Annotated in this window: 388 protein-coding genes, 1 tRNA gene and 8 pseudogenes (1 of these 397 running past the window's edge); 226 read left to right on the top strand and 171 right to left on the bottom strand. The window is 64.6% G+C overall.

What is annotated here, in order from left to right:
• The 3 genes from HZZ13_RS04875 to HZZ13_RS04865 form a co-directional block, all read left to right on the top strand.
• The coding region (locus HZZ13_RS04875; protein WP_197958502.1) for a 4Fe-4S dicluster domain-containing protein at positions 1-218 on the top strand (218 nt) is incomplete at its 5' end.
• A 2-nt stretch (positions 219-220) separates the two neighbouring features.
• Complete coding sequence (locus HZZ13_RS04870; RefSeq protein WP_197958501.1) at positions 221-1,198, top strand: HEAT repeat domain-containing protein; 978 nt, start codon at positions 221-223, stop codon at positions 1,196-1,198.
• A 366-nt stretch (positions 1,199-1,564) separates the two neighbouring features.
• Positions 1,565-2,524 (top strand): fatty acid desaturase, encoded by a 960-nt coding sequence (locus HZZ13_RS04865; RefSeq protein WP_197958500.1) that lies wholly within the window; start codon positions 1,565-1,567, stop codon positions 2,522-2,524.
• A 7-nt stretch (positions 2,525-2,531) separates the two neighbouring features.
• On the opposite strand, the gene HZZ13_RS04860 is transcribed toward HZZ13_RS04865, so the two are convergent.
• Positions 2,532-2,687: a hypothetical protein gene (locus HZZ13_RS04860; protein ID WP_197958499.1), complete on the bottom strand. Its 156-nt coding sequence runs from the start codon at positions 2,685-2,687 to the stop codon at positions 2,532-2,534.
• A gap of 72 nt (positions 2,688-2,759) precedes the next feature.
• Here HZZ13_RS04860 and HZZ13_RS04855 point away from each other — a divergent pair, with 72 nt between their 5' ends.
• From HZZ13_RS04855 to HZZ13_RS04840, 4 genes are all read left to right on the top strand, one after another.
• Positions 2,760-3,758 (top strand): ABC transporter substrate-binding protein, encoded by a 999-nt coding sequence (locus HZZ13_RS04855; RefSeq protein WP_210349205.1) that lies wholly within the window; start codon positions 2,760-2,762, stop codon positions 3,756-3,758.
• Positions 3,755-4,534, top strand: a complete 780-nt coding sequence (locus tag HZZ13_RS04850; RefSeq protein ID WP_311972598.1) for an ABC transporter permease — start codon at positions 3,755-3,757, stop codon at positions 4,532-4,534. The genes HZZ13_RS04855 and HZZ13_RS04850 overlap by 4 nt, the downstream gene beginning before the upstream one ends.
• Complete coding sequence (locus HZZ13_RS04845) at positions 4,522-5,397, top strand: ABC transporter ATP-binding protein (protein ID WP_197958498.1); 876 nt, start codon at positions 4,522-4,524, stop codon at positions 5,395-5,397. The genes HZZ13_RS04850 and HZZ13_RS04845 overlap by 13 nt, the downstream gene beginning before the upstream one ends.
• Before the next feature lie 103 nt (positions 5,398-5,500).
• On the top strand, positions 5,501-6,190 hold the full coding sequence (locus HZZ13_RS04840) for a Crp/Fnr family transcriptional regulator (RefSeq protein ID WP_246504297.1): 690 nt from the start codon (positions 5,501-5,503) through the stop codon (positions 6,188-6,190).
• On the opposite strand, the gene atzF is transcribed toward HZZ13_RS04840, so the two are convergent.
• Positions 6,187-7,569 carry an allophanate hydrolase gene (atzF, locus tag HZZ13_RS04835; RefSeq protein ID WP_311972597.1) on the bottom strand — a complete coding sequence of 461 codons (1,383 nt, stop codon included), beginning with the start codon at positions 7,567-7,569 and terminating at the stop codon, positions 6,187-6,189. The genes HZZ13_RS04840 and atzF overlap by 4 nt on opposite strands.
• Positions 7,570-7,882: 313 nt before the next feature.
• Here atzF and HZZ13_RS04830 point away from each other — a divergent pair, with 313 nt between their 5' ends.
• From HZZ13_RS04830 to dusA, 3 genes are all read left to right on the top strand, one after another.
• Entirely contained in the window at positions 7,883-8,092 is a 210-nt protein-coding gene (locus tag HZZ13_RS04830; protein ID WP_197958497.1) for a putative Ig domain-containing protein, read from the top strand.
• A 12-nt stretch (positions 8,093-8,104) separates the two neighbouring features.
• Complete coding sequence (locus HZZ13_RS37335) at positions 8,105-8,638, top strand: cadherin-like domain-containing protein (protein WP_197958496.1); 534 nt, start codon at positions 8,105-8,107, stop codon at positions 8,636-8,638.
• A 485-nt stretch (positions 8,639-9,123) separates the two neighbouring features.
• Positions 9,124-10,116, top strand: a complete 993-nt coding sequence (gene dusA / locus HZZ13_RS04820) for a tRNA dihydrouridine(20/20a) synthase DusA (protein WP_197958495.1) — start codon at positions 9,124-9,126, stop codon at positions 10,114-10,116.
• A gap of 5 nt (positions 10,117-10,121) precedes the next feature.
• Here the strand turns inward: dusA and HZZ13_RS04815 are convergent, their stop codons facing one another.
• The 5 genes from HZZ13_RS04815 to HZZ13_RS04795 form a co-directional block, all read right to left on the bottom strand.
• Positions 10,122-10,676 carry a TIGR02281 family clan AA aspartic protease gene (locus HZZ13_RS04815; protein ID WP_197958494.1) on the bottom strand — a complete coding sequence of 185 codons (555 nt, stop codon included), beginning with the start codon at positions 10,674-10,676 and terminating at the stop codon, positions 10,122-10,124.
• A 28-nt stretch (positions 10,677-10,704) separates the two neighbouring features.
• Positions 10,705-10,908 carry a DUF1289 domain-containing protein gene (locus HZZ13_RS04810; RefSeq protein WP_197958493.1) on the bottom strand — a complete coding sequence of 68 codons (204 nt, stop codon included), beginning with the start codon at positions 10,906-10,908 and terminating at the stop codon, positions 10,705-10,707.
• Positions 10,909-10,952: 44 nt separating this feature from the next.
• On the bottom strand, positions 10,953-12,548 hold the full coding sequence (locus tag HZZ13_RS04805) for a sensor histidine kinase (protein ID WP_197958492.1): 1,596 nt from the start codon (positions 12,546-12,548) through the stop codon (positions 10,953-10,955).
• 137 nt (positions 12,549-12,685) lie between these two features.
• On the bottom strand, positions 12,686-13,966 hold the full coding sequence (gene nhaD, locus HZZ13_RS04800) for a sodium:proton antiporter NhaD (protein WP_197958491.1): 1,281 nt from the start codon (positions 13,964-13,966) through the stop codon (positions 12,686-12,688).
• Positions 13,967-14,071: 105 nt separating this feature from the next.
• The gene (locus tag HZZ13_RS04795; RefSeq protein WP_197958490.1) at positions 14,072-14,944 is read right to left on the bottom strand and encodes an NAD(P)-dependent oxidoreductase; all 873 of its coding nucleotides are present in this window, start codon (positions 14,942-14,944) and stop codon (positions 14,072-14,074) included.
• A 181-nt stretch (positions 14,945-15,125) separates the two neighbouring features.
• Here HZZ13_RS04795 and HZZ13_RS04790 point away from each other — a divergent pair, with 181 nt between their 5' ends.
• The 5 genes from HZZ13_RS04790 (at position 15,126) to HZZ13_RS04770 (ending at position 19,916) form a co-directional block, all read left to right on the top strand.
• Positions 15,126-15,563, top strand: coding sequence for a VOC family protein (locus HZZ13_RS04790; protein WP_197958489.1), 438 nt, complete (start codon positions 15,126-15,128; stop codon positions 15,561-15,563).
• A 53-nt stretch (positions 15,564-15,616) separates the two neighbouring features.
• A complete protein-coding gene (locus tag HZZ13_RS04785; protein ID WP_197958488.1) occupies positions 15,617-16,753 on the top strand; it encodes an Mrp/NBP35 family ATP-binding protein in 1,137 nt (378 codons plus the stop codon).
• 204 nt (positions 16,754-16,957) lie between these two features.
• Positions 16,958-18,046 carry a TRAP transporter substrate-binding protein gene (locus HZZ13_RS04780; protein WP_197958487.1) on the top strand — a complete coding sequence of 363 codons (1,089 nt, stop codon included), beginning with the start codon at positions 16,958-16,960 and terminating at the stop codon, positions 18,044-18,046.
• 165 nt (positions 18,047-18,211) lie between these two features.
• Entirely contained in the window at positions 18,212-19,300 is a 1,089-nt protein-coding gene (locus HZZ13_RS04775) for a TRAP transporter substrate-binding protein (RefSeq protein WP_197958486.1), read from the top strand.
• A gap of 265 nt (positions 19,301-19,565) precedes the next feature.
• On the top strand, positions 19,566-19,916 hold the full coding sequence (locus HZZ13_RS04770) for a YunG family protein (RefSeq protein WP_197958485.1): 351 nt from the start codon (positions 19,566-19,568) through the stop codon (positions 19,914-19,916).
• 12 nt (positions 19,917-19,928) lie between these two features.
• Here HZZ13_RS04770 and HZZ13_RS04765 read toward each other — a convergent pair whose 3' ends face one another.
• On the bottom strand, positions 19,929-20,408 hold the full coding sequence (locus HZZ13_RS04765) for a hypothetical protein (protein WP_246504296.1): 480 nt from the start codon (positions 20,406-20,408) through the stop codon (positions 19,929-19,931).
• A gap of 315 nt (positions 20,409-20,723) precedes the next feature.
• Between HZZ13_RS04765 and HZZ13_RS04760 the strand changes: the two genes are divergently transcribed.
• Positions 20,724-22,718, top strand: a complete 1,995-nt coding sequence (locus HZZ13_RS04760) for a GAF domain-containing sensor histidine kinase (protein ID WP_197958484.1) — start codon at positions 20,724-20,726, stop codon at positions 22,716-22,718.
• A 168-nt stretch (positions 22,719-22,886) separates the two neighbouring features.
• Here HZZ13_RS04760 and HZZ13_RS04755 read toward each other — a convergent pair whose 3' ends face one another.
• Positions 22,887-24,509 carry a DHA2 family efflux MFS transporter permease subunit gene (locus HZZ13_RS04755; RefSeq protein ID WP_197958483.1) on the bottom strand — a complete coding sequence of 541 codons (1,623 nt, stop codon included), beginning with the start codon at positions 24,507-24,509 and terminating at the stop codon, positions 22,887-22,889.
• Between the two features lie 14 nt (positions 24,510-24,523).
• Positions 24,524-25,750, bottom strand: a complete 1,227-nt coding sequence (locus tag HZZ13_RS04750; RefSeq protein WP_197958482.1) for an HlyD family secretion protein — start codon at positions 25,748-25,750, stop codon at positions 24,524-24,526.
• A gap of 124 nt (positions 25,751-25,874) precedes the next feature.
• On the opposite strand from HZZ13_RS04750, the gene HZZ13_RS04745 reads away from it, so the two are divergent.
• Positions 25,875-26,555, top strand: a complete 681-nt coding sequence (locus tag HZZ13_RS04745) for a TetR/AcrR family transcriptional regulator (RefSeq protein WP_197958481.1) — start codon at positions 25,875-25,877, stop codon at positions 26,553-26,555.
• A 58-nt stretch (positions 26,556-26,613) separates the two neighbouring features.
• Here HZZ13_RS04745 and HZZ13_RS36685 read toward each other — a convergent pair.
• The 6 genes and pseudogenes from HZZ13_RS36685 to rpoH form a co-directional block, all read right to left on the bottom strand.
• A pseudogene (locus HZZ13_RS36685) lies at positions 26,614-26,733 on the bottom strand (sulfite exporter TauE/SafE family protein); the annotation flags it as partial.
• A gap of 84 nt (positions 26,734-26,817) precedes the next feature.
• A complete protein-coding gene (locus HZZ13_RS04740; protein ID WP_246504295.1) occupies positions 26,818-27,063 on the bottom strand; it encodes a hypothetical protein in 246 nt (81 codons plus the stop codon).
• 21 nt (positions 27,064-27,084) lie between these two features.
• Complete coding sequence (locus HZZ13_RS04735) at positions 27,085-27,429, bottom strand: hypothetical protein (RefSeq protein WP_197958480.1); 345 nt, start codon at positions 27,427-27,429, stop codon at positions 27,085-27,087.
• 191 nt (positions 27,430-27,620) lie between these two features.
• On the bottom strand, positions 27,621-29,240 hold the full coding sequence (gene groL / locus HZZ13_RS04730) for a chaperonin GroEL (RefSeq protein WP_197958479.1): 1,620 nt from the start codon (positions 29,238-29,240) through the stop codon (positions 27,621-27,623).
• 38 nt (positions 29,241-29,278) lie between these two features.
• Positions 29,279-29,593: a co-chaperone GroES gene (gene groES / locus HZZ13_RS04725; RefSeq protein ID WP_197958478.1), complete on the bottom strand. Its 315-nt coding sequence runs from the start codon at positions 29,591-29,593 to the stop codon at positions 29,279-29,281.
• A gap of 469 nt (positions 29,594-30,062) precedes the next feature.
• Positions 30,063-30,965, bottom strand: coding sequence for an RNA polymerase sigma factor RpoH (gene rpoH / locus HZZ13_RS04720; RefSeq protein WP_197958477.1), 903 nt, complete (start codon positions 30,963-30,965; stop codon positions 30,063-30,065).
• 465 nt (positions 30,966-31,430) lie between these two features.
• Here rpoH and HZZ13_RS04715 point away from each other — a divergent pair, with 465 nt between their 5' ends.
• From HZZ13_RS04715 to HZZ13_RS04700, 4 genes are all read left to right on the top strand, one after another.
• Positions 31,431-31,886 (top strand): Hsp20 family protein, encoded by a 456-nt coding sequence (locus HZZ13_RS04715; protein WP_197958476.1) that lies wholly within the window; start codon positions 31,431-31,433, stop codon positions 31,884-31,886.
• A gap of 97 nt (positions 31,887-31,983) precedes the next feature.
• Complete coding sequence (locus HZZ13_RS04710; protein WP_197958520.1) at positions 31,984-32,469, top strand: Hsp20/alpha crystallin family protein; 486 nt, start codon at positions 31,984-31,986, stop codon at positions 32,467-32,469.
• 93 nt (positions 32,470-32,562) lie between these two features.
• Positions 32,563-32,925, top strand: coding sequence for an SPW repeat protein (locus HZZ13_RS04705; RefSeq protein ID WP_197958475.1), 363 nt, complete (start codon positions 32,563-32,565; stop codon positions 32,923-32,925).
• 98 nt (positions 32,926-33,023) lie between these two features.
• Entirely contained in the window at positions 33,024-33,317 is a 294-nt protein-coding gene (locus HZZ13_RS04700; RefSeq protein WP_197946902.1) for a hypothetical protein, read from the top strand.
• A 351-nt stretch (positions 33,318-33,668) separates the two neighbouring features.
• On the opposite strand, the pseudogene HZZ13_RS04695 reads toward HZZ13_RS04700, so the two are convergent.
• A pseudogene (locus HZZ13_RS04695) lies at positions 33,669-33,995 on the bottom strand (TRAP transporter large permease subunit); the annotation flags it as partial.
• Positions 33,996-34,163: 168 nt separating this feature from the next.
• A complete protein-coding gene (locus tag HZZ13_RS04690; RefSeq protein WP_197958474.1) occupies positions 34,164-34,400 on the bottom strand; it encodes a hypothetical protein in 237 nt (78 codons plus the stop codon).
• A 206-nt stretch (positions 34,401-34,606) separates the two neighbouring features.
• Between HZZ13_RS04690 and HZZ13_RS04685 the strand changes: the two genes are divergently transcribed.
• Entirely contained in the window at positions 34,607-35,281 is a 675-nt protein-coding gene (locus HZZ13_RS04685; RefSeq protein ID WP_197958473.1) for a response regulator, read from the top strand.
• Between the two features lies 1 nt (position 35,282).
• Positions 35,283-36,719: a sensor histidine kinase gene (locus HZZ13_RS04680; protein ID WP_197958472.1), complete on the top strand. Its 1,437-nt coding sequence runs from the start codon at positions 35,283-35,285 to the stop codon at positions 36,717-36,719.
• A 106-nt stretch (positions 36,720-36,825) separates the two neighbouring features.
• Here HZZ13_RS04680 and HZZ13_RS04675 read toward each other — a convergent pair whose 3' ends face one another.
• From HZZ13_RS04675 to HZZ13_RS04655, 5 genes are all read right to left on the bottom strand, one after another.
• A complete protein-coding gene (locus tag HZZ13_RS04675; protein WP_197958471.1) occupies positions 36,826-38,115 on the bottom strand; it encodes a M20/M25/M40 family metallo-hydrolase in 1,290 nt (429 codons plus the stop codon).
• Between the two features lie 117 nt (positions 38,116-38,232).
• Positions 38,233-39,834 carry a TRAP transporter large permease gene (locus HZZ13_RS04670; protein ID WP_197958470.1) on the bottom strand — a complete coding sequence of 534 codons (1,602 nt, stop codon included), beginning with the start codon at positions 39,832-39,834 and terminating at the stop codon, positions 38,233-38,235.
• The gene (locus tag HZZ13_RS04665; RefSeq protein WP_197958469.1) at positions 39,831-40,370 is read right to left on the bottom strand and encodes a TRAP transporter small permease subunit; all 540 of its coding nucleotides are present in this window, start codon (positions 40,368-40,370) and stop codon (positions 39,831-39,833) included. Before HZZ13_RS04665 ends, HZZ13_RS04670 begins: the two co-directional genes overlap by 4 nt.
• A gap of 310 nt (positions 40,371-40,680) precedes the next feature.
• Positions 40,681-41,715, bottom strand: a complete 1,035-nt coding sequence (gene moaA, locus HZZ13_RS04660; RefSeq protein ID WP_197958468.1) for a GTP 3',8-cyclase MoaA — start codon at positions 41,713-41,715, stop codon at positions 40,681-40,683.
• A 255-nt stretch (positions 41,716-41,970) separates the two neighbouring features.
• Entirely contained in the window at positions 41,971-42,657 is a 687-nt protein-coding gene (locus HZZ13_RS04655; RefSeq protein ID WP_197958467.1) for an HAD family hydrolase, read from the bottom strand.
• Positions 42,658-42,838: 181 nt separating this feature from the next.
• Here HZZ13_RS04655 and rpiA point away from each other — a divergent pair, with 181 nt between their 5' ends.
• From rpiA to gor, 3 genes are read left to right on the top strand one after another with little or no spacing between them, the layout of a single operon-like run.
• A complete protein-coding gene (gene rpiA, locus HZZ13_RS04650) occupies positions 42,839-43,558 on the top strand; it encodes a ribose-5-phosphate isomerase RpiA (protein ID WP_197958466.1) in 720 nt (239 codons plus the stop codon).
• On the top strand, positions 43,555-44,097 hold the full coding sequence (locus HZZ13_RS04645) for a DUF2059 domain-containing protein (protein ID WP_197958465.1): 543 nt from the start codon (positions 43,555-43,557) through the stop codon (positions 44,095-44,097). The genes rpiA and HZZ13_RS04645 overlap by 4 nt, the downstream gene beginning before the upstream one ends.
• Positions 44,098-44,144: 47 nt before the next feature.
• Entirely contained in the window at positions 44,145-45,533 is a 1,389-nt protein-coding gene (gene gor, locus HZZ13_RS04640; protein WP_197958464.1) for a glutathione-disulfide reductase, read from the top strand.
• Between the two features lie 73 nt (positions 45,534-45,606).
• On the opposite strand, the gene HZZ13_RS04635 is transcribed toward gor, so the two are convergent.
• The gene (locus HZZ13_RS04635) at positions 45,607-46,746 is read right to left on the bottom strand and encodes a hypothetical protein (RefSeq protein ID WP_197958463.1); all 1,140 of its coding nucleotides are present in this window, start codon (positions 46,744-46,746) and stop codon (positions 45,607-45,609) included.
• A 327-nt stretch (positions 46,747-47,073) separates the two neighbouring features.
• Complete coding sequence (locus HZZ13_RS04630; RefSeq protein ID WP_197958462.1) at positions 47,074-47,259, bottom strand: hypothetical protein; 186 nt, start codon at positions 47,257-47,259, stop codon at positions 47,074-47,076.
• A 446-nt stretch (positions 47,260-47,705) separates the two neighbouring features.
• Between HZZ13_RS04630 and HZZ13_RS04625 the strand changes: the two genes are divergently transcribed.
• The 5 genes from HZZ13_RS04625 to HZZ13_RS04605 all read left to right on the top strand — a co-directional run bounded on the left by HZZ13_RS04625 (position 47,706) and on the right by HZZ13_RS04605 (position 50,240).
• Positions 47,706-48,173 (top strand): tellurite resistance TerB family protein, encoded by a 468-nt coding sequence (locus tag HZZ13_RS04625; RefSeq protein WP_197958461.1) that lies wholly within the window; start codon positions 47,706-47,708, stop codon positions 48,171-48,173.
• A gap of 2 nt (positions 48,174-48,175) precedes the next feature.
• On the top strand, positions 48,176-48,538 hold the full coding sequence (locus HZZ13_RS04620) for a hypothetical protein (RefSeq protein WP_197958460.1): 363 nt from the start codon (positions 48,176-48,178) through the stop codon (positions 48,536-48,538).
• The gene (locus tag HZZ13_RS04615; RefSeq protein ID WP_197958459.1) at positions 48,535-49,170 is read left to right on the top strand and encodes a TerC family protein; all 636 of its coding nucleotides are present in this window, start codon (positions 48,535-48,537) and stop codon (positions 49,168-49,170) included. The genes HZZ13_RS04620 and HZZ13_RS04615 overlap by 4 nt, the downstream gene beginning before the upstream one ends.
• A gap of 30 nt (positions 49,171-49,200) precedes the next feature.
• Positions 49,201-49,779 (top strand): TIGR00645 family protein, encoded by a 579-nt coding sequence (locus HZZ13_RS04610; protein WP_197958458.1) that lies wholly within the window; start codon positions 49,201-49,203, stop codon positions 49,777-49,779.
• A 197-nt stretch (positions 49,780-49,976) separates the two neighbouring features.
• Complete coding sequence (locus HZZ13_RS04605; RefSeq protein ID WP_197946923.1) at positions 49,977-50,240, top strand: hypothetical protein; 264 nt, start codon at positions 49,977-49,979, stop codon at positions 50,238-50,240.
• Positions 50,241-50,308: 68 nt separating this feature from the next.
• Here the strand turns inward: HZZ13_RS04605 and HZZ13_RS04600 are convergent, their stop codons facing one another.
• Positions 50,309-51,205, bottom strand: coding sequence for an alpha/beta hydrolase family protein (locus HZZ13_RS04600; RefSeq protein ID WP_197958457.1), 897 nt, complete (start codon positions 51,203-51,205; stop codon positions 50,309-50,311).
• 181 nt (positions 51,206-51,386) lie between these two features.
• Here HZZ13_RS04600 and HZZ13_RS04595 point away from each other — a divergent pair, with 181 nt between their 5' ends.
• Genes HZZ13_RS04595 through HZZ13_RS04585 form a run of 3 tightly spaced genes read left to right on the top strand, consistent with a single transcriptional unit; the run spans position 51,387 to position 54,913 of the window.
• Positions 51,387-52,775: a class II 3-deoxy-7-phosphoheptulonate synthase gene (locus HZZ13_RS04595; RefSeq protein WP_197958456.1), complete on the top strand. Its 1,389-nt coding sequence runs from the start codon at positions 51,387-51,389 to the stop codon at positions 52,773-52,775.
• Positions 52,776-52,779: 4 nt separating this feature from the next.
• Entirely contained in the window at positions 52,780-53,133 is a 354-nt protein-coding gene (locus HZZ13_RS04590; protein ID WP_197958455.1) for a diacylglycerol kinase, read from the top strand.
• 22 nt (positions 53,134-53,155) lie between these two features.
• On the top strand, positions 53,156-54,913 hold the full coding sequence (locus HZZ13_RS04585) for an NAD+ synthase (RefSeq protein ID WP_197958454.1): 1,758 nt from the start codon (positions 53,156-53,158) through the stop codon (positions 54,911-54,913).
• A gap of 25 nt (positions 54,914-54,938) precedes the next feature.
• On the opposite strand, the gene HZZ13_RS04580 is transcribed toward HZZ13_RS04585, so the two are convergent.
• From HZZ13_RS04580 to HZZ13_RS04560, 5 genes are all read right to left on the bottom strand, one after another.
• Positions 54,939-55,331: a cytochrome C oxidase subunit IV family protein gene (locus HZZ13_RS04580; RefSeq protein ID WP_197958453.1), complete on the bottom strand. Its 393-nt coding sequence runs from the start codon at positions 55,329-55,331 to the stop codon at positions 54,939-54,941.
• Between the two features lie 9 nt (positions 55,332-55,340).
• Complete coding sequence (locus tag HZZ13_RS04575) at positions 55,341-56,063, bottom strand: heme-copper oxidase subunit III family protein (protein ID WP_197958452.1); 723 nt, start codon at positions 56,061-56,063, stop codon at positions 55,341-55,343.
• Positions 56,064-56,077: 14 nt separating this feature from the next.
• Positions 56,078-56,782, bottom strand: coding sequence for a cytochrome c oxidase subunit 3 (locus HZZ13_RS04570; RefSeq protein ID WP_197958451.1), 705 nt, complete (start codon positions 56,780-56,782; stop codon positions 56,078-56,080).
• Positions 56,779-58,557 carry a cbb3-type cytochrome c oxidase subunit I gene (locus HZZ13_RS04565; protein WP_197958450.1) on the bottom strand — a complete coding sequence of 593 codons (1,779 nt, stop codon included), beginning with the start codon at positions 58,555-58,557 and terminating at the stop codon, positions 56,779-56,781. The genes HZZ13_RS04570 and HZZ13_RS04565 overlap by 4 nt, the downstream gene beginning before the upstream one ends.
• Positions 58,558-58,634: 77 nt before the next feature.
• On the bottom strand, positions 58,635-59,468 hold the full coding sequence (locus tag HZZ13_RS04560) for a cytochrome c oxidase subunit II (protein ID WP_197958449.1): 834 nt from the start codon (positions 59,466-59,468) through the stop codon (positions 58,635-58,637).
• A gap of 517 nt (positions 59,469-59,985) precedes the next feature.
• On the opposite strand from HZZ13_RS04560, the gene HZZ13_RS04555 reads away from it, so the two are divergent.
• On the top strand, positions 59,986-60,894 hold the full coding sequence (locus tag HZZ13_RS04555) for a DUF2189 domain-containing protein (RefSeq protein ID WP_197958519.1): 909 nt from the start codon (positions 59,986-59,988) through the stop codon (positions 60,892-60,894).
• Between the two features lie 54 nt (positions 60,895-60,948).
• On the opposite strand, the gene HZZ13_RS04550 is transcribed toward HZZ13_RS04555, so the two are convergent.
• Positions 60,949-62,127 carry a DUF2865 domain-containing protein gene (locus HZZ13_RS04550; protein WP_197958448.1) on the bottom strand — a complete coding sequence of 393 codons (1,179 nt, stop codon included), beginning with the start codon at positions 62,125-62,127 and terminating at the stop codon, positions 60,949-60,951.
• A 140-nt stretch (positions 62,128-62,267) separates the two neighbouring features.
• A complete protein-coding gene (locus tag HZZ13_RS04545; RefSeq protein WP_197958447.1) occupies positions 62,268-62,549 on the bottom strand; it encodes a hypothetical protein in 282 nt (93 codons plus the stop codon).
• A gap of 289 nt (positions 62,550-62,838) precedes the next feature.
• On the opposite strand from HZZ13_RS04545, the gene cysS reads away from it, so the two are divergent.
• The 4 genes from cysS (at position 62,839) to HZZ13_RS04525 (ending at position 66,935) form a co-directional block, all read left to right on the top strand.
• A complete protein-coding gene (gene cysS, locus HZZ13_RS04540; RefSeq protein WP_197958446.1) occupies positions 62,839-64,221 on the top strand; it encodes a cysteine--tRNA ligase in 1,383 nt (460 codons plus the stop codon).
• Between the two features lie 115 nt (positions 64,222-64,336).
• Positions 64,337-64,828, top strand: coding sequence for a GNAT family N-acetyltransferase (locus HZZ13_RS04535; RefSeq protein WP_197958445.1), 492 nt, complete (start codon positions 64,337-64,339; stop codon positions 64,826-64,828).
• Positions 64,825-66,423: a citramalate synthase gene (gene cimA / locus HZZ13_RS04530; RefSeq protein ID WP_197958444.1), complete on the top strand. Its 1,599-nt coding sequence runs from the start codon at positions 64,825-64,827 to the stop codon at positions 66,421-66,423. Before HZZ13_RS04535 ends, cimA begins: the two co-directional genes overlap by 4 nt.
• Before the next feature lie 134 nt (positions 66,424-66,557).
• Positions 66,558-66,935 carry a VOC family protein gene (locus HZZ13_RS04525; RefSeq protein ID WP_197958443.1) on the top strand — a complete coding sequence of 126 codons (378 nt, stop codon included), beginning with the start codon at positions 66,558-66,560 and terminating at the stop codon, positions 66,933-66,935.
• An 8-nt stretch (positions 66,936-66,943) separates the two neighbouring features.
• Here HZZ13_RS04525 and HZZ13_RS04520 read toward each other — a convergent pair whose 3' ends face one another.
• Positions 66,944-67,549: an LOG family protein gene (locus HZZ13_RS04520; RefSeq protein ID WP_197958442.1), complete on the bottom strand. Its 606-nt coding sequence runs from the start codon at positions 67,547-67,549 to the stop codon at positions 66,944-66,946.
• A gap of 201 nt (positions 67,550-67,750) precedes the next feature.
• Between HZZ13_RS04520 and HZZ13_RS04515 the strand changes: the two genes are divergently transcribed.
• From HZZ13_RS04515 to HZZ13_RS04500, 4 genes are all read left to right on the top strand, one after another.
• The gene (locus tag HZZ13_RS04515; RefSeq protein WP_197958441.1) at positions 67,751-69,709 is read left to right on the top strand and encodes an ABCB family ABC transporter ATP-binding protein/permease; all 1,959 of its coding nucleotides are present in this window, start codon (positions 67,751-67,753) and stop codon (positions 69,707-69,709) included.
• A 66-nt stretch (positions 69,710-69,775) separates the two neighbouring features.
• Positions 69,776-70,498: a phosphatidylserine decarboxylase gene (locus HZZ13_RS04510; protein WP_311972600.1), complete on the top strand. Its 723-nt coding sequence runs from the start codon at positions 69,776-69,778 to the stop codon at positions 70,496-70,498.
• 86 nt (positions 70,499-70,584) lie between these two features.
• Positions 70,585-71,463 carry a CDP-alcohol phosphatidyltransferase family protein gene (locus HZZ13_RS04505; protein WP_197958439.1) on the top strand — a complete coding sequence of 293 codons (879 nt, stop codon included), beginning with the start codon at positions 70,585-70,587 and terminating at the stop codon, positions 71,461-71,463.
• A gap of 122 nt (positions 71,464-71,585) precedes the next feature.
• Positions 71,586-72,305, top strand: coding sequence for an RraA family protein (locus tag HZZ13_RS04500; protein WP_197958438.1), 720 nt, complete (start codon positions 71,586-71,588; stop codon positions 72,303-72,305).
• A gap of 16 nt (positions 72,306-72,321) precedes the next feature.
• On the opposite strand, the gene HZZ13_RS04495 is transcribed toward HZZ13_RS04500, so the two are convergent.
• Positions 72,322-72,615: a hypothetical protein gene (locus HZZ13_RS04495; protein WP_197958437.1), complete on the bottom strand. Its 294-nt coding sequence runs from the start codon at positions 72,613-72,615 to the stop codon at positions 72,322-72,324.
• A gap of 100 nt (positions 72,616-72,715) precedes the next feature.
• Between HZZ13_RS04495 and HZZ13_RS04490 the strand changes: the two genes are divergently transcribed.
• Complete coding sequence (locus HZZ13_RS04490) at positions 72,716-73,540, top strand: SDR family NAD(P)-dependent oxidoreductase (protein ID WP_197958436.1); 825 nt, start codon at positions 72,716-72,718, stop codon at positions 73,538-73,540.
• A gap of 55 nt (positions 73,541-73,595) precedes the next feature.
• Here HZZ13_RS04490 and HZZ13_RS04485 read toward each other — a convergent pair whose 3' ends face one another.
• Positions 73,596-74,957, bottom strand: coding sequence for a metallophosphoesterase family protein (locus tag HZZ13_RS04485; protein ID WP_197958435.1), 1,362 nt, complete (start codon positions 74,955-74,957; stop codon positions 73,596-73,598).
• A gap of 305 nt (positions 74,958-75,262) precedes the next feature.
• Between HZZ13_RS04485 and HZZ13_RS04480 the strand changes: the two genes are divergently transcribed.
• From HZZ13_RS04480 to HZZ13_RS04440, 9 genes are all read left to right on the top strand, one after another.
• Entirely contained in the window at positions 75,263-76,036 is a 774-nt protein-coding gene (locus HZZ13_RS04480; protein ID WP_197958434.1) for a motility protein A, read from the top strand.
• A gap of 24 nt (positions 76,037-76,060) precedes the next feature.
• Positions 76,061-76,891, top strand: a complete 831-nt coding sequence (locus tag HZZ13_RS04475) for an OmpA/MotB family protein (RefSeq protein ID WP_197958433.1) — start codon at positions 76,061-76,063, stop codon at positions 76,889-76,891.
• Between the two features lie 172 nt (positions 76,892-77,063).
• On the top strand, positions 77,064-78,962 hold the full coding sequence (locus tag HZZ13_RS04470) for a potassium transporter Kup (RefSeq protein WP_197958432.1): 1,899 nt from the start codon (positions 77,064-77,066) through the stop codon (positions 78,960-78,962).
• Positions 78,963-79,101: 139 nt separating this feature from the next.
• Positions 79,102-81,036: a potassium transporter Kup gene (locus tag HZZ13_RS04465; RefSeq protein WP_197958431.1), complete on the top strand. Its 1,935-nt coding sequence runs from the start codon at positions 79,102-79,104 to the stop codon at positions 81,034-81,036.
• Positions 81,037-81,195: 159 nt separating this feature from the next.
• Positions 81,196-81,522 (top strand): rhodanese-like domain-containing protein, encoded by a 327-nt coding sequence (locus HZZ13_RS04460; protein ID WP_197946948.1) that lies wholly within the window; start codon positions 81,196-81,198, stop codon positions 81,520-81,522.
• Between the two features lie 7 nt (positions 81,523-81,529).
• The gene (locus tag HZZ13_RS04455) at positions 81,530-82,711 is read left to right on the top strand and encodes an aminotransferase (protein ID WP_197958430.1); all 1,182 of its coding nucleotides are present in this window, start codon (positions 81,530-81,532) and stop codon (positions 82,709-82,711) included.
• Positions 82,712-82,717: 6 nt separating this feature from the next.
• Positions 82,718-83,830 (top strand): polyamine ABC transporter substrate-binding protein, encoded by a 1,113-nt coding sequence (locus HZZ13_RS04450; RefSeq protein ID WP_197958429.1) that lies wholly within the window; start codon positions 82,718-82,720, stop codon positions 83,828-83,830.
• Between the two features lie 80 nt (positions 83,831-83,910).
• Positions 83,911-84,141: a DUF433 domain-containing protein gene (locus tag HZZ13_RS04445; RefSeq protein ID WP_197958428.1), complete on the top strand. Its 231-nt coding sequence runs from the start codon at positions 83,911-83,913 to the stop codon at positions 84,139-84,141.
• A gap of 1 nt (position 84,142) precedes the next feature.
• Positions 84,143-84,406, top strand: coding sequence for a DUF5615 family PIN-like protein (locus HZZ13_RS04440; protein ID WP_197958427.1), 264 nt, complete (start codon positions 84,143-84,145; stop codon positions 84,404-84,406).
• A 101-nt stretch (positions 84,407-84,507) separates the two neighbouring features.
• On the opposite strand, the gene HZZ13_RS04435 is transcribed toward HZZ13_RS04440, so the two are convergent.
• The 6 genes from HZZ13_RS04435 to HZZ13_RS04410 form a co-directional block, all read right to left on the bottom strand.
• On the bottom strand, positions 84,508-85,440 hold the full coding sequence (locus HZZ13_RS04435; RefSeq protein ID WP_197958426.1) for a lipid A biosynthesis lauroyl acyltransferase: 933 nt from the start codon (positions 85,438-85,440) through the stop codon (positions 84,508-84,510).
• An 8-nt stretch (positions 85,441-85,448) separates the two neighbouring features.
• Entirely contained in the window at positions 85,449-86,726 is a 1,278-nt protein-coding gene (locus HZZ13_RS04430; protein WP_197958425.1) for a beta-ketoacyl-ACP synthase, read from the bottom strand.
• 21 nt (positions 86,727-86,747) lie between these two features.
• Positions 86,748-87,953: a beta-ketoacyl-ACP synthase gene (locus HZZ13_RS04425; RefSeq protein WP_197958424.1), complete on the bottom strand. Its 1,206-nt coding sequence runs from the start codon at positions 87,951-87,953 to the stop codon at positions 86,748-86,750.
• Positions 87,950-88,420: a 3-hydroxyacyl-ACP dehydratase FabZ family protein gene (locus HZZ13_RS04420; RefSeq protein ID WP_197958423.1), complete on the bottom strand. Its 471-nt coding sequence runs from the start codon at positions 88,418-88,420 to the stop codon at positions 87,950-87,952. Before HZZ13_RS04420 ends, HZZ13_RS04425 begins: the two co-directional genes overlap by 4 nt.
• A gap of 10 nt (positions 88,421-88,430) precedes the next feature.
• Entirely contained in the window at positions 88,431-88,718 is a 288-nt protein-coding gene (locus tag HZZ13_RS04415; RefSeq protein WP_007592476.1) for an acyl carrier protein, read from the bottom strand.
• 233 nt (positions 88,719-88,951) lie between these two features.
• On the bottom strand, positions 88,952-89,296 hold the full coding sequence (locus HZZ13_RS04410; RefSeq protein WP_197958422.1) for a hypothetical protein: 345 nt from the start codon (positions 89,294-89,296) through the stop codon (positions 88,952-88,954).
• 257 nt (positions 89,297-89,553) lie between these two features.
• On the opposite strand from HZZ13_RS04410, the gene HZZ13_RS04405 reads away from it, so the two are divergent.
• Positions 89,554-90,183: a ParB-like protein gene (locus HZZ13_RS04405; RefSeq protein ID WP_197958421.1), complete on the top strand. Its 630-nt coding sequence runs from the start codon at positions 89,554-89,556 to the stop codon at positions 90,181-90,183.
• A gap of 11 nt (positions 90,184-90,194) precedes the next feature.
• On the opposite strand, the gene HZZ13_RS04400 is transcribed toward HZZ13_RS04405, so the two are convergent.
• The gene (locus HZZ13_RS04400) at positions 90,195-90,350 is read right to left on the bottom strand and encodes a hypothetical protein (RefSeq protein ID WP_197958420.1); all 156 of its coding nucleotides are present in this window, start codon (positions 90,348-90,350) and stop codon (positions 90,195-90,197) included.
• Positions 90,351-90,519: 169 nt separating this feature from the next.
• Between HZZ13_RS04400 and HZZ13_RS04395 the strand changes: the two genes are divergently transcribed.
• The 3 genes from HZZ13_RS04395 to HZZ13_RS04385 all read left to right on the top strand — a co-directional run bounded on the left by HZZ13_RS04395 (position 90,520) and on the right by HZZ13_RS04385 (position 93,694).
• On the top strand, positions 90,520-90,756 hold the full coding sequence (locus tag HZZ13_RS04395) for a hypothetical protein (RefSeq protein ID WP_197958526.1): 237 nt from the start codon (positions 90,520-90,522) through the stop codon (positions 90,754-90,756).
• A gap of 221 nt (positions 90,757-90,977) precedes the next feature.
• The gene (locus tag HZZ13_RS04390) at positions 90,978-91,145 is read left to right on the top strand and encodes a hypothetical protein (RefSeq protein WP_197958419.1); all 168 of its coding nucleotides are present in this window, start codon (positions 90,978-90,980) and stop codon (positions 91,143-91,145) included.
• Complete coding sequence (locus tag HZZ13_RS04385) at positions 91,142-93,694, top strand: cation-translocating P-type ATPase (RefSeq protein WP_197958418.1); 2,553 nt, start codon at positions 91,142-91,144, stop codon at positions 93,692-93,694. The genes HZZ13_RS04390 and HZZ13_RS04385 overlap by 4 nt, the downstream gene beginning before the upstream one ends.
• On the opposite strand, the gene HZZ13_RS04380 is transcribed toward HZZ13_RS04385, so the two are convergent.
• The 3 genes from HZZ13_RS04380 to HZZ13_RS04370 form a co-directional block, all read right to left on the bottom strand.
• Positions 93,691-94,194, bottom strand: coding sequence for an MgtC/SapB family protein (locus HZZ13_RS04380; protein WP_197958417.1), 504 nt, complete (start codon positions 94,192-94,194; stop codon positions 93,691-93,693). The genes HZZ13_RS04385 and HZZ13_RS04380 overlap by 4 nt on opposite strands.
• Before the next feature lie 10 nt (positions 94,195-94,204).
• Positions 94,205-94,786: a peroxidase-related enzyme gene (locus HZZ13_RS04375; RefSeq protein ID WP_197958416.1), complete on the bottom strand. Its 582-nt coding sequence runs from the start codon at positions 94,784-94,786 to the stop codon at positions 94,205-94,207.
• Positions 94,787-95,007: 221 nt separating this feature from the next.
• Positions 95,008-96,747 (bottom strand): ATP-binding protein, encoded by a 1,740-nt coding sequence (locus tag HZZ13_RS04370; RefSeq protein ID WP_197958415.1) that lies wholly within the window; start codon positions 96,745-96,747, stop codon positions 95,008-95,010.
• A 367-nt stretch (positions 96,748-97,114) separates the two neighbouring features.
• Here HZZ13_RS04370 and HZZ13_RS04365 point away from each other — a divergent pair, with 367 nt between their 5' ends.
• Positions 97,115-98,080, top strand: coding sequence for a catechol 2,3-dioxygenase (locus HZZ13_RS04365; RefSeq protein WP_197958414.1), 966 nt, complete (start codon positions 97,115-97,117; stop codon positions 98,078-98,080).
• A gap of 140 nt (positions 98,081-98,220) precedes the next feature.
• Here HZZ13_RS04365 and HZZ13_RS04360 read toward each other — a convergent pair whose 3' ends face one another.
• Together HZZ13_RS04360 and HZZ13_RS04355 are read right to left on the bottom strand one after the other, a co-directional pair.
• The gene (locus HZZ13_RS04360) at positions 98,221-101,745 is read right to left on the bottom strand and encodes a molybdopterin cofactor-binding domain-containing protein (protein ID WP_197958413.1); all 3,525 of its coding nucleotides are present in this window, start codon (positions 101,743-101,745) and stop codon (positions 98,221-98,223) included.
• The gene (locus HZZ13_RS04355; protein WP_197958412.1) at positions 101,745-102,227 is read right to left on the bottom strand and encodes a (2Fe-2S)-binding protein; all 483 of its coding nucleotides are present in this window, start codon (positions 102,225-102,227) and stop codon (positions 101,745-101,747) included. Before HZZ13_RS04355 ends, HZZ13_RS04360 begins: the two co-directional genes overlap by 1 nt.
• 266 nt (positions 102,228-102,493) lie before the next feature.
• On the opposite strand from HZZ13_RS04355, the gene HZZ13_RS04350 reads away from it, so the two are divergent.
• The 8 genes from HZZ13_RS04350 to HZZ13_RS04315 all read left to right on the top strand — a co-directional run bounded on the left by HZZ13_RS04350 (position 102,494) and on the right by HZZ13_RS04315 (position 110,717).
• Positions 102,494-103,951 (top strand): 6-hydroxynicotinate reductase, encoded by a 1,458-nt coding sequence (locus HZZ13_RS04350; RefSeq protein ID WP_197958518.1) that lies wholly within the window; start codon positions 102,494-102,496, stop codon positions 103,949-103,951.
• Positions 103,948-104,844, top strand: coding sequence for a UPF0280 family protein (locus tag HZZ13_RS04345; RefSeq protein WP_197958411.1), 897 nt, complete (start codon positions 103,948-103,950; stop codon positions 104,842-104,844). The genes HZZ13_RS04350 and HZZ13_RS04345 overlap by 4 nt, the downstream gene beginning before the upstream one ends.
• Positions 104,845-104,871: 27 nt before the next feature.
• Positions 104,872-105,456 (top strand): amino acid synthesis family protein, encoded by a 585-nt coding sequence (locus HZZ13_RS04340; protein WP_197958410.1) that lies wholly within the window; start codon positions 104,872-104,874, stop codon positions 105,454-105,456.
• 36 nt (positions 105,457-105,492) lie between these two features.
• Positions 105,493-106,695 (top strand): ABC transporter substrate-binding protein, encoded by a 1,203-nt coding sequence (locus tag HZZ13_RS04335; protein WP_197958409.1) that lies wholly within the window; start codon positions 105,493-105,495, stop codon positions 106,693-106,695.
• Between the two features lie 173 nt (positions 106,696-106,868).
• Positions 106,869-108,758 (top strand): ABC transporter permease, encoded by a 1,890-nt coding sequence (locus HZZ13_RS04330; protein WP_197958408.1) that lies wholly within the window; start codon positions 106,869-106,871, stop codon positions 108,756-108,758.
• Positions 108,755-109,546, top strand: coding sequence for an ABC transporter ATP-binding protein (locus HZZ13_RS04325; protein ID WP_197958407.1), 792 nt, complete (start codon positions 108,755-108,757; stop codon positions 109,544-109,546). The genes HZZ13_RS04330 and HZZ13_RS04325 overlap by 4 nt, the downstream gene beginning before the upstream one ends.
• On the top strand, positions 109,543-110,247 hold the full coding sequence (locus HZZ13_RS04320) for an ABC transporter ATP-binding protein (RefSeq protein ID WP_172786252.1): 705 nt from the start codon (positions 109,543-109,545) through the stop codon (positions 110,245-110,247). Before HZZ13_RS04325 ends, HZZ13_RS04320 begins: the two co-directional genes overlap by 4 nt.
• Positions 110,248-110,261: 14 nt before the next feature.
• The gene (locus tag HZZ13_RS04315; protein ID WP_197958406.1) at positions 110,262-110,717 is read left to right on the top strand and encodes a MarR family winged helix-turn-helix transcriptional regulator; all 456 of its coding nucleotides are present in this window, start codon (positions 110,262-110,264) and stop codon (positions 110,715-110,717) included.
• A gap of 104 nt (positions 110,718-110,821) precedes the next feature.
• Here HZZ13_RS04315 and HZZ13_RS04310 read toward each other — a convergent pair whose 3' ends face one another.
• Positions 110,822-112,018: an amidohydrolase family protein gene (locus HZZ13_RS04310; RefSeq protein WP_197958405.1), complete on the bottom strand. Its 1,197-nt coding sequence runs from the start codon at positions 112,016-112,018 to the stop codon at positions 110,822-110,824.
• Positions 112,019-112,174: 156 nt separating this feature from the next.
• On the opposite strand from HZZ13_RS04310, the gene HZZ13_RS04305 reads away from it, so the two are divergent.
• The 10 genes from HZZ13_RS04305 (at position 112,175) to HZZ13_RS04260 (ending at position 117,026) form a co-directional block, all read left to right on the top strand.
• Positions 112,175-112,948: a ferredoxin--NADP reductase gene (locus HZZ13_RS04305; RefSeq protein ID WP_197958404.1), complete on the top strand. Its 774-nt coding sequence runs from the start codon at positions 112,175-112,177 to the stop codon at positions 112,946-112,948.
• Between the two features lie 106 nt (positions 112,949-113,054).
• Positions 113,055-113,378, top strand: coding sequence for a hypothetical protein (locus HZZ13_RS04300; protein WP_197958403.1), 324 nt, complete (start codon positions 113,055-113,057; stop codon positions 113,376-113,378).
• A 101-nt stretch (positions 113,379-113,479) separates the two neighbouring features.
• The gene (locus tag HZZ13_RS04295) at positions 113,480-114,715 is read left to right on the top strand and encodes a cytochrome P450 (protein ID WP_197958402.1); all 1,236 of its coding nucleotides are present in this window, start codon (positions 113,480-113,482) and stop codon (positions 114,713-114,715) included.
• A gap of 129 nt (positions 114,716-114,844) precedes the next feature.
• Entirely contained in the window at positions 114,845-115,306 is a 462-nt protein-coding gene (locus tag HZZ13_RS04290) for a DUF2267 domain-containing protein (protein WP_197958401.1), read from the top strand.
• Between the two features lie 71 nt (positions 115,307-115,377).
• Positions 115,378-115,806 carry a CBS domain-containing protein gene (locus HZZ13_RS04285; RefSeq protein WP_197958400.1) on the top strand — a complete coding sequence of 143 codons (429 nt, stop codon included), beginning with the start codon at positions 115,378-115,380 and terminating at the stop codon, positions 115,804-115,806.
• Between the two features lie 36 nt (positions 115,807-115,842).
• The gene (locus tag HZZ13_RS04280; RefSeq protein WP_129143153.1) at positions 115,843-116,028 is read left to right on the top strand and encodes a hypothetical protein; all 186 of its coding nucleotides are present in this window, start codon (positions 115,843-115,845) and stop codon (positions 116,026-116,028) included.
• A 14-nt stretch (positions 116,029-116,042) separates the two neighbouring features.
• A complete protein-coding gene (locus HZZ13_RS04275; protein WP_197958399.1) occupies positions 116,043-116,243 on the top strand; it encodes a hypothetical protein in 201 nt (66 codons plus the stop codon).
• Position 116,244: 1 nt separating this feature from the next.
• Positions 116,245-116,472 (top strand): hypothetical protein, encoded by a 228-nt coding sequence (locus HZZ13_RS04270; RefSeq protein ID WP_197958398.1) that lies wholly within the window; start codon positions 116,245-116,247, stop codon positions 116,470-116,472.
• Positions 116,473-116,487: 15 nt separating this feature from the next.
• Entirely contained in the window at positions 116,488-116,751 is a 264-nt protein-coding gene (locus tag HZZ13_RS04265) for a hypothetical protein (RefSeq protein ID WP_197958397.1), read from the top strand.
• 32 nt (positions 116,752-116,783) lie between these two features.
• Positions 116,784-117,026, top strand: a complete 243-nt coding sequence (locus tag HZZ13_RS04260; protein WP_197958396.1) for a hypothetical protein — start codon at positions 116,784-116,786, stop codon at positions 117,024-117,026.
• Between the two features lie 35 nt (positions 117,027-117,061).
• Here the strand turns inward: HZZ13_RS04260 and HZZ13_RS04255 are convergent, their stop codons facing one another.
• Positions 117,062-118,312, bottom strand: coding sequence for a DUF763 domain-containing protein (locus HZZ13_RS04255; protein WP_197958395.1), 1,251 nt, complete (start codon positions 118,310-118,312; stop codon positions 117,062-117,064).
• Between the two features lie 126 nt (positions 118,313-118,438).
• Here HZZ13_RS04255 and HZZ13_RS04250 point away from each other — a divergent pair, with 126 nt between their 5' ends.
• The 7 genes from HZZ13_RS04250 to HZZ13_RS04220 all read left to right on the top strand — a co-directional run bounded on the left by HZZ13_RS04250 (position 118,439) and on the right by HZZ13_RS04220 (position 124,653).
• Positions 118,439-119,581 carry a mechanosensitive ion channel family protein gene (locus HZZ13_RS04250; RefSeq protein ID WP_197958394.1) on the top strand — a complete coding sequence of 381 codons (1,143 nt, stop codon included), beginning with the start codon at positions 118,439-118,441 and terminating at the stop codon, positions 119,579-119,581.
• A gap of 164 nt (positions 119,582-119,745) precedes the next feature.
• Positions 119,746-120,456 (top strand): TetR/AcrR family transcriptional regulator, encoded by a 711-nt coding sequence (locus HZZ13_RS04245; RefSeq protein WP_197958393.1) that lies wholly within the window; start codon positions 119,746-119,748, stop codon positions 120,454-120,456.
• Positions 120,457-120,487: 31 nt separating this feature from the next.
• On the top strand, positions 120,488-121,372 hold the full coding sequence (locus tag HZZ13_RS04240) for an amidohydrolase family protein (protein ID WP_197958392.1): 885 nt from the start codon (positions 120,488-120,490) through the stop codon (positions 121,370-121,372).
• An 80-nt stretch (positions 121,373-121,452) separates the two neighbouring features.
• The gene (locus HZZ13_RS04235; protein WP_197958391.1) at positions 121,453-122,166 is read left to right on the top strand and encodes a PIG-L deacetylase family protein; all 714 of its coding nucleotides are present in this window, start codon (positions 121,453-121,455) and stop codon (positions 122,164-122,166) included.
• Complete coding sequence (locus HZZ13_RS04230; RefSeq protein WP_197958390.1) at positions 122,163-122,846, top strand: 4-carboxy-4-hydroxy-2-oxoadipate aldolase/oxaloacetate decarboxylase; 684 nt, start codon at positions 122,163-122,165, stop codon at positions 122,844-122,846. Before HZZ13_RS04235 ends, HZZ13_RS04230 begins: the two co-directional genes overlap by 4 nt.
• A gap of 14 nt (positions 122,847-122,860) precedes the next feature.
• A complete protein-coding gene (locus HZZ13_RS04225; RefSeq protein ID WP_197958389.1) occupies positions 122,861-123,730 on the top strand; it encodes a substrate-binding domain-containing protein in 870 nt (289 codons plus the stop codon).
• Positions 123,730-124,653: a DUF1932 domain-containing protein gene (locus HZZ13_RS04220; RefSeq protein ID WP_197958388.1), complete on the top strand. Its 924-nt coding sequence runs from the start codon at positions 123,730-123,732 to the stop codon at positions 124,651-124,653. Before HZZ13_RS04225 ends, HZZ13_RS04220 begins: the two co-directional genes overlap by 1 nt.
• Positions 124,654-124,752: 99 nt before the next feature.
• On the opposite strand, the gene HZZ13_RS04215 is transcribed toward HZZ13_RS04220, so the two are convergent.
• Together HZZ13_RS04215 and HZZ13_RS04210 are read right to left on the bottom strand one after the other, a co-directional pair.
• The gene (locus tag HZZ13_RS04215) at positions 124,753-125,076 is read right to left on the bottom strand and encodes a hypothetical protein (protein ID WP_311972595.1); all 324 of its coding nucleotides are present in this window, start codon (positions 125,074-125,076) and stop codon (positions 124,753-124,755) included.
• Between the two features lie 199 nt (positions 125,077-125,275).
• A complete protein-coding gene (locus HZZ13_RS04210; RefSeq protein ID WP_197958387.1) occupies positions 125,276-126,511 on the bottom strand; it encodes an amidohydrolase family protein in 1,236 nt (411 codons plus the stop codon).
• 141 nt (positions 126,512-126,652) lie between these two features.
• On the opposite strand from HZZ13_RS04210, the gene HZZ13_RS04205 reads away from it, so the two are divergent.
• The gene (locus HZZ13_RS04205; protein WP_197958386.1) at positions 126,653-127,072 is read left to right on the top strand and encodes a nuclear transport factor 2 family protein; all 420 of its coding nucleotides are present in this window, start codon (positions 126,653-126,655) and stop codon (positions 127,070-127,072) included.
• Between the two features lie 172 nt (positions 127,073-127,244).
• On the top strand, positions 127,245-128,153 hold the full coding sequence (locus HZZ13_RS04200; protein WP_197958385.1) for an amino acid ABC transporter substrate-binding protein: 909 nt from the start codon (positions 127,245-127,247) through the stop codon (positions 128,151-128,153).
• A gap of 28 nt (positions 128,154-128,181) precedes the next feature.
• On the opposite strand, the gene HZZ13_RS04195 is transcribed toward HZZ13_RS04200, so the two are convergent.
• Complete coding sequence (locus tag HZZ13_RS04195) at positions 128,182-129,807, bottom strand: long-chain fatty acid--CoA ligase (RefSeq protein ID WP_197958384.1); 1,626 nt, start codon at positions 129,805-129,807, stop codon at positions 128,182-128,184.
• A 177-nt stretch (positions 129,808-129,984) separates the two neighbouring features.
• Between HZZ13_RS04195 and HZZ13_RS04190 the strand changes: the two genes are divergently transcribed.
• The 4 genes from HZZ13_RS04190 (at position 129,985) to HZZ13_RS04175 (ending at position 133,467) form a co-directional block, all read left to right on the top strand.
• Positions 129,985-131,838: a flavin-containing monooxygenase gene (locus tag HZZ13_RS04190; RefSeq protein WP_197958383.1), complete on the top strand. Its 1,854-nt coding sequence runs from the start codon at positions 129,985-129,987 to the stop codon at positions 131,836-131,838.
• Positions 131,839-131,878: 40 nt separating this feature from the next.
• Positions 131,879-132,697: a lytic murein transglycosylase gene (locus HZZ13_RS04185; RefSeq protein ID WP_197958382.1), complete on the top strand. Its 819-nt coding sequence runs from the start codon at positions 131,879-131,881 to the stop codon at positions 132,695-132,697.
• Between the two features lie 113 nt (positions 132,698-132,810).
• Positions 132,811-133,032: a hypothetical protein gene (locus HZZ13_RS04180; RefSeq protein WP_007592399.1), complete on the top strand. Its 222-nt coding sequence runs from the start codon at positions 132,811-132,813 to the stop codon at positions 133,030-133,032.
• A gap of 12 nt (positions 133,033-133,044) precedes the next feature.
• A complete protein-coding gene (locus HZZ13_RS04175; protein ID WP_197958381.1) occupies positions 133,045-133,467 on the top strand; it encodes a hypothetical protein in 423 nt (140 codons plus the stop codon).
• A 513-nt stretch (positions 133,468-133,980) separates the two neighbouring features.
• Here the strand turns inward: HZZ13_RS04175 and HZZ13_RS04170 are convergent.
• Complete coding sequence (locus HZZ13_RS04170) at positions 133,981-137,169, bottom strand: efflux RND transporter permease subunit (RefSeq protein WP_197958380.1); 3,189 nt, start codon at positions 137,167-137,169, stop codon at positions 133,981-133,983.
• A gap of 162 nt (positions 137,170-137,331) precedes the next feature.
• Positions 137,332-138,573, bottom strand: a complete 1,242-nt coding sequence (locus tag HZZ13_RS04165; protein WP_197958379.1) for an efflux RND transporter periplasmic adaptor subunit — start codon at positions 138,571-138,573, stop codon at positions 137,332-137,334.
• Between the two features lie 198 nt (positions 138,574-138,771).
• On the opposite strand from HZZ13_RS04165, the gene HZZ13_RS04160 reads away from it, so the two are divergent.
• The 4 genes from HZZ13_RS04160 to HZZ13_RS04145 all read left to right on the top strand — a co-directional run bounded on the left by HZZ13_RS04160 (position 138,772) and on the right by HZZ13_RS04145 (position 141,087).
• Complete coding sequence (locus HZZ13_RS04160) at positions 138,772-139,380, top strand: TetR/AcrR family transcriptional regulator (protein ID WP_197958378.1); 609 nt, start codon at positions 138,772-138,774, stop codon at positions 139,378-139,380.
• A 57-nt stretch (positions 139,381-139,437) separates the two neighbouring features.
• Complete coding sequence (gene rnz / locus HZZ13_RS04155; protein ID WP_197958377.1) at positions 139,438-140,340, top strand: ribonuclease Z; 903 nt, start codon at positions 139,438-139,440, stop codon at positions 140,338-140,340.
• A 156-nt stretch (positions 140,341-140,496) separates the two neighbouring features.
• Positions 140,497-140,570: transfer RNA gene (locus HZZ13_RS04150), tRNA-Gln, on the top strand.
• A 154-nt stretch (positions 140,571-140,724) separates the two neighbouring features.
• Positions 140,725-141,087: a DUF1428 domain-containing protein gene (locus HZZ13_RS04145; protein WP_197958376.1), complete on the top strand. Its 363-nt coding sequence runs from the start codon at positions 140,725-140,727 to the stop codon at positions 141,085-141,087.
• A gap of 10 nt (positions 141,088-141,097) precedes the next feature.
• On the opposite strand, the gene HZZ13_RS04140 is transcribed toward HZZ13_RS04145, so the two are convergent.
• From HZZ13_RS04140 to HZZ13_RS04130, 3 genes are read right to left on the bottom strand one after another with little or no spacing between them, the layout of a single operon-like run.
• On the bottom strand, positions 141,098-141,661 hold the full coding sequence (locus HZZ13_RS04140) for an invasion associated locus B family protein (protein WP_197958375.1): 564 nt from the start codon (positions 141,659-141,661) through the stop codon (positions 141,098-141,100).
• 60 nt (positions 141,662-141,721) lie between these two features.
• A complete protein-coding gene (locus HZZ13_RS04135) occupies positions 141,722-144,865 on the bottom strand; it encodes a multidrug efflux RND transporter permease subunit (RefSeq protein WP_197958374.1) in 3,144 nt (1,047 codons plus the stop codon).
• A complete protein-coding gene (locus HZZ13_RS04130; protein ID WP_197958373.1) occupies positions 144,862-146,037 on the bottom strand; it encodes an efflux RND transporter periplasmic adaptor subunit in 1,176 nt (391 codons plus the stop codon). The genes HZZ13_RS04135 and HZZ13_RS04130 overlap by 4 nt, the downstream gene beginning before the upstream one ends.
• A 367-nt stretch (positions 146,038-146,404) precedes the next feature.
• Here HZZ13_RS04130 and HZZ13_RS04125 point away from each other — a divergent pair, with 367 nt between their 5' ends.
• From HZZ13_RS04125 to HZZ13_RS04100, 6 genes are all read left to right on the top strand, one after another.
• Positions 146,405-146,644: a hypothetical protein gene (locus HZZ13_RS04125; protein WP_197958372.1), complete on the top strand. Its 240-nt coding sequence runs from the start codon at positions 146,405-146,407 to the stop codon at positions 146,642-146,644.
• Positions 146,645-146,852: 208 nt separating this feature from the next.
• Positions 146,853-149,393 (top strand): TonB-dependent receptor, encoded by a 2,541-nt coding sequence (locus tag HZZ13_RS04120; RefSeq protein ID WP_197958516.1) that lies wholly within the window; start codon positions 146,853-146,855, stop codon positions 149,391-149,393.
• Between the two features lie 17 nt (positions 149,394-149,410).
• On the top strand, positions 149,411-150,100 hold the full coding sequence (locus HZZ13_RS04115) for a Fe2+-dependent dioxygenase (RefSeq protein WP_197958371.1): 690 nt from the start codon (positions 149,411-149,413) through the stop codon (positions 150,098-150,100).
• Positions 150,097-151,053: a tonB-system energizer ExbB gene (gene exbB, locus HZZ13_RS04110; protein ID WP_197958370.1), complete on the top strand. Its 957-nt coding sequence runs from the start codon at positions 150,097-150,099 to the stop codon at positions 151,051-151,053. Before HZZ13_RS04115 ends, exbB begins: the two co-directional genes overlap by 4 nt.
• Before the next feature lie 3 nt (positions 151,054-151,056).
• Positions 151,057-151,512: a TonB system transport protein ExbD gene (gene exbD, locus HZZ13_RS04105; RefSeq protein ID WP_197958369.1), complete on the top strand. Its 456-nt coding sequence runs from the start codon at positions 151,057-151,059 to the stop codon at positions 151,510-151,512.
• A 12-nt stretch (positions 151,513-151,524) separates the two neighbouring features.
• Complete coding sequence (locus HZZ13_RS04100; protein ID WP_197958368.1) at positions 151,525-152,337, top strand: energy transducer TonB family protein; 813 nt, start codon at positions 151,525-151,527, stop codon at positions 152,335-152,337.
• Here HZZ13_RS04100 and HZZ13_RS04095 read toward each other — a convergent pair.
• From HZZ13_RS04095 to gntR, 7 genes are all read right to left on the bottom strand, one after another.
• Positions 152,325-152,747, bottom strand: a complete 423-nt coding sequence (locus HZZ13_RS04095; protein WP_197958515.1) for a hypothetical protein — start codon at positions 152,745-152,747, stop codon at positions 152,325-152,327. The two genes, HZZ13_RS04100 and HZZ13_RS04095, sit on opposite strands and share 13 nt — an antisense overlap.
• 62 nt (positions 152,748-152,809) lie before the next feature.
• A complete protein-coding gene (locus HZZ13_RS04090) occupies positions 152,810-153,490 on the bottom strand; it encodes a site-2 protease family protein (RefSeq protein WP_197958367.1) in 681 nt (226 codons plus the stop codon).
• Positions 153,491-153,641: 151 nt separating this feature from the next.
• Entirely contained in the window at positions 153,642-154,034 is a 393-nt protein-coding gene (locus tag HZZ13_RS04085; RefSeq protein ID WP_197958366.1) for a GFA family protein, read from the bottom strand.
• 7 nt (positions 154,035-154,041) lie between these two features.
• Entirely contained in the window at positions 154,042-154,788 is a 747-nt protein-coding gene (locus tag HZZ13_RS04080; RefSeq protein ID WP_197958365.1) for an SDR family NAD(P)-dependent oxidoreductase, read from the bottom strand.
• A 122-nt stretch (positions 154,789-154,910) separates the two neighbouring features.
• Positions 154,911-155,642: an SDR family oxidoreductase gene (locus tag HZZ13_RS04075; RefSeq protein ID WP_197958364.1), complete on the bottom strand. Its 732-nt coding sequence runs from the start codon at positions 155,640-155,642 to the stop codon at positions 154,911-154,913.
• A gap of 139 nt (positions 155,643-155,781) precedes the next feature.
• Complete coding sequence (locus HZZ13_RS04070; protein ID WP_197958363.1) at positions 155,782-157,611, bottom strand: IlvD/Edd family dehydratase; 1,830 nt, start codon at positions 157,609-157,611, stop codon at positions 155,782-155,784.
• 122 nt (positions 157,612-157,733) lie between these two features.
• Positions 157,734-158,834, bottom strand: coding sequence for an HTH-type transcriptional regulator GntR (gene gntR, locus HZZ13_RS04065; RefSeq protein ID WP_197958362.1), 1,101 nt, complete (start codon positions 158,832-158,834; stop codon positions 157,734-157,736).
• A 201-nt stretch (positions 158,835-159,035) separates the two neighbouring features.
• On the opposite strand from gntR, the gene HZZ13_RS04060 reads away from it, so the two are divergent.
• The 14 genes from HZZ13_RS04060 to HZZ13_RS03995 all read left to right on the top strand — a co-directional run bounded on the left by HZZ13_RS04060 (position 159,036) and on the right by HZZ13_RS03995 (position 172,218).
• Positions 159,036-160,103, top strand: coding sequence for an ABC transporter ATP-binding protein (locus HZZ13_RS04060; protein ID WP_197958361.1), 1,068 nt, complete (start codon positions 159,036-159,038; stop codon positions 160,101-160,103).
• Between the two features lie 53 nt (positions 160,104-160,156).
• Positions 160,157-161,476 (top strand): ABC transporter substrate-binding protein, encoded by a 1,320-nt coding sequence (locus HZZ13_RS04055; protein ID WP_197958360.1) that lies wholly within the window; start codon positions 160,157-160,159, stop codon positions 161,474-161,476.
• Between the two features lie 100 nt (positions 161,477-161,576).
• Positions 161,577-162,494, top strand: a complete 918-nt coding sequence (locus HZZ13_RS04050; protein ID WP_197958514.1) for a carbohydrate ABC transporter permease — start codon at positions 161,577-161,579, stop codon at positions 162,492-162,494.
• A complete protein-coding gene (locus tag HZZ13_RS04045; RefSeq protein WP_197958359.1) occupies positions 162,487-163,422 on the top strand; it encodes a carbohydrate ABC transporter permease in 936 nt (311 codons plus the stop codon). The genes HZZ13_RS04050 and HZZ13_RS04045 overlap by 8 nt, the downstream gene beginning before the upstream one ends.
• A gap of 75 nt (positions 163,423-163,497) precedes the next feature.
• The gene (gene denD, locus HZZ13_RS04040) at positions 163,498-164,484 is read left to right on the top strand and encodes a D-erythronate dehydrogenase (RefSeq protein WP_197958358.1); all 987 of its coding nucleotides are present in this window, start codon (positions 163,498-163,500) and stop codon (positions 164,482-164,484) included.
• A 24-nt stretch (positions 164,485-164,508) separates the two neighbouring features.
• Positions 164,509-165,477, top strand: a complete 969-nt coding sequence (locus tag HZZ13_RS04035; protein ID WP_197958513.1) for a sugar kinase — start codon at positions 164,509-164,511, stop codon at positions 165,475-165,477.
• Positions 165,478-165,503: 26 nt separating this feature from the next.
• Positions 165,504-166,154 (top strand): bifunctional 4-hydroxy-2-oxoglutarate aldolase/2-dehydro-3-deoxy-phosphogluconate aldolase, encoded by a 651-nt coding sequence (eda, locus tag HZZ13_RS04030; protein WP_197958357.1) that lies wholly within the window; start codon positions 165,504-165,506, stop codon positions 166,152-166,154.
• Positions 166,155-166,214: 60 nt separating this feature from the next.
• Entirely contained in the window at positions 166,215-167,384 is a 1,170-nt protein-coding gene (locus HZZ13_RS04025) for an acetyl-CoA acetyltransferase (RefSeq protein WP_197958356.1), read from the top strand.
• 122 nt (positions 167,385-167,506) lie between these two features.
• The gene (locus tag HZZ13_RS04020; protein ID WP_197958355.1) at positions 167,507-167,713 is read left to right on the top strand and encodes a hypothetical protein; all 207 of its coding nucleotides are present in this window, start codon (positions 167,507-167,509) and stop codon (positions 167,711-167,713) included.
• A 190-nt stretch (positions 167,714-167,903) separates the two neighbouring features.
• Complete coding sequence (locus HZZ13_RS04015; protein WP_197958354.1) at positions 167,904-169,103, top strand: CaiB/BaiF CoA transferase family protein; 1,200 nt, start codon at positions 167,904-167,906, stop codon at positions 169,101-169,103.
• Positions 169,104-169,264: 161 nt separating this feature from the next.
• Positions 169,265-170,401, top strand: coding sequence for a thiolase family protein (locus HZZ13_RS04010; RefSeq protein WP_197958353.1), 1,137 nt, complete (start codon positions 169,265-169,267; stop codon positions 170,399-170,401).
• Entirely contained in the window at positions 170,398-170,757 is a 360-nt protein-coding gene (locus HZZ13_RS04005; RefSeq protein WP_197958352.1) for a Zn-ribbon domain-containing OB-fold protein, read from the top strand. The genes HZZ13_RS04010 and HZZ13_RS04005 overlap by 4 nt, the downstream gene beginning before the upstream one ends.
• A gap of 505 nt (positions 170,758-171,262) precedes the next feature.
• Positions 171,263-171,790 carry a carboxymuconolactone decarboxylase family protein gene (locus HZZ13_RS04000; RefSeq protein ID WP_197958351.1) on the top strand — a complete coding sequence of 176 codons (528 nt, stop codon included), beginning with the start codon at positions 171,263-171,265 and terminating at the stop codon, positions 171,788-171,790.
• A gap of 125 nt (positions 171,791-171,915) precedes the next feature.
• Positions 171,916-172,218: a nucleoside triphosphate pyrophosphohydrolase family protein gene (locus HZZ13_RS03995; protein WP_197958350.1), complete on the top strand. Its 303-nt coding sequence runs from the start codon at positions 171,916-171,918 to the stop codon at positions 172,216-172,218.
• 8 nt (positions 172,219-172,226) lie between these two features.
• Here HZZ13_RS03995 and glsA read toward each other — a convergent pair whose 3' ends face one another.
• From glsA to HZZ13_RS03975, 4 genes are all read right to left on the bottom strand, one after another.
• The gene (gene glsA / locus HZZ13_RS03990; RefSeq protein WP_197958349.1) at positions 172,227-174,074 is read right to left on the bottom strand and encodes a glutaminase A; all 1,848 of its coding nucleotides are present in this window, start codon (positions 174,072-174,074) and stop codon (positions 172,227-172,229) included.
• 21 nt (positions 174,075-174,095) lie between these two features.
• On the bottom strand, positions 174,096-176,171 hold the full coding sequence (locus HZZ13_RS03985) for a TRAP transporter permease (protein WP_197958348.1): 2,076 nt from the start codon (positions 176,169-176,171) through the stop codon (positions 174,096-174,098).
• Between the two features lie 236 nt (positions 176,172-176,407).
• Entirely contained in the window at positions 176,408-177,574 is a 1,167-nt protein-coding gene (locus tag HZZ13_RS03980) for a TAXI family TRAP transporter solute-binding subunit (protein ID WP_197958347.1), read from the bottom strand.
• Positions 177,575-177,740: 166 nt separating this feature from the next.
• Positions 177,741-177,962, bottom strand: coding sequence for a biotin/lipoyl-containing protein (locus HZZ13_RS03975; protein WP_197958346.1), 222 nt, complete (start codon positions 177,960-177,962; stop codon positions 177,741-177,743).
• Between the two features lie 95 nt (positions 177,963-178,057).
• Here HZZ13_RS03975 and HZZ13_RS03970 point away from each other — a divergent pair, with 95 nt between their 5' ends.
• Both HZZ13_RS03970 and HZZ13_RS03965 read left to right on the top strand, forming a co-directional pair.
• Entirely contained in the window at positions 178,058-179,032 is a 975-nt protein-coding gene (locus HZZ13_RS03970; protein ID WP_197958345.1) for an IclR family transcriptional regulator, read from the top strand.
• The gene (locus HZZ13_RS03965) at positions 178,962-180,521 is read left to right on the top strand and encodes an acyl-CoA carboxylase subunit beta (protein WP_197958344.1); all 1,560 of its coding nucleotides are present in this window, start codon (positions 178,962-178,964) and stop codon (positions 180,519-180,521) included. The genes HZZ13_RS03970 and HZZ13_RS03965 overlap by 71 nt, the downstream gene beginning before the upstream one ends.
• 1,038 nt (positions 180,522-181,559) lie before the next feature.
• Here HZZ13_RS03965 and HZZ13_RS03960 read toward each other — a convergent pair.
• Complete coding sequence (locus HZZ13_RS03960; RefSeq protein ID WP_197958343.1) at positions 181,560-183,035, bottom strand: FAD-binding oxidoreductase; 1,476 nt, start codon at positions 183,033-183,035, stop codon at positions 181,560-181,562.
• 508 nt (positions 183,036-183,543) lie between these two features.
• A pseudogene (locus tag HZZ13_RS03955) lies at positions 183,544-184,720 on the bottom strand (patatin-like phospholipase family protein).
• Positions 184,721-184,916: 196 nt separating this feature from the next.
• Between HZZ13_RS03955 and HZZ13_RS03950 the strand changes: the two are divergent.
• The 3 genes from HZZ13_RS03950 to HZZ13_RS03940 all read left to right on the top strand — a co-directional run bounded on the left by HZZ13_RS03950 (position 184,917) and on the right by HZZ13_RS03940 (position 188,246).
• Positions 184,917-185,696 carry an acetoacetate decarboxylase gene (locus HZZ13_RS03950; RefSeq protein WP_197958342.1) on the top strand — a complete coding sequence of 260 codons (780 nt, stop codon included), beginning with the start codon at positions 184,917-184,919 and terminating at the stop codon, positions 185,694-185,696.
• 110 nt (positions 185,697-185,806) lie between these two features.
• Positions 185,807-186,823, top strand: a complete 1,017-nt coding sequence (locus tag HZZ13_RS03945; protein ID WP_197958341.1) for a transporter — start codon at positions 185,807-185,809, stop codon at positions 186,821-186,823.
• A gap of 22 nt (positions 186,824-186,845) precedes the next feature.
• Entirely contained in the window at positions 186,846-188,246 is a 1,401-nt protein-coding gene (locus HZZ13_RS03940) for a carbohydrate porin (protein WP_197958340.1), read from the top strand.
• Here the strand turns inward: HZZ13_RS03940 and HZZ13_RS03935 are convergent.
• The 3 genes from HZZ13_RS03935 to HZZ13_RS03925 form a co-directional block, all read right to left on the bottom strand.
• Complete coding sequence (locus tag HZZ13_RS03935) at positions 188,243-189,532, bottom strand: MFS transporter (protein WP_197958339.1); 1,290 nt, start codon at positions 189,530-189,532, stop codon at positions 188,243-188,245. The genes HZZ13_RS03940 and HZZ13_RS03935 overlap by 4 nt on opposite strands.
• A gap of 151 nt (positions 189,533-189,683) precedes the next feature.
• Positions 189,684-190,880: an acetyl-CoA C-acyltransferase gene (locus tag HZZ13_RS03930; RefSeq protein ID WP_197958338.1), complete on the bottom strand. Its 1,197-nt coding sequence runs from the start codon at positions 190,878-190,880 to the stop codon at positions 189,684-189,686.
• Between the two features lie 272 nt (positions 190,881-191,152).
• Positions 191,153-191,923: an enoyl-CoA hydratase gene (locus tag HZZ13_RS03925; protein WP_197958337.1), complete on the bottom strand. Its 771-nt coding sequence runs from the start codon at positions 191,921-191,923 to the stop codon at positions 191,153-191,155.
• Positions 191,924-192,077: 154 nt separating this feature from the next.
• Here HZZ13_RS03925 and HZZ13_RS03920 point away from each other — a divergent pair, with 154 nt between their 5' ends.
• On the top strand, positions 192,078-192,605 hold the full coding sequence (locus tag HZZ13_RS03920; RefSeq protein WP_197958336.1) for a PaaI family thioesterase: 528 nt from the start codon (positions 192,078-192,080) through the stop codon (positions 192,603-192,605).
• Positions 192,606-192,674: 69 nt separating this feature from the next.
• Entirely contained in the window at positions 192,675-193,292 is a 618-nt protein-coding gene (locus HZZ13_RS03915) for a TetR/AcrR family transcriptional regulator (RefSeq protein WP_197958335.1), read from the top strand.
• Between the two features lie 3 nt (positions 193,293-193,295).
• On the opposite strand, the gene HZZ13_RS03910 is transcribed toward HZZ13_RS03915, so the two are convergent.
• Entirely contained in the window at positions 193,296-194,204 is a 909-nt protein-coding gene (locus tag HZZ13_RS03910) for a LysR family transcriptional regulator (RefSeq protein WP_197958334.1), read from the bottom strand.
• Positions 194,205-194,306: 102 nt separating this feature from the next.
• On the opposite strand from HZZ13_RS03910, the gene HZZ13_RS03905 reads away from it, so the two are divergent.
• From HZZ13_RS03905 to HZZ13_RS03865, 9 genes are all read left to right on the top strand, one after another.
• Entirely contained in the window at positions 194,307-195,803 is a 1,497-nt protein-coding gene (locus HZZ13_RS03905; RefSeq protein WP_197958333.1) for a CoA-acylating methylmalonate-semialdehyde dehydrogenase, read from the top strand.
• Between the two features lie 182 nt (positions 195,804-195,985).
• Positions 195,986-197,131 (top strand): isobutyryl-CoA dehydrogenase, encoded by a 1,146-nt coding sequence (locus tag HZZ13_RS03900; protein WP_197958332.1) that lies wholly within the window; start codon positions 195,986-195,988, stop codon positions 197,129-197,131.
• The gene (locus tag HZZ13_RS03895) at positions 197,128-198,192 is read left to right on the top strand and encodes an enoyl-CoA hydratase/isomerase family protein (protein ID WP_197958331.1); all 1,065 of its coding nucleotides are present in this window, start codon (positions 197,128-197,130) and stop codon (positions 198,190-198,192) included. Before HZZ13_RS03900 ends, HZZ13_RS03895 begins: the two co-directional genes overlap by 4 nt.
• Entirely contained in the window at positions 198,188-199,108 is a 921-nt protein-coding gene (gene mmsB, locus HZZ13_RS03890) for a 3-hydroxyisobutyrate dehydrogenase (protein ID WP_311972599.1), read from the top strand. The genes HZZ13_RS03895 and mmsB overlap by 5 nt, the downstream gene beginning before the upstream one ends.
• Entirely contained in the window at positions 199,108-200,826 is a 1,719-nt protein-coding gene (locus HZZ13_RS03885) for an AMP-binding protein (RefSeq protein ID WP_197958329.1), read from the top strand. Before mmsB ends, HZZ13_RS03885 begins: the two co-directional genes overlap by 1 nt.
• Positions 200,827-200,953: 127 nt before the next feature.
• Positions 200,954-201,433, top strand: a complete 480-nt coding sequence (locus tag HZZ13_RS03880; protein ID WP_197958328.1) for a MaoC family dehydratase — start codon at positions 200,954-200,956, stop codon at positions 201,431-201,433.
• Positions 201,434-201,554: 121 nt separating this feature from the next.
• A complete protein-coding gene (locus HZZ13_RS03875) occupies positions 201,555-202,472 on the top strand; it encodes an SDR family NAD(P)-dependent oxidoreductase (RefSeq protein WP_197958327.1) in 918 nt (305 codons plus the stop codon).
• A 148-nt stretch (positions 202,473-202,620) separates the two neighbouring features.
• Positions 202,621-203,850, top strand: coding sequence for a BaiN/RdsA family NAD(P)/FAD-dependent oxidoreductase (locus tag HZZ13_RS03870; protein ID WP_197958326.1), 1,230 nt, complete (start codon positions 202,621-202,623; stop codon positions 203,848-203,850).
• Between the two features lie 288 nt (positions 203,851-204,138).
• A complete protein-coding gene (locus tag HZZ13_RS03865; protein ID WP_197958325.1) occupies positions 204,139-205,107 on the top strand; it encodes an IS110 family RNA-guided transposase in 969 nt (322 codons plus the stop codon).
• 201 nt (positions 205,108-205,308) lie between these two features.
• Here HZZ13_RS03865 and HZZ13_RS03860 read toward each other — a convergent pair whose 3' ends face one another.
• The 3 genes from HZZ13_RS03860 to HZZ13_RS03850 all read right to left on the bottom strand — a co-directional run bounded on the left by HZZ13_RS03860 (position 205,309) and on the right by HZZ13_RS03850 (position 208,803).
• Positions 205,309-206,388, bottom strand: a complete 1,080-nt coding sequence (locus tag HZZ13_RS03860; protein WP_197958324.1) for a D-TA family PLP-dependent enzyme — start codon at positions 206,386-206,388, stop codon at positions 205,309-205,311.
• A gap of 106 nt (positions 206,389-206,494) precedes the next feature.
• The gene (locus HZZ13_RS03855; protein WP_197958323.1) at positions 206,495-208,309 is read right to left on the bottom strand and encodes an ABC-F family ATP-binding cassette domain-containing protein; all 1,815 of its coding nucleotides are present in this window, start codon (positions 208,307-208,309) and stop codon (positions 206,495-206,497) included.
• A 2-nt stretch (positions 208,310-208,311) separates the two neighbouring features.
• Positions 208,312-208,803 carry a YaiI/YqxD family protein gene (locus HZZ13_RS03850; RefSeq protein ID WP_197958322.1) on the bottom strand — a complete coding sequence of 164 codons (492 nt, stop codon included), beginning with the start codon at positions 208,801-208,803 and terminating at the stop codon, positions 208,312-208,314.
• A gap of 105 nt (positions 208,804-208,908) precedes the next feature.
• On the opposite strand from HZZ13_RS03850, the gene HZZ13_RS03845 reads away from it, so the two are divergent.
• Positions 208,909-209,709, top strand: coding sequence for a hypothetical protein (locus tag HZZ13_RS03845; protein ID WP_197958321.1), 801 nt, complete (start codon positions 208,909-208,911; stop codon positions 209,707-209,709).
• Between the two features lie 100 nt (positions 209,710-209,809).
• On the opposite strand, the gene HZZ13_RS03840 is transcribed toward HZZ13_RS03845, so the two are convergent.
• On the bottom strand, positions 209,810-212,182 hold the full coding sequence (locus tag HZZ13_RS03840; protein ID WP_197958320.1) for a xanthine dehydrogenase family protein molybdopterin-binding subunit: 2,373 nt from the start codon (positions 212,180-212,182) through the stop codon (positions 209,810-209,812).
• A 210-nt stretch (positions 212,183-212,392) separates the two neighbouring features.
• Between HZZ13_RS03840 and HZZ13_RS03835 the strand changes: the two genes are divergently transcribed.
• Entirely contained in the window at positions 212,393-213,478 is a 1,086-nt protein-coding gene (locus HZZ13_RS03835; RefSeq protein ID WP_197958319.1) for a Ppx/GppA phosphatase family protein, read from the top strand.
• A 2-nt stretch (positions 213,479-213,480) separates the two neighbouring features.
• On the top strand, positions 213,481-214,167 hold the full coding sequence (locus HZZ13_RS03830; RefSeq protein WP_197958318.1) for an RlmE family RNA methyltransferase: 687 nt from the start codon (positions 213,481-213,483) through the stop codon (positions 214,165-214,167).
• Positions 214,168-214,399: 232 nt separating this feature from the next.
• On the opposite strand, the gene HZZ13_RS03825 is transcribed toward HZZ13_RS03830, so the two are convergent.
• The 3 genes from HZZ13_RS03825 to HZZ13_RS03815 all read right to left on the bottom strand — a co-directional run bounded on the left by HZZ13_RS03825 (position 214,400) and on the right by HZZ13_RS03815 (position 218,598).
• On the bottom strand, positions 214,400-216,040 hold the full coding sequence (locus HZZ13_RS03825) for a peptidoglycan-binding protein (protein WP_197958317.1): 1,641 nt from the start codon (positions 216,038-216,040) through the stop codon (positions 214,400-214,402).
• A 264-nt stretch (positions 216,041-216,304) separates the two neighbouring features.
• On the bottom strand, positions 216,305-216,712 hold the full coding sequence (locus tag HZZ13_RS03820) for a hypothetical protein (protein WP_197958316.1): 408 nt from the start codon (positions 216,710-216,712) through the stop codon (positions 216,305-216,307).
• A gap of 395 nt (positions 216,713-217,107) precedes the next feature.
• Positions 217,108-218,598 carry an MDR family MFS transporter gene (locus tag HZZ13_RS03815; protein WP_197958315.1) on the bottom strand — a complete coding sequence of 497 codons (1,491 nt, stop codon included), beginning with the start codon at positions 218,596-218,598 and terminating at the stop codon, positions 217,108-217,110.
• A 460-nt stretch (positions 218,599-219,058) separates the two neighbouring features.
• Between HZZ13_RS03815 and guaB the strand changes: the two genes are divergently transcribed.
• The 3 genes from guaB to HZZ13_RS03800 all read left to right on the top strand — a co-directional run bounded on the left by guaB (position 219,059) and on the right by HZZ13_RS03800 (position 222,270).
• Positions 219,059-220,552, top strand: a complete 1,494-nt coding sequence (gene guaB / locus HZZ13_RS03810; protein ID WP_197958314.1) for an IMP dehydrogenase — start codon at positions 219,059-219,061, stop codon at positions 220,550-220,552.
• Positions 220,553-220,786: 234 nt separating this feature from the next.
• A complete protein-coding gene (curA, locus tag HZZ13_RS03805; RefSeq protein ID WP_197958313.1) occupies positions 220,787-221,809 on the top strand; it encodes an NADPH-dependent curcumin/dihydrocurcumin reductase in 1,023 nt (340 codons plus the stop codon).
• Between the two features lie 170 nt (positions 221,810-221,979).
• The gene (locus tag HZZ13_RS03800; protein WP_197958312.1) at positions 221,980-222,270 is read left to right on the top strand and encodes a hypothetical protein; all 291 of its coding nucleotides are present in this window, start codon (positions 221,980-221,982) and stop codon (positions 222,268-222,270) included.
• A 188-nt stretch (positions 222,271-222,458) separates the two neighbouring features.
• On the opposite strand, the gene HZZ13_RS03795 is transcribed toward HZZ13_RS03800, so the two are convergent.
• The gene (locus tag HZZ13_RS03795) at positions 222,459-223,055 is read right to left on the bottom strand and encodes a phasin family protein (RefSeq protein ID WP_197958311.1); all 597 of its coding nucleotides are present in this window, start codon (positions 223,053-223,055) and stop codon (positions 222,459-222,461) included.
• Between the two features lie 231 nt (positions 223,056-223,286).
• On the opposite strand from HZZ13_RS03795, the gene HZZ13_RS03790 reads away from it, so the two are divergent.
• A complete protein-coding gene (locus HZZ13_RS03790) occupies positions 223,287-224,228 on the top strand; it encodes an alpha/beta fold hydrolase (RefSeq protein WP_197958310.1) in 942 nt (313 codons plus the stop codon).
• 89 nt (positions 224,229-224,317) lie between these two features.
• On the opposite strand, the gene HZZ13_RS03785 is transcribed toward HZZ13_RS03790, so the two are convergent.
• From HZZ13_RS03785 to HZZ13_RS03775, 3 genes are all read right to left on the bottom strand, one after another.
• Positions 224,318-224,770, bottom strand: a complete 453-nt coding sequence (locus tag HZZ13_RS03785) for a DUF992 domain-containing protein (protein ID WP_246504303.1) — start codon at positions 224,768-224,770, stop codon at positions 224,318-224,320.
• A gap of 277 nt (positions 224,771-225,047) precedes the next feature.
• A complete protein-coding gene (locus HZZ13_RS03780; protein ID WP_197958308.1) occupies positions 225,048-225,893 on the bottom strand; it encodes a metallophosphoesterase family protein in 846 nt (281 codons plus the stop codon).
• A gap of 69 nt (positions 225,894-225,962) precedes the next feature.
• Positions 225,963-226,577 (bottom strand): acriflavin resistance protein, encoded by a 615-nt coding sequence (locus tag HZZ13_RS03775; RefSeq protein ID WP_197958307.1) that lies wholly within the window; start codon positions 226,575-226,577, stop codon positions 225,963-225,965.
• 155 nt (positions 226,578-226,732) lie between these two features.
• Here HZZ13_RS03775 and HZZ13_RS03770 point away from each other — a divergent pair, with 155 nt between their 5' ends.
• Positions 226,733-227,155 carry an MAPEG family protein gene (locus tag HZZ13_RS03770; RefSeq protein ID WP_197958306.1) on the top strand — a complete coding sequence of 141 codons (423 nt, stop codon included), beginning with the start codon at positions 226,733-226,735 and terminating at the stop codon, positions 227,153-227,155.
• Positions 227,156-227,184: 29 nt separating this feature from the next.
• Complete coding sequence (locus HZZ13_RS03765) at positions 227,185-228,486, top strand: RsmB/NOP family class I SAM-dependent RNA methyltransferase (protein WP_197958305.1); 1,302 nt, start codon at positions 227,185-227,187, stop codon at positions 228,484-228,486.
• A 209-nt stretch (positions 228,487-228,695) separates the two neighbouring features.
• Here HZZ13_RS03765 and HZZ13_RS03760 read toward each other — a convergent pair whose 3' ends face one another.
• From HZZ13_RS03760 to HZZ13_RS03750, 3 genes are all read right to left on the bottom strand, one after another.
• Positions 228,696-228,905 (bottom strand): cold-shock protein, encoded by a 210-nt coding sequence (locus tag HZZ13_RS03760; protein WP_015686739.1) that lies wholly within the window; start codon positions 228,903-228,905, stop codon positions 228,696-228,698.
• Positions 228,906-229,160: 255 nt separating this feature from the next.
• Complete coding sequence (locus HZZ13_RS03755) at positions 229,161-229,493, bottom strand: DHCW motif cupin fold protein (RefSeq protein WP_197958304.1); 333 nt, start codon at positions 229,491-229,493, stop codon at positions 229,161-229,163.
• Between the two features lie 251 nt (positions 229,494-229,744).
• Positions 229,745-230,116 (bottom strand): nuclear transport factor 2 family protein, encoded by a 372-nt coding sequence (locus HZZ13_RS03750; protein ID WP_197958303.1) that lies wholly within the window; start codon positions 230,114-230,116, stop codon positions 229,745-229,747.
• Between the two features lie 148 nt (positions 230,117-230,264).
• Between HZZ13_RS03750 and guaA the strand changes: the two genes are divergently transcribed.
• Positions 230,265-231,863 carry a glutamine-hydrolyzing GMP synthase gene (guaA, locus tag HZZ13_RS03745; protein ID WP_197958302.1) on the top strand — a complete coding sequence of 533 codons (1,599 nt, stop codon included), beginning with the start codon at positions 230,265-230,267 and terminating at the stop codon, positions 231,861-231,863.
• Between the two features lie 3 nt (positions 231,864-231,866).
• Positions 231,867-233,417 (top strand): hypothetical protein, encoded by a 1,551-nt coding sequence (locus HZZ13_RS03740; protein ID WP_197958301.1) that lies wholly within the window; start codon positions 231,867-231,869, stop codon positions 233,415-233,417.
• A gap of 102 nt (positions 233,418-233,519) precedes the next feature.
• Here the strand turns inward: HZZ13_RS03740 and HZZ13_RS03735 are convergent, their stop codons facing one another.
• Complete coding sequence (locus HZZ13_RS03735; RefSeq protein WP_197958300.1) at positions 233,520-233,894, bottom strand: hypothetical protein; 375 nt, start codon at positions 233,892-233,894, stop codon at positions 233,520-233,522.
• A gap of 156 nt (positions 233,895-234,050) precedes the next feature.
• Here HZZ13_RS03735 and HZZ13_RS03730 point away from each other — a divergent pair, with 156 nt between their 5' ends.
• Both HZZ13_RS03730 and HZZ13_RS03725 read left to right on the top strand, forming a co-directional pair.
• Complete coding sequence (locus HZZ13_RS03730; RefSeq protein ID WP_197958299.1) at positions 234,051-235,310, top strand: serine hydrolase domain-containing protein; 1,260 nt, start codon at positions 234,051-234,053, stop codon at positions 235,308-235,310.
• Between the two features lie 204 nt (positions 235,311-235,514).
• Positions 235,515-236,395: pseudogene (locus HZZ13_RS03725) on the top strand (AraC family transcriptional regulator).
• A 56-nt stretch (positions 236,396-236,451) separates the two neighbouring features.
• Here the strand turns inward: HZZ13_RS03725 and HZZ13_RS03720 are convergent.
• Complete coding sequence (locus tag HZZ13_RS03720) at positions 236,452-236,934, bottom strand: DUF3592 domain-containing protein (RefSeq protein ID WP_197958298.1); 483 nt, start codon at positions 236,932-236,934, stop codon at positions 236,452-236,454.
• A gap of 247 nt (positions 236,935-237,181) precedes the next feature.
• Between HZZ13_RS03720 and HZZ13_RS03715 the strand changes: the two genes are divergently transcribed.
• Both HZZ13_RS03715 and HZZ13_RS03710 read left to right on the top strand, forming a co-directional pair.
• A complete protein-coding gene (locus HZZ13_RS03715) occupies positions 237,182-237,844 on the top strand; it encodes an SRPBCC family protein (RefSeq protein WP_197958297.1) in 663 nt (220 codons plus the stop codon).
• Positions 237,844-238,206, top strand: coding sequence for an ArsR/SmtB family transcription factor (locus tag HZZ13_RS03710; protein ID WP_197958296.1), 363 nt, complete (start codon positions 237,844-237,846; stop codon positions 238,204-238,206). The genes HZZ13_RS03715 and HZZ13_RS03710 overlap by 1 nt, the downstream gene beginning before the upstream one ends.
• A 147-nt stretch (positions 238,207-238,353) precedes the next feature.
• Here the strand turns inward: HZZ13_RS03710 and HZZ13_RS03705 are convergent, their stop codons facing one another.
• Positions 238,354-238,854 (bottom strand): peptide deformylase, encoded by a 501-nt coding sequence (locus tag HZZ13_RS03705; protein WP_197958295.1) that lies wholly within the window; start codon positions 238,852-238,854, stop codon positions 238,354-238,356.
• Between the two features lie 79 nt (positions 238,855-238,933).
• Here HZZ13_RS03705 and HZZ13_RS03700 point away from each other — a divergent pair, with 79 nt between their 5' ends.
• From HZZ13_RS03700 to HZZ13_RS03680, 5 genes are all read left to right on the top strand, one after another.
• Positions 238,934-239,518: a TetR/AcrR family transcriptional regulator gene (locus HZZ13_RS03700; protein WP_197958294.1), complete on the top strand. Its 585-nt coding sequence runs from the start codon at positions 238,934-238,936 to the stop codon at positions 239,516-239,518.
• 78 nt (positions 239,519-239,596) lie between these two features.
• Positions 239,597-240,175 carry a DUF308 domain-containing protein gene (locus tag HZZ13_RS03695; RefSeq protein ID WP_246504291.1) on the top strand — a complete coding sequence of 193 codons (579 nt, stop codon included), beginning with the start codon at positions 239,597-239,599 and terminating at the stop codon, positions 240,173-240,175.
• Positions 240,176-240,354: 179 nt separating this feature from the next.
• Positions 240,355-240,642 (top strand): hypothetical protein, encoded by a 288-nt coding sequence (locus HZZ13_RS03690; RefSeq protein ID WP_172786391.1) that lies wholly within the window; start codon positions 240,355-240,357, stop codon positions 240,640-240,642.
• A complete protein-coding gene (locus tag HZZ13_RS03685; RefSeq protein ID WP_197958293.1) occupies positions 240,639-241,070 on the top strand; it encodes a PIN domain-containing protein in 432 nt (143 codons plus the stop codon). Before HZZ13_RS03690 ends, HZZ13_RS03685 begins: the two co-directional genes overlap by 4 nt.
• Before the next feature lie 278 nt (positions 241,071-241,348).
• Positions 241,349-242,569: an MFS transporter gene (locus HZZ13_RS03680; RefSeq protein ID WP_197958292.1), complete on the top strand. Its 1,221-nt coding sequence runs from the start codon at positions 241,349-241,351 to the stop codon at positions 242,567-242,569.
• A gap of 21 nt (positions 242,570-242,590) precedes the next feature.
• Here the strand turns inward: HZZ13_RS03680 and HZZ13_RS03675 are convergent, their stop codons facing one another.
• The 4 genes from HZZ13_RS03675 to HZZ13_RS03660 all read right to left on the bottom strand — a co-directional run bounded on the left by HZZ13_RS03675 (position 242,591) and on the right by HZZ13_RS03660 (position 244,574).
• A complete protein-coding gene (locus HZZ13_RS03675) occupies positions 242,591-242,977 on the bottom strand; it encodes an ester cyclase (protein WP_197958291.1) in 387 nt (128 codons plus the stop codon).
• Positions 242,978-243,046: 69 nt separating this feature from the next.
• Complete coding sequence (locus HZZ13_RS03670; RefSeq protein ID WP_197958290.1) at positions 243,047-243,919, bottom strand: bifunctional helix-turn-helix transcriptional regulator/GNAT family N-acetyltransferase; 873 nt, start codon at positions 243,917-243,919, stop codon at positions 243,047-243,049.
• Between the two features lie 11 nt (positions 243,920-243,930).
• Complete coding sequence (locus tag HZZ13_RS03665) at positions 243,931-244,095, bottom strand: hypothetical protein (RefSeq protein ID WP_246504289.1); 165 nt, start codon at positions 244,093-244,095, stop codon at positions 243,931-243,933.
• A 77-nt stretch (positions 244,096-244,172) separates the two neighbouring features.
• A complete protein-coding gene (locus tag HZZ13_RS03660; RefSeq protein ID WP_197958289.1) occupies positions 244,173-244,574 on the bottom strand; it encodes an Ohr family peroxiredoxin in 402 nt (133 codons plus the stop codon).
• Between the two features lie 103 nt (positions 244,575-244,677).
• On the opposite strand from HZZ13_RS03660, the gene HZZ13_RS03655 reads away from it, so the two are divergent.
• Positions 244,678-245,181 (top strand): MarR family winged helix-turn-helix transcriptional regulator, encoded by a 504-nt coding sequence (locus HZZ13_RS03655; protein WP_246504288.1) that lies wholly within the window; start codon positions 244,678-244,680, stop codon positions 245,179-245,181.
• A 96-nt stretch (positions 245,182-245,277) separates the two neighbouring features.
• On the opposite strand, the gene HZZ13_RS03650 is transcribed toward HZZ13_RS03655, so the two are convergent.
• The 5 genes from HZZ13_RS03650 to HZZ13_RS03630 are packed head-to-tail and all read right to left on the bottom strand — an operon-like array spanning position 245,278 to position 252,582.
• The gene (locus HZZ13_RS03650) at positions 245,278-246,459 is read right to left on the bottom strand and encodes a VWA domain-containing protein (RefSeq protein ID WP_197958287.1); all 1,182 of its coding nucleotides are present in this window, start codon (positions 246,457-246,459) and stop codon (positions 245,278-245,280) included.
• On the bottom strand, positions 246,456-248,681 hold the full coding sequence (locus HZZ13_RS03645) for a DUF5682 family protein (protein WP_197958286.1): 2,226 nt from the start codon (positions 248,679-248,681) through the stop codon (positions 246,456-246,458). The genes HZZ13_RS03650 and HZZ13_RS03645 overlap by 4 nt, the downstream gene beginning before the upstream one ends.
• Positions 248,682-248,697: 16 nt before the next feature.
• A complete protein-coding gene (locus tag HZZ13_RS03640; RefSeq protein ID WP_197958285.1) occupies positions 248,698-249,774 on the bottom strand; it encodes an ATP-binding protein in 1,077 nt (358 codons plus the stop codon).
• On the bottom strand, positions 249,771-251,201 hold the full coding sequence (locus HZZ13_RS03635; RefSeq protein WP_197958284.1) for a DUF5691 domain-containing protein: 1,431 nt from the start codon (positions 251,199-251,201) through the stop codon (positions 249,771-249,773). The genes HZZ13_RS03640 and HZZ13_RS03635 overlap by 4 nt, the downstream gene beginning before the upstream one ends.
• Complete coding sequence (locus tag HZZ13_RS03630; RefSeq protein ID WP_197958283.1) at positions 251,194-252,582, bottom strand: SWIM zinc finger family protein; 1,389 nt, start codon at positions 252,580-252,582, stop codon at positions 251,194-251,196. Before HZZ13_RS03630 ends, HZZ13_RS03635 begins: the two co-directional genes overlap by 8 nt.
• Before the next feature lie 353 nt (positions 252,583-252,935).
• Here HZZ13_RS03630 and HZZ13_RS03625 point away from each other — a divergent pair, with 353 nt between their 5' ends.
• The 6 genes from HZZ13_RS03625 to HZZ13_RS03600 all read left to right on the top strand — a co-directional run bounded on the left by HZZ13_RS03625 (position 252,936) and on the right by HZZ13_RS03600 (position 257,933).
• Positions 252,936-254,600 carry an acetolactate synthase large subunit gene (locus tag HZZ13_RS03625; protein ID WP_197958282.1) on the top strand — a complete coding sequence of 555 codons (1,665 nt, stop codon included), beginning with the start codon at positions 252,936-252,938 and terminating at the stop codon, positions 254,598-254,600.
• A gap of 213 nt (positions 254,601-254,813) precedes the next feature.
• Entirely contained in the window at positions 254,814-255,161 is a 348-nt protein-coding gene (locus HZZ13_RS03620; RefSeq protein ID WP_018646107.1) for a Lin0512 family protein, read from the top strand.
• A 4-nt stretch (positions 255,162-255,165) separates the two neighbouring features.
• Positions 255,166-255,858 carry a GNAT family N-acetyltransferase gene (locus HZZ13_RS03615; protein WP_197958281.1) on the top strand — a complete coding sequence of 231 codons (693 nt, stop codon included), beginning with the start codon at positions 255,166-255,168 and terminating at the stop codon, positions 255,856-255,858.
• Positions 255,859-255,926: 68 nt separating this feature from the next.
• Entirely contained in the window at positions 255,927-257,111 is a 1,185-nt protein-coding gene (locus HZZ13_RS03610; RefSeq protein ID WP_197958280.1) for a serine hydrolase domain-containing protein, read from the top strand.
• A 94-nt stretch (positions 257,112-257,205) separates the two neighbouring features.
• Positions 257,206-257,415, top strand: coding sequence for a YgaP family membrane protein (locus HZZ13_RS03605; protein ID WP_197958279.1), 210 nt, complete (start codon positions 257,206-257,208; stop codon positions 257,413-257,415).
• Positions 257,412-257,933, top strand: coding sequence for an RNA polymerase sigma factor (locus tag HZZ13_RS03600; RefSeq protein ID WP_197958278.1), 522 nt, complete (start codon positions 257,412-257,414; stop codon positions 257,931-257,933). Before HZZ13_RS03605 ends, HZZ13_RS03600 begins: the two co-directional genes overlap by 4 nt.
• Positions 257,934-258,008: 75 nt before the next feature.
• Here HZZ13_RS03600 and HZZ13_RS03595 read toward each other — a convergent pair whose 3' ends face one another.
• Positions 258,009-259,349 carry an RtcB family protein gene (locus tag HZZ13_RS03595; protein WP_197958277.1) on the bottom strand — a complete coding sequence of 447 codons (1,341 nt, stop codon included), beginning with the start codon at positions 259,347-259,349 and terminating at the stop codon, positions 258,009-258,011.
• A gap of 110 nt (positions 259,350-259,459) precedes the next feature.
• The gene (locus tag HZZ13_RS03590; protein ID WP_197958276.1) at positions 259,460-260,785 is read right to left on the bottom strand and encodes a TROVE domain-containing protein; all 1,326 of its coding nucleotides are present in this window, start codon (positions 260,783-260,785) and stop codon (positions 259,460-259,462) included.
• Positions 260,786-261,798: 1,013 nt separating this feature from the next.
• On the opposite strand from HZZ13_RS03590, the gene HZZ13_RS03585 reads away from it, so the two are divergent.
• A complete protein-coding gene (locus tag HZZ13_RS03585; protein ID WP_197958275.1) occupies positions 261,799-262,470 on the top strand; it encodes a DUF429 domain-containing protein in 672 nt (223 codons plus the stop codon).
• A 7-nt stretch (positions 262,471-262,477) separates the two neighbouring features.
• Here HZZ13_RS03585 and HZZ13_RS03580 read toward each other — a convergent pair whose 3' ends face one another.
• The gene (locus HZZ13_RS03580; RefSeq protein WP_197958274.1) at positions 262,478-262,690 is read right to left on the bottom strand and encodes a hypothetical protein; all 213 of its coding nucleotides are present in this window, start codon (positions 262,688-262,690) and stop codon (positions 262,478-262,480) included.
• A 390-nt stretch (positions 262,691-263,080) separates the two neighbouring features.
• Here HZZ13_RS03580 and HZZ13_RS03575 point away from each other — a divergent pair, with 390 nt between their 5' ends.
• On the top strand, positions 263,081-263,788 hold the full coding sequence (locus HZZ13_RS03575; RefSeq protein WP_197958273.1) for a glutathione S-transferase family protein: 708 nt from the start codon (positions 263,081-263,083) through the stop codon (positions 263,786-263,788).
• Here the strand turns inward: HZZ13_RS03575 and HZZ13_RS03570 are convergent.
• The 3 genes and pseudogenes from HZZ13_RS03570 to HZZ13_RS03560 form a co-directional block, all read right to left on the bottom strand.
• On the bottom strand, positions 263,785-264,567 hold the full coding sequence (locus tag HZZ13_RS03570; protein WP_197958272.1) for a sulfite exporter TauE/SafE family protein: 783 nt from the start codon (positions 264,565-264,567) through the stop codon (positions 263,785-263,787). The genes HZZ13_RS03575 and HZZ13_RS03570 overlap by 4 nt on opposite strands.
• 3 nt (positions 264,568-264,570) lie before the next feature.
• The gene (locus HZZ13_RS03565; protein WP_197958271.1) at positions 264,571-265,203 is read right to left on the bottom strand and encodes a TetR/AcrR family transcriptional regulator; all 633 of its coding nucleotides are present in this window, start codon (positions 265,201-265,203) and stop codon (positions 264,571-264,573) included.
• Positions 265,204-265,420: 217 nt separating this feature from the next.
• Positions 265,421-265,791: pseudogene (locus tag HZZ13_RS03560) on the bottom strand (tRNA-binding protein).
• A gap of 106 nt (positions 265,792-265,897) precedes the next feature.
• On the opposite strand from HZZ13_RS03560, the gene HZZ13_RS03555 reads away from it, so the two are divergent.
• Complete coding sequence (locus HZZ13_RS03555) at positions 265,898-266,257, top strand: ArsC family reductase (RefSeq protein WP_197958270.1); 360 nt, start codon at positions 265,898-265,900, stop codon at positions 266,255-266,257.
• Between the two features lie 3 nt (positions 266,258-266,260).
• Here the strand turns inward: HZZ13_RS03555 and HZZ13_RS03550 are convergent, their stop codons facing one another.
• A complete protein-coding gene (locus HZZ13_RS03550) occupies positions 266,261-266,908 on the bottom strand; it encodes a hypothetical protein (protein WP_197958269.1) in 648 nt (215 codons plus the stop codon).
• Between the two features lie 341 nt (positions 266,909-267,249).
• Between HZZ13_RS03550 and HZZ13_RS03545 the strand changes: the two genes are divergently transcribed.
• The 7 genes from HZZ13_RS03545 (at position 267,250) to HZZ13_RS03515 (ending at position 273,750) form a co-directional block, all read left to right on the top strand.
• On the top strand, positions 267,250-268,005 hold the full coding sequence (locus HZZ13_RS03545) for an ABC transporter ATP-binding protein (protein ID WP_197958268.1): 756 nt from the start codon (positions 267,250-267,252) through the stop codon (positions 268,003-268,005).
• The gene (locus HZZ13_RS03540; protein WP_197958267.1) at positions 267,998-268,744 is read left to right on the top strand and encodes an ABC transporter ATP-binding protein; all 747 of its coding nucleotides are present in this window, start codon (positions 267,998-268,000) and stop codon (positions 268,742-268,744) included. The genes HZZ13_RS03545 and HZZ13_RS03540 overlap by 8 nt, the downstream gene beginning before the upstream one ends.
• Positions 268,745-268,802: 58 nt before the next feature.
• Positions 268,803-270,023: an ABC transporter substrate-binding protein gene (locus HZZ13_RS03535; protein ID WP_197958266.1), complete on the top strand. Its 1,221-nt coding sequence runs from the start codon at positions 268,803-268,805 to the stop codon at positions 270,021-270,023.
• 76 nt (positions 270,024-270,099) lie between these two features.
• The gene (locus tag HZZ13_RS03530) at positions 270,100-270,963 is read left to right on the top strand and encodes a branched-chain amino acid ABC transporter permease (protein ID WP_025035788.1); all 864 of its coding nucleotides are present in this window, start codon (positions 270,100-270,102) and stop codon (positions 270,961-270,963) included.
• 2 nt (positions 270,964-270,965) lie between these two features.
• Complete coding sequence (locus HZZ13_RS03525; RefSeq protein ID WP_197958265.1) at positions 270,966-271,934, top strand: branched-chain amino acid ABC transporter permease; 969 nt, start codon at positions 270,966-270,968, stop codon at positions 271,932-271,934.
• A 157-nt stretch (positions 271,935-272,091) separates the two neighbouring features.
• Positions 272,092-272,736: a DUF47 domain-containing protein gene (locus tag HZZ13_RS03520; protein ID WP_036000836.1), complete on the top strand. Its 645-nt coding sequence runs from the start codon at positions 272,092-272,094 to the stop codon at positions 272,734-272,736.
• Positions 272,737-272,745: 9 nt separating this feature from the next.
• Positions 272,746-273,750 carry an inorganic phosphate transporter gene (locus tag HZZ13_RS03515; RefSeq protein ID WP_197958264.1) on the top strand — a complete coding sequence of 335 codons (1,005 nt, stop codon included), beginning with the start codon at positions 272,746-272,748 and terminating at the stop codon, positions 273,748-273,750.
• Here the strand turns inward: HZZ13_RS03515 and sugE are convergent.
• Positions 273,743-274,057, bottom strand: coding sequence for a quaternary ammonium compound efflux SMR transporter SugE (gene sugE / locus HZZ13_RS03510; protein WP_197958263.1), 315 nt, complete (start codon positions 274,055-274,057; stop codon positions 273,743-273,745). The genes HZZ13_RS03515 and sugE overlap by 8 nt on opposite strands.
• 175 nt (positions 274,058-274,232) lie before the next feature.
• On the opposite strand from sugE, the gene HZZ13_RS03505 reads away from it, so the two are divergent.
• The 8 genes from HZZ13_RS03505 to HZZ13_RS03470 all read left to right on the top strand — a co-directional run bounded on the left by HZZ13_RS03505 (position 274,233) and on the right by HZZ13_RS03470 (position 283,141).
• Complete coding sequence (locus tag HZZ13_RS03505) at positions 274,233-275,855, top strand: peptide chain release factor 3 (RefSeq protein WP_197958262.1); 1,623 nt, start codon at positions 274,233-274,235, stop codon at positions 275,853-275,855.
• A 300-nt stretch (positions 275,856-276,155) separates the two neighbouring features.
• Entirely contained in the window at positions 276,156-276,734 is a 579-nt protein-coding gene (locus tag HZZ13_RS03500) for a UCP034077 family protein (RefSeq protein ID WP_197958261.1), read from the top strand.
• 70 nt (positions 276,735-276,804) lie between these two features.
• The gene (locus HZZ13_RS03495) at positions 276,805-277,389 is read left to right on the top strand and encodes an NnrU family protein (protein WP_197958260.1); all 585 of its coding nucleotides are present in this window, start codon (positions 276,805-276,807) and stop codon (positions 277,387-277,389) included.
• A gap of 73 nt (positions 277,390-277,462) precedes the next feature.
• On the top strand, positions 277,463-279,055 hold the full coding sequence (locus tag HZZ13_RS03490; protein WP_197958259.1) for a class I adenylate-forming enzyme family protein: 1,593 nt from the start codon (positions 277,463-277,465) through the stop codon (positions 279,053-279,055).
• Between the two features lie 166 nt (positions 279,056-279,221).
• Positions 279,222-279,875, top strand: coding sequence for a tetratricopeptide repeat protein (locus HZZ13_RS03485; protein WP_197958258.1), 654 nt, complete (start codon positions 279,222-279,224; stop codon positions 279,873-279,875).
• A 31-nt stretch (positions 279,876-279,906) separates the two neighbouring features.
• Positions 279,907-280,458, top strand: coding sequence for a hypothetical protein (locus HZZ13_RS03480; RefSeq protein ID WP_197958257.1), 552 nt, complete (start codon positions 279,907-279,909; stop codon positions 280,456-280,458).
• A 50-nt stretch (positions 280,459-280,508) separates the two neighbouring features.
• Positions 280,509-281,891: a ribosome biogenesis GTPase Der gene (gene der, locus HZZ13_RS03475; protein ID WP_197958256.1), complete on the top strand. Its 1,383-nt coding sequence runs from the start codon at positions 280,509-280,511 to the stop codon at positions 281,889-281,891.
• Positions 281,888-283,141: a TCR/Tet family MFS transporter gene (locus HZZ13_RS03470; RefSeq protein ID WP_197958255.1), complete on the top strand. Its 1,254-nt coding sequence runs from the start codon at positions 281,888-281,890 to the stop codon at positions 283,139-283,141. The genes der and HZZ13_RS03470 overlap by 4 nt, the downstream gene beginning before the upstream one ends.
• A gap of 121 nt (positions 283,142-283,262) precedes the next feature.
• Here the strand turns inward: HZZ13_RS03470 and HZZ13_RS03465 are convergent, their stop codons facing one another.
• The 5 genes from HZZ13_RS03465 to radA all read right to left on the bottom strand — a co-directional run bounded on the left by HZZ13_RS03465 (position 283,263) and on the right by radA (position 289,450).
• On the bottom strand, positions 283,263-284,489 hold the full coding sequence (locus tag HZZ13_RS03465) for an ABC transporter substrate-binding protein (protein ID WP_197958511.1): 1,227 nt from the start codon (positions 284,487-284,489) through the stop codon (positions 283,263-283,265).
• Between the two features lie 264 nt (positions 284,490-284,753).
• Positions 284,754-285,494, bottom strand: coding sequence for an SDR family NAD(P)-dependent oxidoreductase (locus tag HZZ13_RS03460; RefSeq protein WP_197958254.1), 741 nt, complete (start codon positions 285,492-285,494; stop codon positions 284,754-284,756).
• Positions 285,495-285,655: 161 nt separating this feature from the next.
• Positions 285,656-287,179, bottom strand: coding sequence for an amidophosphoribosyltransferase (purF, locus tag HZZ13_RS03455; protein ID WP_197958253.1), 1,524 nt, complete (start codon positions 287,177-287,179; stop codon positions 285,656-285,658).
• Between the two features lie 28 nt (positions 287,180-287,207).
• Positions 287,208-287,837 (bottom strand): CvpA family protein, encoded by a 630-nt coding sequence (locus tag HZZ13_RS03450; protein WP_100234239.1) that lies wholly within the window; start codon positions 287,835-287,837, stop codon positions 287,208-287,210.
• A gap of 167 nt (positions 287,838-288,004) precedes the next feature.
• Positions 288,005-289,450 (bottom strand): DNA repair protein RadA, encoded by a 1,446-nt coding sequence (radA, locus tag HZZ13_RS03445; RefSeq protein ID WP_197958252.1) that lies wholly within the window; start codon positions 289,448-289,450, stop codon positions 288,005-288,007.
• A gap of 208 nt (positions 289,451-289,658) precedes the next feature.
• Here radA and HZZ13_RS03440 point away from each other — a divergent pair, with 208 nt between their 5' ends.
• Positions 289,659-290,789 (top strand): ABC transporter substrate-binding protein, encoded by a 1,131-nt coding sequence (locus HZZ13_RS03440; protein ID WP_246504287.1) that lies wholly within the window; start codon positions 289,659-289,661, stop codon positions 290,787-290,789.
• Positions 290,789-292,858, top strand: coding sequence for a putative bifunctional diguanylate cyclase/phosphodiesterase (locus HZZ13_RS03435; protein ID WP_197958250.1), 2,070 nt, complete (start codon positions 290,789-290,791; stop codon positions 292,856-292,858). The genes HZZ13_RS03440 and HZZ13_RS03435 overlap by 1 nt, the downstream gene beginning before the upstream one ends.
• 12 nt (positions 292,859-292,870) lie before the next feature.
• On the opposite strand, the gene HZZ13_RS03430 is transcribed toward HZZ13_RS03435, so the two are convergent.
• The 3 genes from HZZ13_RS03430 to HZZ13_RS03420 form a co-directional block, all read right to left on the bottom strand.
• Entirely contained in the window at positions 292,871-293,596 is a 726-nt protein-coding gene (locus HZZ13_RS03430; protein ID WP_197958249.1) for a sulfite exporter TauE/SafE family protein, read from the bottom strand.
• Positions 293,597-293,744: 148 nt separating this feature from the next.
• The gene (locus HZZ13_RS37330; RefSeq protein WP_197958248.1) at positions 293,745-296,003 is read right to left on the bottom strand and encodes an autotransporter outer membrane beta-barrel domain-containing protein; all 2,259 of its coding nucleotides are present in this window, start codon (positions 296,001-296,003) and stop codon (positions 293,745-293,747) included.
• Positions 296,004-296,221: 218 nt separating this feature from the next.
• Positions 296,222-297,808, bottom strand: coding sequence for a winged helix-turn-helix domain-containing protein (locus HZZ13_RS03420; RefSeq protein ID WP_197958247.1), 1,587 nt, complete (start codon positions 297,806-297,808; stop codon positions 296,222-296,224).
• 404 nt (positions 297,809-298,212) lie between these two features.
• Between HZZ13_RS03420 and HZZ13_RS03415 the strand changes: the two are divergent.
• Both HZZ13_RS03415 and HZZ13_RS03410 read left to right on the top strand, forming a co-directional pair.
• A pseudogene (locus HZZ13_RS03415) lies at positions 298,213-298,335 on the top strand (GFA family protein); the annotation flags it as partial.
• A gap of 70 nt (positions 298,336-298,405) precedes the next feature.
• Positions 298,406-299,218 (top strand): SGNH/GDSL hydrolase family protein, encoded by an 813-nt coding sequence (locus tag HZZ13_RS03410; protein WP_197958246.1) that lies wholly within the window; start codon positions 298,406-298,408, stop codon positions 299,216-299,218.
• A gap of 14 nt (positions 299,219-299,232) precedes the next feature.
• On the opposite strand, the gene HZZ13_RS03405 is transcribed toward HZZ13_RS03410, so the two are convergent.
• Positions 299,233-300,003, bottom strand: a complete 771-nt coding sequence (locus tag HZZ13_RS03405; protein ID WP_197958245.1) for an exodeoxyribonuclease III — start codon at positions 300,001-300,003, stop codon at positions 299,233-299,235.
• A gap of 40 nt (positions 300,004-300,043) precedes the next feature.
• Here HZZ13_RS03405 and HZZ13_RS03400 point away from each other — a divergent pair, with 40 nt between their 5' ends.
• Positions 300,044-300,259, top strand: a complete 216-nt coding sequence (locus HZZ13_RS03400) for a cysteine rich repeat-containing protein (protein ID WP_197958244.1) — start codon at positions 300,044-300,046, stop codon at positions 300,257-300,259.
• A gap of 141 nt (positions 300,260-300,400) precedes the next feature.
• Here the strand turns inward: HZZ13_RS03400 and alr are convergent, their stop codons facing one another.
• Complete coding sequence (alr, locus tag HZZ13_RS03395) at positions 300,401-301,651, bottom strand: alanine racemase (protein ID WP_197958510.1); 1,251 nt, start codon at positions 301,649-301,651, stop codon at positions 300,401-300,403.
• A gap of 54 nt (positions 301,652-301,705) precedes the next feature.
• Positions 301,706-303,211, bottom strand: a complete 1,506-nt coding sequence (locus HZZ13_RS03390) for a replicative DNA helicase (RefSeq protein WP_197958243.1) — start codon at positions 303,209-303,211, stop codon at positions 301,706-301,708.
• 486 nt (positions 303,212-303,697) lie between these two features.
• Between HZZ13_RS03390 and HZZ13_RS03385 the strand changes: the two genes are divergently transcribed.
• Positions 303,698-303,970 (top strand): transcriptional regulator, encoded by a 273-nt coding sequence (locus HZZ13_RS03385; protein WP_246504286.1) that lies wholly within the window; start codon positions 303,698-303,700, stop codon positions 303,968-303,970.
• A gap of 9 nt (positions 303,971-303,979) precedes the next feature.
• Here HZZ13_RS03385 and HZZ13_RS03380 read toward each other — a convergent pair whose 3' ends face one another.
• Complete coding sequence (locus tag HZZ13_RS03380; protein ID WP_197958242.1) at positions 303,980-305,230, bottom strand: cyclopropane fatty acid synthase; 1,251 nt, start codon at positions 305,228-305,230, stop codon at positions 303,980-303,982.
• Between the two features lie 277 nt (positions 305,231-305,507).
• Here HZZ13_RS03380 and HZZ13_RS03375 point away from each other — a divergent pair, with 277 nt between their 5' ends.
• From HZZ13_RS03375 to HZZ13_RS03365, 3 genes are all read left to right on the top strand, one after another.
• Positions 305,508-306,425 carry a hypothetical protein gene (locus HZZ13_RS03375; RefSeq protein WP_197958241.1) on the top strand — a complete coding sequence of 306 codons (918 nt, stop codon included), beginning with the start codon at positions 305,508-305,510 and terminating at the stop codon, positions 306,423-306,425.
• 108 nt (positions 306,426-306,533) lie between these two features.
• The gene (locus tag HZZ13_RS03370; protein ID WP_197958240.1) at positions 306,534-307,130 is read left to right on the top strand and encodes a TetR/AcrR family transcriptional regulator; all 597 of its coding nucleotides are present in this window, start codon (positions 306,534-306,536) and stop codon (positions 307,128-307,130) included.
• Between the two features lie 11 nt (positions 307,131-307,141).
• Positions 307,142-307,609: a PaaI family thioesterase gene (locus HZZ13_RS03365; protein ID WP_197958239.1), complete on the top strand. Its 468-nt coding sequence runs from the start codon at positions 307,142-307,144 to the stop codon at positions 307,607-307,609.
• Positions 307,610-307,722: 113 nt separating this feature from the next.
• On the opposite strand, the gene rplI is transcribed toward HZZ13_RS03365, so the two are convergent.
• The 7 genes from rplI to HZZ13_RS03330 form a co-directional block, all read right to left on the bottom strand.
• Positions 307,723-308,322 carry a 50S ribosomal protein L9 gene (rplI, locus tag HZZ13_RS03360; RefSeq protein ID WP_197958238.1) on the bottom strand — a complete coding sequence of 200 codons (600 nt, stop codon included), beginning with the start codon at positions 308,320-308,322 and terminating at the stop codon, positions 307,723-307,725.
• 50 nt (positions 308,323-308,372) lie between these two features.
• Positions 308,373-309,344, bottom strand: a complete 972-nt coding sequence (locus HZZ13_RS03355; protein ID WP_197958237.1) for a DUF2232 domain-containing protein — start codon at positions 309,342-309,344, stop codon at positions 308,373-308,375.
• Between the two features lie 135 nt (positions 309,345-309,479).
• On the bottom strand, positions 309,480-309,719 hold the full coding sequence (gene rpsR, locus HZZ13_RS03350) for a 30S ribosomal protein S18 (RefSeq protein WP_007592020.1): 240 nt from the start codon (positions 309,717-309,719) through the stop codon (positions 309,480-309,482).
• A gap of 5 nt (positions 309,720-309,724) precedes the next feature.
• A complete protein-coding gene (rpsF, locus tag HZZ13_RS03345) occupies positions 309,725-310,192 on the bottom strand; it encodes a 30S ribosomal protein S6 (RefSeq protein ID WP_024338128.1) in 468 nt (155 codons plus the stop codon).
• 281 nt (positions 310,193-310,473) lie between these two features.
• Complete coding sequence (locus tag HZZ13_RS03340; RefSeq protein ID WP_197958236.1) at positions 310,474-311,499, bottom strand: methyltransferase; 1,026 nt, start codon at positions 311,497-311,499, stop codon at positions 310,474-310,476.
• A 14-nt stretch (positions 311,500-311,513) separates the two neighbouring features.
• Positions 311,514-312,389 (bottom strand): Bug family tripartite tricarboxylate transporter substrate binding protein, encoded by an 876-nt coding sequence (locus HZZ13_RS03335; protein ID WP_311972593.1) that lies wholly within the window; start codon positions 312,387-312,389, stop codon positions 311,514-311,516.
• A gap of 172 nt (positions 312,390-312,561) precedes the next feature.
• On the bottom strand, positions 312,562-313,062 hold the full coding sequence (locus HZZ13_RS03330; RefSeq protein WP_197958234.1) for a MarR family winged helix-turn-helix transcriptional regulator: 501 nt from the start codon (positions 313,060-313,062) through the stop codon (positions 312,562-312,564).
• Positions 313,063-313,207: 145 nt separating this feature from the next.
• Between HZZ13_RS03330 and HZZ13_RS03325 the strand changes: the two genes are divergently transcribed.
• The 9 genes from HZZ13_RS03325 to gmk all read left to right on the top strand — a co-directional run bounded on the left by HZZ13_RS03325 (position 313,208) and on the right by gmk (position 321,827).
• A complete protein-coding gene (locus tag HZZ13_RS03325; RefSeq protein ID WP_197958233.1) occupies positions 313,208-313,915 on the top strand; it encodes a TetR/AcrR family transcriptional regulator C-terminal domain-containing protein in 708 nt (235 codons plus the stop codon).
• Between the two features lie 2 nt (positions 313,916-313,917).
• The gene (locus HZZ13_RS03320) at positions 313,918-314,943 is read left to right on the top strand and encodes a fatty acid desaturase family protein (protein ID WP_197958232.1); all 1,026 of its coding nucleotides are present in this window, start codon (positions 313,918-313,920) and stop codon (positions 314,941-314,943) included.
• Between the two features lie 170 nt (positions 314,944-315,113).
• The gene (gene fabD, locus HZZ13_RS03315) at positions 315,114-316,073 is read left to right on the top strand and encodes an ACP S-malonyltransferase (RefSeq protein ID WP_197958231.1); all 960 of its coding nucleotides are present in this window, start codon (positions 315,114-315,116) and stop codon (positions 316,071-316,073) included.
• A gap of 12 nt (positions 316,074-316,085) precedes the next feature.
• Positions 316,086-316,823, top strand: coding sequence for a 3-oxoacyl-[acyl-carrier-protein] reductase (fabG, locus tag HZZ13_RS03310; RefSeq protein ID WP_197958230.1), 738 nt, complete (start codon positions 316,086-316,088; stop codon positions 316,821-316,823).
• Positions 316,824-317,136: 313 nt separating this feature from the next.
• Positions 317,137-317,376 (top strand): acyl carrier protein, encoded by a 240-nt coding sequence (locus tag HZZ13_RS03305; RefSeq protein WP_008551805.1) that lies wholly within the window; start codon positions 317,137-317,139, stop codon positions 317,374-317,376.
• A 108-nt stretch (positions 317,377-317,484) separates the two neighbouring features.
• Positions 317,485-318,750, top strand: coding sequence for a beta-ketoacyl-ACP synthase II (gene fabF, locus HZZ13_RS03300; protein ID WP_197958229.1), 1,266 nt, complete (start codon positions 317,485-317,487; stop codon positions 318,748-318,750).
• Between the two features lie 127 nt (positions 318,751-318,877).
• A complete protein-coding gene (gene mltG, locus HZZ13_RS03295) occupies positions 318,878-320,161 on the top strand; it encodes an endolytic transglycosylase MltG (protein WP_197958228.1) in 1,284 nt (427 codons plus the stop codon).
• Positions 320,162-320,276: 115 nt separating this feature from the next.
• A complete protein-coding gene (locus HZZ13_RS03290) occupies positions 320,277-321,164 on the top strand; it encodes a YicC/YloC family endoribonuclease (protein WP_197958227.1) in 888 nt (295 codons plus the stop codon).
• A gap of 3 nt (positions 321,165-321,167) precedes the next feature.
• A complete protein-coding gene (gmk, locus tag HZZ13_RS03285; protein WP_197958226.1) occupies positions 321,168-321,827 on the top strand; it encodes a guanylate kinase in 660 nt (219 codons plus the stop codon).
• On the opposite strand, the gene HZZ13_RS03280 is transcribed toward gmk, so the two are convergent.
• Positions 321,760-322,989, bottom strand: coding sequence for a hypothetical protein (locus tag HZZ13_RS03280; RefSeq protein WP_197958225.1), 1,230 nt, complete (start codon positions 322,987-322,989; stop codon positions 321,760-321,762). The genes gmk and HZZ13_RS03280 overlap by 68 nt on opposite strands.
• Before the next feature lie 267 nt (positions 322,990-323,256).
• Here HZZ13_RS03280 and HZZ13_RS03275 point away from each other — a divergent pair, with 267 nt between their 5' ends.
• The 3 genes from HZZ13_RS03275 (at position 323,257) to HZZ13_RS03265 (ending at position 324,786) form a co-directional block, all read left to right on the top strand.
• Positions 323,257-323,574: an ArsR/SmtB family transcription factor gene (locus HZZ13_RS03275; RefSeq protein WP_197958224.1), complete on the top strand. Its 318-nt coding sequence runs from the start codon at positions 323,257-323,259 to the stop codon at positions 323,572-323,574.
• Entirely contained in the window at positions 323,571-324,056 is a 486-nt protein-coding gene (locus HZZ13_RS03270; RefSeq protein WP_197958223.1) for an SRPBCC family protein, read from the top strand. The genes HZZ13_RS03275 and HZZ13_RS03270 overlap by 4 nt, the downstream gene beginning before the upstream one ends.
• A gap of 118 nt (positions 324,057-324,174) precedes the next feature.
• Positions 324,175-324,786: a cupin gene (locus HZZ13_RS03265; protein WP_197958222.1), complete on the top strand. Its 612-nt coding sequence runs from the start codon at positions 324,175-324,177 to the stop codon at positions 324,784-324,786.
• On the opposite strand, the gene HZZ13_RS03260 is transcribed toward HZZ13_RS03265, so the two are convergent.
• Both HZZ13_RS03260 and HZZ13_RS03255 read right to left on the bottom strand, forming a co-directional pair.
• Positions 324,774-325,475, bottom strand: a complete 702-nt coding sequence (locus HZZ13_RS03260) for a Crp/Fnr family transcriptional regulator (RefSeq protein ID WP_197958221.1) — start codon at positions 325,473-325,475, stop codon at positions 324,774-324,776. The two genes, HZZ13_RS03265 and HZZ13_RS03260, sit on opposite strands and share 13 nt — an antisense overlap.
• Positions 325,476-325,493: 18 nt before the next feature.
• On the bottom strand, positions 325,494-325,733 hold the full coding sequence (locus tag HZZ13_RS03255) for a hypothetical protein (RefSeq protein ID WP_197958220.1): 240 nt from the start codon (positions 325,731-325,733) through the stop codon (positions 325,494-325,496).
• Positions 325,734-325,890: 157 nt separating this feature from the next.
• On the opposite strand from HZZ13_RS03255, the gene HZZ13_RS03250 reads away from it, so the two are divergent.
• Positions 325,891-326,625 (top strand): Crp/Fnr family transcriptional regulator, encoded by a 735-nt coding sequence (locus HZZ13_RS03250; RefSeq protein ID WP_197958219.1) that lies wholly within the window; start codon positions 325,891-325,893, stop codon positions 326,623-326,625.
• Positions 326,626-326,702: 77 nt separating this feature from the next.
• Here the strand turns inward: HZZ13_RS03250 and HZZ13_RS03245 are convergent, their stop codons facing one another.
• From HZZ13_RS03245 to lptF, 8 genes are all read right to left on the bottom strand, one after another.
• Positions 326,703-326,939 (bottom strand): hypothetical protein, encoded by a 237-nt coding sequence (locus tag HZZ13_RS03245; RefSeq protein WP_197958218.1) that lies wholly within the window; start codon positions 326,937-326,939, stop codon positions 326,703-326,705.
• 74 nt (positions 326,940-327,013) lie between these two features.
• Positions 327,014-328,072 (bottom strand): alcohol dehydrogenase, encoded by a 1,059-nt coding sequence (locus HZZ13_RS03240; protein WP_197958217.1) that lies wholly within the window; start codon positions 328,070-328,072, stop codon positions 327,014-327,016.
• A gap of 23 nt (positions 328,073-328,095) precedes the next feature.
• The gene (rsmA, locus tag HZZ13_RS03235) at positions 328,096-328,953 is read right to left on the bottom strand and encodes a 16S rRNA (adenine(1518)-N(6)/adenine(1519)-N(6))-dimethyltransferase RsmA (protein WP_197958216.1); all 858 of its coding nucleotides are present in this window, start codon (positions 328,951-328,953) and stop codon (positions 328,096-328,098) included.
• Complete coding sequence (pdxA, locus tag HZZ13_RS03230; RefSeq protein WP_197958215.1) at positions 328,953-329,990, bottom strand: 4-hydroxythreonine-4-phosphate dehydrogenase PdxA; 1,038 nt, start codon at positions 329,988-329,990, stop codon at positions 328,953-328,955. Before pdxA ends, rsmA begins: the two co-directional genes overlap by 1 nt.
• Positions 329,990-330,925, bottom strand: coding sequence for a SurA N-terminal domain-containing protein (locus HZZ13_RS03225; protein WP_197958214.1), 936 nt, complete (start codon positions 330,923-330,925; stop codon positions 329,990-329,992). Before HZZ13_RS03225 ends, pdxA begins: the two co-directional genes overlap by 1 nt.
• A gap of 61 nt (positions 330,926-330,986) precedes the next feature.
• Positions 330,987-333,476: an LPS-assembly protein LptD gene (locus HZZ13_RS03220; RefSeq protein WP_197958213.1), complete on the bottom strand. Its 2,490-nt coding sequence runs from the start codon at positions 333,474-333,476 to the stop codon at positions 330,987-330,989.
• Entirely contained in the window at positions 333,476-334,573 is a 1,098-nt protein-coding gene (lptG, locus tag HZZ13_RS03215; RefSeq protein ID WP_197958212.1) for an LPS export ABC transporter permease LptG, read from the bottom strand. Before lptG ends, HZZ13_RS03220 begins: the two co-directional genes overlap by 1 nt.
• Positions 334,570-335,736 (bottom strand): LPS export ABC transporter permease LptF, encoded by a 1,167-nt coding sequence (lptF, locus tag HZZ13_RS03210; protein ID WP_197958211.1) that lies wholly within the window; start codon positions 335,734-335,736, stop codon positions 334,570-334,572. Before lptF ends, lptG begins: the two co-directional genes overlap by 4 nt.
• A gap of 338 nt (positions 335,737-336,074) precedes the next feature.
• On the opposite strand from lptF, the gene HZZ13_RS03205 reads away from it, so the two are divergent.
• The 4 genes from HZZ13_RS03205 (at position 336,075) to HZZ13_RS03190 (ending at position 339,456) form a co-directional block, all read left to right on the top strand.
• Entirely contained in the window at positions 336,075-337,574 is a 1,500-nt protein-coding gene (locus HZZ13_RS03205) for a leucyl aminopeptidase (RefSeq protein ID WP_197958210.1), read from the top strand.
• Positions 337,575-337,580: 6 nt separating this feature from the next.
• Positions 337,581-338,033, top strand: coding sequence for a DNA polymerase III subunit chi (locus HZZ13_RS03200; protein ID WP_197958209.1), 453 nt, complete (start codon positions 337,581-337,583; stop codon positions 338,031-338,033).
• 257 nt (positions 338,034-338,290) lie between these two features.
• On the top strand, positions 338,291-338,773 hold the full coding sequence (locus tag HZZ13_RS03195; protein ID WP_197947277.1) for a hypothetical protein: 483 nt from the start codon (positions 338,291-338,293) through the stop codon (positions 338,771-338,773).
• A gap of 377 nt (positions 338,774-339,150) precedes the next feature.
• Positions 339,151-339,456, top strand: coding sequence for a hypothetical protein (locus HZZ13_RS03190; RefSeq protein ID WP_197958208.1), 306 nt, complete (start codon positions 339,151-339,153; stop codon positions 339,454-339,456).
• A gap of 219 nt (positions 339,457-339,675) precedes the next feature.
• On the opposite strand, the gene HZZ13_RS03185 is transcribed toward HZZ13_RS03190, so the two are convergent.
• A complete protein-coding gene (locus tag HZZ13_RS03185) occupies positions 339,676-340,464 on the bottom strand; it encodes a class I SAM-dependent methyltransferase (RefSeq protein WP_197958207.1) in 789 nt (262 codons plus the stop codon).
• Between the two features lie 203 nt (positions 340,465-340,667).
• On the opposite strand from HZZ13_RS03185, the pseudogene HZZ13_RS37325 reads away from it, so the two are divergent.
• Positions 340,668-340,781: pseudogene (locus HZZ13_RS37325) on the top strand (ABC transporter substrate-binding protein); the annotation flags it as partial.
• Between the two features lie 39 nt (positions 340,782-340,820).
• On the opposite strand, the gene HZZ13_RS03175 reads toward HZZ13_RS37325, so the two are convergent.
• The gene (locus HZZ13_RS03175) at positions 340,821-341,075 is read right to left on the bottom strand and encodes a hypothetical protein (RefSeq protein WP_376707019.1); all 255 of its coding nucleotides are present in this window, start codon (positions 341,073-341,075) and stop codon (positions 340,821-340,823) included.
• Positions 341,076-341,099: 24 nt separating this feature from the next.
• Positions 341,100-341,409 (bottom strand): annotated as a pseudogene (locus tag HZZ13_RS03170) (antibiotic biosynthesis monooxygenase family protein).
• 151 nt (positions 341,410-341,560) lie between these two features.
• Between HZZ13_RS03170 and HZZ13_RS03165 the strand changes: the two are divergent.
• Positions 341,561-342,031 (top strand): MarR family winged helix-turn-helix transcriptional regulator, encoded by a 471-nt coding sequence (locus HZZ13_RS03165; RefSeq protein WP_197958206.1) that lies wholly within the window; start codon positions 341,561-341,563, stop codon positions 342,029-342,031.
• Between the two features lie 158 nt (positions 342,032-342,189).
• Positions 342,190-343,155 (top strand): tripartite tricarboxylate transporter substrate-binding protein, encoded by a 966-nt coding sequence (locus tag HZZ13_RS03160; protein ID WP_197958205.1) that lies wholly within the window; start codon positions 342,190-342,192, stop codon positions 343,153-343,155.
• Positions 343,156-343,299: 144 nt separating this feature from the next.
• Here HZZ13_RS03160 and HZZ13_RS03155 read toward each other — a convergent pair whose 3' ends face one another.
• From HZZ13_RS03155 to HZZ13_RS03145, 3 genes are all read right to left on the bottom strand, one after another.
• On the bottom strand, positions 343,300-345,159 hold the full coding sequence (locus HZZ13_RS03155) for an ABC-F family ATP-binding cassette domain-containing protein (RefSeq protein ID WP_197958204.1): 1,860 nt from the start codon (positions 345,157-345,159) through the stop codon (positions 343,300-343,302).
• A 46-nt stretch (positions 345,160-345,205) separates the two neighbouring features.
• Positions 345,206-345,379: a hypothetical protein gene (locus tag HZZ13_RS03150; RefSeq protein WP_197958203.1), complete on the bottom strand. Its 174-nt coding sequence runs from the start codon at positions 345,377-345,379 to the stop codon at positions 345,206-345,208.
• Positions 345,380-345,592: 213 nt separating this feature from the next.
• Positions 345,593-345,847 carry a sulfur globule protein precursor gene (locus HZZ13_RS03145; protein ID WP_197958202.1) on the bottom strand — a complete coding sequence of 85 codons (255 nt, stop codon included), beginning with the start codon at positions 345,845-345,847 and terminating at the stop codon, positions 345,593-345,595.
• 309 nt (positions 345,848-346,156) lie between these two features.
• On the opposite strand from HZZ13_RS03145, the gene ndk reads away from it, so the two are divergent.
• On the top strand, positions 346,157-346,579 hold the full coding sequence (ndk, locus tag HZZ13_RS03140) for a nucleoside-diphosphate kinase (protein WP_036000620.1): 423 nt from the start codon (positions 346,157-346,159) through the stop codon (positions 346,577-346,579).
• Positions 346,580-346,618: 39 nt separating this feature from the next.
• Positions 346,619-347,479 (top strand): TerC family protein, encoded by an 861-nt coding sequence (locus tag HZZ13_RS03135; RefSeq protein WP_197958201.1) that lies wholly within the window; start codon positions 346,619-346,621, stop codon positions 347,477-347,479.
• Positions 347,480-347,544: 65 nt separating this feature from the next.
• On the opposite strand, the gene ppx is transcribed toward HZZ13_RS03135, so the two are convergent.
• From ppx to HZZ13_RS03115, 4 genes are all read right to left on the bottom strand, one after another.
• Positions 347,545-349,047 carry an exopolyphosphatase gene (ppx, locus tag HZZ13_RS03130; RefSeq protein ID WP_197958200.1) on the bottom strand — a complete coding sequence of 501 codons (1,503 nt, stop codon included), beginning with the start codon at positions 349,045-349,047 and terminating at the stop codon, positions 347,545-347,547.
• Between the two features lie 15 nt (positions 349,048-349,062).
• Positions 349,063-351,252, bottom strand: a complete 2,190-nt coding sequence (locus HZZ13_RS03125; RefSeq protein ID WP_197958508.1) for an RNA degradosome polyphosphate kinase — start codon at positions 351,250-351,252, stop codon at positions 349,063-349,065.
• A 144-nt stretch (positions 351,253-351,396) separates the two neighbouring features.
• Complete coding sequence (locus HZZ13_RS03120; RefSeq protein ID WP_197958199.1) at positions 351,397-352,074, bottom strand: P-loop NTPase family protein; 678 nt, start codon at positions 352,072-352,074, stop codon at positions 351,397-351,399.
• Between the two features lie 92 nt (positions 352,075-352,166).
• Positions 352,167-352,709 carry a CDP-alcohol phosphatidyltransferase family protein gene (locus tag HZZ13_RS03115; RefSeq protein ID WP_025035876.1) on the bottom strand — a complete coding sequence of 181 codons (543 nt, stop codon included), beginning with the start codon at positions 352,707-352,709 and terminating at the stop codon, positions 352,167-352,169.
• A 156-nt stretch (positions 352,710-352,865) separates the two neighbouring features.
• On the opposite strand from HZZ13_RS03115, the gene purM reads away from it, so the two are divergent.
• Together purM and purN are read left to right on the top strand one after the other, a co-directional pair.
• Positions 352,866-353,939, top strand: a complete 1,074-nt coding sequence (purM, locus tag HZZ13_RS03110; protein WP_197958198.1) for a phosphoribosylformylglycinamidine cyclo-ligase — start codon at positions 352,866-352,868, stop codon at positions 353,937-353,939.
• On the top strand, positions 353,939-354,592 hold the full coding sequence (gene purN, locus HZZ13_RS03105; RefSeq protein WP_197958197.1) for a phosphoribosylglycinamide formyltransferase: 654 nt from the start codon (positions 353,939-353,941) through the stop codon (positions 354,590-354,592). The genes purM and purN overlap by 1 nt, the downstream gene beginning before the upstream one ends.
• Positions 354,593-354,609: 17 nt before the next feature.
• On the opposite strand, the gene HZZ13_RS03100 is transcribed toward purN, so the two are convergent.
• The gene (locus HZZ13_RS03100; RefSeq protein WP_197958196.1) at positions 354,610-354,843 is read right to left on the bottom strand and encodes a hypothetical protein; all 234 of its coding nucleotides are present in this window, start codon (positions 354,841-354,843) and stop codon (positions 354,610-354,612) included.
• A gap of 64 nt (positions 354,844-354,907) precedes the next feature.
• Positions 354,908-355,114, bottom strand: a complete 207-nt coding sequence (locus tag HZZ13_RS03095; RefSeq protein ID WP_024338088.1) for a cold-shock protein — start codon at positions 355,112-355,114, stop codon at positions 354,908-354,910.
• 381 nt (positions 355,115-355,495) lie between these two features.
• Here HZZ13_RS03095 and HZZ13_RS03090 point away from each other — a divergent pair, with 381 nt between their 5' ends.
• The gene (locus HZZ13_RS03090; RefSeq protein ID WP_197958195.1) at positions 355,496-356,659 is read left to right on the top strand and encodes an autotransporter outer membrane beta-barrel domain-containing protein; all 1,164 of its coding nucleotides are present in this window, start codon (positions 355,496-355,498) and stop codon (positions 356,657-356,659) included.
• 18 nt (positions 356,660-356,677) lie between these two features.
• Here the strand turns inward: HZZ13_RS03090 and HZZ13_RS03085 are convergent, their stop codons facing one another.
• Positions 356,678-357,718, bottom strand: a complete 1,041-nt coding sequence (locus HZZ13_RS03085) for a LysR family transcriptional regulator (protein ID WP_197958194.1) — start codon at positions 357,716-357,718, stop codon at positions 356,678-356,680.
• 71 nt (positions 357,719-357,789) lie between these two features.
• Here HZZ13_RS03085 and HZZ13_RS03080 point away from each other — a divergent pair, with 71 nt between their 5' ends.
• The 5 genes from HZZ13_RS03080 to HZZ13_RS03060 all read left to right on the top strand — a co-directional run bounded on the left by HZZ13_RS03080 (position 357,790) and on the right by HZZ13_RS03060 (position 361,389).
• Positions 357,790-358,407, top strand: a complete 618-nt coding sequence (locus tag HZZ13_RS03080) for a hypothetical protein (RefSeq protein WP_197958193.1) — start codon at positions 357,790-357,792, stop codon at positions 358,405-358,407.
• The gene (locus tag HZZ13_RS03075; protein WP_036000546.1) at positions 358,394-359,014 is read left to right on the top strand and encodes a GNAT family N-acetyltransferase; all 621 of its coding nucleotides are present in this window, start codon (positions 358,394-358,396) and stop codon (positions 359,012-359,014) included. Before HZZ13_RS03080 ends, HZZ13_RS03075 begins: the two co-directional genes overlap by 14 nt.
• 23 nt (positions 359,015-359,037) lie before the next feature.
• Positions 359,038-359,601: an isochorismatase family protein gene (locus tag HZZ13_RS03070; protein WP_197958192.1), complete on the top strand. Its 564-nt coding sequence runs from the start codon at positions 359,038-359,040 to the stop codon at positions 359,599-359,601.
• Between the two features lie 30 nt (positions 359,602-359,631).
• On the top strand, positions 359,632-359,802 hold the full coding sequence (locus HZZ13_RS03065) for a hypothetical protein (RefSeq protein WP_197958191.1): 171 nt from the start codon (positions 359,632-359,634) through the stop codon (positions 359,800-359,802).
• Between the two features lie 204 nt (positions 359,803-360,006).
• The gene (locus tag HZZ13_RS03060) at positions 360,007-361,389 is read left to right on the top strand and encodes an aspartate aminotransferase family protein (protein ID WP_197958190.1); all 1,383 of its coding nucleotides are present in this window, start codon (positions 360,007-360,009) and stop codon (positions 361,387-361,389) included.
• Between the two features lie 165 nt (positions 361,390-361,554).
• Here HZZ13_RS03060 and rnd read toward each other — a convergent pair whose 3' ends face one another.
• From rnd to HZZ13_RS03030, 6 genes are all read right to left on the bottom strand, one after another.
• Complete coding sequence (rnd, locus tag HZZ13_RS03055) at positions 361,555-362,703, bottom strand: ribonuclease D (RefSeq protein WP_197958189.1); 1,149 nt, start codon at positions 362,701-362,703, stop codon at positions 361,555-361,557.
• Between the two features lie 412 nt (positions 362,704-363,115).
• Positions 363,116-364,450 carry an ABC transporter substrate-binding protein gene (locus tag HZZ13_RS03050; RefSeq protein ID WP_197958188.1) on the bottom strand — a complete coding sequence of 445 codons (1,335 nt, stop codon included), beginning with the start codon at positions 364,448-364,450 and terminating at the stop codon, positions 363,116-363,118.
• Between the two features lie 11 nt (positions 364,451-364,461).
• Positions 364,462-365,331: a carbohydrate ABC transporter permease gene (locus HZZ13_RS03045; RefSeq protein ID WP_197947204.1), complete on the bottom strand. Its 870-nt coding sequence runs from the start codon at positions 365,329-365,331 to the stop codon at positions 364,462-364,464.
• A complete protein-coding gene (locus HZZ13_RS03040; protein ID WP_197958187.1) occupies positions 365,328-366,278 on the bottom strand; it encodes a carbohydrate ABC transporter permease in 951 nt (316 codons plus the stop codon). The genes HZZ13_RS03045 and HZZ13_RS03040 overlap by 4 nt, the downstream gene beginning before the upstream one ends.
• Before the next feature lies 1 nt (position 366,279).
• Complete coding sequence (locus tag HZZ13_RS03035; RefSeq protein WP_197958186.1) at positions 366,280-367,131, bottom strand: phosphodiesterase; 852 nt, start codon at positions 367,129-367,131, stop codon at positions 366,280-366,282.
• A 205-nt stretch (positions 367,132-367,336) separates the two neighbouring features.
• A complete protein-coding gene (locus HZZ13_RS03030) occupies positions 367,337-368,809 on the bottom strand; it encodes a protein adenylyltransferase SelO (RefSeq protein ID WP_197958185.1) in 1,473 nt (490 codons plus the stop codon).
• Positions 368,810-369,006: 197 nt separating this feature from the next.
• On the opposite strand from HZZ13_RS03030, the gene aspS reads away from it, so the two are divergent.
• Complete coding sequence (gene aspS, locus HZZ13_RS03025) at positions 369,007-370,779, top strand: aspartate--tRNA ligase (RefSeq protein ID WP_197958184.1); 1,773 nt, start codon at positions 369,007-369,009, stop codon at positions 370,777-370,779.
• Positions 370,780-370,923: 144 nt separating this feature from the next.
• On the opposite strand, the gene HZZ13_RS03020 is transcribed toward aspS, so the two are convergent.
• Positions 370,924-372,897: an aq_1923 C-terminal domain gene (locus HZZ13_RS03020; protein ID WP_197958183.1), complete on the bottom strand. Its 1,974-nt coding sequence runs from the start codon at positions 372,895-372,897 to the stop codon at positions 370,924-370,926.
• 247 nt (positions 372,898-373,144) lie between these two features.
• Here HZZ13_RS03020 and HZZ13_RS03015 point away from each other — a divergent pair, with 247 nt between their 5' ends.
• The gene (locus tag HZZ13_RS03015; RefSeq protein ID WP_197958182.1) at positions 373,145-375,454 is read left to right on the top strand and encodes an NADP-dependent malic enzyme; all 2,310 of its coding nucleotides are present in this window, start codon (positions 373,145-373,147) and stop codon (positions 375,452-375,454) included.
• Between the two features lie 295 nt (positions 375,455-375,749).
• Positions 375,750-376,202, top strand: a complete 453-nt coding sequence (locus HZZ13_RS03010; RefSeq protein ID WP_197958181.1) for a DoxX family membrane protein — start codon at positions 375,750-375,752, stop codon at positions 376,200-376,202.
• Between the two features lie 141 nt (positions 376,203-376,343).
• Here the strand turns inward: HZZ13_RS03010 and HZZ13_RS03005 are convergent, their stop codons facing one another.
• The 6 genes from HZZ13_RS03005 to HZZ13_RS02980 form a co-directional block, all read right to left on the bottom strand.
• The gene (locus HZZ13_RS03005; protein WP_197958180.1) at positions 376,344-376,598 is read right to left on the bottom strand and encodes a hypothetical protein; all 255 of its coding nucleotides are present in this window, start codon (positions 376,596-376,598) and stop codon (positions 376,344-376,346) included.
• Positions 376,599-376,662: 64 nt separating this feature from the next.
• On the bottom strand, positions 376,663-377,142 hold the full coding sequence (locus HZZ13_RS03000; protein WP_197958179.1) for a hypothetical protein: 480 nt from the start codon (positions 377,140-377,142) through the stop codon (positions 376,663-376,665).
• Between the two features lie 285 nt (positions 377,143-377,427).
• Complete coding sequence (locus tag HZZ13_RS02995; protein ID WP_197958178.1) at positions 377,428-377,979, bottom strand: dihydrofolate reductase family protein; 552 nt, start codon at positions 377,977-377,979, stop codon at positions 377,428-377,430.
• 7 nt (positions 377,980-377,986) lie between these two features.
• Entirely contained in the window at positions 377,987-379,009 is a 1,023-nt protein-coding gene (locus tag HZZ13_RS02990; protein WP_197958177.1) for a polysaccharide deacetylase family protein, read from the bottom strand.
• Between the two features lie 165 nt (positions 379,010-379,174).
• Positions 379,175-379,744 carry a glutathione peroxidase gene (locus tag HZZ13_RS02985; protein WP_197958176.1) on the bottom strand — a complete coding sequence of 190 codons (570 nt, stop codon included), beginning with the start codon at positions 379,742-379,744 and terminating at the stop codon, positions 379,175-379,177.
• A gap of 89 nt (positions 379,745-379,833) precedes the next feature.
• Positions 379,834-381,390: a L,D-transpeptidase gene (locus HZZ13_RS02980; protein WP_197958175.1), complete on the bottom strand. Its 1,557-nt coding sequence runs from the start codon at positions 381,388-381,390 to the stop codon at positions 379,834-379,836.
• 208 nt (positions 381,391-381,598) lie between these two features.
• Between HZZ13_RS02980 and HZZ13_RS02975 the strand changes: the two genes are divergently transcribed.
• Positions 381,599-382,147, top strand: coding sequence for a CreA family protein (locus tag HZZ13_RS02975; protein ID WP_197958174.1), 549 nt, complete (start codon positions 381,599-381,601; stop codon positions 382,145-382,147).
• 11 nt (positions 382,148-382,158) lie between these two features.
• Here the strand turns inward: HZZ13_RS02975 and HZZ13_RS02970 are convergent, their stop codons facing one another.
• Entirely contained in the window at positions 382,159-382,377 is a 219-nt protein-coding gene (locus HZZ13_RS02970) for a hypothetical protein (RefSeq protein ID WP_311972591.1), read from the bottom strand.
• Positions 382,378-382,783: 406 nt separating this feature from the next.
• Between HZZ13_RS02970 and HZZ13_RS02965 the strand changes: the two genes are divergently transcribed.
• Both HZZ13_RS02965 and HZZ13_RS02960 read left to right on the top strand, forming a co-directional pair.
• Positions 382,784-382,948 (top strand): hypothetical protein, encoded by a 165-nt coding sequence (locus HZZ13_RS02965; RefSeq protein ID WP_197958173.1) that lies wholly within the window; start codon positions 382,784-382,786, stop codon positions 382,946-382,948.
• A 33-nt stretch (positions 382,949-382,981) separates the two neighbouring features.
• Complete coding sequence (locus tag HZZ13_RS02960; RefSeq protein ID WP_197958172.1) at positions 382,982-383,344, top strand: hypothetical protein; 363 nt, start codon at positions 382,982-382,984, stop codon at positions 383,342-383,344.
• Positions 383,345-383,356: 12 nt separating this feature from the next.
• On the opposite strand, the gene HZZ13_RS02955 is transcribed toward HZZ13_RS02960, so the two are convergent.
• Together HZZ13_RS02955 and pdxR are read right to left on the bottom strand one after the other, a co-directional pair.
• Positions 383,357-383,602, bottom strand: coding sequence for a DUF6719 family protein (locus HZZ13_RS02955; protein WP_197958171.1), 246 nt, complete (start codon positions 383,600-383,602; stop codon positions 383,357-383,359).
• 67 nt (positions 383,603-383,669) lie between these two features.
• Positions 383,670-385,139 carry a MocR-like pyridoxine biosynthesis transcription factor PdxR gene (gene pdxR / locus HZZ13_RS02950; RefSeq protein ID WP_197958170.1) on the bottom strand — a complete coding sequence of 490 codons (1,470 nt, stop codon included), beginning with the start codon at positions 385,137-385,139 and terminating at the stop codon, positions 383,670-383,672.
• Positions 385,140-385,213: 74 nt separating this feature from the next.
• Here pdxR and HZZ13_RS02945 point away from each other — a divergent pair, with 74 nt between their 5' ends.
• The 7 genes from HZZ13_RS02945 (at position 385,214) to HZZ13_RS02915 (ending at position 391,705) form a co-directional block, all read left to right on the top strand.
• Positions 385,214-385,939 (top strand): pyridoxamine 5'-phosphate oxidase family protein, encoded by a 726-nt coding sequence (locus HZZ13_RS02945; RefSeq protein WP_197958169.1) that lies wholly within the window; start codon positions 385,214-385,216, stop codon positions 385,937-385,939.
• Between the two features lie 54 nt (positions 385,940-385,993).
• Positions 385,994-387,271, top strand: coding sequence for an ArgE/DapE family deacylase (locus HZZ13_RS02940; protein WP_197958168.1), 1,278 nt, complete (start codon positions 385,994-385,996; stop codon positions 387,269-387,271).
• 280 nt (positions 387,272-387,551) lie between these two features.
• Positions 387,552-388,364 carry a hormone-sensitive lipase gene (locus HZZ13_RS02935; protein WP_197958167.1) on the top strand — a complete coding sequence of 271 codons (813 nt, stop codon included), beginning with the start codon at positions 387,552-387,554 and terminating at the stop codon, positions 388,362-388,364.
• A gap of 31 nt (positions 388,365-388,395) precedes the next feature.
• Entirely contained in the window at positions 388,396-389,235 is an 840-nt protein-coding gene (kynA, locus tag HZZ13_RS02930) for a tryptophan 2,3-dioxygenase (protein WP_197958166.1), read from the top strand.
• 8 nt (positions 389,236-389,243) lie between these two features.
• Complete coding sequence (kynU, locus tag HZZ13_RS02925) at positions 389,244-390,446, top strand: kynureninase (RefSeq protein ID WP_197958165.1); 1,203 nt, start codon at positions 389,244-389,246, stop codon at positions 390,444-390,446.
• A gap of 104 nt (positions 390,447-390,550) precedes the next feature.
• The gene (locus HZZ13_RS02920) at positions 390,551-390,949 is read left to right on the top strand and encodes a PaaI family thioesterase (protein ID WP_197958164.1); all 399 of its coding nucleotides are present in this window, start codon (positions 390,551-390,553) and stop codon (positions 390,947-390,949) included.
• A 150-nt stretch (positions 390,950-391,099) separates the two neighbouring features.
• Complete coding sequence (locus HZZ13_RS02915) at positions 391,100-391,705, top strand: GNAT family N-acetyltransferase (protein WP_197958163.1); 606 nt, start codon at positions 391,100-391,102, stop codon at positions 391,703-391,705.
• Between the two features lie 80 nt (positions 391,706-391,785).
• Here HZZ13_RS02915 and HZZ13_RS02910 read toward each other — a convergent pair whose 3' ends face one another.
• From HZZ13_RS02910 to HZZ13_RS02900, 3 genes are all read right to left on the bottom strand, one after another.
• On the bottom strand, positions 391,786-392,085 hold the full coding sequence (locus tag HZZ13_RS02910) for a hypothetical protein (protein ID WP_128261949.1): 300 nt from the start codon (positions 392,083-392,085) through the stop codon (positions 391,786-391,788).
• A 95-nt stretch (positions 392,086-392,180) separates the two neighbouring features.
• A complete protein-coding gene (locus HZZ13_RS02905; RefSeq protein ID WP_197958162.1) occupies positions 392,181-392,867 on the bottom strand; it encodes a DUF2161 domain-containing phosphodiesterase in 687 nt (228 codons plus the stop codon).
• Positions 392,868-392,968: 101 nt separating this feature from the next.
• Positions 392,969-393,047, bottom strand: partial view of an SDR family oxidoreductase gene (locus HZZ13_RS02900; RefSeq protein WP_197958506.1) — the 3' portion only. 602 nt of this gene lie beyond the right edge of the window; the window shows 79 of its 681 coding nt (coding positions 603-681); its start codon lies beyond the right edge, outside the window; it ends in the stop codon at positions 392,969-392,971.

Genomic DNA, 393,047 nt, shown 5'->3' with positions numbered 1-393,047 from the left:
ATCAGACATCGGTTCCGGTGATCGTCGACGACGCCAAATGCATCGCCGACAAAGGGTGCACCGTCTGCGTCGACGTCTGCCCGCTCGACGTGCTCCGCATCAGCGACATGACGAACAAGGCCTACATGGCCTATGACGAGTGCTGGTACTGCATGCCCTGTGAAGCGGATTGCCCGACCGGCGCGGTTACCGTCAACATTCCCTATCTGTTGAGGTGATCATGTCGAGCCCGTTCGAATCCTACGACGATCTCGAGGACGCCGATGAGCGGCTTCAGGCCGCCGACCCCGCCGAGCGCCGCGTCGCCATTATCGCGCTCGGCCATTCCGGGGATCCGGCCGCGGTCGGCCATCTCGCCACCATGGTCGCCGATCCCGATGCCGGCGTGCGCCAGCAGGTCGCGATGGCGCTCGGCGAGTTCGACGGGCCGGAGGCCGCGAGCGCGCTGGTCAAGCTGCTGGTCGACCCTGAAAGGATCGTGGCATCAGCGGCTGCCGACAGCATGGCCGAGTTCAAGGATCCGGCCTGCGCTGAAATCATCCTGCCGCTGGTCAAGCACGCCCACGCCTTCGTCCGCATGGGCGCACTGCGCGCGCTGAAGGAGCTGCGCTGCAAGGATACGCTGAAGCCGTCGCTGGAAGCGCTCCAGGACACTGACGCCGCCGTGCGCGTGCAGGCGATCGGCGTGATCGGCTTCTTGAAGCTGGAAGAATCCATCCCCGCGCTGACGGCGCTGATCAACGACCCTGATGCCCATGTCCGCCGTGCCGCCGTCAGTGCGCTGGCGTTCTCGCAGATGAAGCCAGCGGCCGAGACCATCACGCGCGCGCTGAAGGACCCGGATTGGATGGTACGCGAGATGGCGGCGGAGACGCTGGGCCTCAACATCAACGGTTCTCTCGCCGCCGATCAACTCATTGCCTGCCTTGCCGACGGGTTCTGGCAGGTGCGGCTGAAGGCAATCCGCAGCCTCGGCAGGATGAAGATCGAGCGCGCGGTGCGCCCGATCGGCAATTGCATCAACCATGACCAGGCCAATTTGCGTAAGGAGGCAGCCGCCGCGCTCGGCGAGATCGCCGATCCCGAGGGCGAGGCCTACCTCGCGGTGGTCGCCGACGATCCCGATCCCGACGTGCGCAAGAACGCGCGCTGGGCGCTCCAGCAGATCGCGGCGAAAAGGACGCGAGCAGGATCGTAGGGCAAGATCTGAGTGCGACATTCCAGAACGCGGTCATGGCGGCGGGTCTGTTTTCGCGCTGGGAAAATCGGCGTCAGCGCACCCTATACCGCGCACGTCGACATGCCGCACGCAGAGCCCGCGGAATAGGAGTTAGACCTGACTGCCCGTAACGGCACTTGCGACCAGCCCGGCTACGATCCGTCGCCAGGCCGATGCGGTGAAGCGAGGGCCGCAAATCGCCGGGTGCCCGGCGGCCGACGCCCGCGAAATTAATTGCTTCTGCATTACGGCGTCGTTCCCTAGGATCGGTCTGTGCTTGACGAAATTCCGACGTCCGCACGAGCTCGGTCAAGTGAGTGATCCCGGAAAGAGGCGACTACGATCATGAGCAATGCCATCACTGCCACCGGAGAGAAGCCGCTGACTTCGGCCATGCTGCGCGAGTTGTCGGTGCGGTCCGATTGGCAAGGTCTGGTCCGTGCGGCTAGCCACTACGGCGTCATCATCGTTGTCGGCGCGCTGATCTGGCTGGTCTCTTCGCGATACGGAATCCTATGGGCGTTGCCGCTGGTCGTCGTCCAAGGTTACTTTGTCGCATTCCTGTTCATGGTGGTACACGAGACCGCCCACAAGACGGCGTTTCGCAGCCGCGCGCTTAATCTCGCCTTCGGTCATCTCTCCTCGTTCGCGGTCGGCTTGCCTTACGAATATTACTGCTTATTCCACTGGGATCATCATCGCTATACGCAGGATCCAAAGAGGGATCCGGAACTGCTGTCGGTCCCAATCCCAACCTCGAACGCGCAACTGCTGATCGTCTACAGCGGCTTGCGGCAGGTCGCCTTCCGGGTGGGGTTGATGCTTCGCCATGCACTGACCGGCAATGCCACGTCGCCGTGGATTCCGGAAAGCAAACGCCACATTGTCGTGATGGAAGCGCGCCTGCATCTGGCAGGCTACGTCGCGCTGTTGCTGGCATCGATCGCGTTGCACACCTTGATCCTGTTGTGGGTCTGGGTCGTCCCCGTGATCGTCGGTCAATTGTTTCTGCGTCCGTATCTGCTTGCCGAACACACCGGCTGCGATCGCACGCGCAGCGCCTTCCAGAACACCCGCACCACCTATACCGCCATGTTCGTGCGCTGGTTCGCATGGAACATGCCCTATCATGTCGAACACCATGCCTATCCTTCGATTCCTTTCCATGCGCTGCCGAAACTGAACCGGATCGTCGCCGATCGGATCGTCTACCGGGGCCCGGGCTACATCGCAGTGACGCGGCAGACGTGGGCCTGGTTTCGCTGCGCACGCAACGGTATCGAAAGCCCGATCGGTTCTGATTGAATCGGGATCAGGGCTTGGCGAAAGCCAGCAGAGTGCCGTTGCCGCAGGCTATGCTGCGCCCAAGATGTGAGCAGCTTGATGAATTTGTTGCCCCAGTCATGGTCGGAAGCTGTTTGCTTGCGCCAAAAGTGGACAGCAGGGCCTTGTCGATTAATTGCTTCATGGTCTTCCATCTTCAGACGATCCTATCGTTAAGGTCGATCACCTCCGGTCGCCGGCATCACAGGGGTTTGGCATGCGATCAACAACTGCTCTTCGCTTCGCCGTGTTCGTGCTATCTGCGTCCTTCCTGTTTGCGCCGTCCGAGCGCGCGACAGCCGAGGAGTTGCTGAAGGCGCGGCTCGCCCAGAATCTTGGGCCGATCTCGGGACTGGCGATCGTTGCCAATGCGAAGGGCATTTTCGCCAAGCAGGGGCTCGACATCTCGGTCTCCAATTTCACCAGCGGGAAGCAGTGCCTCGATACGGTGCTTGGGGGAGGGGCGGATATCGCGACAACAGCCGAGGCGCCGGTCACGGCGGCCGCGATGGCGCAACAGCCGATCGCCTTCGTGGCGGGGATGGAATATTCGGATCTCAAGACCATGACCGCAGCTTCTGCCGGGATCAAGACGAAGGCCGATCTGCGTGGAAAGCGAATCGCCTTTACGGCCGGAACCGGCAGCGAAGTCTACACCTCGGTTCTGTTGAAGGCGGCGGGCCTGACGTCGAAGGACGTGACGCTCGTCAACCTGCGACCTCAGGAGATGCTCCCTGCCATGGCGGCCGGCAGCATCGACGCATTCGATACCTGGGAGCCGCACGTCGCGAATGCGAAGAAGGCTCTGGGCGAAGGCGCGATCCCGCTTGATACCAAAGGTCTCTATTCGGAGACCTTCAATATCGTCGTGACGCAGTCTTACCTCGCCGCCAACCCGGCGATCGTCAGCAAGTTCCTGGCGTCCCTCATCGAAGCCGAGGGCTGGCTCAAGGCGAATCCGGGTGAAGCAATCGACGTCATCGCAGCGGCGACGGGGATGAAACGCGATGAATTGGCTTCGATCTGGCCGGACTACGTCTACCATGTGCGCATCGACGACAGGATTCTCACGACTCTGAAAACCCATGCCGCCTGGCGGCTCGAGACCGGCAATCATCCCCCTGGAGCGAGCATGCCCGATTTCTCGAAAGTCCTGGTGACGGCGCCGCTGAAGACGCTCGATCCAGCTCGCGTCACACTGGAAGCGCGCCCGTGAGCATCGGCAGGCGCAGCATTGCGACCGCGACCGCACGGCTGAGCGTACTGGTCGCCGCCCTCTCCGTGCCCGCCTTCACAGGTGTGTGGGAACTGGTTGCGCGCTCCGGCATCGTGAACACCGTGCTGTTTCCGCCGCCGTCGACCGTTGCCGTCGCCGTTCTCGAATGGATTCGCAGCGGACAATTCTTCGCCGACCTGATGGCGAGCCTCGCGCGCGTGGCCGGGGGATTTGCCATCGGGGCCGCAGGAGGGATCGTGCTCGGCATCCTGACCGGCCGGTTTCGCCTGGTGTCCAGCCTGCTTTCGCCCTTGTTTCACATTCTTCGTCCAATTCCTCCCATCGCCTTCGTGCCGATCGTCATCCTTTGGTTTGGCCTCTCGGAGACAGGCAAGCTTTTCCTGGTCGTTTGGGGCGTGTTCTTCACGGTATGGCTCGCGACCCACATCGGGGTGCAGAAAGTCGACCGCGGACTTATCCGTGCCGCCCAGATGCTCGGCACGCCGCAGCCGCAGATGCTGTGGGAGATCGTCCTTCTTGGCGCGCTGCCCTATATCACGGTCGGTCTTCGAACCGCGGTGAGCATTTCCTTCTACACGCTGGTCGCCGCCGAGTTGGCAGGAGCGTTCGCCGGTATCGTTTATCGTATCGAAATTGCGCAACAGAACATGCAAACGGGTCAGGTCATGGGCGGGCTGGCGGCTCTCGGGCTGCTTTCCTTCGTCGCCGACCGTTCCTTCGCGATTCTTGCCGAACGTACCGTGTGGTGGCGATGACCCCGAGCCTTCTTCGTCCAGACCAGCCGCTCAGGCTTGTGGATACGTACCCGCCGTCCGCCCCGGCGCGTCAGGCGATCATCCGGGTCGAGGATTTGAGCATCGTCTTCGATGCGCCGAGTGGACAGGTCATCGCGGTCGATCGCGTATCCCTGGCCGTAGCCCAAGGAGAATTCGTCTCGATCGTCGGTCCATCCGGCTGCGGCAAGTCCACGCTCCTGAATGCGATGGCCGGCCTCGAGCAGCCGTTCGAAGGCCAGGTGCTCATGGCCGGCGAAGCAATGCTCGCGCCACGGTCCGAGATCGGGATGGTCTTCCAGCAGCCACATCTGTTTCCGTGGAAATCGGTGCGCCGGAACATCGCGCACGGGCCGCGCGCCCTCGGCAAGCCGAAAGCGGAGGCGCTGCGGATTGCCGACGACCTTATCGAGATGATCGGGCTGACCAGATTTGCGTCGGCATATCCGCACACGCTATCGGGAGGCATGCAGCAGCGGGTTGCGATTGCCCGTGCCCTCGCCAATCAGCCGAGCGTATTGTTGATGGACGAGCCGTTCGGAGCGCTGGATGCGCAGACCCGGGCGGTCATGCAGGACAATCTGCTCGAGCTCCGCGAGCGGATCAACGCAACAATCGTCTTCGTCACACACGATATCGATGAAGCGATCCTTCTCTCTGACCGTGTACTGATCATGAGCGCCGGACCTGGCCGTATCCTCAAGGATCTTCAGGTGAGCCTGCCGCGGCCGCGCTCCAGCGCCATCGTCGCGGAGGCTGCCTGTCTCGCCCTCAAGCGGGATTGCCTTGACCTGATCCGCTCGGAAGGCCGCCGGGCCTTCGAGCAGATGGAAATCAAGACGTAGGCGCCTGACGACAGGTCTGGCATGGCTCTTGAATGGCCTTCCCTTGCGGCGGCAGGGGGGCGAGCAGATGTCAGCGTCAAGTCTCAGGAATGCGACCGGCATCATGCTGGCGGGATCGGATGCTCTGGTCGGGTCGCTGCCGAGCTTGTTGGATCCGTTGTGTGAGGCTGACCGGCGTCGTGTCCTCGCCATCGGCCGCGAGGAGGTCCTGCCGACAGGCAAGCATGTCTGGCGTCAGGGCGATCTGCAGAACGGCATTTATCTGATCGAAGAGGGGCGTATTCGCAGCTACTACGCGGCGCCTTCCGGACGCGAGGTGACGCTGGCCTACTGGTTCGCCGGCAATTTCGTCGGCGGCCCGGATCTGTTCGGTACCGGTGCGCACGTATGGTCTTCGGTTGCAGTGGAACGGAGCCGAGTGACGTTCTTGCCCGGCCCAGCTCTGCGCGCGCTGGCGCTTCAATCGGCAAGTATTGCGGTCGCGCTGCTGGATGCGCTCGCCTTCAAGGCACGGTGCTATTCGGCCATGGCGCAAATGCTGGGGACCCGCTCGGTGACCGAGCGGTTGCATCGTCTGTTAGTGTTCCTCTCGAAGATCTACGGTTCGCAGCAGGGCCGCGAGATCGTGATCGGGATCCCGTTCACGCATGGTGATCTCGCCAATCTGATCGGCTCAACCCGCCAATGGGTGACGGTGCAGCTTTCCCGCATGCAGGCAAGAGGCGTCATCCGTTATCACCGCGGCCTGATTGTGATCCTCAATCTGCGCGCTCTCGATCTCGAAGTCGTCTAGGACGCGGCCTTCGGATATACCTCTAGATCGAACAGTCCGGCCTTCCCATCGGGCAGCCATCGCTCGGCAAGGTCGAGAAGAGCATAGTCGCGCCACGCAGGCGCTAGCAAAGTGATGCCCATCGGCATGCCGTTGCCGAGCGTTGCGTTGGGAACTGCCACCGCGCACAAGTCCACGAGATTGGCAAAATAGGAGTAGTAACCGAGGCGGTTGTTGAGCGTGATGGGATCTTCCATCATCTCCGCGATCGTGAAGGGGCGTGGCGCGGTCGGTACCACCAGGACATCGATCTCCTCGAAAAGCGTTTGGATCTGGCGTCGCAGCTTCAAAAGTCGATGTTGCGCGGCGAACGCATCTGTTGCGGAAAACCGGGCAGCTGCGCTCAGCACGTTGCGGATGACGTCAAGCAGGTCTCCATGATCGATGTCCAGGAGCTTGCTGATCGCCGCATGACGTTCGGCAATCCAAGGCCCTGAAAAGAGCATTTCACCGGCGTCGGCGAAAGGCGTGAAGTCAATTTTCCTGGCTTGACCTCCCAGTCCCGAAAGCCTCGTGCAGGCCTGCCTGTAAAGGTCATCGCATTCCGGCATGCCGAATGAATTCAGATGACCGACAGGGACCTGGCCGAACCGGAATTTGCGAGGAGATGGGGAGGACGAGGCAATCCGTTGGCGGCTATAGGGATCGCTGTCGTCGAATCCTTCGATCAACCCGAGCAGAATTCGACCCTCGGCAACGGAATTGCAGAAGATCGAGGGACAATCGAGCGTCGGACAGTTCGGCACGAGCCCCCGGGATGAGACGAGGCCGACCGTTGGCTTGATCCCAATAATCCCATTGAAGCCTGCGGGAATACGGCCCGAGCCGCCGGTATCTGTGCCGAGAGCGAAGGCAACATGGCCGGATGCTACGGCAGCAGCCGAACCGGAACTCGAACCGCCGGAGACATACAGATCGTTCGCCGCACTGGAACAGGCGCCATAGGGGGAGCGGGTGCCGGACAGTCCGGTTGCGAACTGATCCAGGTTGGTCTTGCCAAGACAGATCGCACCTGTGGCCGTCAAAATCTCGACGCATCTGGCCGATCGCGCGGCCACATATTCGAATGACGGACAGGCTGCGGTCGTCGGCATGTCCTCGACGTCAATATTGTCCTTGACGCCGAATGGCACGCCAAGGAGCGGCAGCACTTCACCCGCCGCTGCTCGCCGCACAAGGGCATCGGCCTCGGCCAGCGCTTCTTCCATGGGCCGCACATAGATCCAGCAGTTGCGGTGCCGGTCCCGTTCGATGCGCTCATAGGCGGTTGTGATGATGGAGGCCAACTCGGCAGGCGAACGTAGAAGTCGACTCTGCGCGGATAAGATAGCTTGCGGCACGGAAATAAACTCCTGAGGGCATGACCCCAAAATATGAAGTCGCCGCACAGCAATGAAAGCAACTAAGCGCCTCTGCCGCACCGGCAGGACTCGAACCTGCAACCAGACCGTTATGAGCGGCAGGAAAGAAGATTAGGTCATTGATTTATCGTCATTTTTCCTGATGTTCGACCACGTTTGTCTCTGTTGGTGAGGCGGTTTCTGGTGCCGATCCGGCACGCGCAGAAATGGATAAACCGCTTGCGCCGCGAGGCGGTCGCTCATTTCGCAGGCCGTTTACGGATCAAAAGCCCAGATCCTATCTTTACACGGAGTGAGCAACGGCTATCGAAGGCGGTGGTGGTTCAACGGCACGACCTTCACCGGCACGCCGCCGGCGAATTACAATGGCACAATCAACATCAAGGTCACGGCCAGCGACGGCGCGCTGACGGCGAGCGACATCTTTGCGCTGACCATCACGCCGGTGAACGACGCTCCGGCGGATCACGCCAGTCAACGACAAGCCGGTCGCGGCCAATGACGGTCCGTCTCCGTGACCCATGGCGACACGCTCGCAATAGCGCACGCAAGCCTGCTCGCCAGCGACGTCGATATCGACGGCGACAACTTGACAATCGTCTCTGTCGGCGCGGCGCCCAAGGGTACCGTTGTCATCGACGGGCAGGGCGTCAGTTATCCGCCTGATTTCGGCTACGAAGGATCCGACAGCTTCACCTATACGATCAGCCATGGCGTCGCGACGGCGACGGCCACCGTCAGTCTCACCATCTCGAACGCCTTTGAGGGCTGGGTTGTGGGGGACGCCAACGCTGATACGCTGATCGGTGATGCGGTCGCTCCGAACAGCATCTACGGCGGCGCCGGAAATGACGTGATCACTGGCGGCAATGCTGCGGACCGTCTTGCCGGCGGCGCCAGAACCGACACGCTCAATGGTAATAACGGCGATGACTCATTCTGGGGCATGGACGGCAATGACGCGATCAATGGCGGCAACGGCACCGATACGGCCGATCTCACCTGGCGCAAGGAGGCGGCCGCGCATCCGATGGATTTCTTCGCCTGACGATGCTGTCGACCGTCGGTCCAAACAGCAACCGCAGGGCCGGTCAGCTGAAATGGCTGGGCCTGTCTTGTCGTATCGCGAGAGCGGGTAAGGCCTCTTCGAGTTTGCTGGTCGATTAGGTCGTGGTGCGGCCAACGAGGAATTCCTTTATACTCGGTTAGCGAGATGAGTATAAGCTCGCCTGCTATGCCGCCTTATCGTCACCCTGCTTTTGAAGCTCGTCGCATGATTTTGTCGAGCAGCCCTATTGAAGCTCTGTTCAATGTGAGCCGGCTGCTCACCGTCTGTTAATCTGTTGGACTATCACCGCGGCGGCCGGACTAAGCTCCCTCCAGTAGCAGCAATCTTGATCAGTCTTGCTTTCTTTGCCGGCTGCCGTGTTCAATCCGATTGCGCGAAAATGAATTCTTGAGGATGATGCCGCGAACGGCTAGGAGGCGCGAGTGACGCCTTCCAGCCAGCTCATGTCGTTCATAGGTAACTAATTGATATCGCAAGACTATCGCTTTTCCGTGGCGCCCATGATGGACTGGACCGACCGGCATTGCCGGGTGTTCCACCGTCACCTGACGCGGCGGGCACTGCTCTATACGGAAATGCTGACGACGGGCGCGATCATTCATGGCGACCGGGAGCGGCTGCTTGGGTTCGACGCGGTCGAGCATCCCGTGGCGCTTCAGTTCGGCGGATCAGATCCGCAAGAGCTAGCGCTGGCGGCGCGGATCGGCGAGGACTTCGGATATGACGAGATCAATCTCAATGTCGGCTGCCCGTCCGATCGCGTGAAGGATGGCCGGTTTGGCGCCTGCCTGATGGCCGAGCCGGAACTGGTGGCAAGGTGCGTCGATGCGATGAAGCGCCTGGTCGCCGTTCCCGTCACCGTGAAGTGCCGCATCGGCATCGACGATCAGGATCCGGAGGCCGCGCTCGATGCGCTCGCGCGTACGGTGGTCGCCGCAGGCTGCGATGCGTTGATCGTGCACGCCCGCAAGGCCTGGCTCAACGGCCTGTCTCCGAAGGAGAACCGCGACATCCCGCCGCTCGACTATGATCGCGTCTACCGGCTCAAGCGCGCAATGCCGGGTGTGCCCGTCATCATCAATGGCGGCATTCGGAGCATCGAGGAGGCAAGGGCGCATCTTGCCCATGTCGACGGCGTGATGCTCGGCCGCGCCGCCTATCAGGAACCGTGGCGGCTGCTGTCAGTCGACGCCGAGGTATTCGGCGAGGCGGCGCCGTCCGCCTCCATGCAGGACGCGCTCGAGGCGATGATGCCCTACGTCGAAAAGCAACTGGCGCACGGCACCCGGCTGCACGCGATGACGCGGCATTTCGTCGGCGCATTTCACGCCGTGCCCGGTGCGCGTGCATTCCGCCGGCATCTGGCCGAGCAGGGTGTGAAGCCCGGTGCAGGTCTCGATGTGCTGCGCGAGGCGATCATGCGTGTCGGGGCCCGCGCGCCGGCTGAGGCGGCCTAAGTGAGCTAGTCGACCGCTGTACGCGCGCGACGGTGGTTGGCCTGCAGCTCCGGATATCCTGTCAGCATCAGCGTGTCGGCACGCACACCCCAGCTTTCCAATCGGTCGAGGAAGCTCATGCCGAGCAGATTGGTCTTCATCTGGCCGCGCTGCACGACGAGGGCCGGCACCGACTTCTCGACCAGCTTGCCGACGGCGAGACGGTCGAGCGTGAGCCGCGCCGCCTTGGTGTGGCCGCCCGCGGTCTCGAGATCGACGTCGTATTCAAGCATCTCGAGCGGCAGCCCGATCGCCTTGGCGGTTTCCCAGGTCAGCACCACCGATGTCGCGCCGGTATCGATTACCATCGGCGCGGTGACGCCGTTGATCTTCGCGCGCAGCGTGAATTCGCCGCCTTGGCTGCGCGGGATCTGCACGGCCGGCGCCGGGGAGGCGGCTTGAGCGCGAAAAATGTGCGAGACCTTGTGGCTGGCGCGCGCGATCTGGTCGGGATCGCCATAGGCGACGACGGCACCTGCCGTACCGGCGAGCATGATCAGAACGAGCAGGAAGCGGATCATCGCGCGCCTCCAAGGCCACGCAGGCGGATCAGACGTGCTTTGGGGATCCCGCGATCGGCGACAGTCCAGCTTCCGTCATGCGCCCCGGCAAGAGGGCCATGATCGCGAGCCGTTCCGCGCTTTCCATGGCGTGCCAGTGCGCGATCTCGGGCAAGGTGCGGCCGCAGCCGAAGCACAGCTTTGTCTTGGGATCGATCATGCACACGGCGACGCACGGCGTTTCTTTGCTCATACGGACATAGTGAGGGATGATCGGGCATGTGTGCAAGCATCTCGTTAAGAGCCTGTGCCAGCACTCATGATCGGCTTGTGGCGCGGCCGGCGTTTCTCGTCCGGCACAACGGAGTTCTCCGGTTGGAGCGGTGGAGAATCGTCCGAGATCGGGGCAAGCGCACTCATCACCCGCTCCGGCGGGAACGTGACGATCACCTCGGTGCCGATGCGCAGCTTCGATTTCAGCGTGAACGTGCCGCCGTGCAGGTCGATCAGGTTCTTGGCGATCGGCAGGCCGAGGCCGGCGCCCTGTTCAGCCGACTTGATCGAATTGGAGCCCTGACCGAACGAGGCGAGCACGACCGGGATCTCGTCCTCGGGAATGCCGGAGCCGGAATCCCTCACCGAGAGATATTGTCCGCCGGAGGCGGTCCAGCCGGCCTTGAGCCAGATCTCGCCGCCCTGCGGGGTGAACTTGATCGAGTTGGAGAGCAGGTTGAGCACGACCTGGCGGATCGCGCGCTCGTCGGCCCAGAGCCGCGGCATGGCCTGCTCGAACACTTCGTGGATGGTGATGCCGCGGCTCGAGGCACGCAGCTTCATCAGATGATGACAATCGGCGACGATGCCGACCAGGGACACCGCTTCCTCGTTGAGCTCGTAACGGCCGGCTTCGATCCGCGACAGATCGAGGATCTCGTTGATGAGGTTGAGCAGGTGCACGCCGGAATTGTGGATGTCGGCGGAATATTCCTTGTAGACCGGCACGGCATGCGCGCCGAAAATCTCGCTCTTCATCACCTCGGAGAAGCCGAGGATGGCGTTCAGCGGCGTCCGCAACTCGTGGCTCATCTGCGCGAGGAAGCGCGACTTGGCGACGTTGGCAGCTTCGGCGCGGTGGCGCGCTTCGTCCGAGATCGCCTTGGCCTGTTCCAGCTCGCCGATCAGCGCGTCCTTTTCCGCGCGCGCTTCCAGCGTGGCGAAGGTGGAGGAGTGCAGGCGGTGCGCCAACAGGACGAAATAGCCTTCGGCGGCGAGCGCCAGCGCGGCCAGGATGTAATTGTCCAGCGAGCCGGTCGTCACGAAGCTCAGCGCCATGGCGACCGCGACCGGCGCAGTGGCGGCAAGCGCTGCGATCGGCAGATTGGCGGCAAGCATGCTCGATACTGCGATCACCAGCAGCATCAGGAACATCATCAGGGTTTCGGTGACCATGTCGAGCACGGGATGGATCAGGATCGCCATCCAGCACAAGCCGTAGAGCAGGTCGAGCACGACGAAGCGTGTCCGCCATGCCCGGGTCGCCGCGGGCGAGGTGGATTCGGTCAGGAAGCGCCGGCAACTGCGGATCATGGCGCCGTGGATGCAGAGCATGCCGGCGGTCCAGACGGCGGCCGGGATCGGCTGCATCCACAGGCCGAACAGCACGCCGGTTGCGACCACCAGCAGCATCACGACATAGGAAGCCGACAGCCGCGTCTGGGCGTATTGGCGCAGCATCTCGGCGTCGAAAGCCGGCCGGGTTCCGCTGGTCGACGTTAACTTGTCGCGCGCCTCGCGCACCCGCTGCGCCGCAGCCCTTCGGCTGCTCGCCGATGGAGCGCTCACCGGCTCGGCCGGAAGCTGCACGACCTCAGGCTTTTCAGCGGGGTTACTCATCAAGCAACACGATTCCTGCCCGCGCCGGACGCGGGCCTTCTGCATTGTCTATCTCTGGCAAGAAATCCTTAAGAGGTGACTTAAGGAGCTAAAGAATTACGTTAACCCGGCGTTAATTTGGACCTCGCCGGTTCCGTTCAATGCAACGCTGCGTGCTGCGCGATGTAGACCATCGCTCCCGCCAGATAGCCCACGAGCGCGGGGCCTGCGATACGGCGGGCGTACCAGAAGAACTCGATCTTCTCGAGGCCCATGGCGGCCACGCCCGCGGCCGAGCCGATGATCAGGATCGAGCCGCCGGTGCCGGCGCAATAGGCGATGAACTCCCAGATGAAGCTGTCCGGGGGGTACTGCACCAGATTGTACATGCCCATCGTGGCGGCGACGAGCGGCACGTTGTCGATGATGGCGCTCAAGAGCCCGAGCAGGATGACGATGACGTCAAGCCGACCGACCGTGGCGTCGAGCCATTTCGCCAGCAGTTCGAGGACACGAGCGTGCTCCAGGCACGCCACGGCCATGAGGATGCCGACGAAGAACACGATCGAACTCATGTCGATACGCGTCAGCGCATGGACGAGGGTGAGGGGACGGCGCACATCCTCGTCCTTGTGGCGATGGACGATCTCGCCGACCAGCCAGAGGATGCCCAGCCCGAACAGCATTCCCATGAAGGGCGCAAGGTGAGTCACCGCCTTGAAAACCGGAACGGCGACCAAGGTGCCGAGACCGAGATAGAACATCAAATTGCGCTCGAACAGCTCGACCCTGAGAGCCTGCGCTTGTTGCTGCAGCGGCGCGACAATGTCCTTGCCCTTGAGCGAATAGCCGATGATGAGCAGCGGTATCAGCAGGTTGAGCAGTGACGGCAGGAACACCGACCTCATGATGCTGACGGGAGTGATTTGACCTCCGATCCAGAGCATCGTCGTCGTCACGTCGCCGATCACGGTCCAGGCACCGCCGGCATTGGCGGCAATCACGATGATGGATGCAAACAGCAGGCGATCGCTCTTGTTGCTGATCAGCTTCTGGATCAGAGAGATCATGACGATCGTGGTCGTGAGATTGTCCAGGATCGCACTCAGGAAGAACGTCACGAAGCCGATGATCCACATCAGCGTGGTCTGCCTCGTGGTGCGGATGACCGAGGTGATGACCTCGAAGCCGTTATGGGCGTCGATGACCTCGACGATCGTCATGGCGCCGATCAGGAAGAAGACGATCTGCGCGGTCGAGGCGACGGATTCGTCGAGCTGGTGGTTGACGAGCGAAGCGTCGCCGACGACGAGCGCGTAGATGGTCCAGAGCAGGCCCGCACCCAACAGAGCCGAAGCGCTCTTGTTGATGCCGAGCGGATGTTCGAGCGCGATGGCAGCATACGCAACAATGAAAACGGCGGCGATCACGCCCAGCAACTCAGTCCCCCCAATTCGTTGTTTCGATGCGCTGGTCAGGTTTGACAGCGCCGCGTCTGGGCATTGACGGCCGCAGCTGCTCCACAGCGACCGTCAACGCGCGCGTCAGCGCTGCAGGCGCGCGAGCAGGCTGGACGTGTCCCAGCGCTTGCCGCCCATCTTCTCGACCTCGGAATAGAACTGATCGACCAGCGCGGTCACCGGCAGATTGGCGCCGTTGCGGCGGGCTTCCGCTAGGGCGATCGAGAGGTCCTTGCGCATCCATTCGACGGCGAAGCCGAAATCGTACTTGCCCTCGTTCATGGTCTTGTAGCGGTTTTCCATCTGCCAGGACTGTGCGGCCCCTTTCGAGATGGTCTCGATCACGGCGGCGATATCCAGGCCGCTCTTCTTGGCGAAATGGATGCCCTCGGAGAGGCCCTGCACCAGACCGGCGATGCAGATCTGGTTGACCATCTTGGTCAGCTGGCCGCTGCCGGCGGGCCCGAGCAGCTTGCACATCCGCGCATAGGCGCCCGTGATTATCGGCTCTGCCCCGGAATAGGCGTCCTGCGCGCCGCCGCACATCACCGTCAGCACGCCGTTCTCGGCACCGGCCTGGCCGCCGGAGACGGGGGCGTCGACGAATTTGAAGCCGGCCTTGGCGGCGGCCGCGTCGAGCTCACGGGCGACCTCGGCAGAGGCGGTGGTGTGGTCGACGAAAGTCGCGCCCTTCTTCATGCCGGCGAAGGCGCCGTCGGGACCGATCGTGACCGCGCGCAGATCGTTGTCGTTGCCGACGCAGCACATCACGAAATCCTGGCCCTCGGCGGCGGCCTTCGGGGTCGGTGCGGTCTTGCCGCCGAACTTGTCCGTCCATTCCTTCGCCTTGGCCGCGGTGCGGTTGTAGACGGTGACCTCATGGCCCCCTTTTTTCACGAGGTGTCCGGCCATGGGGAAGCCCATCACGCCAAGACCGAGGAAAGCGACTTTAGCCATTGTGGTACCTTGTCCGTAGTTGGGGTTTACGGTTCTTGCCAGGCGAGGGACGCCTGGGTTCCGCGGTGGGGCGGATCGGAGGCGCACCATAAACCGTTGAGGCCAGAGGGCAACGGCTTCGTTTGACAGCCTGCCGTGCTAGGGTGGCGGCCCAAGGACTTCAAAACAGGGAGCAAGAAGCATGGGCGGCGTGAGCGTGGGCGTCCTCGATCACTTCAACATCCGGACCCGGAATCTGGCCGAGACCGTCCGCTTCTACGAAGACGTGCTGGGCCTGGAAAAAGGCGCGCGGCCGAACTTCGCCTTCCCGGGCGCCTGGATGTACAGCGAGGGTAAGCCGGTGGTGCACCTCGTCGACATTTCTCCGACCGACGAGCCACAAAAGCCGGATTCCGGCGTTGTCCACCACGTGGCCTTCATCAGCCGCGGCTTTGACGGCATGAAACAGCGGCTGGCGTCAAAGGGGATCAGGTTCGAGTCCCGCCAGGTGCCCGGCGGCGATCTCTGGCAGATCTTCGTCCACGACCCCAACGGGGTCATGATCGAGCTGAACTACGAGGCCGCCCGGGAGCAGGGGGCGGCGCCTGCCGAAAAGGCCGACGACATCGGCAGGCAGTAGCCTTTTGGACGTTTCCGCTCTAATGGGGCATCCTCAACTCCAGGAGATGCGCTTTGAGCGTGACGCAGCAACAGGTTCTCGACAGCCTCAAGGGGGTCAAGTCGCCCCGCGGGGTCGCGCTTCCCCATGCCAATGTGCTGAGCGCGATCAGCGCCTCCGACGGCAAGGTGTTCTTCTCGATCAATGTCGACGCCGCCGAGGCGAGGGCCTGGGAATCCGTCCGGGCCGAAGCGGAAGCCGCCGTGCGCAGCATTCCCGGTGTCACCACCGCCATGGTGGCGCTGACTGCCGAGCGCAAGCCGGGCTCCGCGCCGCCGCCACCTCCGCAGCCGAGCCGCGGCGCGCCCGGTGTGCAGCCGGCCCATGCCCACAAGCCGCCGCAGGGCGGCGGGTCGCCGATGGCGCGGCAATCGGAAATTCCCGGCGTTGCCGCCGTGATCGCGGTCGCCTCCGGCAAGGGCGGCGTCGGCAAGTCGACCACGGCGCTCAACCTGGCGCTCGGCCTGCGCGACCTCGGCCTCAAGGTCGGGCTGCTCGATGCCGATATTTACGGCCCCTCGGTGCCGCGCCTGACGGGCCTGCGCGACAAGCCGGAGCTGAACAGCGAGCGCAAGATGATTCCGCTTCGGCGCTTTGGCCTCGCCATCATGTCGATCGGCTTCCTGGTCGAGGAGGAGACCGCGATGATCTGGCGCGGCCCGATGGTGATGTCGGCCGTAACGCAGATGCTGCGCGACGTCGAATGGGGCAAGCTCGACGTGCTGGTCGTCGACATGCCGCCGGGCACCGGCGATGCCCAGCTCACGCTGGCGCAGAACGTGCCGCTCAAGGGGGCCGTGATCGTCTCGACCCCGCAGGACCTGTCGCTGATCGACGCGAGGCGGGGACTTGCCATGTTCAAGAAGGTCAACGTGCCCGTGCTCGGGATTGTGGAGAACATGAGCTACTTCCAATGTCCGCATTGCGGCACGCGGTCGGACATTTTCGGCCATGGCGGCGCCCGACATGAAGCCGAGAAGCTCGGAGTGCCATTCCTCGGCGAGATCCCCCTGCACATGGCGATTCGCGCCTCCTCGGATGCCGGCAATCCCGTGGTCGACAGCGAGCCGGACGGCCCTCATGCGGCGATCTACCGCGCCATTGCGGGCCAGGTCCGGGACCAGCTCAAGGGCGTCATTGCCGCGGCCTGACTGGTGGCCGCGGCGAGCTGCGGGGACATGCGACTTTCGTAGAGCCCCGTCATGCCATTGTCGCGTTCCGAAACCGGGCTGGCCGTGTTAAAGGCCCACGGCAGTCAAGCCCCTTCGGTTCGACGCGACCTCAACGCGTCGCCGGAATGCGCGGCGGCATAAGAGAAGCCAAGGGGAAACGCCCCAGCAAGGAGAGACCTGAAGATGAAGCGTCGTGATTTTCTCAAAGTGTCGGCAGCAGGCGCGGCGGCGGCTGCAGTGGCCTCGCCGGCGATCGCACAGTCCTCGCCCGAGGTGAAGTGGCGCCTGACTTCGAGCTTCCCGAAGTCGCTCGACACCATCTATGGCGGCGCCGAGCAGGTGGCGAAGTACGTCGCCGAGATGACCGACAACAAGTTCCAGATCCAGGTGTTCGCCGCCGGTGAAATCGTCCCCGGCCTGCAGGCGCTCGATGCGACCTCGAACGGCACGGTCGATATGTGCCACACCGTGTCCTACTACTACGTCGGCAAGGATCCCACCTTCGCGATCTTCGCCTCGGTGCCGTTCGGCCTCAACGCGCGCCAGCAGAATTCGTGGCTGTATCAGGGCGGCGGCAACGAGCTCGCCAACGAGTTCTTCAAGAAGTCGAACGTGATCGGCTTCCCCTGCGGCAACACCGGTACCCAGATGGGCGGCTGGTTCCGCAAGGAGATCAAGACCGTTGCCGACCTCTCCGGCCTCAAGATGCGCATCGGCGGCATCGCCGGCCAGGTGCTGCAGAAGGTCGGCGTCGTGCCGCAGCAGCTCGCCGGCGGCGACATCTATCCCGCGCTGGAGAAGGGCACCATCGACGCCGCCGAGTGGGTCGGCCCCTACGATGACGAGAAGCTCGGCTTCGCCAAGGTTGCCAAGTACTACTATTATCCGGGCTTCTGGGAAGGCGGTCCGACCGTCCACGCCTTCGCCAACCTGGAAAAGTTCAATGCGCTGCCGAAGAGCTACCAGGCGATCCTTACCAACGCGACGGCGAACGCCAACAGCTGGATGGCCGCACGCTACGACATGCAGAACCCGGCGGCGCTGAAGCGCCTGGTCGCCGGCGGCACTCAGCTTCGTCCGTTCACCAACGAGGTGCTGGAAGCCTGCCTCAAGGCGACCAACGAGTTGTGGGCTGAGGTCTCGGCCAAGAACGCCGACTTCAAGAAGGCCATCGACGCCATGCAGGCCTACCGCTCCGACGAATACCTCTGGTGGCAGGTCGCCGAATACACCTACGACACCTTCATGATCCGCGCGCGTACCCGCGGCTGATCTACGGCTGAAGTCGCAAGACCGGAAAAGCCCGGCCTCGCTCGCGAGGCCGGGCTTTTTCTTTGCCGCAGTGCGATCGGGATGGCATTCGGCCGCGTGATGTTCCATTCTGTCGGCAAGCCTCGCAAAGAAGGCTCCACAATTAGATCCATCAGGTAGGAAATCATGAAGAGAAGAGACTTCATCAAGGTCACAGGACTTGGTGCGGCCGGCGCCGCGACGCTCGCGGCTCCCGCGATCGCGCAGTCGATGCCGGACATCAAATGGCGCATGCCGACGAGCTGGCCGAAATCGCTCGACACGCTGTTTGGCGGTGCCGAGATGATGTGCAAGATGGTCGCCGAGGCGACCGACAACAAATTCCAGATCCAGATCTTCGCGGCCGGCGAAATCGTGCCGGGCCTGCAGGTGCTCGACGCCGTGCAGAACGGCACCTGCGAGATCGGCCACACCGCGTCCTATTATTATTTCGGCAAGGACCCGACCTTCACCTTCGGCTCGGCCGTGCCGTTCGGTCCCAACATGCGCATCAACCAAGCCTGGTACATGCTGGGCGGCGGCCGCGACGTGCTCAACGAGTTCTACAAGGGCTACAACGTCGTCTCGCTGCTCGCGGGCAACACCGGCTGCCAGATGGGCGGCTGGTTCAGGAAAGAGGTCAACACGCCCGACGATCTCAAGGGCATGAAGTTCCGCATCGGCGGCTTCACCGGCCGCGTGCTCCAGAAGCTCGGCGTGGTGCCGCAGCAGCTTGCCGGCGGCGACATCTATCCGGCGCTTGAGAAGGGCACGATCGACGCCGCCGAATGGGTCGGGCCGTATGACGACGAGAAGCTCGGCTTCTACAAGATCGCGCCGCACTATTACTATCCCGGCTGGTGGGAAGGTGGACCGATGCTGATGGCCTTCGTCAACCTCGACAAATGGAACGCGCTGCCGAAATATTACCAGAGCATGCTGGAGCAGGCCGGCCACTACGCCAACAACTACATGATGGCGCGCTACGACAACGCCAATCCGCTTGCATTGAAGAAGCTGCTCGCGGGCGGCGCCAAGCTGCACGCGTTCTCGCCGGCGATCATGGATGCCTGCTACAAGGCTGCCAAGGAGCTGCACGCGGAAGTCGCTGCGACCAACCCGAACTTCAAGAAGGTGCACGACTCCCTCGCCAAGTTCTCGAGCGATGGTTACGCCTGGTTCCAGGTCGCCGAGGTCGGCTACGACATCTTCATGGCGCGGCGCTCGCAGAGCTGATTGCCATGTCCGTCGCATGCAGCGCCCCGGAGCCATGGCTCCGGGGCGCTGTCGTTGCAGCCCTCCAAAGGGCGTCGAGACAAAAACCTGCAAAACAACCCCATGCACAGTAGACGGAGACAGGTTTATCAATGACTTGGCGAACGCGGTGCGAGCTTCTGCGGAGTTACCGAAATGCCGCCTTGATGCGTCGGGCAAAACAGTGCTAGAAGCCCATGATCGCAAAATCCGAATTGCGGCTCGGTGCCGGGCCGAGGGGGACCCGATGACATTCGATCCCGATCGCATTCAGAGCGCATTGCGCCAGGCATGGTCGCCGGCGACGGCCAGCCAATGGACGATCGACAATCCTGCGGCCGGGCAGTGCAATGTCACTGCGCTGCTCATTCACGAACTTTTCGGCGGTGAGTTGCTCAAGACAAAGCTGCCGGCCGGCGACCATTTCTACAATCGGATCGAGGGCCGCAGGTACCACTTCACGGCGAGCCAGTTCGATCGGCCGATCGCTTACCTGGATCTACCCGCAAGTCGGACCGACGCACAGCTGGGAGCGACGAGCGAGCAGCTGGCCGAACTGAGAACAGCCTTTCAGGAGGACGTCCGGCGCCGTGGATAGCTTGTTGCCTGATCAATCATTCACGCTGATATCGGTAAAAAGGAACCCCGCCGGCGTCTTGGTAAAGACGAAGATGAGGTCGCCGCAGAAGACGAAATAACTCTCGTTCTTGTAACCATCGCGATCGTAGACGGCCTTGCCGCGCTGGATACATGCGCGATTTTTTGGCGTGAACGAGGTCCGATAGGTCTTGGCGCCGAATTGCGCGGCGTCGCGAATTCCGTTGTCGTTCATGAACGGCAATCGTGTCATAGCGGCGACGGCGGCGGGATCGTTTGCCCTCAGCGCCGCGCGAAACTTCTCGATGAAGCCATCGAATTCCTTCTGCAAGGCGGGAGAAGCGACGGCGTTCTTCGCTTGGGCGACGGCTGGAGCAAGGCTCACAAGAGCGGTTGCGAACACAATTCTCAGCAGAAATCCCACGGCCGGCTCCGTCGATTGCCCAATCAGGTTTTCCGACCGATCCAAATCCATGGTGTTCTGTTGCGTCAAGAACTTTCTGGCTCGCCGGCGCAGCGTTAACGGCGGCTCAGGCGTGGACCAACAGCATTTGGCGGAGCGTGCGCTGACAGGTCTTGCCGCGCCTGCTCAAGGCAAATGGCCCAAATGCGAAGTTCGAGCGGCAGCTCATTGGGTTAGACGGGAAGCAACCGATCCACCTTCCAATAGGCGCTCATGGCCCAAAGCGGACTTTCACGGCGATGCCCGCTGACGGCAGCTTGTGACCCTGAGCGGAAATCGTCCGATGGCACAAGCCCGAGGATTTGGATAAGCTTGAGCTCGTTGTGACCCCGCTCGGAGGGCGAAATGCGGCAACGCGGTGGAAGCGAGCAACCGGTCAAGGGTCGGCGCGCGAATAGGCCCAAGGCTCGCACGGTTTCAACCCCATCCACTGCCGACCTACAGAAGCAAGTAGGCATTCTGGCCCGCGACGCGAATGAGGCGCGGGAGCAGCAAGCCACTGCCGCCAGTCAACGGTCCTCCGCAGCTGACCTGCGAAGGCAACTTGAGCGACGAACCCACGAACTCATACACACGCGAAAGCTGCTTACGGAGGCGCTGCAACAGCAGACTGCGACCGCCGACGTGCTCAAGGTCATCAGCCGTTCATCCGTCGATCTCGAAACGGTCCTTGAGACGCTGGTGGAAACAGTGGCGCGCCTGTGTCGTGCAGATCAGGTGTATATGTTCCACCTGCGCCATTCCCTGTGGCATCTGGTTGCTGCTTGCGGGCTCTCGGCGAAGGCACGAGAATTCTTCCTGACGAATCCCTTCACGCCTGGCCGCGGCTCGACATCCGGTCGCGCGGCGCTGGAGCGTCGAGCCGTCATTATCGCTGATGTATTACAGGATCCAGAGTACACCCTCAGCGAGGGGCAGCAGATCGCCGGATACCGCACGACGCTCGGCATTCCTTTGCTCCGCGAGGACACGTTGATAGGCGTTTACAGTATTGCCCGCACGCGCGTCGAACCCTTCACGGCCAAGGAGATCGAACTCGCCACCAGCTTTGCCGACCAGGCGGTGATCGCCATCGAGAATGCACGACTCTTCGAGGAGCTGCGCGAGCGGCAGGCGGAGCTGCGCGTCACCTTTGACAATATGGGCGACGGCGTGGTCATGTTCGACGCTGCGACACGACTTACCGCGTGGAACCGCAATTTCCAGGAAATGCTCGAAGTGCCCGACGCCTTTCTCGCAGAACGGCCGAGCTTTGCCGAGTTCTTCCGATATCTTGCCGATCGCGGCGAGTACGTTTCTGCTGATCTCGAAACTCAACTGAGCCGCACCGTCGAAGCCCCGCGGCGGGAGCTGCGCTTTGAGCGCACGCGGCCTGATGGCCGCGTGATCGAGGTGCGCCGGAATCCGGTGCCTGGCGGTGGTTTCGTGCTCATTTACAGCGATATCACGGAGCGCAAGCAGGCCGAAGAAGCCATTCGCGCGGCGCGTGACGCTGCCGAGACGGCACTTCGCGAGCTCCAGAAGATGCAAACAAGCCTAGTCCATGCGCAAAAGATGGCGGCGCTCGGGCAAGTGACGGCCGGCATCGCGCACGAGATCAAAAACCCGCTCAATTTTGTCAACAACTTTGCCGGCCTCTCGATGGAGCTGTTGGACGAGCTGAAGGAGGCGGCGGCCGAGGCGGTCGGCGCACTCGATGCCGGAAGGCGTGCAGAGATTGTGGAGACGATCGGTATGCTGACCGGAAATCTGGAGAGGATCGTCGAGCACGGTCGCCGCGCTGACGACATTGTGCGAAGCATGCTGCAGCACTCTCGAGGCGGCAGCGGCCACTGGCAAGCCACCGATCTAAACGCACTCGTCGAGGAGGCCCTTAACCTCGCCTATCACGGCGCCCGTTCGCGGGATCAGAGCTTCAATGTCGTATTGGAGCGCGACCTCGACGCCGATCTCGCGCCGGTGAACGTCGTGCCGCAGGAGGTGACTCGCGTGCTTCTGAACCTGATAGGCAACGGCTTCTATGCCGCTAACAAGCGGAGCCGCGAGGGCGACGGCACGTTTCGCCCGGCACTGAAGATTACGACACGCGAGTTAGGCGACAGCGTCGAGGTGCGGGTGCGTGACAACGGCATCGGAATTTCGACGGAAAATAGGGAGAAGCTGTTCCAGCCGTTCTTCACGACCAAGCCGACCGGCGAAGGCACTGGGCTCGGGCTGTCGATCAGCTACGAGATCGTAACGCAACAGCACGGCGGCACGATCACGGTCGACAGCGAAGTCGGCGAGTTCACCGAGTTCATTGTGCGATTGCCACGAGGTAGACGTGCAGTGGCTGGATGAGGGGCGTGGCAGTTCCACGAGCCCCTTCACCGCTCGTCCTTGAGTCATCGTTCTTTGCAGTGCACGTGTCCGTTGTTGGCCCTTCGGCGACCTTGGGAGATGTCCACTTTTTGTCCGCTCCTCGGGAAGAGCGGATATCGGTGGCCAGCTGCTTGGTGAGCACACGACCTAGTGCCCGCCGCCCGCCGGCGAGGCCTTCGGCTTGCCTGTCAGGAGCAGTGCGATGCCTGCCAGCAGCAGTACGATGCCAACCACGGCAAAGGTGTCGCTGAAGCCCATCACCAAGGCCTGCTGCCTGATCGTCTTGCCGAGCGCTATGATGGCCTGATGTCGGGCGCCGGCCGGGTCGGTCATGCCGTGGGCCATGAAATAGTCCGTCATCGCAGCAATACGATCGCGCACCTCCTCGCGGCCGAGATCGACGGATTGGCCGATGATGTTGGAATGAAACTGCTCGCGCTTGGTCACGATGGTCGCGAGCAAGGCAGTGCCGATCGCGCCGCCGAGGTTACGCATCATGTTGGAGATGCCGGAGGCCGCCGGCGCATCCTGCGGCGCTAGGCTGCCGAGCGAGATCGCGCTCAGCGGCGTCAGCAGCAGGGCCTGGCCGACGGCGCGAACGATATTGGGGATCAGGAATTGGTCGCCTGAATAGTCCGGCGACATCGCCATATTGAGGAACGAGCTCGCCGCGAACACCGCCGTGCCGGCGAAGGCGATCAGGCGGATGTCGAAGCGCTGCATCAGCTTCGGCACCAATGGAATGAGCAGGAGCTGAGGCAGCCCGGTCCAGGCCAGCACGGTGCCGATCTGCTCGGCATTGTAGCGCTGCACCTGGCCCAGATAGGCCGGCAGCAAATAGATCGAGCCGAACAGGGCAAAGCCGATGAAGACGCCCGCGAGGGTACCCAGTCCGAAGCTGCGTTGGGTCAGTAGCCGCAGGCGCAGCAGCGGCTTCTCGATCAGCAATTCGTTGGCGACGAACACGGCGAGGCTGATCGCGGCCACGATCGCGAGTTTTACGATGAAGGGTGAGCCGAACCAGTCGTTCTTGTTGCCTTCTTCCAGCACGGCTTGCAGCGCGGACAGGCCGATCGCCATGGTGGCGATGCCGAACCAGTCGCCCTCGCGGAGCAGGGTGAGGTTGAGCGGCTGCCGCTCGAGCGTCAGATAGAGCAACGTGACCATCACGGCCGTCGGCACGACGTTGACGAAGAAGATGGTCTGCCAGCCGTAATTTTCGGTGAGGTAGCCGCCGATGGTGGGGCCGATGGCCGGCGCAAAGGTGACGGCAAGGGAGAACATCGCGAGCCCAATCGGCTGCTGACCCTTCGGCAGCTTGGTGAAGACCAGCGTGAACGCCATGGGAATCAACACGCCGCCGAAAAAGCCCTGGAAGGCGCGGAAGGCGATCATGGTCGGAAGATCGGTGGCGAACGCGCAGGCGACCGAGAAGGCGGCGAACAGGCTCGCAAAGCTCAGCATGATGTTGCGGAAGGAAAACACGCGGCTGAGATAGTCGGTGAGGGGGATCACCACGATCTCGCCGATCAGGTAGGAGGTCGAGATCCAGGAACCGTTGTCGACGCCGGTGCCGATGCCACCCTCGATATTGAGCAGCGAGGCGTTGGTGATCTGGATGTTGAGGATCGCCATGAACGCGCCGACCATGGCGGCAAGGATGGCGACCCACACGGTCGCGCTGGCGCGCGCGGGTTGGGCGGTTAGCGGGACCGGGGTTGGCGCCTGGCGCGCCGCCGGTGTCGGGTCGGTGAGGACGAGGTCTGACATGACATCACCTTGGATCACCTTTGTGTTGCGAGCTGCGCCAGAGCGGGCGCGGGAGATGTGGGCGGCGAAGCTTCGTTCACGGCCGGCCTGGTCTGGATCCGCGGGATGACCGACATGCCCGGCCGCAGCCCGGCCCCTTCGCTGTCGAGCAGGATTTTTACGGGTATGCGCTGCACGATCTTGGTGAAATTGCCGGTGGCGTTATCGGGCGGGAGCAGCGCGAATTCCTGACCACTCGCCGGTGCGAGACTGTCGACATGCCCCTGCACGGCCTTGCCGGGAAACATGTCGACCTCGATCTCGACCGGCTGGCCGGCGCGGACCTGGCCGAGCTGCGTTTCCTTGAAATTGGCGATTACATAGACGCCATTCGACGGGACCAGCGACATCAATTGCGTGCCGGCCTGAACGTACTGGCCGACGCGCAAGGTGCGGTTGCCGACGATGCCGTCGATCGGCGCGGTGATCGTGGTGTAGGAGAGATTGAGTTCGGCCTGACGTTGGAGCGCCTTGGCACGCGCGTCTGCCGCCACGGCTTGGGCCAGCTCCGCCTTCAGGAGCTCAACCTGCCTTTGGGCGGAGGCGAGGTTCGCCTTGTCGCGCTCGATGGAGGCAAGCGCCGCCTTGTCGCGCGCCTCCGCGTTCTGCGCATTCTGCAGGCTGCCATAGCCTGTGGTCGCCAGGTCGGTGTAGCGCTTGTTTTCCTGGGCGGTGAAGACGCGCGCGGCCATGTCGACATCGAGCGTCGCCTCGGCGGCATCGATCACGGACTGCTGCACGTCGAGCTGTGCGTGCTTGCTGGCGACCGCGGCGGCAGACGCAGCGACGTCGGCCTTGGCTTGATCGAGCGCGACCTTGAAATCGCGGTCGTCGATCCGCGCCAGCACCTGGCCCACCTTGACGTATTGATTGTCGCCGGCAAGGACCTGGCTGAGATAGCCGGAGATCTTCGGGGAGATCGTGGTGTTGTCGGCCTTCACATACGCATCGTCGGTCGAAACCGTGAAACGTCCGACGGTCCAGTAATCCCAGCCGTACCAGGAGGCGGCGGCGAGCAGGGCGACCGCGGCGCCGGCAAGGAAGAGGCGCTTTAGCCCGACCTTTGCTGCCTGCTTCGCAGAGACAGGCTCGAGGTCGGTGGCTGGAGCCGGCGCGGGCACCCCGGAGTCCCCGGTTTCGGCCTGCAGTTCCCGACCGGATTGGAGAGAGGTGACTTGACCCGTTGCGAATTGGGCGCCCATGGCGGGCCTCCATAATTAGGAAACTTGATATTTTCCAAAATAGGCCCCACACTCGAACTGTCAATGGAATATCAGGCATCATCAAAAGGCATGACTGACCGTCGCGATCACGAAGGCGAGAGCAATGGCAAAAACGAAGGTCAAGATATCGGAGAGACATTCCGGATCGGAGGCGCCGCGCGGTCGCGGCCGGCCGCAGACCAGATCGGACGAGGAGACACGTGCCGTGATTCTGGACGCCGCCCGACACGAGTTTGCGTCGGCGGGCTATGCGGCGACCAGCATCGAAAGTGTGGCGCGCAGCGCCGGCGTATCCACGAAGACGCTCTACCGGTTGATCCCGAACAAGGCCGCACTGTTCGAGGCGACGATCACCGACAGGCTGGATCGCTTCGTCTCCCAGGTCCGGCTCAGGGCGTGCGACGGTGATGACATCGAAGGTGCGTTGCGAGAGGCGCTGATCGCCTGCGGCGAGTTGATCCTTGACGAGGAGGTCATCGCGCTTCAGCGCACGATCCTCGGCGAAAGCAAGACTTTTCCCGAGATGGCGCAGACCTTTTACCAGAAGGCGATCAGGCGCACCGAAAGCACGCTGGCGAATTGGCTCAAGACGCAGGCGGATCGCGGCCTCATCGCAGTCGGTGAGGCCGATCTCGCGGCCGGCATGCTGCTCGGCATGCTCGCGTTCCAGCCGCAACGTGCCGCGCTGTTTGGACGTGCTGCAGTGCCTGGCCGAAAGGAGCTGGAGCGGCGTGCAGGCGCTTGTGCCGCATTGTTCGTGAAAGGCTGCTCTGTGACAATATGATCGGAGAGCTGCTCAAGGTTTCGCGCGACGGCCAAGCTCTCGCTTCTCGAACCCGGGCTCACGCGAGATATCCGGAAACACCGTCCCACAACAGTTTCAGGGCGGTTACGACCAGCAGGGCGTAGCAGGCCCGGAAGATCTGCTTCTGGTCCAGCTTTGCATGAAACCGCCAGCCCAGCCGACCAGCTGGCCGAATTGAGAACGGCCTTTCGGGAGCACTGGATCAAGCCGGGCTGACGGCGGCCGGGGTTGGTCTAAACCGTTAGCGAACGACGCCGGCCGCGTCATCGCTGCTCGGAATGAGCCAATCGACTCCGACCAGGCCAGCTTCGAGGATGACGAAGGCGGCAATGCCGCCGAGCCAGCCGAAAAAAAGACGACGGCGAAGGTCCCGAGCAAGATCGCGCAAAAAACGTCCGCGAGGACCTTGCAGATGCGAAAGTCCCGGTCCTGTCCGGGTGGAAAATACGACATCGGGCTCTGCAAGCAATCCGGCCGCGGAGTTCACCAACGCCGGGGATCTTCGGGTTCAAGAGCCAAACGACGACGCTGGAAGCTCGCGCGGTGCCACCATGAACCAGTATGAAGGCGTATGCGCCGGCATCAAGGTATCGACCTTGGCATTCACGCTATCGTTCCACTTCATCCATGGCATCGACTCAAGATGAGGAATCGGTGGGAGCGCGATCTTCTTTTCGAACGCGTCGGCCGGAAGGAGTTTGCCCGGCACACGATCCATTCCCCAGGTTGCCAGCGACGGCAGCAGGAGGATCGCAGCGATGGACGCCTCGAGTATCCGGCGGACCAGGCGTTGCGCGAGCACTACCCTGGATTTCTCCGCCCGAGCGGAGATGATGATGTGATCGGTGACCATCTCATCCTCCTATCGTTCGAAAAAGACTGATCCAGGCGATCGTGGCGCAGCTGAGGGTGAACATCAGCCAGTGCACGGCCGCCGCTCCGTTTCTACGCAGCCTTTGCTGACGATCTCTGCTCATCTGACAGCTCCTGGTAACGTCGATATGTCCTTTCCTGGTTCGGGGCGTGGGTCCGTTACTTGCCAGGCTAGAAGTCCATCTGCGGCGCGGCTGGGGCTTCTGCCTTCTTCGGTTTCTCGGCGACGAGCGCTTCGGTGGTGATCAGAAGGGCGGCGATAGACGCGGCATCCTGCAAGGCTGTGCGAACCACCTTGGCCGGGTCGATCACGCCGGCCCGCACCAGATCCTGGTACTCGCCAGTCGCGGCGTTAAAGCCCCAATTGTAGTCGCTCTTCTCGATCAGCTTGCCGACCACCAACGAACCGTCCTCGCCGGCATTCTCGACGATCTGGCGGGCCGGCATCTGGATCGCCCGGCGCACGATGTCGACCCCCGCCTTTTGGTCGGCGTTGGCGGTCTTGACGTGTTCAAGCGCCTTGAGCGCACGCAACAGCGCCACTCCGCCGCCCGGCAGGATGCCTTCTTCCACCGCGGCGCGGGTCGCATGCATCGCGTCGTCGACACGATCCTTGCGCTCCTTGACCTCGATTTCAGTGGCACCGCCGACCCGGATTACGGCCACGCCGCCGGCGAGCTTGGCAAGCCGCTCCTGCAACTTCTCGCGATCGTAGTCCGAGGTGGTCTCCTCGATCTGCAGCTTGATCTGGGCAACGCGCGCCTCGATGTCCTTCTTGGCGCCGGCGCCATTGACGATGGTCGTGTTCTCCTTGTCGATTACCACCTTCTTGGCCCGGCCAAGCATGTTGAGCGTGACGTTCTCGAGCTTGATGCCGAGATCTTCGGCGATCATCGTGCCGCCGGTGAGGATCGCGATGTCCTCCAGCATCGCCTTGCGGCGATCGCCGAAGCCCGGCGCCTTGACGGCCGCGATCTTCAGCCCGCCGCGCAGCTTGTTGACGACCAGCGTCGCCAGCGCCTCGCCTTCGATGTCTTCGGCGATGATCAGCAGCGGCTTGCCCGACTGCACCACCGATTCGAGCAGCGGCAGCATCGATTGCAGTGCGGACAGCTTTTTCTCGTGAATCAGGACGTAGGGGTCTTCGAGTTCCGCCCGCATCTTTTCGGCATTGGTGACGAAATAGGGCGACACATAGCCGCGATCGAACTGCATGCCCTCGACCACCTCCAACTCCGTGTTGAGGCTCTTTGCCTCCTCCACCGTGATGACGCCTTCGTTGCCGACCTTCTTCATGGCCTCGGCGAGGAAGCGGCCGATCTCGGTGTCGCCATTCGCGGAGATCGTCGCGACCTGGGCGATCTCGTCGTTCGCCGTGACCTTCTTGGCGTGCGATTTGAGGTCATTGACGATCGCCTCGACTGCGAGGTCGATGCCGCGCTTGAGGTCCATCGGGTTCATGCCCGCGGCAACCGACTTGGCGCCTTCCTTGACGATCGATTGCGCCAGCACGGTCGCAGTCGTCGTGCCATCGCCGGCGATGTCGCTGGTCTTGGACGCCACCTCGCGCACCATCTGCGCGCCCATGTTCTCGAACTTGTCTTCGAGCTCGATCTCCTTGGCCACGGTGACACCGTCCTTGGTGATGCGCGGCGCCCCGAACGATTTCTCCAGCACCACGTTGCGGCCTTTCGGTCCGAGTGTCACCTTGACGGCGTTTGCCAGCGTATCGACGCCGCGCAGCATGCGGTCGCGGGCTTCCGTCGAGAATTTGACGTCCTTGGCAGCCATGACGTTCTCTCCTTTCCCCTTCAATGAGTGTCAGCGCTTCACGCGGCCTTCTTCGTCGCGGCGGTCTTCTCGACCACGCCCAGCAAATCGCTCTCCTTCATGATGAGAAGTTCTTTGCCGTCGATCTTCACCTCCGTGCCGGACCATTTGCCGAACAGCACCCGGTCGCCGACCTTCACGTCGAGCGGCACCAGCTGGCCCTGTTCGTTGCGGCCACCGGGCCCGGCGGCAATCACCTCGCCCTCCTGCGGCTTTTCCTTGGCGGTGTCCGGAATGATGATGCCGCCGGCAGTCCTCTCCTCGGCATCGATGCGTCGCACCAGAACGCGATCATGCAATGGACGGAAATGCATGCACATCCTCCCCTACAATTCAGCGATGTCATAAAAACCGGGGCCGGAACCGGCCGCCGGCAAAATCGACCTAGGCGCGGCAAAGATGAGGTCAAGAGGGGCTACGCAAATTTTTTTTCGACATCGCCGAAGAGGTTTCCGCGACGAATTGTCGAGACACTCCAGGACCGAGTGGCGCCCTTGCCGGCTTTCCGCAGTGCGGTAGGTCCGTCCCTTCAACTATCCTCTTCTCTTACACGGCCGTGGGCGGCGCTTCCCTAGCGGGGTCCGCGGAGGGCGGCCGAACGCGCAGCGAGTGCCGATAGGCGGAGCTGGCCGTAAGGCTGCGAAGCATGCTCTGGTCGATCCGGGTATACTCCGTCGCCATGCGGGCGGATGAAAAACGTTCCTCGAACCGGGCGCGGGCGGCTTTGCGGTCGAGCGCCAGCAATCCGGGAATGGCCCGCACCGCCTCATCGACATCGCTGCGTCAGCCACGATCGCGAAGGCGCGGAGATCCATGCAAACGGGAGCGCATCGCGCTGCGGAGTTTTTGTAGTGCGCGAACCTCGATCTGCCGGACCCGCTCGCGCGACACGCCGAAACTGCCGGCAAGCTCCTCCAGGGTCTTCGGCTGTTCGGCCAGGAATCGCGCTCCGACGATATGGCTCTCGCGGGGGTTAAGGACAGCGAGCGCGTCGTTCAGCGCGCTGCTCAGCCTGTTGCGATCCTCCAACTCAGCCAGCAGCGTTTCGGGATCGGGCGCCGGATCGACGAGCCACTCCTGGATTTCCTCGGACCCGTCCTCCCGCGTCATGGGCTGGTTGAGCGAAGTGTCGCCCCGTATTCTCCCATTCATTTCGACGACCTCGCGGGGGGCTACTTTCAGTTCGCCGGCGATATATTCGGCCTGCTCCGGCGACAGGTCGACGTCGTCGCTCGCAGAAATTCGGCTCTTTAGCCTTCGCAAGTTGAAGAACAGCTTTTTCTGGGCGGCGGTCGTGCCCATCTTCACCAATGACCACGATCTCAGAATATATTCGTGGATCGTCGCCTTGATCCACCACATCGCATAGGTCGCAAGCCGAACGCCTTTGTCGGGTTGGAAGCGTTTCACCGCCAGCATCAAGCCGACATTCGCCTCCGAGATCAGGTCAGCGACGGGAAGACCATAGCCGCGATACCGCAGCGCCAGCTTGGCGGCCAGTCGAAGGTGGCTTGTAACCAAGCGATAGGCCGCCTCGCGATCACCATGCTCGCGCCAGCGCCGCGCGTACATTGCTTCATCGGCGGCGTCCAACAGCGGGTACTTGCGAATGGCGGTCAGGTACCGGCAGAGCCCGCCTTCCGATTGGATCGCGGGCAGATTCGATCGGACGGACAAGGTGCTCATTTCCAATTCCTCCTTCAGAGCAAAGTGGCTGAGCTAACCGAGCATGCGCCTGGGCCCAGAAGCGGCGCCCAAGCGATGCCAGCGGCGCTCACAAAATGTCGTATCTTCCGAATTGTTCCTTCGAGAAATAAGAGCTGTGCCGGGCTCCTGTGGGTGGCGATCAGCGGGCGGTGAATTCGACAATGGCCTTGCCGGCGGTCGATTATCGACGGGGCCCCAGTATGGGGGTGGTTGCAGCCCAAGGGGGCCGTCCGCAGCGGCGGTGATGCGAAGCGCACAATCGGCCGAAGCCGGTCCGGGAGGGCAAAAATGCAATTCGAACGCGTATTGCGCTCTTGAAAACAACCCGCGCCGCTCTAGGTCTTGAGTGCCACATGTGTGGCGCCGGACGCCATCAGGGTCCGGTCAAGGTCGCCGGAAGACCGGTGTTGCTCCTATCCATGTTGCTCCAAGGAGGATGTGGTTATGAGAACTTACGAAATGCCCCCATTCTGGCGGTCGAGCGTCGGCTTCGATCGTCTGTTCGACCTCGTCAACGACGCGGCGAAAGCGGACGACGACCATCCGCCGTACGACATCGCGCGTACCGGTGAGAACCAGTACCAGATCACGCTGGCACTGGCGGGCTTCAGCCCGGAGGAGATCACCATCACCGCCGAGCAATCGACCCTTACGGTTGAGGGGCGCGAGCCCAGCAAAGGTGATCAAGACTACCTGTACCAGGGAATCTCCCTGCGGCCGTTCCGCCGCGTTTTCAACCTGGCGGACTATGTCCAGGTCAAGGATGCGACGTTCGAAAACGGCATGCTGAAGATCGCTCTGGTACGTGAGGTCCCAGAGGCGATGAAGCCACGTCGTATCGCGATCGAAATCGCCGCCGCCAACGACAGCCAGCAAATCGAAGGAAAGCAGACCGCCTGACGGAGTTCCGTTCGGGCTGCCGAACCGCCTGCGCGGCGTGGCCGCGCGCGGCCGAATTTTGTCAAGTGAGGATGAAGAAACAGGAAGGAGGAAAGCTATGCCACTACGCGATCTCATTCCCCGGAATAGCGGCTCTCGCGATCTGAGTACGCACCGCAGCGAAGCCAATCCGTTTCTCGCGCTTCATCGCGAGATGAATCGGCTGTTCGACGATGCGTTCCGCACGTTCGACGTCACTCCGTTTGGCTCCCAAGCGATCGGATGGCCGAACCTCGAACTCAATGAGACCGAGAATGAAGTCAACGTCATCGCCGAGCTCCCCGGTCTCGAGGAGAAGGATGTCAACGTCGAACTGAGGGGTGGCGTGTTGACAATCAGCGGCGAAAAAAGAAGCGAGACCGAAGACAAGGAGCGCCGCTTCAGCGAGCGCTACTACGGACGCTTCGAGCGCTCCGTCCCGGTCGACGATGTCGATCAGGACAAGGTCGAGGCGTCTTTCAAGAATGGCGTGCTCACCGTGACACTGCCGAAGTTACCGACCGCGCAGCACAAGGTGAAACGGATCGCCATCAGCGGCAAGTAACCGCGGGGCGGGCGGAAGTTTCGCTTTCGCCCGTCGCCGGACTGGCCTGTACAAAATGTGTGAGGGAAAGGAGCCAATGTAAGGAGTTGCAACATGAACACCATCTGGAAAAAGGAGATGATCGCCGACGGGGTCAACCTTGTGATCGGCCTCGGTTTGTTCATCTCGCCATGGGCCTTCGGGTTCGCCACTGAAAGTCCCACCAACTGGAATGCCTGGTTGAGCGGCATCCTGATCGCTGCGCTGGCCGTAGCGGCGCTGGCGATCTTCGCCGAATGGCAGGAGTGGATAGCTCTAGCCGCCGGCGTTTGGGTCGCCGTGTCACCCTGGGTGCTGCACTTCTCGGCCAAGGCAACAGTGACACCGCTCCACGTCATCGCCGGAATCCTCGTCGCCGCTGTTGCGGCTCTGCGAGTCTGGCAACTGCATCAGAGCCATCCACGTGTAACGGCGTGAATGCTCGGCGAGGGGAGGCTGCAGTCAGCCTTCCTTCGCAACTGACCTGCGCGATTGCACCATTTTGCCGGTCAAGCTTGCTGCCCGGGAGATGAACGATGATGGGTGTTGCAGTGAAAGGGAATACGCCAATAGTTTCTCCGTCGATCGTTGCGCCAAGCGGAGAGATCGTGCTGACCTCGCGTTTGTACACGCTTGATAAGAAACGTCGCCGAGTCCTAGCAGGCCTTACCCCTGAGGAGACGACCGAATTCGAACTTTTGGACGCTCAGCTTCCGCTGGACGGCAAACCGGCTTGGCGACATTCCGAGCTACCGCTCTCTCCGAAAGAGCAGCGGTGGCTGGAGCTATTCCGAAGAATGGAGGCCGCGCGGAAGCAGACCGCTGCCTGACGACCATTGCGCGTGCTGATCATGGAGGGTTGGCGAAACTACACGTCCTTCGCAGGGATGGGATCTTGGGCAAGGAGCCTGTTCGCCGGCTTGCGCGAGAAGAGCCGCTCACTCAGAGCAGCGAGGGACGAGGCGCTGCGGCAACCACGTCCGCCGATCGTGTCGCAAAAGGCGTCCCCCGCGGCCTCGGGATACGATGGTGCCAAGGATGATTGTTCTCTTCCAGAAGGATTGAGAAGGCCGCGTAAAGGACCGCTCAATAGACATACCGGCCGCAGGCCCTCACGGCCGTTGTGCTGCTGATGGGGCAGGCTGTCGGGAATCTCCTCGGCTCGATGATCGTGCTGGCAGCTATGCTGCTGTGCCTTCTAAATCGACTGGCGGTGGCAGCTCGACGTCGGGAATCTCGATCTTGATCTTGTCGAGGTCCACTTTCACTGGTGCATCCAGCAGTGCCGTCATCGTGATCGGGAAGGCGATGACAACCGCGACCATGATCGCCTGCAGGCCGATCCAGGGCATTGCGCCCCAGTAGATGTCCGAGCTCTTGACCTCCTTCGGCGCCACGCCGCGCAGGTAGAACAAGGCGAAGCCGAAGGGGGGATGCAGGAAAGAGGTCTGCATGTTGACGCAGAGCATGACACCGAACCAGATCAGGGCGGCGTCTGCGCCCACAACGAAAGCCGGAGGGCGGCCAGCGTGAAGCAAGGCAGCTTTACCGTCCTGGTCAACCGAAAAATGGACAATCTGCCGCAGCGGCCGTTAAAGTAGGCTCGCGGCGGCTCCGACGATGGCGATCGAGGAGATGCTCCGAGATCGACATGCGCGCAGTTGGTCGAGCTCCCTCTAACCCTCGACTTCGTACTGCTTGCTGAGGTGATCGCCGATCTGAACCAGCAGGGCCACACATTCCGGATAACCTGGCCGATCCGCCGTGGCTTGATCTGCGCTGGCCCGAAACTCCCAGGAGCTGCCGTCGCGAATGATGGAAATCGTCATTGCGTCCGGACAGTCGGCGTGAGCCTTCAACTCGGCTCGGGCCATTGCAATCAGCTCGCTCTCCGTTTTCGACGGTTTGCTCATGAAGCTCATCCTTTCATCGTGAGGCCGAATTCCGCTGGCCTGACCCAAATCACCAAACCACATCTGATCGGCTTACACGAAGCTGACAAGAGCCTTGACTGGCTAGCCGGCTGCTTTTTCACTGGCTCAAGCGCGCGGAATGGTGGAAGAGGGCATCGTTGCGGCGCGAGCCGTACGATGACACCGGACTTTCTGACGGGACTTCGATGCGCCTTCTGATCGTCGAGGACAATGCCGAGCTGTCGCGGCTCGTTGCCGGCGGGCTGGCGAAGGCCGGCTATGAGAGCGATATCGTGGGCAGCGCGGCCGAGGCGCGCGAGGCGGTGAGCAGCGTGAGCTATGCCGCGATGATCCTCGACCTTGGCCTGCCCGACGGCGACGGCCTGTCGGTGCTGCGCGAGCTGCGCCTCAAGATGGAGCCGCTGCCGGTGCTGGTGCTGACCGCGCGCGGCGGGGTGCAGGACCGCGTCAGCGGCCTGCGCAGCGGTGCCGACGACTACCTCGTCAAGCCGTTTGCGATGGAGGAACTGGTGGCGCGGCTGGAGGCCATCCTGCGCCGGCCCGGCCAGTTGCTCGGCCGTTCGCTCAGTCTCGCCAACCTCGTTTACGACACCGAGAGCCGGCAGATCTTCGTCGACGACCAGCCGCGGATCATCTCCGCGCGCGAGACCTCGGTGCTCGAGATCCTGCTGCGCCGGCAGGGGCGGGTGGTGCCGAAGAAGAACGTCGAGGACCACATCTTCGGGCTCGAAGGCGAAGTCGCCTCCAACGCGGTCGAGGTCTATGTGTCGCGGCTGCGCAAGCAGCTGGCCGAGCATGGCGCCAAGGTCGTGATCCATACCATCCGTGGCGTCGGCTATCTCATGACCGAGGAGAAATAGCGTGCCCGCCGCGGGCCGCGCCGGATCGCTGACCTTCAAATCGCTGATCTCGCGCATCGTGTTCCTGCACATCGTCGCGGTCGCGGTGGTCGCGATCTTCCTGCCGCTGGTGTTGTTCTGGCTGCTCAACTCCGAGATCGACCAGCTGCATCGCGATGCCATGCGCGCGCAGGCCGAGGTGCTGGCGGAGCGCATCGCCCTGCAGCCGGACGGCACCTTGACCTTCAACCTGCCCGACAGCCTCAAGGGGCTTTATTCGGACGCTTACGGCCGCTACCAGTTCGACATCCGCGATTCCGACGGAAGATTGCTGGTCTCCTCGCACCGGCGCTCCGCCGCTGCGGCGCCAACACGCTTCTCCGAGACCATCTCCGGTGCCGGCGTCACCCGGGACATTGCCGGCAGGACGGTGCGCATCCAGGTTGCCGAGGATCTCGCGCACCGCGACGTCATCATCGACGACATCATCTCGAACTTCTTCCGGCGGGTCGGGTGGATCACCATCCCCATCCTCCTGGTCCTGCTTGCCACCGACATCGTCATCTTCCGCCGGGCGATCGCGCCGCTGTGGAAGGCCTCCGAGGAGGCCAGCAATATCGGCCCCGCGCGCACCGACATCCGGCTGCCGACCGCGCGGATTCCGCGTGAGATCGTGCCGCTGGTCACCGCCGTGAACCAGGCGCTCGACCGTCTCGAGGCCGGCTTTCGCGTGCAGCGGCAGTTCACGGCGGACGCCGCGCATCAATTGCGCACGCCGCTCGCGATCCTGCGCACGCGGATCGAGACGCTCGGCGACGGCGCGGAACGGCAGGCGCTGCATGCCGACATCGAGGCCATGAGCCGGATCGTCGCCCAGCTGCTGGAGATCGCCGAGCTCGACACCCTGGTGCTCGATCCCGGCGAGACCGCGGATCTGCGCGCCGTCTGTGCCGAGGTGGTCGGCTCGATCGCCCCGTTCGCGATCGCGCAACGCAAGGACATCGCGCTGAAGGGCACCGACGCGCCGGTCGTGATCCACGGTAATTCGGAGATGCTGCAGCGTGCAGTGTTCAATCTTGCCGAAAACGCCATCAAGTTCACGGCGGAGGGCACCACCGTCGAGGTCGAGGTGGGCGAGGACGGTTCGGTGCGCGTGCGCGATTCCGGCCCCGGCATCGCGGAGGCTGAGCGCGAGCTGATCTTCCAGCGCTTCTGGCGCGCCGACCGCCGGCGCAGCGACGGCGCAGGGCTGGGACTGTCGATCGTGCGCGCCGTGGCCGACGATCACGCCGCCACGGTCGCGGTGCAGAATCTCGCCGGCGGCGGTGCGGAGTTCACACTGCGGTTCCGGCTGGCGGAGAAGGCGGTGACGGTGTGCCAAAGCTCGCGCCGTATTGACGCTGCACCCTCTCCCCTTGCGGGAGAGGGTGGCTCGCCGCATTGGCGGCGAGACGGGTGAGGGGTTCTCTCCGCGAGTCCCTCTGTCAGTTGGGTGCGCTGAGACAACCCCTCATCCGGCGCTTCGCGCCACCTTCTCCCGCAAGGGGAGAAGGGAAGAAGCGCCGCTATTTCAGCTTGCCGGTGGAGAGGTCCATGATCATGCGTGTCGCCAGATACAGCCGCGGCACGATGCTGTCGACCTGCACATATTCGGCATCGTTGGAGTGCGCGCCGAAGCCCGACAGGCCCATGCCTTCCACCACGGCTCCCTTGGACTGCAGCGCGGCGAAAGCCGCGTCGGTGCCGCCGCCGGTCGCCTTCTCGTCGACCTTGAGGGATAGTCCGATCTCTCCATAGATCGTCTTGCCATGGGCCGCCACGCGGCGCGAGGCCTCGCTGGCTTCGAGCGGCGGGCGGCGCACCTCGAACTTCAGGTCGACCTTGGAATCGGGCAGCAGGCGATTCTTGATCTTGTCCTGCAGCGCCTTCTGCAGCTCGTCGAAGTCGGACACCTTGAGCGCGCGTGCGTCGGCCTGGGCGGTGGCCTCGGCAGGAATCACATTGCGGTTGGTGCCTGATTTGGACACCGTCCAGTTCAGCTTCAGGCCCTGCTCGGGCTTGGACAGGTCCTTCATCTGCAGCACCTGGTGCGAGAGCTCGTACAGCGCATTCACGCCGCCTTCGGGCCGAGCGCCGGCATGTGACGACTTGCCGTGCACGCTGAGATAGGCCGAGCCGATGCCGCTGGTGGCGAGGCGCAGCGTGCCGTCGGTCCCGCCGCCTTCGAACGAGAACACCACGTCCTGGTCCGATGCGAGCCTGGTGATGGTGCTGCGCCAGCCGGGCGAGGAGATCTCCTCGTCGCCGTTCGTGAGCACCGTGAGCGTGCCGTAATCCCTGAAGTTCAGCTTCTGCAGCAAGGCCACGGTATGGAGAATGAGCGCGACGCCCTGCTTGTCGTCGGCAATGCCGAGGCCGTAGGCCTTGTCGCCGTCGATGCGGAACGGCTGGTCCTTCAGCATGCCCTTCAGGTACACCGTGTCCATGTGGGCAATCAACATGATCTTCCTGGTCCCGGTGCCCTTGAATACGGCGTGGACGGCGGGGCCGATCTTCTCGGGGGTGTCGTCGAGGCGATAGATGTCGGTGGGTTGCAGGATCTCCACCGTGCCGCCGAGCTGCTTGAGCTGACCGGCGACACGCTCGGCGATCTGGTTCAGGCCCGCGATGTCCTTGCTGCCGGATTCGATGCTGACGAGATCGCGCAGCGTGTCGAGCAGCGGCTGCTGCTCCTTTTGCGCCAGCGCATGGACGTCGGCGACCGGCTCGGCGTGCGCCAGCGTTGCGGCACATGCCAGCCAGAGTGAGGCGATCAACGCGCCAAGGAACGTGGAAGCGGGGTACGATCGGGGCATGAGCGGCCATCCATGCGGGTGGGGACGGCCCGGTATGCCTCCGATTCCGGCGCTTGTCACGCGCCGCCGCGCGTCATGCGCCGCTTTGGCCGAGCATGACGGCGAGCGTCGTTCCCGCTACTTCTGCGGTGGGCCGAGATCCAGCGGCGGCAGCTCGATCTGCGGCACCTCGATCTTGACCTTGTCGAGATCGACGCTTAGCGGCTTGTCGAGCAGGCCCGTCACCACGGACGGGAAGATGATCACCAGCAGCACCATGATCATTTGCAAGCCGATCCAGGGCACGGCGCCCCAGTAGATATCGGAGCTCTTCACTTCCTTCGGCGCGACGCCGCGCAGGTAGAACAGCGCGAAGCCGAACGGCGGATGCAGGAATGAGGTCTGCATGTTGACGCAGAGCATCACGCCGAACCAGATCAGGGCGGCATCCGGTCCCACCACCGGCGCGAGGATCTTCTGCGCGATCGGCGCGATCATCGGCAGGATGATGAAGGCGATCTCGAAGAAGTCGAGGAAGAACGCCAGGAAGAAGATGAAGAGATTGATGAAGATCAGGAAGCCCCAGACGCCGCCGGGCAGGGAGGTCAGGAGATGCTCCAGCCAGACGCCACCGGAGACGCCGAGAAACACCACCGAGAAGCAGGTCGACCCAATCAGGATGAAAGTGACCATGCAGGTGAGGCGCATGGTGGACTGGTAGCCCTGCGTGATCAGGTCGCGCAGCTCGGGGATGCGTGCGGCCCGGATACAGATCCACGTGATCGCGAAATAAGTCAGAGCGAAGGCGATCTTGAAGATCAGGTTCTCGCTATACAGGATCGCGACGATGGTGCCGATGCCGGCCGCGATCACGCCGAGGAGCAAGATCTTGTTGTCGGTCGAGGAGAAGTCCTTGTGGTGGATCGCGGCGAGCACGATCGCGCCGATGGCGCCCATCGCGCCGGCCTCGGTCGGCGTTGCGAGACCCATCATCATGGTGCCGAGCACGACGAAGATCAGCACAGCCGAGGGGATGATGCCCTTCAGACATTTCTTCCACAGCGCCCAGCCCGTCAGCGTGCGCGCCTCCAGCGGCACCGCCGGCACATGGCTCGGCTTGATCAGGCCGAGGACGAAGGTGTAGCCGGCGAACAGAACGATCTGGAACACGGAGGGGCCCCAGGCGCCAAGATACATGTCGCCGACCGACTTGCCGAGCTGGTCGGCGAGCACGATCAGCACCAGCGAGGGCGGCACCAGCTGCGTGATGGTGCCGGAGGCCGCCAGCACGCCGGTGATGTAGCGCATGTTGTAGCCGTAACGGATCATCACCGGCATCGAGATCAGCGCCATGGCGATCACTTGCGCCGCCACCGTGCCGGTGATGGCGCCGAGGATGAAGCCGACGATGATGACGGAATAGCCGAGGCCGCCGCGGATCGGGCCGAACAGCTGGCCCATCGAATCCAGCATGTCCTCGGCGAGGCCGCATCTCTCCAATATGGCGCCCATGAACGTGAAGAACGGGATCGCGAGCAGGAGCTCGTTGGCGAGCACGCTGCCGAACACGCGGCCGGGAATCGCCTGGAGGAAGTTGAGGTCGAAGAAGCCGAGGTGGATGGCGAGAAAGCCGAAGGAGAGGCCGACGGCGGCCAGCGTGAACGCCACCGGGAAGCCGATCAGCATCGCCAGAACCAGGCCGCCGAACATCAACGGCGGCATCATCTCCAGCGTAATCATTGGGTCGGCCTCTCGTACTTGGCGTCGATCGTCACATAGCCCTGGAGAGCCGCGATACGCTTGATGACCTCGGAAACACCCTGGATCGCCAGCATCACGAAGCCGGCGGGGATCACGAACTTGATGGGCCAGCGGATGAGACCGCCGGCGTTGGCCGACATCTCGCCGACGCTGTAGGCCTGCATGAAGAACGGCCAGGACAGATAGGCGAGCAGGAGACAGGAGGGAATCAGGAAGAACAGGGTGCCGATCATGTCGAGCCAGAGCTGGCCACGCTCGGACAGGGTCAGATAGAAGATCTCGACCCGCACATGCTCATTGCGCTTGAAGGTGTAGGCCGAACCAAACATCACGAGAATTGCGAACATGTACCATTGCAGCTCCAGCCAGCCGTTCGAAGAGTCGTTGAAGGCGTAGCGGATCATGGCGTTGGCCGCGCTGACCAGGCAGGCCAGGAGCACGAGCAGGTTACAGACGTACCCAATCTTTTCGTTGAGGGCGTCGATGGCGTTACTCAGCGCCAGCAATGGACGCATCTTACTCTCTCTCCGTCGCGGCCTAATACTTCACGGAAGGCTTCAACAAGCATCGCTCGGCTCGCGTGCGAAAAGCATACGAGCGCACGGATCGTATTCCTAAGCGATTGCAGCGTCAGTCCTCCCCTCGCGCCTTGCCGTCTTGACCGCGACCGCCAACGGGGCGGGCCGGCTTATGTTGCCGGGCAAGCAAAGGCGGTCGCACCAAACCAGCGGCTTGGCGTGCCGTCAATCGGAAAATGGACAAATTGACGCGCCGTCAAAAGCTTAAGATCGCAAAAGCTTAGGTCGGCGAGCGCGGGGCGCGCCGTCAGCCGCCGGTGACGCTCATGTGCCTGGAGACGCTGGGACGGTCGTGGCGGCGGTCGATGATGAAATCGTGGCCCTTGGGCTTCAGCCCGATGGCGCGGTCGATCGCATCCGCAAGCAGCATGTCGTCGTCAGATGCACGCAGAGGTTTGCGCAGATCCGAAGCATCCTCGTGGCCGAGGCAGGTGTGCAGCGTTCCCGTGCAGGTGATGCGCACCCGGTTGCAGGATTCGCAGAAATTATGGGTCATCGGCGTGATGAAGCCGAGCTTGCCGCCGGTCTCGGCGACGCTGACATAGCGGGCCGGACCGCCGGTGCTCTCGGCCAGATCCGTCAGCGTGAACTGCTGGGCGAGGCGGGCGCGCACCAGCGACAGCGGCAGATATTGATCAATGCGGCCCGATCCGATCTCGCCCATCGGCATCACCTCGATCAGCGTCAGGCCCATGCCCTTGCCGTGGGCCCAGCGCATCAGCGAAGGCAGCTCGTCCTCGTTGAGGTTCTTCAGTGCGACGGCGTTGATCTTGACGGCAAGCCCTGCGGCGCGCGCGGCCTCGATGCCTTCCAGCACCTTGTCGATCTCGCCCCAGCGGGTGATCTCGCGAAACTTCCTGGGATCAAGCGTGTCGAGCGAGACGTTGATGCGGCGGACGCCACAATCGGCGAGCTCCCGCGCGTGCTTGGCAAGCTGGGTGCCGTTGGTGGTCAGCGTCAGCTCGCTCAACGCGCCGCTGGACAGATGCCGCGACAACGAGCGCACCAGCGACATCACGTTGCGGCGGACCAAAGGCTCGCCGCCGGTGAGGCGCAGCTTCTTCACGCCCTTGGCGATGAAGGCCGTACAGAGCCGATCGAGCTCCTCCAGCGTCAGCAGGTCCGCCTTGGGCAGGAACGTCATGTCTTCCGACATGCAGTAGAAGCAGCGCAGGTCGCAGCGGTCGGTGACGGAGACGCGCAAGTAGGTGATGGTCCGCCCGAACGGATCGGTCATCGCGCTCGACAGCGCGGCGCGGGGGCTCGCAGGAAGTCCGTTCATAAGCAAATGCCTTGTCCCTTACGGCGGCGGGCGCACCTTTGCTTCAGCGGTGCGGCCCTAGCAATCTAAGCATCGGACGCGGCTAGGACAATCGGGTGGTATACGCAACTCAGCGCCGGCCTGCATTCGATTCAGAGAAGGGTGGGCTTGGTGCGGGTGCAGCAACGGCCGCCGGCGCGACCGGCTTCGGCCTCTTGGCTGTGGTAATGCAGGGGTATTCTGGATACCATAGATATATCAGTATCTTACATCGAGTTAAGCCGTCATCAGGCTGATCGCGGCCGCCGGCAGGTCGCGCATGTGGTGGATCAGCCGGTCCGGCTTCAGCTCGGCGATCGGCACGTCGGTGTAGCCGAAGCTGACCCCGATCACGGGCACGCCGGCCCGCCGGGCCACGCCGACGTCGGTTCCAGCGTCGCCGACCATGATGCTGGCCTTCACATCGCCGCCGGCCCGAGCCACGGTCTCGCGAAAAATGGTCGGATCGGGCTTCTGGACGCCAAACGTGTCCGCGCCGCAGATCGCCGCGAAGCGGCGGCTGAGGTCGAGCTGGTCCAAGAGGCGCTTCGACAGCCATTCCAGCTTGTTGGTGCAGACCGCGAGCCGGTGGCCTTCTGCCGAAAACTGGTCGAGCGCGGCCTCGAGCCCCTCGAAGGGGCGGGATTCAACCGCGATATGGTCGGCGTAGTACGCGATGAAATCCGCGGTCATCCGGTCCATGTCCGCAGGCGTGACCGTGCGGCCCTCTGCTTCCAGGCCTCGCTCAATCAGCTTGCGGGCGCCGGCGCCGATCATGTTGCGGGCCGAGGCCATCGGCACCGGCGGCAGGCCTTCGCGGTCGAGCACGTAATTCAGGGCGGTGATCAGGTCGGGCGCGGTATCCACCAGCGTGCCGTCGAGATCGAAGACGATGGTGTGAGGGGACTTCTTGAAGGAGGTCATGATCCAAGCGCTACCGGCCTGGTCCTATCCGCGCAAGGGGCGGGCCCATAAGATCACCTTATAGGCCTGTTCCCAGACCCTGTTCCAGGCCCTGTTCTCCTGGGAAAAACGAGGCTACATAGGCGCCCGAAAGCGGCCGGAATCGGCCGCATGTTCGAGACTTCACAAGGCAGGCGCACACGTGACCATGGACCAGTTGAAGCGGCAGGCTGCGGCGCGTGCGCTGGAGGAGGTGCGCGACGGCATGCAGCTCGGGCTCGGCACCGGCTCCACCGCCAAGCATTTCGTCGAGCTGCTCGGCGAGCGCGTCGCCGCCGGGCTCAAGGTCATCGGCGTGCCGACCTCCGAGGCGACGCGGGCCGATGCGGAACGCTGCGGCGTGAAGCTGACGACGCTGGATGAGATCGACCATCTCGACCTCACGATCGACGGCGCCGACGAGATCGATCCCGAGCTCAATCTGATCAAGGGCGGCGGCGGAGCGCTGTTGCGCGAGAAGATCGTGGCGGCCGCTTCGGATCGCATGATCGTGATTGCCGACGACAGCAAATGGGTGTCGACGCTCGGCAAGTTTCCGCTGCCGGTCGAGGTCATCCCGTTCGGACTCGGTGCGACGCGCCGCGCGATCGAAAAGGCATTTGCCGAATGCGGCGTTTCCGGGCAAATGGCGGTCCGCAAGGCCAAGGACGGCCACGTTTTCGTCACCGATGGCGGCCACTGGATCGTCGATGCCCAGCTCGGACGCATTACCGATCCCCCCGGTCTCGCCAAGGCGTTGAGCGCCATTCCCGGCGTGGTCGAGCACGGGCTGTTCATCGGCCTGGCCAGCTCGGCGGTTCTGGCGGGCGGCGGCGGAATCCGCGTGATTGAACGGCGCAAGCCGAAAGGAGACCAGGAATGAAGACCATGTTGAAATTCTTGCCGGCTGCGGCTCTCGCTGCGGGATTGGCCGTTTCGGCCGCCCCGGCCGTGGCGCAGCAGGCGGGCCAGAAGGCTCCCGCGGCGCCGGCCCAGCCAAAGGCCTCGCCGGCCGCGATCGCGGCGGCCAAGGAGATCCTGCAGATCAAGAACGCCGCCGGGATGTATGCGGGCGCCGTGCCGGGCATGGTCGAGAAGACCAAGGGCGCGCTGATCCAGCAGAACCTCAATTACCAGAAGGAGCTCAACGAAGTCGCGCCGATCGTGGCCCAGCAGCTCAACGGCCGCCAGAACGAGATCGGCGAAGGCATGGCGCAGATTTATGCCAGCGAGTTCACCGAGCAGGAGCTGAAGGACCTCGTCGCCTTCTACAAGTCGCCGCTCGGCAAGAAGCTGATCGAGGCCGAGCCGCGCGCGATCGGGCAGAGCATGGCGTTCATGAACAGCTGGGCCCAGAGCTTCTCGGAAACCGTGATGGGCGCCTTCCGCGCCGAGATGCGCAAGCGTGGCAAGGAGATCTGAGCGCACCTATTTGAAAGGGCGTTCCTGAAAAGGGGTCGGAGTGGACAATGGCTGATTTCGACGTCGACCTCTTTGTCATCGGTGGCGGCTCGGGCGGCGTGCGTGCCGCCCGCATCGCGGCCGGCTACGGTGCCCGCGTCATGATCGCGGAAGAGTACCGCATGGGCGGCACCTGCGTGATCCGCGGCTGCGTGCCGAAGAAGCTGTTCGTGATCGGCTCGCATGTCCGTCAGGAGCTCGAGGACGCCGCCGGCTTCGGCTGGACTGTTCCACCCGCAAGCTTCGACTGGCCGACGCTGATCGCCAACAAGGACAAGGAGATCGCGCGGCTGGAGGCGGCCTACACCACCAACGTCGAGAAATCCGGCGCGCAGATCGTCAAGAGCCGCGCGGTGATCGAGGACAAGCATACCGTCCGTCTGCTCGAGAACGACAAGAAGATCACGGCGAAGTACATCCTGATCGCCACCGGCGGCGCGCCCAACCATGGCGCGGCGATCCCCGGCATCGAGCACGTGATCTCCTCCAACGAGGCGTTTCATCTGAAGAAGCTGCCGAAGCGGATCGTGATCCAGGGCGGCGGCTATATCGCGCTTGAATTCGCCGGCATCTTCGCCGGCTTCGGCTCCGACGTCACGGTGATCTATCGCGGCGACAACATTCTGCGCGGCTTCGACGAGGATGTCCGGACCCACGTCCGCGCCGAGATGGAGAAGCAGGGCATCACCATCCTCACCGGTTGCACCGTGACCAAGGTCGACCGCCACGGCGAGGACTTCACCACGCATTTGTCGAACGGCTCGAGCCTCGCCTCCGACCAGGTGATGTTCGCGATCGGCCGCCATCCGAACCTCGCCAATCTCGGCCTGGAGAATGCCGGCGTCGCCATCAACCCGAAGAACGGCGGCATCGCGGTCGACCATTTCTCCAGGAGCTCGGTCGACAGCATCTACGCCATCGGCGACGTCACCCACCGCTTCAACCTGACGCCGGTTGCGATCCGCGAGGGCCATGCCTTCGCCGACACGGTGTTCGGCAAGCGCGAGGTGCAGGTCGATCACGCCAACATACCGACGGCGGTGTTCTCGCAGCCTGAGGTCGGCACGGTTGGCCTGACGGAAACCGAGGCGCGCGCGCAATTCAGCCACGTCGACATCTACAAGACGACGTTCCGGCCCATCAAGGCGACCATGTCCGGCCGCGACACCCGCGTGCTGATGAAGCTCGTGGTCGACGGCGCGACCGACCGCGTGCTCGGCTGCCACATCGTCGGCGATGCCGCCGCCGAGATCACGCAAGCCGTCGCAATCGCGGTGAAGATGAAGGCGACCAAGGCCGATTTCGACGCGACCATCGCGCTGCATCCGACCGCGGCCGAAGAGCTCGTCACCATGCGCACGCCGACCGCTCGGCACGTACGGCAGGCGGCAGAGTAGGGGCTCAGTTCACCTCTCCCTACGGGAGAGGTGAAGAGCCGGTCAATACTGACTTGCCAAAACGCAGCTCGCCTCAGCCGTACAAATATCCGACCGGCTTGCCTTCGGTGCGCAGGGGACGAATGTCCTTGTGCGTGATGATCTGGCCGGCGAGGCCGTCGATCTCGTCCCGCTGTGTCGCCGTCCAGCTGCGCAGCTCGTTCATGCCCTTGAGCAGGCCGAGGCGGAGGACCTGGGTGTTTTCGCCGACGCCGATGAGGCTGATGGAATCCTTGCCCGCCGTCACCACGTCGCCGGCAGAGAGTTCAAAGCTCTCGCCGGACTTTTTCTTGAACTCGGCCGTGCCGCGAATGACGCGATAGATCACGACCTCGCCCTTTCCAAAACAGGTCGCGTCCGCCGCGGCAGACGTGCTCTTCGGCAAGAGTGCGTGGCCGCGTGGGTCGGTCGCGATGATGTGGCCCGTGACGAGATGCCCGCTCGGAATCTCGATGCCGATGTCGCGCACGTAAACCGGCATCGCCGATCTGACAGAACCATCGGTGAGCAGCTTGAACAGCGCGTCGAGCGCCAGGGGATCCTGAAGCCAGAAGCCGGCATCGGCCGGGCGGTCATGCAGCGGATGGCTCCAGGCCACGCGCGGCGTTTCGTCCTCATTGATTTGATCCGGACCGACAATGGTCGGATTCGGAAAGGTGGTGGGATCGGTGATGAAGGCTTCGAGGAATTTGCCGGAATAGCCCATCGAGATCGGATCGGGCACCACCGTCTGCGGTGTCTTCAAATTCTCTTCGGTGGGCAAGCCCGACCAGGTGTAGAACAGCTGGCGATGCACGATCGCGCTTTGCAGCATCACCGCGCCCGGGCCGACATTGTACCAGCGGCCATCATAGTCGAAGGTGAACGCGCCCGAGGTGACCAGCACGAGCTGAAAGCCGCCGGGCGGCAGATGCAGATGGAAATCGGTGGGGCCGGTGTCGGGCCGGTAGATCGGCAGATTGGTCGCGACCTCGTGCAGCAGGAAGGTCTCGTTGTTGGCGTGAAATCCTTCATTGGCGCGGTTGTAGAGCGCCTGCGGCCGGTAGGTCGCCTCGAACTTTGCATTCCTGTCGCGATCGATCGCCACGAAGTCCTGATCGTTGAGACGCAGCCGGGCGCCGTTCGGATGGGTGAGGCCGGTGAATCTGATGTCTCCGGCAGCATGCACGTTCATGGCATTCTCCGATCTGAGGCCGTTCATCCCGGAGCCGAGCGCACGTAACTTGCCGCTCCTCATCGTGGCCGGGCAGGGACTTGGCCTGATGCTGTCTTGCGAATTTCAGGCCAGCCGGAGCGCAATGCGGCGTGTCGGCCCGCCGGCTGCACGTGGTGCGCAAATAATCGAGATTGCACCTGAGGTTAGACAATAGGTGCCGCCGAACTCGCCCGACCTGTCCGCGCAAGCCGCAAGTGGGCGAAGCTATTCGTCCTGTCTAATTTGTCGCCATACCCTGCAAAGCGCATGCAGCCGTCCCGGCCGCCCGACGCGCGCTGGTACGGTTCAGTCGAACGATCGAGGGAGCCCCGGCTCGGGCTTGCCGAACGGGCTGTCAGCCCATTTCGCCATGTCCATCGCGCGCGCGTCGAAGCCTTCGCACCAGAGGCAGCTCGGCTCTGTGCGGCCTTTGGCCGTCAGCATCGGGACAAGCGGATGGCCGCAGCCGGCGCAGGATGTGATGCGATTCATGCGCTGCTCCACGATCTCCCGAATTCAGGAATGGCAATATCGTTGCCGAAGCTTGCGTGGGCGCTATGACGGTGCCGGAGCGCTGCGTCCAACGAAAGCGCTCGTTCCTGAATTCGCAGATGTAGCAATCCCACATGACAAGGTTGCGATGCCGTCGCTTTGCAGCGCGTCCGCAACACAATTCGTGACGAGGGAACCGATGCGGCGGCTAGTCGCAGTGTCCTCGCCTTGATTCCAACAGGCCCGCCGTTATCTCTGGGGCGAACAAGAATCCGGGCCCCTCTGGCGAGGACGCCGACAGATGTCGGCAAACCTCGTGATGTCGGATGACCTGTCCCGCGCGAATGCGATGGATCGGCCGATTGTCGGGCCCCTGTTTTGTTCTCTCCGACCATTCGTCCCCATCGCAGCTCCGTGCGGCCATTTCGCAAATTAAGGGAGCTACGATGTCCGACGCCAAAACCTCAAATCAGATCGAGATCACGGAACCGTCCAGCCTGAACGAGCAGGCCGCGGCCGCCGTGGTGATCGTCGGCGCGCTTGTTGCGGTCGCCGACCGGCGCGTCTCGCCGGTCGAACGCGACGAGGTGATCCGCTTCATCAGAGACCGCAAGCTGGCGCCGCACATCGCCGACGAACGGCTCTGTGCGATGTTTGACGAACTCGCCGAACGGCTCGAAGAGCCGGATTTCGCCAACGTGGTGATCGATACGCTGCGACCGGTTTCGAACCTGCCACTCTCGTCGCATCTGGTGGAGCTGTCGGAGCGCGTTGCTGCCGCAGACGAGGACGTCCATCCCCACGAAGTCCAGGCGATCAAATTGTTGCGCTTGCTGACGCTGGTGTTGCCGCGCGCGAAGCCGGTTGTGGCGAGTGCGGCGGGCCCCAAGCTGCAGGCCGCCTCGAAGGAGTAAGCATGAGCACGGTTTCGAACGAGCGCGCCAGGCAAACCGAGGGGAACGCCGACCAGATCGCCGGTGGAGACCCGCGCCTGGCCAAGCTCGTCGACCGCCTGCCGCCGCGCATGAGCAACACCTTGACCTATCTGCTCAAGCCGACCAGCCGCTGGGTCAGGATTCCCTCGGGCGCGCTGCTGATCGTCGGCGGTGTGCTCGCCTTCCTGCCGGTGCTCGGCGTCTGGATGCTGCCGCTCGGCCTCGCGCTGCTCGCCGAGGATGTGCCTGCGCTGCGCTCCTCCCGTTCAAAGGTCTTCGACTGGATCGAACGTCGCAAGCCGCATTGGCTCGATCTGTCGGCATCGAAGAATGATCAAACATGACCGAATTCATCACGCCCGAAGCGCTGACCGCGCTGTTCCAAGTCATCCTGATCGACCTCGTGCTCGCCGGCGACAACGCCGTGGTCATCGGTCTCGCCGCGGCAGGATTGCCGGCCGAGCAGCGCCGCCGCGCCATCATCGTCGGCATCGCCGCGGCCACGGGCTTGCGCATCGTCTTTGCCGGCGTCGCGACCCAGCTCCTGCAGATCATCGGCCTGCTGCTCGCCGGCGGCGTGCTGCTGCTCTGGGTGTGCTGGAAGATGTGGCGCGAATTGCGCGAGCAGTCTGCGCATTCGCGGCAGCTCGCCTTCAGCCATGGCGGCGCGGAAGCTGCGCCGGTGCAAGGAAAAACCTTCGGCCAGGCGGCGGTGCAGATCGTCGCCGCCGACGTCTCGATGTCGCTCGACAACGTGCTTGCGGTCGCGGGCGCCGCGCGCGAGCATCCCTACATCCTCGTCTTCGGCCTGCTGCTGTCGGTTGCGATGATGGGCGTCGCCGCCGATCTGCTCGGCCGCGTGCTCCAGAAGCATCGCTGGGTCGCCTATGTCGGCCTCGCCATCATCATTTACGTGGCTTTCGAGATGATCTATCGGGGCTCGCTCGAGCTCGCACCCGTCATCGCGAGTCTCTAAAGGCGCATGCAGTCTAATCCGGAGTGATCAATGACGTCTGAACCCAAAGCACTTTCGGCCGCGCCACTGCCGCCGGTCGGCCTGTTTCCGAAGCTGATCTTCGGCTCGCGCTGGCTGCAACTGCCGCTCTATATCGGCCTCATCGTCGCGCAGGCCGTCTATGTGCTGTTGTTCCTGAAGGAGCTCTGGCACCTCGTCGTGCATTCGTTCGACGCCAGCGAGCAGCAGATCATGCTGGTCGTGCTCGGGCTGATCGACGTCGTCATGATCTCGAACCTCTTGGTGATGGTGATCGTCGGCGGCTACGAGACCTTCGTCTCCCGCCTGAACCTGAGCGGGCATCCGGACGAGCCGGAATGGCTCAGCCACGTCAATGCCAGCGTGCTCAAGATCAAGCTCGCGATGGCGATCATCGGCATCTCCTCGATCTCGCTGCTCAGGACCTTCATCGAGGCCGGCAATCTCGGCACGACGCGGAGCAATTTCACCGAGACCGGGGTGATGTGGCAGGTGCTGATTCACTTGACCTTCATCATCTCGGCGATCGGCATCGCCTGGGTCGACCGCCTCAGCGAAAGCGGCCATGGCAAGGAGGCCGAGCACGGCTGATCTGGCTGGCCGACCTCCGAGCGGCCAATCTTGGAGCCCGCCTGAGCGTCCGGTCGGGCGAGCTCTTCTTTTGAGATCGATAGAATTGTCTGCAATCGGTTCAGCGCGGGCAAACGCTCCTGACAAGAAGTACGGCGCCTTAAACCAGGTCTTTGGAACCGATCGGCATCCTGCCCGCAAAAGGGCAGGGCATCAGCATGACAATTCTCAGGGAGATCGTCGCAGCGGTCGCGGGAGTCTACGCGCTCCTGCTGGTCTGTGACGCATTGTTCGGCGTCGGCGAGGCGCGTTTCGACGACGCTTATTACCGCGCCAGCTTCTATGCACCGCGGCCGAAGGAGTTTCGGTTCGCGAGCGACACGCCTCCGGCCGTCCGCGTCAGCGACGCCTTCGCGCAGTTCGCACCTGGCGACGCCAAGCCGAACCGGCGCTACTCGTCGCTGACGACGATCATCCGATAGTGGATGATGAGATGGAGCTGGGTCGGCTTGCTCCGCTTCACCTCTCCGTTCGGGAGAGGTGAACAGCCTCATTCCCCCTGAATCCATTCCGCGACGCCGCGCCACAGCGTGTCGCGGTGCTCGGGGCGGAAGAAGCCGAAATGACCTATTCCCTTGGCGCCGACGTCGGACGGTTTGACCGTCAGCACCTCCGGCTTGATCGCGGTGAATCCGCTCGCGAGCAGCTCGACCGCAGGGCGCGTCGCCCAGGGATCGTCGGAGAAGCACAGCGCGCGCAGCTCGCCTTTGAAATTGGCGAAATTTGCCAGTGCCGGCAACTTTGAATCGAAGAGATAGCGCGGGCTCGAGACCCATTTGGTCCATTGCAGGAAGACGCCCTTGGGCAGATCCTCGCCGACACCGGCCCAGCCCGGTGCGTAACCGAGTGCATGGGCCAGCGGCACGCCGACAAAATTCATGAAGGCGTAGACCCGGTATTTTTCCGGCGAGGTCATCAACCGCCATGTCGCGGCCTGCGAGGCCACCAAGGCGGCGCGCGAGATCTCGCTGTTGTTCGCGATCAGCCCGAGCGCCTGGCCGCCGAAGGAATGGCCGACATAGGCGAGCGGCAGGGCATGATAGCGCTCGCGCATCCAGCTGGCCGCGGCGGTGACGTCGAGCGCGGCCCAGTCCGACATCGAGGCCTTGAAGCCGACCAGCGATTTCGGCCGGTTGTAGCCGACCATCGCCGGCAGGCGGGAGTCGCCGATGCCGCGATAATCGTAGGTCAGCACCGCGCAGCCGCGATGGGCAAGGTAGGACGCAAAGCCCCGATAGATCTTGCGCGGCACGGCAGTCGCCGAATTGATCAGGACGGCATGGCGCTTGGCGCCGCGCGGCAGGAACAGGGTGCCGGTCAGGGCATAGCCGTCGGCTGCCGGGAAGCTGATCTCGTCGATGAAAACGTCATCCAGTGCCGCGCCCATGGCAGTCGGTGTCCTGTCGGATTCCTCAAGCCTGCCCAAGCAAATGCGAATTCGGCTTTGGCCGCAAGGGTTTGCGCTGCGAAATGGATTTACAACTGGCGGGACGTGGCCGGCCTGTGTATAAGGCGGCCCTCGCAACCCCTAGATCAGGTTGTGGTTTTTGCTTCACGGAGAGATTGCGATGTCCGAGCGGTGGACGCCCGAGTCCTGGCGCAGCAAGCCGGTGCTACAGGTGCCCGAATATCCCGACGCCAAGGCTTTGGCCGACGTCGAGGCGCAGCTTGCGACCTTTCCGCCGCTGGTATTCGCGGGCGAGGCGCGCAACCTGAAGAAGGCCTTGGGCCGCGTTGCGGCCGGCGAGGCCTTCCTGCTCCAGGGCGGCGACTGCGCCGAGAGCTTCGCCGAGCACGGCGCCAACAACATCCGCGACTTCTTCCGCGTGCTGCTGCAGATGGCGGTGGTGCTGACCTATGCCGGCGCCGTCCCCGTGGTGAAGGTCGGCCGCATCGCCGGCCAGTTCGCCAAACCGCGGTCGTCGCCGACCGAGAAGGTGAACGGCGTCGAGCTGCCGAGCTATCGCGGCGACATCGTCAACGACATCGCCTTCACCAGGGAAGCGCGCATTCCCGATCCGCAGCGCCAGCTGATGGCCTATCGCCAGTCCGCCGCGACGCTCAACCTGCTGCGCGCCTTCGCCACCGGCGGTTTCGCCAATCTCGGCAGCGTGCATCAATGGATGCTCGGTTTCCTCAAGGATAGCCCGCAGTCACGCCGCTACAAGGAGCTGGCCGACCGCATCTCTGACGCGCTCAACTTCATGCGCGCCTGCGGCCTCGACCTCGAGAGCCATCCGGAGCTGCGTGCCACCGATTTCTACACCAGCCACGAGGCGCTGCTGCTCGGCTACGAGCAGGCCATGACCCGCGTCGATTCCACTACCGGCGACTGGTACGCGACCTCGGGCCACATGCTCTGGATCGGCGACCGCACCCGCCAGCTCGATCACGGCCATGTCGAATATTTCCGCGGCATCAAGAACCCGATCGGGCTGAAATGCGGCCCCTCGCTCAAGGTAGACGAGCTGTTGAAGCTGATCGACGTGCTCAATCCCGACAACGAGCCGGGCCGCCTGACGCTGATCGGCCGCTTCGGCTCCGACAAGATCGGCGAGCATCTGCCGAACATGATCCGGGCCGTGAAGCGCGAAGGCCGGGCGGTGGTCTGGTCGTGCGATCCCATGCACGGCAACACCATCACCTCGACGTCCGGCTACAAGACGCGACCGTTCGACCGCATCCTGTCCGAGGTCAAGTCGTTCTTCGCGATCCACGCCGCCGAGGGCACCCATGCCGGCGGCGTGCATCTGGAAATGACCGGCCAGGACGTCACCGAGTGCCTCGGCGGCGCCCGCGCGATCACGGACGAGGATCTCAACGACCGCTACCACACGGTCTGCGATCCCCGCCTCAACGCCGAGCAATCCATCGATATGGCTTTCCTGGTGGCGGAGCTGCTCAAGCAGGAGCGCGCCGGCAAGACCCAGCCGATTCCGGCCGCAGCGGGGCTGTAAGACCTTGCTGCGGATCTGGAAGGCCACGATCAATTCCCGCAACGGTATGGCCTTTGCGTTCCGCTCGGAACAGGCCATCCGCGAGGAGATCTTTGCGCTGCTGCTGTCGGTGCCGCTGGCCTGGTTCATCGGCGCGACCGCGATGCGCGCGGTCGAATTGGTGTGTTCGGTCGCATTCGTGCTGACAGTCGAGCTGCTCAATACCGCAATCGAGAAGCTCGCCGACCGGCTGACCTTGGATCACGACAAGCAGATCGGCCGCGTCAAGGACATGGGCTCGGCCGCGGTCGGCGTTGCACTCTTGATGGCGGGCGCGTTCTGGATCATTGCCGTCATCGAGCGATTGGGGTTCCTGTAACTCGGGATCGGATAGGGCGGCCATGACCGTACGTCTCGATACATTCGCGGTCACGATCGCCCAGCTCAATCCGACCATGGGCGACGTGGAGGGCAATGCCGCCCAAGCGCGCGCGGCGCGGGTGCAGGCGAAGTCCGACGGCGCCGATCTCGTGCTGTTTCCAGAACTGTTCATCGCCGGCTATCCGCCGGAAGACCTGGTGCAGAAGCCCGCCTTCCAGGCCGCCTGCCGCGCCGCGATCGAAAGCCTCGCGCGCGAGACCGAAGATGGCGGGCCCGCGATGCTGGTCGGCACGCCCTGGGTCGAGGAGGGCAGGCTCTACAATGCCTGCGCGCTGCTCGATGGCGGCCGCATCGCGAGCCTGCGCTTCAAGTGCAACCTGCCGAATTACGGCGTGTTCGACGAGAAGCGGCTGTTTTCGCGCGGCCCCGCCGCCGGTCCCATGACCGTGCGCGGCGTGCGCATTGGCGTGCCGATCTGCGAGGACATCTGGCTGGAAGAGTCCGAGGACTACGAGAACGTGGTCGAGACGCTGGCCGAGACCGGCGCCGAGATCATCCTGGTGCCGAACGGCTCGCCTTACGCCCGCGACAAGAACGACGTGCGCCTGTCGGTCGCGGTGGCGCGCGTGACCGAGAGCGGGCTGCCGCTGGTCTATCTCAACCAGGTCGGCGGCCAGGACGAACTGGTGTTCGATGGCGCTTCGTTTGCGCTCAACGGCGATCTCTCGCTCGCGGCGCAGCTGCCGGCGTTCGAAGAGAGCATCGTCACGTTGCGCTTTGGCAGAAACGGCGACGACTGGCGCTGCACCGGGCCGATCGCCGAGCTGCCCGAGGGCGACAAGGCCGACTACGCTGCCTGCGTGCTGGGCTTGCGCGATTACGTCGCCAAGAACGGCTTTCCCGGCGTGCTGCTCGGCATTTCCGGTGGCATCGATTCGGCGCTCTGCGCGGCGATCGCGGTCGACGCGCTCGGCGTCGACCAAGTGCATGGCGTGATGCTGCCTTACCGCTACACCGCGCCGCATTCGATCGCGGATGCCGGCGAGCTCGCCGGCCATCTCGGCATCCGCTACGAGGTGCTGCCGATCGCCGAAGCCGTGACCGGGTTCGAGACCATCCTGTCCGGCATCTTCAAGAACCTGCCGCCCGATATCACCGAGGAAAACCTCCAGGCCCGCACCCGCGGCACGCTTCTGATGGCGATCTCCAACAAGACGGGGCTGATGGTGGTGACGACCGGCAACAAGTCGGAGATGTCGGTCGGCTACGCCACGCTCTATGGCGACATGAATGGCGGCTTCAACCCGATCAAGGACATCTACAAGACGCAGGTGTTTCGGCTGGCGCGCCTGCGCAACAGCTGGAAGCCTGACGGCGCGCTCGGCCCGGCTGGCGAGGTGATCCCGCCCGACATCATCACGCGTCCGCCGACCGCGGAGCTGCGCGAGAACCAGCGCGATGAGGATGCGCTGCCGCCTTACGAGGTGCTCGACCCCATCCTGGAGCGCCTGGTCGAGCGCGAAGAGCCGCTGGATCAGATCATCGCTGCCGGCTTCGACCGCGAGACCGTCACCCGCATCGACCATCTCCTCAACGTCGCCGAATACAAGCGCCGCCAGGCCGCGCCTGGCGTGAAGGTGACGCCACGGAATTTCGGCCGCGACCGCCGCTATCCCATCACCAACCGCTTCCGCGACAAGGGCGAGCCGTTGCCGGCGGCGGATGAGGCGCTGGTGTCACGCGGAAGCACGGCGTCAATCGACGCGTTCGAGGGGTGAAGCCCAGCTTGAGCGACGGCGGGCGCTATGACGGGCTTACGAAAAACAGCACCCTTAGGAAGTGCGTGTATTCGGATTCCAGCACCATGATCGATACAAATACCAATACCGCGATCGGCGGCAGCAGGATGGCGTAGGCCAGGGCCAGCCGCTCCCAGGCCATGTGCATGAAGACGGCGACGATCAGGCCGGCCTTCAACACCATGAACAGCAGGATCAGCGACCACCGCAGATAGCCATGCAGGCCAAAGTAGTCGACGAGGTAGGAGCACGTGCTGAGGACGAATAACCAGCCCCAGACCACGAGGTAGAGCTTGATCGGGTGCTGTTGCCCCTTGGCGTGAACGGCTCCCGTTGCGACTGCGCCATGCGCCGGAGCGTGGAGCCGCCCTTCCATGTGTACCGTCGCGTTTGTCATGCGCCGACCTCACCAAAGATAGAAGAATGCAAAGATGAACACCCACACGAGATCGACGAAGTGCCAGTACAGGCCCGTGATCTCGACGATCTCGTAATACCCCTTGCGGCTCGTGAAGAAGCCGCGCCTCTCGACGTCGAAATCGCCGCGAAAGACCTTCCGCGCAATGGCGATCAGGAAGATCACACCGATCGTCACATGGGTGCCGTGGAAGCCCGTGATCATGAAGAAGCTCGCACCAAACTGCGCCGCGCCCCACGGATTGCCCCAGGGACGGACGCCCTCCATGATCAGCTTGGTCCATTCGAAGGCCTGCATTCCGACGAATGTTGCGCCGAACGCCGCCGTGACCAGCATCAGGATTGCGGTTCTCACGCGATCGCGGCGGTAGCCGAAATTGACCGCCATCGCCATCGTCCCGCTGCTGCTGATCAGGATGAAGGTCATGATGGCGATCAGGATCAGCGGAATGTGCTTGCCGGCGATGTTGAGAGCGAAGACCTCGCTGGGGTTGGGCCAGGGCACGGTCGTCGACATGCGCGCCGTCATGTAGGAGAGCAGGAAGCAACTGAAGATGAAGGTGTCGCTGAGGAGGAAGATCCACATCATGGCCTTACCCCAGGACACGTTTTTGAAGGCGCGTTGATCCGAGGCCCAGTCGGCGGCGATGCCGCGCCAGCCTTCAAGCTGTGCAGTCGATTGGCCCGGATTCGTCAGCACGGTCTCAGCCATCTGGTCTCGCCTCCCTAGCTCAGCAACCGGCGGCAGATGTCGACGAAATCATCGGTCCAGCCGGTGAGAAGACCGAGCAGGACAAGCCAGACCAGCAGCATGAAGTGCCAGTAAATGGCGCATAGCTCCACGCTCAATCGCATCTCGGCGATCTCGGCGCCGCGCCACATCTTGGCTGAGGTGCGGCCCAAGGCCACCAGACCGCCGGTCAGATGCAGTCCATGCACCGCGGTCAGCAGATAGAAGAAGGAATTCGCCGGATTGGACGCCACGAAATATCCGGCAGCCCCGAGCCGTTGCCAGGCCAGGAGCTGTCCGGCGAGGAAGATCACGGCAGATGCTCCGCCCGCGAGCAGGCCGATCATGACGTTCTCGGTGTCGTGTCGCCGAGCAGCAACGTACGACCATTGTAGCGCTGCACTGCTCAGGACCAGGACGCCCGTGTTGACCCAGAGCAGCCGCGGGACCGGCAGCGGCCGCCAGTCCACCACGCTCATGCGCATCGAGTAGGCGCTGATGAAGAGGACGAATAATACGCTCGCGACAGCGAGAAACACGCCAAGCCCGACCTTTGCTGCCGGCCAGGTCATGCTGTCGCCGCCGGGGAAGTCACCGACCGGGCCTTCCTCCAGCCAGGGCTTGGCCGTCAGCCGCTGCTGCGACAGCCACCATCCGACGATCACCGCAACCACAGTCAGGAACAGAATGATGGCGCTCACGAAGCAGCTCCCTGAATGAGCTTCCTCGCGCGCGGCGGCTGGTTCTGCGGAATGAAGTCCTCCGCGGCGCCGGGCACACTGTAATCGTAGGCCCAGCGGTACACGACCGGGAGGTCCTTGCCCCAGTTGCCGTGTCCTGGAGGCGTCTCCGGCGTCTGCCACTCCAGCGTCGTCGCCCGCCATGGATTGCCGCCCGAGGCCTCACCTTTGAACAGGCTCCAGGCGAGATTGAACAGGAACACCATCTGGCTGAAGCCGACGGTCAATGCCACCACGGAGATGAAGGCGTTGAGTGAATGGGCCGAGGACGGGATGAACGTCGCATCTCCGAGTTCGAAATACCGGCGCGGGACCCCGAGCAGTCCAAGATAGTGCATCGGGAAGAAGATCAGGTAGGCGCCGAGGAAGGTGACCCAGAAGTGAAACTTGCCCATGGCCTCGTTCAGCATCCGCCCCGTGACCTTTGGGTACCAATGATAGATCGCGCCGAGCACGACCATGATCGGCGCCACGCCCATCACCATGTGAAAGTGCGCGACCACGAACATGGTATCCGAAAGGGGCACGTCCACGACGACGTTGCCGAGGAAGAGGCCTGTGAGCCCGCCGTTCACGAAGGTGATGATGAAGCCGAGGGCGAACAGCATCGGCACCGTCAGATGAATGTCGCCGCGCCACAGGGTCAGCACCCAGTTATAGACCTTGATCGCGGTGGGGATGGCGATGATGAGCGTCGTGGTGGCGAAGAAGTACCCGAATTGCGGGAACATGCCGCTCACATACATGTGGTGCGCCCATACGATGAAGCTGAGCGCGCCGATGGCCACGATTGCCCAGACCATCATGCGGTAACCAAAGATGTTCTTCCGCGCATGGGTGCTGATCAGATCGGAGACGATGCCGAAGGCGGGCAGGGCGACGATGTAGACCTCGGGATGGCCGAAGAACCAGAACAGGTGCTGGAAGAGCAGTGGGCTGCCGCCGCCGTACTTCGACAGCTGTCCCATCTCGACGAGAGAGGGCATGAAGAAGCTGGTTCCGAGGAGACGGTCGAGCAGCAGCATGACCGAGGCAACGAAGAGGGCAGGGAATGCCAAGAGCGCCATGACGGTCGCCGTGAAAATGCCCCACACCGTCAGGGGCAGGCGCATCAACGTCATGCCGCGGGTGCGTGCCTGGAGCACCGTGACCACGTAATTGAGCCCGCCCATGGTGAAGCCGATGATGAACAGGATCAGGGACGACATCATGAGAATGATGCCCCAGTCCTGCCCGGGCGTTCCGGAGAGGATTGCTTGCGGCGGGTAGAGCGTCCAGCCGGCGCCGGTGGGGCCGCCGGGCACGAAGAATGTCGAGGCCAGGACCAGGACCGCGAGCAGGTAGACCCAGTAGCTCAGCATGTTCACATAAGGGAAGACCATGTCCCGGGCGCCGACCATCAGCGGGATCAGGTAGTTACCGAAGCCGCCGAGGAACAATGCGGTGAGCAGATAGATCACCATGATCATGCCGTGCATGGTGATGAACTGGAGGTACTGGTTGGCATCGATGAAAGAGAAGGTGCCGGGGAATCCCAGTTGCAGCCGCATCAGCCACGACAGCACCAGGGCCACCAGCCCGATGGCCGTGGCCGTCAGCGAATACTGAATGGCGATCACCTTGGCGTCCTGCGAGAAGACATACCGTGTCCACCAGCTCCGCGGATGATAGAGCTCGACGTCAGGTACTTCGGCAGGCGGAATGCCTTCGATCCCTTCATATGGAATATCGACCATAGAAACCTCCTCGGTCGTTTCCATCGGAAGCGAGGCGTTGGCCTCATGCACCCGATCTATTTCGCGGCGGCAGCTTGCTACTTGCCGCCGGACTGGTACGTCGCCTTCACGATGGCTTTTGCCGGCGACAGTTCGGCAAACGTCTTTTGTTGCTCCAGCCACGCGTGATATTCACGCTCTTCGTCGACGATGACCTTGGCCCGCATCTGATAGTGGGCAGCGCCACAGAGCTCCGCACAGAGAACATCGAACGTTCCGGTTCGGATCGGCGTCATCCAGAAATAGGTCACCATGCCTGGAACCATGTCCATCTTGGCCCGGAATTCGGGCACGTAGAAATCGTGCAGGACATCAACCGAGCGGAGGAGAACCTTGACCGGCTTTCCGACTTGAAGGTGCAGGTCCCCGTTCTCGATCACGACGTCGTCCTGCGCGTGGGCGTCGTCATGGTTGAGCCCCATCGGATTGTCGGCAGCGATGTTGCGGACATCGGATGTGCCCAACCGCCCATCCTTGCCCGGAAGGCGGAAGCTCCACTGCCATTGCTGGCCCATGACCTCAACCTCGGTGGCATCCGCAGGCACCGTCACGAACTGGTGCCAGACCACGAGGCCGGGCGCCAGCATGGCCGCGACGCCGACGCCGGTCCCGACGCTCAGCCACCACTCGAGCCTTTTGTTTTCCGGATTGTAGTCAGCCCGTCTTCCCTCTTTGTGGTGAAAGCGGAAGACGCAGTAAGCCATGAAGGCGATGACCGCGACGAAAACGAAGCCCGTGATCCAGAACGTAATGTTGATGGTGTGGTCGATATAGGCCCAGTTCGTGGCGATCGGCGTCCACCACCACGGGCTGTAGATGTGAAACAGCACCGAGCCGATCGCGACCAGAAGCAGTATCAGTGCGACAGCCATCCTGATCCATCCTTGCCATCGAAGGCTACGGATACGAATCCAGGGCGGAGCTCATGTCTGTCGCGATGGCTGCCCTTCTTGGCATTCATGCCATCGCCGGCCTTTTGCCTCGCCCATTCCACTGATCGCGAGATCAAGAGAACGCTCGCGATCATCAACTCTAAGGGCGTCTCCGTCTAAAATGATACCAGCCTAATCCGGCGTCAATAGAGCAATGTGGGTGCCCGAATTGATGATTGCCGTGCTCGCAAACGACATCAGGTGCGCATGTTGGAGTTGGGTGATGCAACGCACAAATCCGTGCTGGTGCGCAATTCACCCAACCGTGAGTGCAGCCGTGCTCCGCGCGCGCTAAGCTTGCCAGGCAGGTCGCGACGGGTTCCGTCCGGCCAGGCTCGGGTGCTGAACCTGGGTTGCCGTACCTGACCCATCGCGTTTCCTGCTCGTCAGGCGGACACGCGTGGCTGAAAAGCGCGTGTTATCGAAACCGCGATTTTCAGCACGGGAGGGTCCGTTCATGGCCACTCTGTACTCCCACGACATCGTCAGGCGGCACGTCTTCGGCGAAGCGGCCTCCTATCCCATTCGCAAGATCAGCTTTTCCGACCTGACCGAGGCCCTGCGCCTGGGTTGGGGGGATTTCCAGGCAATGCCGAGTCACGCGATCGTCGTGTGCCTGATTTATCCCGTTCTCGGTCTCGTCCTGTTCAGGATGGTGCTCGGCTATTCGGTGCTGCCGCTACTGTTTCCGCTGGCCGCCGGCTTTGCCTTGATCGGTCCTTTTGCCGCGATCGGTCTCTACGAACTCAGCCGGCGTCGCGAGCGTGGCGAGGAGGTCGAGGCATGGGATGCGATCAAGGTGCTGCGCGCACCGTCGTTCGGTGCCATGGTCGAGCTCGGCGTGCTCCTGCTGGTCCTGTTCGGGGCCTGGATCGGTGTCGCGAACGCAATTTATGTCGCGATCTTCGGCCACGCGGCGGCTGCAAGCATTCCCGATTTCGCAACGCGCGTGCTGACGACGCCGGAAGGCTGGTCTCTCATCCTCATCGGTTGCGGTGTTGGCTTCCTGTTTGCGGTTGTGGCCTTGTGCGTCAGCGTCGTGTCGTTTCCGTTGATGCTGGACCGTCATGCGACTGCGATCGACGCGATCCGCACGTCGCTCCGAGCGGTGGCGGCGAATCCGGTTGCGATGGCCGGATGGGGCCTCATCGTGGCGGCGCTGCTCGTGATCGGCTCGCTGCCGCTCTTCGTCGGTCTCGCCGTTGTTCTGCCGGTGCTCGGCCATGCCACCTGGCACCTCTATCGGCGGGTGGTCGAGCCTAATCCGAACCCACCGGACGCACCGACGGCGCTCCCTAAGGGCAGGCGCTACGCGGCAGACTTTCCGGCCAATCTCTTCCCGTGGAGCCGCGAGCGCGAGCCGTAACAGCGAAACGGCCGCGCCCGGCGGCCGCCTTCACAGGGTATGACGGAGCAGGGCCTACTTCTGCTGCTGCGGCAGGAAGGTCGGGCCGACCGAGCGGATCGGCTTGTTCTCTGAACTCGGCGCAGCCGTGCCGGTGTCCGCCGACGGTGTCGCAGCCGGTGCTGTGGCCGTCGTCGGCGCGGGCGCCGCGCCTTTCTTGGCATTGGCAGGGGGCGGCGCACCCTTGTTGAGCCGCTGCTGCTGCATCTTCCTGGCGCTTTCCTCGGTGACGATGATGTCGCCCTGCTGCTCGACGCTCGCCTTGTCGTCGGCCGATTTGAGCGCATCCGCCCAGGTCTGCCCCGCCGCCTTGCAGGAGCAGGACGGGTTGAACTCGCTGCGGAATTTGAATGCGGTCGGCAGCGCCGTGTAGGGCTGGCCGCCGATCGAGACCGCCGCGTTCATGTCCTCGCCGGGATTGCGATGGGTGTAGAGCACGGCTTCAGCGGCCGGGCACAGCGCCTTGCAGGTCTTCTCGTCGTCGGGAAAGCGCGCCGGCACGGTGGCAAAGGAGATCGGGAAATAGGCGCCGTCGCAGGTGCGCACGCAGACGGTGCGGAAGGTGCCGGATTGCGGGCCGAGATCGGAGGGCGGCATGGGTTGCGGATTGTTCGGGTTGTTGCCGCCGAACAGATTGCTCAGGAAATTGCCGCCGCCTTGCGATTGCGCGGCATTGGCATATTGCGGGCCGCAATTGTTCTGCGCCAGCGCCATCAGCACCGAGCGGCGCTGATTGTCGCGCTCCGGGCTGGCGCCGGGACCGCCGCGCAGCCGCTCGAGGCTGCCGGTGATCTGGTCCAGATTGGCGCGCATCTGCTGGATCTGGGTGTTGACCGGACCGCACTGCGCCGACTGGCCGTTGAACAGCGAGAAGAAGCCGGAGGAATCGCAGCCCATGCGCTTGGCCTGCATGGTGACGCGGTCGAGCTCGGCCTGCTGCTTGGCCTGGGAATCCTGATAGCGGCGGATCTGCTCCTCGCGCGCGGCATCACCCCCGCCGCCGCGATCGAGCGCCGCGAGCTGGGCTTCCAGGCGCACGCACATCGGGTTCGGTCCGAGCCCGTTCTGGCCGGGCTGGGGCGGGCCGGCCTGCGCCAAAGCGCCATTGGCGAGCACGGCGGTGCCGAGGAGCACGGTGCAGGCAAGCAGGGAGCGGGCACGGAAGAGAAAGAAGAATTCAGGCATATCCGCCATTCTAGCGAGGTCACGGCCCGGCGTGATCATCCAAGTGAGGTGGGGGCCGAAGCGCGCCCTCCCAATAGCCGCTTCCTGCGGCATCGTCACGTCGTTTCAGGGGCCGAACTGGTCCTAAGGTCCGCCAGCTCCGAGGGAATTCAGCGCTGGCAGGTGATTGCGACATATTCGTCGCAACGGCCATGGGAGCAGTTTGTGCCGGTTTTGGGGACGGAGCCGGTAATTTCGTCGGGATCGACCCGGCGATAGTTTGAAGCCTTCGCAAAATCTCGTGACTGGCAATAGGTGCGCGCGGCGGAGGCGCCGCACGTGTCGCCTTTGGCCAGGCACTGGTCGGCGATGATGAAGACGCGGGTCTCGGCGCACGCGGGAGGTGCTGCAAGCAGCGAGGCGCCGAAAATGAGCGCGAGCAGGGATCGCATGAAAATACCGGCGAAAAAAATCAGGGAACCGCGGGTTCCAGAATGGCCTCAAATGGTTAGGGGATCATGAACCCTGAAGGCCCGCCGCGCCCCTTGCGGAGGGAAAAGCGGCATTTTCGCGGCCCTTGACGCCGGGGCCCGTGCTGGCCCATATGTGCCCGCATGAACGGTCTCCTCGCCATTTGCGCCATTTGCCGCGAGATTACGAGCTAGCGATTCGCTGGCTGGAGCCGTCTTTTCTCAAACACATTGAGAGCCTTGGACGCCCGGCCGAGAGGGATGGGTTGTCATGGAATTGCGTCTTTACGATACGCTGAGCCGGGAAAAGCGCACCTTCGTGCCGCTCGATCCGAACAACGTCCGCATGTATGTCTGCGGACCGACGGTCTATGACTTCGCCCATATCGGCAATGCGCGGCCGGTGATCGTGTTCGACGTGCTGTTTCGGCTGCTGCGCCACCTCTACGGCGAGGCGCATGTCAAATATGTCCGCAACATCACCGACGTCGACGACAAGATCAATGACCGCGCCGCGCGCGATTTTCCCGGCCTGCCGCTGAACGAGGCTATTCGCAAGGTCACGGAGGAGACGGGCCGGCAGTTTCATGCCGACGTCGACGCGCTCGGCGCGCTGCGGCCGAGCGTCGAGCCGCGCGCGACCGAGCATATCGGCGAGATGCGCGAGATCATCGAAAGGCTCGTCGCCGGCGGCTTTGCCTATGTCGCCGAGGACCACGTGCTGTTCTCGCCCCAGGCGATGAATGCGGCGAATTCCGCGCTGCCGCGCTATGGCGCGCTGTCGAAGCGCTCGCTCGACGAGATGATCGCGGGCGCCCGCGTCGACGTCGCCCCCTACAAGCGCGATGCGACCGATTTCGTGCTGTGGAAGCCGTCCAAGCCGGGCGAGCCGTCCTGGCCGTCCCCGGCGGGCATCAAGGCGGAGGGACGTCCGGGCTGGCACATCGAGTGCTCGGCCATGGCCTGGAAGCATCTCGGCGAGCACTTCGACATCCACGGCGGCGGTATCGATCTCGTGTTTCCGCACCACGAGAACGAGGTCGCGCAGACCTGCTGCGCCTTCCACCAGCAGCGCATGGCGAACTACTGGATGCACAACGGCTTCCTGCAGGTCGAGAGTGAGAAGATGTCGAAGAGCCTCGGCAACTTCGTCACCATCCATGAGCTGCTCGCGGATTGGCCGGGCGAGGTGCTGCGTCTGAACATGCTGAAGACGCATTACCGCTCGCCGATCGACTGGACCATGAAGTCGGTGGAGGAGAGCGCCAAGACGCTCGATGACTGGTACCGCGTCGCGGCCGATGTCGCGCCCGGCGAGCCGGCTGCGTCGGTGGTCGGACCGCTGCTCGACGACCTCAATACGCCGCAGGCGATCGCGGCGCTGCACGGGCTGCGCGGCAATGATATCGCAGGTCTTGCGGGCTCGTTGCGGCTGCTCGGATTCCTCTCCGAGAGCGCGGCGCAGTGGGAAGGGCGCAAGCAGCAGGCGAGCGGGGTCGATGCCAAGGAGGTCGAGCGCCTGCTCGCGGAGCGGACAGCTGCGCGTGCGCGGAAGGACTTTAAGGAATCCGACCGCATCCGCGACCTGCTCGCTGCGATGGGCGTTGCGATCAAGGACTCCAAGGAAGGCACGACCTGGGAGATCGCGCGATGAAGCGGCCCGACACGCCATTTCCGCGGCACTGGCTCTATTACATCGCGCTCAAGATCGCGCTGCTCGCCGGCGCGGTGGCGATCGTGCTCAAGCTCTATGGAATGTGGTGAGGACGATGGGACAGACTTTGCCAAAGCCCGCACTGCGGCCCTTCCTGCCTGATGATGTGCCGATGCTCGCCGCGATCTTCGCCGCTAGCATCGAGGAATTGACCGGCGACGATTATAGCGAGGCGCAGCAGGAAGCCTGGATGGCGGCGGCCGAGGACGAAGAGTTCGGCAAGCGGCTCGCGTCCGACCTGACGCTGATCGCGACGCTGGAAGGCTCGCCCGTCGGCTTCGCCTCGCTCCGCGGCAATGATCACATCCGCATGCTCTATGTGCATCCGGCCGTCAGCAGACAGGGCATCGCGACCATGCTGGTCGACGCGCTGGAGAAGCTCGCCGGTGGACGCGGCGCCCAGAGTTTATCGGTGGATGCGAGCGATACCGCGGAGGGCTTCTTCGCCAAGCGCGGCTACACCGCCCAGCAGCGCAACAGCGTCGCTGTGAATGACGAGTGGCTCGCCAACACCACCATGAAGAAGACGCTCGGAGCGGGGCAATGAGCAAAGAGCGTCTTTATCTGTTCGACACCACGCTGCGCGATGGGGCGCAGACCAACGGCGTCGACTTCACGCTGGCCGACAAGCAGGTCATCGCGGCGATGCTCGATGATCTCGGCATCGACTATGTCGAGGGCGGCTATCCCGGTGCCAATCCGCTCGACACGGAGTTCTTTGGCTCCAAGCCCAAGCTCAATCATGCACGCTTCACCGCCTTCGGCATGACGCGGCGGGCAGGCCGCTCGGTTTCGAACGATCCGGGCGTCGCGGGCCTCTTGGAAGCCAAGGCGGATGCGATCTGCTTCGTGGCGAAGTCCTCGGCCTATCAGGTGCGCGTCGCGCTGGAGACCACGAAGGAAGAGAACCTCGCCTCGATCCGCGACAGCGTCGCGGCGGCGAAGGCGGCCGGTCGCGAGGTGATGCTCGATTGCGAGCACTTCTTCGACGGCTACAAGGAAGACGCCGCCTTCGCGCTTGCCTGCGCCAAGGCCGCCTATGAGGCCGGCGCGCGCTGGGTGGTGCTGTGCGACACCAATGGCGGCACTATGCCCGATGAGGTCGAGGCCATCGTCAGAGACGTGACCAGGCACATCCCCGGCGACCACGTCGGCATTCACGCCCATAACGATACCGAGCAGGCGGTGGCCAATTCGCTCGCCGCGGTGCGTGCCGGCGCGCGGCAGATCCAGGGCACGCTGAACGGCCTCGGCGAGCGCTGCGGCAATGCCAATCTCTGCTCGCTGATCCCGACGCTGAAGCTGAAGACGGGTTTTGCCGACGCCTTCGAGATCGGCGTCACCACGGAGAAGCTGGCGACGCTGGTCAAGGTGTCGCGCACGCTGGACGACATGCTCAACCGCGTGCCGAACCGGCATGCGGCTTATGTCGGCGAGAGCGCCTTCGTCACCAAGACCGGCATCCATGCCTCCGCCGTGCTGAAGGATCCGCAGACCTACGAGCATGTGCTGCCGGAGCTGGTCGGCAATCACCGCAAGGTGCTGGTGTCCGACCAGGCCGGCCGCTCCAACGTCATCGCCGAGCTCGACCGCGCCGGCATCCCTTACGAGAAGAGCGATCCGAAGCTGACGCGGCTCGTCGAGGAATTGAAAGAGCGCGAGGCGGCCGGCTATGCCTATGAATCCGCCAACGCCTCGTTCGAGCTCCTGGCGCGCCGCACGCTCGGCAAGGTGCCGCATTATTTCGAGGTCGAGCAGTTCGACGTCAACGTCGAGCAGCGCTACAATGCGCTCGGCGAACGCGTCACGGTGGCGCTCGCGGTGGTCAAGGTCGACGTCGCCGGCGAGCATCTGATCTCGGCGGCCGAAGGCAACGGTCCCGTCAACGCGCTCGACGTCGCGCTGCGCAAGGATCTCGGCAAGTACCAGAAATTCATTGAGGGCTTGACGCTGATCGACTATCGCGTCCGTATCCTCAATGGCGGCACCGGCGCGGTCACGCGCGTGCTGATCGAGAGCGAGGACGAGAACGGCGATCGTTGGACCACTGTGGGCGTGTCCCCGAACATTATCGACGCCTCGTTCCAGGCGCTGATGGATTCGGTGATCTACAAGCTGGTGAAGTCGGGGGCGCCGGCGTAAGTGTTGCTGTGGTCATTCCGGGGCGCCTCGAAGAGGCGAACTATGGTGCGCAATTGCGCACCTGAGAATCTCGAGATTCCGGGTTCGATGCTTTGCATCGCCCCGGAATGACTGAGGAGGCAGGGAGCACGGCCATGATCGACCACATCTCCGTCGGCGTCGGCGATCTCGATCGTGCCGCAAAGTTCTACGAGGCGACGCTCGCCGCTCTCGGCCTCACGCGCCTCGTCACGCGGCCGCGGACGGTCGGTTTCGGCAAGGCCTATCCGGAGTTCTGGATCAACTTGCGCGAAGGCATGCCGCGTGTCGCGCCGGAGAGCGGCGTGCACATCTGCCTGCGGGCGAAAACCACGGCCGAGGTCGATGCGTTTCATGCGGCTGCCTTGTCCGCCGGCGGCGGCTCCGACGGCGCGCCAGGCATCCGCCCGCACGATCGCGTGCGCTACTACGCCGCCTTCGTCACCGACCCCGACGGCAATCGGATCGAGGCGGTGACGTTCCCGCAGGAATAAAAGACGGCCTACAGGCGCCGGGCCACGTCGGGCGCGAGATCGCGCTGGTCGTCGGGAATCTGCGCCGCCGCGGCGCGCAGCCGTGGGACGATTTCCTCGACCTTGTCCGCCTTCAGGATATCGACGGAAAGACCGGCGCGGATGAACTGGGTTTGCCGCATGTGGGCCACCAGCGAGAACAGCGGCTCCCAGAAATTGTCGATATTGGCCAGTAGCACGGGCTTGGCGTGACGGCCGAGTTGCTGCCAGGTCAGCTGCTCGACCAACTCCTCGAGCGTGCCGAGGCCGCCGGGCAAGGCCACGAAGGCGTCGGAGCGCTCGAACATCAGCCGCTTGCGCTCGTGCATGTCGGGCGTGACGACCATCTCCTGCACGCGCGTCAGCGCGTTCTCGCGCATCCGCAGGAAGTCAGGGATGATGCCGGTGACGGTGCCGCCGTGATCCAGCACGGAGGTTGCGACCGCGCCCATCAGGCCGAGCGAGCCGCCGCCATAAACGAGACGGATCTTGCTTTCCGCCAGCGCTCTGCCGAGCGCCTTCGCCGCTTCGATGAAGTTGGGATTTGTTCCAGGGCCGGAGCCGCAATAGACACAGACGGTTTTGATCGTGCTCATCGGTGCCATGATGCATTGCAGCGAAGTGGCGTCAAGTCCAAACGGTGATTCGATACTTCCGGGAATTTACCGGTAAATCGCGACAAACAATCGAGGATTCGCCATCTGGCGGGGTGCGCGGGCGTCGGGAAGGCTCTATATGACGGGCGAAAATCGTTAATCGCAGTTGCGCCTGCATCCGGCGGGCTTTCGGGTTTCTTGATGGACCAACCTCAATCGTTCGACGGCGCCGACGTTCCTGATCCTCCCGCGGCAGGACGGCAGGCCGGGGCCACGCTGATGGGCACGCTGGCACATCTGTGGCCCTACATCTGGCCGGGCGACCGTTTCGACCTGAAGATGAGGGTGGTCTGGTCGCTGGTGCTGCTGCTTGCCGCCAAGCTGATCACGCTCGCCGTGCCGTTCAGCTTCAAATGGGCGACGGATGCGCTGACCGGCGCCAACACCGCGCCGGTCGCGGCCGACAATTGGCATCTCTGGGTGATCGCCTCGCCCTTGCTGCTGACCGCGAGCTACGGCCTGATGCGCATCCTGATGGCGGTGCTGACGCAATGGCGCGACGGCATCTTCGCCCGCGTCGCCATGCATGCGGTGCGCAAGCTCGCGACCCTCACCTTCATCCACATGCACGAGCTGTCGCTACGCTTTCACCTGGAGCGCAAGACCGGCGGCTTGACGCGCGTGCTCGAGCGTGGCCGCGAGGGCATCGAGGTCATCGTGCGCATGGTGATCCTGCAGCTGATCCCGACCATCGTCGAGGTCTCGCTGCTGCTGGCGGTGCTGCTCTGGCAATTCGACTGGCGTTACGTGGTCGCCACCCTGATCACGGTCACGCTTTACATGTACTATACCTATATCGCGACCGAGTGGCGGATCGGCATCCGCCGCAAGATGAACGATTCCGACACCGAAGCGAACACCAAGGCGATCGACTCGCTGCTCAATTACGAGACGGTGAAGTATTTCGGCGCCGAAGCGCGCGAGGCGCAGCGCTACGACAGGTCGGTCGAGCGCTACGAGGAGGCGAGCGTCCGTACCTACACCTCGCTCGCGGTGCTCAATACGGGTCAGGCGGTGATCTTCACGCTCGGCCTGACCGCGACCATGCTGATGTGCGCGATCGGCGTGCGCAACGGCACCAACACGGTCGGCGATTTCGTGCTGGTCAACGCCATGATGATCCAGCTCTACCAGCCGCTGAACTTCATGGGCATGGTCTATCGCGAGATCAAGCAGGCGATCATCGACATCGAGAAGATGTTCGGCGTGCTCAGCCGCGAGGCCGAGATCAAGGATGCACCTGGCGCGAAGCCGCTGGTCATCTCCGCCGGCACGGTGCGCTTCGAGGACGTGCGCTTTGCCTATGAGCCGACGCGCCCGATCCTGAGGGGCATCAGCTTCGAGGTGCCGGCCGGCAAGACCGTCGCCATCGTCGGCCCCTCCGGCGCCGGCAAATCGACCATCTCGCGGCTGCTGTTTCGCCTCTATGACATTTCCGGCGGCAGGATCCTGATCGACGGCCAGGACATCCGCGGGGTCACGCAGGCCAGCTTGCGCGCATCGATCGGCATGGTGCCGCAGGACACCGTGCTGTTCAACGATACCATCCGCTACAACATCCGCTACGGCCGTTGGGATGCGACTGATGCCGAGGTGGAGGAGGCCGCGCGGCTGGCACAGATCGACCACTTCATCCGCATGGCGCCCAAGGGCTACGAGACCCAGGTCGGCGAGCGCGGCCTGAAATTGTCGGGCGGCGAAAAGCAGCGCGTGGCGATCGCGCGCACGGTGCTCAAGGCGCCGCCGATCCTGGTGCTCGACGAGGCGACCTCGGCGCTCGACACCCACACCGAGCACGAGATCCAGGGGGCGCTCGACCGCGTGGCCAAGAACCGCACCTCGCTGGTGATCGCGCATCGGCTTTCCACCATCGTCGGCGCCGACGAGATCATCGTGCTGGACCAGGGCCGCATCGCCGAGCGCGGCACTCACGCGAGCCTGCTCGCGCAGGGTGAGCTCTATGCCAGCATGTGGAACAGGCAGCGCGAGGCCGAGGAGGCCCGCGAGAAACTGGCCAAGATGGCCGACGCCAATGCCGCGCCCAACCGGGAGCCGCCGCCGGTCGACGACATCCTGACGACGCCCGCGGCGGCGGAGTGACCTTGTCTCAGGTCCCAAGTCTGGCCTAAACAGTCTGGCCTAAACAAGCCCGTGACGACCCGTGGCATCAACCCCGACCGGCAAAAAGCAATGACCATTCTCGATTCGATCCAGCGCCAGATCCCGCCGATCCACAAGGAGGGCTATCCCTTCATCGGCGGCTTTGCGCTGGCGAGCCTGATCCTGTTCTGGCTGTGGTCGCCGCTGGGGTGGATCGGCACGATCCTGACCGTGTGGTGCGCGCTGTTCTTCCGCGATCCCGTCCGCGTGACGCCGGTGCGCGAGGGTCTCGTGGTGTCGCCGGCCGACGGGCGCGTCTCGATGATCACCATGGCACTGCCACCGGCCGAGCTCGGGCTCGGCGACCGGCCGCTGCCGCGCATCTCGATCTTCATGAGCGTGTTCAACTGCCACGTGAACCGCGCGCCCATGGCGGGCCGGGTGGATCGTATCGCCTATCGGCCCGGCCTCTTCATCAATGCCGAACTCGACAAGGCGAGCGAGGACAACGAGCGCAACTCGCTGGTGATCACGACGCCGACGGCGCGGATCGGCGTGGTCCAGATCGCCGGCCTCGTCGCCAAGCGCATCGTCTGCTTCGTTCGGGAAGGGCAGGCGATCGGCGCCGGCGAGCGCTTCGGCCTGATCCGCTTCGGCTCGCGCCTCGATGTCTACCTGCCCGTGGGCACCAAGGCGCTGGTCTCGGAAGGGCAGACCGCGATCGCCGGAGAGACGATCCTGGCCGACCTTGCCGGCGACGACCCGGGCCGCGCCTTCCGCGCCAATTAACCAATAGTCGGTGCTTGCAGGCCGTCCGCCGCAATGGCGGAGGGCGGCGCGGCTTGCTATATCTCGCCTCGAGATAAGGACGAGCCATGACGCCTTACGACTTCAAGGATCCCGACGTCCGCCGCCGGCGGTTCCGACCAATCCCGGTGCGGATGCTGGTGCCCAACGTCATCACGCTGCTGGCGATCTGCGCCGGCCTGACCTCGATCCGGCTGTCGATCGAAGGGCGGACGTCGCTCGCCGTCTACGCCATCGTGTTCGCTGCCGCGCTCGACGGCATCGACGGCCGCATCGCGCGCATGATCAAGGGGCAGTCCAAGTTCGGCGCCGAGCTCGACAGCCTCGCCGACTTCGTCAATTTCGGCGTGGCGCCCGGCCTGATGCTGTATTTCTGGCAGCTGCACGAGCTCGGCAATGCCGGCTGGATCGCGGCCATTGTGTTCGCGATCTCCGGCGGCCTGCGGCTCGCCCGCTTCAACGCCACCATGGACGATCCGAACAAGCCGGCCTTTGCCGCCAATTTCTTCACCGGCGTGCCGGCGCCTGCCGGCGCGATCACCGTGCTGCTGCCCATCTATGTCGCGTTCCTCGATCTCGGCCGCACACCTGCGGCGGTGACCGCGGCCTACACGCTTCTGATCGCATTTCTGATGGTGTCGCGCCTGCCGGTGTTCTCCGGCAAGACCAAGCGCATGCGCGTGCCGCCTGAGCTCGTGCTGCCGGCCTTCGTCGCCGTGATCGTCTTCATTGCGCTCCTGATCGCCTATCCCTGGCACGTGCTGTCGATCGGCACGGTGCTGTACCTCCTCGCGCTGCCGCTCGGCTACAAATCCTATCGCGACCAGGCGCGCGCAGTGGAAGCCACCGCGCCGGCGGGAGGCGAGGTCCCGTCGCCGCCCTCGGCGCCGACACTGGCGACTTTGTCGGAGCCGCCCCAGGACGACCGGCCCGGGCGGCTGCACTAAAGGCCGCAAGCAGATATCTGCCATGAGGCCTGCCTGAGTTGGGTAGAGGCCCGTTCTCGGCTATATCGCCCTGTGCCGGCGGCATCGCGCAATCAACCGCCGCCAATCTGGGAGAGAACGCCGTGACCAATTCCGCGACCGGGCCGCTGCCCGCTTCCGTCATCGAAGCGCTGGGCCGTTACGACACGCCGACGATCTGCAATGCCATGGAGATCGTGGCGCCCGAGCGGCGGCTGATCGGCTACACCACCAAGCAGCTGGTCTGCCCGTTTCCCGACCTGCCGCCGATCGTCGGCTACGCCCGCACGGTGACGATCCGCTCGGTGCTGAAATCATCGCTTCCGGCCGAGGAGCAGTCCAGGCGCCGCATCGAATATTACGAATATGTCGGCACCGGCCATGGCCCGCGCATCTCGGTGATCCAGGACATCGACGGACCCGACGTGGGCTATGGCGCGTTCTGGGGCGAGGTGCAGAGCAACGTGCACAAGGCGCTCGGCTGCCTCGGCGTCATCACCGACGGCTCGATCCGCGACATTCCGCAATGGGCGCCCGGCTTCCAGGCGCTGGCCGGCTCGATCGGTCCGTCGCACGCCTGGGTGCACGCGGAAAGCTTCGGCGGCGAGGTGCGCGTCGCCGGCATGACCGTGAAGTCGGACGATCTCATCCATGCCGACCGGCATGGCGCCATCGTGATCCCGCTCGACCTGGCCGCAAAGCTGCCGGAGGCCGCCGAGCTCTGCGGCCGCCGCGAGACGCCGATCCTGGAGATCGCGCGCAGCCCCGACTTCTCGCTGGAAAAGCTGAAGGCCGCGCTGAAGCGGTCGGCGGAGATCCATTGACGGCTGCTTGGGCAATTTACGGCCGCGACGACGGCCGCAGGCCGCCTTGCTCGGTCAGAAGCAGGGCGGCTTGATCCGGCTCGCCGAACATCGCGGCGGCGCATCCGATCAGGGTGAAGCCGCCCGCGAGGTCCCACAGCGTGATATCGTCCGAATTGTCCGGCAGATGAATCAAGCGCGCCGCGATGACGGCGAAGCCGGCCTCGACAAAGAGCAAAACACTGAACCCCGGCAGCACCAGCTCCGGCTCGAGCAGGTGGAGCGCCAGCACCGCGGGCAGGGCGGTGAGAAGACCAAACAGTGTCAACATTGCAGAACGGCTCCTCTCGTGGAGCATGCCGCACGGCCACAGAATACTGCATGATCTCTCGCCGCGGATGTGGCGCAGGGCCGCAGTCGGAGGGCGCACGATGAAGATGAATGGCAAGACGATCCTGGTAACCGGCTCGACCGACGGCGTCGGCCGTTATGTCGCGCGCCGGCTGGCTGAAGACGGTGCAAAGGTCCTGATTCATGGCCGCGATGCAGCGCGTGCGAAGGTGTTGAGCGACGAGATCGCCAAAGCCGGCGGTGCCGCGCCGACCTTCTACCAGGCCGATCTGTCGTCGATGTCGGACACGCGCGCGCTAGCCGAAGCCGTGAAACGCGATCACCAGCGTCTCGACGTCCTCGTCAGCAATGCCGGCATCGGCTCGCAGAACGATGGGCCGCAGCGACAAGTCACCGCCGACGGTCACGAGTTGCGCTTTGCCGTGAATTATCTCTCCGGTTTCCTGCTGGCCCATCTGTTGCTGCCGCTGCTCAAGGCCGCGGCGCCGTCGCGTATCGTCAATGTCGCTTCGCTCGGTCAGCATCCGATCGATTTCGATGATGTCATGATCACGAAAGGTAACAGCGGTTCGCGTGCCTATGCACAGAGCAAGCTTTCTCAGATCATGTTCACCATCGATTTCGCGGACGAGCTGAGAGGCGCCGGTGTCACGGTCAACGCGCTGCATCCCGCGACCTACATGAACACCACGATGGTGCGTGCCGGCGGCGTCACGCCGATCTCGACGGTGGAGCAAGGCGGTGCGGCGATCCTCCACCTCGTCGAGGGCGACGATGTCGCTGACAAGAGCGGCCTGTTCTTCAATGGCATGAACGAGGCGCGCGCCAATCCGCAGGCCTATGATGCCGACGCGCGCAAGCGCCTGCGTGCCCTCAGCCTGGAGCTGACGGGCCTGTCGTCCTGAAGGGCTGGCACGCCGCAACTCTGGTCACCGCAGCACCGTCGCGCTCATTCGATCATCAGGGCCCTGTTTGCGCGACTTGAAAATTCAGCGCGGCACCTCTGAACGGACGGTCTTCACAGCCGCCTTGTCCATAACCGATGGCCCAATGCCGGGGCCAGGAGAGCAGCTCCAATCCTCGCGCGGTCGCTGAGTTGAAGGACGACCAACGCGGAGTGTTGTGGTGGCGATAGAGCAGGCCGCCGGGACCCATATCCGGATAGATCAGGACGTGGATGTCGAAACGCTCACCTGCTGGCAGGTCAGGCCCAAACCAATAGGATGGGCTGCGGCCGGGATCGCGCCCGACGATAGCTGTCAGGGTCTGCTTCGGCCCCCGAAGGCCCAACCAGAACGGTGCGATCGAGCCTGGCGCGAAAGCCGTCAGGATCGTCTGCGCCGATGCGACATCGGCCGTGGCGGTCTGCCCCGTCAGCCGCAGCTCGATCCGACATCCGCTCTGCACCCGGCCAGTGAACATCGCTTCGGCCGCTCCGAGCGGAAGGTGTCTCCACTGGGTGGGATCGGGATCGGGCAGAGGCCATTCCATCCTCTCCCTCACCGTGCCGTCGATATCGAGGACCTGATAACGCAGGCCTTGGTCGTCGAGCGCGGCCTGCACGCAATGCAGATATTCGATGCCTTCAGGCATTCTGTGGGCCGTTCCCGCGCCTGCCGTACAGATTTGCAGCACGCCGCGGTGCGCCTGCACATCGAAAGCAAGGATGTGGCTGCAGAGGTAGGCAAGCACGTTTTCGCTGACAAGAACGTCCCAGAACGGACGAGCGTATTCGTGGCCGATCTCGCGCTGATAAGTGCCGGTAAAGCCATTGACGGGAAACACCGGGTGATGGCCGAGGACGAGCTTGTGTCGGGCATCGCCATGAGCTCTCAGCGTTGCTTCCAGCCAGTCGATCTCGACATGTCCCTCGCCGCCGAGACCGCTCCATAGCGTGTTGACGAAGACCATCAAAAGGTCGTCCCGCCGCACGAAGTAGGAGAGACCGGCTTGCCCTTGCGGTCCGTTCTTCGGCAAGTCGAGCAGGGTGCGGAACACCGCCTCGCTCGTCAGGTCGTAGGTCGTGTGATTGCCGGTGGTGTGCCAGATGGGGATAGCTGCACGATCAAGCCACGCCATCTCCGCATCGAGCCAATGTCGCCACTGCGCGCGCAGAGCGTCGGCATCCGGAGTCAGGCCAATGATTTCATCGCCTGGAAAGAGGATGAATTCAGGCTGTGGTTCAAGGCGTTGAACAACGGCATTGACCGAGGCGAAGGTCTTTTCGTGCAATGCGCCCGGCACGCCCGAACAGGAGTCGCCATACAAGACGAACTGGTGACCTTTGCCGCGGGGCAGAATCGCGGAGATGGAAGCATTCACGGGAGTGACCTTGCATTGCGGGGATCGGCTCGGAGCATGGCGATTTCCATTGAGGCCAGCAATGGGGGCATGGTCCTGCGCCGAGACCCCACTGCGCCGCAATCATGGTTAGCGAAGCGTTGAAATTCTCGTCGGCGGCCGGCAAAGCCGGCCGTCTTTCAGGGCAGTGCACCGCTCCGTCGCGCCGCCTCAACTTAACCTTTACGCGGCTTTAAGGGCGGCGCTCTAGGGTTTCCGCTGCGGTTCGGGGTTGGGCCGCGCCAGCGGCCAGGACGGCCGTTGTTGCGTACGCGTTGGAGTCTCCCATGGATATCATGACGGGCGTCGGGCTCGTGGCAGGCACGATCGTCATCGCGACGATGATGCTGCTGGGTGGCGATCTCCACATGTTCATCTCCGAGCATGCCATCATCATCATCTTCGGTGGGTCGATTTCCGCCACTATGATCCGATTTCCGCTCTCGGCACTCCTGCACGGCCTGCCGCTCGGCGCCAAGTTCGCCTTCACCATGAGCCGGCTGTCAGCGCACGACCTCGTCGACGAGCTCGCCCGCATCGCCGAGATCGCTCGCAAGCAGGGGCCGGTGGGTCTCGAAAAGGTCGAGACCGACGAGCCCTTTCTCGCCAAGGGCATCCGCTACGTCGCCGACGGCTACGACCTCGACTTCATCCGCGACAATCTCGAGCGCGACCGCGACAACTTCCTGATGCACCTCGACGAGGGCAGCAAGATCTACCGCGCCATCGGCGATTGCGCGCCGGCGTTCGGCATGGTCGGCACCCTGATCGGCATGGTGCAGATGTTCGCCAACATGACCGACCCTTCCAAGCTTGGCCCCTTCATGGCGACCGCGCTGCTCGCCACGCTCTACGGTGCGCTGGTCGCCAACCTGTTCTGTCTGCCGATCGCCGACAAGCTGCACGGCAAGCTGCTCGACGAAGAGACCAACCGCACCCTGATCATCGACGGCATCCTGATGATCCGCGACTCGAAGAGCCCGACCTTGGTGCGTGAAATGCTGCTGGCCTATCTGCCGGAGAAGCATCGCCAGGGCGAGGGCGAGCCGGTGCCGGCGTAAGGCCGCTCCTCGGGATCGACAGAGATGGCCAAGAAGAAGCGCGGCGATGCTCACGGCGGCGGTCACGGCTGGTTCGTGACCTTCGCCGATCTGATGGGCCTGATGATGAGCTTCTTCGTGATGCTCGTCGCGTTCTCGACGCAGGACGCCAACAAGCTGAAGATCGTCGCCGGCTCGATGCGCGACGCCTTCGGCGTGCAGAGCGAGGCGCGCTACGCCGGCATCGTCGAGTCCGACGGCCTGCCGACCCGCCCGCGGCTGAAGAACGTCGATCACATCCAGCCCGAGGATGCCTCCAACACGCCGACGCCGGACCAGGAAGACCGTGACAAGACGTCCGGCGCGAAGATCAAGGTCGACCGCAATTTTGCGCTCGCTGCAGCCTCGCTGCGCCAGGCGTTGCAGGACATGCCGGAGCTGACCGAGATGTCCAAGCACATCATGTTCGAGGAGACCAAGCAGGGCCTCAACCTGGAGATCGTCGACCAGGACGGCCGCTCGATGTTCGCCGACGGCTCCAAGGTGCCCTATGACCGCACCCGCCGGCTGGTCGAGAAGCTCGCGATCCCGCTCAAGGCGACGCCGCTCCGCGTCTCCATCGCCGGTCACACCGCGGTCGGCTTCGTGCCGAACCGCAGCGATTACGGCGCCTTCGATCTGTCGGCCGATCGGGCCAACGCCGTGCGTCAGATCCTCGAACGCGAGGGCCTGCCGCCGTCGCACATCTTCGCGGTCTCCGGCAAGGCCGATACCCAGCCGCTGTTTCCGGACGATCCCTCGCTCGCCGCGAACCGGCGGGTGACCATTACCCTGATGCGCGAAGATCCGCCGCTGCCGCCGAATCTCAAGCCGTAACCCCCTTGCGCTACCATCTTACCTGAGACATGTCGTCGCGCTGAAGCTGAACGTTGCAGCCGCGTCACAGCTTCTGTCCCTGCGCCTGCTAAGGTGATGGGCGATTGACAGGCGCGGCGGAAGCGTCAAAAGGCGCCGGATCAAAATCAGGGACGAAGCGTTTTCCATCCTCATGACGGCGAGCATCACATCGACTGAGACCCATGAAGGGCCGGTCAAGTCGGGCTTTTGGTCCCTTACGCTCGGGAGCATCGGCGTCGTCTTCGGGGATATCGGCACCTCGCCGCTCTACGCATTCCACGAGGCGGTCAAGGCCGCCGCCCATGGCGAGCCGGTCTCGCGGGTCGTCGTACTGGGCGTCCTATCGTTGATTCTGTGGGCGCTTCTGATCGTCGTTACCGCCAAATACGTCCTACTACTGCTGCGCGCCGACAATAAAGGGGAGGGCGGCACGCTCTCGCTGATGGCGCTGGGCCAGCGCGCGCTCGGGCGGCGAAGCTGGGTTCTGCTCGCGCTCGGCGTCGTCGGCGCCTCGATGTTCATCGGCGATTCCATGATCACGCCGGCGATCTCGGTGCTATCGGCGGTGGAAGGTCTGAAGCTCGCAACCCCCGCGCTCGAGCACTATGTCGTGCCGCTCACCGTCCTCATTCTGGTGCTGCTGTTTGCGGTCCAGAGCAAGGGGACCGCGCTGGTCGCATCGGCCTTCGGGCCGGTGATGGTGATCTGGTTCACCGTCATTGCCATCATGGGGGCGGTCCACATCGCCGACGACCCCTCCGTGCTGGCGGCCATCAATCCCTATTACGCCGTGCAGTTCGTGCTGTCGCACGGCACGATCGGCCTCGTGACCCTCGGCGCCGTGTTCCTGGCGGTGACGGGCGGCGAGGCACTGTACGCCGATCTCGGCCATTTCGGCCGCAAGCCGATTCAGTCCGCCTGGATGTTCTTCGTGCTTCCTGCGCTGCTGATCAACTATTTCGGGCAGGGTGCGCTGGTGCTGTCCGATCCCAGCGCGATCGAGCATTCGTTCTATCGCATGGTGCCGGAGAGGCTGGTGCTGCCGCTGGTCGGGCTTGCGACGGCCGCAACCGTGATCGCGAGCCAGGCGGTGATCACGGGCGCCTATTCGCTGGTCTATCAGGCCGTGCAGCTCGGCCTGCTGCCGCGTTTCGAGGTGCGCTACACCTCCGAATCCCATGCCGGCCAGATCTACCTGCCGCGCGTGAACCGGCTGCTGCTGATCGGCGTGATGCTGCTGGTGCTGCTGTTCCACACCCCCAGCAATCTGGCCTCGGCCTACGGCATTGCGGTCTCAACCACCATGGTGGCCGACGGCATCATGGGATTCGTCGTGATCTGGAAGCTGTGGAACTGGCGTGCCGCTGCCGCCGCAGCCCTGATCGCGCCTCTCGTCATCGTCGATTTGAGCTTTTTCAGCGCCAACCTGCTCAAGCTGCTGGAAGGCGCCTGGGTGCCGCTGCTGTTCGGCATGGTCATGGCGGGCACGATCTGGACCTGGCGCAAGGGCTCCGGAATCCTGGTCCAGAAGACCCGCCGGATTGAGGTGCCACTGGACGATCTGATCCGCAGCCTTGAGAAGCGCCCGCCGCACATCGTCAAGGGCACCGCGGTGTTCCTGACCAGCGATCCCGCTTTCGTGCCGACCGCGCTCTTGCACAATCTCAAGCACAACAAGGTGCTGCACGAGCACAACGTGATCCTGACCATCGAGACTGCGCAGACGCCCCGGGTCGATCTGTCGGAGCGATTCAGGATGGAGAAGATCAGCGACAAGTTCTCCAAGGTCCGCTTGCGCTTCGGCTTCATGGAGCAGCCGAACGTGCCCAAGGCGCTCGCGATCGCGCGCAAGCAGGGCTGGCAGTTCGACATCATGTCGACCTCGTTCTTCGTGTCGCGACGGTCGCTGAAGGCCTCGGCGCAGTCGGGCATGCCGCTCTGGCAGGATCATCTGTTCATCGCGCTGAGCCGGTCGGCCAACGATGCCACCGACTATTTCCAGATCCCCACCGGGCGGGTGGTGGAAGTCGGAACCCAAGTCACCATCTAGAATGCAACTGGTCCAGTCATGCGAAATTGCATGGCTAAACCCCGAAATCGGGCTAGGCCATGCTGGCAGCGCAGGACTATAAGCCCGCGCTCTTCCGCCATTGTGCAGTGAAGCATTTTAGAGGCCACTGGGCTCTCCCATGACAAGCGACATAGCAGTTCCCGCCCCGGAAACGGTGGCGGCTAACGGGCATGGCGATGCCCACACCACCGCCGGTTTCGGCGCGCTCACGCTCGGCAGCATCGGCGTCGTCTATGGCGATATCGGCACCAGCCCGCTGTACGCGTTCCGCGAGGCTGTGATGGCAGCTTCGGGTGCGGAGGGGGTGCCGACGCCGGCGGCTGTGCTCGGCGTGCTCTCGCTGATCCTGTGGGCGCTCATCGTCGTGGTGACGCTCAAATACGTCGTGATCCTGCTCCGCGCCGACAACAACGGCGAGGGCGGCACGCTGGCGCTGATGGCGCTGGCCCAGCGGGCGGTCGGCACCGGCACCGGCGGCGCGACCATCGTCCTGCTCGGCATCATTTCCGGTGCCCTGTTCTACGGCGATGCCGTGATCACGCCGGCGCTCTCGGTGCTGTCGGCAATCGAGGGCATGAAGGACATCACCCTGACGTTCGAGCCCTACATCGTTCCGCTGACCGTGGTGATTCTGGTCTGCCTGTTCGCCGTGCAGTCGCGCGGCACGGCGCGCGTCGCCGCCTTCTTTGGCCCGATCATGTGCGTCTGGTTCGCTGTCCTCGCGGTCGCAGCGATCCGCCCCATCATCCAGCAGCCGCAGGTGCTGCTCGCGCTCAACCCGCTCTACGCCGTGAACTTCATGCTGCACCATGGCATCATCGGCTTCGTGACGCTGGGCGCGGTGTTCCTGGCCGTGACGGGCGCCGAAGCGCTCTATGCCGACCTCGGCCATTTCGGCAAGCGGCCGATCCAGACCGCCTGGCTGTTCATCGTGCTGCCCTCGCTGGCGCTGAACTATCTGGGGCAGGGCGCGCTCGTGCTCGGCGATCCCGGCGCGATCGTGAGTCCGTTCTTCCAGCTGTTCCCGCAAGGCTTCGTCCGAGGCTGCATGGTCGTGCTCGCCACCATGGCGACCGTCATCGCGAGCCAAGCCGTCATCACCGGCGCCTATTCGCTGACGCGCCAGGCGATCCAGCTCGGGCTGCTGCCACGCTTCGAAATTCGTCATACGTCGGAAGCCCATTCCGGCCAGATCTTCATTCCGCGCATCAACCAGCTGCTGCTGGTCGCGGTGGTGCTGCTGGTGCTGCTGTTCCGCTCCTCGAGCGCGCTCGCGTCCGCCTACGGCATCTCCGTCACCGGCACCATGGTGGTCACGGCGATGATGGGCTTCGTCGTGGTCTGGAAGGGGTGGCGGTGGTCAGCGCTCGCCGCCGGCGCGCTGATTGCGCCGTTCCTGTTCCTCGATGTGACCTTCCTGAGCGCGAACCTGCTCAAGGTGTTCGAGGGGGGCTGGGTGCCGCTGGCGCTCGGTGCCGTCATGATCATCCTGATGTACACGTGGCGGCGCGGCAGCCGGCTCTTGTTCGAGAAATCGCGCAAGCTCGAGTTCCCGCTCGCCGATCTCGTGGCGATGCTGGAGAAGCGGCCGCCGCAGCGCGTGCCTGGCACCGCGGTGTTCCTGACGTCGGATCCGATCAGCGCGCCGACCGCGCTGATGCATAGTCTGAAGCACTACAAGGTGCTGCACGAGAAGAATGTCATTCTCACCATCGAGACCGCGCAGACCCCGCGGATCGATCCGGCCGAACGGGTGAAGCTGGAGCAGATTTCGCCGACCTTCTCCAAGGTGACGCTGAAGTTCGGCTTCATGGAATCGCCCAACGTGCCGAAAGCCCTCGCGATCGCCCGCAAGCTGGGCTGGCAGTTCGATATCATGTCGACCTCGTTCTTCCTGTCGCGCCGGGCGCTCAAGCCCGCCGCCCATTCCGGCATGCCGCGCTGGCAGGACCGGCTGTTCATCTCGCTCAGCCGCTCCGCGAATGACGCCACCGACTATTTCCAGATCCCGAGCGGCCGCGTGGTCGAGGTCGGCACGCAGGTGACGATTTAGGGCAGGGGATTCAAAGCGGGCTTCAAGTCGCTGCGATTTAGCTTTAACTTGCGCCGCGCGGCTCAAGCCTTTGTGACGCTTGATTTTCGTCTCCCGAGAGGCGAGGTTGCCGCCGGCCGGGATCGCTCCGGCATGCGGCCCGCGACGTTGGAGGATGATGTGGCAAATCAAGTGCAGGATCTGACCCCGGACGAGGTCGCCAAGGGTGTCGCGGAAGGGCGCTATCTGCTGGTCGACGTCCGCGAACCGAACGAGGTCGAGGCCGAGGCCTACCCTTACGGCGTCGTGGTTCCGCTCTCGACCTTCGATCCGAAGGCGATCCCCGATCCCCAAGGCAAGGAGGTCGTGTTCGCCTGCCGCTCGGGCAAGCGTTCGGTGACCGCCTCGCTGGCGGCGCAGGCGGCGGGCCTGCCTTACGACAAGCATCTGGCCGGAGGCATGCTGGGCTGGAAGGCGGCGGGGCTTCCCAGCAAGGTCGGTGGCTAACCGCGCAATGACGACCAAGAGCTCTTCGCTGAACAAGGTCTTCGCCGACCTTCCCGTCACCATCTTCGAGGCGATGTCGCAGGCCGCGCGCGACAACAACGCCATCAATCTCGGCCAGGGTTTCCCCGATGATCCCGGCCCCGAGGACATCCGCCGCGCCGCGGCCGAGGCCTCGCTGAACGGCTACAATCAGTACCCGTCGATGATGGGCCTGCCGGAGCTGCGCCAGGCGATCGCGACCCATTACGGCCACTGGCACGGCCTCAAGCTCGATCCGATGAGCGAGGTGATGGTCACCTCAGGCGGCACCGAGGCGCTGACCTCGGCGATCCTCGCGGTGGTCCAGCCCGGCGACGAAGTGGTCTGCTTCCAGCCGGTCTATGATTCTTATTTGCCGATCATCCGCCAGGCCGGCGGCATTCCGCGCCTGGTTCGCCTGGAGCCGCCGCACTGGCGGCTGAATGAGGACATGCTGAAAAGCGTGTTCAATTCAAAGACCAAGGCGGTGCTGTTCAACAATCCCTTGAATCCGTCGGCGGTGGTCTATCCGCGCGAGGACCTCGAGCTGCTCGCGCGCTATTGCCAGGAGTTCGACGTCATCGCGATCTGCGACGAGGTCTGGGAGCACGTCACCTTCGACGAGCACAAGCATATCCCGCTGATCACCATTCCTGGCATGCGCGAGCGCACCATCAAGGTCGGCTCGGCCGGCAAGATCTTCTCGCTGACGGGCTGGAAGATCGGCTTTGTCTGCGCTGCGCCACAGCTCTTGCGCGTTGCCGCCAAGGTGCATCAATTCCTGACCTTCACCACCGCGCCGAACCTGCAGGCCGCCGTCGCCTACGGTCTCGGCAAGTCCGACGACTACTTCCTGTCGATGCGCAAGGACCTGACGCGGAGCAGGAACCGCCTGACCAAGGGGCTGGAGAGCCTCGGCTTCCCCGTGCTGAAGTCGCAAGGCACCTACTTCCTCACCGTCGACCTGTCGCCGCTCGGGCTCAACGAGAGCGATACCGAGTTCTGCTGGCGCATCGTGAAAGACTACAAGGTCGCGGCTATCCCAGTCTCGGCGTTCTACGAGCAGGACCCCGTGACCTCGGTGGTGCGCTTCTGCTTTGCCAAGAAGGACCAGACCCTGGACACCGCGCTGGAGCGGCTGTCGGACGCGGTGCGTGGACGCAAGAGGTAGATCGAGATGACGAACGTCAGCCGCTCCCGATCTTGCTTTGGTCTCGCAATCGCCGCCGCGCTGACGCTACTTTCGCTTCCCGCCGGGGCCGAGGAGCGGGTCGTCAACTTCTACAACTGGTCCAACTACATGGCGCCTGACGTCCTCGAGGCCTTCACCAAGGAGACCGGCATCAAGGTCGTCTACGACACCTTCGACGCCAACGAGACGCTGGAGACGCGCCTGATGGCCGGCAAGTCCGGCTACGATGTCGTGGTACCCACCGCCTATTTCCTGCAGCGCCAGATCAAGGCCAACATCTTCCAGAAGCTCGACAAGTCGAAGCTCCCGAACCTCGCCAATGCCTGGCCGGTGGTGACGCAACGCCTTGCGACCTACGACCCCGGCAATGTCTACGCCGCCAACTACATGTGGGGCACGACCGGCATCGGCTACAACGTCGCCAAGGTGAAGCAGATCCTCGGCCCCGATGCCAAGATCGACAGCTGGGACATCGTCTTCAAGCCGGAGAACCTGGCAAAATTCAAAGATTGCGGCGTGCACATGCTGGACTCCGCCGATGATATCTTTCCGGCGGCGCTGAGCTGGCTCGGGCTCGATCCAAACTCGACCAAGCAGGCCGACCTCGAGAGAGCCGCCGACGCCGTCGCAAAAGTCCGCCCGTCCGTACGCAAGTTTCACTCCTCCGAATATTTGAGCGCGCTGGCCACCGGCGAGATCTGCTTCGTGGTCGGCTGGTCCGGCGACATCATGCAGGCCCGCGCCCGCGCCGCCGAAGCCAAGAGCGGCGTCGAGATCGGCTACACCATTCCGAAGGAGGGCGCGCAGATGTTCTTCGACAATCTCGCGATCCCCGCCGACGCCAAGAACGTCAAGGAAGCCTACGAGCTGATCAACTATCTCTACCGTCCCGATGTCGCCGCAAAGAACTCGGACTTCCTGTCCTACGCCAACGGCAACCTCGCCAGCCAAAAGCTGATCGATCCGAAAATCCTGAACGACAAGAACATCTATCCGGACGAGGCGACGCTTTCAAAACTGTTCGTCATTACGGCGCGGGAGCCGGCGACGCAGCGCATCATCAACCGGCTCTGGACCAAGGTGAAGACGGGAAGGTGAGGGCAGGTAGGTTCCAAATTCGCTGCCTCTCACGAATTGGTGTATTATCTGGCTCAGCTGAACAGATTAGGCTTTGAGCAATGACAGATCACCCTCGCATCTCGCTTGCTCCTGATGTGCTTGCTGGGAAGCCGGTGATCACCGGGACCCGCATCGCGGTCGAGTTCGTCATTGGTCTGATGGCGGACGGCTGGAGCGAAGCCGATATTTTGGCGAACTATCCTGGCATTTCGCGCGAAGACATTCTTGCGTGCCTAGCTTACGCACGGGATTCGCTGAGCGGCGAACGGGTTCATCCGACCGCAGCTTGAGATGCGCTTTCTCGCGGATGAGAATTTTCCTGGCTCCGCGGTAAATGTACTTCGCATGTCAGGTCATGACGTCACCTGGATCGGGACTTCTGCGCCCGGCAGCAGCGACCGCGAAGTGTTGGCACAAGCGTCGCAAGAACAACGTGTTTTGCTCACCTTCGACAAGGATTTTGGGGAGCTGGCGAAGGCGTCTTCGCTTCCGACCACATGCGGCATCGTGCTCTTGCGTATTCCTCCGCCCGCTCCAGGCGGATTGGTCAAATGATCGCCAATCTAATCTTGGCCCGTGACGATTGGGCGGGCCATTTTTCTGTGATCGAGCCCGGCCGAGTCCGAATGCGACCGCTGAGCAAATAGCGCCAGCGCCTACCGCCACCTTCTATGCAGCCATAGCCACTGCTCGGGATGCTCGCGGACCCAGCTTTCCACCACGCTCGTGATCGCCTGCGTCGTGCCCTGGATGTCGATCCTGCCATCGGCATCGCGCACCGGCTGGATCTCCTCGGTGAGCTCGCCGCGGAAGCGGCCGCCGGGCAGGCGGATGATGCGCACGCCGTGGATCGGGCACTCGACCTGGCGCAAGAGGCGCGCCAGCATCGGATTGGCGCGGGTCTTGCGGCCGAAGAACGTGACCTCGACGCCGGCCGTCAGATACTGGTCGATCAGCATGGCGACGTGCTTGCCGTCCTTGAGCGCCTGCGCGAGCCGCAGCGGCGCGTCGCGGCCGGCCGGGATCAGCGTGCCCATGTTGACCTGGCGCATCTCCTGGATGATGCGATCGGCCGACACGATGTTCGGCCGGCGATAGAGAATCGCCGTGTCCAATCCATGCGCGACCGCGGCGAGCGCCGGCAATTCCCAGTTCGCGAGATGGGCGGCGAAGATCAGCGCCGGCCTGCCGTCGTCGCGGATCCGATCGAACAGCTCGATGCTGCGTTCGGGAATCTCCATCCGGCTCTTCTCCGGATGGTCGCGATCATAGTCCCAGACCTGGTCGATATGGGCGAACTCGGCGCCGACGCGGCCGAGATTGTCCCAGACGCCCATCAGGATCCGTTCGATCTCCTCCGGCGACTTCTCGGGGAAGGCGGCGGCAAGGTTGGCGCGGCCGATGCGGTGCTCGCGCAGGCGCGGACCGATCAGCTTCACGGCGCGCGCAAAAAAGTCCGAGGTCTTGGCCGCATCGAAATAGCGCGTGGTGCGCAGCATCGCGACGGTCGCGGCGCCGATCAAGCTGCCGCCGAGCGATTTGGCAGCCTCCCGCGCGCGGGCTTTCGTGCTCGCAGTCAGCAGCGCCATGCGTCCGGTCAGGCCGGTTCGCGGGTCAGGATCAGCGAAGCGTTCTGGCCGCCGAAGCCGAACGAGTTCGACATCACCGCGGTCACGCGGGCATCGCGCGCCTTGTTGCCGACGACGTCGAACAGGATCGTGGGATCCGGATTGTCGTAGTTGATGGTCGGCGGAATGCGCTGATGCTCGAGCGTGAGCAGCGAGAAGATCGCCTCGACCGCGCCGGCGGCCGAGATGGTGTGGCCGACCATCGACTTGTTCGAGGTGACCGGAATCTTCTGCGCGAGCTCGCCGAACACGGCCGACGTCGTGTTGAACTCCATCTTGTCGTTCTCGGGCGTCGCGGTGCCGTGCGCGTTGATGTGGTCGATCTGGTCCGGCGTCATGCCGGCATCGGCCAGCGTCTTGTTCATGCAGCCGATGATCGGCTTACCGTCGGGCGAAGAGCGGGTGCGGTGGAAGGAATCGGTGAGCTCGCCGCAGCCGGCGATGACGCCGAGGATTTTTGCGCCGCGCGCGGTCGCCGCCTCGTAGCTTTCCAGCACGAGCGCGCCAGCGCCTTCGGCCATCACAAAGCCATCGCGGTTCTTGGAGAAGGGGCGGGAGGCCGCCTGCGGCGGGTCGTTCTGGGTCGACAGTGCCGACAGCAGCGAGAAGCGCACCAGCGCTTCCGGGTTCACGGTGCCGTCGGTCGCGACGCACAGCGCCGCATCCGTCTCGCCGCGGCGGATCGCCTCGACGCCGAGCTGGATCGAGGTGGCTCCGGAGGCGCACGCCGTCGATAGCGAAATCGGCGAGCCCTTGGTGCCGAAGGTCTCGGCGAGATGGGCGGCAACCGAGCCGAACATGAAGCGATGATGGTAGGCGCTGAACTTGCCACCGCCGGAAATGCGGAGCAGATCGTCATAGGTGATGTCTTGCTGGCCGACGGCGCGACCGAGCTCGCGACGCTGCGGCCATTCGACCTCGACCGGTGCGACCGCGAGGAAGAGCGGACCCGGGAAATCGGCCTTGGCGCCGATGCCGGCCTGCTCCAGCGCTTCCTGCGTCACCAGCTCGGCCATCCGCTCGGAGAGGGCGGTGGAGGAAAACGGATCGACGCTGACGAAATCGACCGTGCCGGCCATCGTGGTCTTGAGGCCGTCGATCGGAAAACGCGTGATGGTGCGGATGCCGGATTCGCCGGCGACGAGCTTTGCCCAATTGTCGGATTTGCCGGCGCCGAGCGAGGTCATGATGCCCATGCCGGTGACGACGACGACGGGACGCCCGAGTTTGTCGCGTGGTGCAGTCATGTCGATCCCCGCTTGAGCTGGTTAAACTGCCTCGACCAGCGCCATGCCTTCGCCGCGCCAGTGTCCGGCTCCCACCACCACGATCTGGGTGGGCGCGCCCTGCATTTCAATCTCGGTCCCCGTGGAATCATTCGGCGGGAACAGCGCGCCGCGCGAGATCGACAATGCGGCGAGGGCAATGCCGAGCGGAAATTGCGTTTCCAGCGCGTGGCCGAACACAGTGCCGGTCGAGCGCACCGGAAAGTCGGCATGGTTCTTCAGGAAATCGCGCTCCTCGGAGGTCGCGGGCTCCGCCCCGGTCGCCCCGGTGATGATCGCGCCCTTGCCCTCGCGCTTGGGCAGCTTGGCCCACAGCTTCTCGAGCGTGGCGCTCATGTCACCGGGCTGCTTGCGTTTGGCGAGGTCTGCAACGACGCTCGACAGCTTGGCGAACGGCTTGGCGCCGCGCGCTTCCGCATGCGCCTTCGACTCCAGCACCAGGAAGGCGCCGGCCGAGCCGAGCGCGAAGCCGGGATGGCCCTTGCGCGCCCAGACGGGCGCGAACTTGTCCTTCAGGTTGAAGTCGCCGAATTCGTAGAGGACGAGCAAGTCCTTGCGTTCGCCGTTGTGCGAGCCGCCGACCAGCGCGATATCGCTCTCGCCCGAGGCGATACGCGCGAGCGCGATGCGGGCGGCATCGGCGCCGGCGACCTCTTCGCCCATGAAGGTGCGCGAGGTGCCCCCTAAGCCGTGCACGATGGCGATGTTGCCGGCGAGCAGGTTGGAGAGCTGGGCCAGGAACAGCGTCGGCCTGAGATCGCTCATCAGCCGCTCGTTGAGGAAGCCCGGCGCGTTGGCGCCCTTGGCCTCGGCGGTGAGAATGCCGCTGTCGACATTGATGTCGCGCTCTCCGCCGCCGGCGGCGACGACCATGTCGATTTTCGACAGGATGTCCTTGTTGCCTTTGATGCCGGCGGAATCGAGCGCAAGACCGGCGGCATAAGTGCCGATGCGCTGCCAGGCTTCCATCTGGCGCTGGTCGCCCTTCTTCGGGATCTGGCTGTCGAAGGATACGGGCATCAAGGGATGCACGATGTAAGGCGCAAAGCCCTTCTCGTCGACATTGATGCGCTTCTCAGAAAGCGCGGCCCAGTTGGCGTCGAGGCCCTCGCCGAGCGAGGTGGCGAGCCCAATGCCGGTGATCCAGACCTCGGTCCGGCCCGGCTTCAAAGCGGGAGTCTCAGTCATGACGATATGGCCTGTTGCGGAAATCCGACGCGCTTGGCGATGGCGTCCATGTGGGAGCGCATATCCGCATTGGGGAAGGGAATCAGCGTGAAGGTGAGCGCCGCATTCGCGCGCAGCTTGCCGCCGACCCTGATCTTGGCCTCGGTCATGGCATAGCCCGAGCCTTCATGGGTGAGGCTCGCCTCGATGCTCATGAGCTCGCCGGGGAAGACCGAGCCGCGGACCTTGGCCTCCTTCACGGCGGCGAGGATCGGCATGCGTTCGAACCTGAACACGCCGAGTTGAAGCCAGCCCGAGGCCTGCGCCATCGATTCGATCAGGAGCACGCCGGGCATCAGGGGATACCCCGGGAAGTGCCCCTCGAAGATGGTGCTTTGCTGCGGGACCTGCGCTTCGACGACGATCATCTTCTCGTCGACCTTGAGGTCGACGATGCGATCGATCATGTGGAAGTATTCGAGTTGCATGACTGCGCCCTTAGGCGCTCGCGCCCTTGGCCGCAACCAGTTCGTCGATGCGGGCGCACAGGTTCTTCAGCACGAAATACTGCTCGGTGGTCGCCTTGCCGTCGTTGACCTCCTGAGTCCACTTCTCCAGCGGCAGCTTGATGCCGAACTGCTTGTCGATCGCGAAGGCGATATCGAGGAAATCGAGGCTGTCGATGCCGAGGTCATCGATGGCATGGCTATCCGGCGTGATCGTGTCGCGCGGGATGTCGCAGGTTTCAGCGATGATCGTGGCGACCTGATCGAATGTGGAGGACATCACTAAGCCTTTGATATATTGTAGGTATTTGTCGGATTGTCCAGAGTGGCACGGTGGCTGGGCATCGCGCCCCTGATGACGCCCTCAAACCCCCCTCTGGCCGGGTCGAAAGCCCGTATATCGGAGCGCCGCCCTGAGTTCAATGGAGCCGGGCAGGCCCCGGGGGACAGCAACGGACGCGGCTGGGGATGCCGGCCGGGCCCGTCCGCCGAGAGGTCCGTGCCGGGCCGGTCCTAAATATGCGGCGTCGTGATCTTGACGCAGTCGCGGCGGCCCATCAGCACGCAATCCTGGGTCCGGCGCAGGTCGGCGATGCTGACCGCGAGCCAGATCCCGATCGCCGTCAGCGCGATGGTGAAGGCCAGCGCCGCGATGTTGGCAAGCATGCGCTGCCGGAAATTGTCGGGCTCGGCGCGCGGCTGTTCGTAGCGCGACAGGTCCAACCGTTCGGGCGTGACGCGCAGCGGTTGCACGGTGCCCTTGCCGCGCTGGGCCCCGGGGGAAGAAGGCGGGGTGCGCGGCCTGAACTGGAGCACCCGGTGCTCCTCATCAGAGCTTATGGGCCGCTGGTTGTTCATGGGGCGGGGATCACTCCGAAGCGGTGATCTAGATAGCATAGGTGAGGCAGGCGTTGCAGAAATTCTTTGCAATGCCAGGCTGCATTTGTGCGTTCGTACTATTTGGGCATGGACCGAGTGTGCCGCGATCCGGCTGTGGTGTCTGGTGGCCTATATTCGACTTGTGATCTGCGCGTCCTCCGAACGGATTTTGCCGCCGCGCGACCCATGGCATAGTCGCGGGAACCCGAACCGTCACTTGCCAGGGGCCTTCGACCATGACCACGACCAACGCGCGCGAGCCGCGAGTGCATCCGGTTCCGATCCTGTCGCTCCGGCCGACGCAGATGACGGTCGGCATGCGCGAGGTCAAGGAGAAGCGCAGGCGCTGGCGCGAGCATGGCAAGAACAAGCAGGCGGATCTGCTCGGCAAGCACATGATCCCCGTCGTGTACGGCCCCGACACGCGCTACTACGTGATCGACCATCATCACCTTGGCCGCGCGCTGCACGATGAAGGCGTCAAGGAGGTGCTGGTAACCGTGGTCGGCGACCTCAGGATGGTGGAGCGCGAGGCCTTCTGGGGCGTCATGGACAACAAGCGCTGGGTCTATCCTTACGATGCCAAGGGCGAGCGGCGCTCGTTCCGCGACCTGCCGAAATCGGTCGCCGACCTCAAGGACGATCCGTTCCGCAGCCTTGCCGGCGAATTGCGCCGCATGGGCGGCTTCGCCAAGGACACCACGCCGTTCTCCGAATTCCTGTGGGCCGACTTCCTGCGCCGGCAGGTCTCCCGCAAGGCGGTGGAGGCCGATTTCGACAAGGCGCTCGAGACGGCGATGGCGGCAGCCAGAAGCAAGAATGCGATCTATCTGCCCGGCTGGTGCGGCCCGGCGGACGACGACTAAGGGTATTCACGTCAGTCGCGCTGGAAGATCCTGGCGCCGGGGTAGGCGCGGCGGGCGTAAGTGACCACCAGCGCGCGGTCCTGGGTGTCCAGGAACGGCGTTCGGATCTGGCACGATCCGACGATGAGGTGCCACAGGCCATTGAGCTTCTGGATCACGATCTTCATTTATGTAGTCCTCGATGACTCCCATTGCAGCGAATGCTGCTCGTCGCCGCAGCGCCTGGGATCGTGGCGCGGGTACGAAATTCCCAACGCGGCCGGCGCTGCAAGCACGTCGACCCTTGTTAGTTGGTTACCGAATGTAACCAGATAAGCCGGATTTCATCACAGCCGCTTGAGCGAAATCAATTTCCCCCATCCACGAAACCGTCCTGAAACAGAGCCGTCCCATCTCTATGGAGTGGTCGAGCTCAAACAGGAGGCGAAGATGCGCCGTCTGGTTTTCGCAATTGCTTTGCTCGCGGTCGCTTCGGCGGGAATCTCGGCATCCTTTGCCGCAGTCCACCATGCCAAGACGTTGACGTTCGCGGAGCGCTTTGCTCCGGCGCTCGAGTTGATGGCAAAGCGCTAGCCGCATACGCCTCGCAGCCGTGAGCGATGCAGCGGCTGCGCGCTACGAGGTGGACATCACGTCGCACCTGCCGACCGATGACGGCCGGATTAGGCTTGACCTGTCGCAAATTTGCCTCGCGCTGACCGGCTAAGGTCTGCGTGCATGGTTGCAGAGACAGCGTTGCGCCCCGATGCCGAGGGCCCCGGGCTCCAAGTCATGCAGAATTTGGAGGCACGGCCATGAGCGTCATCTTTCGCATTCTTTTTCTTCTCGCCGGCGCGATCACGGCGCTGTTCGTCGCGCGTGACGCGCTGAACTTCACCATCATCCAGACTTTCGTCGCCGTCCTGCTCGTCACCGCAATCGTCGGGGCCGGCAGCCTCTGGAGCTTGCGTCGAAAGCCGTGAGCGAGGTCCACCGCGGAAGTGCGGCCGGCCTGAGCGAGGCCGAGGCCCGGGCGAGGCTCGCGGCGGACGGCCCCAACGAACTGCCTCGGCCGGAACGACGCAGTCCTCTGCGCATCGTGGTGGACGTGCTGCGCGAGCCGATGCTCCTGCTGCTGCTTTGCGGTGGGCTGATTTATCTCGTGCTCGGCGATCTCAAGGAGGCGCTGATCCTGCTGGCATTCGGGGCGATGTCCATCGTCATCACCGTGGTGCAGGAGACCCGGACCGAGCGCGTGCTCGAAGCCTTGCGCGACCTGACCAGCCCGCGTGCGCTGGTGGTACGGGACGGTGCGCGCCGGCGAATTGCCGGCCGCGAGGTCGTGCAGGGCGATCTTCTCGTCCTTGGCGAAGGCGATCGCGTCCCCGCCGACGCCGCGCTCGTCGAGGCGCGGGACTTGCAAATCGACGAGTCCCTGCTGACTGGGGAGTCGATGCCCGTCCGCAAGAAGATCGCCGACAAGGTCACCGCGGCCGGTCACCGGCCCGGCGGCGAGGATCAGCCATTCGTGTATTCCGGTTCGCTCGTCGTGCGCGGTGAGGGGCTGGCGCTGGTCGAGGCCACTGGGCCGCGCAGCGAGATCGGGAAGATCGGGCTGTCGCTTCGCGGTCTGCAGGCCGAGCCGCCGCGGCTTCAGCAACAGACCGCAAGGCTGGTGCGGCTCTGCTTTCTCGGCGGCGCCATCGTCAGCCTGGCCGCCGTCGTGCTCTACGCCGTCTCGCGCGGCGACTGGCTGCAGGCGCTGCTGGCAGGCGTCGCCATCGGCATGTCGATGCTTCCGGAAGAATTCGGCGTCGTACTCACGGTGTTCATGGCGATGGGCGCGTGGCGGATTTCGCAGGCCCGCGTCCTGACGCGGCGAGCCGCCGCCATCGAAGTCCTCGGCTCAGCGACAGTCCTGTGCACCGACAAGACCGGAACGCTGACGCAGAATCAAATGTCGGTCGCCGAGCTGCGGCTGCTGGACGGCGCGCGCCTGCGCGCGGAGGCGTCCGGACAGCATCATGCCGGGCCCGAATTCGCCGAGCTGGCGCGCTGCGGGGCACTGGCAAGCTCTCCGGAGCCGTTCGATCCGATGGAGAAGGCGTTGCACGCGTTCGCGCGTGATGTCCTGGGGGACGGAGACGCGATGGATGGCGGGCGGATGCTGGTGCGCACCTATGGTCTGCGCCCCGAGCTGCTCGCCATGACCCAGGTTTGGCGGACATCCGCAGCGGCGGACCTCGTCGCATGCGCCAAGGGCGCGCCGGAAGCGATTGCGCGCCTATGCGGGCTGACCGAGGCCGATCGAGAGGCCGTGCAAGCTGCCGTCGGGGCCATGGCGAAGGACGGGCTTCGGGTGCTGGGTGTGGCGGTTGGCGCGTGCGATGACGCGTCACTGCCGATATCCCAGGAGGCTTTCGCATTTCGCTTCGTTGGCCTGGTCGGGCTTGCCGATCCGTTGCGCCCTCACGTTCCGGAGGCGGTTCGCGAGTGCCGTTCGGCCGGGATCCGCGTGGTTATGATCACCGGCGACTATCCGGCGACCGCTCGGACGATCGCCGGGCAGGCCGGGCTCGACGTCAATGAGGTCGCCACCGGGGAGCAGGTCAAGCTCGCCGACGACAACGAGCTCGAGGCACTCGTCAGGAACGTGAACGTCTTCGCGCGGGTTCTGCCGGAGCAGAAGCTGCGGATCGTCCAGGCGTTGAAGCGCGGCGGTGAGATCGTCGCGATGACGGGCGACGGCGTCAACGACGCGCCGTCGCTGAAAGCCGCCCATATCGGAATCGCGATGGGTGGCCGCGGCACCGATGTCGCCCGCGAGGCGTCCTCGATCGTCCTGCTCGACGATGACTTCGGCTCCATCGTCGCATCCATCCGCCTTGGGCGCCGGATCTACGACAATTTGCGCAAGGCCATGGCCTTCATCTTCGCGGTTCACGTGCCGATCGCGGGTCTTGCGCTGTTTCCCCTGGTGTTCGGGCTGCCGCTGGTGCTCGGCCCGGTGCACATCGCCTTTCTCGAGCTGGTCATCGATCCCGTCTGCTCGCTGGTGTTCGAAGCCGAACGGGAGGAGCGCGATGTCATGAAGCGTCCGCCGCGGCGTGCCGATGCGGAGCTGTTCTCGTGGCCCCTGATCGCCTGGAGCGTTCTGCAGGGCGCGATGGCCTTCGCCTTGATCGCCGTGATCTTCGTCGCAGCGCTTGGTTCCGGCATTCCGCCCGATGAGGCTCGCACCCTCGCGTTCATTGCGCTCATCGTCTGCGTCCTCGCGCTGGTGCTGGTCAACCGATCCTTCAGCGCATCCTTCTTGTCTGCCTTCTTCCGTCCGAACGCGGCATTGCTCTGGATATTCCTCTTGATTGCGCTCGTTCTCGCCACAGCCTTGTTCTGGCCGCCGGCCTCCGGTCTGTTTCGCTTCGGTCCGCTGCATGTCGACGATTTGATGATCACGCTCGGCGCGGGACTCTTGGTGCTTACGGCGCTCGAATTGCTGAAGCCGCTTTGGGGCCGGCGGTTACGATTCTAGCTGCCCTCCCGGCCACCCGTCTTCGGCAAGGTCTCCGCTTGGTGAGGATCCTCCCTGCCGCCAAGAGCGCGATGCAGCCAGCGCTCGACACTCCGACCGATCGTGAGCAGAACCAACGCGAAGGTCAGTGCGACCAAGACAATCCTCCATTGCCCGGTGCCGCAGATGATGCCGAGGCAGGCGGCGAGGAAGGTGCAGGCGGCGCTGGTCAGGCCGCGCACGCGAAAACGCCGGCTCTCGTGAACGATGACGCCGGCCCCTAGAAAGCCGATGCCGGTGAGGATGCCCTGGATGACGCGGCTCGCTGCGTCCGTGATCTTGCCGGGCTCGGCGAATTGGACTGTGAGCAGCACGATGGTCGCAGTCGAGAGCCCGACGATGCCGAGCGTCTTCAGCCCGATCGGCTTGCCGTGCAGGTCGCGGTCGAGGCCGATCGCGCAGCCGGCGAGCGTCGCTGCGCCGAGGCGCAGCAGGATTTCGGGCCAATCGAGCTCGGTCATGGCGTCTCGCTCATGTCTTCGGCAGGCGGCCCATCAGATAGAACTCCTCGTTCGGCCGCATGCCCGTGAAATTCGCCAGCCGGTTCGACAGCGCGAAGAAGGCGGCGATCGCGGCGATGTCCCAGATGTCGTCGTCGCTGAAGCCGTGCGGCGCGAGCGCGGCGAAATCCTCCTCGGAAATCCGCTGCGCGTCAGCGGAGACCTTCATGGCAAAATCGAGCATCGCCTTCTGCCGCGGCGTGATGTCGGCCTTGCGGTAGTTGATCGCGACCTGGTCGGCGATCAGCGGGTTCTTGGCGCGGATGCGCAGGATCGCGCCATGGGCGATCACGCAATATTGGCACTGGTTCGCCGCCGATGTCGCCACCACGATCATCTCGCGCTCGGCCTTGGTGAGGCCGCCGTCCTTCTCCATCAGCGCGTCGTGATAGGCGAAGAACGCGCGGAACTCGTCGGGGCGGTAGGCCAGCGTAAGGAACACGTTCGGCACGAAGCCGCTCTTCTCCTGCACGGCAAGCAGCCGCGTGCGGATGTCGTCGGGCAGCGTGTCGATTGCGGGTGCGGGAAAGCGTTGCGGGGTGGTCTTGGTCATGGGCATGGTTCCGGCTTGAGGTGGGAACCATAGTCGATGCGGGTGAGACGCTCCAGAGGCGTCGCACAGTCTCGTGCCCCGGACGCGGCGCAGCGCCTCTTCGGCGATGCGCTGCTGAGCCGAGGCCCATACTTCTGAGACCGTGGTGTGCGTGGTATGGGTCCCGGCTCTGCGCAGCAACGCTATGGGCGTTGCGGCGCGTCCGGGACACCAGAGCTGAGTTACCGCAGCGGCTTCTTCAGCAGCGAGAAGCGGTCCGGGTCGAGGCCCATCGACGGCTGCAGCATCGGGGCTTCGACGCTAGACATTATCTTTGCCGGCGGTGCCGAGAACACGGGGTCGTTCGGCACGTCGCGCTGCGAGGTGGCGCCGCGCCAGCGTTCCAGCACGGCACTAACGAAATGCATGTCGTGGCCGGAGGTGACGGACGGCACGCTCGAGATGGTGGCCTCGCCGCGCGGCAACTGGTGCGGCGGCACCTCCTTGAAGCGCAAGCGGGTCGGCAGCGCCACGCCTTCGCCGAACGCCAGCACCTCGCGGGTGCCGAGCGACGGCACGAAAGAGAGCAGGTTCGCGGCGGCATCCGACACCGCGGCGCGCAGCAGCGCCTGGTCGCGGTCGTTGGCGAGGCGCATCGTGAACAGCGTGTTGCACTGGGAGATGATGGTGGCGTCGAGCTCGGCGGGGCGCTGAGTGATGAGGCCGAGATAGACGCCGTATTTGCGGCCTTCCTTGGCGATGCGCGACACCGCCTTGCGGGTCGGGCCGAAGCCGATGTTGCGGTCGGCGGAGGCATAGCGGTGCGCCTCCTCGCAGACGAACAGCAGCGGCGAGACGCCGTCGCTCCACAGGCCGAAGTCGAAGGCCATTCGGCAGAGCACCGACACGACGGAATCGATCACCTCGGCCGGGAAGCCGGCGAGCTGCATCACCGTCATCGGCTTGCCGTTGGCGGGCAGGCGGAACAGATGGCTGATAACCTCGGCCATGGTGTCGCCGCCGACATTGGCGTTGTCGAACATGAAGGCGTAGCGGGGGTCGTTGCGCACCGCCTCGATGCGCGAGATCAGCTTGTGATAGATGATGCGCGAGGAGCGGTTCTCGAGCTTGCCCATGCGCTCGTCGATCAGCGACAGCAGGTCGACCAGGCGATAAGGCACCGGCGTATCGACGGTGTAGCCGATTTGCTTGGGATCGATGCGCTTGAGGCCGATGCGGTCGGCGTTCTGGTACTGGGTGTAGACGCCCTTGGCGAGCGGGATCACCTCGGCGAGGATATCGAGCTCTTCCGGCACGCCGGCGCGGCCGCCGAACAGCACGTCGACGATTTCCTCGAAATTGAACAGCCAGAACGGCAGCTTCAGGTTCCGCGGGTTGAGCACCAGCGCGCGGTCGCCAAAGCAGCGGCCATATTCGTTGTGCACGTCGAGCAGGAAGATGCGCAGGTTCGGCCGCGCCTTCAGGATCTCGTTGAGCAGCAGCGAGACGCCGGTCGATTTACCGACGCCGGTCGATCCCAGCACGGCAAAATGCTTCGACAGCATTTCCTCGACGTCGACATAGGCGATGACCGAGCGGTCCTGCTGGAGGAAGCCGACATTGATCTGATCCGAGCCGGTCGGCGCGTAGATCGTGCGCAGCTCCTGGCTGGTGATCAGGTCGACGGCATCGCCGATGGTCGGATAGTTGGTGACGCCGCGCTGAAACTTGGCCTTGTCCGCGGCATTGAGGATCTCGCCGAGCAGGTCGACCGACGCGATCGCGATGTAATTGTCCGAGCTCGACAGGTTCTCGCAGGAGACCTCCGTGATCATCGCAACGATGACCGAGCTGGCACACCGAATGCTGACGAAACGGCCGACGGTTGCCCGCACCTCCGCGATCGGCATGCGGCTTTCCGCCAGAAGCCCGACCCGGGCGAGCGATCCGCGAACCGAAATCACGCGTCCAAAGGATGTCACGATGAATGAACCTGGCAAGAGCAAGGGGATTTGCCCGACTATGCGCGGCGGTCGCTGCACAAACGGTTAAACGCCGGACGCGCCGGCTCCGTTAAATCCGCGGTAATTCGGTCGGGAGCCTTGTCGCCAATGCCTGCTTATGGGCGGAAACGCCGGGAAAATGCTGCGTTTTCGGGGCCCTTCATGTGAGATGGTCCTTAAGGAAGAATTTACCATTCGGGCAGGCTGCCCTCTCGTCTGGAGGACGGCGGGCAGGCGCCGATCGCAGCAGGGATGTCGGTTACTTTGTTGACGGGACCTAATGATTTGTACATTGGTACAAATGAGGCGCCGCGCAGAAGGCTCGCGACTGCTCCAGGAGGAAACCATGCAGCCCGAACCAATCCTCGATCTCGCCCATCTCGGCCACATGGAACTGCTGACGCCGAAGCCCGACGAGAGCCTGAAGTTCTTCGTCGATGTCATGGGCATGACCGTCAGCGGCCAGAAGGGCGAGTCGGTCTATTTGCGCGGCTGGGACGATTACGAGCGCTATTCGCTCAAGCTCACGGCGTCGAAGACCTCGGGCATGGGCCACATGGCGCTGCGCGCGCGCAGCCAGCAGGCGCTGGAGCGGCGCGTCGCCGCGCTCAAGGGATCGGGCTTCGACATCGGCTGGATCGACGGCGACATGGGGCAGGGGCCGACCTTCCGCTGCCGCGATCCCGACGGCCATATTGTCGAACTCTATTACGAGACCGAATGGTATCAGGCGCCGCCCGAACTCAAGCCTGCGCTGAAAAACCAGGCACAGCGTTTTCCCGCCCGCGGCGTCAATGTCCGCCGCCTCGACCACCTCAACTGTCTCGCCGTCGACATCAAGGCCAACCGCGAGTTCTTCGAGAATTACCTTGGCTGCCGCCTCACCGAGCAGATCGTGCTCAACGACGGCCGTGAGGCTGCGATGTGGCTGACGATGTCGAACAAGAGCTACGATTTCGCCTATTCGCTCGACCATTCCGGCGTGCCGGGCCGCTTCCACCACGTCACCTACGCGCTCGACAGCCGCGAGGAGATTCTGCGCGCCGCGGACATTTTTCTCGAGAACGGCGTGCATATCGAGACCGGCCCGCACAAGCACGCCATCCAGCAGACCTTCTTCCTCTACGTCTACGAGCCCGGCGGCAACCGCGTCGAAGTCGCCAATGCCGGCGCACGTCTCATCCTCGCGCCCGACTGGAAGCCGATCGTGTGGACCGAGGAGGAGCGCAAAAAGGGCCAGGCCTGGGGATTGAAGACGATCGAGTCGTTCCACACCCACGGCACGCCGCCGGTGGAGGTGAAGCACGGGTAATTCTGTATTCCTGACGCTTCACGGAGTGTCATTCCGGGGCGACGCGAAGCGGCGAGCCCGGAATCCATAACCCCGGCTGGTGGTTATGGATTCCGGGCTCCCTCGCTGCGCTCGGGCCCCGGAATGACGGAATGAATTGTCTAGTGCGTTGACGATCGCACCCTTGCAATCGTCTCGCGCACGCCGGTCCAGGCCGGCTTCCCAGGTGCGAACTGCTTGCGCAGGAAGCTGATGAGCTCCTCGATCTGCGCGTCGCTCATGCTGTTCCTGAACGCGGGCATATAGCCGAGATCGCTCGAGACGGGCTCGGCAATGCCGTGCAGGATCACCTGCACGAGATTATCGGATGTCGCGCTGTGCAGATTGCTGTTGAGCGCGAGCGAGGGGCGGCTGCCGAATAGCGGCAGGCCGCCGACCTCGTGGCAGACGGCGCACGCGCCTTGATAGAGGCGCGCGCCGGTAGAGGAGGCGACGGTCACTTGCGTGGCGCTCTCGAGCTTGGCGGCGAGCGCATCCGGCGCTGGCGTATCGGCGGTGTCATTGAACGAGTTGAGATACACCGCCATCGCACGGATGTCCTGGTCGGGCAGAGCCTTGAGGTCGCGGACAACAGGCGCCATCGGGCCGGCGGCGACGCCGTGGTAACGCGAATGGCCGGTGCGCAAATAGGCGTAGAGCTCATCCTCGCTCCACGGAATCGGCCCGTGCGAGAGCGAGGTCAACGCCGGCGCTTCCCAGCCCTCGGCAAAGCCGCCGGCGAGATAAGCGTTGCGTTGCTCGGCGCCGAGCGCGTTGCGCGGCGAATGGCAGGCGCTGCAATGGCCGAGGCTCTCGACCAGATAGGCGCCGCGATTCCAAGCCTCGGACTTTGACGGGTCGGACTTGAATTCGTGCGCATCGTGGAACAGTGCATTCCAGCCCGCCAGCAGCGGGCGCAGATTGAACGGGAAGGCGAGCGTGTTGGCTGGCGTCGTCGTGCGCACCGCAGGTTGCGCCATCAGGTAAGCGTAGAGCGCCTGCATGTCGGCATCGCTAGTCCTCGCAAAATGCGTGTAGGGGAAGGCGGGATAGAGCTGGCGTCCGTCGCGATGCAGGCCATCGCGCATGGCGCGTTCGAAGGCGGGGTAGGACCAAGCGCCGATGCCGGTCTCGACATCGGGCGTGATGTTGGTCGCGTAGATCGTGCCGAACGGTGTCTCCAGGGCGCGGCCGCCGGCATTTGGTACGCCGCCGATCTTGGTGTGGCACTCCGCGCAATTGCCGAGCGCGGCGAGCTGCTCTCCGCGGGCGATCGTCGCCGCGGTATAGACCGACGCGTCGGGCCGCGCGATCGGCGCGATGGCGCGGCCGGGAAGAAGCGCCGCGCCCACGCCGATCGCAGCCGTGCAGACGGCTGCGATCGCTGCGAAGATGCCGGCGCGCCTGGCGAACGGGTTCTCCCAGATGCGAGAAGGAGGCGGGGCTGCGGGCGAGGGCAGGGACTGCGGTGCCGCCGCTGCTTCGCCGTGCAATCCCTTGAGGATTCGCTCGGGCGTGAACGGCGGCTCGCGAAAGCGCACGCCGGTGGCATCGAAGATGGCGTTCGCAATCGCCGCCGCGCTCGGCACCGAGGCGGACTCGCCGACGCCGAGCGGCGGCTGATCCTGCCGCGGCAGCATCAGCACGTCGATCTTGGGCACGTCGGGGAAGGGGATGATGGGATAGGCGCCCCATTCGCGCGCGGCCACCGCGCCGCGCTCGAACGACACCTCTTCCATCAGCGCGCGGCTGGTGGACTGGATGACGTTGCCCTGGATCTGATGGCGCACGCCGTCCGGATTGATCATCAACCCGGAATCCTGCCCCGCGACGACGCGCGTCACGCTGACGTCGCCGGTCGTCTTGTTCACCGCAACGTCGGCAACCCACGCCGACCACGCCGCGCCATAGCCCGGAAACTTGCTGTGGACGTAGAGCGCATAGGCAAAGCCGCGGCCGTGCACGACATCGCCGTCCTTCTCCTCGCGAACGGGGCGGGGCGTCCAGCCCGCGCGCTCGGCCACCGCATTGACGAGATCGACCGCGCGCGGGTCCTTCAGATAGCGCAGGCGATATTCGATCGGATCGACGCCGGCTTCGGTTGCGGCCTCGTCGATATAGGATTCATGCGCAAAGGTATTCGGCAATGCCGAGACGCCGCGAAACCAGGAGGCGCGCACGATCGGCGGCGTGTCGTGGGCGACGACGCGCATGTGCTCGTAGTCGTAGGGCGGGATCGCGGTGCGGTCGCCCATCTGGAGCACCGCGGGCTCCGGCGAGAGGCGGCCGGTCAGCAGCAGCGCCAGCGTCGGCGCGGCGTTCGAGGGATAGCGCGTCGCGAGATCGTATGCGGCGATACCGCCGTCGGCGTCGAGGCCGCCATTGACGTCGATGAGCTGTGCGGTGCCTTTGGGCTCCCAGGCGTGCTCCTGCTCGCGCGTTAGCTGCACGCGGACCGGACGGCCGACCGCGCGCGACAGCAGTAGCGCGTCGGCGGTGACGTCGTCGGCGCAGTTGCGGCCGTAGCAGCCGGCGGCCTCCAGTCGGATCACCTCGATCTCGCTTTCGGGGCGCTCGATCAGCAGCGCCAGATCGCTGCGCAGCACGTGCGGGTTCTGCGTTCCCGACCAGACCCGGATGTTGCCATCCCTATAGTCGGCGACGGCGCAGGACGGGCCGATCGAGGCGTGCATCTGATACGGCCAGACGTAAGTGCGCTGCATCGGCTTGGCCGCGCCAGATATTGCCTTGTCGACGTCGCCCTTGTCGATCAGCGTGCGCGGTGTCGATGGATTGGCGCGCAGGGCGGTCTCGACCTCGCCAAGATCGGTAAGCGTCGGCGTCGGTTTCCAGCTCACCTTGAGCTGCTCTGCCGCACGGATCGCATTCTCCTCGCGCTCGGCGACGACGCCGACGAAATCGCCGATGCGCACGACAGCGATAAGGCCGGGAACGTCGCGCACGGAGGATTCGTCGACCGCAATGAGGCTGGTGCCGACGAACGGTCCGGCATCGACGCCGGCATAGGGCGGCCGCACCACGCGGCCATGCACCATGCCTGATACTCGGACGTCGTGCACGAAGGTCAGCTCGCCCGCGGCTTTGGCAGGTAAATCGACGCGCGGCACCGACTGGCCGACGATGGTGTAATCGCCGACCGGCTTGAGCTGCACGTCGTCGGCCAGCTCGAGGCGGATCGCCTCGTCGCCGATGAGCTCGCCGTAGCTGACGCTGCGGTTGTCGTGGCCGCGAACAAGCCCGTCCTCGATCCTGAGCTCGGCTTCGGGCAAGTCCAGGCGTTCCGCCGCGCGCGCGATCAGAAAGTGCCGGGCTTGCGCCGCGGCCTTCCGCAGCGGCACGGCCGTGATCTGAATGGTTTCGCTCGCGATCGTCGCGCCCTGGTTCGGCACCACGGCCGTGTCGCCGAGCACGACGACGACGCGCGCAAAGGACACGTCGAGCTCTTCGGCGACGATCTGGCCGAGCGCGGTGCGGATGCCGGTGCCGAGATCGACATGGCCGTTGTAGGCGGTGACCGAACCGTCCGCGGTGATGCGGACGAAGGTCTCGGACGTGACCTCGTCCACGCTGCGGGCGACGATGAGCGAGCCCGCGCGCGCGGCTCCGTTCGAAACAGAGGAGGCCATCAATCTGCGGCCTCGGTGAGCTGGCTAGAGGCGCGCATCACCGCGCGGAGGATTTCGACATGGGTCCCGCAGCGGCAAAGATTGTAGCGTAGCGCCGCCAGCGCCTCCTGCTCGGTCGGCCGCGGATTGATCGCGAGCAACGCCTTGGTGGTCATGATCATGCCGTTGAGACAATAGCCGCATTGCGCGGCCTGCTCGTCGATGAAGGCCTGCTGCACGACGTCGGGCTTGTCGCGGGTGCCGAGGCCTTCGAGCGTCACGATGTCGCGGCCGACGCAGCCGCTCACCGGAATCACGCAGGAGCGTGCCGCCAGTCCGTCGATCAGGACAGTACAGGTGCCGCATTCCCCCAAGCCGCAGCCGTATTTCGGGCCGTTCAGTCCGAGGTCATTGCGCAGCACGTAGAGCAGCGGCGTGTCCCGCGCCGCCGTGACCTCTCGGATCCTGCCGTTCACGGTGAGGCGGATCGGTGTCTGCGTCATCCTCGTTCCCAAGCCCAAGACCAATACCAACATCGTGCAATCGCGAAAAATGCGACGTTGCGACGATACCGTTTGTACACAAACGTGCAAGCCGTGCATGCCGCACTGCAGCGCGACTGCCTTGTTTGTGGACAGGGCGGATAGGCAAATGAGGTTTTATGCGGCAGCGGCATCTTTTGCGCTGCACCGCCGCTTGACAGCCCCGGGGCACCGCGCGCAACATCGTTCGTATACGAATGATAACCGCGATGTCCGCCGGCTCCGACATGATGACAGAAACGACGAGCGCCGTCATCGACAAGATCCGCTGCGATGCTTGTCCGGTGATGTGCTACATCAAGCCGGGCGCGGCGGGTGCCTGCGATCGCTATGCCAATCACGACGGCAAGCTTGTCCGCGTCGATCCGCACGTGATCCTGGAACGCACCGTCTCGCACGGCGGCAAGCTCGTCCCGTTCAGCCGCACCGAGGACTGGGACGGCAAGATCGTCCATGAACCCTCGACTTTCGTGACGGCGATCGGCGCAGGCACGACCTATCCCGACTACAAGCCGGCGCCGTTCATCGTCTCTGCCGAGGTCGACGGCGTCGACATGGTGACCGTCGTGACCGAGGGCATCTTCTCCTATTGCGGCATCAAGGTGAAGATCGACACCGACCGCTATCTCGGCCCGGAGACCGCGACCGTGCGCGCGCAGGGCGAGGCGGTCGGCCATGTCACGACCAGCGAATACGGCTCGCAGATGCTCTCGCTCGGCGGCGTGCATCATCTCACCGGCGGCTCCAAGAAGGAGGGCCGCGTCACCTGCGACACGCTGATGGACCTCGCCAATTGCAAGGCGGTGGAGCTCACCATCGACGGAGGTGCCACCGTGGTGGTGCAGGCCGGCCAGCCGCCGATCGTCAACGGCGTGAAGGAAGAGCGCATGCGCGTCGGCTGCGGCTCGGCGACGATCGGCATGTTCGCCAAGCAATGGCACGGCAAGGTGGATGAGGTCGTCGTGGTCGATGACCACATCACCGGCGTGCTCTCGGAGCACCAGGCCGGCAAGCTGCTCGACATCGCCGACACCGGCATCAAGATGAAGGGCCGTCGCTCGACGCCCGGCCGCTATTTTCAGGTTGCCGATCCCGGCACGGGCTGGGGCGGCACCAACATCTCCGATCCCTTGTCGATCCTCGGCCCGTTCGATCCCAAGGAAGCAAAGCCCGGTCTGACCATGCTGATGGTCTCCACCACCGGGGAGCATTCGTCCTATTACGTGCTCGACGAGGCCTTGAAACCGGTCGAGACCGAGATGCCTGATGACCTGAAGTTTTCGGTCGAGCGCATCCAGGAAAATTGCGAGCCCGCGTTGTGCACGGTGTTGTTCATGGCGGGAGCGGGCGGCTCGCTGCGCGCCGGCGTCACGGACAATCCGGTGCGGCTGACGCGCTCGGTGAAGGACGCGCTGACGCGCGTCACCAGCGGCGGCGCGCCGGTCTATGTCTGGCCCGGCGGCGGCATCACCTACATGGTCGACGTGACGCAGATGCCGTCAGGCGCGTTCGGTTATGTGCCGACACCGGCCCTGGTCGCGCCGATCGAGTTCACGATGAAGCTGTCCGACTATGCCGCGCTCGGCGGACACATGGATCATGTGAAGCCGCTCTCCGAGGTACAGAATGGCGACGATGTTCGGCAGTTGCCCTGGCAGAACCCGATTCCGGGGCGCCGCACATGACGAGGCGCCCGCAAATCGCATTGCTGTCTGACGGCCGGCGGCTGCATTTTCAGGATGGACCGATCGATCTGATCGTGGAGGCGAGGGGACGTGTGGACGCAGTGCAGGCTGCCTATCAGGCTGCGGCGCTGCGGTTCACCGGATTGCTCGACGAGCTTTGCGCGGAGTTGCCGGAATTGCGCTCTGCCGCCGGGAAGCGCACGTCGCTCAAGGGCGTCGTCGCGCGCCGCATGCACGCCGCGGTGGCGCCATATTCCGCCGATTGCTTCATCACGCCGATGGCGGCCGTTGCCGGTAGCGTCGCGGAGGAGATTCTGGCTGCGATGCTGCGCGCTGCCGCGCTCGACCGCGCTTACGTCAACAATGGCGGCGACATCGCGCTGCATCTCGGTGTGGGCGAGCATTTTTCGGTCGGCTTGATGGATCGGCCCGACCGCGACGGCGTGATGCGGACGATGCGGATCGATGCGGACGACCCGGGGCGGGGCGTCGCCACCAGCGGCCGGCACGGCCGCAGCTTTTCGCTTGGGATCGCCGATGCCGTGACCGTACTCGCCGCAACCGCTTCGCAGGCCGATGCAGCTGCGACTGTGATCGCCAATGCGGTCGATCTGCCCGGACATCCCGCTGTCATCCGAAAACCTGCGAACGAGCTTCAGCCCGACAGCGATCTGGGCGCGCGGCTTGTGACGTGCGATGTCGGTGAGCTGTCTCACGATGAGATCGTCGCCGCGCTCGAATCTGGCGCGGAATGTGCACGGCATTTATTCGATCGTCGGCTGATCGAGGGTGCCGTGCTGCAGCTTTGTGGTGATATGCTTGTCATCGGACCGAAAGATAGTGAGCGGCTGGAATCGCGCCCGCGTCAGCTGGAGAATGCGGTTCATGCCTAAGCAGAGAAGTGGCCAGAGGAAGCAGCCATGAGCGCGATCATCCGCAAGATCGTCACCGTCGTCGAAGAGACCCAGAGGGAGATGGGCCGACAGGTGTCACCGCCGACCCGGCGTGCCGCGGCGATTGCCGTCATCGAGAATCCGTTTGCCGGAAAATATATCGAGGATCTTTCGCCGCTGATTGCGATCGGCGAGGAGCTCGGTGAGCTCTTGTCGAAACGCGCGGTGGCGGCGCTCGGCATCGATGGCGCCAAGGCACACAGCTACGGCAAGGCCGCGGCGGTCGGCGAGAATGGGGAGCTGGAGCATGCCGCTGCCATCCTCCACCCCAAGATGGGCGCGCCGGTGCGCAAGGTGCTGGGCAAGGGCGCGGCGCTGATTCCCTCCTCGAAGAAGCGCAGCGGTCCGGGCACGACGCTGGACATTCCGCTGGGGCACAAGGATGCGGCCTTCGTGCGCAGTCATTTCGACGGCATGGAGGTGCAGATCAACGACGCGCCGCGCGCCAACGAGATCATGGTCGCGGTCGCCGTCACCGACAGCGGCCGTCCGCTGCCGCGCGTCGGCGGGCTCACGGTTGCGGAGATCAAGGGCGAAGACGGTCTGAGATAGATAGAAGTCACAAGCGAGTTCAAATTGGAGGTTGGGATGCGAGCAGGAAATTACTTCGTCGGCGCGGCCTTCGCGCTTCTGGCGGGCGGCATGGCCCATTCGGCCGTGGCGCAGGACATCAAGATCGGCGAGATCAACAGCTATTCGCTGCTGCCGGCGTTCACCGAGCCCTATCGCAAGGGCTGGCAGCTCGCGGTCGAGGAAATCAACGGGGCCGGCGGCATCAACGGCAAGAAGCTCGTCGTCGTCTCGAAGGACGACGGCGGCAAGCCGGCGGACGCGCAGACCGCGGCCAACGAGCTCGTCTCGAGCGAGGGCGTGGCGATGCTCGCCGGCACGTTCCTGTCGAACATCGGTCTTGCGGTCTCTGACTTCGCCAACCAGAAGAAGGTGTTCTTCCTCGCCGCCGAGCCGCTCACGGATGCCATCACCTGGTCCAAGGGCAACAAATACACCTTCCGCCTGCGTCCCTCCAACTACATGCAGGCGGCGATGCTGGTGGAAGCCGCCAGCAAGCTGCCGGCCAAGCGCTGGGCGACGATCGCACCGAATTACGAGTACGGCCAGTCGGCGGTCGCGGTGTTCAAGAAGCTGATGTCTGAGAAGCGCCCGGACATTCAGTGGGTCGACGAGCAATGGCCGCCACAGGGCAAGATCGACGCGGGTCCCGTGGTGCAGGCGGTTGCCGCCGCCAACCCGGAAGCGATCCTCAACGTCACGTTCGGGGCAGACCTCGTCAAGCTCGTGCGCGAAGGCAACACGCGTGGACTGTTCAAGGGGCGCGAGGTCGTCTCCTTCCTCACCGGCGAGCCCGAATATCTTGACCCGCTCAAGGACGAGACGCCGGAGGGCTGGATCGTCACTGGTTATCCCTGGTACTCGATCAAGACGCCCGAGCATGACGCGTTCCTGAAAGCCTACCAGGCCAAGTACAACGACTATCCGCGTCTCGGCTCGATCGTCGGCTACCAAACCATCAAGTCGGCGGCCGCGATCCTGGCCAAGGCTGGCTCGACCGATCCGGAGAAGCTGATTGCCGCGGCGGAGGGGCTGACGACGGGCTCACCGTTCGGCGAGATCACCTTCCGCAAGATCGACCACCAGTCGACGCTCGGCGCCTTCGTCGGCAAGACCGCGTTGAAGGACGGCAAGGGCGTGATGGTGGATTCGTCCTACAAGAAGGGCGCGGACTACCTGCCGAGCGATGCCGAAGTCGAGAAGCTGCGGCCGAAGGATTGATTGCTTCCTTTCTCCCTCTCCCCGCTTGCGGGGAGAGGGTCGGGGTGAGGGGGAGCCTCCGCGAGGGAGGTGACAGACGACTCGCGGAGACCCCCCTCACCCGAATTGCTTCGCAATTCGACCTCTCCCCGCAAGCGGGGAGAGGTGACCTAAACACCTAACCCGGACCGAAGATGGCCTTTTACGTCGTACAGTTTCTGACCGGTCTCGCCAGCGCAGCGTCGCTGTTCCTGGTGGCCTCGGGCCTGTCGATCATCTTCGGGGTGACGCGGATCGTGAATTTCGCGCACGGCGCCTTCTACATGATCGGCGCCTACATCGCCTTCACGCTGACCGAGCGCCTGTCCGGCGCGTTCGGCTTCTGGGGCGGCATCGTGCTGGCGGCGCTCGCGGTGGCGCTGATCGGCGTCATCGTCGAGATGGTGCTGCTGCGGCGCATCTATCATGCGCCCGAGCTGTTCCAGCTGCTCGCGACCTTTGGCCTGACCTTGATGGTCGAGGATCTCGTCGTGCTGATCTGGGGGCCCGACGATCTTGTCGGCCGCCGCGCGCCGGGCTTCAAGGGCGCGATCGATTTCTTCGGCCAGAACATTCCGAGCTACGATCTTTTCCTGATCGTGCTCGGACCCGTCGTGCTCGGCATTCTCTGGCTGCTGTTTCAGCGCACGCGCTGGGGCGTCTTGGTGCGCGCGGCGACGCAGGACCGGGACATGGTGGCCGCGCTCGGCGTCAATCAGAAGTGGCTGTTCACATCGGTGTTCGCCGTCGGCGTCTTCCTCGCAGCGCTCGGCGGCGCCCTCCAGATCCCGCGCGATGCCGTGCATCACGCCATGGATCTGCGCATCATCGTCGAGGTGTTCGTCGTGGTCGTGATCGGCGGCCTCGGCAGCATTGTCGGCGCCTTCGTCGCGGCGGTGCTGGTCTCGGAGCTGAATGCGTTCGGCATCCTGATTTTCCCGAAGATCTCCATCATCCTGGTCTTTCTGGTGATGGCCGTGGTGCTGATCGTGCGGCCCTGGGGCCTATTCGGCAAGCCGGAGGCGGCCGCGCGCAAGACGCCGGGCCTCACCGTCAATCCCTGGCGGCCGCTGACCTCGAACGAGCGGCTGATGGCGCTTGCCGCGCTAATCGTCGCAGCCTTGCTGCCGCTGTTCGCGGGCAATTATCTGCTGACGGTCGGCTCGGAGATCGCGATCTTCGTGATCTTCGCCGTCAGCCTGCACTTCCTGATGTCGGTCGGCGGCCTCGCCTCGTTCGGTCACGCCGCCTATTTCGGCCTCGGGGCCTATGGTATCGCCTTCCTCGCCAAGATGGCCGGACTGCCGATGATCGTCTGCCTGCTGCTCGGGCCGCTGCTCGGCTGCATGGGCGCGGCCGTGTTCGGCTTCTTCGCGGTGCAGCTCTCCGGCGTCTATTTTGCAATGCTGACGCTCGCCTTCGCGCAGATCGTCTGGTCGATCGCGTTCCAGTGGGTGAACGTGACCGGCGGTGACAACGGCATTCTGGGCCTCTGGCCGTCGAGCTGGGCGGCAAGTCCGTCGCGCTTCTATTGGCTTGCGCTCGGCGTCGCGGCGCTGGTGACGGTTGCGCTGCGGGCCATGGTGTTCTCGCCGTTCGGCTACGCGCTTCGTGCCACGCGCGACTCAGGTCTGCGCAGCGAAGCCATCGGCATCGATGCCAAGCGCATCCAGTGGACCGCCTTCGTGATCGCCGGCACGACCGCCGGCATCGGCGGCGCATTGTTCGCCTATCTCAAGGGCAGCGTCTTTCCCGACAATCTCGGCATCTCGCTGTCGGTCGACGCACTGGTCATGGTGTTGCTCGGCGGCGTCGAGACGGTGTCGGGCGCGGTGATCGGCGCCATCGTCTACAAGGCCTTGAACATCTGGCTGGTGAGCCAGACCGATCTGTCGAAGCTCGTGCTCGGCGGCTTCATCATGCTGATCGTCGTCGTCTTTCCCAAGGGCATCGTCGGCATGCTCGAGATGCTGGCGCAGCGTCGGAAAAAAGCATCGCCGCCGGGATCTCCCTTGCTTGCCAAGCCGATCGAGTCTGCCGAATGAGCGTTGCACCCCCACTTCTCGCAGTCGAAGGCCTGACCAAATCCTATGGCGGCATCCATGCCGTGCGCGGCGTCTCGTTCTCGCTGCGGGCCGGCGAGATCCTGGCGCTGATCGGGCCGAACGGCGCGGGAAAGAGCACCTGCTTCGACATGCTCAACGGCCAGAACATGCCTGACAGCGGGCACGTCCGCCTGCTCGGCGAAGAGATCACGGGCCGGAAGCCGCGTGAGGTCTGGCGGCTCGGCGTCGGCCGCACCTTCCAGATCACCGCGACCTTCGCCACCATGACCGTGCGCGAGAACGTGCAGGTCGCGCTGATCTCGCATGGCAAGCAGCTGTTCAATCTGTTCGGCTCGGCGCCGAAGTTCGACCGCGACGAAGCCGGCCGCCTGCTCGAGCTGGTCGGCATGAGCGGCTATGCCGACCGTCCCTGCGGCGAGCTTGCCTATGGCGATCTCAAGCGGCTCGAGCTTGCTGTTGCGCTCGCCAACCAGCCCAAACTGCTGCTGATGGACGAGCCGACGGCCGGCATGGCACCGCGCGAGCGCGTCGAATTGATGCGGCTGACCGCGCGCATTGCCCGGGAAAAATCCATCGGCGTGCTCTTCACCGAGCACGACATGGACGTGGTGTTCGAGCATGCCGACCGCATCCTCGTGCTCAACCGCGGGACGTTGATCGCGGAGGGCTCGCCGGCGGACGTGCGCGGCAATCCCCAGGTGCAGGCGGTCTATCTCGGCGAGGGCCTGGTCTACGATTCTCGCCACCGCGAGGGAGCATCGGCATGAAGCTCACGGTGCAAGACCTCAACAGCCATTACGGTCCGGCGCATATCCTGTTCGACATCGGCTTCGAGGTCGGCGAGGGTGAGGTGGTGGCGCTGCTGGGACGCAACGGCGCCGGCAAGTCGACGACGTTCCGCTCCATCGTCGGCCTCGTCGCGCAGCGCTCCGGCCGCATCACGTTCGAAGGCAAGGACGTCTCATCGAAGCCGACACACGAGATCGTGCGCGAGGGCCTCGGCTACGTGCCGGAGGAGCGGCGCATCTTCACGGACCTGACCGTCGAAGAAAATCTCGAAGTCGGCCGCCAGCCGAAGCGTCCGAACGCGCCGCACTGGACGCGCGAAAAGCTGTTCGCGCTGTTTCCGAACCTCGGCGAGATGAAGAATCGCCCGGGCGGGCGCATGAGCGGCGGCGAGCAGCAGATGCTCACGATCGCGCGTACGCTGATGGGCAATCCGTCGCTGGTGCTGCTGGACGAGCCGTCGGAGGGGCTGTCGCCGAAGATCGTGGAGCAGATGGTCGATGCCATCCTGACCATGAAGAAGGAAGGCGTCAGCATCGTCGTCTCCGAGCAGAATCTGCATTTCGCGCGGCTGATTTCGGATCGCGCCTACATCATCGAGCGCGGCCGCATCTGTTTCGGCGGCACCATGGCCGAGCTCGACGCGCGCCCGGATATCCGCGACGCGCATCTGTCGTTGTGAGGGGCGGACAGCGGATGGCGAGAAGCGTTGCGGCAAAGAAAAGCATCAAGCCGGCGAAACCACCTTACGTGCTCGACGAACAGGTCGGCTTCATCCTGCGCCAGGTCTGGCAGCGCCACAGCTCGATCTTCGCGCGAGACATCGGCACCAATCTGACGCCGACGCAATGGGCGGCGCTGTCGAAACTGGCCGAGACCGGGCCGTGCTCGCAGAATCAGCTCGGGCGCCTGACGGCAATGGACGTCGCGACCATCAAGGGCGTGATCGATCGTCTCACCGCGCGCGGCCTCACCGAGACCAGCCAGGATCCCGAGGACGGCCGCCGCCTGCTGGTGAGCCTGACCCGCGCCGGTCAGCAGCTTGCCGAGAAGCTGGCGCCGAATGCGCTGGCGATCACCCGCGAGACGCTGGCGCCGCTCGACGCGAAAGAGCGCGAGACGCTGATGGTGCTGCTGAACAAGCTGAGGTGAAGGTGGTCTCGTAGAGTGGGCAAAGGCGCTCTTGCGCCGTGCCCACCACTCCTAAATGGTGGGCACGCTGCGCTTTGCCCACCCCACGGCACCATTTTCCTGGCTTACTTCGCCACCAGCTCCGGCACTTTGCCGGCCGGCGGCGTGTTGCGGCTGCGCTGGGTGCGCACGATGCCATCGATGATGGTCATGCCGATGCCTGGGAGGTCGCCGAGCTGGACGCTCTCCAGGATGTTCTTGCCGGGCGAGTGCTGCGCCTTGTCCATGATGACGAAATCGGCGGAGCGGCCGACCTCGATCAGGCCGCAGTCGAGCTGCCGCATCCGGGCGGTGTTGCCGGTGGCAAGGCAGAACGCGATCTCGGCCGGCAGCTCGCCGAGCGAGGACAGCATCGAGACCATGCGCAGGATGCCGAGCGGCTGCACGCCGGAGCCGGCGGGCGCGTCGGTGCCGAGGATGACGCGGTGCAGGTCGCCCATCTCGCGCGCGGTGCGCAGCGTGAACAGGGCCGAGCGCTCATTGCCGTTGTGCACGAGCTCGAGCCCGCGCTTGCAGCCCTCGCAGATGCAGCGGATCTGGTCGTCGGGCAGGGCAGTGTGGCCGCCGTTGATGTGGCCGACCACGTCGGTGTCGGCCTCCAGCACCACGTCCTTGTCGATCAGGCCGGAGCCGGGGATCGACGGGCCACCGGTGTGGATGGTGCTCTGGATGCCGTATTTGCGCGCCCAGCCGACCATTTTTCGCGCGGTCGGACCGTCCTTGACGCCGCCGAGGCCGACCTCGCCGAGCAGCTTGACGCCGTTCGCCGCCATCTCCTTGAAGTCTTCTTCCACCATCTCGCATTCGATCACCGGCGCGCCGGCGTGAACCTTCACGCCGCCGGGGCGCAAGGTCCAGAACGCGCGCTGGGCGAATACGGCCATGGCCTTGAGGCCGACGACGTCGCGGGGTCGGCCGGGCATGTGCACCTCGCCGGCGGAGATCATGGTGGTGACGCCGCCGTGCAGATAGCTGTCGATCCAGTTGATCTGGTTCTGCCGCGGCGTCCAGTCGCCGGCGACTGGGTGGACGTGGCTGTCGATCAGGCCCGGCGCCACCGTGGTGCCGTTGGCGTCGACGATGGTGGTGGCGCCTTCGGTATTGACGTCCTTGAAGCGGCCGATCGCGCTGATCTTGCCGTTCTCGGCGACGATGGTGTCGCCGTCCAGAATCGGCTTTTCCAAAGCGCCGGACAGGATCAGGCCGATATTGCGGATCACCAGCTTCGAGGGTCCGGTGGCCTGGGGTGCGTCATGCGCCATGGAAGGGCTCCTTATTCCTAACTGCAACGCTTCCGATCTTGGGCAGCCTTGACCGCCGGATCAAGCCGGATTATTCATTAGTATACGAATGATCGTGTACAAACGACGCATAGCTGCCGGCCTCGGAACCGCAATTGACGCGACAGGGAAGGTGAGATGAGCAATTTCAATCAGGAAAGCGTTTTGAGCGTCCACCACTGGACCGACACGCTGTTCTCCTTCAAGACCACCCGCAGCCCGACCTTCCGCTTCCGCAACGGCGAATTCACCATGATCGGGCTCAAGGTCGGCGAGAAGCCGCTGCTGCGGGCCTACAGCGTCGCCAGCGCCAATTACGAGGACACGCTGGAGTTCTTCTCGATCAAGGTGCCTGACGGTCCGCTGACCTCGCGCCTCCAGCATCTGAAGGAAGGCGACGAGATCATCGTCAGCCGCAAGGCCACCGGCACGCTGGTGATCGACAACCTGGAAGAGGGGCGCAACCTCTATCTGATCGGCACGGGCACGGGGCTTGCGCCGTTCCTGAGCGTGATCAAGGATCCCGAGACCTACGAGCGCTTCGAGAAGGTGGTGCTGCTGCACGGCTGCCGGCACGTCAAGGAGCTCGCCTATGGCGAGATGATCACCGAGCATCTGCCGAAGGACGAATTGCTCGGCGAGTACATCCGCAGTCAGCTGATCTATTACCCGACCGTGACGCGCGATCCCTTCCGCAACCGCGGCCGCATCACGGACCTCATCACCTCAGGCAAGCTCTTCAGCGACATCGGTCTGCCGGTGCTGGAAGCCGCCCAGGATCGCGTCATGATCTGCGGCAGCCCGGCCCTGGTGGCGGACACGCGCGTCCTCTTGGGGGAGCGCGGCTTCGTCGAGGGCAACCACGGCGAGCCGGCCCAGTTCGTGGTTGAGAAGGCGTTCGCCGAGCGCTAAATCCGGAATTTCTGCGCGAGAAGATCGCATTTTCGCCACCGCCGGGGCGTTGCGGCGCCGATTCGGCGCACGATACTATGTGGGACCGAATCAGCGGAGTTCCCACATGGTTGCGGACAGCGACAGCAACATCGCCTGGCACCGGGTTCAGTTGAAGAAGAACCGCGCCGAGCTGAAGGCGCTGGAGACCGCGCGCTTCACGATGGGCGAGATCGCCACCTCGAAGCGCAACGGCCAGACGCAGAAGACGATCGCAGAACTCAAACGCAAGATCGCGCAGTCGGAGCGCGCGATCGCCGATTACGACAAGCGCACGCGCCGTCCACTCGCAACCGACCTGCAGAGCCTCAGCAATGGCAGCTGGAGCCATTGGGACGCCTATACCCAGCAGCAGCGCAAGAGCGGCCAGCGCTCCTCCGGGCGTGGATAGGCGCGGCTCTCCACGCCGGCGGCCGACGAGCAGACGTGCCCTTGCGCCGGCCGCGCCGTGCACCATCTCGGTGATACGCCACCAATCGCTCCGGTGATCCCATGCCAACGCGCCTCGATTTCACCAGCGAGGCCTTCTTTCGCGATCCGCCCAAGGCGATCGCGACGTTGCGCATGTCGGGCCCTGTGGTCGCGACGCGGTTTCCCATCGTCGGCAATGTCTGGATCACCACGACCCATGACGCCACCGCGCAGGTCCTGAAGGACGGCGCGACCTTCACGTTGCGCAAGGAGGGTGGCGACGTCGCGGGCTTGCGCTGGTGGATGCCGAGGTTCGTCAGGACCATCGCCAACAACATGCTGACGATGGATGAGCCGGATCACACGCGGCTGCGCAGCATCGTGGACGAAGCGTTTCGCCGCCGCGCGATCGTCGCGATGGAGCCGCACATCCGGGCCATCGCTGACGGTCTGGCCGACGAGCTGTTCGCGCAAGGATGCCCGGCCGATCTGGTCCAGCGCTATGCACGCATCCTGCCGCTCGCGGTGATCTCGGAGCTGCTCGGCCTGCCGCTGGCGGATCGTCCAAAGTTCATCGCCTGGGCCAACGCGATGACCTCGCTGACGAATGTCCTCAGTTTCTTTCGCCTGCTGTTTGCGCTGCGCAAGATGCGCGCCTACCTCGAGCAGCAGTTGCAGATCGCGCGCGGAGAGAGCGGCGAGGGCCTGATTGCCGAGCTGATTCAGGTCGAGCGCGAAGGCGGCCAGATCACGCCGGATGAAATGGTTTCGATGGTGTTTCTGTTGCTGGGTGCGGGATCGGAAACCACCACCCATCTCATCAGCGGTTCCGTCTACGAGCTGCTCAGGAATCCCGAGCTGCGCGACTGGCTGGAACAGGATTGGAGCCGCCTCGGGCTCGCGGTCGAGGAGTTCCTGCGCTTCGTCTCGCCCGTCCAATTCTCCAAGCCACGCTACGTGCGGCGCGAGGTCGAGGTCGAAGGCGTGCGCCTGAAGAAGGGCGATCGCGTCATGGTCATGCTCGCCGCTGCGAACATGGATCCGGCGGTTCATGATCGTCCCGAGAACCTCGATCTCGAGCGCAAGCCGAACCGCCATATCTCGTTCGGCACGGGAATCCACTTCTGTCTCGGCCATCAGCTCGCGCGCATCGAGACGGCTTGCGCGCTGGAGGCGCTGTTCGTGCGTTGGCCGAAACTCCGGCTGGCCGTCGAGCCTTCGCAAATTCGGTGGCGTCGCAGGCCAGGACTTCGCGCACTCGAAAAGCTACCGGTTCTGGACGACGCCATGACAATGTCGACCCAGCGGGCCGCTTGACGAGCCGCAGGTCCGAGATCGCGCTCGTTCCGGATACAAATTTCATCTGAAGTCTGCGCCTCGGCCAGGAACGGTGCGTGATCGCACCTGTTGTGATCGAGACCTCGAAATCCGAAGCGGAGGTTCACAATGAGTTCCAGCGCGATACCGGTATTCGACAAGACAGCACAGACGACGCATCTCTGGCTCAACGAGATCAGCGAAGAAATCGGTTTGGACGATCAGCAGTCGTGGCGCGTAACGGCCGCCGTGCTGCGCGCGATACGCGATCGCCTGCCGGTGGAGCTTGCGGCACATCTGGGATCACAGCTGCCGCTGCTGGTCCGCGGCGCGTACTATGATCAGTTCCGGCCATCGGCAATGCCGAGCCGGGTGCGGTCGCTGGAAGAGTTTCTTCAGCTCATCGCCGAGGAACTGAAGTTCGGGCGACCGGTCGATACGGAGGATGCCGCACGCGCGGTGTTCAATGTTCTCTCCCGTCACTTGACCGCGGGCCAGATCGAAAAGGTCCGGGAGGCCTTGCCGGAGGAGGTGCGGGCGATCTGGAGCATGGAACCCGGCACGACGGATGAGAAGGGTATGTCGCACTAGGCCGATGGAAACCTTCGCCGCGAGGCCGGCGTTAGCAGACGGATATCCCGAAAGATTATCGGAGATCCAGCATGCAAGTTCGCGAGATCATGACACCATCCGTGCACATTGCCGATCCCAACATGACCATACGGGAAGCCTCTCGCTGGATGCGCGACGACGATGTCGGAGCCTTGCCGGTGGGCGAGAACGATCGTCTTATCGGCATGATCACTGACAGGGACATCGTCACGCGCGCGGTCGCCGAGGAACGCGCGCCGGGCAACACGTCGGTCCGCGAAGTGATGTCCAAGGGCGTCTGTTATTGCTTTGAAGACGACGATGTGGAAGGCGCTTCACAGGTGATGGCCACGCACCAGATCCGGCGTCTCCCGGTGATCAACCGCCAGAAGCGCCTGGTCGGTGTCGTTGCGCTCGCAGACATCAGCAGGACAGACGACGAGTGCGCGCAAGACGCATTGAAGGACATCTCCGCACCCGCTGCGCGGGAGCGGCACTGACTGCTTCACGGCGTCACGTTCCACAAGGAGGTTCTCATGGCCAGCAAGATGCCACCCGTCCCGGACGCCAACCAGAGCCCGAAGGGAACTGGTGACAGCAAGCAGGTCCGAGCAGACCAGACGCCGCACGGGCAGCGGCGTGTGCAGAATCCGGACCAGCAGGGACAGCAGGGCAACATCAAGCAGAACACGACCAATCAAGGCTATCAGCAAGATCGTTGAGGAGGACGACATTCATGTCGACATCCACCAAGACACCGAACAGCATTCGTCAGGGCGGACCCGGCGCTTCGCACGAGAACGCGAAGGCCCCGCTTCAGGTGAAGAAGCCGCCGGCTGACGATCCGCAGCGCAGCCACAGCCGGATTTCGGGCGGCGGTGGAGAGCGCGATTCCCATCACAGGCACGACGAGGCCGGAAAGGGCGGAGGCAGGTGACATGACCAACAAGCAACCCAAGCTGTACGCGCCGACCGAAAAGGACATCCGTGATAATCCCCTGATCGGCGGATCGAAGGGGACGAACATGGCGGGCGTTTCGCCTGACGACCTCGAGGACGTCTTGGGCGAGAACACGATCGAAGGCGACGTCGAGAACGACGTGAACATCGGTGGCGGTATCGACAAGGACGTCGCGCGGAGCGGTTCGCCCCGAAGAGGCCGGTAAGATTGGAGGCCCAGAATGCAGGGCAAGAAGACTCACGAACAGCAGGTGCGCATCCTCGAGCGGAAGCCCGATGTTCCGGATGCACGCGAGCTCGAGCAGGCCGCCGGTCATAACCCGCAAGACACGCGCGCCCATCGTGCCAACCCGGAGGTGCGTCACAGCGAGTTTCCCGTGAGCCGCGGCGGCCTCAACCAGGAAAGCGATCACAACAAGCACAACGATCCCGGTCAGAGCGGCCACAAGCCGCCCAAACCGACGGCGGCGCAACAGAAGCACTGAGCCGTCAGAGACCACTGCAAGAGGAGAGACCAATGCCAGGTGGGCATGGCAGTAAGACGCATTTCAGATCGGGCATGCATGGCAAGGGCGACGGCACCGGCGCATTGACCGACGTGCCGAAGGACATGATCGGCGACAACATGGTGCTATCCAACCGAGACAAGAAACAGCATTCGGACATTCGCGGGATGGACGGCAAGTCCATCCAGACCGAACAATATCAGGACCACGCAGCAAACCGGCTCGATGAGAAGCCGGAGGCCGACGAGACCTGAGAGGGCGTTCCTCCCGCCAACTTGCGGACCGGTGTTCAGCCGGTCCGCTTTTTTGCGGGCACAAGATCGCGCTCCCAGCCGAACACCGAGCGGCCGTCGAGCTCCGGTGAGGCCGCACGCTCATCGGCGATGAAAGCCGCAACCGAGGGGCCGCGCGCGGTCCGCTCCAGCCGCCGTGCCTGGTCGTCGAGGCGCTTGATCGCCTGCATCTCCTCCTCGCGTCCGAGCTTCGCGCTCTGGATCGCGCCCTTCAGCACCCGGATGGTCTCGTCATAGACCTTGATCGGAACGGGGTAGGGATGCCGGTCCTTGCCGCCATGGGCGAGCGAGAAACGCGCGGGGTCGGTGAAGCGATAGGGCGCACCGTGCACGACCTCCGCGACCATGGCCAGCGAGCGCACGGTGCGCGCGCCGACGCCCGGCGTCAGCAGCAGTTCCGGAAAATCCGCCGGGCCGCGCTCGGCTGCGGCGGCGAGCGTGCCGTGCAGGCGGCGCGCGAACACGTCCTTCGGCCGCACATCATGATGCGCGGGCATGATCAGATGCGGCAGCATGCCTTGCGCCGGCGTGGACTCGGTCCCCATGAGCCGTTCGAATTCGGAGACGATGCGATCCGGACCGAGATCGTTCAACAGCTCGAGCTGCGCCGTCCGAGACATATCGGCGCGATGATCGGTGAGATTGACGATCTCGCCCTGCTGCGGCCCGTCGATTGCGCTGTGCGGTGCATCGACAAAGCTCTTCAGGGCCTCGGAATGCCAGTGATAGCGCCGCGCCTGCCGCTTGTCGCCGTTCATGCCCTGCTGCACCACCGTCCATTTGCCCTCAGTGGTGACGAAGAAGCCATGCAGGTAAAGATCGAAGCCGTCCTGGACCGCGGCACTGTCGACCTTGGCCACCAGACGGCTGGCCCGGGTCAGCTTGACGCCGTCGAATCCGACGCGGTCGCCGAGCTGCAACAGCTCGTCCGGCGTCTTGCGCGAGTGCTGGCCGCGGCCGCCGCAAACGTAAATCCCGAGCTCGTCCTGAAGCGGTCCGAGCCCGCGCTTCAGTGCGCCGATCACCGAGGTGGTGATGCCGGAGGAATGCCAGTCCATTCCCATTACGGCGCCAAACGACTGGAACCAGAATGGGTGCGACAGGCGCTGCAGAAACGCGTCGCGGCCGTAATGATGCACGATCGCCTGGGTGACGATGGCTCCCAGGGAGGACATGCGACTTGCCAGCCAGGGCGGAACCCGCCCGGTGTGAAGAGGAAGATCGGCGCTGCCGGTACGTCGAGTCATGCCGGCAAACCTAGCGCAGTTCAGCGACGGTTGCACCTGCGGGATGCTGCATTGCACGGAGCGGGGGAGCGAAGGCGGCCGGGAGGCGTTGTGCGGGTTGCGTGAATGCAATGATGGGGACGGTCCATGGATTGGCAGGCCCTCATGGCCGACATCGACGGGATGTTCGGCTGGATACCGTCATGGTTCATCGGGCTCAGCCTGGTTGCCGGTGCGATCCTTCTTGCCCTGCTCGCCTACCGGATCGCCACATCGCTGCTCAACCGCGCTTTCGGAACGCGCCTTCCGCTGCTCAACGTGTTCATCGCGCGGACGGCTGGCCCGGCGCAAATGGCCGCCTGTCTTGCCGCCGTCGCCATGGTGCTGCCGCTGGCGCCGCTGGACGACACGATCCGCACCCCCCTGACGCGGCTGTTCGTCGTGGCCTTCATCGCGCTGATCGGCTGGATTTCGATGCGCGTTGTCGACATGAGCGCGGCGCGCTACTTGCAGAACTTTCGCGATGTCACCGAGAATTTCGTCGCGCGCAAGCATGTCACGCAGGTGCGCGTGTTCAAGCGCGTCACCGACACCATCATCGTCATCATCACGGTCTCCGCCGCGCTGATGACGTTCGATTCCGTGAGGCAATACGGCGTCAGCCTGTTCGCCTCCGCAGGTGCCGCCGGTATCATCGTCGGTCTTGCCGCGCGCCCGCTACTGAGCAATCTGATCGCCGGCCTGCAGATCGCGATCACCCAGCCGATCCGCATCGAAGATGCCGTGATCATCGAGAACGAATGGGGCTGGGTCGAGGACATCGCCTCGACCTATGTCGTGATCCGGTTGTGGGACTGGCGCCGCATGGTGGTGCCGCTGTCCTATTTCATCGAGAAGCCATTCCAGAACTGGACGCGCGACACTGCATCCCTGATCGGCGTCGTCGCGCTGCATGTCGACTATCGCGCCGATGTCCCGCGCATCAGGCGCTGGCTGGAGCAGGCGGTGAAGCACTCGAAGCTGTGGGACGGGGAGGTGGTGAATCTCCAAGTGATCGATGCCGATGCGCGCACCATCGAGCTTCGGGCGCTGGTCAGCGCCAGGAATGCACCGCAGTCGTGGGACCTGCGCTGCGAGATCAGGGAGAAGCTCATCGCCTTCATCCGCGACGAGATGCCGGACGCGTTGCCGCGCGACCGTGCCATCCTGATCCCGTCAGGAAACGAAGAGGGCGATTTCGTGCGGCCTCCCGCACCGCCGGAAAAGATGCGGGCGAGCGCCGCTAACTGAACGGCGCTGACCTTCTTGTCAGGCCAGGCGATCGCATACGGCCAATGGCGGCGGCCTGCGCGCACGCTTCGTCTTTCGAGACGGCGCTGACGCGCCTACGCCGTCCTGCCATCACCACGTTTTTGTTGACGAGACCTGATCTTTTGTACGATAGTACAAATCACATGATACGCAAGCCCACCAGCAAGGAAGCGGCCCGCAAGCCGAACATGCGCGAGGCGATCCTCGCCGCTGCGGAGGAGCTGTTCGCCACCAACGGCTTCAACGCCGTGTCGGTACGCGATATTGCGCTGGCCGCCGGGGCGAATCCAGGCAGCGTGACCTACCATTTCAAGACCAAGGACGGTTTGCTGCTGGAGATCTACCGGCGCCATTGCGGGCCGATGAATCTGCGCCGTTCCGAACTGCTCGCTGCCGCAAAGCGCGTGCGCGATCTCCAGGACCGGCTGGAGGCGATCGTTCGCGCCTATGTGGTGCCGGCTTTCACCTCGGGCAGCGATCTCGCCGGTGGGGGGGCGCGCTTCACGCGGCTGCGCGCGGTGATGTCGGCGGAAGGTAACGAGGTCGCGCGAAAGATCATCGCGCAGACCTTCGACGACACCAGCCACGCCTTCATCGACGCGGTCCACGAGAGCCTGCCGCACATTCCGCGCACGGACATCGTCTGGCGCAGCCATTTCCTGCTCGGCGCACTCTATTATTCGCTGGTGACGCCGGAGCGCGTGTCGCGCCTGTCGCGCGGCGAGGCTGACGGCAGCGATGCCGCGGCTGCCATCGAGCAATTGGTGCAGGCCATCGTCGCCGCCTTCCAGGCACCGGCGCTCGACCAGGCCGCGCCGGCGCGGCGGCGGCCGGTTGTCGGCAGCAAGGCGTGAAGCAAGCGGTCTCGCTTCGGCGGTTCACCTCATGACGATAATGTACACGCCGACCATTCCACCGCCCGATCCGAACACGCGCATGCCGAAGTTCAGGCTGCCGAAGCTGTCGTGCGACGCGCATTGCCACATCTTCGGACCCGGCGCGAAATACCCCTACGCGCCGGAGCGTTCCTACACGCCGCCGGATGCGCCGCTGGAGGATTTTCGCGCGCTGCATGCCAAGCTCGGCGTCGAGCGCGCCGTCATCGTCAATGCCAGCGTGCACGGCACCGACAACAGGGTGGCGCTCGATGCCATCGCTGAGAGCAATGGCGCCTACCGTGCGGTCGCGAACATCGACGATACCATCACCGAGCACGAACTGCGCGCGCTGCACGAGGGCGGTTTCCGCGGCTGCCGCTTCAATTTCGTCCGCCATCTCGGCGGCGTTCCCGACAAGCGCGTGTTCGAGCGCATCGTCGCGATGGTCGCGCCGCTCGGCTGGCATGTCGACCTGCATTTCGATGCGATCGATCTGCCCGAATATGCCGACATGCTGACAAGGCTGCCGCTCACTTACACCATCGACCATATGGGCCGGGTGAAGGCGGCGGACGGGCTCGACCAACTCCCGTTCAAGATCCTGATCGAGCTGATGCAGCGCGACGAGAAGTGCTGGGTGAAGATCTGCGGCTCGGAGCGGGTGTCATCGGCCGGTCCTCCGTTCACCGATGCGGTGCCATTCGCGCGAAAGATCGTCGAGACCGCGCCGGATCGCGTCATCTGGGGCACGGACTGGCCGCATCCCAACGTCAAGGTGATGCCGAATGACGGCGATCTCGTCGACTTGATCCCGCTGTTCGCGCCTGAGCCGCAGCTTCAGACGCAGATTCTGGTCGACAATCCCGCGCGCCTGTTCGAATTCGAGGCGTGACGATGTTTTCGGAACCGACACGCTGCGCGGACATGCGTTGCGGACGCCGGTGGATGCATACGAACGAAAAGGAGTAGCCCATGAAAACAGGCCTCGTCGTCACCGCCCATCCGGGCGATTTCGTTTGGCGCGCCGGCGGCGCCATCGCGCTGCATGCGAAGAAGGGCTATCGCATGAAGATCGTCTGCCTGTCCTTCGGCGAGCGCGGCGAGAGCCAGTTCGCCTGGAAGGAGCAGGGCGCGACGCTGGAAACGGTCAAGGCCGGCCGCAAGCACGAAGCGGAGCGCGCGGCCAGGCTGCTTGGCGCCGAGATCGAGTTCTTCGACTGCGGCGACTATCCGCTGAAGCTGACGGAAGCGCATTTCGACCGCATGGTCGACATCTACCGCGAGCTCAATCCGAGCTTCGTGCTGACGCATGCGCTGGAAGACCCCTACAATTTCGACCATCCGAACGCGGCGCATTTCGCCCAGGAGACCCGCGTGGTCGCGCAGGCCATGGGCCACAAGCCCGGCGCGCAGTACAAATATTCGGCGCCGCCGGTGTTCCTGTTCGAGCCGCATCAGCCCGAGCAGTGCAATTACAAGCCGGACACCATTCTCAAGATCGACGAGGTCTGGAAGGAGAAGTACGAGGCGTTCCAGATCCTCGCTGCGCAAAAGCATCTCTGGGGCTATTACGAGCGCGTCGCGCTCAACCGCGGTATCCAGGGCAGCCGCAACACCGGCGTTCCCATGACCTATGGCGAGGCCTATCAGCGCCTGTTTCCGACCGTGGCGGAGGAGCTCGCATGAAGCCGGTCGTCGTTCGTAACATCAAGCGTGCCGATCCCGCCGGGATGGCGGAGTACGGCGTCTCCACTGTGCACGAGGCTTACGGCCGCGTCGGCCTGATGAAGCCTTACTTGCGTCCGGTCTGGGCGGGTGCGTCGATCGCCGGCCCCGCGGTCACGGTGTTGGCGCAGCCCGGCGACAACTGGATGATCCATGTCGCCGTCGAGCAGTGCCGCAAGGGCGATATCCTCGTGGTCGGCTGCACCACTGACAATACCGACGGCATGTTCGGCGAATTGCTCGCGACCTCGCTTCAGGCGCGCGGCGTGCAAGGGCTGATCATCGATGCCGGCTGCCGCGACGTCAAAGCGCTGCACGAGATGAAATTTCCGGTGTGGTCGCGCGCGGTCTCTGCCAAGGGCACGGTCAAGGCCACGCTCGGCTCGGTCAACGTCCCCGTCGTCTGCGCCGGCGTCAATGTCGATCCCGGCGACATCGTCGTGGCCGATGACGACGGCGTCGTGGTGGTGCCGAAGCGCCATGCGGCCGAGGTCGCCGAGAAGGCGAAGAAGCGCACCGCGGACGAAGGCGGCAAGCGCACGCGGCTGGCTTCTGGCGAGCTCGGCCTCGACATGTACAACATGCGCGAGGCCCTAGCGAAAGCGGGCCTCGTCTATGTCGATACGCCCGAGGACCTCTGAAGGTGAGCGGACGGATGGATCGTCTCAAGCTTAAGGCCGTGCTCGGCAGCCACCCTCACGTCAAGGCGGTGAAGAGCGGCGAACTCCGCTCCGACCTCTTCGATCTCGACTTCGTCGAGTACACGCCGACCAACACGGCATTCAAGCCGATGGTGCGCGAGCAGGCCTTCGACGTCTGCGAGATGGCGATCGTCACCTACCTGATGGCGAAGGCGCACGGCAAGCCGCTGGTGCTGCTGCCGGCGACCATGCTCGGCCGCTTCCAGCATTCTTACGCTCTCTATAATCCCGCGCATGGGACGCTCGGGCCGAGGGATCTCGAAGGCAAGCGCGTCGGTATCCGCTCGTTCACGACGACGACAGGCGCCTGGATCAGGGGCATCCTCGCCAACGACTATCGCGTCGATCTCGACAAGATTCGCTGGGTCACGTTCGAGGATCCGCATGTCGCCGAATATGTCGACACCACGGAGCGCGCGCCGAAGGACAAGAGGATCCTGCAGATGCTGCGCGACGGTGAGCTCGATGCCGTCCTCGGCGAGACCTCCGATGATCCCAAGCTGAAGCCGCTGTTTCCCGATCCGGCCGCAGAAGCGGCCAAATGGTATGCGCGGCGCGGCATGGTCCCGGTCAACCATCTCGTGGTCGTGACCAAACAACTCGCGAAATCGCGCCCCGACGTGGTCGCGGGCGTTTATGATCTGTTGAAGCGGAGCAAGGCGCAGGCAGGGCCCGCGGCAACGCCCGACCTCGTTCCGTTCGGGATCGAGGCCAACAGGAAGCCGCTCGAGCTGATCGTCGACTACGCATTCCAGCAGGCGCTGATCCCACGCCGCTATGCGGTCGAGGAGCTCTTCGACGAAACGACACGAGGACTGAACTGATGGCAGGCGATCCCAGGCACTGGCAGATCGGGCTGGTCGGCTATGGCGAGGTCGGCCGGATTCTGGCCGAGGATTTGCGCCGGCAGGACATCAAGGTAGCCGCCTACGACATCAAGCTCGGAGGCGAGCAGGGCGTGGCGTTGAAGGAGCATGCGGCCAAATGCGGCGTCGCTCTTGCAACCTCCCACGCCGAACTGACCGCAAGATCCGATCTCATCATCTCGGCGGTCACCGCGAGCCAGGCTGTCCCCGTCGCAAAGGTCTGTGCCGCGGCGATCAACCAGGGCACCTGGTTCCTCGATTTCAACTCGGCCTCTCCCGGCGCCAAGCAGCGCGCGGCAGCGCTGATCGATGGCGCAGCCGGGCGTTATGTCGAGGGCGCGGTGATGACCTCGGTGCCGCCGTATCGCATCAAGGTGCCTTTGCTGCTCGGCGGGCCCGGGGCGAGAGAGCTCGAGCCGCTATTGAACGCAATCGGTTTCGCAGCCAAGGTCGCCAGTGACAAGCTCGGCGTGTCCTCGGCCGTCAAGATGTGCCGCAGCATCATGATCAAGGGCCTCGAGGCCATGGTCATCGAGAGCTTCACGGCCGCGCGCGCCTATGGCGTCGAGGATGCGGTGCTGGCTTCGCTTGGGGAAACGTTCCCCGGCATCGATTGGGAGCAGCAGGGGGCCTATTGCTTCCAGCGCGTGATCGAGCACGGCCGCCGCCGGGCCGAAGAGGTGCGCGAGGTCGCCGAGACCGTGCGCGAGACGGGGCTGACGCCGTGGTCGGCGCAAGGCACGGCCGAACGGCAGGCCTGGATGGCTGATCTCGCCGATGAAGGGCTGTTCGGGCTGAGGGGCAGCAGGGAGTTCGCCCGCAGTGCGGACTGGCGCACGGAGGCGGACCGGATTCTCGGCAGAATCAATCGGATGAAATAGAGCATGATCCGGAAAAGTGTGTAGCGGTTTTCCGAAAAGATCATGCTCAAACGATAACTAAAGCGCGATGACGATTCATCCTATCGCATCGCGCTTTAGTCAGCTCAGGACCGGGTCGCGGGCTTCGAAGCTTACGACCTGGTCGCGCGCGCGTTCGATCAGGTCGATCAGATTGCGGGATTTACGGACGAGCTGCTCGGTGGCCGGTTGGGTGCGGAACTCCGCCAGCACCGCGCGAACGCACTTGCTGGCGGCATCGAGCGTCCAGAGCGTACGGTTCACGTCGGCCTCAGTCTGGATCGCCGAGATATCGAGCCCCGAGAGAACGTGGCCAATGCCGTCCAGCCGCTTCGCCGCCGCATCGGTCGGCGTTCGGGCCTGGACGGAATCGTCGATGCTGCTGAATGCGCTGAACAGACTCATACTCCCCCACTGAACCGCAGATGGTCAGTGCACGTCCTAGTTATGGCAGGCGTGGTCTGCCTCGCAATGCGTTGGGCTACGGTCCGGGATTCTACCGAACTCCGGTGGGCGCGAAGCGGCGGTAAAATCGAACTGCTGTGGCTCCGCGGCCGACCAGGTTCTGCGCGCGATTCCCGGAATATCGGGCGCAGAACCGCTGTCACCTCTTGAACAGGGTCGGCCGCGCCCGCGCAAATGTCTGCCGGCCGCCCTTGAAGCCCATCAGGACGTCAGGCAACTCGGCGATGGCGAATCGGCTGTCCTTGGTATCGAGCACGATCAGATCGGCGGGATTGCCGACCTTGATGCCGTAGTCAGGGAGGTTCATCAGCCGGGCCGGCAGCTCGGTCACGAGATCCAGGCAGGTGTCGAAATCGCTGACCGAGGCGTGCGCGACATTGGCGTAGAAGTTTGCCATCCGCAGCAGCGAGGCATCGCCGAACGGCGTGAAGGGGTTGAGCACGTTGTTGGTCGCGACCGAGCAGACCACGCCGTCGCCGGCAAGCTTGTGGGCGAGGGTCAGCCCACGCGGCGCGTTGTGCGTGGCCTCGCGTCCCATCAGATAGAGATCGGTCGCGGGCAGGACGGTGACCGCAACGCCTGATCTTGCCAGTTGCGCGGTGGCCGCCTTCATCCGGTCTGGCGGCAATGCCGACAGTTTCGTGGCATGGCCGATCGCGACGCGTCCGCCGTAGTTGCGCTGCTCGGTCTGGCGGCAGACCTCGTCGAGATGCCACCAGGAGGGATCGAGATCGAAATCGAGATGGAGGTCGACGTCGACGTCGAATTCCTGGGCAAGATCGAAGATGCGCGCGAGATGGGCGTTCGGGTCGGCGTCCATGTAGGGACAGCCGCCGATGACCTCGCCCCCGTCGCGCAGCGCCTGGATCAGCAGCTCCTCGGCTCCGGGATCGTTGGTGAGGCCTTCCTGCGGGAAGACGCAGAGTTCGAGACCGATCGCCCAGGCGTAATCGCGCTTCAGCGCCTTGACCGCCTCGAAGCCGCGCAGGCCGATGCGGGGATCGATCTCGACATGGGTGCGCATGCGCGTCGTGCCGTTGACGATGGCGCGTTCGAGCACTCTGGCGCCGCGGGCGTAGACGTCCTCGATTGTGAAATCCTTCTTCATCGCGGCAACGGCGCGGATCGCCTGCGAGACGCTGCCGTGATCGTGGCCGCAGCGGCCGAGCAGGCAGGCCTTGTCGAGATGGATGTGGGTGTCGACGAAGCCGGGCAGGGCAAGGTGGCCGCCGAAATCGATCTCGGCGGCCTCGCAGGCCAGCTGTGGCGCGATCGCGGCGATACGGCTGTTGATAACGCCGATATCCACGGTGCTGCCGACACCGCGCAACAGGGCGTTACGGAAGATGAGGTCGAAGGAGGATGGTGTGGTCATGGCGGTTGGAACAAAAATCTAGAGCAAACGGCAAGCAACGGCCGCTCGAGATTTTCGGCAGTGTAGCCACGGATCTGTTGAAAATATGTGCATGGATTCCCGGACAAAGGCGATAGTATTCCGCAAATCGGGGAGAACCAAATGTCCACTGCCGCAAGAGCCGAAACCGCGCCGTTGTCCGATGTCGCGATCGTGGAGGCTTATCTCACGGCATCGATGATCCCCGATCCCGACGCCGCGGCGGCCTATGTGGCGCCGGGCACGGTGATCACCTTTACCGGCGGGCGTGAGTTCGGTCATCCGCGCGGCCCGACGGCGTTCAATGCCAAGCGTTACCGCTGGGTCAAGAAGAGGATGGATCGGTTCGACGTCTGCCCCTGCGACGGCGAGACCGTGGTTTACAGCTTCGGCACGCTCTACGGCGAATGGAAGGATGGCACTCCGTTCGAGGGCAATCGTTACGTCGACCGCTTCGTGGTGCGGGGCGGGCAGATCGTCAAGATGGACGTGTGGAACGACAGCGCCGAACGTATCCTGGTCCAGCACGGCATCGACGCGTGAGGGGATCCCAAGGCTGCGGCCCGGCCCCTTCGCCGTGCACAGGTTGCCTCATTCATATCGAAAACTGCGATACCTGATAAGCGCAAGCCCGTCTGGCGCATGGCGACGGCCCGCGTTATCAACTCTCGCGGTCGCGCCGGCATAAAGGCGCGAGCCCCTTAAGGAGTCCTTGATGCGCCTACTGACCATTCTCCTGGCCCTGACATGTCTTGCGGGCGCAGCTTCGGCCGAAGAGCTCACGGGCACGCTGCAGAAGGTGAAGGAGACCAAAAAGATCACGCTGGGCTATCAGGAAGCTTCCGTCCCATTCAGCTATCTCGACGGCAACCAGAAGCCGGTCGGCTTTGCCATGGACATCTGCCTCAGGATCGTCGATGCCGTGAAGAAGCAACTCGGCATGTCCGACATTTCGGTCGAGACCGTCGCGGTGACGTCCTCGAACCGGATTCCCCTGATGGTCAACGGCACGCTCGACCTGCATTGCTCGGCGACCACCAACAATGCCGACCGCCAGAAGCAGGTCGCCTTCACCAACACGCATTTCCTTAGCGCGACGCGGTTCGCGGCCCGGAAGGCGGCGAACATCAACACCATCGACGATCTCAAGGGCAAGGCGGTCACGGCGGTCGCGGGCTCGGTCAACCTGACGCAGCTCGCCAAGGTCAATACCGAGCGCAATCTCGGCATCAACATCATGCCGGCCAAGGACCAGGCCGAGGCCTTCCTGCTGCTGGAGACCGACCGCGCCCAGGCCTATGCGCTCGACGATGTCCAGCTGGCGGTGGCGATCGCGCGGTCGAAGGAGCCGCAAGCCTACATGATCAGCGAGGAAGCGTTCTCCAAGCCCGAGCCCTACGGCATCATGCTGCGGCGAGAGGATGCGCCGTTCAAGGCGCTCGCCGATCGCGCCACTGCGGAGTTTTATGCCAGCCCCGAGATCGAAGTGCTCTACAAGAAGTGGCTGCAATCGCCGACGCCGCCGAACGGCCTCAACTACAACGTCCCCATGTCGTCAGCCTTGCGCAACGCCTTCAAGAAGCCGAGCTCCAGCGCCGATCCCGATGTCTACGCGGTGAACTGAGGCGAAGCGGCCTGGGCGCTGACGGGCGTTAGGCCACCCTGTACTCCCTGAAGCGCTCGCGCAGCGCCGATTTCAGCACCTTGCCGGTGCCGGTCATCGGGAATTCGTCGAGGAATTCGACGGCGTCGGGCAGCCACCAGCTCGCGATCTTCGGACGCATGTGCTCGAGCAGGGCCTTGCCGTCGACCGTCGCGCCCTTCTTGCGGACGACGAGGAGCAGGGGGCGCTCCTGCCATTTCTCGTGGCTGATGGCAACGACGGCCGCTTGCAGCACGTCGGGGTGGGACAGGGCGATGTCTTCGAGCTGGATCGAGGAGATCCACTCGCCGCCGGACTTGATCACGTCCTTGGAGCGGTCGGTCAGCGTGACGTGGCCTTGTGGGTCGATCACGGCCATGTCGCCGGTGATCAGCCAGCCGTCGCGGTCGAGGCCTTCGTCCAGCTTCATGTAGCCGGAGGCGACCCAAGGCCCGCGGGCGCGCAAATGCCCGACCGTCTTGCCGTCGCGCGGCAGCTCAATTCCGGCATCGTCGACGATACGCAAATGCGTGCCGAAACAGGCGCGGCCGGAGACCTGGCGGCGGTCGAACTTCTCCTTCTCGCTGAGATGCTCCGAGCCCGGCCGCAGGCTGGGCATCGAGCAGCCCAGCGCCTCGGTCATACCCCAGGCCTGGATGTAGTCGACATTGTACTCGCGCTTGAGCTTCTCGACCATCGCGCGCGGCGGGGCCGAGCCCGACGACAGCGTCGCGCGCAAGGTCGAGAATCTGTTGCCTGTCCGCCCGAGCCAGTCGAGCAGGATCAGCCAGAAGCTCGGCACGCCCGCCGACAGCGTCACCTTCTCGCCTTCCAGCAATTCATAGAGCTTGTCCGGCTCGTAGTTGCGGCCGGGCAGCACCAGCTTGGAGCCGGTATAGGGCGCGGTGAACGGCATGTTCCAGCCATTGCCGTGGAAGAGAGGCGCCATCGGCATCATCACCTCGCGCACGCCCTCGACATGTCCCGGCAGGAAGTCGAAATTGCAGCAGGTCATGGTTTGCAGGATCGCGGCGCGGTGCGAATAGATCACGCCCTTGGGATTGCCAGTCGTGCCCGAAGTGTAGCAGATCGTGGAGGCGGACTTCTCGTCGAACTCCGGCCAGGCGAAGCCGGCATCGTTCTCGCGTCCCAGAAGCTCTTCGTAGCAATGCACGTTCGCGAGCTTCGTCTCCGGCATCCGCTCGCGCGAGGACATCACGACAAAGGCCTCGACCGTCTTCAGTTGCGGCGCGATCGCCTCCACGATCGGCAGCGTGGCGCGGTCGATGAAGAGCAGGCGGTCTTCGGCGTGGTTGATGATGTAGACGAGCTGCTCGGGAAACAGCCTGGGATTGACGGTGTGCAGCACGTAGCCCATGCCCGGCGCGGCGTAGAACATCTCGAAATGCCGGTGCGTATTCCAGGCCAGCGTCCCTACGCGGTCGCCTTGCTTCATGCCGAGCCGCTTCAGCGCCAGCGCCATGCGCTTGATGCGCGGATGCGCGTCGGCGTAGGTGTAGCGATGGATGTCGCCCTCGATCTCGCGTGCGACGATCTCGGCTTCGCCATGATAATCGGCCGCATATTGGATCAGGCCGCTGATCAAAAGCGGCATGTCCATCATCAATCCCTGCATGGTTTCCCTCCGGATTGCCATGTCGTTGCATGGCGTAGGCTCGTGATTTGCGTTTGAGGTTAGCGGAACGTCACGCAGCGTTCACGCAAAAAACAATCAGCGTGATTGCATGCCGCGCTTTTTCGGCGCTAACGTGCGGTAAGCTGCCGGCGAAGCAGCATGCGCGGGAGGAATCGAATGTCAGCGGAAAGACACAAGACCGATGCAAGCGGCGCTTCTACGGTCGATATTTCCGCCCTCCGTGCTCGCTATCGCGACGAGCGCGACCGCCGTCTGCGCGCCGAGGGCAAGGCGCAGTATGTCGAGGTCACGGGTGAGTTCGACCGTTATCTCGCCGACCCCTGGGCCGATCCCGGATTTGCGCGCGCAGCGATCAGCGAAGCGACCGACGTGCTCATCGTCGGCGGTGGCTTCGGCGGCCTCTTGTGTGGCGCGCGATTGCGCGAGGCCGGCATCGAGAATTTTCGTATCGTGGAAAAGGCCGCCGACTTCGGCGGCACCTGGTACTGGAATCGTTATCCCGGCGCCGCCTGCGATACCGAGAGCTATATCTATCTGCCGCTGCTGGAAGAGACCGGCTACATGCCGGTGCGCAAATATGCCCGGGCGCCGGAGATCTACGAGCACTCGCGCCGCATCGGCCGTCATTTCGGGCTGTACGAGCGCGCGCTGTTTCAGACCGTCGTCTCGCGGATGACATGGCAGGAGCATGAGGCGCGTTGGCTGGTCGAGACCGATCGGGGCGACCGGATCCGCGCACGCTTCGTCATTCTCGCCGGCGGGCCGCTCAGCCGTCCGAAGCTGCCGGGCATTCCCGGCATCGAGACGTTCAGAGGTCACAGCTTTCATACCAGTCGCTGGGATTACGGCTATACCGGCGGCAATGCGGACGGCGGTCTGACAGGTCTTGCCGACAAGCGCGTCGGCATCATCGGCACCGGCGCCACCGCCGTGCAATGCGTGCCGCATCTTGGCTGCTCGGCAAAAGAGCTCTATGTATTCCAGCGCACGCCGTCCGCGATCGGGGTTCGCGACGACCGTCCGACGGACCAGGCCTGGGCGCAGAGCCTCAAGCCAGGCTGGCAGCGCGAGCGCATGGACAATTTTACGGCCGTGATTTCAGGCGAGCCGTTCGAGCAGGACCTGGTGCAGGACGGCTGGACCGGGCTGCTCGGCGAGATCCTGCTGGCACCGCGCCGGCAAAAGCAGCCGGTGACCTCGCTGGAGGAGGCGCTGAAGGCGATCGAGCAGGCCGACTACCGCAAGATGGAGGAGATCCGCGCGCGCGTCGACACGGTGGTCGAGGACGAGGCGACCGCGGCGGCGCTCAAGCCCTGGTACAAGGCATTCTGCAAGCGGCCGTGCTTCCACGACGAATATCTCGACACGTTCAATCGTCCCAACGTGCATCTCGTCGATACCGGGGGGAAAGGCGTCGAACGCATCACCGAGAATGCCGTCGTCGTCGGCGGTAGGGCCTACGAGCTTGACTGCCTGATCTATGCCAGCGGCTTCGAGGTCGGCACCGATTACGCGCGCCGCATGGGCTTCGAGGTCTATGGCCGCGACGGCATGAGCCTGTCCGAGCGCTGGCAGGACGGCGTCAAGACGCTGCACGGCTTCTACAGCCGCGGCTTTCCGAACTGCTTCCTGATCGTCACCGTGCAGGCCGGCCAGAGCGCCAATTTTCCGCACATCATCGACGAGCAGTCGCAGCACATCGCCTATGTCATCAAGCAGGCGCGCGCACGCAAGGCACGCACCCTGGAGCCAACACTTGCCGCCGAGAACGCCTGGGTCGAGGAGGTCGTCAAGGCCGCGCTCGGCCGGCAGACCTATCTCGCCGAGTGCACGCCGGGCTACTACAACAACGAAGGCGTGTTCGATCCGATCGCGGCAAGAAACAGCCAATATTGGCGCGGACCGGTGGCATTCCTGCGGCTGCTCGGCAAATGGCGCAAGGATGGCAACCTGGAAGGCCTCGAATTGTCCTATGATCGGGCCATGGAGTCGGCGCGTTCTGCCGGGTAAGATTGATCCGCCGAGCGGTACAGGACGGAAGAGGTCAGGCATGGTCAGGGGCAGGGCTGTTGCGGGAGCGGTTCTTGGCGCAATGACGCTGCTCGGTTGCCTGGCATCCTCCGCCGAGGCCGCGCAATGCGGCAGCTCACCGGCCGGTTTCGAGGCCTGGAAGCGCGAGTTCAGCGCGGAAGCGCAAGCCAAGGGCATCGGCCCCACCGCGCTGTCGGCGCTGATGCAGACGAACTATGCCAGCGCCACGATCGCGGCCGACCGCGGCCAGCGCAGCTTTTCGCTGACGCTGGACCAGTTCCTGGCCAAGCGCGGCGCCACCACCATCGTCGCCAAGGGGCGGCAGCTCAAGCAGTCGCAGGCCGCCTTGTTCGCCTCGATCCAGCAGCGCTACGGCGTCCCGCCCGGGCCGCTGATCGCGATCTGGGGCATGGAGACCGGCTTCGGCAGCCAGCGCGGCAACCAGAACATGCTGTCGTCGATCGCGACCCTCGCCTATGACTGCCGCCGTCCCGAATTCTTCACCGACCAGCTCTATGCCGCCCTGAAGCTGATCGACCGGGGTACGCTATCGGGATCGACCCGCGGCTCCATGCATGGCGAGGTCGGCCAGACCCAGTTCATGCCCAAGAACATTCTGGCCTACGGCACCGGAAATCTCGAAGTTGCGGCCAATGCGCTGAACTCGACGGCAAATTTCCTCAAAGCCCATGGTTGGCGCGCGGGAGCCGGGTACCAGCCGGGCGAGCCGAATTTCGCCGCTATCGAGGCCTGGAATGCCGCCGGCGTCTATCAGAAGGCGATCGCGCTGATGGGCCGGCAGATCGACGAGGGCGGGGCTACCGCGGCCTCGCGCTGAGCTCTAGCTCAGCGACGTGTGATGTGAAGGCAAGAGAAAGTTGTTGCCTTCTGGAACCGACGGCATGAGGTTTGCTTTGATCAAGTTCAGGGCTGGGCATGAGGAGACTCAACATGGCTACCCAGATCGTGATGGACCAGACTGGCGATACACGCCACGAGTTTGATCCTGGCAACGCCGAAGCGCTGGCGCGAGCCGAACGGCGCTTTCGTGAGCTGACCGGAGCAGGCTTCACCGCCGCGCTTCGAACCGGACCCGGCGAAGTGACCCGGATCCGATCGTTCGATCCGACCGCGCAGGAAACGCTGTTCTATCCCCGCCTGGTCGGCGGCTGATCTGAGCTGCTCATGTTCGCGGCAGTTTGGCTCCGGGCGCCGGCGCGTGCGCGCCTGCATGCGCTGCGTGAACTCTATCGCCGCTTCTTCGGCGAGAACACGCCGGATGCCCGCGGCCGCCGGCTTCTGGCCGAGTGGTTGTCGCCGGCGCAGCGCGCGCAATTCGAGCAATACCGGTACTTCGACGTCGTCGGTTGCGACACCGGCAGGATCTACCGCATCCATTACGGCACGGCCGCCAACGTCCACGAGGTCGACGGTGACGGGCGTGCGACGATGGGGTGGTGCTTCGTCCCGTCAGGCTTCCTGGTGCCGGGCGACGTGATGCTGGCGCAGAAGATCGCGCTCGAGACGGACGAGAAGGGGGCGCTTGCGCTCGCCAACCGGTTTCCGCCGGCGACGCATTCCGAGCACTTCTACCGGCGACCTTTCTAGCGTCGGGAAGGAGGAACGGTCAGGAATGCGTGGTGCGGTAGGCGTCGAGCGCATGCGCCGCGAAGACGCCGATGCTGCAAAGTGCGAGCAGGGCTGAGATCAGCTCGATCATAGCTCGTCCTCCCGGAGCGGCTGGGCAACGAGGCTCTGGCAGCACGAATATTCGTAGATCAGGTCGAGGATGAACTGCATGGTGGCCGTCCCTGTATTTATTTTGACAACCACTTAACCGGCCATCTGTTTCAGGCGTGTTTCGTCGCATCGGGAAAGGGGTTTCGTGAGGAACCAAGCGCCGGTTTGTGCGCTGCGGGCCCGCTATATCCCGCGTGACTCAGGTGATTTCGAGCCGTCCCTTCGGGAGCGGCACATCATATTGCGAGGCAAAATCATGGTGCAGGTCGCCGCGGGCCGGCGAGGCGCTCGCGGCGTTGAAATTCTGCGAGAAGAATCGGAAACGATCAAAGCGATCCGAGCTTGTTGGACCCGCCGCGGGCGTTGCGCGGCGGGACGCTTTCACTCGGCAGGCCCGTGGACCGGCGCCGCGCTGGTGTCGCTGCCGTGATGGACCAGCGGCTTCATGCCGGTGACGGTCCGCAGCAGCACGTAGAACACCGGCGTCAGGAACAGGCCGAACACGGTGACGCCGATCATGCCGGAGAACACGGCAACGCCCATGGCTCGCCGCATCTCCGAGCCGGCACCGGTCGAGAGCACCAGCGGCAGCACGCCCATGATGAACGCCATCGACGTCATCAGGATCGGGCGCAGCCGCAGGCGACTGGCTTCGATCGCGGCCCGGATCGGCGTGCGCCCGGCGAATTCGAGCTCGCGCGCGAATTCGACGATCAGGATCGCGTTCTTGGCGGAGAGGCCGACCAGCACGATGAGGCCGATCTGGGTGAAGACGTTGTTGTCGCCCTTGGAGACCCAGACGCCGAACATCGCGGCGAGCAAGCCCATCGGCACGATCATGATGATCGACAGCGGCAGGGTCAGGCTCTCATAGAGCGCGGCCAGCACCAGGAACACCAGGAGGATCGCCAGCGGAAACACCCAGATGCCGGAATTGCCGGCGATGAACTCCTGATAGGTCAGGTCGGTCCATTCGAAGGCAAAGCCCGGCGGCAGCACTTCCGCCGCGATCCGCGTGGCCGCTTCCTGCGCCTGGCCCGATGAAAAGCCCGGCGCAGCCGCTGCGTTGATATCCGACGACAGGAAGCCGTTGTAGCGGATCGCGCGCTCCGGTCCCGCGCTCTGGCGGATCTTGAGCAGCGCCGATAACGGCACCATCTCGCCGGACGACGAGCGCACCTTCAATTGCCTGATGTCGTCGGCGCGGGCGCGGAACGGCGCGTCGGCCTGGACGCGGACGGAATAGGTGCGGCCGAACTTGTTGAAGTCGTTGACGTAGTAGGAGCCGAGGTAGATCTGCAGCGTGTTGAACACCTCCGTCACGGGCACGCCCAGCTGCAGCGCCTTGGTGCGGTCGATGTCGGCAAAGAGCTGGGGCACGTTGACCTGGAAGCTTGAGAACACGCCGGCGATCTCCGGTGCCTTCTGCATCGCCGCCATGAAGGCGTTGGTCGCCTCGTTCAGGGCGTCATAGCCGAGACCGGCGCGGTCCTCGATTTGCAGCTTGAAGCCGCCAATGGTGCCGAGGCCGTTGACAGGCGGCGGCGGGAACATGGCGATGAAGGCTTCCTGGATGCCGGCGTACTTCTTGTTCAGCTCGGCCGCGATCGCGGGGCCGCTGAGCGAGGGATCCTTGCGTTCGTCGAACGGCTTCAGCGTCGAGAACACGATGCCGGCATTGGACGAGTTGGTGAAGCCGGAGATCGACAGGCCCGGGAAGGCGACCGAGCTCTCGACACCGGGCTGGGTCAGCGCGATGTCGCTCATCTTGCGGATCACCTCCTCGGTGCGGTCGAGCGTGGCGCCATCGGGCAGGCGGGCGAAGCCGACGAGGTACTGCTTGTCCTGGCCCGGCACGAAGCCGCTCGGCACCTGCTGGAACAGAAACGCCGTCAGCCCGACCAGCACCACATAGAGGCCCATCACCGCGGCCTTGCCCGAGATCACCTTGCCGACGGTGCCGCTGTAATTGTCCGAGGAGCGCGTGAAGCCCTTGTTGAAGCCGCGGAAGAACCAGCCGAGGCTCTTCTCCATGATCCGCGTCAGCCGGTCCTTCGGCTCGTTGTGGCCCTTGAGCAGCAGCGCCGACAATGCCGGTGACAGCGTCAGCGAGTTGACGGCGGAGATCACCGTCGAAATCGCAATCGTCAGCGCGAACTGCTTGTAGAACTGCCCGGTGAGGCCGGAGATGAACGCGAGCGGCACGAACACCGCGATCAGCACCAGCGCGATCGCGATGATCGGACCCGAGACCTCGCGCATCGCCTGATAGGTGGCATCGCGCGGCGACAGCCCGGCCTCGATGTTGCGCTCGACGTTCTCGACCACGACGATGGCGTCGTCGACGACGATGCCGATGGCGAGCACGAGCCCGAACAGGCTGAGCGCGTTGATGGAGAAGCCGAACACGTGCATCACCGCGAACGTGCCGACGATCGACACCGGCACGGCCAGCAGGGGGATAATCGAGGCCCGCCAGGTCTGCAGGAACAGGATCACCACCAGCACCACCAGCGCGATCGCCTCCAGGAGCGTGTGGATCACAGCCTCGATCGAGGAGCGCACGAATTGGGTCGGGTCGTAGACGATCTGGTAGGACACGCCCTCCGGCATGTTCTTCTTGATCTCCGCCATGGTGGCGCGGACATTGTCGGAAATCTGCAGCGCGTTGGAGCCGGGCGCCTGGAAGATCGGAATCGCCACCGCCTGCTTGTTGTCCAGCAGCGAGCGCAGTCCGTATTCGGATGCGCCAAGCTCGATGCGAGCGACGTCGCGCAGACGAACGACTTCGCCGCGCGTGCCGGTCTTGACCACGATGTCGCCGAACTGCTCCTCGTTGGCGAGCCGGCCTTCCGCATTGACCGAGAGCTGGAGATCGATGCCTTTGACGTTCGGCGACGAGCCGACCACGCCGGCGGCGGCCTCGACGTTCTGCGCCTGGATCGCGCGCACGATGTCGCTGGCGGTCAGGCCGTGCTCGGCCGCCTTTTGCGGATCGACCCAGACCCGCATCGAATAGTCGCCGGCGCCATAGAGCTGGACGTCGCCGACGCCGTCGATCCGCGCCAGCCGGTCCTTGACGTTGAGCACGGCGTAGTTGCGCAAGTAGGTCATGTCGTAGCGGCCGTTCGGCGACAACAGATGCACGACCATGGTGAGGTCCGGCGACGACTTCTTGGTGATGATGCCGAGCTGGCGCACCACGTTGGGCAGGCGCGGCTCGGCCTGCTGCACCCGGTTCTGCACCAGCTGCGTCGCCTTGTCGGGGTCGGTGCCGAGGCGGAACGTCACCGTCAGCGTCATCGCGCCGTCGGTGGTCGCCTGGCTCGACATGTAGAGCATGTTCTCGACGCCGTTGATCTGCTCCTCGATCGGCGTTGCCACCGTCTCTGCGATCACCTTGGGATTGGCGCCGGGATAGGTTGCGCGCACCACGACGGAGGGCGGCACGACGTCCGGATATTCCGAGATCGGCATCGCGAACAGCGAGATCAGGCCGGCCAGGAAAATCAGGACCGACAGCACGCCGGCGAAAATCGGACGATCAATGAAGAACTTTGAGAGATTCATGGCCTTGCCCCTGGGCAATATCCTGCGCGTCGCCGACGGCTCTCCGTCATTCCGGAGCGTGGGCGAAGCCCACGAACCCGGAATCTCGAGGTGAGTTGGTCGGAGTCTCAAAACTGCGGGATTCCGGGTTCGCGCTACGCGCGCCCCGGAATGCGGAAGGTGTTAGCGTTGCACCACGTCCTGGTTGCTATGGTTCGACGCCTGCTGCGGCCCCCGTGCGCCCATTTGTGCGATCTCCGTCTTGAGGAGGGCGCCGGGACGCACGCGTTGCAGACCGTTGACGACGATGCGGTCGCCGGACTTCAGGCCCGAGGTAATGATGCGAAGCCCATCGACGGCGCCACCGAGAGTGACCGGCCGGTAGACGGCGCGGCTGTCGTCGCCGACTGCCATCACGAACTTCTTGTCCTGGTCGGTGCCGATCGCGCGCTCGTCGATCATCACCAGCGCCTGTTGCTTGGGCTGGCCCATGCGCACGCGCGCGAACTGGCCGGGGATGAGGCGCCCGTCGTCGTTGCGGAATACGGCGCGGACGCGGATGGTGCCGCTCTGGCCGTTGACCTGGTTGTCGATGAGCTGGATGTGGCCCTTCGCGGACAGGCCGCCCGAGGTCGTCATCTCGACCGGGATCTGGTCGAGCTTGCCGCGGCTGCCGGAGGCATCCGCGATCGAGTTCAGCGCGCGCAACACCACCTCTTCGTCCGCATCGAACGAGGCGTAGATCGGATTGACGGAGACCAGGGAGGTCAGCACCGGCGAGGCGGTGCCGGCGGCGACGAGATTGCCGACGGTCACCTCGATCTTGCCGACGCGGCCATCCACGGGGGCGCGCACTTCGGTGTAGTCGAGATTGAGCTTCGCGGTCTGCAGTGTCGCCTCGGCCGCCTTGACGTTGGCGATCGCTTCGCGATTGGCGTTGTCGCGCTGGTCGTAGTCGCGCCGGGTGACCACGGCGTTGCCGACGAGCTGCGCGCCGCGCTCGAGCTCGCTCTGGGTGAAGACGACGCGCGCTTTCGCCGCCTCGAGCTGGGCGGCAGCCTTGTCGACCTCGGCCGCATAGGGGGCAGGATCAATCTTGAACAGCACGTCGCCCGCCTTCACCAGCGCGCCCTCGGTGAAGTTCGCCGACAGGATCGCACCCGCAACGCGCGGGCGGAGCTCGACTCGGTTGATCGCCTCGAGCCGGCCGGAGAAATCATCCCAGAGCACGGTCTGCCGCGGCTCGATCATCGCGACCGTGACGGAAACGGCTTGTTCAACCGCGGCCGCCGGTGCGGTCGCTTGCGCCGCATGAAAGTAGCGGCCGGTCGCGATCGAGCCGGCCGCGGCGAGGGCGCCCACGATGGCGACGCCGCCCAGGCGGCGGAAACGGCCGGTGCGGGAGGTATTTTGGGAGGGGTGCATTTGCGCGCTCCAGATATGTAGTGTTCACTACAGATGTGGAGCTGGATACCGCAGTGCAAGATACTTATGTACCAATCACTAAGAAAATTGTACGCCGATACCGTAACGATTGGAAGACACAAGAAAAGAAAGCTAGAACAGATAGATAGGATCCGGCGTTAGGCTGGGGCAGAACGCCGAATCCGAGGAGACAGGCACATGGGCATGGGACGCCCCCGCGAATTCGACGCCGAAATGGCGTTGGACCAGGCGATGGAAGTGTTTTGGCGCCATGGTTATGAGGGCGCGACGATTGCCCAGCTCACCGAGGCCATGGGCATCAATCCGCCCAGTCTCTACGCCTGCTTCGGCAACAAGGAAGGCCTGCTGAAGGCCGCGCTCGACCGCTACACCAAGCTGCGCAACATCTGGATGGATGAGGTGGTCGCAGCGCCCACCGCCCGAGCCGTTGCCGAGCGCATGTTGATGGGCATTGCCGACAAGCAGACCGATCCCGCCAATCCGCCCGGCTGCCTGCTGGTGCAGGGCGGCATCGCCTGCGGCACCGGCTCGGAAAACGTCCCCTTCGAGCTCGCCGCGCGCCGCGCCCAGAACGAGGACCAGCTCCGCGACCGTTTCGTCCGCGCCAAGGCCGAGGGTGATCTCAAGGAGAGCGCCGATCCGGCCGCGCTCGCGCGCTATGTCTCGGCGGTGTCCGTCGGCATGGGGGTGATGGCGTCGTCAGGCGCCGATCGCGAAGCGCTGCGGCAGGTCGCGAAGGTTGCCGTGCAGGCCGTCGAGGCGCAATCATCTGACAGACCGCAATAGCATCGCCGGCCCGCATCTTGCGCGCCGCCGCGGCCACCTCTTGGATTTGCAGCGACCATGTTCGCCCTGACGTTTCTCGGGACATCGGCCAGCGTTCCCTCAGCGGAGCGCAACCATCCGGCGCTGCTCGTGGAAGCCGCAGGCAAGCGTATCCTGGTCGATTGCGGCGAGGGCACGCAGCGCCAGCTGCTGCGCAGCGGCGCCGGCTTCCGGCGGCTTGACCGCATTCTGCTCACCCACGCCCATCTCGACCACGTGCTCGGCATCCCCGGACTGTTCTCGACACTCGGCTTGCGGCAGACGTCCGAGACAATGACCATTCACGGCGGCGAAGCCACGCTCGACCTCGTCGCCCGCATGCTCGCCGGCCTGTGGGGCGCGGGCAGGGCGCCGATCGCTGTCGAGTTCGCGGCGCTGACCGAGGGACGCATTATCGATGTCGGTGAATTCGCCATCGACTGTTTTCCCGTCCGCCACCGCGACACTGACAGCTTTGGCTTCGTCTTCCAAAGCCCCGCGCGCCGTCGTCTCCGGCCTGATCGCCTCATTGCGCTCGGTGTCCCCGACGGCCCCTTGCGCGGCGAGTTGGCCGCCGGCCGACCGATCGTGCTTGCCAACCGAACCATCGAGCCGGAAGACGTCCTGGGTCCGCCGAGCGGCGGCAGCAAGCTCGTCGTGATCGGCGACACCGAGACCACCGAGGGGCTGTCGCAATACGTGGCCGGCGCCGATATGCTGGTGATCGAGGCGACGTTCCTCGCCCGCGACGCGCCGACCGCGCGGAATTACGGCCATCTCACCGCGGCGAAAGCGGCCTCTTTTGCGGCCGCGAACAAGGTCGGACAGCTCGTGCTGACGCATCTATCGGGACGCTACGAGGACGCGGAGATTCTCGCCGAGGCGGCAAAAATCTTCCCGAACACCCGGATCGCCGCAGACTTCGACCACATCGTCGTCTGATCAAACGGGCCTTGGCCCGATCGCCCATGCAGCGCTTGCCAGCCCAGATGCGAGCGGCTAGAACGCTGCCACGCCTGAGCCGTGATTTGCGCGCTGCGCTTTCCGGCCCTCGTCGAACAAATCAGGCAAGTCAATGAATTTGTTCGACTATTCCGTTGGGGAATGGTGTAACGGTAGCACAACAGACTCTGACTCTGTTTGTCTTGGTTCGAATCCAGGTTCCCCAGCCAATTCCGGGCACTTGTCCCATGTCTGGTTCCAGGCCCACGCCCGGACGATAGGTCCACACTGCGCGGCGGTTTGTCTCATCCAACATCGCAATTGCAGGTCGGATCGCCGCGGACTGTATCGTCCTTGGGGCGTACAACCCAAAGGAGATCCGCCATGCCTTATGTCGATGGCTTCATTCTCGCCGTGCCGAAGGACAAGATCGAGGCCTACAAGACGCTGGCGACGACCGCCTGCGCGCTCTGGATGGAGCACGGTGCGCTCGACTATGTCGAGTGCATCGGTGACGACGTTCCCTATGGCGAGCTGACCTCGTTTCCGCGCGCCGTGATGGCGAAGGAGGATGAGGTCGTGGTGTTCGCCTGGATCGTCTACCGCGACCGGGAGAGTCGCGATGCCATCACCAAGAAGGTGATGGAGGACCCGCGGATGAAGTTCGAAGGCATGCCATTCGACGGCAAGCGGATGATCTATGGCGGCTTCACGACGCTGCTCCGTGCGGACGACATCGTGACGTGAGGGGAGCCTGCTACTTGATCTTGTCGTAGGCCGCCGCGAAATCGCCGAGCGGCATCGGGATCGCGATCGTCTCCTTGGCCATGTTCTGGAAGGAGACCTTCAGCTGCTTGCCCGACCGCAAGGCGGCGAGCAGGTCCGGCGCGACCGGCGTCGAAACGTAGCAACCGCGATTCTCGCAGGTCTGGATCTGGAGGTCGAACGTCTTGCCTTCGTCGACCTGGAGCTTGGCCCCGACGGGAAGGTTGAGGCCGAGCGGCAATTGCAGAAGCGCGATCGGCGTGCGGGTGTCGGGCGCGATGCGGATGTTGATCAGGACGACGGTCTGGCCGGTCTTGGTCAGCACCGCGTTCTGCTCCATCGCGCATTCGAGCGGCGCGTCGCGGCTTGCACTGGTGCAGCGGACGATCCAGCCGGGCTGTCCGGAAGCCCCGTCGGCCTGCGCCTGTGTCGGGGCAGGCGCGGGCTGCGCGGCCGGGGCGGGCGCGGCGTTCTTCTTGCCCTGCTGGGCATGTGCGGCACCTGCTGACAACAGCACAGCAGCGGCAAGGGCGACAAGTCTGAATTGCATAAGCATGGGAAACCGCATTTGCGAGGTGGGGTCTCGCTGTAGCGTCGCGGCAGGCGCGGCGCAAGCTTACTCGGCGGCTTCCTTGACGCGGCCGTGCTCGGGCGTCTCCTGGCCTTCGTCGTCCGAACGGCCCCAAGTCGAGAACCAGTTGTTGAGCTTGTCGAGATAGAGGTAGACGACCGGCGTAGTGAACAGCGTCAGCGCCTGGCTGACGATCAGGCCGCCGACCATGGCGTAGCCGAGCGGCTGGCGGATTTCGGCGCCGGTGCCGTGGCCGAGCATGAGAGGCACGCCGCCGAGCAGCGCCGCCATTGTTGTCATCATGATCGGACGGAAGCGCAGCAGCGCGGCCTGGCGGATCGATTGCTCCGGCGTCTTGTGCTCGTCGCGCTCGGCGGCGATCGCGAAGTCCACCATCATGATGCCGTTCTTCTTCACGATGCCGATCAGGAGAATGATTCCGATCAAAGCAATGAGGCTGAAGTCGAAGCCGGCCGCCATCAGGATCGCGAGCGCGCCGACGCCGGCCGACGGCAGCGTCGACAGGATCGTGATCGGATGGATGTAACTCTCGTAGAGAATGCCGAGGATCAGATAGACCACGACCAGCGCGGCGAGGATCAAGAGCGGCACGGTGCCGAGCGACTGCTGGAATGCCTGTGCGGTGCCCTGGAAGCTCGAATTCAGCGTCGCCGGCGCGCCGAGTTCGGCCATCCCCTTCTGCACGGCCTCGGTGGCCTGGCCGAGCGCGACGCCTTGCGCGAGATTGAAGCTGATCGTGATCGACGGGAACTGGCCCTGATGGCTGATCGAGAGCGGGCGGACCGGATCGGTGGTCCAGCTCGCGAAGGTCGACAGCGGCACCTGGTCGCCGGTCAGCGGCGATTTGAGATACAGCTTGTTCAGCGTATCGAGATCGCCCTGCATCTCCGGCAGCACTTCCAGGATCACCTTGTAGGTGTTGAGCTGCGTGAAATATTGCGTGACCTGCCGCTGTCCGAAGGCATCATAGAGCGTGTCGTCGATCAGCTGCGGCTGGATGCCGTAGCGGGCGGCGGTGTCGCGGTTGATCTTGAGCTGGACCGTCGTGCCCTGCGTCTGCTGGTCGGTCGCGACGTCGCGCAGCTCCGGCAGTGTCTGCATCTTGGCGAGAATCTTCGGCGCCCATTCGTTGAGCTCGTCCAGATTGGCATCTTGCAGCGTGAATTCGAACTGAGTGCGCGTGGGTCGGCCGCCGAGCCGCACGTCCTGGGCCGCCTGCATGTAGAGGCGGGCGCCCTGGACCTTGTCGAACTGCGGACGCAGGCGCGCGATGATCTGCTGGGCCGATGCGTCGCGCTCGTTGCGCGGCTTCAGCGTGATGAACAGGTTGCCGTTGTTGCCGGCACGGCCGCTGCCGCCGATCGCCATGGCAACGCTGGCAACGTCGGGATCGGCCAGGATGATCTTGCCGAGTTGCTCCTGGCGTCTCACCATCTCCTTGAACGAAATGTCCTGCGAGGCCTCGGAGGTGGCCGTGATCAGGCCGACGTCCTGCTGCGGGAAGAAGCCCTTGGGAATCAGCACGAACAGGTAGATCGACAGGCCGAGCGTGGCGAAGAAGATCGCGAGCGTGGTGCGGCGCCAGGCCAGGGCATGGTCGAGCACGTATTCATAGCCGCGCAGCATGCCGTCGAAGGCGCGCTCGCTCCACTGATAGAGCTTGCCGTGGGTGACCTCGCCATGGGCGCGCAGGAAGCGGGAGGCCATCATCGGCGAAAGCGTCAGCGAAACGAACATCGAGACGAAGATCGTCATCGCCAGCACCACGGCGAATTCGCGGAACAGGCGCCCGATGATGCCGCCCATCAGGAGCAGGGGGATCAGCACCGCGACCAGCGAGACGCTGATGGAGACGATGGTGAAGCCGATTTCCTTGGAGCCCTTGAAGGCGGCTTCCATCGGCGAGTCGCCTTCCTCGATATAGCGCGTGATGTTCTCGAGCATCACGATGGCGTCGTCGACCACGAAGCCGACGGCGATGGTGAGCGCCATCAGCGACAGATTGTCGAGCGAATAGCCGGCCACCCACATCAAGGCGCAGGCACCCAGCAGCGCCAATGGCACCGTGACGGTGGGAATGACCGTCGCCCAGAAGCTTCGCAGGAAGACGAAGATGACCATGACCACGAGAGCGATGGTCAGCAGCAGCGTGAACTGGACATCCTCGACCGCGGCACGGATGGTCGTTGTTCGGTCGCTGATGAGCTCGATCTTGATCGCGGGCGGGATCGCCGCCACGAGGCGGGGCAGGGTCGCCTTGATCCTGTCGACGGTTTCGATGACGTTGGCGCCGGGCTGCTTGAAGATCACCAGGAACACGCCGCGCTTACCGTTCGCCCAGGCCGCCTGTTTGGCGTCCTCGGCGGCGCTGACCGCCTGGCCGATATCGCGGATTCGCAACGGAGCGCCGTTGCGATAGGCGATGATGACGTCGTTCCAGTCCTTCGCGTGGGTGAGCTGGTCGTTGGCGTAGATCGTATAGGCCCGCTTCTCGCCGTCGATATTGCCCTTGGGGCTGTCGACCGTGGTGATCGCGATCTGGCTGCGGATGTCCTCCATCGACAGGCCCTTTGCCACGAGCTTGGCGGGATCGACCTGGATGCGGATGGAGGGTTTCTGCTGGCCGCCGATGAAGACCTGGGCGACGCCGGAGAGCTGGCTGATCTGCTGCGCGAGCTGAGCATCGACCGCGTCGCTGACGCTGGTCAGCGGCAGCGTCTCCGATGTCGCCGACAGCAGCAGGATCGGCGAGTCGGCGGGGTTGACCTTGCGGTAGGTCGGAGGCGACGGCAGGCTTTTCGGCAACTGGCCGCTGGCCGCGTTGATGGCGCCCTGCACGTCGTTGGCGGCGCCGTCGATGTTGCGGTTGAGATCGAACTGGATGGTGATCGACGCCGTGCCCAGATAGCTCGTCGAGGTCATCTGCGCGATGCCCGGAATCTGGGCGAATTGCCGCTCGAGCGGCTGCGCCACGGACGAAGCCATCGTTTCAGGGCTGCCGCCGGGCAGGTTGGCGGTGATCTGGATGGTCGGAAAGTCCACCTGCGGCAGCGGCGCGACCGGAAGCAGGGGATAAGCGACCAGGCCGACGAAGAGAATGCCGGCCATCAGCAGCGAGGTGCCGATGGGATATCGGATGAAAGGTGCCGAAATCCCGCCGTCGGTCATTGCTTTTGTACCTTGTTCTGGGTCGGATCCGAGCTTGCCACCGCCGTCGACACCAGGCTGCCGGGCTGGACCTTGAACTGACCGCCGACGATCACCTGCTGGCCGGGGCTCAATCCTTCCTCGATGACCGAACGCCCGTCGATGCCATAGCTGACCTTGACCTTGTGCAACTCGGCCTTGTTGTCCTGATTGACCGTATAGGCGTAGAGCCCGTTGGTGGAGTGCTGGACCGCATCATCCGAAACGACGGTCGCATCCTTCAGCGTTCGCACCAGGAGCCGCGTCGAGACCGACTGGCCCGGCCACAGCGTGTGGTCCTTGTTGTCGAACACCGCCTTGAGCCGGATCGTGCCGCTGGTGGTGTCGACCTGGTTGTTGATGACCGCAAGCTTGCCCTCGGCCAGCGTCTTCTTGCCGTCGGTGGTGAAGGCGATCACCTTGAGCGCGCCGGCCTTCTGGCCCTCGCTGATATAGGGGAGCTGGTCTTCCGGCGCGGTGAAGATCACCGCGATCGGCTCGACCTGCGAGATCGTGACGATGGCGGTCTGCGACGAAGCGTTGACGATGTTGCCGATGTCGACCTGACGCAGGCCTGCAACGCCGGTGATCGGCGCCCTGATCTGGGTGTAATCGAGCTGGGTCTGGGCGTTGGAAATCGCGGCATCATCGGCGGCGATCTGGGCGGTGAGCTGGGCGACGGTGGAGCGCTGCGTGTCGACGCGCTGGGCGGTGGCGAATTCGCCGAGCTTCGTGGCGCGCTGGAGTTCGAGATTGGCGTTGGCGAGACTGGCCTCGTCCTGCGCCTTCTTGGCCTTGGCCTGGTCAAGCGTGGCCTGATAGGGGCGGGGATCGATTGAAACCAGGAGATCGCCCTGCTTGACGATCTGGCCTTCCCTGAACTCGAGCTTGTCGATCTGGCCATCCACACGGGTGCGGACCTGGACCGTGTTGAACCCCTGAACCGTGCCTAGACCGGTCAGATAGACCGGGAAGTCGGTCTTCTGAACCGGCGCAACGCTGACGGGGACGGCGGAGGGGCGGGGCGGACCTTTCTGGGCGGTCTGGGCTTTTCCGGCTCCAGGCCCGAACTTCTCCCAACCATAATAATAATAACCCGCGGAGGCCACGGCCGCGATGATCAGAAGCCAAAGGATCGGCCGGGACTTATTCATGTCGTCACGTGTCGGCGCGTATGCCCTCATCTACGAATGATAGGGCAATCGCAGGGTTCCAGTGCGTTGTATAATACACGCCAAGTTCCAGTGTAAACAGCACTATCCGTTGAGAATCCTAAACAATTGGAAAGCTTTGCACTGCGTGGGCAGTGCCGTGGCGCCGCTCTGTGCAGTGCTGCATTTTCCCGGCTGGACCGATCGGCGGGCACGTGCGGCCCCTGCAGACGGTATGCTTGGCATCAATTGGCACTGCGCCGTTGCTCGCAGCCGCTGACGAGAATGGTTCTAAACCGCGCGAAAGCCGTTCCGGTTGTCACGAAGTTCGGCAACGTCCATATCGGCGCCACCACAGATGGAGCGCAGGATGGACGAGCTGAACGGCAAGCTGATCGCGTGCCAAATTCTGATCACGGGATTGATCGCGCGCGTCGCCAACGAGCAGCGCGATCCCTTGCGCTTCCTCACCGACTTTCGCGACGAGATCAAAGCCGTCGTAGGCGGCGTCAACATCGCCGGCATGGACTCAACCGATCGCGTGCGTGCGGTTGCGCAGAAGACCGTCGACGAATTGTTCTCGCTGATGAAGCCGCCGAGCAGCGACTGAGAGAGATGCGCGATCGCTGCACTGTTTTTAGAACGAGTCCAGTCTCGTCTTAGAACGATTTGAAACTGCAGCTTAGAATCGTTTTGATCTGGACTGATTCAAGGGTTCTCGCGAGCGCCTCGCATTGACCCGTTATTTTGCGGCCGATACCAACAGCCCATCGTTCGTTCGAAGTGAATGAGCGAACAGGAAGATGGGGCGTTTGGTAATGGGGCAGGTGGTCGCACCGAAGTCGTTGCGTTCGGTCGTAGCGTTCGATCCGATGGATGAGAGGTCCGCGGGCGTTTCCGGCAAAAAAGTTTCGGCGGTCGCGAGCTTGATCGCGGTGGCGTCGGTGTCGAGCGGCGCGCAGGCGCAGCAGTCGAACCTGCCGCCGGTGACGGTCGATGCTCCGGTCGAGCGTCCGCGTCCGACGGCCTCGAAGCCTTCGCCCGAGCAGGTCCGCGCCCGCAACGCGCTTCGCCGCGCCGCGCAGCGCCAGCAGGTGCAGACGGCACCCGCAACGCCGTCCGTCGCTGCCGACGCCAATCCGTATGCGGATCCGACTGCGCCCTATAAGGTCGACCATGTTCAAGCCGGCGGCAAGTTTCCGGAGAAGCTGGTCGATACGCCGAAGTCGATCACCGTTCTCAGCAAGGAAGTCCTCGAGGACAAGAACGCTACGTCGCTGAAGCAGGCGATCCTCAGCACGGCCGGCGTGACGCTTGGCTCGGGCGAGGGCGGCAACGCGTTCGGCGACCGCTTCTTCATCCGGGGTTTCGATGCCCGCAACGACATCTTCATCGACGGCGTGCGTGACGCCGGCGTCAGCGTGCGTGAAAACTTCTTCACCGAGCAGGTCGAGATCCTGCGCGGTCCCGGTTCGACTGTGTCCGGCCGCGGCGTTGCCGGCGGTGCGATCAACATCGTCACCAAGCAGGCGACGACCGGGGGCAGCTTCTACAACATGGACAGCACGTTTGGCACTGACCAGACCAAGCGTGTCACGATCGACGTCAACCAGGTGATCGACCCGACCCTTGCGGTTCGTGCCGGTGGTCTATTCCAGGATGCTAATGTTGCCGGCCGCGACTATGTCACCGACAATCGAAACGGTGCGTTTGTCGCGACGACGTGGAAACCGACCGACACGATCAAGCTCACCGGCAACTACATCCATACCGAGCTGACGGGTATTCCCGACTTCGGCGTACCCTATTATCGTCCCAGCACGTCGAGCACCGCGGGCGGGCCGTTCCCGGATTTCGGCGTCAACCGCAAGAATTTCTACGGCTTCGTCAATCGCGACTTCTTCCGGACTGGTCAGGATATCGGCACTCTCAATGCCGAGGTGCAGATCACCCCCGACCTGATGCTCAGCAACAAGACGCGGGCGTCGCATTCGACACAGAACTATATCGGTACGCTTCCCGAGGCGCCGTCGTTGAAAAACCCGCTGACGGCCTCGACCCTGAGTGCCAATCCGCAGAGCCGCTTCCAGGCGACCGACGTATTCGCAAACCAGACCGAAGCGACCTACAAGTTCAATGACGACGCAGGCTTCAAGCACACGCTGCTCGGCGGCATCGAATACGACCGCGAGCGTTCGTCGATCGACCGATACACCGGCCTCAGTTCTGAGCAGGTCACCGGCACGCCTTTTACCGGCAGCGGAGCGAAGACCGACGTGAGCGTGTTCTATCCGCAATATACCAATCTTGCCTTCCCGATACCTGGTGGCCTCACTGGACGGCCGACGAAAATCGCAATCGATACCGTCAGCGGCTATGTCATGGATTCCGCCAACTACCGCGATCTGGTGATCCTCAACGGAGGCTTCCGCTACGACGACTACAGCATCAAGACCACCGGCTATGCCGCGAACGGCGCGTTCGGTCAGCAGTCGGCGGATTTCCTGATCCCCAACTTCAATCTCGGCCTTACCCTGAAGCCTCTGCCGAACGGCAGCGTCTATGTGGCCTATGCAACTTCGGCGAACCCGGTGGGTGCTGAGTTCGACGGGACCAGCACGGCCTATGGTGGCCTCAATCCGACCCTCGCCGGCGGCAACACCCAGATATTTGGCCCCGAGAAGAACAAGGCTATCGAACTCGGCACCAAGTGGGAGCTGTTCGACCGTCACCTGCTTCTGACCGCGGCGCTGTTCCAGACCACGAAGGAGAACGCGCGTGAGTCGCAGAATGTCAGTAGCGCGGCCGCTGCTGCTCCGTTGGGATGTGTCTATCCGACCGGAACGACCGGCAACATATCGTGCATCACCGCCGGTGCCGCCTATCGCATCCGCGGCATCGACCTTGGTATCGGTGGCAACATCACCGACAAATGGAGCGTGTTCGGCGGCCTCGTGCTGATGCAGTCGGAAGTGACGCAGTCGCTGGCGCCGTCGGCCAACAAGACGCTGTACCCGACCAACGTCGGGCGTCCGCTCGCCAATATCGCGCACGAGTCGTTCAGCCTGCTGTCCAAATATCAGCTCACCGACACCTGGGAACTGGGCGGGCAGGCGGTGTATCGCTCCAAGATCTACGGCGGCACCCTCCTGGCCGCCAACCAGGGCACGTCGCTCCCGAGCTACTGGCGTTTCGACGCGTTCGCGGAGGCGAAGATCGATCAGCACTGGAAGCTCAAGCTGTTCGTGAACAACATCTTCGACAAGCGCTACTACGACGCGCTGTACCAGAGCGCAGCACCGTTCGTGCTGGAAGCACCGGGCCGTGCCGCCTATGTGGTGCTCTCCGCGCGTTACTAGGAGCAACGACGAGTTTCATGCTGACATGCATAGAGAACGTTCTCAGCAAGGATGATGTGGCGGATTTCCGCCGCATCATGGATGCCAGCGCATGGGAGGACGGCCGCTCGACTGCAGGGGCGCAGTCGGCCATGGTCAAGCGCAACGAACAGCTGCCACCTGACAGCGAAGTCGCGCGAAAACTCGGCAACCGCATCATCTCGGCGCTGACATCGAACCCGCGCTTCATCGCGGCGGCGATCCCGCGCCAGATCTTCCCGCCGCTGTTCAACCGCTATGCCGCCGATAGCGGCCACCATTTCGGCCTGCACGTCGACAATGCGATCCGCGGCGACCGCCTGACCGGCCTTCGCATCCGCACCGACCTGTCGGTCACGCTGTTCCTCGCCGAGCCAGAGGAGTACGACGGTGGCGAACTTGTGATCGAGGACACCTACGGCTCGCACGAAGTCAAGTTGCCAGCCGGGGACTGCGTGCTCTACCCCTCGACCAGCCTCCATCTGGTCACCCCCGTGACCAGGGGGGTGCGGGTTGCGTCTTTCTTCTGGCTTCAGAGCATGATACGGGACGATCAAGCCCGGAGCATGATCTTCGACCTCGACACCGCGATACAGGCGCTGGTGGAACGGCTCGGGCGTGACGATCCCGAAACGGTCAAATTGACGGGTATCTATCACAACCTCATTCGCTACTGGGCTGAAGTATGAAGACCATGTCCTTCCAAGCAAGCGTTGCCGCAGCCTTGATGCTCGCTGTGGCTTGGCTCGCGTCCCCGGTTTCTGCCCAGACACAAAGTCCGGCGGCAGCACCGGCCCAGTCGGCGGCCCAGCCGTCCGGGGGCGGAACGGTTCCGTCGGCATCCACGCCGGCAGCGCCTGCGGCCTCGCCGGCTCCCGCCGTTGCGGGCGCCGCTCCCGTGGCCCTCAATTCCGCGAGTGCGAAGCCCGAGGCGGCGGGCATCGCGCCGGCCATGAAGGAATTGTCGCCCTGGGTGATGTTCATGTCGGCGGACGTCATCGTGAAGGCGGTGATGATCGGGCTCGCCTTCGCCTCGCTGATGACCTGGACCGTCTTCATCGCCAAGTCGATCGAGCTGTCGATCGCCTCCAGCAAGCTGCGTTCGGCGTTGAAGAAGATCGCGGAGGCGCGCTCGCTCGCCGAGGCGCAGATGGCGCTCGGCACCAAGGAGGGCATCCTGCCGTCGTTCCTGGCGGCGGCGCTGCGCGAGGCGCGGATGTCGGCCGGCCTGTCCAGCGATGCCGGCATCAAGGAGCGCGCGGCCTCCAGCTTTGCCGAGATCGTGCGCGCGGAACAGCGCCGCATCCGCATCGGCATGGGCGTGCTCGCGACCATCGGCTCGACCTCGCCCTTCGTCGGCCTGTTCGGCACGGTCTGGGGCATCATGAACAGCTTCATCGGCATTTCGAAGTCGCAGACCACGAACCTCGCCGTGGTCGCGCCCGGCATCGCCGAGGCGCTGCTCGCCACTGCGATCGGCCTCGTCGCCGCCATTCCCGCCGTCATCATCTACAACCACTTCTCGCGCGTGACGAAGGGCTATCTTGAGCTCGTCAGCCGCGCCTCGGGCGCAGCGGGGCGGCTGCTGTCGCGCGATCTCGACCGCAGCCACGGCAGCGTGCATTCGCGCGCGGCGGAGTAGATCATGGCCGTTTCGCTCGCAGACAATGACGACGACGACGATTTCTCGGAAACGCATGACATCAACGTCACGCCGTTCATCGACGTCATCCTGGTGCTGCTGATCATCTTCATGGTCGCCGCGCCGCTGTCCACGGTCGACCTGCCGATCGATCTGCCGACGTCGAGCGCGACGCCGCAGAAGAAGCCGGACAAGCCGACCTATCTCAGCATCAAGCCCGATCTGACGCTCGCGATCGGGGAGAACCCCGTTCACCGGGCCGAGTTGATCGGAACCCTCGACGGCCTTTCCGACATGAGCAAGGACAAGTATGTTTTCCTGCGCGCCGATCGCTCGGTGCCCTATGGCGAGCTGATGGGCGTGATGGAGCTCTTGCGCTCGGGCGGCTATACGCGCGTGAAGCTGGTCGCGCTGGAAGGTGCGCCGGGTGCGCCGGCGGTCGGCGCCGCTCAGCCTTAAGAAGACGGGACGATGCCGGACGAACCGAGACCATCCCGTAAGCTCTGGATCTTAGCGGCGGTGGCGGCGCTCGCGCTCCATGTCGGTGGCGCTGCGCTCGCGCTGGCGCATTTGCGCGCCGGCGACGACGGCGATGGCCTTGGTGCGGCCGGTGCGGAGTTCGCGGTCGAGATGGCTTCGCCCAAGGTGCCCGATACCGATCTGCCGCCTGGACCCGATAGCGAGGCGATGCAGGAGCAGCAGGCGCTTCCCGAGCAGAAGGCCGAGACCAAGGAGATGGAGCTTCCGAAGGACCAGGCGCAGGAGGTCGAGGATCCTGACCGCGTCGTGACCGAGAACAACACCAAGAAGCCAACGGAAGACGATCCGAAGATTCAGGCTGTCGAAACGCCCGCCGCCGAGGCATCGCCGAAGTCGGTTGCAAGTGCGCGGCAGACGCTCGATGAGGACGCGCGCGAAGCCGAGAAGGCCCTGGCGCCGGTCCTGGGGCTTGGCAAGGACATCCTGAAGATCACGGCTGACTGGAACCGCAAGATCAGCGCGCATCTTGCGGCTCACAAGGTCAATCCCGAGGGCAAGCAGCCCAATAACCAGAAGGTCAAGGTGAGCTTTGCGATCAACCGGAAAGGCAACGTGCTGTCGGTCGAGGTCGCGGAGTCGTCGGGAGACGCAGCCTACGATGCCGCGGCGGTGTCGATCGTCCGCAAGTCCGATCCGATCCCGCAGCCGCCTGCCGGACTGACCGACGATCGGTTCGAACGGACCGTGGACATCATCTTCACGCCGCCGGATTCGAAGAAGAAAAAGGCGGCTCAGCGCCAGTAGAGCCGGATCCCGACATAGACCACGACCAGGCAGGCGAAGATCAGCGCCACGGGGAGAGGGCGTTTCTGGGCTCCGCTGGCCGCGCCTGTCCCGAAGAAGCCAGCGCTCTTCGGCTTCGGCGCCGGGCGCCGGAAGGCGGTAACATTGTCCGCTGCCGGCTTGGCCTGGCGGGGGCGGACGTCGGGTGGCGTTCCAGCGCCGCCCATCTCGACGTAATAGGCCTTGTAGATCGCACCGATGGTGGCCTCGGTGGCCTCGCCTTCGCTCATCTGCGTCAGCAGGTTCCTGTAGCTCTCAAGGAACTCCTGGGCCTCCGGAGGCAGCGCGGACGCCCCGTTGAGCTTGGCCATCATCTTCCAGGTGGCGAAATCGGCGCGGGCGCGGGTGTCGGCGCGTCGCGCGATCAGCATATCCGCAGCTTTGACCAAGTCGGCCTCTGGCCCTTCGGCATGGGTTCGGATGTCAGGTTCAACTATGCGTTGCCGGTCAGGAAGAGAACAGCCTGAATCACATGACCGGTCAACGTCCGCAGTATTGCTGAAATAACATCAAGATTTAGACCGAACTGCGAGCCTGCCAGCGGCAGCAGGATCAAGAGCCCGATCAGGATCAACATACCGAACGGCTCGAGCCGGGCCAGCGGCAGGGCGAGGGCCCGCGGCAGCAGCCCGACCGCGACGCGGCCGCCGTCCAGCGGCGGGATCGGCATCATGTTGAAGACAGCCAGGATGGCGTTGATGATGAGCGCATTCTTGAGATTGTCGCCGATCCATTTCGCCGAGCTCGCGGGCACCAGGGGCAGGGCGTGGAAGGCGACCGCGGCGGCCAGCGCCAGCAGGATGTTGGTGGCGGGCCCGGCGAGCGCGACCCAGACCATGTCGAGCCTGGGGTTGTTCAGCTTGCGGAAGTTCACCGGTACCGGCTTGGCATAGCCGAACAGGAACGGCGAATGCGCGAACAGCAGCATCGCCGGCAGGATCAGGGTGCCGAATGGGTCGATATGCCTGATCGGATTGAAGCTGACCCGGCCGAGCTGCGAGGCCGTGTTGTCACCGAGCCGGTCCGCGACGAAGGCGTGCGCGGCCTCGTGGAAGGTAATGGCGAGCACCAGGGGCAGGACCCACACCGAAAGGTCATAGAAGGAAATGTTCACGGCTCGTCTGTCCCGGTTTGCCGGCGGCCTTGCAGCCGTCCCGGTCGACCGGCGGTGCAGCAACGCTCAAGCTGAAGATAGGGTGACTTCTTCCTGGATGCCACGCTGCGAGAGATCGAGGGATCGATCCCGCCCTGCCGTCCGTCCAAATTCACGCCGGGATCGTCCCCTGATATTGCACCAGACCGTCATCGAGCTTCACCCAGGCGAGCTTTTCCGACACCCAGATGTGCTCGGTCGGCGCGAAGGCATTGCGATCGTCGAAAGTGGCCAGCGCCACGCCCGCCAGCGTGCCGTTGCGCCGCCAGGCAAACAGCCGTGTGCCGCACTGCTTGCAGAACACACGATCGATGTTCTCGGAGGAGGCGTAGCGGGCGGTCTCGCCCTCGACGGTCAGTGCGCGCTGGTCGAATTGCGCGCGAGCAAAATAGGGCGAGCCCATCGCCTTCTGGCAGATGCGGCAATGGCAGATGCGGACGTTGAGCGGCTCGCCCTCCGCCTTGAACCGCACCGCGCCGCACAGGCAGCCACCTTCCCGGATCATGATGTCCTCAATAGGTTGCGCGCCCGCCCGAGATGTCGAACACAGCGCCGGTGGAGAAGGCGCAATCCTCGGACGCGAGCCAGGCTACCATCGCGGCGAGTTCTTCCACCAGCACGAAGCGTGCCTTCGGGATCTTCGACAGCATGAAATCGATATGCTGCTGCGTCATCTGGTCGAAGATCGCGGTCTTGGCGGCCGCCGGCGTCACCGCGTTGACGAGGATGTCATGTGCGGCGAGCTCCTTGCCGAGCGACTTCGTCAGCGCGATCAGGCCGGCCTTGGAGGCCGAATAGTGCGCCGCGTTCGGGTTGCCTTCCTTGCCGGCGATCGAGGCGATGTTCACGATGCGCCCGTATTTCTGCTTGATCATTTCGGGCACGATCGCCTTGCTGACGATGAAGGGGCCTTCGAGGTTGATGCGCAGCACCTTGCGCCATTCCTCGATATCGGTCTCCCACACCGGCTTGTTGACGCCGGCGATGCCGGCATTGTTGACGAGGATGTCGATCTTGCCGAAGGCGGCCAGCGTCGCATCGCGGGCCTGCTCGACGGCCGCGGTGTCGGTGACGTCGACCTTGAAGACTTTCGTTTCGCCACCGATCTCCTTTGCCGTCTTCTCCGCCAGCGCGGCGTCGAAGTCCCAGATCGCGACCTTGGCACCGGAGGCGACGAAGCGCTCGGTGATGGCGCGGCCAAAGCCCTGCGCGCCGCCGGTGACGATGGCGATGCGGCCGTTGAGATCGATCTTGTTCATGCGAAGTCCCTTTCGCTATCCCTCATGGTGAGGAGCGCGCATCTGGCGCGCGTCTCGAACCCCAGAGCCCGTGGCCCATCCCTCGAGACGGCGCTGCCGCGCCTCCTCGGGATGAGGAGAGGTCAGAGCATGTAGCCGCCATCGACCACGAGGTCGACGCCGGTGGTGAAGGCGCTCTCGTCACTGCCGAGATACACGGCCATTGCCGCGATCTCCTCGGCGGTGCCGAGCCGGCCCATCTTCTGGCGGGAGATGAACATCTCCTTGCCTTGCGGGCCTTGTGCAGCGGCGCGGTCGAGCATCGAGGGCGTCTCGACGGTGCCGGGACAGATCGAGTTGCAGCGGATGCCCTTGGTGATGAAATCGAGCGCGACCGCACGCGACAGCAGCGACACTGCCGCCTTCGACGAGCTGTAGACGTAGCGGTTCGCCGGCGGCCTCAGGGCCGCGCAGGAGGAGATGTTGACGATGCTGCCGCCGCCGCCCGCGATCATGTCGGGCAGGAAGGCCTTGATGGTCCGGTGCATCGATTTGACGTTGAGGTCGAACGAGAAATCGAAATCCTCTTCGGAGCATTCCAGGATGGTGCCGTGGTGCACGAACCCGGCGGCGTTGAGCAGGATGTCGATCTTGCCGATGCGCCCCGCAAAGGCGTTGACCTCGGCGGTGTTGCGGACGTCGAGCTTTGCAACTTCAGTGACGCCTTCCTTGGTCAGGCCAGCGATGCCGGCTTCGTTGATGTCGGTGGCGATGACGATTGCGCCTTCACGCGCGAATGCGATGGCGCAAGCGCGCCCGATGCCTGCTGCCGCTGCCGTGACGACGGCGCGCTTTCCCTTGAGGCGGTCTGCCATTCTTCTCTCCTCTGAATTTTCCGTCGTCATTCCGGGGCGCCCCTCTTGGCGCGAACCCGGAATCCATCGGGCCACAGCGACGGTGGATGAACGGGTTCCAGGCTCGCGACTTCGTCGCGCCCCGGAATGACAGTGGCTGTCAGTGATTGTCCCGCGCCACGCCGAACGTGCCGGCGACGTTCTGGTAGCGCGTGGCGAGCTCCATGCAGGCGCCGGTCGATTGCTGGCCGACGGTGTTGCGATAGATCTCCTGCCACGGCGTCTGGTTCGGCGGATGCTTGAAGCCGCCATTGGCCTTCAGCTCGGCGTGGCGCTTCTTCAGCTCCTCGTCCGAGATCAGGATGTTGGCGCTGCCCTTGTTGAGATCGATCCGCACCTTGTCGCCGGTCTTGAGGATGGCAAGCCCGCCATTGGCAGCGGCTTCCGGCGAGGCGTTGAGGATGGAGGGCGAGCCCGAGGTGCCGGACTGGCGGCCATCGCCGATGCAGGGCAGGGACAGGATGCCGCGTTTGATCAGCGCCGCCGGCGGCTGCATGTTCACGACCTCGGCGCCGCCAGGGTAGCCGATCGGGCCGGTGCCGCGGATGAACAGCACGCAGCGCTCGTCGATGTCGAGCGAGGGATCGTCGATCCGCTCGTGGTAATCCTCCGGGCCCTCGAACACGATGGCACGGCCCTCGAAGGCATTCGGGTCCTTGGGGTTGCTGAGGTAGCGGTCGCGGAATTCCTTGGAGATCACGGAAGTCTTCATGATCGCGGAATCGAACAGATTGCCCTTCAGCACCAGGAAGCCGGCATCCTTCACCAGCGGCTTGTCGTAGGCCCAGATCACGTCGTTGTCCGGGACCGGCGCGTTCTTGCAGTTCTCGCCGATGCCGCGGCCGTTGACCGTGATCGCGTCCTCATGGATGCGCTTGTGCTTCATCAATTCGCGCACGACGGCGGGCACGCCGCCGGCGCGGTGGAATTCCTCGCCGAGATAGAAGCCGGCCGGCTGCATGTTGACCAGGAGCGGCACGTCATGGCCGAACTTCTGCCAGTCCTCGATCGACAGCTCGACGCCGATATGGCGGGCGAGCGCGTTGATGTGGATCGGCGCGTTGGTCGAGCCGCCGATCGCCGAATTGATGACGATGCAGTTCTCGAAGGCCTTGCGGGTCAGGATGTCCGAGGGCTTCAGGTCCTCCCAGACCATCTCGACGATGCGTTTTCCGGTCTCGTAGGCGATCTGGCCGCGCTCGCGATAGGGCGCCGGGATCGCCGCGCAGCCCGGCAGCGAGAAGCCGAGCGCTTCGGCAAGCCCGTTCATGGTCGAGGCCGTGCCCATGGTGTTGCAATGGCCGACCGAGGGCGCTGAGGAGGCCACGATTTCCATGAACTCTTCATAATTGATCTCGCCGGCCGCGAGCCGCTCGCGCGATTTCCAGACGATGGTGCCGGAGCCGGTGCGCTCGCCATTGTGCCAGCCGTTCAGCATCGGGCCGCCCGACAGCACGATCGCGGGCAGGTTGACCGTCGCCGCAGCCATCATGCAGGCCGGCGTGGTCTTGTCGCAGCCGGTGGTCAGCACCACGCCGTCGAGCGGATAGCCGTAGAGGATTTCGACCAGGCCGAGATAGGCGAGGTTACGGTCGAGCGCCGCGGTCGGGCGCTTGCCGGTTTCCTGAATGGGGTGGGTCGGGAACTCCATCGCGATGCCGCCGGCCTCGCGGATGCCTTCGCGGACGCGGTGTGCGAGCTCGAGATGATGGCGGTTGCAGGGCGACAGGTCGTTGCCGGTCTGGGCGATGCCGATGATCGGCTTGCCGGATTGCAGCTCGGCACGGGTGAGGCCGAAGTTCAAATAACGCTCCATATAGAGCGCGGTCATGCCCGGATTGTGCGGGTTGTTGAACCATTCCTGCGAGCGAAGATGGCGGCGGGTCCCGTTGCTGCCGGCGGCGTGCCCGTTGGTTGGTTTCTTTGTCATTGGTTTCTCCTGCACTGCAAACGCACTGGCGTCCTTCTCATGGTGTCGGCATGTGCGGTGCCGAGCGGCGCGCGCGATGATCTGCCTTCCCGCTGGCGGGTCGCTTCCTCACGATTCCGATACTAGTCGTGGCTACTTGGTAACGCTATCATTTTGTTCGCCGCGGCCGCGCCTGATACGGCTGGCCTGCTGTCCGAACGTCGCGCCGACGAGCTTTGCCGCTCGATCACCTTGAAGCCGAGATCGAGCACCGGCTGCTCCGGGCGCCGGCCCTCGATCGCGTTGATCAGCATGGTGGCGGCCGTCTTGCCCATCTCGTAGCGATTGGTGCGGACGCTGGTGAGGGTGGGGACGGCGGAGGCCATGAATTCGAGGTCGTTGAAGCCGACGATCGCGAGCTGCCCGGGGACTGCGATCTCCCGGCGGCGGCATTCGAACAGCACGCCGAGCGCGAGGTCGTCATTGGCGCAGAACACCGCATCCATGTCGGGCTCCCGCGCCAGCAGATCGGTGAACAGGGCGCCGCCGAGGGTCACCGAGGTCGGTGTCGCCGTCGTCACCACCAGGCGCTGGTCGAACGATCCGGCGTCCTTCATGGCCGAGATATATCCGTCCAGCCGCCGCTGCACCCTGGGATCCATCCGCGCGCCGACGAAGCCGACCTTGCGGTGACCTTGCTCGAACAGGTGCGCGATCGCCGCGCGGGCCGCATCATAGTGGGAAAAGCCGATCATCATGTCGACCGGGTCCGGTCCGATCTCCATGATCTGCACGATCGGGCAGTCCGCGGCCTGAAGCATCGCGCGGGATTCCGCGGTCTGGTCGATGCCGGTGACGATCAGCCCGGCCGGCTTCTGCGCCAGGAACAGCCGCAGCAGCTTCTCTTCCTGGAGAATGCTGTAGCGCGTGTTGGACAATTGGATCGAGTAGCGGCTGCCTTCGGAGGCGTCATAGATGCCCCGCAGCACGTCCGAGAACACGTTGTTGGTGAGCGATGGGATCAAGACACCGATGACCTCGGTGCGTTGCGAGGCCAGCGCCCGTGCGGCAAGGTTGGGCACATAGCCGAGCTCCTTGGCGGCGCTCTCGACCCGCGTCCGCTTGGCGACCGACAGGGCCTCCGGATTGCGGAAAAAGCGCGACGCGGTAATCGGGCTGACGCCGGCGAGTTCGGCCACTTCGGCCAGCCGGATCTTGCCTGACTTGGTGCGTTTTCGACCCATTTGCTGCTCTTAACACAGTCAGTCCCGCAAACAAAGGAACGTTGACAGCGCTACCAGCAACGACTAACCAAAGACAAATTGCCAAAACCGCACAAACTACCGACAATGTCGCCCGCTAAGGTCGGGCCTGGTTCGGTGAAGTCCGAAAAACAAGACGGTCGCGGCGCGAGAGGCGCCGTGGACTTTCGAGGAGGGAGCTAGATGTCGTCTGTGCAAATCCGCGACGTGCGGAAATCGTTCGGCAATTTTGAAGTCCTGCACGGCGTCACGATTCCGATCGAGGACGGTCAGTTCGTCGTCCTGGTCGGCCCCTCCGGCTGCGGCAAGTCGACGCTTCTGCGCATGCTCGCCGGTCTCGAGAACATCACCTCCGGCACGATCTCGATCGGCGATCGCGTCGTCAACAATGTCCAGCCCAAGGAGCGGGACATTGCGATGGTATTCCAGAACTACGCGCTCTATCCGCACATGACGGTCGCCGACAACATGGGCTTCTCGCTCAAGCTGCGGAATGCCAGCTCGGACGAGATCAACAAGCGCGTCAAGCGCGCCGCCGAGATCCTCGCGCTGTCGCCGCTGCTCGATCGCTATCCGCGCCAGCTCTCCGGCGGCCAGCGCCAGCGCGTCGCCATGGGTCGCGCCATCGTGCGCGATCCGCAGGTGTTCCTGTTCGACGAGCCGTTGTCGAACCTCGACGCCAAGCTGCGCGTCGCCATGCGCACCGAGATCAAGGAGCTGCATCAGCGGCTGAAGACGACGACGGTCTATGTCACCCACGACCAGATCGAGGCCATGACCATGGCCGACAAGATCGTCGTCATGCACGACGGCATCGTCGAGCAGATGGGCACCCCGCTCGAGCTCTACGACAAGCCCGACAACCAGTTCGTCGCCGGCTTCATCGGCTCGCCCGCGATGAACTTCCTGAAAGGCCATGTGCGCGTCAACGGCGTTGCGACCTTCGAAGGGCCAAACGGCGTCAAGCTGCCGCTCAAGACCGCACCGGCCGGCTCCGACGGCCGTCCGGCGGTCTACGGCGTGCGGCCGGAGCACTTCACCATCGCCGATGACGGCGCCGAGGCCGAGATCATCGTGGTCGAGCCGACCGGCTCGGAGACGCAGGTGTTCGCCAACGTCGGCGGCGAGCAGGTCGTCGCGGTCTTCCGCGAGCGTCACCAGTTCAACCCCGGCGACAAGGTGCGGCTGAAGCCCGATCCGTCGCTGGTTCACTTGTTCGACGAGGCGACGGGCAAGCGCATGAACGCCTAGCGCATCAGACGACAAGGCATAAGACGACAAAAAAGCATCACAGGGAGGACACCATGCAAGACTTTACCCGCCGGTCTCTGCTCCAAGGCGGCACGGCTTTGGCCGCAACCGGCATGCTGACGGGGCCGGCGCTGTTCGACTTCGCCAAGGCCTGGGCGCAGAGCGCGCCCTGGAAGGCCGAGCCCGGTGCCAAGCTGACGGTGATGCGCTGGAAGCGCTTTGTGCCTTCGGAGGACGATGCATTTAACGCAATGGTGGCGGCATTCAAGTCGGCGACCGGCGTCGAAATGAACGTGTTCAGCGAGTCTTTCGAGGACGTGCAGCCGAAAGCATCCGTTGCAGCCAACACGGGTTCCGGCCTCGACGTCGCCTGGGGCCTGCACACGTTGCCGCAGCTGTTCCCGACCAAAGTCCTGAAAATGAACGACGTCGCCGACTATCTCGGCAAGAAATATGGCGGCTGGACGGACGCTGCAGCAAAGACCTGCAAGCTTGGCGAAGACTGGCTGGGCATCCCTGTCGCGACCAACGGCGGCTATATGACCTACCGGAAGTCGGCGACGGACAAAGCGGGCTTCAAGGAATTCCCGAAAGATTTCCCAAGCTTCCTGGAGATGTGCAAAGCGCTCAAGGCGAACAACACGCCGGCCGGTTTTGCCCTCGGACACGCGAGCGGCGATGCCAACGGCTGGCTGCACTGGATCCTCTGGGGCCACAATGCGTGGACCGTCAATGAGAAGGATCAGGTCAGCATCAATTCGCCCGAGACCGCAAAGGCGCTAGAGTATTGCAAAGCGCTTTACGAGACTTTCATCCCAGGCACGCCTTCCTGGAACGACTCATCCAATAACAAGGCGTACCTGGCCGGTGAGCTCTATTGCACCCTCAACGGCATTTCGATTTATGTTGCCGCCAAGACCGATCCCACCAAGAAGGAACTGGCGGAAGATACCTATCACGCTCTGCACCCGGTCGGACCGATCGGCAAGCCGACCGAGCTGCAGCTTACGCTGCCGATCCTCGCCTTCAACTTCACCAAATATCCGAACGCGGCGAAGGCCTTCGTCGCCTTCATGCTGGAGAAGGAGAACTACGAGAAGTGGCTGGATGGCGCGCAAGGCTATCTGCAGCAGACCTTGAACGCCTATGAATCGGCGGCGGTCTGGACGGCCGATCCCAAGAATGCCGTGTTCTCGCAGGCCTCCAAGCGCACGCTGCCGGCGTCCGGCATCGGCACGGTCGGCGAGAAGGCGGCAACTGCGATCGCCGACTTCATCGTCGTCGACATGTTCGCCAATTACTGCACCGGCGCCAAGGATGCCAAGGGCGCGATGGCGGAAGCCGAGCGCCAGCTGAAGCGCATCTACCGCTGACGGTCACGGGGCGGGCGGCTCTTGGGCCGCCCGCTTCTCAACATTTCGATCAGGGATATCGGGCATGGCTGATGTCGCAATTCCCCGGGCCAAGCCTCAGATGAGCGAGGCTGGCGCCTGGGCCCAGCTCAAACACAATCGCAACTGGCTCGGCTTCTGGTTCATGCTGCCGGCCATGGTGTTCCTGATCTTCTTCCTGGCCTATCCGCTTGGGCTCGGCATCTGGCTGTCCTTCACGGACACGCGCATCGGCAGGGTCGGGCACTTCATCGCCACCGAGAACTACGAGTGGCTGTGGGACGATTCCATCTTCTGGCTGTCGGTGTTCAACACGCTGCTCTACACCTTCGTCGCGAGCGCCTTCAAATTCGGCATCGGGCTCTACCTCGCGCTGCTGCTCAACGAGCACATGCCGTTCAAGGCGATGCTGCGCGCGATGGTCCTGATCCCCTTCATCGTGCCGACGGTGCTGTCGGCGCTGGCTTTCTGGTGGATCTTCGATTCGCAGTTTTCGATCATCTCCTGGTCGCTGAAGCATCTCGGTCTGATCAGCCAGAACATCAATTTCCTCGGCGACACCACCTGGGCGCGCATCTGCGTGATCTTCGCCAATATCTGGCGCGGCGTGCCGTTCGTCGCGATCACGTTGCTTGCGGGGCTACAGACTGTGTCCCCGTCGCTTTATGAAGCTGCAATCCTCGATGGCGCCTCCAGCTGGCAGCGCTTCCGCTACATCACCTATCCGCTGCTGACGCCGATCATCGCTGTCGTGATGACCTTCTCGGTGCTGTTCACCTTCACCGACTTCCAGCTGATCTGGGCAATGACGCGTGGTGGCCCGGTCAATGCCACGCACCTGATGGCGACCTTGTCCTACCAGCGCGCGATCATCGCCGGGCAGCTCGGCGAGGGCGCCGCGATTTCCAGCGCGATGATTCCATTCCTGCTTGCCGCGATCATGGTCTCCTGGTTCGGCCTGCAGCGGCGCAAGTGGCAACAGGGAGAAAACAATGACTGATCTCCCCACCTCGCGGATCGATCTCAAGGCCGTGCTGCATAGCTCGGCACCGACAGTCGCGAAAGATGATCACAGCGAGGGCATGAGCTATCTGCAGTCGGTGCCGCGCCGGATCGTGACGCTGTACCTGCCGCTCACGATCATCGTCGTGGTCCTGCTGTTCCCGTTCTACTGGATGGCGCTGACCTCGGTGAAGCCGGACGAGCAGCTGCTCGACCTCGACAAGTACAATCCGTTCTGGACCTGGAATCCGACGTTCAAGCACTTCTACAAGCTGCTGTTCGAGAGCTACTATCCCTACTGGCTCTGGAACACGATGTATGTGGCGATCTGCGCCACGGTGCTCTCGATCGTCGCCTCGGTGTTCGCCGCCTACGCCATCGTGCGGTTGCGTTACAAAGGCGCCAATCTCGTCGGCGGCCTGATCTTCCTCGCCTATCTGGTGCCGCCGTCGATCCTGTTCATTCCGCTCGCCACGGTCGTATATCAGTACGGCCTGTTCGATTCGCCGCTGGCGCTGATCCTGACCTATCCGACCATCCTGATCCCGTTCTCGACCTGGCTGTTGATGGGCTATTTCAAGACCATCCCCTTCGAGCTCGAGGAGTGCGCGCTGATTGACGGGGCGAGCCGCTGGCAGATCCTGGTCAAGATCGTCGTGCCGCTGGCCATTCCCGGCCTGATCTCGGCCTTCATCTTCTGCTTCACGCTGTGCTGGAACGAGTTCATCTACGCCCTGACGTTCCTGCAATCGACCAGCAACAAGACGGTGCCGGTCGCGATCGTCAACGAGTTCGTGGACGGCGACATCTACCGCTGGGGCTCGCTGATGGCGGGAGCGCTGGCCGGCTCGCTGCCGCTCGTGATCCTTTACGCCTTCTTCGTGGAGCATTATGTGTCGGCCATGACCGGCGCCGTGAAGGAATGATCGCGGGGCTTGCCGGGGGCGCGCCGATGCGTTTCAGGAGCGGCGCGCTCCGGCCAATAAGAAGGAGTTGAGCTCTTGCACATTCTGGTTCTCGGCGCCGCCGGCATGGTCGGCCGCAAACTCTGTGAACGGCTGCTGCGCGACGGCCGGCTCGGCAAGAGCGACATCACGAAATTGACCATGCACGACGTGGTCGAGCCCAAGAAGCCGGAGACAGCCGGCTTCCCGGTCGAGACCGTATCGGGCGATTTCGCCGTCCCGGGCGCCGCCGAGAAGCTGATCGCAGGCCGCCCCGACGTGATCTTTCATCTCGCCGCGATCGTCTCCGGCGAGGCCGAGCTCGATTTCGACAAGGGCTACCGCATCAATCTCGACGGCACGCGGATGCTGCTCGATGCGATCCGCCTTGCCGGCGGCGGCTACAAGCCGCGCGTGGTGTTCACGTCCTCGATCGCGGTGTTCGGCGCGCCGTTTCCCGATGCGATCGGCGACGAGTTCTTCCATACCCCGCTGCTCAGCTACGGCACCCAGAAGGCCATCGGCGAACTGCTGCTCGCCGACTATTCCCGCCGCGGCTTCCTCGACGGCATCGGCATTCGCCTGCCGACCATCTGTATCCGGCCGGGCCTGCCTAACAAGGCGGCCTCGGGCTTCTTCTCCAACATCCTGCGCGAGCCGCTGGCCGGCAAGGAAGCGATCCTCCCGGTCTCCGAGGACGTCCGCCACTGGCACGCGACGCCGCGCTCGGCCGTCGGCTTCCTGCTCCACGCCGGCACCATGGATCTCGCCACCGTCGGCCCGCGCCGCAATCTGACCATGCCCGGCCTGTCGGCCACGGTCGGCGAGCAGATCGCCGCCTTGAAGCGGGTTGCGGGCGAGAAGGTCGCCGCGCGCATCAAGCGCGAGCCCGATCCCTTCATCGTCGGCATCGTCGGCGGCTGGCCGCGCAACTTCGACGCCAGGCGTGCGCGCGAACTCGGCTTCACCACCGCCGAGAAGAATTTCGACGATATCATCCGCATTCACATCGAAGACGAACTCGGCGGCAATTTCGTCGCCTGACCTCCGACTAAGCGGGCCCTGATGATGGCGAGCGTTGCTTGCATCGGTGAATGCATGGTCGAGCTCCGGCAGGCCCAAGGCGGCGCGTCTGCCGGGCAGGGCGGCGGTCTCTACTCACGCGGCTTCGGCGGCGACACCCTCAACACGGCCGTGTATCTGGCGCGGCTGGACGTCAAGGTCGATTATCTCACCGCGCTCGGCGATGATGCCCTGAGCGATGAGATGGTCGCGGCCTGGAATGCGGAAGGCGTCGGCACGCGGCGCGTCGTGCGGCTCGCGGGCAAGCTGCCCGGCCTCTACATGATCCAGACGGATGGCAAGGGCGAACGCCAGTTCTTCCACTGGCGCGACAGTGCGGCCGCGCGCCAGCTGATGAGCCTGCCGGAAACCGACGAGCTGCTCAACTCGCTGATGAGCTACGACGTGGTCTACCTCTCCGCGATCACGCTCTCGATCTACGACGCGGCAGGGCGCGAGCGCCTGTTCGGCGCGATCAAGCGCGCACGCCTGCTCGGCACCCGCTTCGTGTTCGACACCAATTTCCGCGCCCGGGGATGGCCGGACCGCGATATCGCGCGGGAGGTGTTTGCGACCGCCTTCGCGGCTGCCGACATCGTGCTGACCTCGACCGAGGACCTGCTTGCGCTCCATCCGGGCGAAAGTCACGACCAGCTGATGGCGCGCATCCCAACGCCGGAGCTGGTGTTCCGTCTGCCCGAGCCGGTGAGCCTGTTGCGCTATCCCGGCGGCGCCAGCGAGGTTCGCGCCGAGCCCATGACCCAACCCGTGGTCGATACCACCGCCGCCGGCGACAGCTTTGCCGCCGCCTATATCGCGGCCCGGCTCGCCGGCGCCGGGCCGGTTGAGGCGGCCCAGGCCGGACATCGCCTCGCCAGCCTCGTGATCTGCTATCCCGGCGCCATCATTCCAGGCTATGCCATGCCGCCGAAGAAGCGGCACCGGCCGGCGGCCCCCCGCCAGGCCAGCAAGTAAACAGCGACCAACGTGAATCGAGACCTATGACCACGGCTGCTCAACAGAACCACCTCGTCGCGCTGTTCAAGGCCGCGACCGTCATTCCCGTTCTCACCATCGAGCGCATCCAGGATGCGGTGCCGCTGGCGCGCGCGCTGGTTGCCGGCGGCGTCCGCACGCTGGAGGTGACCCTGCGCACCCCGGTTGCGATCGAAGCGGCGCGCGCGATGATGACCGAGGTCCCGGAGGCGGTCGTCGGCATCGGCACCATTCTCAATCCGGCCGACTTCAGCCGGGTCGAGAAGCTCGGGGTCGCATTCGGCATCAGTCCGGGCCTGACCCCCGATCTGCTCAAGGCCGCGACCGACAGCTCCTTGCCGTTCGCGCCGGGGATTGCCACGGCTTCGGAGCTGATGATGGCGCTGTCCTGCGGGTTCGATGTCGCAAAGTTCTTCCCGGCGGAGCAGGCGGGCGGCATCAAGGGCCTGCGCGCCCTCGGCGGGCCGTTCCCGAACGTGCGGTTCTGCCCTACCGGCGGGGTGGGCGAGGCCAATGCCGCGACCTGGCTGGCCGAACCCAATGTCGTTGCGGTTGGCGGGTCCTGGCTGTGCCCGACGGCGGAGATCCGGGCCGGGAACTGGGCCGGCATAACTGCCATCTGCGAGCGGACCCTCAAGGCGCTGAAAGCCGCGTGAAGTCTTGCCATCCCTGGGCTAAGACTTAGCTCAGGACAAGACCTGCAGGGAGAGACGACCATGACCGCCAGCATCGTCGGATGGGCGCATACGCCGTTCGGCAAGTTCGACACCGAAACCGTCGAAAGCCTCGTCACCCGCGTCGCCAACGAGGCGCTGGCGGACGCCGGCATTTCCGCCTCCGACGTCGACGAGATCGTGCTCGGCCACTTCAACGCCGGCTTCTCGCCCCAGGATTTCACCGCCTCGCTGGTGCTGCAGGCCGACCCCAGGCTGCGCTTCAAGCCGGCGACCCGCGTCGAGAACGCCTGCGCCACGGGCTCTGCCGCCGTGCATCAGGGCCTGCGCGCGATTGCCGCAGGGGCCGCCAAGATCGTCCTGATCGTCGGCGTCGAGCAGATGACGCGCACGCCGAGCGCCGAGATCGGCAAGAACCTGCTCAAGGCCTCCTACCTGCCCGAGGACGGCGACACGGTCGGCGGTTTCGCCGGCGTGTTCGGCAAGATCGCCAGCTCCTATTTCCAGAAATACGGCGACCAGTCCGATGCGCTGGCGCTGATCGCGGCCAAGAACCACAAGAACGGCGTCGCCAATCCCTTCGCCCAGATGCGCAAGGACTTTGGCTTCGACTTCTGCCGCGCCGAGAGCGAGAAGAACCCTTACGTCGCCGGTCCCCTGAAGCGCACCGACTGCTCGCTGGTCTCCGACGGCGCCGCCGCCCTTGTCTTGGCTGATGCCGAGACCGCCAAGGCCATGACCAAGTCGATCGGCTTCCGCGCCACTGCGCACGCCCAGGACTTCCTGCCGATGAGTAAGCGCGACATCCTGCAGTTCGAAGGCTGCACGGTCGCCTGGCAGCGGGCGCTGGAGCAGGCCGGCGTCACCCTGTCCGATCTCTCCTTTGTCGAGACCCATGACTGCTTCACCGTCGCCGAGCTGATCGAATACGAAGCCATGGGCCTGACGCCGAAGGGGCAGGGCGCCCGCGCGATTCTGGAAGGCTGGACGCTGAAGGACGGCAAGCTGCCGGTCAATCCGTCCGGCGGCCTCAAGGCCAAGGGCCATCCGATCGGCGCCACCGGCGTCTCCATGCATGTGATGACCGCGATGCAGCTCGCAGGCCAGGCGCCCGAGGGCATGCAGCTCAAGAACGCCAAGCTCGGCGGCATCTTCAACATGGGCGGTGCGGCCGTCGCCAATTATGTTTCGGTGCTCGAGCCACTCAAGTAAGCTCTCGTGGGTGGGCAAAGGCGCGAAAGCGCCGTGCCCACCATCTTTCTTTGCGCCAGATCATGGTGGGCACGCTTCGCTTTGCCCACCCTACGGCTCCTGATTGATTTGCGGAAAGTATCATGAGCAACGAATACGAAAATTCACTCTCCCTCGACGCACTCAACGATCGCATCGCGATCCTCGAGGACAACATCCGCCAGCTCATCGAGCAGGCCGCTGCCGCCTCCGGCGAGCAGAACGAGTCGCGGATTGCTGACCGGATCAACCAGCAGAATGACGAGCTCGAGCGGCTCTTGAAGATCCGGGAATCCCGCCAGAAGAAATAGCGGCCGATATTCGCCGCGCCGCGCATGCGGCCATACGCCGGCCACCCTTGCGCGCGCGGCGCCTCTGTCTTTAGCTGGACCGAAATCGCGGGGCCGCGCCTGTAGCGTTTTCGAGCGAAGTGGATACCGGTTCGCGTAAAGAAAACGCGTCAAAACGAGATTCTATAGCCCGCGCAATCGGGAGCGAACGATGGGGCCGCTGAAGGGCATCAAGGTCATCGACATGACCACCGTGCTGATGGGGCCTTATGCGACCCAGATGCTCGGCGATTACGGTGCCGACGTCATCAAGGTGGAGTCGCTGGATGGTGACGTTACCCGCCTGATCGGCCCGATGCGACACGCCGGCATGGGTCCGGTGTTCCTCAACACCAACCGCAGCAAGCGCTCGATCTGCCTCGATCTGAAGAAGCCGGCGGGGCGCGAAGCCGTGCTGCGGCTTTTGAAGGACGCCGACGTCCTGGTCTACAACGTCCGCCCGCAGGCGATGGCGCGGCTTCAGCTCGGCTACGACGTCGTCTCAGCCATCAACCCGCGCCTGGTCTATGCCGGCGTGTTCGGCTTTGGCCAGGACGGCCCCTATGCCGCAAAACCCGCTTACGACGACCTGATCCAGGGCGCCACGGCCCTGCCGGCGTTGATGGCGCAGACCGGCGACGGCGTGCCGCGCTACGTGCCGAACGCGCTGGTCGACCGCATCGTCGGTCTCACCGCAGTTGGGGCGATCTGCGCGAGCCTCGTGCACCGCGACCGCACCGGCCGCGGCCAACGTCTCGACATCCCGATGTTCGAGACCATGGCCGGCTTCGTCATGGGCGATCACATGGGCGGGCTCACCTATGAGCCGCCGCTCGACAAGGGCGGCTATGCCCGCCATCTCTCGCGCGACCGCAGGCCCTACAAGACATCCGACGGCTACCTCAGCGTCATCGTCTACAACGACAAGCAGTGGGAGAATTTTTTCAAGGCCACGGGACGCGACGACCTGCGCACCGATCCCAAATTCGCGACCTTCGCCGGCCGTGCCGCCAATATCGACGTTGTCTATGCCGAGCTCGCCCGCATCTTCGAGACGCGTACCACGGCCGAATGGATCGACCTGCTGACGAAAGCCGACGTGCCGGTGATGCCGATGCACGATCTCGCCTCGATCCTGCACGATCCGCATCTGGAGGCGACCGGCTTTTTCCCGGTGGTGATGCATCCGACCGAAGGTCCGATCCGCAGCATGAAGGTGACGGCGACCTGGTCCGAGACCGAAGCCGAACCCGTGCGCCTCGCGCCGCGGCTCAACGAGCATGGTGCGGAGATCCTTCGTGAAGCCGGTTATTCCGCCGAAGAGATCGCGGCCATGGTGCGCGATGGCGTCACGCGTGACGCGCCGGAGTAGGGAGGGGGAATGGCGACGACCGCAGCTCTCTCATCCGTCATTCCGGGGCGCGCCTACTTGGGCGCGAACCCGGAATCCATCTATCCTCCGCACATGCCGCTCGATGGATTCCGGGCTCGGCCCTTCGGGCCGCCCCGGAATGACGGTGGAGAAAGGGCACCATGAGCTTCATCACCGGCGTCGGCCTCACATCTTTCGGCAGGCACGAGGGCTCGTCCTCGCTGGACCTGATGAGCCAGGCCGCGCAAGCCGCGCTCGACGATGCCGGCCTCGAGCGCACCGACATCGACGGCGTCCTCTGCGGCTACTCCACCGTCTCGCCCCACATCATGCTCGCCACCGTCTTCGCCGAGCATTTCGGCATCCGCCCGTCTTACGCCCATGCTGTCCAGGTCGGCGGCGCCACGGGTCTTGCGATGACGATGCTGGCGCATCATCTCGTCGCGTCAGGCGTCTGTCGCAACGTTCTGGTCGTCGCCGGCGAGAACCGGCTCACAGGGCAGAGCCGCGATGCCTCGATCCAGGCGCTGGCGCAGGTCGGCCAGCCCGACTACGAGGTGCCGCTCGGGCCGACCATTCCCGCTTATTACGGCCTCGTCGCCAGCAGATACATGCACGAATATGGCGTGACCGAAGAGGACCTCGCCGAGTTCGCGGTGCTGATGCGTGCCCACGCCTGCACCCATCCCGGTGCGCAATTCCACGATCCCATTGCGGTCGCTGACGTCATGGCCTCCAAGCCGGTGGCGATGCCGCTCAAGCTGCTCGATTGCTGCCCGGTCTCCGACGGCGGCGCGGCGTTCGTCGTCAGCCGCGAGCGGACCGGGGAAGCGGGCGTGCGCATCCGCGGCTGCGCCCAGGCCCACACCCATCAGCATGTCACGGCCGCGCCCGCCCTCAGCGAGCTCGGCGCCGAGATCTCCATCGCCCGCGCGAAGCACGCCACGGGTCTTGCGATCTCCGACGTGCGCTATGCCGCGATCTACGACAGCTTCACGATCACGCTCGCGATGCTGCTGGAAGATCTCGGGCTTGCCGGCCGCGGCGAGGCGGCCGCGCGTGTGCGCGCCGGCCATTTCAGCCGCGACGGCGCGATGCCGCTGAACACCCATGGCGGCCTGCTCAGCTACGGCCATTGCGGCGTCGGGGGCGCCATGGCGCATCTCGTCGAGGCGCAGTTGCAGATGACGGGACGCGCTGCGACCCGCCAGGTCCGCGACGCCTCGATTGCGCTGCTGCATGGCGACGGCGGCGTGCTGTCGTCTCACGTCAGCATGTTCCTGGAGCGGGTCAGATGAGCGAGCGACCGGCGGACTGGACCCGGGGTGAAAAGGCCATCACTTACCAGACCTGTGCCGCCTGCGGCCATGTGCAGTATTTTCACCGCGCCTTCTGCTCGGCCTGCGGTGCATCTGGCCCGCGCGAGCAGCGCGCCAGCGGCAAGGGCCGGGTGTACGCGACCTCGTTGGTCTGCCGCGCCGCAACGCCCGAGACGCGCGCGCACGTGCCCTATAACATCCTGCTGGTCGATTGCGCCGAGGGTTTTCGCATGATGGCCCATGGCGAGAATGACCTCGCCATCGGTGATTCGGTGGTCGCGAGCTTCAAGCCGTTCGCCGGCAAGCTCGTGCCGTTCTTCGCCAAACTGAAGTAGAGTGGATCCGTCATTCGGGGGCGGTCATGTGACCGAGCCTGGAACGGGTATTCTGGGCTTGGCTTGCTAGGGCCGCGCCTTGCGCGGTCCCGGGAGAGCCACCCCGGAATGACGAAAACGCTGAAACTCGAACTAACGCCCGTAGAACAAGATGCTGGCGATGACGAGCATCGCCGTCACCGCCAGCATATGCGCGAGCGCTCCCGAGGCCGCCCCCTTGGTGGCTTCCTTCATGCCGTTTTCTCCCTAGACTTGGGCGTAACTCATCGTGGCGCGGTGAGCGCACACGACGGCCAATTGTTTTTACTCGGAACACCCCTTGCGAGTATCCGCCGCGATTTGTCCCCACGCGGCGAATATCGACTGTGTCAGGGTCGATCAGCAATGCGGCGGCAATTTGACTCGATGATGTTGCTCCTGCGTCCAGCCGCGAATAGAGTCTTCGGGAACCTTCGCCGGTGGCGACAAAAAGCATCAAAAGGTCAGGGAAAACTTCAGGAAAATCATGGCCCGCATTCAGTACAGCGACCCGTCCAAGGCATCCGACCGCACCCGCGAAATCCTCGACAAGAACCGTCATGCCAACATCTTCCGGATGATGGCGCATTCGCCGAGCTACTTTGAGCAATATTGCCGCCTCGGCGGCGCGATCAGGCACAAGGGCGAGCTCGATCCCGTTGTGCGCGAGCTTGCGATCACCCGCACCGGCATCCTGTGCGAGGCACCCTATGAGATCGTCGCGCACAAGCGCATCGGCAAGAATGTTGGCGTCACCGACGAGCAGAACGAGGCGCTCGAGAACTGGCAGGCCGCATCCTGCTTCAACGAGGTGCAGCGCGCCGCGCTGGCCTTCACCGACGAGATCGTGAAGCTGACGAAACCGACGGACGCGACCTTCAAGGCGATCGCATCGCAGCTGACGCCGGCCGCGCTGGTCGAGCTCCAGCTCTCGGTCGGCTTCTATATCATGACCTCGAAATTTCTGGAGACCTTCGAGATCGATCTCCAGCCCGTCACCGAAGTGGTGGGCTGACTAAAGCGTTTTCGAGCGAAGTGGGCACCGGTTCGCGTGAAGAAAACGCGTCAAAACAAGAATCTGGAGCTTCGGTTCTGATTCAATCAGAACCGAAGCTCTAGACGCAAGCGCGAGGGATGCCGATGACGATCGACGAATATGCGGACTGGGCCGCAACCATTGCGAAAGTCGAAGAGCATCCGTCCAACGAGCGGCTGTCCTATCTCGGCCTCGGCCTCGCCGGTGAGGCGGGGGAAGTCGCCGAGCATATCAAGAAGCTGTTGCGCGACGATTGGCTCGACAAGGCCGGTCTCGTCGAAGAGCTCGGCGATGTCGTCTACTACTGGGCCTGCCTGTGCGCCGCCACCGGCCAGCGGCCATCTGCGCTGCTCGATGCCAGTGCCGCCAAGATCAGGCGACGTATCAGCGAAGCGGCGAGCCGGTAGGCCGCGGCTCACGTCGAGGTCAAAATGTCCACCTTGGCGTTGGCGACGATCAGGCGATCGGCCAGGAGCTGGGCCAGGTTCCGCATGATGCATTCGCTGGCACGCGGGTGCTGCTTGCGGAAGCGCTCGAAATCCTTCAGCGGCACCTCGCATGCCGTCGCTGCCATGTCGGCGAACACGTCGGCGGCGCGGGTCTGTTCCAGCAGCGCCATCTCGCCGAACGCCATGCCGGCGGTGAGCGTCGCAAGCCTGACGCCGTCGGGCAAGGTGACGTGCACGGCACCGCTGCGCAGGAAGTACAGGGCATCGGCGGGGTCGCCGGCCGCGAGGATCTTCGCGCCGGATTGATAGGTCCTGATGGTGCAGAGCGAGGCGAGATCCGTCAGCTCTTCCTCGCTCAGCCCGTTCAGCAGGGGCTGCTCGGCAAGCTCGGTGGTCTCGTGAAAATCGATCGAGCCGCCGTAGCGATACACGATCTGGTCTTCGGCCCATTCGATCGCGGTATCGAGCAGATAGAAGTCGCGGACGTTCTTCAGCTCGGCGGTCCATTCCCGCAAGCTGTTCCATTCCTTGGACGCGCGCCTGACGCCTGACAGCACGACGGTCACGTTCAGTGCCGCAAGCTCCTCGAAGGCTTCCGCCACAAGCCGCGCGCCGGCCCGCGTGGTCGAGGTCACGCGGTGGAGATCGAAGATCACGAATTGCGGCCGCATTCGTCCCGCCAGCCGGCGCGAGATGTAATCCACCGCCGACAGCGACAGCGTGCCGACCAGCTCGATGATGCGCACCTCCTGCTCGTGCGCGGCGAGGATCTCGCGCTCCTGCGGGCGGCGCACGCGGCGCGACGGGCTCTTGCCGATGTCGTAGTCGGCGATGACCGCGTTACGCGCATCGTCGCTGCGGTTGAGCATGTGCAGGTCGTAATGCGAGGACAGCGCCTCGCAGACCTTGATGCCGCGCACGCTGTTGCCGTGCTTGTCGAGCTTTGGCGAATAGCTGCCGAGCCCAAGGCGGGCAGGGAGCGCGGCCAGGATGCCGCCGCCGACGCCGCTCTTGGCGGGGATGCCGATGCGGTAGATCCATTCGCCGGCATAGTCGTACATGCCCGAGGACGTCATCACCGAAAGCGTGCGCGAGATCGCGTAAGCGCTCAGCACCTGCTCGCCGGTGACCGGATTGATGCCGCGATTGGCGAGCGTCGCCGCCATCACCGCGATGTCGCGCGCGGTGACCAGCACGGCGCATTGCCGGAAATAGACGTCGAGCACGCCGGCGACGTTGTCCGAGATCACCGCGTTGGTCTTGAGCAGATAGCCGATGGCGCGGTTGCGGTCCCCGGTCTGGCTTTCGGAGGCATAGACCGCCTCGTCGACGGCAAGATCGCGTCCCGCAAAACGGCTGAGCGCAAGGCGGATCTGCTCGAAAGCGTCAGTACCCTTGCTGTCGTAGATCAGCCCGGTGCAGGCAATCGCGCCGGCATTGACCATCGGGTTGAACGGATGGTTCTCGGAATTGAGCCGGATCGAGTTGAAGGGATCGCCGGAGGGCTCGACGCCGATCGCGCCTTCGACCTTGCCGGCGCCGAGCAGGTCCAACGCCAGCGCGAACACGAACGGCTTTGACATCGACTGGATGGTGAAGGGCACCCTGGAATCGCCGACTTCATAGACGTGGCCGTCCAGCGTCGCTAGGCTGATGCCGAAATGGGCAGGGTCGGCCTTGCCGAGCTCGGGAATGTAATCGGCGACCTGGCCCGACGTCTCGGCGGAGAATTCGCTGAGGCAATTGTCCAGAAACCGCAGCAAGGGCGGCTTCGAGCGGGTCCAGGCGGTGGCGAGAGGCGAGAGCGGTTTCATCGCCTCCCTTGTGCAACGCAATCAGGGCACGCGCAACCCGTCCGGCATCACCGGCTGGCGCCGGACCAGGAGACGCGCGATCAGAAGCGTCGGCAGCAGGATGCCAAGGCCGAGCAGCGTCACCTGCATCTGCGACAGCGGCATGATGCCGCCGCCGGGCGTCGCCACCACGAAGCCGCCGATCACCAGCAGCACGCGGATCGGCCATTCCAGGCTGCCTGCGCCGCGCAAGTCCCCGACGAAGGGCTGGTAGCCCTGGATGCCGGCGCAGATGAACAGCGTGCCGAACGCGGCGAGGCCCATCAGGCCGAGGCCGGCGAGATAGGGGCTCGAGCCCTGCAGCACCAGCGCCGGATTGAGCACGAAAAAGAACGGCAGGAAATAGATGATGCTGCCGACCCACATCGATTCCCAGCCCGTCTTCATCGCCGGCGAGCCGGCGATGCCTGCGGCGGCGAAGGAGGCGATCGCGACCGGCGGGGTGATCGACGACAGCATGCCCCAGTAGAAGATGAACATGTGCACGGCCATGCGATTGAGCCCGAGCTTCTCCAGCGCGGGTGCGACCAGGATGGCGAGGAAGATGTAGCAGGCCGTCGTCGTCAGGCCGAGGCCGAGAATGAGGCTGGTGAGCGCGCACATGCCGAGCAGCAGGAAAGCGTTGTCGCCGGCGATGTGCAGGAGATCGTTGGCAAGGCTCGACACCACGCCGGTCATCGAGAACGCGCCGATCAAGAGGCCGCAGCCGGCGAGGATGCCGACCAGCTCGACGAAGGTGCGGCCGTTGACCTCCAGGAACTTGCCGATCGTCACAAATGTCCAGCGCGTGTCCTTGGAGAAGAACTGGTTGAGCACGAGGAGCAGCGCGGTGGCGTAGAACGGCGCGTGGCTCTCGCGCTTGAAGTAGAGCAGCATCACGATCAAAAGCGCGATGACGAAGACGTAGTACCAGCCGTCCTTGATCGTGTCCATGATCCGCGGCAGCTCGGCGCGCGGAATGCCCTTCAGCTTGTGGCGCGCGGCATAGGCGTCGACCTGCATGAACAGGCCGACATAGTAGAGCACGGCCGGAATGATGGCGGCGACCGCGACGTCGGCGTAGCTGACGTTGAGGAACTGCGCGATGACGAAGGCGGTCGCGCCCATCACCGGCGGCGCCAGCACCGCGCCGGTCGAGGCGCAGGCCTCGATCGCGCCGGCATAGGAGGCGCGAAAGCCGCTCTTCTTCATCACCGGGATGGTCATGGTGCCGGCGGTCAGCACGTTGGAGATGATCGAGCCTGACATCATGCCGAGCAGGCCGCTGGCAAAGATGCAGACTTTTGCCGCGCCGCCGCGGAAGGTGCCGCACAGCGCGAAGGCGAGATTGATGAAGAATTTTCCGGCGCCCGTCATCATCAGCGCGGTGCCGAACACCAGGAAGCCGATCACGGTGTCGGCGAAGGCCTGGATGGGAATGCCGAGTAGGCTCTCACCCGACAGCACGTGATAGGCGGTCGCCTGTTCCAGCGTCGATTGCGTGCCGCGGAACGGGCCGAGCCAGACGGATTCGGCGAACAACGGATAGACGGTGAACGGAAGCACGCTGAGCAGCAGGCTCCAGCCGCCGGTGCGGCGCAGCGCCTCCATCAGCATGACCCACATCACGAGGCCTGCGGCGATCACCGTGTTGGGCGCGCCGCCGAATTCCCAGCCGGCCTCCGCTGCCTTGCGCACGTTCGACATCAGCATCAAGGCCGCCGCGAAGGTCGCGACGAACAGGACGAGGTCGTACCAGGGAATCCGGTCGAGCGGCGCGCGTTCAGACCCCGGGAAGATCAGGAACGTGAACGGAAGCATCAACGCGATCAGGAGATAGAAGTACTCCGTGTTGAGCTGGGTGTAACCGACGAAGAAGCGCAGCGAGAATTGCTGGTTGATGCAGAGCAGGATCGTCGCGGCGGTCGCAACGATCAGCGTCCAGCGCCACGCGCCGCGCAACGTGCGCACCCGCGTCACCTCCGCCTCCTGCATGTTGCCGGCCGCGCCGTGCGGATCGTCGAAGACGACCCGCTTGGGCTCGTCGTGCGGGGCGCTGGTGGTGGAAGAAGAAGACATCATCGACCCCGATTGCGGGCTGGCAGCTAGTTAGGTGAATGGCAGTGGTTTGAAGCAGTCGGGCCGCGGGCTCCTTAACCTCTCCCGCTTGCGGGAGAGGTCGGCGCGAAGCGACGGGTGAGGGCTCTCTCCTCTAGGGGAGTCCCACCGCGGAGACACCCTCTCCCCAACCCTCTCCCGCAAGCGGGAGAGGGGGCGCAGCTCCCTCGTGGCGACGATCAATGCCCTCACCAAGACTATTCCTCGAACCCGTTTGCCATGCCGGCTTTCGCCAGCGCCGCGGCGCGCGCCTTCATCCAGCCGTCGAGGAATGCTTTGTCGTCCGACGGCGGATTGGACTTGCCGTACTCGGTCCACGCGGCCGCCAGCACCTCCTGACGCTTGATCAGCTGATGGTTGTGCGCCTCCTGCGCATCGCTCCATTGTCCGGCTTCTTTGAGCGCCTTCACCGCGCCGGGATGCACCGGCACCACCCAGTTCTTGGTCTGGCGGTCGGCCGCAAGCCCGCCGGCGCCGGGCGCGGAATCCTTGTAGGCGTCGTAATTGACGATCATCGCCTTGGTGATGGCATAGACCTGGTCGTCCGGTTGCGAGGCATAAGCGACGAAGATCGGGTAGGGATAATTGCCGAGCTCGACCGGCTTCTCCGGCGAGATGCCGGCGCCGCAGGTCGCAAGTTGCGGAAAGAAGAACGAGCCGACCTTCTGCATCCGCGCCCAGCCTTCCTTGTCCTTGGCGGGCAGCGGCGGCCAGATCAGGCCGCGCGGCGACGTCTCGGCCTCCTTGGCGGGTCCGGTGATAGTGGTGCCGAAGGCGGCATCGACGTCGTTGTTGATCAGGCCTTTCCACATCGCGCCGTAGCTTGCGAACTCGACGGCCTTCACGTCGTTCTTGGTCAGCCCGGCGAAGGCGAGCACCGCGAGCGAGTTCTGGTTCAGCGCGGGCGAGCCGACCACGAAGCCGACGCGCTTGCCCTTGAGGTCCTTCAGCTCCTTCACGCCGGTGTCGGCGGCGACCGCGAGCGAGCCGCAATTGCAGTCGACGGACGAGAGCAGGATCTGCAGTGCTTGCGGACCCCATTCCTTTGAGCCGAACTCGAACACGCCTTCCTGCGCGAAGTAGGTGCCCGATCCCATCGCTGCGGAAGCTGCGCGCTTGGCGCGAAGCGGCGCGAGGCGCGCGACGTCGTTGCCTGCGGGGAGCACGCGCACGTCGGTGCCGTATTTGTCCTTCATCATCTTGCCGACGCCGACCGCGATGTTGAAGCCAGCGGTGCCGGTGTCATAGGCGGTGAACGTCAATGTCGCCGGCAGCTTGATGTCTTCCGCGAACGAATAGCGTGTAGACGCAAAAGAAATGCCCGCCACCAGAGCAGGCGCGAGCACGAGCAGCCCACGAAGCATGTTTCCCTCCAATGATCCTCGCTTTGCCGCGAAGATTTTCATTCTTTGTTTGAAACAACGTTTGTTTGAAACCGATCATGTCACCGCGATCAAGCGATGGCAACGCCGTACCGCGCACGTGGGAATGCGACTGACACATTGTCGCGGAAACAATCGGACAATGCGGTTAACTCGCGACGATCGCGATCGCCTGTCCCTCGGCAACGACGTCGTCGACCTTCACCAGAAGCGATACGATCGTGCCGTTCGCGGGCGAGGGCACCGGGATTTCCATCTTCATCGCTTCGACCACCACAACGTCATCGCCATCCGCGACGGTTCCTCCAACTTGCACGGGAGTTGCGCAGATGCGTCCCGCGACCTCCGTGACGATCTTAATTTCTGGCATGCCATCGCCTTTTTGTTGTCGTCGCAAAATGCCTGAGGTAGCGTCGTCTGCAAGCGGAATTTAATTCCGCAGAGCGGAACACAACGGTAGGGACCATGGGACGACGTTCGGAGCGGTTGAGCAGGCAAGGTGCGCTCGCTGGCGAAGCCGGTGAGGGTGATGTGATCCAGGTGGTGTCGCGCGCGTTCGACGTGTTGCGATGCTTCGAGGGCCACGAGGCGCGACTCGGCAATCTCGAGATTTCAAATCGCTGCGGTCTGCCGCGCTCGACGGTATCGCGGCTCACGCACACGCTGACCCGCATGGGCCAGCTCGTGTATCTGCCGCGCGATCAGAAGTATCGCATCGGCCCGAGCGCGGTCGCGATGAGCGCTTCGATGATGAAGGGCGCGCAGCTGCGCAGCATGATTCGCCAGCGGCTGCAGGAAGTCGCCGAGCAGCTGCCGGGCACGGTCGGCTTCGTCGTCCCCGACCGCTTCCATCTCGTCTATCTCCAGTTCGCGCGCTCGCCGAACGCGCTCGGCTTGCACGAGGGCACCGGCAGCCGCATCTCGATGGCCTCGACGGCGGCAGGCGCGGCCTACACCGCGGCGCTTGCGCCCGAGATCGGCGATGCCTTCATCGCAGACATGGAGCGCGAAGCGCCCGAGGCTGCCAAGATTCTCAAGCCCCGCATCGAGACCAACCGGCAGATGCTGCGCGAGCGCGGCTATGTCGTTGCCTGCGGCCTTTGGAGCCCGCACATCAACGGCCTCGCGGTGCCGATCTGGTCGCCGCAGTACCAGACCTTCGTGGTCATCACGATCGGCCTTCTGTCGGCGATGTATGACGAGCAGCGTCTGCACGACGAAGTCGCACCGCTGATGCTCCAGCTCGGCCGCTCGCTCGGCAGCCTGATGGAAGGCGCGGAAGGCGACGCCTTCAACAACCGTATCTCGCGTAAGCCGGTCGCCATGGCCGTGCACAACAATAACAAGCCGATCCATTCGGAGGGAGTGAATGAACTGGAAGCCGGAACTCGACGAGCTCGCCCGGCGCGAAGCCTTCGCGCGGGAGATGGGCGGCGTTGACAAGGTCAAGCGACAGCATGACCAGGGCCGGCTGACTGTTCGGGAGCGTATCGACAAGCTGATCGACAAGGGCAGCTTTCACGAGATCGGTGCCGTCTCCGGCATCGGCGAGTACGATTCCAGCGGCGATCTGAAGAAGCTCACGCCGGCCAATTGCGTGTTCGGCCGCGCGCGCGTCGACGGCCGCACATTGGTCGTGGTCGGCGACGATTTCACCGTGCGCGGCGGCTCGGCGGATGCGTCGATCTCGGCCAAGCCGCTGATGGCGGAGGAGATGGCGCACGATTTCCGCCTGCCCATCGTCCGCATCATCGAGGGCTCCGGCGGCGGCGGCTCGGTCAAGACCATCGAGACCAAGGGCGCGGCCAATCTGCCCGGCGGCATCGGCGGCACGCGCTGGTATCGCTTCACGACGGAAAATCTGTCGCGCGTGCCGGTGGTCGCACTCGGTCTCGGCTCGGTGGCGGGCCTGGGCGCCGCGCGTCTTGCCGCCAGCCACTATTCCATCATGACGCGGAAGTCCGCGATGTTCGTCGCGGGTCCGCCGGTGGTGAAGGCGCTGGGACAGGACCTTTCGAAGGAGGAGCTCGGCGGCGCCGAGATCCAGACCCGCGCCGGCGCGGTGGATCATGCCGTCGACACCGAGGAGGAGGCCTTCGCCTGCGCGCGGCGTTTCCTCTCCTACCTGCCGTCGTCGGTCTACGAGCTGCCGCCGACCCTGCCCTGCACCGACAGCCCCGAGCGCAGCGACGAAGCGCTGATGAACGCGGTGCCGCGCAACCGCAAGCAGGTCTACAAGATGCGGCCCATCATCGAGTCCGTCGTCGACAAGGGCTCGTTCTTCGAAGTCGCCAAGAACTTCGGCAAGCCGATCATTGTCGGCCTCGCGCGGCTCGAGGGCAGGGCCGTGCTGCTGCTCGCCAGCGACAGTTTCCACTATGGCGGATCCTGGACCGCGGATGCCTGTCAGAAGGTGGTGCGCTGGGTCGACTTCGCCGAGACCTTCCACCTGCCGATCGTCTATCTCATGGACTGCCCCGGCTTCATGATCGGGCTCGATGCGGAGAAGGCGGCCACCATCCGGCACGGCGTGCGTGCCATGGCGGCGGTGAACCAGACCACCGTGCCGTGGTGCACCGTGATCCTGCGCAATGCGTTTGGTGTTGCGGGTGTCGTGCATCAGCCGGCCGACCGCTTCTCGATCCGCTATGCCTGGCCGTCGGCCTATTGGGGCTCGCTGCCGCTCGAAGGCGGCATCGAAGCCGCCTACCGCGCCGACATCGACGCGGCGGAAGACAAGGCGGCGAAGCTGAAGGAGATCGAGGAGCGGCTCAACAAGCTCCGCTCGCCGTTCCGCTCGGCCGAAAAGTTCTGGGTCGAGGAGATCATCGATCCCAGAAAGACGCGATCGCTTCTGTGCGAGTTCGCCCGGCTGGCGGAGCCGCTGCGCAAAGCGGGGCCGCCGGAGAACTTTTCGATCAGGCCGTAGCATCCTCGTGCTCGGACATGATGCTCGTGCCCCGGACGCAGCGCAGCGCTTCTTCAGCGGTGCGCTGCAGAGCCGGGGCCCATACAACAGCGATCTCGGAGCCTCCTCGGCCCCGGCTCGGCGCCGCAACGCCGGCGCGTCCGGGACACGAGAGAAGGTGGCTTCACGCGCTGATCGAGTATTCGTGCGCTGCGAGTTAATCATCTCAGGCGCTACGTGCAGGATATGAGACCTTGCAGTCGTGGCGCGCAACCGCAGCCATTTTCAGCCGCTCTTTAGGCCCATTTCAGCCAAACTGTTATTGGTTTCTCGTTGCCCGGGGCAGGGTCTCTCATTTGGAGTCCTGCAATGTTCAAGCGAGTATTTTCTGCGTGCCTCTTCGTTGCCTTGGGTTCTGTCGCTTCGGAAGCGCGCCCTTATCGCATTCAACAAGCTCCTGAATGCAACGTCACCATGCCCTGCGACTTCTCGTATTCGCAGACGCAACGCGAGCGGGCTTCCAGGTCCTCACTGATTTCCAGATCTTCGCCGATTTCCAGGCCCACACTGCAAGCGTACCGCTCGACACAACTGACAGTGACTGATGCTGGGGGCACGACCACGCCGGCGACCGTCCCCGGTGCTCAGGGCGCTCGCGTCGTCGGTGGCCGTCCGGCCGGTTGCCCTTCCTCGTTCTGCGGCTGCGGCGCGGCTCTGCGCGTGTTCGGCCGTATCGTGCCGGAATTGAATCTTGCGTCCAATTGGCTCCGCTTTCCCAGGACATCACCCGCACCGGGAATGGTTGCTGCGCGGCGAGGACACGTTTTCGTCCTGGAGCAGCACCTCGGAGGCGACGTCTGGATGGCCTATGACGCCAACTCGGGCGGGCGCGCGACGCGAATCCACGCGCGTTCGCTGCGAGGGTATACGATTGTCAACCCGCGCGGCGGCTCAGTGGCTTGAGGACAGCGGATGGCGCTCTAAGCACCGCGGACGGGTCGCAACATCTTTGCGACCCGCCGACGCTGAACAAATTGCTGGCGCCGGGCCCACAGCCAATCACAGCCGGAGCACCTTGCCGGGATTCATGATGTTGTGCGGATCGAGCGCGCGTTTGATGGTGCGCATGATGTCGAGCTCGGTCTTGGATCGGTAGTGGCTGAGCTCGTCGAGCTTGTCGATGCCGATGCCGTGCTCCGCCGAGATCGAGCCGCCCATGGAGGTGACGAGATCGTTCACGGCGCGCGTGATGGCGGCCGCGTATTGGTTCAACGTCTGCTGGTCCATGCCCTTCGGCCCCATGAACGAAAAGTGCAGATTGCCGTCGCCGATGTGCCCGAGCGGATAGGGCCGGATGGTCGGGAGAATGTCGCGCACGGCCTTGAGGCCCTTGTCGATGAACTCCGGAATCTTGGAGATCGCTACCGACACGTCGAAGCTGATGCCCGGTCCCTCGGCGCGGGAGGCCTCCGCCATGGCTTCGCGGATGCGCCACATGTTGCGCGATTGACCGAATGTTTGCGCGATCGTCGCATCCAGCACGCGGCCGGCTTCGAGCTGATCGGCGAGAAACTGCTCCATCTTGCCGGACATGCCCTCGGTTCCGTCCCGGCGCGGGCGCGCGGACGACCATTCCAGCAGCAGGTACCAGGGCGTGTCCGCCTTCAGCGGATCCTGCGTGCCGGGAATGTGGCGCAGGGCGAGGTCGATGGCCGCCCGGCTCAGCAGCTCGCAGGAGCCGACATTATCCTCGGATGCCGCGTGCGCCTCGGACAGGATTTCCAGCGCGGCGCGGGGATCGCGGACCGCCAGCCACGCCGTGCAGACGTCCTTGGGCGCCGGCCACAGCTTGAGCACGGCCTTGGTGATGATGCCGAGCGTCCCCTCGGCGCCCATGAACAGGTGCTTGAGGTCGTAGCCGGTGTTGTCCTTCTTGAGCGCGCGCAATCCGTCCCAGATCTCGCCGTTCGGCAGCACGACTTCGAGCCCCAGCACGAGGTTGCGGGCGTTGCCGTAGCGCAGCACCTGCACGCCGCCGGCGTTGGTGGAGAGATTGCCGCCGATCATGCAGGAGCCCTGGGCACCGAGGCTGAGCGGCAGGAAGCGGTCGTGCTCGCTTGCGGTCTCCTGAAGCGTCTGCAACACGCATCCGGCCTCCACCGTCATCGAATAGCCGACGGGATCGACATCCAGCACGCGGTTCATGCGGCCGAGCGACAGCACGATGCCGGTGTGCGCAGGCCAGGGCGTCGCCCCGCCCATCAGGCCGGTGTTGCCGCCCTGCGGCACGATTGCGATGCCATGTTCGTGACAGAGCCGGACCACTTTCGCGATCTCCTCGGTGCTGCCAGGGCGAACGACCGCCCCGGCGCTGCCGACCAGCAACCCGCGCCAATCCGTCACGAACGGCTGCTTGCCGTGCGCGTCCTCGATAAAGCCCTTCTCGCCCACGATCGCGCGCAACGCCTGGCGCATCTCGGCGGTCAAGGGAGCGGTCGGAATTGCGGGCGGGGACGTTGGGAGGGCAGCCGGCATTTGTTTCCTCGGCGCATCTTGGTGTGCACTGCGCACGGTGACGTGCGTCGGAGCATTGTCCATGTTTGGGCCGTGAAGTCTAACGGGAATGTGGCTCGGCCCGTATGCGGGCCTGCCATCGGCCGCGCCGCCACGGTCCCCTCAGGCGGACAGGGCTATCGCAGATGAAAGCTTTTCCCTGCGGCCATCCTTCGAGACGCCCGCTTTGGGCGGGCTCTCAGGATGCGGGCGGATTATGCGGCAGCAGTTTCAAGGGGCCCTGACGCTGACGAGCCTCCTCCTTGAGGAGGCGCGCAAGCGCCGTCTCGAAGGACGAGGCGTGCGCGAAAGGCCGCCCACGCGCGCCACTGCGACAATTCGGAATAATCGCATAATAGCCCTGTATTGCCCGACGTGTCAAATGGCGCTCGGGACGCACCAGGCTAAGTCATTGATCCGTCACGCCCCGGCTACTGTGCATGGGGTTGTTTTCGCGTTTTTTGTTTGAGCACCCCGCCGGAGGGCCTCCTTACGCCCATTCGGTCTCCCGGTGCACGTCGTGCACCACGAGGCCCATGCCTTCCTCCGGCATCTTGATCCAGTCGCGGCGCTTCAGAGCCCGCTTGGTGTCCTCGTAGCCGCTGGTCCAGTGCTCGCGCATCGATGTGCCCGAGAATTCGTGGTCCTTGGCGTCGCCCTCATAGGCCTTCTGCTGGTAGATCAGATGCAGGATCGCGATCTCCGGCATGTTGCGTAGGCTCGCTTTCAGCTTGCGCTCCTCCTCGGAAAGTTGCTCGTCCGGCAGCTTCGCCAGCGCCTTGTACAGCAGGACCTTGAGGTTGTGCGTGCGGCGGTAGACGTCGGTGTTGTGGCGGGTGCGCGAGGAATACATGATGTCCTTGTGGCGGGCCATCACGTCCTGGATCGAGCGCGGCAGCACGCCGCGTGCGCTGAACAGGTCGACCTGGAACACCAGCGAATTGAGCGCATCCTCCTGGTCGAGCAGGTGCTGGAGCGGCGTGTTGGAGACGATGCCGCCGTCCCAGAAATGGTCGGTGCCGATCCGCACCATCGGCAGCGCCGGGGGCAGGGCGCCGGAGGCCATGACGTGCTCCGGTCCGATCTCGTCATGGGCATTGTCGAAATAGATGAAGTTGCCCGAGAGCACGTTGACGGCGCCGACCGCGAAGCGGACCTTCTTGTCGTTGATCAGATCGAAATCGACGAGTTCGATCAGGCTCTCGCGCAGCGGCGTCGTATCGTAGTAGCTCGTCGCGGGTGCGCGCGCCGACCGGGCTGAACCAGGGATTGACCTGGTGGGGGGTGAAGAAGCCGGGTTGGCCCAGCGCGGACGTCATCCACGCGCTTGTGAGATTGCGCCACTGACGAAAGACGTCGCCATCGGGTGTGTAGTGCCAGATCTTGCGGTTGGTGATGCGCTCCCAGAAGATGCGCAGCGCCTCCAGCCGCTTCTCCGGCTTGTTGCCGGCGATGATGGCGGAGTTGATCGCACCGATCGAGACGCCGCAGACCCAGTCGGGCTCGATGCCGGCCTCGTGCAGCGCTTGGTAGACGCCGACCTGGTAGGCGCCGAGCGCGCCGCCGCCTTGCAGCACCAGCGCGACCCGGTCGCAGCGCTCGGGCCGCCAGCCGCGCGCGGGCCGCTGATGTGTCGAATGCATCGGTTGCGACGTGCGGGCGTCCATGGGCTGCCTCCCTACCTTGGCCCGGACGATTACGCCCGGCGGTGACGGTGTGATGACGGGGTGCGGCAGCGGGGACGCAGATCGTGCCGCTGAAGGAAATCCTTCACATCGCAGTCAATGACGATCGCTAGCAATATAGTTCAAGCCTGTTGCGGCCGGGCGGGCGTCACACTGAACGTCACACAGGAGACAACCGATGCGCAAGGAAGACGTGCTGAGGCTTCCGTCGATGCCCGCCGCCGGGCCGAGCTATCCGGCCGGGCCGTATCGCTTCGTCAACCGCGAATTCCTCGTCATCACCTACGAAACCGATCCGGAGCTGATCCGCGCCGGCCTGCCCGAGCCGCTGGAGCCGATCGACCAGCCGATCGTGCATTACGAATGGATCAAGATGCCGGACTCCTCCGGCTTCGGCAGTTACACCGAATCCGGCCTCGTCATCCCGGCGCGCCTCAACGGTGAGGAGGTCAACTTCGTCTCGCAGATGTATCTGGACGATGATCCGCCGATCGCCGCCGGCCGCGAGATCTGGGGCTTTCCGAAAAAGTATGCCCATCCAAAACTCGAGATCGTCAAGGACACGCTGACGGGCACGCTGGAATATGCCGGCCAACTCGTCGCCATGGGCACGATGGGCTACAAGCACGAGAGCATGGCCGGCAATGGCGATCTCACCCGCGCCACGCTGTCGAAGACGCAAGTCAACCTGAAGATGATCCCCGGCGTCGATGGCCGGCTCGAAGTCTGCCAGCTCGTCGCCATCAACCTCGTCGACATCGTGCCGAAGGGCTCGTGGATAGGGCCCGGCCGTTTGCATCTGGTCCCGCATGTCAACGCCCCGGTCGCCGACTTCCCGGTCCGGCGCTGCCTCGGCGCGCATCATTACATCGCCGACCTGACGCTGCCGTTCGGTCGCATCGTCCATGACTACATCAGGGAAGCCGAGGCCGCCGCGACCCGGCTGGCGGCGGAGTAAGCTCCATCATCAAACTGTAACACTGGCGTAATTGAGTACCCGCGTGGGTCCGGAAGATGCCGTCAGCCAACTTCCGGATACGGGGGCATTGTTGACGGTTGGGGTTGGCCATGGCCGAGCCGGCAAAGCTAGTCAGCGCGATAACGAAGGCCGAGCCCGCCATTCCCGGCCTGGTCTGGGCGTTCCGCCTGCACGGCGACGGCAGCCCCGAGGCGCTGCCGATCGACCAGCCGATCGAGTTCAGCCATGACGGCCGGCTCTGGCTGCATTTCAACCTCACCGACGCGCGGGTGCGGCCCTGGATCGCGGCATCGACGCTGCCGCCGCTCGCCCGCGAGCTGTTGCTGTCGAACGACACGTTCCAGCAGCTCCACGTGATCGATCACTGCGTCTACGGCGTGTTCTCCGATCTGGTGCGCGAGATCGACCGCGCGTCGGAGGAGACCGCGTTCCTGCGCTTCGCCATGACCGAGCATCTCCTGGTCAGCGGCCGCCATCACGCCCTGTGCTCGGCGGAGGCGACGCGCCGCGTGCTCGAAGGTGGCTACCGCGTCGATAATGTCGCGCATCTCCTGGAGAAGATCGTCGACGAGGTCGCGGACACGCTCGATAGGATGGCCGACAGGCTCGGCCAGGAGATCGACGGCATCGAGGAGCGAATTCTCGCCGACGATACCAGGCCGGAAATGCGCCGCAATCTGGGCCGGCTGCGCCGCACCTGCGTCAGGCTGCATCGTCAGCTCACCGGCCTGCGCGTGCTGTTCCATCGCCTCGATCAGAAGAACACCGATCATTTGTCTCCCGCGCTTCGCATCCACGCCGGCAAGCTGGCGCAGCGGCTCGACGGCCTCGATCACGACATCGTCGAGCTGCGCGAGCGCAGCCGCCTGCTCGAAGAGGAGCTGCGTTTCAAGAACGAGGAAGAGAGCAACCGCCACCTGCACACGCTCTCGATCGTGACCTCGCTCTTGCTGCCGCCGACGCTGATCACCGGCATCTTCGGCATGAACACCAAGGGCCTGCCGCTCACCGATGTCGAGACCGGTTTCCTCTGGGCGGCGGTGCTGATGGCCTTGTCGGTTGGCGCCGCCTATCTTTTCATGCGGCGAACTGGCATTTTCAAGTAGCGTAGGCCAGCCGGTATCAGCCGTGATCGGAACTGCTGTTCGATTTCCATTGCGACGCGCCGCAATTGCGTTGGCCTGCGCTGCCGCCAGCACCGAGGCGTTCGCCGGCGCCAAGGACGAAAGCGCGGCCGCATGGCTGGCGCCAAAATGGTTCAACGAGTGGCATGACGGCCTCACCAACAAGGGCCTGAATTTCGGGGCTACCTTCATCGCCGACAACATCGGCAACACGACCGGCGGCGTGAAGCGCGGCGCCATCCATTTCGGCCGCCTCGACCTCTCGGTCGATGCCGATCTCGACAAGCTGGTCGGCTGGACCGGCGGTCGCTTCTACGCCAATGCCCTCGTGATCTACGGCCGCGGGCTCTCCCGCAACTACATCCATAACCTCGCCACCATCAGCGAGATCGAGGCGCTGCCGGACCAGCGGCTCTACAACGCCTATTTCGAGCAGAGCTTCTTCAATGACCGGCTGAACATCAGGGCCGGCCAGCAGGCTGCCGACGTCGAGTTCTTCGACAGCCAGACCGATGACCTCTTCGTCAATGGCACGTTCGGCTGGCCCGCGATCAAGGCTTCCAACCTTCCGGCCGGTGGCCCGGCCCCGCCGATCGCGGTGCCCGGCATTCGCATCAGGGCCGCGCTATCGGACCAGATCACCGCCTATGGCGCGGTATTCAACGGCGATCCCTCGGGGCCGGGCGATCAGGATCCACAGTTGCGCGACCATCACGGTCTCGCATTCCGCGTCAACGATCTTCCCTGGGTGATCGGGCAGGTCCGCTTCAGCTACGACATCGACATGGGGGGACGTCCGCTCGCGGGCAATGTCACGCCCGGCGCCTGGAAGCACTATGGCGCGTTCGACAGTCAGCGCTTCACGGTGGAAGGCCAGTCGATCGCCGATCCCTCAGGCAGCGGCATTCCGGCAAAGCTTCGTGGCAATTACGGCATCTTCGCGGTGATCGAGCAGGTGCTCTATCGCCCGCCGGAGGTGAAGGAGAACAGCACTTCGGCCTCGCTGCCGGGCGTCACCGCGTTCGGCCGCATCGCCTACAGCCCGCCGGATCGCAACCTGATCGACCTCTATCTCGACGGCGGCATCGGCTTCGTCGGCTTCACGCCCGGCCGTTCGCTCGACCGTTTCGGCGTGGCAATGGCCTACATGCGCATCTCGAACACCGCGCGCAAGCTCGACATCGACACGAATGTCTATACCGGCGTGCTGGGGCCGCTGCGCAGCAACGAGACGCTGATCGAGATGATCTACGAGGCGCACATCAAGCCGGGCTGGCTGATCGCGCCCTACTTCCAGTACGTGTTCCGCCCCTCCGGCGGCGTCCCCAACCCGAACGATCCGACCGGCGTTTCGCGGATCGGTGACGCCGCAGTGTTCGGCGCCACCACCACCATCCGGTACTAGGCCGCCGCCGGCTGTAGTTTCGGCTGCCGCGACAGCGCCAGCACGATCAGGGCCGCGAACACGCAGAGCGCGCCGGCGATGAAGAAGGCGGGCAGGTAGCTCTGATAGGCCGTGCGCGAGAACCCGGCGCCGAACGCGGCCGTGCCGGCGCCGAGCTGATGGCCGGCGAAGATCCAGCCGAACACCAGATTGGCGCGCTCGGGGCCGAACTTTTGCGCGGTGAGCCGCACCGTCGGCGGCACCGTCGCGATCCAGTCGAGACCATAGAACATCGCGAAGGCCGAGAGGCCGTAGAACGAGAAATCGCTGAACGGCAGGAAGATCAGCGAGAGCCCGCGCAAACCGTAGTACCAGAACAGGAGCCAGCGATTGTCGTAGCGGTCCGACAGCCAGCCCGACATGATCGTGCCGAAGAAGTCGAAGATGCCCATTGCCGCCAGCAGGCTCGCCGCCTGCACCTGCGGTATGCCGAAATCGAGGCACATCGGGATCAGGTGCACCTGCACGAGGCCGTTGGTGGAGGCGCCGCAGACGAAGAAGGTCGCAAACAGAATCCAGAACGCCGTCGATGTCGAGGCGTCGCGCAGCGTGCCGAGCGCAACGCCCGTGATCGAGCCGTGACTGACCGGCGGGGCGGGCAAAGGCTCGGTGCCCTCATCGCCGAATGGCCGCAGGCCGACGTCGCTGGGGCGATCGCGCATCGCGAGCAGCACGGCCAGCGCGGAAACGGCAAGCATGATGCAGACGAAGCCGAGTGCGAGCCGCCAGCCATAGCGCTCGGTGAGGCTCGCCAGCAGCGGCAGGAACACGAGCTGCCCGGTTGCAACGCTCGCGGTCATGATGCCGACGACGAGGCCGCGCCTTGCCGCGAACCAGCGCGTGGCGATGGTCGCGCCGAGCACCAAGGCCGTCATGCCGGTGCCGATCCCGATCACGACGCCCCACAGGGCGATGAGCTGCCAGACTTCCGTCATGCCGAGCGAGAGCACGAGCGCTGAGACCACGATCAGTTGGGCGGCCAGCGTGACGTTGCGCAGGCCATAGCGGTTGAGCAGGGCGGCCGCGAACGGCGCCATCAGTCCGAACAGGATGAAGCGGATCGACAGCGCGGAGGAGATCTCCGCCGTGCTCCAGCCGAACTCCTTCTGCAGGGGAACGATGAACACGCCGGGCGCGCCGACCGTGCCGGCGCTGATCAGCGCGGCAAGGAAGGTCACGCCGACCATCACCCAGCCGTAATGGATGTTGCGGCGATTGAGGGTTGCCGCGAGCCAGTTCGAGATCATCTAATTTCCTTGGAGACCGAAAGGAGGGGCATTACTTAGAGCGTGTTTGCTGCCAACGCTGTGTCAGTAGCGGGCTCGCCACGCCTGCCAAACTGGCACAAATAGGGGAAGTCTGAAATGTCGAACTTCCCTCAATTTCAGACATTGACGATCAGCGCGCCGGCCGCTCGACGGCGATTGCGGTGGCTTCGCCGCCGCCGATGCACAGCGCCGCGACACCGCGCTTGAGGTTCTGTGCCTCCAGCGCATGCAGCAGCGTCACGATCAGCCGCGCGCCGGTCGCGCCGATGGGGTGGCCCAGCGCGCAGGCGCCGCCATTGACGTTCAGCTTGTCGCGGGGAATGCCGAGGTCGCGCTGCGCCGCCATCGCCACGACTGCGAAAGCCTCGTTGATCTCGAACAGGTCGACATCGGAGGCAGCCCAGCCGACCTTGTCCAGCAGCTTGCGGATCGCCGGGATCGGCGCCGTGGTGAACCATTGCGGCTCCTGGCTGTGGGTGGCGTGGCCCTTGATCTCGGCGAGAACCGGCAGGCCGTCCCGGTCAGCAAGCGAGCGCTTCGTCAGAACCAGCGCGGCGGCGCCGTCGGCATTGGCGGAGGAGGCGGCCGGCGTGATGGTGCCGTTGGCGCGGAACGCCGGCTTCAATTCGGGGATCTTGGCGGGGTCGACCTTGAGCGGATGCTCGTCATTGGCGATCACGCGCGGTCCGGCCTTTTCGGTCAGCGTGATCGGTGCAATCTCGGCGTTGAACGCGCCGCCCTCGACGGCCTTGCGGGCACGGGTGAGCGTCTCCATCGCATAGGCGTCCTGATCCTTGCGGGTGAACTGATAGGCTTCCGCGGTCGCTTCGCCGAAATCGCCCATGGAACGGCCGGTCTCGTAGGCGTCCTCCAGGCCGTCCATCATCATGTGGTCGATGATGCGATCATGGCCGACGCGATAGCCGCCGCGCGCCTTGGCCAGCAGATAGGGCGCGTTGCTCATGCTCTCCATGCCGCCGGAGACGACGATGTCGGCCGAGCCGGCGCGGATAATGTCGTGCGCTAGCATGGTTGCTTTCATGCCGGAGCCGCAGACCTTGTTGACGGTGGTTGCGCCGGTCGCATCGGGTAGCCCCGCGCTGCGTGCCGCCTGTCGCGCCGGCGCCTGGCCTTGGCCTGCCGGCAGCACGCAGCCCATGAAGACCTCGTCGATCTTCTCCGGCGCAAGCCTGGCGCGCTCCAGCGCCGCCCCGATCACGTGTGAACCGAGCTTATGCGCCGGAAGCGGCGAAAGCTCGCCCATGAATCGGCCGAGCGGGGTGCGTGCGGCGGAGACGATGACGACGGGATCGGCGGCTTCGGCCATGATGGAACTCCCTGGCGATGACGTGTAAGATTATGATCATCATATGATGCGACGCAAAAAATGCAACCGCGGCCGGGGTGAGAAAATGTCGTGGGTCGGATGAGAATTGTTGGGGCGGTGACTTGCTCGTGCGTGTCCCGGACCCGGCGCAACGTGCAACGTTGCGACGCAGAGCCGGGACCAGATTCGCGCCGGCCTTGTTGGTGCATGGGCCCCGGCTCAGCAGCGCACCGCAAAGGTGCGCTGCGTCCGGGGCACCGAAAGCCCGGGTCCTATCGCTTCCGGTTCACAAACGCGCCCATCAGCCGCGTCGGCTCGTCGGTCAGGAACGACTCGCCGAAGACTTTGACGCTCAGATTCACCGACTCCGTCAGCGGCAGCTCCTCCCATCGCCGCAGCAACGCCTTTTGCGAGCGCAGCGCTTCGGGACCGCATTCCAGCAAAGCCTTCACCAGATGCTCGACCTCGGCATCCAGCTCGCCAGGCGCGGCGACCTTGTCGACCAGGCCCCACGCCAGCGCTGTCGGGGCATCGATGTTCTCCGCCGTCATCACCAGCCAGCGCGCGCGGGCCCAGCCGATCAGGTGCGGGAGCAGCGCGGCATGGATCACCGAGGGGATGCCGACACGCACCTCCGGCATGCCGAAATGGGCATCGTGCGTGGCGATGCGGAAGTCGCAGGCCGCGGCCACTTCGAGCCCGCCGCCGAGGCACCAGCCTGGCATGCGTGCGATGACCGGGGCGGGGAACTGGCGCACCGCCTCGCAGAGGTCGCGGAGGCGGCTGATGAAGGCTTCAGCAGATGTCTGGTCGAGCCCCGCCATCTCCTTGATGTCGGCCCCGCCGATCAGGCTCTTCTCGCTCTGGCCGCGCAGCACCACGGCGCGGATGCTGCGGTCGGATGCGAGCTGCTGCAGGCCTTCGCGCACGGCGTCGGTGACCGGCGAGCCGAGAATGTTGAGCGCGCCGGCGTTGCAGATGGCGACATGAACGACGCCGCGCGCATCGCGCGTCACGCCGCAATGGTGGTTGAGCATTTCCATCGTTAAGTCTCGAGGCTTTCGTGGACATGCGCGGGGCGCGCCGGTCGGGATCACTTCCGGGCCGAAACGTAGTTCTTGTCAAGCGGCAGGGAGGGCGGGTTGCCAGCGTGAAGTCCGTGGCATAGTATGACAATCATCATTTAAAGAGGCTGCCATGACCGGTGACGATCAACCCGACCTGTTTTCGCCCGCGCAGCGGCGCCAGCGCGTGGTGGACTGGCAGGCGCCCGCGCCGGTCGCGCGGGCGGCCATGGGCCTGTCGGGCATGGATGCCATGCTGGGCATCCGCGACGGCCGGCTGCCGCCGCCGCCCTTCGCCAAGCTGATCGGCTTCACGATGGCCGTGGTCGAGCCGGGCCGGATCGTCATGGAACTGGAGCCGCGCGAGGATCTCGAAAACACCATTGGTCTGCTCCATGGCGCGACCGCGGCGGCGCTGCTCGATACCGCCATGGGATGTGCCATCTCGACCCGGCTCGAGGCCGGACAAAGCTCGGTGACCCTCGATCTGAAGCTGACCTATCTGCGCCCGCTGTCGGTTCGCTCGGGGCTGATCTCGGCCGAGGGCAAGATCATCAAGCTCGGGCGGCAGACCAGCTATACCGAAGGTTTCGTCCGCGACGGCAAGGGTGCGCTCGCCGTCCATGCGACGGCAACCTTCTCCATGAACGCGATGTCTTGACGTGAATTAATGCACGTACCGGTCCGTTTCTGTGCTATGAGATGATCTCCGACATCCAATGAGCTTCGCATGCGCTATTCCCGGGAACACAAGCAGGAAACCCACGATCGCATCGTGAAGAAGGCCTCGGTGCGGCTGCGGGAAAAGGGCGCCCACGGCATCGGCGTCGCCGACCTCATGAAGGAGGCGGGCCTGACCCACGGCGGCTTTTATGCGCATTTCGATTCCCGGGAGGCGCTGGTGATCGAGGCCTTTGCCTACGCCATGGACCGTTCAATGGAACACTGGCGCAAGCTCACCGGCGAGGCCGCTCCGGAAAAACGGCTGGCGCTGATCGCGGAAAGCTATCTGTCCGCGCTGCATCGCGACAATCCCGGTCACGGCTGCTCGATTCCCGCGCTCGGTGCCGAGATCGCCCGCGAGAGCCCGAAGACACGCAAGGCCTTTGCCGGCAAGCTCGACGAGATGATCGAGACCCTGACCGACACCATCCCGAACATGCCGCGCAAGGCGGCGCGCAAGCAGGCGATCGCGACGCTGGCGACGATGGCCGGTACCATGCTGCTGGCGCGCATCGCCGGCTCGAGCGAATTGTCCGACGAGGTGCTGAAGGCGGGCCGGGACCACGCGCTCGAGGGCGCGAAGCGTGAGCCGAAGGCTGCTGCTGCGAAGAAGGCGAAAAGCTAGGCCCTATCGCCCCGCAAACAGCGCGCGCTCGCGCTCCACGATCTCGCTGATGTAATCCGCCACGGCCCTGATCCGCGCCAAGTCCTTGCTGTCGGCGTGCATCAGCATCCAGAATGTCCGTGTGATCGAGATCTCGTCCGGCAGCACGGCCACGAGCTGCGGATAATCGCTCGCCATGAAGTGGGGCAGGACGGCGATTCCGAAGCCCGAGAGCGTGGCGTTGAGCTGCGCGATCAGATTGGCGCTGCGAAAGCGCGCCGAGATCCGCGGCGACACCTGCGGCAGATAGTCGAGCTCCGGCGTGAACAAGAGTTCCTCGATGTAGCCGACGAAGCGGTGCTGCGTCAGGTCCTGCCTTGAGGCGATTTTCGGGAAACGGTCGAGATAACCAGGGGCGGCATAGAGCCCGAGGCGGTAGTCGAGCAGCTTGCGGCCGACGATGCGGCCTTCCTTCGGCATGGTCAGGCTGATGGCGATGTCGGCCTCGCGCTTGGAGAGGCTGAACAGCCGTGCGGTCGCCACAAGTTGCAGGTCGAGATCGGGATAGCGGTCTGCGAACGGTGTCAGCCGCGGCGCCAGGAAGGCGGTGCCGAAGCCATCAGGCGCGCCGATCCGCACGGTGCCGGTCAGGCGCGCTACGGAGCCGCCGACCTGCTCCTGGTTGGCGACGATGGTGGATTCCATGGCTTCGGCGCTGTCGGCGACGCGCTGGCCCGCCTCGGTGAGGAGGTAGCCGGTCTTGCGCCGGTCAAACAGCTTGGCCGAGAGGTGCTTCTCCAGCCGGTCGACGCGGCGGATCACTGTCGCATGGTCGACCCCCAGCTGTTTTGCCGCAGCCGAGACCGAGCCGCCCCGCACGATGGCCAGCACGAAGCGAAAGTCGTCCCAATCGATAGCGCCTTGATCCAGCATTTTCGCACATCTATGGTGCATTATCTCAGACTTGAATCCTATAAAATGCAGGTCAATAGGATTTGTCAAAATGACCACGCTCGGCCTGAAGGAGACCATTCCATGCGTTCAATCGGACATTTCATCGGTGGCAAGGAGGTCAAGGGCACCTCTGGTCGCACCGCCGACGTTTTCGAGCCGATGACCGGTGACGTCCAGGCCAAGGTAGCGCTGGCGTCGAAGGCCGAGGTCCGCGCCGCCGTCGAGAACGCGCGCGCCGCACAGCCCGAGTGGGCCGCCACCAACCCGCAGCGCCGCGCGCGGGTGATGACGAAATTCGTCGAGCTGGTGCAGCGCGATTACGACAAGCTCGCCGAGCTGCTCGCGCGCGAGCACGGCAAGACCGTGCCGGACGCCAAGGGCGACATCCAGCGCGGCCTCGAGGTCGCGGAATTCGCCTGCGGCATCCCGCATCTGATGAAGGGCGAGTACACCGAAGGCGCCGGGCCCGGCATCGACATCTATTCGATGCGCCAGCCGCTCGGCGTCGTCGCCGGCATCACGCCGTTCAACTTCCCGGCGATGATCCCGATGTGGAAGTTTGCCCCCGCGATCGCCTGCGGCAATGCCTTCATCCTCAAGCCTTCCGAGCGCGATCCTGGCGTGCCGATGAAGCTCGCCGAGCTGATGATCGAGGCGGGCCTGCCGGCCGGCATCCTCAACGTCGTCAACGGCGACAAGGAAGCCGTCGACGCCATCCTCGACGACCCCGACATCAAGGCCGTCGGCTTCGTCGGCTCGACGCCGATCGCGCAGTACATCTATGAGCGCGCCGCCCAGACCGGCAAGCGCTGCCAGTGCTTCGGCGGTGCCAAGAACCACGCCATCGTCATGCCCGACGCCGACATGGACCAGGCTGTCGATGCGCTGATCGGCGCCGGCTACGGCTCCGCCGGCGAGCGCTGCATGGCCGTCTCCGTCGCGGTCCCCGTCGGCAAGTCCACCGCCGACCGCCTGATGGAAAAGCTGATCCCGCGCGTCGAATCCCTGAAGATCGGCACCTCGATCGATCCCTCGGCCGATTACGGGCCGCTGGTGACGCGCGAGGCGGTCGAGAAGGTCAAGAACTACATCGATATCGGCATCAAGGAAGGCGCAACACTCGCCGTCGATGGCCGCGGCTTCAAGATGCAGGGCTACGAGAACGGCTTCTATCTCGGCGGTTCGCTGTTCGACAACGTCACCAAGGACATGCGGATCTACAAGGAAGAGATCTTTGGCCCCGTGCTCTCGGTCGTGCGCGCGCATGATTACAAGGAAGCGCTGGCGCTGCCGTCCGACCACGACTACGGCAACGGCGTTGCCATCTTCACCCGCGACGGCGATGCCGCGCGCGACTTCGCGGCCAGGGTCAACGTCGGCATGGTCGGCATCAACGTGCCGATCCCGGTGCCGATCGCCTATTACACCTTCGGCGGCTGGAAGAAGTCGGGCTTCGGCGATCTCAACCAGCACGGTCCGGACTCGGTCCGCTTCTACACCAAGACCAAGACGGTGACCTCGCGCTGGCCGTCGGGCGTCAAGGAAGGCGCGGAGTTCTCGATCCCGCTGATGAAGTAGTACGATTGGTGTGAGCTCCAGCGGCATCGGGAAATTACCTCTCCCTTTGGGAGAGGTCGGCGCGGAGCGCCGGGTGAGGGGTTACGGTCTCTCGTCGGAGCAGCGCCCCCTCACCCGATTTGCTGCGCAAATCGACCTCTCCCCGCAGGGGAGAGGTGACCCTAGCCGGCGGGGGTTTTGAAATGCAGTTCGCTCTGAACGAGGATCAGGTCATCCTTCGCGACATGGCGCTGGCGTTTGCGGCCGAGAAGATCGCGCCGCACGCGCTGCGCTGGGACGAGGAGAAGCATTTCCCCGTCGACGTGATGCGCGAGGCGGCCAAGCTCGGCATCGGCGGCATCTACATCCGCGAGGATGTCGGGGGATCCGCGATGACGCGGTTCGACGCGGCGCTGATCTTCGAGGCGCTGGCGACGGGCTGCCCGACCACCTCGGCCTTCATCTCCATCCACAACATGGCGAGCTGGATGATCGATGCCTTCGGCAGCGACACCCAGCGCCATCAATGGTTGCCGAAGCTCTGCACCATGGAGCTGATCGTGAGCTACTGCCTGACCGAGCCGGGCGCCGGCTCGGACGCGGCCGCGCTCCGCACCCGCGCGGTGCGCGACGGCGACCATTACGTCCTCAACGGCCAGAAGCAGTTCATCTCCGGCGCCGGCGGCACCGATCTGCTGGTCGCGATGGTGCGCACCGGCGGCGATGGCCCCGGCGGCATCTCGACCCTCGTGATCGACGGTAAGACGCCGGGCGTCTCGTTCGGCGCCAACGAGCGAAAGATGGGCTGGAACGCGCAGCCGACCCGCGCGGTGATGTTCGAGAACGCCCGCGTGCCCGTTGCCAATCGCCTCAGCGAGGAGGGCATGGGCTTCAAGATCGCGATGGCCGGCCTCGACGGTGGTCGCCTCAACATCACGGCGTGTTCGCTCGGCGGCGCGCAAGCAGCGCTCGACAAAGCGCGCGCCTACATGAAGGAGCGCAAGGCGTTCGGAAAGCGGCTGGACGAATTCCAGGCGCTGCAATTCCGTCTCGCCGACATGGCAATCGAGCTGGAGGCCGCGCGCACTTTCCTGTGGCGCGCTGCGGCGGCGCTCGACCGCAAGGACCCCGACGCCACCATGCTGTGCGCGATGGCCAAGCGCTTCGGCACCGATGTCGGCTTCGAGGTCGCCAATCATGCGCTGCAGCTTCACGGCGGCTACGGTTACCTCAGCGAATACGGCATCGAGAAGATCGTGCGCGACTTGCGCGTGCACCAGATCCTCGAAGGCACCAATGAAATCATGCGGCTCATCGTGGCGCGCAAATTGATCGAGGGCGCGCGATGAGCGGGGTGGAGGAGGGCGATCTGATCGCGCGCATCGAAGGCGCGGCCGGTATCATCAGGCTGAACCGGCCCAAGGCGATCAATGCCGTGACGCTGGAGATGTTTCGCGACATCGACAGGGCGCTCGATCGCTTCGAAGCTGATCCTGCAATTGCCGTGATCCTGCTGGAAGGCGCCGGCGAGCGCGGCCTGTGTGCCGGCGGCGACATTCGTACGCTCTGGGAGAGCTCGAAGGCTGGTGGCGATCTCGGCAAGATCCTGTGGCGTGAGGAATACATCCTCAATGCCCGGATCAAGAAGTTCCCGAAGCCGTATGTCGCCTTCATGGACGGCATCGTGATGGGCGGCGGCGTCGGGCTGTCGGCCCATGCCAGCCATCGTGTCGTCACCGACCGCACCAAGCTGGCGATGCCGGAAGTTGGCCTCGGCTTCTTCCCCGATGTCGGCGGCACCTATCTGCTGTCGCATGCGCCGGGCGAGATCGGCACCTATTTCGGGCTGACCGGCCAGACCATGAACGGGCCGGACGCGATCCATGCGAGGTTTGCCGATTGGGTCGTGCCGGCGGCGAGATTGCCCGAACTGCGTGACGCGCTGACGCAGCTGTGCCTTGGTGCCACCGCTGCCGATGTCGGCAAGCTCATTGGTGGTTTTGCCACCGGCGAGACCGCGGGGCCGGTCGCCGCCAGGGAGCCCATCATCGATGCGTTGTTCGGCTTCGACCGCATGGAAGACATCATCGCTGCGCTGAAGCGTGATGGCTCCGAGTTCGCGCTGGCGACGCTGAAGACGCTGAACGAAAAATCGCCGCGCGGCATGGTGGTGACGCTGAAGCTGCTGCGGCTTGCGCGCGGATCGCGCCTGGAAGAGTGCCTGGTGCGCGAATACCGCGCCGCGCTGGAGGTCTTCCGCAGCGACGATTTCCGCGAGGGCGTGCGCGCCGCCGTGATCGACAAGGACCGCAACCCGACCTGGTCGCCGCCGCGGATCGAGGATGTGACGCCGGAGATGCTTGCGCCCTATCTCGCCGACATCGGCGCGGACGAGCTGAGGTTCAATTAACAACGCAACAGCGGAGGAAACGACAATGGCCACGATCGCATTCATCGGTCTCGGCAACATGGGCGGCCCGATGGCGGCCAACCTCGTCAAGGCCGGCCACAAGGTGGTGGCGTTCGATCTCGTCGAAGCCTCCCGTAATCAGGCCAAGGCCGATGGCGCCAGCATCGCCGAGAGCGCGCCCGCCGCGGTGAAGGGCGCCGATGTCGTCGTCACCATGCTGCCCGCGGGCAAGCACGTGCTCGGCGTCTGGAACGAGGTCGTGCCCGTCATGACCAAGGGCGCGCTGATCATCGACAGCTCCACCATCGACGTCGAAAGCGCGCGGGCCGCGCATGCGCTTGCGGCCAAGCACGGCGTGCTCTCGGTCGATGCACCGGTCTCCGGCGGCACCGGCGGTGCCAAGGGTGCGACGCTCACCTTCATGTGCGGCGGCGAGGAGCAGGCATTTGCCGCGGCAAAGCCCGTGCTCGAGAACATGGGCAAGAAGATCGTGCATTGCGGCGGCGCCGGTGCCGGCCAGGCCGCCAAGATCTGCAACAACATGATCCTCGGCATTTCCATGATCGCGGTCAGCGAGGCCTTTGCGTTGGCTGAAAAGCTCGGGCTCTCGCATCAGGCGCTGTTCGATGTCGCCTCGACCTCGTCGGGCCAGTGCTGGTCGCTGACGACCTATTGCCCGGTGCCGGGCCCGGTGCCGACCTCGCCGGCCAACAACGATTACAAGCCGGGCTTTGCCTCGGCGCTGATGGTGAAGGACCTCACCCTGGCGCAGGATGCGGCCAAGGCTGCGGGCGCGGCGACGCCGCTCGGCAAGCATGCCCAGGAGATCTATCAGTCTTTCGACGCAGCCGGCCATGGCGGGGTGGATTTTTCCGGAATTATCAAGCACGTTAGGAGCTTAGCCGGGAAAGCTTGATGACCACATTCCAGGAAGCACGCGCGTTCCTTCTGCAACACCGCACCGATTACGAGGCCGCGGTCAGAGGTTTCCGCTGGCCCGATCAGGTTCCTTTCAACTGGGCGCTCGACTGGTTCGACGCCGAGCTGGCGGCCAATGCCGAAAGTAGGGACCGCCCCGCGCTCTGGATCGTCGATGCCGCGCAGGACAAACAGACAAAACTGTCGTTCGCGGCGCTGTCGCGCCGCTCCAACCAGGTGGCCAACTTCCTCCGCGCCCAGGGCTTGAGGCGCGGCGATCATCTGCTGCTGCTGCTCGGCAATGTGGTTCCGCTGTGGGAGACGATGCTCGCGGCGATGAAGCTCGGCGTCGTCGTCATTCCCGCCACGACGTTGCTCACCGCGGACGAGCTGCGCGACCGGCTCGATCGCGGCAAGGCGAAGGCGGTGGTCGCCGCGCAGGACCAGGTGGCGAAGTTCGCGAGCTTGGGCGCGGAGAACGTCGTCCGCATCGTCGTCGGCGCGGCCTCCGACGGCTGGCTTGGGTATGACGAAGCGGCCAACGCTTCCGAGAGCTTCAAGCCCGACGGCCCGACCAACGCCGACGACCCGATGCTGCTGTATTTCACCTCGGGCACGACGGCAAAGCCAAAACTGGTACGGCACAGCCAGCGCAGCTATCCCGTCGGCCATCTCTCCACCATGTACTGGATCGGCCTGAAGCCTGGCGACGTCCATCTCAACATCTCCTCGCCCGGTTGGGCCAAGCATGCCTGGAGCTGCTTCTTCGCGCCGTGGAATGCGGGCGCGACCGTGTTCGTGGTGAACCAGCCTCGCTTTGATGCGAAGGCGCTGCTCGCCACCATCGGCCGCTGCGGCGTCACCACGCTGTGCGCGCCGCCGACGGTGTGGCGGCTGTTCATCCAGGAGAACCTCGCCTCGTTCAAGGTGGCTTTGCGCGAAGTCTGCGGCGCCGGCGAACCGCTCAATCCTGAAGTGATCGATCAGGTTCAGGCCGCCTGGGGCCTCACCATTCGTGACGGCTACGGCCAGACCGAGACCACGGCGCTCGCCGGCAACTCGCCGGGCCAGCCCATCAAGATCGGCTCGATGGGCCGGCCGCTGCCGGGCTATCGCGTGCAGATCAGCGATGCCGACGGCCATCCCGCGAGGGAGGGCGAGGTGACGCTGGTGCTGGGCGCTGACCGCCCCGCCGGCCTGATGCAAGGCTATCAGGGCGACGACGGCAAATTGTCCGGCGCCGAAGGCGCGCTCTATCGCAGTGGCGACGTCGTGTTTTCGGATGAGGACGGCTACCTCACCTTCGTCGGCCGGTCCGACGACGTGTTCAAATCCTCCGACTACCGCATCAGCCCGTTCGAGCTCGAGAGCGTGCTGCTCGAGCACGAGCTGGTCGCGGAAGCCGCGGTGGTGCCGAGCCCCGACCCGATCCGGCTCGCGATTCCCAAGGCCTTCGTGCTGCTGACGTCGGGTGCGGAACGCGCGCCGGAGACCGCGCTGTCCATCTTCAAGCACCTGCACGCGCGTCTGGCGCCGTTCAAGCGCATCCGCCGCCTCGAAATCGTCACCGAGCTGCCGAAGACGATCTCTGGAAAGATCCGCCGCGTGCAGCTCCGACGGCTCGAACGCGACGACGATCGCACCGATCCGCTGCGTGGCCGGGAATTCCGTGAGGAGGATTTTCCGGAGCTGGCGAAGACACGGAGTGAGACATAGTGGAGCTTGTCATTCCGGGGCGATGCGCAGCATCGAACCCGGAATCCATTTTGCGGCAGAGTCCGCTGTCAAATGGATTCCGGGCTCGCGCTTCGCGCGCCCCGGAATGACGGCAATTGGAGTTACCATGAACGAAGTCTGGAAGAAGCCGCCTGTTACGCTCGAGGCCTATCAGGGCATGGTCGGCAAGGAGATCGGCGTATCGTCGTGGCACCTGATCGACCAGCCGCGCATCGACGCCTATGCCGACGTGATCGAGGATCACCAGTTCATCCACGTCGATCCGGAGCGTGCGAAGAAGGAAACCGCTTTCGGCACCACCATCGCGCACGGTTTTCTCACGATGTCGCTGCTGTCGATCATGTCCTACGAGGTGATGCCTGTCATCGCCGGCACCACGATGGGCGTGAATTACGGTTTCGACAAGCTGCGATTCATCTCGCCGGTGCGGTCAGGCAAGCGCGTGCGCGGCCGCTTCGTGCTGGCGGAGGCCAGGTTGCGCAAGCCGAACGAATTGCAGTCCCGCACTAACGTCACCGTGGAGATCGAAGGCGAGGACAAGCCGGCGCTGGTCGCGGATTGGCTTGGCCTGATCTATTTCGCGTAAGCCGGCGCCGTCGTTGCCGGGCTTGACCCGGCAACCCATCGCTGCTCAAAAGCCTGTCGATTTTGATGGATGGCCGGGTCAAGCCCGGCCATGACCGGTCTAACATCTGGGAAACGCACTCATGGCAATCAGGTTCGACGGACGCGTCGCCATCGTCACCGGCGCGGGCAATGGTCTCGGCAAGGCGCATGCGCTGGGGCTGGCGAGCCGCGGCGCCAAGGTCGTGGTCAACGATTTCGGCGGCGCGCGAGACGGCACCGGCGGCTCGTTGTCGCCGGCCGAAGCCGTGGTCGAGGAGATCCGCAAAGCCGGCGGCACCGCGATGGCCGACGGCGCCGACGTCTCGAATTTCGAGCAGGTCACCGCCATGGTCGAGCGCGCCACCAAGGAATGGGGCAGCGTCGACCTCCTGTGCGCCAATGCCGGCATCCTGCGCGACAAGTCGTTCGGCAAGATGGAGGTCGCCGATTTCCAGAAGGTGCTCGACGTGCATCTCGTCGGCACCTTCTATTGCTGCAAGGCGGCCTGGGCCGGCATGCGCGACCGCAATTACGGCCGCATCGTGCTGACGACGTCGTCCTCCGGTCTCTACGGCAATTTCGGCCAGGCCAATTACGGCGCAGCGAAATCCGGCATGGTCGGCCTGATGAACGTGCTCGCCGAGGAGGGCCGCAAGAACGACATCCGCGTCAACATCATCTCGCCAACGGCGGCGACGCGCATGACCGAAGAGCTGCTGCCGCCGCAGGCGCTGCAGCTGATGAAGCCGAACGCGATCACGCCCGCCGTTGAGTACATGCTGAGCGAGGATGCCCCGACCCGCACCATCATGGGCGCCGGTGCCGGCTCGTTCGCGGTGATCAAGATCGTGGAGAGCGAAGGCATCAATCTGCCGGAGAGCGAGTGGACGCCGGATGCGATCGCCGCGCATTTCGCCGAGATCAGCGACATGTCGAAGGCCAGGGCCCTGCAGGGCGCGTTCGAGCAGACGCAGAAATACGTCGCGCAGGCCGCGGCGCGGGCGGGGATCAAGCTTTAGCCCCGCTGTCATTCCGGGGCGTCGCAAGGCGACGAACCCGGAATCCATCGCGCCACCAACTCTGCCGTCCGATGGATTCCGGGCTCGCGCAACGCGCGCCCCGGAATGACACTGTTTCCGGCGCGAAAATCTGCCCTAATCTCCCGCCATGATCTCACCTGACAACCACATCGCCGTCATCGGCGCCGGTCCCGCCGGGCTGATGGCGGCGGAGGTGCTGGCGCAGGGCGGCGCCCGCGTCACGGTCTACGACGCGATGCCGTCGGCCGGGCGCAAATTCCTGATGGCCGGCCGCGGCGGGCTCAATCTCACCCACAGCGAACCGCTGCCGCAATTCATGGCGCGCTACCGCGAGGCGGCACCGAAGCTGCGGGCCGCGGTCGAGGCATTTTCGCCGGATGCACTGCGCGCCTGGAGCGAGGCGCTGGGCGAGCCGACCTTCGTCGGCAGCAGCGGACGGGTGTTTCCCAAGGCGTTCAAGGCCTCGCCCTTGCTGCGCGCCTGGCTGCGGCGGCTCGATGCCGCCGGTGCCCGTTTTGCCTTTCGCCATCGCTGGGTCGGCTGGGACGACGAGGGCCGGCTGATCTTTCAGACGCCGAAAGGCGTCTGCACCTTCGAAGCGAACGCCACGCTGCTCGCCCTCGGCGGCGCAAGCTGGCCGCGGCTCGGATCGGACGGCAGCTGGGTCGATATCCTCGCCGCAAAGGGCATTGCCGTCTCAAAACTGCGGCCGGCCAATTCCGGCTTCACGGTCGCTTGGTCAAACGTGTTCCGCGACCGTTTCGAGGGTCAGCCGCTCAAGGGCGTGGCGCTGACGCTTCGCGAGCACACGGTGCGCGGAGAAGCCATGATCACCCGCAGCGGGATCGAAGGCGGCGCGATCTACGCGCTGTCGGCGGAACTGCGCGAGGCCGTGCTGAATCTCGGGCAGGCGACGATGATGATCGCGTTGCGGCCCGACCTCGACGCCGCGGCGCTGACCACGCGGCTGTCGGGCGTGCGCGGCAAGCAATCGCTGGCGAACTTCCTGCGCAAGGCCGCGCAATTGTCGCCGGTCGGCATCGGATTGATGCAGGAGGCGGCCATTGCCTCCGACCGAACGCTGGCATCGTTCTCGCCGGCGGAGCTCGCGCAGCTCATCAACGCCATTCCGGTTCAGCTCACCGGTGTCGCTCCGATCGATCGCGCGATCTCGACGGCAGGCGGAATTCTGTTCGACGAGCTCGATGAGCACTTCATGCTGCGCAAGCTGCAAGGTGTGTTCGCAGCCGGCGAGATGCTGGACTGGGAAGCGCCGACTGGCGGCTATCTGCTGCAGGCCTCGTTCGCGACCGGGGCTGCGGCGGGGCGGGGCGTGTTGGCGTGGCTTAACTTGTAGGATGGGTAGAGCGCAGCGAAACCCATCATCTCAAGCCCCGCGCAGGTAGCGATGGGTTTCGCTGCGCTCTACCCATCCTTGTATTAGCGCGATCGCCTATAATGAGCCGTTCCGTGAGGAATGGCCCAGCCCGGGTAGCCGCCCGAGCTGGGTCGCCGTTCGATCGGATCGGTACCCATCGAAGCCTTGAGGGCTGTCTGACGTAGCGAGATCGCGATCGGCACTTCATCGGGACCCGAATGGTTGAACGAACTTTAGGTTCGCATCACAAGGGAGGGATCGACGAAGATGGCCAAGCATACCACGATCTGTGCCGGGATCGATACCGGCAAACGGAAGCTCGACGTGGCGATCGAGGGTCGCCGCGAGCAGCTGCAGGTGAAAAACACGCCGGAAGGTCATGCGACTTTGTTGGCGTGGCTACGACAACACCGCGTTAGACGCATCGGCATCGAGGCGAGCGGCGGTTACGAGCAGCCTGTCGTCGTCGAGCTGCGGCGCAAGCGGTTTGTGGTTGTGGTGTTCCAGCCGGCTCAAGTCCGGGCCTATGCCAAATTCCACTCGCGGCGGGCCAAGAACGATAAGATTGATGCCGCTCTTATTGCCGTCTGTACCGCGGCGGTGCGCAAGATCCACGCCGCACCCGATCCTCGATTGCTGTCGTTCGCCGAGCAACTGACCATGATCGATCAGATCGGCGAGGATATCGCGCGCCTGAAGAATAGGATCGAGAGCTGCCGTAACGTGGCAATCAACAAGCTCTGGCATGAGGATATCGCTCGCCTGGAGCAACGTGAGAGCGCCGAACTCAAGGCTCTGGTCGCCTCGATCCGCAAGTATCCCGATCTTGCCGAGAGGCTTGCGCTGATCAATAGCGTCGATGGCGTCGGGCTGCCGACTGCCGTTGCCATCCTGGTGCGTCTGCCCGAGATCGGACGGGTTACGCGCGAGCAAGCCGTCGCTCTCGCCGGCCTTGCGCCGTATGACGACGACAGCGGTGACCAGGTCGGGGTTCGACACATCGAGGGCGGACGAAAGCGGCTGCGTCGTGCCCTTTATACTGCTTCACTGGCGGCTTCGTTTCGAGGGAATCCGCAGCTCATCAAGCTCTATCAACGGCTGACTGCCGCCGGAAAGGAACACAAACGCGCGCTCGTTGCCTGTGCCAGGAAGATGCTCATCTTCGTCAACGCCGTGGTGGCTCGCGGCACGCCGTGGTGCGGCGAACCACCGATGCGATCATTCCCTGTTTCTTAGTTCGACCGGCACGCGTTTCTTCGTCCCGACCTGCAGCTGCTCACGACGTCGCGCGCAGCGGCGGTCAAGGATGGCCGTCGCTCGCCCTAACCTCACCTGATCTGCCGCCAGGCCACGCCTTGACCGCCGCGAGCACGGCGTCATCATTGGAAGACGCAGACGACCCCAAAGGCAGCTACCGTTTAATGGTTGCTACGAACCCTATCGCAGCTTCCCCCGCGCCGCGACCGGCAGCGTGCCGACGATCTCCTCGCCGCGGACCATCACGACCTCGTCCATCATGTTGACGACGACGCAGACATGGTTCGGCACGATGCGGACGACGTCGCCGACATTGGGGCGCGTGTTGCTGCGGGACAGGTCGAGGAAGCCGTGCTCCTCGGCGAACTTTGCGATCCTGGCCTCCGGGTGCTCCAGGATCAGGCCGTGGCCGTCGAGCCCGCCGGTATCAGTGGTCAGCGTCTTCGAGCCGGCGTCCAGAATGCCGCGCTCGGGCGCGGCGCGGCTCACCACCGTCGAATAGATGTGCAGAGCGCAATCGTCCCAGGAGGCGACGCCCGCGGCGACCTGCATGCGATCGTTGTAGATGTAGGTGCCGAAGCGATGCTCGGTGCCGCCCTTGAGCTTGCCGATATTGACGAGGTTCGGCGTGCCGCCGGTCGAGACGATCTTGGCGTCAAGCCCGTGGGCGCGTACGCCGGCCAGCGCCTCGTCGTAGAATTTCTGCGCCTCGGCCCAGCCGGTCTCGGTCGGATACAGCATGAAGCCGGCGAACTCGAGTCCCTCAGACGCCGCGATCTCGCGCGCCAGGGCAATCGCCTCGGCCGGCGTCTCGACGCCCGCGCGCTTGCGCCCCGTGTCGCACTCGACCACGACCGAGAGTGGCCGGCCTGACGCCGCAGCCGCCTTGGGCAGGCCGGCGACGACGGTCGAATTGTCGGCTGCCACCGTCATGTTGGCCTTCGCCTGCAACGCGCCGAGGCGCGCCATCTTCTCTTCGCCCAGCAGATTGTAGCTAATCAGGATGTCGTCGATGCCGGCATTGGCCATGATCTCGGCTTCGCCCAGCTTCTGGCAGGTGATGCCCTTGGCGCCGGCCGCGACCTGCATCTTGGCAATCGTCGGGTTCTTGTGCGTCTTGATGTGCGGACGATTGGCGATCCCGGCGTCGTCGCAGGCGTTCTGGATCCGCGCGATGTTGCGCTCGACCCTGTCCATGTCGATGACGGCACAGGGCGTGCCGTATTCGCGGGCGATTTTTGCGGCGAGGGGAGTGGTCATATGATCTCTCTATTTCCGGACCCGTAGGATGGGTAGAGCGAAGCGAAACCCAGAAGAAATTCCCGTTAAGCGATGGGTTTCGCTTCGCTCTACCCATCCTACGAACTTATGCCTGCTCGATCTCTTCCCTCAGCATTTCGAGTTCGAGCCAGCGCTCTTCGGCAGCGGACAGTTCTTCGTGCGCCTTGGCGATGGCGGCCGAGGTGTCGTCGAATTTTTTGCGATCCTTGGCGTAGAGGTTGGGATCGTCGAGCACGCGCTGCAATTTTGCAATATCGGCGTGAAGCGTTTCTATCTTCTTCGGTAACGTTTCCAGCGCGTGTTTCTCGTTGAAGTTCAGCTTGCGCTTGGGTGCCGACGCGGCCGGAGTTGCGGCGCGCTCCTCTTTCTTCTCCACTGGCGCTTGCGCCTTCGCCGTCTCGCGCTTCAAATCGGCGCCGCGCTGCGCCAGCATGTCGCTGTAGCCGCCGGCATATTCGATCCACTTGCCGTTGCCCTCGGGCGCGATCACGGAGGTGACGACGCGGTCGAGGAAGTCGCGGTCGTGGCTGATCAGGATCACGGTGCCTTCGTAGTCGCCGAGCATCTCCTCGAGCACGTCGAGCGTTTCGAGATCGAGATCGTTGGTCGGCTCGTCCAGCACCAGGAGATTCGACGGCTTTGCCAGCGCGCGCGCCAGCATCAGCCGGCCGCGCTCGCCGCCGGAGAGCACCTCCAGCGGTGTGCCGCGCTGCTCCTGCGCGAACAGGAAGTCCTTCATATAGCCGACCACGTGCTTCGGCTTGCCGCCGACCATGACGTGATCGCCGCGGCCGCCGGTGAGCGCTTCGGCCAGGGTCGATTTGGGATCGAGGCTTTCGCGGTGCTGGTCGAGCGTCGCCATCTCCAGATTGGCCCCGAGCCGTATTGTGCCGGAATCGGGCGGCAAGCCGCCGGTCAGCAGATTGACCAGCGTGGTCTTGCCGGCGCCGTTCGGACCGATGATGCCGAGCCGGTCGCCGCGCTGGATGCGGGTGGAGAAATTCTCGACGATCTTGCGCTCGCCATAGGATTTCGTGATGCCCTTCGCCTCGATCACCAGCTTGCCGGACTGCTCGGCTTCGCTAGCTGCCAAATTGGCGCTGCCGGCGGTGCCGCGGTAGTTGCGGCGCTGGGCGCGCAACGCGTGCAGATTGGCGAGGCGTTTGACGTTGCGCTTGCGCCGGCCGGAGACGCCGTGGCGCAGCCAGTGCTCCTCGTCGACGATCTTGCGATCGAGCTTGTGCTGGTCGCGCTCTTCCTCGGCCAGCACCTCGTCGCGCCAGCTCTCGAACGAGGCAAAGCCGCGATCGATCTGCTTGATCCTGCCGCGATCGAGCCAGGCGGTGGAGCGCGAGAGATTGGTGAGGAAGCGGCGGTCGTGGCTGATGATCACGAGCGCGCTGCGCCTGGAATCGAGCTCCTGCTCCAGCCATTCGATGGTGGCAAGATCGAGATGATTGGTCGGCTCGTCCAGCAGCAGAATGTCGGGCGAGGGCGCCAGCACAAAGGCCAGCGCTGCGCGACGGGCCTCGCCGCCGGAGAGGTTATGCGGGTCCTCCTCGCCGGTGAGGCCGAGCTGCTCCAGCAGATAGCGCGCCTGGTGATGGTCGTCCCCCGGCGCGAGCCCGGACTCAACATAGGCGAGCGTGGTCTGGTGCGCGCCGAAATCCGGCTCCTGCGGCAGGTAGCGCACCGTTGCGCCGGGCTGCACGAAGCGCGTGCCGGAGTCCGGCTCGATCAGGCCGGCTGCGATCTTCAGCAGCGTCGACTTGCCGGAGCCGTTGCGGCCGATCAGGCAGACCCGTTCGGATGGCGCGACGTTGAGCTCGACGCCCGACAGCAGCGGTGTTCCGCCAAATGTCAGCCGGATGTCTTTGAGTTGGATCAGCGGCGGCGCCATGGTCAGCCCTGACTCGTTGCGGCCTGATCTGCGCGGCGGCGCTGGATCCGGCGCAGCGTCTGGTCGAGTGCCGAGAGGAAGGCGGAACGGTCGCGCGGCGAGAACGAGCGCGGGCCGCCGGTGACTTCGCCCGCCGAGCGCAGATCGGTCATCAGATTGCGCACCGCCAGCGTCATGCCGATCGACTCCTCCGTGAACGGCTTGCCGTTCGGGGCGATCACGTCGGCGCCCGCCTTGACGCAGCGACTGGCCAGCGGAATGTCCGAGGTCACCACGATGTCGCCCGGCCTCGCGCGCTCGGCGATCCAATCGTCCGCGGCGTCCATGGCGGTCCCAGCGGCAACGCGCTCGATGAGCGGGTCCTGCGGCACGCGAATGAAATTGCCGGCGACCACGCTGACGGGCACGCCGTGCCGGATCGCGACGCGATAGATTTCGTCCTTCACCGGACAGGCGTCGGCGTCGACATAGATGCGGGTCGGGGTCTCGGTCATTCCGCCGCGTGGTACCGCATTCGGGCCGCAAAGGCGAGGGGATTGACCCCAGTTCCTCAGGCCCTACGATCGCTCCTGAAACAATAAGAACGGGAAAGCCAAGCCATGCCGAGCCGGCTCGAAACCTACCGCGTCGAGGCCTACAACACCGCGAAACAATCCGAAAACAAGATGCATGATGACAATGTTGCGCGCCGCTTCGGCTTTTCCGGCGGGCTGGTCCCCGGCGTCGACGTCTTCGCCTACATGATGCACGTGCCGATCGCGCGCTGGGGCCGCGATTTCCTCTCTCGCGGGCTGGTCGAGGCCCGCTTCATCAAGCCGGTCTATGACGGCGAGAGCGCCGATGTCGATGCCACCGAGCACAACGGCCTGCTGACCATCGAGGTGTTCAGCCGCACCGAGCTCTGCGCGACCGGGACGGCCTCGCTGCCGGCGGCCGCGCCGGCGGTGCCGCTGAGCGACTATGTCGAAGTCCCCGCCGTCGCCGAGCGCAAGCCTGTCAGTCCTGCGACGTTCGAAATGGGCAAATGGCTCGGAACGACCCCGCGCCGCTGGGCCGGGCAGGATGCGGCGGACTATCTCGCCGATGTCAGGGAGGCCGATCCGATTTTTACGCGCGAGGGGCTCGGCCATCCCGGGCTGATCCAGCGCGTCATGAACCGCGTGCTGGTGGACAACACCATTCTGGGCCCCTGGATTCACGTCGGCAGCCGCATGCAGCTGCTAGCGGCTGCGCGGGCCGGCGACGAGATCACCGCGCGCGCAAGAGTCACCGCGAACTACGAGAAGAAGGGCCACCGCTTCGTCGAGCTCGACGGCCTCGTCGTCGCCAACGGCACGACGCCGCTCGCGCATTGCCAGCACACCGCAATCTACCAGCCGCGCGAGCAGACGGCGGCGTAATCACCGGAAACGTCATTCCGGGGCGATGCGAAGCATCGAACCCGGAATCTCGAGATTCCGGGTTCGGTCCTGCGGACCGCCCCGGAATGACGAACGGCCCTTACGCCGCCTTGGCCTTCGCGTCCTGGATCGCGCGCCACACCCGCTCCGGGGTTAGCGGCATGTCGATGTGCTTGATGCCGTAGTCCGAGAGCGCGTCGAGGACCGCGTTCACCACCGTGGACAAGCTGCCGGCGCAGCCGGCTTCGCCGCAACCCTTGCTGCCGAGCGGATTGGTCGTGGCGGGCACCGGGTGATCGCCGATCGTCATGTTGGGGACGTCCTCGGCACGCGGCAGGGCGTAGTCCATCAGCGAGCCCGTGATCGGCTGGCCGCTCTCGTCGTAGCGGATGTGCTCCATCAGCGCCTGGCCGATGCCCTGGACCACGCCGCCATGGAGCTGGCCCGCGACCAGCATCGGGTTGATCACCGTGCCGAAATCGTTGACTGCGCTGTAGCGCACGATCTGCACCACACCGGTGTCCGGATCGATCTCGACCTCGGCGACATGGCAGCCATTCGGGAACGCCGAGGCGACCGGTTCGCTGGTATGATCGACGTCCAGGCTGTCAGGCACGCCATCCGGCACCTTGCCGTCGTGCAGCCGCTTGGCGAGCTCCATGATGTCGATGCTGCGATCGGTGCCGGCGATCGTAAACCGGCCATCGGCGAATTCGATGTCGGCCTCGGACGCTTCCAGCATGTGCGCGGCGGCGCGCTTGCCCTTCTCGATGACGAGCTTTGCGGCGCCCACGATGGCCTGGCCGGTCGCAGTGATCGAGCGCGAGCCGCCGGTGCCGTTGCCGGTGTGGACGATGTCGCTATCGCCCTGCACGAGCTTCACGCTCTCGAAGGGGACGCCGAGCTGCTCGCACAGCACCTGCGCGAACGGCGTGGCATGGCCCTGGCCGTAATCGAGCGTGCCGGTGATCAGCTGCACCGTCCCGTCGGGGTCGAACACGATCTTGCCGAGCTCGACGCCGGGCGGTGCGGTGACCTCGAGATAGGAGCCGACCGCGATGCCGCGCAGCTTGCCGGCCTTCCGGCTCTCCTTCTTGCGCTTCGCGAAATTCTCGTAGTCGGAGATTTCGAGCGCCTTGTTGAACACGGCCGGGAAGTCGCCGCTGTCATAGGTGACGCCGGAGGATGCCGCGAACGGAATCTGGTTCGGCTTGATGAAGTTGCGCTTGCGCAAGGTCAGGCGGTTGATGCCCATCTCGTCGGCGGCGCGGTCGATCAGCCGCTCCATGTAATAGTTCGCCTCCGGCCGGCCGGCACCGCGATAAGCACCCATCAGCGTGGTGTTGGTGAGCACCGTCTTGATGTCGACTGCCATCAGCGGCGTCCGGTAGACGCTGGAAAAATTCTTGCCGGTGTTCAGCGAGAGCGGGCTCGGCGCAACCCCCGTGATATAAGCGCCGAGATTGCCGTAGCCGGCCAGTTTGGCGGCGAGGAAATGCCCCTCGGCATCGAGCGCGAGCTCGGCATGGATCTTCTGCGCGCGGCCGTGGCTGTCGGAGAGGAAGCTGGTGGAGCGTTCGTCCAGCCACTTCACCGGCCGACCCAGTGCCTTCGCCGCATACAGGATGCACATATATTCGGGATAGTTGATGTTCTTCATGCCGAAGGAGCCGCCGACATTGGCGGTGAGAATGCGCACCTTCTCGTTCGGCACCTTCAGGTTCTTGGCGAGGTTGGCGCGGTTGCCGGCAACGCCCTGGGTCGGCACCTGAAGCGTGTAGCGCTCGGTCTTCGTGTCGTAGGAGGCAAGCCCCACGCGCGGCTCCATCGAAACCACGGCGACGCGGGCGTTCTCGATGTCGAGCTTGGTCACGTGAGCGGCGCTGGCGAAGGCCGCGTTGACCTTGTCCGCGTCGCCGTAATGGTAGTCGAGCGCGACGTTGTTCGGAATGTGGTCATAGAGCTGCGGCGCGCCGGGCTTGGCGGCTTCCTCGGGATCGGTCACCGCCGGCAGCGGCTCGATGTCGAGCTCGACCGCCTCGGCCGCGTCGCGCGCCTGGGCCAGCGTCTCCGCCACCACGAAGGCGACGGGATCGCCGACAAAGCGGACCTTGTCGGTCGCCAGCGGCTGGCGGTTGGTCTGCAGCAGGGGCGAGCCGTCGCGGCTCTTCAGCGGCAGGCCGCAGGTGAAGGGGCCGTAGCCGGCGGCATCGAGATCCTTCCCGGTCCACGCCCCCAGCACGCCCGGCATCGCCTTGGCGGCATCGAGGCCGATGCCGCGGATGATGCCGTGGGCGTGGGTGGAACGGACGATGACGGCATAGGCCTGGTTCGGCAGGTTGAAATCGTCGGTGTAGCGGCCCTTGCCGCGCACCAGGGTGTCGTCCTCCTTGCGGCGGACCGGTTGCCCGACGCCATATTTTTGCAGTGCAATAGCGTTCTCGAGCGTGGACGATTTGGTGTGTTCTTGCATGGAATTGACCTGAAAAGCCGGCATTTGCGCATTTTCGCGGCAGCGGAGCACCGGACGCCCTTGAGATAGCCCACCACCCCCGTTCACGACAACGCACGATTGGACATGGTCCCATGTGATGCGATGTTGCGCAGGCCTGCCGCGCTGCTAATGTTTCAGGCGAAAAATCAATTCCAGACCGGCCCGACCGGCCGCGGAAAGACAGTTTGTATGAATGACCACACGCGGCTCCGCGACGGCCATGTGAGCCAGCATGGGCCGCACGGTGAGCTGGAGGGGTCGATGGCGGCGGTGGCGTTGGCCACCGATCCGGCCGTCGGCGCGCAGGCGCCGGGAACCGGCGTCTATGCGGCGCTGGACCTCGGCACCAACAATTGCAGGCTGCTGATCGCCTGTCCGACCCAGGACGGCTTTCGCGTCGTCGATTCCTTCTCGCGCATCATCCGGCTCGGGGAGGGCGTCTCGGCGACAGGTTGCATCAGCGATGCCGCGATCGAGCGCGCCATCGCCGCGCTCAGCATCTGCCGCGACAAGATCAATTTGCGAAAGGCGAGGCGGCTGCGGCTGATCGCGACCGAAGCCTGCCGTGCGGCTTCGAACGCGGAAGGTTTCTGCAGCCGCGTTGCGGCCGAAACCGGCATCGAGCTCGAGGTGATCGACCGCGAGACCGAGGCCACGCTCGCCGTGCTGGGCTGCTCGCCGCTGGTCGACCCCAGGGGACGGGGCGCAATCCTGTTCGACATCGGCGGCGGCTCCACCGAGCTGGTGCGGATCGAGCGCGACGCCACCAATCCTGAGCCGCGCATAAAAGCCTGGATGTCGATCCCGTATGGTGTGGTCACCCTCGCCGAGCAGTTCGGCGGCCGCGACGTCACGCCGGAGATCTATGCGGCGATGGAGCAGGAGGTCGCAAACCACGTCGCGCCGTTCGCGGAAGAGCACGGCCGCGATCTCGTCGACATGCATCTGCTCGGCACGTCGGGCACAGTGACGACGCTGGCCGGCATTCATCTCAATCTGGCGCGCTACGACCGCCGCCGCATCGACAGCATCTGGATGAACGACTCAGATATCACCGCGACCATCAACAAGCTGCTCGGCATGAGCTACGAGGAGCGCGCGAACAACAGCTGTATCAGCGTCGAGCGCGCCGATCTCGTGCTGGCCGGCTGCGCCATTCTCGATGCCATCCGCCGCGCCTTTCCGCTGCCGCGCCTGCGGGTCGCCGACCGCGGCTTGCGCGAGGGCATGCTGGTCGAGATGATGCGCGAGGACGGCGCGCTCAGGAGCTGGTGAGTATGGCCAAGGACACCACCGGCCGCTTGCACGTTCAGGTCAAGACCGGCGGCAAGCGCAAATTGTCGTCGAAGCTGTGGCTGGAGCGGCAGCTCAACGATCCCTACGTCGCCAAGGCCAAGGCGGCGGGCTATCGCTCGCGCGCTGCGTTCAAGCTGTTGGAGATGGATGACAAGTTCCGGCTCCTGAAGCCCGGCATGGCCGTGGTCGATCTCGGCGCGGCGCCCGGCGGCTGGAGCCAGATCGCAGCAAAGCGCGTCGGCTCGACCGAAGGCAAGGGCAAGGTCGTCGCCATCGATCTGTTGGAGATGCCGGAGATTCCCGGCGTCGATTTCGCGCAGCTCGACTTCATGGACAACGACGCGCCCGAGAAGCTGACCGCGATGCTCGGCGGCAAGGCCGACGTCGTGATGTCCGACATGGCCGCCAACACCACCGGCCACCGCAAGACCGACCAGCTCCGCATCGTCGGCCTGGTCGAGACCGCGGCGGCCTTTGCCTGCGACGTGCTCAAGCCCGGCGGCACGTTCCTGGCCAAAACGTTCCAGAGCGGCGCCGACGCCGATCTGCTGGCCCAGCTCAAGCGCGACTTCGCTACCGTGCGTCACGTCAAGCCCGCCGCGAGCCGGCAGGATTCCTCGGAGCGTTACGTGCTGGCGACGGGATTTCGCGGCGGAGCGAAGGTCTAGCCGCAGACTCCGTCATTGCGAGGAGCTCTTGCGACGAAGCAATCCAGACTGTCTCCGCGGATGCAGCCTGGATTGCTTCGCTTCGCTCGCAATGACGAGAAGAGAGGTCTTGGCGACGCCGGATTGCGGAAGCCGAAGGTGCGGATGATGCGCGCCGCCAGCATCTTCATGCCCCGCGCGCCGTGCAGGCCGCAAAAAAGAGCCCCGCCAGAGGCGGGGCTTGGGGGGCATCTTACCGGCTGGGTTGATTCTGAGCCGGCTGACCCGACGTCGAAGGCGGCGGGGCATTATTCTGGTTGGTTTGCCCAGACGGCATGTTGCTGGGCTGGTTGGTGGACTGACTGTTGCTTTGGGCCGGCGCCTGTCCGGTGGTCTGACCAGCAGGCGGTTGTGTGCCTGCCTGGCCCGACGTCGGCGGTTGGTTCTGCTGGGCCTGGCCTGTTGTGGACGGCTGGTTCTGCTGAGCCTGTCCGGTTGTCGGCGGCTGGTTCTGGCCAGCCTGGCCGGTGGTCTGGTTCTGCTGCGCCGGCGCATTGGTCTGACCGGTGCTTTGCCCGGTCGTGTTCTGCTGCGTCGACTGGCCAGTCGTCCCCTGACCAACGCTCGTCGATTGGCCCTGCGTGGCGCGGATCTGGTTGGAGACGCCTAGTGCAGCGACCGTCCGGGTATCGATCGAGCCGGTGGTCTGGAAACCTTCCTGTCTCTGGAAGGTGATCAGCGCTTCGCGCGTAGCGGGCCCGAGGATGCCGTCTGCACGGCCAGACATCAGGCCACGTTCAATCAGCACCCGTTGAACAATGCGGATCTCGTCGGGGCTGAGATTCAGCGCCGCGACGCTGGCAGCGCCGCCGCGCCGGGCAAAGTGTGTCCGCGGGCCGACGGGAATAGTGTCGACGATCCTGCGGCTTCGGTCGAGGACGACGATCTCGTCATCCACGATGAAGAAGCTATCGTCGCGGAAGTCCGGAAAAATGTCGATCAGCACCGGGAATGCCGAGACGGCCACCACGGAGATGCTCGGCGGCACCACCACGCCGACATTGACGGCGAAGTTGATCGAGTTGAAGTTGACCCGCACGCGGTCCACGTTGCTTGAGCTCAACACCGACTGCTGCAACGTTGTCTGCTGCTGTGCGCTCACCTGCACGCGGCCGGACATGCTCTGGGTAGTCGTCCCACCCTGGGCTTGCGCCTGGGTGTTGACTTGTCCCTGAGTATTGGCGCCGGTCGTCGTGCCCTGGCTCTGCTGGGCACTCGGAGCTTGCGCGTTGGTGTTCGCGCCAGTCGTCGTGCTCTGACCCGGGGCGTTCTGGCCTTGGGCGTTGCCCTTGGTGTTCGCGCCAGTCGTTGTCGTGCTCTGACCCTGCGCGTTCTTGCCTCGGACATTGTCCTTGGTGTTAGCGCCTGTGGTCGTGCTCTTACCCTGTTCTACGCCTTGCGACTGACGCGTAGCGTCGCGGTCGCTCCGGCTCTGACCGATGGTTTGGTCCTTCATTCCGCTCTTGTCGCGCTCGGACCTGGACTGACGTGCTTGGTCGGGTTCGCCTCGGCTCTGCCCGACGGACTGACGTTCGCCCCTGTCGGCCTTGCCAGTATCACGCATTCCTTCACTGCGCTCAGAACGCGATGGTGCCGCAGCGGGCCCCTCGGCCCGACCACCTGCGCGGCCCTGGGTCATTCCTTCGCCGTGAGAGGCACCACCTGCACCTTGCGACATTCCGCCGCCCGAGCGGCCGGATTCCGCCGCGCCAGCGCCCGCGCCTCCGCTCATCCCGCTACCGGCGCCTTCACGCATGCCTTGAGCCGATGCCAGGCCGACGCCGGCGAGCAGCACTGCTGTGGTCAATAGGAATCTGTTCTTTCTCGTGTTCACCTGAACCTCCTCCATTTGCTTTGCAGCATGGTTGACGGGGAACCTTCGAAGCTCGGGCTCGAGACAAACGAACCCTCATTCGAGTTTTCCGATGTCTGTGAACGGTGCGCCGATGCCATCGTTCCTATCAGGGAGAGTGTCGCGCGGTTCCGTCTCGGTGCTACCGCGCGCAGGGACTCTCTCGATCGAAGCGAAATGACATCGACCAAAAAACCATTTTGCAGGCTCAGCGCCTCGCGCCAGCCCTTTTCTTGCGGCGTCGCTTCACCAGTAAGGGTGCCAGCGATGGTAATAGAAGTGCCGCCGTGGGAACGGTCCGCCGTAATAGGCGAAGGCCGGGCGCACGACACGGCGATAGCGGTAGCCGTAGTAAGCCGGGGCGTAACTGGTGGTGTAGTAAGTCCTGGTGTAGCCGCCCCACGGATAGTAACCGCCGTAGTACGCCGGTGCATAGTAGTCGTCATAATAGCCCGGATACCCGTAGTAGCCGTAGCCCGGACCGTAGGCGTAAGCGGATGAGGCGAGGCCGCCGATCAGGGCACCTGCGATCAATCCGCCTGCCAGCGCCGGCCCAAAACCGCCGTGCCAGCGGGCCTCCGCCGGCGTCGGTGCCGCCACCGCGCTCACGCCGAGCGCGCCGACGGTCGCCAGGACAAGTGCGGTCTTTTTCATGCACGTCCCTCCTTCGTTGGTGTTTCGACATCGTGCCAACATTGCCCAAGAGCAAAAGTTGCAAGCGCGCGCCGGCGAGGAGCAGGAGTCACGAACATAAACGGGCGTTCATCTCGGTGAACGCTCGGTGAACGCGCGCCATCGGATCGGGCGCCTCTGACTGATCGCGTTGGCTGGAGAGATCCACGTGCCCGCTGTTCGTTGGGCATTGGTTCGACCTCGCGCCGCGCGGGAGCAGAAGTGGCTCGGCGACCTCCCCAGGGACTACGCCTTTCGCGCGGTCCACGAGGGTCAAACGGGTCGAAGCGAATTCGGAAAGATGTAAATGATCGGCTACTTGTACATGGGGCTGTTTTGGACTTTTGTCCGGGGGAGAGCCGGAATCTTGCTTTCCGCTACCCCAGCCGCTGGTCCCGCACGTCCTGCGTATCCTCGGAGGCCGCCTTGACCGCGGCCTTCTCCGCACCCTTGCCGGCGCCCTTGCGGCTCGCGATCTCCGCGGCCTTGCGCCCCGAGATCTCGTGGCCGGCGTCCGCAGGCATTTGCCAGAAGAACCAGCTCGACGCCGCCGAGGTCAGCGCGACCACGACGAAGGCCGGCGCGAACACGGCGGCGTTGAGCTCGCTGACATGGCTGAACCACATCGTCGTCTCGACGCAAGCCGCGCCGACGGCGACGCCGGCCGAGATCGCGAGCTGCTGGTTGACGCTGACGAGGGTGGTGGCGCGGCTCATCTGCGCGGTCTCGACGTCGGCATAAGCGACGGTGTTGATCGCGGTGAACTCCAGCGAGCGGAAGAAGCCGCCGACCACCAGGATCACCATGATGATGAGCAGCGGCGTCGTCACCGTGAACAGCGCGCAGACGCCGAGGAAGAACGCGCTGACGATCGCGTTCACCGTCATCAGGTTGCGGAAGCCGAACGTGCGGATGATCCGCGCCGCCAGCGTCTTCATGCCCATCGCCCCGAGCGAGGAGGCGAAAGTGACCAGGCCGGATTGAAACGGCGACAGGCCGAAGCCGATCTGCATCAGGAGCGGCAGCAGGAATGGCAGTGCGCCGATGCCGAGCCGGAACAGGAAGCCACCGAACACGGCTGCACGCAGCGTCGGCAGCTTCAGGAGCGAGAAGTCCAGGACCGGCGAACCCGTGCGGCGGGCGTGCAAGACATACAGCGTCATCGAGATCGCACCGCCCACGACCAGGGCCGCGACCGTGCTCCACGGCAGGAGATTCAGCCCGGCAACCGAGAGACCGAAGGCGATGCCCGCGAGCCCGATGCCGGCGAGCACCATGCCGTAGAGATCGAACGGCTCCTGCGCCTCGCTCTTGATGGGATCGATGAAGCGCAGCGCCATGAAGATGCCGAGCAGTCCGATCGGGATGTTGATCAGGAAGATCCAGTGCCAGGACGCATACGTCGTGATGAAGCCGCCGAGCGGCGGGCCGATCACCGGGCCGATCAGGGCAGGGACGGTGACCCAGGCCATCGCGTTGACCAGCGCGCTCTTGTCGACCGAGCGCAGCAGCACGAGGCGTCCGACCGGCGTCATCATGGCGCCGCCCATGCCTTGCAGGATGCGCGCGAACACGAAATCGGTGACCGAGGTCGAGAGCGCGCAGCCGACCGAGCCGACCATGAACACGCCGACGGCGATCGCGAACACCATCCGCGCGCCGAACCGGTCGGCGGTCCAGCCGCTCGCCGGAATGAAAACCGCGAGCGACAGCAGATAGGACGTGATCGCGAGCTTCAGCGTCAGCGGGCTGGTGCCGATGTCGGCCGCGATCGCCGGCAGCGAAGTGGCGATCACGGTCGAATCCATGTTCTCCATGAACAGTGCCGTGGCGACGATCAGCGGAATGACGCGTTGCTTGTCGACCATGAGGGGCAATGAAATCGGAAGGAGGAGTGGAGTTGCGGCTTATCATCGCTGCCGGGCGGGGACCATGCGGATCGACGCATGGCACCTAAATCCCGCGTAACAACGGTGTGACCCACAGCCTCCGTCATTCCGGGGCGCGCCCACTTGGCGCGAGCCCGGAATCTATTGGGCCGCAGCGTTGGTGCGAGATGGATTCCGGGTTCGCGACTTCGTCGCGCCCCGGAATGACGGTCAGGGTTGGGCTGGCGCATGGGGCTGTGCCCGCCGATTTCGGCCCCAAAAAACTCCTGTGCATGGCTGGCCAGCGGCCCGAATTGCTTTGATTCGTCACGCGGCCGTGCTATCGACCCGCGTCAACCCCACCGATGGGCTCCGATTCTTTAGGCGATGCCGCAAGGTACGCCGAGGGCGGCGCTCATCCATAGCTATTTGCGGCAAGGCCGCAGGAAGGAGTTGGCAGATGGCCACGGTGCAACTTCAGGGCATCCGCGAAGCCTTTACGTTCGATGACGTGCTGTTGAAGCCGGGCCTGTCGGACGTCATGCCGGGCGAGGTCGATATCCGCTCCCGCGTCACCCGCGCCATTCCGCTCAACATCCCGATCATGGCCTCGGCCATGGACACCGTCACCGAGGCGCGCATGGCGATCGCCATGGCGCAGGCCGGCGGGCTCGGCGTCATCCACCGCAACTTCGATCCCGAAGGGCAGGCCGCCCAGGTGCGGCAGGTCAAGCGCTATGAATCGGGTATGGTGGTGAACCCGCTCACCATCAGCCCCGACGCCACGCTCGACGATGCGCTGAAGCTGATGAGCGATCATGGCATCTCCGGCATTCCCGTCGTCACCGGCGCCGGCAAGAACACGCCCGGCAAGCTGGTCGGCATCCTCACCAACCGCGACGTCCGTTTCGCCACCGATCGCCGGCAAAAAGTCTCCGAGCTGATGACGCATGAAGGGCTCGTCACGGTGCGTGAGAATGTCAGTCAGGACGAGGCGCGGCGGATGCTGCACCAGCACCGCATCGAGAAGCTGCTCGTGGTCGACGATCAATATCGCTGCGTCGGCCTCATCACCGTGAAGGACATGGAGAAGGCAGTCGCCCATCCGCTCGCCTGCAAGGATGCGCACGGCCGCCTGCGCGTTGCTGCCGCCACCACCGTCGGCGACACCGGCTTCGAGCGCTCCGAGCGGCTGATCGATGCCGGCGTCGACCTCGTCGTCGTCGACACCGCGCACGGTCATTCCCGTCACGTGCTGCACGCGGTGAACCGCATCAAGCGCCTGTCGAACTCGGTGCAGGTCGTCGCCGGCAACGTCGCCACCACGGAAGGCGCGCAGGCGCTGATCGATGCTGGAGCGGATTGCATCAAGGTCGGCATCGGTCCGGGTTCGATCTGCACCACGCGCATCGTCGCCGGCGTCGGCGTGCCCCAGCTCACCGCGATCATGGACGCGGTGGAAGCTGCGAAGAAGGCCGACATCCCCGTCATTGCCGACGGCGGCATCAAATATTCCGGCGATCTTGCGAAAGCGCTCGCGGCCGGCGCCGATATCGCCATGGTCGGCTCGCTGCTCGCCGGCACCGACGAGACGCCCGGCGAAGTGTTCCTGTGGCAGGGCCGTTCCTACAAGGCCTATCGCGGCATGGGCTCGGTCGGCGCGATGGCGCGCGGCTCGGCCGACCGCTACTTCCAGCAGGACATCAAGGACACGCTCAAGCTCGTGCCCGAAGGCATCGAGGGCCAGGTGCCCTACAAGGGCCCGGTCGGCAACGTCATGCACCAGCTCGCCGGCGGCTTGCGCGCCGCGATGGGCTATGTCGGCGCGCGCGACATGAAGGAGCTGCACGACAAGGCCCAGTTCGTCCGCATCACCGGCGCGGGCCTGCGCGAAAGCCACGTCCACGACGTCACGATCACGCGCGAGAGCCCGAATTATCCGGGCGGGGGTTAGTCGCTTCGCTCTCTCCATCGTCATGGCCGGGCTTGACCCGGCCATCCACGCCTTGGGGTCTTGCTCCGCGGCTTCGTGGATGCCCGGGTCAAGCCCGGGCATGACGACGGAGAATGAGGCGCCAGCCTTCTCCGTATCGTCATTGCAAGCGCGACTGCCCACTCCCATCCTTTTGGTGTTGACGCGGCTGGATTGCTTCGCTTCGCTCGCAATGACAGAAAAGTGGAGGAAGCCATGGCCCAGGCCAAACGCATCGTTCTCGCCGCGCGTCCCGTCGGCGAACCCAAGCTATCTGATTTCCGTTTGGAGGAATTCGCCGTGCCGACACCAGGGCAGGGCGAAGTCCTGCTGCGCACGATCTGGCTGTCGCTCGATCCCTATATGCGCGGACGCATGAGCGAGGGGCCGTCGTATGCCGCCCCGGTGCCGGTCGGCGGCGTGATGGAGGGCGAGGCGGTCAGCGAGGTCGCGGCCTCCAACAATCCCGACTTTGCGGTCGGTGACATCGTGCGCATCCGCTCGGGCTGGCAGACGCACGCGATCTCGAATGGCAAGGGCCTGATCAAGGTCGATCCCAAGCTCGGGCCGATCTCGACCTCGATTGGTGTGCTCGGCATGCCCGGCATGACCGCCTATACGGGCCTGCTCGACATCGGCAAGCCGCAACCGGGCGAGACCGTCGTCGTTGCCGGGGCTTCCGGTGCGGTCGGCTCGGCCGTGGGGCAGATCGCCAAGATCAAGGGCGCCCGTGCGGTCGGCATCGCCGGCGGCAAGGACAAGTGCGACTACGTGGTGAAGGAGCTCGGGTTCGATGCCTGCGTCGATCATCGCGACCCCGATCTCGCCGCCAAGCTGAAGGACGCCTGCCCTGATGGCATCGACGTCTATTTCGAGAATGTGGGCGGTGCGGTGTTCGAGGCGGTGTTCCCGCTGCTCAACCCGTTTGCGCGCGTGCCGGTCTGCGGTCTGATCGCCCATTACAATGACACCGAGGCCAAGCCGCCGAAATGGGCCGCCAGCCTGATGCGCGCGACGCTGACCAAGCGGCTGACCTTCCGCGGCTTCATCGTGTCCGACTTCGCCAACCGCCATGGCGACTTCCTGCGCGACATGTCCGGCTGGGTTCGCGACGGCAAGGTCAAGTACAAGGAGTTCGTCACCGAGGGCCTGGAAAGCGCCCCCGGCGCCTTCATAGGGCTGCTGAAGGGGGCCAATTTCGGCAAGCAACTGGTCCGGGTCGGGCCGGACAAGGCCTAGCGCGACAGGGAATGGGACTCACGTGGCCCCACGGCCACACGTCGCGTGGGAATGGTTAAGAAAGAGTCACCAAATGGTCACACCTGCCCGCAAAAGCCGCAGGTGTGACCGCCTGTTCATTGACGGCCGGACGAAGGCATTGAATCATCGCGCATATTTTAGGTGCTGCGATGTTAGAGCTTGGTATTTTCTGCGTAATCCTGCTGGCCGCCGGCTATTGGGCGACCATGTTCATCATGGGCCGTCGCGATGACGTCATCCATGGCAAGTTCGTTCACACCGAGGACGAGGGCGAATTCACGCCGGCCGCAATGCCCGCGCCACCGCCATTCCCGAAGCGCCCAGTCAACGCCGCGCAAACTGCCGGTCAAACGCCTGTCCCCGCTTCAAAGCCGGTGAACAGCCAAGCATTGCAATCGCTGCTGGCCGCGATCCAGCAGGATCTCAAGAGCGTGGCTTAAGTCTTCCGCAAGGCCGCAACTCGAGCAGAACGCACGTGAGCGGCTGACGTTGAGCCGCGCATGTGCGCCATGGCCTATGACAGCGCGCTAGAGCATGATCCGGAAAAGTGCGTAGCGGTTTTCCGAAAAGATCATGCTCAAACAATAACCTAAAGCGCGATGACGATTCATCCTAATCGCATCGCGCTTTAGGCTGCGTGCCGCATGCGTTCGATACTCTGAGTAATATGGTTTCCTGCGTCGTCAGCCACCTTCAAAGACATGTCCGCCATCCGGCGGCTGGTATCGAGGGCGCTTCTGATCGAATCGCGCATCAGATCGGTCTGCACAGCCGCCAAATCCTGCGGAGTTCGGCAGCGCCAGAGTTCATTCATACGGTCCATGGTCCTCTCGATCTGCTGTCGAACGAAATCGAAGTACTCGCGTGAGACGCCGTTCATTCCTTTGGCGACCGCCGTTGTAGAGTACATGATTGCTTCTGCGTTGCGCACCGAGCGTTCCGTTGCCTGCTGCGCTTCGTTGCCCGTCAAACCGAACGTGCGACCAAGCTGATCCGTGGAGCGGCCCATCATCGCAGTGGCCATCTCGACGCCGAAGCGCCAACTGTTTTGCAACATCTCGGCATTTTGTTGCAGGAGATGACTGCTGGCTTGGGCCACCTCCTCGCTGACCTCAGCAGTAGCGAGGCCGATCCGTCTGGTCTGCTCAGCAGTCCTTTCGGCGGCGCGGCGCATTGTGTCCTCAGGGCCTTGTGTAGACTTTTCCTCCGGGCGTGGATTGGCCATTTGTTGCCTCCGTCGTTGTTGTTGGTGAGGTCGGATCCTCTCCGTCACAGGTGCGATCCTAAGCGGCCAACGTGGGCATTTCTCGACCGTTCCGGGGCACGTGATTTTTAATCAATCCTCCGCGATCGCGCGCAGGAACGAGCGCTTCAACTTCCAATTACTCGATGGATTGGTTCATTTGCTTGGCACCGCGGGTCTCATGTTCTTACCTTCGATCGTTAAGGCTCACTAATGACGACCGCTGAAACCGTGTTGCTCATTGCTGCCTTGTTATTGGCACTTCTCGTCGTCGGTAACATCGGCTTTTCCAAACTGGCCGAGTGGAGGAATCCACCAATCGGCAAGTTCCTCGAGTGCGACGGCGTAGTACTCCACTATGTCGATCGGGGTGATCCGGCCGATCCTTGCGTCGTGCTGCTCCACGGCAACGGATCCATGATCCAGGACTTCACGATCAGCGGCCTGGTCGATCTTCTTGCGCGCAGCAATCGCGTGGTGTGCTTCGACCGCCCAGGCTTTGGCTACAGTCAGCGGCCGCGGTTCCGAATATGGACCGCAGCAGCTCAAGCCGCTCTGTTGGCGAAAGCGCTCAATCAACTCGGAATCCGGAATCCCGTTGTGCTGGGCCATTCTTGGGGCGCTTTCGTCGCTATCGCTCTCGCCTTGCGAAAGGATTATCCGACCCAGGGTCTTGTGCTTGCGTCCGGGTACTATTTCCCGACGATCCGATTTGACGTGTGGTTGATGTCAGGTCCAGCCATACCGGTCCTGGGCGACTTGATAAGTTACACTGTCGCCCCCATCATTTCGTGGGCCGTCCTGCCAGGAGCTCTCCGTAAGATCTTCGCGCCCAGTTCTGTCCCGCAGACCTTCAAGAATGAATTTCCAGCGTCTCTGGTGCTCAGGCCCACACAGTTGAGGGCGGCTGCGGAGGAAAGTGCACTCCTCATTCCAACTGCAACACAATTCCAAGCTTATTATTCAAACATCGGCGACCAAGTGCACATATTCCATGGAACAGAGGACCAGGTGATCGAAGTCAAGCAGGCGCGAGATTTACATCAAGCACTGCCTCGGTCCGATCTGCACCTTGTTCCAAATGCCGGGCATATGGTTACGTACGCTGACCCCACCGCCATCGTGGAGGCCGTCAGTTCAATGGCAAATCCCTAAGGCTCGCAGCTTGTCCATCGGCTTGAACGCGCCGGAAGAAGAGCGCTCACACTGAAAAGCGCTCTTCTTCAATTCGCCGGCGACGGCCGTCACTGCACCTTGCGGCGTGCAGGCGCAGCGACCGGCCGCAATTCCATTCTCGATATGCCTGCTGCGACGTTCACACCTGTCTGCGCCTGGACGGACACCGGCTGCAAGGCGATCGTGCGATCCGAGCCGCCCACCAGGAGGTTGGCACCGACTCCGGCCCCGACAGTGCCGCCGGCGGTCGCGCCCGTATAGGTCCCGGCCAAGGCTGCCTGGCGAAGCGTGGTTGGCGCAAACACGGTCCAAACGAGCTGACCGCCGGACGTGGCGCCTATGTCGAGACCAAGCGTGCTGACTGTGCCTTCGTAAGCCTCGCGCGCCCTGCCTCGCGCCGATGCATAGATGCAGCTCAACTGCCGTTGTCCCGCAACGATCATGCCGACTCCGGGCGATATGTTGCACGTGAGTGTGCCGACTCTCGAGCGTCCAGCCTCCTGCGCCGTTGCCGGAACCATCGCGAGGACGAGCGCCAAGGCCGCGCAAGCCGTTGCCAAATTGGTCAGCCTGGTTTCGATCAGCGTTTTCCTAATCATGGGGGGCCTCCATCGACGTATTCTGATCGTCCTTAATGCGCGCTGAGCTAGCGATGTTCCCGTTGGTCGGAAGGCGACGCTCCAGAAGCACAAGACAAGCCTCGCTCTACGGGCTCGGGATTTAGAGCACGCGTGTCCGGTCTGCGGCGGTGTTGAGCGACAGGCGGACATTAAGTGCGCCTACTGCACGCAGCCGAATTTAGAAGTGCTCGGCGCGCATCTGAGCGAGCAGTTCCTCAATATCGACGTCGCGCTGGCCCGCGGCCCTGACGTGACGGACCTCGAGGCTGTCGGGCTGGAAGCGGTATTCGACGAGGCCGACTTCCTTGATCGCGATCCGGTCCTGCCGCTGATCGTTGATGACGAAGCCGGCAGACGGCGCCCAGACGTGGCGGGTGTGGCGGAAGGTGAAGTCGCGGCGCTGGTGCACGTGGCCGCTGGCGATGAGACGCAGGTCGACCTGGCCGAACATCTCGATCAGCCGCGCCCGCGCCGGTTGCGGCACGTAGCGGATCGACGTCTCCGGCGTCTCGGCGTCGTCGGGCAGGTCGAGAAACAGCGGCTTGTGCAGGAACAGCGCGACCGGCCTGCCGTTCGTGCGCGCGATCTCGCAAGACAGCCAGTCGAACTGCTCGGCCTCGAACGCGAGGCCCGAATTCATCACCAGCGTGTTGAGGCCGATGAAGCGCCAGCCCGCGGCCTCGAACGACCAGTGGTCTTCGCCAATGATCTCGCAGAACTGCCGGCGGTGCGTCTCGCTGACCGGCGGCTTCGGCGCCGGCCCGATCGCGGTCGGATTGTCGCCGATGTCGTGATTTCCGGGGAGATAGCGGCAGGCGACGGGCAGGGCGTCGTGCAGCCCTTTCGCAAATTCGACGTCGTCGCGGCTGGTCGGCCCGTCGAACGAGACGTCGCCGGTATTGACGACGAGATCGGGCCTGCCGGCGTCGATGTGCTCGCTGATGCGGTGGAAGTTGGCGATCAGGCCGGGAAAGCGCCGGCCGAGATGGGTATCGGAAATCTGCGTGAGACGAAATTCGGGCATGCGATCATCCTACCCGTTGCCGCGCGTCGGAACGATGACGCGGCGGGCATGGATCGCAGCGAACAAAGTTTAAAGCACGCGGTAGCGGATGGTGTAGCCGTCCTGCGGGGCGAGGCTACCTGCCACTGGCAAGGCGATGCGGTCGGCGAGGTGCCAGGGGCCGAACTGGGCGGAGCGATGCGGCTCGGCCGGCAGGCGGAGGCGGAACTCGAAGATGCCCTTGCCGGACAGGTTCACGACCAGAACGCGATCGGCCGTGCGGTGGTTGAGCGCCACGGCGCCGCGGAGCACGGCCCGGCCGTCCTGGAGGTCGCGCACGCCGTCGACCAGCGCTAATGTCTGGTTGCGGTCGGTGTGCAGCTCGATCTGGCTGTCGCTTGCCGCCGTCAGCATCTCCCGGGGCATGCGGATCTCGAACTCGACGGCGGGCTTGGACGGATTGAGGCCGAGATAGGCGAGCGCCGCGTTGCGCATGTCGTAGGCGGCAAAGGCGAACAAAGCGAGCACGGCCAAGGCGGCCAGGCCATGCCGGGCGACGTCGCGCCAGGTTCGATAACTCAGGCGGAAGTAGACCGTCATGGCCAGCGCGACCGCGAGCGCGGCCGCAATCCCTGACAGCGCCGACATCAGGATGCCGAGCTGGCCCTCGGCGGCTTCGCTGAACAAGCTGGACAAGGAATTCATGGCGCCGTCTCGCCTCGGGCCCAAAGGGGCCGAAATCGCTTTAACAATCGGTGGTTGGTCGCAGAAGCGGGAACGCCGGTTCAAGTCGCTCATTGTCAGCGCCAAAGGTCGCGGCTAATGACGTCGGCGGCATTTCGCCTTCCGGGAAAGTTCCGATGTCCGTTCAAATGGTCTTGCTGCCGGTCTTCGTGCAGGTCGCTCTCACCTTCGCGCTGCTGATCGGCATGGTCCTGGCGCGCCGCAAGGCCCTGGTCTCCGGCGAGACCAAGATCCGCGACATTGCGCTGGGCGAGCCGAACTGGCCGAAGGGCGCCACACAAATCGCCAATTGCTACCGCAACCAGTTCGAGCTGCCGGTGCTGTTCTACGTCCTGATCGCGCTGGCATTGCCGTTGCGCCGCGCCGATCTTTTCATCGTGCTGATGTCTTGGGTGTTCGTGGTGACGCGCTTTGCCCATGCCGGCGTGTTCGTCTCCTCCAACGATCTCGGCCGCCGCTCCACGATCTGGCTCGCCGGCGTGCTGGTGCTGCTCGCGATGTGGATCTACTTCGCGCTGAAGCTTTTGCTGCTGATCTAGGCGCTTGCGCACCACTTGAAAGAACGCAAATGACCCCCGCTGCCCGGCTGTCCGCAGCCATCGAACTGATCGACACCATCGAGAGGGACCGCGTGCCCGCGGCGAAGGCGCTGAAGGAGTGGGGCACCGCGCACCGCTTCGCCGGTTCCGGCGACCGCGCGGCGATCGCCGGCATCGTCTGGGATGTGCTGCGCCGCTACGCCTCCAGCGCCTGGCTGATGGATTCCGATACCGCGCGGGCCCGGCTGATCGGCATGCTCCGCCTCGAGCGCAACATGGACACGGCGACCATGGCCGCCTTGTTCGACGGCAGCCGCTTCGCGCCGGCGCCGCTGACCGAGGCCGAGCAGGCTGCGCTCAGCCAGCGGTCCCTCGAAGGCGCGCCGGCCGCCGTCGCCGGCGACTATCCGGAATGGCTCGACCCGCACCTTGCAAAGGTGTTCGGCGGGACCCGCGCCGCGGAGGCCGCCGCGATGGCGAGCCGGGCACCGCTGGACTTGCGCGTCAACACGCTAAAATCCAATCGCGACAAGGTGCTGAAGGCGCTTTCTCATCTTCATGCGAAACCGACGCCCTGGTCCGCAACCGGCCTGCGCATCGAGCTTTCGGCCGATGCGCGCAACCCCGGCATCCAGGCGGAGGAGGATTTCATCAAGGGCGCCATTGAAGTGCAGGATGAGGGATCCCAGCTTGCGGCCCAGTTCACCGCGGCAAAACCCGGCGAGCAGGTGATCGATCTCTGCGCCGGGGCCGGCGGCAAGACGCTGGCGCTCGCCGCGCTGATGCAGGGCAAGGGCCGGCTGATCGCGACCGACCGCGACAAGCGCCAGCTCGCGCCGATCCATGAGCGGCTGTCGCGCGCCGGCGTCCACAACGCCGACGTCCGCACGCCCAAGGGCGAGGCCGATCCGCTTGCCGACATCCGCGGCTCGGCCGACCTCGTCGTGATCGACGCGCCCTGCACGGGAACCGGCACCTGGCGCCGCAACCCCGATGCCAAATGGCGGATGCGCCCCGGCGCGCTGGAGATCCGCCTGCGCGACCAGGCCGAGGTGCTGGAGCGCGCGGTTCCGCTGGTCAAGCCGGGCGGCCGCATCGCCTACATCACCTGCTCGGTGCTGGCGGAGGAGAACGGCGAGCAGGTGAGGGAGTTCGTCGGCCGTCATGCCGAGTTCACGGTCGTCCCGCCCGAGCAGACCGCGAGCGTGCTCTGGGACAAGGCGGAGGCTTTTGGCGCGGCCGCGCTGCAGTCGGCGGAAGGCTGGCTGATGACGCCGCGCCGGACCGGGACGGATGGGTTTTTCGTCTCGCTGTTGAAGAAGACCGGCTGAATCGCTATCCGCAGTCATTCCGGGGCTCGCGAAGCGAGAACCCGGAATCCATCGGGCCGCGCAACTTGCCGTCCGATGGATTCCGGGTTCGCCCTGCGGGCGCCCCGGAATGACATCAAAACAAAAGCCCCGCAGACCGATCCCGGTCGCGGGGCTTTCGAGTTCCAACGTTCTGCCGGTACGTCCGCGGTCAGAACGGTGCGAGGGCGTTAGCCGACGCGGAGATTGTCAGCCGAGGACTTGCCGCTGCGGCGATCGGCGACGATGTCGAACGAGACCTTCTGGCCCTCATTGAGGGTGGAGAGGCCGGCGCGCTCGACGGCGCTGATGTGCACGAATACGTCCTTCTGGCCGTCGTCCGGCTGGATGAAACCATAACCCTTTTGGGTGTTGAACCACTTCACTGTGCCCATAGCCATGGGAATTTCCTTTGTTAGAGATGGTACGCACGCGGACCGGTACGCGTCGCTGCGCCCATGATCCTGTTCAGTCGATGTTTGGAGAAGTCATCTGAAGCGTGCGCGCCCGTCGTAACGAAGCGAAGCGGCCCAGTCGTTCGGCCCAAGTATCGATGATCACAATATAGCGAGAATTTGGGGCTACTTCAAGGCACCACCCGTTGCTCGGGATGTCGCGCGCATTTGCTATTTTGCGGTGCATATGAACCGCTGGCGTCAGTCCACGATGAAGAGCGTGGCGCCGGTCGTCGTCGAGGACCGGTGCGCGGCGTCGCCGAAATCCGAGACCTGGTAGCTCATCCCCGCCGTCAGCTTGAATTTGCGCCCGTCGCGCAGCTCGCTATCGAGCTCGCCCTCCAGCACGTAGAGCACGTGGCCGCGATCGCACCAATGATCGGCCAGATAGCCCGGCGAATAGTCCACCATCCGCACGCGGAGATCGCCGATGTTGAGCGTGCGCCACTTGGCCTCACCGGTTTCGCCGGGATGTGTGGTCGCCTCGACCTTGCTCCAGTCGGTGACGGTGAAGGGGGAGGTGGGGAGTTTCATGGGGTGATCCTGTTTCGGAACCGGCGGGCGCAGTGTTAGCGCACGCGGTCGTCCCAGTCTCGGTCATTGCGAGCGCTCGCGCCGCATTCTCACTGTCATCGTCCGGCTTGACCGGACGATCCAGTATCCCAGAGGCGGCTCTTGATGCGGAGAAGCCGCGGCGTACTGGAGTCCCCGCTTTCGCGGGGAATGACAGCGGTGGGTGGGGCGGCAGCGTCCACGCACTCCGATGGCTCATCAAGAGGCGGCACTCAATGCGCCAAATGGTTCGCCGAGCCCTGCACGATCAGCCCCGCCTCATTCACCCGCAGATATTCGCAGATCTTCTTGCCCCGCTCGTTCTCGTAGAACACCACCAGGCTATCCGGGCTGACGAACAGGTCGATCAGCGAGAAATGCAGGTTGGGCAGCAGGGGGAGCGCCTTGCCCCAATAGGCGCGCAAGGCATCCTTGCCGCGGACCGTGCCGCTTGGGTCGAATCCCAGCATGGGAATGCGGTCCGAGGTCATCACGGCCGTCTCGTCGTAGAGCGTGAGCACGCGCTCGAGGTCGCGCGCGTTCCAGGCCTCGACCCAGGTCCGGCCGAGCGCGGCAAGCGTTGATGGCTGATGGTGCTGTGACATAGCGTTCTCCCTGATCGTCCCCTTTTCGGAAGTGGGGTACAATAGGTCAATACTGCTTACCTATATTCGTTTGTCCATGCCCAAAGAAGCATGTGGGCGCATTGCTGCCGCGGTTGCGGCCCGCGCGCGGCCAGCGTATTGGCTGGCCATGACAGCAGCACAGAACGACCGCTCCGCGTCGACGCCCTCGGTGGCCTCGGCGCACGACAAGATTCTCATCGTCGACTTCGGCAGCCAGGTGACGCAGCTGATCGCGCGTCGCGTGCGCGAGGACGGCGTCTATTGCGAGATCGTCCCGTTCAACAAGGCCGAACAGGCCTTCGAGGAGATGAAGCCGAAGGCGGTGATCCTCTCCGGCGGCCCCGAGTCGGTGCACGAGGCCGGCTCGCCCCGCGCCCCGCAATTGATCTTCGATTCCGGCGTGCCAGTGATGGGCATCTGCTACGGCCAGATGACCATGGCCGCCCAGCTCGGCGGTGAGGTCGAGGGCGGCCATCACCGCGAGTTCGGCCGCGCCGACGTCGAGGTCAAGGCCGAGAGCCAGCTGTTCGCGGACGTCTGGACCTCAGGCAGCAAGAACCAGGTCTGGATGAGCCATGGCGATCGCATCACCAGGATGCCGCCGGGCTTCTCCGTCGCCGGCACCTCGCCGAACGCGCCGTTCGCGATCATCCAGGACGAGAAGCGCAAATATTACGGCCTGATGTTCCACCCCGAAGTGGTGCACACGCCCGACGGCGCAAAGCTCATCCGCAACTTCGTGCGCAAGATCGCCGGCCTCACCGGCGACTGGACGATGCGCGCCTTCCGCGAGGAGGAGATCGCAAAGATCCGCGCGCAGGTCGGCAAGGGCAGGGTGATCTGCGGCCTCTCCGGCGGCGTCGATTCGGCGGTTGCGGCCGTCCTGATCCACGAGGCCATCGGCGACCAGCTCACCTGCGTCTTCGTCGATCACGGCTTGATGCGCCTCAATGAGGCCGAGCAGGTCGTCGACCTGTTCCGCCACCACTACAACATCCCGCTCGTGCACGTGGACGCCTCCAAGCAATTCCTCGGCGAGCTCGCAGGCGTCACCGACCCCGAAGCCAAGCGCAAGACCATCGGCCGCCTCTTCATCGAGGTGTTCGAGCAAGAGGCCAAGAAGATCGGCGGCGCCGATTTCCTGGCGCAAGGCACGCTCTACCCCGATGTGATCGAGAGCGTCTCCTTCACCGGTGGCCCTTCGGTCACGATCAAGTCGCACCACAACGTTGGCGGCCTGCCCGAGCGCATGAACATGAAGCTCGTCGAGCCCCTGCGCGAGCTGTTCAAGGACGAGGTGCGCAAGTTAGGGCGCGAGCTCGGCCTGCCCGAAATCTTCGTCGGCCGCCACCCCTTCCCGGGCCCGGGCCTTGCCATCCGCTGCCCCGGCGAGATCACGAAAGACAAGCTCGACATTCTGCGCAAGGCGGACGCCGTCTACATCGACCAGATCAGGAAGCACGGCCTCTATGACGAGATCTGGCAGGCTTTTGCCGTGCTGCTCCCGGTGAAAACCGTCGGCGTCATGGGCGACGGCCGCACCTACGACTACGTGGTCGGCCTGCGCGCCGTCACTTCGACCGACGGCATGACCGCGGACTTCTACCAGTTCGACATGAAGTTTCTCGGTGAGACGGCTACGCGCATCATCAACGAGGTGAAGGGCGTGAATCGGGTGGTGTACGATGTGACCAGCAAGCCGCCTGGGACGATTGAGTGGGAGTAGGGGGTGCTTTTCCCCTTCCAACGACGGCCCCTGGAGCAGCTGGCTCCTCCCTGGAATGCATCAAAGCCCGCGGTGCTTTCGCAAATCGAGGCGGCTCTTCGCGCCGATCCCGCCGGCGAGGTTCATCTACCTGACGATAGGGATCCCGAAGAGATCCGTTGGGCCCCGGGCGCGTTGGACGCACTGTTCGGTCGACCGAGCTCGACTCAGTCAATCAGCGCGCGCACTATCGTCACTGCACTGAGTGCCCTCGTCCGAAGGCCGAGTGACGCCGCGTACCGCCATTTCTACGGCATCATACAGCGGGACGACGCGATTTCGATCGTCGACGAGATGCTGAGCGTCTTGTCGACGCAGACGATGCCGAGGGACAAGGTTGCTGCCATCGCGCGCGAAGTCGCTCGCAAATCGCCAGACGTCAGCGCCGTCAAACTCGTGCTGGCACTTCTAGGCCTGGCGGGGGCGGCCGAAGACCGCAATCTCATCCTGACTCTTGGCCGTTTCGACGAGCTGACGATATTTGCTGCAGTCGCCCTGCGCAATCTGCTCGAGAACGCGGAGGATGAAGTCTGGACTCTGGCAAAAAACGTACGCGGCTGGGGCCGCATACGTGCGATCTTCCAGCTTGCGGGCACCACGCGTGCGGATATTAAGGCGTGGCTACTTCGCGAGGGCTGGGACAACAGCATCATGATCGAGGAGTCGGCATATTTCTGCGCCACCCAAGGTGACCTGTTGACCGCGTTGCGGGCCGATGATCCCGATCAGCCGTTGTTGGATGGAGCGGGCGAGATTCTCCACGCGCTTGTCAATGGCGGTCCCGCTGAGGATATGGGGCACTATCCGGACGGCGCCGAAGCATCCCGGTTGTATGTTCGGCACGTCGCCGCCACACCTTCGCTTCTGCGGCGATATCGACACGTCAAGGCGATATTCGATTTTGCGCAAGGCGAACCGCCTTCGCAATGGTCCGCAGAGACACGTTGGGACATTCGCACCAATGCCTCGCTTTATCTCGGCAGAGTGGAGTGGTCCGAGCTTGTAAAGCAAAGTTTGCGCTCCAGCGACCAGCAAGCGTTCTGGCTGGCGTGCGAGGTGGGACAGATGATCGGCGTGGATGTTTGGCCAGCGCGATTTGAACGCCAAAGGGCAGGCGTTTCTGACGAGTGGTATTTCCTCATGCAGTCTCAGAACGTCGACTGCATCGAGCAGGTCCTGGCGCTTGCGCGCGACAGGCTCGATTTGGCAAAGGTGGGCTCCGGGCCTGACACGTCCACCGGCCTGGGACCGATTTTCAAGGACGACAGCGCTGTCGACTTTATCGTGCAGGACCTCAAGCGGTTTCCTGGCGTGGGATGGGATGTGGTCAAGGTCGCAATGCGCGGCAGAACCGTCCGTTGTCGAAACATGGCGCTCAATGCCCTGGTGGCTTGGGGACGCGATGCATGGCCTGCCGACGCGGAAGATGTCCTGACACGTGCCTTGGAGGCTGAACCTGACGACAAGGTGCGAAGCAGAATACGTGCGGTCTTGACGGGGAAAGAAGCGAGTTGAGCTCGTACAGGCGGCAGCCCGTAGGATGGGTAGAGCGCAGCGAAACCCATCGCGTCTGCAAGGCGGACTTAGGGTATCGCTTCGCTCCACCCATCCTACGATCTACATTCTCAGCAGAGATGTAATCTGTGAGGGCTTGGTGAATCCCAGTCGACGGCCCAGTTCGACTCCCAACGGCACAACCCAAAACGCGGAGTCTGCATCAAAGGGCGCGGGAGAATGACTGAGATTGTACAGTGTCTTTGCGCAGATCTCTTCGAAGGCATATTGCGCGAGAGCCAGCTCATCTCTGCACTTTTCCGCTTTCAGAGTCTTTTGCCGAATCTCCTGGAAGAGCGCATGACCCTCTCGCCATGCGCTGCGATTTGACGCCATCGCGGAAAGCCGGCGCAGCGTGTCGCCATCCTCGCAGGTATTCTCGAAGACGGCCAGCATCTCAAGCATCGCAGAGATGATATCGGTCGGATGATTGCGCATCGGCTTTCTCAGCTGGGAATGCAAGAATGATATTTTCGTCGGCCTTTGGCTGTAAGTCGAGGCGTGGTGACGGAGTATCCACCCGGCGGAAACGCCGGGTGTGCAGCATGCTATCCGGTGATACGACTCCGGTTCGTCCCTCCGGAGCCCGCTTTCATGTCCGTTGCCACCGCCACTCAGCCGTCCGCAACCGCTGCCACCACCACCGATCCCGAAACCCTCGGCTATATGCGTGGCTTCCCGCCATCCCCCGACCGCACCATCACCTTCCAGGACGGCTCGTTCCGCAGCTTCCCCGAACTGCGCTGGGCCTGGAGCAACATCCGCCAGCTGGTGCCGACCGTGAACGTCTGGCGCGGTGTGGGGCCTACGTCGGTGCTGCCCCGGGAGGATCACGACATCGGCGGGGTCGCCTCGACCACGATGGACGGCCGGCCCATGACGTTCGACAAGATGCTGGAGGAAACCTACACCGACGGCATCGCGGTGCTGCATCGGGGCAGGCTGATCTATGAGCGCTATTTCGGCGCGTTGAAGCCGCACAAGCCGCATATCGGCATGTCCGTGACGAAGTCGTTCACCGGCGTGCTCGCAGGGATGCTGGTCGCCGAGGGCAGGATCGATCCGCAGGCGCCCGTCGTGGACTACGTGCCGGAGCTGAAGGAAAGCGCGTTTGGCGATGCGCGCGTGCACGAGGTCATGGATATGACCACGGGGCTGCTCTACACCGAGGTCTACACCGACAAGAATTCGGATGTGTGGGGCCTGCGGCGCGCCAACGGCATGGCGCCGATCCCGCCGGGCTATGACGGCCCGACCACCATCTTCGATTTCCTCATCGCGCAGAAGAAGCAGGGCGAGCACGGCAAGGCCTTTGCCTACAAGACCGTCAACACCGACGTGCTCGCGTGGATCTGCCGCCGCGCCAGCGGCATGACCTTGTCCGATCTTCTGTCGGAGCGGATCTGGCAGCCGATGGGCGCTGAGGAGGATGCGCACTATCACGTCGACCGGATCGGCACCGAGAGCGGCGGTGGCGGCCTCTCGACGACGTTGCGTGATCTCGCCCGCTTCGGCGAGACCATGCGCAATCACGGCCGCTTCAACGGCCGCCAGATCGTGCCGTCGCAGGTGGTCGAGGACATCGCGCGCGGCGGCGACCCCGAAAAATTCAAGCCGGCCGGCTATACGACGCTGCCGGGCGCGTCCTATCGCAATCAATGGTGGGTCACGCACAACGAGCACGGCGCCTACATGGCGCGCGGCGTCTACGGCCAGGGCATCTACATCGATCCCAAGGCCGAGATGGTGATCGCCCGCTACGCCTCGCATCCCACGGCGGGCAACGCCGCCAACGATCCCGTGACGCTGCCGGCCTACATGGCGCTGGCGAAAGTGCTGATGGCGGGCGGGTAGGGAGCGATCCAGGCTCTTCGTAGCCCGGATGGAGCGTAGCGCAATCCGGGTTTCGTTCCGCACAGGCAATTGCGCGATGCGGCTGCTCTGTCCCGGATTACGCTTTCGCTCCATCCGGGCTACAGACCCATGCCAAAACCGCAAGATCGGTCGAGCGCGCCGCACCCCTCAGCCGCTAACTGGACCCGCCACGGAGGATGGACGATGAAGGCGGCGCTGCAGAACTATCGGGAGCGGATGCGGCGGGTGCTGGAGCATATCGACCGGCATCTCGATGATGATCTCGACCTCGACACATTGAGCGGCATTGCGGCCTTCTCGAAATTCCATTTTCACCGACAGTTCACGGCGATCTTCGGTCTATCCGTGCATCGCTATGTTCAGCTGGCCCGCCTGAAGCGCGCGTCGCATCAGCTCGCCTACACCGACGCGCCAAGCGTCACGGACATTGCGATGGAGGCCGGTACGAGGCGCCGGACGCCTTTGCCCGCGCCTTTCGCCAACGGCTCGGGCAATCGCCCTCGTCTTTCCGGAATTCTCCCGATTGGGAGCCGTGGCTTGCGGCCTTCAGGCCTCTCGATGTCGCAAGGAGCAAGCTCATGCAGAGAACTTTTACCACCGACGACGTGACCATCCGCGACGTGCCCACCACCAGGGTGGCGATCATGGAGCATCGGGGCGACCCGGCGACGCTCCCCGCCACCATCCAGCGCTTCATTGCCTGGCGCAAGGCAGCCGGCCTGCACCCCAGCACGAACCCGACCTTCAATGTCTGGCGATCCGAGCGACGTCCTGCGCGCCCCGCCGATTACAGCGTAGACCTTTGCGTCGGCATGGACCGGCCGATCGCGGCGAACGGCGAGGGTATCAAAGCCGGCGAGATCCCCGGCGGACGCTGCGCCGTGCTGCGCGTCATCGGCTACACCGACAATCTGGAGCCCGCCGCGCTCTACCTCTACCGCGACTGGCTTCCGGCCAGCGGCGAGGAAGCACGCGACTTCCCGATCTATTGCCGGCGGCTGAGCTTCTTCCCGGAGGTTCCGGAGAACGAGACTGTCGCGGAGATCTTCCTGCCGCTGAAATAGCGCATCAAGGCTGTCGATGCGGCGCTCCGACCATCCCACGTTCCGAGCCGTAAGCTTCAACCGACGAAAAAAACGGCGCCCAGCGGAAGTCCGGTGATGCAGGCCAGCAGCGCGAGGTAGAGCAGCTCCGCCATCGGACGGCCGGCCTCACGCGCCCGGCTCGGTTTTGCCGGATCGTAGTCGACCTCGACCTGCGCGCCGATCCGGCGCGTGGTGTCGTTGCAGGCCAGCACCGAGGTAAACGTGAACTCCCGGCCGGACACATCCTTGAAGCGGATGATCGGCCGATCGGGAGAGTCGTCGCCGAGATCGATGCCGACGACCGTGCCGGCCGTACGCCGGCCCCTGCGCAGAAGAACGAGATCCCCATAGAGATGGCTGAACAGCAGGACCGCAAAGCCCGTGCCGACGAGGAAGAGGTAAGTCTGCGGGACTGATGGATTGAGCCCGACCAGTCGCGCTAAAGCCTGAAACGGCATCAGCGCTGCCTCAAACAGGGCGGACACATTCGTCCAGAAATGATTCCAGATCTGCTGCAAGGTGATCTTCAACCCTTGGAGTGGAACGGCCTTCGGTCGCCCTAGATCAGCTGCGGGCTCCAAGCCAATTCTATTGCCCCGATCGGTTAAGGACAGGTGAGGGCGAGGGCGCTGATGCAGCGATGGCCGGCAATCATTTGTCAGCGTGCCGAGGTTGCGCGGCGCCTTGATCGAAATATAAGGGTTGACTTATATTAGTGTAGGTCGATATTCGTCGCTGCGCTCAACGACAAGAGGGAGAATCGCAATGCAGATCGATGTCGCCAGGGTCTTGGGGCTTGTGACGCGCTCGGTGAGGAGCTTCGAGAAAGACGGAAAACCGGCGAGCGTGGTGACCCTCACGCGGCTCTACGACACCAGCGTCGACGATCTCTGGGACGCCGTGACCAGCAGGGAGCGTATCCCGCGCTGGTTTGCGCCGGTTGAGGGAGACCTCCGGCTCGGCGGACGCTACCAGGTCAAGGGCAATGCGGGCGGCACCATCACGTCCTGTACGCCGCCGAGCCATTTCGGCGCCACCTGGGAATTCGGCGGCGCGACGAGCTGGATCGACGTCAGCCTGACAGCCGAGCGAAGCCAGGCGCGCTTGACGCTTGAGCACACCGCGATCATCGAGGATCATTGGAATCAGTTCGGTCCGGGTGCGGTCGGTATCGGTTGGGACCTCGCGCTTGCGGGACTGGAGCGATATCTTGCGACCGGGGCCTCGGTCGATCATGAAACGGCGGAGGCCTGGATGGTCTCGCCAGAGGGCAAGGAATTCATGACGACGAGCGGCGAGTCCTGGCGTGCGGCGCATGTCGCGAGCGGGGTCGATCCAGCCGCGGCGAAAGAGCGCTCGGACCGCACCATCGCGTTCTACCGCGGCGAGACACCACCCGACATCGTTCATCCCGGCACCGGAAGCTGATGCACGCCTTCGAAGTCCTCGCCGATCCCGTGCGCCGCCGCATCCTCGAGCTGCTTGGCCTCAAGGAGATGGCATCCGGCGAGGTCGTCGAAGTCATCGGGGCCGAGTTCGGCATCACTCAGGCAGCGGTCTCACAGCACCTCAAGGTGCTGCGAGAAAGTGGCTTTGCGAGCGTCCGGGCGGAGGCGCAAAGGCGCCTCTATTCGGTCGACGCCGCCGGGCTGCAAGCGGTCGATGCCTGGGTCGGCCAGTTCAGGACTTTCTGGGAGCCGAAGCTGGACGCGCTCGCCACCGAGATCGCGCGCGGCAAGCGCGAGCGTCGCAAGGCTCCAATCGTAAAGCGGAGCGGCAAGAGGGCGTGAGTGCGTTTCCGTAGCCCGGATGGAGCGAAGCGAAATCCGGGACTCACATAGGCAGTTGTGCGAAGCCGCTGGTCCGTCCCGGATTACGCTGCGCTCCATCCGGGCTACAGATGCTCAAATTGGTGGATTACGCTTCGCTAATCCACCCTACAAATTCCGCGACATCTTCTCATATTTCTTCACCAGCCGCTCCCGTTTCAGCCGCGACAATCGCTGGATCCAGAACATGCCGTCGAGCTGGTCGATCTCGTGCTGATGGCACACGGCGCGCAAGGCATCCGTTTCCTCGGTGTGCATGTTGCCGTCGAGGTCCTGATAGCTGATCCGCACGCGCGCGTGTCGCTGCACCTCGTCATTGACCCCCGGCATCGAGACGCTGCCTTCGCGATGCATGATCATCTCCGGCGAGGCCCATGTGATCTCCGGATTGACGTAGATCCGTGCGCCGTCCTTCGCTTCGAGCTCCAGCACCACGACACGCAGGGGCACGCCGATATGCGGTGCGGTGATGCCGATACCGGGCGCGGCGCGCATCGTGTCGAGCAGATCCTGCGCGAGCTCGCGCAAGCCGTCGTCGAACGCCGTGACGGGGCGAGCCGGCAGCGCCAGCCGGCGGTCGGGATAGCGAATGATCGGGCGGATGGTCATGCAGGCTCCTACCACTCACTCACGGATCATTGAAGCATCGCCGCTTGACAAGCCTACCTACTGGAAGGTAGCTTAGCGCATGAGCACTGTTTCCTCGACCGCCGACGACATTCTTGCCTGCGCCCGCACGCTGATCATCGCCGGCGGCTACAATGGCTTCAGTTACGCCGACATCGCCGATGTCGTCGGAATCCGCAAGCCGAGCATCCACCACCACTTCGCCAGCAAGATCGATTTGGTCCGCACCCTCGTGGCGCGCTATCGCGAGGAGGCCCAGGCTGGACTGTCGGCGCTCGAACGCAATGTCGCTGACCCCGCCGAGCAGCTCAAAAGCTACGTCGCCTATTGGGAGGCGTGCATCAAGGACGCGACGGCTCCGTTCTGCGTCTGCGCGCTCCTCGCCAGCGAGCTTCCTATCCTGCCCGAGGAGGTGGCGCTCGAAGTCCGCGCGCATTTTCGATCCCTCTCGTCCTGGCTGGCTTCAGTGATGGAGCGCGGCAAGCGGCAAGGCCGGCTCCATCTGTCCGGCACGGCGCGGATCGAGGCGGAGGGATTCATGGCCACGGTTCACGGCGCGATGCTGTCGGCGCGGGCCTATGGCGATCCAAAGATGTTCGGGACCATCACTCGGCCGCTGCTGGACCGGCTTTCCACCAGGCACTGACGAGGTCGGCATAGGCCGGGCAGGGCGGCGCTTTCCGCGTCTTACGTAAACTACCAACTAGTAGGTAAGGAGAATGCAATGACAAATCGCGACATGGCTGCGGACACGGCCGACCAGGCGCAATGGCTGAAGCAGTACTATTTCCTGCGTGCCGCGTTTTCCGTCGCCTGGGTCATTGCGGCCTTTGCAATCGCGCCGTCGTCGGCGGCGATCGCAGCAACTTTGCTCGTCGTCTATCCGGCCTGGGACGCCGCTGCCAATTATCTCGACGCGCTCTGGAGCGGCGGGTTGAACCACAACCGCACGCAAGGCTTCAACGTGCTGGTCAGCCTGGCGACGACCATTGCAGTCATCCTGACCTTGCAGGTCAACATGAACTGGGTGCTCGCAATCTTCGGGGCCTGGGCGATGCTGTCCGGATTGCTCCAGCTCGGCACGGCCGTGCGGCGCTGGAAGCATTTCGGCGCGCAATGGGCCATGGTGCTCAGCGGTGGCCAGTCGGCCCTGGCGGGCGGCTTCTTCATCTTCCAGGCCGCGATGCTTGCGGTGCCGTCGATTGCGAATGTCGCCGGTTATGCCGCGGTCGGCGCGCTCTACTTCCTGGTCTCGGCGCTATGGCTTACGGTCGGCACCTGGCGCCGCAGCGCGGCCCTGTGAGCGGCGGATAAGGCCTGCCATCCTTGTGCAGGAAGCGGCCGTCCGATGCCGGGCTCATCATGTCGGTATCGGAGCAGGTGATCAGGTCGGCCTGCGAGCGCGAGCCGATCTCGAGGGGGCGGCGGCGGTATCCGTGCGGACTTGCGGTCTGTTACATAAGGGCGTATGTAATCACCATCATGGCCCATATCAGCATCCGCGATCTACAGAAGATTTCCGGTGAAGCCATTGGTGCATTGCCTGGCCCGACGGCGGTGAAATCGGGCGAGCGAACGGTCGGGCTGCTCATCCCGCTCAAGGCAACCGATCCGGAGCGCTTGGCTGCCGTGCTGGCGCGCGCGGAGCGGCTGGCCAAGGGGCGCGACGCGGCCGCGGACGATGCCGCATTGGCCGAATTCGGCGAGGTCGATCCGGTCGATTGGTCGATTGCTGCGGTGAAGGCCCTGACGCGCAAGCGGAAGACGTGAGACCACCGTCGGCAGCAATCGTCATCGATGCGGCCATTCTGGTCGCGGCCGTTCGCGGTCGAAGTTCCGGGGCGCTTTTGGCTGCCGCGGAGAAGGTGGTCTTCGTGACGACGGACCGTGTCGTCCAGGAGGCACGCCGGCGCATCGCACTCGGCATGCAGCGTCCCGAACTGCTCGATGTGCTCGATGAGCTCGCCGAGCTTGTGACGATCGTTCCCGTCGCGTCGTTGGATCCGATCATCGCCCGGTGCGAGGAGACCCTTCGCGATGCCGTGCCGAGCCGCAACGGATCGGTGCGCGATGCCCACGTGCTCGCGCTCGCATGGAGCGTCGATGGCGATGTTTGGACCCCCGACCGCGACTTCGCCGGAACCGGCGTGGCAACATGGTCGACGCCCAATCTCGTGCGAGGTCTTGGCGAGATCTGAGCATTGAACCGCACAGCATGCGTGGCCCAGCGATGCTCTCGAATGGGGATAATGCCATCATGCTGGTGTTTTGCCCGACGGGTCAAATCGAGCCCCAACCTCGCAAATGATCGTCCTCGTAAGTCATTGATCCCGCTAGCGCCGGCTACTGTGCATGGGGTTGTTTTTCGAGTTTTGTTGCCGGGTCACGAAAGCGTGCGGCAAAAATGACGTCAGCCTGTCGGCCGCCGCAGTTCCCATTCGTCTTCCACGCGAGACAGACCTGACGGGAGACTGAAATGACTTCTTCCAACTATCGCTGGGTGATCGTTGCCGCCGGCGGCCTGCTTGGCTGCGTCGCGATCGGCGGCATGTTTTCGCTGCCGGTGTTCCTGCAGCCGATCGCCAAGGACACCGGCTGGTCGGTGACCGGCATCTCCAGCGCGATGACGATCGGCTTTCTGGCGATGGCCTTCACCAGCATGGCCTGGGGCACGCTGACGGACCGGTTCGGGCCGCTGCCGGTGGTGCTGACCGGATCGACCGTGCTGGCGCTCAGCCTGTTCGCCGCGAGCCACGCCACCTCACTGATCGTGTTCCAGATCGTGTTCGGCCTCCTAGTCGGCGCCGCCTGCGCGGCGATCTTCGCGCCGATGATGGCGACCGTCACCGGCTGGTTCGACACCAATCGCGGCCTTGCGGTGTCGCTGGTCTCCGCCGGCATGGGCATGGCGCCGATGACGATGTCGCCGCTGGCGGCCTGGCTCGTCTCCGGCCACGACTGGCGCACCTCGATGCAGATCATCGCGCTCGTGGTCGGTGCCATCATGATCCCGGTCTCGTTCCTGGTGCGCCGTCCGCCGGCGCTCGCGCAAGGCCCGGCCGCGCCCGCCAGAGAAGCCGCCGGCCAAAACGAGATGTCGATGGGTGAGGCGCTGCGCTCGCCGCAATTCCTGATCCTGCTCGCCACCAACTTCTTCTGCTGCGCGACGCATTCCGGTCCGATCATCCACACCGTCAGCTATGCCGTGAGCTGCGGCATCCCGCTGGTCGCGGCGGTGACGATCTACAGCATCGAGGGATTTGCCGGCCTCGGCGGGCGCATCGCCTTCGGCCTGATGGGCGACCGCTTCGGCGCCAAGCGCGTGCTGGTCTCGGGCCTGCTGCTGCAGGCCTTCGGCGCGCTCGCCTACGTCTTCGCGCATCAGCTCACGACGTTCTATGCCGTCGGCGCCATCTTCGGCTTCATCTATGCCGGCACCATGCCGCTCTACGCCGTCCTGATCCGTGAGAACTTCCCGCTCAAGATGTTGGGCACGGTGATCGGCGGCACGGCGATGGCCGGCAGCCTCGGCATGGCGACCGGGCCGCTCGCCGGCGGCCTGATCTACGATGCCTTCTCCAGCTATGCCTGGCTCTACATCGCCTCCTGGGCGATGGGATTGGGTGCCTTCCTGATGGCGATGACGTTCCGCCCCTTCGCGAAGCCGCAGGGCGAGGTGGCGCCGGCGGCGGCGTGAGCTCGAGATCGAGGCGCGGCGTCAGAGCTGCGCCTCGATCGCGGCCTTGTCGATCACCGACCAGACCTGCCGGATCTTGCCGTCGCGGAATTCGTAGAACACGTTCTCGCAGAAGGACACGCGCCGCCCGTCGACGGCAAGACCGAGGAATCTCCCGACTGGCGTGCAGTCGAACTTCAATCGGGCGGCAATGCGGGGAGGATCGGAGATCAGCATCTCGATGTGGAATTTAAGATCGGGGATCTCAAGAACATCCTGTTCCAGCATCGCGCGGTAACCCTCAAGCCCAAGGGGGCGCGCGTTATGGGCGGCCTCGTCATGCACGAATTGGCCGAGCGCCGGCCAATCCCGCCGGTTCAGGCAGGCGATGTAGGCGCGGTAGATGTCGGCGAGGTCGTCTTTCGTCATATCGAAGCTCCCAAGGCCTCGACTAACACGGCTTCGACTAACGCGCGAGGACCGCGAACCGGTCCAGCATCAGAGGCGCTTTTCGAAGAAGAGGTCCGGATAGGGATCGTCGTTGAAGCGCGAGATTTCGCGCCAGCCCGTGCTGCGATAGAGCTGACCGGCTTCGGGCAATGCGCTGTTGGTGTCGAGCCGCAGCAGCGTGATGCCGAGCTCGCGCGCGGCGTTCTCGGCCGCATCCATCAGGCGGCGGCCGAGCCGCAGCCCGCGCGCGGCGGGAGCGACCCAGAGCCGCTTGATCTCGGCATAGCCGTGATCGGTCCCCTTCAAGCCCACGCACCCGATCGGCAGCGTGTCCGACATCGCGACGACGAAGGTGCCGCGCGGCCGGCGCATGTCCTTGGCGTCGGGATCGCGTGACAGCGAGACGTCAAAGCCTTGTTTGAAGCGGCGCCCGAGCTCGGCATAGTATTCGCCGAGACAATAGCGCGCTTGCTCGCAGCGCGGATCCATCTCCTCGAGCGTGACGCGCTCGCGCGTCAGCGCGGAGGCGATCAGGTCCATCGCCGCCAGCAACGCATCACGTTGCGTATGTTGCGCGAGGAGGCCTTCGGCCTGCGCGTTGGACAGCGCCTCGTAGGCTGTGAACTCGCGCCGCCCCGCCCGTGTGAGCATCGCCATCCGCCGCCGTGCATCGTCCTCGCGTGCGGCGGTCTCGATCAGCCCTTCGTCCTCGAGGCTGCGGAGCAGCCGGCTCATCAGCCCGGAATCGAGCCCGAGATAGTCCCGGATCTCCGCCACGTCCGAGCGCCCGTGCCCGATCGCATTGAGGACGCGCGCCGCGCCGAGGGGCCGACCGCGCCCGAGAAACGACGTATCGAGTGCTCCGACGGCAGAGGTAACGGCGCGGTTGAAGCGGCGAACGCGCGAGAGGGGATCGAGCATGATGTCTGACTTTAGTCAGATATCATTCGCAGGTCAATCGGGGAACGATCGTGGCGCTGGAGGTCGGTGCGCGTGACGCCGGCCTGCGCCGCCGCAGCCGGCAGTGTGGAAAGGTTTGCCGCGAGCAGGACCGCGCTCGACAGCACGCGGAGGGTTCGCAGATGACGACGGCTCATGGTCGGCTCCTTGTGGTCACGAGATTGTCCGCGCTGCGCGGGCCCGGCCGGTGCCGGCCGGTCCGCGTCGCGGCGCTTCAGACGAGTGTGGTGGTCACCTCGATATTGCCGTGCACCGCTTTGGAGTAGGGGCAGATGCCGTGAGCGGCCTCGACCAGTTCCTGCGCGACCGCGCGATCGACGCCGGGAACGCTGACGTCGAGACGGGCCCGCAGGAAGAAGGCGCCGCCAGCGTTGTTCAGGTCGATCGCAGTGTCGACCGACGGCTCGCTCGGCAGCTTGACCTTGCGCTGCGCAGCGGCGAGCCCGAGAGCGCCGAGATAGCAGGCCGACCAGGCGGCGGCGAACAGGTTTTCGGCGGCCGGATGCGGCTGGGCCAGTTTGATGTTGAGGAAGCCGTCACTGGACTGCGCGGCGCCATCGGCGCCCGAGGTGACGTGTGTCTTGCCCGTGAAGAGAACCTTTGCAGCGGATGTCATTATCATATCCTCCGGTTGGAAGTTAAATCGCATCCGATCTAATCGGATGCGCGTTGAAATATGCCGGCCACGGCGGCCGGTCAAGCCCTTCCGATTTAATCGGATGCGATTTATATCGGTCTGCAGATCACGAATTGCGGAGGTTCCCGTGGCCCGTTCTCCCAAAGCTGCCGCCAAAGGCCGAAAACTCTCGAATTTCCTGTGCTTTGCCGTCTATTCGGCCAATCTCGCCTTCGGCCGGGCCTACAAGCCCGTGCTGGACAAGGTTGGGCTCACCTATACCCAGTACATCGTCCTGGTGGCGCTGTCGGACGAGGACGAGCAGACCGTCAGCACGCTCGGCGAGAAGCTGTTCCTGGAATCCAACACGCTGACGCCGATCCTGAAGAAGCTTGAGCAGATGGGGCTGATCAAGCGCCACCGCGATCCCGCCGACGAGCGGCAGGTGCGCCTGAGCCTGACGCCTGCCGGGCGCAAGCTGATCGAGCAGGATCTCAGCGCGCCCCTGATCGAAGCGACAGGTCTTGGCGACGAGTTTCCGGTGGTGCAGAAGACCGTGAGCAGATTGCGAGACAATCTGCTGCATGCGACTAAGTCCGATGACTAGCGCATCATCGGGAGTCTCCGCCGCGGCTGCTGTCGACTTCTGAGGCACGAGGCTTGCTTCGCTTCGGCAAGGCGCGACGCGCTTTCCGCATCATGCTCAGCTTTGGGGACGGATCAGCTTGATGTCCTGGTCGGCAGCCCACGCGGAGACGTCCTCGCGCTTCAGCGCGGTTGCCATCAGATCCGGAAACTGATCCGGCGTGCAGGCGAACACGGGGATGCCGAGACTTGCGACCTTAGCCGACAACGCGGGATCATAGGAGGGATGGCCGGTGTCGGTCAGTGCCAGCAGCACGATCACGCTGATGCCGCGCGTTGTAAGCCGCGCCAACCGGTCGACCAACTCGTTTGCATTGCCGCCCTCATAGAGGTCGGTGATCAGGATCAGATGTGCTTTCGCCGGCCGTTCGATGCGCTCCTCGCAATAGGCGACGGCGCGGTTGATGTCAGTGCCGCCGCCGAGCTGGACGCCGAACAGCACCTCGACGGGATCGGCGAGCTCCCCCGTCAGGTCGACGATCGCGGTGTCGAAACAGACGAGCTTGGTCGCGACCACCGGAAGCGAAGCCATCACCGCCGCGAAGATCGAGGCATAGACGACGGAGGTTGCCATCGATCCCGACTGGTCGACACACAGGATCACCTCGTCGAGATCGACGAGGCGCCGCTGCTGGCGCAAGAAACCGATCAGCCGTTCGGGCAACACGGTGCGGTGCTCGGCCTGGTAATGACGGAGATTGGCCTTGATGGTCCGCGGCCAGTCGATGTCGGCAAAACGCGGGCGGTGGGTGCGCAGGGAACGGTTCAGGGCGCCGCGGATTGCATCGGCCGTGCGCCGCTCGAGCCGCTCCATCAGCTCGCCGACGACCTTGGCGATGACGATGCGCGCTGTATCCTTGGTCTTTTCCGGCATCACGCCGCGCAGCGCGACGAGATCGGCGATCAGGCTCACATCGGCCTCGACCGTCGCGAGAAATTCGGGCTCGAGCAGCATCTGGCGCAGGCCCTTGCGCTCGAAGGCATCTTTCTGGATGACTTGCACGACGGGTGCGGGGAAGAACTCCCTGATGTCGCCGAGCCATTTTGCGACGCGCGGCGCCGAGCCGCCGAGCCCCCCGCGTCCTTTCTTTGGCGCGTCGTCGCCGTCGCCATAGAGCGCCGTCAGCGCCTCGGACATGCGGCGGTCGCTGGCGGACAGGGCAGGGCCGTTCTCTGTGCCTTCGGCATCCACGCCGAGGGCGAGCGTCCAGCGCCGGCTGCGTTCATCGCTCACGGTCATCGCGCAGCTCCCGATGTGAGGAGTTCGAGTACGCGGGCCTGATGCGCCGGCCAGATCTCGTTCGCGCCGGCGGTCAGCCCATAGCCTTTGGCAGCACCGGTGCTTCGCGCGGAGAGCGCATCCATCAGGCGCCGGCGCTCAGTTCGGTCCAGGGCCGAAAAGACGCGCCGGAACAAGGGCAGGCTGGCGGTGAAGGCCTCCTCGTCCAGCGTCATCAACCAGGCATCGACCGCGGCGCGCAGCGCCGCATCGTGGATCAGCCGCTGGCCGGCGCCCTCGAAGAAGCCTTCAAAGAATCCCGCCGCTTCCGCGACCGGCGTGCCGGGCGAGAGCACCCGGGTCAGCAGGTCAGCGGCATGATCGGCGGTCAAGAACTCGGCCTCGTAGAGCAGCCGTGCCGCCGTACCGGCGATCAGCCGGGTTGCCTGGTCGTCGTTCAGCAGCGCGCCTAGCGCGTCGCGCCAGCCGGCGACGATGTCGGCCTCGATCTTCGCGAGCTGGATCGCGGCGTCGGCGGCGAGAAGCGCGCTGCGCAGCTTGGCAGCCGCGGGACCGTCCAGATTGCGCGCAGCATAGGGCAAGGCGAGGGCCGCCTGCACCACGATCCGCGGCATCAGCACCGCCAGATGCTCGACCGTGCCGGTGCGCGCCTCGCCATAGCGCAAGATATCGGCCATCGGCGGCAATGCGGCGAGGAGTGACGGGCCGTCGCTCGTCAGTGCCGCCTTCATCTCCAGCGCGGCGATGCCGAACTCGGTGGCGCGCGCCAGGTCGGCGATCATGGCATTGCGCACCAGGCTTGCGAGCGGACCAAGCTCGGCTTCCTTGCCCATCGTCTCAATCAGGCGCCCGCTGGCGGCTTCCGCAATGGTCGACCCGTAAAGGAGATTCTCCACGAGCCGCACCGCGAATTCCGGCTCCCAGCGCAATTGCCAGTTCTCGCGGAACGTCCCGCGGCTGCGCCCCACATCCGTCAACCGTCCCCAGGGCACGTCGAGCGCGTTCAGCCGGTGCAGCAGCGTCGAGCGCATCAAGCCGCTTTCGCTGCGCAGATCGAGCGTCAGCGCCCGGTCCAGCGCTTCCGGCTTGAGCCGCGTCGCCTTCTGCTGCCGCTGGAGGTCGTCGAGCAGCGGCGCGAGCGGAGTCGATGCTGGAATTGCGCCGACGCCCGCGCCGATCAGGAGTTCGGCCGAAATGTCGTCCCACACGGCGCGCTCGCCGTTGCAGAGGCAGGCGATCGCCGCCTCGCGCAGCTCTGCAAACCCCGGGGCGGGCCGGTCGCGCAGCGCCGCGAGTGCCGTTCCAAGCCGCCGGGCCTCGATCACCGAGGCGGTGGATACGAAATGGCCGCGATCGCGCAGCACGCGCGTCACCTTGGCAAGCCACTCGGCAGCGCGGTTGCCGTCGCGCGTGTCCCAGACATGTGCGCACCATCCTGGCGCCACCACGCCCGCTCCATAGCCGCTGGCGCGTGCCAGCCGCGGCGCGGTCCATGGCGCCCAGGTCGCCTTGATCTTGGTCTTGGGCCGACCCTTGAGCAATTCGCGATCCGCAGCAAGGCTGCGGCGCTCGGCAAGCGCCGGCACGTGCCAGGCGCCGCAGACGACCGCAACGGCGCCGTCGCATTCCTTGGCCGTTTTCGCGATCTCGATCCGCATGTGCGCCTCGCGTGCGGCCTCGCGCGCCGACAACGATTTTTCGTCGGCGCGCAGCGCCGTCATCGCATCGGCAACGGCCGTGAAGATCGGGCCCGTTGCGGGATTCTCCTCGATGACGTCCGACCACCAGGACTCGCCGTCGTCATAGCCTGCGGCAGTCGCGAGCGCGCCGATCGGATCGTGACTGACCGGATCGGCCTCGGCCCTTGCTGCGATCTCCTCCGCGATATCGCCGGCGGTCGCACCCAGTCGGTCCGATGCCGGCAGGTCGATGAAGCGCAAGGTCGCGCCGTGACGCACCGCCCAGCGCGCGGCCTGGTATTCCGGCGAATAATCGGCAAAGGGAAAGAAGCTGGCATTCGCCGGGTTGTCCTCGGCGTAGGTGAGGAGGGCCACCGGGGTCGTCATGTCGGGATCGGCGAGCATGGGCAGCAGCTCGGATGCATCCGCCGGGCCCTCGATCAGCACCGCCACCGGTTTTAGCGCATCGAGCGCCTCCACCAGCCGCCGCGCAGAGCCGGGGCCGTGATGCCGGATGCCGAAGAGAGAGACCTGGCCCGCCATCGCTCGCGCCGCTCGGTCAGATCAAGTCGGTCAGCGACGCGTAATAGCCTTCGAAGCCGCGTCGCTTCTTCAGCACGGTCTCGAGATATTCGCCGAGCACGGCCGTGTCCTGCACGGGATCCTTCACCACCGCGCCGATCATGTTGCTGGCGAGCGTTTCCGGCGTCAGCTTGCCGTCGTTGAAGAAGGTTGCCTGGCTGATCCCGCCGATCATCACCGCGATCGCCTCGGCCGTCGACAAGCCGCCCGAGGGCGACTTCAGCGCGACCTTGCCGTCCTCGGTCGAGCCCGAGCGCAGCTCGCGGAAGATAGAGACCACCCGCGCCACCTCGTCGGCGACGTTCTTCGGCGCCGGCAGGTCGAGAGTCTGCGCCATCTCGCCGACGCGCTTGACGATGATCGCCACTTCCTCCTCGGTGCTGTCGGGCAGGGGCAGCACGACGACGTTAAAGCGGCGCTTGAGCGCCGAGGACAGTTCGTTCACGCCCTTGTCGCGGTTGTTGGCGGTGGCGATGATGTTGAAGCCGCGCTGGGCGTAGACGGCAGTGTTGAGCTCGGGGATCGGCATCATCTTTTCCGACAGCACCGTGATCAGCGTGTCCTGCACGTCGCTGCCCATTCGCGTCAGCTCTTCGAAACGGCACAGCTTGCCGCTCTCCATCGCGCGCATCAGCGGGGTCGGGACCAGCGCCTCGCGGCTCGGCCCATGTGCGAGCAATTGGGCATAGTTCCAACCGTAGCGGATCTGGTTTTCATCGGTCCCGGCGGTGCATTGGATGACCAATGTCGAGTCACCGGTGATCGCCGCAGCGAGGTGCTCGGAGACCCAGGACTTGGCGGTGCCGGGCACACCGAGCAGTAGGAGCGCGCGATCTGTTGCCAGCGTCGCGACGGCGGTCTCGATCAGGCGCTTGTCGCCCACATATTTGGGCGTGATCGGCGTGCCATCGTTCGCCTTGCCGCCCATCAGGTAAGTCACGACCTGCCGCGGTGCGAGCGCCCAGCCCGGCGGGCAATGCTGATCGCCCGTCGCAAGCGCCTTCAGCTCCGCCGCATAGCTCTCCTCTGCGGGCAGGCGCAGTTTCTCGCTCATGGTTTTGCTCCCCTGTCGTCCAACGCGGCGTTGAGCCGCAGCATGTCGAGGCGCGGGTCGCCTTGCAGCAGGCCTGCGCCCGTCAGTTGTTCCAGTGATCGTCGTGCGCCTTCGCGCGAGACGATCAGGCCGAGCGCATGAAGTTCTTCCGCGTGATCGGAGGGCTTTGCATCGTCGCGCTGAAGCGCGGCGAGCAGCGCCTTGCCGGCCGGCATGGACAACGGACCTTCCAGTCGAGCCGACGTTCCCGCGATCAGTTGCGCTAGCTCGAAGCGGATGCCTTGTGCCTTCAAAGCCGCCTCGGCATGCTTTGCGCGCTCAGCTGGTGCTAGTCGCGTCGCCAGCGATATGGCGAGGCCAGTCGCACCGTGTTCGGCGATCGCGTCCGCCGCTTGCGTGACTTGCGCATCCGCTCCGGTCGCCGCGATCAGCTCGATCAGCGCAGCATCGGCCGCTTGGTCCGCGCCCCAGTCCCAGGCGGCGATCAGCTCCTGCGGTGCAAGGCCCAGCGCGCCGGCGAACGATGTCAGATCGGCGCCATCGAACAGCGCCTTTCGGCGCAGCGATTGTGCCGCCGTCTTGACTGGCTCGGCCTGGACCACGCGCGAGCGGCGCAACAGACCCTTGGTCTTGACCGCGAAGAATCCGGCGAGCTCCGCCGTGTCGTCGCCCGCAGCAGGGCCGCGGCCAAGGCGTGCGAGCAGCGAGGTCGCAAGGGCCTTGACCTTGGGGGCACGATCGTTCGCCGCGACGGCTTCGAGGAAGGTGAGATCCTCGTCGGATAGCTGTTCCGACAGCAAAGACAACAGGCGCCACCGCGTGTCGGCCGTCTCACCGGCGAGCTTTGCTTCCAGCACTGCGCGCGCCGCGGACGGGTCGCGCCTCCGGAGCTCGGCCAACGCGACCTTGCGCGCTGCCGGCCAGAAATCGTCCCAATTGTCGGCAGTAAGTCGGTCATCCGTCTGCCGTCGTGCGGCGCTATTGGACGTTGCAATCGCCGCCCAGTCGCGCCACTCGGCATAGAGATCTGGCGCATCATCATCATCGGCTTGGGGCATCCAATCGGCAGGATGCATCGTCCAGCCGCGTGCCGCGAGGAAGTGGACGAGGTCGGTCTTCACCTTGGCCTGCTTCTTCGTGCTCAGGATCCGGCGCACCAGCGGACGCAAGGTCTCGGGCACCGTCGGCAATGCAAGCGCGGGAATGTCCGGCAGAATGCGAAGCGACGAGGAGGGCTCCATCGTCACCGCCGTGCCGAGAAACTGACCCGAAAGTGCAAGCAGCCGCAACTCGGCCTCGACGGGATCGCCGCCGAGTTCGGCATGCCAGAACGAGGCTGCTGGCGCTGCTGCTGATCCCATGGTCCAGCGCGTCAGCACCGCACCCATCGCGTCGTAGATCGTCTCGGCCTTGATCGTGTCACTCATCGTTGCCGATCCGTCCCCAGGAGGTCTGTGCCGCCAGGATCGTGAGCCGGTTGCCCGACCAGATCGCGGCTGTGCGCATCAGCTCTGTTCCGGCCAGCAGGCCCTCCGCGTTGCCGGCGACGGGCAGCGTGGCGGTGCCGTCGGCGGCGCGCCACCAGGCACCCCCCGTCTCGTCGTGCGCGATCCGCCCCTGCGGCAGCAGCAGCGGCATCTCGATCACCCAGGGCTCTGCGAGGAGGGAGCGTGTCAACGCGTCGCCGAGTGCGGTCTCTGAAGCCGGCCATTCCAAGGCAGGTGTCTCTTCGTTCGCATCGCGCCGCACGAGCAGGGCGCGCAGCGGCTGCTGCGACGGATAGAAGACGAGCTCAGCCTGGAATCTGTCGCCGGGCGTGAAGACCGAGCCGCGTCGTCCGGCACTCGCCGGGAAGAAGTCGAGCAGCATCGCAAAGCGCGGACCGTTCGGGGTCAGATTGAGCAGCCAGGTCGTTTGCGACACCAATCCGTCGCGACGCGTCTGCACCTGCTCGGCCAGCACCTCCCAGCGCGCATCGACCCGCAGCGCTTGCGGATCGGCCAGCACCGTCTCGCGCGTTTCCGATGCGGCGACGGCGCGCCTGATCTCGGCGTCGCGCGGCCCGGCACGGAAGGCGCGCGCGAGCAGGACCAGCTTGCCGAGCTCGACCACGGCGGCACGCGGCCGGTCGCCTGCGGCAAGTGCGAGCAGACGGGACGGCAGTTCGTCGATCCGGCCGGCGAGCACCGCGGCCTTGCCGTCGACAAGCCGTGCCGCGATCCGCCGGCATCGCGCGGTGGCATCGTCGATGAAGCCCGACAATCCCATGCGCAGCTGATCGCCGATCCATTGCTCGAGCGCATCCAGCGCGTCGAGAATGGCCCGCTCGGTCTCCTCGCTGCGTCTGGCGGCCTGGGCCTCGCGCCGCGCCACGTCCTTCGGATCGTCGGCGACTTCGGGCTCAGTGGCGCGCGCCGCGCGCAAATCCTTCTCGCCGGCGGGCGGCACATTGCTCCCGGGCCTTGCCGCGGACGTGCCGCGCCGGCGGCCCAGCCAATCGCTGACCCAGGCCGGAGTTTCCGCGGCCACGAACGGCACGATCGCTTCTGCATTCAGCCACAACAGGCCGAGCACGTGCTTGCAGGGGAATTTGCGCGACGGGCAGGTGCACTTATTGCCGAGATCGCGGAGGTCGGCCATCACCCGGTACGGATTGGCACCGGAGCCGGCGCATTCGCCCCAGATCAGGACCCCATCATGGCTTGCGCCGACGCCGGACCATTTGGCAGGCTTGGCGAGGCCCGCCGCCGCCTTGAGCGAGGATTGATCGGTAGCGAGTTGCTCGACCGCTTTCAGATCAATCGCCACGCCGATGTCCCAAATCGAATCCAGGAGCGGCAGTATATCGGGGCAGGATGAAAGCTCAATGTCGTCGCGAGCGATTCAGGCGCTGCACGCAGGGATGGTCGTGCCGCTCGGCTTCCGCCAAGTCGAGCCCAAGCTCGTGGCGGGTTCTTCCGCGAGAGCTTTGCCGCGATCAGCGCATGCGCCTGCACGAGATAGGTGGTGAGCTCGGTGTCCGGCAGGTGCTGTTGCTCGCACTGCGCCGGCGAAGTTTGATGACGTCTGTCGCTCTTTGTGAATTGTGCCGGAGCCGCGGACCGCTACCATGCGCCGGCTCTACTGGAACTCGAGAGCCAGGTACAACGAGCGGAGGCGACATGAGCGGCCAGCAACGCAAAGCGAAGGGATCGCACCTGTTCGTCGCGGCTCTGGAGAATGAGGGTGTCGACCGCATCTTCGGCATTCCCGGCGAAGAGAATCTCGATCTCGTCGAATCGCTGCGCGCGTCCAGGATCGAGCTGATCCTGACGCGGCACGAGCAGGCTGCGGCGTTCATGGCCGCAACCCACGGGCGGCTGACCGGCAAGCCCGGCGTTTGTCTGTCGACGCTCGGCCCCGGTGCTCTCAACCTGTCGACGGGCGCCGCCTATGCGCATCTCGGTGCCATGCCGATGATCCTGATCACCGGCCAAAAGCCGATCATGAGCAGCCGGCAGGCCCGCTTCCAGATCGTGGACGTGGTGGCGACCATGAAGCCGCTGACCAAGCTGTCACGGCAAATCGTCAGCGCCTCCAGCATTCCGACCGTGGTGCGCGACGCCTTTCGCGTCGCGATGGAGGAGCGGCCCGGGCCGGTGCATCTCGAGCTGCCCGAGGACGTCGCGGGTGACGAGGTGTCCGATGTCCCGGTGATCCCGGTTCATCCGATCGAGATCCCGGTCGCTCATCGCGCCGCGCTCGACCGCGCCGCCGAGATGATCATGGGCGCAAGGCGTCCGCTGGTGATGATGGGAGCTGCGACCAGCCGGCCGCGGTCGACACACGGCATCGCAAATTTCGTGCGGCGAACCGGCATTCCGTTCTTCACGACGCAGATGGGCAAGGGCACCGTGCCCGGCGGCACCAATCTCTACATGGGCACTGCCGCCTTGTCCGAGCGCGATTATGTGCACGATGCCATTGATGCGGTCGACCTGATCGTTGCGATTGGCCACGACCCGATCGAGAAGCCGCCTTTCATCATGGGCCCCTCGGGCCCGAAAGTCATTCACGTCAGCTACACGCCGGCGAGCGTCGAGCAGGTCTATTTCCCCGATGCCGAGGTCGTCGGCGACGTCGGCCCGAGCCTGGAGCTGCTGGCGGACCGGCTCGAAGGCAAGCTGCCGCAGGCTGCGGCGCTGCTGTCGCTGCGCGAAGAGATCCTCAATCACATTGCCGACCGGGCCACCGAGGCACGCTGGCCGCCGACGCCGCAGCGCATCGTGCACGACATCCGCCAGGTGATCCCGGAGAACGGCATCGTCGCGCTCGACAACGGCATGTACAAGATCTGGTTCGCGCGCAACTACCGCACGCGCGTCGCCAACACGCTGCTGCTCGACAATGCGCTGGCGACCATGGGCGCCGGCCTGCCGTCGGCGATGATGGCCGCGATGCTCTACCCGGACCGCCGCGTGCTCGCGGTTGCCGGCGATGGCGGCTTCATGATGAACAGCCAGGAGATGGAGACGGCGGTCCGCCTCAAGCTCAACCTGGTCGCGCTGGTGCTGGAGGACAACGCCTACGGCATGATCCGCTGGAAGCAGGCCGTGGATCGCTTTGCCGATTACGGCATGACGTTTGGCAATCCGGATTTTGCACTATACGCCAAGGCTTACGGCGCCAAGGGGCATCGGATCGAAAGCATCGACAGCTTCGGCCCGACGCTCGATGCAGCCTTCAGGGAGGGCGGCGTGCATCTGGTCTCGATCCCGGTCGATTATTCGGAGAACGTCCGGGTGCTCGTGGACGAGCTGCGGGCGCATGAGAAGGCGAAGGCGTGAAAGCGATAGTCTCGTGCCCCGGACGCCGCGCAGCGCCCCTTGGCGGTGCGCTGCAGAGCCGGGGCCCATCCATCAGCTTCCGGGGTCCCGGCTCTGCGCAGCAACGCCGAAAGCGTTGCGGCGCGTCCGGGACACGCGAGGGGCGATCGCACTTGTGCCGCACTCGCTGAGCGCAGACACTTTCAATCACTCAACCAACCACAGGAATCTGAAATGACCCGCGTTCGTTGTGTCACCGAGATGGGCATGGGTGTCGACGTCCACGGCAGGGACGCCACCAAGGCGGCCAAGCGCGCGGTGTCGGATGCCATCAGGCATTCGAGCCTCGGCTTCTTCCGGATGATCGGCAAGACCGCGAACGACATGTTCGTGGACGTCACGATCGGCGTGCCCAACCCCGAGGCGGTGGACAAGGAAGCCGTCGCCAAGGAGCTGCCTTACGGCACCGTGACCGTCACCGCCGTCAAGGGCGGGCTGGAGATCCCCTCGGCCACGGAAGTGGCCAACGATCCCATCCTGATTGCCAATGCCGCCGTCATCGTCAGCTTCGACAAGGACTAGGCCGATGTCGGGAAGCGATGAGGCGCTGCTGGATCATCCGATCTGGAGCGCGTTGACGACGAGCCAGAAGCATCTGGCCGAGGGCGGCCCGCAGGCTCTGCGCTATCCCGTGGACATGACGCCGTTTGCCGATATGGCGGACATGTCCGCGGCGAGTTTTGCGGCGCTCGGCGAGCTCATGTCGGGCCCGCAAGTTGCGGTGCTGTTCACGCCCGAGCCGGTCGAAATTCCCGCCGGGTTCAAGGTGCTGCTCGCCGAGACCGGCGAGCAGATGATCGGCTCGCCCGCCGACGCCTCGCTGCCCGATGCCGAGATCGTCCGCCTCGGCGCAGCCGATGTTCCCACCATGATGGCGCTGACCGAGCTGACCAAGCCCGGGCCATTCGCGGCGCGAACGCACGAGCTCGGCACCTTCCTCGGCATCCGCGCCCGCGGCGAGCTGGTCGCCATGGCCGGCGAGCGGATGAAGCCGGGCAATTTCACCGAGATGACGGCGGTCTGCGTGCATCCGCATCATCGCGGCCGCGGTTACGCACAGGCGTTGCTCGCCGCCATCGCGCGCCAGATCGAGGCGCGCGGGGAAATTCCGTTCCTGCACGTGTTCTCGAACAATACCTCTGCCATTGCGCTGTACCAGCGGCAAGGCATGCGGATTCGGCGTCGCCTGCAGGTCACCGTGCTGATGAAGCAGGGATGAGCTGCAGGTCGGGCTTCATATCGCGGCAAATCGCGCTATATCGATTCCAACCACATTTGGGGGAGCATATGCACGCCAGAACGCCCGATTTTTCCGCCGCACGGACGGCGATGCAACGCTACGTCGATCAGGAGATCATTGCCGGCGTGTCCTGGGCGGTGCTGCGCGGCCGCGAGGTGGTCGATCAGCAATGCGTCGGCTTTGCCGATCGCGAGGCCAACATTGCGCTGCGGCCCGACCATATCTTCCGCGCGTTTTCCAACACCAAGATCTTCGTCACCTGCGCGATCATGCTGCTGGTCGAGCAAGGTCGCATCGGGCTCGTTGACCCAGTCGAAAAATTCCTGCCGCAGCTCGGCAATCGCAAGGTCCTGAAGCAGGGAGCATCCAGCCTTGCCGATGTCGAGCCGGCGAAGAGTCCGATCACGATCCGCCAGCTCCTGACCCACACCTCGGGTCTCAGCTATGGCATCTTCGATCCCGGCACGGTGCTGTTCAAGGGTTACAACGAGGCAGGCGTGCTCAATCCGTTGACCCCGCTCTCCGACATGATCGGCAAGCTCGCCGATCTGCCGCTGTCGTATCACCCTGGTACGGCCTGGGAATATTCCGTGGCGACCGACGTGCTCGGCCGTGTGGTCGAGGTCGTCTCCGGCCAGCCGCTCGATCTCTTCCTGAAGGCGCGCATCTTCGATTCGCTCGGCATGACCGACACCGGCTTTTATGTCCCCGAGGCACAGCAAGGCAGGCTGGTCGCGCTCTACAACGGCGCCGACGTGCTCGACCCCATGAAGCCCGGCCTCACGCGCGCCGACCATCTGCCTTACCCGCAAGCCTATCGGCGGCCGCTGCCGCGGCTCTCGGGCGGCGGCGGTCTGGTTTCGACCTTGCCGGACATGCTCGCACTGGTGCGTGCGCTGCTTCCCGGGTCGGATGCGTTGCTGGAGCCGGAGACGCTGCGGCAGATGATGACGAACCAGTTGCCCGCAGGCCAGACCATCCGCTTCGCCAACCTCGGCCCGATCCCCGGCAAGGGCTTTGGCCTCGGCGGCGCCGTCACCTTCGCGCCGACTCCGTTCGATCCGCCGAACTCGACCGGCGAATTCCAATGGGGCGGCCTTGCGGGCACCCATTGGTGGATCTGTCCGGAAGCCAATACGGCAGGCGTCGTGATGGCCCAGCGCTACATGGGTTTCTGGAATCCGTTCTTCTTCGAGTTCAAGCGCCTGGCCTATCGGGCTGTCGGAGGCTGATCGCAAAGAATCCTCCGTCAGCGCGAATCCCTCTTGGCCGTCGCGTCCTCTTGTTGGTCGAGGCAATCGGTCTCGGCCCATATCGGAGGATGTGATGGGATTCTATAGAAAGAATATCGGCGGACTGCATCAGGCGGTGCGGGTCGTCCTGGGTATTGCGGTGGCGGCTGCGGCGTTCGTCTATCTTGCCGGCGCAACGGCATGGCTGGTTGCGCTCGGTGGCGCCGGTTTCGCACTGACCGGTCTCGTCGGTTATTGCCCGATGTGCGCGATGGCGGGCATCGGCAAGGGAGGGATGTCGTGAGCGCGGCGGCGATCTCGCCAAATCTTTTCGAGGCCGCGCGGCTCGGCGATGCCGGGGCGATTGCGCGCCTGCTCGAGACGGCGCAGCCGGACATACGTCGCTATGCGCGCGCGACCTGCCGCAGTTCGGCGGACGCCGAGGATGCGACGCAGGAGGCGTTGTGGATCCTGTTCCGTCACGTCGGCACGATCCGTTCGCTGCTGGCATTTTCGGCCTGGCTGTTCAGCGTGGTCCGGCGCGAATGCCTGCGGCTCGCGCGCCGGGCCGGCGTCGTGCCGGCTGTCGATGAGGGCGAGGCGGAGGCCGCACTGCTATTGCGCCCTGAGGCCGATCTGCGGCTCGACATCGCCGCGGCCTTCGAGGCCCTGCCGCCGCACTATCGGGATGTCGCGCTGATGCGGGACGTCAAGGAGATGACGATCGATGAGATCGCCGCCGCGCTCGGCACGACGAGGCAGACGGTAAAGGCGCGGCTGCATCGCGCCCGCGCATTGATGCGCGAATATCTGACGAGATGAGAGACGATCGAATTCAAGGGAAACCAATGGAGTGACGTGGGCGGGAGACATCGCCTCCCGCCCACCGTCTTCGCTTTAATCCTTCCACGGATCGAACTCGCCTTCGCCGGCCATGGCGACGGCGAACGGCCGCAGCGTGTGCAGCACCTTCACGGTGCCGGCGTGCTGGGCCAGCACGTCCGGCAGGCGGCGATAGGCCATCGGGCTCTCGTCGAGGTCGGCACCGATCAAGGTGACGCCGCGCTCGTTCAGCCAGCGGTCCATCTCGTCGCGCGAGAAGCGTCGCTTCGCCTCACGTCGTCCGAACAGGCGGCCGGCGCCGTGCACGGTCGAGTAGAGCGAGGCCTTCGCTTCCGGGCTGTCGACGCCCTCGAGGATGACGGCGTCGTCGCCCATCGAGCCGCCGACGAATCCCTTCTGGCCGGGAAACGCCGGTGTCGCGCCCTTGCGCACCACCCACAAATCCTTGCCGTCGTGGGTCTCACGCCAGGCATAATTGTGGTGGTTGTGCACGGTCTCGGTCACGCTGCCGCCGATGATCTGGCGGACGCGCTCGACCACCCATTCGCGGCCCGCATAGGCATAGCGCCCGGCGAGCTGCATCGCCGCGATGTAGCGGCGGCCGAGCTCGCTGTCCTCGTCGACCACGGCGGGCGGGACGTTCATGCCGTCCTTGCCGCCTGCGGCCTTGAGGTACCGCGTCGCGGAGGTGTGTCCGAGGCCGCGGCTTCCGAAGTGGACGCCGATCCAGACGAAGCCTTCCTCGTCGCGCATGAGGTCGACATAGTGGTTGCCCGATCCGACCGTGCCGAGCTGCTTCACCGCCTTCTGACGGTAGTCCTCCATGTCGCTTTCGCGCCAGGCGTCGCCGTCGTCGAACAGGTCGTGCTCGGCCCGTTCCGCGTTGGCACGGCCGACGCCGAACGAGATCACCTTGGCGACGTCGCGGATGATCGTGGGCGCGATCTCTGCAATGTCGTCGAAGCGCGTGTCGAGCCGGGCCGCCATGTTGCCGCAGCCGATGTCGAAGCCGACGCCGGAGATGCTGATTTGCTTCTCATAGGCGATGACCCCGCCGACCGGCTGGGCGTAACCGAGATGCCCGTCGGCGCAGATCACGCCGGAGACGACGTTGCCGATTGCCATGCAATTGCGCATCTGCGCGATCGTGGCGTCCTCGTGCGGGCCGAACACCTTCAGCGGCGCATTCTGGAAGCGGGCATCCTGTGTCCGGAACTCGGCGATCGAGCTCGCGGTCGCATTGGCCTCGCGGGCAAGATGCTCCTTGCGCGCGGCGTCCTTGTATAGGCACCAGGCCGGCTGGCCGCGTCCTTCGCCGACGCGCGAATCGGGATCGATACCGGCGGCGAGGCAGAGCTCGCGGGCGCGTTCCATGTAGGGATCGGGTCGTCGCATGGTCGCAGGTCCTTGTCATTCCGCGCGCATCATAACGGGGCGGGCGGATCATTTCAGAGATTTCGCTGGCCCCGGGCGCATCTCGCGTCCGGGGCCGTTGTCGTTGCGCATCAGTTCAACGCCGTCTCCGACGCTGCGATCCACGCGACCACGGCCTCGGAGAAGCCGTTGACGCGGGTCCAGGCGCCGTGACCGACACCGTGCTGATATGAGGCCACGTTGACCATGGTGCCGCGCGCCCTCGGCTCGGGCACCTGGTCGTGGCTCTGCTCGTCGGTGAAGACGATGAGGCGATCGCCCTTGCGGTCGATCTCCGTCACCGCCTTGCCGAGATAGGTTCCGCCATGCGGCTGCGAGTTGATGATCGCGTCTCGAAGCGCGAAGCCGCGGCGGGGCGGAACCTTCACGACCTCATTGCTGAAGGTGAAGATCTCGACCTCGTCGCAGATCTCGCGCGCGAGGATGGCAAGGCCGCACGCCGCCTCCGCACGGGTCATTTCCGACTGCGCGGAGAGGGTCGTGAACATCGAGCCGGACACGTCGATCAGGAGCCGGGTGTGGCCCGGAAGCCGCACATGGTCCTTGATCGACTTGAGCATCGCAGCCTCGAGCTCGGGCTCGAAGTCCGGCGCATAGCGCGCCGCCGTGATGAAGCGATAGGGCAGGATACGATCCGTCCGCATCGCCTCGATCGCGCCTGCGATGGTCTCGCGCGGGACCTGCGCAGTCTGCATCAGGCGCAGATTGCGCAGCAGCGCGAGGCCGCCGAGCTTTCGCTCGGCGATCAGCCGCTCGAAGGTCTCGCGCTTGTTCTTGCCGGCCGACAGCGAAACCTCCCACGTGTCGGGGGAGGCGAGCTCGCCGTCGACGAGCTGCTTCCACACCTTCGCCTGCTCGGCGTCCTTAGGCTTGGCGTGGACCAGGAACAGCACGTCCCTGATCCGCACCGCGCCGTCGCGATCCCACTTGGCGAGCTGATAGGCGTCGAACTTGGTCAGCGCGCGGGCAAGGCCCTTCTTGACCTGCGCCGAGACCGGCTGGTGCTTGCGCTGCTGCATCGGCCCCAGCGCATCCGCCCAGTAGATCGCGAGCAGCTCCGTCATTTCGTCGGGGCGCTGGATCACTTGGGCGAGCGTGTCGGCAACGAGGGCGCGGTGCTTCTCGTTCCGCGCCATCTCGCGGATGACGAGGAGCGGTGCGTGCCGCAGCTTCATCACCTCGCGGGCCTCGATCGCGAGCTGCGCAACGCGCTCCGGCACGACCTTGGGCACGAGGGCCTTGATGCGGTCGGCGATCGCAACGCCGTCCTCGTAGAACTGGTCCTCCCACAGAAGGCAGTTCATCAGTGCCCGCTTCAGCTCCATCTCGGGCGTGAAGGGTCTTGCACGCGCGCCCTCACGCGTGAAGGCGCGAGCGATCTTGTTGAGCCTGACCATGACGGCCTCCTCTCGGGTTGATGGGCGAATGGAATGGGTGCCGGGGAACAAGCGAGGCTGTCCTGCCCACGAGGGCTCCACATGCTCTACCGCTGAGCTACGGACTTTCGTCCGGAAGGAGTCGAACCTTCGACCTTGTGATTCACGAAGTAACAGCGCTCTTCACCACCGGCGGTGGCTAAGGGGACACGATCCGGGAACAGGCGATTGCTGTGACCCGACGAGCCGAAGCTCGCCGGAAAGCGCTCTATCCACTGAGCTACCGGTGCATGTGACACCGGGCGGGATTCGAACCCGCGACCTCTCGCGTTGCAGGCGAAGTAACAGAAATCTTCACCACGGACCGTGATGGGTACGCTGGGGAACGGGCGATATCGGCTTTTTGGGATGGCAACCGAGTCTCCTTCTACCAGTGACAACAGCGCAGAGCGCCTAGGTCAAAGGCGGAATTCGATCCCGCTCTTCCATCGTGCGAAGTATTCGATATCCTCACCACCAGCGTCGGTTGAGCCGCGGTCATCGCGGCAAACCGAGATACAAAAAATCTATCGCGGCGCTGTCGACGCGCCGCACTTTGCGAACCCTTTTGGGTTCGCTCTGCCATCGGTATCCGGCTCATCGCCTCGTTCCCTCCGACAGGCCCCGCGCGCTTGGGCACGCGCCTTCTCAGCGCGAGCCCCGGGATCCGGGTCTCCCGTTCCGGCCATCGCCGGGTTGTTCGGTTGGGCCGCGCGGCGGGCAACAAAAAACCCTCCGGAGCGGCAGGCTCGGGAGGGTCCGTGAGAAGCGGACTGTCGATCTTGCGGTCAGGCAAGATCGCTCCCATGAGCCGGGCGTGCGCAATCGAATAGCTTGGGGCTATTCGGCGTGCGGACAATTCTTTCGTAGCGGTACGACATCGCTCGGTTCATGGTGTCTGTCGCAAACGGAAGTGCTTGCGAGGGCGCGGGACATACGCCCGCAACTTGCGGATGTCAAGCGAGACGCGCGCGGAAACTGAAATTGACGGACGCATGACTTGCCAAAACTATTTGGGGCTCGACGGATTTCGCTTCGGCTGGGTCGCAGCGTGGATCGACGAGCGCGGCCATCACGGCTTCGATTATTCGCCCGGCCTGACGCGCCTGCTCGCAATGCCACACGCCCGCGCCATGATCGATATGCCGATCGGACTGAACGTGAGCGGCTACCGCGCCTGCGATTTGCGCGCACGTGAGCTGATTGGCCCTGCCGTGTTTCTAGGCGCGCGCCGCGACCTCTGGATATTTCCTGATATGGCAGGAGCCAATCGCCACTATTGGAAGCGCGAAGGCAAGGGCAGGGGCGTGTCGGCGCAACTGTGGAATATCAGGCACAAGTTGAGGGAGGTCGATGAGGCCATGACGCCGGCGCGGCGGGCGACGATCGGCGAAGCGCATCCGGAATTGATCTTCTGGAATCTGGCAGGGCGCGTGCGGCTCGAACCGAAGACCTCGCCGCGTGGCCGCGAGCAGCGCATCGCGCTGCTGAGAGACCGCGGCTTCACCGAGGTCGAGCGATGGCTCACGCTTCGCCACGGCACCGGCATCGGCCGCGACGATCTCATTGACGCCTGCGCCTGCGCCGTCGCAGCACGCGACAGCGCGCAATTCGTCGGTGATGGCGAGACCGATCCACGCGGATTGCGGATGGAGATCAACTTCTAAAAGGCGATCAGTCCTCCCGATCGCCTTTGCCTTCGGGGTGCATGCGGCTGTTGTGGCCTGGATGCGAGCTGCCGCTCCTGTCGTCCAGTCTTGTTGCTCTCGCTTCGTACTCGTCGGCCATCGCCCGCAACCGCTGCGCGGCTTTGCCGTGCGTGAGATCGTTCGCGACGCGGCGACAGCGTTCAGCGTGGTCGAGCAGGGCGCGTTTCTCGATGTTCATCGAGCAACAACGCGCGAGGGGGCCATTGGTCTCTGTGGGAGCCGCAGGAACAGGGCGATGCCTTCACGGCGGAGTCGGGAAAAAATAGCAATATTTTGTTGCCGCTTTGGAACGTGGCGCTTGAGCCGACGTTCTACGCCAGAGGTTGTCGAGGGACATAATACCATGTACGACGTGTGCCAATTGGCGACCGCGATGCTCGCGATCGCCTTTACGGCCCTGCTGTTGATCACAGGTCAACAGTTCATCGAGTCTCGGCTGCAGCATGAAGCAAAGCCTCCGATCGCAGCGATGGCGACGCTGCCGCCTTAAGCACAGCCGGAAGTGACTTGCGCGGTGCGGTATCTTGCCTAGATTGAGCACGCCTCAGTCTATGCAGCCAAGGTCCCGATGTCCGATCTGTCCGTCTTCCCCATCACCAGGCGTTGGCCCGCCAAGCATCCCGAACTGCTCCAGCTCTATTCGTTGCCGACGCCGAACGGCGTCAAGGTCTCGATCATGCTGGAGGAGATCGGGCTTCCTTACGAAGTCCACCTCGTTGATTTCAGCAAGGACGATCAGAAGACGGCCGAATTCCTCTCGCTCAATCCGAACGGCAAGATCCCGGCGATCCTCGATCCGAACGGCCCCGGCGGCAGGCCGCTGCTGCTGTTCGAGTCCGGGGCGATCCTGCAATATCTCGCGGAGAAGACGGGCAAGCTGCTGCCGCAGGAGGCCGCGCGGCGCTATCAAACGCTGCAATGGCTGCACTTCCAGATGGGCGGCGTCGGGCCGATGTTCGGCCAGGTCGGCTTCTTCCACAAATTTGCCGGCAAGGATTACGAGGACAAGCGGCCGCTGCAACGCTACGTCAACGAGTCCAAGCGCCTGCTCGGCGTGATGGACGCGCATCTCGCCGGCCGGCAATGGTTCATGGACGATGACTACACCATCGCCGACATCTCCATGCTCGGCTGGGTGCGCAATCTCATCGGCTTTTATGGCGCCGGTGATCTCGTCGAGTTCAGCCAGTTCAGCGCGGTCGGTGCCTGGCTCGAGCGCGGGCTTGCGCGCCCCGCGGTGCAGCGCGGGTTGAACATTCCGCAGCGGCCCGGCTAACTCAGCGCCTTGGAGGTCATGTAGAGCGCCATCAGCGAGATCAGGGCGATCATGCTCCAGCGCAGCACTGATCTGCTGACGCCATTGGCCATGCGCGCGCCGAGGTCGGTCCCGATCCACAGCCCGGCAAGGATGCCGATGATGGCGGGCCAGCTGACCATGAGCCCCTTGCTCCAGTAGATCCAGGCGGCCGGAACGCTGCTTGGGATGACCGAGAAGACGAGGCTGACGAGCTGCGCCTGATGCTGCGGCACGCGGAGGCCTGCGGCAAGGCCGACAGTGACCGCAAGGCCGCCGCCGATACCCATGAAGCCAGACGAGAACCCGGCAAGCAGGCCGATGAGGAGCAGGGGCAGCCGGGGCAATTCCGCTGAAGCGCCTGCCTTGCTGTGGCCATTGCTGCGATCGCTGCGCAGCGCCAGCATTGCGATCAGCGCAACGAGATAGACCACGTAGGTCCATTGCAGCACCGAATCGGAGACGGCTGCCGCGGCATAGCCGCCGCCCGGGCCGCCGATGAGAAACCCGAGGCCGATCCAGACGATCCATGGCAGCGGGCTGCGATTGCCGCTCTGCCAATAGCGGCGGGCGCCGGCGAGACCCGTCGGAGGGACTTGTGTGATAAGCGACGTGCCCTGGGCAACGTGCTGCTCGGCACCGAGCAATAGCACGGAGAAGATCACGAGCCCGCCGCCCGGGCTGGTGCCCGTGAAGCCCGATGCCAGTCCGGCCACCAGACCGACACCGCTGCCGGCGAGGATGTCATGGAGCCAGGACATCGTTCATGTCCTGGTCCGTCGCTTGACGCCCTGTTTCGGTGTGCGCAAGCGGTCGATCACGCCGTCGACGGCCACCATGCAGGCCTCGACATCAACTTCCTCGCCCCAGCATTGCTGCAGGACGAATCCCTGGAAGATCGCGATCAGCATGCGCGCGATCGCATCCGCGCGGAGGTCGCGCGTGATGAGCCCCTCATGCTGGCCGCGCTCGACCAGCGCCACGATCAGCGCGCGCGGCATCGCGATGCCTTCGACGACGCTGTTGCGGACGCGGCGGTTGCGCAGCGCTTCGGCCCAGCCGTGGATGCCGACGCGCCGCCGCGCTTCGCCGGCGGGATCGGTGAGCCATTGCGTGTAGACGCGCACCAGCGCGTGCAGACCTTCGATCGGATCGCCGGATCCTTGCGCAACCGAGTTGAGCACGGCCTCACGGCGATGCCGGTCGTCCGCGAGCGCTTCGATCAGATCGTCCTTGCTTTGGAAGTAGAGATAGACCGCGCCGTGGCTCAGGCCCGAGCGCTTGACGATATCGGCCATGCCGGTCTGGTGAAAACCGTTCTCGGCAAAGCAGGCGAGGGCCGCTTCGAGGATCTGTTGCCGCCGGCCTTCGCGCTGCTTGTCGCTGATCTTGGGCATCAGGGCGATCCCCTCAATAACTGACAGATCGATCGTTTTTGAAAAGCTAGGTTACGCTCGCCTAGCCCAAATGGCTATAATAAAAAACGATCGATCAGTCAGTTTTAGGCACGGAAAGCGTTTGCGTCAAGTCCACCCGGCGGCGAGCCTAGAGAAAGCCGCTGAACGACCGACACGCTGCTGCAAGAGCGGCCGGTCGTTCTTGCCTTGTGACCCGCTAGAACAGCCGTCCGCCGTTCGGCACGGGCTTGCTCGGCTGCACCAGCACGACCTTGCCGTTGGCATCGGGAAAGCCGAGCGTCAGCACCTCGGAGACGACGGGGCCGATCTGGCGCGGCGGGAAATTGATGACGGCCGCGACCTGTTGCCCCACGAGGGTTTCGAGCGGGTGGTTTTCGGTGATCTGGGCCGAGCTCTTGCGCACCCGATGGCGGGGCCGAAATCGATCCACAGCCGCCAGGCCGGCTTGCGCGCTTCCGGAAACGGTTTTGCGTCGACGATGGTGCCGACACGGACATCGACCGCGAGGAAAGTGTCGAAGTCGATGGTCGGTGCGGCGGCCGCTGCGGGATCGTGGGTGACGTGCATGGTGATGTCCGTTCGGAGGGTTGGCGCGTGTCCCAATATTGTCGCGCGAGGCGGAGTTTCGTACAACGCCACGCACATTATCGATACGCCATGCGCGAGGACCGTCTTGCCCACCATCATCTACGGCATCAAGAACTGCGACACCATGAAGAAGGCCCGCGCCTGGCTCGATGGCCATGGCGTGGCTTACGCGTTCCACGACTACAAGGCGGCCGGTGTGCAGAAGGACAGGCTGAAGCAGTGGAGCGACAAGGTCGGTTGGGAGACCCTGCTCAATCGCGCCGGGACGACTTTCAAGAAGCTCCCCGATTCCGACAAGGAAGGCCTCACCGAGAAGAAGGCGCTGGCCTTGATGCTAGCGCAACCATCGATGATCAAGCGGCCGGTGCTCGAAATCGGCGGCAAGCTGTTGGTCGGCTTCAAGCCGGATATTTACGCCAAGGAGGTCGGCGGCAAGGCGCGCTGACGGCTAGTTCAGCTCGATGGTCTCGGTGGTGATCGCCGAGCCTGGCTGTTCCGAGAACTCGACCGGATCAGCGGGTGCGATGCGGCCGGGGGCGCGATGAAACAGCTCGCGATCGATCGCGGCCCGCAGCTTCGGGCGCGGCAGCGCGTCATTTCCGCGCATCAGATTCCTGATCTCGAAGCCGCCGTCCTCGCAGAAGGTCTTTACTGACGCAATGACGTGGCTGACCCTGCCGTCGGTCAGGAACGGCAGCAGCAGCCGCTCATACGCGACGATGCGGCCATAGATGTCCTCCACGTCGGCAACGCTGTAGACCGGAAGGGCGCGCGTGACGCATTCATGATAGATCGGCACCACGTAGGGCGCGAGGCGAGGTCCGACGTAATCATCGAGCGAAACGCCCTTGCCGGTATGCCCATAGGCGCGCGAGATGCGCGTGCCTTCGCTCGGGATGACGAGACGCGGCGTCGGCGTCGAAAGCTCCACGGTAAAATAGATCAGATCCAACAGCTCCTCCTCGAGCCGTGCGGGCTGATACTCCCAGATCGCCGGAGCGATCTGCTGGCGCGCATAAAGTCGCAGCCACGTGTTCAGGAGATCACGCTGGCGGATCGACTTGACGACGGAGGGAGCCGCGCTTGTAAAATCCAAAGCAATATTCTCCGCACATGAAAACCCTGGGATGATCGGGCTTGCGGGAAAATTTTCGATGAAGGCTGGCGCGGGACACGAAAGACCGTTAACGACGGCTTGATGGCCCGTGCCTTGCGAACCGGGAAGGCCGGGCAGGCACGACATCGACCTCTGCGACTAAGGGAGCATTTGTATCCCAGCCGAAGGCCTGACCTGCTCAGCTTTCCGCCTTGCCTAACCCCCGTCACCTCCGGCATATTCCGCGCCCGGAGGCGGCGCCCCGGGTGGGCTGCAAGTCCTCCGGACAGCCGAAGCAACAAGGACAGCCACGCGCCGCGCGCGGGCAGGGGGAAAACTGTTTGGCCGATGAGTTCATTCTCGAAACGGAAGGCTTGACCAAGGAGTTCGCGGGCTTCTTCGCCGTCCGCGACGTTGCGCTCAAGGTTCGCCGTGGGAGCATTCATGCGTTGATCGGCCCGAACGGGGCCGGCAAGACGACCTGCTTCAATCTCTTGACCAAGTTCCTCAAACCGTCGGCCGGGAAAATCCTGTACAAGGGGCAGGACATCACCGCGATGGCGCCGGCGGATGTGGCCCGCATGGGTCTGGTGCGTTCGTTCCAGATTTCGGCGGTGTTTCCCCATCTCACCGCGCTCGAGAACGTCCGTGTCGCGCTGCAGCGCCAGCATGGCTCCTCGTTCGACTTCTGGCGCTCCAAGACCGTGCTCAACCGCTTCAACGATCGCGCCCGCGAGCTTTTGAACGACGTCGGCCTCAGCGAGTTCGCCAACACGCCCGCGGTCGAGATGCCCTATGGGCGCAAGCGCGCGCTCGAGATCGCAACCACGCTGGCGCTCGACCCGGAGATGATGCTGCTCGATGAGCCGATGGCCGGCATGGGCCACGAGGACATCGACAAGATCGCGGCGCTGATCAAGCGCATCTCCGCGAAATACACCATCCTGATGGTCGAGCATAATCTGAGCGTCGTGGCCAACCTGTCCGACATCATCACCGTGCTGACGCGCGGGCAGGTGCTCGCGCAGGGCCATTACTCCGAGCTCACCAAGGACGAGCGCGTCAAGGAAGCTTACCTGGGAGCCGGTCATGCCTGACACTGCGATCGCCGAGGCTCCGGCCAGGGCTGCGACCGGCGGGAACATCCTGCAAGTCCGCAACCTCGAAGCCTGGTACGGCGAGTCTCACATCCTGCACGGGATCAACTTCGACGTGAACGCGGGCGAGGTCGTCACCCTGCTCGGGCGCAACGGCGCCGGCAAGACGACCACGCTGAAGTCGATCATGGGCATCATCGGAAAGCGCACCGGCTCGGTGAGGTTCAACAACCAGGAGATCATCCGCGCGACCTCCGACAGAATCGCGCGCATGGGCGTCGCCTTCTGCCCGGAAGAGCGGGGCATCTTCTCCAGCCTCGACGTCCGCGAGAATCTGATGCTGCCGCCGGTGGTCCGTGCGGGCGGTTTGCCGCTCGACCAGATCTTCGAGCTGTTTCCGAACCTGAAGGAGCGGCTGAGCAGCCAGGGCACCAAGCTGTCGGGCGGCGAGCAGCAGATGCTCGCGATCGCGCGTATCCTGCGTACCGGCGCGAGCTTCCTGATGCTGGACGAGCCGACCGAGGGCCTTGCACCCGTCATCATCCAGCAGATCGGCCACACCATTGCGCGGCTCAAGAAGGAGGGCTTCACCATCCTCCTGGTCGAGCAGAATTTCCGCTTCGCCTCCACCGTCGCCGACCGCTACTACGTGGTCGAGCACGGCAAGATCATTGACGGATTTTCCAATTCGGAGCTTGCCGCCAACATGGACAAGCTCCACACCTATCTCGGCGTCTGAGCGCCGGGGGCGGCGAATTTTGCTGATGAGGCATTGAAAGAGAGTATTGGGAGCGACCATGAGACGGATCATTTCGACGATGTTGCTCGGCACCGCCATCGCACTCGCGGGTGCGAGCGTGGCGATGGCGCAGGACAAGACCATCAAGATCGGCGTGCTCACCGACAATTCCGGCCTCTATGCCGATCTCGGCGGGCCGGGCTCGACATTGGCGGCGCAGATGGCCATCGAAGATGCCGGCCTGACCGCGAAGGGCTGGAAGATCGACCTGATTTCGGCCGATCACCAGAACAAGCCGGACATCGGGACTGCGATTGCACGGCAATGGATCGATGTCGAGAAGGTCGACGTTTTCATGGACGTGCTGAACTCGGGCGTGGCGCTCGCGGTCAACAATGTCGTCAAGGAGAAGAACTCGATTCTGATCGACACGGGCGCGGCGACGTCCGACCTGACCAATGCGCAGTGTTCGCCGAACACGATCCACTGGGTCTACGACACGTACATGCTGGCCAACAGCACGGGACAGGCGCTGGTGAAGGCCGGCGGCGACACCTGGTACTTCCTGACCGCGGACTACGCCTTTGGCCACGCGCTCGAGCGTGACACCACCGCCGTGGTCCTGAAATCGGGCGGCAAGGTGATCGGCACGGTCAAGCATCCGCTCAACACGGCGGATTTCTCCTCCTTCCTGCTCCAGGCGCAAGCGTCCAAGGCCAAGATCGTGGGTATGGCGAATGCCGGTGGCGACACCACCAATACGATCAAGCAGGCGGCGGAGTTCGGCATCGTCTCGGGCGGCCAGAAGCTCGCGGGGCTCCTGCTGTTCATCACCGACGTGCATGCGCTCGGATTGAAGGTCGCCCAGGGACTGAACTTCACCGAGACTTTCTACTGGGACCTGAATGACGGCACCCGTGCCTTCTCCAAGCGCTTTTCCGAGCGCATGAAGAACAAGGCGATGCCTTCGATGGTGCAGGCCGGCGTCTATTCGGGCCTGCTGCACTATTTCAAGGCGCTGGAGGCGATGGGCGGCAACCCGCATGACGGGGCCAAGGTGGTCGCCAAGATGAAGGAGATGCCGACGGACGATCAGCTGTTCGGCAAGGGAACGATCCGTGCGGACGGTCGCAAGCTGCATCCGGCCTATCTGTTCGAGGTCAAGAAGCCCGAGGAATCCAAGGGGCCTTGGGACTATTACAAGCTGATCGGTACGACGGCTGCGGATCAGGCGTTCCGGCCGCTGTCCGAGAGCGTCTGTCCGCTCGTGAAGAAGTAAGTGTGACGATGCGAGCCGGCGCAACGGCGCCGGCTCGCTTTGGGGGAACGACGAGAAGGGACCGGGTGCGGGATCGATGCAGGCTCTTTACGCTCAGCTATTGGTGGGACTGATCAACGGCTCGTTCTACGCGCTGCTCAGTCTCGGGCTTGCCGTCATCTTCGGCATGCTCAACATCATCAATTTCGCCCATGGCGCGCTCTACATGATGGGCGCCTTCGTCGCCTATTTCCTGTTGAACCTCGGCGGCATCAACTATTGGTGGGCGCTGCTGCTGGCGCCGATCATCGTCGGCATCTTCGGCATGATCCTGGAACGGACCATGCTGCAATGGCTGACCGGGCTCGATCATCTCTACGGCCTGCTCCTGACCTTCGGCATCGCGCTGATCGTGCAGGGCGTGTTCCAGAACTATTTCGGCTCCTCGGGCCTGCCTTACGCCATTCCCGACCAGCTCAGGGGCGGCATGAATCTCGGCTTCATGTTCTTACCCGTCTACCGCGGCTGGGTCGTGGTGTTCTCGCTGGCGGTCTGCCTTGCGACCTGGTTCCTGATCGAGAAGACGCAGCTCGGCGCCTACCTGCGCGCCGCCACCGAAAATCCGACCCTGGTGCGCGCCTTCGGCATCAACGTGCCGCGCATGATCACGCTCACTTACGGTCTCGGCGTCGGCCTTGCCGCGCTCGCCGGCGTGCTTTCGGCGCCGATCAACCAGGTACGGCCCCTGATGGGCGCCGACCTCATCATCGTGGTGTTCGCGGTGGTGGTGATCGGCGGCATGGGATCGATCATGGGCTCCATCATCACCGGCTTCGCGCTCGGCGTGATCGAGGGCCTGACCAAGTATTTCTACCCCGAGGCGTCCAACACCGTCGTGTTCGTGCTGATGGTGCTGGTGCTCCTGGTGAAGCCAACGGGATTGACGGGAAGGGCGGCCTAAAGATGACAACCCTGACGGACGACACGCTCCCTGCGACCCCGCGTGCGATGCGCGACGAGATGATCGTGTTCGTGGTGATGGCGCTGCTCTTGGCGTCGGTCCCGTTCACGGGAGTCTATCCGTTCTTCGTCATGCAGGCGCTGTGCTTTGCGCTGCTCGCCTGCGCCTTCAATCTGCTGGTCGGCTATGGCGGCTTGCTGTCGTTCGGCCACGCGATGTTTCTGGGGACGGCGGGCTATTGCAGCGCGCATGCGCTGAAAGTCTGGGCGCTGCCGCCGGAGCTCGGCATTCTCGTCGGCGTCGCCGCGGCGTTCGTGCTGTCGATCGTGACCGGCTACATCTCGATCCGCCGCCAGGGCATCTATTTCTCGATGATCACGCTGGCGCTGTCGCAGCTGTTGTACTTCATCTATCTCCAGGCCCCGTTCACCCATGGTGAGGACGGCATCCAGGGCATCCCGCAGGGACGCATGTTCGGCGTGCTCGATCTGTCCAAGCCGACGGTGCTGTACTATGTCGTGCTGGTTGGCTTCCTCGCCGGCTTCCTGCTGATCGTCCGCATCATCAACTCGCCGTTCGGCGAGGTGCTGAAGTCGATCCGCGAGAACGAGCAGCGCGCGATCTCGCTCGGCTACCGCACCGACCAGTACAAGTTCCTCGCTTTCGTCCTTTCGGGGACGCTCGCCGGCTTTGCCGGTGCCCTGAAGGTGTTCGTGGCGCAGAACGCCTCGCTCACCGACGTGCACTGGACGATGTCGGGCGAAGTCGTGCTGATGACACTGGTCGGTGGGCTCGGCACCATTTTCGGTCCTGTGGTCGGCGCCTTCGTGATCATCGCCATGCAGCAATATCTGGCGGGCTTCGGCCAGTGGGTGACGGTGATCCAGGGCGCGATCTTCGTGGTCTGCGTGCTCACCTTCCGCCGCGGCGTCATCGGCGAAATCGCGCATTACTTCCGGCGCTCGCTCTAAATAACTGATATTGCATCAACTTCTTTGATGCACGAAAGCGGTGGATGACCCGGCTCCGCGGGCGTGAGACGGCACGCGCCCGGATCGAAAATGGTCTATGACAGTTTTATGACAGACCCTCGCGGGCCTGACCATTTTCCAACCGGTAGCCTATCCCATGATGCGATGGTTTCGTGCGTTCCTGCCCAGGGAAGAGCGGTTCTTCGACCTGTTCGACCGCCATGCCCAGACCGTGATTCAGGGCGCAGTCGCGCTGCAGGGCATGCTCAACGGGGGCGAGGAGACGCCGGTCTATTGCCAGCGCGTCAACCAGTTCGAGAACGACGCGGACAACATCACCCGCGAGGTGCTGACGGCGGTGCGCCGCACCTTCATCACCCCGTTCGACCGCGGCGACATCAAGAACCTGATCACGTCGCTGGACGATGCCATCGACCAGATGCAGCAGACGGCCAAGGCGGTCATGCTGTTCGAGGTGCGCAGCTTCGAGCCGCCGATGCGCGAGATCGGCGGACTCTTGATCGAATGCGCCAATCTGGTCGGCCGCGCACTGCCGCTGATGCAGGAGATCGGCAAGAACGTCGCCATGCTGACCGCAATCACCGAGGAACTCGGCAAGCTCGAGGGCCGGGTCGACGATCTCCACGACATCGGCCTGAAGGAGCTGTTCCTCAAGCATCGGGACGGCAATGCGATGGATTTCATCGTCGGCGTCGAGATCTACGACCATCTCGAGAAGGTGGCCGACCGCTTCGATGACGTTGCGAACGAAATCAACAGCATCGTTATCGAGCAGGTGTAGGGCCTCGTCGTGGATGCCGCGTTGGGTCTTCCCGTCCTGGTCGGATTGATCGCCGTCGCGCTGTTGTTCGATTTCCTGAACGGCCTGCACGACGCCGCCAATTCCATCGCGACCATCGTCTCGACCCGCGTGTTGCGGCCGCAATTGGCGGTGTTCTGGGCCGCGTTCTTCAATTTCATCGCCTTCCTGGTGTTCGGGCTGCACGTCGCCCAGACCATCGGCACCGGCATCATCGATCCCGCGGTCGTCGACGCCCAGGTGATCTTCGCAGCACTCGTCGGCGCCATCGTCTGGAACCTCGTGACCTGGGCGCTCGGCATCCCATCGTCGTCGTCGCATGCGCTGATCGGCGGGCTCGTCGGCGGCGGCTTGGCCAAGGCGGGGATCTCGGCCGCGGTGTGGAGCGGCCTTTCCAAGACCGTGCTGGCGATCGTGCTGTCACCGCTGGTCGGCTTCCTGCTCGCAATGGCGCTGGTCGCGATCGTGTCCTGGGCCTCGGTGCGCTCGACGCCGTTCGCGGTCGACCGCGCCTTCCGCATCCTGCAATTCGCCTCCGCCTCGCTCTATTCGCTCGGCCATGGCGGCAACGACGCGCAGAAGACCATGGGCATCATCGCGGTGCTGCTTTATTCGCAGGGCCATCTCGGCAGCGAGTTCTCGGTGCCGTTCTGGGTGGTGTTGTCGTGCCAGGCCGCGATGGCGCTGGGCACGCTGATGGGCGGCTGGCGCATCGTCCGCACCATGGGCCTGCGCATCACGAAATTGACGCCGATGCAGGGCTTTTGCGCCGAGACCGGAGGCGCGGCGACCCTGTTCATGGCGACCTATCTCGGGGTTCCCGTCTCGACCACCCACACCATCACCGGGGCCATCGTCGGCGTCGGCGCCGCGCGCCGCGTCTCGGCCGTGCGCTGGAACGTTGCCAGCTCGATCGTCTATGCCTGGGTGATCACGATCCCGGCCTCGGCCATCGTGGCCGCGCTGACCTGGTGGTTGGTCCAGCTCGTCAAGTGACGAGCTTCAGTCCGATGATGCCGGCGACGATCAGGCCGATGCTGACGAGGCGGAAGGCCGCAGCCGGCTCGCCGAAGAGGACGATGCCGAGCGTTGCGGTGCCGACCGCGCCGATGCCGGTCCAGACTGCATAGGCGGTTCCGACGGGCAGGGATTTGAGCGCAAGCCCGAGCAGGATGACGCTGCCGGCCATGGCCGCCAGCGTGACCGCGGACGGAACAAGTTTGCTAAAGCCTTCGGTGTATTTCAGGCCGATCGCCCAGGTGATCTCGAGAAGACCGGCGACGAACAGGATGCTCCAGGCCATGACAACCCTCCATTCAAGGCAGGGTCGTCCCCGCGGCTGAGGTGCTGATGGGCAGGGGAGGCCGTCCTCCCCCAAGGCTGATATATCCAAGCGCCGATATGGGGCTGGCCGGAGGGCTCTGCAATCACCAAATGAGGCTTGATCAGGCCCGGTTTCCCTGCCACACGCTCCCGCCATGTCCGACATCGCCACCACCACAGCCGAATCGCCGGCCCGTTCCCCGCTTGCCGCTGAGGTGGCGCGGCGGCGGACCTTTGCGATCATCTCCCACCCCGACGCCGGCAAGACCACGCTGACCGAAAAACTGCTGCTGTTCGGCGGCGCCATCAACCTCGCCGGCCAGGTCAAGGCCAAGGGTGAGCGGCGCAACACGCGATCGGACTGGATGAAGATCGAGCGCGAGCGCGGCATCTCGGTCGTGACCTCGGTGATGACCTTCGAGTTCGAAGGCCTCGTCTTCAACCTGCTGGACACGCCGGGCCACGAGGACTTTTCGGAAGACACCTATCGCACGCTGACGGCGGTCGATTCCGCCGTGATGGTGATCGACGCCGCCAAGGGCATCGAGGCGCGCACCCGAAAACTGTTCGAGGTTTGCCGTCTGCGCGACATCCCGATCATTACCTTCATCAACAAGATGGACCGCGAGAGCCGCGACGTGTTCGAGCTGCTCGACGAAATCGAGAAGACGCTGGCGCTCGACACCACGCCGATGACTTGGCCGGTCGGCCGCGGCCGCGACTTCCTCGGCACCTATGACGTCGTCAATGGCGGCGTGCGCCTGCTCGAAGGCGGCGGCGCCAAGACCGGCGCGGCGCAACAGATCGCGATCAAGGAACTGGCCAAGCTCAACGCCAATCTCGACGTCTCCGCCGTGAAGGACGAGCTCGAGCTCGTCACCGCGGCGTCGAAGCCGTTCGAGCTGGCTGCGTTCCGCGAAGGCCATCTGACGCCGGTTTATTTCGGCAGCGCGCTGCGCAATTTCGGCGTCGGCGACCTCCTGGAGGGCCTCGGCAAGTTCGCGCCCGAGCCGCGCGCGCAGGACAGCGACCAGCGCAAGGTCGAGGCCACCGATCCGCGCATGAGCGCGTTCGTGTTCAAGATCCAGGCCAACATGGATCCCAACCACCGCGACCGCATCGCGTTTGCACGCCTGTGCTCGGGCAAGCTCAGCCGCGGCATGAAGGCCAAGCTCGTGCGGACCGGCAAGAGCATGCCGCTGTCGAGCCCGCAATTCTTCTTCGCGCAGGACCGCTCGGTCGCGGACGAAGCCTTTGCCGGCGACGTCGTCGGCATTCCCAACCACGGCACGTTGCGCATCGGCGATACGCTGACCGATGGCGAGGATTTCAACTTCGTCGGCGTGCCGAGCTTTGCGCCGGAAATCGTTCGCCGCGTCCGTCTCACCGACGCGATGAAGGCGAAGAAGCTGAAGGAAGCGCTGCAGCAGATGTCGGAGGAGGGCGTGGTGCAGGTGTTCCGCCCGCGCGATGGCGCCCCGGCACTGGTCGGCGTGGTCGGCGCGCTGCAGCTCGACGTGCTCAAGGCGCGGCTCGAGGCGGAATATTCGCTGCCGGTCGAGTTCGAGGTCAGCGAGTTCCAGCTGGCGCGCTGGATCTCCTCGGAGGACCGCAGGAAGCTCGACAGCTTTATCGCCGCCAATAATTCGAGCATCGCCGACGACGTCGACGGCGATCCCGTCTATCTCGCCCGCAACGAGTTCTACCTCGGCTACACCAGGGAGCGCGCCGAGGGCATCGAGTTCAGCAACGTCAAGGACGTCAAGAAGAAGGGGTAGGGTGCGCGCTGGCCGCTCTCTAGCCAAAACCTCGGCTGTCATGCCCCGGCTTGCCGCCTTCGCCAAGGCTTCGGCGGCCGAGCACCCTTGTGGCCCCGGCGTAGCCTTGGCGGAGCCGGGACCGGGGCATCCAGTACGCTGCGGCCCATCTACTCAGTCACTGACGTCTCGGCGTACTGGGCCGCCCGGTCAAGCCGGGCGACGACAGTGTGCGTGAACGCGAGCACGTGAACAGCCGCGGGCTTGACGTTGTTGGAGGTAATGCCACCTTCGACTCATGTGACCTTGCGAGCTCACTCCATGTGGCGCGGCATTCTCGTTATCATCCTGCTGGCAATCTCGGTCGTCACCGTCGACGCGCGGCCGCGCCAGATCAATCCGATTCCGTTCGCGCACGAGCCTTGCAGCGTCCTCGACGATCGACCCTGCACGCCGTCCTATTGCAGCCCACTCGAGCCCGGCCCTTGCATTCCCGAGATCGATTACCCTTACGGCCAGAACCTCCAGCTCACGATCGAGAGCGTGCCCGCTGAGGCCGACCGCGCCAAATACCAGAAGCCCGATCACGATCTCGACACGATCGGCGATCTCTTCGCAGCGCTGCGCAGCTGCTGGTCGCCGCCATCGGACCATGCGCGCGCAGGCATGCAGATGTCGGTGCGGTTCAGCTTCAACAGGGACGGCGACCTGATCGGTCCGCCGCGTCTGACCTTCGCGACTGCGAGTGTGCCGGCGGATATCAGGACGACCTATCTGAATGCCATCAATGCATCGCTGAAGGCCTGTCTGCCGTTGAAATTTACCAGCGGTCTCAGCGGCGCCCTGGCCGGGCGTCCGATCGCGATCCGCTATGTCGATAATCGGCCGATCGGCCAGTAGCGCATCAGTTGCGAGCGGCCGCCGATCGATGATACCTCAGTGGCGGGGGCTGCTTTGCGGGGAGGATGTCGTGGGTCTGCTGGTCATGATCCTGGGGCTGGTGCTGTTCTTCGCCACCCACATTTTTACGACGAAACGAAAGGCACGCGCGCAGGCGATCGCGAGGCTGGGCGAGGGGACCTACAAGCTTCTCTACACGCTGGTCTCGCTCGCGGGGCTCGCGCTGATCATCTGGGGCTTTGCCCATTACCGCAGCTCCGGCTGGATCGACGTCTGGTATCCGCCGAAGGCGATGAAGCACATCGCGCTCGCGCTGATGCTGCCCGCGGTGATCCTGGTGGTCGCCTCGTATTTGCGGGGCCGCATCTACGCGACGCTGAAGCATCCGATGCTGGCCGGCGTCAAGCTGTGGGCGGCCGCGCATCTGCTGGCCAACGGCGATCTCGGCTCCATCATCCTGTTCGGGTCGTTCCTCGCCTGGGCGGTCTATGACCGCATCTCGCTTAAAGCTCGCACCGACCCCGGCGGCCCGCTGATTCCGGTCGGCGGCGTCACCAACGATCTGATCGCGGTCGCGGTCGGCGTGGTCGCCTATCTGGCCCTGGCCTTCGCGTTCCATCCAGTCGTGATCGGTGTTCCCGTGATCGGGGTCTAGCCGGTCAGCACAAGACGAAACCCGGATGTCCATGCGGGGAAGATAACAAGAGCAACAAGCCGAGGGCATTCCGATGGACTGGTCGCAATCTCAGATCCCGCCGATGCGGCTCGAAGCTCGGTTCGGCGATCGGGTGGTGCCTGCATTTTGCGATCGGCCATCGAGCCTGTGGGCGATGATCGCGGACGCCTGCGCCCGCAATGCCGATGGCGAAGCGTTGATCTGCGGCAACGTCCGCCTGAGCTGGCGCCAAGCGTTGGAGCAGGCGGCGCGGATCGCGGCGGGCTTGCGCAAGCTCGGCCTGCAGCGCGGCGATCGCGTCGCCATCCTGCTCGGCAATCGCATCGAATTTCCGCTACTGCTGTTCGCCGCCGCGCATGAGGGGCTGGTCACCGTGCTGCTCAGTACGCGCCAGCAGAAGCCGGAGATCGCCTATGTGCTCGCCGATTGCGGCGCGAAGATCCTGATTCACGAGGCCTCGCTCGCCGAGCGGCTGCCGGACGCAAAGGAAGTACCCGAGGTGATCCATCGCATTGCCATCGATGACGATCCCGCCCTGTCGCGTTTCGCAGTGCTCGCCGAAAACGCTCCGGCATCGGCGCCGATCGAGGTGAGCGAAGAGGACACCGCGATGATCCTCTACACCTCCGGTACCACGGGCAAGCCGAAGGGCGCGATGCTGGCCCATTGCAACATCGTGCATTCCTCGATGGTGTTCGTGTCCTGCCTGCATTTGACGCAGGTCGATCGCTCGATCGCCGCGGTGCCGCTCGGCCATGTCACGGGGGTCGTCGCCAACATCACCACCATGATCCGCTGTGGCGGCGCGCTGATCATCATGCCCGAGTTCAAGGCCGCCGATTACCTCAAGCTCGCCGCGCGCGAGCGCGTGACCTACACGGTGATGGTGCCGGCGATGTACAATCTCTGCCTGCTCCAGCCCGATTTCGACGTCTACGACCTGTCGAGCTGGCGCATCGGCGGCTTCGGCGGCGCGCCGATGCCGGTCGCCACCATCGAGAGGCTCAAGGCGAAGATTCCCGGCCTGAAGCTGATGAACTGCTACGGCGCGACCGAGACGACGTCGCCCTCGACCATCATGCCGGGCGAACTGACCGCGACCCACATCGACAGCGTCGGCCTGCCATGTCCCGGCGCGCGCATCGTCGCGATGGGGACGGACGGGCGCGAGCTGCCTCCCGGCGAGATCGGCGAGCTCTGGATCCAGAGCGCCTCCGTCATCAAGGGCTACTGGAATAATGCGAAGGCCACCGCCGAAAGCTTCACGGGCGGCTTCTGGCACTCCGGCGATCTCGGCTCGGTCGATGGGCAAGGCTTCGTCCGCGTGTTCGACCGGCAGAAGGACATGATCAATCGCGGCGGCCTGAAGATCTATTCGGCCGAGGTCGAATCCGTGCTGGCCGGCCATCCGGCGGTGGTCGAGAGCGCGATCATCGCCAAGGCCTGCCCGGTGCTGGGCGAGCGCGTCCATGCCGTGGTGGTGACGCGACAGCCGGTGACCGATACGGACCTGCGCGCCTGGTGCGCCGAGCGCCTGTCCGACTACAAGGTTCCCGAGACCATGGCGATCACATCGGAGCCGCTGCCGCGCAATGCCAACGGCAAGGTGTTGAAGCGGCAGCTGCGGGAGCGCCTCGGAACCTGAGCCGGCGAGCCTTTCACGGGCTTCTGCGGGGTGGTTAACGCCTTGATCGGGCTCGCTTTGCCTTGCCACCGCCATATCGTTAGGCTACCTCGCCGCCACACGGGGACGGGATTCCTGACGCGAACGCCTTGGCGCGCGCACCCGGACGGGCATGGGATTAGCATAAGTGTCTGAATTATTTGACGAAGTCGACGAGGAAGTACGTCGCGAACAGCTCAAGAAGCTGTGGGACAAGTATTCGATCTACTTCATCGCCCTGATGGTGCTGATCGTCGCCGCCGTTGGCGGCTGGCGCGCCTACCAATATTTCGAGGCCAAGAAGGCCGCCGAGGCTGGCGCCGTCTTCGAGAAGGCCGTCGAGCTGTCCGAGCAGGGCAAGCACGAGGACGCCGAGAAGGCCTTCACCGAGCTCGCCGCCAAGGCGCCGTCCGGCTATCGCACCCTGGCGCGGCTGCGTGCTGCGGCCGAGGCAGCGAGCCGCGATCCCAAGGCCGCCGCGAAGATGTATGACGACATTGCCGCCGACCGCAGCATTGGCGGCGAGTGGCAGGATCTGGCCAAGATCCGCGCCGCGGGCCTCCTGCTCGACAGCGCCGGCTACGCCGAAATCCAGCAGCGGCTGGAAGCGTCCGCCGCGCCAAAATCGACCTTCCGCCACAGCGCCCGCGAGATGCTGGCGCTCTCGGCCTGGCGCAACAACGACATGACTGCAGCCCGCAAATGGCTCGAGGCGATTGACGGAGACGGCGAAACGCCGCCCGGCCTGCGCTCGCGCGCCGAGGCGCTGCAGGCTTTGTTGCCACCCGTCGCCAAAAGCTGACGACGGTTCTCCGACGTAACGAGACACCAAGATGCGCCGCACGCCACGCTTGATCGCAGCCGCCGTCCTGATCGCCTTCACCGGCGCCCTGGGCGGCTGCTCCAGCTTCGATCCGAGCGACCTGCTCGACTTCCTCGATACCAAGAAGAAGCTGCCCGGCGACCGCAAGCCGGTCTTCCCCGAGGGCGTGCCGGGACTCGAGCAGGGCGTGCCGAAGGACCTGTACAAAGGCGCGCAGCAGCAGCCCGACCCTAACGCACCTGCCGTCGCGGCGCTGCCTGCGGAGCCGGAGCCGGTCAAGCCTGCGAAGGGGGCCAAGGCAAAGCATACCAAGCAGCCCGCCACGGCGGCCGCGCCGGCCGAAGCACCCGCCGGCGAGGTCGACGGCGAGGCGCAGCCGGAGGCCGCACCGGCGACATCCGCTCCGCCGCCCAAGCACAAGATCGTCCGCAAGCGCACCACCGCTCCGCCGCCGGATCAGCCGGCCCAACAGGCGCAACCGACCCAGCCGGCCCAGGCTCCGCAGCAGCAATCGCAAAGCGCCTTCCCGGCGCCGCTGCCGAGCGGCAGCTTCTCGCGCTGATATTTTCCGTTGCATTGACAGGCGCAGCCCCGGCAGCGCACGAATGACCGATGTCCTTCACGATCGCCATCATCGGCCGGCCCAATGTCGGCAAGTCGACGCTGTTCAACCGCCTGGTTGGGCAGAAGCTCGCGCTGGTCGATGACCTGCCGGGCGTCACCCGCGACCGCCGCGAAGGTGAGGCCAGGCTCGGCGATCTCCGCTTCACCATCATCGACACCGCCGGGCTCGACGAGGGCGCCAGGGGCTCGCTGACCGCGCGCATGCAGGAGCAGACCGAGACCGCGATCGCGCAGGCTGACGCGCTGTTCTTCGTCATCGACGCCCGCATCGGCCTCACGCCGACCGATCGCGCCTTCGCCGATTTCGCCCGCAAGGCCAACAAGCCGGTGCTGCTGGTCGCCAACAAGAGCGAGGGCAAGCATGTTGATGCCGGCGCGATGGAAGCGTTCGCGCTCGGCCTCGGCGATCCCATCCAGATCTCGGCCGAGCACGGCGAGGGCATGGGCGAGCTCTACGACGCGCTCGCGACGCTCATGCCCGAGCCCGACGACGAGGATGAGGACGAGGACGACGCGGAGCTTTCCGAGGAAGAGGCGGCGAGGCGCCCGATCCGCGTCGCGATCGTCGGGCGGCCCAATGCCGGCAAGTCGACGCTGATCAACCATCTGCTCGGCGAGGAGCGCCTGCTGACCAGCCCCGAGGCCGGCACCACGCGCGATTCCATCGCGGTCGAGATCAACTGGAAGGGCCGCGAATTCCGCGTGTTCGACACCGCAGGCCTGCGCCGGCGCTCGCGCATCGAGGAGAAGCTGGAAAAGCTCTCGGTTGCGGACGCACTGCGCGCGGTGCGCTTTGCCGAAGTCGTCGTGCTGATGATGGATTCGCAGAACCGTTTCGAGGAGCAGGACCTGCGCATCGCCGACCTGATCGAGCGCGAGGGACGGGCGGTCGTCCTCGCCGTCAACAAATGGGACCTGATGGAGACCAAGGGCGGCGGCGCGATCTCTGGCCTGCGCCGCGATGCCGATCATTGGCTGCCGCAGCTCAAGGGCGTGCCCATCGTCGCCGTCTCGGGCCTGATGGGCGAGGGCATCGATCGCCTGATGCAGGCGATCCAGGATGCCTATGCGATCTGGAACCGGCGGGTGCCGACGTCGGCGCTCAATCGCTGGTTCGAGCAGGCGATCCAGGCCAACCCGCCGCCCGCGGTCTCCGGCCGCAGGCTGAAGCTGAACTATATCACCCAGACCAAGGCGCGGCCGCCGAGCTTCGTGCTGTTCTGCTCGCGCGCCGACGCGGTGCCGCAGTCTTACTTGCGCTATCTCACCAATTCCATGCGCGAGACCTTCGAGCTGCCGGGCACGCCGGTGCGAATCACACTGCGCGAGAAGGCCAATCCCTTCGCGCACAAGCGCAAGCGGCCGTCGTGAGCGACGGTGCCGGCGAGGCGGTGGTGCAGGGCGCAGCGCCGGCGAGGGGCGGCGCGGTTGCCTTCATCTTCGTCACCATCCTGCTCGACATGGTCGCGCTCGGCGTGATCATGCCGGTCCTGCCGAAGCTGATCGAAAGCTTCGTCGACAACGACACCGCACATGCGGCGCGCATTTTCGGCCTGTTCGGCACCGCCTGGGCCTTGATGCAGTTCGTGTTCTCGCCGGTGCTTGGCGCGCTGTCGGATCGCTTCGGACGGCGGCCGGTGGTGCTGCTGTCGAATTTCGGGCTCGCAGCCGATTACGTCTTGATGGCGCTGGCGCCGTCGCTTGCGTGGCTGTTCATCGGCCGCGTGATCTCCGGCATCACCTCGGCGAGCATCTCAACCGCCTTCGCCTATATCGCCGACATCACGCCGCCGGAACGGCGTGCGGCGGTCTTCGGCCGCATCGGTGCCGCCTTCGGTGCCGGCTTCATCTTAGGGCCGGCGCTCGGCGGCCTCCTCGGCGATATCGATCCGCGCCTGCCGTTCTGGGCTTCGGCGGCGCTGAGCTTCGCCAACGCGCTTTATGGACTGTTCGTGCTGCCGGAATCGCTTGCGCCCGACAAGCGCGCCCCGTTCCGCTGGCGCAGCGCCAATCCGCTCGGGGCGCTGCATCTGCTGCGCTCCAACGCGGCGCTGGCGGCGTTGTCGACCGTCAACTTCATCGCGCAGGTCGCCCACGTCGTGCTGCCCTCGACCTTCGTGCTCTACGCGACCTATCGTTACGGCTGGGACTCCAAGACGGTCGGCCTGACGCTCGCCATGGTCGGCATCTGCGCCATGGTGGCGCAGGGCTTTGCGATCGGCCCGATCGTGCGCGCGCTCGGCGAGCGCAACGCGCTGCTGCTCGGCCTCTGCTGTGGCGCGGTCGGCTTCGTGGTCCTCGGCGCCGCGCCGACCGGACCGCTGTCGTGGCTCGGGATTCCCATTCTGGCGCTGTGGGGCATCTCCGGTGCCGCCTCGCAAGCGCTGATGACGCGGCTCGTCGCGCCCGATCAGCAGGGCCAGCTGCAGGGCGCGACCGCGAGCGTGCAGAGCGTGTCGCAGCTCGTCGGCCCGTTCCTGTTCACGCTGACATTTTCCTATTTCATCGGCGCCAGCGCGCCCTTGCATCTGCCCGGCGCACCGTTCCTGCTCGCAGCGGTGCTGATGGTGGTGTGCGTGGCGATCGCGATGCGGTCGCTGGGTGGGACGAGGAATACCTGATTGTTCGTCATGGCCGGGTTTGTCCCGGCCATCCACGTTCTTTCTCGTTGGGCCAAACGTGGATGCCCGGGACAAGCCCGGGCATGACGTCGTCAACACTATTTGTACGACCGCTACGCGGTCACTTCTTCACCAGCGGGCAGTCGCTGTCCTTGAGCGGCTTGGCCGCATCTTCCGGCGCGATGGTGGCGACCAGCTTGTAATAGTCCCACGGTCCCTTCGACTCCTCGGGCTTCTTCACCTCGAACAGATAGGCGGGGATGAGGCGGCGTCCGTCCTGTCGCAGTGGGCCCTTGCCGAACAGCGGATCGTCGGTCGGCAGCTCCTTCATCTTGGCGACGACCTTGGCGCCGTCATGCGGATTGCCGCCGAGCGCTTCCATCGCCTTCAGGTAATGCAGGATCTCGGCATAGAGGCCCGCAACCGTCATCGAGGGCATCGAGCCCTTGGGCGAGACCTTCTGGAAGCGCTTCGACCATTCGCGGGTCTGGTCGTTGAGGTCCCAGTAGAAGGACTCGGTGAAGGTCAGGCCCTGGGCGGTCTTCAGGCCGAGCGAATGCACGTCGTTGATGAACAGCAAGAGCGCGGCGAGCTTCTGGCCGCCGGAGACGATGCCGAACTCGGCGGCCTGCTTGATCGCGTTGGTGGTGTCGCCGCCTGCATTGGCAAGTCCGATGATCTTGGCCTTGGAGGACTGCGCCTGCAACAGGAAGGAGGAGAAGTCGGCCGTGTTCAGCGGATGCTTGACGCCGCCGAGCACCTTGCCGCCGGTAGCGGTGACGACGGCGCTGGTGTCGCGCTCCAGCGCATGGCCGAACGCGTAATCCGCGGTGAGGAAGAACCAGCTGTCGCCGCCCGCCTTGGTCAACGCCTTGCCGGTGCCGTTGGCGAGCATGTAGGTGTCGTAGGTGAAGGACACGGTGTTGGGCGTGCAGGCCTTGCCGGTGAGGTCGGCGGTGGCCGCACCCGAATTGAGCAGCACCGAGTTCTTTTCCTTGACGAGGTTGCTCACCGCGAGCGCAACGCCGGAGCTCGGCGTGTCGGCGATGGCATCGACCTTGTCGGCGTCGATCCATTGCCGGGCGATGTTGACGCCGATGTCGGGCTTGTTCTGGTGATCGCCGGAGAGCACCTCGATGGTCCAGCCCTTGGCCTTGAGGCCGGAATCCTCGACCGCCATCTTCACCGCCGCGACCGAGTTCGGGCCGCCGATGTCGGCATAGAGGCTCGACATGTCGTTGAGCACGCCGATCTTGATGGACTTGTCCTGCGCGAAGGCGGATGAGGCAAAGCCGAAAGCGGCACAGGCCAGAAGAGCCGCGGTGCGGCGTGCGGGCATCGTCATAATAGGCTTCCTCCATTGTCAAATATGCGGACGGCTCTCTTCGGGAGCCTTGTTCCAATTGATCGCTCTACCGTGTCCCACGGCCGGCGGCAATGCACCTAAAGCCGGATGACGCTGCGTCGTAGCGTCATCCATCGGTTAACTTTTGGACAAAATGCGTTGAGACGCTATTTCAGCGCGTCCGATGTCAGCTTGGATATCTGAATGCGATTTCCGCCTTCGAGCTCGGCGGTATGACCGGTGCCCTCGCATGGCATCCGAGGGCAATCAGGCCGGCGCGCGGAAGCTCATCAGGGTGCGGGTCTTGTAGTCGTAGAACTTGCCGGTCTCGGTCCAGTCGGGCGCGCACAGCGGCACGATGAAGTCCGCGACCTGCTCGGGCGTGTCGAGCGTCGCCGGATCCTCGCCGGGCATCAGGGTGGCGCGCATGCGGGTGCGCACCGGGCCGGGATTGAACAGATTGACGCGCAGCTTCGTGTTTGCGGTTTCCTGGGCCCAGGCGCGTGCCAGCGTCTCCAGTGCGGCCTTGGACGCCGCGTAGGGGCTGACATAGGCGGTCGCCTTGTTGGCGGCACCCGAGGTGATGAACACGGCGCGGCCGGCATCGGACTGCTTGAGCAGCGGTTCCATGCAGCGGATCAGCTGGAAGTTCGCGGAGACGTTCACCGCCATCACGTCGTTGAAGGTCTTCAGCTCGATGTGGCCGATCGGGGAGGAGGGGCCGAGCACGCCGGCATTGCCGACGAGGATGTCGAGCTTGCCGTAGCGCTCGTGCAGGCCGGCGCCGAGACGCGCGATGCCGTCGGAATCGGTGAGGTTGAGCGGCACCAGGGTAGCGCTGCCACCAATTTTCCGGATCTCGTCGTCGAGCTCTTCCAGCCCGCCCTGCGTCCGCGCGGTGGCAACGATATGCGCGCCGGCTTTGGCCAGCGCGATTGCGGTGGCATAGCCGATGCCGCGCGAGGCGCCGGTGACGAGTGCGATACGGTCAGTGAGGGGTTTGGTCATGGCGGGGTTTTACAGGCGTGGACGGCCGGGACAAGCCCCCCACACACGCCGTCATTCCGGGGCGATGCGAAGCATCGAACTATGGTGCGCAATTGCGCACCTGAGAATCTCGAGATCCCGGGTTCGGTCCTCTGGACCGCCCCGGGATGACGGCTACGCCCTCAGCTCGCCTCCGCCAGCAGCGACAGCTGCCGCGGCTGCGGCTCGGTCTGGGTCTGGTCGGTAAGGTGGGTCGGATAGACGCCGGTGAAGCAGTGATCCGCGAACTTTGGATTGGCGGGGTCGCGGCCGGGCTCGCCCATGGCGCGGTACATGCCGTCGATCGACAGGAAGGCGAGCGAGTCGGCGCCGATGAGCTCGCGCATCTCCTCCAGCGAATGCGTCGCAGCCAGCAGGCCGCCGCGGTCGGGCAGGTCGATGCCGTAATAGTCAGGGTAGAGAATCGGGGGCGAGGCGAGGCGGAAATGCACCTCCTTGGCGCCGGCATCGCGCATCATGCGCACGATCTTCTTCGAGGTGGTGCCGCGCACCAGGGAGTCGTCGATCAGGATGATGCGCTTGCCTTCGATCGCGGCACGGTTGGCCGAGTGCTTCATGCGCACGCCGGATTCGCGGATCGCCTGCGTCGGCTGGATGAAGGTGCGGCCGACATAATGGTTGCGGATGATGCCGAGCTCGAACGGCACGCCGGAATACTGGCTATAGCCGACCGCCGCGGGCACGCCGGAATCCGGCACCGGCACGACGACGTCGATCGGGACGTGGCTCTCGCGCGCGAGCTGCGCGCCGAAATTCTTGCGCACCTCGTAGACCGAGCGGCCGTGCACGATGGAATCCGGACGCGAGAAGTAGATGTATTCGAAGATGCAGGGGCGCGGCGCCATCGGCGGGAACGGCTTGTGGATGTCCTGGCCGTTCTCATCGAACACGATGACCTCGCCGGGCTCGATGTCGCGCACGAAGCGCGCACCGATGATGTCCAGCGCGCAGGTCTCCGAGGTCAGGATCGGGCAGCCATCGAGCTCGCCGAGCACCAGCGGCCGGATGCCGCGCGGATCGCGCGCGCCGACCAGCTTCTTGTTGGTGAGCGAGACCAGCGCATAGGCGCCCTCGATCTCGCGCAGCGCGTCGATATAGCGCTCGATGAAGCGGCTGCGCCTGGAGCGCGCCACCAAGTGCAGGATCACCTCGGTGTCGGAGGTCGACTGCATCATGGCGCCGCTTCTGACGAGTTCGCGGCGCAGCGTCAGGCCGTTGGAGAGATTGCCGTTGTGGGCGACCGCAAGGCCACCGGCATTGAGCTCGGCGAACAGCGGCTGCACGTTGCGCAGGATGGTGGCGCCGGTCGTGGCGTAGCGGACATGGCCGACCGCGACACTGCCGGGCAGCCGGTCGATCACCTCGCGGCGGGAGAAGGTGTCGCCGACCAGGCCGAGGCGGCGTTCGGAGTGGAAGCGGCTGCCGTCGTAGGAGACGATGCCGGCGGCCTCCTGGCCGCGGTGCTGGAGGGCGTGAAGGCCGAGCGCGGTGATGGCGGCCGCATCAGGGTGGCCGTAGATGCCGAAGACGCCGCATTCCTCGCGCAGCGTATCGCCTTCCAGATCGTCCTGAAGCTCGAGCGCGGCCGGGCCTGGACCGGCGTTTGGATCGAGATCAAGCAGGGCGTCCTGGTCAGGGTGTCGCATCTCGTTCTCGCCTCTCTTTAGGGCTCTATCAACGCGCCGCAGGTTTCTCGATCAGCTTTTTCATGCCGTCACGAGCCGATTTACTGTACCCGTCGCCACTGCCCGAAGGCTGCTGCTCGGATTCAGCTTGATCATCATCTGGTTTGTTTTTCTTGAATCTCTTCAAGATGGTGTTCTCGGGGTCGTCAGGCAAGAGGGCCATCAGCCAATCGCCGGTTCCCTGGAGCACGACGCGGGACTTGGCCCCGGTGACCCAGTCGGGGCGCTGCTTGTCCGGCACGAGCCACGTGAAGAACAGGAACGCGACCACGACGATCAAAAGCCCGCGAGCCAGCCCAAACAGGAAGCCGAGGGTACGATCCAGCGCGCCGATCCGCGAATCCAGGATCATGTCGGAGATCCGGACCGTGATGACGGAGACGACGACCAGGGTGCCGACGAACACGCCCGCGACCACGACGACGCTCGCGACCGTGTCGTTGTTGAAATAGGTCTTGGCGGTCGGCAGCAGCTTCGAAAAGGAATACAGCGTCACGATCGCCGCCGCGCCCCAGGCCGCGATCGACAGGATTTCGCGCATGAAGCCGCGAACCATGGCGAGCAGGCCCGAGATCAGCATCACACCGAGCAGGATCAGGTCGAGGATTGTTACTGGCATCGGCTGGTCTGGTCCGCTCGTACTTCAAAGGTGCTCTAGCGAATCGGTGCTTGGCCGCCGCCCTAAAAGAAGGGCAGACGGCGTTCCCGGCAAGGCCGCAACCACGCAATCCCATGCTGCTTTTGTGACGGCTGTATAGCGGCGAGGGCCCCCGGCGTCACCTCCACCTAACCCTCTCCACGGCGGAATCTTGCCGGTGTGGCATTTTTTTCGGCCGGTGCGCTGGATTCGCCCCGGCGGGAGCCCCGGGCTGCGATCTCGGCCACCAATGTCGTCAGGCTGTTCACCGCGTTCAGGGACAGTCCGGCGTCGCCGCCCGCATCGCCCCGTGCCGATTCGGGCAGCACGGCGCGCTGGAAGCCGAGCTTTGCCGCCTCCTTCAGCCGGGCCGGGGTCTGCGCCACCGGGCGCACCACGCCCGACAGCGAGATTTCGCCGAAATAGACGGCATCGGTGGGTAACTGCGCATTAACCAGTGACGACACCAGGGCCGCCGCAGCGGCGAGATCGGCCGCCGGCTCGTTGATGCGCAGGCCGCCCGCGACGTTCAGGTAGACGTCATGGCCGGACAGCTTGACCCCGCAATGGGCCTCCAGCACCGCCAGCACCATCGAGAGCCGGCTCGGATCCCAGCCGACCACGGCCCGGCGCGGGGTGCCGAGCGAGGTCGGGGCGACCAGTGCCTGCAATTCGACCAGCACGGGCCTCGTGCCCTCGATGCCCGCAAAGACCGCGGTGCCGGGCGTGCCGAGATCGCGCTCGGACAGGAACAGCTCGGAGGGATTGGTGACCTCGCGCAGGCCGAGGCCCGTCATCTCGAACACGCCGATCTCGTCGGTCGGGCCGAAGCGGTTCTTCACCGCGCGCAGGATGCGGAATTGCTGCGAGCCTTCGCCCTCGAACGACATCACCGCATCGACCATATGCTCGACCACGCGGGGGCCGGCGATCTGGCCGTCCTTGGTGACGTGGCCGACCAGGATGATGGCGGCGCCGGTCTTCTTGGCGAAGCGGATCAGCGCCTGTGCCGAGGCGCGCACCTGCGTCACCGTGCCGGGCGCCGATTCCACCGTGTCGGTCCACATGGTCTGGATCGAGTCGATCACGATCAGCCGGGGCACTGCGCCCTCCGACAGCGTCGAGACGATGTCCTCGACCGAGGTCTCGGCGGCAAGCTGCACCGGCGCATCCGACAGGCCAAGCCGCTCGGCGCGCAGGCGCACCTGGGCGACCGCCTCTTCGCCGGAGATGTAGACGACGCGGTGGCCGGCGCGCGCGAGCAGGCTGGTCGCCTGCGTCAGCAGCGTCGACTTGCCGATACCGGGATCGCCGCCGACCAGCAGCACCGAGCCGCGCACGAAGCCGCCGCCGGTGACGCGGTCGAGCTCGGTCATCCCTGACGACAGCCGCGGCGCATCCGGGCTCTTGCCCGCAAGACTCTCCAGCGCAAACGTCCGGCCCTTGCGTTTTGAACGGATCGAGACCGGCACGCTGCCACTGGCGTCTTCCTCCGCGAGCGTATTCCACTCGCCGCAGGACTCGCACTTGCCCTGCCAGCGGTTATAGGCCGCGCCGCAATTCTGGCAGACGAAAGAAAGAGTGGATTTGGCCATGGGGACAGCGAGTCGCGGGTTTTGGATGTGCTGATAGCACGGAATGGCAGGCTGATCGCCGGCGCTTCGAATATCTCAATTCGGCACGGGAGATATACCTTTCGTTAGCCCTGCGCCGCGGTGCCCGGTGCGATTTTGCCAATTCTTAGCGGACGTGGGTTCAATCTCGGAACCAATGGGGGCGGCGAAATTGACGAAATTCCTGCGAATGTTGCTCGCGGCGGGCATGGTCTGCGGCGTTTTTGGGTCCGTTGGCCGTAGCATCGCCAAGCCCCTCGACATCGTCTTCGTCAATCCCGGCAAGACCGGCGAGGTCTATTGGGACATGGTCGCGCAGACCATGCAGGCCGCCGGACGCAAGCTCGACGCGCATGTTGAGGTGCTGACCAGCGAGCGGAACTACCGCACCATGCAGGAGCTCGGCTTCGGCGTGGTGGCCCGTCCCGACAAGCCCGACTTCCTCATCCTGTCGAACGAGGAATCCGCCGCCGTTCCCATCCTGGAGGCGGCCGAAGCCGCGGGCGTCAAGACACTGCTGCTCTCCAACACGCTGATCGGCGAGGACGCGGTGCGTCTTGGACCGCCGAGGCAAAAGCTCAAGACCTGGCTCGGCGACATCACGACCGATCTTCAGACCGCGGGCGCGCGGATGGCCAATGCGCTGATCACCGCGGCGCGCGCCGGGAAATGGCAGAGCGCAGACGGCAAGATCCACATTCTCGGCATCGGTGGCGACGAGACCACGCCCGCCTCGATCGCTCGTAACGCCGGTCTCAAGCTCGCGGTGGATGCTGCGTCCGATGTCGTGGTGGACCGCATGCTGTTCGCCAACTGGACGCAGTCCGAGGCCGAGCGGGTCACGGCAAACTACCTGAGCTGGGCCGCACGCAAGCAGATCCGGCCTGCCGGGATCTGGGCCGGAAACGATCCGATGGCGCTCGGCGCGCTGCGCGCGGCGATCGCCGCTGGCCTCGTCCCCGGCGAGAACATCCAGGTGGTCGGCCTCAACTGGTCGGAGGATGCGCTGCGCGAGATCAAGGCGGACCGTCTGCTCCTGACCGATGGCGGGCATTTCCTGCTCGGCGGCTGGTCCGTCGTTCTCCTGCGCGATTATGCCGATGGCTGCGATTTTGCAGCCGTTTCGCCCCGCGTGGAGGTCAAGACGTCCGCGATCACGCGCGACAATCTCGCTTCGGTCGGCGACCTCATCAAGACCCGTGCGTTCGACCGGATCGACTTCACGCGGTTCCGGGCGAAGGCCGGGCGCTGCGGCCAATATGACTTCTCCCTCGATGCGCTCATCTCGTCGCTGCCGGTTGCTGAAGGCGTTGCTGACTGATGCGCAAGGATGAGGCGATGACCGATCCGGATCGCAACGAGCAGGCGGCGCTACCGCGCTTGCGCTCGGTCGTCCACGCGATGATCTGGGCCACCGTGCCCGTTCTGCTGCTGGTGCAATTGCTCGCCTCCGCCGGCGTCGAGGCATCGAGCTTCTGGTCGCAGCTCAGGCAGCTCGACGCCCGCATGGCCCGCGTCGCCGAGAGCCGGGCCGAGCTGATCGCCGAGCCGCTCTGGAAGATGCGCTACGACCAGGTCACGGGCGTGCTCAAGGAGGTCATGCACGACGAGACCATTGCGGCGGCGGCCGTCTATGACGATACCGGTGCCGCGATCGCCCGCGTGGTCGCGCGCCCCGGAGGCCAGTCGGCCGCCGAGGTTTCGCACCCGATCCGCTACAGCAACGGCAATATGGCCGTTCAGGCCGGCCGCATCGCCATCGCCTATTCGCGTGCGACGCTGTACGCGGATGCGGGCAGCCGCCTGATGCTGCTGCTGGTCGTCGGGCTGCTCGCAACGTTCGCGACCCTGATCGCCATGCGGATCTCCGCCAACATCTTCATCGGCAGGCCGCTCGCGGCCATGATGTCGGCGATCCAGCGCAGCAAGCAGGACGGCCGGGCCTACCCGGCCGACGTCACGTCCTCGAACGAATTCGGCCAGCTCGCACGCGCTTTCAACGCCATGCAGCATACGACGTCGGGCGCGCTGGACCGGCTCGGGCACATGGCGACACACGATCCGCTGACCGGGCTGCCGAACCGGCGCGCCCTGACCGAGCGCCTCGCCGTGACGAGCCAGACTGGAGGCGCGCCGGATACGCTGGTCGCGTTCTGCTTCATCGATCTCGACGACTTCAAGGGCATCAACGACACCTTCGGTCACGAGGCCGGCGATGCGTTCCTGGTCCAGATTTCGCAGCGTCTTCGTCGCGCCGTCGATGCCGAGGACTGGGTCGCCCGGCTCGGCGGCGACGAGTTCGTCGTCATTCGCCCCGAGGTGAGCGACGAACAGGCCGCGCACGCATTCGCTCAACGCGTGCTCGATGCCATTTCCGAGCCGATCCGCCTCCACGATAAGCAGGTGGTGCCGCGCGCCAGCATCGGCCTTGCCGTGCGCCACGCCGACGATCCGGAGCTGTCGCATCTGCCGACGCTCGCCGACATCGCGCTCTATCATGCCAAGAGCAAGGCGCCCGGCACGGTCGCCGTGCTGGACGAAGCGCTCCAGCGCGACTATCGCCGCCGCAGGGATATCGAGCTCGCCATTCCCACCGGTTTCGCCGAGGGGCAGTTCGAGGTCTGGTATCAGAGCCAGGTCGATCTCGACAGCTATGAGGTCGTTGGTCTGGAAGCGCTGATCCGCTGGCGCCATCCCGAGCACGGCGTGATCGGCCCCGGCGAATTCCTGCCGCTGATCGAGCGCAGCGGCAACAACGCGCGACTGACCCGTTACGTGCTGACCGATGCCTGCCGGGCCTTGCAGCAACTGGCCGCCGCGGGCAGGCCGCAGATCCGGATCGCGATCAATCTGCCGCCGTCCGAGCTTGCCGACCATTCGCTCGCCGCCGAGCTGCGCGCGACCTGCGCGCGCTTCGGTGTCGCGGCATCGATGATCGAGCTCGAGATCACCGAAGGATCGCTGATCAACAACATCGCCAGCGCCTCCGAAACGTTGCATCGCCTGCGGCGCTTGGGAGCCACGATCGCGCTCGACGATTTCGGCACCGGCTACTCTTCGCTCGCCCATCTGCGCCGATTTCCGCTCGACAAGGTGAAGATCGACAAGGCGTTCATCAGCGAGATCACCGACAGCGCCGAGGACAAGGCCATCGTCGGCGTCATCGCATCGCTCGCCGCCACGCTGGGGCTGACCCTGATCGCCGAAGGCATGGAACGCGCCGAGCAGGCTGAGGCCATGCGGGAGATGGGCGTGCGGCTCGGGCAGGGTTTCCTCTATCAGCGGCCGCAGCCGCTCGAGGCCGTGCTGCAATGGCTTGACCGGCAGCCGGCCGTGGCGAGCCGCGTCGTCGCCGACAGCCCATCGATCACCCCGGAATTCGCCGCCTGAGCCGCGGCCGGCTTACGGCTGTGCTGCGGTCCACAGCATCGAGAGCCCGGCCGCGATCATGATCGCGTCCATCAAGAGGCGGAAAACATCAGGCCTCAGATGCAGCACGAAGCGTTTGGCGATGAAGGCGCCAAGCATCAGCGATGAGCCCGCGATAAGGCCCTTGATGAAGACCTCCCCGGTCAGCGCGCCGAAACGCTCGAAGGTCACCGACTTCGCAAAATAGAGGCCGAGCGAGGAGGCCGCTTCGGTGGCGAGGAACGCGCCCTTGGACAGGCCGTAGAACAGGAACAGCGGCACGCTGAGCGGGCCGGTCGAGACCACGATGCCGGTGAGATAGCCGATCACCGCGCCGCCGATCGCAAGATGCCAGAGATTGGCCTTGAGCTCGTGCCGCGCCAGAAAGTGCCGCACCGGCACCATCGCGATCAGGAAGGTGCCGATGGCAAGATCCACGGCATGCGAGGGCAGCGCCAGCAGCGTCCGCGCGCCGAGCGCCGCCGCCGGAATGCCCGTCACCGAATAGGCCGCGCAGGCCCGCCAATCGACCTCGCGCCACCACGCCATGATCCGGGAGAAATTCGCCATCACGGAGGCCACCGCCATGATCGGCACGGCCTCCTTCGGTCCATAGGCTGAGATGAGCACCGGCATCAGCATGATCGACGAACCGGTGCCGACAATGCCTGAGATGGTGCCGGCAACGAGGCCGACGGTGAGGACGAACAGGAAGGCCAAGAGGAGCGCTCCGGGAATCGGGGCAGTGTAGCCGGAGCGCGCGGAGAGGGCGAATGCCGGCCGCGCTTCAGCGTCTTCCCAACGATTGGAACCCGTCCTTCGCCAACAATAGACTGCACGTTGGCCAGAGTTTGGCTTCGCGCGCCGCTCAGAACGCCACCCGCAGGCCGCCGCGCGCGCTGACGACGGTGCCCGAATCCGACATGCCAATCGCCTCGCCGGCGCCGAAGAACGAAACGCCTTTGCGCGTGCGCCACTCGAATCCGCCGCCGCCCAGGACGCCTGCCACGTTGTTCTTCCCCGGCGTGACGAACGGCAGGTTCGCGCCGAGCAGCACCGTATTGACCGTGGTGTCGCCAAGCCGTTCGATGCCGAGCGCGCCCACATAGACATTGGTGAGCAGGAGATCAGGTCCGACCGGAGTCGCGCGCGTGAGCTTCACTTCTCCGCGCTGCTCGATGTTCTGGATGGTACGGGCCGCGACCGTCAGCGGCGCGGTCGCGCCGGTCTCGGTGTATCCGTCGAAAAAGCCTGCCACGTAGCGCAGCCCGAACGACGGCGTCAGCGTGTATTGCGACCACAACGGAACATTGACCGAGTATTTCGCCTCCGGGCTCACATACGAACTGTTGTAACTGGCGGTCGCGACCTCGACGCCGAGATTGCTGTTGACCGTGCGCGAGACTGCGCTGGTGCCTGAGCCGCCGTGCAGTGCGACCTCGAGCGTCGAGGGCGCGCCGAAGGACGTGAACGCGTAGCGGCCATAAAGGCCGCCGAACCCCGTGTCGGTCCTGGTATTGCCGGCGTCCACGTCGAGCGAGAGGACGCTCTGCCCGCCGCCCACGAAAGCCCCGAGCCGCAAGTCGGGCTGCGCCAGCAAGTCGAAGCCGACCGCGCCGCCCGCGAACGTCGTGGTCGAGTGCAGCAGCGCGCCGTCCGCCTGCTGCGTGTGCTCACCGGCGAAGCCTCGTGCCCACACGCTGCGGCCGTCGGCTGTCACCACGGTCGGGCTCTTGAACAGAATGGCGTCGCCCGCATAGGCCAGCGCCGGGATAGAAGCGAAGGCGTCGACGCGCTGGGCGATCGAATCGTCAGGCGCGAAGGCCGAGGCGAGCGGCCCGTTTTGTGCCGCGCCGGTGCCGCCGAGCGAACCGAGAATGCCGGAAATGCTGCGGGTGAAATCCATCAGCGTGCGATCGGCCATGGCGAAGGGGGTCGGATCGAGCGTGGCGATCTGGTTTCCGCGAATGACGAACGGCGCGTCGCCGAAGCCGTTGATGGTGCCGGTGAAGTTGTTCAAGGTGATCAGCCAAGAGGTGTCGCGGCCGGCGATGAAGTTCACCACGTCCGCGCCGCCGCCCATGTCGATCGCGCCGAGAATGCGCGAGCCCGGCAGCAGCGTCAGCGTGTCGTCATTGCCCGAAAACTGGAGCGCCGTGCCGCCTGTGCCGATGATGGTGCCTGAATTGGAGACATTGGCGATACCTCCACCGAAAAGCGTCGAATCGATGCCGACATTGCCGGTGATGGTGCCTGAGTTGGTTACGGTGGTGGTGGCGGACCGGATGCCGTAGACTCCGCCCGAGACGGTGCCTGTATTCGTCACGTTGGCAGCCAAGATGCCAGCGATGCCAACGCTATCGCCTGCGATGGTGCCGGAATTGCTCACATTGGCGGTGACGGCGCCGACACCGGCGCCCGCCGCAGCCGAGATCGTGCCGGTATTGGTCACGTTGGCGGTGGTGGCAAACACTCCGTAGGTCGAAGCCGAGATGGTGCCGGAATTGACCACGTTGGCGGTCGTGGTGGCGAAGACTCCGGAGGTCGAACCCGAGATGTTGCCTGAATTGGTCACGGTCGCGGTGGTGTTGGCAGCAATACCGTAGTCCCCCGAAATGGTGCCCGAATTGGTCACATTGGCGGTGTCGGCGATGATGCCTCGAAGCGAAGCCGAGATGGTGCCCGCATTCATCACGGTGGCGGTGATGGCGGAGATGCCGTCTTGAGTATCACCGGAGATGGTGCCCGAGTTGGTCACGGTAACGACAGTGGCGGCGATACCGGTGGCCCCCGAGATGGAGCCCGAATTGGTGACGGTGGCGGCGGCGGGGGCGAAAATGCCGAAGTTCGAACCTGCGATGGTGCCGGAATTGGTCACGGTCATGCTCTGCGCGGCGATACCGATGAGCGACCCCGTAACGCTTGCGCCCGAGACCACGCTGGCCGTCAGGTTGGTTTCAAAGCCCGTGCCGTAGCCGATGATATCCGCGCTGGTTCCGGGAGCGCCGCCGCCCTGGTCGACGGTCGTGCCGGTGCAATTGGCGGTCACATCGTTGGCGGCGGCGGGGTCGCAGGCCGCGTGGGCCGCAGGAGAGAATCCGATCAACGCCAGCGCGGTTGCGCTCACGGTCAGCAGCCATCGGGCCCGAGTCGATTCCCGCCCGTTAGAAGTGGAGATCCAGCTTTCCATAGAGAACATCCTGCACGCCGCCTTGCATATTGGCCGACTAAGTTGAGCCGGCGTCGGCGTCGCTAGCAGGCAATTGTTTGGACAATATTTGAGGATCGCAGGACACGCCCTGATCGAGCCCGATCGACCAGATACTGCGGCCTGCTGGCAACAGTTCAGCCCGCGGCGGTCGAACCGATGTTCCTGAGAACAAAGGCAGGAACGGCCTGCACGCCGTGCAGCCTCGTCACATGCGCGATCAGGCCACGCATGACGTTGGCGCGCGCCTGTTCCGAGACGAGGTGGCGCGCCGACGTGAAGTAGAGATATTCGATCGCATTGCTTGCACCGGCCGGGCCAATCGCGGCAAGCGCATCAGCCGATGCCGCCGACAACTTCTGATCGGGCGAAGCGATCATCCAGCCGATTGTCAAGCCGATGTCGCGCGGGCAACGCGGCGCCTCCCTGGCCGCATCAGCGACAGCCGTATCCAGCGACGCGCGGTCGCCGGACGCAAGTACGGAGATGGCCTTCAAGACCCGCATATGGAGATGCAAATCGGAGTCCGGTTCGAACATCTCGATGCCCCGATCAAAGAATCCGGCAGCTTCGTCGAAACGGCCACGCGCGTAGCGCAATTGCCCCATGATGGGCAAGGCTGCGGCAAAGTCCGCGGTCCGGGCGAAGGCTCGCTCGGCAATGTCCTCCGCCAGTTCTAGATGACCCCGGTTGATGAAGTACAGCAGCTTGGCGGCCGCCAACATCAGCAGCGGGTTCGTCTCGACGGCGGGCAGGCACTCCAGCACCGTGGCATCGATCTCGCTTTCGATGCGATAGCGTTCTTCCAGGCTCGTCTCGCCGAACGGACTGGTGTGGACAAGGCGCGCGAACAGGTGCAGACACCATTGCAGGGCGATGTCTGCATTGAGCGGATCCTGCTCGCGATTCCTGCCGAGTTGCTCGCCGTTTGCCAGCCACCACCGATTTGAGGTTGACAGCAGGCTCGCGGCTATGTGGAGGCGCGTCTCAAGCGGTTCGTCCACGGGTGTGCCAAGACCCGTGGAGGCCTCAATGAGGGCCTGCGACAGAGCGTCGATGACGCCATTCGAGACCCGGCTCGCCTCGGCGGTGAACGATGCGGAGTCTGCCATGTCGAGTTGGAGACGAAACGCCTTGACGATGCGCTTTGACGGCATTTCCCGCAAGGTGGCCGCACAATCAAGCTGCTCGTTGCCGGCGAGAAAGCTCATTTGCAGGACATAGCGCAGCTTGTCGGCGGCGGCAGGCCGCCAGTTCTCGGCAACGACGATCTTGTGGCCAACGCCGACGCCAGCGGCGATCAGGTCGCGAAGCCGATCCACCAGCGAAGACGCTTGTTGGCTGAAGGGATGTCCCTGCGGTCCGAACGCCGATCCGATAACGAGCAGCGCCTCGATCGGCGCAACCGGAGATGGCGTAGCGATCCAAACATAGCCCTCGCCATATTGGGTCGCGATATATTTTGGCGCTTTGGCGCTGTCGCCGAGCTTTGCCCGCAGCCTGTTCACCAGAAAATCGATGTTGCGGTCGGATACGTCGGATTCCGAAGCGATCTCGTCGAGCAGGCGGCCGCGGCGCATGAGGCGATTCGGATTGCGCGTGAGGGCGAGCAGCAGCGCGCGCTCGTTTCTGGTGAACTGGATGGTCTGCCCGTTGCGGCTCGCGAAGAGGCACGATGCGTCAATGATCAGATCTCCAAAGCGGAGATCCAGTGCTTTATTCACGCCCATTTCCCGAGAGGCAAATTGACTCAAATTGACTCAAACCCGACCGGCACGGGCAGCCTCTTGATAGCCTCCTGAGCGGCTCCGTCGCAAGCGCTGCTTTGCCTGTTTTGCCCGATGCGCCCACTTGCACCTTCGTGAAATCAGAAAATCGCGTCGCGGCTCAGGCTCGACCAGCGAGGTGGGACGCAGTGAGGCCTCATCCCGATTCCATCGCGCGCTAACCCATTGATTCCGCTATCCCCGGCTACTGTGCATGGGGTTGTTTTTCATGTTTTTGTCGTTGCGGTCCGGAAGCCGCCAATCCCTGCATGCCGAAGCGCGGGTCGAACCATGCTGCTGACAGCATGTTGGCAGCAGGCGCCGGCTACGACCCTCTCCTGACAAACGGGGAGATGCGGATCATGCCGATCGAAGGAAGCTGTCATTGCGGTGAGACGGTGTTCGAGGTGACGGAGGCGCCTTCGAGCGTGACGCGCTGCACCTGCACGCTCTGCACCAAGCGTGGCGCGCTGTGGGCCTATTACTGGCGCGTTCGTCCGCTTGCGGCGACCTGGAAAAGTTGATTTGTTTCCCCCTGGAAAAAGGGGGGAACGCATGATGCGTCTTTTTGCGCGAGTAATGGTCGCAATGTGTCTGGCCGTTGCCGGCTTCAACGCACAGGCGCAGACCAAGCCGAAAGTCACCTCGCTGGGGCCCGACTTTCCCAAGGCGGCGCTGTTCGTCGGCAACAGCTTCTTCTACTACAATAACGGCATGCCCGGACATCTCACCTTCATGGAGCGGGCTGCAGACGCCGCCAACAAGGCGGCGTATCGCAACACCATGGCCACGATCGGCGGCTCCGGCCTCGACTGGCACGACATGGACAATCTGCTGCGGCCGGCTGGCCTCGGCGCGTATTCGTTCGACGAGCAGAACAACGTTGTCTTCAACAAGCCGGGCCGGCAGTACGACGCGGTCGTGATGATGGATTGCAGCCAGTGTCCGATCCATCCGCAATTGAAGGACGCCTTCACAACCTTCGTGAAGAAGGACAGCGAGATCGTCCGCGCCCACGGCATGCGGCCGGTGCTGTTCATGTCCTGGGCCTACGCCGACAAGCCCGAGATGACCGAGGCGTTGGCCGAAGCCTATACGACCGCCGGCAACGCCAATGACGCTTTGGTCATCCCCGCGGGCCTTGCTTTCGCGCGCGTGCGCAAGCTGCAGCCGGAGCTCAATCTCTACGCGCCGGACAAACGCCATCCGAGCCCGGCGGGCACCTATCTTGCGGCATGCGTGACCTATGCCGCGCTGACCGGACGTTCGCCGATCGGCAATTCGTACGTCATGGGGCTGGATGCGGACACGGCGCAGCTGCTGCAGAAGGCGGCGTGGGACACGGCACAGGAATATTACGGGCGCTGAACCTACGCGTGGGGCTATTTCAACACCACCCACGCCGGCGCGTGGTCGCTGGCGCCGTCCTCGCCGCGGATCGTCTTGTCGACGCCGGCCTTGACGAGGCGCGGGGCGAGGGCAGGGCTGAGCAGGAGATGGTCGAGCCGCAGGCCCGCATCGCGCGGCCAGCGGTTCCGCATGTAGTCCCAGAACGTGTAGATGCGCTTGTCCGGATGCAACTCGCGGATCGCGTCGCACCAGCCTTGCTCGACCAGCGCGGCAAAGGCCGCGCGGCTCTTCGGCTGGATCAGCGCATCCTTGTCCCATGAGCGCGTCGGATAGATGTCGATCTCGCCTGGCGCAACATTGTAGTCGCCGGCGAGCACCACCGGCAGGTCCTGCTTGATGAAGCTCCTGGCGTGGCGCCGCAGCCGCGCGAACCAGTCGAGCTTGTAGTCGAATTTCGGTCCCGGCTGCGGATTGCCGTTGGGCAGGTAGATGCTGGTGACGATGATGCCGCGCACGGCGGCCTCGATGTAGCGCGCCTCGAGATCGGCAGGCTTTCCCGGCAAGCGATCTCGCGTCAGTACAGGCTCGGCATTGCGGGCGAGAATGGCGACGCCGTTCCAGCTCTTTTGTCCACGCCACACCGCGCCGTAGCCGGCCCTTTCGATCGCGGCCGCCGGAAATTCGCCATCACTTGCCTTCAACTCCTGAAGCGCGACGACATCGGGCTTCGCCATTCGCAGCCATGCCAAGAGATTGGGCAGGCGGCGGTTGATGTTGTTGATGTTGAATGTCGCGATCTTCATGTAGAGCTACCGGCTCCTGCCTTCCGTCTCCGGAGATACAATGTCCAAGTTGAGCTTTGCCGCTATCGCCTTCGTCGTCGCATTCTCCGGGGCCACGGCACAGTCAGCCGAAACGCGCGGCGCTTGCAAGGCGGACTACGACAAGTTCTGCGCCGGCATCGCGCCGGGCAGCGGCATCGTCGCCTGTCTCAATGCTAAGCGCGACCAGCTCAGCGCCACCTGCAAGACAGCGCTGGACAGCAGAAAGAAGAAGTAGGTCTCGTGTCCCGGACGCGCGCAGCGCGAGCCGGGACCCAGAGGCGACACAGTGCACTGTTGAGATGTGGGCCCCGGCTCTGCAGCGCACTACGCCGCGAAGTGCGGCGCATTGCGCTGCGTCCGGGGCACGAGAGATTGACTAAGACGGCAGCGGCGGCAACGCCGGCGGCTGCCCGGCGTTCGAGGCGGGCTCCGGCTTCGTCAGCGGCTCCTCGACATGGCCGCCCTTGTAGACGCGGGCATAGCGGTGGCCGAGGCTGGTCAGCACCTCATAGCCGATCGTGCCGAAATGGTGCGCGAGCTCGTCGACGGTAATGCCTTCGCCGAGCAGCGTCACCATATGGCCGCGCCGCACCGCGTTCGGCGGCAGATCGGTGATGTCGATCGCGATCAGGTCCATGGAGATGCGGCCCGCGACAGGGCAGCGCTTGCCGGCCACGATGACATCGGCGCCGCGGGTGCCGTCATTGGAGCTGGCGGCGCGGAAATAGCCGTCGGCGTAACCGACCGCGATGATCGCCAGTTTCGTCGGCCGCCGCGCGGTCCAGGTGCCGCCATAGCCGACGGTCTCGCCGCGATCGATGCTGCGGATCTGCACGATGCGGGCCTTGAGGTCGACCACCTGCTGCATCGGATTGTCGGCCTCCGGCGTCGGGTTGACGCCGTAGAGCGCAGCGCCCGGCCGCACCAGGTCGAACTGGAAGGGCGCGCCGAGGAAGATGCCGGAGGAGTTGGCGAGCGCCGCCGGCACGCCTGTGAACTCGCTGGCGATGCTGCGGAAGGCCGCGAGCTGTCTGGCATTGATTGGGCTGTTGAGCTGCTCGGCCGAGACCAGATGGCTCATCACCAGCGTGATGCCGTGATCGCCGGCATTGATCCGGGGGATAATGGCCTGCGCTTCCTGTAGCGTCAGCCCGAGCCGGTTCATGCCGGTGTCGATGTGAACAGCGGCGCCTCCGTTCCACCCCGTGCGGCGGCAGAACACGTCCCATTCGGCGAGCTCGTTGAGGTCGCCGATCACCGGACGGCAATTGATCTTGGCGTAGTGCTCGCCGGTGTTCTGGAAATAGCCGCCGAGCACGTAGATCGTGGGCTCCGGAACGGCGGCGCGCACCTTGCGCGCTTCCTCGATGGTGGCGACGAAGAAGGTCTTGCAGCCGGCTTTGCTCAGGGCGCGCGCGACCTGCTCGGCGCCGCAGCCATAGGCGTCGGCCTTGATCACCGCCGAACATTCGGCCGGCACCGCAGTCTTCTCGAGCTTGCGCCAATTGGCGATGATCGCGTCGAGATCGACGGTCAGCACGCCGCCATAGGCTGCGAGCGCGGCAGCCTGGTTGGCCTCCGCGGAGAGCGGGCCGGATTGCGGGATCGATTTCGGGGCGGACGCCATTGTCATGGCGCCGTTTTACGCAAGAGACCGGCGCCGTTCAACCCGGGGAACAATCTAGTAGTCGCTGCGATCCGGCAGCTGGCCGTCATGCGCGAGGTCGCCGAAGCGCGTGACCGAGGAATCGAAGTGCAGCTCGACGGTGCCGGTCGGACCGTGGCGCTGCTTGCCGATGATGACCTCGGCGCGGCCCACGGTGCGCTCCATGTCGGCCTGCCATTTGGCATGTTCTTCGGTGCCGGGGCGCGGCTCCTTCATGGCGAGGTAATATTCCTCGCGGAACACGAACAGCACGACGTCGGCGTCCTGCTCGATCGAGCCGGATTCGCGCAGGTCAGACAGCTGCGGCCGCTTGTCGTCGCGCGATTCCACCTGGCGCGAGAGCTGCGAGAGTGCGATCACGGGAACGTTGAGCTCCTTGGCCAGCGCCTTCAGGCTGGTCGTGATCTCCGTGATTTCCTGCACGCGGCTGTCGCTGGCGCGCTTGCCCGAGCCCGACAACAGCTGGATGTAGTCGATCACCAGGAGATCGAGACCCTTCTGGCGCTTGAGCCGGCGCGCGCGCGCCATCAGCTGCGCGATCGAGAGGCCGCCGGTGGCGTCGACATAGAAGGGCAGCGACTGCAGCTCGATCGAGACCTGCCGGATCTTCTCGAAATCGGCCTCCGTGATGCCGCCGCGGCGGATGTGGGAGGAGGGAATGCCGGTGCGCTCGGCCACGATACGCGTAGCGAGCTGGTCGGCCGACATTTCGCAGGAGAAGAAGCCGATCACGCCGCCGTTGGCGGCCTTCATGGTGCCGTCGGCCTGAAGCTCCGGCACATAGGCTTGCGCGACGTTGTACGCGATGTTGGTGGCCAGCGACGTCTTGCCCATGCCGGGGCGTCCCGCGACGATGATGAGGTCAGAGGGCTGCAGGCCGCCCATCTTGGTGTCGAGGTCGCGCAGGCCCGTCGAGATGCCCGACAGCTTGCCGTCGCGCTGGAATGCCTTGGCCGCGAGATCGACCGCGACGGTGAGGGCCTGCGAGAATTTCTGGAAGCCGCCGTCATAACGGCCGGACTCGGCGAGCTCGTAAAGACGGCGCTCGGCGTCCTCGATCTGCGCCCGCGGCGCGAAGTCGACCGGCGCGTCATAGGCGACGTTGACCATGTCCTCGCCGATGCCGATCAGGTCGCGGCGCAACGATAGATCGTAGATGGTCCGGCCATAGTCCTGGGCGTTGATGATGGTGGTGGCTTCGGCCGCAAGCCGCGCCAGATATTGGCCGATGGTCATGCCGCCGACGTCGGTATCGGCCGGCAGGAACGTCTTCAGCGTGACCGGGGTGGCGATCTTGCCCATCCGGATCAGGCTGGCGGCGGTCTCGAAGATGGTCTGGTGCAGCGGCTCGAAGAAATGCTTCGCCTCGAGGAAGTCGGAGACGCGGTAGAAGGCGTCGTTGTTGACCAGGATCGCGCCCAGAAGGCTCTGTTCGGCCTCGATATTGTGCGGCGCGCTCCGATAGGCGGGAGTTCCGGCATCGGGCGCGAGTTTGAGAACGTTCGAATCAGTCAGTGCCATGGTCGGACGTGCTTAGCAATTTTCTTGGGCGGATGCGGGGCCGGGATAAAGCGCCGCCTCAGGTCAAAGCGGAAGCAAAAGCTGACCGCTATCAACCGCTCAGTTAAAATGGTGGATGATTAGCAGCCGCAGCATGCGCCGCGCTTGACTGGATTTTGGCGGAAGTCGCTCGGCGCAAACGGGCCGTGGTCGCGCCGCGGAAATATCCTGAAACCCCGTGAACCCCGAGGGCTGACGCGCAGACCTATCGAGAGGCGCGCGAAATGACGCACGCCGGCCGTATTCGGCTCGGCTTCAGACCAGCAGGAGGTAGACCAGCGCGACCAGGGCCGCCCCAACGCCGGTGACGATCAGGGCGTAATCGGTGCGGAGGTCGTCCTGCACGTCGAATGAGGTTGGGGTCTCTTTGCTCATGGCGACGGTCTAAGCCAGGGCCGACCAGACTTATGTGAAGCAGATCACATCTCCCCGGATTCTTTCGGGGTCATGTCGGAACAGGCGAACAGGCAGGGGATTGTCTCATTCCCCGCCGACAGGGATGCGAGGCGCGCGATGCAGCCAGAACGGCAGCACCAGAACTGGCGAAGCGAGGCAGGCAGCCGGCTCTGGCTGACCGGGCTGATCGCCGCCATGAAGCACGCGGAGCGGCCCGAGGTGCGCCGCCAGCCGGTCGCCCCCGAAATCCTGCGGGAATTGCGGGCGCAATTGGCGTTAACGGCGTCTTTCCGGACGTCCGGGGTTTCGACCCTGCGTCACTAGGATCCGGACCTATTCACCAGCCAGTTTGAGTCTCGGCAAGGCCGCGCCCTCGCGCGCCCGCAGCCGGGCTTCCTCCCGCGGGATGTAGTCGCGGGTCATCGGCACCACACCCTGGCGACGGGTAATCTGGATCTGGAAGTTCATCATGGCCTGCTTGCGGAACGTCATCTCGCAGGCCGCCAGGTAGAACTCCCACATCAAGGCGAAGCGCTCGTCGTAGAGCTGCACGGCTTCCTCGCGCCGTGCCATGAACCGATCCCGCCAGGCTTTCAGCGTCTCGGCGTAGTGCAGGCGCAGGATCTCGATGTCGCAGACCAAGAGGCCCGCGCGTTCGATCGCCGGCAGCACCTCCGAGAGGGCGGGGATGTAGCCGCCGGGGAAGATGTACTTGGCGATCCAGGGATTGGTCGAATCCGGGCCCTGCGAACGGCCGATCGAATGCAGCAGCATGACGCCGTCGTCCTTCAGCAGTTCGGCGCAGCGCTGAAAGTAGGTGTCGTAGAATCTTGCCCCGACATGTTCGAACATGCCGACGGAGACGATGCGGTCGAACGTACCCTCGACGTCGCGGTAATCCTGGAGCAGGAATCTGGCCGAGCCCGCCATGCCCTTTTCGGCGGCGCGCGCATTGGCGACCTGCAATTGCTCGGTCGACAGCGTCACGCCGGTGACGTCGGCGCCCGCGATCTCGGCGAGATAGAGCCCAAGGCCGCCCCAGCCGGAGCCGATGTCGAGCACGCGCTGGCCGTCCCTGACGAGAAGCTTCGCGGCGATGTGCCGTTTCTTGGCGAGCTGCGCGTCGTCGAGCGACATCTCGGGCGTCTCGAAATAGGCGCAGCTATATTGCTTATCGGCGTCGAGGAAGAGCGAATAGAGCCGGCCATCGAGATCGTAGTGATGCGCAACGTTTTGACGGGAGCGCGGGCGGGGATTGAACTGCTTGAGGTGCCGCGTCAGGTAGCGCAGGTGCCACCACGGCTTTGCCCATTGCGGCAATTGGTCGGGTTGATCGAGCAGGATCGCGAGGGCATCGGCTATGGTGCCGCGCTCGACCACGAACTCGCCATTCATGTAGGCCTCGCCAAGCCCCAGCTCAGGATTGATGAGGACCTTCCGCTCGGCGTCCACAGTGACGAAGCGGACCGCGACCGGTTCGCCGGATCCGTCGCCGACGGTGAACTTCGACCCGTTCGCGCTGGTCACCGTCAATGACCCGCGGCGGATGAATTGGGATAGGAATCGACGCAACAAACGGTCCATCGGCACTCCTCTCGAGCGAACCCGAAAGATGCGACTACCCGGCCTCTAACACCTGACGCCCAGGCGCCGCAGCGGTTCCTATGCGTTTGCATTCAAATCTAGCGAGCCGGTTCCGGCTGCGCTATTGCGCTGTATTCAAAGTAGATATTCGAAAACCGCTTAGTCACATCCTTGCGCGCGGACCTGCTTCCATTCGCGGCTCAATCGGTTAAAAGGTCACCGCCGCCGCGCCGGATGCCGGCTGCATTCGCAGTCATATTCAACGGAGATCATGGGAATGTCGAGCCGAGCGCTCAGCCTCGCGACGGTGTTGCTTCTGATTGGCTTCGGTGCGGCCGATTCAGTTCTTGCGCAGGCGACGAACCTCGAGGCCGGCAAGACCCCTTCCCAGCTGTTCGCCCAGACCTGCAATGCCTGCCACAAGAGCCCGCGCGGACTGCTGAAGTCCGTGTCGCCCGGCTCGCTGCCGGGATTCCTGCGCCAGCACTACACGACGAGCTCGGACATGGCGGGCGTCCTCTCCGCCTACCTGGTCTCGAACGGTGCCACCGACACTCGGTACCAGGCCAAGGACGCCAAGAAGGACGGCGCTTCGCCGGAGCAGCAGCAGGGCCGACGCTCCCGTGCGCAGGAGGCCGCCAGGCCCGAGGGCGAGGGCGCCACTCCGGCGGCCGAGGGCGGCCGTCAGAAGCGTGCTGCGCGGCCGGCCGAGGACGGCGCCAGGCCGGAGGGACAGGCTGCGCCCGAGGCACGTAAAGGCAAGCGGCGCGCCAAGCCCGGGACGGAGGAAGCCCCGAAGGTCGATGCCGCCGCGCCGGCCGCCGACGACAAGAAGAGCGAGCCGAAGCCGGAGGCCATCAAGTCTGACAGCGCCAAGGCCGAGCCTGACAGCAGCAAAGCATCCGAGAAGCCGGTCGAGGCCAAGCCTGATACTGCGAAGGTCGAGCCGCGTGGTGAAACTCCGGCATCGCGACCCGACCCGGTCCCTCAGGTAACGCCGGCTGCACCTGCTGCCGCGAAGCCTGCCGAGCCGGCGCCGAAGCCCGCGGAAGAGGCTGCTTCCAGGCCGGCCGTGCCCGCAGCCAGCTCCGAGCCGGCGGCCAAGCCGCAGCCGGCCGCGCCCGCAAGTGCTGCAACCCCGCCTGCCGCGCCGGCCGAGTCCTCCGGTCCGCCGGCCCCGCCGATCTCGCGCTAAGTCCCTTACAATCTTGGACCGCATGCGGAGGCCGCCTTGATGGTGGCCTTCGCCTCGTATTGACCAGCTCTAGAGTATTGCTCTAGAGTTGTGCTCCAGGAGGCCGCGATGGCAGCGAGCGTGCGAGACGATCTGTTGGCAGCCGGGCTGATGGTGTTCGACCGCGTCGGCTTCGAAGCCGCGACGGTGGCCGCGATCCGCACCCGTGCGCGCGCCTCCAACGGCAGCTTCTTCCACGTCTTCGGTTCGAAGAAAGAACTTGCGGGTGCGCTGTTTCTGGAGGTCCTGCGGCACTATCACGCCGTGATACTGGCCGCGCTCGATCCCGTCCCCGACGCCGAGCAGGGAATCGATCGCCTGATCCGGGCGCATCTCGACTGGGTCGTCACCAGCCGGCGCGAGGCGCGCTACCTGTTCGAGATCTCGCGCAGCGAATGGGGCGAGGACCTGCGCGAGGCCCAGCGGGCGCAGAATGCGCGGCTTGCCGAAGGCATCGAGCGCTGGCGCGCGCCGCTGGTCGCAAGCGGCGAACTTCTGCCGATGACGCCGGTGATGTTCGTCAGCCAGCTGATCGGTCCGGCGCAGATCTTCTGCCGCGCCTTCCTGTCGGGTCGCGAGCGCACCGATCCGCGCATCGAGGCGGACACGCTGATTGCCTGCGCCAATCGCGCGCTGAGGCCATTCGATCGCATCAACAAGCAATAAGGGGAGACCGCATGCGGGCCGCAGCTGATCCGGACTTTGCGCCGATTGCCGAGCGCATCCACGCCAATGTCGGCCGACAGGGTTTCATGAATCTGGTCGGCGCAAAACTCTCCGAATTGTCGCGTGGCACCTGCACCATCGCCGTGGAGCGCCGGCCGGAGCTGTTGCAGCAGCACGGCTTCTTCCACGGCGGCGTCACCGCCTTCCTGGTCGACAATGCCACGACGATCGCAGCCGCCACCTCGCGCGGCCAGCCGGCGCTGACGGCGGAATACAAGCTCAATCTGTTGTCGCCCGCGGTCGGCGAGAAGCTGATCTGCCGCGCCCGGGTGATCAAGCCCGGCCGCCAGGTCGCGGTGGTCGCGGCCGATGTATTCTGCGTCAGCGACGGCGTCGAGAAGCACACGGCCACCGCATTGGCCTCGATCGCGATGCTGAGCGAGGAGGTCGCTGCGAAAACGAAAAGCCCGGCCGCCTGAGGCAGCCGGGCTTCGTTGTTTCTTCGTCATTGCCGGGCTTGACCCGGCAATCCATCAAGAAGATTCTTTGACGATGGATGCGCGGGTCAAGCCCGCGCATGACGAGTAGCGACTTACTTCTCTTCCGCAGCCGGTGCCGGCACGACGTCCTCGTGCTGGGCTTCCGGATCGAAGAACTCGCCGGCGGCGGCGATCGCCTCGGCGGCCGCGTCGCGATCCTCGTTGCGGGTCGAGATGTCCTCGCCGCGGTTGATGCGCTCGGCCTCGTCCTGGCTGCGGGCGACCGTCACGGTGATCTCGACCTCGACCTCGGGGTGAACGGCAACGGTGACCGTGTGCTTGCCGATGGTCTTGATCGGCGCATCGAGCTGCACCTGCGGCCGGTCGAGATGGACGCCATCGGTCTCGAATGCCATGACGATGTCGCGCACCGTGACCGAGCCGAACAGCTGACCGGCTTCGGAGGCCTGGCGGATCACGATGATGTTCTTGCCCTCGATCTTCTCGGCGACCTTGGACGCTTCGCCCTTGGCCTTGAGGTTGCGCGCTTCGAGCTCGGCCTTCATGCCGTCATACTTGGCCCGGTTGTCGGCGGTGGCACGCAGCGCCTTGCCGCGCTTGAGCAGGAAATTGCGGGCATAGCCGTCGCGAACCTTCACGACTTCGCCCATCTGGCCGAGCTTGTTGACGCGTTCCAGCAAAATGACTTCCATTTCGTTCTCCTTTTGAAGTGCTCTGTTAGGTTTCAGTTTCGGGGTTGAACTCAGGGGGTAGGCAGTGGTGGCGGCTGCCGGCTGCGCAGGTAGCGCGCGCGCAAGCCGAACACAGCATCCGCAAGCCCGAGGATCACAATCGCGACCACGGGCCATCCGAACACGACGACGGCGGCATAGGTCGAGCCAAGCCAGAACGTGCGGCCGTTCAGCGCGAGCGTCAGGGTATGCAATACGGCGAAACCCGCCAGCGCATAGCTCATCATCAGGGCGGCGGTGGCGATCTGCGCCACGATGGCAAGCAGCCCGCCGGTGAAGCAGAAGGCAAGAGAGACGCACAGCACCACCAGCGTCATCTGCGGCAGCTCGGTGGTCTTGAGGTCCGGCCAGGGACGGCGCAGCCGGCCCGACGTCGCGGTCACCTTGGCGCTGAGCCAGAGGTTGAGAGTGAGCGTCATGGTCGCAGCGATGGTGGCGGCGGCCGGTGCGATGCGCACCATCGCGTCGACGAATTGACTGGCTTCGCCCGACGTTTGCGGGTCGGTGGCGCGCAGGAGGCGCATCAGGCCGCGGCGCAACGTGCCGGTGATGGTCTCCGCGTCGGTCCCAAGCGTGAGCAGAGCGGCCATCGTGGTCAGGGTGGCGAAGCCTGCAATCCAGAGCAGGATGCGGCCGACCGGGTACCACTCGATGTCGGGCGCCGCGGAGGTGCCGGTGGCAGGTGCAGCGCTTCCCACCTGACGTCCGAGCAGGACGAGATGGCCGAGCCACCAGGCCGGCAGCGCGACGGTGACGGCGAAGGCGATGCAATAGGGCAGGCCGAACAGGGCGCCAAGGCCGATCGCGGCAGCGATGCCGCCGAGACTGGCGCAAAGCGGGCCCCAGCCGATCGCGGCGACCATCAGAGGGAGCGGAGCGAGATAGAACAGGACGAGCGAGATCAGCGCGCCCGATATGATCGAGGCGAACATCAGGGCCGACGCAGCGCCGGCGATCAGGGCGATCAGTCCAAAGGCCATCATCAGCTGTCCCGCTCCCTTCGAGCGGTTAGAGGCATCGTTTGCCCCAACCATCGGCGACCGGACGACCCGGAAGCCTTATGAGTTCAGAAAAGTCGCGACCGGCGGCGCAAGCGTCCGCCGGTCGAATTGGTCGTATCAGCGAATGACGTAGGGCAACAGGCCCAGGAAGCGCGCGCGCTTGATGGCGCGGGCGAGCTCACGCTGCTTCTTCGCGGACACCGCGGTGATGCGGCTCGGCACGATCTTGCCGCGTTCGGAGACGTAACGCATCAAGAGCTTGGAGTCCTTGTAGTCGATCTTCGGAGCATTGGCGCCCGTGAACGGGCAGCTCTTGCGACGACGGAAAAACGGGCGACGTGCACCAGCTTCAGCCATTGGTCTTACTCCCCATCCGTGGTTTCAGCTTCATCGCGCGGACGGCGCGGACCGCGATCGCCGCGGAAACCGCCCTCGCGGTCGCCACGGAAGCCGCCTTCACGCTCGCCGCGGAAGCCACCGCCGCGATCGTCACGTTCGCGGTCGCGGTCGGCCTTGCGCATCATCGCGGACGGGCCTTCCTCGAGCTCCTCGACGCGGACGCTGAGATAGCGGATCACGTCCTCGCTGATGCGCTCCTGGCGCTCGATCTCGGCGATCGCCGCGGACGGCGCGTCGATGTTGAGCAGCACGAAGTGCGCCTTGCGGTTCTTGTTCATGCGGTAGGTGAGGGAGCGCACGCCCCAATTCTCGGTCTTGGTGACCTTGCCGCCGAGACCCTCGACGATACCGGTCATCTGCGCAGTCAGCTCTTCGACCTGCTGCGGGCTCGCGTCCTGACGCGCGAGAAAAACATGCTCGTAAAGAGGCATGGTCGTCCTTTCCTCATGTTGGCGCATCGCCCGGCGTCAAACCCTTAAGAGGCCTTCGGAAAGGACTCTGGGATCAAGCTCAGAAGGCGGAAACACGGGACGACGGGCCGACTGGCCCTGCCACACCAAAATCACGAATGATTTGCTGAGACCGTCCGTTCAGCTCCCGGCCGGGGTCTGCGGATGGGCGCCTTATACGGATTTTGGCCGGCTTTGCAAGGTTTCATCAGTGGCATCATATTAATTTATTGATTTTGTTGACGAAACAGGATGAGAAGCCTTTACCCTGCCAAGGCGCGGCCCTCGATCAGGCAAAAACGGCCGGCCGGATGGGCGGCGGTGAATTCAAAGCCGGAGCGGGCAAGCAATTCGCGGAATTCGGTGATCGTCCGCTCCTGCCCGCCAGGTCCTCTGAGCATATTGAGATCGCTGAGGGCATGGGCTCTGTCCTCCTCGGTCGCACGCGGCGGATCCGGCATTATCCGTTCAATCAGCAGAATTGTGCCGGTGCCCGGCAGAGCCTTCCGGCAATTGGTCAGGATAACCTCGCTTCGGTTGTCATCCCAGTCGTGGATCACGCTCTTGAGCACAATGGCGTCAGCGACAGCGGGAATTGCGTGAAAGAAATCGCCGCTGATGAAGGTAACGCGATCGTCGATGTGCTGCCCGACGAGATGCGCTCTCGCGCTCGCTTCACATCGCGCCAGGTCAAAGACGAATCCCTGCAGGTTTGGACATGCCTTTGCAATATGTGTCAGGAGTTCACCGGATCCGCCGCCTACGTCCAGCAGTCGGGTGAACCTGCCAAAGTCATATGCGTCGACGATTGACGGTGTGACCGAGCGGGTGAGGTCGACCATGGCGGCGTTGAAGATATCCACATTCTGAGGAGACTGCGCCATCATATCGAAGCTCGACGCAAACCCGCGGAGCTCAGCCGCCGTCTTGCCGCTCTTGATCGTGTCGATCATGCCAGCCCAATTCCTTGCCAACATCTCGACCTCGAAGATCGTCCAGTTTCTAAGGGAGCAGGGGGCATCTGCGTCCAGTGTTGCACCGATCTCGGTGAGTGAATAGCTATCAGGGCCGTCAAGTGACAGAAGATCCAGCGTCACAAGAGCGTTGAGAAAGCGTCTCAGCGCTCCCTTGTCGGCATCCAACGTCCGCGCAAGCTCATCAAGGGCTTTGGGGCCCTGCCGTAGCGACTCGGCGAGTTCGAGCTTCACGGCCACATAGATCAGCGCAGTGATGCGATGAGACTGAATGAGATCGAGGAGTCTGGCGGCGGTGGTTGGCGACGAAGGCATGAGCCACTCCATCTCTATTGAGCGTTGCGGATGTCGACGATCCTGGTGATCTCGGCGAGCCACTGCCGCTGCATCTTGATGCCGGCTCTCAATTGATCAGCGGAGCCGTCCAGGACGTTGTGGCCGCCCGCCTCGAGTTTCTCGCGAACATCCCTCATGGCGCAAACTGCCGCCACGTCCTTCTCGATCTGGGAACGCGTGGTCTCAGGAATTGTGTTACTGCCGAAAATTCCACCAAGGCCGTCGATCTCCAATTCGGGATGGCCGAGTTCGCGCGCGGTCTTCAAGTCCGGCAGCGCGGCGGCTCTTGTCGGATTGAGAACGGCCAGATAACGCGCCTTGCCCATCTGAACGGGAGCTGCCGAGGCGGTAAGCGATGTCACGAGCACCTGAATTCTACCTTCACCGAGATCCGCCTGGGGCTGCGCCGCGTCGCGATATCCAAGGAACGTCATCTGCAAATCGTTGCGCCTGAGAAACGAGGCAAATACGTAGCGAGGCAACGAGGGACCGGAAGTCCATGTAAATTTCCCAGGATTTGCCCGAATGATTGCAATCAGCTCGTCGATACTGTTTGCAGCCAGGGCGTTGCTGACCGCGAGGGTGAGGACGATGGACGTCGTCGACGAGATCGGCTTCAAGTCGTGATCGGGATCGTAGGGCAAATTATCGACCAGCGAGGGCGCGACGGACACAGAATCTGCGACAGTGTAGAGGAGGGTGTGATCGTCGCGCCCGGAAACGACCGATGCGGCTCCTAACGTTCCCTCGGCTCCGGGCTTGTTTTCGACGACGACGGGCTTGCCCCATTTGTTGGACAGGCTCGCTGCAAAGACTCTCGCTGCAGCATCGTTCGCACTGCCAGGCGGGAACGTGACGACGATCTTCACGCTCCGTTCCGGCCAACCAGCGTGTGCAGCGCCGCTGGTGACCTGCTCAAGCAGAACCACACAAAACACCGCCAGCCAGAGATGCCATTTGTTCGAACGCGCAGTTGCTTCACGTGTGCGAGAGTGGGTTGCAGGTCTGACAGGAAGATATGCCGCTAGCATTGCGTGCTCCTCAGTTCCCGAGTTGGCTGGTCTTTCGGTTGGGCGGTCGCCGGCCGTTGCCTGGCTTTGCATAGGCTCCGTTCGACTCCACGACGCGGGTCAGGAGGTCGATGAGCAGCTCTTGCTCCGGCCTGGATAGAGTTTTCAGCAGCCGATCCTGTGCGGAGAGCAGCACCGGACGCAGCCTCTCGCGCAGCTTTCGCGCGCGGCTGGTTGGGTTGACGTGGTGGGCGCGGCGATCTTCGGGAGACGCCGTGCGCACCACAAGTCCCTGTTGCTCCAGAAAATCGATCATCTGTCCGAGGCTGACGGGATCGGTGCCCGTTCGTCGCGCAAAATGACGCTGCGTGCGTCCCGGCTCCTCCAGCACAGCCACGAGCACGCCCCAAAGGAGGGGGGTCAGGTCTTCCCTCGTCAGGATTTCCGATGTCACGCCGAGGCAGATCTGATGAAAGCGCCTCGCCAAATGGGCTGGAACGCGGTGCGACGGCAGGACTGACAACTCATCCATGGTCCACCTAACTAAGTATTCTTATGATTAGAATACTTACCTTTTGTGCTGAGCACAATGGCCTTCTGGCAGCATTGCGGTTGATGCGGTTGCGGCTTGATTTGTTTGTTTGTATATCATACAAATAACTCAAAATGAGGCGTCGATGGTGACCAAATCTGTCCGAACGCCCACAGAGGCAGCGCTCGACGATCCGAAGCATGCTTCACGCGCGACGCGGTCGGCTGGCCGCAGGATGCGCTCGCTGCTGCTGGATGCCGCGAGCCCGCTGTTTCGCGAGCGGGGGCTGTCCGGCACGGCGATCACCGACATCGCGGCTGCGGCGGACGCATTCCCGAGCCAGATCACCTATTACTTCCGCACCAAGGAGGCGCTGTTCGTCGAATGCGCCTGCCGCGATCTGTTGTACCTGGCGCGCGCCACCGAGCAGGCGGCGCTCAAGGCGCGGACGCCCGGGGAATACACCCACGCGCTGGCCGAGACCGTGACGGCGAGCGATTCGGTCGCCTTCTTCGCCGAGGCGCTGACGCTGACGCGGCGTCGCCAGGATCTGGCGCCACTGGTGGAGCGCACCATCGAGCGCCTGCACAGCGAGGGTGCGCGCGCTTATGCGGGGCAGGTCGAGCGGCACGGCTGGCGCTCGCTGCGCGCGCCCGACGAAAGCTCGCGGCGCTTCTGGGCGGTCGCCATCGGCGTCATTCTCGAAGGCTATGCGATGGGCCGCTCGCCCGAGGAGCTTTGCGCCGAGATGCTGCGCGTGCTGGGCGAGCAGGCGAAATCCAGTGGCGACACCGGGCGCCTGCGTCTCGTCGAGGCGCGTGAGGCATCCGACCATTCGAATGGAAAGGGTTAGCCATGACTGCGCTTCGCATGCGTGCCCGCGATTTCCTGACCGATGATCAATTGGCCGAGGTGCGCCAGCGCGCGACGTGGAAAGGCGCCGCGCTGATCGCGCACGCCTGGGCGCTGATCATTGGTGCCATCGCGCTGGTCGCGTGGTGGCCCAATCCGCTCACCTATGTCTTCGCCGTCGCCATCATCGGCTCGCGCCAGCTCGGCCTTGCGATCCTGATGCATGACGGTGCCCATGGCTGCCTGTCCCCCGACGAGAAAACCAATCTGGCGCTGAGCCAGTGGTTCTGTGCCTATCCGCTGTTTGCGGAAACGCGCAGCTACCGCCGCTATCACCTTCAGCACCATGCGCGCACCCAGCAGGAGGACGACCCCGATCTCGTGCTGTCGGCCCCGTTCCCAATCACCAAGTTGAGCTATCGCCGCAAGTTCGTCCGCGACATCACCGGGCAGACCGGCTATCAGCAGCGCAAGGCGCAGCTGCTCAACGCGCTGGGACCAAGAGACTGGCCGTGGCGGCAGCGTGCGGCGCATTTCTGGGAGAAGCTCGGCCCGCAATGTGTGGTCAACGCGATCATGTTCGCCGCGTGTGCGGCGGCCGGCGTGTGGTGGGCCTATCCGTTGCTATGGCTGGTACCGCTGCTGACCTGGATGATGGTCATCACCCGCATCCGCAACATCGCCGAGCACGCCGTCGTCCCCGATAGCAGCGACCCCTTGCGCAACACGCGCACGACGCATGCCAATTTTCTCGAGCGCCTGTTCATCGCGCCGTATTACGTGAACTTTCACCTCGAGCATCATCTGTTGTTCTACGTGCCCTGCTACAATCTGCCGAAGGTGCACCGGCTATTGAGTGCGAGCCGGTACGCGGGCCGCATGGAAGTGCAGCCGAACTACGCTTCGGTGCTGCGGTTGGCGACGGCAAAGCCGGACCGCGAGGATCGGCCGGGACAACTCGTCAGCAGTGCGCGCCGCGCGCGAGCAGGTGCGGTCGTCGATGCCAACCAGACCGCGGGCGGGTTTTGAGGCTTATTCCCCGTTGAATGCGGCTCCAAGTTCCCGTCTTGGCTTGACAGTGCGGCCCCGGACGGTGTCTACGGCCCCCTTTGGAGCATGATCCGGAACCATGGCCCAAGGCCGGGCGTAATCGGCTGTCGGTTCTCGACAGGGATCATGCCTGACAGCAGGGAGCGCCGATGACGGCTGCATTCACATTTCCTGGGCAGGGTTCCCAGGCGGTCGGCATGGGCAAGGCCCTGGCCGACGCCTTTCCGGCGGCGCGCGCCGTGTTCGATGAGGTCGATGCCGCGCTCGGCGAGAAGCTGACGGCCATCATCTGGGACGGTCCGGCCGAAACCCTCCAGCTCACCGAGAACGCCCAGCCGGCGCTGATGGCGGTGTCCATCGCGACCTTGCGCGTGCTCGAGGCCGAGGCTGGTTTTTCCGTGGGACGAGACGCTGCCTTCGTCGCCGGCCACTCGCTCGGGGAATATTCGGCGCTGGCAGCGGCCGGCAGCCTGACGGTTTCGGATACCGCGCGTCTGCTTCGCACCCGCGGTCTTGCAATGCAAAAGGCCGTCCCGGTCGGCGCCGGCGCGATGGCCGCGCTGCTCGGTCTCGACTACGAGGCGGCCATGGAGGTCGCGGGCGAGGCGGCGCAGGGGCAGGTCTGCCAGGCCGCCAACGACAATGGCGGCGGCCAGGTCGTCGTCTCCGGCGACAAGGTCGCGGTCGATCGCGCCGTCGAGATCGCCAAGGCTAAGGGCGCCAAGCGCGCGATGCTGCTGCCGGTGTCCGCGCCGTTCCATTGCAAGCTGATGCAGCCGGCTGCGAATACCATGGCGGAGGCGCTGTCGAAGGTCACGATCAAGGCGCCGGCCGCGCCGCTGGTGTCGAACGTGCTGGCGAGCGCCATCACCGATCCCGACGAGATCCGCCGCCGCCTGGTCGAGCAGGTCACCGGCACGGTGCGCTGGCGCGAGTCGGTTGCTTACATGGCCGGGCAGGGCGTCACCCGCTTCTTCGAGATCGGCGCCGGCAAGGTGCTGACGGGTCTCGTCAAGCGCATCGCGGACGGCGCCGTCGGCATTGCGGTCGGCGGCCCGAACGATATTGCCGCCGCCAAGGATGCATTGGCCGCTGCCAAGCAGGCTTAAAGGAGTCCATCAATGTTCGATCTGACTGGCCGAAAGGCGCTCGTCACCGGCGCGACCGGCGGCATTGGCGGTGCGATCGCGCAGGCGCTGCACGCGCAGGGCGCCACCGTCGCCATATCAGGGACGCGCAAGGAGGTGCTGGACGAGCTTGCCGGCAAGCTTGGCGAACGCGCCTTTGTATTGCCCTGCAATCTCTCCAAGGCCGACGAGGTCGAGGCGCTGGTGCCGGCTGCGGAAGCGGCGATGGGCCAGGTCGACATTCTCATCGCCAATGCCGGCATCACGCGCGACAATCTCTTCGTGCAGCTTCGCGACGAGGACTGGGACGAGGTCATCAACGTCAATCTGACCGCCACCTTCCGCCTGGCCCGCGCCGCGACCAAGCTGATGATGCGCAAGCGCTTCGGCCGCATCATCGCCATCACCTCGGTGGTCGGCGTCACCGGCAATCCCGGGCAGGGCAATTATACGGCGTCGAAGGCCGGCCTGATCGGCATGATCAAGACGTTAGGGGCCGAATACGCCAAGCGTGGCGTGACAGCGAACTGCATCGCGCCGGGCTTCATCAAGACGCCGATGACCGATGCGCTCAACGACAAGCAGCGCGAAACGATTCTGACCAAGGTTCCCGCCGCCCGCCTGGGGACGCCCGAGGACATCGCGGCGGCCGCCGTCTATCTGAGCTCGAACGAAGCATCCTATGTCACCGGGCAGACCATCCACGTCAACGGCGGCATGGCCATGATCTGACGCCGCGTGCCGCGCCGCCTGTCAGGGCGGTGCGGCATGCGGCAAACGGCCGTTTCCGATGCGAAATGAGGCTTGTAGTCAAGGCAATTGAAGTATGATAACCGGACCTTCAACGGATGGGCAAAGAACGCCATTGCAGGTTTTTGAAACCCTGTATATTGGCGATGCGGAGCCTTTGGCCGTCGTTCGCCGGGGCCTGCATCGGTTAGGATGGGTCCAAATCAAAGTTCGTAAGCGAAGGCAGTCAAACGACCACGACGGCTCGTATCGTCCCGGGGGGTCGGGTCTACAGGGAACAACACGAGGTTAAGCAATGAGTGACATTGGCGAGCGGGTTAAGAAGATCGTGGTCGAACACCTTGGTGTTGAACCCGAGAAGGTTGTCGACAACGCGAGCTTCATCGACGACCTCGGCGCCGACAGTCTGGATACCGTCGAGCTGGTGATGGCGTTCGAAGAGGAATTCGGTTGCGAGATTCCGGACGACGCTGCGGAAACGATTCTCACCGTCGGCGACGCTACGAAGTTTCTCGAGAAGAACGCGAAGAGCTAAGGCTCTTCAATTTCGCGGGGACAACATTGAAACCGGACGGGCCGCTTCGCAGCGGCCAGCCGGTTTCTTGTTATTGGCCGTGAATCTGTCGATGCGGAGTTTTCGGATATGAGGCGGGTCGTCGTCACGGGTCTCGGCATGGTCTCGCCACTCGGCTGTGGCGTCGAGCCGACCTGGAAACGCATCCTCAACGGCGAAAGCGGTGCGCGCAGGATCGAGAGCTTCGATGTCTCCGATCTGCAGACCAAGATCGCCTGCACGGTCGTGCGCGGCGACGGGTCGAACGACAGCTTCAATCCCGACAAGTGGATGGAGCCGAAGGACCAGCGCAAGGTCGACGACTTCATCATCTTCGGCATGGCCGCCGCCGGCCAGGCGCTCGACGACGCCAACTGGCATCCCGAGTCCGAAGAGGACAAGTGTGCGACCGGCACCATGATCGGCTCCGGCATCGGCGGCCTCAACGGCATCGCCGACACCGCGATCCTGCTGAAGGAGCGCGGACCGCGCCGGGTCTCGCCGTTCTTCATTCCGGGCCGCCTGATCAATCTCGCCTCCGGTTACGTCTCGATCGCCCACGGGCTGAAGGGACCGAACCATGCGGTGGTCACGGCCTGCTCGACCGGCGCGCATGCGGTCGGCGATGCTGCCCGCCTGATCGCGCTGGGCGATGCCGACGTGATGGTCGCGGGCGGCGCCGAGTCGCCGATCAGCCGGATCGGCATTGCCGGCTTCAACGCCGCGCGCGCGCTCTCGACCGGTTTCAACGAGACGCCCGAGAAGGCCTCGCGTCCCTACGACAAGGACCGCGACGGCTTCGTGATGGGCGAGGGCGCCGGCGTGCTCGTGCTGGAAGAGCTGGAGCACGCCAGGCGCCGCGGCGCGAAGATCTATGCCGAGGTGATCGGCTACGGTCTTTCCGGCGATGCCTATCACATCACCTCGCCCTCGCCCGACGGCGACGGCGGCTTCCGCAGCATGTCGGCCGCGCTGAAGCGCGCCGGGCTGACGCCGTCCGATCTCGACTACATCAACGCGCACGGCACCTCGACGCCGCTCGGCGACGAGATCGAGCTCGGCGCGGTCGAACGTCTGCTCGGCAACGCCGCCTCCAAGGTCGCGATGTCCTCGACCAAGTCGTCGACCGGGCATCTGCTCGGTGCGGCCGGTGCGATCGAAGCGATCTTCGCGATTCTGGCGATTCGCGATAATGTCGTGCCGCCGACGATCAATCTCGACAATCCGTCGGTCGAGACCGCGATCGACCTCGTGCCGCACAAGGCAAAGCAGCGTGAGGTCAACGTCGCGTTGTCGAACTCTTTTGGTTTTGGCGGTACCAATGCGTCGGTGATCGTCCGGCGCCTAGTCAGTTAGTTTGTGTTTGAGACGAATCCACCGTTTTGCCGTATTCGGCGATAGTCATGGACGTGGGCGCGTGCGTTTTTGGCAGGGCAAGCGATTGTCGGGCCGCGATTGAACCGGCAGGATTCAGGTTGTTTCGATGAGTGAAAGGCCGCCCATTTCACCCCGGAGTCCGCGGGCCGCGCTCGAGCCCGAGCAACTCCCGCCGCCGCCCAAGCGGTCGGACCGTGCGCGCAATCCGTTCGTCATCGTCGGCAACGCCATCATCACCCTTCTGCTGATCGCCATGCTCGGCGCCGGCGGCGTCTATTATTACGGCCGCCAGGTGCTCGAGGCGCCCGGACCGCTGAAGGAGGACAAGATCGTCAACATCCCGCAGCGTGCGGGCAAGCGCGACATCGCCGAGACGCTGAACCGGGAAGGCGTGACCGACGTCAATCCCTGGGTGTTCATCGCCAGCGTCGCCGCGTTGAAGGCGAGCTCGGACCTCAAGCCAGGTGAGTATTCGTTCCAGAAGAACGCTTCGCTGCGTGACGTCATCGCGACCATCGTCGAGGGCAAGGTGGTGCAGCACGCGGTCACGATACCGGAAGGCCTGACCTCCGAGCAGATCGTGGCGCGGCTGTCCGACAACGACATCTTCACCGGCAGCGTGCGCGAGTTGCCGCGCGAAGGCACGCTGCTGCCGGAGACCTACAAATTCCCGCGCGGCACGACGCGCGAGCAGGTGGTCCAGCGCATGCAGCAGGCGCACAAGCGCGTGCTGACGGAGATCTGGGAGCGCCGCAATCCGGACATTCCGGTGAAGACGCCGGAGCAGCTGGTCACGCTGGCGTCCATCATCGAGAAGGAAACCGGCAAGGCGGACGAGCGAAGCCGCGTCGCCGCGGTGTTCGTCAACCGGCTGAAGCAGCGGATCAAGCTGCAGTCCGATCCGACCATCATCTACGGCCTCGTCGGCGGCAAGGGCACGCTGGGCCGGCCGATCAAGCGCAGCGAGATCACGCAGCCCTCGCCCTACAACACCTATGTGATCGAGGGCCTGCCGCCGGGCCCGATCTCCAATCCGGGCCGCGCCTCACTGGAGGCCGCCGCCAACCCGGCCCGCACCCGCGATCTCTATTTCGTCGCCGACGGCACCGGCGGGCACGCCTTCACCGAGACCTACGACGCGCACCAGAAGAACGTCGCCAAGCTCCGCGCGATGGAGAAGCAGATCCAGAACGACACGGTCGAGCCGGCCGAGGACGCGCAGCCGCCGGCCGTTGCTGCGCCTGGCGCCGCCGACGCGCCGACCGCGACCACGCCGGCACGGCCCAATCAGCAGAAGAAGCCGCCGTCGGCGCGCCCGGCCGGTCCAGCCAATTCCGCACCGGCCCGGCAGGGCGCAGTGCAGGCCTCGCCGCCGGTAGTCCAGCGCTAGCCTTGCACGCAGACCAGCTGCGGGCATTGCGGATTCCACTTTCCGGCAAAATAGTCTTAAGATTCGCGTGGCTTGATGGCCTCGCGAATCCCGTGTTCCTGGAGAATCTGAACTGATGGCGCTGTCGTCCATGACCGGCTTTGCGAGAAGCCACGGCGCGAGCGGGCCGTACACGTTCGAATGGGAATTGAAGTCGGTCAACGCCAAGGGCTTCGACTTGCGCGTGCGGCTGCCGCAGGGGTTTGACGAGCTCGAGGCCCATGCCAAGAAGCGCGCGGGCGAGCTGCTCTCGCGCGGCACCGTCTACGCCAATCTCAACGTCAAGCGCACCAACGCCACGGCAACGGTGCGCGTCAACGAGGACGTGCTCAACGCGGTGCTGAAGGCCGCCGCGCTGATCTCGGGAAAGGTCGACGCAGTCGCGCCGAGCATCGACGGCCTGCTCGCCATCAAGGGCGTCGTCGAGGTCGCCGAGCCCGATGGCAACGAGGAGGAGGACAAGGCGGCGCGCGCCGCGGCGGCCGAGGCCTTCGACAAGGCGCTCGACGAGCTCGTCGCGATGCGCAAGCGCGAGGGCGCCTCGCTCGGGCAAATCCTGACCCAACGCGTCGACGAGATCGAGCAGCTGGCGAAAAAAGCTGAAGCCGCGCCCGGCCGCAAGCCGGAGGCGATCAAGGCGAAGCTCGCTGAACAGATCGCAGCGCTGCTCGACACCTCCGACCGTTTCGATTCCGACCGCCTGATGCAGGAGGCGATCCTGATCGCGACCAAGTCCGACATCCGCGAGGAGCTCGACCGCATCGCCTCCCACCTCGCGCAGGCACGCGAGCTGATCGGCAAGGGCGGCCCGATCGGGCGCAAGCTCGACTTCCTAGCGCAGGAGTTTCACCGCGAGGTCAACACCTGCTGCTCGAAGTCGAACGACATCGAGCTGACCAACACGGGCCTCGCCATGAAGAACGTGGTCGAGCAGTTCCGCGAGCAGGTGCAGAATCTGGAGTGATCGATGACGACGGGCGGTCACGGAACTGACGGTGTCGAGCGGCGCGGATTGATGTTCGTGCTGTCCTCGCCATCCGGCGCGGGCAAGACGACACTGTCGCGTCTTTTGATCGAGCGGATGCCGGGCCTCAAAATGTCGGTCTCGGCGACCACGCGGCCGATGCGCCCGGGTGAGGTCAATGGCAAGGATTACACGTTCGTCGACAAGACGACGTTCGATGCAATGGTCAAGGCCGACGAACTGCTGGAATGGGCGACGGTGTTCGACAACAGCTACGGCACGCCGCGCGGACCCGTCGAGGCGGCGCTGTCTGCTGGCCAGGACGTGCTTTTCGACATCGACTGGCAGGGGACCCAGCAATTGAAGCAGAAGGCGCGCGCCGATGTCGTCAGCGTCTTCATCCTGCCGCCTTCAGCAGCCGACCTCGAGAAGCGCCTGCATTCGCGCGCGCAGGATTCCGACGAGGTGATCCGCAAGCGCATGAGCCGCGCCAGTGACGAGATGAGTCACTGGGCCGAGTACGACTACATCGTGATCAACCACGCGGTCGACGAGGCCTTCGCCGAGGTGCAGTCGATCCTGAAGGCCGAACGCCTCAAGCGCGAGCGGCGGATTGGCCTCGTAGGCTTCGTGCGAAGTTTGCAAGGTCAGCTTCAAGGTTAGGCCGCGACAGGCGCGGCCCTTGCTTGGCCAGCTGTTCCAGCATCGTCGTGATGCCGTCGACGTCGACGGCATCGGCATCACGACCTGCCGGCGCGTCATTGTTAGCCTTGCCGATCTCGCCGGCGCCGAGCTTGGGCGCTGCGGCGACGGGCTGGAATATCTTCTCGACCATCTCGTTCTCGACCTTGTTGCTTCTGGTCTCGGCGGGCTCTGCGGCCGGAGCGGCGGCACGTTGCCTGCGCGCGTCGATCAGCTCGATCTCGCGGCCGATCGCGGCGAGTTTCGTCGCTTGTCTTGTCGGTTGTGGACGCGCCGCATCGAAGTCGATCGGGCGCGGCGGCTGGGCGGCGGCCGGCGGTGAATCGCGCCAGGGAGCACGGCTTCCGTCCTGGTTCTGCGCTTGCCAATCGTCCCAACGCCCGTGACGGTCCGCCGACCGGAGGCGGACGCGCGCTCCGGCGAAACGGTAGATGAGGCTGGCGAGGATTCCAGCGAGCGCCAGCGCGCCGCCGATCACGAGCAGCAGCGTCTGCAGCGAGCCGGTCGGCTTGTCAGTCGGGCTGTTGTCGGTCGCAGCGAGTGCCACGGGCGAGGAGGATTTCGAAGGCTTTGCGCTCGGCTGCGCGGCCGTCGCGGCAACGGTCGGTGCCGGCGGCGGGGCGGGGGGAGCGGACGTCGTGGAGACATCGGGCCAGGGTGCGGCGCCGGCGGGTTGCTGCGCGTTGCCGTCAGCGGCCTGGTCCGTGGATTGTTGGACCGGTATCGCAGGGGCGGCTTGCGCAGGAGCGTTCGGCGTCTTGGGGGCGGCGCCGCTTCGCTGCGTGAGATATTCGGCACGTGCGTCCTGCACCGGATGCTGCTGCGGGGCCGGTGTATCTGCGGTCGGCGGATCGCTCGTGGTCTGCGCAGCCTGCGCGGTCCTCGCGCCCTCCTTCTCACCGGCGGCGCGCAGATACCAGCACTTCCGCTTCGTCGTGCGATCGAGGCGATAATACCAGTGCTGGCCCTGCGGCGCGGCATCCTTCGGCGAAGCCAGGCAGTCGGGTGCCGCGTTGGCCGTGCTCGATGGTGCAGGCGCGTTCTGCGACACCGCGGCCAATGGCGCGCCGGCAATGATGCTGCCGACCAGCGCGGATACGAACTTTGCGGTGCGGTTGCCCATCCTGGTCTCCCGGTTACGCATGACGCAACTCTTAACCACCCCTTTGTCATCAAAGACTTGGGTGGCAATGAGCCGCAAATCCGGAGAGGATGTGGCTTGAATCGGGCCTGCGCGGCGTTTGTTCCGCCGCCGGACGAGACTCTTCAACGCCAAAATTAGAGTTTCACGCCACGCCCTCAGCCGGTTGACACGATAATTAGTTTATACTAATCATTAGTAGTAACTTATCATAGTTCGGACAGACATGGCGTCGGGCGGTGAGTGGTTATGGCTAAAGACAGCGCACAACTGGCCGCACTCGGCGATCCGACCCGCAGGCGGATCTTCGAGCTTGTCGGTGCACGGCCGCGCACCGTCGCTGAGATCACGCGACAGCTGCCCGTGTCCCAGTCGGCCGTCTCACAGCATCTCAAGGTCTTGCGCGAATCTCGCCTGGTTCGTGCAGAGCCGAAGGGCGCCAGCAACGTCTATCACATCGATCCAGCGGGGCTCGGCCAGATGCGCGCGTGGCTCGACCGGTTCTGGAGCGACACGCTGGCCGCTTACAAATTAGCCGTCGAAAAACCAGCGGAGGGATCCAAATGAACACACGGGTGTCGGTTGCGCCTGTCAAACATTCCATCGTCGTCGAGGCGCCGATCGAGCGCGCGTTCAAGGTCTTCACCGAAGACTTCGGCAGCTTCAAGCCGCGCGAGCACAATCTGCTCGCCGTTCCCATCGCGGAGACCGTATTCGAACTTCGCGTGGGCGGAAGCATCTATGATCGCGGGATCGACGGTAGCGAATGCCGCTGGGCGCGCGTGTTGGCGTTCGAGCCGCCCAATCGGGTCCTCTTGAGCTGGGACATCAGCCCGCGCTGGCAAATCGAAACCGATCCCGCCAAGACGAGTGAATGGGAGGTCCGGTTCATTGCGGAGACACCAAGCCGGACCCGCTTGGAGCTGGAGCACCGTCACCTCGATCGGCATGGCGAGGGCTGGGAAGGTGTCCGCAGCGGCGTCGACAGTGATCAGGGCTGGCCGCTCTATCTGCGGCGGTTTGCCGAGCTGATTGCCGGTATGGGTTGACGCGCTCCTTTCCAACGCCGCGTCGTGATGAGGTGGAGAGGCACTGTCGAGCTTTGCTTCGACAGGGCCTGGAAACTTCTCACCTCCGCAGCCGTTAGTTCGCGGCTGAGGAGACGTCATGCCGGTCAAGGACCAGATCAAGAACTTCGCCAAGAAGCTGGTGGAGGACCAGCCCGATGCAGCGGCGCTGCGGGGCCTGGTGCGGGCCCGCAAGCCCACGGCCATGCACTTTCGCGACGATGGCATCGTGCCGAACAATCCGCGCTTTCCGGCGCTGCTCTATCGCGGGGCGGTGAAGCTGAACGGTCGGCGCTTTCCGCCCGAGGTCGTCATCGATACGCTGTTCGACACGAACGGCTGGGGCCGGTCGTGGCGCGACACCGTGTATGACTTCGTCCACTATCATTCGCAGGTCCATGAAGTGATGGGCGTGGCGCGCGGCACGGCGAGGATCGAGTGCGGCGGGATCAAGGGCCGCATCCTGAATGTAAAAGCCGGCGACGTGCTGGTCCTGCCTGCGGGCACCGGACACCGGCTGATCGACTCCAGCCGGGACTTTCTGGTTGTCGGCGCCTACCCGCAGGACGGCACCTATGACGAGTGCACCGACACGCGTCAGCGTCCCGACGCGGTCAAGCGCATCGCCAAGGTCCGCAAGCCGAAGACGGATCCCGTGCTGGGGAGCGGCGGGCCGCTGCTCGAGGCGTGGCGGACCGCTCAGCCCAGATAATCCGGCGTAAAATCCGCAAGCTGGCGCAGCTCGTCGGGCTGGAGCAGCTCGATCTCACTGCCGTCCCAGGCGATCAACCCGCGATGCCTCAGCTCCTGGATGGTGCGGTTGACGTGGACGATCGACAATCCGCAGGCGTCCGCGACGTGGCGCTGCGTCATCGGCATCTGGAAACTATTGCCTTTGACGAGGCCGACGATCTCCAGCCTCGCGGCGAGCTCGCAGATGAGGTGCGCGACCTTGGGCAGCGCCGCCTGCGCGCCGAGGCGGGCGATCCATTGCCGCGAGACCGCCGCATCGATCAGCGTCTCGCGCCAGAAGGCGCGGGTCAGATGGATGGAGCTGTCGAGCAGCTGGCGGAGCTGGCTGTGCGCGACGGTGCCGACGATGGTCGGGCCGAGCCCGACGAGGTCCGCGTCCATCGGCGAGACCAGCAGCGTGTGCAGGCACGGCATGTCGCCGGGAATATGGAAGGCGAGGGTCTGGCTGCGATCGCCGACGATGCGCGACTGGTAGAGGAAGCCGCTGACGATGAAGACGCAGCGGGTCGCGGCCTCACCCTGGCGCAGCACGATCTCGCCATCCGCGACCTGGCGCAGCGTGGACGGCAAGCCCGCGATCTGCCGGCGCTCGTCCTCGGACAGGCCTTCGATCGCCTGCAGGCGGGCGATGAACTTCGGATGCGGCATGAGCCTCGCGTGCTGTTTTCAGCCGTCCCGCGGCGCGGACGCCTCCGCGAGGCGACGCGACAGTTTCGCGAGCGTCCAGTCGGAAACCGGCGCGGAGCGGAACTCGCGGATGGCACGGGCGAGCTCCTGATCCGACATCGGCCGGACCGGCTCCCTCAGCGTTCCCTTCAGCAAGGCATCGCTGATGCTGTCCAGATGCTCGCCGGCATCTGACGCGAACAGGCGGCGGATGCGCTCCAGGAGAGTGGTACTTTTCATGAGAAGGCCGGCTCGTCCGAAATCGGGGGGAATGGCGTGGCTGCGATCGGTGCGTCGCAAGCCGGTTAGCAACCTGTGCTTCCGATCGGCGTTCTAGTCCGCTGAACACAAGCCGGACGTATCATTTGATAGAACCGGCGCGATTATTGGCGCCCCCATGGAAAAAGCTCACGACGTGCTGATACGGAACCTCGGCGAGCACACGGCGCTCGCAGACGAGGATATGGCCGAGATTCGCGCGCTGACCTTCATGCTGCGCGATTTCGCATCCAATGAGGATTTCATCCGTCAAGGCGACGAACCCGAGCATTCCGCTTTGGTCGTCTCCGGCATGGTTGCCCGTTATCACCTGCTCGGCAGCGGGCGGCGGCAATATCTGGCATTCCATCTCACCGGCGATCTTCCGGACGCGCAGGGGCTGTTCATCGACCAGATGGATCACGGGCTGAGTGCGCTCGGGCCGGCATCGGTCGCGTTCATCCCGCACCGCGAATTGTTCATCGCGTTCCGGCGGCGGCCGACCTTCGGGCTCGCCGTCTGGCGCGAGACGCTGCGCGATGCCGCGATCTTTCGCGAGGCCATCACCAACAACAGCGCCCGACCGATGCAGACGCGCATGGCGCACCTGTTTTGCGAGCTGTTCTACCGCGCCCGCGCCGCGCAGCTGGTGCACGGCAATCGCTGCCGCATGCCGATCAGCCTCGCGCAGCTCGGCGAGACGCTCGGCATGGCAATCGCGACGGTGAACCGGACGCTCGCCGATCTCAGGCGCAGCGGCGCGATGGATCTTCGTGAAGGCGAGCTGGTGGTGCTGAAATGGCGCGAGCTGCAGCGGCTCGGCGATTTCAGTCCGGCCTATCTGCATCTGAAGCGGCAGTCGCCGCGTGGGTGAGACGGAGGCGTCAGCTTTCCGCGGTCGCCGCTCCACCGCGTCATGGGATTCGGCGGGCTCGACCGCAGCGAGGGTCATCAGCCGCAGCGGGCTTCCCGATCCCCCGTCAGTCGGCCCTGAGCCGCAGCCGCGCGGTACGCGTCGATGGCCCTGTTGGCGAGCATCAATGGCCGGCGCTCACCGGTTCGAAGCTGGGCCTCGATGGCGTCGAGCAGGAAGTTCGCGCTCGCGTCGGGGGAGCCGAGCTCGCCGCTCTTCTCGAGGCAGCTCCAAGCGATGAAGAATGCGCTTTCGACGGTGCAACGGATCGACATGCGCAGCCAACGCGGCGCGGCCGCAGGCGTTCCGTGCGGCGGGCTAGACTGGCCTCGGACCCGCCGCGCAGCGATCAGTTCTTCAAGACGATGCGACCGACGACCTTGCCGGCGCGCAATTCGTCGATCCATTTCTGCACGTCGCCCATCGGCTCCTCGCGCATCGGCGTCGGCTTGATCTTGCCGGCGCGGGCGAGCGCCATCAGCTCGTGAGCCTCGGCGAGCGTTCCGACCATGAAACCTTCGATGGTCATGCGCTTGTAGACCCATTGCACCATCGGCAGCGTGAACTGGCCGCCCATCAGGCCGGAGACCACGATCTTGCCGCCGCGCGCGGCAACCGCCACGGCAAAGGCCATCGACTTCTCGTTGCCGGCGAAATCGACGATCTCGTCGAAGCCGCCCTCGGTCTCCTTCAGGATGCGGCGGATCACTTCCGGCTCGGCCGGATCGTAGGCCACAGTCGCGCCGTTCTTGAGCGCGGTCTCGCGCGCGGCCGGCGAGAGGTCGGCGACCGTGATCGGTTGCTTGAACATCGCCTGCGCGAACGACAGGCCCATCATGCCGACGCCGCCGAGGCCGATCAGCAACAAATTGCGCTGGCGCGGACGGTCGACCAGGCGCTTGAGCGCGCCGTAGGCCGTGACGCCGGAGCACATCAAGGTGGCGGCCTGGTTCACGGGCAGGGGATCGTAGTCGAGCAGATATTTGGCGTCGGGGACCAGCACGTGGGTGGCGAAGCCGCCGTCGATGGAGACGCCGAGGAAGCGCTGCTTGACGCAGAGGTTCTCGTCGCCATTAGCGCAGTCGCGGCACTGGCCGCAGCCGATCCACGGAAACACCGCCTTCTTGGCGCCGACGAGGCTTGCTGGAACGTCAGGGCCGACCTCGTCGACGACGCCCGCGATCTCGTGGCCGAGCGTGAAGGGCAGCGTCATGCCGCGCGTGGTGTCGAGCTTCTTGCCGCCGCCGAGATCGGCATAGCCATCCTGGATGTGGAGATCGGAGTGGCAGAGGCCGCAGCGCTCGATGCGGACGAGGACCTCACGGCCTTGCGGCTTGGGCGTCTCGACGATGGTCTCGCACAGCGGCGCATCGAACTTGACCAGGGACTGCCGACGCATCAACGCCATTTTCTTTCCTCCGGAATTCTTGGTTACTCAGCTTCGCTGCGTATATCGGCCAATTCACGGGCCATGGCAACAAAGCCCGACACCGGGATCGTTTCGGCGCGCCGCGTCGCGTCGACGCCGGCGGCTTGTGCAAGCCGTGCCGGATCGACGCTGAGCGACTTCAGGCTTTGCCGCAGCATTTTCCGGCGCTGGCCGAACGCGGCGGCGGCGACCTGCTCGAGCAGCCTGCGATCACACGGCAACGGCTCCGCGCGCGGCTTGAGGCGCACCACGGAGGAGGTGACCTTCGGCGGCGGCACGAAGGCGGACGGCGCAATATCGAACAGGATCTTGGTCTCGCAGCGCCAATTGGCGAGCACGCCGAGCCGGCCATAGGCCTCCTCGTCCTCGCGCGCGACGATGCGCTCGCCGACCTCGCGCTGGAACATCAGCACCATCATCTCGTACCAGGGCGGCCAGGGCTCGGTGGTGAGCCAGTTGATGAGAAGCTGGGTCGCGATGTTGTAGGGCAGGTTGGCGACGATCTTGGCGCGTTCGCCCGCGAGCAGCGGGCGCGGATCGAAGGTCATCGCATCGCCATGCACGATCTCGAGCCTGTCAGGGTAGCGCGCGGAAATATCCTGCAAGGCCGGGATCGCGCGCTCGTCATGCTCGATGGCGATGACACGGCGGGCGCCGAGCGCGAGCAGCGCCCGCGTCAGCCCGCCCGGGCCGGGGCCGATCTCGACGATGGTGGAATCTTCCAGCGGCGCCGCCGCGCGCGCGATGCGCGCCGTGAGATTGAGGTCGAGCAGAAAATTCTGGCCGAGCGATTTGCGCGCCGACAGCGCATGCCGGCGGATAACCTCGCGCAGCGGCGGGAGGTCGTCGATCGCGCTCATCAGCTGTGGGCAGCCGCCATGCGGCGGGCAAGCTGAAGCGCCGCGATCAGGCTCGCCGGATTGGCCTTGCCCGTGCCGGCGATGTCGAAGGCGGTGCCGTGATCGGGCGAGGTGCGGATGAAGGGCAGTCCGAGCGTGACGTTGACGGCGTCGTCGAAGGCGACGGTCTTGATCGGGATCAACGCCTGGTCGTGATACATGCAGACCGCGCAATCATAGGTCCGTCGGGCCGCCTCGTGGAACATGGTGTCGGCGGGCAACGGCCCCCTGGCTTCGATGCCGTCGTGGCGCAGCGCTTTCAGCGCCGGGGCGATGACGGTCTGCTCCTCGTGGCCGAGCGAGCCGTCCTCGCCGGCATGGGGATTGAGACCGGAGACCGCGATGCGCGGCCTTGCGATGCCGAAGCGGGACTTCAGCTCGGCGGCGACGATGCGAACGGTCGAGACGATCAGCTCGCTGGTGAGCTCTTCCAGCGCGTCGCGCAGCGAGACGTGGATGGTCACGGGCACGACGGCGAGCTGGGGCGACCACAGCATCATCACCGGCTGCGGCACGCGGCCGTTCTCCGTCGCGAGCTCGGCGAGGAATTCGGTGTGGCCCGGATGACGGAAGCCGGCGCGGTAAAGCACGCTCTTGGCGATCGGGTTGGTCACGACGGCGCCGGCACGGCCTGCGCGCACGTCGAGGACCGCCTGCCGGATCGAGGCGAGCGCGACCGGCGCGCTCGATGAATCGGGCTTGCCGGGCTCGGCGGTGGCGCGCTCGCCGGTCGCGACCACGGGCAGGGCGTCGGCGAAGGCGGGACCCGCTTCAGCGGGGCTCACCGGCGCGATCCTGATATCGGCGCCGAGCGCTTTGGCGCGGCGCGCGATCAGGGTCTCATCGCCGAGCAGATAGAAGGCGGGCAGGTTCAGCTCGCCCCTCCTGAGCCAGGCTGCGATCGTGATGTCGGGGCCGATGCCGGCGGGCTCTCCCAGGGTGAGGGCAAGGGGCTTGGCCGCGGACTCGGTGGAGGGCTCTGAGAAGGGCTTGGCCATTAGCGGTTGCGATATTCGATCATCGCCGCCTTGCGCAGCTCGTCGAGATAGGCCTTCTGCGTCTTCTCGTACTTCTCCAGATACATCTTCTCGCGGACCTCACGCTTCTTGGGCGTGTCGATCATGGTCGGCTTGCGCGAGCACAGCACCACCATTTCGATGCCGTTCTTGGTCATCTCGGGCGCGGTCATGTGGCCGATCGGGGTGTCGTCGAGCACCTTGCGCAGCGGCTCCGGCAGCTCCGCGGTGGTCTTGGTGACGGCGTCGCGGATGGTCGCGTTCGGGGTCGAGCGGAACAGCGAATTGGCCTCCTCGCAGCTCCCGACGCGGGCCCGATAGGACTCGGCTTCTTTCTTCCGGGTTTCCAGGAACGCCGCCGACGAGCCGCGCGGCACGATCAGCACGATCGGCTGCATCTTATATTCGGTGCCTTCGACCTGGAGCTTGTCGCCGGTCTGCGCCTGCACGGCCTGCGCGACGTCGCGCTCGCCGACCAGCAGCTTCTCCTTGAAGCGGCCGCGCACGAGGCTGCCCCAGACCATCTCGGCCTTCATGCGGCTCTTCAGCGTCTCCGGGCGGATGCCCTTGGATTCGAGCGACTTGGTGAGCTGATCCGGCGTGATGCGCATGCGCTGCGCCGTGCCCTCATAGGACTGGTTGATGTCGGAGACGCCGGGATCGACGCCGTATTTCTTGCCTTCCTTGAGCTTGACCTTGTCGTCGATCAGCTCGTTGATGACCTCCTGCCGGCTCGGCGTCTTCTGCGTCGACAGCTGGTCGAGCTTGGTGCGCTGCTCGATGTCGAAATCGGTGATGGGATCGCCGTTGACCATCACCACGATGTTTTGCGCGCGCGACGGCGAGGGCAGGGCGGTCAACATCAGCCCGGCACCGATGGCGAGAAGGAGGCGGAAGACAGGAAATGGCGTCGTCATGATGTCGCTCGCATGTCGGCCGCGTTGGGATGGGGCAAACGCGGCCGGCACTTCAAACCGTTCACTGGAGGCCGGCGGAACTGCTGGTCGTCGACGAGTTCGCCAGCGTGCGCAGGCCGATTTGGAACATGAACGCGTGGCTCAGCGTGGGCGGCGCGGTGCCCGCGGAATAGCTATACGAAGTTACGTAATTCGCCGCCAGCACGAAGCAATCGTCGACATAGCCGGCACCGAGCACATATTGGTTGATCTTGTTGGCCTCGAGGTCCCAGCGCGCCGAGCCCGACACCACCCAGTTGGCCGCGACCTTCAGCGAGCCCGTGGTCAGGATGCCCTCGCGGCGGGTCAGATAGCCGAGTTCCGGCTGGGCCGCGTAATTGCCGTAGAGCACGCTGACCGACCAGCGATTGAAGTTGGCGCGGCCTTCCGCCTCGAAGCGCTGAACGTTCCAGGTCTCTTCGTCCATGCGGGAGCGGACGCTGAACGTGTAGGTGCTGTTGGGCGAGTAGCTCGCGCTCGCGACGTAATCCGACCGCGGCTTGTCGAGGCCGGAATCGCGGCCGGTATTGATGGCATCCTGGACCGCGAAGGAGTTCAGGCCGAACAGGTGGTAGGACTGGCCGAACAGCACCTTGACGGCACCGCCCCTGTCGAACTGCGTGGTGGACTGCACGCCGACATTGGCGCGGCCGCCGCCCTCGACGCGGTCGTAACCGGAGAACTTGTCGACGCTGAACAGGTTCGAGGCATCGAACACCAGGCTCTGGGCATCCTCGTTCGGCAGCTTGCCGGCATAGGTCTCGTTCGGCCGGATGATGATCTGAGCGATCGGCTCGAGGGTGGTCGAGCCCCAGGGCTGGACGTTGATGAAGGGATAGCGGTACTCCAGGCCCACGGTCGGCATCAGGCGGAGCGCCTGGGTGTCGCCGACGGGCAGGTAGTTCGACACGCCGGGCTGGTTGGAGACCGAGGACTTGATCGCGTCGGCGCGCAGGCTCGCGAACGGGGTCCAGATCTGACCGAACGGGTCAGTGAAGGACTTGCGCCACTGCGCTTCCGCCGAGAGGCGGGTGTAGGTGCCGGGGAAGCCGCGCAGCAGGCACTGCGACGGCATCCGCGCCAGCGGATCGGCCGATGCCGTGGTGCACAGGCCGTTGGTGTTGGCGAGCGTCGTGATCGGGTCGAACACCGCATCGTCGCGCGACAGGTTCACGAAATTGGTCTTGTAGCTGAACTCGCCGCCGAAGACGGGATAGTTGAGCACGTTCGAGTAGTCGATCACCGGATAGACGATCGGCACCTGGCTCTGGTTGCCCGAATAGCTCAGCCAGTACATCGTGCGCGCATCGAAGAAGCTGCGGTTGCCGACGCCGGTCAGATAGAGCTGCGACAGCGCTTCCGTCGGCAGCAGCAGGAACGAGCCGAGCGGATCGCGGTACTGATAGAGCCGGTAGTCCGAGAAGAAGTAGTAGTCGGACATCAGCACGCCGTCCCAGCCCCAGACCCATTTGTCGTTGAGCGCGAACTGACCCTTGGTGTCGATGGCGCCGCGGAAGTTGCGGTCGCCGGGCTGCCCGGCGAATGCTCCGGGATCGAGCTGGTTGATGCCGTAGGCGCGGATCTGGTACGCGCCGTCGATCAGGCGCTGACGGAATTCGCCCTGCAGCAGCACGCCTTGCCGCGACAAGAAGCGGGGGGTGATGGTTGCGTCCATGTCGGGCGCGATCGCCCAGTAATAGGGAACCTCGACGCCGTAGCCCGTCTTGTCCGTGCCGGAAATATAGCCCGGCATCAGGAAGCCGGACTTGCGCTTCACGGTCGGGTCGGGCGTCGAGAAATAGGGCATGTAGGCGAGCGGCACGCCGAAGAACTCGATCTGTGCCGTCTCGAAATACAGCATCTTCTCCTGCTGGTCGTGGATGATGCGGGCACCCTTGACCTGCCACAGCGGCGGCTTCTTCGGATCGTCCCTACACGGCGCGCAGGCCGTGTAGACGCCGTTCTCGAACACCGTGTAATTGCCGCTGGAACGGTCGGCGCGGCTCGCGGCCATGCGGGTCTGGTCGGCCGTGTCCACGCGCAGCGAATCGACGAAACCGTCGCGGTAATCGTCGGAGAGATCCAGGATCTCGGCATAGGTGATCTTGCCGTCGGCATCCGTCATGCGGATGTTGCCTTCGGCATGCAGCCGCTTGGTCTTCTGGTCGTAGATGACCCGGTCGGCCTCGACGCTGGTGCCGTTGTAGAACAGCTGCACGTTACCGACCGCGGAGACGCGCGAATTGTTGTAGTCGTAGTCCACCTCGGTGGCCTGAACCAGCATCTGGTTGTCGTTGGGGGCCCTCGGCGGCTTCGGACGCGGCGGCAGCGGATTATAGGTGAAGCTCTGGGCCTTCGCCGGCGCCACGGCGGCAGCGTCGATCAGGCCGCCAAGCGAGGCAGCCGCGACGACCGCAATCAGGAGCCTGCGGACAGACAAGCCGGTCCCGTTCGCGCGCACCCATGTGCGCCGCGTCAAACGAGACACGAGCCCTCGGCGGACGGCAGTCACTATCCGTCCTCCTGATAGAGCAAGGCCAAAAAGCCGGTGAGGCCGCCCACCACAACGGGCAACCACGCCGCAGCGATCGGATGCATCAACTCAGCCTTGCTCAAGTCCTCAGTTACTTTCGACAGAACGTAGAGCAGAAAGCCTGCGCCCACGCCACTCAAAACCATCTTCTGCACGCCGCCCATCCGGAAGAAGCGCAACGACACGGAGGCCGCGAGCATCACCATGGCTACGAGCAAAAACGGCTGTGCCAGAAGCTTCTGATACTGGAGTCGGTATCCGGCTGTCGCGAAGCCCGAGCTTTCGGAGGAGCGGATGTAGCTCGGTAGTTGCCAAAAGGACACAGTCTCGGGGGTGGAAAAGCTGTTGCGGACCTGCGCTTCGGTCAGCGTGGTCGGAATCTCCAGGGTGGCCTGGTCGATCGGCGGTCCGTCCAGCGAGAAGCGGCGGACGCCCTTGAACAGCCAGCGGCCGGCATCCAGCGTCGCCTCGCGTGCCTCGACCCGCTCCTTGAAGTGCTGGTCCTGGTCGAACCGGAACAGCGTCAGCCCGGTGAGCCGGATGCCTTGCTGCTCGCTGCGCGCCGCATTGATAATGGTCTGCCCGTCGCTGGTCACCTGGTTGAGCCAGAAGCCGGAGGCGTCCTGGATACCACCGCCCGGCGCCGAGCCGAACAGCTCGGCCTCCATGCGCTTGGACAGCTCGCGCAAGTTCGCCGACATCGGATTGTAGGCGATGGTGGCGATCACCCCGATCAGCAGCGCGCTGCCGAGCGCGGGCGAGATGAACTGCCAGGCGGAGATGCCCGCGGCGCGCGCCACCACGAGCTCGAGCCGGCGGGACAGTGCGAGATAGCAGGTCATGGCGCCGATCAGCATGCAGAACGGCGTCAGCTTCTCCAGGAGCTGCGGCACCCGGAACAGCGAGGTCTCGGCCACCATGATCGCGGAGGCGGATGCGAGCCCTGAGGTCTTGCGCACCATCTCGATGTAGTCGACCAGCACCAGCAGCAGGAAAATGCCGCCGAAGACGCCGAGCGCTGCGACCACGAAGCGGCCGGCGAAATAGCGCCCGAGTGTGTTGGTGAGCATGCTCATGCGGTGGCCGGACGTCCGAACAGCCGCGCGATCCGTGCGTTCGACCTGTTGATGGCCTCCATCAGGCCGGGAGGCGGCTCGACCACGACACCGCGGATGATCATCCACAGCCCGACGCCGATCGCGCCGAAAACCATCGCATATTGCGCCAGCACCGGGCCCGGCGACTTCACCGCCATCACCGAGCAGGCGAAGCCTGCCATGCGCAGGCCGAACACCGCGACGATCGAGGAGGCGATCGAGAAGTTGCGGCTCTGGCGGGTGGTGCGCGGCGCTCCGAGGAAGGCAAAGGTCAGCACCGCAAAGGCGAACGGATAGATCGGCGCGAGCAGGCTGTCATGCAAAGCCGCGCGGAACTGCCCTGGAATCTGCTTGTAGACGGGGTCGTTCTCGGATGGCGAGAATAGCTCCCAGAGATAGCGCTCGCGGATGCCGAGGGTGACGTCGCGGCCCTTGGCGAATTTCGACATGTCGAAGCCGTAGCGGCCGAACGCCACAAGCGCCGGATCGCGCTTGCCCGCCTCGAAGCGCTGGAGATTGCCGGTCTCCAGCACCAGGAACGAGCCGGTCTCGTTCTTCACGACCTCGCCGTGCTCGGCGACGATCGAGACGCGCTCGTTCGCATCGCGACGGTCGTCGATGAAGATGCCGGCAAGGATGCCGCCCGGTAGGCGTTCGCGAATCCGGATCGTGAGGTTCTCGTCGAGCCGGGCGAAGCGGCCGGGCTGCAGGATGTTGGTGAGCACGTCCGCGGTGATCTCGGCATCCCATTGCTTGATGCGCCGCATCCCGTCCGGGGCGAGGTAGGCCGCAATGAAGGCGACCAGCACCGCCACCACGCAGGTGGCATAGAAGAACGGAAAGAACAGCCGGAACGGCGAGAAGCCGGCGGCATTCATCACGATGATCTCGGAATCGGTCGCGAGCTTGTTCAGCGTGTGCGAGATCGCGATCATCAGGGCGATCGGCGAGATGATCAGGACCAGGGCCGGGATCACGAGGCTGGTGATGCCGAGGAAGGTGAGGATGGTTTGACCCTGGCTCGTCATCAGGTCGATGCCGCGCAACGCCTGCGTAATCCAGATCACGCCGGTGAGGCTGACCAGGACCAGCGCAAACGACGCCAGCGTCGTGCGGAAGATATACCTATCGATCGACCCCATGCGCTACCGCACGAACCCACCAGTCCCCAATGTCGGCCGGAATTCCGGCTGCCCGACCAATCCCCGATTGAAGGGATCCCCAAGGTCGGCGAACAGCTCTTCCGCCAGCTCATTCTCTCACTACCATCCCTTTGATCTGTCAACAAAATGGCTGCCCCATGGCACCCTCATTATATGGTTAATATTTCGCCCGTTGTGGCCCCGCGGCCACGGCGGCGCTTGGCATCTGCCAGGCGGGTGGCCCATAGTGGGGAAAGCCTCAGTGAATCGCCGTTCAGCTCCAGTTGTGGCTGGAACTCCCGAACGACGAAAAGCCCCATGTTTTGGAGGAGTTATCGATGTCCGATGCCATCAAGGTCGGCTTTGTCCCGTTGTCTGCCGCCCCTAGTGGCATCCTGGTCGTGTTCTGCGACGACGGCCTGAAGCTCGGTCCGGCGACGGCCAAGGCACTGGGCGGCGCTGCCGAGATCGTGAAGCGTGCGGCGGCTGCGGCCGCCTTCAAGGGCAAGAGTGGTGCTGCGCTGGACATTCTGGCGCCGGAGGGGGTGAAGGCGACCCGGCTGATCGTGATCGGCGCCGGCAAGGCGACGGGCCTCAAGGCCAACGATTTCCTCAAGTTCGGCGGGGTGGCGGCCAGCAAGCTGCCCGCCGGCACCAGCGCCATGACCATCATGGCGGAGCTTCCCGGTGGCGCCATGACGAGCGAGCAGGCGGTTGCGGTCGCCTCGGGCCTGCGCCTGCGCGCTTACAAGTTCGATCGCTACAAGACCAGGAAGAAGGACGGTGAGGAGGGCGGCGCGCGCGCCGACGTCGCGCTTGCGGTCGGCGATGCCGGTGCGGCGAAGAAGGCGTTTGCCGCGGCCGGCCATGTCGTCGACGGCGTGATCATCGCACGCGACCTCGTCAACGAGCCGCCGAACGTGCTTTTCCCGGAGGAATTCGCCCGCAGAGCGGGTCAGCTCCGCAGGCTCGGCGTCAAGGTCGAGGTGCTCGACGTCAAGGCAATGCAGAAGCTCGGCATGGGCGCGCTGCTCGGCGTCGGCCAGGGCTCGACGCGGCCGAGCCGCACCGTGATCATGCGCTGGGACGGGGGCAAGAAAGGCGAGCCGCCGGTCGCCTTCGTCGGCAAGGGCGTCTGCTTCGACACCGGCGGCATCTCGATCAAGCCGGCCGGCAGCATGGAGGACATGAAGGGCGATATGGGGGGAGCTGCCTGCGTCGTCGGCCTGATGCACGCGCTCGCCGCGCGTAAAGCGCGGGTCAACGCGGTCGGCGCCATCGGCCTCGTCGAGAACATGCCCGACGGCAACGCGCAGCGGCCGGGCGACATCGTCACCTCGATGTCTGGCCAGACCATCGAGATCATCAACACCGACGCCGAGGGCCGCCTCGTGCTCGCCGACGTGCTCTGGTACGTCGCCAAGAAGGTGAAGCCGAAATTCATGGTGGATCTGGCGACGCTGACCGGCGCCATCATGGTGGCGCTTGGCACCGAGCATGCCGGCATGTTCTCCAACAACGACGAACTGGCCGACCGGCTGCTCACGGCCGGTATCGAGAGCGGGGAGAAGGTCTGGCGCATGCCGCTCGGCCCGGAATACGACAAGCTGATCGATTCCCAGTTTGCCGACATGAAGAACACCGGCGGCCGCCACGGCGGCTCGATCACCGCCGCACAGTTCCTGCAGCGCTTCGTCGACAATGTGCCCTGGGCCCATCTCGACATTGCCGGCACCGCGATGGGTGCGCCGAAGACCGACATCAACCAGAGCTGGGGCAGCGGCTACGGCGTCCGCTTGCTCGACCGCCTGGTCGCCGACCATTACGAGCGCAAATGACCCGACATGACTGAAGTGCTGTTCTACCATCTGCAAAACATGACCGTGGAGAATGTGTTGCCGCCGCTTCTCGAGAAATCGCTCGAGCGCGGCTGGCGCGTCGTGGTGCAGTCGACCTCGGAGGAGCGCACTGATGCGCTCGACTCGCATTTGTGGACCTATCGCGACGATTCATTCCTGCCGCACGCGACATGGCGGGTGAACGATGCTGCCGATCAGCCGATCGTGCTGGCGATCGAGGGCGGCAATCCCAATGGGGCCAATGTCCGCTTCCTGATCGACAACGCCGCGCTGCCGGAGGACGCACAGGGCTACGAGCGCATGGTGCTGTTGTTCGACGGCGACGATCCCGACGCGCTCGCGCTCGCCCGCACGGCCTGGACGGATTGCAAGGCGCGGGGATTTGATGTCACCTATTGGCAGGCCGACGACCGCGGCCGGTGGCAGAAGCGCAACTAGAGCGTTTTCGAGCGAAGTGGACACCGGTTCGCGTGAAGAAAACGCGTCAAAACAAGAATCTAGAGCTTCGGTTCTGATCCAATCAGAACCGAAGCTCTAGCCGCAATTAATCATAATTTGGACTTTTCGGGCGATGCTGGCGTCTGTCACCTTCGTGCCGCAAAGGGATGTTGGGACAATCGCTTAGGGCTGGTCCTTCACGCGGGGAATTCGTTATCGTGCGACATCAAAAGCTTCCCGGATCGCTCCTGATTGCGTTGGCTGCCGTGGCACCGCTGGTCGCGGGCTGTTCGGGCGCGAGCGATTTGCTGTCGAAGGATGCCGAATGGTTCCAGAAACCCGGCCGTCTCTTCATCAAGAACATCTCGATCGAATCGCCGCCGCTGACCCCGGACAAGCCGGTCGGAGCTGAGGATCTCGTCAGCGCCGACGGCGCCTGTCCCGGCATGGCGCCGCCGCCCGGACCGGCCGATGCCAATGCCTCGACGACGCCCGCGCCGATGGGCGGCACGGTCGCGCTCGGCCACACCGAATGCGACGTGGTGCGCGGCATCGGCGCGCCCTCGAGCGTCAACCTCTCCAACGACGCCATCGGCCGCCGCGTCGCCGTCGTCACCTGGACCACCGGTCCGCGCGCCGGCATCTACACGTTCACCGCCGGACGCCTGTCCTCGATCGAAGGCAATCCGGACCCGCAGCCGGTGCCGAGGGCGGCCAAGCCGAAGAAGAAGCACGCGTAAGCCCGCGCGCTTTGTGTGCGCTCACGCGCGACATGTCCAGCATCGAAGGTTGAATTTGGGACGGGAGTAGTAGCCGATTTTGATCGACCTCAAGGGCGGCAGCACGATTCTCGCGAAGCGAGGCTCGTACGCTCGAACTCCGTGGTCATGGCGTGATCGGCGATCCGCTCCACCTCGCTATATCCAGGACGTGCGGAAGGATCGCATCCCCGCACGCGCAAATTGTGATGCGGCGCCATTCAAGCAGTTCGCCCGAACAATCCGCAAAAAATCGCGATCGCGCGCAGCTCATGTGAAGCATCCCACAGCCGAGTGCGGACGAATGGATTACATCCGGCTTGCAAGTTTTTCCCGCACGCAATCTTCGGAAAATATTCATGAAGAATCCATTGCTGATTACGAGTGTTTCGATTCTCCTCGGTGGCGCGAGTGCAGCGGCGGCAGAGCTGCCAAGCTTTGAGCTCAGCGGTTTTCCGATGACGCGGCACCAGGTTGGCGTTCTGGGCGCCACAAATGTCGAGGAGCAACTGCCGGGCGCGATCATGACGGTCGAAGGCATGCCGGCCTCGCCCCATCAGATCGCCGTGCTCCATCGGCGCCCCGAGCGGTTGCCGACCTCCCAGAAACCAGGCGACGCGCAGGCCGGCCTCCCGCGGGTGATGGCGACTGAGCTGTCACGATAGAGCAAGGGGGAAGGAGGCAGCGCGTTCCCCCATGCAATTTGCGCACTCACGCGTGACCCGGTGGTTCGCCACAGACCAAGAGAAATCCCCGCGGCCGGACGCCTGTCCTCGATCGAAGGCAATCGGGACCCGCAGCCGGTGCCGAGGGCGGCCAAGCCGAAGAAGAAGCACGCTTAAGCGCGCTCGATTGGCTTCCGACTGCGCGGACCGTCCGGGTCATCAAACCTCTTTGCGCCCCTTCACTGCAGTCGCCGAGGCATGAACGGTGATCGCACCGCTCGCACTCGCCGGCAACCGTGCCTGAAGCCGGCGCTTGAGCTCCGCGCCCTCGGCTTGCGATAGCTTTCCCACGATGCCGGTCGGGCTGCTCACGACCATGGACAGCCAGTAGTCGTCGAAGTCAGCGAACGTTCGCTCGACCACCAGCTCGCGGGTTTCGATATCGCGCAGGCCGAGCTCCGCCCAGAGTGACTTCAGCGCCTCGAAACGCGAGATCTCTGCACTCGGAGGGCGAGCTGCCGGAATGCCAAGCGCATCCAACTCCTCCCACATCGGCTGTGTGGGAGTGCCGCCGCGCATAATGTCCCAGGTGTAGGACGCGACCAGGCCGCCGGGCTTGGTGACGCGGACCATTTCCGCGGCGCCCTTGCGCGGGTCGGGGACGAAGAACAGCACCAGCGCCATCACCGCGATGTCGAAGCGGTCGGCCTCATAGGGCAGGGCCATTGCGTCGCCGATCGAGAGTTCGACCTGATTTGCCGACAGCTTTTCGCGCGCCGTCGCAATCTGCGCGTCGGAGGGATCGATCGCGCAAACCGACGAGGGGGCCGATCTTGCAAGCAGGAGTTCGGTGAACGCGCCGTTGCCCGCACCGACGTCCACCCAGGCTAGTCCCGGACGGGGCGCCAGCCAGTCGAGAAACAGATTGCCGGCCGATCGGCTCCAGGGCGCCATGAAGCGCTCGTAAGCCGCGCCGTCGGTGAATTTGATCGGTTCGGGTGACGACATCCGGGGCCTCCTTCGAAATTGGCGATTTCAAATCCTTCGGCCGACAAACTCAGGTGGTCCTAGCACGGCGCCGCACGATACGCGACGTGGCGCAGGCAATTCTATTTTGCCGTTTACGGGCGCGGGCATCTATCAAACGCTGCGTTCGAACGGCTACACTGAGGGAATTGGTGGCGCGCTGATGTCATACACGTTCGTCTGGGATTGAACTGGTCAGCGCGCCCGTCGAGTATATCGATCGCATCCTGAAAGGCGCCTCGCCGCGCGATCTGCCGATCCAGGCGCCGCGGCGGTACGAATTGATCTTCAACCTGAAGATCGCCAAGGCGCTCGGCATCGACGTGCCGCCGGGGCTGCTAGCCCGCGCTGATCGCGTTATCGAACAGCGCATGGCTCCGATCGCGGCGCCGCTGCTTTGCCAGGAAGAATCCCGAGCTTCCCGCCGCCGCAAGCATCGGAATGAGCAACAGGAAGCCCCACGGTATGGCGGTCTTCACGATCGCTATGGTCTCGTGCGACGCAAATAGCTCGGTGAGAGCCGTGGAAAGCCAGAAGGTCGCAATGGTCATCAGTGCGGCCGCTCCCGCGACAGGGTGGATGATCCTGGTCATGGGGTCTGCCGTTTTCGAAGCGAGCTACGCGACGCAAATGCCGGGCACCGCGACTTTCTGGAACAGGTGGGGGGAGGCGACCGCGGATGCGGGGTAAGCCGAGATCTTCGACCTGAACTCGGGGTGTGTGAACGCGGTCCGGAAGTCGGCAACGGTCTGCCAAACCGCATAGTTCAGATACGTGGGGCTTTCGCCAATCGCGCGGTGAAGCTGGGTGGAGATGAAGCCCGGCTGCCGCTTCATGAAGGCGGCATCGTCCTGCCAGATCTGGAGAAAGTTCGTCGGCCTCGTCGAGCGTGAACAGATTCACCAGCACCACGGGGCCGGTGTCGATGCCGAGCTAACGCTCGATGGGAAAGTCCGGGTCCAGTGGGCGTAGGCGCGCCATGACGAACTCCGTCGAGATGGTTTTATGATGTCAATATGGTACCATGTGAAATCTAGTAGTTTGACATCATGATGTCAATAACTATCCATGGTGACGGATGCGGAAATCCCAACGAACGCCGGCCGGCGATGCTCTGAAGAACCTCATGCTTGACTTGTTCCGGCTGAACAGCCTGCTCTTGACCGCAGGGGACCGCTTGGTGGCCCGGCTCGGGCTCACCAGCGCCCGCTGGCAGATTCTCGGCGCCATCGTGCAGGCGGAGCGGCCCCAGCCGGTGGCCTGGCTTGCCCGCGATCTGGGCGGCAATCGCCAGAACGTGCAGCGGATCGTCAACGACCTCCATGCGGAAGGCCTGGTTGCTTTCGAGGCCAATCCGCACCACCGCCGGGCGCAGCTCGTCGTCCTGACCGACAAGGGGCGGCGCGCTTTCGATGCCGCCATGGCTTTGCAGATGCCCTGGGTCAACAGCCTTTCCGAAGGGCTTGCGGCCAAGGATCTGCAAACGGTTCATCGTATCGTCGCGGCACTCCGCAAGAAGCTCGAGAGCGAAGCCGAGGCTCAGACTTAAGCTTGGGCGAGTGGCAAAGTCGCGCGCGGTCACACCGAATGCGATGAGGTCGGCATCGGTGCGCCTTCGATCGCTGCAATGTTCGTGACGACGTCGCTTTCGTGATGGCCGCGCGCCCCGGAATGCGCTTTGATGGCGCCAACAATCCGGAGGAAACTATGCGGTTCATTGCCCTCGTATCGGCGCTGCTCTTGTCGTCTGGCGCGGCACTCGCGCAGGACTATCCGACGAGGCCCATCACCATGCTGGTGCCATTTGCCGCGGGCGGGCCGACCGACACCATCGCGCGCCTGACTGCGGCCGGCATGGCGAAATCCCTGGGACAGCAGATCATCGTCGAGAACGCGACCGGCGCCGGCGGCACCATCGGCACGACCCGCGCCGCCCGCGCCCAGCCGGACGGCTACACACTGCTGATCCACCATGTCGGCATCTCGACGGCGGCGACGCTGTATCGCAATCTCAGTTACGACACCAAGACGGCCTTTGCGCCGATCGGGCTCGTGACCAACGCGCCGATGACCATCATCGCGCGTCCCGATTTCCCGGCCGACACGCTCAAGGAGCTGGTCGCCTACGCCCAGCAGCAGGGCGACAAGCTGACTTACGCCAATGCCGGCCTGGGTGCGGCCTCGCATCTGTGCGGCATGCTGTTCATGACCGCGATCCAGAAGCAGCTCACCACGGTGCCCTACAAGGGCAACGGCCCAATCATGAACGATCTGCTCGGCAAGCAGATCGATCTCACCTGCGATCAGGCGACCAACACCACCGGGCCGATCACGGCCAAGCAGGTCAAGGCTTACGCGATCACCACCAGGGAGCGGCTGAAGAGCCTGCCCGATCTGCCGACCGCCGATGAGGCCGGACTCAAGGGCTTCGAGCTCGGTGTCTGGCACGGCATCTATGCGCCCAAGGGCACGCCGCCGGCGGTCGTTCAGAAGCTGACCGCGGCGCTGCAGACCGCGCTCAGGGATCCCGCGCTGATCGCCCGGTTCAACGACATCAACACCGAGCCGGTCCCGCAGGACAAGGCGACGCCGGAGGCGTTGGGTGCGATGCTCGCGAGTGAGATCGACCGCTGGGCGCCGATCATCAAGGCGGCCGGGCAATACGCGGATTGAGCTTTTGCGGCCCACGCGGGCACTGCAACCGAACCGGCAACGAGTAGATAATTCAGAGGCTTGTGCGCCGGTGCTATCATGCCGGTACTGTGCATGGGGTTGTTTTGCACGTTTTTTGTTGGCGCGGCTTCTTTGGTGGAGGCGCTAGCCCGCCGCCTCGTCGAACTGCGCGCTCGCCTCGAGCCACTGCTCCTCCGCGCGCGCCAGCGCGTCGGCGGCATTGGCGCGCGCCTTCGACAATTGCGCCGCCTGCTTGGGATCGCGCGTGAAAATGTCGGGCAAAGCGAGCGCCGTGTCGATCTTGGCGATGATCTCGCTGACGCGGGCGATCTCGGCCTCAGCTTCCGCGATGCGCTTCTTCAGCGAGCCGCGATTGTCCGCTCTTGGACGCTGCGGCTTCTCGGCCGGCGCACTGCGCTCGCGCGGGGCTTCCGCGTTGCGCGTCGACAGCACGAGGCGGCGATACTCGTCGAGATCGCCGTCGTAATTGGTGACGGTGCGATCGGCGACGATCCAGAGCCGATCGGCGCAGGCCTCGATCAGATAGCGGTCGTGCGAGACCATGATCACCGCGCCGGGAAACTCGTTGATGGCTTCGGCCAAAGCGCCGCGGCTGTCGATGTCGAGATGGTTGGTCGGCTCGTCCAGGATGATCATGTTGGGGCCGAAGAAGGTCGCAAGGCCCAGCAGCAGGCGCGCCTTTTCGCCGCCTGACAATTTGCCGGCCTTAGTGTCGGCGGCCTTGCCGGAGAAGCCGATGGCGCCGGCGCGGGCGCGCACCTTGGCTTCGGGCGCATCGCCCATCAGCTTGCGGACGTGGTCGTAGGCGGAGGCGTCCTCGTTGAGCTCGTCGAGCTGGTGCTGCGCGAAATAGGCGATCGACAGCTTGTCCGCGCGCGTCACCTTGCCCGAGAACGGCGCCAGACGTCCGGCGAGCAGCTTCACCAGCGTCGACTTGCCGTTGCCGTTGGCGCCGAGCAGCGCGATGCGGTCGTCGTTGTCGATGCGCAAGGTGACGCGGCCCAGCACCGGGCTCGCCGGATCATAGCCGACCGAAGCGTTGTCGACCGCGATGATCGGCGGCGACAGGATCTTCTCCGGCGCAGGAAAGCTGATCTCGCGCACGTCCTCGGTGACCAGCGCCGTGATCGGCTTCAGCCGCTCCAGCATCTTGACGCGCGACTGTGCCTGCCGGGCTTTCGAGGCCTTGGCCTTGAAGCGATCCACGAAGGCCTGCAGGCGGGCGCGTTCGGCCTCCTGGCGCTTGACCGCCTTGGCATCGAGCAGCTCGCGCGCGGCGCGCTGCTCCTCGAAGGAGGAGTAGCTGCCTTTGTAGAGCGTGAGCTTGCCGCGCTCGAGGTGCAGGATCTGGTCGACCGAGCTTTCCAGGAGGTCGCGGTCGTGGCTGATCACGATCACCGTGCGCGGATAATGCGCAAGGTGATCCTCCAGCCACAGCGTGCCTTCGAGATCGAGATAGTTGGTGGGCTCGTCGAGCAGCAGAAGGTCGGGCGCCGCGAACAGCGTCGCTGCGAGCGCGACGCGCATGCGCCAGCCGCCGGAGAATTCGGCGCAGGGGCGGAGCTGATCGGCGGCGGAGAAGCCGAGGCCGGAGAGAATCGCCGCCGCGCGGCTCGGCGCAGAATGGGCGTCGATGTCGACGAGGCGGGTCTGGATCTCGGCGATGCGGTGCGGATCAGTCGCGTGCTCGGCCTCGGTCAGCAGCGCGTCGCGTTCGAGGTCGGCCTTGAGCACGACCGAGATCAGGCTTTCGGGGCCGTTCGGCGCTTCCTGCGCGAGGCTGCCGATGCGCCAGCGCGGCGGCAAGCTCACCGAGCCGTGCTCGGCCGCAAGCTCGCCGCGGATCACCTTGAACAGCGTCGACTTGCCGGTGCCGTTGCGTCCGACCAGGCCGACGCGCGATCCCGGCGTGATCTGCACGGAACTCTGGTCAATCAAAAGGCGTCCGGCGAGGCGGATGGAGAGGTCGGTGATGGCGAGCATGCGGCCTTGTCACCGCAAGGCGCGTCGAACGCAACTCGTTTTTCGGTCAGTGCCTCTCGCGCTCGCGCCGCCGCAGCTCGTTCAGGAGCTGCTCGAGATGGGTCGGCAGGCGCGGCTCGGGCCGGAGGCTCTGCTGCAGCCGTTCGCCCACAGCATCGCAAATCGCGCGGCTGGTACGCCGGTCAATCTGTTCGCTGTCATTGGCAAATAGCCCAGCCATCGCAAGGTTCCGTGTTCTCGAAGTAAAGACACGGTACCAAGTCATTGCCGGCCAAATGGTTTCGCGGATTGTGGGGAAAGCCGGGCATTCTCGTAAAAATTGTATGAGCGGCGCCTTGTACGCTCAAGGCAAAGCCCCGGCGAGGGGGGCGCCGGGGCTTCTCTTGGAAGGTACCTGGGGGGCTTAGGTAGCCTTCGGAAGGTGCTGACGGATTCAGTAGCAGCGGTTGATCAGCCGCCAGCGGGGTCCCCAGGGGGTCGGGACCAGCCGGCGCACATAGCAGCCGCCGTAACCGTAAGCGACGGGGCCGCCGACATAGAAGCGCGGGCCACCCCAGCCGTAGCCGTGGTGCCAGCCGCCGCCGTGCCAGCCCCAGCCGCCATGCCAGTGAGCGGAGGCCGAGGTCGGGGCCAGAGCGGCACCGAGCGCAACCGCGGCGACAGCGGCAAGCGAAAGTTTCCTCAACATGGTGATCTCCTCAAAACTGCCGGCGCGGGGGCATCCGCGTCGATGGAAAGGCCGCCGAAACGGTCCGCCTGATCATCAGGCTTCGGTTTCGATAGGCCCGACCTTAACCCGGCGAAGCTGAACCGAACCCTGACGGCGGTTTCAGATTGGGTTCATCTGGGTGAAATTGTTGTCATCCAAATCGGACGCCCGGCCACCTGCGGCGAAGCGCCTGTGATGCCGTGTCGGCGGTCGCTTGCCGTCCGGCAAAGGCGCCGATATAAGCCCCGCAACCCGGCAACCACCCGCTTTGTTCCCAAGGACGACATTATGGCCATCGAACGCACTTTCTCGATCATCAAGCCCGACGCGACCGAGCGTAACCTGACCGGCGCGGTCAACGCCGTGATCGAGAAGGCGGGCCTGCGCATCGTCGCGCAGAAGCGCATCCGCATGACCAAGGAACAGGCCGAGACTTTCTATGCCGTCCACAAGGCGCGCCCCTTCTTCGGCGAGCTCGTCGAGTTCATGACCTCCGGCCCGGTCGTGGTTCAGGTCCTGGAAGGCGAGGGCGCGATCGCCAAGTACCGCGAGGTGATGGGCGCGACCGATCCGTCCAAGGCCGCCGAGGGCACCGTGCGCAAGCTCTACGCCAAGTCGATCGGCGAGAACTCGGTGCACGGCTCGGATGCGCCGGAGACTGCCGCGATCGAGATCGCGCAGTTTTTCTCGGGCAACGAGATCGTAGGCTGATCCAGGCGGCAGGTTAAAGGCGACGAAAGGACTCAATTAGTGGACTGGCTCTGGCAGATCTTCGATCCCGCGACGATCGGGGCATTCTTCACCCAGTTCCGCAACGAGATGGCTGCGCCGACCTTCTGGATCGCGGTCGGCAAGATCATCTGGATCAACATCCTGCTCTCCGGCGACAACGCACTGGTGATCGCGCTGGCGTGCCGCGGTCTCTCGCCGCGGCACCGGCTGTGGGGCATGATCCTCGGTGCGGGCGCGGCGGTGATGCTGCGGATCATCTTCACCGGCATCGTCGCGAGCCTGATGGAGCTGCCGTATCTCAAGCTGGTCGGCGGCCTCGCGCTGATTGTGATCGCGGCCAAGCTTCTGGTGCCGGAAAACGAGGACGAGGACGACGTCGAGTCTGCCTCGCATCTTTGGCAGGCCATCCAGATCGTCGTGGTCGCGGACATCGTCATGAGTCTCGACAACGTCATTGCGGTCGCTGCCGCGGCCAATGGCAGCGTGCCGCTCTTGATCCTCGGCCTTGCCATCAGCGTGCCGCTGATCGTTGCCGGCGCCGCGCTGATCATGGCACTGCTCGCAAAGCTACCGGTGCTGGTCTGGGCCGGTGCGGCGCTGCTCGGCTGGATCGCGGGCGAGGTGATCGCGACCGATCCCGGCGTCGCGCCGCGGCTGCATGCGCTGTTCGAGGGGCCGTTCGGTGCCTCGCTCGACGCCGTGCTCGGGGTATTGCGCATCCCGCCGCAATTCGGCCATGGCGGGGCCGGCGGCGAATATTTCTGCGCCGCGCTCGGCGTCGTCGTCGTGCTGGTGGTCGGCACCATCTGGCGCCGGCGCAGCCTGACCCAAGCCGCGCTCGAATCCTCGGAGCGCCACGCCAAGGCTTCGGCGGAGTAGAGTTTTCCGAGAATTGTGCTTCTCGGCTCTCCCGCTGGGAGAGGTGGGCACTCACAGTGCCAAGTTCAGCGCCGCACGATCGATCCCGAGCGGCCGATCAGGCGGGCGAGCTGGCGGAAGCGGCCGCCGACGCGGTCGGCGACGAGGTCGCCGAGCCGATGCTCGAACACCAGCATCAATTTGCGGCCCTGGCTGCGGAAATGCGTGGCGGGCAGCACGCCCGGACGTGCGGCCGAGATCAGATGCCCGACGCGGAACGCAGCGCCCAGCAGGCGCGCGCGTTCGAGCTGGGCCGGCGTCAGCAGCTCCTGCATCGTCACCGGCGGCTGGTTTTCCTCGCTGAGACCCGCATAACGATAGAATACCGACAGGCCGACGAAGGCGCGTTCGGTGTGGGTGATCGCGCCGAAATTGCCGTTGACGACGAGGCTGAGCGTCTGCTCGCCGCGATGATCGGGATGCACGCGCCAGCCGATATCGGAGAGCAGGCATGCGGTGTGGCGGAGGCGGCGGTCCTCTTCCGTCTCGCGCAGCTTGACCACGCGCACCAGGCGATCGGTCCAGGCGATCAGCTCGCGCGCGTGCCTGGCCGAGCGCGACAGCAGCTGGTTCAGCTCCTCGGCCGCGCAGATCAGCCCGTCCTTGTTGCGTTCGGTCTCGGACAGCTTCTCGTGCAGCAGGCCCTCGCGCACACCGAAGGTGGAGAACACGATGCTCTTGGGTCTTGCAACGCGGATGATGTGCTCGAGCACGAGCGCCGCATAGGTGAGGAGAGGACGACGCGCATCGGCGACGATCTCGATGTCGGCGAGCATGTTGGCGGCGGCGAGGCGCCGCAGGCGGCGCGAGAAGTCGAGCGCTTCAGCAGCCGGAATCGAATAGCCGTGCATCACCTGGAGCGAATAGCCGCTCTGGATGATGTGAATGCGCGCAAGCGCGCGCCAGGTGCCGCCGACGGCGTAGAAGGTGCGGCCGCGGCCTGCGGTCAGCTGCGGCACCGCGTCGATCTCCTCGCGCACGATGCGGTCGGCGCGCTTGAGCGATTTGTGGGCGAGGTCCTGCAGCGCGAGGCCGCCGAGCGGCAGCGTCACGCCGCTGCGCACCGCGTTCCTGCGCACCTCGATCAGCTCGAGCGAGCCGCCGCCGAGATCGCCGACGATGCCGTCCGGATGGTGGATGCCGGAGATCACGCCGAGCGCCGACAATCGTGCTTCCCGCGGGCCCGACAGGATCTCGATCTTCACCGCGCAGATCCGCTCGGCCTTGGCAATGAAATCGGGACCGTTGGAGGCGTCTCGGCACGCGGCGGTCGCGATCGCGAACACGCGTCCGACCTGCATCACCCGGCACAATGCACGGAAGCGCTTCAGCGAGGTCAGCGCCTTGTCGACGGCATCGGGCGCGAGCAGGCCCGTGCTCTGCACCTCGCGCCCGAGGCCGCACAGCGTCTTCTCGTTGAAGATCGGGATCAGGCTGCGCGCCAGCGCCTCGTAGACGACGAGGCGGACCGAGTTGGAGCCTATGTCGATGACCGCGACGCTCGAGCCGCGCTTGCGCGGCCGCTTCACGTCGCAGATCCCCGATCAGGATTGATGACGTTCGTTCCGGCGCGTGAGACGACGCGGCGAGGATTCCTTGAGCGACTTTCCACGGCCAGACAGACTCGGATTCGTCATGAAGTAGTTGTGGACGTTGAAAGGCTCCTCGCCCTTCGCGGCCTTCATACGCGTTGACGACCCATCCGGCAACAACTGCCAGCTCTGCTCATTGTCCTTCAGATTCGCCACCATGATCTGTTCGAGAACCTGCTGATGCACCGTCGGATTTTGCAGCGGACACAGCACCTCGACGCGGCGGTCGAGGTTGCGCGGCATCATGTCGGCGGAGGAGATATACACAGCCGCTTTCGCGCTCGGCAGTCCCTGGCCCATGCCGAAGCAGTAGATTCGGCCATGTTCGAGGAAGCGGCCGATGATCGACTTGACGCGGATGTTCTCCGACAGGCCGGGAATGCCCGGCCTCAGGCAGCAGATGCCGCGCACCACGAGCTCGACCTGGACGCCGGCCTGCGAGGCCTCGTAGAGCGCGTCGATGATGTCGGGGTCGACCAGCGCATTCATCTTCATCCAGACCGCGCCGGGACGGCCATGCCGCGCGTGTGCGGTCTCGCCCTGGATGTGCTCGATGATGCGTTGGCGCAAGGTCAGCGGCGACACCGCCATCTTTTCCAGGTCGCTCGGCGCGGCATAGCCGGTGATGAAATTGAACACGCGCGCGGCATCGCGGCCGATCGTCGGGTCAGAGGTGAAGTAGGACAGGTCGGTGTAGATGCGCGCGGTGACCGGGTGATAGTTGCCGGTGCCGGTATGGACGTAGGTCGTCAGGCTGCCGCCCTCGCGGCGCACCACCATCGAGAGTTTTGCGTGCGTCTTCAGTTCGAGGAAGCCGTAGACAACCTGCACGCCGGCGCGTTCGAGATCGCGCGCCCAACGGATGTTGGCTTCCTCATCGAACCGTGCCTTCAGCTCGATCAAGGCGGTGACCGATTTGCCGGCTTCGGCGGCTTCTGCGAGCGCGCGCACGATCGGTGAATTGTTGGAGGTGCGGTAGAGCGTCTGCTTGATCGCGACGACGTCGGGGTCGCGCGCGGCCTGCTGCAGGAACTGCACCACGACGTCGAAGGATTCATAGGGATGATGGACGATCAGGTCCTTCTGCCGGATCGCGGCAAAGATGTCGCCGCCGTGCTCGCGTACGCGCTCGGGATGACGCGGCACGTAGGGGGTAAATTCGAGGTCGGGCCGGTCGAGGCGGGTGAGCTGCGAAAGCTCGTTCATCGCCTGTACGCCGTCGACCAGGAACACCTCGTCGTCGGCAGCCGAGAGCGCGTGTTGCACGAAGCTGCGCAGCTCCTCCGGCATCTTGGCGTCGATCTCGAGCCGGATCACCGATCCGCGGCGACGGCGCTTCAGCGCGGTCTCGAACAGGCGGACGAGGTCTTCGGCCTCTTCCTCGATTTCAAGTTCGGAGTCGCGAATGATCCGGAAGGCGCCCTGGCCGTGCAGATTGTAGCCCGGGAACAGGCGGTTGATGAACAGGGCGGTGGCCTGCTCCAGCGAGATCAGGCGCACCGTGCCGTCCGCCGGCAGGCGGATGAAGCGGTCGATCTTGCCGGGCATGCGGATCAGCGCGTTCATCTGCTTGCCGTCGGCGGCGCGCGTGAGCTGCAGCGCGATGGTGAAGCCGAGGCTCGGAATGAACGGGAAGGGGTGGGCCGGATCGATCGCGAGCGGGGTCAGGAGAGGGAACACGTTATTGAGGAAGTAGTCCTCGATCCAGGTCCGTTCCGCCTTGGTGATGTCCTTGCCGTCCACCAGCACGATGCCGACCTCGGCCAGCGTGACGCGCAGGTCGCGCCAGATCGCCTGCTGGTCGGAGGCGAGCTGGGAGACGGTGCGGTTGATCAGCGCGAGCTGCTCCGACGGCGTCAGGCCGTCGGGGCTGCGTTCGGCGATGCCCTCGCGCACCTGCGCCTTGATGCCGGCAACGCGGACCATGAAGAACTCGTCGAGGTTATTCGCCGAAATCGACAGGAATCGCACCCGCTCCAGCACGGGGTGGCTGGGATTGACCGATTCCTCCAGGACGCGGCGGTTGAAATGCAGCCAGGACAGCTCGCGGTTGATAAACCGCTCGGGGCTGGACGCGATCGCCGGAAGGCTCTCGGTTTCCGGGGCTTTCTCTTTGGTTTCAACAGCTTGCGCAGAGTCCATCAGAAGTCGGTCCATCCAGTTCACCCCAATTGCGACTCAAGCGCAAAATCGGCGGGAGCATGTGTTAGAGCGATGACGTTTCAATGACATTGATGTTCCGCCGCCGCGCCGCGTCAAGCAGGCTCAGGGAGGCCCGCAAGCCGCTCAGGTGTCCCGGAGCAGCTCGGCGGCCAGCGCCCGGGTGACGGGACGGCCGAGCCGCAGGGCTTCGCTGTCGAGCAGCTCGACGGCACGCCGGGCGGCGGCCGAGGACCGTTCCAGGCGCGTGGCGAGGTAGCCGACCACGCTCTCGTCCACATTGAGCTGGCGGTCGGCGCAGAACTTGACGATGAGGCCACGGAACAGCTGGTCGTCGGGAGGCAGCAGCGCGACCACCGGAACGGCGCGCAGGCGTGAGCGCAGGTCGCGAAGCTCGATCTGAAGCGCGGCCGGCGCCTCGCGCCCGGTGAACAGGACGTAGGCGCCGTCCTCACGGGCGAGGTTCATCAGGTGAAACAGGGCGCGCTCGTCGAAATCCCCAGCCTTGAGATCCTCGACCACCAGCGCGCCGGTGGCGAGCGCGCCGGGCACGGCCGCCGCGGTCAGCGCGTTGGCGGTGGTCGAGCGGGCGCCAGCCTCTTCGGTCCAGATCGCGGCGAGATGGCTCTTGCCGCTTCCTTCCGGGCCCGCCAGCCACATGATCCGGTTCGGCCATTCCGGCCAGCTGTCGATCAGGCCGAGACCGGCCGCATTGGCGGGGCCTTCGAGGAAGTTGTCCCGGCTGAGGCTCTCCGCATGCGGAAGTGCAAACGCCAATTGTCGGGGATGAACGCGGCCTGCCACGCTTGCTTTGCTCCATGCCGGCGCGCCGGCCCGTTTCGAAGAGAGTTCGACTTGATCGAGCGGAGATGGCCTTTACGAGGCCGCTTCCACTCTCATTTGGCCTCGATCGTGCTCATGTGCCGCAGCCACTCGACCAGATAGAGCGACACGGAGGAGAGCGTGAAGACCGTGACGAGACCCATCAGGATGATATCATAAGGCGCGGGCTTGAAGCCGAAGGCAAGCGCCGCCAGCACCAGGGCTGCGAACGCCACTTGTGCCACCGTGTTGAGCTTGGACACTTTCGACGGCTTCATCTCGACCGGACGGTCGAACAGCCAGGACACGATCACGGCGGCGACGATCATGATGTCGCGCGACACCACCAGGATCACGATCCAGCGCGGGATTGCGCCCCAGATGCCGAGCGCCATGTAGATCGAGACCAGCAGCGCCTTGTCGGCGAGCGGATCGAGCAGGGCGCCGAGCTCGCTCGTCATGTTGAAGCGCTTGGCGAGGAAGCCGTCCACGGCATCGCTGATGCCGGCGATCAGGAATACGGCGAACGCCACCTCCATTTGGCTCGACACGATGGCCCAGACGATGATCGGGACCAGCATGATGCGGCCCAAGGTGATGATGTTCGGAATACTCACGAAAGCGCTTCCCGGCACCGGTTCTGACCTCAAATCCGGCCCGTTGCGGGCTGAACCGGTTGATATGTCTACATAGTATAGCGGGGAGCGCCATGCGAGCCATTGCGCGTCCCCGGAATTCGACGTAACCAGCCGCAAACCCACTGGAAATCGGGCATGACCGACCGCAAAAACGGCCTCACTTACGCCGATTCAGGCGTCGATATCGACGCGGGCAACCGCCTGGTCGACCTGATCAAGCCGATGGTGCGCGCCACCGCACGGCCGGGTGCGGATGCCGAGATCGGCGGCTTCGGCGGCCTGTTCGACCTCAAGGCGGCCGGCTTCAAGGACCCGGTCCTCGTGGCCGCGACCGACGGCGTCGGCACCAAGGTCAAGATCGCGATCGAGACCGGCCTGCATGGCGGCATCGGCATCGACCTCGTCGCCATGAGCGTCAACGACCTCGTGGTGCAGGGCGCCGAGCCGCTGTTTTTCCTGGACTATTTCGCCTGCGGCAAGCTCGACCCCGAGGCCACGGCCGCCATCGTCGCAGGCGTTGCCGAGGGATGCCGCGAATCCGGCTGCGCCTTGATCGGCGGGGAGACCGCCGAGATGCCCGGACTCTACAAGGACGGCGACTACGATCTCGGCGGCTTTGCCGTCGGCGCCGCCGAGCGCGGTACGTTGTTGCCGCGCAAGGACATCGCCGCCGGGGATGCCGTGATCGGTCTCGCCTCGTCGGGCGTGCATTCCAACGGCTTCTCGCTGGTGCGCAAGATCGTCGAGCAGTCCGGCCTCGGCTTCTCGGCGCAGGCGCCATTCGCGCCGGTGATGACGCTCGGCGGCGCGCTGCTGACGCCGACCAGGCTCTACGTCAAATCCTGCCTGCGCGCGATCCGCGAGACCGGCGCGGTGAAGGGGCTCGCCCACATCACCGGCGGCGGCTTCACCGATAACATCCCACGCGTCCTGCCGAAGCACCTCGGCGTCGGCATCGACCTTGCACGCGTGCCGGTGCTGCCGGTGTTCAAATGGCTGGCAGCGCAGGCCGGCATCGCCGAGCTCGAGATGCTGCGCACCTTCAATTGCGGCATCGGCATGATCGCGATCGTCGAGCCGGACAAGGTCGACAAGGTGATCGAGGTCTTCACCGACGCCGGCGAGACCGTGGCGCAGCTCGGCACCGTGATTCCGGCCGGGGGCGAGCATCGCGTCGACTATAACGGCCACCTCGATCTGGCGCTGTGATGAAGCGCCGCGTCGCCATCCTGATTTCCGGACGCGGCTCCAACATGGCCGCGCTGATCAGGGCAGCCGCCGCCGCGGATTTCCCGGCGGAGATCGCGCTCGTCATTTCGAACAAGGCCGATGCGCCCGGCCTCGAACGCGCACGGGCGAGCGGCGTGACCACCGAGGTGATCGAGAGCAAGCCGTTCGGCAAGGACCGCGCCGGTTTCGAGAAGCTGCTGCAGGCCGCGCTCGACAAGCACGGCATCGAGCTGATCTGTCTCGGCGGCTTCATGCGCCTGTTCACGGCCGAGTTCACCAAGGCCTGGTACGGGCGGATGCTCAACATCCATCCCTCGCTGCTGCCGTCGTTCCCCGGCCTCGACCCGCACGGCCAGGCTCTGCGCGCCGGCGTCAAACTGTCCGGCGCGACGGTGCACTTCGTCATCCCCGAGACCGATGCCGGTCCGATCGTGATGCAGGGCGCGGTTCCCGTCAGCGATCACGACACCGCGGAGACGCTGTCCGAGCGCATCCTCGAGCTCGAGCACCGCATCTATCCCGAGGCGCTGCGGCTGCTCGCGACCGGCAAGGTCCGCATCGAGGGCGACGTGTGCAAGACGGCGGGAAGCGCGGCATCGGAGAATTTTCTGATTGCGCCGGTGGTGGGGTAAAGGCGGTCTCGGGCTTACTAGCCACGAAACGACAAATCTACCGGTTTGTAGATTTGTCGGGGCTGATCGAACACACCCTCAAACGCCTCATCCGGTAGCTCCGAGCTGAAAACGTCGAAAGCGGTGATCGACTCAACGTCTGTGCGCGCAGTATCGACCGCCAAAGCTGGGCTCTGGTGCTCGCCAGTCGTCGTCTGTGGTCGTTTCTCAGTGATGTTGTTGCTCCAGCCAAGCATGTTATCGGCTTCCATCCCCAAACAAAATCCCCCGGCAGAGCCGGGGGCCACGTCATGATCGCTCGCATTCCGCGAGAGATCAGGAAACCTTGAGGTTCTCCGCGGATGATTTGCCGCGGTTCTCCACGAGGTCGAATTCAACCACCTGGTTCTCGTTGAGGGTGGAAAGTCCGGCACGCTCGACCGCGGAGATGTGGACGAACACGTCCTTGTCGCCGCCGTTCGGCTTGATGAACCCATAGCCCTTGGTCGGGTTGAACCATTTGACGGTGCCCTTTTGCGGCATCGCTCGTCTCCTCCACTAGATATAAAAAGGACGCGGCCGCTTTTTCGCGTGCCACGCCACAAACGGGCTTCCGGAAGTCTGTTCGAGTCTTGAGGCGCAATGTCGCGAAACGCACAGGCCAGCGGCCAATTCCGATTGTGACCGATATTGCAACATGAAAATCGCCGGCTAGCAAGCCGCGCGCGGATTTCAAGGCCAAGCCAGGTGCCTTCAAGTGCAAATTTGCGACCTGTGGCAGCGGAACCACAATCGGGTGCAATAGCCTCGGCCGTCATGCGCCAACCGGTTGACCCTCCACGGGAGTTCGGCACAAATCGCCGCAAGCGTCGCCGACCGTGTTGCACTTTCGCGCGCCGCCACTTCGCTACGGGATTTGTCGTCATGCGCTGCGCTGCGCAGCTCTCCGGGACAAGGCAGACGTTCGGGCTCGACCGCATCCGCCGGATCGCGGCTGCGATTGCGATGGCGTTTGCACTTTTCGTGACGATGGCGGCTGTGTCGCCCGGCTTCGCGCAAAGCCCGACGCCCACGCCGACCCCGACGCCGACACCCACGCCGTCTCCGACCCCGATTCCATCGCCGACCTCGACCAATCAGGATCAGTCAGCCGGCAACAGCATGCTCAATTTCGGCTCGGGCTTCCTGGAGCGGCTCGGCAATCAGACATCCGGCGGCGTCAACCGGGCATTCCGCACCAATCCGGGCGGTGGCGGCGCCTCGGCTGCCGCGGAAGATCCGCGCTACCGCACCTGGTTCGAGGGCTACGGCCTCTCGGTCCGCACCGATGCGCAGGGCGACTTCGTCGGCGACAAGCGCAAGACCTTCGGCGGCGTCGCCGGCTTCGGCGCGCGGCTCGCACCCGGCGTCAACATCGGATTCTCCGTCGACCACAGCCACACCGACATCGATGTGCCGCTGGCGCTGCAATCCGCAACCCTCGACCTGACCCAGCTCGGCTTCAGCGGCTCCGTCGACAAGGGCCCGTGGACCTGGGCTTTTGCCGTGGTGCACGGCTTCGGCAAGGTCCATTCCAGCCGCGACACCGGCCTTGGCCTTGCGACTGCGGGCTATCGCGCCGCCGTCGACGGCGCGCTGACCGAGATCAGCTATTACTGGACCAGGGACCAGATGCGCATCGTGCCCAAGGGCGCGCTGGAATATGTGCGCGCCACCAGCGCCGCGTTCAGTGAGTCCGGCGGACTCGATCCGCTCAACGTCGGCTCGACGGCGCTCTCTCGCGCGCGCATCATGATCGGGGCCGAGATCGGCCGCTACTTCATCGTCGACCAGAAGATCCTGGACCTCTCGGCCTACGGCAAGTTCGTCGACAACTTCCACCAGGACCTGGGAACCATCCAGGTCAGCCTGGGCGCCCAGAACATCATCGTTCCCGGCATCGGCGAGAGCCGTTACGGCGCGGATGCCGGTGCCTCGGCTTCGCTCAGCCTGACCAACGTGGCGCGGCTCTACGTCAATTACGATGGCAAGTTCCGGAGCGAGCTCACCTCGCACCAGGGCACGCTCGGCTTCGAATACAAATGGTGAGCTGAAGCTCGCCGGCGCTCACGTCGGCGTCGTCGCGACATATCCCGCCAGGCCAAAGCCCTCGCGCGCGGCCGTCATCATCGGCACCAGCGCGTTCGGATGGATGAACTCGTCGCGGAAGCAGGGATAGGTCCTGGCATCGAAGATCTTCTTTAGCCAGTCGACCACGATCTTGTGCCGCTCCGAGGTGCGGAACTCCTTGTGATAGGTGAGCCAGAGATCGGCGTGGTGGCTGACGCCGAGATCGACCGCAACGAGCGGCGCACCGAGTGCGATCGACACCGTCGGCAGGAAGCCGATGCCGGCGCCGCGCTCCACCGCATAGAGCACGCCCACCGACGAATTGGTCTTGATCCCGACGATGCCCTCGAGCGACTTCAGCCTGAGCACGCGGGCATAGGCGCCGTCGTCGACCTGCGGCGCGCTCTGCTTGATGATGCGGTGGTTGTTCAATTCGGCGAGCGTTGCCGGCACGCCGTAGAGGCTTTCATACTCCTTGGAGACGAAGGGGTAGATGTGGAGGCGGCCGAGCTTGGCGACGATCAGATCCGGATTGGTCGGCGGCTCGAGCTGGATCGCGATATCGGATTCGAGACGCGCGACGTCGGCCTGCTCCATCGCGCAGCGCAGATCGACGGTGATCTTGCGGTAGGTCTTCTGAAAATCGATCAGCCGCGGCAGGATCCAGAAATTGCCGGGGCCTTCGGTCACGGCGACGCGCACGGTGCCCGAGGTGTCGTTCGACGTCCGGGCGGCGCGGCGGAAGACGTTGAAGGCGTGACGCTCCATATGCGTGACGTCGGCGATCATCGCTGTGCCTTCATCGCTGAGCGTGAGCCCACTCTGGTCGCGCAGGAACAGCTTGCAGCCGATGCTCTCCTCGAGCCGGTCGATGCGGCGCATCAGCGTGGTGGAGGTGAGGCCGAGCTCTTCGGCGGCATTGCGAAAACTTTTATATTTTGCGCACGCTAAAAACAGCTTCAAATCATCCCAGGACGCGCCCAGGGCTTCTTCACGGTGCTGCATCATCGCAGCACCCCGGTGCAATAACTGCTGCATACTCCTGATCCCCAACCGCTAAGCTCATCGTCATAGCGGGGCATGAAAGCTTCGAACGATAGAGGCGTGATATGAGTATGGAAAGGGGCTCGTTTGCCGCAAGACACGATTTCGATGCCCTGCCTCTGAGCCCGGATGTCGACGTCCGCTGTGCTCAATTTTCCGAAATTGGGGCGCTTTCGGAGATGGCGCTCCGGCTGGTTCCGGGCGTGCAAATCGGGACGGCAGAGCTTGCGAAATATTACACCTTCGATCCTCAGAGCATCCTGGCATTCAGCCGGAAAGGCAAGCTCGTCGGCGGCATGGCCTTCCTGTTCCTCAATGACCGCGGACACGATGCGTTGCTGCTCGACGAGATCTGCCTCACCGCGCCCGAGACACGTTATCTCGCATCGGCCAACGAAGACGTCGCAGCCATCTACATCTGGGCGATCGCGGCGACGCGCCGCGGCATCGCCGGTCTCGGCAAGGCCGCGGCTCATCTGCGGCAGATAAGGTTTCGCGACGCGGATTGCTATGCGCAGCCGTCAACGGTGGCCGGACGCGACATCATGAAGGCGACAGGCTTCGCACCCGTCCCGAGCTTCCAACCCGACCTTTGGTGCTATGAGCGGCCCTGGAATCGGCGGGCTGCGCGCATGCCGGGGGCGATCATCCAATCGAGGAGCTTTGCAGATGCATGGTACTAGGATTCCTGTCGCCAAGCCCTGTTCCCGCGCCATCACCATCCGCCTCGCGCGCGATCCAAGCGATCTGATGCTGGTCACCGCCATCCGCTCGGCGGTCTACCTCGCCGAGCAGGATTGTCCGTTCGAGGAGGAGTTCGACGGCAACGACATGGTCGCAGCGCATTTCATCGGCTTCGTCGGCAACGAGCCTGCGGGCTGCCTGCGGGTGCGCTTCTTCGGCGACTTCGCCAAGGTGGAGCGGCTTGCGGTGCGTCATCAATATCGGCGCTCACGCGTCTCGTTCAAGCTGGTGCAGGCCAGTGTCGATTATGTGAAGCGCAAGGGCTTTCGCAAGATCTACGGCCAGGCGCAGGACCGGTTGGTCGACTTCTGGGCCCATTTCGGCGCCAAGCCGCTCGGTCACAACCGCAAGATCACGTTCTCGGATTTCTCCTACACGGAGATGCTGCTGGAGATCGAGCCGGGCCCGGACGCCATCACTCTGGACAGCGATCCCTATGTGATCATTCGTCCCGAGGGCGATTGGGACCGGCCTGGGGTGCTCGATGCGTCGGCCGGGCGGGCGGTGACCTCACCGCTGCGGGACCTCGCGCTCGCCGACCGCTGAAACAGGCAGCTGCGCGCAACACGATGCTGGTTTCCATGCACGATGATCCGCCGATCCTGGTCTGTGCGGATCTTCAGGTCGAGTACCTGACCCCCGGCCGCCGCCACGTCATCGCCGACGGCGATGCGACGACGGCCCGCTGCCTGGAACTCCTGACGCTGTGGCGCGGCAATCTATGGCCCGTGATGCATCTGAAGCGCATCGCGCAGGCGGCCTGGTTCAATCCGTCATCCAGGCTGACCGATTGGATCGCGGAGACCAGGCCACGGCCGGGCGAGATGATGTTCGAGCACCCGCTGCCGTCCGCCTACAGCTCGTCGCGGTTTGTCGGCCACATGTCCTCCATCCGCGCCATGCGTTGCATTCTGATCGGCTTTTCCCTCGACGAGACCATCCTGGCCACGGCCGTCGAGGGGTTTCACCGCAGTCATCGCTACCATGTGATCACTGACGCCGTGGCTTGCCGACAGCCGGGCACGGACGATGCCGCGGCCTATCGGCATGCGGTGGTGAATGTCATCGCGAATTTTGCTACAATCCAGTCCAGCGCCGAACTGATCAGAACCAGCGGCGCCGTCGCGGTGTAGGCGGCCGCGACGGGCGGATGGGGTCGAGAATTGTCGCGGGGAGACGAACTCAAGGAGCTGGCGAGCGATCTGTCGCATGCCGCCGAGAAGGCGCGCAGGCTGGGGCTGCCCACGACGGTCTACCTGCTCTCGATGGCGCTGGTGGAGGTGAGGGAAGCCGTTTCCGCCACCGAGGAGGGGGACGACGACGGCGCGGCGTGAGTGTTGCCCAGTCGGATTCTGCGATCCGCGGTGCTGTCAGCCATGTGCGACCCTGTTGCATCGCTGCTGAGCGCTTGCCGCTGACGAATTGGCATTGCAAGTTTTGCGTCGTGGCAATAGCCAAGTACGTGAGACAAAGTACTTGCCATCGTAGTGATGACGCCGGCCGGCCGGCGGCGTGACGCTTTCAGGGATCATCGCAAAATGTCCATGCTGCCCAATTCGCAAGAGGCCCGGGATGTGGCCTATCAGCTCCATCCCTACACCAATGCGCGCACGCATCAGCAGGCCGGTCCCCTGGTGATCGAGCGCGGCGAGGGGCCTTATGTGTTCGACGCGTCGGGCAAGCGCTATTTCGAAGCCATGGCGGGCCTGTGGAGCGTCGGGCTCGGCTTTAACGAGAAACGGCTGGTCGAGGCGGCGTACAAGCAGATGCAGGCGCTGCCGTTCTATCATACGTTCTCCGCCAAATCGCACGGTCCCTCGATCGATCTCGCCGAGAAGCTGGTCGCGCTCGCGCCGGTGCCCATGAGCAAGGTGTTCTTCACCAATTCCGGCTCCGAAGCAAACGACACCGTGTTGAAGCTGATCGCCTATCGCTCCAACGCGCTTGGCCAGCCGCAGCGCAAGAAGGTGATCAGCCGCCTGCGTGCCTATCACGGCGTCACCATCGCGTCCGCCAGCCTCACGGGCCTGCCGAACAACCACCGCTCGTTCGACCTGCCGCTGCCGAACATCCTGCATACGGGCTCGCCGCACTTCTACAAGGACGGTGCTCCCGGCGAGAGCGAGGAAGCCTTCGCCACGCGCCGGGCCGAGGAGCTCGAGGCGCTGATCCAGAAGGAGGGGCCGGATACGATCGCGGCCTTCTTCGGCGAGCCGGTAATGGGGGCGGGCGGCGTCGTGGTTCCGCCGGCGACCTACTGGGACAAGATCCAGAAGGTCCTGAACAAGTACGACATCCTCCTGGTCGCCGACGAGGTGATCTGCGGCTTCGGCCGCACCGGCAGGATGTTCGGCTGCGACACCTACGGCATCAAGCCTGATGCGATGGTGGTCTCCAAGCAGATCACCTCGAGCTATTTCCCGCTGTCGGCCGTCATCCTGAACGATCGCATGTTCGAGCCGATCGCGGACGAGAGCAACAAGATCGGCGTGCTCGGCCACGGCTTTACCGCGGGCGGACATCCCGTCGGCTCGGCGATTGCGCTGGAGAACCTCAAGATCATCGAGGAACGCGGCCTCGTCGCGCACGCGGCCGAGCTCGGTGGCTACATGCAGGGCCGCTTGCGTGAACTCGCCAGCCACCCGCTGGTCGGCGAGGTCCGCGGCGTCGGCATGATCGCGGCGCTCGAGCTCGTGCTCGACAAGGGACGCAAGACCGCCGCCACCACGCCCGGCGCCGTCGGCGGCATCGCCAGCCGCATGCTCGAGGAGCGCGGCGTGATCTCGCGCAATATGCTCGATGCCATCGCCATCTGCCCGCCGCTGATCACGACCAAGGTCCAGATCGACGAGCTGGTGGACGCGATTTCAGGCGTGCTGAACGACATGAAAGGCGAAGTTGCGAAGCTGACGCCGGCGTAGAGCGGCATCGGCGATGGTGGACCCTCACCCCTGAGGAGCGCGCTTTTGGCGCGCGTCTCGAAGGGCGAGGCCACCAGCCGGGGCGTTCATCTTTCGAGACGCGCGTTCGACGCGCCTCCTGATGAGGGTTTGGTTTTGCGGGCGTTGCGATGATCGCACCGATCGCTACGCCCGCTGCACCCCGATCACGCGGCCTTTCTCGATCGCCAGCGCCAGCTCGCCGCGCTTGAGCTTCAAGGCGGCGTCGCCGAACAGCTCGCGGCGCCAGCCGCGCAAGGCCGGGACGTCGGCCTCGTCGTCCGCGGCGATCTCTTCGAGATCGTCGACCGTCGCGATCACCTTGCTTGCGACCGCGTGGCGCTCGGCGGTCATCCGCAAGAGCACCTTCAACAGCTCGACGATGGCGGCTCCGTTGGAATTGTTGCGCGGCTTCTCCAGCTTGGGCAGCTTCGAGAAATCCCGCGCCAGCCCGCGCTCGACCGCGGCGACGATGTCCGCACCCCATTTGGATTTCTCGAACCCCTTCGGCACCGAGCGCAGATGGGCGAGCTTCTCCAGCGTGGTCGGCGCGTGGGTCGCGATGTCGGTGATGGCTTCGTCGCGCAGCACGCGGCCGCGCGGCACGTCGCGGCTCTGCGCCTCCTGCTCGCGCCAGGCCGCAACCTCCATCAGCACCGCGAGGTCCTTGGGCTTGCGGACCCGCGTCTTCAACCGTTCCCAGGCGCGTTCGGGATGGAAGTCATAGGTGCGGGGCGAGGTCAGGACTTCCATCTCGATGGAGACCCATTCGCTGCGGCGGCGCTTCTTCAGGTCGGCGTCGAGCGCGGCGAACACGTCGCGCAAGTGCGTGACGTCCGAGACCGCGTAATGCATCTGCTCCTTGGTCAGCGGCCGGCGCGACCAGTCGGTGAAGCGGTGGGTCTTGTCCGGACGGTGGCCGGTGACCTTCTCGACCAGCGCGTCATAGGCGATGCTGTCGCCGTAGCCGAGCACCATCGCGGCCACCTGGGTGTCGAACACCGGATGCGGGATGATGCCCGCCTGGTGCCAGATGATCTCGATGTCCTGGCGGGCGGCGTGAAATACCTTCAGCACGCTCTCGTTGGCCATCAGCTCGAAGAACGGCTTGAGATCGATCCCCTCGGCCAGAGTGTCGATGACCACGGCTTCCTCGGCGCTGGCCATCTGCACCACGCAGAGCAGCGGGTAATAAGTGGTCTCGCGCAGAAACTCGGTATCGACGGTTATGACGGGGTGCTTGGCCAGCCGGCTGCAGGCAGCCGCGAGGTCAGCAGTGGTGGTGATTAAATCCATGAACGGCCCATGACACTTGATATCAGCCGTTCCGCCGAAAGTGCTGTGATGTCAAGGGGCTCTAAGCGAATTCGAGCCTTGCATCGGGCCGGAATCGTCTCTTTCCGACCAAATTCCTATTCGTAGCGGACACGCTGCGACGGTTTTCGCGCGCAGGGCAGCGCCACCACGATTACGCACATGGCGACCAGCGCCAGTCCCAGGAACTCGAAAACCAACAGATCCACGGCGAAATCTCCAGAAACATTGATAGATTTGTCGCGGGTGCGTTGAGGGTCTGTTAATTCTCGTGGTTACCGGCGGCAGGCCGGGCCGGATGGTGGACGAGGGGTTAACGAATTTGGGTCTGCCCCAGAACGATTTCGGCGCCCCGCATGACGGAGCGCCGAAGCTTGCGCGATGGGCTACCGATTTACGGCAGCTTCAACGAGGTCTCCGCGTTGTACGGCTTCAGCGTCTCGTCGGCGGCTTTCTGCGCGGCGGCGAGGGCTTCCTTCGGCTGCTTCTTGCCGTTGAGGACCAGCATCACCTCGTCCTCGAGGTTCTTGCGGACCGGGACGGTCTTGTAGGTGGCAAACCACGGCTTTGCGATGTCGAGCTGCTCCACGGCGGTCTTGGCGTCCGGGTTCTTGCCCAGGAATTCGACCATTTCCGGCGTCTTGTAGGCGGCCATGTTCGGCGCGAAATAGCCGGTGGCGCGGCTCCACCAGCCGCTCTTCTCCGGCGAGGTCATCCACTTGATCAGCGTCCAGGCGGCCTTCTGCTTGTCGGCTTCCAACCCGGCCGGCATGATTAGCGAGGCGCCGCCGATCGGCACCGCGTTGCGGACGTTGCGCGGGATGAAGGCGACCTTGTAGGCGAACTTGGCGTTGTCGCGCACATAGGTGAGCGAGCCCGTCGACAGCATCATCATCGCGGCGTTGCCCGAGATGAAGGAGGTGCTGACGGCGGGGCCAGGCGTGGCGCCGGGCGTGTGGACCTTGTGCTTGTAGATGAGGTCGTTCCACCAGGAGAGCGCGCCCAGCATCGAGGGCGTGTCGTAATAGACCTCGCCGCCGAACTCCTCGTTGTAGTAGCGCCCGCCATTGCTCATGGTGAGCGTTTCCATCATCCAGCCGCAATAATCGTAGGCGCAGGGGATCGCGATGCCCCATTGGGTCACCTTGTCGCCCTCGCGCTTGGTCAGCTTCTTGGCCCAGTCGGTGAGCTCGGCCCAGGTCTGCGGCGGCTTGCTCGGATCGAGGCCCGCTTCCTTGGCCTTGTCGGCGTTGATGTAGAGCAGCGGCGTCGAATTATGGAACGGCACGCCGTAGACCGAACGGTTGATCACGGCATTGCCGTGCAGCGCCGGGAAGAACTGGCCGAGGAACTGCTCCTTGGTGGAGCCGTCGGCCTTGATCAGAGCATCGAGGTTGGTGAGCTCGTTCTCGATCTGCATGTCCAGCAGGAAGTTCGCCGACATGATCACGGCTGCCGGCGGCTTGCCGGCCTTGATCGCGGCGCGCGTCTTGATCAGCGTGTCGTCGTAGGAGCCGGTGTAGACCGCGGTCGCCTTGACGTCGGGATGGGTCTCGTTGAACTCCTTGATCAAGGTGCCCATGTCGCGGGCGAGCTTGCCGTCGACGGGAACGGGGAAGAACAGGTCGACCTCGGTCGGACCTTCGCCGGCGAGAGCCGGGAAGGCGAGGGCGCCTGCCATTGAGCCGGCCATGGCAAGGCCGAGCACGATCCTGCGGGAGAACAGCATCGGAAAATCTCCTATTTGATGCCTGAGGTGACGAAAGAGCTGATGAAGCGTTTCTGGAAGATCAGGAAGGCGACGAGCAGCGGCGCGATCACCATCAGCGTGCCCGCCGCGATCGTGCCCCAGGCCTGCGTGCCTTCGGCGGTCTTGGTGAAGACGGACAGGCCCACCGTGAGCGGCCGCTTGTCCGGCGAATTGATCACCATCAGCGGCCACAGGAAATCGTTCCAGTGGCTGGTCACGGAGATGATGGCGAAGGCCGAGAAGCTCGGCATCGACAGCGGCACGTAGATGTGGCGGATGCGCTGGATGAGGCCCGCGCCGTCGATCAGGGCGGCGTCTTCCAATTCGGTCGGAATGGCTTCGAACGCCTGGCGCATCAGGAAGGTGCCGAAGGCCGAGGCGAAGAACGGCATCATCACGCCCGTGAGCGTGTCATAGAGGCCGAGCTGTGCCACCAACGACAGGTTCGGCACGATCAGCAGCACCGGCACCAGCATCAGCTGCATCAGGAACAGGTAGAAGATCGGCGTCTTGCCGGCGAAGTCCAGGCGCGCGAAGGCAAAGCCGGCCAGCGTGATCGTGACGAACTGCACCAGCAGGATGCCGGTGCAGATGATCGTGGTGTTGAGCGTGTAGCGCGGGAAGTCGCCGATCTCCCAGGCATCCCTGACGTTGTCGAGCGTCGGCTTCAGGCTCGGCATCAGCTCGGCCATGGCGTTGATGCCGTCCGAGGCCGGGCGCAGCGTCGCAACGCCCATCCACAGGAACGGGATCAGCCAGACCATCGCGAGCAGCACGGTCAGCGCGAAGCCGAGCTTGGGCGTGATCTCGCCGCGGGTGGCGAGCGGGGCGTCCTTCCACAGCGTATCGATCAGCTTCATGGCCCGCCCTCCCGGTTCGCCAGGGTGCGGAAGGACAGCGCGGTGAGGGTCATCAGCGCGGCCAGCGTCAGCAGCGTCGCCGCCGAGGCCTTGCCGATGTCGTAGTGCTCGACCGCCTGCTGGTAGATGTAGAACAGCACGAGGTTGGTCGCGTTGGACGGCCCGCCCTGGGTCATGACGAAGACGTGGTCGACCTGCGTCACCGCGTTGAGCGTGGCGATGACGGTGACGAACAGAAAGGTGGGCTTGAGCTCCGGCAGGATGATGTGGCGCAGCCGCCGATACGGCCCGGCGCCGTCGAGATGCGCGGCCTCCATGACATCCTCAGGCACGGCCTGGAGGCCGGCGAGGAAGAACAGCATGTAATAGCCGGCGTTCTTCCAGATCGTGATGATCATGATCGCGTAAAGCGCGATATCGGGGTCGCCGAGCCAGTTCGGCAGCACCGGAAGCAGCCGGCCGATGTAATAGTCGAGCAGGCCGACATTCGGAAGGAAGATGAAGAGGAACAACGCGGAGGCCGCGACCATCGGGATCAGCACGGGGAGGAACAGCGCGGCGCGCAGCGCACTGGTCACCACGTTGGTGCGCGACAGCGCCAGCGCGAACAGCAGCGCCAGCGCGATGCTCGGCACCGCCGTGCCGACGGTGTAGATCAAATTGTTGACGACGGCGCCTGTGAAGGCGGGGTCGGCAAGCACCGCGCTGATGTTCTCAAAGCCGACGAAACGCACCGGCGCCTTCGGGCTCGCGCGCTGATAGAGCGCATCCACGAGCACGCGGCCCATCGCGCCATAGGTGAACAGCGCGAGGAAAATCAGCGACGGCAAAAGCAGCAAATAGGCCGGCAGCGAGGCCTTGAAGCGACCCAGGACGCGCTTCAGGACGTGTAGACGCGGTGCCGCCGACGTCGCGACCGGGAGAGCCGCGGGTTCAGCGAGGCTCATCTCATCGCGCCGGGAAATTGAGTGCATAGTCGCGGCCGTCCACTCCTGCCGGCGGCTCGAAGGGGAAGCGCAGACTCTGGTCGAGGAAATCGTGGCTGTGCACGACGACGTTCTCGTCGTCGATCAGCACGACGCCATAGGCCGGCGGCTCGTGGCTGGCGAGATGCTCGCTGGCGGCAACGTCGAGCTCGAACCAGACCTGGTGGTTGGTGCCGCGCAACGTCGAGAACGGGATCTTGCCGTAGCTGCCGAAGATCGGCCGGTGCACATGGCCGAAGAAGAGGTGGCGGATGCGCGCGCGATAGGGCGCGATCACCTCGGCGAATTCGGCGCTCTGCTTCAGCGCGATCTCGTCCATGGCGTGGACGCCGACCGGGAAGGGCGGATGATGCATGAACACGACGAACTCCTGGTCGTCGGGCGCGGCCGCGAGCGTGTTCGCCAGCCAGCCGAGGCGCTTTGCGCACATCTCGCCGGCATGGCTGGTCTCGTCCAGCGTGTCGAGGAAGACGAACAGGCCGTGCTCGGTGGTGCGCGTGCCCTGCACGAAGCCGTTGGCATCGCGCGGCGCGGCCTTCAGCGCGTCCAGGCAGGTGACGCGCTTGTCGTGATTGCCGACCATCGCGATGTAGGGAATTGTCAGCGCCGCCATCGCCTCGGCGAAATTGGCGTAGGATTCAGCCTCGCCCCAATGGGTGAGATCGCCGGTCACGACCGCAAACGCAGCGTCCGACTGATGCGCGTTGATGTCGGCAATCGCCGCGTCCAGCCGCGCGCGCGGATCGAGACCATAGAGCTTCAAGCCGGGGTTCGCCAGATGCGTGTCGGTGAGGTGGATGAATTTGAAGGGCATGGGCGCGCTGTATCGGGACGGTTGGAGGACGGGCGCCTCCGGCAAGACGGCGCTGCCAGCCCGTTAGAGCGCGTGTGTTTCAGTTTGATGACAACGGTTCCATCGGACGGGACGTGTCCACAACGCCCGCGGGTCATGCGCCGACCAGCGCAAGGCGTAGTCAGTGCCGTGGATCAATTTGAGATGGTGCGCGGTCGAGCCGTTCTCAGGTCCCGCAAAACGTCTGCAACACGCGCTGGTCCGGGAGTGGCGGATCGGCATAAGCCGCATACTCCGGCTGGTCCTCGTAGGGCTTCGCCAGCACTTTCACCAATTCCTCGAACGGCGCGTAGTCATCGTTGTTTACCGCAGCCTGGATCACGGCCTCGACGCGGTGGTTGCGCGGGATGAACAGCGGATTGATGGCGTGCATCGCCGCCTGCCGCTCGGCTGCGGTTTGCGGCTCCAGCGCGATGCGGGCGCGCCAGCGGCCGGCCCATTCGTCGAAGGCTGCGGGCTCCATGAACTGGGCGCGCACGTCGGTGCCCTCATCGCCAGCGGCCTCGCCCAGCTTGCGGAAGGTGAGGGTGAAGTCGGCCTGGTTCCTGGCCATGGCATCCAAGAGGTCCTGGATCAGGGCATCGTCGCCGTCGCGCTCCGTGAACAGGCCGACCTTCCGCCGCAGGCCGGCTTGATAGGCGGCGCTGAACTGATCGGAGAACGCGCCGAGAATGTCCTGCGCTTCGGCGACCGCCTTCTCCTGCTCGCTTCCGAACAGCGGCAGCAGGCATTCGGCGAGGCGCGTCAGATTCCACAGGCCGATGCGGGGCTGGTTGGCATAGGCGTAGCGGCCCATCTCGTCGATCGAGGAGAACACCTGCGCGGGATTGTAGGAATCCATGAAGGCGCACGGGCCGTAATCGATGGTCTCGCCCGAGATCGACGTGTTGTCGGTGTTCATCACGCCATGGATGAAGCCGACCAGCAGCCAGCGCGCGATCAGCTCGGCCTGGCGCGCGACCACGGCAGCGAGCAGGGCATGATAGGGTCGCTCGGCCTTCAGCAACTCCGGATAGTGGCGCGTGATGACGTGATCGGCGAGCCGGCGGATCGCCTCGGTGTCGCGGCGGACAGCGAAGAACTGGAAGGTGCCGACGCGGATATGGCTGGAGGCGACGCGGGTCAGCACCGCGCCGGGCAGCGCGGTCTCGCGGATGACGTGCTCCCCGGTGACAACCGCCGCGAGCGAGCGCGTGGTCGGAATGCCGAGCGCATACATGGCCTCGCTGACGATGTATTCGCGCAGGACCGGCCCGAGCGCAGCGCGGCCGTCGCCGCGGCGGGAGAACGGGGTGGGGCCAGATCCCTTGAGCTGGATGTCGCGGCGGACGCCGTCCTTGTCGATGACCTCGCCGAGCAGGATGGCACGGCCGTCGCCGAGCTGCGGCACGAAATGCCCGAACTGATGCCCAGCATAGGCCATGGCGATGGGATCCGCGCCGGCGGGAACTGTCTTGCCGGCCAGGATCTCCGCTCCTTCCGGGGTCTCCAACATGTCGGGATCCAGCCCGAGCTGGATCGCCAGCGGCCGGTTCAGCTTGATCAGCCGGGGCGCGGCGACGGGGGTCGGCGCGACTCTGGCGAAGAAGCTGTCCGGCAGCGCCGAATAGGAGTTCTGGAAGGGGAAATGGACCGTCATGGGCTCAAGATAGGGCTGGAACGCGTCTCGGCAAAGGCTCGGTCTCTGATAAGCCAAAAATGGGCCCTTCGGGTCCAAAACAGGACGTTCCCTTGGTTGCCGCCTTGGTCCTCGTCGGGTAAACCCTGCCGCAACTTCGGACCGGCCATCAAGGCCCGTTCGATTCGCCTCCTTTCGACATCGATTTTGGGACGACCATGCATCGCTACCGGTCACATACATGCGGCGCGCTCCGCGAGAGCAACATCGGCGAGACCATCCGCCTCTCCGGCTGGGTCCATCGCGTCCGCGACCATGGCGGCGTGCTGTTCATCGACCTGCGCGACCATTACGGCCTGACCCAGTGCGTGGTCGATCCGGACTCGGCGGCGTTCTCGCTGGCCGAAAAGCTGCGCTCGGAATTCGTGGTCAAGATGGACGGCAAGGTCCGTCGCCGCCCCGAGGGCACCGACAACGACGATCTGCCGACCGGCAAGGTCGAGGTCTATGTCAACGAGATCGAGGTGCTGGGCCCGGCCGGCGACCTGCCGCTGCCGGTGTTCGGCGACCAGGACTACCCCGAGGACATCAGACTCAAATATCGCTTCCTCGACCTGCGTCGCGAGAAGCTGCACCAGAACATCATGACCCGCGTCGAGATCATCAAGTCGATGCGTCGGCGGATGGAGGGGCAGGGCTTCTTCGAGTTCAACACGCCGATCCTGACCGCGTCCTCGCCGGAGGGCGCGCGCGACTTCCTCGTCCCATCGCGCATCCATCCCGGCAAGTTCTACGCGCTGCCGCAGGCGCCGCAGCAGTACAAGCAGCTCTTGATGATGAGCGGCTTCGACCGCTACTTTCAGATCGCGCCGTGCTTCCGCGACGAGGATCCGCGCGCCGACCGTCTGCCCGGCGAGTTCTATCAGCTCGACGTCGAGATGAGCTTTGTCACGCAGGAAGACGTCTTTGCGGCGATGGAGCCGGTGATCACCGGCGTCTTTGAAGAGTTCGCGAAGGGCAAGCCGGTCACCAAGGGCTGGCGCCGGATTCCGTTCGCCGAAGCCTTGCGCAAGTACGGCAGCGACAAGCCGGACCTGCGCAACCCCATCGAGATGCAGGACGTCTCCGAGCATTTCCGCGGCTCCGGCTTCAAGGTGTTCGCGCGCATGCTCGAGGATCCCAAAAACCAGGTCTGGGCGATCCCGGCACCGGGCGGCGGCAGCCGCGCCTTCTGCGACCGCATGAACTCGTGGGCGCAGGGCGAGGGCCAGCCCGGCCTCGGCTACATCATGTGGCGCGAAGGCGGCGAGGGCGCAGGTCCCCTCGCCAACAACATCGGGCCCGAGCGCACCGCAGCGATCCGCGCACAGCTCGGCGTCAAGGAAGGCGATGCCGCCTTCTTCGTCGCTGGCGATCCCGACAAGTTCTGGAAGTTCTCGGGTCTCGCCCGCAACAAGGTCGGCGAGGAATTGAACCTGACCGACAAAGAGCGATTCGAGCTCGCCTGGATCGTCGACTTCCCGATGTACGAGTACAACGAGGACGACAAGAAGGTCGATTTCTCGCACAACCCGTTCTCAATGCCGCAAGGCGGGCTGGAGGCGCTGAAGTCGCAGGATCCGCTGACGATCAAGGCGTTCCAGTACGACATCACCTGCAACGGCTACGAGATCGCCTCGGGCGGCATCCGCAACCACGTGCCGGAAGCGATGGTCAAGGCGTTCGAGATCGCCGGTTACGGCGAGCAGGAAGTGGTCGAGCGTTTCGGCGGCATGTACCGCGCCTTCCAGTACGGCGCCCCGCCGCACGGCGGCATGGCCGCGGGCGTCGACCGCATCGTGATGCTGCTCTGCGGCACCACGAATTTGCGGGAGATCTCGCTATTCCCGATGAACCAGCAGGCCATGGACCTCCTGATGGGCGCCCCGTCGGAAGCCACGACAAAGCAGCTCCGCGAGCTGCACATCCGGGTGAACCTGCCGCAGAAGTGACGCTGTCCTTACAGCGTCATTGCGAGCGCAGCGAAGCAATCCAGAATCTTTCCGCGGAGGGACTCTGGATTGCTTCGCTGCGCTCGCAATGACGGGGTGGCATTTTCGCCAGGCCAGCTGCCAGCTCTTTCGCAGCAATATGCCTCACAACCCCGTCGAGGCCTCGATCCTGAACTGCGCCAGCGCGATGATTGGTTCCTGGTCGAGGACATCGACCAGCTGAAGCACCGGCAGCTTGCCGAGCGGTGTCAGCCTGATGCTCAGCGTTTGCCCCGACGTCTCGACGAAGCCGGCGAGTGCATCGACCGCGACCTTGGCATCGAGATTGGAGGCCGCGACCTTCTCGCCCTGGGCCCGGATCATCGCGACCATGGCGCTGCGCGCGGCGTCACGGCTGACATTCTGCATGCGCGCGAACTGGGCCACGACCAGATCGACCACGCCGCGGTCGCGCAAGGCGAGCTCGATTGCGCCGGTCTCGACCTGCGCCAACTGACCCATCGCCTCGGACGGATCCGTCGTGGTGAACAGCTCGCGCGGCACCTTGGCGAGGGCCACGCTCACCTGTGCCTTGGCGAGATTGCCGAGATCGAGCGTGGCGGGTGCGAGCGCGAATGCGCCCGACGATTCCGTCCAGGTCGCGCCGAGATCGAGGTCGACCGCGAGCTTGTCCACGCCTGCCACGATCAGCGGCTGCAGCGCCGGATTGGCGGGATCGGTCGGCGTGACCATCTTCACGACCAGATTTGCCTTGCTCGGGATCGATCCCACCAGCTGGCCCCAGTTCAGGCTGATCGTGTCGATGGTGATGGGCTGCCGCGCGGTGTTGTGGGGCGCAACCACGCCCTTGACCTCGGCGCCTTCGAGCACGCGGAACAGGCCCAGCATCTCTTCGGGCGGGGGCGGCTGGCCGTGCCTGCTGATGCCGGCCGCCCATCGCATCAGGTTTGCGGCGCTGAACGATTTCAGCGCGAAGCGCTCCATCTTGAACGGCCCTTGCGGAGACGGCGTGTCGACGCCTTCGACTGCGAATTCGCCGTCGTGGTATCTGACCGCCTTGATCGTGGCCGTTCCTTGCGGAAGGCCCATCGACGTCTTGCCGATCTCGATCCGGCCAATGCGAAGACCCTCATAACATCCGGCGAGCTTCTCCATCGTCTCTCGCGATTGCGCGGCGGTTGCGACGACCGACCGGTCCGTCGGCATCAGTGCCACGATCTCGGCCGGCCGGAATTTGGAGGGCTGCACCGCGATGTCCTCGAAACTGATCCCGTCGATCTCCATCCGCATGCCCTGACTGGATTTCAGCACATAGGGGCCCGCCGAGATCTGCCTGTAGATGCGGTGAAAGCTGTCGTCGCCGGCCTTCTGCGGGGCGAGCGCCGCGGCGATTGCGGTCGTGTCGAAATCGTTGATGACGATGTTGGAGAGGTCGCCGGTGAGCTTTTCCGGTTTGCCCGGCTGGGGCACGTCGATGGTGAAGACGGCGTGATCGGCCTTCATCGCCTTCACCTTGCCGCGCTTGAGATTTTGGATTGCCAGCCCGGAATAGGTGATTTCGCCGCTTCCAGCGGCGCTGCCGCTCGCGTCGAAGGTCATGGTCAGCGTCGGAGCCGCGACGGATGATGCCGTGATGCCTGCGTATTGTTCGAGCACGTAACGATAAAGGTCGAACAGGGACTCGCCCGCCGGCGGATTGCCGCCGCGAATGGGACCGGCATAGTCCCGCAGGGTGAGCTGCGGGATCTTGTAGGATGCCTTCAGCTTCGCGGCGCCGACCTCGTCCAGAGCGACTTCGAAGCCATTGATGTCGATGCTGTCGGCCGAGAAGCTGGCATCGTCGATCAGGCGAACGCCGGTGCCCTTGATGCCGGCGATCTTGACCAGCGCTTGCGGCTGGCCGGCTGGCGTGATTGCGATGTCGTCGACCGTGAGCGCCCGGGTCGCGAACTCGAAGGTGACCTTGCCATGGCTCGCCTTGCCGCCGCCTGCGCGGATCTGCGCGAACGCCGCCTCGACCTCACTGGTCGCCCGATGCTGGACATAAAGGTTGAAGCCAAACCATCCGCCCGCGCCGAGCACGGCTGCCACGATCAGGCCGATCAGGATTCGCTTCATTCCCAGCTCCAGTTGCTCGTTTTGTACCGCGCAACCTGGCATATTCGCGAAACCTCGCGCGGTCCAGGGAAAGCTATGGTTTTCAAATGTTTGACTGCACCCCCTGTTGATGGGAGCGCATTCGGATGTTGCCACCGGGGCGCCTGACGTGCTTGATCCCCGTTTCCACGACCCGGAAATACGGTCCGCTTGGACAGCGGCCCCGGATCATGCATTTTGAGGCCGGTTACGCGAGGCGAGACACCGCATGTCGTCCTATTCTGATGATCTCCACCAGGCGGCGCTCGCCTACCATCGTCTGCCGCGCCCTGGAAAGCTCGAGATCCAGGCAAGCAAGCCGCTTGCCAACCAGCGCGACCTCGCGCTGGCTTATTCGCCGGGCGTCGCCGCGGCCTGCACCGAAATCGCCAAGAACCCGGCCGAGGCGGCCACGCTCACCACGCGCGCCAACCTGGTCGCGGTGGTCTCCAACGGCACCGCGGTGCTCGGCCTCGGCAATATCGGTCCGCTGGCCTCCAAGCCGGTGATGGAAGGCAAGGCGGTCCTGTTCAAGAAATTCGCCGGCATCGACGTGTTCGACATCGAGATCGCCGCCGACACCATCGACCGCGTGGTCGAGACCGTGGCCGCGCTGGAGCCGACCTTCGGCGGCATCAACCTGGAGGACATCCGAGGGCCGGAATGCTTCGAGATCGAAGCGCGCCTGAAGGAGCGCATGAAGATCCCGGTCTTCCACGACGACCAGCACGGCACCGCGATCATCGTCGCCGCCGCGATCACAAACGGCCTCCGCCTGAACGGCAAGAAGCTGTCCGACGTCAAGATCGTGGCCTCGGGGGCAGGGGCCGCCGCGATCGCGACGTTGAACCTGCTGGTCTCGATGGGCGCGCAGCGCAAGAACATCTGGGTCTGCGACATCGACGGCCTCGTGCACGAGGGCCGCAACACCTCGATGGACCGCTGGAAGGCGGTCTATGCACAGAAGACCGACAAGCGCACGCTCGCCGACGTCATCGGCGGCGCCGACATCTTCATCGGGCTCTCGGCGCCGGGCGTGCTCAAGCCTGACATGGCCAAGGCGATGGGCGACAAGCCCCTGATCATGGCGCTCGCCAATCCGGTGCCGGAAATCATGCCGGAAGAGGCGCGCAAGGCGCGCCCCGATGCCATGATCTGCACCGGCCGTTCCGACTACCCGAACCAGGTCAACAACGTCCTGTGCTTTCCCTTCATCTTCCGCGGCGCGCTCGACGTCGGCGCCACCGCGATCAACGAGGAGATGAAGCACGCCGCCGTGGAGGCCATCGCGCAGCTCGCGCGCGAGGCGCCGTCGGATGCGGTTGCGCAGGGTTTCGACACTGGCGAGACGCAGGGCTTCGGTCCGGGCTCGCTGATCCCGAGCCCGTTTGATCCCAGGTTGATTCTCCGCATCGCGCCGGCCGTGGCGAAGGCGGCGATGGAATCCGGGGTCGCGACGCGGCCCATCACCAATTTCGACGAGTACAGGGCGCTGCTCGAGCGCTTCGCCTTCCGCTCCGGCCTCGTCATGAAGCCGATGTTCGCCAAGGCCAAGACCCAGCCGGTGCGCGTGATCTATGCCGAAGGCGAGGACGAGCGCGTGCTGCGCGCCACGCAAGTCGTGCTGGAGGAGAAGCTGGCGCGGCCGATCCTGGTCGGCCGTCCTTCGGTCGTCGAGGCGCGCCTCAAGCGCTTCGGTCTCTCGATCAAGGCAGGCAAGGATTTCGACTTAGTCAACCCCGAGGATGATCCGCGCTACCGCTCCTACGTGCAATCCTATGTCGAGGTCGCCGGCCGCCGCGGCGTGACGCCCGACGCGGCGCGCACGGTGGTGCGCACCAACAACACGGTCATCGCGGCGCTTGCGGTGTCGCGCGGCGAGGCGGACGCGATGCTCTGCGGTGTCGAGGGCCGCTACATGAGCCATCTGCGCCATGTCCGCGAGATCATCGGCTTCTCGCCTGGGATCAGCGACTACGCGGCGCTGGCGCTATTGATCACCAGCAAGGGCGCCTTCTTCATCGCCGACACGCAGGTTCGTCCCAACCCCAGCGCGGAGGAGCTCGCGGAGATCGCCTCGCTCGCCGCGGTGCACGTGCAGCGCTTCACCATCAAGCCGAAGATCGCCTTCGTCTCGCACTCGGATTTCGGCAGCTACGACACCGAATCCTCGCGCAAGATGCGGCGGGCGACGCAGCTCTTGAAGGAGAAGCATCCGGAGATCGAGGCCGACGGCGAGATGCAGGGCGACACCGCACTCTCCGCCGCTGCGCGACGAATGGTGCTGCCGCACTCCAAGCTCGAGGGCGAGGCCAACATCCTGATCATGCCGACCTTGGATACCGCCAACGTCGCCTACCAGATGATCAAGTCGCTGGCGGACGCGTTGCCCGTCGGCCCGATCCTGGTCGGCCCGGCGCGCCCCGCGCATATCCTCACCCCCTCGGTGACGGCGCGCGGCATCCTCAACATGACGGCAGTCGCGGTCGTCGAAGCCCAGGAACGCGCCTCGCGCCAGCAGCCGACGTTGTTTACGTAAGGGGCAGGCTCTCACCCTCTCCCCTTGTGGGACCCCTTGTGGGAGAGGGTGGCTCGCCGCGGAGCGGCGAGGCGGGTGAGGGGTCTCTCTCCGCGAGTCCCATTCTCATTTGAGCGTGTGGATGGATACCCCTCATCCGGCGCTTCGTGCCACCTTCTCCCGCAAGGGGAGAAGGGAAGAGCCGCCACCATTGAATTACTCGCAGTTCTCCATTTCCCCGTTTGTAAACCGGCGCACGACTCTCCATAATCGCTTCACGCGTTCCGTGCGGTAGCGCTTTGCCAAGAGGCCGATCATGCCAGCGTTCGTGACTTTCGGGCGAATCCTGTTCGCCGTGCTGTTCATCTACACGGGCGCGACCAAGCTCTTTGCCATCCAGGCCACCGCCGACATCATCGCAGCCAAGCTCGTGGTGCCCGACGTCATCGCGCCTTACGCCAAGCAGGTCGAGACGGCGACCGCCATGACCACGCCGCAGCTCTTGGCGATCGCGATCGGCGGGCTCGAGATCATCGCAGGCCTGATGATCGCGTTGAATTTCGGCGCGCGCTTCTTCGCGATGCTGCTGATCGTCTACGTCGCGGTCGCGACCGTCCTGTTCTACGATTTCTGGAATCAGCCGGCGCCGGACAACGCCAAGATGCTGGTCGATGCGCTCAAGAACCTCGCGATCATCGGCGCGCTCTGCATGATCATCGGCTACGGTCGCACCACGCGTCCGGCCGAGGCGGCCTACGGCGACGTGTAAGGCAGGTTATGACCGCCGCTCCGCGCGGTGCTGTGGGGTGGAGTACGCTGACGCCAACCCGCACCCAAATTACTGCGCTTTAGGTTGTTGTTTAAGCATGATCTTTTCGGAAAACCGCTTCGCACTTTTCCGGATCATGCTCTAACGCGCGCCGAGGATGCGCTGCCAGAGCGTGCCACCCAGCACCTTCCAGCCAAGATAGAAGTACAGGGTGATCAGGGCAAACAGCACAAGAGCGGATGCGCCGTGCAGGCTGAAACCGTCCTTCGTCGTCTCGCCGGTAGCGGCGCCGATGGAATAGCCGCCGACGAAGAACACCGTCAGGAAGTCGAGAAAGCCGGCGAGGCCACGGCGCCAAAAAGGTTTGGGCGTCGATGAAGTATTGCTTGTCGGCATCGAAGCAACCTCCTCTTGGCAGCCGCGCTGATCGCCGGCTCAGGATTCCCGTCTCGGCGTCTCGTCAGAGTTTCTTGGCATCGACGTCGATGCCGATGACCTTCCAGGCATTGTCGCTCTGCGCAAAGCGCAGCTTGTACTTGACCCGGACATCGTCGTTCTTGAACTCGCCGGCGAGAACGAGCGCACCTTCCGAATCGAGCTTGGCCTTCTGCTGTGATTCGTAGTCGTCGGTGACGATCCCCTCGAAGAACAACTTCTTGCTGCGGAAGGATTCGAACGCGGCCGCCAGCTTCTCGGCCGTCATTTGTTCTTGGAACTGCTTCGAGCCCTTGGCAAGCAGGACCGAGTAGTTCCCGGTCATGTTGGCGTCGTTGAAGGTCATCAGCGTCGTGCGCACCAGCACGTCCTGCTCGTCGTCGGTCGGCAGGTCGATCGCGTAGGCCGATGACGGCAACATCGCTGACAGGAAGGTCAGCGACACCAGGACGGCGATGGCGCCGAGAAACTTGCGGCAGGAGAGGGAGGCAAAAATCGAACGCATGGTCTCTTTGTCCTTAATGAGAGGCCGGACTATCGCCAGAGAGCGGAATGAAGTCGCCATATGCGATCTGAATAACAGAGAAGTTCTAATTTTTTGCTCGTGTGGGAAGGAGTTTTGGCTTCGCCGGTTCACGCCGCATTAAACAGGCTCGGGATGAGGAACGTCCTATCTCCGCCGCACCGTCGCCATTCGGCACGGCTCTCTCTGTCTGCAACAGCAATATTCGCGCACGGCTGGCTCGGCGGCTCACAGCGAACCGGCGGCGATGCGCACCATGATCGTGAGCTATTTTCGCCGCCACGGTGTCACGGTCACCTCATGCGCGGCGTCGAGGAGGTACGGCGCACCCGGCCTCATCCCGTGCGCAGCCAGCACCTCGTGAGGCGTTCGCCGGGGCACGCCGACGAAGCAGCCCTCGCCGCCGGGCAGCCGCACATGCGGGGCCTCCGACAGCCAAAACGTGTCGTAGCGATCCATGAACAGGTCGAACACGACCGGGCCGCCGATGATGGCGATCATGCCGGAGGCGACGTCGGCGAAGGCGCAGGCCTCCTCGAAGCTGGCATGGGCCGGATTCCACAGCGTCGCGTTCGGCATCTCCGGATCGACGGTGAGGTCCCTGATCTTGCGGGTCAGGATCAGCCGCTTGCGCGTCGGCGAATTCGGCTGCTGCTCGTGCGAGTTGCGGCCGTGCACGATCAGCGCGGCGCGATCGAGCGCCTGCTCGAAGAACCGCTTGTCGCCTTCGAACTTCAGGCTGTCGGGCATGACGCGACTGGCGTCGGCCAGCATGCCGTCGGCCGAGACGATGACGTAGCCTTCGAAGCGGAAAGACAATGGCCTTCTATTCGGAAACGGTCGTCACCACCGAATTGACCGGGCGCTGGCTCACCGTCGGCAGCTTGATGTCCTTGAGCAGCTCCTGGTCGTATTCCGGCAACGTCGAGGCCGGGAACTTGGCGCGCATCGCCACCACCTTGTAGCCGCCGGCCTTCAGCCGCTTGAGCAGCTCGGGCAGCGCCTCCGCCGTGTGCTTCTGGAAGTCGTGCATCAGGACGATGCCCTTGCCCCTGGTGTCGAGCTTCTTCATCACGGTCTCGATGACCTTCTCGGGCTTGGAGGCCTTGAAGTCGAACGAGTCGATGTCGCAGGAGAAGATGCCGATGTTGCGGTTGCCGAGATAGGTGACCATCTCCGGCGGATGCTGCAGCGCCGGGAAGCGGAAGAACGGCGCGGGCGAGATGCCGCCGAGCGCCCACTTCACCGCCGCAAAGCCCTTCTCGATCTCTTCCTTGCGCTGCGCCTCGTTGAGCTTCTTGTTGTTGAGGTTGGCGTGCGACCAGGTGTGGGCGCCGACGGTGTGACCGGCTGCGTAGACCTGCTTCAGGATCTCCGGCTCGTAGGTCGCGTGCTTGCCGATGGTGAAGAAGATTCCGGTAGTGCATTCGTCGGCGAGTGCCTTCAGCACCGCCGGCGTGTTCTTCGGCCAGGGGCCGTCGTCGAAGGTCAGCACCACCTCCTTGTCGCGCAGGAAGTCGAGCTCCTTGAAATGCTCGAAGCCAAAGCCGGGACCACCCGTGGTGTCGATCTCGACGGTGCGGGCGACGCCGAGGGCGCCTGGCGTGTTGCAGGCCGCGCGGGCCGGCTGCGGCGGCTGTTTCGGCGGAGGCGGATTGACGAAACCCGCGGGCGCCGCGGCCGCCGGAGCGGGCGCTGGAGCTGCGGCGGACGTCGCAGCCGCCGGTGTTGCCGCCGGTGCGGCTTGCGCTGCGGCCGCGGGCTTCGCGGCCGGCGTTTGCGACCATGCGGCGCCGGTCATCGCCACCGACATCGCACCTGCTAGAATCAGTCCTGCCGCCACGCGCATGGTGTTGTCCTCGCGATTGACCCCGTTGTTCCGCCGCGGCTTTTTTGCCTCCGGCAAAACCGTCCTGCCCCAAACCATCCTAGCCTAGATGGTGGGCCATCGCCATTGCAACGGCTGTTTGACCGCACGTCGCAATTGTGCCCAGCCGGATCGCGTGCACCTGCCTCACGTGTCGGCCAGAGCCCTGGCAATGGCCGTTTTGATCCGCGTGTCGGCCGGCTCCACGGCCGATGGAAATACCTCGGCGATATAGCCGTCGCGGCCGATCAGGTACTTGTGGAAGTTCCACCGCGGAACTTCTTTCGGCCGGGCCTCGGCGGCCCATTTGTAGAAGGGATGTGCCCTCGCACCGACCACCGCCGCCTTGGCCGTGATCGGGAAGGTAACACCATATTGGTGGTGTGCGGTCTGCGTGATCTCGCTGGTGCCGCCGGGCTCCTGGCCACCGAAATCGTTGGAGGGCACGCCGATTACGGTGAGCCCGCGCCCGCGAAACTCGTTCCAGATCTCCTGCAAGCCGGCATATTGCGGTGTGTAGCCACAGAGCGAGGCCGTGTTCACCACCAGCAGCGGTTTGCCGGTGAACGCGGCAAGGCGGATGTCGTCGCCTGACAATGCGGGGAAGGAGAAGGCGTAGGCCGAGATCCGGCTCATGGCGCCATCAGCGAGGGCGCGCGTGACAGACGCGAATGCGCCTGCAAGTGTGACGCTGAGCACGGCCCTGCGATTCATCATGACGGTGTCCCCGAGATGATCCGAGGGCAGATTACTCCGCCACCGCGACCTCTCGCGTCAACACCGCGTTATCGGCCGTGCATTGCGAGCTAGTACAGGCGGACGATGAAGTCGGTGCCTTCGCCGGTCTCGCCCTGGTTGATACCCTGGTCGGAGACGATGATCGAGCCGCCTGACGTCAGCATCTCGTTGATTTTCGCCATGGTGTCGGCAGGGACCGAGATGCGGTCCAGGGCTTCAGCCGGGCTGTCCGGCATCACCACCGGTTTTGCGGCGACGGGGATCACGGCTGCGCCGCGCTGGCGACGCGCTACGCGGCTGTCGTCCTCGCGCGCCGCGGAACGGGCGGACACGGGCAGCGACACCACCGACCAGCGCAGCGCGTTGGGATCGGCCTTGTCGAGCTCGGCGGTGAAGACATGCGTGCCGAGCGGCCGGTCGCTGGCCGCGATCGTGACAGGCACCTCGAACAGCGGCGCAAAATTCTGCCGCACATAGAGCTTGGAATCCTTGCGGCTGATGAAGACGGCAATCTGGCCGGCCCGCTTGGGCACGTCCGGCTTCGCCGCCGGCGCAGGATCGGTGACGCGGCCCTCGTCCTTCTTTGCATCGGGTGCGGTGGCGAGCGCCGGCGCACCGGTCTGATTCGGCGCCTTCGCGGAATCAACCGCCTCCGTCTTGGTCGGCTCGGCCTTGACGGCCTCGACCTTGTCGGCGGGCTTGTCGTTGCTCGCCGGCTTGGCCGCTTCGTCCGATTGGGGCTTGGCTGCTTCGGCCGTCTTGACCTCGTCGGCGGTCGCGGCGGCTTCCGCGCGCGCAGCCGCATTGCCGGTGGTCACGTCCGACAGCACGGCGTGGCCGACCGAGGTGCGCAACTCGAGCACGCTGTCGGCGCTGGCCGTCTTGGTCTCGACCGGCTTGGCTTCGGCCGTGCCTTTATCGGCCTTGTCGGCGACATTGGTCTGCGGCGCGAGGCTCGCGGCGGGCTGCGGCGGCACGCGCATGGAGGCGAGCACGGGATGGGAGAAGCTTTGCGGCGACACTTGGCCGGGCGCCACGATCACGCGCGCGCCCATCTTGGTCCAGTTCCACATCTTCATCGCGAAGGCCATGGGCATGCGGATGCAGCCATGCGAGGCCGGATAGCCCGGCAGCACGCCGGCATGCATCGCGACGCCGGACCAGGTGATCCGCTGCATGTACGGCATCGGCGCGCCGCTATAGATGTTGGAATGGTGGAATTTGTGCTTCTGGATGACGCTGAACACGCCCATCGGCGTCGAGTGGCCCTTCATGCCCGTCGACACCGGTGATTCCGCGAACACGCCGGTATTGTCGTAGACCGTCACCTTCTGCCGTTCGATCGAGACGACGATGACGAGCGGCCCTTGCGGCTTGGTGCCGGCTTCCTTCTCGACGACGACGTCCTTCTTGCTTGCGGCGCCGCGCGTTTGCGGTTTCCGGCGCGGTATTTCGGGAAGCCGCTCCTGCCGGGCGTAGTAGGACCCGTCGGAATAGTCCGTCCAGTAATAAAATGCTGCGTCTGCCTGGCTGGTCGTGCCGATTGCACCCGCCGCCGTCAAAATGGCGACCTGCCACAGCCGTGCCGGCTTGGCAGAAGAACCCGACCCGTTCACGCTGTTCATCCTCGAATCCATAATCCAAATCAGACGTTAGTCTCGCAAAGGGGATACGCGTTCACCAGCAGCGCGGTTCTGCCATCAGCTACTTTTGTCCATGGCGTAGCAAAAAAGCCTCACGGAGCGGTAAACGGCGGCCGCGTCCGCTCCTCCGCCGCCTTCCTGACCGCCGCTTGCGTTCCTACATTGCAGGGACTTGTTACCGGAGAACTTCATGTCATCTCGTTTCGCCGGTCTTTCCAGCATCCGTCTGAAAGGCCTCGCTTTAATCCTCCTGGCTCTGACCGCGCCTATGGCGTCGGCATCTGCGGCCGACGAGCCCGATCTGATCTTTCGCCGCTCCACCGTGTTCAAATGGGTGAGCCCCAACGACAAGCTCGCGACCTATGGTCTCGACGATCCCGAAGTCGAGGGCGTCGCCTGTCACTTCACGGTGCCGGAGAAGGGCGGCTTCAAGGGCTGGCTCGGCCTTGCCGAGGAGGTCTCCGACATCTCGCTGGCCTGCCGCCAGGTCGGTCCGATCAAGTTCAAGCACAAGATGGAGCAGGGCGACGACATGTTCCGCCAGCGCCGGTCGCTGTTCTTCAAGAAGATGCAGATCGTGCGCGGCTGCGACGCCAAGCGCAACGTGCTGGTCTACATGGTCTATTCGGACAAGCTGATCGAAGGCTCGCCGAAGAACTCGACCTCGACCGTGCCGATCATGCCGTGGGGACCGGCGGATGCAAACATTCAGAAGTGCGGCGAGTTCTTTACGCAGTGACGCAGTTGCGTTCACACCTGCGACGGGCTTGCGTTCACCCGGTGGCGCTCGCGCGGCGCCGCAAGGCGCGACCCGGTCAGCCGCACGAACGTCTGCGGCGCGGCCTCGAGGCCGCGGCTCGATTGCAGCGCCATTGCGCCGGCGCTGCCGCGAATGATCGGTTGATCTGCACGATCCGTCGGTGGATTTTCATCGCGCGGCGTTGCGCGATTTGCCGACATCATGGCCATCCCTCACGTGAACGCGCCCGGTGATCCGGGCGTCTCGGTTTCGAGGGCTTGGGTCGTTGGCGAACCAACCCAGGTTCGACAGGGTCCAGCCTTCTGTTGCCGTCCTTTCACCAGAAAAACGTAAAATGCATGTGAAGCGCGCGCGGCGGCCGCGTGACGACACCTGCGCAGGGCGCATGTCCGTGCCGGCGCCGGAACTTGCCAGGCGACTTTGGCCTGCCGAGTGAGATGTCTGAAATAACTGGCATTTTCCGAGAATTGTTTCGTTGCCGCGGCCGGGACGAAACAATTCTCACGAAGACGAAACCATTTTCAGCTTTTGGCGCATCACGCGCGAAACCGCCCATGGTTATCAGGCTCATAACGACCTCGGCACACCGCCGGCCACCGAATTGGGACACACATCATGCGCGCGCTCAGCTTCATTCTTGCTTTCGGTTTCGTGCTCGCCGGCTCCTCGTTGGCGGGGGCGCCCGACGGCAATCTCCCCGGTATCGGCACCTTCCAGTACAGCGGCTCGCCCGTGGCGGTGCCGGCCGCTCAGCCGATCATCGTTGCCGCGCGCTTCTGACCGCACACAGCACAACAGCCGGCAAAGCCCATCATGTTGCTTCGTTTCTGCGCCGCAGCGTTCGTGTCCCTTCTGACAATCAGCTCCGTTCAGGCGCAGGTTCGCTCACCTTCCAGGCTACCGGATCCGCGTGGCGAATTCGTGCGCCAGTGTGCGCCGCGCATGCTCGGGCGCTGGGAGCATCCGGAGGAAGTCTGCGGCTGCCTGCACGATCACGCCGCCGCAGCCGTCGAGGATCGCGATCTGCGCGAAGCGCTGTTGCGCGGCATCAGCGAGACCGGCGTGCCCACCATCGAGACCGATTGGGTGCCGGCCTCCAAGCACAGCGAGATCGGCCCGACCTTCACCAAGATCGCCAAACCGACCTTGCAGTGCATGTTCGATCCGGCGAAATAACTTCTCGGATCATCACTTCGTTTTCGGTCCGTGCCGCGGCACGCAGGAGCTCGTGCGCGAGACTCCCTTGTCGGTCATTTTCGCGCCGCGCACTTCCCTGACCTGGCCAGCGGGGCAGGTTCCGTCATCCACGAGCACGCGCTGGCCGAGCTTGAGATCGCCGATGTCCTGCTCCCGTCCGATGGTGGCGGCGCGTGCCGTCGAGGCAAGCGCGATGGAGAACAGCAGCGAAAGGCAAGTCGCACGGCGCAGCAGCATGATATGAGGTCCCGGCATCGATGCCGCAATCTAGGGAGCGGCGGGCGATTCTGATAGGGAAGCTTCGTCACGCCCGGCGGGGCGATGTTCGCCTTGCGCCCAACGCGGCGCGCGATTCCCTCGCGAGACGTTCGGCAGAGGCCACGAGCTGTGGCATCGGATGCCCGGAAAATCCCAGTACGAAGCCGGGCAGGGGACGCCCGCGCGAATAAGTGTCCGCCAATAGCCAGCCTTCGGCGCCGGCCGCTTGCTTGGCATGCGCCGCCACCGCCGGATCGACGGCAGGATCGAACCGCGCGACAAGATGCAGGCCTTGTGATGGCACCGGCACCGAAAGCGCGCCACCGGACGCGACTTCCAGCGTCTCGGCGAGCACGTCGCGGGCTTCGCGATAGAGTTTCCGCACGCGCTTCAGGTTCGCGGCGAAGGCGCCGGAATTGAGCATATCCGCCACCGCGCCCTCCATCAGCGTGCCGGGAAAACGGTCGAGCGCCGCGCGCGCCGCCGTCACGTCGGCGATCAGGCGTTCGGGCAGGGCGCAATAGCCGATGCGCAAGCCCGGAAACAGCGTCTTGGCAAAGGTGCCGAGGTAGATCACGCGCTGGAGGCGATCGATGCCGGCGAGCGACATCAGCGGCGCGCCGTCATAGCGGAACTCGCTGTCGTAATCGTCCTCGAGCACGAATGCGCCTGCCTGTTTCGCCCAGTCCAGAAGCTCGAGCCGCCGCGGCATCGACATTTGCATGCCAAGCGGAAACTGGTGCGACGGTGTGACGTAGGCCGCGCGCGCGGACGGCGCCGCGATGCGGCCTTTGGCGACGCGCATCCCGTGTTCGTCCACCGGGACAGGCACGGTGCGATAACCGCAATGGGCGATGGTTTTTCGCGCGGCGGGATAGCCCGGGTCCTCGCACCAGACCTGGTCGCTGGATCCCAGGATCGCGCTCAGCACGATCCGTAGCGCGTGCAGCGTGCCCGAGGTCAGCATGATCTGGTCGGGGTCGCAACGCAGCCCCCGCGCCGACAAGAGATGGTCCGCGATCGCCACGCGCAGCTCGCGGCTGCCGCGAGGATCGCCATAATGCAGGTGCTCGGGTCCGAATGCGCGCATGCGGCGGCCGACGAAAGCGCGAAAGCGCTGTACGGCGCGCTCGTCGATGTGGGTACAGCCCAGCGCAAACGCGCCTTGCTTTGGCGCTTCGAGAGCGACCTTCGGCTTGTTCGGCTCGGCGGCGCGCTTGGGGATACGCGCCGCGACGAACGTTCCGGAGCCGACCGTTGCGTCGGCAAAGCCGTCGGCAATCAGGCGCTCATAGGCGGTGACGACGGCGTTGCGGCGGAAGCCGGTCTGCCTGGCCAGCGTCCGTGACGGCGGCAGCGGCTCGCCCGGCCTGACCAGGCCGGAGACGATCATTTCGCACAGCGCCTGATAGAGCCGGTGCGCGGCGGAAGCGCCGGCCGTGACGTGAGGGCCGGTGAGGTCGAGCGGAAGCTCGGGCTTGGCTCGGGAGGACGAATTGGTCGGAATTTTTTGCATGGAATTGGAACTATCGCAGACCAAATGCGCCGCTACAACTGCTCCGGACTTCTTCCATCCGAGCAGGAGCGGCCGTGAGCCAGACCGAGACCTCGAACTCCTATCCGACGTCGGCCCGCAATCAGGTGAAGCGCCGGCACGACCGCGGCTTCTATGATCACGACACGGTCCATCGCATCCTGGATTCCTCGATGCTGTGCCACGTCTCCTACGTGATCGACGGCCAGCCCTATTGCACGCCGACCTTCTTCTGGCGCGAGGGCACCAGGCTCTACTGGCACGGATCGAGCGCCAGCCGCATGCTGCGCAACCAGAGCAAGGGCGAGCGCGTCTGCCTGACGGTTGCCCATCTCGACAGCCTCGTGCTGGCGCGCTGCGGCTTCAACCATTCCGCCGACTATCGCGCCGTGATGGCGTTCGGTAGGGCCTATCTCGTCACCGATCCCGATGAGAAGGAGCGGGCGGTGATCGCGATGGTCGATCGCTTCTTCCCGGATCGCACCGCCGGCCTGCGTCCAAGCTCCACACAGGAAATCAAGGCAACGTCCTTCATCGCCATGCAAATCGAGGAAGCCTCGGCCAAGATCCGCGCCAAGGGTGTCGCCGACGATGACGAGGACTACGCGCTGCCGATCTATGCGGAGCGCATTCCGGTCCGCACCGTGCTCGGCGCCCCCGAACCGTGCCCGCGCCTGCTCGATGGTGTGAGCCGGCCTGCGACGCTGAACGGCTATTCCGAAGGCCGGCTGCTCGAAGATGCATTGCGGGATGCATATTTTCTGGAGTACCCGAACGGCTGAAATCGGCTAGTTTGCGCGCGCCTTGGGACCATTGGAATGTCTGGAGTCGCCCGAATGAATGCCGAAACGCAGCAGAGGATTCTCGACGCCGTCGACAACGGCTTCGAAGCTCAGCTTGCAACCACCCGCGATTTCGTCGCGATCCCTTCGACCCGCGGGGCGGAGGGACCATGCCAGGACATGATCGGCGATCTCCTGCGCGAACGCGGCTACGAGGTCGACGACTGGCACATCGATATCGAGGATTTGAAGGACCTGCGCGGCTTCGGTCCGATCGAGCACGACTTTTCGAAGGCGCGATCCGTGGTGGGCACTTACCGTCCGCGAACGAACGGCGGCAAGTCGCTGATCCTGCAGGGGCACTGCGATGTGGTGCCGGCCGGTCCGCTGGAATTGTGGGATACGCCGCCATTCGCGCCGGTGATCAAGGACGGCAAGATGTTCGGCCGCGGTGCCTGCGACATGAAGTCCGGGACGATCGGTGCGCTCTACGCGCTGGACGCGATCAAGGCCGCGGGCTTCAGACCGACGGCGCGGATCCATTTTCAATCGGTGATCGAGGAGGAGAGCACGGGTGTCGGCGCACTCTCCACCCTGCAGCGCGGCTATCGCGCCGATGCCTGCTTCATTCCGGAGCCGACCGGCGGCAAGATGGTGCGCTCGCAGGTCGGCGTGATCTGGTTTCGCCTCCGCGTGAAGGGGCACCCGACCCATGTTGCCTTCGCAGGCTCCGGCGCGAACGCAATCATGGCGGCGTACCACCTGATCCAGGCGCTGCAAAAGCTCGAGATCGAATGGAACGAGCGGGCCAAGGCCGACCGCCACTTCAAGACGCTCGACCATCCCGTAAACTTCAACGCCGGCGTCATCAAGGGCGGCGACTGGGCCTCGAGCGTGCCGGCCTGGTGCGACGTCGACTGCCGGATTGCGGTGTTGCCGGGCTGGTCGATCGCCGATCACCAGAAGGAGATCATGGCTTGCGTCGCCGCCGCTTCGCGCAACCACCGTTTCCTCGCCAACAATCCGCCGCAGGTCGAATGGTCCGGCTTCCTGTCGGAAGGCTATGAGCTGACCAATGCCGCGGAGCCCGAGGCTGCGTTCGGGAAAGCTTTCAAGAGGGTCTATGGCGGCACGCCAGAGGATCTCGTCTTCACGGCACTGACCGACACGCGCTTCTACGGCCTCAACCACGGCATCCCGAGTCTGTGTTTCGGTGCCAGCGGAGGGGAGATGCACGGCTTCAACGAGTTCGTCGACCTGGAGTCGTTGAAGAAGACGACCAAGGCGATGGCTCTGTTCATCGCGGAATGGTGCGGCGTGGAGAAGGCGTAGTTTGGTGTCCCGGACGCGGTGCAGCGCGCGGACGATGCGAAGCGTCGTTCCGCGTGGTGCTCCGCAGAGCCGGGACCCATGTCGCCACATGCACTGGACCCCGGTTCAGCAACGCATCGTTGCACGCTGCGCTGCGCCCGGGGAACGCACCGGGCCAGTCGTCAGCTGCGCAATCGATGGGCCCTCCCAAATCCTTTAAGCTTAAAAGAAAGACTAGGATGCCGTCCTGACCGGTGGCAGACTGGCGTCCGGTTCGTCGGACGAGTCCTCGGGAGCAACGATGCGCGATTGGGATGACGCTTACGCCAATTCGGCCCATATCCCGGGCTCGGACAAGATGCCGGCGCTGTGGGCGGAGCGGGCGGCGGCCTACCGCGCCGGGCTGAAGGAATTTCGCCCCGACATCGCCTACGGCGCCGGCGAGCGCCAGAAGCTCGATCTGGTCCTGCCTGACGGCGACAGCAAGGGTCTCGTCGTCTTCGTCCACGGCGGCTACTGGATGCGTTTCGACAAGTCGGCCTGGACCGACCTCGCCGAAGGTGCGCGGCACCATGGCTGGACGGTGGCGCTGCCGAGCTACACGCTGGCACCGGCTGCCCGCATCTCCGATATCACTGCGGAAATCACCGCCGCGATCGCCAAAGCGGCATCGCTCGTCTCGGGGCCGATCCGGCTGGCCGGCCATTCCGCCGGCGGCCATCTCGTCACGCGCATGCTGTGCGACGACAGCCGGCTCGAGTCCGCCGTCTACAACCGCATTGCCGGTACGCTCTCGATCAGCGGCCTGCACGACTTACGTCCGCTCCTGAAGACTGGAATGAACGAGACGCTGGGCATGACGATGGAGGAGGCGACGCTGGAAAGCGCTGCGCTGCATCTGCCACGGGGGCATTCGCCCGTAACGGCCTGGGTCGGCGGCAGTGAGCGGCCCGAATTCATCCGCCAGTCCGATTTGATGGCCAATATCTGGACCGGCTTCGACGTGCCGACGCACCTCGTCGTTGAGCCCGGCCTCAACCATTTCACAGTGATCGACGGGCTCAAGGACCCGTCGTCACAGATCACCGCGCGCCTGATCGGCCTAGACGGATGAGGCCAGGGACGATCGTTCGAGAGGGCCAGCCATGACGTCCAGCGATTACGATCCCACAAGCGAAGGGGCCGAGACCGACTTCTCCCGGCGCATGTCCTACGGTGACTATCTCGCGCTGGACGCGATCCTCGGTGCGCAGCATCCGCTGTCGGAGGCGCATGACGAGATGCTGTTCATCATCCAGCATCAGACCACGGAGCTGTGGATGCGCCTCGCCATCCACGAGCTCAGCGCCGCGCGCGGTGCGATCTCACGGGATGAGGTGCAACCCGCGATGAAGATGCTGGCGCGGATGTCGCGCATCTTCGAGCAGCTCAACGGCGCCTGGGACGTGCTGCGCACCATGACGCCCAGCGAGTATACCCGCTTCCGCTCGCAGCTCGGACAATCCTCGGGCTTCCAGTCGCGGCAATACCGCCTGATCGAATTTCTGCTCGGCAACCGCAACCACGCCATGCTGAAGCCGCACGCACACGATGCGGAGACAATCAAGTTGCTCGAATCCGAGCTCGCGACGCCAAGCCTCTACGACGAGGTGCTGCGGCTCGCCGACCGAAACGGGCTCAAGATGCCTGCGGCGGTGCTGGCGCGCGACGTTCGCGAGACCCACAGCTTCAACGAAGGCGTGCTGCAGGCCTGGCGTATCGTCTACGAGGCGCCGGAGACGCACTGGATGCTCTACGAACTCGCCGAGAAGCTGGTCGATTTCGAAGACTATTTCCGGCGCTGGCGCTTCAACCACGTCACCACGGTCGAGCGCGTCATCGGCTTCAAGCGTGGTACCGGCGGCACTGGTGGCGTGAGTTATCTGAAGCGCATGCTCGAGGTCGAACTCTTTCCCGAGCTCTGGCGCGTGCGTACGATTTTGTAGGGATGTTCATGACCAGGCTTCGCGTCTACGACGACACCAGAGCGTTGTTCCACTTGCCTGACGGCGTGATCTATCTCGACGGCAATTCGCTTGGGGCGTTGCCGCTGGGCGTTGCCGAGCGCGTCAACCGCGTGATCACCGTGGAGTGGGGCAACGAGCTGATCCGCGCGTGGAACACCGCAGGCTGGTATGTCCAGCCGCGCCATGTCGGCGATCGCATCGCGCGGTTGATCGGTGCCGAGGCCGGCTCCGTCATGGTCGGAGACACGCTGTCCCTGAAGGTGTATCAGGCACTCGCCGCCGCGCTCGACATGACCCCGTCCCGCAGGATCGTTCTGTCGGACACCGGCAACTTCCCGACCGACCTGTACATGGCCGAAGGCCTGATCGCGACGCTCGGGCGCGGCCATCAATTGCGCCTGGTGGCACCGGAGGAGATCGAGGGCGTATTGTCCGAGGAGATCGCGGTTCTGTACATTACCGAGGTCGACTACCGCACCGGCCGCCGCCACGATATGGCGAAGCTCACCGCGAAAGCGCATGCGCACGGCATCGTCACGGTGTGGGATCTCGCCCATTCCGCCGGCGCGCTGCCGGTCGATCTCGCCGGCAGCGGTGCCGATTTCGCCGCTGGGTGCACCTACAAATACCTCAACGCCGGCCCCGGCGCGCCGGCCTTCCTCTATGTCGCGCCTCGCCATGCCGATGGCGCGCGCTCCGCTCTGTCGGGGTGGATGGGTCACGCAAAACCGTTTGCGTTCGAGCTTGCCTATGCGGCCGCGGGCGGCGTCGAACGCATGCGCGTCGGCACGCCGCCAGTGCTCGCCATGGCGGCGTTGGAGGCCTCCCTCGATATCTGGGACAAAGTCGATATCGCCGAGGTTCGTGCGCGTTCGCTTATCCTCGGCGATCTCCTGATCGGTGAAGTCGAGCGCCGTTGTCCGCAACTCAAGCTCGTGACCCCGCGCGAGCATGAGCGGCGCGGCTCGCAAGTCTCGTTCGCCTTCGCCGGCGGCTACGCCGCGATGCAGGCCCTGATCGCCCGCGGTGTCATCGGTGATTTCCGCGCGCCCGACATCATGCGGTTCGGCCTCACGCCGCTTTATGTCGGAGCGGACGAGATCATCCGCGCGGCGGAGATGATCGAAGAGGTGATTGCCGATGAGATCTGGCGGCGGCCGGAGTACCAGGTCGTGAATGCGGTGACGTGAGGAAGGACTGTTCCTCAGATGTCCGGGATGATTACCTTGGACGTCATTGCTTCGCCGCGCGCGGCAATTCACGCTGAGACAACAACCAATCGGGAGCAGTTCCGATGACGCCGCTCGAGAAACTTAAAGCGATGAAGATGCCGTTCGCCGAGCTCAAGGGCGTCGAGTTTGTCGAGGCGGAGAAGGACCGCGTGGTGGCGCGGATGACGGTCCGGGCCGATCTCTGCACGCTTCACCACACCATCCACGGCGGGGCCGTGATGGCGCTGGCCGATTCCGTCGGCGCGGCAGCGACCGTGATCAACCTGCCAGAGGACGCCAAGGGTACGACCACGCTGGAGAGCAAGACCAATTTCATCGGTGGGGCGAAGGAGGGGGCCACGCTCATCGCTACGGCCACCCCGGTGCACAAGGGCCGGCGGACCCAGGTCTGGACCACCAGGCTGGAAACCGAGGACGGCAAATTGGTTGCAGTGGTGACCCAGACCCAGCTCGTCCTGTGAACCTAGGGGCTTTGATTTTATTAACGAATTAGTCGCGCCGATGCCTGAAACTTGGGCAGATCTCCATCTTGAAAATCATGGTGCGATGCACAATATGGGGGACCTAGGGATTCGAACGCCTCCTCGAGGGACACCAAGAGGAGTTCTGACGTGGTACTTGAAGACACCGTCCGTACCGTTCCCGGCTATGTACGGACCCTGATCCAGCAGGAAGAATTGCCGCTCCTGCGCGATCACCTGCTGAGGCTTGATGCCAGCAGCCGGCATGACCGTTTTAACGGCTTTCTCGACGACAGCTTCATCGAGCGCTACGCCGCCCGCTGCGCCGAGGATGGCACCGTGATCGTTGCCTATATCACCGACGGCGTGGTGCGCGGTGCGGCCGAACTGCATCCGCCGGAGGACGATTCCTTGCCGGAGGTCGCCTTCAGCGTGGAAGCCTCCGCGCGTCGCCAAGGCGTCGGCACCGTGCTGTTCCGCCGCCTGATCGCAGAGGCGCGGTGGAAGGGCTACAAGCAGCTGCGCATCACGACGGGCGCCGAAAATCACGCGATGCGGGCGCTCGCCAGGAAGTTCGGGGCCCATCTGGCTTTCCGCCACGGCGAATCGACCGGCACGATCGACCTCGCCAAGACGCCCGAGGCCGAGCTTGCTGATCTCGCGGCCTCGCCGTTCACGGCCGGGCGCGCTCTTCTCAGCTTCAACAGCACTTGTTGGAAGCTGATCTCGAGCATGTACGGCAATCGCGCCGCATAGCCCGGAAATTGCGGACAGGAATCACAAAGCGGACCGGCAAGGCCGGTCCGCTTTCGTGTTCTGTGCGATGAAATGAATGCTCAGCTGCGCGTGCCGGCGCCGAAGCGGCGGACGACGCGGCGTTCGACCACGACGGAGCGCTGCGCGCCCTGTTCGCCGGCGATCACGCGGGTAGCGGTGATGCGGCTGTTGGTGCGGGCCTGCTTCTTCACCTCGGCCTGGACGACATCGAGCGGCATCCCCATCAAGGCTGCGGCGATCTCGGCCTGCTGCGCCTGGTCGTCGGTGATGCCGACAGCGGCGAAGATCGCCTCGTCCAGGGTCGGGGGATCGTGGCGGACGCGCCGCGTGCCATATTTGGTATTCCAGTCTGCGCTCATAACGGCCTCATTTTGATGCCGGGATACCTAGTGCCACCAATGTTGCATTGCAATATGAAATCGGTGTGGCATCTCAGCTATGCACCGGTCTGGTGTCACAGCGGTGACGCAGCACCTGCGCCGACCTCCACCCGTTTCTGAGGCCAACGCTTCAGGGCGGCATGTCCGGCTTCGGTGAGCCGGTAGATCCCGCGCTCAGCGCGTTCGAACCAGCCATACACATTGTTAAGCAAGATCTTGCCGGCATCGGGGCAGCGCTCGCGCAGCTCGCGCACCGGCTTCGGTCCCTCGGCAAGGGCTGACGCGCAGGCCAGCGCCTGCTGGCGATAGGCCGTCATGATCGGTGCGCGGGTGCTGCCGCCGAGCACGGGATCGCCCTGCCGGCGCTGATGTTCGGCGACGAGACGCGAGCGCACCTTCGGCTCGCGGCGCGGCGCCGCGGTCGGCGGCTTCACCAGCACTTCGACCTGGCCGCGATCGGTCACGCCAAGCATGCCGAAGCCGAGGCGACGGCAGAGATTGCGATAGCGCGCATCGCTCTCGCGTCCCTTGCCGCGCGCGGACATTTTCGCTGCGATCCAGACCTCGTCACCGGCCGGCGCGCGATCGACTGCCTGCAGGATCAGCTCGAGATTAAAGGCAAGCTTCAGCTCGCCGATCACCACAACGGGTGGATCGCCGGCGCTGAGTCCGACCAGATCGCAGCCGCCGATCTCGCCCTTGACCGTGAAGCCGAGCTCTTCGAGGAAGCGTTTGACGGGCAGGTAAAGCGCGGTTTCCAAGGGGGGACGTCCGATCGGAGAATCAGTTGCAGACAGTCTAGAACCTTCTCGGCCCCGGTTGAATCGGAGCCGATGCTTTTGACGGTCCGATCAGAACGCAATCACATCCGTCCACCGACCGGGATCAGGGCGCCCGTAACGCCGCTCGCGGCATCGCTGGCGAGGAACAGGATAACTTCG

This window comes from Bradyrhizobium agreste, from assembly GCF_016031625.1.
GTDB lineage: Bacteria > Pseudomonadota > Alphaproteobacteria > Rhizobiales > Xanthobacteraceae > Bradyrhizobium > Bradyrhizobium agreste.
Note: the sequence above shows the minus strand (reverse complement) of the source record. Positions and strands in the feature narration are given on the sequence as shown.

Coding starts and splice junctions, on each gene's coding strand:
- HZZ13_RS04870 (WP_197958501.1), top strand. CDS start 221: ATGTCGAGCCCGTTCGAATCCTACGACGATCTCGAGGACGCCGATGAG.
- HZZ13_RS04865 (WP_197958500.1), top strand. CDS start 1,565: ATGAGCAATGCCATCACTGCCACCGGAGAGAAGCCGCTGACTTCGGCC.
- HZZ13_RS04860 (WP_197958499.1), bottom strand. CDS start 2,687: ATGAAGCAATTAATCGACAAGGCCCTGCTGTCCACTTTTGGCGCAAGC.
- HZZ13_RS04855 (WP_210349205.1), top strand. CDS start 2,760: ATGCGATCAACAACTGCTCTTCGCTTCGCCGTGTTCGTGCTATCTGCG.
- HZZ13_RS04840 (WP_246504297.1), top strand. CDS start 5,501: ATGCTGGCGGGATCGGATGCTCTGGTCGGGTCGCTGCCGAGCTTGTTG.
- HZZ13_RS04815 (WP_197958494.1), bottom strand. CDS start 10,676: ATGATCCGCTTCCTGCTCGTTCTGATCATGCTCGCCGGTACGGCAGGT.
- HZZ13_RS04810 (WP_197958493.1), bottom strand. CDS start 10,908: ATGAGCAAAGAAACGCCGTGCGTCGCCGTGTGCATGATCGATCCCAAG.
- HZZ13_RS04805 (WP_197958492.1), bottom strand. CDS start 12,548: ATGAGTAACCCCGCTGAAAAGCCTGAGGTCGTGCAGCTTCCGGCCGAG.
- HZZ13_RS04795 (WP_197958490.1), bottom strand. CDS start 14,944: ATGGCTAAAGTCGCTTTCCTCGGTCTTGGCGTGATGGGCTTCCCCATG.
- HZZ13_RS04790 (WP_197958489.1), top strand. CDS start 15,126: ATGGGCGGCGTGAGCGTGGGCGTCCTCGATCACTTCAACATCCGGACC.
- HZZ13_RS04780 (WP_197958487.1), top strand. CDS start 16,958: ATGAAGCGTCGTGATTTTCTCAAAGTGTCGGCAGCAGGCGCGGCGGCG.
- HZZ13_RS04775 (WP_197958486.1), top strand. CDS start 18,212: ATGAAGAGAAGAGACTTCATCAAGGTCACAGGACTTGGTGCGGCCGGC.
- HZZ13_RS04770 (WP_197958485.1), top strand. CDS start 19,566: ATGACATTCGATCCCGATCGCATTCAGAGCGCATTGCGCCAGGCATGG.
- HZZ13_RS04760 (WP_197958484.1), top strand. CDS start 20,724: ATGCGGCAACGCGGTGGAAGCGAGCAACCGGTCAAGGGTCGGCGCGCG.
- HZZ13_RS04755 (WP_197958483.1), bottom strand. CDS start 24,509: ATGTCAGACCTCGTCCTCACCGACCCGACACCGGCGGCGCGCCAGGCG.
- HZZ13_RS04750 (WP_197958482.1), bottom strand. CDS start 25,750: ATGGGCGCCCAATTCGCAACGGGTCAAGTCACCTCTCTCCAATCCGGT.
- HZZ13_RS04745 (WP_197958481.1), top strand. CDS start 25,875: ATGGCAAAAACGAAGGTCAAGATATCGGAGAGACATTCCGGATCGGAG.
- HZZ13_RS04735 (WP_197958480.1), bottom strand. CDS start 27,429: ATGGTCACCGATCACATCATCATCTCCGCTCGGGCGGAGAAATCCAGG.
- groL (WP_197958479.1), bottom strand. CDS start 29,240: ATGGCTGCCAAGGACGTCAAATTCTCGACGGAAGCCCGCGACCGCATG.
- groES (WP_197958478.1), bottom strand. CDS start 29,593: ATGCATTTCCGTCCATTGCATGATCGCGTTCTGGTGCGACGCATCGAT.
- rpoH (WP_197958477.1), bottom strand. CDS start 30,965: ATGAGCACCTTGTCCGTCCGATCGAATCTGCCCGCGATCCAATCGGAA.
- HZZ13_RS04715 (WP_197958476.1), top strand. CDS start 31,431: ATGAGAACTTACGAAATGCCCCCATTCTGGCGGTCGAGCGTCGGCTTC.
- HZZ13_RS04710 (WP_197958520.1), top strand. CDS start 31,984: ATGCCACTACGCGATCTCATTCCCCGGAATAGCGGCTCTCGCGATCTG.
- HZZ13_RS04705 (WP_197958475.1), top strand. CDS start 32,563: ATGAACACCATCTGGAAAAAGGAGATGATCGCCGACGGGGTCAACCTT.
- HZZ13_RS04700 (WP_197946902.1), top strand. CDS start 33,024: ATGATGGGTGTTGCAGTGAAAGGGAATACGCCAATAGTTTCTCCGTCG.
- HZZ13_RS04690 (WP_197958474.1), bottom strand. CDS start 34,400: ATGAGCAAACCGTCGAAAACGGAGAGCGAGCTGATTGCAATGGCCCGA.
- HZZ13_RS04685 (WP_197958473.1), top strand. CDS start 34,607: ATGCGCCTTCTGATCGTCGAGGACAATGCCGAGCTGTCGCGGCTCGTT.
- HZZ13_RS04675 (WP_197958471.1), bottom strand. CDS start 38,115: ATGCCCCGATCGTACCCCGCTTCCACGTTCCTTGGCGCGTTGATCGCC.
- HZZ13_RS04670 (WP_197958470.1), bottom strand. CDS start 39,834: ATGATTACGCTGGAGATGATGCCGCCGTTGATGTTCGGCGGCCTGGTT.
- HZZ13_RS04665 (WP_197958469.1), bottom strand. CDS start 40,370: ATGCGTCCATTGCTGGCGCTGAGTAACGCCATCGACGCCCTCAACGAA.
- moaA (WP_197958468.1), bottom strand. CDS start 41,715: ATGAACGGACTTCCTGCGAGCCCCCGCGCCGCGCTGTCGAGCGCGATG.
- HZZ13_RS04655 (WP_197958467.1), bottom strand. CDS start 42,657: ATGACCTCCTTCAAGAAGTCCCCTCACACCATCGTCTTCGATCTCGAC.
- HZZ13_RS04645 (WP_197958465.1), top strand. CDS start 43,555: ATGAAGACCATGTTGAAATTCTTGCCGGCTGCGGCTCTCGCTGCGGGA.
- gor (WP_197958464.1), top strand. CDS start 44,145: ATGGCTGATTTCGACGTCGACCTCTTTGTCATCGGTGGCGGCTCGGGC.
- HZZ13_RS04635 (WP_197958463.1), bottom strand. CDS start 46,746: ATGAACGTGCATGCTGCCGGAGACATCAGATTCACCGGCCTCACCCAT.
- HZZ13_RS04630 (WP_197958462.1), bottom strand. CDS start 47,259: ATGAATCGCATCACATCCTGCGCCGGCTGCGGCCATCCGCTTGTCCCG.
- HZZ13_RS04625 (WP_197958461.1), top strand. CDS start 47,706: ATGTCCGACGCCAAAACCTCAAATCAGATCGAGATCACGGAACCGTCC.
- HZZ13_RS04620 (WP_197958460.1), top strand. CDS start 48,176: ATGAGCACGGTTTCGAACGAGCGCGCCAGGCAAACCGAGGGGAACGCC.
- HZZ13_RS04615 (WP_197958459.1), top strand. CDS start 48,535: ATGACCGAATTCATCACGCCCGAAGCGCTGACCGCGCTGTTCCAAGTC.
- HZZ13_RS04610 (WP_197958458.1), top strand. CDS start 49,201: ATGACGTCTGAACCCAAAGCACTTTCGGCCGCGCCACTGCCGCCGGTC.
- HZZ13_RS04605 (WP_197946923.1), top strand. CDS start 49,977: ATGACAATTCTCAGGGAGATCGTCGCAGCGGTCGCGGGAGTCTACGCG.
- HZZ13_RS04600 (WP_197958457.1), bottom strand. CDS start 51,205: ATGGGCGCGGCACTGGATGACGTTTTCATCGACGAGATCAGCTTCCCG.
- HZZ13_RS04595 (WP_197958456.1), top strand. CDS start 51,387: ATGTCCGAGCGGTGGACGCCCGAGTCCTGGCGCAGCAAGCCGGTGCTA.
- HZZ13_RS04585 (WP_197958454.1), top strand. CDS start 53,156: ATGACCGTACGTCTCGATACATTCGCGGTCACGATCGCCCAGCTCAAT.
- HZZ13_RS04580 (WP_197958453.1), bottom strand. CDS start 55,331: ATGACAAACGCGACGGTACACATGGAAGGGCGGCTCCACGCTCCGGCG.
- HZZ13_RS04575 (WP_197958452.1), bottom strand. CDS start 56,063: ATGGCTGAGACCGTGCTGACGAATCCGGGCCAATCGACTGCACAGCTT.
- HZZ13_RS04565 (WP_197958450.1), bottom strand. CDS start 58,557: ATGGTCGATATTCCATATGAAGGGATCGAAGGCATTCCGCCTGCCGAA.
- HZZ13_RS04560 (WP_197958449.1), bottom strand. CDS start 59,468: ATGGCTGTCGCACTGATACTGCTTCTGGTCGCGATCGGCTCGGTGCTG.
- HZZ13_RS04555 (WP_197958519.1), top strand. CDS start 59,986: ATGGCCACTCTGTACTCCCACGACATCGTCAGGCGGCACGTCTTCGGC.
- HZZ13_RS04550 (WP_197958448.1), bottom strand. CDS start 62,127: ATGGCGGATATGCCTGAATTCTTCTTTCTCTTCCGTGCCCGCTCCCTG.
- HZZ13_RS04545 (WP_197958447.1), bottom strand. CDS start 62,549: ATGCGATCCCTGCTCGCGCTCATTTTCGGCGCCTCGCTGCTTGCAGCA.
- cysS (WP_197958446.1), top strand. CDS start 62,839: ATGGAATTGCGTCTTTACGATACGCTGAGCCGGGAAAAGCGCACCTTC.
- HZZ13_RS04535 (WP_197958445.1), top strand. CDS start 64,337: ATGGGACAGACTTTGCCAAAGCCCGCACTGCGGCCCTTCCTGCCTGAT.
- cimA (WP_197958444.1), top strand. CDS start 64,825: ATGAGCAAAGAGCGTCTTTATCTGTTCGACACCACGCTGCGCGATGGG.
- HZZ13_RS04525 (WP_197958443.1), top strand. CDS start 66,558: ATGATCGACCACATCTCCGTCGGCGTCGGCGATCTCGATCGTGCCGCA.
- HZZ13_RS04520 (WP_197958442.1), bottom strand. CDS start 67,549: ATGAGCACGATCAAAACCGTCTGTGTCTATTGCGGCTCCGGCCCTGGA.
- HZZ13_RS04515 (WP_197958441.1), top strand. CDS start 67,751: ATGGACCAACCTCAATCGTTCGACGGCGCCGACGTTCCTGATCCTCCC.
- HZZ13_RS04505 (WP_197958439.1), top strand. CDS start 70,585: ATGACGCCTTACGACTTCAAGGATCCCGACGTCCGCCGCCGGCGGTTC.
- HZZ13_RS04495 (WP_197958437.1), bottom strand. CDS start 72,615: ATGTTGACACTGTTTGGTCTTCTCACCGCCCTGCCCGCGGTGCTGGCG.
- HZZ13_RS04490 (WP_197958436.1), top strand. CDS start 72,716: ATGAAGATGAATGGCAAGACGATCCTGGTAACCGGCTCGACCGACGGC.
- HZZ13_RS04480 (WP_197958434.1), top strand. CDS start 75,263: ATGGATATCATGACGGGCGTCGGGCTCGTGGCAGGCACGATCGTCATC.
- HZZ13_RS04475 (WP_197958433.1), top strand. CDS start 76,061: ATGGCCAAGAAGAAGCGCGGCGATGCTCACGGCGGCGGTCACGGCTGG.
- HZZ13_RS04470 (WP_197958432.1), top strand. CDS start 77,064: ATGACGGCGAGCATCACATCGACTGAGACCCATGAAGGGCCGGTCAAG.
- HZZ13_RS04465 (WP_197958431.1), top strand. CDS start 79,102: ATGACAAGCGACATAGCAGTTCCCGCCCCGGAAACGGTGGCGGCTAAC.
- HZZ13_RS04455 (WP_197958430.1), top strand. CDS start 81,530: ATGACGACCAAGAGCTCTTCGCTGAACAAGGTCTTCGCCGACCTTCCC.
- HZZ13_RS04450 (WP_197958429.1), top strand. CDS start 82,718: ATGACGAACGTCAGCCGCTCCCGATCTTGCTTTGGTCTCGCAATCGCC.
- HZZ13_RS04445 (WP_197958428.1), top strand. CDS start 83,911: ATGACAGATCACCCTCGCATCTCGCTTGCTCCTGATGTGCTTGCTGGG.
- HZZ13_RS04440 (WP_197958427.1), top strand. CDS start 84,143: ATGCGCTTTCTCGCGGATGAGAATTTTCCTGGCTCCGCGGTAAATGTA.
- HZZ13_RS04435 (WP_197958426.1), bottom strand. CDS start 85,440: ATGGCGCTGCTGACTGCGAGCACGAAAGCCCGCGCGCGGGAGGCTGCC.
- HZZ13_RS04430 (WP_197958425.1), bottom strand. CDS start 86,726: ATGACTGCACCACGCGACAAACTCGGGCGTCCCGTCGTCGTCGTCACC.
- HZZ13_RS04425 (WP_197958424.1), bottom strand. CDS start 87,953: ATGACTGAGACTCCCGCTTTGAAGCCGGGCCGGACCGAGGTCTGGATC.
- HZZ13_RS04420 (WP_197958423.1), bottom strand. CDS start 88,420: ATGCAACTCGAATACTTCCACATGATCGATCGCATCGTCGACCTCAAG.
- HZZ13_RS04415 (WP_007592476.1), bottom strand. CDS start 88,718: ATGTCCTCCACATTCGATCAGGTCGCCACGATCATCGCTGAAACCTGC.
- HZZ13_RS04410 (WP_197958422.1), bottom strand. CDS start 89,296: ATGAACAACCAGCGGCCCATAAGCTCTGATGAGGAGCACCGGGTGCTC.
- HZZ13_RS04405 (WP_197958421.1), top strand. CDS start 89,554: ATGACCACGACCAACGCGCGCGAGCCGCGAGTGCATCCGGTTCCGATC.
- HZZ13_RS04400 (WP_197958420.1), bottom strand. CDS start 90,350: ATGAAGATCGTGATCCAGAAGCTCAATGGCCTGTGGCACCTCATCGTC.
- HZZ13_RS04390 (WP_197958419.1), top strand. CDS start 90,978: ATGAGCGTCATCTTTCGCATTCTTTTTCTTCTCGCCGGCGCGATCACG.
- HZZ13_RS04380 (WP_197958417.1), bottom strand. CDS start 94,194: ATGACCGAGCTCGATTGGCCCGAAATCCTGCTGCGCCTCGGCGCAGCG.
- HZZ13_RS04375 (WP_197958416.1), bottom strand. CDS start 94,786: ATGACCAAGACCACCCCGCAACGCTTTCCCGCACCCGCAATCGACACG.
- HZZ13_RS04365 (WP_197958414.1), top strand. CDS start 97,115: ATGCAGCCCGAACCAATCCTCGATCTCGCCCATCTCGGCCACATGGAA.
- HZZ13_RS04360 (WP_197958413.1), bottom strand. CDS start 101,745: ATGGCCTCCTCTGTTTCGAACGGAGCCGCGCGCGCGGGCTCGCTCATC.
- HZZ13_RS04355 (WP_197958412.1), bottom strand. CDS start 102,227: ATGACGCAGACACCGATCCGCCTCACCGTGAACGGCAGGATCCGAGAG.
- HZZ13_RS04350 (WP_197958518.1), top strand. CDS start 102,494: ATGATGACAGAAACGACGAGCGCCGTCATCGACAAGATCCGCTGCGAT.
- HZZ13_RS04345 (WP_197958411.1), top strand. CDS start 103,948: ATGACGAGGCGCCCGCAAATCGCATTGCTGTCTGACGGCCGGCGGCTG.
- HZZ13_RS04340 (WP_197958410.1), top strand. CDS start 104,872: ATGAGCGCGATCATCCGCAAGATCGTCACCGTCGTCGAAGAGACCCAG.
- HZZ13_RS04335 (WP_197958409.1), top strand. CDS start 105,493: ATGCGAGCAGGAAATTACTTCGTCGGCGCGGCCTTCGCGCTTCTGGCG.
- HZZ13_RS04330 (WP_197958408.1), top strand. CDS start 106,869: ATGGCCTTTTACGTCGTACAGTTTCTGACCGGTCTCGCCAGCGCAGCG.
- HZZ13_RS04325 (WP_197958407.1), top strand. CDS start 108,755: ATGAGCGTTGCACCCCCACTTCTCGCAGTCGAAGGCCTGACCAAATCC.
- HZZ13_RS04320 (WP_172786252.1), top strand. CDS start 109,543: ATGAAGCTCACGGTGCAAGACCTCAACAGCCATTACGGTCCGGCGCAT.
- HZZ13_RS04315 (WP_197958406.1), top strand. CDS start 110,262: ATGGCGAGAAGCGTTGCGGCAAAGAAAAGCATCAAGCCGGCGAAACCA.
- HZZ13_RS04310 (WP_197958405.1), bottom strand. CDS start 112,018: ATGGCGCATGACGCACCCCAGGCCACCGGACCCTCGAAGCTGGTGATC.
- HZZ13_RS04305 (WP_197958404.1), top strand. CDS start 112,175: ATGAGCAATTTCAATCAGGAAAGCGTTTTGAGCGTCCACCACTGGACC.
- HZZ13_RS04300 (WP_197958403.1), top strand. CDS start 113,055: ATGGTTGCGGACAGCGACAGCAACATCGCCTGGCACCGGGTTCAGTTG.
- HZZ13_RS04295 (WP_197958402.1), top strand. CDS start 113,480: ATGCCAACGCGCCTCGATTTCACCAGCGAGGCCTTCTTTCGCGATCCG.
- HZZ13_RS04290 (WP_197958401.1), top strand. CDS start 114,845: ATGAGTTCCAGCGCGATACCGGTATTCGACAAGACAGCACAGACGACG.
- HZZ13_RS04285 (WP_197958400.1), top strand. CDS start 115,378: ATGCAAGTTCGCGAGATCATGACACCATCCGTGCACATTGCCGATCCC.
- HZZ13_RS04280 (WP_129143153.1), top strand. CDS start 115,843: ATGGCCAGCAAGATGCCACCCGTCCCGGACGCCAACCAGAGCCCGAAG.
- HZZ13_RS04275 (WP_197958399.1), top strand. CDS start 116,043: ATGTCGACATCCACCAAGACACCGAACAGCATTCGTCAGGGCGGACCC.
- HZZ13_RS04270 (WP_197958398.1), top strand. CDS start 116,245: ATGACCAACAAGCAACCCAAGCTGTACGCGCCGACCGAAAAGGACATC.
- HZZ13_RS04265 (WP_197958397.1), top strand. CDS start 116,488: ATGCAGGGCAAGAAGACTCACGAACAGCAGGTGCGCATCCTCGAGCGG.
- HZZ13_RS04260 (WP_197958396.1), top strand. CDS start 116,784: ATGCCAGGTGGGCATGGCAGTAAGACGCATTTCAGATCGGGCATGCAT.
- HZZ13_RS04255 (WP_197958395.1), bottom strand. CDS start 118,312: ATGACTCGACGTACCGGCAGCGCCGATCTTCCTCTTCACACCGGGCGG.
- HZZ13_RS04250 (WP_197958394.1), top strand. CDS start 118,439: ATGGATTGGCAGGCCCTCATGGCCGACATCGACGGGATGTTCGGCTGG.
- HZZ13_RS04245 (WP_197958393.1), top strand. CDS start 119,746: ATGATACGCAAGCCCACCAGCAAGGAAGCGGCCCGCAAGCCGAACATG.
- HZZ13_RS04240 (WP_197958392.1), top strand. CDS start 120,488: ATGACGATAATGTACACGCCGACCATTCCACCGCCCGATCCGAACACG.
- HZZ13_RS04235 (WP_197958391.1), top strand. CDS start 121,453: ATGAAAACAGGCCTCGTCGTCACCGCCCATCCGGGCGATTTCGTTTGG.
- HZZ13_RS04230 (WP_197958390.1), top strand. CDS start 122,163: ATGAAGCCGGTCGTCGTTCGTAACATCAAGCGTGCCGATCCCGCCGGG.
- HZZ13_RS04225 (WP_197958389.1), top strand. CDS start 122,861: ATGGATCGTCTCAAGCTTAAGGCCGTGCTCGGCAGCCACCCTCACGTC.
- HZZ13_RS04220 (WP_197958388.1), top strand. CDS start 123,730: ATGGCAGGCGATCCCAGGCACTGGCAGATCGGGCTGGTCGGCTATGGC.
- HZZ13_RS04215 (WP_311972595.1), bottom strand. CDS start 125,076: ATGAGTCTGTTCAGCGCATTCAGCAGCATCGACGATTCCGTCCAGGCC.
- HZZ13_RS04210 (WP_197958387.1), bottom strand. CDS start 126,511: ATGACCACACCATCCTCCTTCGACCTCATCTTCCGTAACGCCCTGTTG.
- HZZ13_RS04205 (WP_197958386.1), top strand. CDS start 126,653: ATGTCCACTGCCGCAAGAGCCGAAACCGCGCCGTTGTCCGATGTCGCG.
- HZZ13_RS04200 (WP_197958385.1), top strand. CDS start 127,245: ATGCGCCTACTGACCATTCTCCTGGCCCTGACATGTCTTGCGGGCGCA.
- HZZ13_RS04195 (WP_197958384.1), bottom strand. CDS start 129,807: ATGCAGGGATTGATGATGGACATGCCGCTTTTGATCAGCGGCCTGATC.
- HZZ13_RS04190 (WP_197958383.1), top strand. CDS start 129,985: ATGTCAGCGGAAAGACACAAGACCGATGCAAGCGGCGCTTCTACGGTC.
- HZZ13_RS04185 (WP_197958382.1), top strand. CDS start 131,879: ATGGTCAGGGGCAGGGCTGTTGCGGGAGCGGTTCTTGGCGCAATGACG.
- HZZ13_RS04180 (WP_007592399.1), top strand. CDS start 132,811: ATGGCTACCCAGATCGTGATGGACCAGACTGGCGATACACGCCACGAG.
- HZZ13_RS04175 (WP_197958381.1), top strand. CDS start 133,045: ATGTTCGCGGCAGTTTGGCTCCGGGCGCCGGCGCGTGCGCGCCTGCAT.
- HZZ13_RS04170 (WP_197958380.1), bottom strand. CDS start 137,169: ATGAATCTCTCAAAGTTCTTCATTGATCGTCCGATTTTCGCCGGCGTG.
- HZZ13_RS04165 (WP_197958379.1), bottom strand. CDS start 138,573: ATGCACCCCTCCCAAAATACCTCCCGCACCGGCCGTTTCCGCCGCCTG.
- HZZ13_RS04160 (WP_197958378.1), top strand. CDS start 138,772: ATGGGCATGGGACGCCCCCGCGAATTCGACGCCGAAATGGCGTTGGAC.
- rnz (WP_197958377.1), top strand. CDS start 139,438: ATGTTCGCCCTGACGTTTCTCGGGACATCGGCCAGCGTTCCCTCAGCG.
- HZZ13_RS04145 (WP_197958376.1), top strand. CDS start 140,725: ATGCCTTATGTCGATGGCTTCATTCTCGCCGTGCCGAAGGACAAGATC.
- HZZ13_RS04140 (WP_197958375.1), bottom strand. CDS start 141,661: ATGCTTATGCAATTCAGACTTGTCGCCCTTGCCGCTGCTGTGCTGTTG.
- HZZ13_RS04135 (WP_197958374.1), bottom strand. CDS start 144,865: ATGACCGACGGCGGGATTTCGGCACCTTTCATCCGATATCCCATCGGC.
- HZZ13_RS04130 (WP_197958373.1), bottom strand. CDS start 146,037: ATGAATAAGTCCCGGCCGATCCTTTGGCTTCTGATCATCGCGGCCGTG.
- HZZ13_RS04125 (WP_197958372.1), top strand. CDS start 146,405: ATGGACGAGCTGAACGGCAAGCTGATCGCGTGCCAAATTCTGATCACG.
- HZZ13_RS04120 (WP_197958516.1), top strand. CDS start 146,853: ATGGGGCAGGTGGTCGCACCGAAGTCGTTGCGTTCGGTCGTAGCGTTC.
- HZZ13_RS04115 (WP_197958371.1), top strand. CDS start 149,411: ATGCTGACATGCATAGAGAACGTTCTCAGCAAGGATGATGTGGCGGAT.
- exbB (WP_197958370.1), top strand. CDS start 150,097: ATGAAGACCATGTCCTTCCAAGCAAGCGTTGCCGCAGCCTTGATGCTC.
- exbD (WP_197958369.1), top strand. CDS start 151,057: ATGGCCGTTTCGCTCGCAGACAATGACGACGACGACGATTTCTCGGAA.
- HZZ13_RS04100 (WP_197958368.1), top strand. CDS start 151,525: ATGCCGGACGAACCGAGACCATCCCGTAAGCTCTGGATCTTAGCGGCG.
- HZZ13_RS04095 (WP_197958515.1), bottom strand. CDS start 152,747: ATGCTGATCGCGCGACGCGCCGACACCCGCGCCCGCGCCGATTTCGCC.
- HZZ13_RS04085 (WP_197958366.1), bottom strand. CDS start 154,034: ATGATCCGGGAAGGTGGCTGCCTGTGCGGCGCGGTGCGGTTCAAGGCG.
- HZZ13_RS04080 (WP_197958365.1), bottom strand. CDS start 154,788: ATGAACAAGATCGATCTCAACGGCCGCATCGCCATCGTCACCGGCGGC.
- HZZ13_RS04075 (WP_197958364.1), bottom strand. CDS start 155,642: ATGGCAGACCGCCTCAAGGGAAAGCGCGCCGTCGTCACGGCAGCGGCA.
- HZZ13_RS04070 (WP_197958363.1), bottom strand. CDS start 157,611: ATGACAAAGAAACCAACCAACGGGCACGCCGCCGGCAGCAACGGGACC.
- gntR (WP_197958362.1), bottom strand. CDS start 158,834: ATGGGTCGAAAACGCACCAAGTCAGGCAAGATCCGGCTGGCCGAAGTG.
- HZZ13_RS04060 (WP_197958361.1), top strand. CDS start 159,036: ATGTCGTCTGTGCAAATCCGCGACGTGCGGAAATCGTTCGGCAATTTT.
- HZZ13_RS04055 (WP_197958360.1), top strand. CDS start 160,157: ATGCAAGACTTTACCCGCCGGTCTCTGCTCCAAGGCGGCACGGCTTTG.
- HZZ13_RS04050 (WP_197958514.1), top strand. CDS start 161,577: ATGAGCGAGGCTGGCGCCTGGGCCCAGCTCAAACACAATCGCAACTGG.
- HZZ13_RS04045 (WP_197958359.1), top strand. CDS start 162,487: ATGACTGATCTCCCCACCTCGCGGATCGATCTCAAGGCCGTGCTGCAT.
- HZZ13_RS04035 (WP_197958513.1), top strand. CDS start 164,509: ATGGCGAGCGTTGCTTGCATCGGTGAATGCATGGTCGAGCTCCGGCAG.
- eda (WP_197958357.1), top strand. CDS start 165,504: ATGACCACGGCTGCTCAACAGAACCACCTCGTCGCGCTGTTCAAGGCC.
- HZZ13_RS04025 (WP_197958356.1), top strand. CDS start 166,215: ATGACCGCCAGCATCGTCGGATGGGCGCATACGCCGTTCGGCAAGTTC.
- HZZ13_RS04020 (WP_197958355.1), top strand. CDS start 167,507: ATGAGCAACGAATACGAAAATTCACTCTCCCTCGACGCACTCAACGAT.
- HZZ13_RS04015 (WP_197958354.1), top strand. CDS start 167,904: ATGGGGCCGCTGAAGGGCATCAAGGTCATCGACATGACCACCGTGCTG.
- HZZ13_RS04010 (WP_197958353.1), top strand. CDS start 169,265: ATGAGCTTCATCACCGGCGTCGGCCTCACATCTTTCGGCAGGCACGAG.
- HZZ13_RS04005 (WP_197958352.1), top strand. CDS start 170,398: ATGAGCGAGCGACCGGCGGACTGGACCCGGGGTGAAAAGGCCATCACT.
- HZZ13_RS04000 (WP_197958351.1), top strand. CDS start 171,263: ATGGCCCGCATTCAGTACAGCGACCCGTCCAAGGCATCCGACCGCACC.
- HZZ13_RS03995 (WP_197958350.1), top strand. CDS start 171,916: ATGACGATCGACGAATATGCGGACTGGGCCGCAACCATTGCGAAAGTC.
- glsA (WP_197958349.1), bottom strand. CDS start 174,074: ATGAAACCGCTCTCGCCTCTCGCCACCGCCTGGACCCGCTCGAAGCCG.
- HZZ13_RS03985 (WP_197958348.1), bottom strand. CDS start 176,171: ATGTCTTCTTCTTCCACCACCAGCGCCCCGCACGACGAGCCCAAGCGG.
- HZZ13_RS03980 (WP_197958347.1), bottom strand. CDS start 177,574: ATGCTTCGTGGGCTGCTCGTGCTCGCGCCTGCTCTGGTGGCGGGCATT.
- HZZ13_RS03975 (WP_197958346.1), bottom strand. CDS start 177,962: ATGCCAGAAATTAAGATCGTCACGGAGGTCGCGGGACGCATCTGCGCA.
- HZZ13_RS03970 (WP_197958345.1), top strand. CDS start 178,058: ATGGGACGACGTTCGGAGCGGTTGAGCAGGCAAGGTGCGCTCGCTGGC.
- HZZ13_RS03965 (WP_197958344.1), top strand. CDS start 178,962: ATGAACTGGAAGCCGGAACTCGACGAGCTCGCCCGGCGCGAAGCCTTC.
- HZZ13_RS03960 (WP_197958343.1), bottom strand. CDS start 183,035: ATGCCGGCTGCCCTCCCAACGTCCCCGCCCGCAATTCCGACCGCTCCC.
- HZZ13_RS03950 (WP_197958342.1), top strand. CDS start 184,917: ATGCGCAAGGAAGACGTGCTGAGGCTTCCGTCGATGCCCGCCGCCGGG.
- HZZ13_RS03945 (WP_197958341.1), top strand. CDS start 185,807: ATGGCCGAGCCGGCAAAGCTAGTCAGCGCGATAACGAAGGCCGAGCCC.
- HZZ13_RS03935 (WP_197958339.1), bottom strand. CDS start 189,532: ATGATCTCGAACTGGCTCGCGGCAACCCTCAATCGCCGCAACATCCAT.
- HZZ13_RS03930 (WP_197958338.1), bottom strand. CDS start 190,880: ATGGCCGAAGCCGCCGATCCCGTCGTCATCGTCTCCGCCGCACGCACC.
- HZZ13_RS03925 (WP_197958337.1), bottom strand. CDS start 191,923: ATGGAAATGCTCAACCACCATTGCGGCGTGACGCGCGATGCGCGCGGC.
- HZZ13_RS03920 (WP_197958336.1), top strand. CDS start 192,078: ATGACCGGTGACGATCAACCCGACCTGTTTTCGCCCGCGCAGCGGCGC.
- HZZ13_RS03915 (WP_197958335.1), top strand. CDS start 192,675: ATGCGCTATTCCCGGGAACACAAGCAGGAAACCCACGATCGCATCGTG.
- HZZ13_RS03910 (WP_197958334.1), bottom strand. CDS start 194,204: ATGCTGGATCAAGGCGCTATCGATTGGGACGACTTTCGCTTCGTGCTG.
- HZZ13_RS03905 (WP_197958333.1), top strand. CDS start 194,307: ATGCGTTCAATCGGACATTTCATCGGTGGCAAGGAGGTCAAGGGCACC.
- HZZ13_RS03900 (WP_197958332.1), top strand. CDS start 195,986: ATGCAGTTCGCTCTGAACGAGGATCAGGTCATCCTTCGCGACATGGCG.
- HZZ13_RS03895 (WP_197958331.1), top strand. CDS start 197,128: ATGAGCGGGGTGGAGGAGGGCGATCTGATCGCGCGCATCGAAGGCGCG.
- HZZ13_RS03885 (WP_197958329.1), top strand. CDS start 199,108: ATGACCACATTCCAGGAAGCACGCGCGTTCCTTCTGCAACACCGCACC.
- HZZ13_RS03880 (WP_197958328.1), top strand. CDS start 200,954: ATGAACGAAGTCTGGAAGAAGCCGCCTGTTACGCTCGAGGCCTATCAG.
- HZZ13_RS03875 (WP_197958327.1), top strand. CDS start 201,555: ATGGCAATCAGGTTCGACGGACGCGTCGCCATCGTCACCGGCGCGGGC.
- HZZ13_RS03870 (WP_197958326.1), top strand. CDS start 202,621: ATGATCTCACCTGACAACCACATCGCCGTCATCGGCGCCGGTCCCGCC.
- HZZ13_RS03865 (WP_197958325.1), top strand. CDS start 204,139: ATGGCCAAGCATACCACGATCTGTGCCGGGATCGATACCGGCAAACGG.
- HZZ13_RS03860 (WP_197958324.1), bottom strand. CDS start 206,388: ATGACCACTCCCCTCGCCGCAAAAATCGCCCGCGAATACGGCACGCCC.
- HZZ13_RS03855 (WP_197958323.1), bottom strand. CDS start 208,309: ATGGCGCCGCCGCTGATCCAACTCAAAGACATCCGGCTGACATTTGGC.
- HZZ13_RS03850 (WP_197958322.1), bottom strand. CDS start 208,803: ATGACCGAGACCCCGACCCGCATCTATGTCGACGCCGACGCCTGTCCG.
- HZZ13_RS03845 (WP_197958321.1), top strand. CDS start 208,909: ATGCCGAGCCGGCTCGAAACCTACCGCGTCGAGGCCTACAACACCGCG.
- HZZ13_RS03840 (WP_197958320.1), bottom strand. CDS start 212,182: ATGCAAGAACACACCAAATCGTCCACGCTCGAGAACGCTATTGCACTG.
- HZZ13_RS03835 (WP_197958319.1), top strand. CDS start 212,393: ATGAATGACCACACGCGGCTCCGCGACGGCCATGTGAGCCAGCATGGG.
- HZZ13_RS03830 (WP_197958318.1), top strand. CDS start 213,481: ATGGCCAAGGACACCACCGGCCGCTTGCACGTTCAGGTCAAGACCGGC.
- HZZ13_RS03820 (WP_197958316.1), bottom strand. CDS start 216,712: ATGAAAAAGACCGCACTTGTCCTGGCGACCGTCGGCGCGCTCGGCGTG.
- HZZ13_RS03815 (WP_197958315.1), bottom strand. CDS start 218,598: ATGGTCGACAAGCAACGCGTCATTCCGCTGATCGTCGCCACGGCACTG.
- guaB (WP_197958314.1), top strand. CDS start 219,059: ATGGCCACGGTGCAACTTCAGGGCATCCGCGAAGCCTTTACGTTCGAT.
- curA (WP_197958313.1), top strand. CDS start 220,787: ATGGCCCAGGCCAAACGCATCGTTCTCGCCGCGCGTCCCGTCGGCGAA.
- HZZ13_RS03800 (WP_197958312.1), top strand. CDS start 221,980: ATGTTAGAGCTTGGTATTTTCTGCGTAATCCTGCTGGCCGCCGGCTAT.
- HZZ13_RS03795 (WP_197958311.1), bottom strand. CDS start 223,055: ATGGCCAATCCACGCCCGGAGGAAAAGTCTACACAAGGCCCTGAGGAC.
- HZZ13_RS03790 (WP_197958310.1), top strand. CDS start 223,287: ATGACGACCGCTGAAACCGTGTTGCTCATTGCTGCCTTGTTATTGGCA.
- HZZ13_RS03785 (WP_246504303.1), bottom strand. CDS start 224,770: ATGGTTCCGGCAACGGCGCAGGAGGCTGGACGCTCGAGAGTCGGCACA.
- HZZ13_RS03780 (WP_197958308.1), bottom strand. CDS start 225,893: ATGCCCGAATTTCGTCTCACGCAGATTTCCGATACCCATCTCGGCCGG.
- HZZ13_RS03775 (WP_197958307.1), bottom strand. CDS start 226,577: ATGAATTCCTTGTCCAGCTTGTTCAGCGAAGCCGCCGAGGGCCAGCTC.
- HZZ13_RS03770 (WP_197958306.1), top strand. CDS start 226,733: ATGTCCGTTCAAATGGTCTTGCTGCCGGTCTTCGTGCAGGTCGCTCTC.
- HZZ13_RS03765 (WP_197958305.1), top strand. CDS start 227,185: ATGACCCCCGCTGCCCGGCTGTCCGCAGCCATCGAACTGATCGACACC.
- HZZ13_RS03760 (WP_015686739.1), bottom strand. CDS start 228,905: ATGGCTATGGGCACAGTGAAGTGGTTCAACACCCAAAAGGGTTATGGT.
- HZZ13_RS03755 (WP_197958304.1), bottom strand. CDS start 229,493: ATGAAACTCCCCACCTCCCCCTTCACCGTCACCGACTGGAGCAAGGTC.
- HZZ13_RS03750 (WP_197958303.1), bottom strand. CDS start 230,116: ATGTCACAGCACCATCAGCCATCAACGCTTGCCGCGCTCGGCCGGACC.
- guaA (WP_197958302.1), top strand. CDS start 230,265: ATGACAGCAGCACAGAACGACCGCTCCGCGTCGACGCCCTCGGTGGCC.
- HZZ13_RS03735 (WP_197958300.1), bottom strand. CDS start 233,894: ATGCGCAATCATCCGACCGATATCATCTCTGCGATGCTTGAGATGCTG.
- HZZ13_RS03730 (WP_197958299.1), top strand. CDS start 234,051: ATGTCCGTTGCCACCGCCACTCAGCCGTCCGCAACCGCTGCCACCACC.
- HZZ13_RS03715 (WP_197958297.1), top strand. CDS start 237,182: ATGCAGATCGATGTCGCCAGGGTCTTGGGGCTTGTGACGCGCTCGGTG.
- HZZ13_RS03710 (WP_197958296.1), top strand. CDS start 237,844: ATGCACGCCTTCGAAGTCCTCGCCGATCCCGTGCGCCGCCGCATCCTC.
- HZZ13_RS03705 (WP_197958295.1), bottom strand. CDS start 238,854: ATGACCATCCGCCCGATCATTCGCTATCCCGACCGCCGGCTGGCGCTG.
- HZZ13_RS03700 (WP_197958294.1), top strand. CDS start 238,934: ATGAGCACTGTTTCCTCGACCGCCGACGACATTCTTGCCTGCGCCCGC.
- HZZ13_RS03695 (WP_246504291.1), top strand. CDS start 239,597: ATGACAAATCGCGACATGGCTGCGGACACGGCCGACCAGGCGCAATGG.
- HZZ13_RS03690 (WP_172786391.1), top strand. CDS start 240,355: ATGGCCCATATCAGCATCCGCGATCTACAGAAGATTTCCGGTGAAGCC.
- HZZ13_RS03680 (WP_197958292.1), top strand. CDS start 241,349: ATGACTTCTTCCAACTATCGCTGGGTGATCGTTGCCGCCGGCGGCCTG.
- HZZ13_RS03675 (WP_197958291.1), bottom strand. CDS start 242,977: ATGACGAAAGACGACCTCGCCGACATCTACCGCGCCTACATCGCCTGC.
- HZZ13_RS03670 (WP_197958290.1), bottom strand. CDS start 243,919: ATGCTCGATCCCCTCTCGCGCGTTCGCCGCTTCAACCGCGCCGTTACC.
- HZZ13_RS03665 (WP_246504289.1), bottom strand. CDS start 244,095: ATGAGCCGTCGTCATCTGCGAACCCTCCGCGTGCTGTCGAGCGCGGTC.
- HZZ13_RS03660 (WP_197958289.1), bottom strand. CDS start 244,574: ATGACATCCGCTGCAAAGGTTCTCTTCACGGGCAAGACACACGTCACC.
- HZZ13_RS03655 (WP_246504288.1), top strand. CDS start 244,678: ATGCGATTTATATCGGTCTGCAGATCACGAATTGCGGAGGTTCCCGTG.
- HZZ13_RS03650 (WP_197958287.1), bottom strand. CDS start 246,459: ATGACCGTGAGCGATGAACGCAGCCGGCGCTGGACGCTCGCCCTCGGC.
- HZZ13_RS03645 (WP_197958286.1), bottom strand. CDS start 248,681: ATGGCGGGCCAGGTCTCTCTCTTCGGCATCCGGCATCACGGCCCCGGC.
- HZZ13_RS03640 (WP_197958285.1), bottom strand. CDS start 249,774: ATGAGCGAGAAACTGCGCCTGCCCGCAGAGGAGAGCTATGCGGCGGAG.
- HZZ13_RS03635 (WP_197958284.1), bottom strand. CDS start 251,201: ATGAGTGACACGATCAAGGCCGAGACGATCTACGACGCGATGGGTGCG.
- HZZ13_RS03625 (WP_197958282.1), top strand. CDS start 252,936: ATGAGCGGCCAGCAACGCAAAGCGAAGGGATCGCACCTGTTCGTCGCG.
- HZZ13_RS03620 (WP_018646107.1), top strand. CDS start 254,814: ATGACCCGCGTTCGTTGTGTCACCGAGATGGGCATGGGTGTCGACGTC.
- HZZ13_RS03615 (WP_197958281.1), top strand. CDS start 255,166: ATGTCGGGAAGCGATGAGGCGCTGCTGGATCATCCGATCTGGAGCGCG.
- HZZ13_RS03610 (WP_197958280.1), top strand. CDS start 255,927: ATGCACGCCAGAACGCCCGATTTTTCCGCCGCACGGACGGCGATGCAA.
- HZZ13_RS03605 (WP_197958279.1), top strand. CDS start 257,206: ATGGGATTCTATAGAAAGAATATCGGCGGACTGCATCAGGCGGTGCGG.
- HZZ13_RS03595 (WP_197958277.1), bottom strand. CDS start 259,349: ATGCGACGACCCGATCCCTACATGGAACGCGCCCGCGAGCTCTGCCTC.
- HZZ13_RS03590 (WP_197958276.1), bottom strand. CDS start 260,785: ATGGTCAGGCTCAACAAGATCGCTCGCGCCTTCACGCGTGAGGGCGCG.
- HZZ13_RS03585 (WP_197958275.1), top strand. CDS start 261,799: ATGACTTGCCAAAACTATTTGGGGCTCGACGGATTTCGCTTCGGCTGG.
- HZZ13_RS03580 (WP_197958274.1), bottom strand. CDS start 262,690: ATGAACATCGAGAAACGCGCCCTGCTCGACCACGCTGAACGCTGTCGC.
- HZZ13_RS03575 (WP_197958273.1), top strand. CDS start 263,081: ATGTCCGATCTGTCCGTCTTCCCCATCACCAGGCGTTGGCCCGCCAAG.
- HZZ13_RS03570 (WP_197958272.1), bottom strand. CDS start 264,567: ATGTCCTGGCTCCATGACATCCTCGCCGGCAGCGGTGTCGGTCTGGTG.
- HZZ13_RS03565 (WP_197958271.1), bottom strand. CDS start 265,203: ATGCCCAAGATCAGCGACAAGCAGCGCGAAGGCCGGCGGCAACAGATC.
- HZZ13_RS03540 (WP_197958267.1), top strand. CDS start 267,998: ATGCCTGACACTGCGATCGCCGAGGCTCCGGCCAGGGCTGCGACCGGC.
- HZZ13_RS03535 (WP_197958266.1), top strand. CDS start 268,803: ATGAGACGGATCATTTCGACGATGTTGCTCGGCACCGCCATCGCACTC.
- HZZ13_RS03530 (WP_025035788.1), top strand. CDS start 270,100: ATGCAGGCTCTTTACGCTCAGCTATTGGTGGGACTGATCAACGGCTCG.
- HZZ13_RS03525 (WP_197958265.1), top strand. CDS start 270,966: ATGACAACCCTGACGGACGACACGCTCCCTGCGACCCCGCGTGCGATG.
- HZZ13_RS03520 (WP_036000836.1), top strand. CDS start 272,092: ATGATGCGATGGTTTCGTGCGTTCCTGCCCAGGGAAGAGCGGTTCTTC.
- sugE (WP_197958263.1), bottom strand. CDS start 274,057: ATGGCCTGGAGCATCCTGTTCGTCGCCGGTCTTCTCGAGATCACCTGG.
- HZZ13_RS03505 (WP_197958262.1), top strand. CDS start 274,233: ATGTCCGACATCGCCACCACCACAGCCGAATCGCCGGCCCGTTCCCCG.
- HZZ13_RS03500 (WP_197958261.1), top strand. CDS start 276,156: ATGTGGCGCGGCATTCTCGTTATCATCCTGCTGGCAATCTCGGTCGTC.
- HZZ13_RS03490 (WP_197958259.1), top strand. CDS start 277,463: ATGGACTGGTCGCAATCTCAGATCCCGCCGATGCGGCTCGAAGCTCGG.
- HZZ13_RS03480 (WP_197958257.1), top strand. CDS start 279,907: ATGCGCCGCACGCCACGCTTGATCGCAGCCGCCGTCCTGATCGCCTTC.
- der (WP_197958256.1), top strand. CDS start 280,509: ATGTCCTTCACGATCGCCATCATCGGCCGGCCCAATGTCGGCAAGTCG.
- HZZ13_RS03460 (WP_197958254.1), bottom strand. CDS start 285,494: ATGACCAAACCCCTCACTGACCGTATCGCACTCGTCACCGGCGCCTCG.
- purF (WP_197958253.1), bottom strand. CDS start 287,179: ATGCGACACCCTGACCAGGACGCCCTGCTTGATCTCGATCCAAACGCC.
- HZZ13_RS03450 (WP_100234239.1), bottom strand. CDS start 287,837: ATGCCAGTAACAATCCTCGACCTGATCCTGCTCGGTGTGATGCTGATC.
- radA (WP_197958252.1), bottom strand. CDS start 289,450: ATGGCCAAATCCACTCTTTCTTTCGTCTGCCAGAATTGCGGCGCGGCC.
- HZZ13_RS03440 (WP_246504287.1), top strand. CDS start 289,659: ATGTTGCTCGCGGCGGGCATGGTCTGCGGCGTTTTTGGGTCCGTTGGC.
- HZZ13_RS03435 (WP_197958250.1), top strand. CDS start 290,789: ATGCGCAAGGATGAGGCGATGACCGATCCGGATCGCAACGAGCAGGCG.
- HZZ13_RS03410 (WP_197958246.1), top strand. CDS start 298,406: ATGATGCGTCTTTTTGCGCGAGTAATGGTCGCAATGTGTCTGGCCGTT.
- HZZ13_RS03405 (WP_197958245.1), bottom strand. CDS start 300,003: ATGAAGATCGCGACATTCAACATCAACAACATCAACCGCCGCCTGCCC.
- HZZ13_RS03400 (WP_197958244.1), top strand. CDS start 300,044: ATGTCCAAGTTGAGCTTTGCCGCTATCGCCTTCGTCGTCGCATTCTCC.
- alr (WP_197958510.1), bottom strand. CDS start 301,651: ATGGCGTCCGCCCCGAAATCGATCCCGCAATCCGGCCCGCTCTCCGCG.
- HZZ13_RS03390 (WP_197958243.1), bottom strand. CDS start 303,211: ATGGCACTGACTGATTCGAACGTTCTCAAACTCGCGCCCGATGCCGGA.
- HZZ13_RS03385 (WP_246504286.1), top strand. CDS start 303,698: ATGTCGGAACAGGCGAACAGGCAGGGGATTGTCTCATTCCCCGCCGAC.
- HZZ13_RS03380 (WP_197958242.1), bottom strand. CDS start 305,230: ATGGACCGTTTGTTGCGTCGATTCCTATCCCAATTCATCCGCCGCGGG.
- HZZ13_RS03375 (WP_197958241.1), top strand. CDS start 305,508: ATGTCGAGCCGAGCGCTCAGCCTCGCGACGGTGTTGCTTCTGATTGGC.
- HZZ13_RS03370 (WP_197958240.1), top strand. CDS start 306,534: ATGGCAGCGAGCGTGCGAGACGATCTGTTGGCAGCCGGGCTGATGGTG.
- HZZ13_RS03365 (WP_197958239.1), top strand. CDS start 307,142: ATGCGGGCCGCAGCTGATCCGGACTTTGCGCCGATTGCCGAGCGCATC.
- rplI (WP_197958238.1), bottom strand. CDS start 308,322: ATGGAAGTCATTTTGCTGGAACGCGTCAACAAGCTCGGCCAGATGGGC.
- HZZ13_RS03355 (WP_197958237.1), bottom strand. CDS start 309,344: ATGATGGCCTTTGGACTGATCGCCCTGATCGCCGGCGCTGCGTCGGCC.
- rpsR (WP_007592020.1), bottom strand. CDS start 309,719: ATGGCTGAAGCTGGTGCACGTCGCCCGTTTTTCCGTCGTCGCAAGAGC.
- rpsF (WP_024338128.1), bottom strand. CDS start 310,192: ATGCCTCTTTACGAGCATGTTTTTCTCGCGCGTCAGGACGCGAGCCCG.
- HZZ13_RS03340 (WP_197958236.1), bottom strand. CDS start 311,499: ATGCCTTCGTCGCCAACCACCGCCGCCAGACTCCTCGATCTCATTCAG.
- HZZ13_RS03330 (WP_197958234.1), bottom strand. CDS start 313,062: ATGGATGAGTTGTCAGTCCTGCCGTCGCACCGCGTTCCAGCCCATTTG.
- HZZ13_RS03325 (WP_197958233.1), top strand. CDS start 313,208: ATGGTGACCAAATCTGTCCGAACGCCCACAGAGGCAGCGCTCGACGAT.
- HZZ13_RS03320 (WP_197958232.1), top strand. CDS start 313,918: ATGACTGCGCTTCGCATGCGTGCCCGCGATTTCCTGACCGATGATCAA.
- fabD (WP_197958231.1), top strand. CDS start 315,114: ATGACGGCTGCATTCACATTTCCTGGGCAGGGTTCCCAGGCGGTCGGC.
- fabG (WP_197958230.1), top strand. CDS start 316,086: ATGTTCGATCTGACTGGCCGAAAGGCGCTCGTCACCGGCGCGACCGGC.
- HZZ13_RS03305 (WP_008551805.1), top strand. CDS start 317,137: ATGAGTGACATTGGCGAGCGGGTTAAGAAGATCGTGGTCGAACACCTT.
- fabF (WP_197958229.1), top strand. CDS start 317,485: ATGAGGCGGGTCGTCGTCACGGGTCTCGGCATGGTCTCGCCACTCGGC.
- mltG (WP_197958228.1), top strand. CDS start 318,878: ATGAGTGAAAGGCCGCCCATTTCACCCCGGAGTCCGCGGGCCGCGCTC.
- HZZ13_RS03290 (WP_197958227.1), top strand. CDS start 320,277: ATGGCGCTGTCGTCCATGACCGGCTTTGCGAGAAGCCACGGCGCGAGC.
- gmk (WP_197958226.1), top strand. CDS start 321,168: ATGACGACGGGCGGTCACGGAACTGACGGTGTCGAGCGGCGCGGATTG.
- HZZ13_RS03280 (WP_197958225.1), bottom strand. CDS start 322,989: ATGGGCAACCGCACCGCAAAGTTCGTATCCGCGCTGGTCGGCAGCATC.
- HZZ13_RS03275 (WP_197958224.1), top strand. CDS start 323,257: ATGGCTAAAGACAGCGCACAACTGGCCGCACTCGGCGATCCGACCCGC.
- HZZ13_RS03270 (WP_197958223.1), top strand. CDS start 323,571: ATGAACACACGGGTGTCGGTTGCGCCTGTCAAACATTCCATCGTCGTC.
- HZZ13_RS03265 (WP_197958222.1), top strand. CDS start 324,175: ATGCCGGTCAAGGACCAGATCAAGAACTTCGCCAAGAAGCTGGTGGAG.
- HZZ13_RS03260 (WP_197958221.1), bottom strand. CDS start 325,475: ATGCCGCATCCGAAGTTCATCGCCCGCCTGCAGGCGATCGAAGGCCTG.
- HZZ13_RS03255 (WP_197958220.1), bottom strand. CDS start 325,733: ATGAAAAGTACCACTCTCCTGGAGCGCATCCGCCGCCTGTTCGCGTCA.
- HZZ13_RS03250 (WP_197958219.1), top strand. CDS start 325,891: ATGGAAAAAGCTCACGACGTGCTGATACGGAACCTCGGCGAGCACACG.
- HZZ13_RS03245 (WP_197958218.1), bottom strand. CDS start 326,939: ATGTCGATCCGTTGCACCGTCGAAAGCGCATTCTTCATCGCTTGGAGC.
- HZZ13_RS03240 (WP_197958217.1), bottom strand. CDS start 328,072: ATGGCGTTGATGCGTCGGCAGTCCCTGGTCAAGTTCGATGCGCCGCTG.
- rsmA (WP_197958216.1), bottom strand. CDS start 328,953: ATGAGCGCGATCGACGACCTCCCGCCGCTGCGCGAGGTTATCCGCCGG.
- pdxA (WP_197958215.1), bottom strand. CDS start 329,990: ATGGCCAAGCCCTTCTCAGAGCCCTCCACCGAGTCCGCGGCCAAGCCC.
- HZZ13_RS03225 (WP_197958214.1), bottom strand. CDS start 330,925: ATGACGACGCCATTTCCTGTCTTCCGCCTCCTTCTCGCCATCGGTGCC.
- lptG (WP_197958212.1), bottom strand. CDS start 334,573: ATGAGCATGCTCACCAACACACTCGGGCGCTATTTCGCCGGCCGCTTC.
- lptF (WP_197958211.1), bottom strand. CDS start 335,736: ATGGGGTCGATCGATAGGTATATCTTCCGCACGACGCTGGCGTCGTTT.
- HZZ13_RS03205 (WP_197958210.1), top strand. CDS start 336,075: ATGTCCGATGCCATCAAGGTCGGCTTTGTCCCGTTGTCTGCCGCCCCT.
- HZZ13_RS03200 (WP_197958209.1), top strand. CDS start 337,581: ATGACTGAAGTGCTGTTCTACCATCTGCAAAACATGACCGTGGAGAAT.
- HZZ13_RS03190 (WP_197958208.1), top strand. CDS start 339,151: ATGAAGAATCCATTGCTGATTACGAGTGTTTCGATTCTCCTCGGTGGC.
- HZZ13_RS03185 (WP_197958207.1), bottom strand. CDS start 340,464: ATGTCGTCACCCGAACCGATCAAATTCACCGACGGCGCGGCTTACGAG.
- HZZ13_RS03175 (WP_376707019.1), bottom strand. CDS start 341,075: ATGACCAGGATCATCCACCCTGTCGCGGGAGCGGCCGCACTGATGACC.
- HZZ13_RS03165 (WP_197958206.1), top strand. CDS start 341,561: ATGCGGAAATCCCAACGAACGCCGGCCGGCGATGCTCTGAAGAACCTC.
- HZZ13_RS03160 (WP_197958205.1), top strand. CDS start 342,190: ATGCGGTTCATTGCCCTCGTATCGGCGCTGCTCTTGTCGTCTGGCGCG.
- HZZ13_RS03155 (WP_197958204.1), bottom strand. CDS start 345,159: ATGCTCGCCATCACCGACCTCTCCATCCGCCTCGCCGGACGCCTTTTG.
- HZZ13_RS03150 (WP_197958203.1), bottom strand. CDS start 345,379: ATGGCTGGGCTATTTGCCAATGACAGCGAACAGATTGACCGGCGTACC.
- HZZ13_RS03145 (WP_197958202.1), bottom strand. CDS start 345,847: ATGTTGAGGAAACTTTCGCTTGCCGCTGTCGCCGCGGTTGCGCTCGGT.
- ndk (WP_036000620.1), top strand. CDS start 346,157: ATGGCCATCGAACGCACTTTCTCGATCATCAAGCCCGACGCGACCGAG.
- HZZ13_RS03125 (WP_197958508.1), bottom strand. CDS start 351,252: ATGGACTCTGCGCAAGCTGTTGAAACCAAAGAGAAAGCCCCGGAAACC.
- purM (WP_197958198.1), top strand. CDS start 352,866: ATGACCGACCGCAAAAACGGCCTCACTTACGCCGATTCAGGCGTCGAT.
- purN (WP_197958197.1), top strand. CDS start 353,939: ATGAAGCGCCGCGTCGCCATCCTGATTTCCGGACGCGGCTCCAACATG.
- HZZ13_RS03100 (WP_197958196.1), bottom strand. CDS start 354,843: ATGGAAGCCGATAACATGCTTGGCTGGAGCAACAACATCACTGAGAAA.
- HZZ13_RS03095 (WP_024338088.1), bottom strand. CDS start 355,114: ATGCCGCAAAAGGGCACCGTCAAATGGTTCAACCCGACCAAGGGCTAT.
- HZZ13_RS03090 (WP_197958195.1), top strand. CDS start 355,496: ATGCGCTGCGCTGCGCAGCTCTCCGGGACAAGGCAGACGTTCGGGCTC.
- HZZ13_RS03085 (WP_197958194.1), bottom strand. CDS start 357,718: ATGCAGCAGTTATTGCACCGGGGTGCTGCGATGATGCAGCACCGTGAA.
- HZZ13_RS03080 (WP_197958193.1), top strand. CDS start 357,790: ATGAGTATGGAAAGGGGCTCGTTTGCCGCAAGACACGATTTCGATGCC.
- HZZ13_RS03075 (WP_036000546.1), top strand. CDS start 358,394: ATGCATGGTACTAGGATTCCTGTCGCCAAGCCCTGTTCCCGCGCCATC.
- HZZ13_RS03070 (WP_197958192.1), top strand. CDS start 359,038: ATGCTGGTTTCCATGCACGATGATCCGCCGATCCTGGTCTGTGCGGAT.
- HZZ13_RS03060 (WP_197958190.1), top strand. CDS start 360,007: ATGTCCATGCTGCCCAATTCGCAAGAGGCCCGGGATGTGGCCTATCAG.
- rnd (WP_197958189.1), bottom strand. CDS start 362,703: ATGGATTTAATCACCACCACTGCTGACCTCGCGGCTGCCTGCAGCCGG.
- HZZ13_RS03050 (WP_197958188.1), bottom strand. CDS start 364,450: ATGCTGTTCTCCCGCAGGATCGTGCTCGGCCTTGCCATGGCCGGCTCA.
- HZZ13_RS03045 (WP_197947204.1), bottom strand. CDS start 365,331: ATGAAGCTGATCGATACGCTGTGGAAGGACGCCCCGCTCGCCACCCGC.
- HZZ13_RS03040 (WP_197958187.1), bottom strand. CDS start 366,278: ATGAGCCTCGCTGAACCCGCGGCTCTCCCGGTCGCGACGTCGGCGGCA.
- HZZ13_RS03035 (WP_197958186.1), bottom strand. CDS start 367,131: ATGCCCTTCAAATTCATCCACCTCACCGACACGCATCTGGCGAACCCC.
- HZZ13_RS03030 (WP_197958185.1), bottom strand. CDS start 368,809: ATGACGGTCCATTTCCCCTTCCAGAACTCCTATTCGGCGCTGCCGGAC.
- aspS (WP_197958184.1), top strand. CDS start 369,007: ATGCATCGCTACCGGTCACATACATGCGGCGCGCTCCGCGAGAGCAAC.
- HZZ13_RS03020 (WP_197958183.1), bottom strand. CDS start 372,897: ATGAAGCGAATCCTGATCGGCCTGATCGTGGCAGCCGTGCTCGGCGCG.
- HZZ13_RS03015 (WP_197958182.1), top strand. CDS start 373,145: ATGTCGTCCTATTCTGATGATCTCCACCAGGCGGCGCTCGCCTACCAT.
- HZZ13_RS03010 (WP_197958181.1), top strand. CDS start 375,750: ATGCCAGCGTTCGTGACTTTCGGGCGAATCCTGTTCGCCGTGCTGTTC.
- HZZ13_RS03005 (WP_197958180.1), bottom strand. CDS start 376,598: ATGCCGACAAGCAATACTTCATCGACGCCCAAACCTTTTTGGCGCCGT.
- HZZ13_RS03000 (WP_197958179.1), bottom strand. CDS start 377,142: ATGCGTTCGATTTTTGCCTCCCTCTCCTGCCGCAAGTTTCTCGGCGCC.
- HZZ13_RS02990 (WP_197958177.1), bottom strand. CDS start 379,009: ATGCGCGTGGCGGCAGGACTGATTCTAGCAGGTGCGATGTCGGTGGCG.
- HZZ13_RS02985 (WP_197958176.1), bottom strand. CDS start 379,744: ATGATGAATCGCAGGGCCGTGCTCAGCGTCACACTTGCAGGCGCATTC.
- HZZ13_RS02980 (WP_197958175.1), bottom strand. CDS start 381,390: ATGAACAGCGTGAACGGGTCGGGTTCTTCTGCCAAGCCGGCACGGCTG.
- HZZ13_RS02975 (WP_197958174.1), top strand. CDS start 381,599: ATGTCATCTCGTTTCGCCGGTCTTTCCAGCATCCGTCTGAAAGGCCTC.
- HZZ13_RS02970 (WP_311972591.1), bottom strand. CDS start 382,377: ATGGCCATGATGTCGGCAAATCGCGCAACGCCGCGCGATGAAAATCCA.
- HZZ13_RS02965 (WP_197958173.1), top strand. CDS start 382,784: ATGCGCGCGCTCAGCTTCATTCTTGCTTTCGGTTTCGTGCTCGCCGGC.
- HZZ13_RS02960 (WP_197958172.1), top strand. CDS start 382,982: ATGTTGCTTCGTTTCTGCGCCGCAGCGTTCGTGTCCCTTCTGACAATC.
- HZZ13_RS02955 (WP_197958171.1), bottom strand. CDS start 383,602: ATGCTGCTGCGCCGTGCGACTTGCCTTTCGCTGCTGTTCTCCATCGCG.
- pdxR (WP_197958170.1), bottom strand. CDS start 385,139: ATGCAAAAAATTCCGACCAATTCGTCCTCCCGAGCCAAGCCCGAGCTT.
- HZZ13_RS02940 (WP_197958168.1), top strand. CDS start 385,994: ATGAATGCCGAAACGCAGCAGAGGATTCTCGACGCCGTCGACAACGGC.
- HZZ13_RS02935 (WP_197958167.1), top strand. CDS start 387,552: ATGCGCGATTGGGATGACGCTTACGCCAATTCGGCCCATATCCCGGGC.
- kynA (WP_197958166.1), top strand. CDS start 388,396: ATGACGTCCAGCGATTACGATCCCACAAGCGAAGGGGCCGAGACCGAC.
- kynU (WP_197958165.1), top strand. CDS start 389,244: ATGACCAGGCTTCGCGTCTACGACGACACCAGAGCGTTGTTCCACTTG.
- HZZ13_RS02920 (WP_197958164.1), top strand. CDS start 390,551: ATGACGCCGCTCGAGAAACTTAAAGCGATGAAGATGCCGTTCGCCGAG.
- HZZ13_RS02910 (WP_128261949.1), bottom strand. CDS start 392,085: ATGAGCGCAGACTGGAATACCAAATATGGCACGCGGCGCGTCCGCCAC.